Below are 461,373 nucleotides of genomic sequence, written 5' to 3'. Positions count from 1 at the left end.
AAATCTGCATTACGGGTCACACGGAATTGATAACAACCTGTTGCGGTCATGCCCGGGAATAAGTCTGACACATGCTCGTGAATAATCGCAGAAAGCATGACGTGATGCTCTTTACCACCTGTAAGTTCATCGGGTAAACGAACTACACGTGGTAATGAACGTGGTGCGGGAACAACCGCCAAATCAATTTGACGACCAAAAGCATCTTTTCCTTCCAACGTCACAATAAAGTTCAGGCTTTTGTTGACCAACCGTGGGAATGGATGTGCAGGGTCTAGGCTAATTGGAGTTAATACAGGGGCAACTTGCTCTTGGAAATATTTTTTCACCCATGCCGATTGTGCAGGAGTTAATTCACCGCGACGTAAGAAACAAATGTCTTCTTCACGTAATTTTGGCAAAATTTCCTGATTTAAAATACGGTACTGACGTTCAATGGCAGCATGTGCTGTTTTAGAAATTTGATCTAACACCTGTTTAGGCGTTAAACCATCTGGAGTTCGGCTTTCATTGCCCAAGTCCAATTGTTCCATCATGCCCGCAACACGAATTTCAAAAAACTCATCCAAATTACGTGAAAAAATTAGCAGGAAGTTCATACGTTCCAACAAAGGATGCAACGGATCTACAGCTTGCTCAAGCACGCGCAAATGGAAATCTAAAATAGACAGTTCGCGGTTAATGTAGCGATCATTATATGTATATTCTGGTTGCGCAGGAGTCGCGCCTGTTGCCGTATTCATACCCACCTATGCTTTTTTAAATGTTTGGCACTGCTACAAGTATGCTTCAATTTTGTGACATTTTCATAAAAAAAGCCTAAAAAATTAGGCTTTGTGAATATTTTCAGATTTTATAGTATGTTTTCCCTCGATTCAGGGTATTTCCGCATAACGCATATAACGCTGTACCATCCGTTTACGGGCTTTTAACGCCCCCGCATTACGGTGTTCCTGAAAATATTTGGGATTAGTTAAAATTGCAGCCAAGAAAATCGCTTGGTCACGGCTTAAACTTTTTGCACTTTTGCCAAAATAATGCTGTGCCGCAGCTTCGGCACCATAAATATTATCGCCAAATTCTACCGAGTTAAGATAAACCTCTAAAATGCGCTGCTTTGACCACATGCGTTCCATCATCCATGTTGCCATAACTTCTTGCCCTTTACGCAAAAAAGATCTCTTATTGTATAAAAACAAATTTTTGACAAGTTGCTGAGAAATTGTGGAACCTCCTGCAACAACCCTACCTTCATCTTTGTTGCGTTCCAGCGCAGTTTGGATACTTTCCCAGTCAAAGCCATGATGCTGCATAAATTTACCATCTTCTGCAGTCACCACCGCACGTTTTAAGTTGTCGCTGAGTTGGTCATAGTCACGCCATTGATGTTGAATTGGCTTGCTCGGTTCAGCCCAATAATCTAAACGCATCATCATGGTCGATTGCACAGGCTGCGTACGCCACCACACCAAGCTGCTAAAAATCCACAATTGAACCAAAAGCACCACACTGACAAGAATTAACAAAGTTCGTATAAAAAAAGCTTTCATCTTGGTGCATGGCTCCTGAAGCGTTATTTTTTCGTGTTAAGCTTAGATTGATCACTACGACACAATATTTAAATATATGTCCCAACATCCCCCAAATTTGCGCAACAATAAAGTTGAAATTCACCTGTGGTGGATTACCGCAACCCTGATTGCAATCAATGTGGCTTTGTTTGCATGGCAAGTGCTCAACGGTATGAACATTAGCAATCCTAGCCCGCAAGATGCAATACGCTGGGGTGCTGATTATGCACCTTTAACCTTTTTGGCGGAACCCATTCGCCTGTTCAGCAGCATGTTTTTTCATTTCGGTTTAGTACATTTAATGTTAAATATGTGGGCTTTGTATATTTTTGGCAGCGTCAGTGAGCAGTTGTTTGGGCGTGTCTATTTTATAGTGTTATATGTTTGTGTAGGTTTAATGGGCAGCCTGCTCAGTGGCTATGTCAGCATTCAAGACAGCTATACCCTACTCGAGCAAGGCGTCGCCAATCCAAAGCTGTTACCTAGCGTGGGTGCAGGTGCTTCAGGAGCGGTGATGGGACTTGGGGCTGCACTGACGGTATTGGCGTTATTGCCCCAATTATCGCGCCAAAAATTTCTGTTGGATGGCAAAACTTTAGTGATAGTGATGGCGCTGAACTTGGGCATGGGCTTTATGATCAGTGGCATTAATAACGCTGCACATATTGGCGGCATGCTCATGGGCGCAGCCATGACACTCATTTGGTACATTGGACAGCGCAGTAAACACAGTAACTTAGTGAACGGTTTTGCGATGCTCCTTGCACCACTGGGTTGTGCTGCCTTTTACTGGTATTGCCATCAACTGCTTACTCCAATTCAACCCCTTTGGCAAGAACTGCTTAGCATGATGCAACGCAGTCTGGGTTGAACAAACAACCTTACAACTAGCAGAACACCATAAACGAGAGATGAATCAGGACTGATTCATCTCTCTTAAACTTTGTAGTGGAGGAATATCGCACAAATAACTTAAACGATAACGTCCTATCAAGGCACACAACACTGTCATAAATACAGGCAAAATCAGCCAGATTTCCCAATGCGGTTGCAGCATTAAATTCATGCGGTAACTGGCAACAGCACTAATCACTTCGGCAAATAAACACGCCATAATTCCCGCCATAAACCCCATAAAACCAATTTCTAGACTTAACATACGTTTGAGCTTTTGTTTAGAACTGCCAAAAGAACGCAGCAATGCCACTTCGCGTTTGCGCTCATCCATCAACAAGTTTAAACACGCGACCAAAACCAACAACCCAGACACACTCACCAAAATGGCTAAGATGGTGATGATCTGCACCAACACATTCACAATACGTTTAATTTCATCCAAAATCAGGCTGACATCTATAAACACTGTATTGGCAAATTGCTGAATCAATTGAATCAGTTTCGGTTTATCTGCCTCAGGTACATAGAAACTACCCAAATAACTGCCTGCATTTTCATCCATAGTTTGCGGTGAAAAAATAAAGAAAAAATTCGGACTAAAGCTTTCCCACTCCACCGTACGCAGATTAATCACTTCGGCTTCAAGTATGCCTTCAGGCAAACTAAAACTGAGACGATCTCCAATTTGAATACCCAACTCGGCAGCCGTATCAGCTTCTACTGAGACTTGCCCCACTGCATTAAAATTGGCTTGCCCATTTACAATGATATTATCGGCAGGATAACGGTCAGACTGTGTCAGGTTGAGTTCGCGTCTTAACGTATTGCTTTGCTGAATTAAGGCTTCGGCAAAAGGTTGATCATTTTTGGCAACCAAACGCCCACGTATATTTGGATAAAGTGGCGTACTATTCCACTGCTGCTGCGCGAGTTGTTGTTGAAATTCAGGCATATCAAACGGGGGTAAGCCGTATACAAACTGATTGGGTGTTCCTTCGGGCAATTGTTGTTGCCAACGATCTAACAAGTCAGTACGCAACACTGCAAGTACCGTAATCAAACTTAATCCTAAAGCCAATGCGGTAATTTGAAATGCCGTGACAGCAGGCGCACGAATATACGCTGCGACTCTACCTTTAGAATGACGTATTAATTTTAATACACCCCACACCACCCCATACAGCAACACACACAACGCAATAATCGCGCCAATCACCCACGCACTGAGCACTACACTTTCGGTCAAGACCACACAAAACACAATCAGACTTAGCATTCCTGTAAGCAACATCCACCACCAAGCCCGCATGTTTTTGTCTTGCTGGCGAATGACTCGGATTGGTGCGGTATTCAGCAATTGCAATAAATTAGGCAGTACAAAACCCAACAACACCACAGCACTGGTGAGCATGGCGATTGGCAATGGCCCAAGCAACATTTCTATGGCTGAAAATTGAATTTCCAAATGCGGAATCAGTTGCAGCATGATTTGCAACAAAGCATAGCCCAAGGTCACGCCCAATATACTGCCAATGCCCATAGCAATAATTAAGACCAAAGCCAGCAACGCTAAATAAGCGGCTAAAATTTGACGCTTACTCGCACCAATACAACGCAACAAGGCGATATGATCCTGATTTTGTTGCACATAACGCTGACTGGTCAAACCAATCGCAATCCCGCACAATAAAATGGTCAGGATGTTAGCCAACTGTAAAAAGGTATCTAAATTGGCAATTGGGCGCATTAAGCGCGTATTGCCTTCACTGGCATTGCGTAGTCTTAAACTGCTTTGTTCTTCAAAGTTTTGTTCAGGGTTGACTGTTTGCTGCGCCTGTGTAGACTGTTGTGTATGCGTTTTAAAATACTGCTCAAAATTTTGCGTATCTTTGGCGCTGCCTGCCAACAACAAACGGTAATCTATACGGCTACCCACTTGAATGGCGTGGGTACGTGCTACATCGGCCTGTGAAATTATCACTGTCGGCGAAAAACCTGAAAAACCGAGTTCCTGATTAGAATCGTGTTCGATTTTGGCAGTCACGGTAAATGCTGCATCGGCAATATTCACCGTTTCACCCAGTTTAACGTGAAGTAAATCCATAGCACGTTGGCTCAGCCAAATTTCGCCAGACTGAATCTTGTCCGCTGCAGGACTGACCCGCAACTCACCGCGTAGCGGAAAATTATGCTCAATCGCTTTGACATTCACCATCACAAATTGCGCTTGAGTATGTGCCATCGAACTAAATACAGTCACATTCGACTGTTGTAATTGATGTGCAGTCGCCTGATCCTGCCAGTCTTGTGCAATGGGTTCATTGTCACTCAGTACTAAATCACCCGCCAGCATTTCTGCCGCTTGCAATGCCACTGCATTTTGAATTTGCTCATTGCTAAACTTTAAGGCTGTAGTCGCGCTAATCGCCAAAGTCAGCGCAATAATCAATAAGTAGACACCACTGCTTTTAAAACTCTGCTTTAACAGTGGATGAAATAATGCGTTCATTTCATCCTCCTGTTATGACAGCAGTAGGCTTAGCTGCAAATTGCTCAACCAATTGTCCATCAATTAAGGCGTAATGGCGCTGACATTGTGCTGCTAATTTCGGGTCATGCGTGACCAACACCAAGGTTGTGCCCAACTCGCGGTTCAACTCAAATAGCAATTGCTCAATTTCATTTGCAGTTTCACCATCTAAATTTCCTGTCGGTTCATCGGCAAAAATAATTTTAGGTTCACGAATTAAAGCGCGTGCAATGGCGACACGTTGTTGCTCACCTCCCGAAAGCACTTTCGGCGTTTGCTGTGCCTGACGCTCTAAACCGACACGTTTCAGCAAATTCAGCGCTTTTTGTTCTGCCTCTGCATATTTAAATTTTTCCTGCAAACGCAGGGGCAACATCACATTTTCTAGCGCAGTTAAATGCGGCAACAACTGAAAAGACTGAAACACAAAACCAATATGCTTTAAACGAACTTCTGCACGTTGTTCTTCATTTAATTCTGCAATTGACTCACTACAAACCAGTAATTTTCCACTGCTGGCTTGATCTAAAGTTGCCAAAATACCCAATAAGGTCGATTTTCCCGAACCCGAACGACCTGTAATGGCGACTTGTTCACCTGCTTGAATATCTAGGTTTAAATTCTCAAAAATGGTCAATTGTTTTTGTGCAAGTTGTATCTTTTGTGTCAAATTTTGGGCAGAAATAATCGTTTGTGGCATGATATTAGATTCTTTAGTGTTTTGAGTCATATATTTCCCATTATGCAAAATCGCAATCTAACTAATCGTGTCTTCCCGCGTGTGTTGCTGCTTGGACTATGTTTCAGCCCATTCGTGGTATCTGCAAAAACCATTATGATTGTAGGTGACAGCTTGAGTGCAGGTTACGGCATACAACCACAACAAGGTTGGGTTCACTTATTGCAAAAACGTTTAGAACAACAGTATCCGAAACAGCATAAAGTGGTCAATGCAAGTGTCAGTGGCGAAACCACCAGTGGTGCTTTGGCGCGTCTGCCTAAATTGCTACAGACCCATCGTCCAGACGTTGTAGTCATTGAGTTAGGCGGAAATGATGGCTTGCGTGGACAACCGCCACAAATGATTCAAAAAAATTTAGCGAACTTAATTCAGCATAGCCAAAAAGCCAAAGCGAAAGTGGTGATTTTTGGGATGAAAATGCCGCCAAATTACGGCTCGGCGTATAGCAAAGCATTTGAAAATAACTATAAAGTGGTGAGTCAGCAATATAAAGTCAAATTACTGCCATTTTTTATGGAAGGTATTGCGGGCAATAAGCAATTGATGCAAAAAGATTTAATTCATCCAAATGCCAAAGCTCAGCCTATTTTGCTAAATAATGCTTATCCATATATCAAAGGCGCTTTATAAAGCGCCTTTGAGGAAAATCTAATTGCTGTGCGGTTCGGATTAAAAATCAAAAAAAACCACTTCACCTGTTTCTAGCGAATATTCTGCACCGACTACTTTCAACTGACCTTGTTCAATCAGGTTTTCTAAAACTGCTGAACCATGACGCAATTGATTTACCGATGCAAATACATTGGAACGTACTGCATGCTTAGACAATTTCGCCAAATCATTTTTCAGTTCAGTCTGCATTAAGGTTTCAACTGAAGGGCGAACACGGTTCACAATCGACATTAAATTTGCCGATGGTGGACAGTCTGGGCACATTAAAGTATCAATTGTCGCTTGAATTGCACCACAGTGACTGTGTCCTAAGACAACAACCACAGCACAGTCATAACGCTCTGCCGCAAATTCAACACTACCTACCTGTGATGGCGCAACCACGTTGCCCGCAACACGAATTACAAAAAGATCACCCAATCCTTGGTCAAATACCATTTCTGCAGGAACACGTGAATCTGAACATCCTAAAATAATGGCAAATGGATTTTGGTCTTCTGCCATTTCTGCACGTTGTTGGTGCGACAATTGCTTCGGATGTTTGGTATCACCAGAAACAAAACGTTGGTTTCCTTGTTTAAGACGTTCTAAAGCTTCTTGAGCTGTTAGCATTCTTGATTTACCACCGATCTTTGAAGTTGCAATATTCTAAAGCCAGTCTTTATGAATGTCACTTGCAAAAAAATATACAACCGCGCTTTTCTTTATTCATTTTTGTTATAAATTTTTTCACTTTTTATAGAGATATGTCACATTTTCTACCAATTTCAAAGCTTTGGTCAAAAAGCAATGGATGACTTTCATTTTTAATCGCATACAATAGACAGATTACAGATGTGCAATTAGATCTAAGAGCTAATGCCGATCATTATTGGAGCCTGTTTTTGGTTCGTCAGGGGAAGACGTTTTGATGATGAAATGTATTCGATCACGTTATCTACATACGATTTTTTTGGCTTTGGGACTAAGTACATCTTGCCTTGTGCATAGTGCTGCGCCTAATCAATATACTTTCACAAAAAACAATAATATTAATAGCAATAACGCGACTGAACTTAAATTATTACAACATCACTTGCAGCAACAGCGCAAACAGGCAGGACTCACCTCTAAAAGAATTCGTGTTGGAGATGTCGTTTGGAGCTATAATGAAGGTGGCTCGCAAAGCAAACCCACAATTTTATTGATTCATGGTTTAGCAGGCACACGTGATAATTGGAACCGTGTCGCAGAATTTTTAACACCGCATTATCATGTGATTATTCCAGATTTACCCAATAGCGGTGACACCAAAACACCAAGCAATTTTGATAATTCAGTACCGAACGTAACTTCACAACTGCGTCAATTTATTGAAGCAATTGACTGTGAAGAAAACTTACATGTGGCAGGACATTCTTTAGGCGGCCCAATTGCAACATTGTATGCCTCGCAATACCCCTTTGATACGCAAAGTTTATTTTTACTCAATAGTGCAGGCATTTATAAACTTGCCAATACGCCTTACACCAAAAACCCATTATCTTTAAATGACTTAATTGTGAGCAAACATGGTGATTTAGCCAACATTGCTAAACAAATCATGCAAAACCCGCCTGCTATCACCTCACAAATTCAACATGCGCAAGAAGAAGCCCTAATTTCACGCTCGGAACAAACCCGTAAAGCCATTGAGCAAATTGTCAAACTCAATCGCATTTATACTCCTGACTCATTTGCACGTTTAGCAGGGTCAATTGAAGCACCAACCCTGATTTTGTGGGGTAAACAAGATCGCATTATAAATGTTGAAGTGGCGAATGAGTTACAGTCTTTACTCAAACGCGCCGAAAAACCCGTGATTCTCAATAATGTTGGACACATGCCTTTATTGGAAGCCGAAAAACAAGTCGCACAATATTATTTGCCGTTTCTTTCTAAAACACAGAACCTAAAAAACCCACTTGCTGATAAACTGATTCCTCTAAATTAATTATTATATAAAACCTTCATGCAGAAACATCCCATCATTGAGCATCTGATTGACGCTCAGCTTGATTTTTTAGATCAAGAATTTAACCAAAGTGAAACGGTACAAACTGAGTTTGTGCAGTTTTACCACTGGTTTCGCAAACAAAGCTTACAAGATCTATGGACATCGGAAGCCATTCATAAACTGATTCAACAACAAATTTTAAATACACCTGCCAGTTCTTTTTTAGTGGAACAACTTGCCGAGCATATTCGTTTTGCACTGGTACACCCTGTTAATGACAGCAGTAAAATTGCCGACGTGATACCTGTGCTAACCATCGACAAAATTGCACAATATGTTGCAAGTAAAAGTGGACATCGTCAGCGTTTGATTAAAACCGTGGTGAATAATCCTGCCTTTGCCGCCATGATTACCCAACTCATTCAACATTCCATTCAGGATTATATGGATAATTCGGTGATCGCCAAAAGTGTGCCTGGTGTATCACGTTTTATGAAAATGGGTAAATCGGTTTTGGAAAGCGTTACCGATACCAATTTAGACCAGACCATTCAGCATTATTTGCAAAAAAATGTGCAGAAGCTAACTCAAATGAGCGAATCGGTGCTCAATCAACATTTTGATGATGAAAAACTGTATCACTTCCAAGCTAATTTATGGCACAAAATTAAAGACTTACCGCTTTCTGTTTTAAAAAATTATATTGAAGTGCAAGACCTATCTCAAACTGTCAATTTAGGACATGAAATTTGGGATCACTTGCGCCAAAGTGAGTATTTGAAACAGCAAGTTCATGATGGGGTGCATGCGTGGTATGTGCGCAATCAAGCGCGCCCTTTTGATTTGCTATTGCACGACTTAAATATTGATGAAGCGCTAGTCCAGCAAGAATTACAACAATTATTAAATCCAGTCATTCAGAAAATGATTGCTGAAGGCTATTTAAAACAACGTGCACGTCATTATTTAGAGAAATTTTATTATTCTGAAAAAACACAACAAATTTTAAATCTGCAAACAAATGAGTAGGGTCTACTGACGATTTCAGATAAAAAATAACCTCCTAAAATTTAGGAGGTTATTTTTAAGCCAAGCTTAGAACTTATTTAAAATAGGCACCTTCAGATTGACTGTGGTCAGTCTGATCCACCACACGCATCAATTCAGGTACGTGTTGTTTTAAGGTCGTTTCAACACCTTGCTTTAAAGTCACATCAATCGCTGAACATCCTTGGCAACCGCCACCAAATTTCAATACTGCAGTTAAGCCATGTTCTTCATCTTCCACCACTTCAACCAAAGCACAGTTTCCGCCATGCCCTGCTAAACCTGGGTTAATTTCAGACTGTAAAACATAAGTAATGCGTTCTTCTAACGAAGCATCTGGACCTACTCGTGGCACTTTTGAGTTAGGTGCACGGAAAGTCAATTGACCACCAAATCGGTCTTTATTGTAGTCAATTACGGCATCCAATAAATACGGAATAGACGGCGTATCAATAAATGCAGGAAAGTCTGGATATTCCTGTTTGTAGTCTGTAGGCACAACTTCATCGGGCGCACTATAAGCCATGCAACATTCAGCACGCGGTGTACCAGGATTTTCTACAAAAACACGCACACCAATACCTGGTGTATTTTGCTTTGCCAATAAATCCTTTAAATACTCTTGAGCAGTTGGCGTAATCAATAAGTTTGGAATTTCATCTACAACTGCTGTGCTGCTGTTCTCAGTCGACATAACAATAATTTCCTCAAGCTGAAGTGGCTATTTTAACTTAAGATGCGGGGGAATAAAAAAAAATCAACCAAAATTGTCGGATTTATTCCTAAAGTTCGACTCAAACTCAGTTTTGATGCATTATTACAGCAGAATTCAAGTAAAAGAATAGGCGTTTATGCTCGATTTACCTTTTAATCATACCGTGACCATTATCATTATTACGGTCATCGTGTCTATGTTGGCATTTTCTAAACAAGAATTAATGAATCGCCTGATCTTTTGGCCGCCTGCAATGCAACGCGGACAATATGACCGCTTCATTACCCATGGTTTTGTGCATGCCGATGGTGCTCATTTGCTGTTCAATATGATTACCCTGTTTTTCTTTGGTAGCATTATTGAAAGTTTTTATCGCCAATACATCTATGATTTAGGTTTTGTTTTATTTTATTTGGGTGGTTTGATTGCCGCGATTATTCCAAGTTATTTAAAGCATAAAAATGACCATCGTTGGGCTAGCTTAGGTGCATCAGGCGCTGTATCTGCAGTGTTGTTTGCCTATATTTTGTTTGAGCCATGGAAGCTGATTTTTGTGTTCTTTATTCCTGTGCCTGCCATTATTTTTGCGGTGCTGTATGTGGCGTATAGCATTTGGTCGGGTAAACGTGGTAATTCCAATATTAATCATAGTGCGCATTTATGGGGTGCGGCGTATGGTGTGATTGTGACTATTTTAATTGAACCGCGCATCTTACCTCACTTCCTGAATAAACTTGCGCAACTGCCGTTTTAACTTTTCAAACTATAACGGCTTAGTACATATACAACTAAGTCGTTGCTACTTTTAATAATTTTCAAATCCTTCAATAGACTGCTTTCATAAATCCTCTTAAAACCATCATTTATAGCTTCTTATCTTCAGCCTCTCTCATTGGGAAAAGCGACTTTCAATCACCATTTTATGAACTGCTGATACGTATTTTTGATTGATGAAAGCATCTGAATGATTCAATACAGCATAAAACACACAACAAATAACATGCTGTTACTCGACAAGCACTTATACTAAAAATATAAAGACTAAAACTATCAAGCAATCAGGAGTCAGCCATGAAAAAATTTGCACTTCTAAGCGCCCTGTTATTTAGTTTAGGATTAAGCGCCTGTGCCGTACATACCCCTGAAGGCAGTGTGGTGATTGATCCTGACCGCACAATTTATCCGAAAGGTTATTATCCACACCAACATCCGCATGGTGATGGTGATTTTTGTCCTCCAGGTCAGGCGAAAAAAGGACGCTGTTAAGCTGTTGGTCTGTCTGAGTGAATAAAACATTACTGATACAGCATCAGACTCATTTATGATTCAAACATAGACATTAAAACACTGATCTTTAAACCTCTATAACATCTCATTCATATTAAAAACCTTTACGCTGCGTAAAGGTTTTTTTATTCAAATTTCACTCAATTTTGGTAGTTTTTGCTACCCCATATCGTAACTTGGCATAGATAATGTATACATCTGTATATTAATTTCATTTTATTTTGCGAGTTTTTGCATGTCCACTTCTTACGATGGCTTACAGTTCCCAATTCATCCAAAAAAACATAAACCCAGCACCTCAAGCATGGGCAAGCAAATTATTGCCGAAGCCTTAGCCACAGTCGATCATCAAAGCTCAGTTGATGCTTTGGCAGAAAAAAACTGGCGTAAGCACTATCCAAAATACTTTAAAGCCCTCGTAACAAACGGTATTCGTGAACAAGGTAACGCCATTCAAATTGCAGAAGATGGTTTAAGAAAAGCCCATCAAAGTTTTGAGTTTTATCGTCATGAGCAAAAATATGTGCTGAAAGATGTCATGCACTTGCCTACTGAAACTTTACATACCTTTAAATTACAAGGCAGCAGCCAAGCAGCACCCGAATGGTATGTACCGTATCGTGGGAAAAAGTTACAAGGTCAAGCTCTGCTAGATCAAATTGCAATTTGGCTCGCAGCAGGCATTATTGAACCTAGTCATGCCGAAGCGTTAAATGCAGCAGTAGCGCATCCCGAATGGTTTGATTTGTCTGACCGTAATATGGTGCTATTTGGTGCAGCATCAGAAGCAGGTCCACTCACATGGCTAGCCAAATGGAAAGGCAATATTATTGCAGTCGATTTACCAAACAGCCGTGTGTGGAATAAAATTCTAAACACTGTGCAACAAGGCAATGCTACCTTATACGCACCAAGTACAACACAACTCGCGGCAGATACTCCATTTGATATTTTAACAGAACAATTGGGTGCAAATCTGCTCACACAAACCCCAGAAATTGCACATTGGTTAGCCCAAAAATCTGAAACGCTAGATTTAGCAGCCATTGCCTATTTAGATGGTGAAAAACACGTGCGTGTTGCGATGGCGATGGATGCCATTATGCAATATGTCAGCGAACATAAAGCTGACAGCAGCCTTATGTTTATGTGTACCCCAACCGATGTTTATGCTGTTCCTGAAGAAGTGATTAGTGCATCAGCAGAGAAATTTCAGCAGCGTTCGCAAGGGCAAAAGCTACTCACCAAAAGTATTGAAACCCTTTCACGCAGCCATTTTTTTCAAAAGAATCTGCACCATTTGATTGCTTCAGACAATGGTCAACATTATGGTATTGCCGACTGTTTAGTGGTTGAACAAGGACCAAACTATGCTTTGGCAAAACGCATCCAGCAATGGCGTGCAATTTTAGCCCGTCATCAAGGACAGCATGTCAGCATCAATATTGCACCTTCGACCACCACACACTCTGTGACCAAAAATCCATTACTCAAAGCAGCATTTAGTGGCGCAAGTTTGTTTGATGTTGACGCATTTAGCCCTGAAACCACCAATGCGATTATGGCTGCGTTATGGATTCATGACCTACGAAATCCAGACTCGGCAGCCAATCCCGAAGTGAAACTTGATCATCCGCTCGAATTAATGATGAAAGGTGCAAACCACGGTGGATTATGGCGCGTGGCGTATTTGGCACGAACTGCCTTGCCTTTTGCTGCACTCTATGGCTTTGCTGCAGAGAAATTACCGCTGGACAAAGTCATCCAAAAATTTAAAAAGTAATGTAAACCGCTAATCTATCTATTCAAAAACTTGCCTGCAAATATTTCTCTAGACTGATCTGCAGGTATAAAAAAGCGCTGTATCATCACAGCGCTTTTTTCAACCACTCAAAAAGTTCTGAATGGATTAAAACACTTTTAAGAACAACCAGAACAAGCTACCCGATAAACAAATTGTTGCAGGTAGAGTGAAAATCCAAGCAGAAAGAATTGTACGAACCATCTGGAAATTCAGACCTGATTTATTTGCCACCATCGTACCTGCCACCGCGCTGTTCAGTACATGCGTAGTCGAAACTGGCATCCCTAAACCATCTGCAGCAGCAATCGTTGACATGGCCACAAGCTCGGCAGACATACCCTGACCATAAGTCATGTGCTGCTTACCAATACGTTCGCCAACGGTCACCACAATACGTTTCCAGCCGACCATCGTACCCAAGCCTAGTGCTAAGGCAACGGCAACTTTGACCCAAGTTGGAATGTATTGTAAGAACGAATCTAAATGGCTACGGTAGCTTTTAACCACTTTCTTCTGTTCTTCCGACATTTCAGGCAAGGCATTGGCTTTGTCTAAACGCTTGAACGAGGTGGTGCTTAAATACATATCGTTACGCATTTCTGCCACTTCAGCTTCAGGGACGTCTTTTAAGTTGCCATATTGCCCCACACGCTCACCCAAATGGTCGGTTAAGCTTGCCAAAGCAGGTACGACTTCAGGAGTAATTTCTTTGGTCTGAATATAACTAGTAATAATCTGACGCGCTTTTTCATCTGGCATATCGGCATGTTGTGGATAAATCACATCAGCCGTTTGCGTTGAAAGCTGCTGGAACGATTGAATGTGGTTTTGACCTAACTCTTTATTTAATGAGTACGCCAACGGCACAATCCCGATCAAAATCAACATGATTAAACCCATGCCTTTTTGACCATCATTTGAACCGTGCGCAAAGCTTACCCCAGTACAGGTAAAAATGAGAATGGCACGAATCAGTGGTGGTGGAGGTTTATTACCTTCAGGTGGCTGGAATAACTCCATTTGTTTCTTGAAGATTTTTTTCACCAAGAGGAACAAAATCGCAGCAAAGGCAAAACCAATTAATGGCGAGAACAATAAAGCCTTACCGACTTTCATGACTTGTTCCATGTCTACGCCACTAGCACCTGCACCTGAGTTAAGCAAGTAGTTCATAATCCCCACACCTAAAATCGAACCGATTAAAGTGTGTGAACTTGAAGCAGGAATACCGAAGAACCACGTTCCCAAGTTCCAGACAATTGCGGCTATCAACATGGCAAACACCATGGCAAAGCCTGCGCCTGAACCGACATTCATAATCAGTTCGACTGGAAGCAAGGCAATAATACCGTAGGCAACTGCGCCACTGGCGACCATCACCCCAAGGAAGTTACAGAAACCCGCCCACATTACTGCCACAGGTGCAGACAAGGCATTGGTATAAATGACCGTTGCCACAGCGTTGGCTGTGTCATGGAAACCATTCACAAATTCAAAGCCTAAGGCAATGAATAAAGCAGTAGCCAATAAAATCACCGAGTACATGCTTAACGCAGGTACGTGGGATAAGTCCGCAGACAATTGGAAACCAATATAAATAAGGGTAGAAACGATGATCGTTAAAAACACCGGCATAAAAAATTTCGGTGTAGGCACATGAACATTGGTCGATTTAGTGGTCGACTTGTGCGCTGAATCTACAGGAGTTGGTTTAGAATTCATGCAAGCAGAAAAGAGGATTTAAAATCCCCTTATTGTTCAATTAAATTGTGACAATTATATGACAAAGAGCTGCTATATAAAGCAACTTTCATACTTTATTTTCATACTTTAAGCTGTGTTTTTTGTGCATAAAAATAAAATAAATATTTAAATTTAAACACTTAGAATAAACAAACCTACTTTCCTTACGCCATTCTCTCAAATTTAGATTGTTACACGGTTGTCATATTTGTCTAAAAGTTCAGACAAAATTTACCGTGAGCCAATTTTGCCTGAGCTATATGACAAAGCGATGACGCATCAAAGAAAATTAAAATTAGAATGTTCCTCATCACTGCTTTTATTTGGGATCAAAACCTACAGCAAAATTCTAAAAATACCGCTTTATGCACTATTTTTACGACTTACACTCGCTCTGGTCGCTTCAAGTGCACGAAAGCCTTGCGAATTCTGCTAAAATAGCGCTCATTTCGGATTCAGTCATAAAGGGTTTTTTATGTCCACGCTTACCACCCTGAAAGCGCTTCTTGCCCAAAGAATTTTAATTATCGATGGTGCTATGGGTACTATGATTCAACGCCATCAATTGGAAGAAGCCGATTATCGTGGTGAACGTTTTGCAGATTGGGCACATGACCTCAAAGGCAACAACGATTTATTGGTACTGACTCAACCGCAAATTATTCAAGACATTCATGAAGCCTATTTAGATGCGGGCGCAGATATTATCGAAACCAATAGCTTTAACGGCACGCGCGTTTCCATGTCTGACTATCACATGGAAGATTTGGTTCCAGAAATTAACCGTGAAGCAGCCCGTTTAGCCAAAGCAGCCTGCAAAAAATATTCAACGCCAGACAAACCACGTTTTGTGGCAGGTGTACTTGGGCCTACATCACGTACCTGTTCAATTTCACCGAATGTAAACGACCCTGCATTTCGTAACATTACATTTGATGCGCTCAAAGAAAACTATATTGAAGCTGCGCTTGCCTTAATTGAAGGTGGCGCAGATATTCTGCTCATTGAAACTGTATTTGACACCTTAAACTGTAAAGCCGCGATTTTTGCAGTGAAAGAAGTGTTTAAACAGCTCGGGCGTGAATTGCCGTTAATGATTTCAGGTACCATTACCGATGCTTCAGGACGTACCTTAACGGGTCAAACTGCAGAAGCTTTCTGGAACTCGGTACGTCATGGCGATTTACTTTCAATTGGTTTTAACTGTGCCTTGGGTGCAGATGCCATGCGTCCACACGTCAAAACCGTTTCAGACGTTGCCGATGTATTTGTTTCTGCGCACCCGAACGCAGGCTTACCCAACGCATTTGGTGGCTATGACGAAACGCCTGAAGAAACTGCAGCGTTCCTCAAAGAGTTTGCTGAAAGTGGCTTGATCAATATTACAGGCGGTTGCTGTGGTACAACGCCTGATCATATTCGCGCGATTTACAATGCAGTAAAAGACATTCCACCACGTAAAATTCCAGAGATTAAACCTGCTTGCCGTTTAAGTGGTTTAGAACCATTTAACATTTATGATGATTCTTTATTTGTAAACGTGGGCGAACGTACCAACGTTACAGGTTCTAAAAAATTCCTGCGTTTAATTCGTGAAGAAAACTTTGCCGAAGCCTTAGATGTCGCACGTCAACAGGTAGAAAGCGGCGCACAAATCATCGACATCAACATGGATGAAGGCATGCTCGATTCAGAAGGTGCAATGGTGCACTTTTTGAACTTGGTAGCATCTGAGCCAGATATTTCTCGCGTACCCATCATGATTGACTCCTCTAAATGGGAAATCATTGAAGCAGGCTTGAAATGTGTACAAGGCAAAGCCATTGTCAACTCTATTTCCCTAAAAGAAGGCTATGACGAGTTTGTCGAAAAAGCCCGCCTCTGCCGCCAATACGGCGCAGCAGTTATTGTTATGGCCTTTGACGAAGTCGGACAAGCCGACACTGCAGCACGTAAACGCGAAATTTGTAAACGCTCTTATGATGTCTTGGTCAATGATGTTGGTTTCCCTGCCGAAGACATTATTTTTGACCCGAACGTGTTTGCTGTTGCGACAGGTATTGAAGAACACAATAACTACGCCGTCGATTTTATTGAAGCTACGGGCTGGATTAAACAAAACCTGCCACATGCCATGATTTCTGGCGGTGTATCTAACGTGTCGTTCTCCTTCCGTGGTAACGAACCTGTACGTGAAGCCATTCACGCGGTATTCCTATATCACGCTATTCAGCAAGGCCTGACCATGGGCATTGTGAATGCCGGTCAGCTAGCCATTTACGATGACATCCCGAAAGAATTAAAAGATGCGGTTGAAGCAGTTATTCTGAACCAAAACCAAGGCGAAAGCGGTCAGGATGCCACAGAAAAACTACTCGAAGTAGCAGAAAAATACCGTGGTCAGTCAGGTGCACAAAAAGCCGAAGAAAACTTGGAATGGCGAAACGAATCTGTTGAAAAGCGTCTTGAATACGCTTTAGTGAAAGGCATCACCACCTTTATTAATGAAGACACCGAAGAAGCACGCTTAAAAGCCAAACGTCCATTAGATGTGATTGAAGGCCCGTTAATGGATGGCATGAACGTGGTCGGTGATTTGTTTGGTGCAGGTAAAATGTTCCTGCCACAAGTGGTGAAATCTGCGCGTGTAATGAAACAAGCCGTTGCATGGCTCAACCCGTACATCGAAGCTGAAAAAACCGCAGGTCAGTCTAAAGGTAAAGTCTTAATGGCAACGGTGAAAGGCGATGTACATGACATTGGTAAAAACATTGTTGGCGTGGTCTTGGGCTGTAATGGTTATGATATTGTCGATTTAGGCGTGATGGTACCTGCAGAGAAAATCTTGCAAACGGCTATTGATGAAAAAGTCGATATTATTGGCTTGTCTGGTCTGATTACCCCATCATTAGACGAAATGGTTTTTGTTGCTAAAGAAATGCAGCGTAAAGGCTTTAACATTCCATTGTTGATTGGTGGCGCAACCACATCTAAAGCACATACTGCGGTTAAAATTGATCCACAGTTCTCAAACGATGCCGTCATTTACGTTGCCGACGCTTCGCGTGCCGTTGGTGTTGCGACAACCTTACTCTCTCCTGAAATGAAACCTGCTTTTGTTGCAGAGCACCGTGAGGAATACGCTAAAATTCGTGAACGTATTGCCAATAAACAGCCTAAAGCCGCGAAATTGTCGTATGCGGAAGCCATCGACAATGGTTTGAAAATTGATTGGGACAACTATACGCCCGCAGTACCAAACTTAATTGGGACTCAAGTGCTGACTAATTATCCACTTGAAACCTTGTTGCCATACTTTGATTGGACACCATTCTTTATTTCTTGGAGTTTGGCGGGCAAATTTCCGAAAATTCTGGAAGATGAAGTGGTGGGCGAAGCTGCAACCGACTTATATAACCAAGCGCAAGCCATGCTCAAAGATATTATTGAAAACAATCGCTTTGATGCACGTGCAGTCTTTGGGATTTACCCTGCCAACCGTTCTGCGGCAGATTCAGTACAAGTATATGATGCAGCACGTAATCAAGTAACACACACTTTCCATCATATTCGTCAACAATCAGACAAAGTCACAGGCAAACCAAACTTGTCTTTGGCAGACTTTGTTGCAACTGCAGAGCAAGGGCAAGATTACTTGGGCGGCTTTACCGTGTCGATTTTTGGTGCAGAGGAAATGGCCAATGAGTTTAAAGCCAAAGGGGATGATTATTCTGCCATTTTGGTGCAGTCATTGGGTGACCGTTTTGCAGAAGCGTTTGCAGAGCATTTGCATGAGCGTATTCGTAAAGAATTCTGGGGCTATCAACCGAATGAGCAACTGAGCAATGAAGAGCTAATTAAAGAGAAATATGTGGGGATTCGTCCTGCACCAGGCTACCCTGCTTGCCCTGAACACTCTGAAAAAGCGACACTGTTTAACTGGTTAGGTTCAACTGAAAAGATTGGCACACAGCTGACCAGCAGCTTTGCGATGTGGCCGCCTTCATCTGTGAGCGGCTTCTACTATGCTAACCCTGCTTCTGAGTACTTTAACGCAGGTAAAATCTCGTTAGATCAGCTTGAAGATTACGCACAGCGTAAAGGCTGGAGTTTAGATGAAGCGAAGCGTTGGTTAGCTCCAAACTTGGATGATTCGATTAATTAATTGCTTTGCGCTGCATGGGTAGTTCATCGGCCCATGCGCTATATAATGTCATTGCAAAAGCCAGTGAATTGTAAAATTCACTGGCTTTTTGTTTAATGGGACAGTTCGTTACTTAATCTAAATTTGTTGAGTAATTTGACTGTTAAAGGTGTTTTCTCACCTCTATGGGAAAGGTATTCAGCTAAACGAAACCCATAGAAAGAACAAAGCGACTACTATTTAGTTGTTAGTAGCCGCTTTTCCGCCTATTTTGTCTTATGATGAATGGGAAGCGATTGCTGTATTACATCAACAACAATTAATTGACGATACTAGGAATTAATTAATCAACTTTTTACTTACCTTGAAAAGCATTCCAACTGGAGATTGCTTAACTTGTTTATTCTGATCAACCAAATCACGAAATCTTTCAGGTATTTCTCTCAATTTAGGAGCATCAAGTAATTGATCAGCTGCTAATACTGCTAATCCCCATGTAGGTGTTCCAGTTAAAGCTGCCCCTATTTCTATTCCTCCAGAAACAATCCAAGATCCAATATCGAATCCAGCAAATTTCCAATTTTTAGCTTTCAACTCATCAAGTTTTTTACGATGTTTATCAAAACTTTGCTCAATATTTTCTAATATTTGATCTCTAGTTCTAAAACAATTAGTAGGATTAGTTTCTACTAATTCCTTGATATTATTTCCTAAAATATTGCGGATTTCTTCTAAAGCTCCTTGCTTTCTAAGCTCCAACAATGATTCTGGAGGAATATTGCCTAACCAAGGTAAATCCGTTTGAGATAAATCTGTTAGTCCTTTCATTATGTGCAAATTTTCAGAACCGTAATATTCTTGAGCCTTATCGGCATCATATTCTAATTTCCAGTTAAAATATTGCCACGATGTTTCAGCTTCAATAATTGGGGTTCCTGAAAGCTGTCGTGCTTTGAGTAATAATTCATTACTCACCGACATTCTGCCAACAGCTTGCATTTGGAGTAACAAACCTGGCTCTGTTCTATTAAGAGCTTTTAGCTCATCTCCATTTAAAGCCCTATTTATTTGTTCCTCTAAAGAACCTTTCCAATTTGTATCAAATAAGACCCTATTCTTATCTTTAATTGCTCGAATTGTTTTTTCTACAGTATTAAGGCTTAAACAAAACTCATTAAATTCCTCAATACTCTCAAAATTTTGACCGAATAATTTACTACCATGAATTAATGCATCATTTTGGGAAAAGTTATAGATAAAATCTTTACCACCCTCTTCCAAATTTGATAAATCAGGGAGTATTACAACCACTGGCATTCCATCTTCAACACATGCTAAATTTTTATATTTGAGAATATTCATAGCATGCTTTATTAAGAAAAAGACAGCTTTCTCTTTTGGATAAAATTCAAATATATGCTGTGATCGTACATAAGGATCTGGTAGAACAATTGTGTCCGTGTAAATACCACATTTTGAAGCAATATTTTCATCGTGGGTAGGAAATAAATCTCCTCCATATACACCAGTAAGATTTGAGTGATTGTCTTCTAAATGCCAATAACCTATATCACCTACTTGTTTCCAAAATGATATAATTGCATCCATAAAACCAGGAATTTGTTCAAACATATTGTCAACAAAATCGGCTTTTGTTGATAAAAATTCCGCAATATGGTGAGGCGTAGAGTTCGCCTTAAGCATTTGTTGATAGATAAAATCAAAATTATGCTCTATCAGGTCAAAATATAATTTTTGAATTTCAACTAAAGAAATTTCTTTTTTTAATTTTTCCCTTGTGTCGAAATGTTCTATAGCCAAAGCCATTGAACGAATTCGCCCATCAACAGACTCTAAAATGATCTCGCCACTTTCATCATATTTGATATTTCGAAAACTCTCTTCGAAACCTTCAGCTAGGTGTGAAGCGATTTTTACTTTATCGGCTTTTAACTGTTCTGAAAGAATTTTAAGTCTATACCTTAATCTTTCTTCATAATCTTGTTGTTCTGATTCTAAGCTCATTATTCCAAAACTTTTTACTAATATTTAAAGTTTAATAGAGCTAAAATTTTTAATTTCAATAAGGCTATGTGGTTTTATTTTTATGCTTACTATAGGCTTACCTTGCATAAACCCAAAAAACAACAAAGCCCTGACAATGTCAGGGCTTTGTTGGTAATATTTGGCGGAAGCGGTGAGATTCGAACTCACGGAGGACTCACACCCTCGTCGGTTTTCAAGACCGGTGCATTAAACCGCTCTGCCACGCTTCCAATGGCGGCTATCATATAAAGAAAAAATCAGCTTGGCAAATATTTTCTAAAAATTATGATCCAAATGTTCAAAATAAAATCAAAAATCAGTCATTTTCTGCAATTTCAGGCTTTTCATAGCGTATCGAATTAATAAACCAGCTCTTTTTGCCCAGCGGTGTCTGCACTTCCACCTCATCATCCACCTGTTTAGACAACAAAGCCCGAGCCATAGGTGAATCAATCGAAATATGTTGTGGATGATGATCATAAATTTCATCCACGCCCACAATTCTCAAGGTCTTTTGCTCGCCTTGTTCATTTTCAATTTCGACCCATGCGCCAAAATATACTTTACCCTCTTGTTCAGGTGCAAAATCGACAATGCGCAGTTCTTCTAAACGCTTGCCCAAATAACGCACCCGACGGTCAATTTTACGCAAAAGCTGTTTGTTATATTGGTAATCAGCATTTTCAGAGCGATCGCCGAGACTTGCCGCCCAGTTTACTTTTTTGGTGATTTCAGGGCGTTCTTCATGCCACAAATGCTGTAACTCAGCCACGAGTTTATCGTGTCCAGAACGTGTAATTAAATTAGATTTCATGGTGTTTTTGCAGCCAGTTTTTTACATTTGGTTAACATCAATCGTATATTTTATTGCATTTTTATACACAATAAAAATTTATAAAATTTATTTCTCAATAAAATTAATATCTTATGTTATATTTTTCAAAAAACTTATGTACAAAATTTGACATCCAAAATTTTCATCTTTATTATTCGCACATCTTTTAGTTTTGATCACTTTTTAACCTGTGTAGAAATTTTACACATTTTCCCTTTAATCCCAAGTCATTTTGAATGACGTCATGACTGCCCAACCCTTATTGAATTTATCAAACTTGAAAAAGTTTAAGGTGTGTTGCCTTTGCTTTTTAGGGCATAAATTACTTGTAGCGGAGCCAACATGCACAGTAGTTCAACGTCTGGGTCTAGGCTTAGCCTTCACTCATTTTTTAATCACCTCCCATTCAAAGTCCTCGCTTTCAGTACTGCTCTTCTCCCATTTCACAGTATTAACGCAGGCAAAGCCGTTCATCAATTTGACAGCGTCGTCAATCAGAACAAATTGACCGTTGTGTCTGTGGTAAATCCAACCACAGTGTTTAAAGATGGACAACATTTACATGGCTTTGGTTATGACCTAGTGCGTAACTATGCCGACAGCATGAATGTGAAACTCGAATTTAAAACGGTAAGCGACAATGCGACCGCATTAAAATGGGTGTCTTCTGGTAAAGCGAACTTTGCTATGACCACCTCGAGTATCCAAAGCATTGAAAAGCAGCAACTCACGGCATTTTCAGCCAGTTGCGGCGATTTAAATACTTTAAAGCGCAATGGTTTAAATACTGAGCTGAACTGGGTATTTAAACACGCAGATGATCCACTGAGTCAAACCGCAAGCAACTTTGTGTGTCGTGGCAAGCAAAACGGCGCCATTAGCCAATTGGCTTCATTTTATAATCGTAATGTGGTCAAACAAGAATCGTGGGATATCATCCAGCGCGATTTGCGTAATCGCTTACCTTTATATAAAGCCAACTTTAAAAAGACGGCCACGCAGTATGATTTAGATTGGCATCTTTTGGCGGCAATTGGTTATCAGGAATCTTACCTTAAGCCCAACTCAGTTTCGCCAACAGGTGTGCGCGGTATTATGATGCTGACCAATAACACAGCCAAAGCAATGGGTGTTAGCAACCGTACCGACCCTGCGCAGAGTATTCAGGGCGGTGCCAAGTATTATGACCAAATGCTCAGCCGTTACGAACATATCCCGTTTCCTGATCGTAACTGGTATGCCCTTGTCGCTTATAACATGGGTCCTGGTGCAGTCAGTCAAATTCAGAAGCGTATTCGCTCACAAGGCAAAAACCCGAACAATTGGGTGAACCTGTATGCATATTTAGACAGTAACAAAGCCAGCAATGGTCGTTATCGTCAAGCAGTGCAATACGTGACTCGTATTCGCGCTTACCTTGAGCATATTAAGACCACACCGCAGTTGGTGAATATCTAAAACTTGCCTAGCGTAATTGAATTGCAGTGTTTATCAGCTGCAATTCAAACATGAATAATGCGCTGTTAAAGCTGCAGCGCATAAAAAAGCCTAGTTGATACTTCAGCTAGGCTTTTTTTGTACTATAGCGGGCAATGCGCCTGCTATAGCGCAAATCGCTTGAATTAAGTAGATTGCTCAAGAATCTTCTTAAATAAATCCTTTTGTTCTTGGCTTGGTTTTGCAGTTTGTAATGCCATTAATTGTGACATATCGCCCTGAACTTTAATTTTACCAGTCATAAATGCTTGCATAGCAGCCGCCATGTCAAACTCTAGGAATACTTTACGTAAAGTCTCCGCATCCATATTTAAAGTTGTTTTTGCGTTGTCCGCCAAACCTTTTTGGATTTTACCGCCCTCTAAAGACAACTCTGTGTTGCCTGCAGCATCAGTCACCACTAAGTTAATTGCCAGATTTGCAAGTGCTGGAGGTAGGTTTAAATCACCAGCTTGAGCCGTTAAATTTTCTACAGTTGCAAACCAATCATCAGTTAAAAAAGCAGGCATGATTTTTCCTCAATATATTTGTGCATGTGTGTTGTCTATCCAGACACCATCATTATTAAGCTTTTTGCTTGCTGATTGTTATAGCATGAACCTTTCGCGAAAGGCTAAGAAATTTTGTACGGGACGTTCAGTTTTTGTATTTTTATTCGAAATGACGACTTTCTCAAATAAATCAAATTCATAAAAAACACCAAGCAGTGGCTTGGTGTTAATTACATTTTAAAGGGATTGACAGGATGTTATCGCTTAGTCTGCCGCGTAGCCTAAATTGACCATATTGATGCGTTTGTTTTGCTCTGCTGCGTTTTGTTCGGCTTGATCGGCAAAATCAAATACGCGCTGGCTGTCTAACGCTTCAAAGTCGAACAATTCACGGTCTGCCAACTGCGATGGCGATACATTCTGTATTGCACCAAAAATACTATGTAAACGCTTAGGATGTGCTTTATCCCACTCACGTAGCATGTCGTTAATAATCGCACGCTGTAAGTTTTCCTGTGAACCACACAAATTACACGGAATAATTGGGAATTTACGCATTTCTGCATATTTAATGATGTCTTTTTCTTCCACATAAGCCAATGGGCGAATCAGCATATTTTTCTTGTCTGATGACAACAACTTCGGTGGCATAGCTTTCAAGCTACCGCCATGGAACAAGTTTAAGAAAAAAGTTGCCAAAATATCATCACGGTGATGCCCAAGCGCCACTTTGGTTGCCCCTATTTCCTGCGCAAAGCCATACAAAGAACCACGACGCAAACGCGAACACACTGCACAGTAAGTTTTACCTTCAGGGGTTAAACGCTTGGTGATGCTATAGGTATCTTTTTCTAAAATGTAATAAGGGATGTTATTTTCTTCTAAATAACGCGGCAATACATCTTCAGGGAAGCCCGGTTGTTTTTGGTCTAAGTTCACAGCCACCACATCAAAATTGATGGGTGCGATGCGCTTGAACTGCAACATAATGTCCAACAAGGTATAACTGTCTTTACCACCAGAAATACACACCATGACTTTATCGCCATCTTCAATCATGTTGAAGTCACGAATCGCATGCCCGACTTGGCGACGCAGCTTTTTCAACAAACGATAATACGCAGAGCTGGTTGGGAGTTCTGGTTTGAAATTAAAGCCTTGATCGGACTCAACTGGTGAGAACATAGACGCGATTAACCCATGAAAAAAATTACCGCGCAATTTTAGCCGATTCAGACCCATCCCGCATCAAAAGAATGTAAATTCATCGCAATCTTCCTTTTCGTCAAAGAACTTAATTTCTGACTGCGCGTTCATTTCTGTTTACACACTTTATTTCTATCTGCGCAGATCGTTTTTTTCTGTGGCAAGTTTGAACCCTCAGGTTCAGTTTTTCGCCAAGATGCTTATCTTTTGGACTTTTCCACAGTTTTCCACAAAAGTTGTGGATAACTTTGTGGATTTAAAACAACTTGACAACCCCTCTTGCCGATATTCTAAGGCTTCTCTTTAAGTTGGTTGTTTTTTGATCGATTTTATTTTTATTTAAAATCATGCATTTAAGCATGTCAAGCTGAACCAATTAAAAAAAAATAAATATTTTTTTTTGATTACTCTGTCAGCAATTGAGCTTGATTTTTTTCAACACTACTGTAAATGAATTTGTACAAAGCCTTTTCATCTGTGAGATTTTTGTTAAACTCCTATTAACTGTTTAGGGACAGCTTTTAGTGTATTCACAGCATGAACAATAAAATTAATGCCTTTTTACTGTATATTTTGGGGACTGCCAGCATCATGCCTTTGGCAACGACTACGCACGCAGGTCAAATTTATATGTATAAAGACAGCAATGGGAGTACCTTGCTGACCAACCGTAAAAGTGCAGATCGTTCACTGACTAAAGTAAAAGTCACCTATTATCCAGACAGTAATATTCACAGTTATCGCAACTGGGGCAATTCCGAAGCATCAGTATTGCCAAGTTATAGCCGCAATAAAAATGCCTTTGACCACATTATTCAGCAAGCAGCACAGCAACACGGTGTTTCAGAAGGTCTAATTAAAGCCGTGATGCATACTGAATCAGGTTTTAATGTCAACGCCCGCTCGCCAGTGGGTGCGCAAGGTTTAATGCAGCTCATGCCTGCGACAGCACGGCGTTTTAATGTCAGCAATGCTTATGACCCGCAAGAAAACATTATGGCGGGTGCAAAATATTTAGCTTGGTTACTCAAACGCTTTAACGGCAACACCACTTTAGCTTTGGCGGGTTATAATGCAGGCGAAGGGAATGTGGCAAAATATGGTGGCGTACCACCTTTTCGTGAAACACAGGACTATGTACGTCGTGTGACCAGTCGTTATAGCAACCTGTATGCCAGCGGCATTAGTGCAAGTGCTAACAACAATGCGATCACGGCAAATAATACTAGCAATACTCAGAGTCAAAATGCCCAAGTGATTGCGCAGTCAGACAATTACACTGCCAGTAATCATCAAGTCGCAGCAAACAAACGCCCACAACGTCAAATTATTATGGCTGCCGATGGTCGCTTTACCGATGCACCTGCAGGTTCATACGCGACAGGGAATGCTACAGCTTCGGCACGTATTTTTATTTCAGAATAAAAGCTAAAGCGCTTCATCTGTGCTTGCGGCAAAGCAAGCCTTTTTGAAATGCCAACTGCAATATCAGCCAAAATATTTTTAGTACAGTTTTATTATTTTTTCTTGAATTTTTAATACATACACCGCATATTTACGGCATGGTTTATTAATAAATCAGATTACATTTTCAATATAAGAGGATTTACTCAATGATGCGGATTGGTTTGTTCTTGCTAACCAACCTCGCGGTACTGGTTGTAGCTGGCATAATTTTGTCACTCTTCGGTGTCGGTAGTTACCATGGCGCGGGAGGCTTAAACCTAGGCAACCTGTTGGTCATCTGTTTTGTCTTTGGTATGGTTGGCTCTTTAATTTCTCTATTCATGTCTAAATGGATGGCGAAAAAAACAACTGGGACTGAATTAATTGACCCGAATGCCCCTCGTAACCAAGCTGAAGCGTGGTTATTAAATGAAGTTGCACAATTGTCGCAACGTGCTGGTATTAAAATGCCAGAAGTGGGTATTTTCCCTTCTTATCAATCTAATGCTTTTGCAACGGGTTGGAACAAAAATGATGCTTTAGTGGCTGTATCTACAGGGCTGCTTGAGCGCATGAATAAAGATGAATTACGCGCGGTACTGGCACACGAAATTGGTCACGTTGCCAATGGTGACATGGTTACCTTGGCACTGATTCAAGGTGTTGTGAACGCATTTGTTATGTTCTTTGCTCGTGTTGCAGGTGACTTTATTGACCGTAATGTCTTTGGTCGTGAAGATGGCGAAGCCCCAGGCTTGGCTTACTTTGCAATTACCATTGTATTAGATATTGTCTTTGGTATTTTGGCGTCTTCAATTGTGATGTGGTTCTCGCGTCAACGTGAATACCGTGCAGATGAAGCAGGTGCACGTTTGGCAGGTAAACAAGCTATGATTTCTGCGTTATTACGTTTACAAGCAGAGTCTGAAATGCCAGATGCTATGCCAAAAGAAATGAAAGCTTTTGCGATTTCTGCCGGTAAAGAAGAAGGTTTTAGCTTGGCAGCGTTATTCCAAACTCACCCAAGTATTGAACAACGTGTTGCAGCCTTACAGCAATTAAATTTACCTTAATACTGCTAGCAACATATTGTAACAGCGACACCAAAAAGCTTCCTCTGGGAAGCTTTTTTTATGTCTGTAAATGAGATCTGCCAGATGGTTTTGGACATTAAACAGATTCTTTTAAACAGCAAAACTTTGTGACCAGTGCCACAACCAACTTGCACCGAGCCATGCTGCCCAAATAAAGAAAATAAGAAAAATCACGCCAAGCAAATCAGGCAAATGTAACCACAGCCATGCCACCACTGGATTACGCCAAAATGCCGACTGCTGCTGTTTGCGCTCCAATCGCTCATGTAAAAACGGATGCACCACATGATGTTCGCTGTGAATCTGATATTCTTCGCGGATATGCGTATGCACTACATCTAAAGCTTTACGGCTTGGGCGAATAAATACATCAAATACTGTACCGACAATGGGTACAAAACCAACTACTGCATCTACCACAGCAAGTTTAATCACGGGAGTGAGTTTAGTTTGCGGTACACCAATTTGTTTGGCTTTATAAATCGCATAACAGGTCAGTGCAAAACCAGCGACATCCCCCGCGACAGGTACAGTGCCTAATGCGGCATCTGCTCCTACACCCTGCTTGGTAAATGGAATACGCACCACAGAATCCATCATATTGGCAAACTTGGCTAAATCGCGTTCTAGGCGAACCACCTCTTGCTGGCTGAGTTTTTTTGTAGATGCAGACTCTGGCATAGAAAAATTATCATTAGGCAAATGCAATCTACTTGAGAATAAAGCTGTTTTTTGCTCAGGTCTGTTATGATTTTATAAATAGAATTTTGATCATTGGAAAAAGTTTAAGATGAGGTCTTGAATAAGTCATCATCACCGACAGTGTTTAAAGTAAAAACTGAGAGGCGATAAATAAGTACACTACCACGCCAGTTGCATCACAAATCGACGTTACCAAAGGCGCAGAGGCACTAGCAGGGTCTAGTTTCATGCGATGCAAAATAAAAGGTAGACTCATGCCAATTAAACAGCCCATCAGCACAATGCCCAACATACTGAGTGCTAAAACCACTGACACCATAATATCGCCACGGTAATAGCCTAAAATTGAGACTGCAAAAGCCATCGTACCCCCCAAACACAGCGCTACCAAACTTTCGCGTCCGAGTAAATGCAACCAATCTTTGACTTGCACATCACCTGTAGCCAGTGCCCGCACCATTAAAGTTGCAGACTGAGAGCCCGCATTACCACCACTCCCGACTAAAAGTGGCATGAAAAACACCAGCACAATATGTGCTGCAATAATTTCTTCATAATGGGCAATGCCGATTCCTGACAACAAACTACCAAATACCAAAATCACCAACCACGACACACGTTTACGATATAAAAACAAAATTGGCGCAGTTTTTATGCTCATACCTGGTGAAGACGCGACCGCACTAGATTTTAAAAAGTCTTCCGTGGTTTCTGCCTGTACCACGTCCATCGCATCATCATAAGTCACAATGCCAAGTAAATGCTGTGCGTTATCTACAATCGGCAAAGCCAAAAAATCATAATGGCTGAGTTTTTGCGCAATACTTTCCTGATCTTCAGTGACCAAACCAGTGACTAAATCTGTGCGCATCACATTTTTAATTTTCTGTTCAGGCGGGTTTTGAATTATTTCTCTTAAAGAAATCACCCCCAATAGTTTCATCAGTTCATCTACAATATAAATCAGGTATAAAGTTTCCCGATCTGCGGTCATTCTGCGCAATTCATCTATGGCTTGCTGCATGTTCAGTTCTGGTGAGAGCACCACGAAATCCGAACTCATAATCGCGCCCGCAGATTCTTCAGGATACCGCGCCAAAGACTGAATCTGTGCGCGTTTTTCTTCCGTAATGTGTAAGCTGACAAAGTGCTGTAAATGTGGTGACAGTAACTTAAATAAGTCGGTGCGGTCATCTGAATGCATCGCTGAAATTAGTTTGACCAATTGCTGCGGTGCCATGGCCTCTGCAATTTGATGTTGCAAATGCAGTGGTAAAAACTCCATCACCAAGGCAGCACTGTCAATTTGTTCAATTAAACTCAGCTGTGCTTTCAGACTTAAATGCTGCATTAAGTCGGCTAAATCAGCAGGGTTGATACTGTCGATCAAGCTGCGCACTGTACTTGGCTGATGTAATTGCAAGGCTTGTTCTAACTGTTCAGCGTGCAGATTGATCATTAATCTCACCCACTCCATCATTCCAAAACGTAAAATGAAGAATGGGCGCAGTGTCTCGGCCCAAACCAACCCTTAAAAAACCGAAAATCTGTAGATTTATGCAAGATTTTTAGCGTTTCATATCATAGCCTATAATCTTGCTAAGTGTTTAATAAAAAACATCTTTAATTTATGGATGAGGAACGATTGACTTGAAATACAGAACGAATCAGCACGTACATAAATGGAATAAAAACAAGCACTAAAATTGTGCCAAAAATTACCCCACCCAAAACACTCACCCCAATTTCCTGACGACTTGCTGCACCTGCACCAAATGCAAATACTAGCGGTAAAATACCTGCACCAAATGCCAATGAGGTCATTAATATAGGTCTAAGCCGCAAACTTGCACCTTCTAAAGCAGCTTGCACCACTTGTTTTCCCTGCTGCTGCGCAGCAGAGGCAAATTCCACAATTAGGATGGCATTTTTACATGACAAACCAATGGTGGTCAGCAAGGCTATTTGGAAATAAATATCGTTTGGGAAACCAGCCAAATAGCTGAAAATAATATTTCCACCAATTCCTAAAGGAATAGCACTCATGACCGCTGTAGGAATACTCCAACTTTCATACAAGGCAGCCAAACACAGAAAAATAAAACCAATTGAAACCAAATATAAAATTAAGGCTTGAGCGCTGGACTGATTTTCTTCATAAGACAATCCACTCCATGCCAAATCTATTCCTTGTTGCTGTGCAACTAATTGTTCCAAATCACGCATAGCCTGACCAGAACTTTTACCTTCTGTCGTATCGGCTTCCATTTGCAAAGCGCTATAACCCATAAAACGATTGACGACTTCTGGCCCACCACTCCAACTGAGTTGGGCAAACTGGCTAAAAGGTACCATTTGATTTTGCTGACTACGTACCGACCATTGATATAAATCTTCAGGTTGGGCACGAAACTCGGCATCACCCTGCATAATCACGCGTTTAATTCGACCACGGTCAATAAAATCGTTGATATAACTGCCTCCCCAAGCTGCCGCTAAAGTGCTGTTAATCGCCGTTTGATTTAAACCTGCTGCCATCGCCTGTTTCTGATCAATCGTGACGTTTAGCTCGGCTTTTTCAGGATTAGCGCGTTGATCTAAATTTTTAAAGCTTTGATATTGAGTGGCTTGCTGCTGCAAATTGTGAAATTGCTGGATTAAAAAATCACGTCCTGTACCATTCACATCGCGCATCCAAAACTCTAAGCCATCGGTTTGCCCCAAACCACGGACTGCTGCGGGCATGCCAATGGTAATTTGTGCATTGGGATGCTGTCGAAAATGCTGCATGGCACGTTCACGAATGGCTTGTGCAGTATGTTGCTGCCCTTGACGTTCATGCCAATGTTTTAGCGCAATAAAACCCTGCCCTAAATTCTGCCCCGTTCCTGAAAAATTCCGTCCATAACGAATCATCACCAAATCGACATTATGGGCTTCATGCTGCATAAAGTATTCTCGTATGCTTTCGCCCACTTCACGACTTTTAGACAACGGCGCACCTTCCTGTAATTTAAATTGCACCGACAACATGCCCTGATCTTCATTCGGGATAAAACTGGTAGGTAAGGCACGGTAAAACAAAGCAAAAACCGTCAGTAAGCCTGCAAAAATAACCAGACAAACCGCTTTATGCTGAATCGTCCAGCCTGATAATTTGAGATAGTGTTGTTTTAAGCTTTCCAGTTTTTGATTAAACCAAATCGCCCATTGGGCTGGTTGTGGGTTAGGTTTTAAAATCAAGGCACACAAAGCAGGGGTTAAAATTAAGGCCACACCTAAAGATAGCGCCATCGCAGTGACCAAGGTGATGGAAAACTGGCGATAAATTACCCCAGTCGAACCACCAAAAAATGCCATAGGAATAAATACTGCGGTCAAAACCAAGGTAATACCGACCAAAGCACCACTAATTTCCTGCATGGATGCGATAGATGCCTGTTTAGCCGAGAGCTGCTGTTCATGCATTAAGCGCTCTACGTTCTCCACCACCACAATCGCATCATCCACCAATAAACCAATCGCTAAAACCAAAGCGAATAAGGTCAGCGTGTTAATACTTAGGCCAAAGAGTTGCAACACGGCCATAGTGCCTAAAATCACCACAGGCACAGTCACGGTGGGAATAAGCGTGGCACGCCAATTCTGTAAAAATAGGAACATGACTATGACAACTAAAATGACCGCTTCAATTAAAGTTTTCACGAATTCTTTAATTGATTCCTGCACGAAAGGTGTGTTATCGCGTGGATAGACAATTTGGTAACCTTCGGGCAATTGATGTTTTAAATGCTCAATTTGTTTTTGAATTAAGGCTGAAGTTTGTAACGCATTGGCACCAGACGATAATGAAATCCCCATCCCTGCCGATGGAAAACCATTAATGGTATTAAAGCTTTGATAATTTTCTGCACCAAGTTCAATACGTGCCACATCTTTTAAATAAACAAAGCCACCTGTCTGATCTGCTTTTAAAATAATATTTTCAAATTCTTCTACCGTTTTTAAGCGTGAACCTGAGGTGACTTTGGCGTTGAGATATTGTTCTTGTGCTGTGGGTAATTCACCAATTGCACCTGCTGCGACTTGGGTATTTTGCGCTAATACTGCAGCACGTATATCACTTGGCATGAGCGCATATTGTTTTAACTTTAACGGATTCAGCCAAATCCGCATTGCATATTGCGCACCAAAAACATCGACCTCACCCACACCTTCAATGCGTGCCAGCTCTTGCTCTAAATGACTCATCATATAGTCAGACAAGGCAATATTGCTGCTTTTGCCTGTGGCATCGTACAGCCCAATGACCATGTGGGTATCACCCAATGATTTAAAGACATTTACCCCCTGACGCTGCACATCTTCAGGTAAGCGGTTAATTGCGCCATTAATCGCATTTTGTACCTGGACTTGTGCGGTATCGGGGTTGGTACCATTTTCAAAGCTAATGCTGATGCGACTTCGTCCTGAAGAATCACTGCTAGAACTGAAATACAGTAAGTGATCTAAGCCCTTTAATTTGCTGTTCTAAAATTTGCGTTACGCTTTCTTCAACGGTTTCTGCCGAAGCTCCCGTATAGGTCGCACTGACAGTGATACGAGGTGGTGCAATGTCTGGATAGCGTTCTACTGGTAAATTTAATACTGAAAAAATCCCGAGTGCCATCACCATAATAGCGAGCACACCTGCAAAAATTGGACGTTCAATAAAAAATTTAGACAGCATAAAACAGGGTCACTTTTAGGTGGCAGTGTTGAATTTCAAATCGCGGAATCATCAAGTTTTTGCATGCAACAAAACTTTTTAAACCGTAGTTCAAATTAACACAGCTAAATAGAACTTCTGTGACTACATATTAAAAAATGTGCTTTTGTCACAAAAATCTTGATTGGTCTTCATTTTTCTCACAGATTTTTGTGTACACCCTCCCAATTTTGGGATAGCACCTAAACTCATCTAATTTCTATACTGCAGACATGACAATTTGAATAACAAGGAATTCGTGATGAAAAAAACTTTATTATGCTTAACTTTAGCAGGCTTACTCAGTGCATGTGGCGGTTCCGACAATGATTCTGGTAGTTCTGGTCCCCCACCTTCAAGCTCTCTAAAAACTGGGATACTTACCGATGGACCTGTGAGTGGCGCAACGTATACAATTAATGGCGTTTCTAAACGTACAAATGCTCAAGGGGAGTTTGAATATCAAGAAGGTGATGAAATCACTTTCCATATCGGAAATATTGAAATTGGCACAGTAACTGGTGCTGATCGTATTACCCCTGTGGAGTTAGCCGATGATGTAACAACACGAACAAATTTACTTATTTTTTTACAATCTTTAGATTCTGAGGGTGATCATGACGATGGTATTCAAATCCCTGACTCAGTGAGTCAACTCCCTGCAAACTCAATTGACTTCTCTAAACCAACAACAGAATTTATTACAAGCTTTCAACCTGTTCTACAAACAATAGAAGATTTTAAAGATAAAGTCGTAGTTAGCGCAACAGAAGCACAAGCTAACTTTAACCAAACACTACTCAAAGATATCGTTGGGGTTTGGTATGCGAAAAATGCTGACTCAGAAATCGTACTTCAAGTAACCTCAGACGGGAAATACCTGATTGGCGAACCTATTGTTAGCTCACCATCTGATAGTGCAAATGGCATGGAGTATGGTGAATTATCGGTAAATGCTGTTGCTGGAGATTTATGGGCGCAATCTTCAATTGATACAAATGAAGATTGGGGCTTAACTGATTCTGGAAAAACACGTGATATGAAAATATCATTTGATGGTACGCAGTTAAAAATTTCTGAAGCTCAAAACCCTAATGAAAGTGCAACATTTACTAAAGTCCCTCAAAACAATTCGAGCATTGCCGGTGCTTGGAACTCAAGTTCAGGCAAGCAACTATTTGTTTTCAATCCAGATAATAATACCTATATCATGGTTGATGCTGTTGGGGACGATCAAGTGGAAGTTGGAGAAATGCCTTGTGGTGGACCAGGTATCGAATATGGTAAATATCGTGTTCAAGATGGAAAGTTATTCGTAGATAATATCCTGATCGATACAAATGGCTGTGCAGGCTTATCTGACAATAGTGCAAACTCAAGCTCAGGTCTACCAGTCACGGTTAATTCGACATCACTTACACTCCACGAACCAAATGAAGGTACATTTATACTCACAAGACCCAATACAGAAGGTGCTACCACAAGTAGCGCAAGCCAATTCTATAAAGATATTGCTGGAACTTGGGAAATTGGACGCACCAATACAACTGCTGTTGTATTACATATTTTACCAGACGGACGTTACGCGCTAGGTGAAGCAGATGAAGCTGATGTAACGGGGAAGCCTGGTATTGAAATAGGACGACTAAATTGGAATGCTTTAACTTCAGCGCTGAGTCCTGTAATTTCCATCGATACAAATGGTGACTACGGGCTTTCACATCCTGACAATGATGGTCATCACCGCTTAAGTTATAACGGTACAGAGCTAGTGCTGACTGATGTAGGAAGTAATAGCATCTATATTTTAACTAAAGTAAAACAATCATCAAGTCTAGTCGGCACTTGGCAATTTAATCAAACTCACTTGTTTGCTTTCTTTGACACAGGATTCTATTTCTTGTTAGACACCGAAGGTGATTGCGATAACCCAGGAATTGAATATGGTAAATATTCAATAACATCCAATGCACTTGCCGTAACAGAAGTGTTATATGACACCAACGGTTGCGGTGGATTACATGACACTTCGGATAGCGCTAAAGTTAATGCAACTTATAGCATCTCCGGAACAAGTCTAACCTTGCATCCACAAGGCGAAGACACTATTACCCTACAACGTAGTAACTAAAATACTCAGAAGCTGCCTAAGCCCGACTTAGGCAGCTTTAACCAATATGCTCAAAATGAATGGTACAGCCCATTAATAAATGCATGAGTTCAATTTGCGAGTTGCATTGGGTTTTTTCATAAATATTTTTAAAATAAGTGCGCACCGAACTGAGCGTAACTCCACAATGTTCCGCAATTTCTTCTAACTTACGACCATTCAACAACAACTCACACAGCTCAAACTCACGTTTAGACAATTGATAAGCTTGCTGCAAATAGGCTTTTGACAAGGCATAGTGCTGATGCTTATCGGTCAGAAATACCGCAATTTGATGTTGTCCTGCATTTTGATGCTGCATATTTTTTAATTTAGAACAAGGTACGATAGTCAGCATTAATTGTTGTCCTTTCGCATCTGACAAAGACAATACTCCACCTACATCTGCGCTTAATGCCGACTGTCCCAACAAGGCTGAATGTAATAATTGATCTAAACGACTTTGATCATAAGCATGGGTTTTTAAACGATTATACAAGTCCAAATCTAAACATGAATCGTGTTCCAGCATGCTTTGAGCTAAAGGGTTTGAATAAGTCAAACTCAGCTTATGATCAAGCAAAATCACACCTGTTTTTAAATGATCGAGCACGCTATACAAACTTAAATTTTCTTGTTTAACCAAACTAAACTGACGATGGATTTGTAAAGCACGGCGCAAATGCACACCCAAATGCTTTAAAAAATCCAACTCTTTTTGTTGATACGGCGCTACATCTGGCGCACGGTGTAGTCCCAAAACCGCCCAACGATGTGAACCCTGATCGAGCAAAACAGCCGAGATATAACTAATTCCCGTCGGATTCAAACACCGTTCATAAAAGATATATTCATCACTTTCAGGGTTTTCCCCATAATGAGATAAATCCGAGCTCGCTACTTGCCCCACACCTAAATTTTCCCACAATACTCGGTGTAACTGCATGTCAATCACGCGAATCCGCTCATCACGATAGGCATGCAAAGCTTCAGCTGGAATATTGTGACTAAATAAAAAATCGTAACTTGGACTAAATTGATCTAAGGCAGTAAAAATGGCGGTTTTACTGTCTGTATATTGAACAATTTTTTCAATTACTTGCGGCCATAAACTCACATCTACAGCGGCATCATAAATACTGCCTATAATTTCGTGTTCTCGGTTATCCATTTTTATCCCCTTTATGCTTACTCCAGCCTGCATTACATTTATTTAATCATTTGTTTTTATTATTGTTATAAACAAGAATAATGAGTTTTATTCACAAAAAAAAGGAGTTTAGATACATATCACACATTTAATGTGTAAATAAAAAAATAGCTAGGTGATTTTGTCTTTTCATGTGTGCAATCTCTAAATTACAAAAACTGCGCCATAAAAAAAACCCCGTATCTTACGATACGAGGTTTTTGAAGTTTGGGTACGCTGAGGTTTACATCATACCGCCCATACCACCCATGCCACCCATATCTGGCATTGCTGGCTTGTCTTCTGGAATTTCAGTAATCATACATTCTGTGGTTAACATCAAGCCAGCAACAGACGCTGCATGCTCAAGTGCAGAACGAGTTACTTTTGCAGGGTCAAGAATACCCATTTCCAGCATGTCGCCATATTCACCAGTCGCAGCATTATAACCATAGTTACCTTCACCGTTCTTCACAGCATTGATTACTACAGATGGCTCATCACCAGCATTGGCTACGATTTGACGAAGCGGAGCTTCGATTGCACGACGAAGAATGTTGATACCTACGTTTTGGTCATCGTTAGCACCAGTCAGACCATCAAGTGCAGATGCAGCACGTACCAGTGCAACACCACCACCCGCAACAACACCTTCTTCAACCGCAGCACGAGTTGCGTGAAGCGCATCATCCACACGGTCTTTCTTCTCTTTCATTTCAACTTCAGTTGCAGCACCAATTTTGATGACTGCTACACCGCCTGCTAATTTAGCAACACGTTCTTGAAGTTTTTCTTTGTCATATTCAGAAGTAGATTCTTCGATTTGCGCACGGATTTGCTGAACACGCTCAGAAATCTGACCTGCATTGCCCGCACCATCCACAATTACGGTGTTTTCTTTAGAGACTGTAACTTTGTGCGCACTACCCAAATGCTCTAGTGATGTTTGCTCCAAAGACATACCAATTTCTTCAGAAATAACCGTACCGCCTGTCAAGATTGCAATATCTTGTAACATTGCTTTACGACGATCACCAAAACCAGGCGCTTTCACCGCACATACTTTAATAATGCCACGCATGTTATTCACAACAAGCGTTGCCAGCGCTTCGCCTTCAACATCTTCAGCGATGATCAGAAGAGGCTTGCCTGTTTTCGCAACTGCTTCTAGGACAGTAATCAGTTCACGAATGTTGCCGATTTTTTTATCAACAAGAAGGATGAACGGGTTTTCAAGTTCTGCAGTCAAAGTATCTTGTTTGTTCGCGAAGTATGGCGAGATATAACCGCGGTCAAACTGCATACCTTCTACAACGTCAAGCGCGTCTTCAAAGCCTGAACCTTCTTCAACAGTGATTACGCCTTCTTTACCAACGCGTTCCATTGCTTGTGCAATTAACTTGCCCACAGTCGTGTCCGAGTTTGCAGAGATCGAACCCACTTGCTCAATCGCTTTAGTATCAGATGCTGGTTTAGCCGTTGCTTTAATGTCTGCAACGACTGCCTTAACAGCAAGGTCGATACCACGTTTCAAATCCATTGGGTTCATACCCGCAGTTACAGATTTGATGCCTTCATTTAAAATGGCTTGTGCAAGTACTGTTGCAGTGGTCGTACCGTCACCTGCGATATCATTGGTTTTGCTAGACACTTCTCGTACAAGCTGAGCACCCATGTTTTCAAACTTGTCTTTTAACGTGATTTCTTTCGCAACAGATACACCATCTTTAGTGATGTGTGGCGCACCGAAAGAACGGTCAATCACTACGTTACGACCTTTAGGGCCTAAAGTTACTTTAACTGCGTCTGCAAGTACGTTTACACCTGCGATCATTTTTGTGCGAGCTGAATCACCAAATTTTACGTCTTTAGCTGACATGTTTAACTCCAAATATTTTTAAATAATGTTCAAATTTGCTTTGAATATGAGTTCTGAACTTAGCCTTCAAGTACCGCTAAAATATCAGACTCTTTCATAATTAGAAGTTCTTCACCGTCTACTTTAACTGTGGTGCCTGCATAAGTACCAAACAAGACTTTGTCGCCCACTTTTACGTCTAAAGCGCGTACGCCATTGTCTGTGATTTGACCATTCCCTACTGCAATCACTTCACCTTGGGCTGGTTTTTCTGCAGCAGAACCTGGAAGCAAGATACCGCCAGCTGTTTTTGTTTCTTCTTCAACACGACGAATAACTACACGGTCATGTAATGGACGAATGTTGCTCATAAATAACTCCATTAGACTAGGTCAATGTATAGATTCCTGATGACGACTTAATTATTCCTTTGGTCATCATCAAAATAAGTTTTAGATGACACTGTTGTGGGGATGGAAATAAACGCTTCAAGGGGGAAAGATAAAAATATTTCAGTTTTTGTTGTTTTTTTAAACAAGTTGGCTTGATCGGTGACTTATTCTGCACTTTGTTGCCACAATACAAATTGCTTTTGTTCAGCATCAAAAACGTAATGCTGCACATCACCATTGTGACACAATACATTCAAGCTATTCGGCATACCCTGATGCAAACGATACGAAATTACAGTACCCGCATGAATATCCAGCACAGGATGCGTTGCACCTAAGGCATAAATTTGATTTAAGTCATACACTGCAGGTTGATGTAAATGTCCATGCAGCAAGGCATATAAACCATTTTTGCTCCACTGTTCTAATGCAATTCGCCCTAACACTGGACAATCTTTAATGCTGTGACGATCATCTGGTGGTGTATAAAATGGTTGATGCGCCACTAGAATTTTTAACTTATTTCTTGGCGCAGTTTGTAGCAAAGCATCTACTTCCTGAATTTGACTTAAAGAAATATGCCCGCGAGTATGAAAACGGCGTCGAATACTATTTACGCCTATCAGATAAAAATGTTGCGTTTCCAACACACTTTCCATACGCCCAAAAAACAGTTGATACCGTGCAAATGGGCTAAAAAAACGATTCCAAAGATGATATAGCGGTATATCGTGATTACCTGGCACAACCAAATACGGTAAATTCAAACTGTCTAAAAAATGCTTACAGGCATAAAACTGTGTATAGCGTGCGCGTTGAGTTAAATCGCCACTCACCACTACGGCTTCAGGACGCATACTTTCACACAGCTGTTGAACTGCCTGCATACAAGCTACATTTTCAGTGCCAAAGTGCAAATCAGACAGATGCAGCAGCATGCGGCACCTTAATGTTTAGTGCGTTTTTCAATACAGAAATACGTAGTGGCGGGCGCATTTTAACAATTTCTCCATCTAGCGCCACGGTCAGTTGTTGGCGTTTACTATGAATGACCACCTGCTCTGCTGCAAAACTGTAAATATCATTGGCTTGCTCAGCCTTCCCCTGAATGAATTGCCACAGAATTTTAAACAAAGTCAATTTATCAGACTTTGCCACTGCGACACCTGCAACTTTGCCCGCTGCAGCCGCTTTAGCAATCCGTAAATTCATTTCAGACAGTTGCAATTGATTATTCCCAAAGAAAATGAGCGGAGTTTTCAGGGGATAGCGCTTTGTATCGATCTCTAGTTCTAGTTTTAGTTCTTTACGGTCACGCAGTAGTACATCTAAAGCCGAGGTGTAAGCATGTAAAGGAAAGCGACCTAAATATTGGTTATAACGCTCACGTTTTTGAATAAATAAAGGGTATAAACCCAAACTGGCATTGTTTAAATAAATATGTTGATTGATTTGTGCCACATGCACAGCGCGCGTCGTGCCTGTAGCAATAACCTGTGCAGCTTCAATTAAATCTAGCGGGATATTCAATAAGCGTGCCACATAATTAAACGTGCCCAAAGGTAAAATTCCCATCGGAATCTGAGTGCCAATCAGTTTACCCGCCACAGCATTTAAAGTACCATCACCACCTGCCGCAACCACAACACCGCTTAAATGCGCTGCTTGATGCCGTGCTAATACCTGTTGCATCAGCTGATCAAAGTTACCGATTTCACCCATTTCAAACAATTGGATTTCGAAACCATGCTGTGACAAAACATGCAACAATTCTTCATAGACACCTTCGTGGTGTGTGGAATGAAATCCAGATTGTTGATTATAAATAAGAGATAATGGCTGCAAAGTTGTCGACATTTTCTTCAACCATTTTAAGGCATTTGCTCTAAATTCCACTAATTTATGCAGGATGAAAAGCAGCTTTATGTAAAAAGCGAATGATGACCATTCATTAAATCAATAATCATTCTTTATAAAATTTAAACTATAAATATATGTTTTAATTAAAAATAATTAAAATAAATAACGCCCATAATTTTTTTAAATAATAATAAGTAGAACACAAAAAAGTTGTAAGCCTATGTTTCATATATGTTATTCATAATTTATATGGGTATTTTTCACATAAAGCTAATTCAAGCCTATGTCTTATTTTTTTTAAGTTTTTGTGCTTTAATACAGCCACTTTTTTTTCATATTTCATCTGAACCATGTACCCCATTGTTCAGATTGTACTTTGTACACAACTTGTACACATTTAAGATAGGCCTCACCATGACCCAAGTGAACGCACCAGAATTCGTTCGTCACCCAAAGCTTATTGCATGGGTTGAAGAAATTGCAAAGTTAACAAAACCAGCAAAAATTGAATGGTGTGACGGTAGCGCAGAAGAATATCAACGTCTAATCGACTTGATGATCGCTAACGGCACCATGCAAGCATTAAACCAAGAAAAACACCCTGGTTCGTACCTTGCAAATTCTGATCCTTCTGACGTTGCTCGTGTTGAAGACCGTACTTACATCTGCTCTGAAAACAAAGAAGATGCTGGTGCGACAAACAACTGGGAAGCGCCAGCTGAAATGCGCGCTAAATTAAACGGTTTATTCGACGGCTCAATGGCTGGCCGTACCATGTATGTGGTTCCCTTCTCTATGGGCCCATTAGGTAGCCATATTGCGCACATCGGTATTGAATTAACTGACTCTCCTTATGTTGCTGTCAGCATGTCTAAAATGGCTCGTATGGGTAAAGCTGTTTATGACGTATTGGGCACAGATGGCGAATTTATTCCTTGCGTACACACTGTGGGCGCACCATTGGCTGAAGGCGAGAAAGACGTAGCTTGGCCATGTAACAAAGAAAAATACATCGTACATTATCCAGAAACTCGTGAAATCTGGTCGTATGGTTCTGGTTACGGCGGTAACGCATTATTGGGTAAAAAGTGCTTAGCGCTTCGTATTGCTTCTGCAATGGGCCGTGAACAAGGCTGGTTAGCAGAACACATGCTAATTTTAGGCGTGACCAACCCACAAGGCGAAAAACACTACATCGCAGCAGCATTCCCTTCTGCATGTGGTAAAACCAACTTTGCGATGTTAATTCCACCTGCAGGTTATGAAGGCTGGAAAATTGAAACTGTAGGTGACGATATTGCTTGGATCAAACCAGGTGAAGATGGTCGCTTATATGCAATTAACCCTGAAGCTGGTTTCTTCGGTGTAGCACCTGGTACCAACACCAAGACAAACCCGAACTGTATGGCAACTCTGCACAAAGACGTGATCTATACCAACGTTGCTGTGACTGACAACGGTGAAGTTTGGTGGGAAGGTCTAACTAAAGAAGCGCCTGCTAACTTGACTAACTGGAAAGGTCAACCACACACTGGCGCAGAAAAAGCAGCTCATCCAAATGCGCGCTTCACTGTTGCAGCAGGTCAATGTCCTTCTATTGATGCTGACTGGGAAAATCCAGCAGGTGTTCCAATTTCAGCATTCATCTTCGGTGGTCGTCGTGCAGACACCGTGCCTCTAATTTCAGAAGCATTTGACTGGGTCGATGGCGTATATAAAGCAGCAACTATGGGTTCTGAAACCACTGCTGCTGCGGTTGGTCAACAAGGTGTCGTTCGTCGTGACCCATTTGCAATGCTGCCATTTGCGGGCTACAACATGGCAGACTACTTCTCTCACTGGTTAGAAATGGGTGAGAAAGTTGGTGAAAAAGCAAAAGCTGCAGGTAACAAATTACCAGGCATCTACAACGTAAACTGGTTCCGTCGTGACGCAGAAGGCAACTTCGTATGGCCTGGTTTTGGTCAAAACATGCGCGTACTTGAGTGGATCATCGATCGTTGCGAAGGTCGTGCAGAAGCTGTTGAAACTCCAATTGGTTTCGTTCCAACGTATGAGCAATTGAACTGGTCTGGTTTAGATTTCTCTAAAGAGCAATTTGAAACTGTAACAGCGCAAGATAAAGAACAATGGATCAAAGAATTAGAAAGCCACACTGAGTTATTTAACAAGCTTGGTGAGCGCTTACCTGCTGCATTGAAAGCACGTCAAGCTGCCTTACTTGAAGCGGTTAAATCTGCGTAATTCAACGCAGATTGCTAAGAAAAGGTCACTTCGGTGACCTTTTTATTGCCCTAATATTTTAGTTGCTAAAAACATCAACATTCCAGCTTCAACATCCCCAGCTGATGTGTAAATACTAAATAATACGAAGATTCAAGGTAAAAACATGACATCATCAAAACACACTTATCACCCCCAATATAGACAGCCTGCCACACCACCAACAAAGCCCTGCTTTGTCCTCTGAGCTATGGCATACTTAAAACAACAATCAAATGACATCAAAACATGAGACATGATTATGAATAAATCCATGAAGAATACAATGATTATTTTAGCAATGACGGGACTTGGGTTAGGTTTATCCGCTTGTCAAACTTTGCCAGAGCAAAATGAGAATAGTTTTGTCGGCTATAAAGTTGAAAGTAAAACCGATCACACCGCAGTATTGGCTTATACGCTTGCAGGACGTCAAAACCAACAGCGCGATGAAAGTAAATTACAGCGTGCTTGCCAAAAAGAACTTGGTACGCATAAAACTTATCAATTGCGTATTTTAAATATTAATGAAGTGGTGAATCCTGCAGCGAACCAGCAAGACCCTTATGGTCGCCAACTTGGACAAAGCCGCACCTCTATTGGCTTATCGAACACACCTGAGCTACATAGCAGTGAAAATTATGCTACACGTCAGGCCTTAGATGCTCGTCCAAGCACACTGCGCATTGTGCGTTATAGCTGCAATTAATTCGCGCCACAAAACTTACTTCCTATAAGACGTGATGATTTATCGCGTCTTATAAAAACTTACATTACGAAACTCTTTGGCTTCATCTAAATCAGGCCATGTGGTCGCGCTGCGTTCATCTATTTTTATATATTGTGGATGACTAAAGTTTTTCACTCGGCTGTCTGCCACCCAAACCTCTGGGGCGAATTTTAAGAACTCATCTAGAAAGAAGCGATTGCATTGATCATAAAGCACATCGGCAGCCAGCAATACATCCACTTGTTCTGCTTTGTATAGATCATCTAAATATTCAAGCACCACATCATTCAATTCAGCATTGGCTCGACAGGCTGCAAGACTAATAGGATCAATATCACAGCAAATTACCCGTTTGGCACCGGCCATTTTTGCAGCAATCGCCACCACGCCTGAACCCGCACCGAAGTCTAAAACAACTTTATCTTTAACTTGCTGAGGTTCTGCCAATAACCATTGCGCCATTGCAAGTCCCGAAGCCCAACAGAAAATCCAGTACGGCGTATCATTCCAAATACGACGAATGACTTCATCATCTAGCTTGTCGGTCGGAAATACAGGCGGAATAAGCCACAGTGAAATAGGCGTTTCAGGCAATTGCTGTGCCAGTAATTCACAATTTGGAATCACATCATGCAAAGCATCTAAGAGATGTTCAGGGGCTTGAGGAAATTGAAAGGTACAGCTCATTGGATTTTTATTCGTTTTAATTTAAAAAGTTCCCTCTGCTTTTTTAAAGGAGAGGGAGCATTCATTATTTTTACAATGAATTCCCCACTCTTTTTTAGGAGAGTTAGGGAGAGAATTTTTAAGCCCTCATCCCAGCCTTCTCCCTGAGCCGTATACGGCGCAAGAGAAGGAGCATCCATTATTTTCACAATGAATTTCCCCTCTCCTGAGCAAAATTTAAAGCACTGCTTTTAAATTGAAGCGCAAGAGAGGGTTAGGGAGAGGTCTTCATCAACCTAACGCTTTTTCAGCCGCTTCAACCGTTTGACGAATCAACGTTGTAATCGTCATTGGGCCAACCCCACCTGGAACAGGCGTATATGCAGAAGCAATCTCTTCAATGCCTTGCAATTGGATATCACCAACACCACCGCCATCACGTGGATGGAAGCCTGCATCAACAACTACAGCACCTTGTTTAATCCAATCTTTTTGAATCAATTCTGCTTTACCAACCGCACCGACAATAATGTCCGCTTGTCTCAAAAAACTTGCAAGATCTTGGGTACGTGAATGGCAAATGGTCACTGTTGCATTTGCTTCAAGAAGCATTGCAGCCATTGGTTTACCTAAAATTGCAGAACGCCCCACAACAACAGCATGTTTGCCTGCAATTTCAATGTTATTTTCTTTAAGGATGGTCATAATGCCTGCAGGTGTTGCAGAACCGTATGCGGCTTCGCCCATTGCCATACGACCATAACCTAAACAAGTCACACCATCGACGTCCTTAGCAAGCGAGATAGCATCAAAACAAGCACGCTCATCAATTTGTGCAGGCACTGGGTGTTGCAACAAAATACCATGCACATCAGGATTGGCATTCAATTTTTCAATTTCTGCCAACAGTTGTTCTGTGGTGGTTTCTGTTGGCAATTCTACTTTTAAAGAATCCATGCCCACACGACGGCAAGCATTACCCTTCATGCGTACATAAGTTGCAGACGCACCGTCATCACCGACCAAAATAGTCGCTAGAATTGGGGTGCGACCTGATTTTTCTTTTAACGCTTCTACACGTGTTAACAGATCAGCTTCAATTTGTTTCGCCAACGCACGACCGTCTAAAATTAATGCCACGGCACATCTCCCAATGTTGATATGAATCAATTTCGCAAATAATACATGATTATTTAGACTATTTTATTTTATATGCCGAATTAATGTGCATCTGCTCATTTATTAGTATTGTTTTTTTTTCAGAGCTTGCTAATATACGCATCAACAAGACGCGGCGGGGTGGCAGAGTGGTCATGCAGCGGACTGCAACTCCGTGGACGCCGGTTCGATTCCGACCTCCGCCTCCAATCTTGTAAAACGATGCCCGAGTGGTGAAATCGGTAGACACAGGGGATTTAAAATCCCCCGCCCTCAAAGCGTGCCAGTTCGAGTCTGGCCTCGGGCACCATTTTAAAATAATTAAAATGGTGCAAATAAAGAACCCAGCATTTTGCTGGTTTTTTTATGCCTAAATTTTAGGTTTTCCCCTCTTCATTCAATATTCAATGATGTCTTTATGAACCCAAAACAAGCACTTCTTGATTTGCAGCAATTGCAACAACAATACCCAGCTGCATTTAAAAGAAATATTTTGTTTTATGGTTTTATTCAAAGCTAAGGCATGTTGGATGATTGGAAAGAAATGATTCCATGGGTCTTGGCCTGCCTGATTTTTATTCCTGTTTCAATCAGTCTGGCGCATGGAATTCAAAACTTTGCACCACAGTACGATGTCTTTCAAGCCAAAGCATTGGCGATTTTAGGCATCATGTTAGGATTTATGCTGCTTCTGCCTTATGTGTTGTATCAAATTAAACACAGTTCGGCATCGTGGTATCAACTACAGCAGCATGCCACTTTAAAAATAGCAGTATTGATTCTGCTGCAAGCAGCAAATTTCGCCTATTTTCAGAGTGCAATTCTACAAGGGATTTTATTCTTTTTCTGCATCAGTTTTGGTTTTGTACGTTTCTATAAAGAGAATATGTTCCGTGACCAAATTAGCCTTGAACAAAAATATTGCTTAACCCAATTTCGCCGTGCTGCGTATTGGTCATATCGTCAGGCTGCTAAAATTCATTATCGGATGTATTTTTCCAATAAAAATAGCCCTCGTTTTGCCCAATTGAATCAGCAATATGAACATGCAATTCAGTTACATCAACAACTGATGCAAGCTGAGCATAATTTATGCAAAAGCATTAAATACATAGATTTAGACAGTTATATTCAAGATAAACTCGAATAAAAACCTCCGCTTAATCATCAAAAAAAACCGAGCAACTTAGACTCGGTTTTCTGTAAATATCAGACTGATTTTAAGCAGTTTTAGCGACATCAATGATTGGTTTTAAGTCTACACCATACTTCTGTTGATGACCACGCGTATCATCGAGTTTGTATTCACGTGCCTTCACCGTATCTACAAACTTCCAATCGGCAACGACTTGCGCATGATCAAAAGTCACTGTTAAATAACCGCGCTGATTTAGGTTGCAATAATCCAGCTCATCAATCAGTTCTTGAAAGGCATATTCCAACGCTGCCATTTCGTCTGCAGGCACATTTAAGTAATACTCAATGCCTGGCGATGATACCGAACTGGTCGCAAACTCCACCCCAACCTCATGATTGGTTTCATGTGCATGCAAGCTTGCAGCCCAAGCATTATGAGTATCACCTGCCAACACCACTGCTTTTTTCCCGAGCTGCTGCAATGTCCCATACACAACTTCACGATCGTAAGCATAACCATCCCAAGCATCAAGGTTATAAGGTGCAACCGCATTCGAACGTGCCTTCTCTTCTGGTGTCAAAGTTGGATCATTCGCTTTTAAACGCATTTTTAGCGTGACCAATTCCGTAATTTTCTGCTTCATTTCTGCAAGTGTTTCAGGTCGTTGATCACCATTGGTAATTTGCGCTAAAGGCAATAACAGTTCTTGTGGAATCAGCATTTTCGCCATCAACACTTGTTGACCCAAAACATTCCAAGTAGCCTGAGACTGCCCCAACTGCTTTTGCAACCATTCGCGTTGAACGACACCCATCAATGTGCGTTGATCACTAAATAAATCCGCCTGAAATTTGGCAGCATCAATACCTTCTGCCGTCATATAATTGGCATAATCTAATTGCTTATGACGCGCCAAAATGCGCGTATCTAGCATAATCAGATTCACCAAACCGCCAAAATCAAACTGGCGATAAATATTTAAATGATCATTTGCTGCGACTGGACGAATTGGCATCCATTCAAAATAAGCCTGTAATGCTGCAATTTTACGTTCTATAAAACTACCTTCGCCTTCTTGATGATTATCTGCGCCCGCCTCCCAAGTATCATTACTGAGTTCATGGTCATCCCAAATGACAATAAATGGATAGCGTTGGTGTGCAGTCTGCAAATCGGCATCGGTGCGATATAAAGCATAGCGTTTACGATAATCATCTAACTTGATAATTTCTTTATCATTGTCTGCTGCAAAGGTACGTCCTAACTGTTGTGCATCATCAGTTGCGTATCCACCTTGTCCATATTCATAAATGTAATCCCCCAAGTGAATAATCACATCCAGATTGCTTTCCTGTGCCATTTCTTTATAGACATGGAAATATCCTGCGGGATAGTTCGAGCAAGAGCAAACTGCAAATTTCACCTGATCGCTGCGTTGTGGCAAGGTTTTGGTCTGTCCTACAGCTGAAACTGTATTGCCAAAGCGGAAACGGTAATAATATTCCGTCCCTGCCTGCAAACGATCTGCGTCCACTTTCACTGTAAAATCTTGCGCTGCGTTGGTTTGTACTTTGCCAGTATTTACCAATTGCTTAAACGCCTCATCGCTGGCAATTTCCCAAACCACTTCAATGCATGCTGCCATGTCACTTGGCGTTACACGTGTCCATAAAATCACACGATCATGCAGCGGATCACCACTGGCGACACCATGCAAAAACTGCACTTTTAATGCATTTCCTGCTGTAGATTCATTATCATCTCCACATGCAGTTAATGCCACTGGCAATGACAATGCCCCAAAACCAGCCAAACTTTTTTGAATCAACTCGCGGCGAGTTAAGCGAATGTTCATGAATATTCCTTTTATTTTTCTTGAGCGCTCAACATAGAAATTTATGATTTCGCTTTGATCTCAAATTCATGAAATATTGATGACAAACAACAGAAATATGCTTCAAACCGAACTTTTTTCAAGCTAATAATTTGAATTGATTGAAAAGAACGCAATTGTAAATAAATTTACTTGCCAAGTTTTATTTCGTCCTCTATTATTGCGCACATGCCCGAGTGGTGAAATCGGTAGACACAGGGGATTTAAAATCCCCCGCCCTCAAAGCGTGCCAGTTCGAGTCTGGCCTCGGGCACCATTTAATGAATCAAATCATTCAAATGGTGCAAATAAAGAACTCCAGCATTACGCTGGTTTTTTTATGCCTAAAAAATATAATATTGAAAACAATAATATTTATGTGCCGATGATTTGAAATGTTTCTACAACGCTTTATCTTCTGTTTCAAGTGGATGACCTGTTTATGCTGCTTGCTCAGTTTTGCAAGCCATGCACAAAATCCCAGCCTTGAGTCAGCAACCGAGTCCGTAAGCCCAATTGAAACTGATGCAGAATTTTATGATGTTTTTGCGGGAACAGTGCAATATAAAAACCAAGAGTTACAACTACGTCGTTGCAGCTTAGGCAACGATTTATATTTATTAGATTTCCAAAATCCTGAAGAAGCAAAGCAACTCAAAACTTTGCTGCAACAAAATACAAAGTTTTGGGTGAATTTAATTGCACAGCCGAATGAACATAATGGGCTATATACGTTGAATGTTCGGGAAATTGCAGAACTACATACACAACAAAGTTGCCATTTGAATGATGTTTTGGATGATTTGTTAAATCATCTATAAGTGAAAGCTGAAAGAGAGTGTCTATCACCACTCTCTCGTTGCAATCAACTCTTCCATTTCAATCTCAAAATAGCCTTGCTCTTGCAGCACCATCATCATCGCCTCAGCAATATAATCTGCTGCGGTATCATCCAAATCTGAATCTAGATCTTCAAATTGTGGTTTCATTTTATTGATGGCTTGCACGGTCTGGTCAGCAAAATGATAAATATCCGTTTCAGATAAATTGGATTTAGACACATGTTTTGCAAACTGTTGAATCAGTTGTTTTAACTCAGCAACCAAAATATCAGGATAAAACTCATCATCAAACATAGGGAGAAGTAAATCTGCAAACATACAGGCACTCAAAAATACAGAGATTCAAGCGTGCCTATATAGCATAAGCAGGGCTTTAATTCTAGCTTCACCCAAATCTACAAACAGCGATTAATTTGCCAACTGCATTGCTTGCCAAACTTTAATGGCATCAGACATGGCTTTCACATCATGCGCACGCACCATACAAGCACCTTGCTGAATACTGAGTAAATGAGCCGCTACTGAACCGACTGCACGCTGTGTTGGCTCTGCCCCACCTAAAGCTTCACCAATAAAACTTTTACGAGACAATGCCGATAAAATGGGATACCCCATACCATTGAGTTGATGCAACTCATTTAACAATTTCAGATTCTGCTGTGCATTTTTAGGTAAACCAAAACCCGGATCAATCATGATATTTTCAGGCTTAACCCCTACCGCCAAAGCATCGGCGACACGCTGCTGCAATTCTGCAATTACATCTATAGTGACATCATCATATTGATCTAAATTGTTCATGGTGGTCGGTTCACCACGCATGTGCATAATAATCACGGGGATATTTAACTCAGCGGCTGTTTGCAACGCATTTGGACGGGTCAGTGCACGTACATCATTCCAGATGTGCGCCCCTGCAGCTACGGCAGCACGAATCACTTCAGGCTGTGACGTATCAATCGAAAGTACCACATCATAAGCAGATAAGGCTTCTACCACAGGCACGACACGACGAATTTCTTCTTCCACACTCACAGGACTGGCTCCCGGACGTGTAGACTCACCGCCAATATCAATCACGGTTGCACCTTCGGCCATCATTTCCAAAGCGCGTGCTACAGCCGCATCTTTTTCGTTATGTCGCCCACCATCACTAAATGAGTCTGGCGTCACATTTAGAATTCCCATCACATGCGGTTGAGATAAATCTAAACTTAAACGTCCACATTGCAATACGCGCTTGGGTAATGGCATCAGCTGCATGCTGGTCTTCCTTTCAATTTGAAAAGCTTATTTTAACAAGGGTAATTTTGAAGATGTTGAATTCTTTTCAGTGCGCTTCAACATTACCAATATTCCTGTTGCAACGGCGCATAAACCACACGAATAAAAAAAGAGCCTTTATACAAAGACTCTTTTTAACATTATGTGAACTGATTAGCTCGCTGGTAATGGTGGCGGTGTGCTTGGACCATCGGTTGGTGTTACATCAATCACAGGATTGTCTGCAATATACACCTTCGGTGGCTGTGGCTCACGACCTTCCATAATGTCACGGATTTGGTCACGATCAATGGTTTCCCATTCCAACAATGCTTTTACCATTGCGTGGGCAATGTCTTGGTTATTTTCCAAAATATCGCGGGCAACTTTATATTGCTCATCAATAATACGACGAACTTCAGCATCCACTTGTTGCTGGGTGGCTTCAGAAATGGTACGGCTGCCTAAACTACCCATGAATGATTGTTGTGTATCGTCTTCATAGACCATTACGCCTAACTTGTCAGACATACCGTATTTGGTCACCATCGCACGTGCTAATTTAGTCGCACGCTCAAAGTCATTCGATGCACCTGTCGACATTTGATTAATAAAGACTTCTTCTGCAATACGACCACCAAACAAGATAGACAAGTCGTTCAGCATTTTGTCTTTATAATGGCTAGTTTGGTCATGTTCAGGCAATTGCCATGTCACACCCAATGCCCAGCCACGCGGCATAATCGTTACTTTATGCACAGGGTCTGTACCCGGCAGCATTTCAGCAACAATCGCATGACCTGCTTCATGATAAGCCGTTGCACGACGTTCTTCTTCACGCAGCACCATCGACTTACGTTCAGGGCCCATATACAACTTATCTTTAGCATCTTCAAAGTCGTGCATATCCACCGTATTTTTATTACGACGGGCAGCAAACAATGCAGCTTCATTCACAAGGTTTGCCAATTGCGCACCAGAGAAGCCTGGTGTACCACGTGCCAAGACTTTGACATCTACACCTGTAACTGAAGGCAGTTTTTTCAAGTGAACATTCAGAATTTGCTCACGACCTTTAATGTCTGGCAAGCCAACCATTACTTGACGGTCAAAACGACCTGGGCGCAATAAAGCTTTATCTAGTACATCAGCACGGTTTGTCGCAGCGATGACAATAATGCCTTCATTGCCTTCAAAACCGTCCATTTCAACAAGCATTTGGTTAAGTGTTTGCTCACGTTCATCGTGACCACCACCTGTACCTGAACCACGGTGACGACCCACTGCATCAATCTCATCAATAAAGATGATACATGGTGCATGGCGTTTAGCTTGCTCAAACATATCACGGACACGAGAAGCACCTACACCCACGAACATTTCAACGAAGTCAGAACCAGAAATGCTAAAGAATGGTACTTTGGCTTCGCCTGCAATGGCTTTCGCCAATAAGGTTTTACCTGTACCCGGTGGACCCACCATCAACACACCTTTAGGAATAGTTGCACCTAAACGCTTGAATTTAGCAGGGTCTTTTAAGAAATCTACAATTTCAACTACTTCTTGTTTTGCTTCGTCACAACCTGCAACATCGGCAAATGTGACTTTAATTTGGTCTTCAGACAACATTTTGGCTTTAGATTTACCAAAGCTCATCGGGCCGTTTTTACCACCTGCACCGCCACCCATGTTGCGCATAAAGAACATGAATAACAAAATGATTAAAAGTACAGGGAAACTTGCGATCAATAGTTGCATTAACAAACCTTGACGTTGAGGTGCAGTACCTTCAACAACAACGTTGTTTTTAATCAGATTCGGCATCAGTTCAGGGTCTTGAACTGCTGGACGAATGCTTTCAAAGGACGAGCCGTTGACTTTTTCGCCACTAATTCTTTCGCCATCAATTGTGACTTGCTTAATTTGACCAGCATTCACCGCTGTAACGAACTCTGAATAGTTCATTGCAGTTGGCTTTTCACTGTTATTGATGTTGCTGAAAATTAGAATCAGCACACCAAGTATAATCAGCCACAATACGGCATTCTTGAAGAGATCGCTCAAAGCTTTATTCCCATATCAATCTAATTTGATCATGCCCGTTACTGGGTGACCTTTCATTCAAAAAGCTGAAGATCAGCTAGACAATTCATTAAAAACGTACAAAATGCACAATTTTTAACGGCTTGGCAAGTAAACTTTATTTAGACGCTTTTTTACGTCCTTGTCCAATAAGGAATACTTCTTTGGAACGCGCGCGTGAAGCAGCGGGTTTTGCTGTCTTTAACACATCAAAACCGTCCACGACCTGTTTACGAAATTCGTCAAATCCCGAACCTTGGAACACTTTGACCACAAACTGACCATTAGGTCCCAATACACGGTTGGCAAAATCGAGAGCCAACTCACATAAGTAAATTTGACGCGGTTGATCTACAGCTTTATTACCTGATGTATTGGGGGCCATATCGGAAATTACAACGTCTACCGTGCGTCCGTTTAAAATATTTAACAATTTTTCGAACACTTCTTCTTCGCGGAAGTCACCTTGTAAAAAGGTCACATCTGGTAATGCGTCCATTTCCAAAATATCGGAAGCGATCACCAAACCTTTGTCGCCGACAAGTTTCCCTGCGATTTGCGACCAACTACCTGGTGCTGCACCTAAGTCCACCACCGTCATGCCCGGTTTGATCAGTTTATATTTTTCTTGAATCTCAAGTAGTTTGTATGCAGCACGTGCACGATACCCTTCTTTTTGCGCTCTTTTCACAAAGGGATCATCTAGGTGCTCTCTCATCCACGCACGACTACTTTTGGATAACTTTTGGTTGGTAATGCGTGTTGCCATAACTCTCTTAGTAACGAATAGCCATCTAAATTGCGATTGTACGTGAAAATTAGCAAGCTTGCAGTAGACATCTGTATCTAAATGCCAACAACTGACAAGTTTTTTCTATTAAATCCATCGCTTATTTCTGTACTGTGGCATAAAAAACCACACTCATCACAGATAGATAAAGCTAAGCAAATGTTCAATTTTGATATTTTTGCACTGCTGCACGTTCGCGGATTATTTGCATAGAATTTACAGCGTTTCAAATTGGCTTTTGTTATACTAGGCCGTTTTTAAAATTAGGTTATCTTTATGGCGGCTCTCTCTATTCAGGAACGCAAGCGTTTACGTCAAATTGGTCATGCACTTAACCCCGTAGTGATGGTTGGCGGTCAAGGTTTGACTGAAAATGTAATTGAAGAAACCAACCGTGCTTTAAATGATCACGAATTAATTAAAGTCAAAATTGGTGGTGAAGACCGTGAAGTACGTGCAGCTGTAATTACTGAAATTGCTGCAGCAACAGGTTCTGAAGTGGTACAAACCATTGGTAAAATTGCTTTGCTTTATAAAAAAGCGGTAAAACAAAATGCCAAGTTGTCAAATTTAGTTCGTCACGCGCATTTGTCTAATTAAGCTTATATGGCAAGTTACGAACTCAGCGCCTTTGACCGTCAGTTTCAAGCGATTTCTTTGGTCGGTGCAATTGAGCAACAAAGTCAGTTTAGCTTAAATGTAGGTTATTGGCTGCGTGATCCAAATCAGTGGGTCGAATGGCCTGCATTGGTGGCTTCACATCCACGTCAGGACTTTTTGTGGGAACAGACCTGCTTTGAAATTTTCATTGGCGTTCAGGGCGAAGATTTTTATCGTGAAATCAATCTCTCCCCTTCTCAAGCTTGGCAAGCCTATGCCTTTGAAGAATATCGTTATCCTGAGCAAATGCCACCTGTAGCCGCGTATGATATAGAGTTAAATCAGCTAAAACGTACACATTACGGTTTAAATGTCAGTTTGGATTTAACCGAATTTATGCTGAAACATAAACTGAAATGGACAGATTTGTTTATTGGGCTGACGGCTGTGCTCAAAACCAGTCAAGGTGAACAGTTTTATGCCATGCAACACAGCAGCCCTGCCGCCGATTTTCACAATAAGCGCGATTGGCTACATCAGTTCTAACTGTGATTAATAGTAGTTTAGATAGAAACAACTTGTTTTTGTTTTGAGCAAGAAATTTAAATAAAAAAGTGAGGTGCATGACCTCACTTTTTTATGGCAGAATCAGCAACAGTTTAAACTGGATTATGCTTGATCAGCTTCATCTTTCGTTTCAGTTTTTGATGGATTTACTTTTTTCCACGCTTCTAATGTGTGCTCTTTAGAACGCTTAAAAGTTTCAGCCAATTGGTCTTTATGTTTCACTGAAATGCTGCTGACATCTTCTTTCAACTCTTTACCAAGTTTAGAAAGATCTTCAATGATTGCGCTAAATTCAGTTTTTACAAAATCTTTTAATTCACCCAAATCTTTAGGTGAACTGCCAAATTGTGCTTTTAAAGCTTCAATTTTTTGCAACACATCTTGCTTTAACTGACCCAATTGCTCTTGCACGCTAGCATTGAGTTGTTTCGCTTCGGCTTGAAGTTTTTCTTGCGTTTCCGCAACCACATCAAGCACCTGCTCTTTGGCATCATGCGTTACTTTTTCAAGCTTTTCAGCGCCTTCACTTACTGCTTTGATTGCACTGTTTTGTGGTTCAGTGGCTGATTTATCTTGTTCAGTCATTCGCTTTTACCCAAGGTCGTTGTTGTTTATAAATTAAGCATAAGGCAATTTAGACTAAAATGGGTTTTGAATTGTCTAACAATCGTATATTGCTTACATTTGGACTACACGTTAGAACATAATCCTAGCAAAAAAAGCAAGTCTTTTATCTTACATATTCGTCAGTTTCACAATGGACTTTTGGCGAGTTCATGCGTATAATGCAATGTTAAGTTCAAGCGAGCAGACATAGGAGGGTAGGTTTAAATATTGACCTTCCTTTTTTTTCGTCTACTCGCTTTTTTACAGCCCTATTTTTGTGGTTTTAGTTCAGGAGCTTTGGTTTGAGCACCCCCGCCATTTTAGCCCTCGCCGACGGTACAATCTTTAAAGGTACGTCTATCGGTGCGACGGGAAGCACGACTGGTGAAGTCGTTTTTAACACTGCCATGACTGGCTATCAAGAAATTTTGACCGACCCGAGTTATGCACAACAACTTGTGACTTTAACTTACCCACATATTGGGAACACTGGTTGCAATGATGAAGATGTTGAGTCAGGTCGAATTCATAAAGTATGGGCAAACGGTTTAATTATCCGTGATTTGCCTTTATTACACAGTAACTTCCGTTCTACTCAATCTTTAGGCGAATACTTACAACAACACAATGTTGTTGCAATTGCCGATATTGACACCCGTAAATTGACCCGTATTTTACGTGCCAAAGGTGCGCAAAACGGTTGTATTCTTGCTGGTGAAAATATCACTGAAGAAGAAGCAATTGCAAAAGCACGTGCATTTGGCGGCTTAAACGGCTTAGATCTTGCAAAAGTATGCTGCGACCCTGAAGGTTTTGAATGGACTGAAGGTTCATGGGAACTTGGGAATGGCTTTACTCAACCTGAACTTAAATATCATGTGGTTGCATACGATTACGGTGTCAAAACCAACATCCTGCGTATGCTGGCAGACCGCGGTTGTAAATTAACCGTTGTTCCTGCACAAACCCCTGCTGAACAAGTCCTTGCGTTAAACCCAGATGGCATTTTCTTGTCAAATGGCCCTGGCGACCCTGCTGCATGTGACTACGCAATTGAAGCTGTAAAAACAATTGTAGAAACCACGAATACTCCTGTATTTGGTATCTGTTTAGGTCACCAAATTCTTGCACTTGCATCAGGTGCAAAAACAATGAAAATGCCGAACGGACACCACGGCGCAAACCATCCTGTACAGAACTTAGAAACTGGTACAGTGATGATTACTTCTCAGAACCACGGTTTCGCGGTAGATGAAAACACCTTACCAAGCAATGTACGTTCAACGCATCGCTCATTGTTCGATGGCACAAACCAAGGTATTCATCGTACAGACAAGCCTGCATTTAGCTTCCAAGGTCACCCAGAAGCAAGTCCAGGTCCACATGACTGCGCACTCTTGTTCGATCATTTCATCGAGCTTATTGAAGCCGCTAAGAAGTAATTAAGGAGCGAAATAATGCCTAAACGTACGGATATTAAAAGCATCTTAATTATTGGTGCTGGTCCTATTGTTATTGGTCAGGCTTGTGAGTTTGACTATTCTGGTGCTCAAGCATGTAAAGCACTGCGTGAAGAAGGTTACCGCGTTATTTTGGTAAACTCGAACCCTGCGACCATCATGACTGACCCTGCAATGGCAGATGCAACTTATATCGAGCCAATCACTTGGCAGACTGTTGCAGCAATAATTGAAAAAGAACGTCCAGATGCAGTACTTCCGACCATGGGCGGTCAAACTGCGTTGAACTGCGCGCTTGCATTAGATGCCAACGGTATTTTAGCCAAATACAATGTTGAATTAATTGGTGCAACCAAAGACGCGATTGAAAAAGCCGAAGACCGTAAATTGTTTGATGAAGCAATGCGCAAAATTGGTCTTGAGTGTCCAAAAGCTGCGATTGCTGAGTCTATGGAAGAAGCCCTTGAGATTCAATCTCGCTTTGGCTTCCCTGTGATTATTCGTCCATCATTCACTATGGGTGGTTCTGGTGGCGGTATCGCATACAACAAAGAAGAATTCCTTGAAATCTGTGAACGCGGTTTCGATCTTTCTCCAACTAAACAGTTATTGATTGATGAATCACTCATTGGTTGGAAAGAATACGAGATGGAAGTTGTGCGTGACAAAAACGACAACTGTATCATTGTATGTTCAATTGAAAACTTTGACCCAATGGGCGTGCACACAGGTGACTCAATTACCGTTGCTCCTGCGCAAACCTTAACGGATAAAGAATACCAATTGATGCGTAATGCATCTTTAGCGGTACTTCGTGAAATTGGTGTAGAAACAGGTGGTTCTAACGTTCAGTTCGGTATTTGCCCGAATACTGGCCGTATGGTTGTGATTGAGATGAACCCGCGTGTATCTCGTTCATCTGCACTTGCATCTAAAGCTACTGGTTTCCCTATTGCAAAAGTTGCAGCAAAACTGGCTGTAGGCTACACCCTTGATGAATTGAAAAATGACATCACAGGTGGCACAACACCTGCATCATTTGAACCATCAATTGACTACGTTGTCACTAAAGTTCCACGTTTTAACTTTGAAAAGTTCCCGCAAGCTGACGCGACTTTAACCACACAGATGAAATCTGTAGGTGAAGTCATGGCAATTGGTCGTAATTTCCAAGAGTCTGTAAACAAAGCCCTTCGTGGTTTAGAAACTGGTGCATGTGGTTTTGACGAAAAAATTGAAGTGGGTGCTGAAGGCGCACGCGACAAAATTTTAGTTGAATTAAAAGTTCCAGGCCCTGAGCGTATTTGGTACGTGGCTGACGCATTCCGTCATGGCTTTAGCTTGGACGAAGTTTTTGAAGCGACCAAAATTGACCGTTGGTTCTTAATTCAAATTCAAGACATCGTTAACACTGAAAATGAAATCAAAACTTTAGGTTTTGGTGATCTAAACGCTGACAACATCCGTTCGTTCAAACGTAAAGGTTTATCTGACTTGCGTATTGCGAATTTGATGGGAATTTCACAAAAGCAATTCCGTAAACACCGTTGGAACTTGGGCGTAACCCCAGTTTACAAACGTGTGGATACCTGTGCTGCAGAGTTTGAATCTGACACAGCATATATGTATTCAACTTACGATGAAGAGTGTGAATCAAATCCTTCAGCGAAAGACAAGATCATGGTAATTGGCGGTGGTCCAAACCGTATTGGTCAAGGTATCGAATTCGATTACTGCTGTGTACACGCTGCGCTTGCAATGCGTGAAGATGGTTATGAAACCATCATGGTGAACTGTAACCCTGAAACAGTATCTACCGATTATGACACTTCAGACCGTTTGTACTTTGAACCAATTACTTTGGAAGATGTGCTTGAAATCGTTCGTACGGAAAAGCCAAAAGGCATTATTGTGCAGTACGGTGGTCAAACTCCATTGAAATTGGCACGTGCTTTAGAAGAAGCAGGTGCGCCAATTATTGGTACATCACCAGATGCAATTGACCGCGCAGAAGACCGTGAGCGTTTCCAGCAAATGATTCAACGTCTGCAATTGCGTCAGCCAAACAACAGCATTGTTAAATCTGCTGAAGAAGGTATCGCAGAAGCAGCGAAAGTGGGTTATCCGCTGGTTGTTCGTCCATCTTATGTATTGGGTGGTCGTGCAATGGAAATTGTGTATAACGAAGAAGAATTGAAACGTTACCTGCGTGATGCAGTTCAAGCTTCTAACGATGCACCTGTACTGTTAGACCGTTTCTTGGATGATGCGATTGAAGTTGACGTAGACTGCGTATCTGACGGTAAAGATGTGGTGATTGGCGGTATTATGCAGCACATCGAACAAGCGGGTATTCACTCTGGTGACTCAGCATGTTCAATTCCACCTTACTCATTGTCAGATGAAGTACAGGACGAAATGCGTCGTCAAACTGTTGCCATGGCAAAAGAGTTGGGCGTTATTGGTCTAATGAACGTACAGTTTGCAGTGAAAGGCAATGACGTTTATATCTTAGAAGTGAACCCACGTGCATCACGTACTGTTCCGTTCGTTTCTAAGTGTATTGGCGAATCATTGGCTAAAGTTGCAGCACGTTGTATGGCGGGTCAATCTTTAGAAGCTCAAGGCTTTACTAAAGAAATTATTCCGCAACACTTCTCTGTGAAAGAAGCTGTGTTTCCATTCAACAAGTTCCCTGGTGTAGACCCAGTGCTTGGGCCTGAGATGAAATCTACAGGTGAAGTCATGGGCGTGGGCAAAACTTTTGGTGAAGCATTCTATAAAGCTGTGCTAGGCTCGAATGATCGCTTACCAGGAATCCCAACTGAAGGCGAAGTGAAACATGCATTCTTGTCTGTACGTGAGTCAGATAAACCGCATGTAGCGCGTATTGCAAAACAATTGGCTGATTTTGGCTTCAAACTTGTTGCAACAGGTGGTACGCACAAAGTCATCACCGATGCAGGTATTGAGTGTGAACGTGTGAATAAAGTGACTGAAGGTCGCCCACACATTGTAGACCGCTTGAAAAATGGTGAGATTCACCTCATCATCAATACTTCTGAAGGCAAACAAGCGCAGCAGGATTCATTCTCAATCCGTCGTTCTGCATTGCAAGGTAAAGTGTATTACACCACGACCTTGAATGGTGCAGATGCTGTATGCCAAGCCTTAGCGATTAAATTACCAATGGATGTATATCGCCTACAAGATCTTACTGTAGGTTAATATATTTATGAAAAGTCCCGTCACCTTTCGGGTGGCGGGCTTTTTTTCATTTATAGACTTCAATTTTTTAAAGAGGGACAACATGCAACGTTATCCTATGACGCCTGAAGGTAAACAGGCTTTAGAGCAGGAATTACAACAACTTAAATCGGTTGAACGTCCACGTATTATTGCAGCGATTGCTGAAGCGCGTGAACATGGCGACTTAAAAGAAAATGCCGAATATCATGCTGCGCGTGAGCAGCAAGGTTTCTGTGAAGGCCGCATTCAGGACATCGAAGGTAAACTGGGTGCTTGCCAGGTGATTGATGTTAAAGAGCTTGAACAAAACGGTCGTGTAGTTTTTGGCGTCACTGTGACTATTGAAAATCTGGACACTGAAGAGCAAAAAACTTACAAAATTGTAGGTGATGACGAAGCTGATTTTAAAATCAATAAAATTTCAGTGAACTCACCAATTGCACGCGGATTGTTGGGTAAAAATGAAGGCGATGAAGCCAAGATTGTGACTCCACAAGGCGAAGTGGAATACGAAATTGTGAGTGTAGAATATCTTTAAGAATCAAAGATAACTGCACACGATGCCCCTCTTTGAGGGGTTTTTTATTGACTATAAATCACAATGAATGATGCATAGATTATACTGCGAAAAAAATTTAGGAAAATAAGATGGAAAATCGCATCATTCATGCATTTGTTTATGCGCTTTCTGGGGCTGTGTTAGGACTTATTTTGATTCCAGTCTGGGGACTCTTCATCAATACACAAACCGGTCCCGTCAGTATCGTATTGGCATCATCACTCTTTTTTGCTATTTGGGGATTCTTTTTTCCAAACAGTGTTAAAAATGTTTTTATGTATGTGTGGAATTTTTTAAGATAGATACTTTAAGCTTTCAAATCACTAAAGTGTAGTGGTCAACTAATATTTTGAACATTCCCTCTCCTTCTAGGAAAGGGCTAGGGAGAGGTTCAAAATTTCAGATATAATCCCCTCATCTCTCCACACGAAAAAACCATGTCAGAAGCGCTGATTAATTCCCCTGTTAAACACTGGTGTGAATTTGAGTTTATCTCCAAAACTGTAAAAAACCCCAATATCCATATCAAAGGTAATTACTCGTATTATTCGGCTTATTGGGATCAGGGCTTCGAGCGTTGTGTAGTGCGCTATTTACATGACAAACCCGCCACAGCAGAAAAACCTATTGATCAATTACATATTGGCAATTTTGTCTGCTTTGGTGCGGAATGTGTGATTATGATGGGAGGCAATCAATTGCATCGCAGTGATTGGATTTCTGCTTTTCCATTTGACACCCGTAGTTTTGTAGCTGCAGGTGATACCACAATTGGGGATGGATGCTGGATTGGTAGTCGTGCCATGATTATGCAAGGCGTTGAACTAGGTGAAGGTGCAATTGTGGCGACAGGTGCAGTGGTCACACAAGATGTACCGCCTTATGCCATCGTGGCAGGTGTGCCCGCCAAAGTCATCAAATACCGTTTTAGTGAAGTAGAGATTGCTCAACTTTTGGCGTTAAAACTGTATGATTTTGATGAAAAATATTTACTGAAAATCCGCGAACAATTGCAGAGTGATGATGTCAATCAACTGATCGATTTTTTGAAAAACACACAAACAAAAATTGATTAAAACTTTAGTTGAATTGAAAGCACAGCTTCATAATTTCATGCTAAATTATGGTGAAATAAGGACTTACAGCACTCAATTATCTTTATGAAATTACTGGGTTTTATTCTATATAAATTCAGCGTAAGATAAGACAGCACTCAGAGCGAATATTTTATTAAAGTATTGAAATTACAATAAGGAGAAACACTCATGGCTTACCAAAACATCCTCGTACCAGTGGACGGTTCTGAAACTTCTTTTGCTGCTGTTGCAAAGGCTGTTGAACTTGCAAAAGCATTTGGTAGTAAAATCACTGTGGTACAAGTACTTACACTTGACCCGTATATTGCTGCAGAATACATTACTGCAAACCAAACCAATGACTTGATTGAACGCGCGCGTGCTTCTATCGTGAAAACTTTAGAAGAAGCAAAGCAAAAATTCACTGAACAAGGTGTTGAAGCTGAAACTAAACTACTTGAAGGTCAAGTGATTGCACGCGAAATTACCAACGCTGCGAAAGAGTTAAATGCTGACCTTATTGTGATTGGTTCACATGGTCGTACTGGCTTGAAAAAATTATTCTTAGGTAGTGTTGCGCAAAGCATCCTAAGCGAAGGCACTACACCTGTATTGGTTGTACGTCAATAAGATTGCGTGTTCCTCATTTCTACGGAAGCGAGGAACTTTCCCCCCTCTCATTTAAATTTCTTTGTTTGTTCTAAAATTTTTATTTGCAGCACTCTATTCAGCAAATTTTCTCAGTATCATCACATCTCAATATTAAACGCTCGATTTATCAGCTCAGTTTAATTCTGCCATTGGTATTGTTTTAAATTCACCTTCTCTGCAATAACCAAAATCCCTTCTGCCTGCAATTTTAAAATTTGTATATTTTCTCCTTGGGCATTCAGCTTGCTTAGGCTAATTTCTCCTTGCACATTAATCACCCGATGCCACGGCACTGTATGTTCTGCCGATAAATGCTTAAGGACATAACCGACCAAACGTGCATGTTTGGGCAGGCCCGCTAGACGTGCCACTTGCACATAGGTCGCAACCTGACCTGCTGGAATCAAACACACCACGTTCAAAATCATGTGAGCTAATTCATCACTCGGTTTATGGCTTAAAGTTTTTTGCATCTACCCACTCGCGTTGATTTAGCCGATAAAAAAGGAGCGACTGACAGCACTCCTTTTGTTTGTAAAACTTGATTTTTGAGTCAGTTAAATTGCGGCATTGAATGTATCACAATCATTAATCAAGCCTGATTTTAAGCCAGTCTGGAACCATTGTACGCGCTGAGCACTGGTGCCATGGGTAAAGCTATCAGGTACGACTTGCCCACGTGCACGTTTTTGCAAATAATCATCGCCAATTTTATGTGCTGCATCCATCGCTTCTTCAATATCGCCTTGTTCAAGGAATTGAGTACGCTGGTGGTTATGATGCGCCCACACCCCCGATAAACAGTCCGCTTGCAGTTCCTGACGCACCGAAAGCTGATTGCCCTGCACTTCACTAACTTGCTGACGTGCTTTATGCACTTGCTCTGAAATTCCTAAAATGGTCTGAATATGATGCCCAACTTCATGTGCCACCACGTAGGCTTGGGCAAAATCACCTGCCTGATCATCTCGGCTTAATTCAGTCTGATTTTGCTCACCACCAATACCCATTTGCTGACGCATGGCTTGGAAGAATGAAGTATCAATATATACTTTTTGATCGGCTGGACAATAAAACGGCCCCATTGCCGATTGTGCCGTACCACAGCCAGAATTAACCACACCTGTAAATAACACCAGTTTAGGCGGCACATATTGGCTATCTAGCTGCTGCTGAAACACTTGTGACCATGTATCTTCCGTATCGGCCAAAACAGTACCCACAAACTCAATTGCCTCTTGTTGTTCAGGACTTGGATTATCTAGACCTTTGGTTTCAGCACTTTGTGCATGCGAGGTGACTTGCTTGGTCGCTTGATAAGCAGATTGAGGATCGATGCCAAAAAATTTCCACGCAACAAAGGCGACCACCAAGCCCAAGATACTGATACCGCCCGCTTTTGCTCCACCGCCACCACGGCGGTCCTCTACATTTGTGCTAACTCGACGACCTTTCCAACGCATTATTCTTATCCTTCTCTTAAACTCTGATAATAGATTAAGCCGATTTAGACTTTGACCACACTTTTTGAACAAGTGCGACCACAATCACCACCAAGATGCCTGCCAAAATACCCACGACAAGGTTCATCAACATTGGCGTGACTGAACCTACAATGCTGCCCATAGTTGGGATGTCTTGAACATACTCTACTGTATCTTCTGTGAAATGGTGCACAAATGGAATAGCATGATTGATAATTCCCCCACCAACCAAGAACATCGCTGCAGTGCCCACTACAGATAATGTCTTCATTAATATTGGGGCGAATGCCAATAAGCCACGACCAATACGTTGTTTAAAATTGGCAGCTTGTTCAGTGAGGTATAAACCAATGTCATCAATTTTGACAATTAACGCAACGAACCCATAGACACCCACCGTCATGGCAATCGCAATTAAACTTAATACTGTCACTTTGGTTAGAAAGCCTGCCGCAGCCACAGTCCCCAATGAAATCACCACAATTTCAGCCGATAGAATAAAGTCAGTACGCACTGCACCTTTAATTTTTTCATTTTCATAAGCCGCAAGGTCTTGCTCAGTCTGAATCAATTCTAATTGCGCTTCTGCGGCAGTTTTTGCTTTTTTGTGCTGTAAGGTGTGCATGATTTTTTCCACACCTTCGTAGCTTAAGAACAACCCACCAATAACCAATAATGGATTAATCAACCATGCAGCAACCACGCTAATGAGCAGTGCCAACGGCACTAAAATCAATTTATTAACAAAAGAGCCTTTAGCCACACGCCATACCACAGCTAACTCACGCTCTGCACGTACACCACTGACTTGCTGCGCATTCAACGCCAAATCATCGCCCAAAACCCCTGCGGTTTTTTTTGCAGCCATTTTGCTCATAACTGCCACATCATCTAAAACGGTTGCAATGTCATCTAATAAAAGTAATAAGCTGCTCGCCATTGCGTTGTTATCCTTATGCGATTTTCTATCTATTTTAAAACTGTACGCAAATAAACTCTGTATTTACTTCATTAATTTTTTAAACGAATTCAATTCAATCTGTTTAAGAAAGTGACATTGAAAATTGTTATGCCTTACAATGTAGCAATTCATCGGTACAGAGATGTCGTAGATACGACTTGGAATAAAAAATGAGTAATCAAGATAATCGTCCTGTGATTTTGACAGGCGATCGTCCAACTGGACAATTACATTTAGGTCACTTTGTGGGTTCTTTACGTTCACGTGTAGGTTTACAAGACTCACATCATCAACATCTGTTACTTGCCGATGCTCAAGCCCTGACCGATAATGCCGATAACTTTGAAAAAGTACGTCGTAATATTATTGAGGTAGCAACCGATTATTTAGCGGTGGGCATTGATCCAACAAAAACTACCATTTGCGTGCAATCTTGCCTACCAGCGTTAAACGAACTCACCATGTTGTATTTAAACTTCGTGACTGTGGCACGTTTGGAGCGAAATCCAACCATTAAATCTGAAATTCAGATGCGTGGTTTTGAACGTGATATTCCTGCAGGTTTCCTGTGTTACCCTGTGGCGCAAGCAGCTGACATTACTGCGTTTAAAGCAACAGTTGTCCCTGTGGGTGAAGACCAAATTCCAATGATAGAGCAGACCAATGAAATTGTGCGTCGTGTGAATCGTCAAATTGGTCATGATTTGTTGCCTGAATGTCAGGCGCTGTTGTCAAATGTTGGGCGTTTGCCTGGTTTTGATGGTAAAGCCAAAATGTCAAAATCACTGGGCAATACCATTGTATTAGATGCCACAGACAAAGACATTAAAAAAACCGTCAATGCGATGTACACCGATCCGAATCACCTGCGCATTGAAGATCCAGGTCAGGTTGAAGGCAACGTGGTATTTACTTATTTAGATGCTTTTGATAGCAACAAAGAAGAACTTGAAGAACTGAAAGCGCATTATCGTCGTGGTGGATTGGGTGATGGCACGGTGAAAAAGCGTTTAGAAGGCATTTTAAAAGAATTGATTGGCCCGATCCGTGAACGTCGTATCGAACTTGCCAAAGATCCTGATTACATTATGGATATTTTGAAAACAGGTACCGATAAATGCCGCGATATTACACAGCAAACTTTAGATGAAGTGAAAGCTGGCTTAGGTGTATTCCGCTTCTAAGCATTTTGTAGATACAAATATTTTAAAGTCTTTTATTCACATGAATAAGAGACTTTATATTTGAGTGAAAAATCAACATAGGATGACTCGATTCACAAAAAACACTTATTACTTACGTGATTTAACATGACGTAACCTGAATACTGCGGAATAGTATTTATTCTCAGTTTAGTATACTTACATGCTTTAGGAGTAATCCTAATTTCATAACATTTCTCCGTTATCGAAGCTGTGAAAGCAGATTCGTTTTTCATACGCAATGATCACCCCAATCATTGCGTATTTTTTTATTTGAATCAGCTGTTTATAAAGCTTGTTCAACCATAAAAATAATTTCCCTAGATGCAAAAAACTACTTGAACTATCCGCTATTGTGATTAGAGTAAATCTATTCTGTGCTGCTTGATGAATGTCTTATGTCTGTATTTCCAAAAAAATTTAGCCAAGCCTTGAACCGAGTATGTCAAATTGGACTATTCAGCCTAACCCTGCCTATGGCGGTACATGCACAAAGCTTACCCGTGATTACTCAACATCCTATTGAAAATGTCCTAAAAAACTTGGAACAACCCGCTACACAACAGACTCAACAAAAAGCAAAACAGATTAAGCCTATTGCGCAAATGCGGATTATGCATATTGATTTAGATTATGTTTTCGATACAGACAAAGCCCAGCAACAACGTAATATTCAAGCCTTGATTCAACGCATTCAAAACATTCGACCAAATACGATTTTTTTACAGGCCTTTGCCGACCCAGATGCCAACGGCTCTGCAGATCAGGTGTATTTCGAAAACCGTTATGTGCCTGTGCGTGACAACTTATTTCCACAGCTACTGCAGCAAATTCGTCAAAACACACAAGTGCAGCACGTCTATGCATGGCTGCCTGTTTTGGCGTGGGAATTGCCGAAAAATCAGCAATTCAATTATGTACAACATCGTCAAGGCGGGCAAAAAGGTTATATTCGCCTCTCACCTTTTGAGCAGAAAAACCTAGAAATTATTGTGGATATTTACCGTGATTTCATTCAACACAATCCTGTCGATGGTGTGTTATACCATGATGATGTGACCTTGTCAGATTATGAAGATTCTTCGGCTTTGGCACGTAAATATTATCAGCAATGGGGGTTTTCACATCGTATTATTAAAGACCTCAGACATCCCAAACAGGCACGCTTAGCCAAATATAAAACTGCTTATTTAGATCAATTGGCAGCAGGTATTACTCAAGTACTCAAACAATACCAACCCAATTTATTGGTGGCGCGCAATATGTATGCACCCGTGGTCACGCAACCCCAAAGTGAACAATGGTTTGCACAGTCCATGCCAAGTACCTATCGTTATTATGACTACAATGCCATCATGGCCATGCCCTATATGGAACAAGCCAAAGATCACAAAAAATTCTATTTAGATTTAATTCGACATGCAAAAAAATACGACCCAAATTTGGATCGTACTATTTTTGAATTACAAACGGTGAATTGGCGCAATCAGCAAAAAATATCCACCGAAGAGTTACAACATACCATTCAACTTTTAGAGCAACATGGTGTGAAACATATTGGTTATTATCCTGATGACTTTGTTGCACAGCATCCACAAGTCAAACCCATGCAGCTTAGTTTTCAGCTTGAGGCTGAACCTGATTCAGCCCAGTAGCGACAGACGCTACTGGCAAAGTTTGGTTGATGGCGTACTGTTGCAAAACACCGTCTTCATCATAATGCAGTGTGATATTTTTAGCTTGCTTCATGCTCTCTACATCGGCCACAGGCAAGTTAAAACTTTCTGCCATTTGCTCCACACCTACAGGTACGGGTGCATGACGGCGCTCTTTATTCCGAAAACGAATCCAGTTGTAGCTTGCCCAGACCAGTAAAAACAGAATAAAAATATCGATGGCTAAAGCCATGTGCAATAAACTGATTGGTCCATCGGGGCCATTGCCAATAATCAAATGATGATAGACGGTATAGCCTTCATACCACCACAACAACAACGTGATCAGTGGTAAAAACAACCAAATCCACACCAACCAGCCCAAGAAAAACAAACCATAGCCCGCACTTTTATTGCGTACATATTTTGGTTCATCGATATACTGCGGAATTTCGAGCTGAGATTCATCCTGAATCATTTCATATTTAGGCATGTTCATCTTCTCCTCTAAAACCACGGTCTGGGCTGACCCAACGCGCACGTTTATTCTTTTTCAGAATGGTTTTAGGCAATGCCACCACTGTCGTCAGCATCATTAAAATCCAGAAAAATAATGGATACCAAATGACCCAAAAGTGGGTTCTGAATGTACGGCTTTTATCGTATTGATGGTCAATACAGAGGCTGACAAAGAACTGAATCAAACAAGTCAGACCCAAAACTACACCATACCACTGTGGAAAAATAGTCTGGATGTACCATTCTGTTGGTACAGGAAAAAATAAGCCATACAGATATAACAGGAATATCCCGAAAATTACGTATGCCCAAGTAATACTGATTATGGCTTCAATCGCAATCGGCCACATACGGCGCAAACGCCATTTAAACATCTTACGCACATAGGCAAACAGGACTTCTACCCCACCTTGCGACCAGCGCAGACGCTGCTTCCACAAACCTTTAAAGGTTTCGGGCATATAGATGTAGCACAAAGCTTTCGGCACGTATTGCAAATCCCAGTGGTCAAACTGCAAACGCCAAGATACATCAATATCTTCAGTGATCATGTCATCGCGCCAATAGCCAATGCGGTCTAAAGCGGTTTTACGAAAACCTGCGATCACGCCCGACACAGTAAAAATACGTCCATAGGTACGTTGAGCACGTTTAATTAGACCAATAATTGATGAAAACTCACCAACTTGTAACTTACCTAAAATACTAGAACGGTTAATAATACGTGGATTTCCTGTCACAGCCCCCACACGCGGATAACTGGTCAATTGGTGCATCATCCAGAATACTGCATGCGGATGCAGTAAGGCATCACTATCAATACACACCAAAAACTCATATTGGCTGACCATCGTTCCTGCCCGCAAGGCATAGGCTTTGCCCTGATTTTCAGCCAAATGGACTACACGAAGTTTTGGATATTGTGCTGCCAGTTCATCTAAAATTTCGGCTGTTCTATCGCTACTGCCATCATTGACTGCAATCACTTCAAATAGTGGATATTGCGTCTGCATGGCGTAACGAATAGTCGCACGGACTTGTTCTTCTTCATTAAAACAAGGAATAATGATACTACAGCCTTCCTGACTAGGTTCAGGCAAATCATTTTGACGATATTCGCGCTTAAAATAAAACCAGATTCCGCCTGCAATCCATAACCACGCCATAAACAGCGGATAGAAAAATGCAAAGCCAAAATATAAATCACTCAGATCAAATTGTGCAAAGTTCATCATAATATCAACGTCCTGTTCTGGTCTGGAATAGGTCGCGATATTCCAAAGGGCTTTCGTTTAAACTGAGCGGCGCATAAAGGTGTTGATGAACCTGCTCTCCCATATTCAAATGGTAATTTTCTACTCCTAATTTCTGTATAGACAACTGTCTGAGCGCAGCATAAGCATTTTGATAATGCTGCCATTGATGCGCAGTCGCTTGAGGATTCACTTCAAAAGTCACCATCAAATGCTGTCTTTCTTGTTCATTCAAATGCGCAATTGCATGTTTGAGGTCTGAAAAATGCGATGCAGCTTGAACAGGATCAATGCTGATATAGATAAAATCGGCATGATCTGGAATCAGCTGAACCACTTGTTTTAAGCCTTTAAATGAGGTTTGGTTACCATCTACTTTTAAAGCTGTTTGGTAGTTGTTACTGATATTGGTGTAATATTTAGCCGCTTTTTTAGTCTGGTTTTTAATGTCGATAATCTGCTGCACAGCGGCTTGGCATTCTGCTGTCCATTCCTCTTGCGCCAAAGCACAATTCAGACTAGAGCCTGTATCTAACATTAAACCTTCAATCGAGCTATTATTTTTCACCAAATCTGTAGTGAAGTCTGCCAAGCTATAGCCCTGTTGGGTTTGCAAACTGAGCGGTAACTCGGCATATACGCGATGCCCAACCCGTGTGCGTGCTTGCCACACGGTACGGTTGAGTAAATCCTGCTGCATTTTCAGTTGGCGGTTTGGAAAATACGCAACATCCACCTTGCCATCGGCATTGCTGTCTGCTACCACTTTTAATAACAAGGTATTGGTTTTAAGTGCATTGACCTGATTTAAAAGCTGCCCCAGTTTTTGGTCAGCTTGGTCATAATTTACAGCAGCCATATCGGCCAAGTCATAGCGTAAAATACTTTTGCGTTGCTTATACGGCGCACGGGTATAAGTTAAAAATTCACGCATGCCTTCATGAATCACTTCTGGCGTTGGGTTATCCATAATCAAGGCGCGTTGATAGGTCTTTTCTGCATCAGCGAGGGTCAAAACACTCCCCAAACTGAATGACATTGGAAAACCAGCTTCTATTGCAATATCTTCGGTTTCTTTACTCGCTGCACCATAAGGCCAGAAAATTGCTCGGCTTTCTACACCTAATTCTTTTTCCAGTACCTGTTTAGAGCGTTTTAAATCTGCCAGAATACGTTGCTTATATGCTGCGTCGCTTTCATAGCTTTGGGTTTTTTCATCATACAAACGCGCAATTGCCGCAGGCTGCTTATTTTGTTGCGGATTCGACAAAATACCATAGTGTAAGTTGTCACTGTGCGACACAAACTCGACCAAACCAGAGCGCTAAATTTCACGCATCTGATCCCAGTTCATTAAGTTGCCAGAACCATAAGCCTCATAGGCAGCTTGGGTATTACCATTAATCCAACTGGTTGGAATGGCAAAAACCGCAGGCACTTGGTACAGCTTGAGCAATGGGAAAATTTTGGTATAGCTGCTGAGCGCACCGTCATCTACCGTAATTAATACGGCTTTTTCAGGCAACGGTTTTTTAAACTGACGCGCTTGCCATACATCTTCTAAACGAATTGGCTGCCAGCCATTTTTCTTAATCCACGCTAAAAATTGGGCAAAATTTTTGGTGCTTACCGCATACACATCACGATCACCTCTTTTTTTGACATCATCACGGACATCGTGAAAAGTCAGGGTGACAAACGAATAAGCTTGTTGGTTGTCTATATTGGTTGCAGCTGCGTCAGTTGCATTGGGTTGAGGCTGTGTTGCACTATTAGCAAATGCCGAAGCTGCGCCACCACTGAGCAATGCCAGACACATTGCACTTAAAATACTGATTTGTTTTTTCATTAGAAGCGTCCCTCAAAACCTAAAACTGCATAGGTTTTTTCTTCATCCTCACCATCGTAAGGATGTACTCCCCACCCCACTCCATAATTCAACTTCCAAGTTCTGGAAAGTTGCCATTCATGTCCATAAAAAAAGTTATAAATCGGATCATTTGAATAACCTTTTTGTTGATAGGTACCGACAGTCGCTTCAAAACGCTGATTCAAATGATGCTCATAATTACGCCACGTCATCCAATCGTGCGCTAAGCGCAATTCAAGACTGTGGCTTCGTTCAGGGTTAAAATAATTGGTCGCAATGTTATCGTTTTGACCGTAATAACCTGCAACAGTTGCTGTGGTTAAATGATGCGGAGCTGAATAAATTCGCTGGCTAAAAAATGCCGATGTTTCATGGCGTGTATTGCCATCATCAATATCCGTCAATTGGTATTGCCAGCCTGCTTTGCGTGATTCATTCTGTTGCCAGTTCAAACCAACCAAATACGACTCGCCCTCGTAACCATCCCGAATAGCTTGTAAGGGAATATTTGCCTGCGTATTAAAATTAAGACGATATTGCCAATGATCATTTAAGGCATGCGTCCAATCGAGTTCAACGCCAAAACGGCTATCGTCCACACTATCTGACAACAAAATACTGGCTGCTTTACGTTGTTTGTTCCACTCTAAACCCAAACCGACCCGCTGATCATCTATTTTCCCTTCTTGGTATTTTGACCAACGGTAAGCATGATCGGCAAACAGACGATAATGATCATTCATCCACGGACTATTAAGACGCGTCCAATGATTCTGTTCATTACTGCCTTTGAGCTGATTTAAAAGTTGCTGTTGATCAGACTTACTTTCCGACCAAGTACTTTAATGCTGAATCGAAAAATGTTCCCGATCATTCAATTCTTTGCGGCTACGTTGCACCGCAGTATCATCAGGCACGGTTTGATATAAATACTGATTGATGGCACGCCAACGCTCAATTTCACCCAACATCTGCGCATTTTGCATCTGATTGATTTGCGTGGTTTGACTAATTGGCGTCATGCCGTTCCATTGAGAAACCGTGTATTCGGCATCTAAAGGTTTTTCACGCCAACGCTGAATGAGCGCCAAATTATTTTGGAAAGCGACATTGCTAGGTGCATGTTCAACCAAATCTTGAAAATACTGCTCGGCCTTGGCATGGTGATTTCGATAGGCATAATTCAAACCTTTCAAACTCAAATATTCCAAACGATCTGAATGTGTGGTTCGCTCTACACCTTTGGCATCACTATAACTAAAGGTCGGCAGCGTTTTATCCATCTCTTGAATCAGCTGATTGGCCTGTTTAAATTTTTCCTGCTCGATATAGGCATAATACAAACCTGCATATACCGAATAATCGACATAATTCTTTTCTTTAAACAAACTCAAATACAGCGGTTCAGCCTTAGCAGGTTGTTGCAGTTTCAAATATGCATCGGCAATGGCATGACGTACATAAGCTGGCATCTCTTGCGGATTCATGTTGAGCTGTTGAACGGCAAGCAACACGTCTTTAGAACGATTACGCTGATTTAGCGCATAGATATATTCATAATAAAAGCGGCGTTGTAAATCTGCTTGTTCTGGCAATTCTGCCGATAAATCTTTCATTTCTGTCAATACAGCATCTAAAGGATAAAAGGCTTTTTCGCCCTCATTCCGATAACTGGCAGATTTATAGAACTGTACTGCATTTAAAATTTTCTGTGAAAGTTCTTGTAATTTTGCAGTAAATACTAAATTACTTTGGTTCAACTGATGTGCCTGCATATAAGCTTCAGCACGTGGGGAGTCCCCATTCAGCATAAGCGCTAAAACATATTGTTCTTGCGCGTTACTGGTCACCTGTTTCGCCAAAGACGTCTCAGCTGCTTGCAAGGCTTCGACTGGCATTTCTAAGAGTCTGTAAACATAAGACAATTGTGCTAAATAATCTGCACTTAGCGTAGCTGGACGAATGTTTTTTACATCTTGACGTGCTTGTTCAATTTGACCTGATTCAGCATGTAATACTGCACGCCAAACTTGTCAAGACTCAGCAGGTTTCAACTGTTGAAACTGTTGCACCAACGCCAAAGCGGCAGGATATTGTTTTAAATCACGCAAAGTTTTAATCGCGCTCCCTTGCCCATATTCAGGAAATTGTGCTGCCTGAACAGCGTTCAAGTATGGCAGCTGATGCAGACCAATTTTATTGTGACTATACGCAGTTACAATATAATCTGCTAAAAGCTTTTGATTTTGTGGATATTGCTGCAGCAAGGACTCAAGTTGCTGAAAGCCAGCATCAATTTGCCCTGAACGTATCGCAAGAATGCTTTGTTCACGCAGTTGATCCACACTCTCTTGCGCATAAACCGTTGGAAACAGTGACATGCAAGATAATGCAGACACATAATAGATTGAAAATTTCTTTCTTCTTGTTAACACGCGCCACTCCGCACACAAAATGTAATTAATGTGAAATATTTCGCAATATTATGCCCACCTTTGATAGCAACATTTTTGGCAAAATGTTACCTGCTCACACAACTCATACCAAATCAACTCACAACAGATACTTTACCTTTCAAGTATGGCTAACTTAACAGCATAAAAAAAATCCCCAAAATTGGGGATTGATTACTGAATAAAATCAAGCGTTTCAAAATTTGACTTATTTAAGCAAACCTTGATCTTTTAATACTTGCCACATGGTAGAACCCAATTCTGCAGGGCTACGGGTATAAGCAATTCCAGCACGTTCAAAGGCTGCAAATTTTTCTTCTGCAGTGCCTTTACCGCCTGAAATAATTGCACCCGCATGTCCCATACGTTTCCCTTTAGGTGCTGTCACTCCAGCAATATATCCCACCACAGGTTTGCTAACATTCGACTGTATATATTCCGCAGCTTCTTCTTCTGCTGTCCCCCCAATTTCACCAATCATAATAATCGCATCAGTATCAGGGTCGTCTTGGAATAATTTTAAAGCATCAATTTGGTTCATCCCTGGAATTGGGTCGCCACCAATCCCGATACAAGTCGATTGTCCTAAGCCCAACTTAGTGGTTTGTGCCACAGCTTCATAGGTCAAAGTACCTGAGCGTGAAATAATGCCAATTCGTCCTGGTTGATGAATATGCCCTGGCATGATGCCAATTTTACATTCACCTGGCGTAATCACACCTGGGCAGTTTGGCCCAACTAAACGTGTTCCATTGCCATTGGTTTCTAAATAACGCTTGGCTTTAAGCATGTCGATGGTTGGCACACCTTCAGTAATCACCACAATCAAACCTACGCCAGAATCAACTGCTTCTACAATCGAATCCAAAACAAACGGTGCAGGGACATAAATCACTGATGCATCTGCAGCTGTTTCACGTACGGCTTCTTTCATGGTGTTAAACACGGGTAATTCCAAATGGGTTTGACCCCCTTTGCCTGGCGTTACTCCACCCACCACTTTGGTTCCATAATCAAGTGCTTGTGCTGAGTGAAAAGTACCATTTTTACCCGTGAAACCTTGTACCAATACTTTGGTGTCTTTATTAATTAATACGCTCATCCTGATTCTCCTTAAGCTTTCACTGCAGCAACAATTTTTTCTGCGGCATCAGACAAGCCGTTTGCAGAAATAAGTTTTAAGCCTGATTCATCTAGTAATTTTGCACCGAGTTCTGAGTTGTTCCCTTCTAGGCGAACCACCACAGGTACTGTCACATTTACTTCCTGAACCGCTGCAATAATTGCTTCTGCAATCATGTCACAACGTACAATTCCACCAAAAATATTAATTAACACGCCTTTGACCGAGTGATCTGCCAAAATAATTTTAAAGGCTTCAATCACACGTTCTTTGGTTGCACCACCACCGACATCCAAGAAGTTCGCAGGCTGACCACCATAGAGTTTAATAATATCCATAGTTGCCATTGCTAAACCTGCACCATTCACCATACAACCGATATTACCTTCTAAGGCAACATAGTTCAGGTCAAATTCTGATGCTCGTAATTCACGTTCGTTTTCTTGTGACTTATCGCGCAGTGCCAAGACTTCAGGCAAACGATACAGCGCATTAGAATCAATACCAACTTTAGCATCGACACATAAAATGTCGCCATTTTCACGCACTGAAAGTGGGTTAATTTCAAATAAGGCAAAATCATTGTCGATAAATGCCTGATAAGCCGCTGTCATAATCTTCACAAACTGAGTGATTTGACTGTCTTTGAGTTTTAATGCGAAAGCAACTTCACGTGCTTGAAATGGCAATAAACCCACCAAAGGATCAACTTCTAATTTAATAATTTTTTCTGGGGTTTCTTCAGCCACTTTCTCAATTTCAACACCACCTTCGGTAGATGCCATAAAAGTGACGCGACGGCTAGAACGATCTACCACTGCACCCAAATACAGTTCACGCTCTACAGGATAAACATCTTCAGCCACTAAAATACTGTTTACAGGCTGACCATAGGTATCGGTTTGATAGGTAACCAAGCGCGTTCCAAGAATTTGGTTGGCATAGTCTGCTGCTTCTTGTGCAGATTTTACGACCTTCACGCCGCCTGCTTTACCGCGACCACCTGCATGCACCTGAGCTTTCATCACCGCAAATTTACCACCCAGTTGCTCGAAAGCTTGCACGGCTTCTACGGCTGTAGTTGCCAAAATGCCTTCTTGTACTGGCATACCATATTTTTTTAATAGCGCTTTTGCTTGATACTCATGTAGATTCATTGACTAACCTTTTACTACTTCTTTTATTCAGTTATCACCACCAATATCAAACCGAAGTTTTAATATTGCTTTCCTTGTGTGGTGTTTATCCTATGCTCTTTACTTTTAGATGATTATTCCCATAAATACAACCATCAAATGCAAAAAGAGCGGCCTAAGCCGCTCTTTTTGGTATTATTTACGTTTACGCTGAATCGCGTGAATCGCACGCCCATCTACCGCTAAAGCGGCTTCATGCACCACTTCAGAGAAGGTTGGGTGACCAAATGTCATTAATTGTAAATCTTCAACTGAAGATACAAATTCAAGTGCAATCATACCTTGGTGAACGATGTCAGACGCAGCAGGTCCAATCACGTGCATACCCAATAGACGGTCAGTTTTTGCATCTGCAACAAACTTCACGAAACCAGCACCTTCGCCTGCAGCTAAAGCACGACCATTGACCGCGAAACCGAATTGACCAGTTTTCACTTCGTGGCCTTTTTCTTTCGCTTGCTCTTCAGTTAAACCAACCCACGCCGCTTCAGGGTGTGTGTAGATGACTGAAATGATTGTGTCGTAGTTAACTTGTGCAGCATGACCGTGAATACGTTCAACTGCCATTACGCCTTCTTCCATTGCTTTGTGTGCAAGCATTGGACCACGTACCAAGTCACCAATTGCATATACACCTTCAACAGAAGTTGCACACCAATCGTTCACTTCAACCAAGCCACGTTCAGTCAGTTTAATACCGCAATCATCTGCCAATAAACCTTCAGCATAAGCACGACGACCTACACAAACGATCAATTTATCGAAAGTTTGTTCTTTGTCTTCGCCGCCTTGGTTATATTTAACAGTCACTTCACGACCATTAACTTCAGTACCTGAAACTTTCGCACCGATACGGATATCCATGCCTTGCTTGGTCAATAATTTTTGGTAGTCTTTCGCTAAAGCTTTGTCAGCCATTGGTAAGAACGCATCCATTGCTTCAAATACAACAACTTCTGCGCCTAGACGACGCCATACTGAGCCTAGTTCGAGACCGATTACGCCTGCACCAATCACACCTAAACGCTTAGGCACTTCCGGGAATTCTAAAGCACCAGTAGAATCAACAATAATGTCTTGATCTACAGGAGCAACAGGAATATTTACAGGAACCGAACCAGTCGCAAGGATCACATACTTAGGTTCTAAAACTTGAGTTTCGCCTTCATGAGAAACAAACTCAACTTTTTTACCAGCAAGTAATTTACCTGTACCTTTTAACCACTCAACACCGTTACCTTTTAATAACTGATCAATACCGCCAGTTAATTGGTCAACGATTTTGTCTTTACGTGCCAAAAGCTTTGCAAGGTCAAATTGTACTTCACCTGTGGTGATACCATGATCAGCCAAGTGAAGAACCGTATCTTCATAACGATGTGAAGAATCAAGTAATGCTTTAGATGGGATACAACCCACGTTTAAGCATGTACCACCCAAAGATGCTTTACCTTTGTGAATACGTTTTTCGATACACGCAACTTTAAAGCCAAGTTGAGCCGCACGAATTGCCGCTTCGTAGCCACCTGGGCCACCGCCAATAACAACAAGATCAAATTGTTGAGACATTTTTATCTCCAAAAATGGGCTTAGAGGATCGCTCCAAGCCCACTGATTTATTCTTTAGAATTAAAGGTCAAGGATGAGTTTAGCTGGCTCTTCTAACAATTCTTTGATTGTTACAAGGAAACCTACAGCTTCTTTACCATCGATTAAACGGTGGTCATAAGAAAGCGCTAAGTACATCATTGGCAAGATTTCAACTTGACCATTTACCGCCATAGGACGCTCTTGGATTTTATGCATGCCCAAAATAGCAGTTTGTGGGGTGTTTAAAATTGGTGTAGATAACAATGAACCGAAAGTACCACCGTTAGTAATAGTGAATGTACCGCCAGTCATATCTTCAATACCAAGCTTACCGTCACGTGCTTTATAAGCATAGTCACGAATACCGTTTTCTACTTCAGCGTAGTTCATGCGGTCTGTATCACGTAATACAGGAACCACTAAACCACGGTCAGAAGAAACCGCAACACCGATGTCGTAGTAACCGTGATATACGATGTCATCGCCATCAATAGAAGCGTTTACTGCTGGGTAACGCTTCAATGCTTCAGTTGCTGCTTTTACGAAGAAAGACATAAAACCTAGACGTGCACCATGACGTTTTTCAAATGCATCTTTGTATTGTGCACGCATTTCCATGATTGGCTTCATGTTCACTTCGTTGAATGTGGTCAACATTGCAGTTTCTTGAGTCGCTGCAAGTAAACGCTCTGCAACACGCTTACGTAAACGTGTCATAGGAACACGTTTCTCGATACGCTCACCTACCGCAACGCTTAATGGCGCAGCTGCAGCAGCAGGTTTAGCTTGATGATTTGCAACATCTTCTTTAGTGATACGACCACCACGACCTGTACCAGACACGTCTGCAGCATTGATACCTGTTTCAGTCAATGCTTTACGTACTGCTGGTGCTTGGTCAGCAACAGGTTGTGCACGCTCAACAACTGGCGCAGCGCCCGCTTCAGTTTTCGCTGCAGCTTGCTCTACTTGTGCTTCAGACTGAACAGCTTGAGTTTGAGCCGCGCCAGATACAGCACCCGCTTCAAATTGAGCAATTACTTCGTCTGAAAAAACAGTATCACCTTCATTTTTGATGATTGCAGCGATTGTGCCATCCGCAGGAGCGACTACTTCCAAAACAACTTTATCGGTTTCAATATCACAGATCACTTCATCACGTGAAACTGCTTCACCAGGTTGTTTGTGCCAAGTTGCAATCGTACCGTCTGCAACTGACTCTGGAAATACCGGTGCTTTAATTTCGGTTGCCATTATTTCGAATCTCCTGTTATTCAGCTACGATCGCAAGCGCGTCATTGATGAGCTGAGCTTGTTGTTTTGCATGCAAATATGGTGAACCACACGCTGGTGCTGCAGATGCTTCACGGCCCGCATAACTAATGCGAATCTGTTTACCAGTTTTCATTACGTCATCATATAAACGTGGCGCGATGAATAACCAAGCACCTTGGTTCTTCGGTTCTTCTTGAGTCCAGACCAGTTCTTTTACGTTTGGATAAGAAGCAAGAACTTCAGCAAGACGTTGTTCTGGGTATGGGTACAACTGTTCTATACGAACAATTGCAGTATTGTTCAATTCTAATTCACGACGTTTTTCAAGCAAGTCGTAATACACTTTACCGCCACATAGCACTAGACGAGTCACGTCTGACTTATTGATGTTGTCAATTTCATCAATCACAGTCTGGAATGTACCAGTTGCAAGCTCATCCAAGCTAGACACGGCTAACTTGTGACGAAGTAAAGACTTCGGCGACATGATGATCATTGGCTTACGGATAGGACGAATTGCCTGACGACGTAAAGCGTGGAAAATCTGTGCAGGTGTGGTTGGTGTCATCACTTGCATGTTTTCTTCCGCACAAAGCTGCAAGAAACGCTCTAAACGTGCAGATGAGTGCTCAGGACCTTGACCTTCAAAGCCGTGTGGAAGAAGCATGGTTAAACCACACACACGCTCCCACTTGGTTTCGCCAGATGAAATGAACTGGTCGATTACCACTTGAGCACAGTTTGCAAAGTCACCGAACTGCGCTTCCCAAATAATCAAGCTCTTTGGAAGAGTCGTCGCATAACCATATTCAAATGCCAATACTGCCATTTCAGACAATAATGAGTCATAGATTGCAACACGCGGTTGGTTCTCTTTGATGTGGCATAACGGAATATAAGTCTTACCATCGACTTGGTTATGCAGTTTTGCATGACGGTGTGAGAAAGTACCACGACCCACGTCTTCACCAGTCAAACGAACTAAATAACCATCATCCAACAAAGTTGCGTAAGCTAAAGTTTCAGCTGCACCCCAGTTCAGTGGCATTTCACCTGTTTGCATTTTCAAGCGATCATCAATCACTTTAGCAACTTGGCGCTGCATCACGAAACCTTCTGGAAGTTTACGCATGGTTTGACCAAGTTCTTTTAAACGCTCGATTGGGAAAGTTGTATCCCAATCGTCTGTATAGTCGTGACCCAAGTATGGCGACCAATCTACAAACATTTTGGTATTTGGCTCAAGTACCAATGCGTTCGCAACGTGATTACCCGCTTCTAAATCTGCACGGTAATCTTCAATCATTTGATCTGCTGCTGCACGATCCAACACACCTTCTTGTACCAATTGGTCAGCATACAAAGTACGTGTCGTGGCCTTTTTGTTGATCACTTGATACATCATTGGCTGAGTTGCTGCAGGCTCATCCGCTTCGTTATGACCACGACGACGGTAGCAGAACAAATCAATCACAACGTCTTTACGGAATGTATGACGGAAATCGTGTGCCAATTGAGATACAAAAATCACTGCTTCAGGATCATCGCCATTCACGTGGAAAATTGGCGCCTGAATCATTTTTGCAATGTCAGTACAGTATTCAGTAGAACGTGCGTCACGTGGGTCAGATGTTGTGAAACCAACTTGGTTGTTAATCACAATGTGAACTGTACCACCTACGGTATAACCGCGAGTTTGTGACATTTGGAAGGTTTCTTGGTTAACACCTTGACCTGCAAATGCTGCATCACCGTGAACGATTAATGGCAATACATCATCACCACCAATGTCTTTACGACGTACTTGACGCGCACGTACAGAACCTTCAACCACAGGTCCAACAATTTCTAAGTGCGATGGGTTAAATGCAAGTGCCAAGTGCACTTCACCACCTGGAGTCATCACGTTCGATGAGAAACCTTGGTGATATTTTACGTCACCTGAACCTTTTTTATGTAAGCTCTTACCTTCGAACTCACCAAACAAGTCTGCTGGGTTTTTACCCATAATGTTCACAAGCAGGTTTAAACGACCACGGTGTGGCATACCGATCACGACTTCTTTACATCCAACAGTACCTGCACGTTGAATGATTTCATTGACCATTGGGATAAATGATTCACCACCCTCTACACCAAAGCGTTTAGCGCCCACGTATTTATTACCTAGAAATTTTTCTAGGCCTTCAGCGGCAGTTAAACGCTCAAGAACGTGTTTCTTTTGATCTGCAGTAAATGTTAACTTACCACGTGCGCTCTCTAAGCGTTGTTGAATCCAGCGTTTTTCTTTGGTATCAACAATGTGCATGTATTCTGCACCGATTGAACCGCAGTAGATTGACTGCATGGCTTCAACCATTTCACCTAGGGTCGCTTCAGCTTTATCAATCGCCAAGTTACCTGTATGGAAAACAGTATCTAAATCGGACTTAGTTAAGCCATGCGCAGCAAGATCTAAATCAGGCACGTCTTCACGTTTTGCCAAACCTAGTGGATCTAATTTTGCTTTTTGGTGACCACGGTTACGGTAAGCAGCAATCAGTTGCAACACGCCAATTTGACGTTGTTCATGTTCAGAACTCACTGAACCCTGAACAATCGCTTGAACGCGATTAGAATTACGACCTAATAAAAGGAATTGCTCACGTACATTACTGTGTGGTTGATCACCCTTCGGGAATTTATCGAAATATTCGCGCCAATCAGCACCGACTGATTCCGGTGACGTTAAATAATGCTCGTAAAGTTCTTCAATATACGCTGCACTATCAGCGGAAAGTTCAGTGTCAAGACGCAGTGCGTCAGCAACTTCTTGCATTTGTGGACCCATTTCCTATTGCAAAAACATTTTCCAGGATGCTTTTTAAGCAAACCCATGATTGATAATGTCAAATTGGTAACATGACATTAGCCCCCAATCGACAAATGTCATGAGGCGTTATCACTACATTAGGAAAACCCAATGTCATTTATGAATCATAACGCCCTCACTGGCATCATCACTCATCTATATACTCGACCTAAGCCGAGCAATTTTTTGCAAAATCGTTTTAGAAAAATGAAGTTCACTCACTTCGCTTTTCTAACCCGACTTTTATACTTTTAGTCTGATTAAATAGCACACTAAACAGCGTTAAAATGTTGATAAAATGTATAAAAATTCAACATTTTTCAAATGTAGCGGTTCATTAATCGTAACATGATCTCATAAATCCAATTGATTTTTTTGACACATACCTCCTATAAATTGGCGAAATACATTGATTCTATTTTCATCTAATATATGGTGCTTTATTTAAAAAACAGATGCAATTTAGACCAAAGTCCAACACCACTATTTCAGATAAAATAAAAGAGAGCACATCTCTCAATCTGCCCTCTCACTTACACGTTATATGATAACATCTATAAATAAATATTGCAGCTAAACTTAGCATTTACCCATGCATTACAACAAAATAGCAGCACTGGATTACAATTGTGTGCAACTTTAGTCGCCTTTTATCGGTTTTTGTCTATTAATCCAGCAGTTATACCTAAAAAATATCAAGCACTCATTTTTTAATCACTTCTTTGCATACTACGTTTATATGTTCGATATTAAAAAACACACCTCGTTATTATTTTACTTTTACAGCAATATTAAGCCATAAAAAAAGCACATCCAAAGATGTGCTTTTTTTTCAACCTTAGCTCGCTTAGCCAGCTTGGTCTAATAACATGTTACGGATGTGACCAATTGCTTTAGTTGGGTTCAAGCCTTTAGGACATACAGATACACAGTTCATAATGCCTTTACAACGGAACAAAGAGAATGGGTCGTCAAGACGAGCCAAACGCTCTTGAGTTGCGGTATCACGCGAATCGATAATGAAACGATATGCATTTAACAAAGCTGAAGGACCCAAGAACTTGTCAGGGTTCCACCAGAATGATGGGCATGAAGTTGAACAACATGCACAAAGAATACATTCATACAAACCATCAAGATGTTCACGATCTTCTTGAGACTGCAAACGCTCTTTTGGTGGCGCAGGTTGGTTGTTGATCAAGAACGGATGAATCTTGTTGTACTGATCGTAGAACTGATTCATGTCTACAACCAAGTCTTTAATTACAGGAAGACCTGGAAGCGGACGAATTGTGATCACTTCTGGTAAATCGTTTAGGTTCCAAAGACACGCTAAACCGTTTTTACCATTGATGTTTACACCATCAGAACCACAAATACCTTCACGACATGAACGACGGAATGTCAAAGATTCGTCTTGTACTTTCAATTCAAGAAGTGCATCAAGCAACATACGGTGCTTATCAGTCAATTCAAGCTTAAAAGTTTGCATGTACGGTGCTTTATCCTTATCAGGATCGTAGCGGTAGATATTAAATGTACGAGTACCTCTACTCATCTTACTTCTCCCAATTAGAATGTACGTGGTTTAGGTGGAATAGCAGCTACAGTAAGCGGCTTGTAACGTACTGGTTTGTACTCAAGACGGTTATCTGTAGAGAACCATAAAGTATGCTTCATCCACTCATCATCACGACGACCGTAAGAATAAGTTGGGTGATCTGGTGGTAACTCAAAGTCTACAACCGTATGCGCACCACGACATTCTTTACGTGCAGCAGCTGAGATCAGTGTCGCTTTAGCAACTTCATACAAGTTTTCAACTTCTAATGCTTCTACACGTGCAGTGTTGAATACTTTAGATTTGTCTTTCAAATGAATGTTACGAACACGTGGCTCAAGCGCAAGAATTTGTTTCACACCTTCATCAAGCAATGCTGAAGTACGGAATACACCTGCGTGGTCTTGAACGATGTTACGAATTGCATCAGCAACTTCTTGAGCGTTTTCACCTGAAGTCGATTCGTCAAGTTTACGAATACGGTTCACAGTGTTTTCAAGTACAGTTGTTGGAAGTGGTTCGTACTCACCATCGTGTTGCTTAGTCACATACTCAATGATGTGTTGACCCGCAGCTTTACCAAATACAACCAAGTCAAGCAATGAGTTTGTACCTAAACGGTTAGCACCGTGTACAGATACACATGAACACTCACCAATTGCATAGAAACCTTTTACTGGTTTAGCAAAGTCACGGTCGCCCGCGTTGGTTGTATATGTATCAGTTTCTGCGTTGTAGTTCGCAACCAACTCTTGAGTTTCACGGCTTTCTGGAACAACCACTTGCCCATGAATATTGGTTGGAATACCACCCATTTGGTAATGGATTGTAGGAACAACAGGAATTGGCTCTTTAGTACAGTCAACGTTCGCGAATTTCTTACCAATCTCAAATACAGATGGAAGACGCTTCATGATTGTGTCTGCACCCAAGTGCGTCATATCAAGCAAGATGTAGTCTTTGTTTGGACCACAACCACGACCTTCTTTAATTTCTTGGTCCATAGAACGTGATACGAAGTCACGTGGCGCCAAGTCTTTCAAAGTTGGTGCATAACGCTCCATGAACGGCTCGCCTGAATCGTTACGAAGGATACCACCCTCACCACGACAGCCTTCCGTTAACAATACGCCCGCGCCCGCAACACCTGTTGGGTGGAACTGCCAGAATTCCATATCTTGTAATGGAATACCTGCACGCGCAGCCATACCAAGACCGTCACCAGTATTGATATATGCGTTTGTAGATGCACGGTACACACGACCTGCACCACCTGTAGCAAACAATGTCGCTTTCGCTTGGAATACTGCAATTTTACCTGTTTCTTGGTCAATTGCAGTCACACCTAGTACATCGCCAGCTTCGTTACGGATCAAATCAAGAGCAATCCATTCTACGAAGAATTGAGTACCCATTTTCACGTTGCTTTGATAAAGCGTGTGAAGAAGTGCGTGACCTGTACGGTCAGCTGCAGCACATGCACGTGGAACCGCTTTTTCACCGTAGTTTGCAGAGTGACCACCGAATGGACGTTGGTAAATTGTACCGTCTGCGTTACGGTCAAATGGCATACCCAAGTGTTCTAATTCATAAACCACTTGTGGCGCTTCACGCGTCATGAATTCAATCGCGTCTTGGTCGCCCAACCAGTCAGAACCTTTTACTGTGTCGTAAAAGTGGTAGTGCCAGTTATCTTCTTGCATGTTACCAAGAGATGCACCAATACCACCCTGCGCTGCAACAGTGTGTGAACGTGTAGGGAATACTTTGGTCAATACCGCAACTTTCAAACCTGCTTGAGCAAGTTGGTAAGATGCACGCATACCTGAACCACCACCACCAACGATGACTGCGTCAAAGAATTGGTGTGGAATATTTGTATAATCTTCTTTAGGGTTAATCGCGCCCATGATATTTTCCTATCAATTCGCCCAGAAAATCTGGATTGCCCAGATTGCGTATGCAAAAACAGCAATAATCACTGCTGAAGTCAGCACTAGGCGTAAACCTGAAGCTGAAGGACCCATTTGGCGAGTAGTCACATAGTCAGTGAATACTTGCCACATACCGATCCAAGCATGTGCAACAAGAGATAAGACTGCCAATAAAGACATAATCTTCATTGGTAATGTCATCATAAAGCCGTACCACTGTTCAAAGTTGAATCCACCGTTAAGAAGAATCCAACCAAATACCACAACGGTATAAATAGCAAGAACAACAGCACTAATACGTTGGATAAACCAATCGCGAGAACCTGACCCCGTTAAACCTGTAGCACTTTTCATTAGATTACAATCCATACAAATGCTGCAACGATACCGATAGCAGACAAGATCAATGAAATAGTAGCTGCAATGCGACCACTTTGCAGTTCTTCTGCAAAACCAAGGTCAGCAAGTAAATGCTTAACACCAGCAATGAAGTGATAGATTAAGCCGGCTACAAATACCCATACGATAAAGCGCACAAAGAAACCGTTAAAAATTTCTTGAACTTGAGCAAAACCTTCAGGTGAAGACAAAGACTTGTCTAACAACCATAAAAGTACCGGTACGAGTAAAAATACGATGACACCAGAAAGACGGTGTAGAATTGATGCAATAGCCACGGGTGATTTTAAGTTTACTTCTAAAACTTGACCCATGGACAAATTGACAGGTCTGTTGCTTTTCACAGCGGGCATCCTGTAAGTAAAAACTCCATCCGGAGTTTGTTGGAATAAATTCGAAGGAAAGCTGGCATAGTCAGGCAAATACATGCCCAACCTTAAAACGACACTGAATTATAAAACGTCAACTGTCAAAATACAAACAACTCAACTCGGCTTTTTGGCTAAAAAACCCTTAAATAAGAATCATTAACAAGTGTAAAGACAAACCAATTACCACACACAACCACACAATCAAACATAAATCTATGTTTTTAAATAAATTATTAAAGTAAAAACTCTTGATGACACAATCAGTGGCTTTAGAATATTTAGACTAAAGATAAATTTGTACTTTGTTTTTCAGATGTTCTTCGGGTTTTCACATACTTATATATAAGTAGCAGCACTATATATGTGTGTACTCCACTTCTTGCCGTAATTTAAAACTAGAGTGTGAGACACTTAAGCCCAGACAGCTCCATCACTTTGTTTGATTATGCTGCGCCTGATCGTAAATCAAACGTTGATGACGACACAGACATCAATCTATTTATTCAATTTATATTTACTTGAAACACTTTAGATAAATAAATATTTAAAATAACAATCATCATGCGAATGAATGACTTATCCAGTATTTTTTGTATCTGTATGGATAAATAACCGCGCTTTATTCACAAAGATTTCATCATTTCCCATTCAAAATATGATGGGTTATGGCTATTTTCAGGAGTTCAATCAGTCATTTTTTGATCAATCAATATCGAGTTTAAATACCAGACTCACTGCCTATTACAAACAATCTGACCACCCTACAGTGTATTTAAAAACGTGTAAGTTATGAGAATTAGATAATTTTAAGTTTTGGGCTGCAACCCACCGCAGAATCACCACAGCAAAACCATTATTTAAAATTGCTTACAATAAATCCTTATTGTTGATTTTTTTATGCACATCTGACAAATTTTGACTTATGATACGGCGGCTGTGCTGTGATTTTATTGATTTTTTTACTGGAATTTTTTCGACTGTCTCTGCAAACAGTCGTCTGCTTAATCCATAAGTATAATTGACAAAATTTCAGTACTCTCTAATCTTAGAGCTAATTTTTAATCCGTCTGACTTGCGCATTAAAAGATTGATACTTCGAGTCAGATCAACATTCACCAGGACAGGAGATCTATTGAATGTCTGAAGCAACTGGCAAAAAAGCCGTATTACAGCTTGATGGAAAAGAAATTGAATTACCAATTTACAGCGGCACATTAGGCCCAGATGTAATTGACGTTAAGGATGTGTTGGCGGCAGGTCACTTTACTTTTGATCCTGGTTTTATGGCAACAGCGTCTTGCGAGTCTAAAATTACGTTCATTGATGGTAACAAAGGTATTCTTTTACACCGTGGTTACCCAATTGACCAATTAGCGACTAAAGCTGACTACTTAGAAACTTGCTACTTATTATTAAATGGCGAGCTTCCAACTGCAGAACAAAAAGCTGATTTTGATGCTAAAGTTCGCAACCACACTATGGTTCATGACCAAGTAAAACGCTTCTATAACGGTTTCCGTCGTGATGCTCACCCTATGGCAATCATGGTGGGTGTCGTTGGTGCGTTATCTGCGTTCTATCACAACAACTTAGATATCGAAGATGTTAACCATCGTGAAATCACAGCGATTCGTTTAATCGCGAAGATTCCTACTTTAGCGGCTTGGAGCTACAAGTACACTGTTGGTCAACCATTTGTTTACCCACGTAACGATTTAAGCTACGCTGAAAACTTCCTGTACATGATGTTTGCAACTCCAGCAGACCGTGACTACAAAGTTAACCCTGTTCATGCACGCGCTATGGATCGTATTTTCACGCTTCACGCTGACCACGAACAAAATGCTTCTACGTCTACAGTACGTTTAGCTGGCTCTACTGGCGCTAACCCATATGCATGTATCGCTGCTGGTATCTCTGCACTTTGGGGTCCTGCTCACGGTGGTGCGAACGAAGCTGTTCTTAAGATGCTGGATGAAATCGGCACTGTAGAAAACGTTGCTGGCTTCATGGAAAAAGTGAAAACCAAAGAAGTTAAACTCATGGGCTTCGGTCACCGTGTGTACAAAAACTTCGATCCACGTGCAACAGTAATGAAGCAAACTTGCGACGAAGTACTTAACGACTTAGGTATCAACGATCCACAGCTTGCTCTTGCTATGGAACTTGAACGTATCGCGTTATCTGACGAATACTTCATTAAACGTAACTTATACCCTAACGTAGACTTCTACTCAGGTATCATCCTTAAAGCGATTGGTATCCCAACAGAAATGTTTACTGTGATCTTCGCGCTTGCACGTACAGTTGGTTGGATCAGCCACTGGTTAGAAATGCACAGCGGCCCTTACAAGATCGGTCGTCCTCGTCAGCTTTACACAGGTTACACTCAACGCGACATTAACCGTTAATTCGGTTCGCGTTGTAGCGTGTAAAACGAGTACGACTCAAAAAACCACCTTCGGGTGGTTTTTTATTGCTTTTGTTTAGCTCACCAAACTCATTTCTGTTTTGTTTGTCCTAAACCACAACCAAAACGTAAAATAAAATTTGGATCATTGCGAATTTAGGCTATATTTTTGATGTCAGCCACTTACGACTCATTACCATGCTACAACTGCATTTATTCATTCTCAGCTTATTTATGCGACTGCTCAAACTCGATCAGTTTAGATGTCGTAGCTTAACTGCAATGGAAATACAGTTGTGCCAGTCTGTATTTGGCAATCTGATTGACTACAACCAAGTCAAAGTCATGAACCATCCTTATTTGCCTTGGCAGCCACAGCATATTTTTATGGCGCCATGTGGCTACATTCATGTGCGAAATCGGCATTATCTAGCCGACTACAGCCAAGCACACCGTGGCTATCAGGCGATCTTTATTCATGAGATGACGCATATTTTACAGCATCAACATCACATTAACGTCTTACTGCGTGGTGCGATATTACAAACGGCGTATTTTTTGAGTTTTAAGCGCTACAATCCCTATCATTATCGTTTAATTGCAGCAAAACCTTTTTCTGCGTACAACATTGAGCAACAAGGTGAGATTGCCAAAGATATTTTCCTTAAAAAAATAGACAATATCATTTTAAACAGCCCGCACCGCTCGACTTAGCTCACTCATCTTGGTACATGCTTATTTCACGAAAAACACATGCATCATACAACCTAAAAATATAATGCTTTTCAAACAAATAGCATAAAAATGCTGACACATTTCCATGATATTCTTGCAGACAAGACAATAAAGTGTATTCGATGCTAGCATCTATTCTAAATTAAGATAAAATAGCAAAAGTCTCCATTTTTGCACTGCAAAATAAGATCTTTATCTGTTAGATAATAAATGGTTTTTATTTGTGCCTTTCGGCAGTCGTTTAATCCACAATACACTGCGCTGAAATTTTTATAACAATAATCATCAGCCACTTACGTGTATTTTACACCTATAGGAATAGGACTTAATTTAAATGAAATCTTTTAAAATTGCCCTTGCACAGTTCTCTCCACACATTGGCAATCTCGAAGCAAACGCGCAAAAAATGCTTGAACAAGCAAATGAAGCGAAAAAACAACATGCAGATTTGATTATTTTTCCTGAACTTTCAACTTTGGGCTACCCTGCAGAAGATTTATTACTGCGCCCAAGCTTGAATCAACGCACACAACAAGCATTTGAACAATTACGCGAAATTAAAGATATTGTTTTAGTTTTCGGCTTTGTGAACGAAACTGAAGATGGTCAGCGCTTTAACTCAGCAGCCGTCATGAAAGATGGCAACATCTTAGGCATTTACAATAAACAAAATTTACCAAATTACGCTGTGTTCGATGAAAAACGCTATTTTGACGAAGGTCATCAACATTTGGTATTTGAATATCTTGGTCATAAGTTTGGCGTTTTGATTTGTGAAGATTTATGGTCTTTGCCAACGGTACAACAATTAGCGCAGTTGAATGTTGAAACTGCACTGGTCTTAAACGCTTCGCCGTATGAAGTGGGTAAACCGCAGCATCGTATACAGACCATGACCAAACTGGCAAAGCAATTACATCTCAATGTGGTGTATGTCAACCAAGTTGGCGGTCAAGATGATTTAATCTTCGATGGTACGAGCTTTGTGATTAACCAAGCAGGCAATGTTGCGCTACAAGCCCCAACCTACCAAGAAGGTTTGTTCTACGCTGAATATGACGCTGCGCAGAAGCACTTTAAAACTGCCGAAATTAGCCCCGCTTTAGACACCCTTGCAGAAATCTATCAAGGTTTGGTACTCGCAACCCGAGACTATGTGCAACGCTCTGGCTTTCCAGGTGTGATTCTAGGCTTGTCAGGCGGAATTGATTCAGCGCTCACCCTTGCTATAGCGGTTGATGCAATTGGTGCAGACAAAGTACAAGCAGTGATGATGCCGTACACCTATACCGCGCAAATTAGCGTTGAAGATGCTGCAGAGCAAGCCAAAACCTTAGGCGTGACTTTTGGTATTGCCGAAATTCACCCTATCGTCAATAGCTTTATGCAAACGCTTTATCCTTTCTTTGGCAACAGCCCAAGCGACACTACAGAAGAAAATCTACAAGCCCGTGCCCGTGGTACGATTTTAATGGGACTATCGAATAAGTTTGGCAACCTCGTACTTTCTACAGGCAACAAATCTGAGCTAGCAGTTGGTTACTGCACGCTTTATGGCGATATGGTCGGTGGTTTTGCTGTATTGAAAGATGTGTACAAAACCATTGTGTTTGAACTAGCAAAATACCGTAACAGCATTGCCGATACTCCTGTAATTCCTGAACGTGTCATTACTCGTCCACCTTCAGCCGAATTGCGTCCTGACCAAAAAGACCAAGATTCTCTACCACCATACGAAGTGCTCGATGCAATTTTGTATGCGTATATTGAAGAAGATCAAAGCCAAGAAGACATTATTAGCAAAGGCTTTGAACGTGCAATGGTTGAGAAAGTCATTCAATTGGTTGATCGGAATGAATACAAACGTCGTCAAGGTGCATTAGGTCCACGTATAAGCTCACGCGCTTTTGGTCGTGAACGTCGCTATCCGCTAGTCAATGGTTGGAAAGCAGGAATTTAAAGCTAAAGCATAGCTTAAACAAAGATACCAAAAAACCAAGCTATGGCTTGGTTTTTTTGTACCTGCCATTAAACCAATGCTGCAAAAAGTAGCCTAAAATTTTGACATAAAAAAAGACCAAGCTGAGAGCTTGGTCTATTAAAATGGTGGCTATGACGGGACTTGAACCTGTGACCCCCGCATTATGAGTGCGGTGCTCTAACCAACTGAGCTACATAGCCGTAAACTGTGTGCGCATTATCTAAACTTAGCTCTGCATCGTCAAGCATTTTAATTTACAAACGCTCACAGTTTAAGCAAAAACAGTGCAATTTGTTTAATTTTAATCAAATTAGTATTTTCTTATGGAAATTGTTAAATATTTTCAGCAAAATTTATATTAAGTCACACAGAAAAAAGAGAATAAATTCAACCATGATCTTGAAGTCTATAATACTGAGTAGCCTTGTTGTTGGCTTAAGTTCCTGCGCTTTGGTTTCACCTATTTTTGTAGATTACAACGGTGTACGGCGTGATGTTGCGCAATTTATTAATTCTAAAATGAGTTATAGCATCGCAGACCGACGTGTCTTGGTTGCTTATGCCAAAGGGCAGCAAAAGATTTTAACGGCACATCAACTCAATGCTGCAGCGCAGCAACAACTGGCTTATGAGCGTGCTGTAGGGCGTTATTGTGCATCACAACACATTTCGCTAAAAAAATTAAATCAGGTCGATGCCAAAATTTTTGCTCACTCTGATCAACAAGCCAATTGGCAACAGATTCAAAACCTACAAATGCAGATTCAACTGGATACAGCTCAAATAGATTGCACAGACAAATTTTAAACAAAAAAAGACCACGTTAGTGAACGTGGTCTGAAAATGGTGGCTATGACGGGACTTGAACCTGTGACCCCCGCATTATGAGTGCGATGCTCTAACCAACTGAGCTACATAGCCAAAAACTGTGCGGGAATTATCTGCTGTAATCTAGGCAACGTCAAGCCTTATCACGCATCAATTGCCTAAAATTTGGTGAAGTGAACCGATAAGCCGGGTTCTGTCGAGAACGATCATTCCTCTAGGCGTACAATCACTCATACGCTCAAGCGACCTACCCGAATCCAGTACGGGCCGTACCTCAGGATTCCTATTTGGTCTTGCTTCTGGTGGGGTTTACCATGCCATGAACTGTTACCAGCCATGCGGTGCGCTCTTACCGCACCCTTTCACCCTTACCTTCAATTTCTTCCGAAAAAGAAACCATATGAAGGCGGTCTACTCTCTGCTGCACTTTCCGTCGACTCACGCCGCCCAGGCGTTACCTGGCACCCTGCCCTTTGAAGCCCGGACTTTCCTCCCCTGCTTCAGTCACGGAGACCTCCACAGCAGCGATCGTCTGGTTCACTTCGAGGGCGCATATTAACAAAATTATAAGTTAATTGCTCGCGCTTTTTTGATCAATCAGTTTTTGATATTTTTCTAGCAATTGCTCCTGTGTTTCGACATGGTCTGGATCGAGCGGAATACAGTCCACCGGGCAGAATAACTGGCACTGCGGCTGCTCGTGATGTCCTACACATTCAGTACATAATGCTGGATTAATCTCATAAATCAGCTCACCCATATAAATGGCCTCATTCGGGCACACAGGTTCACAGACATCGCAGTTAATGCATTCATCGGTAATATATAAAGACACGCTACCAACCTTGTCGTAATTTACGCTCAAAGGCTTCGACCACAACAGGTGCAACAAATTTAGTCACATCACCTTTTAAGCGTGCAATTTCACGAACTAATGTAGATGAAATAAACGAATATTGCTCTGACGGGGTTAAAAATACAGCTTCATATTTCGCATCTAACTGACGGTTCATATTTGCCAACTGAAATTCATACTCAAAATCTGAAACAGCGCGCAAACCACGCAAAACTGCAGTCGCATTTTGCTCACGAAAAAAATTAACCAACAAACCATCAAAGCCTACAAATTCAACATTAGGCAAATGCTTTAAAGATGCCTGTGCCAATTCTACACGCTCTTCCAGAGTAAAAATTGGATTTTTATGATGTCCTATAGCAATTGCGACCACAACCTCTTCAAACATTTTTGCGGCACGTGTCACCAAGTCAATATGACCATTAGTAATTGGGTCAAAGGTGCCCGGATAAATTACGCGAGATTTAGACATCCATTATGCTCTAGTTGGTTTTGTCAAAGTTAGTTTAACAAATTCAAAAAATTTTAGTGAACAAAGTCTACCAAATTATGAAATATCAAAGCAGTTTCGCCAGCAGTTGTGATGATTTTGATTTGTCAGCAAGCCTTGGTTTGAGGCACAATAGTCATAAGTTTGGAAGTAATTGATTATGGCGAAGCTAACTGTAGTTAAAAAAAATACGGGCGGAACAATTGCACAGAATAAACGTGCACGCCACGATTATTTTATTGAAGAAAAATTTGAAGCAGGACTTTCTTTGCAAGGTTGGGAAGTCAAATCTTTGCGCGCAGGACGTATGACTATTACTGAAAGTTATATCCTGTTTCGTGATAATGAAGCTTTTTTATTTGGCGCACAAATACAACCCCTTTTGTCGGCTTCAACGCATGTAGTGCCTGAAGCAACCCGCACCCGCAAACTTTTACTGTCACGACGTGAAATTGAAAAGTTGATGGGTGCAGTCAATCAAAAAGGTTATTCTTGTGTACCTTTAGCTTGTTATTGGAAAGGTCCTTTAGCGAAGCTTGAAATTGCTTTGGTAAAAGGTAAACAATTGCACGATAAACGCGCTTCTGAAAAAGACCGTGATTGGCAGCGTGATAAAGCACGTTTGATGCACAAATAATTCTGCACATTCCGCTCATAAAAAATGCTCGAGATCAACATCGAGCATTTTTTATGGAGGTTGTAAAAGTAAAAATTCTTAGGCTTTAAGTTTTAATTCCACCAAGTATTTACCAAATTTGACTGCAGTTTCCAAATCACCTTCGGGTGGCGTAACTTCAACACTGGCATTGTCAGACTGCGTCATTAAACCTAAAAAGCTCGACATGCGGTTAATATCATGTGGACTACGCCCTGTAGGCATAAACGGTAAACCTGACCACAACATGCCATGCTGCATCGCAAATAAGTTAATTTGTTGCAGCACTGCCAGTTTATCGCCGCTTAACCCCCCGCCATTGGTAAAACCTGCCGCCAGTTTGCCCTGCCAAGTTCTAGCCAACCAACGCTTAGACGATTGCTCCATAAACTGTTTTAAAGCCGAAGTAATGCTGCCCATATAAGTTGGACAGCCCATTATGATAATATCGGCTTGGTCTAGACTGTCCCATTCAATTTCACCCACATCCATCAAAGTCACCTGAGCATCCATTTGCGCAGCACCTTGTGCAATATGCTGTGCCACCTTTGCAGTATGACCATAAGGACTGTGATAAACCACTGCCACACGAATAGCAGCACAAGAAGATGTTGAATGAGTCACTAACATGAGAATGTTTAAAACCAAATAATTAAGTCAAGTTTAACACTAAGCCTGCATAAACACGAATGTTGCCATACGTCCTGTACGTGGCTGACGGCGGTACGAATAGTACTGATCGGCTTGCGAATACGAGCACTGATCACCGCCCAACACCGTTGTAACGCCATGCTGCTGCAAAATATAGCGGGCAATAGCATACAAGTCGGCGAAGTATTTACCAGATTGTTGCCCATCTATAAAGGCCGTTTCCAATTCAGGATATTTATCGCAAAACGCCTGTTTCACTTCTGCGCCAACCTCAAAACACGGCTGACTAATCGCTGCACCCAACCACGCCCATGTTGGAGAACTTTGCATTTCGGCAATGGTGTTTTCAATAATACCGTTGGCTAAACCACGCCAGCCCGCATGCAAGTTCGCAACTTCAGTGCCTAATGCATTACCCAAAACCACTGGTAAACAGTCTGCAGTCATCATCATTAAAGCATGCGCTTTACGCTGAGTGACCAAACCATCACCTTCTAAGGCTTCACAAGTGATTTGCTCATTAATGGTCTGACACAACACACTATGTGTTTGCGTCATCCACGTCAGTTTATCGACCCCATATTCAGCAAATTCTGCCAGCAAACTCATGCGATGCTGCTGCACACGCCACGCATCGTCCTGCACATGCAGTGCCAGATTAAAACCAGACAGTTCTGTAGAACTTGTTTCCAGTGCCTGCGCATGTTGTATGCGGGTTTGCCCGACATATACCCCTGCAGGGAGTCCTTGAACAAATTGCATGCCTCTATCCTTTTAACTGCATATAAAGCCCCATCTGAGCTGACAGATGTTGAATGGCATCAGTACGCTGCATTTTCACTGCGTAATACGTCTACCAATTGTTTAAAGTCTTCAGGCCACGGCGCTTCAAACATCATTTCTTCTTGAGTTCTCGGATGCACCAAACCGAGTTTGACGGCATGTAAGGCCTGACGTTTAAATTTACGCAGGGTATCGTTTAATAATGCAGATGCACCTGCAGGGACACGTACACGTGGCGTATAAACAGGATCGCCGACCAAACCATAACCAATATAACTTAGATGCACACGAATTTGATGAGTTCGCCCTGTTTCCAAACGTGCCTGGACACGAGTGAAGTGCTGAAAGCGTTCTTTAACATTGTAATGTGTGACGGCATCTTTACCGCCTGGTAAGACCGCCATTTTAATTCGATCTACAGGATGGCGTTTAATCGGCTCATCAACTGTACCGCCCGCAATCATGTTGCCGTACACCACCAAGTCGTATAAACGATAAACTGATTTCTTCGCCAGTTGTTTGGTTAAAGCAAACTGTGATTCTAAGTTCTTCGCTACGACCAACAAGCCTGAAGTGTCTTTATCAATACGATGCACCAAACCTGCACGAGTCAACTCAGCCGATTTTGGATAATGCTGCAGCAAAGCATTTACCAACGTTCCAGAGCTATTGCCTGCCCCCGGATGCACCACCATACCCACAGGTTTATTAATCACAATGATGTCATCATCTTCATAAATAATATCCAATGGAATATCTTCAGGCAGGCTACGGGTTTGCGCTTCTAGCTCGACTTCTAGAGTGAGAAGCTCATCACCTTCACACTTATATTTGGGTTTGACCGTGTTACCATTTACCAACAAATGACCGTCTTTGAGCCACTGTTTTAGCTTTTCACGTGAAAATTCACTCCAAATGATGGCTGCAACTTGGTCGATGCGTAGTCCTAAATGGCTGTCATCCAATTGAAATTGCAACGATAAACGTGTTGCAGTTGAGCCTGAAGTATGGTTATCTGCATCCTCAGCATCTTCAAGTAAATTGAACTCAGTTTCAGGTAAATTGGAATGGGTAGATTGTGCTTGACTCATTTGCTCATTCAGACAAAAGTGGTTTAATAGCGCAATTGTAGCTCATTGCCCGTATTAACAGAGGAATTTTTATGTCGCTACCACGTTATAAAATAACAATGCTTGCTTTTTCACTCGGCGTTGCGTCTGCAATAGTGGGCTGTAGCAGCAATCCAAAAAAAGAAGTGGTCGATACTGGTCCGCAATCTAGCGAACAGGTTTATATTGAAAAAGCAGAAAAAGCACTGGATCGTGGTCAATACACCGATGCCGTTAAGCATCTCGAAGCTTTAGAAACCTATTACCCAACGGGTGATTATGCGCAGCAGGCACAGCTTGAATTGTTGTATGCAAAATTCCAGCAAAAAGATTATGAGGGCGCAATAGCTGTTGCAGATCGTTTTATTCGCATGAACCCGCAGCATCCTAAAGCCGATTATGCCTACTATGTACGCGGCGTGGCGAATATGGAACAAAACTATGATGGCTTGTTGCGTTATACCTCGCTCAAGCAATCGCACCGCGATGTTAGTTATTTAAAACTGGCGTATCAAAACTTTGTCGATTTTATCCGTCGCTATCCATCAAGCACTTATGCAGTAGATGCGGCACAGCGTATGCAGTTTATTGGTCAGGAACTGGCTGAAGCCGAAATGAATGCAGCACGTTATAACATTAAACGTAAAGCATGGGTGGCTGCAGTTGAGCGCTCATTGTGGGTAATTGAACACTATCCGCAAACACCGCAAATTCCTGAAGCATTGGCAACGGTGGCTTACGGTTATGGTAAATTGGGCGATCAAGCTACGGCTCAACAATATATTGATGTATTGAAACTAAACTATCCCAACTTAGTTAAAGCAGATGGTAGCGTGAATTTACGTGCTGCCCGCCATGATGCCAGCTGGCTTAATCGTGCAACTTTGGGTATTTTCGGACGTGAAGCGCAAAGCAGCACCGAAGCACAGCAGTCTGAAGCCAATATACAAGCAGCACCGTCACGCAGCCTCACCAACCGTTTGAGTTTTGGTTTGCTAGATCGTCCAAAATCTGAAAACGACAGTGCTGAATAAAATAAGCACAAGCTGATTTGACAATCTTGAAAAATACCAAAGGCAAGTTATGATACTTGCCTTTTGTTTTACTGGGGCTTGTTTCAAACAGCAGAAACAGCTACAAAAGAGAATAATTCTGCCAGCACTGACTTCAGTTTCCGACCTGTTCGGCAAAAACTGCTTTCAAACCAATTAAGAGATAAAAGACCGAAACGTATGGCCATTCCACAGCACACAATTGATCAAATTCTAGATCGCACTGATATTGTCGATCTGATTGGTCAGCGCGTGAAATTAAAAAAAACTGGTCGTACCTATTCGGGCTGCTGCCCGTTCCATCAGGAAAAAACCCCGTCTTTTCACGTTTACCGTGACAAGCAGTATTATCATTGCTTTGGTTGTCAGGCCAATGGTAACGCCATCCGTTTTTTAATGGATATTGATAACCGTAATTTTATAGATGTCATGAAAGACTTGGCCAGTCAAACAGGCATCGAACTCCCGAAAGATCAGCACGACAATAAAAAACTTTCTTATAAACGCGAAGCCAAAAAGCCAGCAACAATTGCAAAGCCAAAAGCGCCTGTAAAAGATCAGCACGAAACTGCTGCGGCTCAAACCACATCAAGCGAACATACTTTTGAAGCTTCTGGCATCGACTTTGATCCTTTTGCCGAATTTCAAAGTGCTGAATACGCAAACTCGGAATTTCAGAACTCGGAATTTCAAAACAGTGCCGACCCGTTTGCGGGTTTTGAACAATGGGACAGCATGCAGGAAACACCTGCACAGGAAGGCAACTTATACGACTTGCTAGAAAATGTAGCGCAATATTATGAGCAGCAATTGCCGCACAGCCCTGCCGCACAACAGTATTTTCAAAAACGTGGTTTAACCGCACAAACCTTGCAGTTTTGGCGTTTGGGTTATGCACCTGAAGATTGGCAGCATTTAGAAAAAGCCTTTCCGCAAGATATTGCAGGTTTAAAACTCCTGGGCTTGATTCGTACCAGTGACAAGGGACGTGACTTCGATTTACTGCGTGATCGGGTGATTTTCCCAATCCGTGACAGCAAAGGTCGTGTGGTTGGCTTTGGTGGCCGTGCACTCAATGATGAAATCAAACCCAAATACATCAACTCGCCCGACTCGGAGGTGTTTCATAAAAACCAATTGCTCTATGGTTTATATGAAGGACGTAAGCAAAAAGCCCAAGACTATTTAATGGTTGAAGGCTATATGGATGTGATTGCCTTGCAGCAATACGGCATTTATGGTGCTGTAGCAACTTTGGGTACAGCAAGCAATACCGATCATTTAAATATTCTGTTCCGTCAAAATAACCGCATTACCATCGCTTTTGATGGAGATGCCGCAGGTCAAAAAGCCGCACGTCGCACATTGGAGATTGCACTACCTTTGTTAAATGATGGACGTGAACTGAAATTCTTTGTTTTGCCCAATGAACACGACCCTGACTCACTTATTCGTCGTGAGGGCATCGAAAATTTCCGACGTTTATTAGATCAGGCGCCTTTACTGTCAGATTTTGTTTTTGCACATCTCACCCAAGGCCATAATATCAGTACCCCTGAAGGCAAAAGTCAGGTCATGGGCGAACTCCGGCAATTGACCGAACTTTTGCCCAAAACGGGTTCTTATCGTTATTTGCTGCAACAGTTTTTTCGTGAAAAGTTAGGCTTTAACCGTAAATGGCAGGCACAGACCAATAACGATGCATCTTTGAGTTTTAGCACCAAAGTTGATGCTGAAGAATATGTGATTGCGATTCTAATCAATCATCCGTATTTGTATATTCACTTTGAACCGTTACGTGCACTGATTCCAAGTGATCACCTGCTGCATCAAATCTTAAATATTTTAAATACTATTTTTGATGATCTACCCGATGATCCTGAACAAGCCAAATATTATATTTTGGGTGCATGTTCGGCGTATCACTATGAATTACAGCGTATTTTACAACAAGCCAATGTCAGTGATTACACAACCTCTCCCGAGCATGTTGATAAATTGGCTCAAGATTTTTCAACTAAATTGCAATACGACTGTTTACAGCAAAAAATTCGCTCTAAAAAATTCAGCAGCATTGAAGAAATGAAGCGTTTGAAACATCAAATTTATGAAATTGATAAAAAAAGATCGCTAACTTTGCTAGAGGAATAAGCGATCTGATTAGATTAAGTTTGTATCATCAAAAATCTTTTTTGTGAATCACGTTAATCTTGCTTATTTGCGACGATGTTTGGCAGTCGCTGCCAAATTTTCCTGCATAAACTCAAAACATTCAGGCTCATCGCCTTTGGCTGCTTCACGTAATAAAATAGAAGTTGGATGGAGTAATTTTTGAGTTAAACGATAAGAAAATTCTTGCATAACCCGTGCAGCATCTTCACCTTTGGCAATACGCGCCATCGCCAAGTTTAATTCTTCCTGACGTAAGCTTTCGCCATGTTCACGGTAAGCATGAATGGTCGCACCCGCTTGCTGAACTTTTTGATGGGTTACCAACTCAGTCACAAGCTGATTAACCATTAGCTCTGCTTCCACAGCAGCTTGACGACGCTGTGCCAAGTTTTCATCGATCACGCTTTGCAAGTCATCGACCCCGTACAAATACACGCCATCCAAGTTTTCTATTTTAGGATCTATATCACGTGGTACGGCCAAATCGACTAACAACATTTGCTGATAGCGACGTTTCTTTAAAGCTGCTTTCACCTCATGATAAGCAATCACCTGATGCAAGCTTCCCGAACAACTTGAAATCACATCGGCACGATGTAAATTAGCCGCTAACTGATCAAACTCAATAATTTCAACTTCTACCTGATGCGCAATTTCCTGCGCCAATGTTTCGGCACGGGCACGGGTACGGTTACAAATTAATATTTTAGCGACGCCCATTTCTGCTAAATGCTTTGCCACAAGGCTATTCATTTCGCCTGCAGCCACCACCATCACCGTCAGTTTTGCAGGGTGACTAAAAACTTGTAACGCCAGTTGCGCAACCGCATAACCCATCGACACAGCATGGCTACCTACGGCAGTTTCTGAACGTACCCGTTTGGCAGCATAAAAAGCATATTCAAAAATTCGGTTGAGTTGTTGCGAAACCGTATGCGCGTCTTTAGCTAAAGACAGGGCAGTTTTGACCTGACCTAAAATTTGCGGCTCACCCAACATGAGAGAATCTAGCCCACTGGCTACACGCATTAAATGCGACACCGCCTGTGCATTCTCATAACGATAAACATGACGACTCAATTGCTTCGCATCGATACCATTCACTTGTGCAAGCCAATCCAACACCTGTTCTGGATGTTCAGACATGGCGTAGACTTCGGTACGGTTGCAGGTAGACACCACCACCAAATCATTCAGTTCGGGATGTTGGCTTTGCTCAGCAAGTAAGGCACTTAATTTTTCTGGGTTAAATGCAATTTGCTCACGCAACTCTACAGAGGCGGTTTGATGGTTGACACCCAATGCAAAGAAAGACATATCAGATCATCATTTCGCTAAATTTATGCTATTGTGCAATAACGGTGTCATAAAAAGCATTACTTGGATCAAGAAAAAATTGCGTCAAACAAATAGCCGACCATACGGCGCTACAATTAAGCAATATTCTACCACATTCTTACTGGTCGGTAGCATGGCTTCAGTTGCTCATCTTAGAGCATCTGAAGAAATTTATCATGCAAATTCAAATTATAATGCGGTAAAACAAACCATGGTCGCAGAGTTTGCCTTGGCTTATGGTGATATTCCAACGGCATTACACAACTATACTGTCTTGGCAATTAAGAATAACTCGACCTCTATTAAGCAACGCGCCCTAAATGTTGCGATTGAACAAAACGACCTAAGCGCCGCACTAGACATTGCAACACATTGGGTAGTACAAGAACCATCCGATGTGCCTGCGCTGTTTTATTTGGCGCACATTGCGCTAAAAGCACATGAGTACGACTTAGCCGCAGAAACCTTAGACAAAATTCTAAATATTGATGCAACGGCTGACTTAGAACAAATTTTGGCAGGCATTTCTCCTGAATCTGTGGAAGACCGTGAGTTTTTGATTCAAGCTCTGCGCACCAGCAAAGCCAAATTCAATCCATCGATTTTGGTATTAATTGCAGGTTTAAAAGCGCAAAATGGACAATATCAAGCTGCCCTCGATACCATTAACCAAGCGTTGCGTAAACGCCCGAAAGTCACTGGCTATATTTTAATGAAAGCCAATTTATTGAGCGCGCTCGGCAATGAAGAAGAAACAGCAGCTTGGTATGCCAAATCTAGCCGTAAACACAAAAATAATTTTGAAGTCCGTTTAGCCGAAGCCAAATATCTGGTCAAAAAAAATGAAGCAACTTTGGCGCTAACAAAGCTGGAAGCCATTTTAAAAAAATGGCCTACGGAAGATGAAGCCTTATTTATTGCAGGTTTGACCAGTATTGACTTACAACAATACGAAAAAGCTGAAAAGTATTTGGTAGAGCTGCGCTATTCGGCACAATATCAAAACGAAGCCTATTTCTATTTGGCGGTCAATGCCGAACGTAAACAGCATTTTGAAACAGCCAAAGCCTATTATCGTTTGGTCGATGGTAGCCTCTATACCGTTTCACGTCGCAACATGATCAGTATTTTTGCCCAGCAAGATAAACTAAACGATGCACTGCGCTTTTTAACGCAGGAACGGGTCAATTATCCACAGCATGCCAGTTTTTTATATCAGGCACAGGCCGATATTTTAAAACGTATGGACAATAAAAAAGCGGCTCTGCGTTTGCTGGATGAAGCCATCAAAAACCTACCCGATGATCCTGATCTGATCTATTCAGAAGTCTTACTACTCGATGCACATCAGGAAAAAGACAAACTGGATCAACTGCTCACCAAGTTACTGGAAATTGAGCCGAACAGCCCAACCTATTTAAATGCGTACGCCTATACCCTTGCGCTTCAAAATCGCCGTTTAGACGAAGCGCGTCGCTATGTTGAGCAAGCACTTGAGTTTGCTCCTGAACAGGCCTCTATTTTAGATACCTTAGGTTATGTCAGCTATTTACAAAATGACTATACCGCTTCGGCTCAAGCGTTGGAAAAAGCCTATTTACTGAGTCATAGTGCCGCGATTGGTGCACGTTATGCAAAATCACTGTATATGCAAGGTAATATTCAAAAATTCAGCCAAGTGTTACAACAATTACAACAAAATCATCCGAATGATCCGCAATTGCAACAATTAAATTCGCTATTGTTACCGCAGCCAGTTAAAAAGAGTTAAATGATTTTATGCGTTTATTTTCAAAATTAGGTCTTACCCTGTTTGTCAGTAGCAGTCTGCTCATTACAGGTTGTCAGCCTTTTGTGCAATCTCCCGCCCATGTTTCACAGCAAGTTGAAGCTGAAAATCAATTTAACTTGCAAGGCAAAATTGGCGTGCGCACTCCGCAACAGTCTGGCAGTGCCTTTTTTACTTGGGTACAGCAGCAACAGCAGTTTGACATTGAACTGAGCGGCATTTTGGGTGTGGGTAAAACACAAATTAGCGGAAAACCTGGACAAGTCACCCTCAATAGTGCCAAAACAGGGTTAATTTATGCAGAAAGTCCTGAAGAACTGTTAGAACAAGCCACGGGCTGGCAAGCGCCTATCACCCACTTGGTCGATTGGGTACAAGCCCGACCTGCAACGGTAGATGCCCAAATTCAAAAAGACAGTCAACAGCGCCCAACTCAATTTATTGAAGATGGTTGGACAGTCGATTTGAGCTATAACGACAGTGCCAGTTTGCCAAACCGCCTGATTTTGAAACAGGGACTTGAATCAGGGCAAGAAAACCGTATTACAATGCTCATCCAAAATCGTTAATCACTTGCCAAGTTTAGTCATGATTCGTGTACCCTCACCTGCCAAATTAAATCTGTTTTTGCACATTACGGGTCGTCGTGAAGACGGCTACCATGAATTGCAAAGTATTTTTCAACTGATTGATTTATATGACTGGCTAGAATTTGAAATCAATGACACAACTGACATTCACATTCAGGGTTTAAACAGCGTCGATTTAGAACAAAATCTGATTTACAAAGCCACGCAAATTTTAATGCCTTACGCGAAACAAACCACAGGTTTAAATATAGCAATTGAGAAGCACATCCCTATGGGTGCAGGGCTTGGCGGCGGTTCATCCAATGCCGCAACCACTTTAATTGTGGTCAATCAACTTTGGCAATGTGGCTTAGAAATTGACCAATTGGCGGAATTGGGTTTGCAACTAGGTGCAGATGTTCCCATTTTTGTACATGGGCTTAATGCATGGGCAGAAGGCATTGGTGAACAGTTAACATTCATAGACTTAGCCCCAAAACAATATATTGTGTTAAAACCTGACTGTTTTATCAGCACTCAACTACTTTTTTCACAAAAAACATTGACAAGAAACACGAAGCCCACTAAATTCTGCGGCTATCAGATAAAGCCATCTGACTTTGGAAATAATTTTGAGCCTGTGGCGCGAAATTTATATCCTGAAGTAGATGAAGCAATGCGTTATTTAGACCAGTTTGGTCAAGCAAAGCTTACAGGTACAGGTGCTTGTGTCTTTACTGAAGTGACTACAGAAATGAATGTAGACTACATTTTGGCGAACTCACCATGTACTGCGTACTGAGTGTATAGCTTAAATGAATCTCCATTACGACATTTCACAGTACAATAGGGGTATCGCCAAGTGGTAAGGCACCGGTTTTTGATATCGGCATCCGTTGGTTCGAATCCAGCTACCCCTGCCATCTCATTCACCTGTAGATTACTGTATTAGGGGTATCGCCAAGTGGTAAGGCACCGGTTTTTGATATCGGCATCCGTTGGTTCGAATCCAGCTACCCCTGCCATCTTACAGTGATCAAATCTAGGGGTATCGCCAAGTGGTAAGGCACCGGTTTTTGATATCGGCATCCGTTGGTTCGAATCCAGCTACCCCTGCCATTTTCTCGCATTAGACAGAACACCCTTTATTACCGCTATCCTGTTAACTCACCTTGACAGAGTGCCGTAAAAATATTAAAGTTCTGCCGCATTAGGGGTATCGCCAAGTGGTAAGGCACCGGTTTTTGATATCGGCATCCGTTGGTTCGAATCCAGCTACCCCTGCCATCTATTCCTACATACACCAACCGCCAAGGGTGCTTCATGCCCAATCTTGTCGTTTTTAGTGGAACCGCGCATCCACAATTCGCTCAAAAAGTCGTAAGCCACTTGCACATTCCTTTAGGTGCTGCATCAGTTTCTACCTTCTCTGATGGTGAGATTGCTGTAGAGATTACCGAGAATGTCCGTGGTAAAGACGTATTTATCGTACAACCTACTTGTGCGCCAACCAATGACAACCTCATGGAAATCTTGGTGATGGCTGACGCGTTGCGTCGTGCAAGTGCAGGTCGTATTACCGCCGTGATTCCTTACTTCGGTTATGCCCGCCAAGACCGTCGTCCTCGTTCTACGCGTGTTCCAATTACCGCTAAAGTGGTTGCAGATATGCTCACCACTGTAGGTATTGACCGTGTGGTGATGATTGACTTGCACGCAGACCAAATTCAAGGTTTCTTCGACATCCCTGTAGACAACATTTATGGTACGCCTGCGCTATTGGCTGACCTGCGTCAACAGTCACACGACAACCTCATGGTAGTTTCACCAGACGTTGGTGGTGTGGTTCGTGCACGCGCTGTTGCAAAACAAATGGGTGATATCGATCTTGCAATTATCGATAAACGTCGTCAAAAAGCGAATGAATCACAAGTGATGCATTTGATTGGTGATGTAAAAGATCGTGACTGTGTCATTGTAGATGACATGGTAGATACTGCAGGTACATTATGCAAAGCTGCCGATGCGCTCAAAACTTTTGGTGCTCGCCGCGTAGTTGCTTATGCGACCCACCCTGTACTTTCAGGCAAAGCGATTGAAAACCTGAAAAATTCTGTGATTGATGAACTGGTTGTTACCGACACCATTCCTCTTTCAGAAGAAGCACAAGCACTTGGTAAAATTCGCCAAGTATCTGTAGCAAGCATGGTTGCAGAAACAATTCGTCGCATTAACAACGAAGAATCTATTAGCGCAATGTTCGATTCTTATCTATAATAGAGCGCTGAATTTTCAAAGCCCTGCCACATTGGCAGGGTTTTCTATCACTAGATTGGTCGCAGATCTAGTTTATTTAAACTCAAAATAAGGATGTCTATCATGGCAAACTTCGTATTAAACGCTCAAGCGCGAGAAGCAGCTAACCAAGGGAAAGGTGCGAGCCGCCGCCTTCGTCACGCTGCATTAGTTCCAGCTATCATTTATGGTGGCGACGCTGAACCAGTAGCTGTTACTTTAGAACTTCGTGAGCTTGTAAAAGTTTTAGAAAGCAATGCTTTCTTTGAAGAAGTTGTAGAAATCAAAGTCGGTGACAAAGTTGAAAACGTGAAAATTCAAGCGTTACAACGTCACCCTGCTAAAAACACACCTATGCACGCTGACTTCAAACGCGCATAAGTGTTTATGGTGTAATTAGTGGCTAATATTTCACTGATTGTTGGTTTGGGCAACCCTGGTAAAGAGTATGCCCAAACCCGCCATAATGCAGGCTTCTGGTTTGTAGAACAGCTTGCAGATCAATATGGCATTACGTTAAAAGTCGATCCTAAATTTCATGGGATCAGCGGACGTGGTAATATCGAAGGTCAAGACGTTCGTCTGTTATTACCCACAACCTTTATGAACCGTTCTGGTCAAAGTGTTGTTCCCTTCGCCAAATTCTATCAAATTGCACCTGAGGCAATGCTGATTGCTCATGATGAACTGGATATGAGCCCAGGGATCATTCGCCTAAAAACGGGTGGTGGTCATGGTGGACATAATGGTTTACGTGACATCGTGCCGCACACAGGTCCAAACTTCCATCGTTTACGCATTGGTATTGGGCATCCGGGTTCAAAAGAACGCGTGTCTGGTCATGTACTGAGCAAAGCACCGAGTAGCGAGCAAACCCTTATGGATGATGCACTTGCACATGCATTAGGTCGTATCAAGTTACTGGTCAATGGCGAAGTACAACAAGCCATGAATCAAATCAATGCCTATAAACCGAACTGATGAATCCACAATTGTTGAACAATCACACTTGCCATGTCGCAATTTTCAGAGCAAAATGCGCTTTCTGCTCGGAACTGACATCCAGCAAGCAGTGTTTGAATTCAACCATAAGATAAAATCTTAGGTCCACTAAGGAGACGCTCACCATGCTATCTCGTTTATTAAAATGCAAAATCCACCGTGCTTTTGTAACTCATGCAGAACTTCACTACGAAGGTTCATGTGCAATTGACGGAACACTCATGGATTTGGCTGGCATTCGTGAATATGAAGAAATCCACGTATGGAACGTGACCAATGGTAAGCGCTTCACAACTTATGCAATTCGTGGTGAAGACAACTCAGGCATCATTTCAGTCAATGGTGGTGCTGCACACCAAGCCGATGTAGGCGATATTATTATTATTGCAACCTTTGGTGACTTCACTGAAGCAGAAGCCAATGCGCACGAACCACGTTTGGTCTATGCAAACCCAGACAATACCGTGAGCCACACTGCAAACTGTATTCCTGTACAAGTGGCTTAAGCCATTCCTGTATAAAAATAAAAAACTCGCAAATTTTGCGAGTTTTTTTTATGGCTCAATAAAAGTCTGTCTACTCTTTAATCGCAAGACTTACAAATTAGTCATCTTGCAAGCTATGCAATAAGCTATGACTGATGCCATCGGCACGTAAGAATGCAAAATCATAACTTGCGGTTGCAAGCGCCAACACACGACGTTCAAACTCTTGCCACAAAGGTCGCACTTCTTTGTCGTGAATGCCCAAGCCGCTTTCATCGGTAAAATGTCGATTTTTTTCACAAATTTTCAATGCATGATACAGCTTACGCCCTTTTGAAGCATCATCACGTAAACGCACACGCTTAGAGCGGATAAACTCTTCGACATGACACAGGTCGGCAAAAGGCAGCATAGGCACTAAAATCTGATCAAGCTGTGCATCTAAGCGACGCCAAACGGCAGTGTGTTGTTCAGGCGTATAACTATTCCATTGAATCACTTCATGGTTAAAACGACGGCAACCTCGACAGACAGCATCACCAAACACCGTAGAACAACGACCTGCACACGGGGTTAAAGTGGCAATTTGACGATCCTTACTCAACACAACACTCCAATATTTAACAACACCTGTTGACGCATCAATATGAACACAACATTCTTCTTTGAAACGAGTGGCATCATACTCCGTTCTGCTCCATTTTTAAAATGTTGTGTCGTGCTTTACAAACCATGTACCGCGCTCGGTTTTCTCGCATATTCACACAAAGCAGGTTAGAATATGCGCCTTAAATTTTTGTCTTTCATCTATTGGAGTACTCCATGAACGCTACTGTAGAACAGCTTGCACCTGTAGAACAGCCAGCGACCACGACTTGGGTTGTTGCCGCACTTTATCAATTCAAAGAAGTTTCAGATCCTGCCGATCTTCAACAACGCTTATTAGATTTGGTAAATTCAATCAACCTTTGCGGTACTCTTATTGTGGCAGGTGAAGGCATTAATGGAACTGTGGCGGGTGATCGTGCCGCCATTGATCAAGTTCATCAATTTCTGTGGGATGAAGGTTTTACATCAATGGAATACAAAGAGTCACATAGCTCTGAAAAGCCATTCCGTAAAATGAAAATCAAGCTCAAAAAAGAAATTGTGACTTTGGGTGTAGAAGTAAAACCACGTGATTTAGTCGGTCACTACCTAGACCCGAAAGAATGGAATGAACTGATTGCCCGTGACGATGTTATTCTGATTGATACCCGTAATGACTATGAATACAAAGCAGGAACGTTTAAGGGCGCAATTGACCCAAAAACTGAAACGTTCCGTGAATTTCCAGAATATGTGAAAAAAAACCTAGAACAGCATAAAGACAAAAAAATTGCGATGTTCTGCACAGGCGGGATTCGTTGTGAAAAATCGACCTCTTTATTGTTACAAGAAGGTTTTACCGAGGTCTATCACTTAAAAGGTGGCGTACTCAAATACTTAGAAGAAACACCAGCCGATGAAAGCTTATGGGAAGGCGAATGTTTCGTATTTGATGGTCGTACAGCGGTAACACATGGCATGCAAGAAGGTCAAAACACCAAATGTCATGCTTGCGGTTGGCCATTACTGCCTAAAGAAGTTGAATTACCAAGCTATGAACACGGCGTATCTTGCGTGTACTGTATTGATAAAACCAGCGAGAAACAAAAAGAAGGTTTCCGTATGCGCCAATCACAAATTGCCGCAGCTAAACGTAAACGTCTGTAATCAATACAGGCTCATACACATCAATAAGGTCTAATTAAAGCCATGTTAATGTTGTATCGACCACTCTAATCATATTGAAAAAGTCCTCATCCTGTATGGGGATTTTTTATGTCTACATATATGCTTCATGCAAGATTACATAGAACATAAAATTACAACGCATGTTTACCAAGCATTGCGCAATATCCCCTGATTAGGTGATAGCATTCAATCAAAATAAGCCACAAAATTTGTGGCTCTATTCGTGCGGATGTTCAGCACAAACTCAACATATTCCGTGACCCAAAATTCAAGGATCGTTATGTATTCCTAAATTTATATGCCGCAATCAGGAGTGACGCTATGCCTAAAACAACAATTTCAAATTCAATGCACACACTACGTTTTACGCCTGTAAAAGCGGTGACTGCTGCGCATAGTGCAACAATGCAAGATTGTTTGGAACATAAATCACATACTTTTATTGTAGCTTTAGGTGCAATTTTAGGCGGTATTATTGCGGCATTTGTAGGCTACCATCTGCAAGCGCATTTCTTGAATTACGCCCTGCTCTGTGCCATCCCTATCCTCGTGGCGTATAGCTTAAGACGTGTATATATCTATACCCTGACCCATGCAGAGCTTGATTAAGTCCAGATTGCGCAAGACTTTACTGTTTGACCAATACTGCTTAGGATAGAAGCACTTTTCTAAAGCACGACTTGCATGAACTTAACTGAATGGATTATTTCCATTATGGAACAACTGGGCTACCTAGGTATTGCCCTGTTGATGTTTCTGGATAATGTCTTTCCACCTGTTCCCTCTGAAATTATTATGCCCTCTGCAGGCTACTCTGCATCGCAAGGGCAATTATTGCTATTGGGTGTCATTATTGCGGGCTGTATCGGCTCATTGGTCGCGGCGGCAGTGTTGTATTGGGTGGGTTATCGCTGTAAACACGAAAGTATTTACCACTGGGTGAATCGCTACGGTAAATATCTATGGATTAAAGAACAAGATGTCCGAAACTCCCTACATTGGTTTGAACAATATGGACATCGGATTGTATTTTTTGGGCGCATGATTCCCGCCATTCGTTCTCTGATTAGTATTCCTGCAGGCATGAGTCACATGCCATTTTGGAAATTTATGTTTTATAGTGGTTTAGGCACAATCATCTGGACCACTTTTTTAGCCTGCCTGGGTTATTATTTTGGTGAAAACCAACAATTGATGCAGCAAATTTTCAGTCAGGTCAGTCATGTCATTATCGGCTTGGTGCTCTTAGTCATCGCCATGCTTTTATACCGTAGGCATCGCCGTAAAATGCGTGACTAATGCTTGTGTTGCTGCGTAATTGAATCAATTTTTTGGGGAAAATCAGACATGAAACCATATTTATTATTTTTTGCTGCGGTTTACAGTATTGCGCTGGTCTTACTCATTAGCGTATTGATTTTTGGTCTGAACTTAGGTGGCTTAACCTTACTCCCTGCATTAATTGCCGCAGCATTCATTAGCGCAGGACATTTTGTCAAAAAAGAACAACGCTTACCGAGCAGTGATGAAAAAATTCAACTGGTCTGGGGCTCAAGTGCAGTCGCGATTATTATTGGCAGCTTCTTTGTGTTTTTCTTAGTGCTCATGAACCCGAATGCTGAGGCCATTTTACAAGCTGCAGATAAAGCAGGACTGGCTTTGTCTGCGGTGGTGATGCTGTGTTTGATTGCAATTCATGGCGCAATTTTTCATGTTGCTTATGGTTGGTATGCGAATCGTTATTATCACAAAACGTACTTATAAGCTTACCTAAAGTACGTATTTTACATTGAACCGCAACATCAAACACTTAAAATTAACATCAGGCTGATATATGACACATAAATTTACGTCGGACATGCGCTGTAACTGAAATGCATTCTGAATAGGCTATAAGCCTACATTGTAGCAGCGTAAATTAAACCTATTCATAGCGGTTTATGAATATAGGAACGCAATAACGCATACAAAGAGAAAAAGGTGATTCGGATGTCAGATTTTGAACGCAATGATAAGATTGACCGTGATGTGGTTAAAAACTTACCCAAAGAAGAGCGTGATCGTTTAAATGCCGACCCAATTACAGGAGAACCTGGTGCACACCCTGTTGGTACAGGTTTAGGCGCAGTTGGGGGTGCGGCAACAGGTGCAACCGTAGGTGCGCTAGGTGGTCCAGTAGGTGCTGTGGTGGGTGGTGCTGTAGGTGCTGTAGTGGGTGGCTTGGCTGGTAAAGGCGCTGCAGAAGCAGTAAACCCTACAGAAGAAGAAGCGTACTGGCGTGCCAATAGTCTCAATACAGACTATTATGCAGAAACACGTAGTCATTACCCCGATTTAGAATATGAACGTGACTATCAAAATGCCTACCGTGTTGGTTATGAAAACCGCCCACACTATGATACGCACACACGTTTCGAAGATGTGGAACACGATTTAAGAAGCAAATGGGGGCAAATTAAAGGGAGTTCTCGCTTAACGTGGGAACAAGCCAAATTTGCGGTAAAAGATGCTTGGGATCGTGCGACACGCTAATTGGTAACATGATCATTGAAGCGCCATAATAAAAAACGCACTGCGATTTGCGCAGTGCGTTTTTTTTATGAGGATTACATATTACACAATATGTAAACCAAGCCATTAATCAGGCGTGTGATACATTAAATACAACTCATTCAGATTCTCAGGAATTTCTTCTGCTATTTCGTCCATTAACTGACCGTTTCGACGGAAAGCTTCCATCTGTGGATCTTCTTCATCAATGCCACTGAACACCATCATTGGCAAAGTTAAATCAACCAATTGTTCTTCAAATTCAGGCGTAAACCACGCTTCTTCGTTTAAGAACATCGCATCGACAAAGCCAACGCTCCAATCACCTAAACTTGAATCAACTTCTGCTTCTTCAATTTCAAATGGAAACTCAATGCCTTCTTCATTGGCTAAACTTTGGCGAATGCTTTCTAACCAAGCCTCAATTTGCGCAATAATTTCGGCAGGGACTTTCTTTTGATTGCCTTCAAACAATTCATTTAACCATGGGTCAAATTGAGGTCCAACTGCAATGGCGCACAAGAAACCATGCGTTGCAGCGAAGTCTAGACCATGCTCGTTTTGGTCGCCATCTAGATATTCACTTAACAGGTCTAAATCTAAAGCAGTCATTTCAAATCCATCGGTGTCAATTTAGGGGTGTAGCATAACATTTTCAATGCCCGATACAGTACCTGATTTTAGTCATCTTCATCGTCATCATCGTCAAAATCGTAATCAAAATCTTTGAGCTCACGCTCCAAACGACGTTGTGCGAGTAAATCATCAATCAAACGGCGCTTTTCTAAAGATTCTTTCGCGCTTATTTTGTTTGATGCCTCATCGAAATTAACATCATCATCACCGTAGTTATCATCTAGTTCAAAATCTGTAGAAGACACTAAAACTACCTCAGAATGAAAAAATGTGAAGGGTCAAGCCGCTATTTATCTGCCTTTATAAATATTGTCAAGTTTTATTTATTTTTTTCAAATAACTGCAACATAAACCGCTTGCAGCCTTGGGGGAAATTTGTGTATTTATGGACAAGTTAGTATCATTATTTGAGATTCGCCCCAATCATAAAAATATTTTGTGGGCAAAAAGGAAATTGACTTGAAAAACAGTATTAAAGCCCCATATTCCTATCAAATTCTTCATTCAAACATCATTTTAAAATCATGCTTGATTGATCAATTCACCCCCTATTTAAAGCGAATTGTGCTATCATGCACGGTTTTTCACTGCCACAGATTCAACGAAGAGTAAGCAAAGATGAGCGATATGAATTCCCCTACTTCGCAAGTAGCGGCTCTGATTAGCCGAGGCAAAGAGCAAGGTTACCTAACTTACGCTGAGGTTAACGATCATCTCCCGGACTCAATCACAGAAAGCGAGCAGATTGAAGACATTATTCAAATGCTTCAAGACGTCGGTATTCCTGTGCATGAACGTGCGCCTGAATCTGATGATGCAATGTTCGAGGATAATGCGGAAGCTGCCGACGAAGTTGCTGAAGAAGAAGCTGCAGCGGTACTTGCCTCTGTAGAAAATGAGCCTGGTCGCACCACAGACCCTGTGCGTATGTATATGCGTGAAATGGGTACGGTTGAGCTGTTAACGCGTGAAGGTGAAATTAGCATTGCGAAACGTATTGAAGAAGGGATTCGCGATGTACTTCACTCGATTGCCTACTGGCCAAACGCAGTGCAAGTGGTACTGCAAGAATATAAAGATTATGAAGCAGGTGAACGCCGCCTTGCCGATATTTTATCAGGTTATTTAGACCCTGAAACCGATGAAGAAATTCCAGAAGTTTTAGAAGACGAAGCCGATTTAGACAAAGAAGAAGACACCAGCAACAAACCAACCAAAGACGTCAAACTTGATGATGACGATGAGGAAGAAGAAGCTGAAGCCGAAGAAGAATCTGAAGCAGATTCAGGTCCAGACCCAGAAATTGCAAGAATGCGTTTTGGTGAATTGGAACAGGCTTATCTTGCAAAAATTGCTGCCATTGAAAAACATGGTCGTGAAAGTGCCGAAGCTCAAGAGGCTTTAGAAGCTTTAGCGACTGTATTCATGATGTTTAAATTTACGCCACGTTTATTCGATATTATTTCGGAAATGATTCGTGGTACACATGAACAAATTCGTACTGCTGAACGTGAAGTGATGCGTTATGCGGTGCGTCGTGGTCGTATGGATCGTACTCAATTCCGTACCTCATTCCCAGGCCAGGAATCTAACTTTGCTTGGTTAGACGAGCACATTGCCAAAGCACCTGCCGACCAAAAAGGCTATTTGGAAAAAGTACGTCCAGATATTTTGGCGTTCCAACAAAAAATTGCCGACATTGAAAAAGAGTTAGGCTTAGATGTTAAAGGCATCAAAGAAATTTCTAAGCGTATGGCAGTAGGCGAAGCCAAAGCCCGTCGTGCGAAAAAAGAAATGGTTGAAGCCAACTTGCGTCTGGTTATTTCGATTGCGAAAAAATACACCAACCGTGGTTTACAATTCCTAGACTTGATTCAAGAAGGTAACATCGGCTTGATGAAAGCGGTAGACAAGTTTGAATACCGTCGTGGTTATAAGTTCTCGACTTATGCAACATGGTGGATTCGTCAGGCGATTACCCGTTCTATTGCCGACCAAGCGCGTACCATTCGTATTCCAGTACACATGATCGAAACTATTAACAAGATCAACCGTGTATCGCGTCAATTGCTTCAAGAAATGGGTCGTGAACCGACTCCAGAAGAATTAGGCGAACGTTTGGAAATGGACGAAGTTAAAGTTCGTAAAGTACTGAAAATTGCCAAAGAGCCGATTTCTATGGAAACGCCAATTGGTGATGATGAAGATTCTCATTTGGGTGACTTCATTGAGGACAGCAACATCACCTCACCAGTTGATGCGGCAACCTCTGAAGGCTTAAAAGAAGCGACCCGTGAAGTGCTTGAAAATTTGACTGAACGTGAAGCTAAAGTTCTGAAAATGCGTTTTGGTATTGATATGCCAACCGATCATACTTTGGAAGAAGTTGGGAAGCAGTTTGATGTGACCCGTGAACGTATCCGTCAGATTGAAGCCAAAGCCTTACGTAAACTTCGTCATCCTTCTCGTTCTGAACACTTACGTTCATTCTTAGAAAATGACTAAAATTGCTGCATAAATGAGCTATTGAAATTTTAAAATTCAGCCTCATTTATTCAACAAGACCAAAAAACGCCTGCCCTAAGCAGGCGTTTGATATAGAGATAGAGACACACGCTTATGACGTTATTCAACCGTACCCCATCTCGTGAACTGCAAGAGCATCTTTGGGTGTTTCCAATGGATTACCCAATTAAACTCATTGGTGACGCGGGTGATGAACTGCGTATTGCTGTGGTTGAAATTTTAGTGAAACACTTCCCTGAGTTTGATGCACAAAGCATCAGCATTACCCCATCACGCACAGGCAAGTATCATTCAATTACAGCACAATTGCGTTTTGAAGAATTGGAACAAGTGCATGCCATTTATGCAGATTTGGCAGCCTGCCCTTTGATTAAAACTGCATTGTAATTTTGTAGATTGATTTTCAAATAACACGCTTTCGGGCGTGTTTTTTTTTCTATGCTGCTAAAATCTTATTCCATCCACAAATCCCCTACAGCCGCCACATTTTCGTATAATAAAATCAATTTCTTGCTTTTATGGATAGGACTGCATCTCTGTGGATACTGCACAACGGCCAAACCTGATTATTCGTCAATATCATGACCTGACTGACTATCAAGCACGCTTTCAGGAAATGAAACACTGGACTGAACAACGTGATGCTGACAGCCCTGACCAACTCTGGATTTTGCAACATCCTAATGTACTCACTCAGGGGCAAGCAGGTAAAGCCGAACATATCTTAATGGCAACGGGTATTCCTGTAGTACAGACGGATCGCGGTGGTCAAGTTACATGGCATGGCCCAGGTCAATTGGTTGCCTATTTCATGTTTGACCTGAACCGTTTAGGCTGGAATGTCCGTACTTTGGTATCTTATGCCGAAAATTTGATGATTGAACTGCTAAAAAAATACGGTATTGATGCCTATGCCAAAGCCGATGCACCAGGAGTATATGTCAATGAACGAAAAATTGGCTCGCTCGGTTTTAAAATTCGCAAAGGTCGTAGTTATCACGGTTTAGCTCTTAATATTGATTGTGATTTAACAGGTTTTCAAAGTATAAACCCTTGCGGCTATGCAGGTTTGGAAATGGTACGTGTGATGGATTTAGTCAATGACTATCCACATTTTGAAAACTTCTGCGCAGATATCATTGCAACTTTACAAAACAGCGGTTACTTTAATGACGTACAAGTCATTCACGTATAAATGGCTTTCTTTTCAATAAGAAATAAAATAGAGTATTTACTCTAAATAATGATTTATAACACAGGGATTCAGCGCGTGATTTCAACTAAATCTGTGAAACCCGCTTTGCAACTGGCCTATGTCAAACTCATGATGGATGTGATTGGCAGAGGCTTAGTCATGGCAAGTCAGGTCGATGAAGAAATTAAACAAGAAGTTGCCAAATTTCCCAGCAACTTTGTGTTGTCTATGAAAGTTTTTCCGAATGGTCCAGCCTTTGTTGCCAAAGTCACTGCGGATCATCAATTAGAACTGTTACAGAATACGGCACAAAAACCCGATTTAACCATTACCTTCAAACACTTAAATCATGCATTTTTAGTGTTTTCATTTCAGGAAAGTACCGCACAGGCTTTTGCGCATGACCGCATGATTGCCGATGGTGATGTATCTTATGCAATTCGCTTGGTACGTTGCCTGAATAAAATGGAAGCGCTCATCTTGCCTAAATTACTGGCAGAACTGGCGGTAAAACAATATCCGACTGAACTCAGCTTAAAAGAAAAACTATCAGGTGCAGCCAATATTTATTTAAAAGTTGCCCAATCTTATTTCAAACGGAGTGCATAACATGGCGAAGCCTTATTACGAATTTTTTTGCCCAGTCAAAGTCATTGCAGGTCATGCAGCGCTTGAACATATTCCGTTTGAATTGGCGACACTCGGTTCTCAACGCCCAATGATCATTACCGACAAAGGCGTGCGTTCCAACAATTTGCTTGCCCCGATTGAAGCAGCTTTTGAATCTACCGATGCCGTGATTGGCTATGTTTTTGATGATGTCCCGCAAGATTCAAGTGTGGCAACAGTTCGTCGTGCTGCGCAGTTGTACCGTGAAAACAACTGTGATGCCATTATTGCGGTGGGTGGCGGCTCAGTCATTGACACCTCTAAAGCCACCAATATTTTAGTCAGTGAAGGCGGTGATGACTTATTGCAATATTCAGGTGCACATAACTTACCGCGCCCGCTAAAACCATTTTTTGTGATTCCTACTACATCAGGCACAGGTTCAGAAGTCACTATGGTTGCGGTGGTATCTGACACCGAAAAGAATGTCAAAATGCCGTTTGCGTCATATTACTTAATGCCACATGCAGCCATTTTAGACCCACGTATGACGCAAACCTTGCCACCACATTTGACAGCAATGACAGCAATGGATGCCATGACGCACGCCATTGAAGCTTATAGTTGCATGGCAGCAAACCCAATTTCTGATGCTTATGCCACAGCAGCAATTAAAAAAATCAGCAGTAACCTATTCAATGTATTAGATAATCCAAGTGAGGAACAAGGCCGTTTGGAACTGGCACAAGCATCAACCATGGCGGGCATTGCATTTTCAAATTCTATGGTGGGTTTGGTGCATTCCTTAGGTCATGCGTTGGGTGCTGTGGCGCATTTACCACATGGACTCTGCATGAATTTATTTTTGCCATACGTGTTGGAATACAACAAAGACGTCAATGCTGATAAAATTGCCGAGCTGCTATTACCATTGGCTGGCGCAGATGTTTACGCACAAACCCCTGCACATTTACGTGCCGATAAAACCATTTCGACACTCTTAGCCATTCGTGACCGCTTATACGCACTGACCAAATTACCACGAACTTTACAAGAAACGGGTAAAGTCAGCGAAGCGCAATTAGATGAAGTGGCTGAAAAAGCCCTGAACGATGGTTCAATTATTTATAACCCGAAAGAGGCCAATTTAGAAGAACTCAAAGCTATCTTAAAAAAGGCTTGGTAATTCCTACAAAATAGGCCAATATAACCGAAAATCTAGCCTGATGTTTTTCTAAACATCGGGCTTTTCATTGGTAGACTGCTGCGTCTGATGTTTTTTCATCAATATGGCTTTTTTTCTGCTAAAAAAGAAAGCAAAGATACTGACAAAGCGCGTCATTATAGAGTAGATTGGCGCGTTTTTACTTTTTATATAAGGGGGATTGTTCGTCTCAAACAATCCTGAACAAACATGACTGATCCTTGATCAACGATTAAGAGGATAACGCCGTTGACAAATATCTCTGGGACTCAATCGGCAGCTAAACTGCAAAAAACGCTAGGACTCTGGCACATTATTATTATTGGTTTAGCCTACATTCAACCGATGACGTTATTCGACACTTTCGGTTTAGTATCGGAAGAAAGTCATTTTCACGTACCCACATCTTATATTTTTGCACTGGTTGCCATTCTTTTCACGTCTTTGAGTTATGGTCACATGATTCGTCGTTACCCATCTTCAGGGTCGGCCTATACCTATGCACAAAAATCCATTCACCCCAATGTCGGCTTTATGGTGGGTTGGTCATCTTGGCTGGATTATTTACTCTCGCCAATGGTCAACATTATTTTGGCGGTGATTTATTTAGAAGCGTTATTCCCTGAAGTGAATCACTGGATTTGGGTAGTGGTACTCACGGCATTTATGACAGGTGTTAACTTGCGTGGTGCGCGCTTTGTCGCCAACTTTAACAGTATGATCGTTTTGGTACAGCTGGTGGTGATTGGTGTCTTTACTTGGATGATGTTCACCAAACTTCAAGCTGGCTTTAATGCCGATGGCCCAATCACTGCCGAACAACGCTATCAGTTATGGAGCTTAGAGCCTTTCTGGAATGAACTGACTTCGGTAGGCGCATTGATTACAGGTGCAACCCTACTCTGCTTCTCATTTACAGGCTTTGACTCACTCAGCTCACTTGCAGAAGAAACCAAAGACACTGAAAAAACCTTACCAAAAGCGATTTTCTTAACTGCACTAATTGCAGGCGTAATTTTCATTGTTAGCACCTATTTCATGCAGATTTTCTTCCCGAATGAACCAGGCAGCTACTTTAAAAATATTGCTGAAACGCAGCCAGAAATTCTACTCTTGGTTGGTGGCTCATTGTTCCAATCTTATGTACTTGCCTTTGCAATTGTAACGGTCATGGCATCGGGTATTTCGGCACATGCGGGCGTATCACGTTTAATGTACGTGATGGGTCGTGATGGCGTGATCAACAAAAAAATCTTTGGTCATATCAGTCCACGCAACTATACACCTTCATACAATATTTTAATTGTAGGTGCTGTGGCGCTAACTGCTGGTTTTATGGACTTGGATTTTGTCATTTCATTGATCAGTTTTGGCGCTCTCACCGCATTTAGTTTTGTGAATTTATCGGTGATTTCACGTTACGCGCTGCGTGATGGTCGCACCAAAGGCTTTAAAGACATTCTCAATTTTGTGATCGTACCGTTGTGTGGCTTTATTGCAGTGTTTGCTTTATGGCTCGAAGTCGATGAAACTTCATTGAAGTATGGCTTATGGTGGGCGATGTTTGGGGTTTTATACCTCGGTTATAAAACCAAAGGCTTTAAATACCCTGCTCCGCAGCACAATGAGTTTGATGATCGCTAAAACAAATAGCTTCTCAACTTTAAGATCAGGCGCTTTATGCGCCTTTTCTTATGCCTCAAATGGATTGCAGCGTTAAATCAGCAAAATAGCGAAAACAAAAAAGCTGAGTACAGTTTTGTCTCAGCTTTTTATCTATCAATTGTACGCATTGATACTCAAGATCGCACTAAATTTGAAATAAATTAATGGTCAAATTAGAGCAATACTTTAAAACCTTGCTGACGCCATGCTTCATACACAATCACAGCCGTTGCATTAGACAAATTTAAACTGCGTGAGTTTTCTGCCATTGGTAAACGAATCCAGTGCTGCTGCGGAAACAACATGCGTACAGCTTCAGGCAAACCGCGAGTTTCAGGCCCCATCAACAAGGCAACAGGTCGGTTTAAATCTGAAGTATGTGGTGTTTCTGTACCTTTGGTGGTCAATGGATAAATCGCATCCAAGCCCACACCTTTACTGTCTAAATCAGCCAAACATTGCTCAAGATTGTCCCAAATTTGCATACGTGCCCATTCGTGATAATCCAAACCTGCACGTTTCAGCTTTTTATCATCCAATTCAAAACCCAATGGCTTAATCAAATGCAATTGCGCACCTGTATTGGCACACAAACGAATGATATTGCCTGTATTGGCTGGAATTTCAGGCTCATATAAAACAACGTGGATCACAAATTTTCTCTACTTTTCACAATCCCTCCTCAGCTCCCTTTAGAAAATGTGGGAACTCCCCTCTTTTTAAAAGAAGGGTTGGGGGAGATTCATTACCATTTCAACTGTTCACGTAAATTGACCACTTCACCAATAATGGTCAAGGTAGGCGCCTGAATGTGGTGCTGTGCGACTTTACTGGCAATATCCGCCAACGTCCCCACCACCACTTTTTGTTCAGGGGTCGTGCCTTTAGAAATTAAGGCGACAGGCATATCCTCCCGTTGTCCATGTGCAATCAGTTTTTCACAAATGCTTTCTAAGCCAACCAAGCCCATATACAGCACCAAAGTCTGGTGTTCATACACCAATTCTGACCACGGCAATTCAGGCGAACCTTCTTTTAAATGCCCAGTCAAAAAACGCACACTTTGCGCATAATCTCGATGAGTCAGTGGAATGCCTGCATAAGCCGAACAGCCCGAGGCTGCGGTGATGCCCGGTACGACCTGAAATGACACACCTGCTTCATACAATTCTTGAATTTCTTCACCGCCACGCCCAAAAATAAACGGATCGCCACCTTTTAAACGGCAAACTCGCTTACCTGCTTGTGCATATTTCACCAATAATGCATTGATGCCTTCTTGCGGTACAGCATGGTTAGAACGTGCTTTTCCGACATAGACTTTTTCGGCATCACGGCGACACAATTCTAAAATAGGTGCAGACACCAAACGATCATAAATCACCACATCGGCTTGCTGCATTAAACGCAAGGCTTTTAAGGTCAGTAACTCAGGATCACCTGGCCCTGCACCAACCAAATACACCTCGCCTTTCGGTGTTTGCCATTCCGCTAAAGCCTGTTGGATACTTTGTTTTGCAGCGTCAAGATTGTCATTGAACACCTGTTCTTTAAGAGGGCTAGCATATAACTCCTCCCAAAAAATACGGCGCTCTTCTGGATTTATAATTTTCTGTTTTACCGCCGCACGCCACTGACCTGAAAACTCAGCCAGTTTGCCCATACCATGCGGAATACTGCTTTCCAGTTGAGTACGAATTTGACGTGATAACACGGGAGATGTGCCATTACTTGCAACTGAAATCACTAAAGGCGAACGGTCAATGATCGCAGGCACCATAAAACGACAATGTGGCGGATCATCAACACTATTGACCAGCACATTTTCGGCTTCGCAAGCTGCAAAAACTTGCTGATTGACCAAATTGTTATCTGTTGCAGCAATCACCAAACGATAGTGACGCAGCGCAGTAGATGAACTAAAAACATCTTGCACATACTGCCCCTGACTCTGCTGCACCAGTTGCAGTAAATTGTCATCAATTTCAGGAGCAAGTACATCAATTTTTGCGCCCGCTTTAGCCAGTAACAGTGCTTTACGATAAGCAATATGCCCACCACCCACAATCAGGCAACGTTGCTGCTGCAACTTTAAAGAGATTGGGAAAATTTCCACGATACGCCTCTATATTTTTTAGATCTGATTGAGCTAAAGCAAAAACTATGCACAAATTCGATGCATTTTAGTCTATATGACTAATACCGCCCATATATGGACGTAATACTGCAGGAATTTCGATTGAACCATCAGCACGTTGATAGTTTTCCATCACTGCAAGTAAAGTACGACCTACAGCTAAACCTGAACCATTCAACGTATGCACCAATTCGATCTTCTTCTGATCTACGCGGTAGCGTGCTTTCATACGTCGTGCTTGGAAATCGCCCATGTTTGAGCAACTTGAGATTTCACGATAGGTATTTTGGCTTGGCACCCATACTTCTAAGTCATAAGTTTTGGTTGCACCAAAACCCATATCACCACCACAGAGAATAATTTTACGATATGGTAAGCCAAGTGCCTGCAAAATGCCCTCTGCATGTGCAGTTAGTTCTTCTAAAGCCTGCATTGAGGTTTCTGGTTTTACAATTTGCACCATTTCGACCTTATCGAACTGATGTTGACGAATCAAACCACGAGTATCGCGACCATAAGAACCTGCTTCGCTGCGGAAACAAGGTGTATGCGCGGCATATTTTAATGGCAAGCGTTCAGGGTCAATGATTTCATCTCGAACAAAGTTGGTGACAGGAACTTCGGCAGTTGGAATCAAATAATATTCTTTTTCACCTTGTAATTTGAACAAATCTTCTTCAAATTTAGGCAGTTGACCTGTACCACGCAATGAATCTGCATTAACCAAATACGGTACATACGCTTCGGTATAACCATTCTGAACAGTATGCGTATCTAACATGAACTGTGTAATCGCACGTTGTAAACGCGCCAATGGTCCTTTCAGAACACTAAAACGAGAACCTGTTAATTTGGTTGCAGTTTCAAATTCCAAACCACCCATCATTTCGCCAAGATCGGTATGATCTTTAATTTCAAAATCAAACTGGCGTGGTGTACCCCATTTCAATACTTCTACATTATCAGCTTCATCTTTACCTTCTGGCACGGACTCATCGGGCAAGTTTGGAATAGACAATGATTTAGCTTCTAACTCATCTTGCAATTCTGCCAAAGCCACTTCAGCAGTTTTAATTTCATCTCCAATGGCAGCCATACGTGCCATAATTTCAGAAGCATCGCCACCTGCTTTTTTAATCTGACCGACTTGTTTGGCACCCGAATTACGTTCTGCCTGTAAGGCTTCGGTTTTAGATTGCAATTCTTTACGACGTGCTTCAAGTGCTGCCCACTCTGCCACATCTAACTGCACACCACGTTTTGCCAAGGCTAAATTTACAGCCTCAATATTATTTCTGAGTAATTTCGGGTCAATCATAGCCAATCTTGGAATAAGAAAAAAACTGGCTATAGTGTAAGCGCTTCGAGTTAAAAAATACAGTAACCCGATTCACAGCTGCACCTTATTACAGCAATCTCTGCGTATTTTTGTGCAATTTTATTGGCTCGGATACTGTGGCAAACTTGGCAAATATTCAGGCTTAATTAATTTCTCCGTCGCATAATAAGGCAGAATCAATTCAGGCATACCTTCTGCATAAGATGCCAATTCATACAACGGGTAGACAAAGACCAAACCATTGGCACCATAATAAAAATTATCGCTCAGTTTAAATTTTTCAAGGGAAATATCATGTTCGTCTAGCCAGTTATAATTATGGTTAAACAATTCTTCGGTCATTTTAGCTTCCGTATTGGGCAGCATAATATCTTGCAGCGCCAAACGCTTTTTCTGTTTTAAATCAAGAGTCACAAATTCTTGGTGATGAATACCATGTGCTGCACCCGCAGGGTAACTGTAGCTTTGCAAACTAAACGTCGCTAAATTGGCATGTTGCCCGATATAACGCACATAGCTTGAACTCTGACTCAGCCGCATAGGATCAGTTTCTTCTACTTTTGGCGTTTCAGTTGATGCTGCAGCTTCAGAAAATGCAATTGGGTCTGCCTTTTGCAGGCGCTGCATAAAATATTCATCAATCCACGCTACATTGGTTTTTACCGTCTGAATATCGTAAGCAGTACAACCTTCTTCATCACAAATTTGCTGCTGTGGCAATTTTAGTGCCACCACTTTAGCTTGAATCAGAGGAATATCGGCTGTGACAGATGCAGACGCAGCTTGCTCTGTTTCGGCTTTAGAAGTTGCCTCACTCTTTGGCTGACATGCAGTCAACAACAATACTGAACTTAAAGTGACAGCACCCAAAAACACCTGTGATTTTAAATATTGCATTAAATTCCCCCTCAGCCACGATTCACATAGTCTAATGATTAGAAATGCAAACATACATAAATTTTACGATAAAATTTCTTCAATTGAATTAGTCAAGACTATAGATAACTCTCGCTGTTCAATCCTAGAGCAGTTGTGTAACGGAATAATCGGTGGATAAAACTGTTTAAAATTTCTACTCAGATTTTTGCGTAATTATTTTTATTTTTTCATTATAAATCAAAATTTTGACAACAAATCCTTAATATAAAATAATGATCTTTGATGACTCAGTCTATATCCTGCTTACAGCAAAATGTGAATTATCCCAAGATTTATCCACAGAAATTGTGGATTTCTCAGGAAGAATATTCAAATAAATTTCCGCTGTATTGAAAATGCTTCAACTAAAAATCTATGATTAAAACCTAAATAATCGGATTAAATTTCTACAAGTACAGACTCACCTGTTGAACAATCACCATTTAACCATTGCCAACGTTCAAGCAATTTGATTTTTCCGTTTTCATCCAAAATGATAGTTGAGTTGCATTGACCAATACGTAGTTCATCTAACTGATTGACATGATGATAAACCATACTAAATGTATCTACTGAAGTCATGACTCCCAACAGATGCCCTTGCCTAATACTTCCGCCAGAATAAGTAGCTTCAATTGTTTCCCCTACTTGTTGATAGTAAAAAACTGTTGAGCCAGATACCTCACCATTCGCGGTGTTTTGCTGATTTACAAACTTTTTATTATGTAAAATTGACATCAGAGTCCTTTCATAAGCTAAAAATTATGAGCGATAAACCAAATTGGGATTAAAAGAGCCTTCTCCCTGTGGAAGAAGGCTAGGATAAGGGATAGCAAATTATGCTTTAAAAGAACGTATAAAAACATTCAGTTATTGATCAATAATGTCCGTGCCTTTTGGCGGCGTGAAGTTAAAGGTCGATGCAGGTATCGCCGCATTGACTTTCACATTGTTAAAACGCACATGCGTGGTTTGACCCAATGAATCCTGCAGAATCATTAAAGTTGGCGCGTTACGTGCACCAAAACTAATGGTTAAACTCTGAAATACACCATCATCACTTTTTGGGTATAAAGTGTAATAGGTTTTTGACTTATTCGGCTGGGTCACACGATACGACTGCATGATTTGATTGGTATTGCCCGAAAGCAACAATGCAGGTGTATTTGCCACTTGATCATCTAGGCTTTGACGTACCGCTTGCTGTAAGTCTGGATCATAAATCCATACGGTTTTACCTGTGGTCACAATTGTCTGTTTGGCTGGACTGGTGGTTTCCCAAAAGAATTTACCCGGACGTTCAACTTTCATAACCCCTTTAAAATTCTGGTTCATGTGTTGTGCCGATAAACCACGGTTTGGCAAAGCCTTACCATTGTTGCTAACTTTTGTAGTTTGCTCAAAGTTGGCAGTAAAACTTTTAATGCCATTCAATTGTTTAACAAGATTTGCTGTCGCTTGTTGCTCCGATGCTGCCACTGGCGCAGCAAACACTGTAGTACTCATGATTGGCGCTAAAGTGGTTGCACCCAATGCCACAGCACACATCGTTTTACGAAGCATATTCATAGATTCACCTTTTTATATTTGCTCAATCGCAATGTTTTGGATGTCCCATCTTAAACCAATTTCTGGCGCTAATATGATAGAAAATAAGAAGTTTTGTATGCTTATTAATATAAAATGTAGAAATTTATCCATCATGATGAAGAACTAAAATTTATCTTTTGACCCTAACTCTCCATCATACAAGCATAAAAAAACCCACAATCACTTGTGGGTTTTTTCACTATTTCAGCTTACGCTTCAACAGATACGTAGCGACGGCCAAATTGACCTTTCACTTCGAATTTTACTACGCCGTCAGCAGTAGCAAATAAAGTATGGTCGCGGCCCATACCTACGTTTGCACCAGCGTGGAATTCTGTACCACGTTGACGAACGATGATGTTACCAGCAGTTACAGTTTGACCACCGTAAACTTTAACACCTAACATCTTAGGATTCGAATCACGACCGTTCTTAGTCGATCCACCGGCTTTTTTAGTTGCCATGTCTATTTACTCCTAGTGATTAGCCTGCAATACCAGTAATTTTCAACTCGGTAAACCATTGACGGTGACCTTGTTGCTTACGGTAGTGTTTACGACGACGCATTTTAACAATACGGATTTTGTCGTGACGACCATGACCAACCACTTCTGCAGTTACTTTAGCGCCAGCAACAACTGGAGCACCGATTTGAACGTTGTCACCGTTTACAACCATTAATACGTCATCAAACGTAATAGTTGCGCCAGTTTCAGCTTTCAATAATTCAACTTTAAGGGTTTCACCCTCAACAACACGGTGCTGTTTACCACCGCTTTGGATTACTGCGTACATAATGTACTCCAAACATACCCGTGTCGTCGTGCCGATAAAGGGATATATCGATCTTAAAACGAACGCCACTGGGGGTTATTCAAGGGCAAGGATTTTAAGCGATATTCGCACAAACAACAAGCCATTTACGGCAATTATTGCACAACAAGGTTGATTGTTTAATACCCAGCCGCGTAAATGACTTTTGTAGCCTCATCCATATTCAATGGATCAATCAATATAGACAGATTGTGTTGGCGTAAACTGCTGTGCTTGTTAAAATCAGGCCCAACTTGAGCAAATAACTGAATTTACCCACAAAGTTATTGACTTCATTTTCTAGTAGAATTAACAATTACAGCATTTGGCAGTTGCCTAACTATTGCATTCATTGCGTTATTTTCGCAGACTTAAGCAGTTTTCTTGGCTGTAACATAAGTTACAACTGATTCAACTAAGTTTTCATTCAATATTATTGAGGTTTCTCTTCACATGACCATCGACTTTAAGCAAGACATTCTCGCCCCTGTTGCTTCTGATTTTGCTGCGATGGATACATTTATTAATGAAGGGATTACCTCTAAAGTCGCGTTGGTGATGGCAGTCAGCAAGCATGTGGTCGAAGCTGGCGGTAAGCGGATGCGTCCAATTATGTGTCTACTTGCGGCAAAAGCTTGTGGCGCAGAAGATTTAGAACGTCAACGCAAACTGGCTGCGATCATTGAAATGCTACATACAGCAACTTTGGTACATGATGATGTGGTGGATGAGTCTGGCTTACGTCGTGGTCGGCCTACTGCCAATGCAACTTGGAATAACCAAACAGCAGTTTTAGTCGGTGACTTTTTAATTTCCCGCGCCTTTGACCTATTGGTCGACTTAAACGATTTGGTGTTGCTGAAAGACTTTTCAACGGGCACTTGTGAAATTGCCGAAGGTGAAGTTTTACAATTACAGGCACAGCATCAACCTGACACAACAGAACAAATTTATTTAGACATTATTCACGGCAAAACTTCACGTTTATTTGAACTTGCCACCGAAGGTGCAGCAATTTTAACAGGCACGCCACAGTACCGTGAGCCGTTGCGCTTATTTGCAGGACACTTTGGCAATGCCTTCCAAATTATTGATGATATTTTAGATTACACGTCAGACGCTGAAACATTAGGTAAAAATATTGGTGATGATTTAATGGAAGGCAAACCCACTTTGCCTTTAATCTCTGCATTAAGAAATACCACTGGCGAACAACATCAAATTATTCGTCGCAGTATTGCGACAGGTGGTACTTCAGACCTCGATCAGGTCATTGCCATTGTGCAGTCCTCTGGCGCTCTCGACTATTGCCGCCAACGTGCCACAGAAGAAACTAAAGCCGCAATTAACGCTTTAGAAGCATTACCAGATTCAGAGTCTCGTCAGGCTTTAAAGAATTTAGCCTTAATGGCTTTACATCGCATTCAATAATTTAAGCAACTTATGCATATAAAACTCAACGATTTACTTAGAAAAATGCAAGAACAGCTAGATACACCCAAAGCTGTTCTGGATGAAAGTCTGCTGATTGAACTGGTCAATCGTATCCGTCCAAGTGACACTCAAGATTTAGAAGAAACCCATGAAAAGTTTCAGGCTTTTTTGCAAGCACTTCTGCTAACGCCTGATGCCAGCTCAACCTTGCAACATTTTGTTTTACGTCTAATCAATCAATACAAACAAACCAGTTTATTTGCCGACACGGGTATTTTATCGCTCGATGGCTTTTGGAATCAGTTATTTCAACGTTTAGGCGCACATTTTTTACCGCTGATTCATGATGAAAGCCAACTGCAAGATTTAGTCCGTCGGGTTTTTCCACTACGCAGTGACAAATACTGGCTCGACAATATTGAAGATGCCGAATGGCAGCAATTGTTTACTTTGCTGAATCGCGGACATGGTGGACAAACGCAAAAACGCCTGATCCGCAGTGAAATTATTAAAGCCCTGACAGTGTTGTCGTATCGGGTCAGTGGCATTGGTTTGTATCCTGAATTTATTAATGCCTACCCTGAACTGAGTGAATATGATTCACCTTTTTTGGCACAAAACCGTGAAATCAACGAATTTATTCAGCTTTATAAAGTTGCCGATCAGCAACACGATCAAATCAGTGCCATTCAACCACCCGATGCCTCTCAAGCTTTGGTAATGATTGACCAATGTCATGATGTCAGCAGTAAAATTCGTCGTGCGACTAAACGTACTGGCGTCAGTATCAGCCTGACCTATTTATTGTCTTTACTGGAACAATGTTTAGAGCGGATTGAACTGTTGCTAAATTTAATCGTGGCGCAAGACAAAGTTGCTTATGTTTCGGCAGGACAATTACTGGTAGATGTAACTTCGGCGTTGTATAGCGAACGCAGTGTACGCTCATTGCTTGCAGAAAATAGTGAGTTAATTGCCTTACAAGTCACTGAAAATGCTAGTAAAACGGGTGAGCATTATGTAAGTACCGATAAAGATGGCTTTTGGAGCATGTATAAAGCTGCAGCAGGTGCAGGTGTTTTAATCGCCATGATGGCGACTTTAAAAACTCTCGCCTCGCGTTTAGTCCTTGCCCCGATGATGCAGGCTATCATCAACAGCATGATTTATTCATTTGGTTTTATGCTAATTCATGTCTTGCACTTTACCGTTGCCACTAAACAACCCGCGATGACTGCAGCAGCACTAGCCTCGACGGTTCAACACCGCAAAGGCTCTAAGATGGCGCAAATAGCCGAACTTGCTGCCTTAATTATTAATATTATCCGTACGCAATTCGTCGCCATTTTGGGCAATATTTCGATTGCGATTCCAGTTGCGGCCTTAATTGCGTTTAGTTGGGATGCCATATTGCATGAACCGTTGATGTCACACACCAAAGCATCCCATTTGCTACACGACTTGAATCCATTTACGTCACTTGCCATTCCGCATGCCGCTATTGCCGGGGTATTTTTATTTCTGTCTGGTTTGATTGCGGGTTATTTTGATAACATGGCCGTATACCGTAAAGTCGGGCCACGCCTAAAAGCCCATCTGCATTTAAAAAAGTTACTCGGACAAGAACGTCTCAATACATTTGCCACCTATATAGAACGAAACTTAGGGGCTTTGGCAGGTAACTTCCTGTTCGGGATTATGCTCGGTAGTACCGCCACACTGGGTTATATTTTGGGTTTACCGATTGATATTCGCCACATTGCCTTCGCTTCTGCCAACTTTATTCAGGGTTTAATGAATATTAATGGCTCACCTGAAATTGGCCTGATTATTGTGTCCTTTTTAGGCGTACTGCTAATTGGTTTAACCAACTTATTTGTCAGCTTTACTTTAACCATTATTGTGGCATTGCGTGCGCGTCGGGTACGTTTTGAACAGTGGAAACCTTTGGCAAAATTGGTGCTGACTCACTTCTTAACCCGTCCAAGTGATTTCTTTTGGCCACCGAAACAACCAATTACAGTGGATGACGATTCATCCTCAAATACTGAACGAAATGCTAAAATTTAGTGCACATTTACATTGCGCACAAAGTAACAAAAAAAGAAATTCTTCTCATTTACATTGGCTTGAAATAAAGTGTACTGACTAGTACACTTTATTCCATTCATCAACCGTGCTCAAATCGGTTAAACTTACAGGGATTTTTAGCATGCCTAAAATACTGCTTTATCTCGGTAGTTTACTATTTATAATCAGTGTGTTAGTGCTAAACATTCCAAGTTGGCAACAATTTGATGTTGCCAGTGTGGAGTTTGTAAGTACTCAACGCACCGCACATTTGAATCAATTGGCAATCACACTTTCTGTATTAGGGGGCTTGCCATTTGTATTATTTTTAACATGCCTATGCTTTTTCTATTTGGCATGGTATAAAAAATACGCAAAAATTGTTTTTATCAGTGTAGGACTGGTCGTAAGTATTGCGCTGTCGTGGCTGCTCAAATACCTATTCGCGCGACCCCGCCCGCCTGAAGCATTGCATTTGGTGGAAACTTTTGGCGATTCATTTCCTAGTGGCCATAGTTTTTATGCTGCAACTTTAGGTTGTTTGGTGATTTACCTGAGTTTGCAACATCCAGCACATAAAAATTTATCTGTGTGTGCATGGTTATGGATGTTGCTGATGGGCATTTCCCGTGTGTATTTGGGAGTGCACTATCCTTCAGATGTCCTCTCCGGTTGGAGCATAAGTTTTATTTGGATCACATTATGGTATCTGTTTTGCGCTCATTATTTGCAAGACAAACCCATACATAAGTTTAGATAAAAATCTAATAGAGGTGAAAGAATGATGTCTGCAAAGCTTTGGGCACCCGCCCTGACTGCTTGCGCATTAGCCACAAGTTTAGCGCTTGTGGGTTGTAGCAAAGATCCAAAAGATGCACAGCAAACAGGTGCAGCTCAGCAAATGCCACCGACTGAGGTTGGTGTACTAGTGGCACAGCCACAAAGTGTGGAACAGTCTGTAGAACTGTCAGGACGTACCACAGCCTTTGAAATTTCAGAAGTTCGCCCACAAACGAGTGGTGTGGTTCTGAAACGCTTATTTACTGAAGGCAGCTACGTACGCGAAGGTCAGGCACTTTATGAAATTGACTCGCGCACCAACCGTGCCAGTTTAGACAGTAGCCGTGCAGCACTCACCCGTCAACAAGCACAACTGAATGTGTTGCGGGTTAAAGAAGGTCGTTACCGCCAACTGGTGGGTAGCAATGCCATTTCTAAACAAGAATATGATGACATTGTGGCACAGGTCAAACTTGCCGAAGCCGATGTTGCTGCGACTCAAGCAGAAGTACGAAATGCCGAAATTAACTTAGGTTATTCGACTGTACGCGCACCAATTTCAGGGCAAACTAACCGCTCTACGGTAACTGCAGGTGCACTGGTTACGGCGAGTCAAGCGGAACCCTTAGTGACTATTCAGCGCTTAGATCCAATTTATGTAGACATCAATCAGTCTAGTGCAGAATTACTTCGCTTACGTCAGCAACTGAGTCAGGGCAGTTTAAACAGCAGCAACAACACCAAAGTGAAGTTAAAACTTGAAGATGGTAGCTACTACCCTGTTGAAGGTCGTTTGGCTTTTTCTGATGCCAGTGTGAACCCAGAAACAGGCACGGTGACATTACGCGCCGTGTTCCCTAATTCAAATCACTTATTGTTGCCTGGTATGTTTGCCACTGCGCAAATTGTGCAAGGTGTAATTCCTAACGCGATCTTAATTCCACAAGCTGCGATTAGCCGTACACCTACTGGTCAGGCAATGGCGATGATTGTGAATGCTAAAGGTATCGTTGAACCGCGCCCTGTAACCACAGTTGGTACGCAAGGCAGCAACTGGATTGTGACTGAAGGTCTGCAAACCGGCGATAAAGTGATTGTAGACGGTGTTGCTAAAGTAAAAGCTGATCAGCAAGTGGTTGCTAAGCCGTATCAACCTCAAGGCGCTGCTCCACAAGCCGCACCTGCTGCACCAGCAAAATCGGGTGATGCAAAACCAGCCTCAGAAGCCCAAGCCACTGAACCAAAAACTACTTCAAATACATAAGGAGTAGACGTTAATGGCTCACTTTTTTATTCATCGCCCCATTTTTGCATGGGTGATTTCATTGGTGATCATGTTGGCGGGGATTATTACCCTCACCAATATGCCAATTGCCCAATATCCGACCATTGCACCGCCAACGGTCACCATTGCTGCAACCTATCCGGGTGCATCTGCTGAAACTGTGGAAAACACGGTAACACAAATCATTGAACAGCAAATGAACGGCTTGGATGGACTGCGCTATATTTCATCCAACAGTGCGGGTAATGGTTCTGCATCGATTACATTAAACTTTGAACAAGGCATCGACCCAGATATTGCACAGGTTCAAGTACAGAATAAATTACAATCTGCTACGGCGCTGTTGCCTGATGATGTGCAACGTCAGGGCGTAAAAGTCACCAAATCAGGAGCAAGCTTCTTACAGGTTCTCGCTTTTTACTCACCTGATGAAAGCCTTTCTGCCGATGACATTAAAGACTATGTTAACTCTAACATTTCTGAACCGCTGAGCCGTGTTGCAGGTGTGGGTGAAGTGCAAGTCTTTGGTGGCTCATACGCTATGCGTATTTGGATGGATCCTGCCAAAATGGCAAGTTTGCAAGTCACACCAAGTGATATTGCTCAAGCCATTCGCACCCAAAACGCACAGGTTGCGGTAGGTCAATTGGGCGGCGCACCTTCAATTCAAGGTCAAGCTTTGAATGCGACGGTTACTGCGCAAAGCTTGCTGCAAACACCTGAACAATTTAGCAATATTTTCCTAAAAAATACCGCTTCGGGCGCTCAAGTGCGCTTGGGTGATGTCGCACGAATTGAACTTGGTGCAGACAACTATCAGTTTATTTCTAAATACAACGGTAAGCCTGCAGGCGGTGTCGCAATTAAATTGTCTACAGGTGCTAACGCCCTCGATACTGCTGCAGCTGTCGAAGAACGCCTCAAACAATTACGTCCAAACTACCCTACAGGTTTAAAGGATGAATTGGCCTTTGATACCACACCATTCATTGAACTTTCGATTAAGAGTGTTGTTAAAACATTAATTGAAGCGATCATTTTGGTCTTTATTGTGATGTTCCTGTTCTTACAGAATTGGCGTGCCACCATTATTCCAACTATGGCCGTGCCTGTGGTGGTACTGGGTACTTTTGCCGTGATCAATATGTTTGGCTTCACGATTAACACTCTGACCATGTTTGCCATGGTACTGGCGATTGGTTTATTGGTTGATGACGCAATTGTTGTGGTGGAAAACGTAGAACGTGTCATGGTCGAAGAACATCTTGACCCTGTAGCGGCGACTGAAAAGTCAATGAAACAGATTTCAGGCGCACTGATCGGGATTACATCGGTATTGTCTGCAGTATTTATACCTATGGCATTCTTTGGTGGAACAACAGGCGTTATTTATCGTCAATTCTCTATTACTCTTGTGACTGCAATGGTGTTGTCACTGGTGGTGGCGTTGACCTTTACCCCTGCCCTGTGTGCCACGATTCTCAAACAGCACGATCCAAACAAACCTGAAAGCAACGGTATTTTTGCGCGTTTCTTCCGCTGGTTTAACCGCAGTTTTGATAAGCTCTCGGTTAAGTATCAAGGCGGTGTTAACCGCATGACGCATCATAAAATCTTCTCGGGGGTTTTATATGCAGTGGTACTGGGCATTATTGTGTTATTGTTCCAAAAACTACCATCATCATTCTTACCTGATGAAGATCAGGGGGTGGTGATGACATTGGTACAACTCCCGCCAAATGCAACTCTGGAACGTACTGAAGCCACCATGACCAGCATGAGCAACTTTTTCAGAGAAAATGAAAAAGAGCATGTGGAGTCGGTATTTAGTGTTTCGGGCTTCTCTTTTACAGGGATTGGTCAAAACGCAGGTATGGCATTCATTAAGCTAAAAGACTGGAGTGAGCGTACGAGCCCTGAATCACAAGTCGGTGCAATCATCCAGCGTGGTATGGCACTGAACATGATTGTGAAAGATGCCACTTACATCATGCCATTACAGCTTCCTGCGATGCCAGAATTAGGGGTCAGCTCAGGCTTTAACTTACAACTGAAAGATGCTGCGGGCAATGGTCACGAAAAACTCACCATGGCACGTAATATTGTCTTGGGTGAAGCAGCGAAAGACCCACGCTTAATGGGGGTGCGTCCAAATGGTCAGGAAGATACGCCACAGTACCGTATTATTATTGACCAAGCGCAAGCAGGTGCGGCAGGTGTCAGCATTGCTGAAATCAACAGCACCATGAGCATGGCTTGGGGTGGTTCGTACATCAATGATTTTATTGACCGTGGTCGTGTGAAAAAAGTCTATGTTCAAGCTGAATCAGACTCACGCATGATGCCTGAAGACCTGAACAAGTGGTATGTCCGCAACAATAGTGGTGATATGGTGCCATTCTCTGCCTTTGCAACAGGTGAATGGACTTATGGTTCACCGCGTTTGGAACGCTATAACGGCGTATCTGCCAAGAACATTCAGGGTTCACCTGCGCCAGGTGTCAGCTCTGGTGAAGCCATGCAAGCAATGGAAGAAATTGTCGCAAAACTACCTTCTATGGGCTTAAACGGCTTTGATTATGAATGGACAGGTTTATCGCTTGAAGAACGTGAATCGGGCGATCAGGCACCATTCCTCTATGCACTGTCATTACTGATTGTATTCTTATGTTTGGCAGCCTTGTATGAAAGTTGGTCTATTCCATTTTCGGTGCTGTTGGTGGTACCGTTGGGTATTGTCGGAGCATTATTGCTCACCTTCAGTGGTATGATTTTGTTCAAAAACCCGAACCTATCCAACAACATTTACTTCCAAGTGGCAATTATTGCCGTGATTGGTTTATCTGCTAAAAACGCGATTTTGATTGTGGAATTTGCCAAAGAGCTACAAGAAAAAGGTGAAGACCTGTTTGAAGCCACTTTGCATGCTGCAAAAATGCGTTTACGTCCAATCATTATGACCACGTTGGCCTTTGGTTTTGGTGTATTGCCGCTTGCACTTTCATCAGGTGCGGGTGCAGGTAGCCAACACTCGGTCGGTTATGGTGTTTTAGGTGGTGTGATTAGCTCAACCTTGTTAGGTATCTTCTTTATTCCTGTATTCTATGTCTGGATTAGAAGTATCTTTAAATACAAACCAAAACAACAAAATCATCAGGAGCATGTATCGTGATGCAAAACTTATGGTCGCATACAGGCCGTGGTATTGCGGTTTCTGCCCTCGCGCTTGCTTTGACAGCTTGTCAAAGTATGCGTGGGCCAGAGCCCGTCGCTCAGGCAAGTATTCCAAGCAGCTATACTGCTGCTGCATCGGGTATTTCTGTGGCTGAACAAGGTTATAAAGATTTCTTTGCCGATCAACGCTTATTACAAGTCTTAGATATGGCATTAAACAATAACCGTGATTTACGCACAGCGACGCTGAATATCCAACGTGCCCAACAAGCCTATCAAATTACCGAAAACAACCAGTTACCCACAATTGGTGCTAGCGGTGGCGTACTACGTCAAGATCAAGGTACTGCTTTAGGAACTCACACACGCTATAACGTTGGTTTAGGTGTGACTGCCTACGAACTGGATTTTTGGGGTCGTGTACGCAGCCTAAAAGACAATGCCTTAGATAATTTCTTGGCAACTCAAAGCTCGCGTGATGCCACACAAATTGCCTTGATTGGTCAGGTCGCACAAGCATGGCTCAACTACTCGTTTGCCAATGCCAATTTGAAACTGGCAGATCAAACTTTAAAAGCTCAGCTTGAATCTTACAATCTGAACAAAAAGCGTTTTGATGTGGGTATCGACAGCGAAGTACCTGTGCGCCAAGCACAAATTTCGGTAGAAACAGCACGTAATGACGTTGCCAACTATAAAACCCAAGTGGCTCAGGCACAGAACTTACTAAACTTGTTGGTGGGCGAACAAGTTCCAAGTACGTTATTGCCAACGCAGCGTGTAACGCACATTACTAAAACTACCGCAATTGGCGCAGGCTTACCTAGTGACTTGCTAAATAACCGTCCTGATATTCGTACTGCAGAATATCGACTATCGGCTGCGGGTGCCAATATCGGCGCAGCAAAAGCTCGTTTATTCCCAAGCATTAGCCTTACGGGCAATGCAGGCTATGCGTCAACTGACTTGAGTGATTTGTTTAAATCAGGCAGTTTTGTTTGGGCAGTGGGCCCGAGCATCGACTTGCCAATTTTTGATTGGGGCACACGCCAAGCCAACATCAAAATTTCTGAAACGGATCAGCAAATTGCTTTGGCAGACTATGAAAAATCAATTCAGTCTGCGTTCCGTGAAGTAAATGATGCCTTAGCAGTTCGTCAAAATATTGGTGATCGTTTAGCGGCACAAAAACGCTTGGTTGATGCGACCAATACTACTTATAAGCTTTCTAATGCACGTTTCCGCGCAGGGATTGACAGCTACCTAACCGTATTGGACGCTCAGCGTACCGCTTATGCCGCAGAGCAAGGTTTGTTGCTACTTGAGCAAGCCAATTTGAACAATCAGGTGGAGTTGTATAAATCTTTGGGTGGCGGTGTAAAAGCCAATACTTCAGATGCCACTTTACAACCTGCATCATCGGCTGAGCGTAAAGCGCAGTAATTCTGTACAGCAAAACTTAATTTGATGGTGAAACTACACCATCTACAAAGACCTAAATCAGCTCACTTCGGTGGGCTTTTTTTATTGCTTTTTGCAAGCACATTTCATATCTTCAATACGTCTTGTTTTTAAATATTAGAATCTTATGTTGCTCAGTAATCTTGAATCTGTACCGGGTCATCGTATTTCACGGCAAATTGATGTGGTCTATGGCAGCACCGTACGCAGTAAGCATGTGGGGCGTGACTTGTTGGCAGGACTCAAAAATATTGTCGGTGGTGAATTAACGGCTTATACCGAATTACTAGAAGAATCACGCCAAGAAGCAATGGATCGTATGATTGAAAAAGCACGTGGTTTAGGTGCCAATGCCATTGTCGGGATTCGCTTTTCTACCTCAAATATTGCCCAAGGTGCTTCGGAACTGTTCGTTTACGGCACTGCGGTTGTAGTTGAAGCTGACATCCCTAAACTTCCAGACCCTTTCCCTGTGCAAAATTAAGGCTGAGTTGATTTGATGGGGATAACATCACATGGATAATTTAATTCTGCAAATTGTTGTCTTTGCTGTTTTATTTGCCGTAGGTTTTGGTTTTGGCCGACACAACGAACGCAAGCATTTCAAATATTTAGCCGAACAAGAACTGCGTTTAAGCTATATTCGGGTACACAACAGCCGTTTTCAAACCAGCACACAGACTGGGCAATTAGTACATAGTAATGTGGTCATTTCACATGATTATTTTAAGTTTGTGATTGCCAATATTCAGAACTTCTTTGGCGGGCGTTTGAGCAGTTATGAAAGTATTGTCGAGCGTGCGCGTCGAGAAGCAATCGTCCGTTTAAAATTAGAAGCTGAAAAAAAGGGCGCAAATCATATTATGGGGCTGCGTTTAAGCACCACAGAATTGAGTATGCAAGGCGGTATGGTCGAAGTTTTTGCTTATGGAACGGCGGTTCAAAATAGCGTTAGTCAATTCTCTGCAAAACGCTGAGTACATCTTTCAGCGTTTGTAAAGAATTTAGTATAAATACTGATCTCGATAAGGCTGAGGAATTTGATATTGCTGACCATCAAATTTTAAAGTGAAACGCTGTTGAGTAGACACGCGTTTAGTTTCTTTACAATTTTCTAAATCTCCCGACATTTCATAATGTTGAATACGATCACGTAATTGCATATCAAAATATTGTCGAGTTGTATTCCGCAAGATCATTAAAATAGCTTTACTTTCTATTACTTCGGCATTACAACGTGTATCGGTTTCTGCCTGATAACGCGCTACGATTAAACCGTTTAAAATTTTCTTGTTATGTTGTAAATCATATAAATCGAGTACTTGCACCGAAAAAGGATTGGCACTTGAACGTCCTGCATAATTCCTTCTTAAACCAATTGCCCTTAAGCTTTCAGAAACTTGATACGGCGCCAAATCTAAATGGATAGAACGCAGTTCAATTGCATCTGAAGGCAAAAGCTCTTTCACGTGATAGATTGAATGAAGCTTTTGCGTTTTACTATTTACGGTTAAAAAAGTCAGCTGATAATCATCTACAGGTTGATCATCTTTTGTCTGAGTTTCAGCATAAGCAATTAAAGTTTGTTCAGTAACATTGGGGAAATCTGCACAAGCCAAAAAGTCCTCATTCACTGTGGTTGTATTTGTGTGCTGTCGTAAAATCTTTTCAATATATTCAGGTTGTTTACACAACGAATCATCGTTTGTTTGTAATTTGGCAAATGTCGTTTGAGTCATCCCTAAGAAAGCGAAAAGCCACGCGCTGATAAAAAAAACCTTTAATTATTAAACGCATGGCTCATCCTTCTTTTTGTTTTTATTATTTTATTTTGAAGTCACTTTGATTAAAAATTACTTCACTTTAGTTTTACGAATCATTTTATATAAAACACTTGGCGATAAACGCGACACCCACACGCCCAATTTTTCTTTAGCGCCCCCGACCACAATATATTCATCGCCTGCCATGAGTGCTTTAACTGTATTTTTAGCAAAAACATCGGCATCTAAACCATTTTCAATGGCTTCATCTTGATGTCCTTGTGGTTTGCCTTCACCATTCAACGCATTAAAAGACACATTGGTATTTACAAAACCAGGGAATACAACTGAAACCTGTACGCCCTGCTCTGCTACTTCTGCGCGCAAACTATTCGCCCACATGTGAATGGCACTTTTCGCTGCAGAATATGACGCGCGATATTGCGTGCCCAATAAGGCCGCAACACTAGACACAAAAATAATGCGGCCATGTTTTTGCTGCAAAAAGGTCGGCAATACAGTTTTGGTCAGAAAGACCTGAGAAAAATAGTCCACTTCCATAATGGTGCGTTCGGTTTGCATAGAGGTATCAGCAATTAAAGCGCGCTGACTTAAACCTGCATTATTGATTAGCCAGTCAATGCGTCCTTTACGTGCCAAAACTTGCTCATAGGCATGTAACACCTGACTTTCATTGGTAATGTCTGCACGTATAGAAAGATGACGTTCAGGATTCAGCAAACTCATGCGTACTTTTTCAAGTTCTTCATAACGACGTGCGGTTAAAATCACTTGGGCTCCTTGTAAAGCACACTCTTTTGCCAATGCCTTACCAATGCCAGAAGATGCACCAGTAATCCACACCACTTTATGTTCCAAGTTTTCCCGTTTTGCCATACCGTTTGTCCGCGTTATTGAAAAATTTATGTCATCAACATTTAAGTCTTAGGTTTTGCAGGATGCTGTAAAAACCCAAGAAAATGGTTTAAATATATTTCTGCACTTTCTAAATCGAATTGCGCACCCATTTTTTCTAAGCGTTTATACCCCAGTTGTGTAGTCAAATGAATCACACCGTTTAAAGTTTTATCGACCACTACATTAAATTTCAGCATTTTTTTCGGATCACGAATTAAATAACCTACGCCCTGATCAATAATTTGAGCAAACCCTTTAAATGCAGGCGCAATGCATGCACTGTTGCCCTGCCTAATTTGCTCAATGCAACCCAAAGTTTCTTTCATGACAATACTATCGACAGGATAAGTCACAAAAGCTTGCTCTTCCTGCTGATCCATCATGCTTGCCAGATAATTCACCATAGGCGTTAAACGTTGATTGCCAAAAAACGATACCGACCATGGCATATATTTTTGCATGGTTTGTATGACTTGCTGAATAATTTTTTCAGACTCACCATCTAGTGAATGGCTAGAACGTGACATTTCACCAAAAAGCTGCTCAATAATTTCACAAGAAATATCGGTCAGTACCGCTCCCAAAGCTTTAGATAAACTTTCCAATTCACCCGCATTGAGTTGTTGATGAATGTGTTGAAATCTTTGATATGTGTCTGGTTTTAATTCTAAAGAAACAGCATAAGTCATAACTGAATTTGCCTATTTTGACCGTATTGATGTGTTTTCATTTATTTTAAAAGCCGTTGCTTAAACCTAGTTTAAAACAGTGTTGCAGGCAACGGAGAACTTGCCGTTTTTATCATACTTGACGTCCATCATACGATGAGTTTGCCCAACTGCCAATTGCGATAAGTTTGGCTGAGTTGAATCTCGCTTAGCGGGCCATTTTTTTGCTACAATAGTTGCAATTTTTTATTCACTTTTAATCTGTTCTTACTATGACTGATTCAGCGCAAAATATTGCTACAACCTACGATCCTACCGAGATCGAGAAAAAATGGTACAAGACTTGGGAAGAAAACGGCTACTTTAAGCCGTCAGAAAAAGGCGAATCATTCTGTATCATGATTCCGCCGCCAAACGTCACAGGTAGCTTGCACATGGGTCATGGTTTTAACAACGCCATTATGGATGCCCTTACACGCTTTAACCGTATGTCAGGCAAAAATACCTTATGGCAACCAGGTACAGACCACGCGGGTATTGCCACACAAATGGTGGTAGAGCGTCAATTGGGCGCGCAAAATATCAGCCGTCATGACTTAGGCCGTGAAAAATTCATCGAAAAAGTCTGGGAATGGAAAGAACAATCTGGTGGTAACATTACCCGTCAAATCCGTCGTTTAGGTTCTTCAGTAGATTGGTCACGTGAACGCTTCACCATGGATGAAGGCTTATCGAATGCGGTGAAAGAAGTTTTCGTGAAACTACACGAAGAAGGTTTAATTTACCGTGGTAAACGCCTCGTAAACTGGGATCCAAAATTACAAACTGCCCTATCTGACCTAGAAGTTGAGTCTGATAAAGAAGAACAAGGTTCACTCTGGCACTTCAAATATTTCTTTGAAGATAAATCGCTTCGCACACACGATGGTAAAGATCATATTGTGGTGGCAACCACTCGTCCTGAAACATTGTTAGGTGATACTGCAGTTGCGGTTGCGCTTGATGATGAGCGTTATTCGCACCTTGTTGGTCAAAACATCATCCTGCCAATTACTGGTCGTGCGGTTCCAATCGTTAAAGATGAATATGTCGATAAAGAATTCGGTACAGGCTGTGTGAAAATTACCCCTGCCCACGACTTCAATGACTATGAAGTGGGTAAACGCTGCGAATTGCCAATCATCAACATCTTCAACAAAAATGCTGAAGTATTGGCTGAATTTGAATATATCGCAAAAGCAGGCGAACAAATTTCTAAAACCATTCCTGCACCTGCAGACTACATTGGTTTAGAGCGTTTTGAAGCACGTAAGAAACTGGTTGAGCAAGCGGAAAGCGAAGGCTGGTTAGATCAGATCCAACCGTACACCTTGAAACCACCTCGCGGTGACCGTTCGGGCGTGATTGTTGAGCCATTATTGACGGACCAATGGTATGTGAAAATTGCACCGTTGGCGCAGCCTGCAATTGAAGCAGTGAAAGATGGTCGCATCAAGTTCGTGCCTGAACAGTACAGCAATATGTACATGGCGTGGATGAACAACATTCAAGATTGGTGTATTTCGCGTCAATTGTGGTGGGGGCATCGTATTCCCGCTTGGTACGATGCTGAAGGCAATGTATTCGTTGGTCGTGACGAAGCAGAAGTTCGTGCGAAAAACAACATCCCCGCTGACGTTGAATTGAACCAAGACGAAGACGTACTCGATACATGGTTCTCCTCTGCACTTTGGACATTCTCGACCTTAGGTTGGACGGGTGATGCCAAGAAAGATGCAGAAAACTACTTCTTAAACACCTTCCACTCCACAGATGTATTGGTGACAGGTTTTGACATCATCTTTTTTTGGGTTGCTCGCATGATCATGCTGACCATGCACTTCATGAAAAATGAAGATGGTACGCCACAAGTGCCGTTCAAAACTGTGTATGTACATGGTTTAGTTCGTGACAGCGAAGGTCAAAAAATGTCGAAGTCTAAGGGCAACGTACTTGACCCATTAGACTTGATTGATGGTGTAGATCTTGAAACTTTAGTACAAAAACGTACCACAGGTTTGATGAACCCGAAACAAGCGGCAAAAATTGAAAAATCGACCCGCAAAGAATTCCCAGAAGGGATTCAGGCGTATGGTACAGATGCAGTTCGTTTTACCTTCTGTGCATTGGCAAACACAGGTCGTGACATCAAGTTTGATATGAAACGTGTGGAAGGTTACCGTAACTTTGCCAACAAAATTTGGAATGCAACTCGTTTTGTATTGATGAATGTTGAAGGTCAGACTGTCGGTCAAGAAGCACGTCAAGACCTTTGGGAATTGCCTGAACAGTGGATTGTGAGCCGTTTACAAAAGGCAGAACAAGCTGTTCATCAAGCCTTTGCAACTTACCGTTTAGACTTGGCTGCGCAAGCGATTTATGACTTTATTTGGAATGAATACTGCGATTGGTATGTAGAGCTGACCAAACCTGTTCTGAATGATGAGTCTGTTTCTGAAGAACGCAAAGCTGAAGTTCGTCGTGTATTACTTGCGGTGATGGAAGCTTCTTTACGTCTTGCTCACCCAATCATGCCTTACTTGACTGAAGAAATTTGGCAAACCCTTGCGCCAATGATTGGCTTGGGTGGTGAAACCATTATGTTGGCAAACTACCCTGTTGCAGATGAAGCCAAAATCAACGAACAAGCCGAAGCAGATATGCAATGGCTACAAGGTTTGATTGGTGCGGTGCGTAACATTCGTGGTGAAATGGGTCTAGGTAATGCACGTTTATTGCCTGTACTGCTTCAGAACACGACTGAAGCAGAAAAAGCACAAATCGCACGTATTGAACCGTTGTTTAAAGCATTGGCGAAAGTTGAAAGCATTACCTTCCTAGCGGATGCTGAACAACCGCCATTGTCTTCTTCTTCTGTAGTGGGTCACGTATCTGTATTCGTTCCAATGAAGGGCTTAATTGACCCGAAAGCGGAATTAGGTCGCCTACAAAAAGACTTAGACAAAGTTCAAAAACAGCATGACCAAATTGCGACTAAACTTGGCAATGAAGGTTTTGTAGCGAAAGCACCTGCGGCTGTGGTTGAAGGTGAGAAAGCCAAACTTGCTGAATTTGCAGATCAATTAGCGAAGATTAAAGCGAATATGGAGCAGATTGCAGCGCTTTAAGCTATTTACAATTAAATATTTTATATAGTATAAAGGGCTGATTATTCAGCCCTTTATTTTTTACGATATGGCTTTTATTCATAAACATAACAGTAGTGGAAAAACTTATACTTTTTATAGTGATGAAATTATTTCAACAGAAAAAAATATATTTACTGTTCTTGTAGGAAAAAATGGTAGTGGAAAAAGTCGCTTACTAAATAGTTTAGTAATGCGAGGAATTGAGGAAAGAAAATATGTTCTTGCTTTTTCTAACTCCATGTATCATAAATTCCCTCAGCTTAATAACGATAAAACTTTTGGTTATTTATGCTACGCAAACAATAAGAATATATTAAAAAATTATGCTTACTGTAATGCTCTACATGGACTAATGGATCAAGAGTTAGTGCATTTAGCGATTGAAAAACAATTATTTCATACTATGTCACTAATGCAATTTAAAGAGTGGAATATACAAAATCTTATACCTTTATTAATTCTAAAATTAAAACAAGACCCTCACCGTGCTTATTTATTAGATAAAGTTTTAGATTTCTTAGGTTTCGAAAAGAACATCCATATTACTTTTAATCGAAATAAAAAATCATCAGATATTTTCATTAATGCCTTTAATGAAAAAATGTTAGCTTTTCAAAATAAAACTGAAAATCATGAAATTCTTAAAGAAATTGCTATTAATCTTTATAATAATAAATTAACTGATTATTATTTCCCTATGGCTAGAGATTTAAAAACATTTTCAGCAGTGGGTTATGGTATAGCTTTAGATCTGTGGAAAATCAAAAAAATTAATTTTATAAAAAAAGGCGAAAAAATTTCATATCGAGATCTTAGTTCTGGTGAAACATCATTTTTAACTCTCGGTTTATTCTTACTAATATTTCTAGAAAATGATTCAATTATATGTATAGATGAACCTGAGATTAACTTACATCCTGAATGGCAAAGTCAGGTTATTAACTTTCTAAATAATGTCTTTCAAAAATTTAAACAATGTCATTTTTTTATAGCCACTCATGCTCCACAAATAATTTCGGGAGCTAATGGAGAAAATATTTATATTCATGATTTAGAAAAAAATATAAATCAAAATATTAATAATCTTAGAAATAGATCTTCCGACTTTCAATTAAGTGAGGTTTTCAACTTTCCTGGTAATAATAATGAGTATTTAATTAGAAAATTAATCGTTATTTTAAACAAGTTAAACACAGAAGATAATTTTCATCTAGACTTAGAAAGCCAAGAACTTTTAAAAAATCTAGATATTTTAATCAATAATAAAAAAATTCATGAAGATGATAAAGTGTTCGTTCTTTTCAAGCTTATCAAAAGTTACAGAGGTTGAAATGCAAGTGTGTCAAATACCTAGTGAACTTCAAACTTTTATTGATAACTATGATAAAGAGAACTATCAGCTTTGGAATAATGAGACAAATAAAGATGTACAAGCTTTTCGATCTTTAATTCGTGCTCACTATTTATCTGATCAAAAACTTACTTGCTTTTACTGTAAGCAATATATTTTTTCAACTAATGGATTCCATTGGCAAGTAGAGCATATTTTACCTAAATCATTATTTCCTCAATTCTTATTTGAACCTAGAAACTTAATTGTCATCTGTCCAGACTGCAACCGAGAAAAAGGTGATCAAAATCCTCATGTAAATGGAGATAGAGCTTGCTCACAGCCTACCTATCCGCGCACGAGTGGGCGCTTCAAAATCATTCATCCTTTATATGATATATATGAAAATCATATTGAACGTATCTCTGCAAATCACTGTGATTATCCTGATCACTATTTCCTAAAAGCTCACACCCCTAAAGGTAAAGCTACTGTAAAAATGTGTGACCTAAATCGTTTTTATCAGGAATTTGCAGGTTATAAAGACATGACTGGAAAACAAGTACAAACTATTGATGATTTACTCGAAATTGATTTATCAACAGCTACCTTTGAGCAAAAGCAAGCAGCCATATTAAGAATAACTGAATCTATGCGCAGATAGCTCTTTTCCCTCACCCCAGCCCTCTCCCATAGGGAGAGGGAGCAATCTTTGTGAATTCCACTGTAGTTTGAAACTCAATGAATATTCCCTCTCCTCTCAGCAGAGGGTCAGGGAGAGGTGATTTTGATTTTTAACTCAAAACACCTCTGCCACAAATCTTCTAAAACCACATCCGTCCGCCCCAACACATCATGATTCCAATAACGCACAACGCTTAAACCCAAAGTCTCTAAAAACTTCGTCCGTTCTGCATCATATTCGACAGCATCATCTGTTCCATGCTGACCACCATCCAACTCAATCACCAAACCAATTTCATGACAGAAAAAAATCCACAATATAAGGTTTAATCACATACTGACGACGAAATTTCAGATTCATAAAACGCTTGGCAAGGAGTATTTGCCACAGCAAATTTTCAGCATCCGTAGCAACATGACGCATAGATTTGGCAAATTGTAAGAGTTGTGAATTCATCTTTTGATTCATTATTTTTTGTATTTATAGTTTTTAGCCATCATAACAAATTTTTATTTTCCTAAACCACTCAAATAATTGCAGTTCTTTACTCAAAACCACTATTTTACCCACGCAATTTAAGCATAGTATCAAGCATCAAAATAACAAAATAGACAGTCTATGGATTGGTTTACCATCTTTATTCACGATACTACATGGGCATTTGTTGCCGAATTAATGATTCGGGCAGCACTCATGTTTAGCATGATTATTATATTTTTGCGCCTTACAGGGAAACGTGGAGTACGCCAGCTTTCTATTTTTGAATTGGCCATTATTTTATCGCTCGGTTCTATTGCGGGCGACCCCATGTTCACTGAAGATTTACCTTTGGTACACGCCTTGGTGGTAATGACAGTGGTGATTGGAATGTATCGCCTGACCACATGGCTCATGATGAAATACCAACCCTTTGAAGATTTGATTGAAGGTAAATCGCTGTATATTGTAGAAAATGGCGAACTGGTCTTAGAAAAAATTAAATACGGCAAAATGTCGCATGATGAATTCTTTGCCGAAATGCGCCAACAAGGTGTGGAGCATTTAGGGCAAGTACGTGTCGGTTTACTAGAAACTGATGGCAAATTCAGCATGTTATTTTTTCATGACGGTGCCACACGCTATGGTTTACCCTTATTTCCTAAAGCTTGCCAACCCGTGTACCGCACAACTCCAAACACATATTATGCCTGCATGTATTGTGGGCATGTCCGTTTACTTGAACACGCCAATGAAGCCTGTCCGCGTTGTAATCACCAACAATGGACACTGGCAATCAATACTGCATATCGCAGCTAGAATATGTTGATTTTAGCTGCAACACATTTCTATGCGACTTAAATTGTCGCAGGATTGTCATAATTTAAAGTTATACTGCCTGCGCTGCCGAAGTGAAGCACTCAAAGCGCAAATAATAATTTTTGAAAATACAAAAACGACATCGGTATCTGCTTCAATGTGGATACCTTTTATACTCCAGCGACTCTTTAAGGGTCGCTTTTATTTTTCCACTCAATGAATTTTTAATGTGGTTCAAGCCTATTATTATGCATTGATGATCTACCTTCTTATTCAAGTGCTGACGAGCGAGCGCCTTTCGCAAGCTTTGCCCATTTCCAGATCGGTACAAGGCAAAAAATCGCAACAATACAAATCAACAGTAAGTAATTCGCATAGCCTAAAGCATCGCCCAACATTCCACTCAGGGTATAAAGTACCCCGCTCACAGTCGCCATAATCGCAACCTGAAATGTAAAGTCAGTCCCTGCGTATTGTTTACGACTGTACTGCATAATCAAGGTTAGCATCACTACAAGTAACATGGCAGAGCACAAATCTTCCGCCGCATTAATGCTATAAATCAGCCAGTGTGCAACATCAACTTGTTGTTCATACAATTCAGCCAAATAAGCATAGGCCACTAAACTCAAAATTTTAAGCACAGAAAAAATGATGAGGGCATGCGCTCTAGACCACCATTTCAGCATCAACCCTGCGATGCCTGCACCTAACAAAGCGGCCATTGCCCCCAACATGGTCACGTAAATGCCAATTTGAGAAAAGCTTAAGCCTAAATCCACCATAAAAGGTTTTAATAAGGGGCCAGCCAAACCATCGGCAATTTTAAAGCTGAGTAACACCCATAGCCATGCGTACAGCACAGGCGTTTCAACAAAATAGCGCAAATATTCACGAATCGCAGCAAGGCGTGCGGGAAATGACATTTTGCTTTGAGCTTGAACAAGCACTTGATTAGCCGCATGTCGTGGCTCTTTAAACATTAAAATTGGCAAGGTATTTAAAAACACCAATGCCGCTAAAATTAAGAAAGTTTTTTGCCAATCTAGCCAATCCAATGCCCACAGAATTGCTCCACCACCGACAATAAAGCCCAGTCGTGAACCTACCACCTGAAAGGTATTGCCCCAATGTTGCTGTTTGGCTTGTAAAATATTGACCGCCAAACCATCGGTGGCAATATCTTGGGTTGCACCGACCAAATTCATGCTGAGCAAAGCCACAAAAAATACCCACAAATATATAGGATGATTTAAGGACTCAATCGGTAAAAAAGACAGCCCAATCAGCACCAAAACACTCAGCCATTGGCACGGCAAAATCCAGCTACGATAATGCCCCAAATATGAATATCCAAAGCGATCTACCAATGGCGCCCAAAATACTTTGATTGACCACGGCAGCATTAACAAACCAAAACCGCCAATGTGTGCCAAAGACACTCCTTGCGCACGTAAAATCACAGGCAAGGCATGAGTCATAAAGCCAACAGGCAAGCCCTGCGCCCAATACAGAGAAAATAACAACAAATAGGTTTGGCGCAAATTGGGCATAGCATCTCAATTTAGACATGGGCAAAAGATCAAAATAACGCAGTACTACACTAAAATTTTGAATAATGGATTGTTATTTTTCATCACTTTCACATTCAGATTTCGACTATTTTGCCAATGAATCAGACAAAGCGAAAGTCTAATATCTTGAATAGATTTAGATTCATGCGTCATGATATTGGATCTTTTTTGTTGTTATTCACGCACGTCAGGATGACATCGTATTCATGAAACTCAGCAATCCTTTTGCACGCAGTGTACGGCAATTTCCACAGTTACCCGACCAAGTGCCACAACGTGGAACAGCCAGTAGTCGTGCTTTATTTAAAAATATTTTTTTGGCACAAGGTTGGCAAATGGTGGGCGAGTTTCCTAACTTACCCAAAGCAGTTGCTATTATCTCACCGCATACGTCAAATATTGATGCGTGGCATGGTTTTACCGCCCTACTCGGTTTAGGTATTCAAATTACTATTTTTGGTAAGCACACTTTATTTAAAACCCCGCTCAAACCACTTTTAAACTGGATTGGGGTGATTCCTGTGGTGCGACATTCTCCACAAGGACATACCCAAGATATTATTGAAATTGTACGAAAAAAAGAAAAAATCTGGATTGGTATGGCGCCCGAAGGTACCCGCAAACAAGCCGAAAATATTCGCAGTGGCTTTTACCATATTGCCTACGGTGCCAATATTCCAATTGTGATGTTCTCTTTTGATTATGCACATAAAACCATCCATATTTTGGGCGTGTTTGTTCCTACGGGTAATTATGCTCAAGATTTAGAAGCAATTTATGCGCACTATAACGGCAAATTTTCGGCTAAAAATCCACATTGGTTGGCAAAACCGTTACAAAAGCTTTTGAAAAAGGGCTAGTCAAAGTTTCTATTTTTTGTTCATATGGGCGCAATATTCTTTGATCTAAATTTAGATTCGATATGCAACTGATTCGTTATTCTTTAGTGGGCGTACTTGCTCTAACTTTGGCTGGCTGCGACAAAACAACAAAAACACCGCCAAGCACCACCCCCATCCAAGCACGTGAGCCTGTGATTGCACTGGCGCTAGGTGGCGGCGGTGCCAAAGGCTTTGCACATATTGGCGTCATTAAGGTTTTAGAATCTCACGGGATTAAACCCAAAATTGTCACAGGCACCAGTGCAGGCAGCTTTGTCGGCAGTTTATATGCCAGCGGCAAAAGTCCTTATCAGCTCCAACATATTGCCCTAAGCTTTAAAGAATCCGACATTCGTGATTTAACCTTAAACCGTCAGGGTTTTATTGCAGGTCAAAAGTTACAAGACTTCGTCAATCAACACGTGGCGAATAAACCGATTGAGAAATTTCCAATTCGTTTTGCTGCCGTTGCCACACGTTTAGATAATGGCCGTAAAGCCGACTTTATTAAAGGTAATGCAGGTCAAGCTGTACGCGCCTCTTGCAGTATTCCGAATGTTTTTGTGCCTGCCACCATTGGTGGAACACAATATGTAGATGGTGGCTTGGTTAGCCCGATTCCCGTACAGACGGCTAAAGCCATGGGAGCTGATTTAGTCATTGCGGTGGATATTTCTGCACGTCCAACAGGCAATCAACCTGTCAGCATGTGGGGCTTACTCGATCAAACTTTAAATATTATGGGGCAGCAAAGTATCAATCAGGAATTGGCGCAGGCCAATATCGTGATTCAACCGAAAGTTGGACATATTGGCACACTGGATTTAAAAGCCAGTAACCAAACCATTTTAGAAGGTGAAAAAGCTGCGCAATTACAGGTTAAAGCAATTCAGCAAGCCATCACTCACTTTAAAAAATCACCTGCCGCGCTGAAACCTGCACCGCGTCCGAAATTTTAAGATTCAGTGATTTTTTTAATATTCATAAACTTATTGATCTGTTAAAGTGATGAGAGCGCATCTTTTTAAGTCGATGCGTTTATCTAAGCAACTAGAATCAACCAATCGTAAAAATACGCGAGTAGATGTATGGAATTCGTTCTTGAACCTTGGCACTGGTTTGTACTAGGCGTTTTGTTAATGCTTTCAGAACTGCTCTTGCCTGCGTTTGCCGCTTTATGGTTTGGCGTTGGGGCAATCATGGTCGGTATTTTATACTGGATGTTCCCCATGATGGGCACTACTACCCAATTGGTGATGTGGATTATCTTGTCGGTACTGTGTACCTTGGCGTGGTTTAAGTTTATCAAACCCTTATCTACCGATAAAACTAAAGCAGGTTTATCACGCGAAGCCACCATTGGACAAATTGGCATGGTCATTCAAACCAACTTGGAACATGATCAAATTAAAGTCCGTTTCCCTATGCCTGTGCTCGGTTCAGACGAATGGAACTGCCGTACCACGAGCCCTGTACAAGTGGGAGATCGGATTCGCGTGATTGATATTTTGGGTAATGATTTAGTGGTGCAGCCGCATCACAGCGCACATGACAACGAAAAAGTGAGAAATTAAAATGTCTGGTGGATCTATTATTGTTTTAGCGATTTTAGCCTTTGTAGGAATTACGATTTTTAAAGGCGTGCGAATTGTTCCGCAAGGTTATAAATGGATTGTGCAACGTCTGGGTAAATACCACACCACACTTGCACCAGGACTCAACTTCGTCATTCCTTATGTCGATGAAGTGGCCTATAAAGTCACCACCAAAGATATTGTGTTAGATATTCCATCTCAGGAAGTCATTACCCGTGACAACGCAGTTTTGCTTATGAATGCGGTGGCGTACATTAACCTCACGACTCCTGAAAAAGCAGTGTATGGCATTGAAAACTATACTTGGGCGATTCAAAACCTGGTTCAAACCTCATTGCGTTCTATTGTAGGTGAAATGGATTTGGATGATGCCTTGTCTTCACGTGATCACATTAAAGCCAAACTCAAAGCAGCTATTTCTGATGATATTTCAGACTGGGGGATTACCCTTAAAACTGTTGAAATTCAGGATATTAAACCATCACATACCATGCAGGCGGCTATGGAAGAACAAGCTGCAGCAGAACGTCAGCGTCGTGCTACCGTAACCAAAGCCGATGGTGAAAAACAAGCGGCTATTTTAGAAGCCGATGGTCGTTTAGAAGCTTCGCGTCGTGATGCTGAAGCACAAGTTGTATTGGCAGAATCTTCACAACGCGCTATTGAAATGGTCAGCTCTGCGGTAGGTGATAAAGAAATTCCTGTGGCGTACTTATTGGGTGAGCAATACGTGAAAGCCATGCAAGATATGGCGAAATCGAACAATGCCAAAACTGTGGTCTTACCTGCAGATGTCTTGAATACCATTCGTGGTGTTATGGGTCGCAATAATCCATAAGCAAATCAGAAAAAGAGCAAGAAGATAGGCAGCTTTCAAGCTGCCTATTTTATGCGTATTCAGAAAAAAATCTGAAATATTTTTTAATGTATGTTTAAATTTCGCGTTTATTGATGAAATGAGCACCGCAAATGAGATGTCTGGACTCACCAAATTGTGTGACTCACATCTAGCAGCGGTCTGTATTTTAGTCGACTGTCCAAAACCCAAATGGATACTGTATGAGCGCACTCAACCCCACCATTATTACTTTCCTGTTTTATATTGTCGCCATGATTGTCATTGGTTTATTGGCTTATCGTGCGACTCGAAATTTCTCGGACTACATTTTAGGTGGTCGTCGCCTTGGCAGTTTTGTTACCGCACTTTCTGCAGGCGCATCCGATATGAGTGGTTGGTTGCTGATGGGCTTGCCTGGTGCCATTTATCTTTCAGGTTTATCTGAAATATGGATTGCAATTGGTCTGATTATTGGCGCATGGTTAAACTGGCTTTTGGTGGCAGGTCGTTTACGGGTACACACCGAAGTACAGCACAATGCTCTGACTTTGCCTGACTATTTTTCAAATCGTTTTAATGATCAAAGAAAAATCTTAAGAATTGTATCTGCCTGCGTAATTCTAGTTTTCTTTGCAATTTATTGTGCTTCGGGCATGGTCGCAGGGGCGCGCTTATTTGAAAGTATGTTTGATTTGCCTTACAGCACTGCATTGTGGATTAGTGCCATTGCGACCATTAGCTATGTGTTTATTGGTGGTTTCTTGGCAGTCAGCTGGACGGACACCATTCAAGCTGGCTTGATGATTTTTGCGCTCTTGCTGACCCCAATCATTACCCTACTCAGCTTTTCTGACCTCAGCCAAGTTACACTTGCTTTAGAAGCAGCTCGCCCACAAGCGCTGAATTTAGTCGGTGATTTAAGCTGGGTGGCGATCATTTCCCTCATGGCATGGGGCTTAGGCTATTTTGGACAGCCACATATTTTAGTGCGTTTTATGGCGGTTGATTCAGTCAAGTCTATTCCGAATGCACGTCGGATTGGCATGACATGGATGACATTATGTTTAGGCGGTGCGGTGGCTGCAGGCTTTTTTGGTATCGCCTACTTCCAACAACATCCTGAACTGGCAGGTGTTGTGAATGCCAACCCTGAAACAGTATTTATGGAACTTACCAAAATTCTGTTTAATCCGTGGGTAGCAGGTGTGGTACTGGCGGCAATTTTAGCTGCTGTGATGAGTACCCTAAGCTGTCAACTTTTGGTCTGCTCAAGTACTTTAACTGAAGATTTTTACAAATCTTTCCTGCGAAAAAATGCTTCACAAAATGAATTGGTCTGGGTCGGACGCGGCATGGTTCTCATGATTGCTTTGCTTGCTATTTTTATGGCAGGCAATCCTGAATCAAAAGTATTGGGATTGGTTTCTTATGCTTGGGCAGGCTTCGGTGCAGCATTTGGCCCACTAATTATTCTGTCTTTGTTCTGGAAACGCATGACTTTAAATGGTGCATTGGCGGGGATGGTTGTCGGTGCACTTATGGTGATTCTTTGGAAAAACCTTTGGGCAGACACAGGTATTTATGAAATTATTCCGGGCTTTGTGTGTTCTTGGATTGCGATTGTCGTGGTGAGTTTATTGGGTAAAGCGCCAAGTCATGAAGTGACAGACCGTTTTGAACAGGCCGATCAGCAATATAAAGAATCGCACTCAGCTGTAGATTGATCTGCATAGAGATAAAAAAGCAATTAAAAAAACCAGTGCCTTGAATTGCACTGGTTTTTTTATGTCTAAAATTAGTTTTGGTTCACTCAAATCAAGTCAATGAATCGGTGGTTTTTTCTTTCTCTGCTGCGGCTTTTTTTCTTGCCTTACTAAACCGTTTGGCCGGCCAAACCATCGTAAAACGTGCACCACCCAAGGTTGGACTCTGATCGACTTCAACTTTCCCGCCAAACCAATAAGCAATGCGGCTCACAATAGATAATCCTAAACCATAACCACCTGAAGCGCGGGTGCGGCTATCATCTAAACGAGCAAAAGCCTCAAATACACGTGCACGGTCTTGCTCAGGAATCCCTGGCCCATCATCTTCCACACAAACATAGGCCATGCCTTGCTCGTTAATGCCGCCACTGATCAAAACTTTATGCTCACAGTAACGGATTGCATTTCCCACAAAATTCTGTACCACACGGTGCAAGTAACGGCGTTCAGCTTCCACTTCCAAAGTCAAAGGTGGTGCAAGCAACTGTATATCTTTTTGGGTTTTCAACGCTTCTGTTTCCGTAACCACCTGCTCTAGCACTTCAACCAAAACAATCTTTTCAATCTCTAAAGATGGCATACCCTGTTCAAGCTTGGCATAGGTCATGATCTCATCAATTAAGGTATTTAAAGCCTCAATGTCTTTATCAATCATTTCGACTTGCTGTAAGCGGTATTCATAATCATCTTCTTCTGCCATCATTTCCATACCAAAACGGATACGTGCCACAGGCGTGCGCAGCTCATGCGATACAGCGCGCATCAGTTCACGCTGCGCCTCAATCAATCGCTGAATATGGTCGGACATGCTGTTATAGCTCGATGCCAAACTTGCCATTTCATCTGTGCCATCTACAGGCAAACGCATGTTTAAATCGCCCGATTTGGTGCGGTTTAAGGCATAGTTCACTTGGCGAATCTTACGCTGCATAGGCAAGATCAGACCATAAACCCCCAAGCTCAACATAAACATACTGAGCAAGGTAATACCTGCTGCCAACTGGAATGGCATCCAGTTAAATAACGGCACAGGCCCTAAAACCAAGACTTCTGAAGGTGAATTTGGCATCGGTGAAACAATCGAGATGGTTGTACCACGCACGGTGGCATTGTCACGATACAAAATAATGCTGTGATCGAGTCTTAAACGCCCAATCTGTTCGGAATCGAGTGGAAGTTCCTGAATATTTTTAATATTGACTGGATAAGAAAAGTGCTGCTGAATTTTGGCCAGATATTCTTTTTCCTGACCAGGGTAATACACCAAATAATCTAGAACAAAAATCGGCAATGCTTTCATTTGCCGTTCTGTGATTTTATCTGCCTTGATATATAAATAATGATTTGGATCATCTTTCATGCCCAAAATAATATAAGCAATCATATTTTCGGCATCATAGCGCACAGCGGCTTTACGTTCTTTAATCCGTCGAAGCTCTGTGCGCGACAAATCTACTTTGTCTGCCTGCACATAATAGATGGGCAATTCTAGCAAATCGGATGCATCAGAAATCCAGTCTTTCTTTTGCTGTTCGTTTTGTTGTCGTGCAATCCCTTCACTAATAATATAAGCCATACCATCAGTTAAAGACTCACGATATTCTTGCGCACGCTGATAGTTGATGATTTGCACCAATAAGTAAGCCAAAATGGCAACTACTGCAACTAAGATCACCAATCCTGCATAGATGCGCAAGAATATACTGTGTTTAAGCACAAAACCCGTCCTATGTGACTTATTTTATATTTGAGTCGGTATTTAACTCAGAAAAAAAGCGTATTACATGCCGTTGGTTTCTTTAACGAATAAATAACCTTTACTGCGCACAGTTTTAATACGTTTTGGATTTTCAGGATCATCGCCAATTTTTGGACGAATACGTGAAATACGCACGTCAATTGAACGGTCTTGACCATCATATTCAATGCCGCGCAGACGCTCAAAAATATCTTCACGAGATAAAATACGCCCCGCATTCGAAGCCAATAACCATAACAGGTCATATTCTGCGCTGGTGAAATCAACCAACTCACCATTTAAAGTCACAGCACGGCCGCCGTTATCAATCACTAAATCATCAAATTCAATGCGCTGTGCGACTTCATCTTCAGTCACTTTGTCGGTACGGCGTAATAAAGCACGAATACGCGCCAACAATACGCGCGGCTGCACAGGTTTTGCAACATAGTCATCTGCACCCATTTCTAGACCTAGCACCTGATCCATATCTTCAGTACGCGCAGTCAGCATTAAAATCGGTTGATGATAATGTGGACGAACCTCACGACAAATGGTTAAACCATCGGCACCTGGTAACATCACATCTAGCACCACAAGATCGGGTTGCTCGGCAATAATACGGCGAATCGCGCGGTTGCCATCTGGTTCTACCCCAACTTCTAAACCATTGCGAATTAAGTATTCCTGCGTAAGTCGTGCAAGACGTTCATCATCTTCAACAATTAAAATTTTTGGTAACTTTTCTTCTTGACTCATAACCTGTCCCTTTATTGGATTCGACCTATCACTTTTAAAATCTGACAGATAGGTCTTGATATAATTTGCAATATACACACGTTTACATTGTAAACAAGATGCCGTTCACCAAACTGATACATCTGCGTATTATTTTGTTATATTTTTATTAAGCATTGAATTTATAGTATTTTTCTAGTTTTAGTGATTTTTGAACATATTTAAGAAATATTAAGTTACAAAATGGGTATTTTTTGCACTAGATCAAGCCCTTGCCGCCTTTGGAAAAATTATCTCTTAACTTTTCAAGTTATCCACAAGGTTATCTATAAGCAGTTTTTTCCGAGCTTTGCTATGCTATGCCCTTGCCCGATAAGGCTTATAGCCCAAAGGACAAAAAACGGTATTTTTGAGAAAAATCTTAATTCCAAATCAGTCAAAATTTAAAAGAAAAAGTCAATATTGATCTACCCTCAATTTTCCCGTATCTTGTGTTCAATTCAATTTTAAACCACTAAGTCTTGTGTTTATCCCTCAATCACTGCGGCCTAAATTTTGCCCAGTTTAATGGTCCATAAACATAACAATAGATGACAATGGAGCTATGCTGACATGAGCGTAATCACCTCAACCCCTGGTCAATTACAAGTGATTAAACGCACTGGTGATGTTGCCGCTTTTGATGCTGAAAAAATTGCAGTTGCAATTGGCAAAGCGTTTCTGGCTGTAGAAGGTCAACAAAGCGCCGATTCAAGCCGCATTCATGATCGGATCGAACAACTGACTGAAATGGTGTTGAACACATTCAACCGCCGTTTACCGTCTGGCGGAACCATTCATATTGAAGAAATTCAAGATCAAGTTGAACTTGCGCTTATGCGTACAGGCGAGCAAAAAGTTGCTCGTGCTTATGTCATCTACCGTGAACAACGCTCAGAAGCACGTAAGCAGGCAGGTGAAAACCATCACCCGACTTTACAAGTGACCGACGCAAATGGTCAGCTTAAACCACTAGATTTAGGTGCTTTAAAAGCAACCGTGAATAAAGCGGCAGAAGGTTTAGAAGGCATTGATGTAGATGCCATCATTGATGAAACCGTGAAAAACCTCTACAACGGTGTAAAAGAGTCTGACATCTCAACCACCATGATGATGGCGACCCGTACCCGTATTGAGCAAGAGCCGAACTATACTTATGTGACTGCGCGTTTATTGCGTAATGACTTGGTGGCAACAGGTTTAGAGTTTTTAGGTTTGGCAACAGATACACCTGAAGGCGAAGCATTAGAAACTTTCCTGAAAAAAGGTGTTGAGCTTGATTTGCTTTCTGCAGACTTACTTGAGTTTGACCTTGCCAAACTTGCTGCAGCGATTCAGCCTGAACGCTCCAACCAGTTTACCTATTTAGGTCTGCAAACTTTATTTGACCGTTACTTCATTCACTCAGATGGCGTACGCTTTGAACTTCCACAATTGTTCTTCATGCGTGTGTCAATGGGTCTAGCGCTCAATGAAGATGACCGTGAAGCACGTGCAATCGAGTTCTATAACTTATTGTCTAGCTTTGACTACATGGCATCTACGCCTACGCTGTTTAACTCAGGTACGCTACGCCCACAGTTATCAAGCTGTTACTTAACTACAATTTCCGATGACCTTTACAACATTTATGGCGCGATGCGTGACAACGCAATGCTGTCTAAATGGGCAGGTGGTTTAGGCAATGACTGGACGCCAGTACGTGCTTTGAACTCATACATCAAAGGAACTAACGGTAAATCTCAAGGTGTTGTTCCGTTCCTAAAAGTAGCAAACGATACTGCTGTTGCGGTCAATCAAGGTGGTAAGCGTAAAGGTGCGGTATGTGCGTACTTAGAAACTTGGCACTTAGACATCGAAGAATTCCTAGAACTACGTAAAAACACTGGTGATGACCGTCGCCGTACGCATGACATGAACACCGCAAACTGGGTTCCTGACTTGTTTATGCAACGTGTTTTTGAAGATGCAGAATGGACACTGTTCACGCCGTCTGAAACGCCTGACTTGCACGACTTAACAGGCGAAGCCTTTGCTGAGCGTTATGCGTATTACGAAAGCATTGCCAAAGAAACAAACATGCTGCACAAAAAACTTCGTGCAAAAGATTTGTGGCGCAAAATGCTGTCGATGTTGTTTGAAACTGGTCACCCGTGGATCACATTCAAAGACGTATGTAACTTACGTTCACCACAACAACACGTTGGAGTAGTGCACTCATCTAACTTGTGTACTGAAATTACCCTCAATACCAATCAAGATGAAATTGCGGTATGTAACTTGGGTTCAATCAACCTTGTGCAACACGTTCAAGGTGGTGTGTTAGACCGTGAAAAATTAGCACGTACTATTAAAACTGCAGTACGTATGCTCGACAACGTGATCGACATCAACTACTACGCAGTGCCACAAGCACGCAATTCAAACTTGAAGCATCGCCCTGTGGGTATGGGCATCATGGGCTTCCAAGATGCACTTTATGAAATGAACTTAGCTTATGGTTCAGATGCTGCAGTTGAGTTTGCCGATGAATCTATGGAAGTGATCAGCTACTACGCGATTCAAACGTCTAGCGATTTGGCGGTTGAGCGTGGTACTTACGAAACATTTAAAGGTTCATTGTGGGATCAAGGCATCTTACCAATTGACTCTTTAGACATTGTGGCGAAATCACGTCCAGAACGTATGTTTGAAGTAGACCGTACACAGCGTTTAGATTGGGACAGCTTACGTGCCAAAGTTCAAAAAGACGGTATGCGTAACTCAAACGTGATGGCGATTGCACCGACTGCAACCATTTCAAATATTTGTGGTGTTTCTCAGTCTATTGAGCCGACATTCCAAAACTTATATGTGAAGTCGAACTTGTCTGGTGAATTTACAGTAATCAACCCTTACCTCGTTCGTGCATTGAAAGCGCGTGATTTGTGGGATTCTGTAATGGTCAATGACCTGAAACACTTTGAAGGTTCAGTACAAAAAATTTCACGTATTCCTGAAGAATTGAAAGCAATTTTCGCGACTGCGTTTGAAGTTGAGCCACGCTGGATTGTAGATGCAGCATCACGTCGTCAAAAATGGATTGATCAGGCGCAATCGTTGAACTTGTATATTGCAGGTGCAAACGGTAAGAAACTTGACCTGACTTATAAAATGGCATGGTTACGTGGTCTGAAAACGACTTATTACCTACGTGCATTAGGTGCGACTTCTGCAGAGAAATCGACTATTAACACGGGCGCATTGAACGCAGTAAAACCTGCAACAGTAACAGCAGCGCCTGTAGCAACTCCTGCACCAGAAGCGGCAGCAGCTGTTGATGAAGATTTTGCTCAAGCAGCACCAGTGCCAATGGCATGTTCAATTGATAATCCTGATTGTGAAGCTTGTCAGTAATTTAAGCTTATACAGCTACATTGAGATAATGATGATTGCTAACATGTCAGCATGTTGTAGATCAGATATCTGAATAGTTGTATCAGTTTAGATCTTCTGATTTCAGCATGCTTTCTTTAGAGAAAGCAGATGAATAAGATTAACGCATTTATTTTCAGTGTGTTAACAATAGTATGTGGTAGTACGGGGGCTTATTTATATAACTCCCAAACCAATAATGTTCAAAGTAATACACTTGCACAAGGTACAGGAGAAGGTTCAAGTAACTTGAACCACTCCTCTGTTCAAAATGTTACCTATAACATTCACCACAATCACTATTACACCACTGAGCAGAGTAAAAAATAAATTAAAGGAAATCAGCATGCCACACATGACCCACAACTATATGTTAGGACTCGCGGTCTTGCTGGTTTCCTTTGTAGTGTTGTTTTACGCACCAATTGCTTACTTTTGGGTACAAGCGGCAAAACAACAGCGAAAGCAAAATAAGTCGTGAGCAAACTGGTCGGAATGTACATTTTTCAGACCAAGATGAGCAAAACTTAATTTTGCTTTCACAAATTAAGCGTATATTAAGACATCTCAGCGTAGCTGGATGTCCATAAAAGATATAAAGCAACGAAGAGAGAATTGATATGTCTATCCTAAGTTGGGACGATTTCGAAGATGATTCGCAAAAACCGGCTGCTCCTGAACACAAGTCTGCGCCCGTCGAGCCGCAAAAAGCGCATGATACGCAGATGGTATCTCATGCAGAGCAACCACAGAAGACTGTGGCAGCTGCACAACCCGCTACAGCCCCTAGAAGTGGAGCAACAGATTCAACCGATCCGTTGGCAAGAGCATCTAACGCTCTAGATCAGTTGGACGTTGCACCAGGTCTTGAAGAACTGGAAATGGGTGCATCGCGCGTACAGGTTGATGATAAAGCCATGATCAACTGTCGTGCAGACTTAAACCAGCTTGTACCGTTCAAATACGAATGGGCATGGCAAAAATATCTAGATGGTTGTGCAAACCACTGGATGCCGCAAGAAGTCAACATGAACCACGACATCGCGTTGTGGAAGTCTGAAAATGGCTTAACTGAAGATGAGCGCACCATTGTTATGCGTTCACTTGGTTTCTTCTCAACTGCAGACTCATTGGTTGCTAATAACTTGGTATTGGCTATTTATCGCCACATTACCAACCCTGAATGCCGCCAGTACATTTTGCGTCAAGCCTTTGAAGAAGCGATTCACACTCACGCTTACCAGTACTGTATCGAATCGTTAGGTATGGATGAAGGTGAAGTCTTCAATATGTACCGCGAAGTACCATCGGTTGCGCGTAAAGCAGCATGGGGCTTGAAGTACACGCAATCTTTAAGCGATCCTACTTTCAAAACAGGTACACCTGAAAACGACCAAATTTTGCTACGCAACTTGATCGCATTCTATTGTGTACTTGAAGGTATTTTCTTCTACTGCGGTTTCAGCCAAATCTTGTCGATGGGTCGTCGTAACAAAATGAACGGTGTTGCAGAGCAATTCCAATACATTTTACGCGATGAATCTATGCACTTGAACTTTGGTATCGACATGATTAACCAAATCAAGATTGAGAACCCGCATCTATGGACTTCAGAATTCCAGCAAGAAGTGATTCAAATGATTCTTGAAGGTACTATGCTTGAAATTGAATATGCACGTGACACCATGCCACGTGGCGTATTGGGCATGAACGCAGGCATGATGGAAGAGTATTTGAAATTCATCTGTAACCGTCGTTTAAGCCAGTTAGGTTTACCTGAACAGTTTGCTGGCGTAAACAACCCATTCCAATGGATGTCTGAAATGATGGACTTGCGTAAAGAGAAGAACTTCTTTGAAACGCGTGTGACGGACTATCAGACTGGCGGTGCGTTGAGCTGGTAATAATTACCGCGCGTCACGCGACACATAAGTTGTCATTTGCGACACATAAAATGTCATTGAGCGACACATAAGTTGTCATTGAATAACCGCCATTAATGGCGGTTTTTTCTTTAATCTAAATTGGATTTTAGTAACATGAGTTAATCTAATTTAACTATTTGATCATCGTTCCAAACATAAACTTGTTTATGCAAGTGTTGATTAGTTCTGAAATATTCATGTATCTCTTCATCCCCTTTATAGTTTTGCCCTCTTTCTCCCCATAATATCCATACAAATGTTTGTCCAGTTTCTATAAGATATTTTTGAAAAAGATCTTTTCTTAAATATAATAAATGACCTTTCAAATTCTCATCAGAAGATTTCAATGTTCTAAAAATAGAGGCTACCCCGTCAAAATCATATAAGTCTGGATCACCATTATGGTATTTTAGACCTAATCTCTGACATAATTCAGGATTCGGAAAGTCTATTCCTCCTGCTTGATTCAAAGAACTGTGATAAGACTCCCAAGAATAAGATTGCACAGGAACTTCTATTAAAAAACTAGATGCATCCCATTCATCCAAATTCACCCGACTATTTACATTTTCATTTAGTTCTAAAAATGAATTCCCCAAAACCATTTCACCTGCGTATTTATAGTGATTTTCAGGAATTCGTGGCAGAGCATTATTACCAAGATAATCCTTATTACAAAAAAATTCACTTATCGTAGAGACATGTTCATTTGCAACAAAAAAGCCTCTCATAAATGTAAAGATTTCACGATAATCCGTTTTTGAATCCTCTTGTATAAATCCATTCAGTAAAATCCAGCTATCAGTTTCGTTAAACTGCTGAGTCTCTAAGATATCCAAGTAGTTAGGAATTGGTCCATTTAAAATCCACGCACCAATATCCTTTGGAGAATTAGTAAATATATCTGTAGTCTCTGGATTCCAAGAGTTTTCTACTTTAGGGAATGTGGGATCGATACTCACATCACTACATCTTTCATTACCACGCCAATCATCTAAAAGCTCCCTATCAGCCTTCCATCCATACATTTCATAGAACGCAATCCAGCTATATTTTTTTCCATATCTATCTATTTTTACATCACGATCATAATAAGAACTCGAACCTATATCTCTATCAATCTCTTGAAATTTTTCAGGTAGATATCCAAGCTGGATCATTCTTTTCAAAATAGTCTTACGTGTCTCAATATAGTTAGGATGTGAATCATCATAATTACGTCTATCCGGAATTAATCTTCCAATAGTGTAATTATTAAAATCCATACGAAGGGCTAATTTTTTGACTTCAATTATTTTCTCTTCACTTATATCAGGGAGACTATCAAACAGATTAGGTAAATGTTGATAAGGTTTTTGACAATAATCTAAATATTCTTGACTGACAAAATTTCGATTTACTGTTAAAGCATAATTAATAGTACCTAGTAAATATTCTCTCAAAATTGTATGAGTAGTAGAGTATTCAGAATTAGGTAAAAAACAATTTTCTATAATTTGTTGGGCGAAACCACAAACATTACTATTTATTTTTTCTACATCAATAAAATCTGCACTTAAAATAGCCCCATACGCTGCAGCAAAAGTTCTTTCTGGCACATATGGATCCGTAATATCTAATGAATTAATTGCCATCTCAAAGAATGTTTTTGGATCTTTTTTTGCATATATAGAAAGTACTTTTGTTGCTTGATCCCTTAAATCTCTATGGTTAGTTGTTAATAACCATTGAACCCATAAAGCTCGACCTTTCTCACTAGAACCAATTTCTATTCGAGACCATCTTTTTTCAAGAACCTCTAGGTCATTTTTAAGTTCTCTATAATTTCTTCTTATCCATTCAGACCATGTTAAATCACGGTATGTATTTCCCATAGCTCTTAAAGCTTTATCTAAGAAGCTTGCATCAAAGGGATGAGCATATGCCGACCGAGTAGTTTTCAGCTTGGTAAATGCTTTAGAAGCAAATTGCTCTGAGGATAATAAATATTTCTGGAATTCCTCTATTGTTTCTCTATTGATAAGAGCTGCTTGCTCTTGAGTTGTTTGTAAAAGAGCACGTTCTTTAAAATCACCTTCTAACAATTGCCAAAGATGTTTTCTCACATAATATTTAGGATATAGACCAACTAATGAGTTAAAAACATCATAAGCCAGGGTATTTGAATGTAGTTGACCATACTGAATTTTATGAATATTTTGCCTAATCCAACTATTAAAATCACCTTTTAAAAGGTATTCAGCTATTTTAAACCCAGCCATTAAATCATAAGAAAAACCTATCTCATGATTACCATTTTGTGATCTATACTTTAATAATATACCCTCGGATTCAAGGCTTTTTATTAAGCTGCTTCCTGACCTCACGACTTCATTAGCAATACTACGAGCCTGATTAAAATCTAATGTCCTATAATTTTCTGTCCATAACACTTCAGCAATTTTCAATAAGGTATCTTCAATATCTTCATGATATAACCTTTGATTTGACGGAGATAAATCTACAATATGATCAATTGCTTTTTCAAAGTATTTCTCAAATATAGCAACTTGAGAACGGGGTAATGCTTCTACACCTACAACTCTTCTTCTTTCTGAATTTGCTGATTCACAATAAAGTCTTAATGTTAAAGGATGTGTAAGTAGTTCGATTGGTATATCTGCATCTAAAGCATCTATTTTGTAATGTTCAAAATAACAATGTATCGCCGCAATTGGATCATCTACAAACCCATTCAACTCAAAAGTTGGAATTGTTTCTGGAATACAATCTTTATAAAACTCTCCTCTTAAAGTTAGCACTAGTAATATATTTGGATAGTTTTCTAGTAATGCATTTGCTTTTGCTACTTCATTTCTCCAATTTCTTGGGTCTTCAGATTCACTTAGCCCATCAATTACAATTGGAATACGTTTACAAAGGCGTTGACCTGCTGCATCTACTGCTTCTAAAAGATCCTCAAATGTATTAATAGGTCGTCCATATATCTTAAAACTTTTGACTAAATGATCTAAATTTTCGCCTGCATGTAAATCTTTTCCGTAAGCGTCCGCTGAACCCCATGCCTATTTTTTAATTCGGTTCAGGTTTCCAGCGGTGTGGTAGCAATTCTTCAATCTGAGTCACTTTATGTGTCGGCAACCTTTTCAGCACATCACTTAAATAGGCATACGGATCCAGCCCATTCAGCTTTGCTGACTGGATTAATGTCATAATATTGGCTGCTCGCTGACCGCTGCGCAGCGAACCTGCAAATAACCAGTTCTTACGTCCCAACGCCCAGGGGCGCATCTGGTTTTCCACCCAGTTATTGCAAATCGGTAGATTGCCATCATCCAGATAGCGGCTTAAAGCTGGCCAACGCTTCAGAGTGTAATTGATCGCCTTGGCGGTTGGAGAACTCGATGGCACAGTCAGTTGATGTTGGTTGAGCCATTCATACAGTTGTTGCATCACCGGTTGACTATGCTGTTGTCGGTATTCGCGGCGCTGTTCTGCTGTACCATCGGTCTTTTTCCTGAGTTCTGCTTCTATGGCATACAGTTTCTGAATCAGCACTAATGCCTGTTCAGCGACCTGACTTTTTTTGGTCGCATGCAGTTCATGGAATTTACGACGTGCATGGGCCATGCAGCCCACCTCTATGACCTGACCTGATTTAAAGCGTGCTTTATAACCGCTGTAATCATCACAGACCAGATGGCCCTGCCAGTCTTTCAGGAACGCTTCAGCATGCTGACCTGAACGACTATCCTGAAAGTCATAGATCACGGCTTGAACTGGATTGTACTGTGTAGTGGCATAGGCCCAGACATAACCTTTCTTCGGTTTTTTCTCATTCTCACCCATCCGCATAATGGTGACCGGCGTTTCATCGGCATGGATCACCCGCTGTTGCAGCACCACCTGTTTTAAGGCATTGGCCAGAGGTTCCAGTTCCACACCGCAGCGACCAATCCAGTCAGATAAAGTGGATCTGGACAGATCAATGCCAGCCCGCTGATAGATCAGACGTTGACGGTACAGCGGCAAATGATCGGCATATTTCGATACCAAAACATGGCTGAGCAGTTCAGGTGAAGCAATGCCTTTATCAATCACATAGGCGGGCATCGCTTGCTGAGTCAGGGTGTCACACTGATCACAGACCCATTTACCACGCACATGCTGTTCCTTATAGAACTGTGCCGGTCTGAAATGCAGTTTTTCACTGACATCTTCGCCGATACGCCGGAGTTGGCATCCACAAGCACATTGGGTTGATGCAGGTTCATGCTCAATACGGATGGTGTGTAGATGATCTGGCAGTGGTCGACGTTTAGGTTTATTGGTTTTGGCTTTCTGTGTCGCTGCATTAGTTTTATCTGCATTTAGCCGTTCCAGTTCTAGATCAACCGCGGCAATATCTTCTTCAACCGCTTCATCCCACAGATGGATTTGTTTTGCCGTTAAGTGTTCATTCTTTTGGGCGAATTTGTGCTTTTTAAACAGCGCCAGTTCATGCTCGTATTTTTGATTGAGAATAGAAAGATGTTGAACTTTAGAATCTAATTGCTGATTGGTGACTTCAAGATGTTGAACTCTGGCATCTAATTGCTGGTTTGATTGTGCTAGAGACTGATGCTGCATCGCCAACTGCCGGGTAAATTCCAGCAGTTGTTCATGGGTCAGTTGGCTTAAGTCAGGCAGCGTATTCATGACCGCAGTATGCCTGAGGTCATGAAGAGAATGAAATAGAACGTTTGGAGAATAGCAGAATAGCCGAGCTTGGTTTAGAGCATTGTTACCACTTGCTGTCGTCCAATGCGCTGCCAGGGCAAACCCTGGATTAATGCCTGTAACTGTTCCGGGTTGAGGACCACGGTTTCACCTTGGTGAACTTGAGCCCAGTGGAATTTTCCCTGTTCCAGCCGCCTGGCACACAGCCAGATGCCCAGTCCATCATGTACCAGCACTTTCATACGATGGCCACGTTTATTACAGAACAGGTAGGCGCAATGCGGTTTGATGTAGCCAAAGGCTCTCACCACCTGAGCCATGGTCGTATCCATACCTGCACGCATGTCCATGGGCTGAGTAGACAACCAGATTTCATCAATGCGGATCATGTTGCAAGTGCCTTGAGTAATTCTGCCAAGACAGGTATTTCTGATGTCTGCCATTTTAGCTGAATATCATTATTCGTATGAGGCACGGTGATACACAACGTGATCCTCTCATCAATAGGTTGGCTGATTGCAGCAGTGTAAGGCAAAGCAATAAATGCTGGATTCACATGAGTAGGATCCTGCACGGCACCATCATGATGGCTGAAGATCCTGATCCAACGACTGACAAGGTTGGCATTAATACTATGTTGCAGTGCGACCGAAGCGATCGAGGTATTAGGATTTTTGCAGGCATTGACAATACTGAGTTTGAATTCTTTGCTGTATTTTCGGCGTTTTTTAGCAACAGGAGGTGTTGCTGAATATATATCCATGTTCATGGATTAAGTCCCCACTTGTTTCTAAGTGGGGACTAAATTAAGGCTTATAGGATGAATTCAGAAGGTGTGTTCAGCGGACGCTTACTCTTTTCCTAAAAAAAGGACTCCAGCATTAATGCCATCTCTTGGTCTACATATTTCTAAAGCAAGATCTGTTTTACCATCGCCAGCCTTACCAACGATAGTAATGACCTTGGCATTTAAAGCATTTCTTACCTTTTTTATTTCTTCTGAAAAAGCATAAAAATCTGCTAACAAATTTGCTGCAAACATAGCAGTATGGCTTCTATTAGCTCGTAATCGAGCTATCGTTTTCCTATATTTAGACCAATCACAACTTAAATCTTCAACCAAAAGCTCTTTTGCTTTTTCAAAATTTCCTGCTGCCAACTCTGAAAATAAACAATCTAAAAAACCACTCAATCTTTCCCCATCAGCTATAAAATCGGGCAAGGTTGTTTTGACATAGCTATCCTCAAGATTAAGTGCATCTTTGACTATTTTTAAATTATTGTTTATAGATTTCTCAAGGCTATCTAGTGAGTCCCAAGAGGAGTGTCTTCCTAAACATTTTTCAATTATCTTTTCAGCTTTAACCGTTTGGTGCACTTCAGGTTGAAACTTCTTACTATGAGTAGATGCTATGATTTGATAATGTTGATTTAACACTTGTTCATCAATTACCAACTCACCAAAATAAGCCTCTCGCAAAGCTAATGCTGGTCCAACCAATAAACTCTCAATGTCATCGCAAGTTTGAAGATGTAGTTTAAATGGATAATTAGCTTGCAATCCATAAAACCACTCTTGATCGCCCTCTGTAAGAATATATTTAGTCCATAAAACCCAATCCGTTAAGTGAGGTAAATATTTCTTAGACTTATTAAGTCCATCAACAATTTTATCTTTTCTAGTTGTTCCTATTGCTCGTGCTCTAGGCAAGTCATACCATTTACATTGCCATCCATACCATCGTGTAGAACCTCCCAAAGCACAGTCTTGGTCTAACTTTAGATGGAACTCGACCCCAGCCTGATTAGCAAGCTCTTTAAAAGAACCATATTGACCATAGTGTCTTCTTATTAATGATCTACAAAGCTTTTCAAAATTTACGTCAGCTGCACCAGATAAATTTTCAAATTTACTCCAATCAAGATGAGACATTCTATTATTCTTCCCCAAATTTCTCAGGATTCTCAGGATTCTCAGGATTCTCAGGATTCTCAGGATTCTCAGGATTCTCAGGATTCTCAGGATTCTCAGGATTCTCAGGATTCTCAGGATTCTCAGGATTCTCAGGATTCTCAGGATTCTCAGGATTCTCAGGATTCTCAGGATTCTCAGGATTCTCAGGATTCTCAGGATTCTCAGGATTCTCAGGATAGAAATGTTTTGAGTAAACTTCTACTTTAGCACCAGCATCTACAAATATTTTAATAAATGCAGATATATCAATCTCATCCGTATCAATCGTTATCTTATTCCCATCTCGCTCTAAATAATAATCAGAATTAAATTGATCTATTTCTAATGGAGATAAATGATTAACGTGGTGTTCTTGAAGAGCCTCTAAGACTTCTTTAGAAAATCTATGATTTTCTGGAGGTTCACCAGATAAGTAATATTCCTCATATTCAGAAGCTTTTTTCAACTTTGTAACAAACTTTTCTATATTTTCAGCATCTTTAGCTTGAACAAATGAGCCTATTAATACCAAATTCATAGAATGTTCTGATCCATCTCTCTGTTCCAAATTTTCACGTCTTACCCTTATTTATATTTCTTTAATAACTGAAGTGCTTCTAAAACACTTTTTCCACCAATTTCCTGACCAATATTTGAATATGAACTACTTTTAAGAAAGCCTAGAGCATCTATATGAGCATAAGCATTAAGCCCAGTTTCCATCAAAAGTGGATTGCATATAAAATTTGATTCAAGCCCAATATCACTTATAGTTAAACGAGTTTCCCCACTATAACCTTCTATCCACTTCTTCATTTTTTCATAAGAATCTTTTGATAAACTTTTGACGTTTTGAGTAGCTTGCTGGGGTAAAAGTAGAACTTCGGATATATCAAACTTCTCTGCAATTTCTGTGACCTGATCAAGGTCCTGTATAGTTGAATCATTAATTACAACATTGAAACCCAAAGAACTAATTTCCCTTGTTCTTTCAATACGTTCTATTAATTTATCAAATTTTCGACCACGAAATTTCTCATAAGTAGTCCCAACACCATCAATACTTATTCTAATGAAATTTACATTTCCTTTAAGATTAGACAATAAATCATCAGTTAAACGATGTCCGTGAGTAGTGAATGTTACAGCTAAATCTGTCTCGTTAGCTGTAAATTCACATATCTCAGCAAATTTAGGATATAAAGTTGGTTCCCCGCCTCCAAAGCCCACTCCAAAAGTACCAAGCTGATCAATTTCCTTTAACCATTTTTTTAAGTAATCAAATGGAAGAGAGGCTTTTATTTTGGGCGCATAGCAAAATTTACAATGCAAATCACAAATATTAGTAAGTGCTACTGAAATTTGTCTAGGTGCTACAGTCCAGTCTGCTTCTGGCAATAGAAGCTCATTTATTAGGATATTATTCCCATTAGCCCTATCAAAAAAATGAACTCCATCTGGACCTATTCTTTTTTTCATTGTAAATTAATAAACTTAATACAGATAATGTATTTTAAACATAAAAATCGAATTGATTCATACATACTCTCATATCTTTATCTAAGATTAGTAAGCCAATCTTCTTTGTAAAATTTCAACTTTAGATACATAAGACTGTAGCTTATTAAAAGACTAGCAAGCTCTAACTGAGTCACATTTCAATTGTCACTTAAAGGCAAGTAGATGTTATTGAAGCAAGTGAATCATAAGCGTATTTATCGCATCATGAAGCAGATGTATTAAAAAAACCACTTTCTTTAGGAATATCGACAAGACTCATCGAACGTCATAAATACCAAAAACTGTTGGATGTAATAGGTAATTTAATTTTAAGGTAGTAGGGTGTGTTGACACTTTTAGCTTAAAAAAATAGCGAAGTAGTAAAATCAAATCGCCAAACCCAATTTTACTATTCGCTATGCCTCGTACCATGCTGACAGATCAACACTGGCAAAAGTTGAAAGTTATTCTGCGTAATTTATCCATTCACCACAACTCAAATTTACGCAATTTTATTGAAGCTATTCTCTATAGAATTAGAACAGGCTGTCCGTGGCGAGATATTCCTTCTTGTTTTGGTCATTCAAACTCTATTTTCAAACGTTTTAATCGTTGGTCAAGCAGCGGTAAGTTACTTAGATTATTCAAATTGCTAGCCTCATGCCCCGATATGGAGTGGATTTTTATTGATGGCTCTCATGTACGTGCTCATCAACATTCTGCCGGCATAGCGAATCAATCTATTTCTAAAAGTGTAGGAGGAAACTCCTCAAAAATACATTTGATTGTTGATGCACATGGCAATCCTATTGATTTCATAATTACCGATGGGACCACACATGATGTTAAAGTTGCACCTGATTTAATATCAACATTAGATTTAAAAGAGACAAAAGTGGTATGCGCAGATAAAGGCTATGATTCAGAACCACTGCGTGAACAGATCAGGAAAACAGGGACTAAAGCGAATATACCAAAGAAAACGAATAGCCAATCGAACAATGACCATATGGACTGGTATTTATATAAAATCAGGCATTTAGTTGAAAATATGTTTTGTAGATTAAAGCAATTTAGAGGAATAGCTACTCGATATGACAAGCTCAAAAGAAATTATCAAAGTTCTGTTGCTTTAGCCTGTATATTTTTATGGCTACCTTTATAGGGTTAATTATGAACAGTAAATGTCAACAGACCCTAGTCATATTTTATAACAAGAAAAAATAAACCATGGCTTTTGGGTTTATGAATAGACTCAATAATGCCCCCCAATTACTCATTGATCGGTAAAAAAGGTAAGACAGCTTTTCGCTCTCTTCTTAGCTTAGGAATTTCTGAATTATAGCCCATAAAATCAGCAACGCCCTCTAACGCTGTCATACAGCGTTAGAGGGATAATGATCTCAAGATTGTATTGCTTGGGCTGTCTAATTTGCCGTATTAGACACCATCACCATCACCAGCCCAAACCATATCCACTTTTTTAAGCATTGCTTAATGCACTGGCTAAATCACCAGTACCCTTCAAGTCAGACACCTGTCCCTCCAAAGGCTGACTAAATTCAATACGCTGAATCTTTGCTGCCCGCTCTGCGGAGAACACTGGGATTTGACTCATCGCAAATTCAGACAGTGCGGTAATGGTTAGTGAGGGATTCACACCTAAATTCCCAGGTACAATCGAACCATCTAATACGCGTAAATTTTGATAACCAAAGACTTGACCAGTGAAGTCCACAACGCCATTCGACTTGTCATTGCCCATCGCGACACCACTCATAATATGTGCTGTCGTTGGCGTTCCCAGTAGAATTTCAGTAAGTGCAGAACCAGGTTCTCCACCTAACTTTTGTGCAATCATTTTAGTGGCTTCTTCAGCCGCAGGGAATGAAACGGTGAGTGGCGTGTCCCCTTCTTTTTGCACAGCAGTGATACTATTTTTGAACAGTCGATACCACTTTCTACGCCATTCAAAATGAATGAATGCTTCAGACTTTTGCATCACCAATAAAATGATAGAGTCTTTGGCTTTACCCTTATAACGCAGTACTTTAAAGGTTTTTAAGGGATGTAACAGTGTATTGAACACAAACTTCATAAAGCGCATAAAGCCCTGACCGGTCACCATCGGCACGTATGGAATATAAATCCATGAAGCATCCGCACCTTCAGGGAACCGTGTGACCTCAATATTGGTATCTGCATCGACCGAAATAAAAGAGCTGATTGCTACCCCATCATCCAGTTTTTTATCTGTGTTGTTCACTGTGGTCAGAGTTTCCGAGTTCGTCCGAACTTCCTGTCCCAGCAATGAAGAAATATTGGGTAAAGTCTTATACTGATCCCGCATTTTTAACAACATCGGTACCGTACCCATCACCCCTGCAGATAACACTACCCCACGACTGCGCAAACTATATTGACGAACATTCTTACCTAAAGTTTCTTTGATAATGATTTCATAGCCTTCACCACCATCCTCACTCAATGGCATAATTTTGAGGACTTCAGAACTTGGACGAATTTCTACCCCATTACGTTCAGCAAAATACAGGTAATTCTTCATGAGGGTGTTTTTGGCATTATTACGACAGCCCAACATACAACTGCCACAATAAATACAGGAGTTACGATCTGGTCCATCTCCATTGAAATACGGATCTTTCGCTAATTGTCCTTCTTGACCAGCTACTTGCGAAAAGAAGACCCCCGTATTCACCGTTTTAAATGAATTTGCATATCCAATTTCACTCGCAACTTCTTTTAACGTGTCGTCTGCAATATTGGTATAAGTATTATTCGCTGTACCCAACATACGTTGAGCGAGACCATAAAACGGCTTTAAGGTGTCTTTCCAGTCTTTACGAATCTTGGTCCATGCCTCCGACTCAAAAACTGCATCAGGTGGAATTAAATGTACATTGGCATAAATTTGTGAGCCCCCACCAACGCCCACCCCATGCAAAATGGTGGTTTTACTGGTGAAAGTAAATTGCATCGTACCTCTGAATCCCAGTTCAGGTCGCCACAAATAGTTTTTTGTGTCTAAATTGGTGGTTGGAAAATCCTTGTCTTCACGGCGTAAGCCTTTCTCCAAAATCAGGACTTTATAGCCTTTTTCACTGAGGCGTAAAGCACTGACCGATCCACCAAAGCCTGAGCCAATCACGATTTGATCATAATCAAAATCTTTATTATTCATACTATTAACTCCTTTAATAGTTTTATTTTTCTGTTTTTAAATACACTAATTCCTTCACTTCAAAATATCCATCTTGAAGTGAAAAGTGATGTTGAGGTTTTAAAATTTAAGCGCTTATGACTTCATGCGAATCAATAAATTCAACAGCCAATTGGCAAATTTTCCATACGGTGGCGCGAGAAACTTCAAACTCGAAAAACCCGCCTGATAAAATACAGGGCGCATTTTAGAAAAAGTCAAAAAGCCTTCATAACCATGATAGTGCCCCATCCCGCTGGCACCGACTCCACCAAAGGGTAAGTCATGCTGCCCGACATGAAATAAGGCATCATTGACCGAAACCCCGCCCGACATAACTCTGCTGATATAAAAATCGATTAAACTTTTGTTATTACTAAATGGATAAAAAGCCAATGGACGATCACGCTGCACAATATAGTCTACTACCTCTTCAGGCTTTTGGTAGGTTTTGACCATCAAGATCGGACCAAAGGTTTCACGCGTATCAATTTCCATCTCATCATTACTGTTCAATACCAAAGTCAGTGGAAATTTTCGTGTCGCAGCATCTGGTTCTTGCTGATTTAAATTAATCAAACTGGCCCCTTTGGCTTCAGCATCTGCCAAGCTATGCACTAAGCGCTGAAATGCACGCTCATCAATCACAGAAGTATAATCTTTGCTATGAATATCAGGCACATGTTCCTGAACCCACGCTGCCGCGGCTTGAATAAAAGCTTGTAACTTCGACTCATGTACAAATAAATAATCGACATTGGTACAAATTTGCCCCGCATTAAACTGTTTCACAAACATAATGCGTTCTACAGCTTTCTCAATAGGGTATTCAGGATCAATCACCGCAGGAGATTTACCACCCAACTCCAAAGTCACTGGCGTCAAGTTCTGTGCTGCAGCAGCCATGACTTTACGCCCTGTCGCACCAGAGCCAGTAAACATCAGGTGGTCAAACGGCAATTTTGAAAATGCGATGCCTACTTCACCAGTCTCATCGAAAATCTGTAATTTTTCCGCTTTAAAGTATTTGGGACTTAACTCAATCAGTAATTCAGCCAAATGTCTTGAATTTTCAGACATTTTAACCATAGCGGTATTTCCCGCAGCAAACACAGCAGATAATTGCGAGAACATCAAATTGATGGGGAAATTCCACGGCACAATAATTCCAATCACCCCCAGCGGCTGCGGAATCACACGGTTTTTTGCACCAAAATACAGGCTATGATCGACATGTCGTTTTTGTACTTTGGTCCAGTGTTTCAAGTGTTTGATGCTGCCGTTTATGTCATCCGTGACAGTTATAATTTCTGCTAATAAGGTTTCATGGCGTGAACGATTTCCATAATCACGATTCAAGGCGTCAATAATTGCTTCACGGTGATTGTTAATCAATGCTTTTAAATTCAGTAAATGTTGCTTGCGTTGTTCAATCGTTTCAATGCCTTGCTGATGAAAGCTTTTGCGCTGTAATTGAAAACAATCGTGCAATGTCTGTTCTATCACTGTTTGCTCGATATGAGACTGAACCGTAAGTTGCATATGCTTTTCCTTTCACGGCTAAAAATGGTGATTCAATACTTCTTTTCTATGTTGGTTGAGATAATCTCTTATCCTACTTTAACAAATGACTTGAATTATGCTTGACTTTTTAGGACACTAAATTGATCTTTTAGGACAACACGGAATGTTGTAATGGGAAGTTATATTCGTGCAGCCAGCCTCGGCGGTTTTGAAGACTTAGTCCGTAGTTATGGCATAAACCCTATAGGAATCTTGAAAGAGATCGGGATTTTACCTGCTTTACTCCGCGATCCAGATTCATTTATTCATTATGATCATTATTTAAATTTATTGGAAAAAGCGGCCTTAGCCTGTCAGGATGACTGCTTCGGTTTAAAACTCGGCGCACTCCAAAATATTAGCACAATCGGTTTGATTGGCGTCTATATGTCCCGACAAACGAGCATACTTGAAGCCTTAAGCGTGGCGCAAAAGTATGTCTATTTACATGCTGAAGGCGTTGTCTTTCACGTCTCGCAACATAATGCTCTGTTCTGTAAGCTGAACTTTGTGCGTTTAAGTGAATACAACACCGATGTACCACAAAAATCACAACTGGCCATTTGCCTTGTCGCGAATATTTTAAAAGATTTGATTGGCCCACAGTGGCATGCAGAAAAAATTTGCTTCAAGCAAAAAGCACCACAAAAAGGAGCTCAAACTTTCCAAGCACATTTTTCCTGTCCAGTGGAATTTGAAACCGATGAGGATGCGCTTTATTTTCCCGCAAGCTTTTTAAGCTATAAACCCTATAATTTTAATGAAGATGCCATTAATCAACTAATCGTACAGCAGCTTGAAACACAAAGCAGCACCAAAACTGAAGACAATACCGCACTGATAGAGAGTTCAGTCCGCATGCTGATGGCGACAGGAGACTGCAGCATTGAAAATATCGCACTCTGTATGGGAATGCATCCGAAAAAGCTTCAGCGCGCTTTAAAAATGCAAGGAACAACCTATCGAGATATACTCGAAAATGTCCGAAAAAAAGAAGCGCTTCGTATGCTTGATGCAGGCAATGTGAATTTGACAGATATTGCTCTACAGTTGGGCTATGCAGAATTATCTATTTTCAGTCGCAACTTTAAAAGCTGGTTTGGCGTTCCTCCAACCGAGTTAAGAGACAAAAGTCGAAGCCATATTGTATGACTTCTGGTTTTGCTACTTCGTTAAATAAAAAGTACCCAACGAATTCAAGCATATAGTTTAAATCCATTGAATGTCACTCTAATCAATACAGACTCAATTGATTATTTCGGGAAAACAAAGGATGCGACCAAACGTGCCCCCCAACCTTTCGGGCTGCCGTCAGTATCATCAACCCAATATCGAGCACCACCGCCCACACTAATGGCCTGACCATTTAGGCGAATCACTTTGGTCACAGTCAAGTTGACAGGAACTGTGGCTTCTTCTGCATTCCAGTCATATGTCGTTTCAGTATTCAATGCCACCGTCGTACTATTTGGATAAGTGTAACTAGGGTCTGTTGACATTTACTGTTCATAATTAACCCTATAAAGGTAGCCATAAAAATATACAGGCTAAAGCAACAGAACTTTGATAATTTCTTTTTAGCTTGTCATATCGAGTAGCTATTCCTCTAAATTGCTTTAATCTACAAAACATATTTTCAACTAAATGCCTGATTTTATATAAATACCAGTCCATATGGTCATTGTTCGATTGGCTATTCGTTTTCTTTGGTATATTCGCTTTAGTCCCTGTTTTCCTGATCTGTTCACGCAGTGGTTCTGAATCATAGCCTTTATCTGCGCATAACACTTTTGTCTCTTTTAAATCTAATGTTGATATTAAATCAGGTGCAACTTTAACATCATGTGTGGTTCCATCGGTAATCATGAAATCAATAGGATTGCCATGTGCATCAACAATCAAATGTATTTTTGAGGAATTTCCTCCTACACTTTTAGAAATAGATTGATTCGCTATGCCGGCAGAATGTTGATGAGCACGTACATGAGAGCCATCAATAAAAATCCACTCCATATCGGGGCATGAGGCTAGTAATTTGAATAATCTAAGTAACTTACCGCTGCTTGACCAACGATTAAAACGTTTGAAAATAGAGTTTGAATGACCAAAACAGGAAGGAATATCTCGCCACGGACAGCCTGTTCTAATTCTATAGAGAATAGCTTCAATAAAATTGCGTAAATTTGAGTTGTGGTGAATGGATAAATTACGCAGAATAACTTTCAACTTTTGCCAGTGTTGATCTGTCAGCATGGTACGAGGCATAGCGAATAGTAAAATTGGGTTCGGCGATTTGATTTTACTACTTCGCTATTTTTTTAAGCTAAAAGTGTCAACACACCCTAAATCTTTGGCACTAATTTTCAACACAAAAGCAATTTCATAAATTTTTTCAACAGTGAGATTAACCTCGCCACGTTCAATACGTCCCATATAACTACGATCTATCCCACATTGAAGAGCAAGGGATTCCTGAGTTAATTTTTGTTGTGTTCGTCTATTGCGGATTAATTGACCGATTGCTACTGATAATTCTGACATTTGTAACTAATTGCTCAAAAGAGAAATATCATCAATTGAGGACTATATATCCGCGGACTATAATCCTCTTTTTTATCAAAAAGATTTAATAGCTATGTTTCAATTTTATCTTCCACATACAGAAAAGTTTGAAAAAGTTTTTCTTCAAAATGAAATCCATGAATGGGAAGCGAAAATGTTTTTAAAAAAAATAAAAAATCTTAAAGGAAAAAATTCTACCATTCATGCATCGCATATATATGCATCTTTAAGAACATTATTGCGTCATGGATTCTTGAGTTTTAAAAGGTCAGAAAGTAACAGTCGTATATTCCTTTATAGTGAAACTGAAAAACTGAAACAGAATAGAAATCATTTTTTAAATAGCCGCTTAAAAAAGGTTATAGAACTTGAAAAAAGTTTAATAAACAAAAACATAATTAGCTTAAACACTCAAAAAGAGTACTTGCATGAACTCGTATTAAAATATCCTGAACTTAATTCAGAATTTATAAATTTAGATCAAAAAATTGATTTATACGGAGAAGAAAAAAGAGAGAAATTAAAGATTTTAGATAATATTTTAAAAATATTACGAAAATAAATAAGATAATATTTTTCAAAAATATTTACTTAAAAAACAACAAATTAATTAAAAAAAATAACTTGATTTAATTTTTTTTTGAAACTAAATTTCCTCCTATATCTTACAAATTTCAACGCTATGGCTAAATCTATTGAGCAAGTTAAGACAGAATTTCAAAAGAAAGGAATATCCTTTTCGGATTGGGCTAAGGAGAATAACTTTTCAACAGAATTGGTATATAGAGTCTTGAAAATGAATAGACTTCCTATTCGAGGAGAGAGTCACAAAATCGCAGTTAAATTGAGAATTAAAGATGATTGATAGTTGTGTGAAATTATTAATACGTCTTTTTCATGAACCATCAAATTTCTCATACTTAAAAATACTCTTGGAGTAATTATGAAAAAATAGAGAAAAATTCAATAAAAAACGGACCTTAAAAGGATCCGTTGGTGACTTTATATAGAAGAATATAAAGACGTGAGAATCATAGTATCTTCTCTGTATCGTCACCAGTCAAGTAAGTGCTATTCGATCGCAATAGTACAGATTAGCTCATTCTCAAATGTCTATTGAGAATAGAATTACTTATGGATGAACCGATATGTCTTATAAAACAGTTTTTTCAAAAACTGATATTCAAACCAATATCTTGAAACAAATTAGGATTGCCTTTGAATCAACAGCAAATGTAGCAGCTACACTTCATGGGCAACGTAAGATCCACCAAGGAGCATTTGGTCGTCGAACCTCTCTCTTCCCTAGTGAAAAGTGTTGTGGAGCAATACCATTAGAAAGCCGACTTGAACTTGCTCATGCACTATCGTTAGAACAAGATCCAAATGTCTTAAAATATCGCTCACAAGCATTAAAAATTTTACTGATCAATGAACAGTATTGTTTTCCAGATTTTTTAGTTCAAACCCAAAAAGGTGATTATGAAGTTCACGAAGTCAAACCATCCATAGCATCATTATCAACTGATGACTTAAACCGCTTTGCAATACTTTCCGATCTACTCCACTCAATTGATATTACTTTTAAGTTAATAGATCACAGAAATTTACCTAATGAATCAGAGATTTCTCAGTTGCTTTATTGGTATCAAAGAGGACATCAATACAACTGGAATACTTTCGAAATTAATTACGCTTTAGACCAGTTAAAGCTCAAAGAATTTGATAACTCAACGCAAGCCTATAAAACACTTGAATCAATTGGTCTTAAACAAGAACTAGCAGATTATCTATTTTTTCATCAAAGAATAAAGATTGGCGGAGTCAAAAAAGAAATAAGAGAGGCTCATTAACATGAATAATGCTCTTTTTATTCCCCAGCCAGGTTTTCGTTTTTATTTTAAAGAACATCCTGATTATATTTTTGAAATCGGTTCTGTAACCTATAACGCTATACGTTATGCAGCTATTGCGGGGGGTAAATCATTTTCGATATCCCCAAATGAGTTTGAAAGCCGGTATACATCAGGTGAAATTTTATGTGTCTTCGCACCAGATAAACTGATGATTAACCCCAAACATAGTATTGCGATTCATCGAAGAGAACGTTATGTAATAAGCGCCTTGCAGCTATTACAATACCCAACGAGTAATAATTTACTTTCACAATTAATACACCACATATCTGCTGAAATCCAAGACCCTAACCCACCTTCTAGCCGCACTGTTGCGAGATGGATAGCTCAATATAAGTCTGCTTTGGATAACAAGCTCAGCTTAAAACATAAATCGAAAGGCAATTTCACTTTGCGGTTCAGTCCAGAAATTTATCAAATTCTAAATCAAGCTATTAATGAGGTATATCTAAAACCAGAATACAGAAGTAGTAAAGATGTCCAAGCCCATATGCTTGGTCAGTTCATAGAGCAAGGCATCCCATTAGATAGTTTACCAACACGCAGATGTATTCAACGATATATCAAGAAATTAGATCCATTTATTGAACTGAAAGTAAAAAAAGGCTCTCGAATAGCAAAGAAAAAATTTCAAGCAGCGGGTAAAAGTATTATTAGTCCTTTTGCTATGTACATGGTCGAAATTGATACGCACTATCTCGACATTATTGTTATAGACCCAAAAACAAAAACTGCTTTAGGGCGGCCTTTTCTAGCATGTGCAATTGATGTTTACTCAAGAACAATTGTTGGATCTTATATCAATATGTACCCACCTAGTGCTGCAACAACATTAGAAGTAATTAAAGACATGATTACTCGGCCGAACCAAAAGCTACCAGGAGGAATTCCAAGCATCATCATTCCAGATAATGGTGTGGAATTTAAAAATAATGCTCTCGCAAGAGTTTGTGAACAACTGAAAATTACTCTAACTCCTTCTCAAGTTGGTACGCCTAATAACAAACCGCACATTGAACGTTTTTTTAGCACGCTGACACATGGAATTCTTCAAAAGCTACCTGGTACAACCTTCTCCAACCCAACAGAAAGAGGTGAATATAATTCCAGTAAAAATGCACAATTAACTTTGGAGCAACTAAGAGAATATATAAGCAGATGGATTAATGAGGTCTATCACCAATCTATCCATCACACGACAGGACGCTCACCCATCATCATGTGGCAAGATGCTATTGAAGATATCCAGCCTAGTTTTCTAACAGAAATAGATGCCAAAATTCTCTGTCGTAGGCCTATTGAAAGAAGTATTAATCACGGTCAAGTCCGAGTGGACAATATCAGTTATTTTTCTCATGCACTTACTACTTTACAAGCACAAGGCATAAAGACCGTTACTGTGCTTGTTGATGACTTAAATTTGAATGAAGTTTTTATCATTAATCCCAACAATAAAGATGTCGTCATTCAAGCGGACTCAACTAATCAAGACTATACATTTGGATTGACTCGTGTAACCCATTTAGAAGTTCAAAAACTTAAGAAAAATCAGTCACAATTAGATATAAAAAAGATCGGTCCAATGTCCGATTTATATTATTTATACAAACTTATGCACGAAATTCAAACCAATCTTGTCAGAAAAAAGCCAAGGTTAAAACCACTTACACTAGAGCTTCCCAAGCAGCTACAAAGAGTTGAAGAACAACTTCTTTCGAAGGAAAAGGATATTTCTGAACAATCTATTTCCACTATAAATACACCTACTTCAATTGATCAGTTTGGTTCTTTGGAGGTATTGAAACATGGAAAAATTTGACAACCGATTTGAACGGATTCGATCTATTAACAATATTGTCATTACCTCAAATGAATTTATGGCAGCTTTTACTGGTATACAAGATTGTGTCAAAAGAAGTATTTCTTATAGTGAACCAGTTGGAAGCATGCTGCTGGCAGAAGGAGGATTAGGAAAAACAACTTTATGCAAAGCAATCTTAAGCTTGATGCCACGTTCAGAAAAAACTGAAAAGGATCATAAAAAATCTATCATCCCAGCATGTTATGTAGAAGTACCCTCACCTGCCACAGTGAAATCATTAGCCATAATGATGCTCAAAGAACTGGGGGATATCACTTGTGAAAATGGATATGGTACGACTGAATACTTAACAAGTAGGCTTATTCATTTACTTGCCCAATGTGAAACCAAGCTTATATTTTTAGATGAGTTCCACCATTTATTTGAGCGTAAACCGACGTCGACAAGAATGAATCGAACTACAGGCAATTGGATTAAAACCTTAGTGAATAGAACTGGAATCAGTTTTTGTTTAGTTGGTTTACCTGAGTTTGTACCACTACTTCAAATTGATAGCCAAATTGCACGCAGATTTCAATTCATCTACCAGCTAAACCCATTAACTGTTGATCCCTCACAGGGGGGAAGTATGTTTGCATTTCTTGCCGAAGTTTCAAGAATTCTCGATAAGCAAAATATCACCTTCATGCCAGCTTTAGATAGCCAACTGGTAGGCATGCAAATTCAATTAGCAACGAAAGGTTATCACTCATACATTATGAGCCTTATTAGAGAAAGTATTACGCATGCTTTAAACGATGGTCGGCAGGTTATTAACTCTAATGATTTCAGTTATGCCTGGAAATTAGGTATCACGATATACATTAGCAAACAAAGTAAAAATCCCTTCGAAATGAATATGTCTCAAATTATCTCACTCATGAAATAAATATAATTATGCAAAATACTCTTTTAATCCAAGCAATTCCTTATGAAGATGAATCACCAATCAGCTTCCTACTAAGAACCGCCAAACTTAATGCACATAGTTCAATCTTTAATTTAGTCGGTAAAGTTAATTATCAATCTATCATTAAGGAATCACTCAATTACCATCTTGTAGACGATGTTCGCTTTAGCTTAGTTTTAAATGCTTTAAATATAAATAGTGATTACTCATACCTAGCATTTGAAAGATCAGGTCCTACAAATAGATCACCTAGAATAATAGGTGCTATTGAAGTGGATCATGAATTGCTTGTATTAGATAACATACGCTACTGTCCTATTTGCCTTGCTGAAAATGCGTATTTAAAAAAATTATGGATGCTCAAACCAATTTATGCATGCCCAACTCATTCTTGTTTTTTAATCGATTCTTGTCCCAATTGTGACAATCCTATCACATTAAAAGCGAGTGTAAAAAACTGCTCGTGCTGTGGTTATGAACTGGATAAAGCTCCCACCAGAGAAGCAACGTCTCTTGAAACAATTTATTGGTTTATTGACGTTCTAAATAATAACTCCAATAAACTGTTTAAAGAGTTCACAGCTTGCTGGAAAGCCTTCAATGAATTTTTTGAATTTGATGGATCTAATACAGACTTAAAGGTCTCTCTTTATGTCTATGAATATTTTCAGAGTCCTGAAACTTCAGTACTCAAACTAAGCTCATGTATCCATTCACGTCGTGATTACTCTCACCCAAGGATTCAACTATTACCTTTTTTAAAGTATGAACGATTTTTCAAACAGCACATTCAAACTGTAGAAGAAAATGCTTACGAATACAAAATTAGCGAAAAAAGTATTTCTAGAAAACTTAGCAATTATCAGATAAAACGTGTTTTGAAGGTTTCTCGTTTCGAGCTTGAGAAATTGATAGAAAGTGACTATTTGAAGTTTGGAAATAAAGAGCTTTATCATGGAAATATCTCAAGTTTAGATATTGAGCGCTTTATTATGGGCTTAAACAATGTGGATCAACCTACATTCGAAATACTAGATACAGTAACTATCTGTAATGATTGCATTGACTTAAAAGAGATTTCTAAAACTTTAGAAATCAATTATGAAACAGCAAGGAAACTGGCAAATAATGGATGGTTTGATGTAGACAAAAACGTTCAAATTGCAGATAAGCCCCAAATGTACTCAAAAAAAAAGTTCATACATTCCAAAGCAAATACATGCTAGTTGCAACGTTGGCTAAACAATTTAGAGTAAACCCTACAAATCTTGTGGAGAAATTAGAATCAATAGGTATAACGCCCGTTCATGGACCTCATATTGATTCGACCCCAATTAATATTTTTTTAAAAAACGATGTTCAAGATATTAATTCAAATGATTTAAACTCAATTCAACACTATCCCACACGTACTGGTAGGCGAAAAGATACGCTAGGATCTTTAACTACCAGTTTGAATTATTACTCGCTAAGAGATGCAGCTACACTTTTAAAAATTAGCCCAAATAAAGTTGCAGTACTTGTTCAAAAAGGAATTCTTAACAAAGATAAGAAAAACCCTTTATCAGTTCAAATCCAAGCTTGCTCGCTATTAAATCTTAAGAAGAAGCTCGATAGCGAGGATTATATTTCCTATCTAGATGCAACAAATCAATTAAATTGCCCTATCAATTGGATGCAAAAATATTGGTGTGAAACAGGTTTCTTAAACATTGAAAATCTAGTTTATTGGAAACTTGTAAGTAAGAAGGAACTAACAGCTGTTTTAGAGCTAAAACAGGAATATGTTACTGGTGCTGAAGCAAGTGCAATTCTAAATATGCGTCACTCACATATTACCAACTTACAAACTCAAGGTTTTATAAAACCTTACTATTTTGGAAAAACAGATAAAAGAGTAAGGCTTTTCAAGAAGACCGACGTTTTAAAACTAATAATTTGAAATATTTTGTTAGCGGCAGTGTAAAAATGACCCCCTAATGGCATTTAAAAACTGACCCCCTTGGTTAATATAGCGGTCATTTTGGACTGCTCAACATGTTAACTTTGGAGCAAGCAGTGACAATCCAAATACTTCATCAACAAGGTAAATCTATTAAAGCCATTAGTCGTGAACTGGGGGTGTCCAGAAATACCGTACGTAAATATTTACGGCAAAACACCACACCTCAGTATCAGCGTATACAGCCTAGAATAAGTATCCTTGACCCATACAAACCCTATTTACTCCAACGTGTAAACGCAGCTCATCCTGAATGGATTCCTGCTGTTGTGCTCTACCAGGAAATTTTAAGGTTGGGATATCCAGGAAAGATCAGGATATTGAGGGAATATCTTGCAACATTAAAACCAGTTGCTAAACCAGAACCGATCATTCGTTTTGAAACCCAACCTGGCCAACAAATGCAGGTGGATTTCACGACAATTCGACGCAACAACACGACTTTAAAAGCTTTTGTCGCAACATTAGGGTATTCCAGAGCGACTTTCGTGAAATTTTATGATCATGAACGTACGGATGCATGGATCGATGGTCTAGAAAATGCATTTCAGTTTTTTGCAGGAGTACCTCAAGAAATCCTGTTTGATAACGCTAAAACGATCATGATTGAACGGGATGCCTATCAGGAGGGGCAGCATAAATGGAACCCCAAACTGCTCGACTGCGCCAAGAAATACAGCTTTCGTCCTCGCGTATGTAAGCCCTACCGTGCACAGACCAAAGGCAAAGTTGAACGCTTTAATGGATACCTCAAATCAAGCTTTATTGTGCCATTGAAAGCAAGCCTGAAGACTTCGGGTTTACTGTTAGATGTTGATGTCGCCAATGCCCACATTGGCCGGTGGCTGCATGAAACCGCCAATCAGCGGATTCATGCCACCACGCAAGAAAAACCGGCTGTTCGACTGCAACAGGAGCAGCAAAAATTTACGCCATTACCGCAATCAGATACAGGTTCCAGCACTGTACCTGTTGCAGCAGCACAGCATGTCATGCCCTACGAGAGTTTGCAGCATCCCTTATCTGTATATGACCAGTTGCTGGGAGTTTCCTGATGAATCTGCAATACGACCGTATAGAGCAGCTTTGCCAAAAGCTCAATCTGCCTGCCATCGCATCACAATGGTCACATCATGCACAACAAACATTAGGTCAGGATGGAAGTTATGCCGACTTTGTTGAAGCGATCTTGACGCATGAATATGCTGCCAGGCAACAGCGCAGCCAGCAGGTACTGATGAAACTCTCAGGCCTGCCTCAAGTCAAAACCCTGGAAGACTATGATTTTAATTATGCCCTAGGGGCCCCTAAATCACAGGTGATTGAACTGTTCAATCTGAGCTTTATTGCTAGAACAGAAAATGTGGTGTTTCTCGGGGCTAGCGGAGTAGGAAAAACGCATTTATCTATGGCATTAGGCTATAAGGCCATCATGAACAATGTCAAAACCAAGTTTATTACCGCCGCCGATCTCATGCTGCAACTCAGTACAGCCTATCAGCAAGGTAAACTGAAAACCTATATGCAACGTGCGGTACTGGGACCAAAGTTACTGATTATCGATGAAATTGGTTATTTACCGTTTGGACGTGAAGAAGCGAATCTGTTCTTTAACGTGATTGCCAAGCGTTATGAAAAAGGCAGTACGATATTGACGAGTAACTTACCCTTTAGCCAATGGTCTAAGTCGTTTGCGGATGATGTTACGTTGACCGCTGCGATGTTAGATCGGTTGCTGCATCACTGTCATGTGGTACAAATATCGGGTGAGAGTTATCGTTTGAAGGATAAAAAAAGAATTGGGATTCAGCCCCAGGTTGAAATTTAATACGAGATCAAAGGGGTCAATTTTACTTTGCCATTTGTAAGGTGAAAGGGGTCAATTTTAGAATGCCGTTGACAATATTTTAACGGTGAGCTAAATCACGATTATAAGATTGTTTAGCTGGTACGATACAAAACCGCCATTAATGGCGGTTTTCAAATTAAAATAATGCTCAAGAATAATTAATGTCTCCTAAGTTAGATGACCTAATCAATGATAATAGATTAGAGCGACTATTCTCAACAGAAGCTAGCTACTGCATACTTCAACTCGAGATATTACAAACAGACCTTATTTCTTCATATAAAGGTGTCATTTAAAAATCCCCCTTCTAAAAAATTCTGAATATGAACATAAAACTCCCATTTAGCTGTTGGCTTTATCTTCTTTTCTATATTTAAACTCGGTTGAAATTGATATATAAGATGAGATTCAATACTATCTAAAAGTTCATGAGCCAAAGCTTCTGGTTGAATCCAATCAAGAGAAATATATTCCTCATCATTATGAAACCAAACTGTACTTCTATATATTTTCTTTTGCTTATTACTATATTCTGGTGCATGGAGTTTTAAGGCTGCAGAATGTCCGCCATTAAATCGAGACGTATTCTTTGTCTTTCCAACATATACGAGCTCTTCGCCAGAATCATCCAAACAAGAAATTAAATAAATTGGTAATGATGGAAAAGGTGTATATCACACCCAAAATCTGCCACCCATTTCACTTTAAAATCTAGGCAGAGTAAAACTTGAAGTGCGACATAAACCACCTAATTAATTTAAAGGGTTTATGGAGTATATAAAATTGTCATACCATCATCTTAACTTTGAAGATCGTACTGCATTAATGCTTGAGTCAAGAAAAGAAGGCTTTTCAGCCAGAAAATTTGCTGAACTTATTAAAAGACATCCTAGTACGATCTATCGTGAGCTTAAAAGAAATAGCATCAATGACGTTTATCAAGCTCGATATGCTTCTGATAACACTTTTGCTAGACGTAGACGTGGTCACAGAAAACTCAAAATCGATTCAATCCTCTGGAAATTTATTGTTGAAGCGATCCGTTGTTTATGGTCTCCTCAGCAAATAGCAAAGCGTTTAAAGACATTTCCTGATTTGGATCAAACAATGAATGTAAGCCATACAACGATTTATTCAACGATACGAGCATTACCAAAGGGTGAGTTGAAAAAAGACTTATTATCCTGTCTGCGTCATGAAAATAAAAAGCGAAAAGCTAACGGTGAACCTAAAAAAGATTCTATATTACAGGATATTAAAACTATTCATGAGCGCCCAGCCGAAGTTCAAGAAAGAAAAATACCGGGTCATTGGGAAGCTGATTTAATTAAAGGTAAAGACAATAAAAGTTCGATAGCAACACTTATTGAACGAAATACACGGCTCTGTATCTTGGCAACATTACCTGATGCAAAGGCAGAATCAGTGCGCAAGGCTTTAACTGAAGCTCTGAAATATTTACCTGCAGAACTGCGTAAAACGTTGACCTATGACCGTGGACGCGAGATGGCAGAACATAAAATACTTGAAGAAGATTTAGGCATAGATGTATATTTCTGTGACCCACATTCACCCTGGCAAAAAGGCACATGCGAAAATATGAATGGTTTAATTAGGCAATATTTACCTAAAGGGATTGATTTAAATCAGGCAGATCAGCATTATTTAAATCAAGTTGCCATGTCACTGAATACTCGTCCTAGAAAAGCGTTAGATTGGCTTACACCATTAGAGAAATTTGCTCAGCTTGTTGATTATCATAAGACTTTTCAAACTGTCGCACCTCATGTTTGAATTCGCCCTAATATAAAAGCTTATTTTCAATAAAAAACACATCATAATACCCCCTTGCCTTTTAACCACAAAAATATTGAAGTTATTATTTAGAAGCAATTAATAGAAAAATAAACAAATCTTTTTTAAACAAGCTACTAATAAAAATATCTCCATCGAAAATAAAGTATAAAAATTCAAAAACCATTTAATAAAGTATCAATAGAGTTAAAATACATATAGCTTACTTTTAATTTTAAAGAGGAATACAAGAAATAATTTCTTGTATTCCTGTTATAAGATTGGGAGAACCAAGTTGATAATTTCACCCATTTCTTTGGATCTATTAATTTAAGTTTCGACTTTACTTATTTGAGCTTAGCCATTTGGTCGAGTCACAATCGGGAAAATTGAATCTGGACGTTTAAACATTGCAAAGAATTTTCCAATTTTCAGTGGATTACCTTTGACTTTACTGTCTTTAGAAAGCAGGACTTTTACCCCTTCTATTTGACCTGTAATCATTTTTAGATATAAGGGCTTGGTTAAGGTTAATGTAGGGCAATCCAATGCCAAATCTTTACTTTCATCATAACGCTTAAACTGCATGACTGAGTTTTCAACCCATAATGAAAAATGCTCTTTGGTATCCGACAAAACCAGATTGATACACTGGTTTTCATTTTTTAAATTTTCCACATCTAAATTTGTCGCCATAGCTTCAAGAAATCTTTCAGTTGGTGTATGAATCAATAAATCACTCGGATCAGAAGTATTTTGTAGGGGTACATTATTTTGTAGCTCTTGAGCGCCCACCAAAAAGAAATTACGCCAAGTTGAAGCCTCAGCAGCATAGCCCAATTGACGATAAGTATTCGCCAATAAGTCTTTTGCTTGTTGGTTTTGAGGGTTATTCAACACAATATGTTTTAAAATCTCGGCAGCCCATCTATAGTCAGCTTGAGCGTAGGCATCCCGCGCATTTTTCAATGCATTGTTCTCCCCACCTGCTAACTCAATATATTTTTTTGCAACAGCTTTAGGGGGTAATGGATCTAAATTGGAAGGATGGGCATCGAACCATCCCATATAATATTGGTATACTGCTTTTACATTATGTTTTAGGGTTCCATAATAGCCATGAGCATATAGTTTTTGATCAAGTGCCGCTGGAAGCTTAATTTTTTCGGCAATTTCAGCGCCATTAAAACCAGAGTTCATATATCTCACCGTCTGATCATGCGTGAACTTATAAACATCTCGCTGGGTTTTAATAAAATCTTGAATATTGTCATTGCCCCAGACAGGCCAATGATGCTGTGCAATCAATACATCGGATGCTTTGGCATGCTGCATTGCTTGGTCTAGATAGCCCACCCATTTTAAGGCATCACGGACTTTAGCACCCCGAAGGGTATAAAGATTATGCATGGTATGAGATAGAATTTCTGCGCCGTTATAAAGTTTCAATGATGGGATAGAGAACGTTAATTCTGCTGGTGCTTCTGAACCCGGCACGTTATAAAACACAAAATCCAAGCCATCAACCGTCATTTTCTGTTCTGGTTGAGTGATCAGTTGTGTAGGCTCAAGGATGCCCATTTTTCCCACAGCAACAGCCTTACCTAAACCTGTATCCACCAATCCTTCCGCATTTTTAGGTAGAAAAGTTCCATACATATAAGTCGCACGACGTATCATGGCTGAACCTGCCATCACATTTTCACTGGTCGCTTCTTCCATAAAGCCTTTTGGCGCAATAATTGGAGTTTTTCTAGCGTTAATTTCTTCGCTAGAAAGAACGCCTAATGCACCACCAAAATGATCGATATGGCTATGGGTAAAGATAATGGCTGAAATTTTTTGCTCACCTAAATGCTGTCTAGCAAATTTAAGTGCTGCTTCAGCCGTTTCTTTAGAGGTTAATGTATCCACAATAATCCAGCCAGTATCACCCTGAATGATGGTCATATTTGCCAAATCAAAACCACGAATTTGCCAAACTCGATCTGTTACTTTAAATAGCCCAACATTGTTGTTTAATTTTGCTTGTCGCCATAGAGTGGGATTAACGGTATTTGGTGCTTGATCTTGTAAAAAACTAAATGCATCAAAATCCCAGATAACATTGCCTTTCTCACTTTTAATTTGACCTGTTGGCTTGGCAATAAAGCCCTTTTGAGCCTGATTAAACTCAGTCATATCCTCTAAGTTATACTTCGCCTTATATGTATTATTTGATTCAATGACCGCTTTTTCTACTACAGTATTTGCTGCAAAAACAGAAAATGGCAGAATAAGCATCAATGAAACTGTTAAAAACTTAATTTTCATCTTCTTTCCTTTTTTTAAATAGAGGTGGTCCCACATGTTTGAACAACTAAAAGCTTATTTATAAGTGATACTCTGCTCTAGTTAAGCTACCTTATTTTGTTGTGGTAGCTGGTCATAGTAAAACTCATCTGGAGTCATTTTGTCCAGACTCGAATGAGGTCGTTTCAAATTATAAAATTCAAAATATGCGTTTAATTGCTTCTTCGCATCCAAAACATTGCTGTAGGCTTTGAGATACACCTCTTCATATTTAACGCTCCGCCATAATCGTTCAACCATCACATTATCAACCCATCGACCTTTACCATCCATGCTGATTTGGATGTCATTTGATTTCAATACACTCTTAAAGAGTGGTAGTTGTATCTAGCACTAAAAAAGAATAATTAAAAGTTAAAATTAATTCATATTTTTTTGCTCCTTAATACCCAATTTCACTGCAATTTTATGACTTTCACCGCGTTTCGGAACTCTATTGTTCTTTAAAATTCGATAAACTAGGTCTGGAGAAAAATGATTATCTCTTGCCCATTCAGCAATGGAAATTCCATTTGCTGAAAACTCTTCTCTAACTTGCTGAATCGATTTGATCATATCGGATAAATTTTGAATGATGTTGACGAAAAAATAGAATATTTTTCAGGATCAATCAATCACTTTTTTATTGTAAGTTATTGTTTTTATTATATTAATATTATATATAATGGTTTTTATAATCATCCATTATATATTTTAATAATGCTATTTATTGTTTTAATCTTTACTTCACAAAAATTAATCTGATAATCAATTTCTTCTTTATATTTTTGAATTGAATCACAAAATTCAGGGTAAGAAACTGCCAATTCATTAATAAAATCTACCTGATTTTTTAGAAAGCTTAACTCTTTGTTTATAGTGTTTTTTTGGGTAAATAGTGGGTTGTTTTCATCAATATCAATCAGTTTTTTTCGCAGTTCTTTTAATTTTGGCGTTTCACTATATAAATATAATCTTTTATTACATAGTGATCTTTGTGCTACCAAAAAATCATTTTTCAATAATACTTGAATTGCTGTGTACATGCGCTCACGTAATGTCTTCATACTTAAAATGCGTGGTCGATCTGATTGTTTAATAATTAACCAAAAGCATTTTGATTCCCAATTTTTAATTTCATTGTTTTTTATTATTTCAACGAAATCTTCGGCTAAGGGAATATTCAATTTCAACATTTTAGACCTCTTTCATAATGAAAATGAGGATTATAAGCCGTGGATGTTTAATCCTCAATTGGTGATATTTCTGTTTTTTGAGAAATTTTTCAAATGTCAGAATTATCTACTGAAATTGGTCGATTATTACGAAAAAAAAGAGCGGAGAAAAAAATTACCCAAGAAGCATTAGCATTACAATGTGGAATTGATCGTAGTTATTTAGGTCGTATTGAACGTGGTGAAGTAAACATCACTGTCTTAAAACTCTATGAGCTTGCTTCTGTGCTTCAGATTGATGCTAAAGAGTTATTGCCTTAAATTTCTCACGCCAAACCATGTCGCATCTCATTTAATTACAATAGCTTTTTCTATTAATATCTACCACAATATCCTCAAAGAAATTTGAGAGTCATCGGTGTGATTACAGGCGAAATTAAAAGCAAAATTGACCAAATCTGGAATGCATTTTGGAGTGGGGGTATTTCTAACCCACTCGAAGTGATGGAGCAGATGACCTATTTGTTATTTATTCGCCGACTTGATGAAATCCAGATTACAAAAGAGCGCAAAGCCAATCGTCTAAAAATAACAATAGAAAAACCAGTGTTCAAACCAGAGCAAGATCATCTGCGTTGGTCAAAGTTCACTACCTTGGGTGATCCTACTCAGCTTTACAATATTATTGCCAATGAAGTTTTTCCGTTTATTAAAAATCTTGGTAATGAAGGTGATACTACATACAGTCATCACATGAAGGATGCCCGTTTCACTATTCCTACACCTGCACTTTTAACGAAAGTGGTCGATCTCTTGGCTGAAGTGCCGATGGATGATAAAGATACTAAGGGTGATATTTACGAGTACATGCTTGGTAAAATTGCATCTGCAGGTCAGAACGGTCAATTCCGTACACCTCGCCATATCATCAAGATGATTGTGGAGTTGATGCAGCCAAAACCAACCGATACCATTTGCGACCCTGCTTGTGGTACAGCAGGCTTCCTCGTTGCTGCAAGTGAATACTTAAATGAACATCACAGCACAGAAATTTTTGCATCACCTGAAGCAGCAAAGCGTTTTAGTGAAGAAACTTTCTTTGGCTATGACTTTGATAGCACAATGCTTCGTATTGGTTCTATGAATATGATGCTGCACGGTGTTGAAAATCCAAGTATTGAAAACCGTGATTCTTTAAGCGAAGCACATTCACATATTGAAAGTCAGTTTAGTTTGATTCTTGCCAATCCACCATTTGCAGGCAGTTTGGACTATGAAAGCTGTGCTAAAAATATTCAGGCGATTGTTAAGACCAAAAAGACTGAATTGCTATTTTTAGCTTTGTTCCTACGATTACTGAAAACAGGTGGTCGTACAGCAATTATTGTGCCTGATGGAGTGTTATTCGGCTCATCTAAAGCACATAAGGATTTGCGTAAAAAGATTGTAGAAGAGCAAAAGCTTGAAGCGATTATTTCGATGCCTTCTGGTGTATTTAAGCCTTATGCAGGGGTTTCGACTGCGATTATGATTTTCACCAAAACCATGTCGGGCGGTACGGACAAAGTTTGGTTTTATGATATGCAGGCGGATGGTTATTCGCTAGATGATAAGCGTAACGAGCTAGATAGTTCAAAGCATGAAAATAATAACATTCCTGACATTCTTGCCCGTTTTAAAAATTTGGATGCTGAAGCAGATCGTAAAGCGACTGAGCAAAGTTTCTTGGTGGATAAAGCGGATATTGCTGCCAATGGTTACGACTTGTCGATTAACCGTTATAAAGAAGTGGTGTATGAGCAAGTGGAATATGAAGCACCAAGTAAAATTTTGGCGGATTTAGAAGTACTTGAGCAGGATATTTTAAAAGGAATGACTAAGCTTAAGGAGTTGTTGAAATGACTATTCCTGTTAAAAAAATAAGTACATTTTGTAAAACAGGTAGTGGTGGTACACCTTCTCGTTCAAATAATGCTTTTTTTGAAAATGGTACAATTCCGTGGGTTAAATCAGGCGAATTAAAAAACCGTTATATCACTGAGATTGAAGAATACATAACTGATTTAGCGGTAGAAAAATCTTCAGCTAAATTAGTGTCAAAAGGTTCTTTACTAATTGCTATGTATGGTGCAACAGTTGGAGAAGTTTCTCAGCTCACTTTTGATGCAACAACTAATCAGGCTATTTGTAATATTCAACCTGATGAAAATGTTTGTGATGTTAATTATTTATACAGATTTTTAGAAGCATCAAAACCATATCTTTTAAGTCGTCGAGTTGGTGGTGGTCAGCCAAATATTTCTCAAAGTGTAATTAAGGATTTAGACGTTCCACTCCCACCACTTTCCGAACAACGCCGAATTGCGTCAATTTTAGATCAAGCGGATGAATTACGCCAAAAACGTCAGCAAGCGATTGAAAAGTTAGACCAGCTTTTACAAGCTACATTTATTGATATGTTTGGCGATCCTGTGAGTAATCCTAAAGGATGGGACATCGGGTGCATTGGAGACATGCTTGAATCAGTAAAATATGGTTCATCTGATAAAGCTACATTGGAAGGCGAAATACCTATTCTTCGCATGAATAACTTGACGTATTCAGGTGAAATGAATTTAACCGATTTAAAATATATAACTAAAGTCCAAGCTGATGAAAAATACCTTGTAAAAGAAGGTGATATTTTATTTAATCGAACGAATAGTAAAGAATTGGTTGGCAAGACTGCTGTTTATAATGGCCCTGAACCAATGGCTTATGCAGGTTATCTTATAAGAGGTAGAACTAAAGCAAATTATACACCTGAATATATCTCTGCTTTTTTAAATTCTCCTTGGGGGAAAGAGAAATTGCAAAGTATGTGTAAAAGTATTGTTGGGATGGCAAATATTAATGCCAAAGAATTTCAATCAATAGTTTTACCTATTCCACCTGAAGCTTTACAAGCTCACTTCAAGAGTAAAGTTTTAGCAATCAGAGAGAAGAAACAATTACTTGCTAATCAATTGAAAGTTTTTGAAATTTTATTTAAATCATTACAAAACCAAGCATTTAGCGGAAATTTATAAAATTATTAGAGGGTGGATACATGAGCAACTTTCAGTTTTTAGAGCCTGAATTTAAAAGCTTGGCAAACACTGCTAAAGAAGCTGAAAAGCTCGTGTATATTTCCCCACAATTTGCCCTTGCTGCTGCAAGAACATCACTAGAAAATCTCGTGCTGTGGCTGTATCAATACGATAAAAAACTCACTCAGCCTTATGACCCATCACTCTACAACCTCATCACCGATGTAAAGTTTAAGGAAATTATCCCACCCTACATTTGGGACAAAATGGATAACATCCGCATGGTGGGAAACAGTGCGGTACACGGTAAAAAATTCAAACAACTGACGACTGAAGAAACAGTTAAACACATTAGCCATCTGTTCCTGATCTATGTCTGGTTTGAGCGTAATTATGGCTCACCATCAAAAGATCGCTCTCAGACCATTTTATTCAATCCTAGACTAATTCCAAATGCTGACCACACACAGCAAATGGCAACGAATCAGGAACAACTGCAAAAAGAAGTTGAAGCCAAAGAAAAAGCATTTGCAGAACAACACAAAGCATTGCGTGAACGTGAACAACAGCTATTTGAATTATCTGCAAGTCTAGAAGAACGTGAAAAACTACTTGCCAATATTGACGCTGAACTTGCTCAAAAACGTGCTGAAGTTGAACAGGCTAAACTTGCCAATAGCCAGATTCCTGATCATACCGACTACAAAGAAGACGAAACTCGTAAACTAAAAATTGATCTTTTACTAGAAGAAGCGGGTTGGGAAATTGGTGTAACGGCAAGAGAGGAAGTTCCAGTTACTGGCATGCCAAGTCCATCAGGTAAAGGTGCTGTCGATTATGTACTGTATGATGCCAATGGCTTGCCTTTAGCCTTGGTAGAGGCTAAACGTACATCGGTTGATCCTGAAGTGGGACAACAACAAGCAAAACTCTATGCAGATTGTCTAGAACAGCAAACAGGTCAACGTCCTGTGATGTTCTACACGAACGGTTATAAAACCCGTATCTGGAATGATGTGCAAGGTGGCCCACCTCGTTTGGTACATGGTTTTTACACGCAAACTGAACTAAAACGCCTAATCGAAAGACGCAAAAATAATCCAGATTTGGGGAGCTTTCCGATCAATGCGGAAATTGTTGAGCGTTATTATCAAACCCGTGCCATTAAAGCGATTTTGGCCGCATTTCAGCGTAAAGAACGTGCAGGTTTACTAATTATGGCAACTGGTACGGGCAAAACCCGTACCGCAATTGCGTTGGTTGATGTACTGATGAAAGCCAATGCTGTTCAGAAAGTTTTATTCCTTGCTGACCGTACCTCATTGGTCGTACAAGCCACCAATGCTTTTAAAGCCAATTTACCTGACTCTGCACCTGTTAATTTAGTAGACAGCAAAAACCAAAATGGACGGGTGTATTTATCTACCTATCAAACCATGATGGGGCTGATTGATGAAGTGAATGCAGATGGTACACGTAAATACGGTACAGGCATGTTTGACATGATTATTGTCGATGAAGCCCATCGTAGCGTGTACCAAAAATTCGGTGAGATTTTTAAATACTTTGATAGCTTATTGGTTGGTTTAACTGCTACCCCACGCGATGAAGTAGACCGTGATACTTATGCACTTTTTGGTTTGGAAAGTGGCGTTCCGACAGATTATTACGATTTAGACCAAGCTATTGCCGATGGTTATTTAGTTCCACCTAAAGCCTTTTCAGTCCCCTTAAAATTCATGCGTGAAGGTGTGAAATTTAATGAGTTGTCCGAACAAGAAAAAGAACACTGGAATGAGCTAGATTGGGGCGGTGATGATGCACCTGAAGAAGTAAATGCATCAAAAATTAATAAGGAACTGTTTAATACAGGCACAGTAGACAAAATGCTGCAGCACTTGATGGAAAATGGCATCAAGGTTGAAGGTGGAGATATGTTGGGTAAAACCATCATCTTTGCAGTCAATCAGAACCACGCCAATTTCATTGCAGAACGCTTTGATAAAAACTATCCACAATATGATGGTAAGTTCGCCCGTGTGATCACGCACTCCACCAAGTACGCACAAAGCCTGATTGATAGTTTTAGTAAAAAAGAGCTGGCTGATCCACAAATTGCTATTTCTGTCGATATGCTCGATACAGGCATTGATGTGCCTGAAGTGGTCAACCTAGTCTTTTTCAAAGCTGTACGCTCTAAAGTGAAGTTTATGCAGATGATTGGTCGTGGTACACGGCTTTGCAAAGACCTCTTTGCCCCAGGAATGGACAAAAAAGAATTCTATATTTTTGATTACTGCTCAAACTTTGAATATTTCAACGAAAATCCTGATGGTGCGCCTGTATCTACTGCTGAACCCTTGGGGCAACGACTATTTAAGGCACGTTTAAATCTTTTGAGTTTGTTGAATGCTCAAGACTATCAAACTGAAGAATTGGCAGCCGTCCGTCAAGACATACAACAAAGCCTACAAACTGAAGTGAAATCAATGAACAAAGATAATTTTATTGTTCGTGATGAGCTTGAGTATGTTGAGCAATTCCAAAAAGATGAGGCATGGAACAATTTAGATGATCTTGCTATTGGTACGTTGCGAGAACACATTTCTAAACTTCCAAATGAACTAGAAGCAGAAACACTAGAAGCCAAGCTGTTTGATATGTTGTGCTACAACATCGAACTTGCTGTGCTGAATAAGGATGCCAAAGCAGTACTTGCCTATGCTAATAAAGTGATTGAAATCGCTTCAAAACTGGAAAGTAAAGAGAATATTCCTGTGGTCGTAGCGCAGATTAAGTTGATACAAGACATACAAACCGAAGCCTATTGGGAAGGAATTACAGTCCCTATACTTGAGTCGATGCGTAAATGTATCCGCGGTTTAGTGAAACTCATTGAGAAATCGACCTCAACGATTGTCTATTCTATGTTGGATGATGAAATTGGAGTGATGCAAGCAGTCGATATCCCCGTCGTTTCAAGTGGTGTGAACCTAGCTCAATACCGTAAGCGTGTTGAGAGCTTTATTAAAGCCAATGAGAACCACATAACTATTGCCAAACTCAAACGTGGTTTAGCATTGACTCCAACCGATCTAAGTGAACTTGAACGCTTCGTATTCGAAGCTCAGGAAGTTGAGAGCAAAGAAAAATTTGAAGAATGCTTTGGTACAGAGAAATCTTTACCACTATTTATTCGTTCTTTAGTCGGCTTAGATCGTCAGGCAGTACAACAAGCCTTTTCAAAATATTTACAAGGCTCAAGCTATAACGAAAAACAAATCCGTTTTGTTGAAATGATTATAGATCATCTGACTCAAAACGGTGTATTGGCTGCTGCACAACTTTATGAGCCTCCATTCAATCAGGTTCATTTTGAAGGGATTGATGGTGTATTTAGTGATGGCGATGTCGATAACATATTTGGGGTTGTTGAAGTGTTTAATGAAGCGGTCGCGTAATTTTTATAATTTTGCATTAATGAGATAAAAATGAATCACATTGTATTACCTGAATTAAAGAAATTAATTTTCAAGAACGTAGACTGTAAAAATAAAGTTGAGCACTTAATTTTAGAAAACGATACTGTTGATTTTACATGGGTTGAGTCAAATCGAAGCTATGATGTAATCCAAGTTCAAAGTATAAATATACTAATCACCTCAAATAAAAATTTTGAAACATCAGCATTCGACTATGTAATTCACTCCAATCTTAAATTTAGTCAAAGTAATTTTTCACAAGGTAAGGTTCAACTAAAGGGCTGGATAAAACATCCTAGCTTCAGAGATTATAGTAATAGTGAAATTATTGGCTCTTGGGTTAATAACTTCAACTTCAAAGAAGAAAACCCTGCTACAAATTCTTATGGACTGCGTGAACCTCAGATTGCAGCTCTATATTCCATTTTAAGTCACTTAAAAAGTAAAGATGATGTCATTGGAACTGTAGTTATGCCTACAGGAACTGGTAAAACAGAAACAATGCTTTCAACACTAATCGCAAATAAACTAAATAAGATTATTATTGCTGTTCCGTCAGATGCTTTACGTGAACAAATATATGAAAAGTTTATTAAATTAGGTCTGTTAAAAAAATTTGGTATTGTAAGTAATGACGTTCTATATCCTAGAGTTGGCATTTGGTATGAAAATTTTAAAAAGTCGGAAGACTTAAACAACTTCGTTGATTCAAGTGATGTAATTGTTACCACTATGAATGTTCTAACAAACAACCATGGTGAAATTTTAGATGAAATTAATGAAAAAATAAGCAATATCTTTATTGATGAAGCACACCATGTCGAAGCTGATACATGGAAAAAAGTTAGTAATGCTTTCGCTAAACAAAAAATTCTACAATTTACTGCAACGCCTTTTCGTAATGATAGAAAACGATTAGATGGCAAAATTATCTATAGTTTCAGTTTAAAGAAAGCCCAAGAGCAAGGATACTTTAAACCGATTCACTTCAAATCTATTCGTGAATATGATCAAAAAAAAGCTGACGAATTGATCGCACATCAAGCAGTTGAAATTTTAAAAGAAGATTTGTCTAAAGGATTGGATCATATTTTAATGGCAAGATGTGCAGATAAAACTAGAGCTAATGAAGTCTTTGAATATTATAAGCAGTTTACCGAATTAAATCCTGTATTGGTTTATTCAGGGATTCCAAAGAAAAAAGAAATTCTAGAAGCTATTGTAAAAAAAGAGCACAAAATCATTGTTGCTGTAAATATGTTGGGTGAAGGTTTTGATCTTCCTCAATTAAAGATTGCAGCCTTTCATGATATTCGCAAAAGTTTACCCATAACCTTACAGTTTGCAGGTAGATTCACAAGAACATCAATAGACTCAACTTTAGGAAATGCGACCTTCATTGCTAACATTGCTATAGCAGAAACTGAAGAGGAATTAAGTGAATTATATGCTCAAGATTCTGATTGGAATTTACTATTATCAAACTTAAGTAGCGGGCAAATTAATGAACAGATTGATCTAGGAGATTTTATTAAAGGATTCCAAAATTTAGAAAATTCTAAAATACCTTTTCAAAATATTAGATTTGCTCTGAGCACTGTTGTTTTTAAAAATATTGGGAACTCATTTAATCTTTCTCGATTTAAAAAAGGAATAAAAGGATATGATGATTTAGAATATAAATTTTATGATATCAATAATGATGCAAATACAGCCGTAATTATTACAGCTTCAAAATCTGAAATAGAATGGGTGAATTATAAGGAAGTATATGGTTTAGATTGGACTCTTTACGTTATTTATTATGATGAAATAAATAAACTACTTTTTATTCATAGTTCAGATAAAAGTAGCCTATATCATGAGTTAGCTAATGCTGTTCTGTATAAAAATGCAACTTTAATCGAAAAACTAGATGTTTTTAAAAGTTTTTATGAAATTAAAAGAGTCTCTTTACAGAATGTTGGACTTAAAGAATATTTAAATAGAAAAATTCGTTTTTCAATGAAGGTTGGAACTGATATACAAGATGCATTATCTATTGCAGAACAACAAAGGGGAGAAAAAGCTTTTGTATTTGGCACAGGATACATTGAGGGGAAAAAAATTACTTTAGGTTGCTCTTATAAAGGACGGATATGGAGTTATTTAAAGAATGATATTAAGGAATTTATAAAATGGTGTAATGCAATTGGTGGAAAATTAATTAATCCTTCTATTGATCCAAATCAAATCCTTAAACATACATTGATTCCAGAATCAATAAGCAAACTTCCAGATATTCAACCAATCTATATTGATTGGAGCGATAGTTTTTATTTAAATACAGAATTTAAAATGAATATCAGAGATGAAAAAGATGAAACTAATATTGCTTTTTGTGAGCTAAAACTAATTAGCTATGATCTGATTAATGGTATTTCCTTTGAAATTTCAACGCCATCAAAGAGTTACAAGTTCAATAAATTGTTATTAGACGTTACAAGTCCAAATGGTAATAGTATTCCTGATTTCAACATATCTAAAGCTGACTCTGAAAATGCACAAATAAAAATTGGAAATAAAATTTATAGTTTAGAAGACTATTTAAATAGTAACCCTCCTATTGTTTGGTTTGCAGATGGTTCATCACTACAAGGTAATGAATTTGTTGAAATTAAATCTGTTATTCGTCCATATCCAATAGAAGCCCTAATTCCATGGAGTTGGGTTGGTGTTGACTTAAGTAAAGAAGCTCAAGGTGTTAATCCAATTCAAACAGATTCCATTCAATATAAAACTCTTCAAGTTTTAGAGCAGCAAGATTTTGATATTATTTATGATGATGATTTTTCAGGAGAAATTGCTGATATTATTACAATCAAAGAAACTACAGATAGTATTGATGTACAGTTTTACCATTTAAAATTTGCAAAAGATGGACTTGTGAGTGCCCGGGTTGATAATTTTTATGAGGTTTGTGGTCAGGCACAAAAGTCTATTCATTGGAAACATAAAAGTGGATTAGAGTTTTTTCAACACTTGTTACGCCGAGAAGAGAAAAAGAAAAATGGGTTTTCAAGAAGTCGTATTGAAAAAGGTTCAAAAGAAGATCTTGAAAGATTATTGAGAATTGCAAAAAACCATAAACCTATGAATTTTGAAGTATTCATTGTTCAACCTAGTTTATCCAAGCAGGCAACTACAAGTTCAATTATGACTTTACTTGGAGTCACAGAAAACTATCTCAGAGAAGTTGCAGATATCGATCTCAGAGTGATTGTTAATGAGTAGTTTTTAACTTTAATCTGTCAGATTTTTAATAAATTTAGAGTAATCCTTCAGATCAGTATGAGATGATTTTAGTTACGTTGAAGTTACCAAGTTAGATACGTCTAGCCATTAAAGTATTTTTGATATTTTGTATCCATGTTGATAGGAATTTGGACTACCTTTGTAAATATGTCTAAGATTAACTTGCTTGTTTTTGAGTGTATCCAGTGGACTACTCTTAAATGGAACTAGTGGACTACTATCAATGATATTTACAGAAAAGGTGGCATTCCAAGATGCTCTAAAATCTGTTCCTGTTCCCATCTATCCAACGACCCTCCTTCCAATCCAGATATCAACTCACTTGCTGTTTCCAAATATTGTGCTGTCTTTTCTCTGGACTCTCTTAAACTTAGCCACTGCATTTCTCTAGCGAGATGAAGAGGAGCAACTTCCTCAATTGAAAGCCAAACACTCCAATCATCTTTCGGTACATCAATATATCCTGGCGTATAAAAACGTTTAGGAATCGGCTGTCTACGTTCGATCCAAGATGACAAAGGCTTAAACATATACAAAAAATCCATTACTAATCAAACAGATCATAAAACTCACGTAAGAAGCACGAAAGAATATAATATTCTAGACATAATAATATAATCTAAAAACTGCTTTTCAGAAAATGACAGCTTATGTGTCGCAAAACTCGAAAAATGACACTAATTGTGTCGCAGAAGTTGTCATTAATTATCCCTAATGATGTCTAACTACTTGATTTTTCATATTCTCGATGACAACTTATGTGTCGCATGATGCCGCGGCGTAAAACGACACATCTTATGTCATTTGCGACACATCCGTGTCACTTGAAAGCAAAACTTGAATGACAGATGATGCTAAATAAAAAAATAGAGCCTAATGGCTCTATTTTTTATTTACTTTAAAAAATCAAAAAGGATAATATCCGTAAGCGTCCGCTGAACACACCTTCTGAATTCATCCTATAAGCCTTAATTTAGTTCCCACCTAAAAACAAGTGGGGACTTAAATTTATGACTACAAATAATCAGACATCCATCGCATCTCTTGCGAAAAAACGAAGAACATACAGTGCTGAATTTAAACAGCAGATCGTTCAGGCTTGTAAAGCACCGGACGTTTCAATTGCTTCAGTCGCTTTGCAACATGGATTGAATACAAATCTTGTATCCAAATGGATTCGCTTAATTGATGCTAAGCCAGGGAGTGATCGCTCACCACTACCGAATAAACCTGCATTTATTGCCTTATCTTGCTCTGCACCATTAGATCCTACTCCTACTGACATGTTAAAAGTTCAAATTACTTTACCCCACTCAAAAGCAGAAATTGGCTTGAAATGGCAGACATCAGAAATACCTGCCTTGGCAGAATTACTCAAGGCACTGGCAACATGATCCGTATCAATGAAATTTGGCTCTCTACCCAGCCCATGGATATGCGAGCAGGAATGGATACTGTCATGGCTCAGGTGGTGAGAGCCTTTGGCTACATCAAACCGCATTGCGCCTACCTGTTCTGTAATAAACGTGGTCATCGTATGAAAGTGTTGGTACATGATGGACTGGGCATCTGGCTGTGTGCCCGGCGTTTGGAACAGGGTAAATTTCACTGGGCTCAAGTTCACCAAGTTCACCAAGGTGAAACCGTGGCCCTCAGCCCGGAACAGTTACAGGCATTAATCCAAGGTTTGCCCTGGCAGAGAATTGGATTGCAGCAAGTGGTGAATATGCTCTAAACCAAGCTCGACCATTCTGCCATCCTCCAAACGTTCTATTTCATTCTCTTCATGACCTCAGGCATACTGTGGTCATGAATACGCTGCCTGACTTAAGCCAACTGACCCATGAACAACTGCTGGAATTCACCAGACAGTTGGCGATGCAGCATCAGTCTCTAGCACAATCAAACCAGCAATTAGATGCCAGAGTTCAACATCTTGAAGTCACCAATCAGCAATTAGATTCTAAAGTTCAACATCTTTCTATTCTCAATCAAAAATACGAGCATGAACTGGCGCTGTTTAAAAAGCACAAATTCGCCCAAAAGAATGAACACTTAACGGCAAAACAAATCCATCTGTGGGATGAAGCGGTTGAAGAAGATATTGCCGCGGTTGATCTAGAACTGGAACGGCTAAATGCAGATAAAACCAATGCAGCGACACAGAAAGCCAAAACCAATAAACCTAAACGTCGACCACTGCCAGATCATCTACACACCATCCGTATTGAGCATGAACCTGCATCAACCCAATGTGCTTGTGGCTGCCAACTCCGTCGTATCGGCGAAGATGTCAGTGAAAAACTGCATTTCAGACCGGCACAGTTCTATAAGGAACAGCATGTGCGTGGTAAATGGGTCTGTGATCAGTGTGACACTCTGACTCAGCAAGCGATGCCCGCCTATGTGATTGATAAAGGCATTGCTTCACCTGAATTGCTCAGCCATGTGCTGGTATCGAAGTATGCCGATCATTTGCCGCTGTACCGTCAACGTCTGATCTATCAGCGGGCGGGAATCGAACTTTCTAGATCAACTTTATCTGACTGGATAGGTCGCTGCGGTGTAGAACTGGAACCTCTGGCCAATGCCTTAAAAGAGGTGGTGCTGCAACAGCGGGTGCTGCATGCAGATGAAACACCGGTCACCATCATGCGGATGGGTGAGAATAATAAAAAACCGAAGAAAGGTTATGTCTGGGCCTATGCCACCACACAGTACAATCCAGTTCAGGCGGTGATCTATGACTTTCAGGATAGTCGTTCAGGCCAGCATGCTGAAGAGTTCTTGAAAGGCTGGCAGGGCTATCTAGTCTGTGATGATTACAGTGGTTATAAAGCACGTTTTAAATCAGGCCAGGTGATTGAGGTGGGGTGCATGGCCCATGCACGTCGTAAATTCCATGAACTGCATGTAACTGGGAAAAGTCAGGTTGCTGAACAGGCCTTAGTGCTGATTCAGAAACTGTATGCGATAGAAGCAGAACTCAGGAAAAAGACCGATGGTACAGCGGAAGACCGCCGCGAATACCGACAACAGCATAGTCAACCAGTGATGCAACAACTATATGAATGGCTCAACCAACATCATCTGACAGTGCCATCGAGTTCTCCTACCGCCAAGGCTATCAATTACACTCTGAAGCGTTGGCCAGCCTTAAGCCGTTATCTGGATGATGGCAATCTACCGATATGCAACAATTGGGTAGAGGTGCGACACGAAGTCGCTTAATGAAGTTGTTCCCCCTGCGGGAACCACCCGTGTCACCGGGTGAATCTAGAAGGCTGAATAAAGAGCGCCTTCGACAATGTAACGAGGCACCGTAAGGTGCGGGGTATCAATCGTGAGAGGCGTACTCTTCTGGCAGCCATAGCCGGACAAGGGCTAGATAATCGGTATGGTGAACACATGTGAATCTGCGCAACGATCGTTAAATTGAACGAGCGGAAATGGCTAATACGCTCGAACCAAAACGGTAATGGAGGTGGGAATCGCGTCTTTCTACTACGCATTCGTGACCCATACGCCTCCCGGTCGATAGCAGGCACCTAAGCCGATGTACTTCAGTAAGCGGAACGTGGAAATCCCGTATTACCCCCATTGGGAAAGCAGTTTGCAAAAACTGCCCATGGTGATGCGGGCGAAGGAACGAGGAAAAAGCGAATGCCAGTCTGTAATGGGTTGGATAGAGGTTGAAACATTACCTCACGCGAAAGCGGGCTGACGTCCTTATGGTCTCTCATCACAAGAGAGTGTGTAGAACCCTTTTAATGGAGGGAGAGCAAATGAACGCAGCAGTATCAGCGTGTGCGCCTTCCAGCACATCGTGGGACAGCATCGATTGGATTGCTGTACAGCGTCATGTCAGAGGGCTGCAAGCGCGTATTGTGAAGGCGGTACAAGACGGCAGGTATAACAAGGCGAAAGCTCTGCAATGGCTGCTGACTCACTCGTTTAGTGGCAAAGCATTGGCCGTAAAACGAGTGTCTGAAAACAAAGGCAAAAACACGGCTGGGGTCGACAAGGTGACTTGGAATACACCCAAGGCCAAGACCGGTGCGATGATGTCGTTGAAGAGGCGAGGTTACACGCCCCTTCCGCTTCGGAGAGTCCTTATTCCGAAGAAAAATGGCAAGATGAGACCTCTCGGGATACCCACGATGAAATGCCGGGCCATGCAGGCGCTCCATCTGCTGGCTTTGGAACCCATCGCGGAGACCACCGCTGATCGGAACTCTTATGGATTCAGACCACAACGCTCAACCGCGGATGCTGCAGCACAGTGCTTTGGTGTGCTGTCAAGAAAAGTAAGTGCGGAGTGGGTGCTAGAGGGTGACATTCAAGGCTGTTTCGACAATATCAGCCATGACTGGATGATCGCCAACCTCCCAATGGACAAGGTGATTCTACGGAAATGGCTCAAAGCCGGTTACGTCTACCAAAGCAAGCTGTTTCCCAGTCTTTCCGGAACACCGCAAGGAGGTATTATCTCCCCGGTGTTGGCCAACATGACCTTGGACGGACTGGAAACGATGCTGGCGAAGAGGTTCCCTAACGCCAAATGGACAGGCAAAAAGCTGCAACTGGTACGGTATGCGGATGATTTCATCATCACGGGGTATTCTAAAGAGTGGCTCGAAAATGAAGTTCGCCCTGCCGTGGTTGAATTTCTGGCGGAGCGCGGTCTCGTGCTCTCTCAGGAAAAGACCAAAATCACGCACATAGGGAACGGGTTCGATTTTCTTGGCTGGAACGTACGTAAGTACAACGGCAAGCTACTGATCAAGCCGTCAAAGGCAAACATCAGCGCTCATCTTGACAAGCTGCGAGCATTAATCAATGCAAACAAAGCGACACGACAGGCCACTTTGATCGGTTTGCTCAACCCGATTCTAAGGGGTTGGGCCAACTATCATAGTCATGTCGTTGCCAAGAAGGTTTTCAACCAGGTAGACAACGCAGTGTGGGAAATGCTCTGGCGATGGGCTGTACGTCGCCACCCTCGCAAGACACTCCGATGGGTCAAAGATCGGTATTTCAAAGTACAAGGAGCGCGTCGATGGGTGTTCTCATGTGATGAACAGTCCGCTGATGGTCGGAAGCGACAATACACATTAGTGTCTGCCTCGGACACGCCAATTGTGCGACATATCAAGATCAAGGCTGCTGCTAACCCTCATGACCCCGCATGGGATGAGTACTTCGAATCCCGATGGGGTAAAAGAATGCTGGTCTCCGCAAAGGGGCGAGCCAAGCTGTATCGGGTGTGGCTAAAACAAGGTGGTCGCTGCTGCGCCTGTCTTAAACCAGTCACCAAAGATACACCATGGCACAGCCGTCATATTGTGAAGCTAAGTCATGGTGGAACGGATGCAGTTGCTAATCTTGAGATTTACCATCTGTATTGTCCGAGGAGTGTTCAGTTTGCCAATGTCAACGATGTATAACCGGGTGCCGAATGGCGCCTTAGCAGAGGCTTGAGCCGTGTGCTGGGAAACTCGCATGCACGGTTCTTAGGGGGTTGGACGTAGGTAACTGCGTCTGACTACCCGACAATCAAATGCGACCTTGGGCCTTAGGGCGCAAGAACTGGCTGTTTGCTGGCTCGCTGCGCAGCGGCCAGCGAGCGGCGAATATCATGACTTTAATCCAGTCAGCAAAGCTGAATGGCTTGGATCCGTATGCCTATTTAAGTGATGTGCTGAAAAGGCTGCCGACGCATAAAGCGACCCAAATAGAAGAATTACTGCCACATCGCTGGAAATCCAACTCAAATTAAAAAATAGGCATGGGGTTCAGCGGACGCTTACGCTACATCACACATTTAACAAAATTCGCCTTTTTCATATTCGATTGTAAAAATGATAGCGCATAAAAAAGCCACCTTGCGGTGGCTTTCATTTCAGCAGTGCTGAAATCAACAATTAACCAAGTTTTTTAGTTACGTAGTCAATTGCTGATTGAACTGTTGTGATTTCGTTAGAATCTTCGTCTGGGATTGTGATGTCAAAATCGTTTTCGAAAGACATTACAAGCTCTACTAAGTCTAAAGAATCAGCACCTAAGTCATCCATAAAAGATGCTTCGTTTTTGATTTCTTCAGCTTTAAGACCAAGTTGTTCTGCAACCGCTTGTTTAACGCGTTGTTCGATATCGCTCACAGGAATTCTCCTCATTGCTTGTGGCGTTTTTAATGCCGTTAGTTTAATTGAATCTATAAAATTTTGAAAGTTTATACTTGAGCTTAGCTCATGTATAAACCACCATTTACGTGTAACACTGTACCAGTGATGTAACCAGCTTTGTCAGAAGCCAAGAAACTCACTGCATTTGCGATATCTTGTGGATCACCTAAACGGTTTAATGCCACTTGCTCACTCATTTTTTTGCGAATTTCTTCACTTAACTGATCTGTCATTTCAGTTGCAATAAAGCCCGGCGCAACCGAGTTTACTGTAATTTGACGACTGCCCATTTCTTTGGCAAGGCTTCGGCTGAATGCTTCAATACCGGCTTTTGCCGCAGAATAATTGGCTTGTCCTGGGTTCGCAAAATGTGCCACCACAGAACTAATATTAATAATGCGTCCAAAACGTGCTTTGGTCATGCCTTTCAAGACACGTTTAGATAAACGGTAAACTGCCTTTAAGTGAATGTTGAGAATGTCATCCCAATCATCTTCTGACATACGCAGTAACAAATTATCTTTGGTGATACCCGCATTGTTGACCAATACCAAAACTGAACCATAGCTTTGTTCAATGTCAGAAACTAAGGCATCAATGGCAGCACCATCACGAACATCCAATACTTTACCTGCACCGTTTTCTGCAAAACTTGCCGATAATTTTTCTGCGCCCGCTTCAGAAGTGGCAGTACCTACCACAAAAAAACCGTCTTGAATGAGTTGCTGAGCGATGGCTGCACCAATCCCTCGACTTGCACCTGTGACTAATGCAACTTTACGTTCTTGTGTCATGCAATTTTCCCTTCTGCCACCAAAATGGCATTTAGTGCATCTTCCATACGACTTTGTGTGTCGAGTGGGAATGCTTTTTCGATATTCGGTAAACGCTTCGCAAGATTCGCCAATACATTGCCCGGCCCACATTCCACTATATATTCAATACCCTGATCTTGTAGGTATTGCATAGTTTGTGTCCACTGCACCGATTGGTACAATTGCGCAGTGAGTGCCTGACCTAATTGCGCAACATCTGCCGCGATTCCAGCGTTGACATTTTGTATTACAGGAATACGCGGTAGCTCAATGGCAGTTTGTTCCAAAGCTTGTGCAAACTGTTCTGCCGCAGGTTTCATCAATGAACAGTGCGATGGTACAGATACAGGCAGGGCAATGGCTTTACCACCATTTTCTTTGGCCAATGCCATTAGTGCTTCGACTAAAGTTTTATCACCTGCGATAACCACTTGCCCTTGGGCATTGTAGTTCGCTGCTTCTACCGAGCCACGACCTTGCACATTCACTTGTTCACATAGCTCAAGCACTTTGGCATCTTCAAGGCCTAAAATGGCAGCCATTGCGCCCTGACCTTGTGGCACAGCGTTTTGCATTAATTTGCCGCGCAAGTTTACCAGTTTAACGGCATCGCCCAAGCTCAAACTGCCTGCAGCAACTAATGCACTATATTCGCCCAATGAGTGTCCTGCCAAGTATTTTGGTGCAACACCACCCAACTCTAACCACACACGCCATAAAGCAATACTTGCAGTGAGTAATACAGGCTGAGTAAATTCTGTTTGATCTAAACCTTCACCACTTTGTGCAATGTGCCATAAATCAAAGCCAATCGCCTCAGAGGCTTCAGCAAATGTTTCGCGCACACCGCTAAACTGTTCTGCAAGCTCAGCCAACATACCGGCTTTTTGTGAGCCTTGACCAGGAAAGACAAATGCAGTTTTAGTGGCTTGAGCTGCTTGCTCGAGTCGTTTAGCAGACATAAAAAATCCTTTAATTAAGATGCACAAATTGTAGTTTTTTACAGCTACAATCCACACCTTCTCATGTAAGCTCAGTTATGGAGCGGAAATTTAACACTTAATTTTGTATTTAGTAATTGCCAAATACAACAAAAATCGGGCACAAAAAAAGGGAGCTTACGCTCCCATTTTTTCTACTAAACTTGACGCTTAATACATCACCAATTATTCAGCATCTGCTTTAGCGAATAATTGACGACCACGGTAGAAACCATCTTTAGTTACGTGGTGACGACGATGAGTTTCACCAGTAGTTTGGTCTACAGTTAATGCATTCTCGGTTAAAGCGTCATGTGAACGGCGCATGTCACGGCGAGAGCGACTTTTACGGTTTTGCTGAACGGCCATGATGGCTCCTTACAAAGATCGAAAAAATGGATCAGAACAAATTGAGTTGTCTTAACTAAAAATTATAACATAATTTTCAGTTAAGTTTACCTTTCAAACTTGCCAAAACATCAAACGGATTATCACGTTTTTCTTCGGCAATGTTCTGAATGGCAGGTTGATGCTTATGCTCGCAAGCGTCGTGCTTAGGAGATAAAGGCAACAACAATAACAATTCATCTTCTATAAGTGACAGTAAGTTAGCCGTCGCAGGCGAATCATAATCGCCTTTGGTGGTGGCTTCACTTTCACCTAATACAATGAAATCAGCATCCTCATCCAAGCGCTCTATCAGTGACTCATCATCCACAAGAGCTAGATGAAAATCTAAAACGAGGTCTATTTCTACAGAACCCAAGCAGCGCTGGCATTCCATTGGAACTTTCGTTTCAATATGACCATCTAGCCATACAATGCGATGATACGCATCCATTGATAGCTTACAGTCTATGTTAACCAATTGATCATCAATTGATCCAACAGCTTCACGGGCGATACGAGCAAAGCGATACGATGGCAGGTTACCTGACCATCTAAAGCCCTGTTCAGCCCATTTAAACGGCTCAATCTGTGCCGGAAAGGTATTTGCTGACATAATTAAGGCGGCAATTCTACAAATTCATCAGTACTCTGTCAAAGATTAAGATACAATTTTGTACTTATTTAGACAGACCAATTTTGGGTAAAACAGTCATGCATCTGTTGCAGCCGCAAACAGAAGTGAATTTTTCATCACTTGTGAGCACACTTCCAACCACCAATTCTGACACTTCGCACCCCCAAGTGCAACTCTCGGACTGGGCAAAACTCAATACAGAAACGGAACAGGTGGACTGGCTCATCTTACACTTTAATCACTGGTTTTCCCACCTAAATGTGAACTTGGTCAAAGGTGATTTTGAACCTGAGTACTTTCCTGCAACACCAGACCAACCTGCACGAATTCAATTTGCTCATGGCTTCTTTAATAGCGCACTGCATGAAATTAGCCATTGGACCATTGCAGGTGAACAAAGGCGCTTATTGTCCGACTTAGGCTATTGGTATGCCCCCGATGGTCGTACTCAAGAGCAACAAGCCTTGTTTGAACAAGTCGAAATTAAGCCACAAGCAATAGAATGGCTATTTGCTCAAGCGTTTGGGCGTAAATTCCGTGTGTCTTTAGATAACCTAACAGGTGAAGGTGGAGATGGCCGCACATTTAAAGACAATGTCTTTGCCCAAGTACAGCGTTATTTTAATGGCGAAACCAAATTACCGCGCGATGCAAAACGCTTTATCGAATGTATTTGTTACTGCACCCGAGGTGGCAAAACATTACAAAGTGCAGAGTTTGAACGTAAAAATCTAGATTAAATGCAATAAAGCATGGGGCAATCATTGCAAGTGACATCAATCCCCTTTCATAATGAAGCGACGAACACACTTACGCACTGAGGGAATTCATATGTTGCATTTAAGAGTACATCCTGAAAATCCACAGCCGCGTCTCATCAGCCAAGCGGTTGAACGCATACGCGCAGGCGATGTGGTGGTTTATCCAACCGATGCTGCCTATGCAATTGGTTGCCAGATTGGTAATAAAAACGCGATGGAGCGCATTTCACAAATTCGTGGTTTAGGCGCAAAACATCAATACGCCATTATTTGTGCCGATTTATCAGATATTGCCACTTACGCCAAAGTCGACAATGCTATGTATCGTCTACTGAAAAACAATACCCCTGCTGTCACGACCTTTATTTTACCTGCGACCAGTGAAGTGCCACGCCGCTTAATGCATCCCAATAAAAAAACCATTGGTTTGCGCATTCCAAGCAACCCAATTTGTCGCATGCTACTGAAAGAACTGGGTGAACCTTTACTAACCAGCACCCTCATTTTACCAGGTCAGGAAGACCCTTTAGATGATCCATACGAGATTGATCTACAACTCAACAAACGCATAGATGTACTGATTGATGGTGGCTTAGGCACACTCAGCACCACCAGTATTGTTGATTTGTCGGGTGACAACCCGCAAATTGTGCGTCGTGGTGTGGGAGATGTGAGTGCTTTTGAATAAGCACTCCTTTTATTCACGCTGTATTTGTTATCTTTGTAACATCATCACCCAAAAAAATACCCCTATTTATTTTTGGCTTTTTTTGACATTTGGTTGTAGAACAGATTTATTTCAACCACGATATCCTTTAGACTAGCCGCTATTAATTTTGTGCTATTTCTCTACCGCTCCTCCTATCTAAAGCGGAAATAGCGTTTGCATGCTTTTGAAAATTCGCGTGGCCCAATACTGTAATGAATCAATCCCTCCACAATGCGATGGAACCTGCCCAACACATTCGTGTGTTAGATGAATGGCAAGAGTCGATTCCAGAGGATTTATATATTCCTCCTGCAGCATTTGAAATTCTGTTAGAGCATTTCGAAGGACCACTCGACTTTCTAATTTACCTGATTCAAAAAAATGGCTTCGATTTACTCCAGTTAGATATTGCCCCCATTGCATCGCAATATCTGTCGTATATGGATGCCATGAAATCACTGAATATTGAGCTCACTGCTGACTATATGGTGATGGCTGCACTATTGGCCGATTTAAAATCACGGCTGTTATTGCCAAAAGCACCAATCGCCAGTGCAATTGAGAAAGACCCGAAACAAGAGCTGATTGACCGCCTAGAAACATATTTAAGAGTCAAGCAAGCGGCGGAACGCCTTGGGCAAATGCCAGTTTTAGAACGTGATACCTTTGCCACCAATGTTGGCTTAGGACACACTGCTGTGAATAATGTCGGCTATGCGGCCGATCAATTACGTGATGCGTTGTTCTGCATTTTTAACCGTCCTGAACCTGTGACCCATCAAATTTTGCAAGAACCTGTTTTGCTCGAAGAACGAATTGCGTTTATTGAAGCTAAACTCGCCTCGGGTGAAATTCTGAGTTTCGATGCGCTACTCAAACCAAGTCAGGGGCGAATGGGTATGGTGGTGACCTTTATGGCGATTTTAGAACTGACCCGCCAGCAAAAAGTGTGCATTGTGAGCAGTGGTATTGAAGCACCATTGAGCATTCAAGGGGCGCAAGCATGAATTCAGAACAGATTGTTTCAAACCTGTCCGATGGCGAACAACAGCATGAATTGCTAATGCAACTTGAAGCCATTATTTTTGCCAGTGATAGCGCCGTATCTTTGGCGCGTCTGAAAGAAGCCTTTCAGGACAAATATAGCAAAGCCCAATTACGTCATTTTTTACAACAATTGGCCATGTTACAACATGGTCGCTCGATTGAACTGATCGAAACCGCACAAGGTTTTCGTTTTCAGGTACGGGCAAAGTATCGTACAATAATTACACAGGTATGGCCTGAACGTCCGACCAGACTTTCGCCCTCACTACTAGAAATACTGGCAGTGATTGCCTACCACCAGCCTGTGACCCGTGCAGATATTGAACAAATTCGTGGAGTATCAAACAATAGTCAAATTTTACGTACATTATTTGACTGGAACTGGATTAAAGAATCTGGTTTCCGGGAACTCCCAGGAAGACCTGCGTTGTTAGTTACAACGCCCCAATTTTTAAATGCATTTGGCTTGAATTCCTTAAGTCAATTGCCTCCCCTACAGGATGCCAAGGAAGCTTTCATGGCACTCGATGCATCTGCATCTGTGTCTTGAATAGGTAAACTGTTGATGATCATTTCTAAGGTTGTGCTGTTATGAGTGAAAAGTTGCAAAAGGTACTCGCACGAGTAGGCTTGGGTTCTCGCCGTTATATGGAAGAAGTCATTGCCGCTGGTCGTGTGAGTGTCAACGGCCAAGTTGCCCAAGTGGGTGAACGTATCGAACCAGGTGATGAGCTTCGCATCGATGGTCGTAAAGTTCAGTTCCAAATTGAAGACGAAATTCGTCGTCGTGTTCTGATTTACTATAAACCAGAAGGCGAAATTTGCTCACGCAACGACCCTGAACAACGCCCGACTGTATTTGATAACTTACCTGCAATTGCCAATGATCGTTGGGTGATGGTTGGTCGTCTAGACATTAATTCGACAGGTTTATTACTATTCACCAACGATGGTGAATTAGCCAACCGTTTAATGCACCCATCGAACGAAATTGAACGTGAATATGCGGTTCGTGTGATGGGCGAAGTAACACCACAACTGAAAAACAACATGCTACGCGGTGTAGTGCTAGATGATGGCCCTGCCAAGTTTGAATCTTTCTCTGAAATTGGCGGCGATGGTATTAACCGCTGGTATCAAGTGGTAGTAAAAGAAGGTCGTAACCGTGAAGTTCGTCGTATTTTTGAATCACAAGGTCTGAAAGTCAGCCGTCTATTGCGTACCCGTTACGGTACAGTGATTTTACCACGTGAATTGCGAACAGGTCGCTGGATAGAGTTGGATAAAAATGACATCGACAACCTTGCCAAAGCAGTTGAATTAAAACCACGTCAAGGCACAGGTTTGTACGGCATGGCAAAACGTCGCAATGAGCGTATGCAGGAAAAACCATTGGCGGCTCGTCGTGGTGGTTTCTTGCGTCAGCAACGTCGTGACACCGAAGAAGCTGCACAAAACACAGGTTTTGCACCGCGTGAACCACGCCAAGAAGGTAATAGCTATGGCAATCGTGAACGTCGCCAAGACGGTAATAGCTATGGCAATCGTGAACGTCGCCAAGACGGCAATAGCTATGGCAACCGTGAGCGTCGCCAAGACGGTAACAGCTATGGCAACCGCGAACGTCATCAGGATGACAATAGCTACGGCAACCGTGAACCACGTCAGGATGGCAACAGCTACGGCAACCGTGAACGTCGTGACGAAAATGCACCACGCAAACCGTTTGGCAATAAAAGCTTTAAAAAATTCTAAAAGCTGAAATACGCCAAATTGATAAAAAGCCACACGTTCATGTGTGGCTTTTTTATTGGGCAAATTGGTTGGAAAAAAATAATAAGGATTAAATATTTGGCAATACAGGAATTTCAATCCACTGTGCTTTTGGAAAGCTTTTTGACAAATAATTTTTTAAATATTTGGCAGTATCCTGCGAAATTAAAGGGTCTTGTGATTCATCGTTCAAATTATATGCCAATGCATGTAAATTCAAACCACGTGTTTTTAAAGCTTCCAAACTGAGCAAAGTGTGGTTAATACTGCCCAAACGCCCAGAACTCACCAAAATAACAGGATATTGTTTTTGCTCAATATAGTCGATGGTGAGCAAGTCTGTGGTCAGCGGCACCATGAGCCCACCTGCACCTTCTAATAATACCGCATCATACTTTGCCGCCAGTTGCGCAGTCGCTGCCTCAATTTTAGCAAAGTCAATTTCACGACCATCAATTTGTGTCGCCAAATGCGGTGAAGCAGGATAACTAAAAATTTCAGGCATGGTGAGTTTGTCATCATCTTCAGGCAACCATTCACTGCCCATAATTTTACGATGCTGTTCAATATCTTCTGAAACATCTTGATTGCCTGTTTGAATCAACTTTTGGGTAATGGTCTGAATACCCTGTTCATTCATAGTTTTGGCCAAATAACCTGTGGCATAGGTTTTGCCAATCCCTGTATCAATACCACTCACAAAATAGATTTGAGCTGTCATGGCATTCTCCGTGCAAGACAATAAATAGGATGATACGTGAGCGTATAACTTTTTTGCTGTGAGCTATGCTGCTGACTAAACTGTTCATAGCCCTGATAAAACTCGGTTAAAGTCGTTTTGTTCCAACGCTGCCCTTGCGCAGTACCTGTGACACCTGTGGCTTTTAAGTGCTGCAAAATCTGTTTGGGATGTTCAAAACTTAATGATTCAAGCTGCTCTGAACAATGTAATACCTCAAAGCCGTGCTGTTTAAGCTGTTGTTGTAACGTATCCATACTCAAATAATGTAAGCCCTGACCTGTTAATTGCTTAATTTCAGTCAGGTTTTGAGGGCCAAATGTCGAAAAGCAAAAATATCCTTGCGGTTTTAACGCTTGATTCGCCTTGCACAATAAGGCTCCAAAATCTTCCACCCATTGCAAAGCCGAACTCGAACAAATTAAATCCAAAGACTGCGGAAAATCGAGCTGTTCTATATCGCCAATTAAGCCATGAATTTGCGTACTAGTTGTTTGAGGATGATGCAGATACGCATGCAACACTTCGGCATATAAATCATTTAAAGTCAGCTGTTGAATTTGAAATTCACGCAGTAGCAAGTCGGTTAAATTCCCTGAACCACAGCCGATTTCCAAGACGTTTTCAAAGCAAGGCTGAGGTTGATCTGACAACTTTTGCTGCACAATATATTGCTGCATTTTTGCCATTAAATGCTGACAAATTTGCTGTTGTACCACCGCATGCGATTTATAACTCTGATGTGCTCGGGCAAAACGCTGTGCTACCTGTGCTTTATCTATACGCATACGCACACTCAAAGCAAATCCAGTAACTGTGTTAAATCTGCCGTTTCAAATTGCGTATTTAAACAAATCCGCAGTCGTGAGCTGCCTTGCGGTACAGTCGGCGGACGTACAGGCATCACATAAAAACCTGCAGTCTGTAACTGTCGGGCTTTGCTTACAGTTGCAGTAGAGTCGCCAATAATCACAGGTACAATTTGCGAAGTTGATGGGCAAGCAAAACCTTTGGCCTGAATCCCCTGCTGTATAGATTGGCTCAAGGCCGCCAAATGCTGACGCTGTGTCTGCATGTGCACAATCTGATTCAGCATAAACTGCGTCCATGCCATACAAACAGGTGGTTGTGCGGTACTGAAAATTAGTGGACGCATCCGATTAATTAAGTAATCACGGATAATCGGATCACAAATCAAATATCCCCCAACTGAAGCAACGGCTTTACCAAAAGTCCCGACCAGAAAATCAATTGCATCAATCACGCCATATTGTTCAGCACAACCTAAACCTTGCTGCCCACGTACGCCAATGGCATGTGCTTCATCTACATATAACATGACTTTGGCAAATTGCTGTTTAAGCGCCACTAAAGCAGCTAAATCAGTTTCATCGCCATCCATACTAAAAATGGATTCGGTCACCACAATAATGCGTTCATAATTATCATCGGCATGATATTGCGTCAGCAATTGCTGCAAATGTGCCAAATCATTATGGCGATAACGCAAATATTTGGCAGATGACAAGCGAATCCCATCAATCATGCTGGCATGTACCAGTTTATCGGCCAAAATGAGCGTTTTTGCATCTGCTAAGGCGGGTAAGATACCAATATTCATGTGATAACCGCTGTTAAACAGCAAGGCGGCACGTCCATGAAATAATTGCGTTAATGTGGCTTCAAGCTGTTCATAGGCAGGGAAATTTCCAGTCAGCAAACGTGATGAAGATGCACTCATTAAACGCTGTGCATTGGGCGTTTCATCAAAAAACTGTTCACGTAAGCGCAAATCAGAGGCTAAACCCAAATAATCATTGGAAGATAAATTCAGCATCTGCTGTTGCTGAATTTCAATTGTTTTACCTTGCTGCTGATTGCTGCGAAATTGACGAAAATTGCCCTGTTGGCGAAGCTGATCAAGCTGTTCTGCATAGTGATCGAGTAAACTCATGCGCTCGCTCCTTGCATACCTGTCACCACCTCAGCCAATTGCTGCAATAAAGTATTTAGTTCTGCTGCTGTAATCACATACGGCGGCATCACATAAACCAATTTACCAAATGGACGTACCCAAATACCACGTTGCACAAATTGTTGTTGTAGACATTGCATATCTACCGCATGTTTAAGTTCTACCACGCCAATAGCACCTAAAACTCGCACATCCTGCACCCATGCCAAATTAGCCAATGGCGTTAAATGCTGTTCAAGTTGCTGCTGAATGCGTTGAATATTGGCTTGCCAGTCTTGTTCTAATAATAATTGGGTACTTTTTACTGCAACCGCGCAGGCCAGTGGATTTGCCATAAAGGTCGGGCCATGCATAAACACACCTGCCTCACCCTGCGAAATCATTTCTGCAACATGCTTCGTGGTCAATGTGGCAGACAAAGTCATATAACCGCCTGTCAGCCCTTTGCCGATACACATAATATCGGGTTCGACCTGAGCATGTTCCCATGCAAACAACTTGCCTGTACGCCCAAAACCTGTGGCAATTTCATCAAAAATTAACAACACATCATATTGTTCACAGAGCAATTTGGCTTGACGCAAATATTCAGGATGATAAAAGCGCATGCCGCCTGCACCTTGCACAATCGGCTCAATAATCATGGCGGCAATCTGTTGATGATGCTCGGCCAAACTTTGTGCCAATTCTGCAATATCGGCAGGATTCCACTCTTGGTCAAAACCTGTTTGTGGTGCAGATACAAAATAACGACGCGCCAAACTTGAGCCAAAAACCTGATGCATCCCTGTAACAGGATCACAAACCGACATGGCATTCCATGTATCGCCATGATAGCCAGAACGGGTGGTAATAAAATTGGTTTTTTCAGTTTTGCCTTGTGCAGTCCAGTATTGCACCGCCATTTTCAGCGCCACTTCAACGGCGACGGAGCCTGAATCTGCATAAAAAATTTTATCTAAACTCGGTGGGGTAATTTCGATCAACAAACGCCCTAACTCAATAGCAGGACGATGGGTCAATCCACCAAACATGATATGCGCCATACTGTCGAGTTGCTCAGTCACAGCACGGTTCAGCTCAGGATGGTTATAACCATGAATCGCGCACCACCACGATGACATGCCGTCAATCAATTGACGACCATCTTCAAGTTCGATGGTGCTACCAAATGCTCGCTTGACTTTAAAGGTTGGCAAAGGCTGAGTCATAGAGGTATAAGGATGCCAAAGATGTTCACGATCAAAAGCCAAATCCATCTGTTCTGTCATCCCACCATCACCCTTGAACTTGTAAAAACTTGATGTGCCAAATCTTAAACCTGTCTACAGATAAAATAAATTGCGAGATTTGTCACTTATGGACCTGTTGACGGATTTTTCTGTAAATATTGGCAGATTTTGCTAGTCAGCTCATCTGCATGGAACAATGGCAGCCCATGTGAACCTGGTAAAACGTCTACGCTTAAAAACTTTGCAGCTAAATTTTGAAGTTTAGCTGCAACTTTGCAATCAACTAAAACATCCTGCTCTGCAAAAAGATGATACTGCTGACCTGTATAACTTTTAAGCTTAGTCACCAAGTTTAAGTTTTCCAATAAATTTAAACCGTGTTGAAGCAAAGATTGCGGCTGTGCCTGCACCAAACTTTGCAATTGTAATAGGTCGGTTTTACTGCTAGTGACACCCTGACACACCATAAAACCAAATCGCTTTAGGGTCAGAATTGGGTCTTGTTCAAAAGATTGTTTAAACTGGGCAAAAGTAGCTTGTGGCATAGCGGTATCCCAATCGGCTTGTGCCACAAAACACGGATTAGACGCAATCGTGATTAAGGTTTTATATCCTGCATATTGGCTGGCAATCGCATCGACCAGTAGCGTTGCCAATTGCCCACCCAGTGACCAGCCCATAATTACATCAAACTGACGTGCAAATTCAACCTGTTGCTGCATGACTTGAGCATCAGTAGCGTTAAAAATATTGATCAGTTCAACCCGAAAACCTTGTGCAATCAAGGCTTGCTGCAATGGGTTTAAGAGTGCAGTACCACCGCCCCAGCCCGTAATCAATAAAATTTGTTGTTGCACGTGGCTTGCTCTCAAGTTAGAAAATCACCTCAGTATAATACTGAATCGGCTCAATCGACATCTGCAAAGCACCAAGATACATCCTTAAAAAAACCAATTGATATAAAAAAGCCAATCTATAAAAACCGATCTATAAAAAAACCCGACTTATCATAAATCGGGTTTTGGTCTATTTTGCTTTGATCAGATTACATTTGCGATTGAATGTAGTTTTGCAAACCAATCAGCTCAATTAAACGCAATTGTTTTTCTAACCAATAAGTGTGGTCTTCTTCGGTGTCGGTCATTTGCTGACGCAACATATCACGGCTGACATAGTCACCTTTTTCTTCACACAATTTTACGCCTTGCGCCAATTTTTCACGCACTTCATATTCGAGTTTTAAATCGGCTTTTAAGCAAGACACTACATCTTCACCCACGTCGATGTCATCGCGCTGCATATTTGGTGTGCCTTCAAGGAACAATACACGACGAATTAAAGCATCGGCATGCTGCGCTTCTTCCTGCATTTCATGGTCAATGCGTTCAAAAATTTTGCTTAAACCCCAATCTTCATACATACGTGAATGGATCAGGTATTGATCGCGAGCAGCCAGTTCGCCACCAATCAACATATTTAAATAGTCTACGACTTCTGGATTGCCACGCATTTGCTGTACTCCCTTTCTTAATCCAGTCATTATGGACACATTCAGGCAAAATTGCAAAAGTTAATTACTGTAAACCCATGATTTTTATAGAATAAAAATGAGAAACATACGCATTTGCAATATAACTTAAAAATTCCCATATATAAAACAACTGCTTGGCAAAACTTAGCTTTAAAAATTACAATACAATGATTTTGCTTCAATTTGTAAATATTGAAAGAAACTGTACTTTGACGCACAGGTATCGTAAAAAATGCCTCAAAAGCAGATTTTAAACCCCAGCTGCTATATGATAGTCACGAGTTCCATCACTTTCCTAAAATAATGACAAATCTAAATACATCAGCACCCATTTTAGTCACAGGCGCAACAGGCTATATTGCCAGTTGGGTCATTAAAAACCTGCTTGAACAAGGACATACCGTACACGCAACGGTGCGTGATCTGAATAAAACCCACAGTTTTCAACATCTGACTGATATCGCCGCAAAAGGCACAGGAAACTTAGAATTATTCCAAGCCAACTTACTTGAAGAAGGCGCTTTTGATGTTGCCATGCAAGGCTGTGAAATCGTGCTGCACATGGCTTCACCTTTTGTAGTCACCAATTATAAAGATGCAATCAAAGACATTATTGAGCCTGCCGTAATTGGTACCAAAAATGTGTTAAACAGCGTTAATCGTACCGCTTCGGTAAAGCGTGTGGTGGTGACTTCAAGTATTGCTGCAACCTACGGCGATGCGATTGATATTTTAAATACGGCCAATAATCGCTTTGATGAAAGTCACTGGAATACAAGCAGTAGCCCTGAGCATCAGCCTTATCCTTATTCTAAAGTGGCGGCAGAACGCAAAGCATGGGAAATGGCAAAGGCACAAACCCGCTGGGATTTGGTCTGCATCAACCCTGCGTTGGTGCTCGGGCCATCCTTAACCAAAAACACGCAATCGGGCAGCGTGGAAGTGTTATTGCAGTTTGCCAATGGCATGACCTTGGCAGGCGTCCCTGCCATGTGGAATGGTATTGTAGATGTACGTGACGTGGCCGATGCCCACATTCAAGCCGCCTTTAACCCTGCTGCTAAAGGTCGCTATATTATTAGTGGTGGTACATTCAGCTTACTGGAAATGGGCAAAATTTTGGCACAGCATTTTGGACGTAAATATCCGTTCCCACGTAATCAGTTACCTAAATTTGCCTTTAAAGCCTTTGGTCCTTTACTTGGTTTTTCCCGTAAATTTGTGGAACTGAATATGGGCTACCCAATGTATTTTAATGCAGAAAAAAGTCAGCGCGAATTGGGGATGCGCTACCGTAATATTGAAACCAGTTTAATCGAACATTTTCAGCAACTCATTGATGATGGCATTGTGAAGAAGCGTTAAATCTTCGATTTCTCTCAGTTAAAACAAAGGCACTTCATCGTTGAAGTGCCTTCGTACTTATCTTGGATAAAAATGTAGCATGCTGCTTATTCAAGCACACCATATTCCTTCATCAGCTGAATAAACTCTGCTTCATTCATAACTTGTACACCCAACTTCTCGGCTTTTTCTAGCTTTGAGCCAGCTTTCTCACCCGCCACGACACATTTGGTTTTAGCCGAAACACTGCCACTCACCCGTGCGCCCAAGGCCTGCAACAACTGAGTCGCTTCATCACGTCCCATTTGGCTCAAGGTCCCTGTAATCACCCAGCTTTCGCCATTCAAAGGCTGACGTGTCGGTGCAATTGGAGCATCCCAGTGAATGCCTGCCGCCAATAAACGATCCAACACTTCTAAATTATGCGGCGCTTGGAAAAAGTCCAAAATCCATTCTGCGGTAATATCTCCCACATCTGGAGTTTTCTTTAATGCTTCTAAATCAGCGTCACGCAAAGCCTCTAAAGTCTGAAACGTATTGGCAAGCATTCGCGCGGTGGTTTCGCCCACACCACGAATCCCTAAAGCATAAATAAATGCAGCCAACGTGGTTTTTTTGCTGTTTTCAATCGAGTCAATCAAGTTCTGAACCGACTTCTCACCCATTTTTTCAATGCCGAGCAAAGTGGCGCGGTGTTCGTGTAAGTGATAAATATCGGCCACATTTTGCAGCAAGTTCAGGTGCAGTAATGACTCCACCCAACGATCACCTAAACCTTCAATATTCATGGCTTTACGCGATACAAAATGACGAATCGCTTCAATACGCTGCGCAGCACAATACAAACCACCTGAGCAACGCGCCAACGCCTCACCTTCAGGCATCACCACAGGTGAATCACACACAGGGCATTGTTTAGGTAAATGCACTTCTTGTGCATCGGCAAGGCGAAATTCAGGCCAAACTTTTTCCACTTTAGGAATTACATCACCACTACGGTAAACACTGACCGTATCGCCTAAACGGACATCCAAACGATGAATTTCACCAATATTATGCAAAGTAACATTGGATACCGTCACACCACCTACGGAAACGGGGTTTAAACGTGCCACAGGGGTCAGCGTACCTGTGCGCCCCACTTGCCAATCAATATTCTCAATGGTGGTTAAAGCTGTTACTGCAGGGAATTTATAGGCAGTCGCCCAGCGCGGCTCACGACTTAAAAAACCCAATTGCTGTTGCTGCTTCAAATCATTGACCTTAACCACCATGCCATCAATTTCAACGCTTAAATTCGGACGCTCAAGGTTAATTTGCTCATAGACTGCCTGAACCTCTTGAATGCTCTTACAGACAAAATGACGTTCACCAATTTCAAAGCCAAACTGCTCCAACCATGCCAAACTGTCGGACATGGTGCTTTGTCCATGAGGTGGCACACATTGCGCAATGCCATAAGCATAGAATGCCAAAGGACGTGATGCCGCTATATTTGGATCTAACTGACGCAAACTTCCTGCTGCTGCATTACGTGGATTGGCAAAGGTTTTTTCACCTTTTGCTATATAGGCCGCATTGAGTTTCTCAAAACCAAGTTTTGGCATCAACACTTCACCGCGCACTTCCAAAAGTTCAGGAATGGCAGCTTCTGTTGCACTCAAGACTTTAGGTAAATTGCGGATGGTTTTGACGTTGTGGGTAATGTCTTCTCCTGTTTCCCCATCACCACGGGTCACACCACGCACTAAAATACCGTGTTCATACCAAAGTGAAATCGCCAAACCATCAAATTTAAGTTCGACATCGTATTCAATATTTTGATTAGGCAAACGCTCTTCGACACGTCTTGCAAAAGCAAATAATTCTTCCTGATTAAACACATTGCCTAAAGACAACATGGGTACGGCATGCCTAACCGTAGTGAACTTCGCCAAAGGGGTGCCACCGACTTTATTGGTCGGTGTATCGGGTTGTACTAAATCTGGATGCTGTTGCTCTAACGCTTTGAGTTGATGGAAAAGCTGATCATATTCGCTGTCTGCAATTGTCGGTTGATCCATCACATAATAGGCATGATTGTGCTTGGCAAGTAGTTGAATCAATTGACGCATTTGCGCCACGACAGTTAAATCTACAGACATATTATCCACCATAAAAAAGGGCGGTCTTGTTCCGCCCTTCAATTTTTCTATGTAGCGTATGCTACCGCTTGTATTGCTGCACATTATAAAAATGCGGCTGTAAAGTTGCAATTTATCCTGCTGCACTCAGTTTAATTGCCAAACACTTGACGTAGCTTGCACCAAGTCCGAGATCGTAATTTTAAGCATGACTTGCCTGACCAGCACGATAATCGATTGCCTGATGACGCCAGTGCTCACGTAATTGTGGGGTAAATTCTAAATGGTTTTGGTCGTAGACCGTTCCATCAATTTCACGTGCAATAAGTCCCGAAATACTAACCATGGTGTCAAAGGCATTTTGCACATCGCTATGTGGCAAAGCGAGGAAGAACGCCAAACCTTTGACTTGTTCGCTCGATAAGGTTTCTAAATCAAAACCATCTGCGCCTTCATCATTAATTTGTAAAACCGAGAATAATAATTTGGTGCCATCTTCGTTATAACGATGAAAACATGACATTTCACCAAAACGTAAACCATATTTCATCAATACTTTTAGGGCTTTATCGCCCGAAAGTATGCGACGTTCAGGGAAGATATTCAGCGCAATAAAAGATTCAGCTGTTGCTAAGGCACTTTCTTCATCCATGATTTTTTGTTCGTGCAAGTGTGAATCTAAAATGCTACTTTCTTCATTAAAGTCAGAAATTTCGGCAGTTTCAATGTGTTGATTCAGTCTGTATTCAGTCGAAGCCTTGTTTTGCTCGACAGTCTGCGCATTTGGTTCAGTTTCTGCAATCACTTGCTGAATTTCATCCGACAATGAATATTCTGTAGTTGTCGCTGTCGGGCTTGGCGTATCTTGTGCAACTTCAGATTTCGATATCGTTGTGGATGGATCAAGCGCAGAATTTTCTGTATCTGCCTGCAAACTCGGTTCAACTTTGTCGGTTTCTGTGCTTGAAGAAGCCACGATATCATCTGTTAAAGCCTGCGGTTCCGACTTGGCAGGCGCATCTTGCGTAACTTCATCTACCGTTAAAGTCGGCTCCACACGTGGTGGCTTAGCGTCGCTTTGCAATTGGTCTCGTACATGGCGTGGAATAATCGGTTGTTGACAATCTTCATTGAACTGCAATTCAGAATCCAATGACGGTGCTGAATTTGTAGGTTTTTTGAGAATCATTTTCAAACCAAACGCCATGATCACAATAGCGATGACAATTCCAACGATTGTGGTGATTTCCATATTATGCCTCCGCGACTAGGCCGTATTCTGCGGCTTCTTCTAAATTTACGGTTACTAATTTTGAGGTTCCCGGTTCAGGCATGGTAACACCTAAGAGGTCGGTTGCCATCGTCATAGCAAGTTTATTATGTGTAATGTAAATGAATTGCACTTGTTCAGAAAGTTCTTTTACTAAATTACAAAAGCGTCCCACGTTGGCATCATCCAACGGCGCATCAACTTCATCTAGCACACAAAATGGCGCTGGATTTAAACGGAAGATTGCAAAAACCAAAGCCAAAGCTGTCAGGGCTTTTTCGCCCCCTGAAAGTAAGGCCAAAGAACTGTTGCGCTTACCTGGTGGACGCGCCATCAATTTGACCCCAGATTGCCAATCATCTTCCAAACTCAGACTGGCTTCACCGCCATTAAAGACTTTAGGAAATAGCTCCTGCAATTCGGTATTGATCTGATCAAAGGTGTTCATAAACAGTTTACGAGTTTCCTGATCGATACTTTTCATTGCCGCCTGCAACTGCGAAACAGTATTTTGCAAGTCTTCAATTTGATGGCTTAATTCTGCAAAACGAGCAGTGACTTCTTCATATTCTTCCGAAGCTGCCAAATTGACCGCACCCAATTTATCAAACTGCTGCTGTGCTTTCACCAGTTTTTGGTGATGCGAGGTAACATCAATATGCAAACCTGTGATGATCTCGCTGTTTAAATCTTTCAACTGTTCAGAATAATGCTGATAGTCTGACTTTGCCGACTGCCATGCCAAGCGTTTTTCTTCAAGTTTGGCACGTAATTGTTCGTCTTGTTGCTGTTGCTGCTGCCGCTGTTCGGTCAGTTGCTGCTGCTTGGATTGGACGCTGTGCAATTCCACTTGCCATTCCTGCCAAGTTTTTTGCAGCTTTTCAGTCTCTTGCTGTTGCTCTGAAAACTGAGTTTCTAAGGCAGGCAATTCCAACTGAACAGGATCGACAAACTTTTTGGCTTGTTCCATTTGCGCCACAATTTGTTGATATTGTGTTTTTAAGAAAGTAGCGTCTTTTTCTAACAGCTCAATTTGCTGCTGAGTTTGTACCGCCTGACGACGTAACAGCTCCACTTCTTGTTGCTGCAGCTGAAACTGCTGCTGTGAACTATCAAGTTGTTCATTCAGCTGCTCGACCTGAAATTGCAAGGTTTTATACTGCGGCAAAGCTTGCTCAAGTTTAAAAGCCAATGCATGCAAATCAATTTCCAGATCATCTTTTTGCATGGCATCTTCTTCGAGCTGTTCATCTAATTGTGCCAATTGATGCTGTAATTGCTGTTGCTGCACCGCAAAAGCCTGTGCAGCACTTTCAGCTTTCGCCATTTGTACATCTAGCGTTTGCAAAGCTTGCTGCTGCTGTCTGAGCTGTTGCTGTTGCTGCTGCAATTGCTGCTGCAACTGTTGTACCTGTTGCTGCAATTCAGGCAGTTGCTGTTCTGCTTGCTCACATTGTGGAAGTTGCAACGCCAACACCTGTTCAATTTGCTCCAAGCGAATCCGATGACTTAGCGCTCCTTGACCTGCCTGTGCAGCTTCATCGTAAAACAGCCCGATGACCCAATCTGCTCCAACATGATAACCATCTAAACTAAGGATAGACTGCCCTGCTTGTAATTGCGTTTGCAATGCTAAAGCCTGCGATAAACTTTCTGTAATTGCGACACTTTGCCACAAGCTACTTTGCGGTGATGAAATCCAATCACTGAGCGACTCACACCCCGAAAGCTGTATTTTTGATGTTTGCGAGTCTACCGTCACATGGACTTTTAACTGACGTGCGCGGCTGTCCTGAAATTCGGTATCTGTTTCTACCACCTGTGCAGACAACCATTTAGCCAAAAACTTTTCAATTAAATTGGCATGTGGTTTCGCCACATCGGCAAGTTGTAATACTTGCATCAACTGCACTACATTTGCTTGGGATTTTGGACTTTGCTTAATGAGCAATTGATTTAGATTTTTCTGTTCAGACTGCAAAATCTGAATCTCAGATTTTAAGGTCGCACACTGCGATTTGTGCTCATTATAGCTCGCCTGCAACGTGGCGAGTTGCTGAGTGCTGTCTTGAATATTCTGTTCTAGTGTCAGCATTTCAGCCTGCAAGCGGGTCTTTTCGTCTTGCAGTTGTTGCATTCCCTCTTGCTGATCTTGCGGCTGAATTTGGGCAAACTGCTGTGTCAAGATTTGTTTTTGCTGTTCAATACGGCTGATGTTTTTGGCTAACTGCTCACTTTGTGCCTGCATGTGCACATGCTTTTGTTGTTGCTGTTCTACTTGTGCTTTGACTTGGGCATATTGTTCAGCTTGGGTTTGCTGCTGCGCTTTTAAATCCTGAAATTGCTGGCTCTGCTGCTGCGCCAAATGCTCTTGCTGCTGTAGATTTTCCTGTTGGTTTTCTTGCTGATCGACCAGACTCTCTAGCTGCAATTCAATCAACTGCAAACGCTCTTTGGTTTGTGCTTTTTGTTGTTCAAGCTGCGATAAAGTCGCGGTATTTTGCTGAAACAAACTTTGTTTTTGTTCCAAAGTCATTTTCAGTTCAGCCAGTTTCTTTTCTGCCTGTTGCCATTCTTGCTGTAGCGGTGTCGATTGCTGAATCAAACGCTGAAACAACTCACTGGTCGCAGTTAAGTCATGTTCCAAAGTGGTCAGCTCAGAGCGCACCAATTTAAAACTTTCCCCTAACTCATTCATACTCAGGGTATATTCTTGCTGTAAACGTGCACTTTGTTCACACTGAAAAGACAACACTTCGACTTTAATGGTGCGAATTTCGCTCTCAAGCGCTTTGTATTGAATTGCTGTTTCTGACTGACGTTTTAAGGTTTTTAATTGCGATTTTAGTTCTGAAGCAATATCTTCCAAACGCGCCAGATTCTGCGTGGTGTGATCCAAATGCAGCATAGTTTCACGACGACGCGCCTGATAACGTGACACACCTGCCGCTTCTTCAATAAACACCCGCATTTCTTCAGGTTTGGCATCGACCAAACGGTTGATCATACCCTGTTCAATAATTGCATAAGAACGTGGGCCTAAACCTGTACCCAGAAAAATATCGGTGATGTCACGACGACGACACTTGGTTCCATTTAAAAAATATTCAGACTTACCATCACGGTTCACCTGCCGACGTACCGACAGTTCGTTATAGGCATTATAAGCACCGCCCAATTTGCCATAGGTATTGTCAAAACGCAGTTCAACACTGGCTAAACCTACAGGTTTACGTTTGGCTGTTCCTGTAAAAATCACGTCCTGCATACTGCCACCGCGCAATTGACGCGCGCTAGATTCGCCCATCACCCAACGAATGGCATCAATCACATTAGATTTACCACAGCCATTCGGCCCCACTACAGCGGTACGGTTGGCTTTAAAATGTAAGGTCGTACTGTCGGCAAAAGATTTGAAGCCAGAAAGTTTTAAACTGCTTAAACGCATAATGTCCCAATTAACGGCGTGAACGTCTTGCCCATGCAAGCTCGATCTGTTTCATACGGGTCAGAGATTCCAACACCAAGTTGCGCAAGTGTCGGCAAAAATCTTCCATAAATAAAGTGGCTTGTTGTGATTTTCTGCTTAAAATTGCATCACTCACCAGTTTAAATAATTCAAAAGATTCTTGTAACTCCCGACGCGAAGTATTTAAGGTCAAAAAGTAACTGCGTCTTAACGATGGCAATAACTCTTGATAGAACTTCATTAAGTATAAATTTCCCACCATATCAGGCTGCTGCGCCAGATATTGAAAAATTAGATCATAAAACTTTTCAGTATTGCCCAAGCGACATTGCTCTGCCAGTTGCAGCAAAAGTTGTTGTAAGGCTTCGGCTTCATGCATTCGCCATGTGTCCGCAATACGCTGCACAATATAACCTAATAACAAACTGCTGCTGTCAAACAAAGCACGGACTTGCTGTGCCGACATTTCCGACACAATTGCACCACGTCGTGGAAAAATTTCAATCAGATGAGTACGTTGCAATAACAACAGCGCTTCACGTACCGAACCACGACTGACGTCCAATTCTTTGGCAATACGCAATTCCTGAATACGTTCACCTTCAACCAAATCGCCGCTAATAATCTGTTCTGCGATGTGGCGGGCAATTTGTTCCGATAAACTTTCTGATTCTTGTTGTTGCATACTGTTCCTATCTTGTTTTTATAAGATGCAGTGATGAGAATTCAGAGCCACACTCATTTAGGACATCTCAAGATCATCCTTCGACTGCAAGCATAGCTCCGATACAAGCATCTTTCTTTTTACTGCGAAACAGCTCACAACGCCATGACATTGTCCGACAATTTGATGGCGCTAGAGCCAATTTTACATGGCTTAAAACAAAGAAAATAGCGACTCAACTTAGAAAAATACTCGCATGCCCTGATAAACAAAATAACACCCAACGGTGGTGAGCAAGCAGGCAAAACATTTTTTCAACATCGCAGGCGATAACAAATGCGCCACTTTTGCACCCACTTTGGCGGTAATAAAGCTCATTACACTAATGCCTATAAAAGCATAAATGTGGATATAGCCAATGGTATTAGGTACTGCAACTTCGGCTTGCTGACCAAACCACATAAAGCCGAGTGCGCCCGCCACCGCAATTGGCAAACCACAAGCAGCTGAGGTGGCCACCGCTTTTTGCATGACCACGCCATAACGGTTTAAATACGGCACGGTTAAACTGCCACCGCCAATCCCAAAAATTGCAGAGGCAATACCAATTCCACCGCCCGCCATGACTTGCTTGGCTGTTGAGGGCAAATGATGTGACGGATCAACCGCAATATTTGCGCCTCTAAACATCTTAAAAGCCACCCACAGTGCAAAACCACCAATCAATAACTGCAAACCCTGACCCGAAAGGAAATCGGCAATACCTGCACCAACAAATGCACCCACAATTAAACCAGGCGCAAGATTACGAAATACAGGCCACATCACCGCACCTTTTTTGTGGTGTGCCGTAACTGAGCTGATCGAAGTTACAATAATGGTTGCCAATGATGTCCCCACCGCCATGTGCATTAACACCGATGGGTCATAATTGAGTTGAGTGAACACAATATATAAAATTGGCACAATAATTAAGCCGCCGCCCACGCCAAACAGCCCTGCTGCAAATCCAGCAATTGCACCAATCAATAAATATATGATTAACTCCATAAATATATTCCACTATTTGTAAATTCGTATGGATGTAGAAACCCGACAACTGCAACAACAACTCACAGAAGCAGGACAGCTTCCAGAAGTACTCATCCTGAAGCCGATTACCACTTCCACCAATGATGATGTACGGGAAATTGCACAAAAAGGTGTGCAGAGTGTCTTGGTATGCAGTACCAGACAAACGCATGGTCGAGGACAACGTCAACGGCAATGGGTATCACCCGAAGGGAACATCTATTTAAGCACATTGCTAAATTTACGAACACCTGTAAATGGGCGTTTGGCTTTAGAAATTGCGTTAAATATCTTGCAAATGCCGAGTCTACAGGCGCTGAATCTACAAGTAAAATGGCCAAATGACTTATACAGCCCGCAAGGCAAATGGGGCGGCATCTTAATTGAGCCAATTTCTGCACAGCAAGTCATTGTTGGGGTTGGGCTTAATCTTGCACCTGTCAGCTCAGCAGTTATTGATCAAAAAACCACATCTTTAACCGAACTGGGTTTGGTATCTATTGATCGTGTGCGCCTGATCGCAGAGCTTTATCTTGCCATTCAACAAGCCTGCGACTGGTTTAATCACGATTGCTATAATTTGGCATCTCGCTTCAATCATCATGCCGCATTTATGCAACAACAAGTTGAATTTGAACATTTTAAAGGTACTTGTCAGGGTACTTTTTTAGGCATTCAGGATGATGGCGCAGTGCAAATTGAAACGGCACAAGGGCTTGAAGTTTTTTATCAGGGACGTTTACGCCCTATCGATCATGCCGAGTCATCTTCATGAAAAATTTATGGCTAGATATTGGTAACACCCGCCTGAAATATTGGGTCACAGAACAAGACCGCATCATCGAACATGAAGCAGAATTGCATTTGCAATCTCCTGCCGATTTGTTGCTGGGTTTGATTCAACACTTTAAAAGTCTGAATGTGCATAAAGTAGGCGTGTCATCGGTACAAGATCAGAAGAATAATCAACGCATTCACTTGATTTTAAAAACCCTGAATGTGCCTGTGATTTATGCCAAAGTGCATGCAGATTATGCAGGTTTGCATTGTGAATATGATATTCAACAACTGGGGATAGATCGCTGGCTGCAAGTGCTTGCCGTGGCAAATGACCCACAAGAAAATTATTGTGTCATTAGTTGTGGTACGGCGCTGACTATTGATTTGGCGGATGGACTGACGCATTTAGGCGGCTATATTTTACCGAACTTATATTTGCAACGTGATGCACTGATTCAAAACACCAAAGGCATTAAAATTCCCGATGCTGCATTTGATGAACTCACCCCAGGACGCAGCACCATTGATGCTGTTCATCATGGTATTTTACTCGGCTTGCTCAGCACCATTGAGCATGTAATTCGACAGTCACCACGTAAACTGATTTTAACGGGTGGCGATGCACCGCTGTTTGCCAAATTCTTGCAGCAATATCAACCGCAAGTCGAGCAAGATTTATTGCTCAAAGGTTTGCAGCGTTATATTCAGTATGCAACGCATGGAGTGCACTAAAAACCAAACATTGCTCCATCTACGCTGATAAATCTTTCGGTGTAGCTGTCATCTACGAATAAAGAACAACAAAAAAGCAGGCGCATTTTTATGCGCCTGCTTTTTTAACACTTAGATTCTAAGATGTTTTAATAACAATTATTTCTTAGTTGGGTCGTTGCCACCAAACAATGGGCCCATACCGCCGCCACTAAATTGCTTTTGTAAACCGCCCAGTGAACGCATCATTTTTGCCATGCCCGATGGATTGGCAAATTTTTTCATCATTTTTGCCATTTGTGCATGTTGCTTGATCAACTTATTCACTTCTGACACATCCATACCACAACCCGCAGCAATACGTTTTTTACGGCTTGGATTCATCAGGTCTGGGTTACGACGCTCTTTGATGGTCATCGACTGGATAATCGCTTCCATCTTTTTCACTTGCTTTTCAGGATTGGCTTGTGCAATCGCATCTTGAATACCTGAGTTACTCATGCCAGGCAACTTGTCTAAGAAGCCCATCATGCCGCCCATTTTGTTCATTTGCTCAAACTGCATCAACATATCTTCAAAGTTGAAGCTACCGCCTTTTTGCAGTTTTTTCGCCATTTTTTCGGCTTTTTCTTTGTCGATTTTACGTTCAACTTCTTCGACCAAAGACAGCACGTCACCCATACCCAAAATACGTTGCGCAACACGTTCTGGGTGGAATGGCTCTAGGGCATCGAGTTTTTCACCCATCCCCAAGAATTTAATTGGTTTACCAGTAATCGCACGCACTGAAAGTGCTGCACCACCGCGTGCATCACCATCGGTTTTGGTCAGGATCACACCCGTTAATGGCAAGGCATCATTAAAGGCTTTGGCGGTATTTGCCGCATCCTGCCCCGTCATGGCATCCACCACGAACAAAGTTTCAGTCGGTTTAATCGCTGAGTGTAATGCTTTAATTTCGTCCATCATGTCATCATCGACATGCAAACGACCTGCGGTATCGACAATTAAAACATCAGCAAACTGAATTTTTGCCTGTTCGATAGCACGGTTGGCAATATCTACAGGGTTTTCATTGGCATTCGAGTCAAAGAAAATTGCACCAACTTCACCAGCAACTGTTTGTAGCTGTTTAATCGCTGCAGGACGGTAAACGTCGGCAGACACCATGGCGACTTTTTTCTTTTGACGTTCTTGTAAAAAACGTGCCAATTTTGCAGCTGTGGTGGTTTTACCCGCACCCTGCAAACCTGCCAACAACACTACAACTGGTGGCTTGGCAGCTAGGTCAAGGCTTTCATTGGCCTCGCCCATCATTTTTGTGAGTTCGTCATAGACAATTTTGACGAACGCCTGACCAGGGGATAACTGAGTCATCACTTCCTGACCCAATGCCTCTTCCTTAACTTTCGCGATGAATTCACGAGTTACAGGTAACGCCACATCGGCTTCAAGAAGTGCCATACGTACTTCACGTAACGTATCTTTAATATTGTCTTCGGTTAGCTGCCCTGAGCCAGTAACATTTCTTAAACTCTGCGTGAGTCGTTCTGTTAAGGTATCAAACATTGCAAATTCCGCTTAAAATAGCCATTAGCAAAAAAATGTTTCTTTAAAATAGAAAATTTATGCACAAGATGCTATAGGATACTGTAGTTCTCATCGAATTTATATAAATGAATATTCATCATCCTGAAAAAGGTTTGACATGATCAGTCTCCCCTTGGTTTATACGATTTTAGCATTAATCGCTTATACCAGCTCTTTTTGGTATTTATTTTCTCATTTAATGTCTAAACGTGCGCCAAATCACTGGTTTATTCGCTCTCTGCTCAGTTTGGGCTTAGTGCTGCATGCTGCGGTGTTATATAACGATATGTGGACGCCAATGGGTGTCAATTACAACGTGTTTAATCTGATGTCATTTACTTCAGGTTTAATGTTGTTATTGAGCTTGCTGTTCAGTAGTTACCGTCCTGTGATTGCACTGAATTTGATTGGTATTCCTGTGGCTGCAGCGGGTTTAATTGCAGGCTTTTCATTCAGTCAGCATAATTTATTTATTAACCAAAATTCGATTGGCTTAGACATTCATATTATTTTGTCGCTGTCTGCCTATGCTGTATTGCTCATGGCGACCATTCATGCGGTGTTAATGTGGTTTCAGAACCGCGAACTGAAAAATAAACAAAAGCGTCGAGTTTGGGTCAATTTACTGCCCTCTTTGCAAGATATGGAATCTTTGCTGTTTGATATGCTAATCGCAGGTTTTGCCCTACTGACTGTCGCATTAGGCTTTGGCTTTTTTACAATTGACAACTTCTTTGCACAGCACCTTGCGCATAAAACCGCTTTTAGTATTATTTCATGGTTTTTATATGGTGCACTTTTAATTGGGCATTACAAATTTGGCTGGCGTGGACGCAAAGCCATTCGTTTTACCATTACCGCTTTTGTGTTGCTTGCAATTGGATTCATCGGCAGTAAATTGGTGTTAGAAATGATTTTAGGACGATAACGCCAGCTTAATGATGCGTGTGTATGCTAAAAAATGAATACAACCTTAGACCTCTTGCATAAACAAACCAAAGCTCAGATTTCTTTTGCGCTGAAAGTGTACTTATTATGTGCCATGTAAAATACACATCTAATAAAAAGTTTTAAAATACAGTGAAGTACATAATGAATACTATCAAATCCTATACTCAAACTGTCTTTCGTGGTTTAGGACAAATCATGTTGCAAGAAAATGCTGCAACTGGACTATTATTTCTTTTAGGTATCGCCGTCCATTCACTTCGTCTAGCGTGCGTCGCAATTTTGGGGGCAGCAATTGGCACACTTTGGGCAAAACTGTGTAAATATCCAATTGCGTCTATTTCAGCAGGACTATATGGTTTTAACAGCGCCTTGGTTGCGATTGGTGTCAGTTACTTCTATCCAGTTTCTATACTGACATTTGGCTTACTCCTGTGCGGCAGTATTTTTGCTACGTTGATCATGCATATGATGCAAAGCTATCAACTCAAGCCTTATACCTTCCCTTTTGTGTTCACATTATGGCTCATCTTTGCCGTTATCCCCCAGCAAATGATTGACTTAGCTGCTGTGAGTTTAGGAATATTTACTCTAGATGGTGTTTTACAAAGTTTTGGACAAGTAATGTTGCAAGCCAATAGTTGGTCGGGTCTTATTTTTATAGTGGCAATTTTGGTGAACAATGCCAAACATGCGCTATGGGCCGTTATTGCTGCAACTTTAGGCATGCTAGTGGCTTTTTTATTGCAGTGGCCAAATACAGAAATTGCTGCAGGCATGTATAGCTATAATGCGGTCTTGGCGGCTTTTGCTGTTTTATTACTCACCCCACACAAATGGCTTTGTTTATTGGCTATTTTTCTCTCCGTGGGCTTTACCAAACTCATGTTTATCCTGTCATTACCGGCCTTAACTTTTCCGTTTATTTTGGCCATCTGGTGCGTCGCCTGGGGAATTGAATTTTCTCAAAACCGCCAAAAAGCAACTGAGCAGGTAGAATAATATTTGTATAAATGAGTTATCTCAAGCTTGTAATTAATAGACTTCTTTCATAACCCCCTAAGTCCCCCTTGAGAAGGGGGATGAGGAGCAATGCTCCGCAAGAGGGGTTTAAAAGACTTATGAAAGAGGCCTAATGAGATGATTTTTTGCCTCTTTATAAGCAATGGCATCGGGTTTTCATCATCAAACGGCTTTTGCTAGACAAGTGGTTGAATAATGGGTATAACCGCTTTTTCCTTATTTAGGTCTAACACATTGAAACTCATTCTTGCACCCATGGAAGGCTTAACTGATCCAATTATGCGTGATGTGCTCACTCATGTTGGCAGTTTTGATTGGTGTGTCACTGAGTTTATCCGTATTACCGAAAGTGTACTACCCGACCATATTTACTATAGTTTTTGCCCAGAACTTAAAACCGATGGCAAAACCGCAGCAGGCACGCCTGTGCATGTGCAATTCCTTGGCAATAACCCTGACATGCTCGCTGCCAATGCTGCCAAAGTGGTGGCACTTGGCGCTCCAGCGATTGATCTAAACTTTGGCTGCCCCGCCAAAACGGTCAACCGTCATCGTGGTGGTTCTGTCTTACTGGATGAGCCAGAAACAGTACACCAACTGGTAAAAGCTGTTCGTGATGCTGTTCCTGCACATATTCCCATTTCAGCAAAAATGCGCCTTGGTTATTTAGACGAGAACCACACCCTCGATAATGCGCATGCCATAGAAGATGCTGGCGCAAGTTGGCTTACAGTGCATGCACGAACCAAAGCCGATGGTTATACCCCACCCGCCTACTGGGAAAAAATTCAGCCGATTACTGAAGCACTAAAAATCAATGTCATTGCCAATGGTGAAATCTGGAATAATGCAGATGCCAAAGCATGCTTGCAACAATCACATTGTCAAGATTTGATGATTGGACGTGGTGCAGTCACAACACCAGATTTAACCTTATGTATCCGTCAGAATAAGGATCGAGCTGTTTTGTCATGGCAGGATTTGGTTGAGTTGCAACAACGCTTTTTAAATGGTCAATTTAAGACCGGAGTCGGAATGATTGGGCGTTATAAACAATGGCTTGGCATGATGTCGAAGCATTATCCTGAAGCTAAAACTTTATGGGATGACATCAAGCGACTGAAAAAATTAGATGAAATAATGGAAAAGTTAGTCGCACACACGACTTAAACAGTGAATCCATCTAGTTCAAAATTTATCTAAAAATTCAGCTTTTATTGGTGAGTGTCATCTATTCAACCTTGCTGACAAAGCTTGGCATGTCCCACGCACTGCCTGCAAAACCTTTGCATTGTCCTGCATCAAACTGATAGCTTTTGACAAACTGCTGACCATTCCACGCCCATTCAATTTGACTAAAACAATCGCCAATACCACGACCTTTTTGATAGGAAAAAATCTGCCCATTGCTAAATTCTGAAGCTGAATCCGTTACAAATTGCTGTATTTTTTGCAATTTTTTATCCATGACCCAATAAGCCACACCCCAATTATAAGCCCCACGCCAACAATTTGCCTCAACTAACACCCTATCCTGATTTAAAGGATAAGTATGAATTTGCTGTTCTGCTTGTTCAGGTTCAAACAGCATATAACAATCTTCACGATCTACGGTTTTTTGTAAAATTGGATATAACTTTTCTGCACTGGCCGCGGTAAGCACCTGTGCTTTGGCGGTTCGGTGTTGAGGCTGCATGAGAATGTTAATTTTAGGCATCGCTTGCGCTTTTAAGACCTGCGTGGATGCTTGATTGCCTTTTGCCAATATTGCGGAGTCTGTACCCACACGTTTTTGAAATTCATCCATTTTTAGCAACACTGCACTCATGCCTGCATCAGACAATTTCCAGCGTTGTTGACCATGTTTTAACTCGATCACTGCATGCTGACGCGCCTGCGCCAACAGCTTTTGCACACTGGCAGCAGATAAATTGGCGATACTTTCATGAAAGTTTAATTGTTGCAAAGTGCGTCCATTTAAAAATAAAGTCGCTTGAGCAATATCTTCTTGAATTTGCAATTGCCCTTGTACAGCACTCTTTGCACCTTCTTGACGGGTCAATAACATACTGATCGGTTGTTCAAAATCATCATCGCTTTGGTAGCCTGCGGCACGGCAGGTTCCTGTATTATCACAGGCCAACTCCCAATCTTGATGCTGAAAATACAGTCCTTGCAAAGCAGTCGACTGGCTTGAAGCAATCGTTTTTTCAGCAGTGATCGGTGCTGCAAAAATACCAACACTACCGAATAAACCACTGATCGCCAGCAATATTTTTAGATTGCATCTGAAATTCATAATCTTCGCAACTCCTGAAATGGTCATCTATAATTCAACGGCTCAATCAAAGCTAAATTTAGCACCTTGCCTACTCAGCTCAATAAAAAAGCACGCCAGAGCATGCTTTTCTAATGCAATTGAACATCAAGATTTAATGTAAAAAATTACGATTCCTGTGTTAAATCCTTGACCGTGGTGCTTGCGCCATTGGTTTTCACTGACTCAATGCCTTTGTCACGTGATTGTTCAGAAGTATAGAGCTGACTCGTACCAATAATCTGATGGTTGGCAGCTTTTAAATTAAAATACGGCTTATCATTCTTAGATGTCAGTCGATCATAACGCCCATCATCCTGACTGTTCTTTTGTACCGAAGCGATGCCATTTTTTGCCGATGCTTTCGCCTTATACTGTTCACTGGTTAAGATAATTTCGCCATTCCCAGCTTTAAGTACAAAGCGGTACTGACCATTGCTTGCTTGTGAAATCTCAAACCATCCTGACATACTTGCCCCCAGTTTTCTTATGAGTGGTGAAGTGTGTTGTTGAATGATGCTAGGCTTTAAACTGCCTAAAAATTATTCTTTTCACTTAAAATATAAAGGACTTAGGCACAAGAAAACAGTATTAATTTTGTACACTCTTAAAGTTATTGTTGCTCAATTTGAATACTAAAATACTTTTATAAACTCCATAAAAAAGCGCAGGCAACTCAAGTCGCCTGCGCTGTTGAAATCTGCTTAAACTTAAGCTTTTTTCACATACTCAGATTTTAATTTCATTGCGCCCATACCATCAATTTTACAATCAATATCGTGACCATCTGCTGCATCTGGAATTAAACGGATATTTTTCACTTTAGTTCCTACTTTTACAGCAGCAGAAGAACCTTTAATTTTAAGGTCTTTAATCACGGTTACCGTGTCGCCATCTGCTAACACATTACCATTTGCATCTTTAATTACTGCAGCAGCTTCTTCTAGCTGTTCCCCTTCTTTCCACTCGTGTGAGCATTCTGGGCAAATAAGCAAGTCACCATCTTCATAAGTATATTCCGACTGGCATTTTGGGCAATTTGGCAAAGACATAAAAAACCTCAAAAACTTTATTATAACATTTTTTACTGAATTTTCATAAACTTAAAAACCTTATAAAGCATAAGGATAATCAAATAAAACTCTTTAATTGGACTGTGCTAAGCGTTGCAGCATCACGCGTTTTAACACCACCACATGATTGTGCTGCTCATCTTTAGCTGCTGTGACCAGAGTGATTTTTTGCTGCTGTGCCAGTTCACACAACGCCTGTAAAGCCTCTTCTTGCTCTGCTAATTCAGCTGTATAACGCTGCTGAAACTGATTCCAATGTTGCTCAGGGTTTTGATGATACCATTTGCGCAGTTCAGTCGAGGGCGTAATTTCTTTGGGCCATAAGTCGATACGAGCACGTTCTTTGCTCACACCGCGCGGCCACAAACGATCAACCAATACCCGTGTTCCATCTGCCTGAGTCGCTTCAAGATAAGCGCGTTTGATTGCAATATCCATATTTGCACCTCTGCATCTTTCATGATGACTTTATCAGTGCCAGAGTTTTAGGCAGCAGATTATGTATTACAAATAAAAAAGCATGTGATCATCACATGCTTTTTAGCTAGCCAATTTAATCTTCGTAATCGTCTTCGTCTTCATCATCGTAGACGTAAGCCATACAGCCCCAACCATCGTATTCACCGCCATGTTCTTCAGCAATTTTGCTGAACCATTGTTCTAAATCAACAATGTCTGAATACTCTGGTTCCATGTAAACATAAATGGTAATGATCCATTCAACTGCGTCAGATTCTTCATCTTGGAATAATGAAATTTTTTGTTCTTCAGCCAACAAATACAAAGCACATTTTTCAGCTTGTTCTTGTGTGGTAAATGCGATGGAGTACTCAATCTCATGTGGCTCTGTCAGGTCATCCCCATCTTCATGCATTTGCCAAAGTACATTGCCATTATCATCATCAGGGAATTGTTCATAGTCACGTGTCATGCGAATATCCTTGTTATCTTTTTAGCCAATATATATCTGGCAAGTGACAAAATAGTGAATTCAACATAGCACAAATTTGCCCTAAGGACTCAATTTTCATTTCGTTATACACTGACTTTAGTCTGAAACACCCAAAAGCTTGCTTTTACATGACACTACAATTGCTCTAAGCATTTGCAGCCAGGTTAATTTGTGGCATCTGACAAGAGCTTTTCTGTTTAAATGCCAACAGCAAAGCGGCAAACTTTAATTCTTCTTGTCGAAGTGTTAAATAAGAGTCCAGAATTTTTGCGTGTCCAAATGCAGCGGCATAATGATTCAGCAAAGTAAAATCATCCTGCAAAGCTTGAAGCGAATCAGCCAAATTATGTTCAGTCAGCTGCGCCAAATATAAATCTGCCTTACTATTAAATGCTTGAGTCAGTAACGTCACTGCCGCTAGACGGCGTTGCTCATCGACAAAAGCACAATGCGCAACTTCTTGATTTTTCACTGCATCTTGAATCTTGTGTCGTACTTGCTGCAAGTGTTGTGCTGCATCACTGTAGCCATAACCTTCAATCAGATCATCCAATAGCTGCTGAGCAGGCAACTGAAAATCAGGCGTATGATTTTCAATTTTATGATACAGCGCGGTCATAATCTGTTCGAGTTGCTGACGTTCTTCAACCAAGTTATAAAAAGCACCCAATTGATCTTGTGCAGTTTTAAGCATTTTGGCTTTGGTTTTTTGCTCATGCTCGGCTAAAAAATCTCGGACTTTTTCAACTTGTTGCTTGCACTGCTCCCGCGTATTTTCCGCTTCGGATTTAACCATTTCTACAAACATTTCAACTTGTTGGCGACGTTCTAATACATATTGCTCAACGTCTAAAATATGTTGATAGTTCTGCAAGGTTTCTAAACGACCTTTTAAACTGCCTATTTCAATGCGTAGCACAGCCAGCTGATGCTCTAATTCATTACTTTCCAACTCATCGGACGCTAAATTGGAGCGAGTGCGGTCTAAATTGCTTTGTAACGATTGAATGCTGGCAGATAACTCACGGCTACGCTGAGATTGCCAAAAAATAATCACCACCAATACAATAATGATTGCAGCCAATATATACAGCATATGACTCTACCCCGCATTGGTCTGCCAGATGCTGAAAAGTCATCTTCAGTTTTAAAGACGCTTTCTAACCCGCTTTGACAGCCCACCACACTCAAAAACACAAAATTTTAAAACAGCGAGTCATTCACCTCCTTCATTTATGCCAAGGCAAATGAATAACGACAGCTCTAAGGATACGTTAGCGAGTTAACGGCACGAAGACTATCCCAATTTTTGAGTATTTTCACAAAAAAATTGAAAAATATGCGCCTGTTAGAAAATTGAATCCAAAAATCTCTAAAAAGGAGGCTGTGCCCGAATTGCAACAGGAACTTGGCTTAAAGGTTGTGTGAAAGCCAAATAACTGGCATGCAGCGCCATCCGACCTAACGTGCTTTTTTGAGGCTCAGGATGATATAACTTATCGCCTGTAATGGGATGTCCAATATATTGCATGTGTACTCGTAACTGATGCGAGCGCCCTGTGATCGGGGTGAGCAACACACGGGTAACATCTTCAACCGCACAATATTCCAAAGCCTGATACAGCGTTTGCGCAGGTTTACCTAAATCAAAATGCACAATTTGCCGTGGACGGTTTTCCCAGTCAGTAATTAAAGGCACATCGACACTGCCCTCACCTTCAAGTTTGCCTTGAATTAACGCATTATAGTTTTTTTCGACTGTTCGCGCCTGAAACATTTTGCTCAAGGCGACTTCTGCATCACGGTGCTTGGCAAACATGAGAATACCTGAGGTCGCCATATCTAAACGATGGGCAATTTTTGCCTGAGGATAATTTGCGAGCACTCTTAAATATGCGCTGTCGTGATGTTCAGGCAAACGTCCAGGCACAGACAATAAACCTGCAGGCTTATCAATCACCAATAAATCGTCATCTTCATAGACAATTTTTAAAGGCTCTTGTGGAGGTGCATAAATAAAGTTGTCGTTTAAAGCCATGAACATACAGCATACAAAGCGGTGCGGGCAAAATATCAAGCACAGCCCGAACTGTCAATTCAGTCGGGCGATGTGCTTTTTAGTGTAAAAATTTAGATTTTTAATTGGCTTAGTCTGCCAAGCTCAATCTGTCAAACTTAGTCTGCGAAACTTAGTCTTCCAAACTTAGTCTGCTAAATAGTATTCCACCGTAGACACCACACGAACTTTTTTCAAATAAGGGGTATTGCTGTCACGGTCTTCAATACTAAATACACCCTGATTGGCCGATTTAATTTTGCCTAAACGACTGTCAGAATCTGCAGCAAATTTTTCTGCAACACTGCGGGCATTTTGTGTGGCTTGCTCAATCATGGCAGGTTTAATGTCATTGAGTTGGGTATATAAATATTCGGTGCGTTGCCCATAATCTTCACCACCAAAGGCTATTCCATTTTTACCTAAATCGACCAAGCGACTTTGTGCGCTGCGCACTTTATCAATATTTTTAGTATAGACCGTAATGGTTTGATGTGCGGTATAACGTAAAGCGACATTGCCATCGCCACCATATTGTTGGGCGTATTTATCGGTAATTACAGGTGCAGCAATGGTCATTTCTTCAGGGCTAAAACCTTCATTTTTTAAAAAGTTTTGAATTTGGGAGGTTTGGCTTTGCATGGTGTCATATAACGCTGCCAAGTCTTGACTGGCTGTACTAAAACGAATTGGCCATACCGCCACATTGGCTTTTACTTCACGCTCAGACAAACCTTTGACTGAAACCACACGCTCATACTGTTTAATTTTAAGTGCGCTATTGCCCAAAATCCAACCCGCAAGCACCATCCCCAAACAAATTAGACCGCCTAAAATCAGTGCAGGTTTAAATTGATTCATGTTTACCAACTCCTTAAATTGCGGGCTTTTCGCCTCTATTTCGATGACCGTGTGTTTTTAATGTACTGTTTAAAGCGGTTGTTTCTATGCTTTTCGATGTTTGTTTATAGAGTTTTAAATTAAGGTCGCATCATATATAGCGCGATAAGTGGCGCGATATTCAATAGTAATACCCCAATTTTATAGACTGCCATGCCGCCATAATGAATGGCATCAAAACTTGCATCTGACAGTTTGAACCATCTGCCATGTAACTGTCGAAGCCAGTCATGCGCGAAAATCACCACCACAAACCACAGCATTAAAATGGCATAGTTAATCAGTGCGCAGGTCAGTAATAAACGACACCAAAAATCGTAATCAACACTCATATCCCACCTAATTAGATGTAGATGATTATTGCAAATTAACAGATTTGAATGAAAAATTTGATGAGAGTTTTGTAGCTGAAAGATGGTTTGAAATTCATTTAAGTTTTTATTTTATCTTGATTTTATTTACTTGATCTTGTTTTTTATATTTTTAACAATGTTCTTTAGGGTGTTAGGGAAAACAACTGTGGTTTACTTCAACTATCATGCTGGATAAGCCATGATCTTATAGCCTATAAACTTCTGGTTTATAGCGTCCTAAGCCGAATCGAGACCTTTTGGGTAAGTACTACACGCACGTTGTACGCAACTGGTAGCAATCTACTCTTTTCGATCCCCATCACACCCTTGAGATATATAGTAGTGATTTGAAGATGGGATTGTTTCCCCGAAATGATTTTATTTTGATTAATTTTTAAAATTTTTATCACTTTTTAAGTCATATTTTAAAAAATTTCCCAAATATACATTTTTTATGTATTTAAATTATCAAATAAAGCTTAAATATTAAATTTATTACCACGCTTATTTTCGAATATTTTCAAACTGACTAAAAATCTATGTGGAGGATTCAACAACTTTCTTTTTGCCTCGAATCCAGCGAATTGCCCAAATTAAGGTCAGTAGCACCACAAAAACCACCAATACAGGCACAATGAAAGACAACACTGAAAGTACGGCAGCCCCAATCCACTCTCCTGTTGAAATTACAGGATTAGCAACACCGCCCGTGGTTGCGGTTGATACACCACGCACCGCCACTGTGCTCATTTGCACAACACCTGCTGTACCGCCACCGACAATAATGGCTGAAGCCCAACTGGTAAATTGCGACATTTCACCACTGCTTACAGCCATTGTGGTGAGTGTACCTGCAATCATGGCAGCAGGTGTTGCGACGGTGTCGAGTAAATTATCGACCCACGGCACATAATACGCAGCAATTTCACTGATTGTTGCCACAGTCAAAGCCAGACAAACCGCAGGCATTGCCAACCATTCAAAACCTTTTAAAGGTTCAAACCAACCCATGAGCGCCGCAACACTCATGACCAGCAAAGGCACAAAAACCCGAAAACCACTGGCAGCACTTAGCCCAATGCCGACACATAAACCGAGTATTGTTTCCATGTTTTACCTCATTGCCTTGGGTTTTCTTTAGGTAAAATAGCAAAAAGCCCCATCGGGTGATAGGGCTTTAGATTAAAACAGGATCTGCTGTTTTATGTCGTGTAGCTTAGGCAACCTTGTTGTTATATTGGGTGCCATGGCATTTGGTACACGGTGGTAGACGGTCTGTACCAATTTCTAAGTAAACGCGATGCCCGCATTGGACACAAAAATAGAAGCCTGTTCCTGGTTTATCACCTGCAGTTACCATCTTTGTTCTCCGTGTGGTTTAGAAATGGTCAATCCAGTATATCTATTCTGTGATGATTGTCTATTGTCCATTTTGACAGGTGATGAGGGCAGTTGGGCGAAGGATGATTTTTATAAAAAATCTAACTCAATTACAAAGGATTAGATACCCAGTTTTCGACTTTTAATCCATCGACACGAGTAAATTCTTTTTCGTTATTGGTAACCATGACCCAATGATTTGCACGTGCATGTGCTGCTAACCATAAGTCATTTGCGCCAATGATCTGCCCCTTAGATGCAAAGTTCTGGCGTATTTCTGCATAATGGTGTGCAACATTTTCATCCAATTCAACCACTTGAATCATTGATGTTAATTCATCTATGACTTTTAAAGCCTTTTCTTTATGTTGACTTTTTTCTGCACCAAAACGTAATTCTCCCAACGTAATGACAGAAATTAATATATTTCGATGCGGAAGATGTTTTTCAAAATACTGACGCACAATTTCAGGTTGGTATTTAATAATGTAAATACAAATATTTGTATCTAATAAATATTGTACTTGCATTAGAACATTTCCCGTTCTTGAGGCGGCAGATCTTCTCTTTCATCTGCATAAAAGTCATTTGGCATTTGGGATAACGCTTTAAATAACCGATCTACCGTGACTGGTTTTTCACGAAGAATCACTTCATCACCACGACGAAAGATTTCAACTTCTTTGCCTTCAAAGCGAAATTCTTTAGGCAATCGAATGGCTTGACTTCGTCCTGTCATAAAAACTTTTGCGGTAGTCATTGGTCTACTCCATTATTTTTGATACATACCTTATGATAGGTATTTATTGAATAATTTTTAACCAAAAAACTAGTGCTTTTAAATTTTATTGTTTTTGATAACTGCTGATTTTTTGAATGAAAGATACTTTTTAGAAAATTAAGTTAGGTTTACAAGGAGTTTGCTGTTTAATTCACAATATATTCATCTTCCAAAAAAAAAAGACCTCACTTAACAATGAGGTCTTTTCTCAACAATAATCATTCTCTAACATTTCTTTAAAGAAGAAAAATTAAAGAAGATTCTTAAAACATCATCAAGCCACATTCCCTTCCAAGAAGTCCTGCGCAAAGCGTTGCAATACACCGCCCGCTTCATACACCGAAACCTCTTCTTCGGTATCTAAACGACAAGTTACTGGCACTTCAATCGTTTGGTTTTTACCATCATCCGTTGAACGCTCAATCACCAAAGTCAAAGTTGAACGTGGCGCAATGTTACCAATCACGCTATAAAGTTCCGTACCATCCAAACCTAAAGTTTTACGGTTTACACCTGCTTTAAACTCAAGAGGCAATACGCCCATACCCACCAAGTTGGTACGGTGGATCCGCTCAAAACCTTCAGCGACAATTGCTTCCACGCCCGCAAGACGCACACCTTTTGCAGCCCAGTCACGGCTTGAACCCTGACCATAATCTGCACCCGCAATAATAATTAACGGCTGCTTGCGGTTCATATAAGTTTCAATCGCTTCCCACATACGCATTACTTCGCCTTCTGGCTCAACACGCGCTTTAGAACCTTGCTTAATTGTGCCGTCTGAACGTACCACCATTTCATTAAACAATTTCGGATTCGCCAAAGTTGCGCGTTGGGCAGTCAAGTGATCACCGCGGTGCGTTGCATAAGAGTTGAAATCTTCTTCTGGTAAGCCCATTTTTGCCAAATACTCCCCTGCTGCCGAATCTAAAACAATCGCATTCGATGGAGATAAATGGTCAGTAGTGATGTTATCGCCCAAAATTGCCAACGGACGCATATTGGCCAATGTACGTGGAGCCGCCAATGCACCTTCCCAGTATGGCGGACGGCGGATATAAGTACTTTGTGGGCGCCAGTCGTAAAGTGGACTTTCAGATTTTTTCGACTCGCCCAAGTCGAACATTGGAATATACACTTGGCGGAATTGTTCAGGTTTAACCGACGCTTTTACCAAAGCATCAATTTCTTCATCTGACGGCCAAATATCTTTCAGATAAATTGGATTACCCTTTTGATCTGTACCTAAAGCATCTTTTTCGATGTCAAAACGAATAGTGCCCGCAATCGCGTAAGCCACAACCAACGGTGGAGATGCCAAAAATGCTTGTTTTGCATACGGATGGATACGACCATCAAAGTTGCGGTTACCCGAAAGTACCGCAGTCGCATACAAGTCACGGTCAATAATTTCTTGTTGAATCGCTGGGTCTAATGCGCCAGACATACCGTTACAGGTGGTACATGCATAAGCCACAATACCAAAGCCGAGTTTTTCCAAGTCTTTTAGTACGCCTGCTTCTTCTAAATACAATGCTGCTGCTTTAGAACCTGGCGCAAAAGATGATTTCACCCAAGGTTTGCGTACTAAACCTAACTCATTAGCCTTACGTGCCAACAAGCCTGCTGCTACAGTATTACGTGGGTTTGAAGTATTGGTACAAGAAGTAATTGCTGCGATGATGATCGCACCATCTGGCATCAAGCCATCCGTACGGTTTTCTACCACACCTGCAATGCCTTTTTCTTTCAGGTCAGCAGTTGATACACGCGCATGCGGATTCGAAGGACCTGCAATGTTACGAGTTACCGTTGAAAGGTCAAAACGTAATACACGTGGATATTCTGCCTGAGTCATTTCAGATGCCCAAAGACCAATTTCTTTGGCATAGTTTTCAACCAGTTTGACCTGTTCTGCTTCACGACCTGTTAAGGTTAAATAGTCGATGGTGTTTTGATCGATATAGAACATGGCAGCAGTTGCACCATATTCAGGTGTCATGTTGGAAATCGTGGCACGATCACCCACCGACATGCTATCTGCGCCTTCACCAAAAAATTCTAAATAAGCACCGACGACACGCTCTTTACGCAAAAACTCGGTTAAAGCCAACACGATGTCTGTTGCCGTAATACCTGCCTGACGCTCACCAACCAACTCAACACCAATAATATCTGGCAGACGCATCCAAGAAGCACGACCCAACATCACGTTTTCAGCTTCTAAACCGCCTACACCCACAGAAATGACACCTAAAGCATCGGTATGTGGTGTATGTGAGTCTGTACCGACACAAGTATCTGGGAATGCCAGACCTTCACGGTTTTGAATCACTGGAGACATTTTTTCCAGATTGATCTGGTGCATGATGCCATTGCCCGCAGGAATCACATCAACATTTTCAAACGCAGTTTTCGTCCATTCAATAAAGTGGAAACGGTCTTCATTACGACGATCTTCCACTTCACGGTTTTTACGGAATGCATCTGGGTCGAAACCGCCATACTCCACAGCTAAAGAGTGATCGACAATTAACTGGGTAGGTACGACAGGATTCACTTTAGAAGGATCACCACCTTGATCGGCAATCGCATCACGCAAGCCTGCCAAATCTACCAGCGCAGTTTGACCTAAAATGTCGTGACATACCACACGTGCTGGATACCACGGAAAATCATGCTCTTGTTTACGTTCAATCAACTGTTTTAAAGATTGTTCTAAAATTGCAGGATCACAACGGCGCACCAACTGCTCTGCAAGTACTTTTGAGGTATAAGGAAGTTTGGCATAGGCGCCTGGCTGGATCTCTTCAACGGCTTGTCGTACGTCATAAAAATCGAGCTGAGTGCCTTGCAGTGGTTTGCGGTAGTTGTTATTCATCTGGTATTCGCCCTTACTCTATTGTTCTCAACATCTTATGGGATGATTGTTTCCACCCGTCGAAAGCATTGTACGCTGCCAAAAACCCATTTCCCAAATCTTATATATTTCATAAACTTAAGTATAAAAATAGGCATTTTTGAAATATTTAATTACATTTCGAGTAAAATTCTTGCCCTAAAAATGCTTTTTTTTGAAAAATAGCGCAAAATTGACCTCATTCTTTAGTCTTAGATTTCATTTTGAAAGGTTATTCATGCGCGATTTAGCTTTCTGTGCTTTAAGTTTAAACGGTGTCGATGCACAAAAATTCCTGCAAGGACAGGTAACAGTCAATGTCGAAACATTAGCTGAAAATACAACGTGTTATACCTCAATTTGTAGTTTGAAAGGACGCGTTCAGTTTGGTTTGTGGCTGAAAAAAATCTCGTCTGAATGCTTTGAAATCGTCAGCACAGCTGACCAAGCAGAAGATTTAACCAAACACATTAAAAAGTTTGGTGCATTTTCAAAAATGCAGCTTGAAACCATCGGTACGGTTTACCCAACCATTCACGGCAATCAAACTGCATTTTCAGCTGAAGTCACCGATTTAAATGCATGGCAGCTACAAGCCATTGATGCAGGTCAAGCGTGGATTCAAGCCTCAACAGCAGAATTGTTTCAGCCACAGGAATTGCGTTTGCATCAACGAGATGGCGTGCATTACGACAAAGGCTGTTATTTGGGTCAGGAAGTGGTGGCACGTTTATGGTTTAAAGCCAAACCAAAACGCTGGTTGCATTTAATTCAGGGTTCAGGCGAAGCACCTGCACCTGCCGCCAAACTGAATAATGATGTAGAAGTGGTGAATAGCGTAGCAACTGCAGATGGCTTTAAAGCGTTAGTGGTTGCTAGACCAAGTGCTTTGCAAGAATTATCTGTACAAGTGTTAGATTTACCTGAACATTTAAATGGCGATGTTGCACGTCCGCAATAAAATAGATTCCACCCGCTCAGGTTAAGGGAGTCGCAAGATTCCCTTCAAATGACAATGAAAAAAAAGCATTCGTACACATTTTTTATATTTACATTCACACATTTCAACTTATGATGAATGCACCACTGTAAAAACAAAACGTACATCAATGGAATGATGTGCAAAAGAGAACAAGGTAAAACTCAAATGATAAAAAAACTACTCATGGCGGGCGCAATCGTCCTATCTAGCAGCATCAGCATGGCAAATAGTAACATTACAACCGATCCTGCTTTTGCCAAGATTGAACAATTAATGCAAGCCAATAAAGTTAAAGATGCTTTTCAGGAATTAGAAAAGCTTGCCAAAGCAGGCAATGCACAAGCCATATATAACTTAGGCTATTTGACGCAAACTGGACAAGGCACAGCAAAAAATGAAAAGAAAGCCATTCAGTTGTATGAGCAAGCTGCTCAAAAAGGCTACCCTGTTGCAAGTTATGTTTTAGGTAAAAACTATCTCACTGGCGCACTGGGTTTAAAACAGGATACCGCCAAAGCCAAACAATATTTACAGACTGCATCCAGTCAAGGTTTTAATGATGCCGCAGTAGATTTAGCCGTTTTATATTTCTCAGAAAATACGGCAGCATCTGATCAAAAAGGTTTAAAACTATTACAACCCTTAATTGCTAAAGGTCATTCTCAAGCCATACATGCCAAAGCCTTGTATGATATTAGCGCAGGCTTTAAAAACAAAGATCAAGCACCCATAAAACAAGGGTTGCAAAGCATTCAGAACTTGGCACAAAAGGGCTATATTCCTGCACTGATGGCAGTAGGCAATATATTTGTGAACGGTAATATCGTGCCACAAAACTTGCCTGAAGCGAAAAAGATTTTTGCCACCCTGGCACAGGAAAATATACCACAAGCCAAAGAATCATTGGCTGTGGTTGAAAAAATGATGGCAGATCAAGCAAAAGCTTCCAACAAAGCGACAGCAAAGAAAAGTTAAGAGAGTTTCTTTATAAAGGCTATTAATCAGAGAAATTTTAAAAAAAGTCTGTATCAGCGTGATACAGACTTTTTTGTGATTTGAGCACTTCGATACCGTTGCTATAAATATTTACCCGATTGTGTCAATAAAATCGCCACCATCACAAAACCCAATATTGTACTCAACACCAAGGGGGCTAAGGCTTTTTCATGTAAACCATAGTGCTGCCCGAAAATACCAAAGGCAATTGGCATGGGTAAAGCCGCAAGCAAAGTCCCGACAAATAGCATTTCTCGGTTCACATCTAATGCCCATAAAATTCCAAAAATCGTGAGTGGCATCAGCAATACTTTGAATGCAACCAAAACAATACTTTGCAAATTCACCGACTTGATTTGCATGCCGACCAAACTTCCACCAATCACAAATAAAGCCAAAGGTGAAGCCGTTTTTCCCAACATTTCCAATACTCGTGCAATAGCTTGCGGCAGTTTGAAATTCAAGAATACACACAACATGCCCAATAAAATAGATAAAATGACTGGATTTTTCAGTAAGCGCTGCACAGTTTCGGCATACACTTGCCCACCTGATTTCGCTGAAGATTGTAGTCCTCGTTCTGCCAAAATCAGCATCAATGCCACAATAATTAAATTTTCGACAATTAAAGTTAAAGACAAATAAATTGCAGATTGACTGCCAATCAACAAAGTCAAAATAGCAGTGCCAATAAATCCTGTATTCGACATTGATGCACCCATTGCCAAAACACTGGCATGGGTTAAACTTGAATTAAAATAATGCCGATACAATAAAAAAGCAAAGATAAACAGCAGAATAGAGCCGACACCATAGCCTAAAAAGTAGGCAGGATGCCAAATTTCTGCCAAACTCTTACTGGCCAAGGCCTGTAATAAAAATGCAGGCAAGGCAACTTTCATAACAAACTGCCCTAGAACCTGAATCGCACTGGTCTCAATAAACTGGCTTTTTACGGCAAAATATCCCAACAGCACCACAGTACAAATGGGAAATAAAATACTCAGTAACACCCTGACATCCTTTTTCAGTGTTGCCCATGATCGACATGGTTTTACTGATTTAGCTTACACCGAAGCTCCCGATAAAGCACGGCAAAATAGTGTAAGTTTCACTTATTTTAAGCAGATAAAATATTAGGATTCCACTTCCGTATCTGTTGATTTAAACGGCGCAAATAAAGTACGGAACCCATGCGGCTGACATCGTAAATATTGCGGGGCAATTTCAATTTTTTCGCCCAATTCTGCCGCAGCATGCCATGGCCAACGTGGGTCATATAAAATGGCACGTGCTATCGCAATTGCATCGGCTTGTTCATATTGCAAAATACCTTCTGCCTGCATCGCTTCAGTAATCAAACCCACCGCAATTACAGGGATTTTTACAGCTTGCTTAATTGCATGAGCAAACGGCGTTTGATAACCCGCATGCACATCAATTTTTTGATCGACATGCAAACCGCCGCTAGACACGTGAATATAAGCCGCACCTAAATGCTCTAGTGCCTTTGCCAAACCCACAGAAGATTCCACATTCCAGCCATCTGCATCATCCATCCAGTCTGTTGCAGAAATTCGCACCCCAATTGGATAGCCTTTTGGTACAGCATTTTGAATCGCTTGAAATACTTCCAATGTAAGGCGAATCCGATTTTCCAAACTGCCGCCATATTCATCTTGGCGGTGATTAGACAGTGGTGACATAAATTGATGCAGCAAATAACCATGTGCAGCATGAATTTCGATTAAATCAAAACCTGCATCCACAGCTCGTACTGCGGCACTGGCAAAGTCTGCAATCACCTGTTGAATTTCATCTTGCGTTAAAGCATGCGGAGGATGTTCGTGCGGTTGAAATGGTAACTCACTGGCCGATACAGTCTGCCAACCATGTGCATCACTTGGGCTAAACTGTCCTTTGCCCTGCCACGGTTTGTCGGTTGAGGCTTTACGTCCCGCATGTGCCAACTGCACAGCAAATGGCATAGGCGATAAACTTTTAACTTTATGCAATAAGGCTTTAAGCTGCGCACGCTGCATGTCATTCCATAAGCCTAAATCTGCATAGCTGATACGCCCTTCAGCCTGTACTGCGGTGGCTTCTACAATGCACATCCCTGCACCCGACAAGGCATAATTGGCCCATTGCTGCTCATGCCAATAGCTCAACTCACCTTGTTCATTGGCAGAATATTGACACATCGGAGCGATAATAATTTTGTTGGCAAGTTGCAGTGATCCAAATTGAATCGGCTGAAAAAGTAATGTCACGCTGCAAGCCCTCATACAGTGCGATTCACCAAAAGCGAATCATTAAATAAAAAAGAAGTAATCACTCAGAATCTGCCATCTGTTTTAGATGGTTTTTCCCTATAGTAGATGTTCAAAAATGATTTATTTATAACGTGTTGTATGGTTTTTGAAAAGCCTGCTTTTGTTTTACACAGAATAATTTTGCGACAGCACACCATGGCTTGCATTCTATGGATAATGCCCAATATTAAGCGCATTACTGTATGTCCTTGCCTGCTTAATTTCTACAAGCGGATTGAATTTGTACCATGCCAGAATTACCAGAAGTTGAAACTACCAAAACTAGTCTATTGCCGCTACTTGATCAAAAAGTCCTGAATGTAGAAGTGCGTCAAGCCAATTTACGCTGGCCCATTCCAGAAAACCTACATAAACTCACAGGACAAAAATTCCTGCAATTGACCCGCAGATCCAAATACATTCTGGCGCAATTTGAACAGGACAGCATGTTGTGGCATTTAGGCATGTCGGGCAGTTTTCGTCTTTGCGATGCGCAGGAAGATTTACGCAAACACGACCATCTGATTATTCAGTTTGAAGATATACAATTGCGCTACCATGACCCACGTCGCTTTGGCTGTATTTTATGGCTAAATGAAAGCTCTCAACTCAAACTGATAGATCCACTTGGCCCTGAGCCGTTGAGTGATGCCTTTAACCCCGACTATCTTGCACAGAAGTTCAAAAACAAAAATGTTGGCATCAAAGTTGCAATTATGGATAACCATGTCGTGGTGGGTGTGGGCAATATTTATGCCACGGAAAGTCTGTTTAATTTAGGTATTCACCCTGCACAACCTGCATCATCACTCAGTTTGAAACAGATTGAAAAACTGGTGCTCGAAATCAAACGCATTTTAAAACAAGCGATTGATTTAGGCGGTTCGACCTTGCGTGATTACAGTAATGCGATGGGCGAAAATGGCTATTTTCAGCAAACCTTGTTGGCGTATGGACGTGCAGGTGAAATGTGTGTGAACTGTGAAACCACACTAGAAAATTTAAAACTGGGCCAACGTGCCTCGGTATTTTGTCCTGAATGTCAGCCTTTGAAAAAAGTACTCACTTCGACTAAAGCTGCAACAAGCAAACGAGGTAAAAAAGTATGAGAACCGCTATTGTGCGTCATATCTTAGTGAAAGATAAAGAAACCTGTGAACAACTGAAAAAGCGGATTCAATCAGGTGCTGATTTTGCCAAAATTGCCAAACAATTTTCGACCTGCCCTTCAGGAAAAAAAGGTGGGGAATTGGGTGAGGTCAAAAAAGGACAATTGGTACCCGTGATTGATAAATTAGTGTTTACCGCAGCAGAACGCGTACTACACGGCCCTGTAAAAAGTCAGTTTGGTTTTCATTTGGTAGAAGTAAAGTTTCGGATGTAATTTATAATGTTTGTAGAAAACCCTATACGATTTAAAAAAATTGATTATCTAAAACTAAACCCTAAAGCTAAAGAAAATTATAACTTCCATCAAATGGCAGCAATACTTTCTAATTATGGCTATAATTGTATTTGGCTTAATGATGATTGGAACGGTGCAGATTGTATTGCTATGCATATTGATGGTGTTTCTGATATCAAAATTCAACTTAAAGGTAATATATCTTTTGATAAAAAATATTGTGGAAAAAACCTCTATATTGCATTTTTTGAAGATAAACAGCTTTTCATCTACCCACATGACATCGTGTTAAGTCAAGTTGAGGATCTTATATCTGATAAAAAATGGTTACAGCAAGGCTCATACTTTCAAACTAAGATTACTAAAAGATTCAAAGAAATTATCGAACCTTATAAAATTCAGAAATAATCTTAATTCAACTAAAACTCTACCCAAACAAAACGGCGCATAAAGCGCCGTTTGTTTTGATTGCGTATTAAAAATTATTGACGTTTTTTCAATTCATCACGAATTTCACGTAGCAACGCGATATCTTCTGGCGTTGCTGCTGGTTCTGGCGCTGCTTCTTCTTGTTTACGGCGCATACGATTAATCATTTTCACCATTAAGAATACCACCCATGCCAAAATAATGAAGTTAATTAAAATCGTAAGGAAGTTACCATAGGTCAGGACATTTACACCTGCTTTGGTTAACTCATCTAAAGACTGTAAATTGTTTGGGTTATCGCCCAAAACAAAGAACTTTTGTGTGAAATCCACACCACCGCCAGTGATCACAGTAATCAATGGCATGATGATATCTTTCACTAATGAGTCAACAATTTTACCAAATGCCCCACCAATAATCACACCGACAGCCAAGTCGATCATGTTGCCTTTAATGGCAAACTCTTTAAATTCTTGAATAATACTCATACAGCTCTCCAGTATTTTTATGAGTTAATTTTGTGACGCAGTATACATTATATTATGTTACAAATTGAGTTTGTATTTATAGCATTATGTAATTTTACACTTTGGTCAAGATTGATTTTATGTTCAAAAATAATCGCCTAATTGGCATAAAAAAACCGCTAAACGTATTTAGCGGTTTTTTGAATCACGATATTCTATTATTTATCGCGGTTACGTTTACGTTCGTTTTCAGTCAACCAACGCTTACGGATACGAATTGATTTTGGTGTTACTTCAACCAGCTCATCGTCTTCAATAAATTCAAGTGCTTGCTCAAGCGTGAATTCAATTGCAGGCACTAGTGTCAACGCATCATCCGTACCAGAAGCACGTACGTTAGTTAACTGTTTCGCTTTGGTTGGGTTAACCACCATGTCGTCTGAACGAGAGTTAATCCCGACGATCATACCTTCGTAAACTTCTAACTGAGGTTTAGCGAATAAACGACCACGGTCTTGTAAGCTGAACAATGCATAGCCCAAGCACGTACCTTGAACCATAGAAATCAACACACCGTTTTGACGTTTCGCTACTTGACCTGCTTTCATTGGACCGTAGTGCGAGAAGCTAGACGTCATGATCCCTGTACCAGAAGTCATGGTCAGGAATTCAGAACGGAAACCAATTAAGCCACGTGAAGGCACAGTTGCTTCAATACGGATACGGCCTTTACCGTCAACTTCCATATTGGTCATTTCGCCTTTACGGTGACCCATTTGTTCCATTACAGCGCCTTGGTGCTGTTCTTCAACGTCAAAAGTCACGTTTTCGTATGGCTCTTGTTTTTCACCATCAATTTCTTTCAAGATGACTTGCGGACGCGATACGCCCATTTCGAAGCCTTCACGACGCATGTTTTCAATCAATACAGAAAGGTGAAGTTCACCACGACCAGATACTTTGAAACGGTCTGGACTGTCAGTATCTTCAACACGAAGTGCTACGTTGTGAATCAATTCGCGGTCTAGACGTTCACGGATATTACGTGAAGTTACGAACTTACCTTCTTTACCAGCAAACGGTGAGTTGTTTACCTGGAATGTCATCGATACTGTAGGTTCATCTACGGAAAGCGGCGGTAAAGCTTCAACATTTTTCGGATCACAGATGGTGTCAGAAATATGGAGTTCGTCCATACCTGTTACACAAACGATATCGCCTGCAGAAGCAGATTCAACGTCAACGCGATCTAAACCATGATAACCCATGATTTTTAAGATACGACCGTTACGTGTTTTGCCATCTTGGTCAATCACAGTTACTTGTGTATTTAGCTTCACCGAACCGCGCTGGATACGACCAATACCGATAACGCCTACGAAGCTGTTATAGTCAAGTGAAGATACTTGCATTTGGAATGGACCATCAACGTCAACCGCTGGTGGCTCAACGATATCGACAATTGTTTCGAACAACGGAGTCATATCTTCAGCTAATTCTTCTGGAGAAGGACCAGCAACACCACGTAAGCCTGAAGCATAAACAACTGGGAAGTCTAATTGGTCATCAGTTGCACCTAAGTTATCGAACAGGTCGAATACTTGATCAATTACCCAGTCTGGACGCGCGCTTGGCTTGTCGACTTTGTTGATGATCACGATTGGTTTTAAACCACGTGCGAACGCTTTTTGCGTTACGAAACGAGTTTGTGGCATTGGGCCTTCTTGAGAGTCTACCAAAAGAAGTACGCAGTCAACCATCGACATTACACGTTCAACTTCACCACCGAAGTCGGCGTGTCCTGGGGTGTCGACAATATTGATACGGTATTCAGTATCAGTACGTTTATCTAACCATTTGATTGCTGTGTTTTTTGCAAGAATGGTAATACCACGTTCACTTTCAATAGCGCCTGAATCCATGACACGCTCAATCTCGCCCGCTCGTTCACCGAGTGCACCCGATTGTTGTAAAAGTTTATCCACAAGAGTTGTTTTACCGTGGTCAACGTGCGCAATAATTGCGATGTTGCGGAGAGTTTTAATATCTGACATGTAAATTCAATACGCTATAAATTTGAGGGCAAATTATACAGAAAAATACTAAAGTTTTATAGTGACACTTTATTGACACACACAATTTTTTTTGATGAGTAGCGTGCTTTTGATTTTGTAAAGCTGTGTAACTCGATTAGAATAGCGCCACTTTTGCAATTTTTTACGACTTATGTCTGATTTTAACCAATCTCCCCACCCAAAAGACCAACTTGATCTGGTCTATGGTCTGAATGACCGTCCAAAACCATTCATCGCTTTTTTAGCCGCATTCCAGCATTTATTGGCGATTATTGTACCGATTGTTACACCTGGTCTCTTAATTTGCTTGGCTTTGGGTGTTTCAAAAGAAGATACCAACATGATTTTGTCGATGTCTTTGGTCATTTCAGGCATCGCGACCTTTTTACAATGTAAAAAAGTTGGCCCTTTTGGTGCTGGCTTACTCATTGTGCAAGGTACCAGTTTTAACTTTATTGGCCCCATTATTGGGATCGGCTCTGCCATGGTCGCAGCAGGTACACCTGTTGAGTCAGTCATGGCGGCAATTTTTGGCGTGGTCATTGCAGGTTCATTTATTGAAATGGGCGTGTCCCAAATTTTGCCGTGGGTCAAAAAGCTGATTACCCCATTGGTCACTGGTATTGTGGTACTTCTCATTGGTTTGACCTTAATTAAAGAAGGTTTAATCAGTATAGGCGGTGGCTACCAAGCCATGAGCAATAATACCTTTGCCAATACCGACAACCTGATTATGTCGTGTACCGTCTTGGCAATTATTATTATTTTGAACCGCATCAATATCACCTGGATTAAAAGCTCTGCTATTTTAATTGCCTTGGTGATTGGTTATGCAATGGCAGGCATGATGGGTCATTTAGACTTTTCAGGTCTGAAAGATGCGCCACTGATACAAGTTCCTACACCTATGCATTTTGGACTAGATTTCTCTTGGAGCTTATTCATTCCTTTGGCCTTTATTTATTTGGTGACTTCACTGGAAGCAATTGGTGACATCACCGCAACATCCAAACTTTCCAATCAACCTGTAGATGGCCCGCAATGGATGCAGCGCATCAAAGGTGGTGTATTGGTGAATGGTGCCAACTCATTCTTGGCAGGTATTTTCAATACTTTCCCAAGTTCGGTATTTGCCCAAAACAATGGCGTGATTCAACTTACAGGTGTTGCTAGCCGTTATGTCGGTATCTGGATTGCTGCCCTGCTCATCATTTTAGGTTTACTTCCTGCAGTCGCGGGTGTGATTCAGGCTGTGCCTCAAGCCGTACTAGGTGGTGCTGTGATGGTGATGTTTGGTGCTGTTGCCGCTTCGGGAATCAATATTCTTTCAGGTGTCGCTTTAGATCGTCGTGCCTTGCTGATTATTGCAATTTCATTGGGCTTAGGTTTAGGTGTTGCACAAGTGCCACAAATTCTGGAACACTTACCTGAATTATTCCGTAATATTTTCAGTTCAGGCGTTGCAACAGGCGGTATTGCAGCACTCATTTTAAATATTGTGCTTCCTGAAACTAAAAAGTAATTGCATGTCCAAAAAACACTGTCTGAGCTGAACTTAGACAGTGTTTTTCTATTGGAGAGAGAACCATGAACCCCCAAAGCGAAGTTTTACTCAGACAATACGACTATTTGTCTGGTCGCGTTCTACTGATCAATGCCCCGACCGATCAACTCCTCGCAGAATTGGGTGACTCAATCCAAGCTTCTGTTTGGACATGGAATTTTAACGACTATCAATACTTTCAAAATCAACAGGCGCAAGTGCATTTTGGTGCAGAATTGCCTGCAGGTGAATTTGATCAGGCTGTTATTTTTGTACCGAAATCTAAGGAACTGCTCAATTACCTGATTCACACCATTGCCGCACAACTCCCACAAGGCAGCAGCGTATTTTTAGTCGGTGAAAAGAAAGCAGGAATTGAACGGGCTGCAAAGCAATTACAACCTTATGGCAAAACACTCAAACTAGATAGCGCCCGCCACTGCCAACTATGGCAGCTGATTTTAGACTGCAAGGTTCAAACTAAAACCTTAGCAGATTGGGCGAAAAACTATACAGTTGCTACACCTAAAGGTGATTTACAAATTAGTGCCTTGCCGGGTGTATTTAGCCAAAAACACTTGGATGTTGGCACGGCTGTATTATTGCCTTATTTGAATCAGGTGACTGCTGGAAAAATTGCAGATTTTGGCTGTGGCGCGGGTGTGATCAGTGCTTACTTAGCCAAACTTAACCCTGAAAATCGTATTTTTGCTTTAGATGTCGATGCCTTTGCTTTAGCGTCAACGCAAATGACGTTTGAAAAAAATCAGCTCAATCCACAACAACTTGAAATTAAAGCCGTGACAGGCATTGAAGATGCACCGCTATTTTTGCATGCCATAGTGAGTAATCCCCCGTTCCACCAAGGCATTCAAACACATTACGATGCCAGTGAAAATCTGTGTAAAACCTCACGTCGTCATCTGAAATCGGGTGGTGAACTTTGGATTGTGGCCAATCGCTTTTTGAATTATCCACTCTTAATTGAACAAAGTTTCGGTCAATGCACAATCAAGGCAGATCAACAAGGCTTTAAAGTGCTGTTTGCCAGCACGCAGAAAAATACAAAGGAAGTAGGATGAGCGACTCACACAACAGTAGAAAACTGCAGCGTAAGCTCGGTGCGCGTCATTTAAACATGATCGCCATTGGTGGCTCAATTGGTACAGGTTTATTCCTTGCTTCAGGTGCGACCATTGCCAACGCAGGTCCTGGAGGCGCCTTGCTTGCGTATGCCCTAATTGGCGTCATGATTTATTTTTTGATGACCAGTCTAGGGGAACTTGCCACCCACAATCCAACGTCTGGGGCTTTCTTTACCTATGGCAGTAAATATGTCGAAGGTGGTTTTGGTTTTGCGCTAGGCTGGAACTATTGGTACAACTGGGCCATTACCGTGGCATTTGAATTGGTGGCTGTACAATTCATTATGAAATTCTGGTTTCCCGATATTCCTGGCTTTTATTGGAGTGCCTTATTTCTAGCGGTTGTTTTCGCAATTAATGCCTTAACCGTCAAAGGTTTTGGTGAATCTGAGTTTTTCTTTTCTTTGGTCAAAGTCCTTGCGATTGTGGCATTCATCATTATCGGTATTTTTATGATTATCAAAATCATGCTCAACCCTAATGTTGCTACTTTTGCCAATTGGAGCAAAGGAGAAGCGCCATTTGTAGGTGGATTATCTGCCTTAATTGGTGTGGCGATGATTGCAGGATTCTCATTTCAGGGTACTGAAATGGTGGGGGTTGCAGCGGGTGAATCTAAAAATCCGAAGAAAACAATTCCGATTGCAATTAAACAAATCTTCTGGCGTATTTTGTTGTTTTATATCGTGTGTATTTTCATTATTGGTACTTTAATCGCCTATGATGACCCACGTTTACTTCAAGCAGCCGCCACCGATAACATTGCACTCTCTCCGTTTACTTTACTGTATGAACAGGCAGGCTTTGCCTTTGCCGCAAGTGTCATGAATGCAGTAATTTTAACTGCGATTCTTTCTGCTGGTAACTCGGGTATGTATTCATCGACCCGTATGCTATTTGATATGGCACGTAAAGGCAGTGCACCAAAAGCTTTTGCCCGCTTAGATGCTCGTGGCGTCCCAATGAATGCATTGTATGCCACAACAGCAATCGCTGCACTATGTTTTTTAACAACATTTATTGGCGAAAAACAAGTATTTAACTGGCTTCTGAATATGTCAGGCATGTGTGGCTTTATCGTTTGGCTCGGGATTGCTGTATCACATTACCGTTTCCGTAAAGGCTATTTGGCACAAGGCTACAAACTTGAAGATTTAGATTACCGCGCCAAATTCTTTCCATTTGCGCCATGGTTTGCCTTTATCCTATGTGCGATTGTGGTCTTAGGTCAGAACTACCAAGCAGTTCTCGAAGGTGAATGGCTCGCAGTTTTATCGACTTATATTGGTATTCTTTTGTTCTTGGTCATTTGGTTAGGCTATAAATGGAAACACAAAACCAAGCTCATTGCCTATCAGGAGATGGATGTGAAACCACTACATCCTGATCATGACTAAAGCAGATCTTCTTCTGTTACACTTCATAAGAATCCAAGATTCTAAAAACAGCCAACATTTGGCTGTTTTTTTATGGCGTAAATTTAAGACAAATTTTATTTTTAAAGCACTTTCATTATTGATAATACGGCGAGAGATCACATCACAAACTGCTCAATGTTGATTTTATAATCGTTAAACAACGATTTGATCGACTGATAGACATCGAGTCCATATTTTAAAAGTTTGATCTGCGACGACGCTTTGGAGTTTTTAAATGAATTAACGATAAACTTGGTATAAAAATTCGACTAAGTTTACGAGTCAACAGACCGAAATATTAAGCACCATCAGCCTCTACCTTATTTACTCTTTATTCTAAAAATCATACTTTTACAATATTTTTTAAACGTATTGAATGTAAATCATTTCAGGCACTCTTTAGTCAATATTTCATAAAAATAAGCATAAAAAAACGACTCCGAAGAGTCGTTTTTTTCAACTTAACTCAAATTATTGAGCTTGTTGTTCAACAGTCACTGTACGGCTGCCAGTGATCGTCGCGAATACACGACGGTTCATAGCACGACCTTCTTTAGTGTTGTTGTCAGCAATCGGTTGATCCCAAGCGAAACCTTGAGTAGACAAACGAGCTGGATCTACATTGTATTCATTTACAAGTGAAGATTTAACAGAGTTCGCACGAGCTAAAGATAAACGTTCGTTCAATGCACGTGGACCAGTATTGTCAGTGTGACCTTCGATGCGAGCAGTAGCGTTTGGATATTCAACTAACTTCTCAGCAACTTTAGCGATTTCTGGCTTGTACTGATCTTTGATGTTTGATTTGTTCGTATCAAAGAACACACGAAGTTCCATGTTCAAGTCTTCAGTCAACTCTTGTGGAGCAGGTTGAACTGGAGCAACGGTTTCAACTGGAGCAACTTCTACTACAGGAGCAGCTGGCTTCAAGTGACCGCCAAGAACTACGTTAAGACCAGCTAAAGCTGTGTAGTTCCAGAATTTTTCGTCAAAATTATGTGTAGCACGCGCTTCTGTACGTAGAGACAAAGCATCGTTTAAGCGCCAGAAAGCACCTAAACCTACATTACCTAAAGTACCTTCGTCATCAGGAAGATCAGACACATCACCTGAATAATCGTATTTATAATGACCAGCGCCTAAAAGTACATAGGGTTTGATTTTGCTGTCATAATTTTTCGTGATCAAATCAGAGGTAACATAGAAGTTACCATTGATTTGTGTTTGTTTATATTCGCCAGCAGTTTCAGCTACGCCAACGTCTTTGTAGTCAACATCACCTTTCACTTGGTTATATTCAACTTCAAATCCTAACCATGGAGTTAATTCAACACCAAGTGCAGCACCAACAAATAGATCATCTTGAATTGAAAGCGATTCCGCACCTTCGCTCCATAATAGACGATTGTCGCTATCAAATGTACTGTTATTATGACCAGTATCTTGAAAAGTATAACCAAGCATTAATGGGGTAACAGTTACGCCCGCGTTTGCAGCAGCTAAAGGAGCAGCTACGAGCATTGCTAATGCAATACGACTCATTTTCATGGATTTATCCTCCAGAGATAACAATTGTTGTTCAAGCTCAAGCTTAAATTTTCGACTACCCTGAGATAGGCTTTTTTATACCCCAGTATTATTTTTAAGCTAGTCACTTTGAATCATACAAACACTTTTTTATTTTTCCAAGTGCTTGATAATTTTAATCAAGTAAATTATTGACAAAATTACTTACAATTTCCGTTGTAATTCGGTAACTTTCTACTCAATTTTTTATTGTGAATAGCCTATCTTTCTTGCGGTTTATTCTAACAGCTTTCGCGAAAGTTGTTTAGTAATTATCATACAACAAATAAAGCGCTATAAAACAAGAAATTACTCAGATTAATCATAAAAAAACATAACAATAACAGGTAAAGACTTATGTCGAATATAAGAAAAAACGGCTTCACGCTGTTTGAATTGATCGTCACCTTAGCAATTAGTGTGATTTTAGTCATGATTGCGCTACCCCATTTTCATCAGCTGATGGCAGAACAAGAACTCAAACGAATTCAGTATTCATTACAGTCCAGCCTGAAAATAGCACGTTCTCATGCCTTCACTCATCACAGCAATGTGGTGATTTGTCCTACACATGACTTTAGCCAATGTAGCAAGCAAAACTGGAATACTGGTTTTTTGATCTTTATGGATCGAAATAAAAATCGTCAGATAGACAACAATGAATACATTCTTTATACAGAAAAAACTGCACTTAAATACGGAACCCTGGATTGGCGTGGAACTTTAAACATTCCTAGTGTGACTTTTAATGCTCAACAAGGTTTGCCGATCGGCTCTAATGGTAGCTTCTTTTACTGTTCCACTCACGTCGCGAGCAAACGACTGGTGCTTAGTAAAATGGGGCAAACCCGAGCTGAAGACATCAATGGATGTTAACTCAGCAGTCTGAACGATCTTTACATTGTCACTTTATTCTCTTCTTTTTTTGCCTATACTGCTGAAGTGATCTATTCCTACTTGGAATTCAATCTAGACATAACCACATATAAAAAACTGGGAGAATAAAATGACGGATATCGTGATTGTGAATGGCGCTCGTACTGCTATGGGTGGTTTTCAGGGCAGTTTAGCCAATGTGACTGCACCAGAATTAGGTGCGGCGAGTATCCAAGCGGCCATTCAACGTGCGGGGGTACAAGCAACAGATATCGAAGAAGTCATTATGGGTTGTGTTTTACCTGCAGGCTTAAAACAAGGTCCTGCACGTCAAGCCATGCGTCAAGCTGGTTTGCCAGATTCAACAGGCGCAGTGACCATCAACAAACTGTGTGGTTCGGGTATGAAAGCCGTCATGCAAGCTGCCGATGCAATTAAAGCAGGTTCCGCTTCTATCATTGTGGCAGGTGGGATGGAATCGATGAGTAATGCACCCTATATTTTGACCAAAGCACGTGCAGGTTACCGCATGGGACACGGTGAAATGAAAGATCACATGTTCTTAGATGGCTTAGAAGATGCAGAAACAGGACGTTTAATGGGATCATTCGCGCAGGATATGGCTAATAGTAAAGGCTATACCCGTGAACAAATGGATGATTTTGCGATTCGCTCTCTCAAACGCGCACAAACTGCCGTAAATGAAGGCTATTTTGCCGATGAAATTGTGCCTGTAAATGTTTCAACGCGTAAAGGTGACGTGGTTGTCGATAAAGACGAACAACCGTTTAATGCCAATATTGAAAAAATTCCAACTCTTCGTCCTGCTTTTGCCAAAGATGGTACGATTACCGCGGCCAACGCCAGCTCAATTTCAGATGGTGCTTCGGCTTTAGTCCTGACGTCTGCAGAAATTGCAGCAAACAAAGGTTTACAGCCATTGGCGAAAATTGTGGCTTATGCCACCAATTCACAACATCCATCAGAATTCACTATCGCCCCTGTTGCTGCAATTCAAAAAGTATTAGATAAAGCGGGTTGGCAAGTTGCAGATGTAGATTTATGGGAAATCAATGAAGCTTTTGCCATGGTCACCATGTGCCCAATGGATGAGTTTAAACTTGATCCTGAAAAAGTGAATATCAATGGTGGTGCATGTGCGCTTGGACATCCTGTGGGTTCTACAGGTTCACGTATTATCCTGACTTTAATTCATGCGCTTAAACGTAAAGGTGGCAAACGTGGTGTGGCCGCTCTCTGTATTGGCGGTGGTGAAGCAACCGCGGTCGCGATTGAATTACTTTAATGCCTTGCAAGCCCTATTTCGTAAAGAGGGATTGAGGCAGATTAAATAAAGTCATTCCCTAACTCTTCTTTATTCAAAAAGCAAAAAGACGAATCATTGATTCGTCTTTTTGCTTGTAGCTTGAAAAAGTTTAGAGCAATTCAGCGCGCAACTGTTCAGGCGATTTCATTGACAATAAACCTGGCGCAACATCGTAAGCAGTTTTTGCGCCATATTGCTGCATTTGGTTTAAACGATAACAAGCACGTGCATAAGCCACCAAAATACTCGCGGTAAACTCAGGGTTACTGTCTAATTTTAAAGAGAATTCAAGCACTTGATTATGTTCATCGCTAGTATTGCCACTACGAATGACAAAACCGCCATGTGGCATACGTTGGTGATCTTTGGCTAAAGTCGCTTCATCAATGAAATTTACGGTTGTGTTGTAGTCCGCGAAATAATCTGGCATGGTCACAATCGCTTGCTCTACCGCAGCTGCATCGGCACCTTCTGCAAGTACGACATAACATTCACGAGTATGTTTGTCTTTAGTGCTTAATAGAGGGCGCGCACCGCTACGTACTTGCTCAATCGCATCATTAGATGGAATGGTATATTGCACACCTGCTTTTACACCCTCTACACGACGAATGGCATCTGAGTGTCCCTGACTTAAACCTTTACCCCAAAATGTATAAGTTTCGCCATCGGGTAATAAGGCTTCACCAAATAAACGATTGATAGAGAACATGCCTGGATCCCAACCAATTGAGATGAGTGCAGTTTTCTTGTTCGCAGTCGCTGGTGCATCTACAGATGCATAATATTCAGGAATACGTGCATGCGTATCGAAACTATCGACAATATTAAATTGGCTGGCTAATACAGGGCCTTGTTGTGGCAAGTCGTCTTTTGAACCACCACATAAAATCAGTACGTCAATTTTGTCTTGAAAATCTGACAACGAATCTATGTGAAAAACTGCTGTTTCAGCAAAACATGGTGAAACGCTTTCAGGCGCACGGCGGGTAAAAACACCCACCAATTGCAAATCTGGGTTTTTCTGAATTGCCGTTTCAACGCCACGACCTAAGTTGCCATAACCAGCAATACCAATACGGATAGAATTTTGCATAAAGACAAATCACTTCATTGAAAAAATTGAAAAATAAATCAGAGGATAATCACATCCAATTATCGTGTTGATTGTTTTTTGATACTGTAAAAATAAAGTCTATATAGGGCTACGATGCTTCGTCAGTGTGCTTATACTACAGAACTTTGCCGCAAATTAAATCATTAAGAAGTGAGATAAAACAAACCCTTTGATCACTTTAAGGCAAACAAAAAGCCTGCGCATGGCAGGCTGTTTGTAAATGTATGAACCGCTATATTTCAATGAAATCTATCTATATTTAGATGAAATCCATCATCAATATATTACGCACCAGTTTGATAATTTGGTTTTGGCACTGCAGTAGACGCTTGATAAGGGTGGGTAAAATCCACCAAACCTGCCGCAGCTTCTTGCACGTCTTTACCTTCTTTAATCACGAAAGTATCGAAACCTGCACGCTTCATATAGTTCAAGACATCTTTAAATACATCACCGACTGCGCGAAGTTCGCCCTGAAAGCCTTGACGGCGTAACAATGCCGCAAAAGAATAACCTCGACCATCGTTAAAACCTGCGAATTCAATAAAAATCGCATCGAGTTCTGCCAATGGAAATTCATGGTTTTCAGGCGAAGCATCAACCGTTAAATACAAGGCTTTTTTACCTGAAATTTGTGCCAACAGATCAAGCTGTTCAACGCTAAGCACCACATCACCTTGCGGTAATGCTGCATCTTCAGCAATCACTTGATAAGTATTGTCTGCAATCGTGCCATCTTTCGCGAGCACAGGGAGTGCAGTATTAAGCATAAGCGCGCTCCTTAAATGGTTGAATGCCGACACGACGATAAGTGTCGATGAAGTTTTCACCTTCACTACGCAAATCTAAGTAGGTATTTAAAATTTCTTCCACGACATCAGGAATCACTTCGGCAGCAAAAGATGGCCCTAAAATATCACCAATTGAAGCATCATGGTCTGCATGACCACCTAAAGTGATTTGGTAAAATTCGGCGCCTTTTTTATCGACACCTAAAATCCCGATATTACCAACGTGGTGATGACCACAAGCATTCATACAACCTGAAATATTCAAATCCAGTTTGCCAAGATTATAAATGGTATCCAAATCATCAAAACGGCGTGAAATAGCTTCTGAAATAGGAATAGATTTAGCGTTGGCAAGTGAACAGAAATCCCCCCCCGGACAGCAAATAATATCGGTAATAAAGCCAATATGTGCGCGCGCCAAGTTGTTAGCATCTAGGACTTGCCACAATGCAAATAAGTCTTTTTGTGGCACATCTACCAAGGCAATATTTTGTTCATGCGTGGTACGCAATTCACCAAAGGTATATTGATCTGCTAAATCTGCAATTAGATTCATTTCTTCGGTTGTCATGTCACCTGGTGCAACACCTGCACGTTTCAATGAAATAGTGACAATACGGTAGCCTTGAACTTTGTGCGCATTGGTGTTGATGTTGAACCATTGTTTGAATTTTGGATACTGTGCAAACAGCTCACTAAAATCTTCATCGGCATAGTTTTGATAAGCAAATGGCGTGAAGTTTTCATCCATTTTTTTCAAAGTTTCAGCATCAATTTTTAAGGTTTTCACGGTATGTGCAAATTCAGCTTCAACTTTTTCTGCAAATACTGCTGGAGTTAGGGCCTTTACCAAAATTTTAATACGTGCTTTATATTTATTGTCGCGACGACCATGCAAGTTATAGACACGTAAAATGGCTTCTAAGTAAGCAATCAAATCCTCACGTGGTAAGAACTCACGAATAAAGCTACCAATAATTGGAGTACGACCTAAGCCACCACCAACTTTAATTTTATAGCCAATTTCGCCTGCTTCATTTTTAACAATATAGACGCCAATGTCATGAAATGCAGTTGCAGCACGATCAATTTCTTCGAGTGCAGACACAGCAATTTTAAACTTACGTGGTAAGAAGGCAAATTCAGGATGGAAAGTCGACCACTGACGAATTAATTCACAAGTTGGACGTGGATCGGCAATTTCGCCCGCCACAACACCTGCATACTGGTCTGTGGTGGTATTACGAATACAGTTACCCGAGGTCTGAATGGCATGCATTTGCACGGTTGCAAGCTCTGCCAGCATATCAGGCACATTTTCCAGTGCAGGCCAGTTAAACTGAATATTTTGACGTGTTGATACGTGCGCATAGCCACGGTCATAGTCTTTGGCAAGTTGCGCCACTTTGCGCAATTGCTTAGAATTCATCAGACCGTAAGGCACAGCAATACGCAACATTGGCGCATAGCGTTGTACATACAAACCATTTTGCAGACGTAATGGACGATATTCATCTTCGGTCAATTTGCCTGCTAAATAACGTTCCGTTTGGTCGCGGAACTGTGCAACACGTTCATTAATCAGTTGCTGATCGAAATCAGTATATAAATACATGGCGTACAGCTAGTCATTTCTATTATCACGGCTGACAGCATAGCGAGATTCAATCTATCAACAAAATGTGTTTTTTACATATTTATTAGCGATTTTATTGATAAGCCATTGCAACATCACAGCCTGTAAGCCTTTGCCAAAATTTACAGGCTTTTTATAGAGCTATCACAAAATAGTGCATGCTTTAGCACTTTTTCTGCTATAGCATCTATTCGATCTATTATTGATTACCTGTGGTTACGACTTGGCTTTATCTTCATCCTGATTTTTAGTCTGAGATGACCACTGCCCTGCGCCCAAAGCCTGCCCGATATAATCGTAACGCATTTGAGAACGTGAAAATTTAATAGGACAAGCCAACTGAGTTTCGGTTTTTTCGGCATTCTGCTGGATTGGAACTTCTACAGTCCAACCGCGTTGCTGTGCCAAGGGGGAATGTAAAGCTTCATCTAAAGTGAATACAGGTTCAACGCAGACATCATATTGCGCGAATACCTGCTGCCATGTGGCAAAACTTTGTGTTTTAATTTTATCTTGAATAGCGTGTTTGACTTGCAAGCGCTCTTGCGGATCTAAAGATGCCCCTTTTTCCAAAAGTATCGGTAAGTTTAAAATTTGTGCCAAGCCTTGCATAAATTGTGGCTCTAAGCTGCCCACCGAAAGATAACGACCATCGGCCGTTTCATAATAGTCATAATAACTGCCTCCATTTAAGTAAGATTGCTCAGCATATTGAGGCAGCTGTGCCGCCAAAACAGCAGAAGCTGCCATATTATTTAATGTGGCAGCACAATCGGTCATCGAAATATCAATATATTGCCCTAAGCCACTGCGCTGACGTTCTATCACCGCACTCAAAATCGCCACCAAAGCGTGTAATGAACCGCCAGCTACATCGGCCACCTGAATACCTAGCGGTGGCGGCCCGCCTGCTTGACGTCCGCTATGTCCTGCAATTCCCGCCAAGGCTAAATAATTAATGTCATGCCCTGCCCGATGTTGATAATCACCTGTTTGTCCATAACCTGTAATGGAACAATAGATCAGTCGTGGATTAATTTTTGCCAAGCTGGCATAGTCCAGCCCTAAACGCTGCATCACACCAGGCCTAAATTGCTCCAATACAATATCGAACTCACCAATTTTGTCCAAAATCAATTGAATGCTGTCTGGCGATTTTAAATCCAAAGTAATTGACTGTTTATTACGATTCAAATAACTATGCGAAGTCGCCTGTCCATTGGCATAGGGTGGAAACATACGAATTAAGTCAGGCCTTGTCGCAGACTCAATATGAATCACCTCTGCACCCATATCTGCCAAATATAAACTTGCAAATGGGCCAGGCAACAAGGTGGAAAAATCTAAAACTTTTAAACCGTTCAGTGCATGTGTCATTGTTGTGATTACGCCATTTTTTCTGATTTTCCGTTTATCTTATAAACACTAAAACTGTAACACAATGTCATGTTCAGCCATTTACCTTGATCATTTCGGCAATTTATTATGTAAAATAAGTAAAATTGGTATTGTAAATTGCCAATTTCAATTTTTTAGCGTCATTTAGGTCAAGCTTACGTGAATACAAAAGAGACTGAAGGATTTAACATGAGCCGAGATACCATTAGTATCCACTTTGTCAATGCTGCGCTCACAGGTGTCAAACGACTCGGTATGGATGTCGAAACCTTATTATCTCATGTCGGTATTGAAGCAGAACTTCTGCGCCAACCGAAAGCACGTATTTCACCTGAACAATATACCCGCTTTATTAAAATGTTGTGGATGGTGACCCAAGACGAACACGTCGGTTTTGACAGCCAACCACGTCGTTTGGGTACATTCGCAATCATGTGCCAATTGGTGATTCACGCCAAAACATTGGGTGATGCCTTAGAACTCTCCTCACAATTTTATAAGCTGTTTGGTGATGATTGGTCGGTCACCTTGGAACGTGATAAACATGAAGCGCGTTTGGTGCCCTCTATTCCACAAGCTATGGATCCTGATCACTTTATTACTGAAAGCATGTTGATGATTTGGCACGGCTTGGCGTCTTGGTTAATTGAACGTCGCCTGCCTTTAGAGCGCGTGCATTTTGGCTATCCACGTCCTGCGCATGCAGATGAATATGATGCGTTGTTCTTTGCGCCTGTTATGCAATTTGACATGCCACGCACTGAAATTACCTTTGCTGCAGACTACTTGGATTTACCAATTCGTCAAACTCAAGAAACCTTAGACGAATTCTTAAAAACTGCACCTGCACAATTATTGGTGAAATTCAAAAACACCAATTCTTTAACTTCGCGTATTCGTGATGTGTTAAAGAGTCAGATTGGCGAAGAAATGCCAACCTTGAACGATGTTGCATCCATGCTTTACCTATCGCCACAAACCTTGCGTCGTCGTTTGGCTGCAGAAGGTAAAAGCTATCAAGGGGTAAAAGATGCGCTACGTCGTGATGCCGCGATTCATCTATTGCTGAATCCTGAACTAACCCTTGAAGATGTAGCGCAACAAGTTGGCTTTAGTGAAACAAGTACTTTCCACCGTGCTTTCAAAAAGTGGACTGGCGTCACCCCTGGTTTATACCGTCAGTTGCATGGTTATCATTAATTTAGAATCGACAATTCACAATAACTCGTAATTCCAATCGATTGCCCTTGCACACCGCAAGGGCTTTTTTTATCGCTCTATTATAGTTTCAATCTTTCTGCCAAATTACTGCGTCATCCCAATTAGCAAAAAACCTCACTGACCTGTACCGTTCTTGTCATTGCACTTCAAAATTTTCAGATTACACTCAAAAGCAATCATAAAGAAAACTATCGACAAGGGATTGATTATGAGCGAGGCCTACATCATTGATGCCATTCGCACTCCGCGCGGCAAAGGAAAAAAAGATGGCGCATTACACGAAGTTAAACCCATTCGCCTACTCACAACCTTATTGAATGAATTACAACAACGACACAACCTAGATACTTCTCAAGTGGACGATATTGTTTTGGGTTGTGTCACACCAATTGGCGATCAGGGTGCGGATATTGCCAAAACCGCAGCGATTGCTGCAGGTTGGGACAATGACGTTGCTGGGGTACAAATCAACCGCTTTTGTGCCTCGGGTTTAGAAGCCGTGAACCTCGCAGCGCAAAAAGTTCGTTCGGGTTGGGAAGATTTAATCGTTGCAGGTGGTGTGGAATCTATGTCACGCGTGGCAATGGGTTCCGATGGTGGTGCTTGGGCATTCGACCCTGAAACCAATATGGCTTGTGACTTTATTCCACAAGGTATTGGCGCTGACTTAATTGCCACACTCGATGGCTATAGCCGTACAGAAGTCGATCAATTTGCAGCAGCATCACAGCACAAAGCCGCAGCAGCACAAGCACAGGGACATTTCGAGCGCTCGATTGTACCTGTGAAAGATCAGGCAGGTGTGGTGATTTTGGCACAAGATGAATTTATCAAACCACAGACCACGGCTGAAAGCTTGGCACAGCTCAAGCCGAGTTTTGCCAATATGGGACAAATGGGTTTTGATGCGATTGCCCTGCAAAAATATCCTGAAGCAGGACAAGTCAATCATGTGCATCATGCAGGCAATTCATCAGGTATTGTTGATGGCGCGGCATTGGTCTTGATTGCATCGGAACAAGCCGTACAGCAACACAACTTAAAACCACGCGCCAAAGTGCTTGCTACCGCACTGGTTGGCACAGACCCTGCCATTATGCTCACAGGACCCGCGCCTGCAGCACGCAAAGCCTTAGCCAAAGCAGGACTGAACATTGAAGATATTGATCTGTTTGAAGTCAATGAAGCCTTTGCAGCCGTGGTTCTGCGTTTTATTACAGAACTTCAGGTTGATCCCGCAAAAGTCAATGTGAATGGTGGTGCTATTGCCTTGGGTCATCCACTTGGCGCTACAGGTGCCATGATTTTAGGCACCTTACTGGACGAGCTAGAACGACAAGATAAAAAACGCGGCATGGCTACATTATGTGTAGGCGGTGGGATGGGAATTGCCACCATTATTGAGCGAGTATAAGGAGTATAAAAATGAGCGCCATTCACTATTATAAAAATGCCGATAACATTGTCATTTTAACCTTTGACTCACCAAATCAATCTGCCAACACCATGAATGCTGACTTTAGAGATGCATTAGCGCAAGTGGTGCAAAAGTTACAAGCAGACGAACAGGTGGCGGGAATCATTTTCGCCTCTGCGAAAAAAACCTTTTTTGCAGGCGGTGACTTAGATGAGTTGATTCAAGTACAGCCTGAGCATGCCAGCTCATTTTTTCAGATGATTGAAAACCTAAAAGCACAGCTGCGTTATATTGAAACCCGTGGTATTCCTGTGGTAGCTGCCTTAAATGGCACGGCACTCGGCGGCGGATGGGAACTTGCTCTGTGCTGTCATCATCGTATTGCAATTCGTGATGCAAAAACCAAGTTTGGTTTACCCGAAGTGACTTTAGGTTTATTGCCTGGTGGCGGTGGTATTGTGCGGATGGTACGTTTATTGGGTTTACAAACTGCCCTGCCGCTGTTGATGGAAGGCAAACAGCTGAGTGTGGAAAAAGCACAAAGTTTAGGTTTAATCTATGATCTTGCTGAAAATGAAACAGAATTACTCAGCAAAGCCCAAGACTGGATTCTTGCACATCCTCAATCACAACAAGTATTTGATGTCAAAGGCTATAAAATCCCTGGGGGAACACCATCTACACCTGCTGTCGCGCAAATGCTTTCCATTGCTCCTGCCATGCTACGCGACAAAACCAAAGGCTGTTACCCTGCGCCTGAAGCAATTTTGAGTGCAGCAGTAGAAGGTGCACAGGTTGATGTCGATACAGCCTTACGCATTGAATCCCGCTATTTTACCCAGCTCGCTACAGGTCAAATTTCTAAAAATATGATTGGCACCTTTTGGCATGGTCTGAATGCGATTAAATCGGGCAGTGGCCGTCCGCAAGGCATTGCACCGAATCAAACCCAAAAAGTTGGCATTTTAGGTGCAGGCATGATGGGTGCAGGCATTGCTTATGCCACAGCAAACAAAGGCATTGCGGTTGTTCTTAAAGATGTATCCATCGAACAGGCTGAAAAAGGCAAAGCTTACAGTCAAAAACTATTGGATAAACAAGTATCGCAAGGTCGTATAAGTGCAGAGCGAGCAGCACAAGTCTTAGCCAATATTCATCCAACGGCACAGGCTGCCGATTTACAAGGCTGTGATTTGATTATTGAGGCGGTATTTGAAAATCCTCAACTCAAGGCGCAAGTCACACAAGAAGCCGAAGTTTTTCTGGCAGAACAAGGTGTGATGGCATCCAATACCTCAACTTTGCCAATAAGCGGGCTTGCCCAAGCTGCGCAAGATCAACAGCGCTTTGTTGGACTGCATTTCTTTAGTCCTGTCGATAAAATGCCGTTGGTAGAAATCATTAAAGGAAAAAACACCTCTGCCGATACTTTGGCAAAAGCATATGACTTTGTGCAACACATTGGTAAAACACCGATTGTAGTCAATGACAGACGTGGCTTTTTTACCAGTCGGGTGTTTGGCACTTTTGTGCAGGAAGGCTTGCGCTTACTGGCAGAAGGCGTACATCCTGCCAAAATTGAAATGGCAGCTTTAAAAGCAGGTATGCCTGTTGGCCCACTTGCTATTCAGGATGAAGTATCTTTAACCTTATCTGAACACGTGGCACAGGAAGCACGTAAGGCGCTGCAAGCCGAAGGAAAAGACCGACCACTGTCGAGTGCAGATGAAGTCATTCAAACCATGATTCATCAATTCTCACGTAAAGGCAAAGCTGCAGGTGCAGGCTTTTATGACTACCCTGAGCAGGGTAAAAAACAGCTTTGGTCGGGGTTAAGTCATTGGTATAAAAATACCGAAATCGCTGAACAAGAGATGATAGACCGCTTTTTATTTGTACAAGCACTGGACAGCTTACGTTGCTTGGAAGAAGGTGTTTTAGAATCTGTCATTGATGCCAATGTTGGTTCAATTTTTGGCATTGGCTTCCCTGCATGGACAGGTGGTGCTTTACAATTTTTGAATCAATATGGTTTAACACAGGCTTTGGCACGAGCACAGCAACTTACTGCTGAATATGGCGAGCGTTTTACCCCACCTAAAATCTTGCAAGATCGTGTTGCTGCAGGTGCTAAAAGCATTTAAAGCTAAACTTTAAATTTAAAGCAATCTGGGAGGGATATATCATCCCTCTTTTTATTTGCTCAAAATTACAATGAATATCCCTGCATAAATAGAATGTAATCCGTTTTTCATGCATTTTATGTTATAAAGTTACATAATTTTAAGATTTAGATTCAAATTGGGTAGATGCACATGACCGAACGCCTTACTCCTGAAAAATCACCTTGGGGTTGGAAAGCACTCTTTATTTTCTGTATTTTGGGTGGAATTTTCATGTTTATTTTCTGGTTAGCGGTCACGAATGAACCTGACTACATGCCTAGCCAGCAACAAAAGCAGAATACTCAGCAACACGCCTTTAAAAATGCGCCAGCTATGTCACAAGAAGCATTGGCAAAAGCACAAGCAGATCGTGAAGCACGTGAAGCTTTGGCTGCTGAAACTGCAGATGCACACGGTATGACTGAAACAGAACATGCCAATATGCCTGAAAACCATGAGCCAGCACCCGCACATGGACATTAATATGCACTAGCCGCTCAGTTCATATAGTTCATAAAAAGAAATCGCCATGATCACATTCCATCATGGCGATTTTTATTTTGCACGATTAAAATCAGGACTATCGACAATTCATTTAAAATATCAATCGCATATCTACATGCGCAATACCACAATCTAAATACGACTCACCCTCCACCTGAAAACCCAAGCTTTGATAAAACGGAATCGCGTGTTCCTGCGCAGACAACTTGACCCACGGACGTTGCTGCTGCTTTGCCATCTGAATAATATGCTGCATTAGAACACGTCCCACACCTAAACCACGCTGTGACTTCAACACTGCGACCCGTCCAATACTGTGATTTTCCAGTAAACGTGCTGTTGCAATCGCCTGTCCAGTTGCATAGACCACAAAATGCAAGGCAACTGCATCTTGTGCATCCCACTCATCTTCAGGCGCAATTCGCTGTTCCTGAATAAAGACTTGCTCACGAATAAATTTGGCCTCTGCAGCAAACTGTGCCCAAGTGCCCGATTGAATTTCATAATCTTGCATCTTTTTATCCTGTTCCGTCTTGCTTAGCACTTAGAACCAATGCCCTGCTGATCCCATTGATCATTCAACAACAACTCCAAAGAGTGTTTTTGAATACCGTACATGGTTTTTAAATCGCGAATTTGTGCTAAAACTACTTGATCAGGTTCACTCCAATTTTGGCGTTTGGTTGCCAAAATCATTTTGTTCTTACTGGTGTGCTCCAAAGAAACAAACTCAAAAACTTTGGTGTCATAACCATAAGCTTTGAGCAATAAAGCACGAATGGTATCGGTCAACATTTCCGCCTGCTGTCCTACATGAATGCCAAATTGCAGCATCGGTTGCAAAACGCTTGGGCTTTGTAATTGTGGACGTAACTCTTTATGGCAACACGGCGCGCACATAATCATTTGTGCATTCAGGCGAATACCGGTATGAATTGCAAAATCGGTGGCGACATCACAGGCATGCAAAGCAATCATCACATCTAAATGTTCTGGCTGATAGGTGCGTACATCGCCCTGAAAAAAGTCTAATTGCTTAAAGTCTGAAGCACTCGCCACTGACTGACAAAACTCGACCATTTTCGGGTTTAGTTCCACCCCAGTCACAAAAGGAATAAATTGCTGCTTGTGCAAATAGTCATATAACGCAAAAGTTAAATAGCCTTTGCCTGAACCAAAATCCACCACGCGCAACGTATTTTCCGAAATTTTGATTTGCGCCAAGGCACCCGAAAAAATTTCAATGAATTTATTGATCTGTTTCCATTTACGCGCCATGCTCGGAATAATTTGCGCTTTAGCATCGCTAATACCCAAGTGTTGTAAGAATGGGCTGGATTGATCGACATAACGCTGCTTTTCTCGGTCATGTCCTTGCGGTTCTTTCGATTTCGCGATAGTCGGTGCTGTTTTACTGATGCTGAGCATGGCTTTCTTTTTGTTCTTTTTGAGCTGAATTTCCTGATCAGTCATAAATAAATTGGCCTGTTTACAATCTGCCAATAAGTGACTCAATTGCATCTGCGCTTCTGCCAAAGGATAGTTTTTGGTGATATCCTGCGTTTTATGGCGATACAAACAAGTTAAAACAGTGTCTTGATTCAGCTGAATCACCCGCAAGGTGATTTTTTCTAATTGTTCCAGTTCACCTTTATATTGACTCAGTACCACACGATCAAGCTTTTGTGTATCAATGGCTTGCTGAAAAGCCTCTAAGAATTGTTGTTCCTGAACAGAGGGAGAAGCCAAAGTCGACATAATAAAAACCTGAAAAAATTACAATTCAAGTTTAATTGTTATTACCCTAAAAGCAAAATTGAATTACGATACAGTTGTATAATTAAAGAAATTAAAGTATATTTGCCATGAAATTAAACGCCCCTTTAGTCCCTGATTATGACCTGCATGAAGAACGGATTAACTATCTGAGTCATGGTGTCGGTGCGGCTTTGGCATTTATTGCAGGCATTCTTTTAATCATTAAAGGTGCATATTTAAGTAAAGGACAATGGCTAGGTTTGTGGGCCTATGCAATAAGCATAGTACTGCTTTTTTCTGCTTCTATGCTGTACCACATGTCAACCGCAGCAGACCGTCGTTATTTTTATAAAAAGCTAGATCACACCGCAATTTATTATTTAATTGCAGGTACTTATACCCCGTTTTTATCCATCGCGATTCCTACGCAAAAAGCACAATATTTGTTAATTGCCCTGTGGATTATTGCCTTGATTGGCACCCTATTTAAACTGGTATTCATCAACCGTTTTCATAAAATTTCTTTAATTGCCTACTTGGTGATGGGTTGGTTAGCCGTTCTGGTCATGGACGATATGCAAGCCTATTTAAGCAGCCAAGCCCTGACCTTTTTGTTGATTGGCGGGATTGCCTACACCGTGGGTGCATTGTTTTATGCCTCAAAACACGTAAGATATACCCACGCAATTTGGCATGTATTTGTCTTAATTGGTGCGGGCGCACACTTTTTGGCAATTTATCTGTATGTTATTTAACGCTGAGTCTCGTTCATGTCTTACACATGAAACGGTCAGATTTGAATGGTGTTCATGGATGCAGTTTTGTGACCAACTTGTTGTTCAAAAAAGCATAACTACAAGAAGTATCTACTATTCTTCTGCCAGTGCGGTCTATGCCAAATTGCACTTTCATTTAAAATTCATTTTACATAAGGTCCTGTATGGCATCTTCATCTACTGCTGCCGCTGAACAGCCGACTCAAAATTCTAAATTTCGAGTACTGACTGCAAGTTTGGTCGGTACCACCATCGAGTTTTTTGACTTTTATATCTACGCCACTGCGGCAGTCATTATTTTCCCGTATCTGTTCTTTCCGACCAGTACTGACCCAATGACGGCAACTATTCAATCTCTAGCCACTTTTGCCATTGCCTTTATTGCCCGTCCAATTGGTGCAGCTTTATTTGGACATTTGGGTGATCGGATTGGACGCAAAGCCACTTTGGTCGCGGCATTATTGACCATGGGGATTTCTACAGTCTGTATTGGTTTACTGCCAACATATGCACAAATTGGGATTGTCGCACCATTATTATTGGCATTGTGTCGTTTAGGACAAGGTTTAGGTTTAGGCGGCGAATGGTCAGGCGCGGTACTATTGGCCACAGAAAATGCCCCTGAAGGTAAACGTGCTTGGTATGGCATGTTCCCACAATTGGGCGCTCCGATTGGTTTTATTCTTGCCACAGGTTCATTCCTTATTTTAGGTGCGCTGATGTCTGAGCAAGACTTTATGACATGGGGCTGGCGGATTCCGTTTATTTCCAGTGCCTTATTGGTGATTGTCGGTTTGTGGATTCGCTTAAAACTGCATGAAACACCTGCCTTCCAAAAAGTGTTGAATAAGCAAAAAGAAGTCAATGTGCCCTTTATTCAGGTCTTTAAAAAACACGCTAAAATGCTAGTGCTCGGTACAATTGCTGCAATTTGTACCTTTGTGGTGTTTTATCTGACTACGGTATTTGCCTTGCAATGGGGGACTAAACAACTGGGTTATTCACGTGAAGAGTTTTTAAAACTTCAACTTTTAGCCACATTGTGTTTTGCCGCTTTTATTCCCCTCTCAGCCGTTTTAGCGGAAAAATTTGGACGTAAAACTACGTCTATTGCGGTATGTATCATCTCTGCAATTTTTGGCTTATTCTTTGCCGACATGCTTGCTTCAGGCAGCACGTGGATTGTCTTTATTTTCCTGTGTATTGGCTTGGCGATTATGGGACTCACTTACGGGCCCATTGGTACAGTATTGTCTGAAATTTTTCCAACGTCTGTACGTTATACAGGCTCGGCACTTACCTTTAACTTAGCGGGTATTTTTGGCGCATCGTTTGCCCCACTGATTGCCACTAAACTCGCCACCACTTATGGCTTGGCTGCAGTAGGTTATTATTTAAGTGCGGCATCGATCTTGTCTTTAATCGCATTCTTAATGATTCGAGAAACCAAGCATGATGATGTAAACAACCAAATTTAAGCGTAAAAATTGCATCAAAAAAACCAGCCTCGGCTGGTTTTTTTCATGTAGGTAAGGTGCAGGCGCCTACAATAATTCAATAATATCAATCGTGGGTGGCACACCAAAACGAAAAGGAACACCCACCATTCCTGTGCCCACAGTCACAAACACATCGGCATGATCATGCCGATATAAACCTTTTTTATGCCCTAAAATGGATACTTTTTTCATCACATAATCGGTCAGCCATGGCAGTTCAACCTGCCCACCATGAGTATGTCCTGCCAACATCAACGGGCGTGTCGGCAATTTCGGCACCATATCAACTGTATCGGGGTTATGTGATAACAACACCCACGGCTTGTCCTGAGGTAAATCAGGCATATAACGCATATCGGTTTTACCAGCCCATAAATCGCCAATACCGAGTAAACGAAACTCATCAAACTCGACAATTCTGCCTTCAATATCAATCACGTTACTTTGTTCTAAAGCCGTTTTTAACAGCTCCTGAATGGGCGGGCCTGGATACTGTTCATCATGATTGCCATTTACCGAATACACAGGCGCACAAATTTCTTTTAAAACTGCCAATTCTTCGACCAATTTATTTTCAGGCTCATAAGTCCAGTCGCCTGCCACAACCACAATATCGGGATTTTGCAAATTGAGTTTCTTCACAATTTGCTTTAATTGACGCTCATGTCCAGAAAATAAACCAATATGTAAATCTGCAATTAACGCAATTTTAACGGGCTTCAATAAACGGCGATCTGGATGAATTTGATATTTGGTAGTTTTGACTTGAATCAAATGCGGCTCAATAAAACGTGCATAACTCAACACTGCGCTGACTAAAAATACAAAAATTGCTTCGTGGATGGAGTAATAGCCCTGAATACCCGCATAAACACTAAAAAAAACCAAAGGCGGCAACAGGTAAGACAAATAAAATGCCAGTAAATGCACAAAAGCCTTAAACGGGTGAATGGTTTCTGTATTGGCCTGACTGCGCCATGCTTGCGAAACCGCCCACAACGCCAAAATCGCCATACCAATATAGAAATACAACACGACTAAATCGTTATTCCACATATTTATTCTCTATTACTTCATACTTCTGCTATTCAATGCTGCGCTAATCCCAGATGTCCCATCTAGCCCACACACGTCATATATCTGTATTGTCGTATTTATCTTTTCATAGCTGACAATTATACTCAAACCCTATTTTTCACTTATTTGCTCCCCGTGCTAAAAAGGAATTTAATTTGGCAAACCGCAGCTCATCAGCCCCATTTCAAAATATTCGGCACAACCTCTTGTGGCTGAGTTGCGCCTTCGTTTTAACACTCTCAGGCTGTAGCACACTGCCCAAACAGATTGAACATCCGATCCAAATGGCGTTTGAAACTCCAACCGATCAAACCAGTTTGGCTAAAATCGTACTGCCGCTACGCGAAAAATATCCACAGCTTACAGGTTATCATGTCCTATATGATCCGCTCGAAGCGCTAGCTGCACGCATCTATCTGATTAATAAAGCAGAAAAATCTTTAGATTTACAATATTATATTTGGGATAACGATAAAATTGGCGCACTTGCACTTCATGCCATTATTCGCGCGGCAGATCGTGGCGTGAAAGTCCGCTTATTGGTCGATGATAACAATGCCAAAAAAATGGAAGGCATTTATCTCGCGCTCGATCAACACGTCAATATCGACATCAAACTATATAATCCGTATCGCTTTCGACATTATCGTGCCATGGACATGATTCTGGATTTGAAGCGTATTAATCGTCGCATGCACAACAAAAGCTTTATTGCCGACAACCAAATCTCTCTGATCGGTGGGCGCAATATGAGCAATCAATACTATAACGTCAGCGACAATTATCAGTTTTCTGATCTTGATGTGATGTTAGTCGGCTCAGCTTCGGATGAAATCATTCACTCTTTTGATGAATACTGGAATGATGACTATGCTTATTCAGTCAAGCAAGTGGTCAATCCACGACATTACACCTTGCGTTATGAAAGCTTAAAACAGCAATTAGAACAGCACGATCAAGAAGCCACTGTACAAAGTTATTTAGATTTGGTGACTCGTTCTAAAGCAATTGAACAGTGGATGACGCATAATATTAAGTTCGATTGGGTCAGTGCTGAAGTGGTCAAAGATGCGCCGAGTAAAATTAAAGACCGCGCCTCAAAAGAAGAACATCTCAACTTTCAATTGCTGACGCATTTAGAAAAACCAAGTAGTAGTGTCGATATTATTTCTGCTTATTTTGTCCCTGAACAATCAGGGGCAGAAAAACTAAAAAACTTAGCGAATGATGGCATTCAGGTACGCGTACTGACCAACTCCTTTAAAGCCAACGATGTCCCAGTAGTACATGCTTTTTATGCCAAATATCGAGAAGATTTATTGGCAAATAACGTGCAGCTATATGAGTTTTTGGCACGACCTGAAATGGAAAACCTAAATACACATACGCAAGAAATTTCCAAAAAAGCCAAAGTCAGTATGAAAGGTTTAAGCCGTTCTAGTTTACATGCCAAGCTCATGGCACTAGATGAAAAACAGGTGTTTATTGGTTCGTTTAATTTTGATCCGCGCTCGGCATATTTAAATACTGAAATTGGAGTAATTTTAAATAGTCCACCATTGGCTCGCGCAGTTCACCAGACCATGAATGTCAATTTGTCCAAATATGCTTATAAACTGGTTTTAGATGCGCAGCAAAACATTCAATGGCAGATGAAAAATCCACAAGGCGAAACTCAAATTCTAAAAAAAGAACCAGGGATGAAATGGTATCAGCGTGCGGCAATGAAAATTACCTCATGGCTGCCCATTGAAGGCTTTATGTAGCAATAAAATATTGAAGCTATTAGATGGTGACCATTATTCTTAAAACAATGTGATGCGCTTAGGCTATGTATAACATGAAGATGCGCCTAAGCATGTTTTATGATGTCAGCGTTTGTGGTTTTAATACCTGCCGATGCAATTCAGCCAAGCCTTCCGTCATGCGTTCCTGAACCACAGCAGTTAAAGATTCAATATCATGCCCTTCTACCGTAATTGCAGGTAAAGCCATTAAATGCGCCGTCACTTTCGGCATTTCCAAAACATCTTTCACATGATCAACAAAGGTCATGTCATTAATAAACGGGGCAACGGTATCTAACTCACCTTGCTGATTCACATAACAAATCAGACAAATTTGCACAGGTCGTTTGGCTTCAATCGCTGCCCCTAAAATACGACCATGCACTTTTTTAATTTTGCTTCCATCTGACGTGGTCGCTTCAGGAAAAAATAATACGGGAATATCTTGTTTTAGAAATTGCGTGATTTGTTCACGAATTTTGACCGAATCGCCAGAGCCACGCTTAATAAATAGTGTCCCACCGCCTTTGGCTAACTTACCCAATAACGGCCATTTTTCAATTTCAGCTTTGGCAAGAAAAAACACCCGCGCACTAGAACCCAATACTGCCACATCTAACCACGAAATATGATTACTGACCCATAGTGCAGGATCATGCGGAATTTCACCATGAATTTGTACTTCGATATTAAAAACTTTGCACAATTGACGGCAAAAATATTGTACATAACGCGTATTATTCGGGTTGTTGGTGTCTTTATACAATTGATGACGATAGACCAAATAAAACCCTTCACCAATCGCGCCAGCCGTTGCCAGAACTTTTTTGCTATACAAAGCAAGCTTTGCCAAACCATGAATTGGAGATGTGTGAGTTTCAACAGCTGGGTTCATAGGGTCATCACTAATTGTTAAACGCAAAACAACGTATAAAGGTTTATATTTTGCTCATTCTATACTGTTCAATCTGAACTTGCATAGATCAGAAAAACCCAAAACTGCATGCAGACATGCGACTTTTGGCAAAATCTAAATAGATAAATTCTATATTGGGGTCATCCTTATAATTGAGTTTACATACGTTGATATAGCATCAAATCAAGGTGCAGGAAAAATCCAGTCATCTAATTCCCTGCACAAACATTTTTTCTACTAGAATATAGCTTTAGCAAGGAGATTGCGCTGAGTGGAAAATTTTGTGCCACATCAAGATGGCGAGCGTGTTGTATTGGTCAGTGTCACTGTCCAAATTTTAGAAGACCTCGATGCCGGAGAATTTCAACTCTTGGCTGAATCTGCGGGTGCAGAAGTTTTACAACACGTCCACACTCAACGTAGCAAACCAGATGCCAAACTCTTCATTGGCTCAGGCAAAGCCGAAGAAATTGCTGCATTGGTCAAAGAACACGAAGCCAGTTTGGTCATTTTTGATCATGCGCTCAGTCCTGCGCAGGCACGTAATTTAGAAAAAGTGATGCAATGCCGCGTGGTGGATCGCACCGAACTTATTTTAGATATTTTTGCTCAACGCGCCCGCACTTACGAAGGTAAATTACAAGTCGAATTGGCACAATTACAGCACTTATCTTCACGTTTGGTGCGTAGTCGTAGCAACTTAGACAGTCAAAAAGGTGGTATTGGCTTACGTGGCCCTGGGGAAACCTTGCTAGAAACCGACCGACGCTTATTGCGTATTCGCATGGGACAACTCAAAACCAAACTTGATAAAGTTCGTCAAACGCGTGCGCAAGGTCGTGTGGCTCGACAAAAAGCCGCTATTCCTACCGTATCATTGGTCGGTTATACCAACGCAGGCAAATCGACTTTATTTAATATTCTGGCGCAAAGTCATGTGTATGCTGCAGACCAACTGTTCGCTACGCTTGACCCCACTTTGCGGCGTTTGGAATGGGATGGTATTGGACGTCTGGTATTGGCAGACACCGTCGGCTTTGTAAGAAACCTGTCCCACTCTTTGGTTGAATCATTTAAAGCAACCTTGGAAGAAACTTTAGAAGCCAGTTTATTGCTGCATGTGATTGATTCAAGCAGCCCTGATGTGTTGGAACAAATTGAAGCTGTCGAGGGTGTGCTGAAAGAAATTGGTGCAGATGTACCCATTTTGCGGGTTTACAATAAAATTGATGTTTCAGGCGAAACAGCCAAGATTATCTACGACAAACCACATCAACCCGACCGTGTCTATGTGTCGGCACATTCAGGGCAAGGTTTAGACTTGTTAAAGCAAGCCGTACATGAATGTTTAATGGGACAAATTCAAAAGTTTGATCTAAAATTACAACCTGCTTATGGCAAATTGCGCAATCAACTGTATACGCTCAATGTCATTCAAGCAGAACAGTACGATGATGAGGGTCAATTACATCTACAAGTCAGCATGGCACCCCATAAACTGGAACAACTGATTAAACAGGCGCATTTACCGATAGATGAAGTTTTAGGTGCGCAGGCAGAACAATTTAAACGTCTGCTTAAAGCATTTGAAATTGATGATCAAATCGGTTAAAACGTGATAAGTAAAATTTTAACGAAAGATCAAAAATGAGCAGGATAAAACATATCGATTGGCCAGCATGGATCGGCACACTCCTTTTGATTATTGTGTTTCGTGAAGCCTCTGTGTGGATCATGACCCAATTGAATCACCCAGAATTAGGCAATTTAGTCGGTTTGCTTAGTCTGCTAGCAGTATTATTTACATGGCGCAAACTCAGTAAAATTCCTGCTCGTCTGGTCGATACCAACAACAAGATTATGAAAGAAAGTGCCTTTGCCTTTTTACCCATTAGCGCAGGCTCATTAATTATGCTCACGCACATGGGCAAACAAATTCCAATCTTCTTGATTGTATTGTGCATCAGTACGCTAATACCGCTTTGGCTGTATGCCAAAATGGCAAAACGCTGGCTTTAGGAGATTAAAAATGCTGTCAATTCTATATGGTTTTTTAATCACTCTCGTTGCGTATTTATTGGCAAAACCTTGCAACCAAAAATTCCCGCAAATCCCCGTCATTGTCTTTGGCATGTGTTTTGTGTTGCTGCTGTTGTACTTTTTCGGAATTCCATACGAAACTTACGTCACACAAACTAACCCTTTGTTTAATCAATTGTTGGGTTATGTGACAGTTGCACTTGCTATTCCTTTAGCAGCAATGCGTTATGATGATTTACCCCTCAAAGCAATTTTAGGTATTTTGCTCTTTGCCAGTCTTAGTGCTGTGGCACTGCCGATGGGACTTGCTTATGCGCTACACATGTCCAGTGCCGATATTATGGCTTTTGCTACCCGTGCAGTGACCACGCCGATTGCGATTAATATCGCAACCTTATTAGAAGCACCGATTCAATTGGCAGTATTAATTGTAATTTTATCGGGTGTCGTGGGTGCTGCTTTGTCACCGCTTATTTTAAAACATATCAATGATGAACGTGCATCGGGCTTAGCACTTGGCTTAGCTGCACATGCCATCGGTACTGCCCAAGCGTGGCAACGAGGTAGTGTTGCAGGACGCTATGCTGCCTTTGGAATGGCAGTCAACGCGGTGTTTACAGCAGTTTGGCTGCCAACATTTATACTATATTTGCAAAAAATGTGACTGAGAAATCACTTATTTAGACTTGTCGAGTTTTAACTTTCTTTTTACTATGAAATATCCAGTTAGCCAAAAACAAGGAACATTGAACATGGTCAAGATGAAACTCACCGTTGCTTTAATCTGCTCAGCGTTAGGCAGTTTTGCGCTGGCCCAAGATATTACAGGAACTTGGAAAAACATTGACGATAAAACGGGTTCATCTAAAGCAATTTTAGAAATTCGTCAGGAAGCCAATGGTAGCTACACCGCTAAAATCGTCAAAGTAACGCCACGTCCGGGTTACACCCCTAAAGAAACCTGTGTCAACTGCCCTGCGCCTTATACCAACCAACCTATTTTAGGGATGGATGTACTCAAAGGCTTAAAACATACAGGTGGCATGAACTACTCTGGTGGAAAAATCATTGACCCACTAAGCGGCCATATTTACAGCACCAAAGCTAAATTAAGCAGCAACGGTAAGCGTTTGACCATGCGTGGTTATGTCGGTGTATCGGCCTTAGGACGCAGCCAAACTTGGATTAAAAGCGAATAATTAATCGATTTACTTTTCACATAAAATGCCACACGTTCGTGGCATTTTTTATTGGTTTTCCTGCATCTTAGTTGCAACTTTAAGATTAATTTTTTCTCAAATCGCTTGACTCCTTCCACAACTCGCTTTATACCTTGAATTAACCTCTGTGATCAATTTCGACAATCAAAGGAACTGATATGAAGAAAAATGTATTGATAGGTGCATTTGCAAGCTTCATCTTCAGTGGCAGTTTATTTGCTGCAGACTTAACTGGAACTTGGCAAAGTATTGATGATAAAACAGGCTCACCTAAAGCTTTAATTGAAATTACCAAAGCTGAAAATGGCACGTTTACAGGTAAAATTATTAAAGTCACACCACGTGCAGGCTATACCCCAAAAACCATGTGTGTGAATTGTCCTGCACCTTATACCAACAAACCACTTGTGGGTTTGGAAATTTTTAAAGGCTTACAACATGTGGAAAATAACAACTATGCCAATGGACGTATTTTAGATCCACTTACAGGCAAAATGTATAGCCTGAAAGGCCGTTTAGCGTCTAATAATAAACGTCTCACTTTACGTGGTTACGTCGGAATTTCAGCCATTGGTCGGACACAAACGTGGATTCGCCAACAAAATCTAACGCATAGTGTCGCATCGGTCATTTTTTCTAGATACTCAGGGCTTTGTTCAAGCCCTATTCACAGATTAGACTAGTGCAAAGACCGAGTAAGGGAAATAAAATGATTCAGAAATTGGCTTTAGGAATAGCCGTCATCTTCGGCAGTCTAAGCACTTTGGCGATGGCACAAGATTTAGCGGGCACTTGGCAACAAATTGATGATAAAACAGGTTCACCTAAAGCTGTCATCGAAATTCGTAAAGAAGCCAATCAAACCTATACGGGTAAAATTATTAAAGTAACTCCACGTCCAGGTTATACCCCACGTGAACTTTGTAATAAATGCCCTGCACCTTATACTGATCAACCTATTTTAGGAATGGATATTTTAAAAGGCTTAAAACAAGTCAAAGATAGCAACAATTACGAAAAAGGACGCGTGATTGATCCATTGGCAGGTCGTATTTACGATGCAAAAATCCGCCTCAACTCGACAGGTAAGCGTTTGACTTTACGTGCTTACATGGGTGTATCTACACTAGGTCGCAGCCAAACTTGGATTCGAATTCAATAAAATTCAAGATAAAAAATAGCCACTTTAATAGGTGGCTGTTTTCATTTCAACATCTCATTTTTAAATTATAAAGATAAAGTATTGTTACCATTCTTCCAGCGGATTATCCACTGCAAACAATTGCTGATCTTCCAAACGATACGCCATGAGCTGATTACCCCACACACAACCGCCATCCACATTTTGAATATTGTCGGCTACCGTTTGCCCTTGCAACGCCGCCCAATGACCAAATACGATTTGATGTGTTTGCGCAGCTAAAGATGGATATTCAAACCAGGGTTTAAAGCCTTCTGGCATCGGGTCATCTAAGGCATCTTTAAAGCTGAATTCCAAGCCACCCTGCAAATTGGCTAAACGCATACGAGTCAAATAATTAGTAATACAACGTAAACGCGCATGTCTCGTTAAATCATCCGACCAAACTGCAGGTTCTGCCCCATACATTTCCTTTAAAAATGCATCCACCACAGCAAAGTCCTCATGCCCAATCACTGCTTCAACTTCTTTAGCATAGGCTGCTGTTTGTGCAGCATTCCAAATATGTGGAATGCCTGCATGAGTCAAAATGGTGTTTTCATTGGGAAAAAGACACAAAGGTTGTTTACGTAACCAGTCAATCAAATCATCACTATCAATTGCATCAATCACATCACGAGTATTGTCTTGCGCTTTGATTTTCTTTAAGCCACGTGCGCCTGCCAACAGCGTTAAATCGTGATTGCCTAACACTGTTGCTGCAACGCCACGATCCACAAGTTTTTTAATAAAGCGCAAAGCACCTACCGAGTTTTCACCACGCGCAACCAAGTCGCCAGCAAACCAGATAAAATCTTGATCGGGATCGAACTGTATTTCTTTTAATAAAAGCTTTAAGGCTTCAAAGCAGCCCTGCACATCACCAATGACATAGTTGTATCGAATTGCTGTCATTAATTCACCATCTGATCTGCCAATGCGACAAATGCACTCAAACTTAAAGTTTCAGGACGTGCCATTGGGTCTACCCCTGCTCGCTCAAATGCATCTTCAGCTAACATGCCTTTTAAACTATTGCGTAATGTTTTACGACGTTGGGTAAATACATGCGACACCAAACGTGCCAATGCTTTTTCATCTTTGGCAATAATCGGTTTAGTCACATATGGTTCTAAACGGAATACCGCAGAAGTGACTTTAGGCGGTGGATTAAATGCGCCAGGCGGCACTTCAAACAAAAATGTTGGCTTACAGTAATACTGCATCATCACCGATAAACGCCCATATTCTTTGGTATTCGGTTCAGCTGTGATACGATCTACCACTTCTTTTTGAAGCATAAAGTGCATGTCTTTGACTTTGTCGCCAAACTCTAAGAGATGAAACAAAAGCGGCGTCGAAATGTTATACGGCAAGTTTCCAACTACACGTAGCGGACGCCCTTCCTGAAATAACTCAGTAAAGTCATATTTCAGCGCATCACTTTCCACAATGGTTAAACGCTCAGGATGTGGCACACGTCCTGGTAAGCCAGCAGCCAAATCACGGTCTAATTCCACCACCGTCAAAGCATCACACTCACCAATTAAAGGCGATGTCAATGCTGCTAAACCTGGTCCAATCTCGACAATATTATCGCCTGGACGCGGGTTCACTGAGCGTACAATTTTGGCAATCACACCTTGATCATGTAAAAAGTTTTGACCAAAGCGTTTACGAGCCTGATGCCCTTCTTCTTTTGGGTTTAGGGCATTAATTTGATACATAAAGATTTCCAAGCTGAAATTATGAACGTGCTAAATCTAGCGCTAAATCGACAGCAACATGCAAGCTAGAACTTTTCGCAAGTCCCGTACCTGCGAGGGAGAGCGCTGTGCCGTGATCGACTGATGTACGAATAAACGGTAAGCCTAAAGTAATGTTAATTGCTTCACCAAAGCCCTGTGATTTTAACACAGGTAAACCCTGATCGTGATACATCGCTAAAACTGCATCAGCATCTTTTAAATTTTCTGAGGTAAATAAAGTATCTGCAGGCAAACTTAAACTAATATTTTCACCACGATTACGGTAATTTTGCAGCACAGGATTAATCACCTCAATTTCTTCCATGCCTAAATAACCATCTTCGCCCGCATGTGGGTTCAAACCACAGACCAACACTTTAGGATACTCAATTTTAAATTTGCTTTTGAGATCGTGCAGCAAAATATCAATCACTTGCTGCAAACGTGTTTTGGTAATGGCATCTGCTACGGAACGTAAAGGTAAATGCGTGGTTACGAGGGCAACACGTAGCGATTTAGTGGCTAACATCATCACCACACGTTCTACACCTGCAAACTCCTGATAATATTCAGTATGCCCGCTAAAAGAAATACCTGCTTCATTAATAATAGATTTTTGCACGGGTGCAGTCGCAACACCGACACTCTTACCTGTCATTGCATAAGAAGCCGAACGACGTAATTGCTCCAACACATAAGCTGCATTTTGTGTATTTAAATGACCAAGTTGTACCTCTGCGGCCAAGGGCACATGTTCAACATACAACTGCCCCACTGCAGCTGCGTGCTGCTGACCTGAATATTTAATCAATTCAACTTTTTGTTTTAGAATTTCAGCACGTTGTTCTAATAATTGATGATCAGCCAATACCACAATTGGACGTTCATCCACTCGATCTGCCAAACTTAGGCAAATATCAGGTCCAATACCTGCAGGTTCACCACTGGTGACATATAAAGGTCGCATAAATGCTCAATCAAGATTTATCAAAGGATGATGAAAGTATAGCGTCAACTTAGTTGATTGTTTTATTTTCAGTCTTAGATAAATCGAGTCTGCAAAATCCCTTGCACATGCGCCCATTCAGAAATAGCGGTAACAGCAACACCCAATAACAGCCCCATCATCAATATTTTGTGATTTTTTCAGCACCTCCCGATATTGGGTGTCTGCTAAACACAGCAAAATGATTCCACCAACGCCATACAATAAAAATGGGAAAAGTGCTAAATGGAAAAAAATTGAATACAGCAATAAGATGCTAAACTCATCCACACCATATACAGCACCCAATACTACAAAAGCCAGCATATAGACACTGAGCAATGTAATAAAACATCCAGCAATAAATTTAATAAATTTTGAAGTAGGTAGATCAGACTGCTGCTGTATTTCTGATTGCAAATCTTGCGACATCCTATCCCCCCTTTTGTTTCAATATTGTCTGCTAAAAACTTTACTTATAACCCTATAAAGGCGATTTAAAACAGCATAAATCTAGGCTTTTAATGTTGAATGTTACAAATTTATTCAACTTTTCTTTTGTATTTAAGCTCGCTAAAATATAGCGCTTAAAATGTGACTTTTCCATTGTAGTTCTAGTTAATTTCAGGTAGAATTCGGACTCCTTTTTGTTTGGACAGCTTCCATAGTCCAAACCAACTATAATAGGTAGTGGTTTAATGAAAACTCTCAGCGCTAAGCCAGCTGAAGTTCAACACGACTGGTACGTTGTTGATGCTTCTGGCAAAACTCTAGGTCGCCTTGCGACAGAAATCGCACGCCGTTTACGCGGTAAGCACAAGACTTCTTATACTCCTCACGTTGACACTGGCGACTACATCGTTGTCATCAATGCTGAGCAAGTTCAAGTGACAGGTAACAAATCACTTGACAAGAAATACTATCGCCACACTGGTTTCCCTGGTGGTATCCGTGAAACTAATTTCGAGAAATTAGTTGCTCACAAACCAGAAGAAATCTTCCAACGTGCTGTAAAAGGCATGTTGCCAAAAGGTCCTCTTGGTTATGCTATGATCAAGAAAATGAAAGTGTACGCTGGTGCTGAGCATCCTCACACAGCTCAACAGCCACAAGTTTTGGACATCTAAGGGATACAGCACATGGCTACTAATTATGGTACAGGTCGCCGTAAGACCGCAACTGCACGTGTTTTCTTATCAGCTGGTACAGGTAAACTCGTAATTAACAACCGTACGCTTGAGCAATATTTCGGTCGTGAAACTGCTCGTATGATCGTACGTCAACCATTAGAGCTTCTTGAAGCTACTGAAAAATATGACCTTTACATCACTGTTGCTGGTGGTGGTATTGGTGGTCAAGCTGGTGCAATCCGTCACGGTATTACTCGTGCATTGATCGCATCTGACGACACTTTAAAACCTGCTCTTCGTCAAGCTGGTTTCGTTACTCGTGACGCTCGTGAAGTTGAACGTAAGAAACTTGGTTTACGTAAAGCTCGTAAACGTCCACAATTCTCTAAACGTTAATTCGTTTACCGAATCGGACACAAAAAGCCTTGGATTTTCCAAGGCTTTTTTTATGCAGATCAACCAACTGAGCATTCTAAACCACATAGACAATCCGGATTCACATACACCAAAAATCAAAATTAAATACAGTCCAAAAATTGAAAACCAATCAACAAATATCTCATACACTTTTATCAGCTTTGCTGGGTGATTTTAATGGCTAAGTTTAGTATCCTATTCTATTCATTTGGTTTTATTTCGGATTATGTCAGTCGAGAACGCACCCTTACAAGGCATTACCCTCTATAGTCATGCGGACGACTTTCGCTCACATTGGATTCGTTACGTTCTTGCCGAAAAACAAATCAAATATCAACTGATTTTGGTCGATTATGAAGATGAAGACCTCGCAAGTTTAAATCCGTATAATCAACTTCCAATGCTGCTAGAAAACGATTTAAAACTCTTTAATACTGCGATTATTTCCGAATATCTGGATGATCGTTATCGACAAAACAAACTCTATGCCGATGCACCTATGCCACGTGCAGAACAACGTCAATATATTTGGCGCTTTGAGCAAGACTGGTTCAAACTTGCCGATCAGATGCTACGTCATCCTGACAGCTTAGATCACACAGCACAGCGCACTGCACAACAAAAATTACGTGATACACTCATTTCACTGACACCATTATTTCAGCATTATCCTTATTTCATGTCGGAAAATTTCAGCATTTTAGACTGCATGCTGGCACCATTATTTATACGACTAAAAGCCTTGGGTATAGAACTACCCAAACAACACTGTCGTCCGATTTTCCTGTATTGTCAGCGGGTTTTTTCACGTCCTGCATTCAGTCAAGCAATGACTTTACAAGAAAAAAATCACTATCAAGAATTTTTAATTCAAACCTAAAGAGCATATTATGTCTGAATCTGAAATCAATTTAACTCCAACTCGCCCTTATTTAGCCCGCGCAATTTATGAATGGATTTGTGATAACCAACTCACACCACATTTATTGGTCGATGCCACACAGCCGAATACGCTTGTTCCTGAACAATTTATTCAAGATGGTCAAATTGTCCTAAATATCGTTCCACATGCAGTACATGCCTTACACATGAGCAATGAAGCAATTACCTTCTCTGCACGCTTTGGTGGTGTGTCACGCGACTTATATGTACCCATGAATGCCGTATTGGGTATTTATGCAAGAGAGAATGGACAAGGCTTATTCTTTGATCCAAGTGAGTATCAACATATCCAAAATGATCAAGATGCTTTAGAATCAAAGACTGAAGAAAAAACCGAACAAAGTAAGAAAAAACCAAGCCTTAGATTATTAGATTAAAACAATGGAGTAGTGGATGGCTTTTGATTTAGTACAATATTTTGCAGCGCAGATTAAACTTCAGAAGCCATCGCTTTTGAAACAATATAATGCTGTTGATCGCGAACAATATATTCAAGAAATCAATGCACTGAGCTTAGGAAAACTGATCAGTTTGTGGCGAGAAGACAACCAAAAACTGTATCAAGAAATTGATCATCAAGATGAATTATATATTCAGGAAATTGCACGTCGACTTACCACATCTCAACACAATCAGTCGACCTCTCTCCAAAACTGAGCTTGAACAGAATATTAGTGAAGTTTTAGCCTTACAGCTTACTGAACTCAATCAATTAGATCAAACCGGTAATTTTGGTAATAAAGGTTTAGGGGAATTATTACTGGGTCAAATTGAACACTTATCTGGTCAGGCTGATGATTGGGTTTGGTCAACAAACGATCTAATAGAGTTAAAAGGTTCTAAACCAATTCCTCAAGAAGAGCTATCATTAGAGGCATCAATGAAGGAGTTTAATCAAATGGTTCAACAACATACCCACGATGATCATCAAAATATTGAGCCTGTACAAGCAATTGTACCAACCTGGTCCAAAGTGCTAGAACCTATCATTGCGATTTCGATTTTGGCAATTTTATGGTGCTCCGTTACACAATTATTCGCTTAAATAAATCTTCTCTCTAAGCCCTAATAAAACCATCATCATCTGATGGTTTTATTTTGCCTTCACTTTTTATAGTTTTTAATATTTTCTTTCCCACATAAAAAACACCCTCAACATTAGTTGAGGGTGTTTGAATAATGAGCTGGCGATGACTTACTCTCACATGGGTAATCCCACACTACCATCAGCGCGAAGAGGTTTCACTTCTGAGTTCGGGAAGGGATCAGGTGGTTCACTCTTGCTATGGTCGCCAGCACAACTGTTTACGGAGACTTGCATTGGTCTTACTCACGACTGTGATGCACTGCGTTTTCCGAATCTGTAACAGATTGGGCTGTATTGGGTCTGAATTTTATTGTTTAGCGTTAACTAAATCAAGATCAGTCTGAATTGACTGATTGGATTTGAATCGATTGAGCATACAACGCCAACTGTTTGGGTGTTGTATAGTCAAGCCTCACGAGCAATTAGTATTGGTCAGCTTCACATATCGCTATGCTTCCACATCCAACCTATCAACGTCGTAGTCTTCAACGGCTCTTTAGGAGGCATAAAGCCTCGGGGAAATCTTATCTTGAGGTAGGCTTCCCGCTTAGATGCTTTCAGCGGTTATCCCTTCCGAACATAGCTACCCGGCGATGCGACTGGCGTCACAACCGGTACACCAGAGGTTCGTCCACTCTGGTCCTCTCGTACTAGGAGCAGATCCTCTCAAATTTCCAGCGCCCACGGTAGATAGGGACCGAACTGTCTCACGACGTTCTAAACCCAGCTCGCGTACCTCTTTAAATGGCGAACAGCCATACCCTTGGGACCTGCTTCAGCCCCAGGATGAGATGAGCCGACATCGAGGTGCCAAACACCGCCGTCGATATGAACTCTTGGGCGGTATCAGCCTGTTATCCCCAGAGTACCTTTTATCCGTTGAGCGATGGCCCTTCCATACAGAACCACCGGATCACTAAGACCTACTTTCGTACCTGCTCGACTTGTGGGTCTCGCAGTTAAGCGCGCTTTTGCCTTTATACTCTACGCGTGATTTCCGACCACGCTGAGCGCACCTTCGTACTCCTCCGTTACTCTTTAGGAGGAGACCGCCCCAGTCAAACTACCCACCAGACATGGTCCTCGTCCCGGATAACGGGACAGAGTTAGAACCTCAACATTACCAGGGTGGTATTTCAAGGACGGCTCCACTCGGACTAGCGTCCAAGTTTCAAAGCCTCCCACCTATCCTACACAAGTAAGGTCAAAGTTCAATGTCAAGCTGCAGTAAAGGTTCACGGGGTCTTTCCGTCTAGCCGCGGGTACACCGCATCTTCACGGCGAATTCGATTTCACTGAGCCTCTGCTGGAGACAGCGCCGCCATCATTATGCCATTCGTGCAGGTCGGAACTTACCCGACAAGGAATTTCGCTACCTTAGGACCGTTATAGTTACGGCCGCCGTTTACTGGGGCTTCGATCAAGAGCTTCGCTTACGCTAACCCCATCAATTAACCTTCCAGCACCGGGCAGGCATCACACCCTATACGTCCACTTTCGTGTTTGCAGAGTGCTATGTTTTTAATAAACAGTTGCAGCGGCCTGGTTTCTGAGGCTGTCGACAGCTCAAGGAGCAAGTCCTATCACCATCAACAGCGTACCTTCTCCCGAAGTTACGGTACCATTTTGCCTAGTTCCTTCAGCAGAGTTCTCTCAAGCGCTTTGGTCTACTCGACCTGACCACCTGTGTCGGTTTCGGGTACGATTCCAGTGTAACTGAAGCTTAGAGACTTTTCCTGGAAGCAGGGTATCAGCCACTTCACTGTACAAGTACAGCTTGCTATCAGATCTCAGCATAGAGCACCCCGGATTTGCCTAAGATGCATGCCTACTTCCTTTCACCTGGACAACCAACGCCAGGCTGACTTAACCTTCTCCGTCCTCTCATCGCATTACACTGAAGTATTGGAATATTAACCAATTTCCCATCGACTACGCCTCTCGGCCTCGCCTTAGGGGTCGACTCACCCAGCCCCGATTAACGTTGGACTGGAACCCTTGGTCTTTCAGCGAACGGGTTTTTCACCCGTTTTGTCGTTACTCACGTCAGCATTCGCACTTCTGATACCTCCAGCAGACTTCTCAATCCACCTTCTTCGGCTTACAGAACGCTCCCCTACCACGCATAATAAATTATGCATCCGCAGCTTCGGCACATAGTTTTAGCCCCGTTACATCTTCCGCGCAGGCCGACTCGACTAGTGAGCTATTACGCTTTCTTTAAAGGGTGGCTGCTTCTAAGCCAACCTCCTAGCTGTCTATGCCTTCCCACATCGTTTCCCACTTAACTATGATTTTGGGGCCTTAGCTGGCGGTCTGGATTGTTTTCCTCTTGACTACGGACGTTAGCACCCGCAGTCTGTCTCCCGGATAGTACTCATTGGTATTCGGAGTTTGCATCGGTTTGGTAAGTCGGGATGACCCCCTAGCCGAAACAGTGCTCTACCCCCAATGGTATTCGTCCGAGGCGCTACCTAAATAGCTTTCGGGGAGAACCAGCTATCACCGAGTTTGATTAGCCTTTCACCCCTATCCACAAGTCATCCCCTGGCTTTTCAACGACAGTGGGTTCGGTCCTCCAGTTAGTGTTACCCAACCTTCAACCTGCTCATGGATAGATCACCCGGTTTCGGGTCTATACCCAGCAACTAGACGCCCTATTAAGACTCGATTTCTCTACGGCTCCCCTATTCGGTTAACCTCGCTACTGAATATAAGTCGCTGACCCATTATACAAAAGGTACGCAGTCACCAAACAAGTTGGCTCCCACTGCTTGTATGCATGCGGTTTCAGGATCTATTTCACTCCCCTCACAGGGGTTCTTTTCGCCTTTCCCTCACGGTACTGGTTCACTATCGGTCAGTCAGGAGTATTTAGCCTTGGAGGATGGTCCCCCCATATTCAGACAAGGTTTCACGTGCCTCGCCCTACTCGTCATCATTATGTGTGCCTTTTCGTGTACAGGACTATCACCCACTATGGTTGCACTTCCCAGAGCATTCCACTAAAACACACATAACTTAATGGGCTTTTCCCCTTTCGCTCGCCGCTACTGAGGGAATCTCAATTGATTTCTTTTCCTACGGGTACTGAGATGTTTCACTTCCCCGCGTTCGCTTCGTATGACTATGTATTCATCATACGATACCTACCTTAAGGTAGGTGGGTTTCCCCATTCAGAAATCTCCGGATCAAAGGATATTTGCCGCCTCCCCGGAGCTTTTCGCAGGCTATCACGTCTTTCTTCGCCTCTGACTGCCAAGGCATCCACCACATGCACTTAATTACTTGACTATACAACCCCAAACAGTCGTTAATCCCTACAAGTAGGATTAAGACAATTAAATAAATAATCAATGATTTATTTAATCTACAGTTCAAAGTCTCGTGCACTTAAACACTGTACAGCTTCAATCTAAATTCATATACCAAAACGCTTGATTCAGTTAATTTGCTAGTTCTCATTTCAATTCGTAATTAAACCGTAACACCGAAGCATTATTGTCAATCTTGAATTAAATGAGTTGAACAATTTATTTCAGACTCAATTTTTGCCAATCTGTTAATGAATTAATGCGTCTTCGTCAGATCGCACTAAATACTGTGATATTTAAATCACAGAACTTAATAAGCTTATACTTACTAAATTCTGCAATCTTTAGCTTATCCTATACTTAAAAGTACGTGGTGGAGACTAGGAGAGTCGAACTCCTGACCTCCTGCGTGCAAAGCAGGCGCTCTACCAACTAAGCTAAGTCCCCAGCTTATCATCTGTGATTCGATGTATCTTCTTCTGCATAATTGCTTCGTCAGTAGTGGTGGGTCTGACAAGACTTGAACTTGTGACCCCACGCTTATCAAGCGTGTGCTCTAACCAACTGAGCTACAGACCCTCAGATACATCAATGAAGAACAACTTGTTGTGGATTCTTACCAATCGTCAATCTTTCGTTAAGGAGGTGATCCAGCCGCAGGTTCCCCTACGGCTACCTTGTTACGACTTCACCCCAGTCATCGGCCACACCGTGGTAAGCGTCCTCCTTGCGGTTAGACTACCTACTTCTGGTGCAACAAACTCCCATGGTGTGACGGGCGGTGTGTACAAGGCCCGGGAACGTATTCACCGCGGCATTCTGATCCGCGATTACTAGCGATTCCGACTTCACGCAGTCGAGTTGCAGACTGCGATCCGGACTACGATCGGCTTTTTGAGATTAGCATCCTCTCGCGAGGTAGCAACCCTTTGTACCGACCATTGTAGCACGTGTGTAGCCCTGGCCGTAAGGGCCATGATGACTTGACGTCGTCCCCGCCTTCCTCCAGTTTGTCACTGGCAGTATCCTTAAAGTTCCCATCCGAAATGCTGGCAAGTAAGGAAAAGGGTTGCGCTCGTTGCGGGACTTAACCCAACATCTCACGACACGAGCTGACGACAGCCATGCAGCACCTGTATGTAGATTCCCGAAGGCACCAATCCATCTCTGGAAAGTTTCTACTATGTCAAGGCCAGGTAAGGTTCTTCGCGTTGCATCGAATTAAACCACATGCTCCACCGCTTGTGCGGGCCCCCGTCAATTCATTTGAGTTTTAGTCTTGCGACCGTACTCCCCAGGCGGTCTACTTATCGCGTTAGCTGCGCCACTAAAGGATCAAATCCCCCAACGGCTAGTAGACATCGTTTACGGCATGGACTACCAGGGTATCTAATCCTGTTTGCTCCCCATGCTTTCGCACCTCAGTGTCAGTATTAGGCCAGATGGCTGCCTTCGCCATCGGTATTCCTCCAGATCTCTACGCATTTCACCGCTACACCTGGAATTCTACCATCCTCTCCCATACTCTAGCCAACCAGTATCGAATGCAATTCCCAAGTTAAGCTCGGGGATTTCACATTTGACTTAATTAGCCACCTACGCGCGCTTTACGCCCAGTAAATCCGATTAACGCTCGCACCCTCTGTATTACCGCGGCTGCTGGCACAGAGTTAGCCGGTGCTTATTCTGCGAGTAACGTCCACTCTTCTCAGGTATTAACCAAGAGAGCCTCCTCCTCGCTTAAAGTGCTTTACAACCAAAAGGCCTTCTTCACACACGCGGCATGGCTGGATCAGGGTTCCCCCCATTGTCCAATATTCCCCACTGCTGCCTCCCGTAGGAGTCTGGGCCGTGTCTCAGTCCCAGTGTGGCGGATCATCCTCTCAGACCCGCTACAGATCGTCGCCTTGGTAGGCCTTTACCCCACCAACTAGCTAATCCGACTTAGGCTCATCTATTAGCGCAAGGTCATAAAGAGCCCCTGCTTTCTCCCGTAGGACGTATGCGGTATTAGCATCCCTTTCGGAATGTTGTCCCCCACTAATAGGCAGATTCCTAAGCTTTACTCACCCGTCCGCCGCTAGCTCAGTTACCGAAGTAACCTCGCCCGCTCGACTTGCATGTGTTAAGCCTGCCGCCAGCGTTCAATCTGAGCCATGATCAAACTCTTCAGTTAAAATCATTTTGAAGTTTTAATCTAAACTTCCAAATCTGGCTCATCAATTTTCTGACTTAAATTCGCTCAAATAAACTTCGAGTAATTTAAACCAATCAATCAATGATAATAATTTCGATTAATCAATCAGTAAAAATCCACACAAGTTGTTCTTCATAATCTCTTAATGATCTTCTCAATGCTTCGTCAGCATCAAGCTAGGTCGGCTATATTACGCTTTATTTCTAAAGTGTCAACTGGTAATTTAAATTATTTTAAACTTACTTTCTAAAACCCAACCCAATCAATTTCAATCAAGTCATTGTTTTACCAGAAGTTTTAATCTTCATCACCGCCGATGGATGTGCATTATAGGTCAATTATTTCGCCTTGCAACACTTCTTTTTATGTTTTATAAGTTTTTGAGTTCGAGCGGTTGTTTATTCAGCAAAATATTTTAAATCTGTATCATTCTTGCTCAAAATTAACAGTAGGCTTATTTTAAAATTTTAGCTACACGATTTTTATGTTCATTCGTGTTGTGTTGAAATGACTCAAAATTTTAAAATAATAAACTTGCTGTCATTTGTAGCAATGCTAACGCCTACTTTTTTGTATGCTGTACCCACATCGAATCTTTATAGCACTACATTCTCCATTTTAGCGTATGCAAAATGGCAAGCTAGCACGCCCAAACTTTGTGTCGTAAATCAAGATAATATTGCACAACAATTCAAAAAACATGCCCCATTACATAATAAATATGACATTCAACCCATTCAAAGCCAGGAAATATCTAAAAGTAATTGTCAAATATTAATTTTTTCTACGCTTTCTGCTGCACAAGAACAACATACCTTAAATACTCAAGTTCGATTTCCAGCCCTATCTATTAGTTTAAACAATCTGGAATGTGAAACTGGCAGCGCTTTTTGTCTTTATAAAAAAAATGATAACTATGCTTTTAAAGTCAACATGGAAAGCTTGACTCAATCTCAAGTGCATATTGATCCGCGTGTATTACTGCTTGCAAAAACATCGGAGTCAAACTCATGAAGCAGTTATACTCCCCTATTACTTTGCATCAATTATTCACACGCGCACAACTCACTATTTTTGTTTTAACTTTTACAATTTGCTCTGGTATTTTTTTGGTGATCTCAACCTACACCATGAATGCTTATGCCAAAAATAGTCTACAAAACTTATCTGCTGCGTTAAATGAGCGCATTCAGCCTGCAGTGGTTTTTAATGATCAAATGACGCTCAACAAAATTCTCTCTGAACATACGCAGCGTTATTCTATTCGGTCGATTGAAGTACTATCACCCAAACAAACGCGTATTGCTTTTATTGAGCAGCAAGACTTAGATCATTTCTCAATTCAAGCTTTATTGGATTATTTGTTTTTTAATCATCCTGTTCGGCTGAGTATTGACCATGATCAGCAAAACTATGGTGAGTTGGTGGTGTATGGAAACTCTAGTGACTTGGTCAGTTTTTTTTATAAAATCGTTTTAGGATTAATTTTCGGTTTTATTTTGCTTTTAATTGCTGTGTTTTGGTCAATTAATTCAATTTATCAATATCTCATGCAATCTTTAAGTTCTATTGTCAGCTCGGCACAGGAGATCAGTGCACAAAAAAATTATAAGCTGCGCGTTTCAAGTTCAGATATTCAAGAACTTCATGAACTGAGTTATGCCTTTAATGGCTTACTCAATGAGATTGAACAATCCCATAAGAATTTATTGGTTGAAAATCATAAACTGCAATTTCAGTCGCAATACGACAATTTAACGCAGTTGCCAAATCGTAATTATTTTTATGAAACACTGTTTAAGCTATTTACCCAGCCTTCTGCTACGGCTGCAGTATTTTTTTTAGACATTAATAACTTTAACCAAATCAATAACCAATTTGGGCATTTGACGGGCGATAATATTTTACGTGATTCATCACATTGTCTAATTCAGATTTTGCCCTCACATGCGTTTGTTGCGCGTTTAGGTGGCGATGAGTTTGCAGTAATCTTAACTGGCTCACACTCCACTGCAGAATTAGAGGATTATTGTCAAAAGATTCATGCTTGCTATACCTCTACATTTAAGTATGAACAGCAACAAGTTTCCTTAAATGTCAGTATTGGCGTAGCATTGATTGAATATGCCAAAACTCCTGAAAATTTAATTGCCGATGTCGATCGCGCGATGCTCAAAGCCAAACGTGATCATTCAAAATGGTATATTTCACCTCAATCAAACAACAAACAGGTTCCTTATGCTTAAAAAAGTTCTGATCGGTACACTTATTTTTGTTATGGTTTCACTCAGTGCTTGCATGAGTTTAGGGAATGTCAGCTATAAGCAGGCACGCATGCTAAAACAAGAAGGTTTTATTTTAAGTGATGATGGCTGGACTTTAGCCCTGCCTGAACGCTTGTTATTTGGTTTTGATGAATACGCCATTCAAAACAACCAAAAAGAACGCCTCAACCAATTGGCACAACAGCTGCATAAATATGACTTGGATAAACTCAAGTTTATTGGTCACACAGACAACGTAGGTTTAGCCAGCTACAATCAAACCCTATCGGAAAAACGCGCCCAAAATGTGGCTCAGATCTTTTTAGATCAGGGTTTTGAACGAAACAATATTCAGGTGATTGGTCGTGGAGCATCTCAACCGATGGTGAGCAACGATACACCAGCAAATCGCGCGATTAACCGACGTGTAAATGTGACGATAGTACCTTAAAGCCCTACAGAAATTTCAACGGATCATCAAACCTCAGTCATTGAGGCTTTTTTATTTCAACTAAAAGATGTAATCAACAAAAGTATTTTTCTAAATTTCAGGCATAAAAAAACCGCTTAACGCGGTATCTTTATCTATTTGACCATTTCTATTTAGCAGCTATTCTATTTAGAAAATGGTCGGAGCAGTAGGATTCGAACCTACGACCCCCTGGTCCCAAACCAGGTGCACTACCAGGCTGTGCTATGCTCCGTTGATCTCTTAAAGAGATTGGGGTGAATGACGGGATTCGAACCCGCGACAACTGGAATCACAATCCAGGGCTCTACCAACTGAGCTACATCCACCATCAAGTTGGGTTCTTTTATACCAAGCCACCAACAAAAATGGCGCGCCTGACAGGATTCGAACCTGTGACCATCCGCTTAGAAGGCGGATGCTCTATCCAACTGAGCTACAGGCGCATGACCGATGATACATAATATCATGCGATACGTTGCCTTGAAGAATTGGTCGGAGCAGTAGGATTCGAACCTACGACCCCCTGGTCCCAAACCAGGTGCACTACCAGGCTGTGCTATGCTCCGATTCATCTCAGCTTTTTATGTAACGCACTATCGTGCGGTACGGTGTGCATTCTAGGCGCGACGCCCGGAGACGTCAACACCTATATTTAAAAAAAAATAAAAAAAAGCTTCAACCGTATATTTATCAAACATTTTTGATATTTTTCAATCAATTTTAGCGTTTTAAGCTCGCATTGAAATTCAACATACGATCTAGTGGTAATTTAGCGCGTTCTGCCAAAGCAGGTTCGACGAATACTTCTTGATCCCCCGTTTGCAATACATGCAAAATTCCATCTAATTCATTCATCGCCATCCACGGGCAATGCGCGCATGAACGACAGGTTGCACCCTCACCTGCAGTGGGCGCTTCAATTAGAATTTTATTCGGTACAGCTTGTTGCATCTTGTAGAAAATACCGCGGTCAGTTGCCACAATTAAACGCTCGTGTGGCAAAGTTTTTGCCGCCTGAATAAGTTGCGAGGTACTGCCGACTGCATCAGCCACATCAACAACAGATTCTGGTGATTCTGGATGAACCAAAACTGCTGCATCAGGATATATGGCTTTCATATTGGCAATACCGCGTGAACGGAATTCTTCATGCACAATACACGAGCCCTCCCAAAGCAGCATATCTGCGCCAGTTTTCTTTTGAATATAGCGTCCTAAGTGCTGATCTGGCGCCCAAATAATTTTTTCACCTAAACTATCGAGTTGTTCAATAATTTCAACCGCACAGCTTGAGGTAACGACCCAATCCGCACGTGCTTTTACCGCAGCTGATGTGTTGGCATAAACAACGACTATATGATCAGGATGCGCATCACAGAAGCGGCTAAACTCATCGACAGGGCAACCTAAGTCTAGTGAACAAGTCGCTTCTAAAGTTGGCATAAGAATGGTTTTTTCTGGCGATAAAATTTTGGCAGTTTCGCCCATAAACTTTACCCCAGCCACGACTAATGTGGTTGCCGCATGATCACGACCAAAACGTGCCATTTCCAATGAATCTGAAACACAGCCACCTGTTAATTCAGCCAGTTCCTGTACTTCAGGATCGCAATAGTAATGGGCGACCAAGACAGCATTGCGCTTTTCGAGTTCTGCTTGAATTTGCGCAAATTTTTCCTGCTTGGCTTGCTCACTCAAATGATGTTCTTTGGTTTCGCCCAAGCGATCTAAATGCGCCTGCACAATTGATTTGGCTTCATTGGCAATTAAATTGGTCGCATCATTCATAACAACGTCTTCTCTATCTTCATGCTTGCCCGAACACAAGCTTACTCAAGTCACTGATGATATGGAGGCAATTTGCTCATTCACCAGCCCTTTGCCAATTGAATGCTAAAAAAGCCTCACAACGGAGGCTTTATCACTCAATTTGAATTTTTACGAACGGTAATCCGCGTTAATCTTGACATAATCGTAAGATAAGTCACAAGTATAGACTGTATCTGTCGCTTGACCACGTCCTAAATTTACACGAATGGTCATTTCAGTTTGCGCCATGACACGTGCGCCTGCTGCTTCGGTATAGTCGGCAGCAGCACCGCCATCTTTGCAAATTTGCACATCATCTAACCAAACCTGAATTTTTTCAACATCTAAATTTGGCACGCCTGCATAGCCAATCGCAGCAAGAATACGTCCCCAGTTTGGATCTGAGGCAAAAATAGCAGTTTTTACCAATGGCGAATGCGAAATGCTGTAAGCAATATCACAACATTCTTGGGTATTGGCACCACCTTCAACACGAACCGTGATGAATTTCGTTGCACCTTCACCATCACGAATAATCAGTTGCGCCAAACGCAACATCACACGATTCAAAACATCTAACACTACAGCATAACGCGGATCATTATCACTACAAATTTCAGTGCCACCCGCCTGACCTGTCGCCACCAAAATACATGAATCATTGGTCGAGGTATCGCCATCTACAGTAATACGGTTAAACGATTGTTCTACGCTGTGTTTGAGCAATTGCTGTAAGATGTCACGTTGAATCGGGGCATCGGTTGCAACATAACTAAGCATGGTTGCCATATTCGGGCGAATCATACCTGCACCTTTAGAAATGCCTGTCATGCTATAAGTAATGCCATCTAACTCAAACTGCTCAGATGCACCTTTTGGTGTGGTATCTGTGGTCATAATACCTGTCGCAGCATCATGCCAAGCATCCTCACGTAACGATGCCAATGCAGGCGCTAAGCCTGCAACCAAACGCTCAATGGGTAATTGTTCGCCAATCACACCTGTAGAAAATGGCAAAACTTCTTGGGTAGAGACACCTGTCAACTCAGCCAATTTGGCACAAGTAATTTCTGCATTTTGCATCCCCAATTTGCCTGTACCCGCATTGGCATTGCCTGTGTTAATGACCAAATAACGTGGATTGCCTTCAGCCAAATGTGCTTTGGATACATGCACAGGCGCGGCGCAGAATGCATTTTGAGTAAATACACCCACCACATTTGAGCCTGTTGCAAATTCAAAAATAACTAGGTCACGTCGGTTCTGATAACGCACATAAGCCTCAGCTGAACCAATTTTTACACCTTTGACCACATGCATGTGTGGCATAGAGACGTCACCAACTGCCATTTTGAAATTTCCAGTACAAATTTGAGAATGTCACAGCTTAGTGGAAATTGAAGAAAAAATCGAGCATCCACCCTGCTTGATTCAACTTTTGTTAATACACAAGGTCATATATAAAAAACCAGCCCGTATGGACTGGTTTTAATCTTCAATATAATGCATCAGCAACTAAAATTATACTGATTGAGCCTATTTGGATTATGGCGTAGTCGCAACCACGGTTTCACCCAATAAAGCCTGTTTTGCACGTTCTTGACTTGCTGCAGATAAAGCAGGATTTGCAGCCACAATACGATTTACATTGGCAGCATTCGCAGGTGCAATCGCTGCAGTATGCAACACGATTGGACGCTGATCTGGATTGGCAAAGGTATAACGAATACCTGTGCGTGGGCTTGCCACAGTCACGTGACCATTATCCACTTGTACCTGTGCAGTGGTCGCACCCACAGCAGCTTGAACTTTTGCAGGAGTTGTCGTTGTTGCCGCATTTGCAAATGCGAAAGTAGGCAAGCTCAAGGCAACAATCATTAAAGGTTTTAATACTTTTTTCATTTTTTGTTCCACACGTGGATATTGCATGTGCAACTAAATAGCATTTAATTCCACAATCTGCAAATGCTATACACATCTTGCAAAACTATTACCACAAAGATTTTGCGCCCCAAAACACAAAAAGCAGAACCGAAGTTCTGCTTAAATTGCAACAAGTCAGGTTTAGATTTTACCGTGACACTGTTTATATTTTAGTCCTGAACCACATGGGCATGGCGAGTTACGGCTCGCAGGCGGAACAACAGTTTGCTCAGCAGCACTATGCTGTGGTTCTGATTCAAAGGTTTCGCCCGTTAAACCATCTACATCGGCATGTGAAAGATTAAGCTGCATCGCTTCTGCTTGGGCTTGCTGTTGTGCTTCCATCGCTGCCAATTCTTCAGGTGTTGGTACATGCACACGCGAAAGATCGGTGACAACATCGGCTTTAATCACACTCAACATATTCACAAACAAATTAAAGGCTTCTTTCTTGTACTCTTGTTCAGGGTTCTTTTGTGCATAACCACGTAAATGAATCCCTTGACGCAAATAGTCCATGGCCGCCAAATGATCTTTCCAGTGACGATCGAGTGAACTAAGCATAAAGTGACGTTCTAACATCGCGGCAGATTCATCACCCATTTGCTCACGACGTGCACGGTAACGCGCCACAATTTCATCGGCAATACGCTCAACCAAAGCTTCTTCATCTAAGCGACGATCATCTTCAAGCCATTGGTTAATGGGTAAATCAATGCCTAAATCATCACGCAAGGCACGCTCTAAACCATCAATATCCCACTGATCATGAATGGATTCTGGTGGAATATAATTGGCGATCATGCCTGTGACCACTTCACGGTGCATTTCTTCAATGTAGTCTTGCAACGTGCTTTCTGCCAGAATATCATCACGTTGTGAATAAATAATCTTACGTTGTTCGTTATTTACGTCGTCGTATTTCAACAAGTTTTTACGGATGTCGAAGTTACGTGCCTCAACTTTGCGTTGCGCATTTTCGATAGAGCGTGACACCATTTTGTGTTCAATTGCTTCATCTTCCTGCAAGCCCATGGCACGCATCATTGCCACCACACGATCACCTGCGAAAATACGCATTAAGTCATCTTCAAGTGACAAATAGAAACGCGACACGCCTGGGTCACCCTGACGACCTGCACGACCACGCAACTGGTTGTCAATACGGCGCGATTCATGACGTTCTGAACCAATAATGTGTAAGCCACCTGAACTTAACACCATGTCATGGTTTTGCTCCCACTCCGCTTTTAAGCGTGCTTCATCTTCAGGGGTTGGATTTTCAATTTTAGCCAGCAGTGCTTTCCAGTTACCACCTAGCAAAATATCTGTACCACGACCTGCCATGTTCGTGGCAATGGTCACCGCACGTGGTGAGCCTGCTTGCGCAATAATGTCAGCTTCGCGTTCGTGTTGTTTCGCGTTCAACACTTCGTGCTGAATACCCGCTTCGCGTAATTTATCCGATAAAATTTCTGAAGCTTCAATGGTCGCAGTACCAATTAGAATGGGTGCGACACCTGCTTCATGCACGCGTTGAATTTCATGAATAATCGCGTTGTATTTGCCAGTACGGTTTAAATAAATTAAATCGTTTTGATCATTACGAATCATTGGTCGGTGCGTTGGAATAATGACGACATCTAGACCATAAATTTCTTTCATTTCTGCAGCTTCAGTGTCTGCAGTACCCGTCATTCCCGATAGTTTTTTGTATAAGCGGAAATAGTTCTGGAAGGTTGTAGTCGCTAAAGTCTGGTTTTCAGGCTGAATTTCCAAACCTTCTTTGGCTTCTACCGCTTGGTGTAAACCTTCAGACCAACGACGACCAGGCATGGTACGACCAGTGTTTTCATCAACAATAATCACTTCACCATCATGGATGATGTAGTGCACGTTACGTTGATACAGGAAGTGGGCACGAATAGCTGCAGATACGTGATGGACTAAATTCAAGTTAGATGCAGAATACAGACTTTCGCCTTCTGCCAATAAACCCATTTGGATTAATTCATTTTCTACCGTTTCATAACCAATTTCGGTCATTTCTACAGTACGTTGTTTTTCATCAATCCAGAAATGTCCACCATCAGCTACTTTTTCTTCTTTTTGCGGATGCAATTTTGGCGGAATAGTATTGATCGCTGCATATAACTGGGATGAGTCATCGCTTTGACCAGAAATGATTAATGGTGTACGTGCTTCATCAATTAAGATCGAGTCGACTTCATCAATAATAGCATAAGTCAGACCACGCTGTTTTTTTTCGCTTAACGAAAACACCATGTTGTCACGTAAGTAGTCGAAGCCAAATTCGTTATTGGTACCGTAAGTGATGTCTGCGCGATAAGCCTGTGCTTTTTCAGTCGGGTCTTGCATGGAATAGATAATGCCAATGCTTAAACCTAAAAACTCAAATAAAGGGCGGTTAAGTTCAGCATCACGTTGCGCCAAGTAGTCGTTCACAGTAATGACGTGCACGCCCTGACCACTTAAAGCATTTAAATAACAGGCCAAAGTCCCCATTAGGGTCTTACCTTCACCTGTACGCATTTCTGCAATTTTACCTTCGTGCAAGGTAATACCACCAATCAACTGCACGTCGTAGTGACGCATACTCATGACACGTTTGGCAGCTTCACGACATACTGCAAATGCTTCTGGTAATAACTTATCTAAACTTTCACCTTTGTTATAACGTTGTTTGAATTCTTCGGTTTTTGCAGATAAGTCTGCATCGCTTAAGGCAGATATCGTCGGCTCGAGCGCATTAATCTTGTCTACGATTTTACGCATGCGTTTGAGTTCGCGCTCATTTTTAGTACCGAAGATTCCTCCGATCAGACTTGCCAACATGAATAAACTCTCTAAATCTTGCTTGTCAAATAAATAGGTTTTTCTTAGGGGTTATTATGGTACTAGAAATTTGAAGTACAAGGGTTTTGCACAAAAACCTATTAAAAATTCCAATCTCTACTTGCCATTTCTCGCTGCTAAGTAGCAGTTAATGTAACAAATTTCGAGCGGACGATATATAGCAATCACACATGAAACTATTTTGAAAATGCAATAAAAATGAAACGCTATATTCAATTTATTCATATGCACATGCAAAAACACTATTTAATTTTGCAAAAGGATTGGCACATAGTAATACACAAACATCACACAACAAAACAATACAGAGGTACACAATGACAATTCGCTTAGGTGACATCGCACCCAACTTTACGCAAGATTCAAATGAAGGCCCCATTGATTTTTATGAATTTTTAGGTGACAGCTGGGGCATTTTATTTTCGCATCCTGCCGACTACACCCCTGTCTGCACCACCGAGCTAGGTTATACTGCAAAACTAAAAGATGAGTTCAGTAAACGTAATGTTAAAGCGATTGCACTTTCTGTAGACGATGCAGAATCTCACAAAGGCTGGATTCAAGATATTAACGAAACTCAAAATACGACAGTTAATTTCCCAATTCTTGCCGACCAAGACCGTAAAGTGTCTACTTTGTATGATTTTATTCACCCGAATGCCAGTGAAACACTGACTGTACGCTCACTGATCATTATTGATCCGAATAAAAAAGTACGTTTGATCATCACATATCCTGCATCTACAGGGCGTAATTTCCATGAAATTTTACGTGTGATTGATTCACTACAACTGACTGACAATTATAAAGTTGCAACACCTGCCAACTGGCAAGATGGTGAAGATGTGGTAATTGTGCCTGCCATTCAGGACGAAGCGGAACTTAAAGAACGCTTCCCAAGTGGATATAAAGCCATCAAGCCTTATTTACGTTTGACCAAACAACCGAACCGCACTTAATTAAGTGTTACATGAGCAAGCCTATCTTCGGATAGGCTTTTTTATGCTCCAATTCCGTTAATCCGATTGTGATTGGCGACACACAACAGATCAGGTATAAGCAAAATAACATTCATAAAAAAACGTCATTTTGTGATCTACAACATTCATCATTTACATTGCGGCACGTTTTGCCCAATCTGTGCGCCTTTATTTGGACAACAAGGTTGGCAGGCAAAATTGGTCTGCCATTGTCTATTATTAGAAACAGATCAAGGCTTGGTCTTGGTCGATACAGGCTTAGGCGTTGAGGATTATTTACATCCCAAACAGCGTTTAGGCACATTACTGACCCATACCGCTCGGATTCAACACGACTTAAGCCAGACCGCACTCAAGCAAATCCAGCAACTTGGTTATCAGGCCAGTGATGTGCAACATATTTTGGTATCGCATTTGGACTTTGATCATGCGGGTGGGATTGCTGATTTTCCAAACGCGACTGTGCATATCTTCGCGAGTGAATACAAGGCAGCCTGCAATTTAAAGTCTTTAAAAAATCGCATGCGTTATAAACCTAAGCAATTTCAGCAACATACTCATTGGGATTTTTTAGAACCAACCCGAGGTGAAGCTTGGTTTAATTTTAATCGTGTGCAAGGTTTAACAATTTTTAAGGATGAAATTTTACTGATTCCTTTGCCTGGACACTCCGCTGGTCATTGTGGCATTGCCATTCGGCAGGCACAGGGCTGGTTATTTTTCTGTGGCGATGCTTATTATGCGCAAGCACAGCTAGACCCTAAACAATGCTTCCCAGCACTACATACAGTTGAGTATTTGTTTGCAGAAAATAATTTAATGCGTTTAAAGACTTTAGCGAATATTCAGCATTTGGCTCAAACTGCACCACAAGTTGAGATTATTTGCGCACATGATCCAATTGCCTTAGCGCAATATCAAATACCAAAAGCCTAAATAAAAAAGGATTTAACCTGAAAGATTAAATCCTTTGTTAATACGCATCTTGATCGAATGGTCTAGTCACGTTTATCTAATGGCACCCAGTCAATCACCCATGCAGATTTCATATTCAAACTTTGATCTGCAGTAATTTTCTTGCGGGTTGCATCTGCAGCATCACGGTCTTTAGATGGTCCAACCATAATTCGAACCCCTTTAGACGTTGGACTTTGGGTGACTTTATAGCCTTTGGCTTTCAGTTTTGCCGCCAAAGCATCGGCATTGGCTTGGTTAGCAGCCAAAGCCACCTGTACCATCCACTGCTTATCACCTTCTTCCAATAACTTACGTGCTTTTTCAGCCTCAACCTTTTTCTTAGCTGCTTCTTCAGCTTTGCGTTTTTCCTCAGCTTTACGCTTTTCTTCGGCAGCCTTACGTTCTGCTTCTTTTTTCGCTTCAGCTGCTTTACGCTCTTGTTCAGCTTTACGCTCTTGCTCTGCTTTACGTTTCGCATCGGCTTGGCGTTGGTCTTCCGCTTTGCGCTTCTCTTCGGCAATGCGTTTTTCTTCAGCTAAACGCTTTTCATCTGCTGCTTTTTTCTCTGCAGCAGTAAGCTCTTGCGCAGCTTTTAACTCAGCAGCTTTTTTGGCATCCGTTGCCTGTAGCTGCTCTAACTTCTTTTGTTGAGCGGCTTTTTCTTCAGCCAAACGCTTTTGCTTAGCTTGTTCATCTTCGACCAATTCAGGCGGAATATTGTCAGAACTTTGCTGCTGACCAGAACGTAAGGCATTTAAGGCAGCATATTCTTCTGCAGCTTTACGTGCTGCTTCTGCTTCTGCCTGTTGCTGCATTGCTAAAAACTCAGCTGCACGTGCTTCTTGCTCTGCCACTGCTTTTTCACGTGCACGGCGCTGCTCTTCAAGCAGACGCTGCTCGGTTTGCACATCGACAGTTAAAGGTTGCAATTGCACCATTTCTGGCTGATTGGCATTTTTATCTTGAACTTGTTCGGCTTGGCTTGGGGTTTTCACATTATTTTGATGTATTTCTTCTTGCCCTTTTAAAAGCAATGCTGCCAATAAAACACCACCACCTAATAAAACAACGCCACCCATCCAGCGTTGTTTGTTATTCATTGACATTCTTCCAAATACTCCCATACCGCTTCTAAGGTATGAAATGATCCACATACCAAAATCAGCTGATTATTTTTAGTTTCATCCAGTGCTGATTTAAAAGCCAATTGTATACTGTCGAAGTGTTGTATTGTTTCGCCTTGCAAAGCCTGATCTAAAATTGTGATCTCTGCCGCACGAGGCACATTTAATGTAGCAATTTTCCACATTACGACACTATCTTTCAATAACTCAACCACAGAATTTATATCTTTATCTGCAAGCATTGAAAAAACACTGATTACTTCAGTGTACTGTTTATTGTAATTTAAGAAATTGCGCAATTGCTTTAACAAAAATTCAACGCCATGCGGGTTATGTCCTGCATCAAAAATCACAGTTTTGCCCTGAATTTGACGAATTTCAAAACGCCCTGCCAATTTAGCAGTTTGAATACCTTGTGCAATCGCATCTTGGGTGATTTCTAAACCGCTACGCAAGACTGCTGCCACCGCGGTTGAAATATTATCGAGCGCCAAGCTGCCTGTTGGAAGTTTTAAGGTGCAGCCCGATGCAGCAAACATCCACGACTCACCATCTTGCATTTCTCGATAAAAATAATCACGATTCAAAACAAATAAGGAGGCATTGCAGGCTAATGCCTTATCTTGAATAGCCTGAGGCAAATCTTGCTGTCCTGCAAAAATAACAGGAATGTGAGGACGAATAATGCCTGCTTTTTCATAGGCAATTTTTTCGATGCTATCGCCCAACCAATCGACATGGTCTAAACCAATATTGGTAATAACCGCCACATCTGGATTGACGACGTTAACCACATCTAAACGCCCACCTAAACCGACTTCAAGCACCCACACATCGCAGTCACGTGCTTTAAAAATCACAAAGGCCGCCAAAGTCGTGGCTTCAAAGAAAGATAAACTCAGATCGCAATCACGTCGCGCTTGATCGACTTGAACAAAAGCATCAATCAAACTTTGGTCATCGACCTCGACGCCTGCTAATTTGACTCGTTCATTAAAACGGTAAATATGTGGCGATTGGTACAACCCAACCCGATAACCCTGCGCATTTAGAATAGCCGCTAAAGTGGTTGTGGTTGAGCCTTTACCATTGGTTCCCGCAACTGTAATGACTTTGGCCTTAGGATGGGTTACCCCCAGTTTTTCTGCAACAGGAATGACCCGTTCCAAACCTAAATCAATACCTGTAACGTGAACATGGCTCCAATAATTGAGCCATGTGTTTAAATCATCGGTTGCAAGAGGCGCTGTGTTCAAGGCAAGTTCATCAGTTTCGCAAGAATACGATAAACTGTATCACGTAATGCATGACGATGGACAATTTGATCGACCACACCATGATCAAGTAAGTATTCTGCTCGTTGGAACGGCTCTTCGAGTTTTTCTCGTACAGTTTGCTCAATCACACGTTTACCCGCAAAACCAATCATCGCTTTAGGTTCTGCAATGTGTACATCACCCAACATCGCCAATGATGCAGTTACACCACCGTAAACAGGATGAGTTAATACCACGATGTACGGCAAGCCTGCTTCTTTCATGCGTTGAATTGCAGCAGAGGTTCGCGCCATTTGCATTAAAGACAACATGCCTTCTTGCATACGCGCACCACCCGATGCTGCGAAGCAAACTAATGGTTGTTTTTGCTGAATCGCACGTTCAGCGGCTTGCACAAAACGGTCACCAACTACAGTACCCATTGAGCCGCCCATAAAGTCAAACTCAAATGCGCAAGCAATGACTGGCATATTTTTTAATAAGCCCTGCATCACTACTAAAGCTTCGGTTTCACCCGTCTTCTTTTGCGCTTCCGTCATACGCTCAGGATAAGCTTTGCTATCTACAAATTTAAGTGGGTCTTTAGCAGAGAATTCTTGACCTAATTCATTTTGCACTTGGTCAAAGAACCAAGTTAAACGTTCACGCGCTTTCATGCGTAAATGTTCATCACATTGTGGACATACATAAGCGTTGAATGACATTGCTGTCCGTGTCACCAAGGCATGACATTCTGGACATTCAATCGTTGGTTCAGTAAAGATCGCTTTTAATGATTGTTGCTCATCTGGTGTTTCAATACCAGGTACACCACGTTCAGTCCACGGCGTCGATGGGCTTAGAATTTTCCCTGTTTTCACGTCTTGACTCATACTAACTCATCGAGCGCAGCTCGAAGCTCCTTCACTTTATTAACCGTTGCAATGACGGCTTGTTCTGGTGCTAAGCTCGCAAATTGTTTTACAAAAGCACTTCCGACAATAACTGCATCGGCAGCCGCGCCCATTGTTTTGGCAGATGCAGCATCACTGATACCAAAACCCACACCTACAGGCACGGAAGTTACAGCTTTAATCTGTTGGATGCGGGCCGCTGCTTCTGCAACATCAAGTGTTGCTGCACCCGTCACGCCTTTCAAAGAAACATAGTAAATAAAGCCACTGGCTTGGTTTGCCACAAATTGAATACGCTCTGGTGTAGAAGTTGGCGCTAACAAGAAAATTTGATTCATCCCGTATTTATTCAGGACTTCATCAAACTCTTGGGCTTCTTCAGGCGGTAAATCGACCAAAAGTACACCATCAACACCACAGTCATGTGCATATTCAACAAACTTTTCATAACCAATGACTTCTACAGGGTTTAAATATCCCATCAATACCACAGGCGTTTCCTGATCTTTTTGACGGAATTCTTTGACCATGTTTAAAGCATCTAGCGTATTAGTTCCACCTGCCAACGCACGCTCTGCGGCAAGGGCAATCACTGGACCATCAGCCATTGGGTCTGAAAACGGCAAACCTAATTCAACGATATCTACCCCTGCCTCGACCATTTGATGTAACAACGGAACTGTGACTTCTGGATGAGGGTCACCTGCCATAACATAAGAAACCAAGGCCTTACGCTGTTGAGATTCAAGCTGTGTAAATCGTGTGGCTAAACGTGACATAGGGTTGTATTTTCCTTGAATGATTAAAACTGAAACATTTGCTATTGTAGAAATACAAATTGACCCATTGTAACGCTATTTTTTACTCAATGAATAGCGTACAGGCATGGGTTACTGCATTTCTGTTTGCAAAACGAATTATTCAGAACAACCGCGAGGCTACATTTACTGATATTTGCACTTTTTTCTCAATGATCAAAGATGCCTAATTTTGCCTGCTTATCGGTTTTTGAAACTTGTTCAATCGAGCTTTTAAATTTAAAAATTTTGATAAAAATAAACAACTTCAGGATTTATCATAAGCTGTATCAACCTTGCAAAAGCTATTTCAGTTGTGGCTGCAAACCGCTTATCTTCAATCTGTTAAAACGAAATGACCTGTTGATCATGAGCCAATTGATCCGATTTATGGCGTTCCTTGCTGTATAGAAAATGCATCATTCTCTGCTTGCTGCAATTGCTGTTTACGTTTTAGCAGCGTCTGTCCTGTGCAGGCTTTATAAGCACGTGCCAAAGCCGACTGGTCTGAATAACCCAACAACTGTGCAATGTCGCTTAGACTCACATTTTGTTGTAGAAAATGTTCACAGCGCTGCATTCTCTCTATTTCCAGAATCTGTTTAAAACCCGTACCTTCCTGTTTAAGCTGACGCTGTAACGTACGCCCTGAACGAAATAAACGCTGTGCCACCCATTCAATATTCGGTACTTGCTGTTCATAACGTAAATAATGTGCCACCAGCTCTTGGACTTGTTGCCGCACGGTTTCTAATTGAGGTTTTAACGCAATCGCATCTTCGGCCTGTTTGGTCAGTAAATGAATTAAAGAGGGATCGGCCTGCTGTGGTTTTAAACTGAGGCTTTCTAAATTTAAAACAATTTGATATTCCGGTTGTTTAAATAAAACCTTACAAGCATAGAATTTTTCATAATGCATCATCGCCATACGCGGTGCGTGGGCAAAATGAATTTCCCGTATCGGAGAGTGTCGAAAATTAAAAATTTGCATCGCCAATTGCGTCATACAGGCAAACGTCATTTCATGAATCAAGCTGTATTTTTCATCCACCAATGGCCATGATAAATATAAGGCATCTAGTTGTTGTTCCAGCCGCATCGGTACTGCTGCCGTACCATCTACCACCAAACGACTAAAACGCATCATATATTGAATGGCTTCTGAAACACTATTACTACGCGATGCCATATAGCCAAGCACGCCAAAATGTTCAGGCTGAATATAACGCGCCAATTCAAAAACAAGCGTTGGACAATCTAAAAACTGAATACTGTGTTGGATGATCTCATTAAAAAATTGATAAGACGATTGGGTATCCATAGGCAATGCCAACACATGCTGTAAATGCTGCAATTGTGCAGGCGAAAATCCAAGCTGCTCAGGAACTCTACCCTGTGCAGATAAATAGCGTAACCAAAGTTGATAATAGCCATTTGGAATTTGAATTTCGCCCATGTGCTTGCTCATCTTGACATGCATCATTTTCTTTTGTCGTTTAATGTATAAAAACTGGCAAATACTGTCAAAACAAATCTGCCAAAGCCCGACATACTGCAAACAGGATTGACCAGAGTGAAATAAAATAAAATGAATGCACTTGTCCAATATCATGCTACGCCCATAGTACGCACCAATCTCGATTTTAAATTAGCCGATGTGCCGCGTTACTGGTTTGCAGGTGATCCGTTTCTGACCCGCATGTTTGACGCTTTAAGCCTGACTTTTCCTGATGGTGAGCGTTATTTCATTCAATCAGTTCGTTTGTTCCGCGATCAAATTCAAGATCCTGACTTAAAACAGCGTGTTGCCGATTTTATTCGACAAGAGGCCCAGCACGGCATTGCACACGACAAAATGAATCAGGTTATGAAAGATCAAGGCATGCCTGTAGATCAGTTTATTCAGCGTCTAAACAAAGTGTTTAAGTTTGAACTCAAATATCGCTCGCCCCAATACAACATCGCCATGACAGCGGCTGCGGAACATTTAACTGCACTTATGGCAGAAACTTTTTATGGCGAAAAAGACACGCTACAAGATGCACATCCCTATGTCCGCGCCTTATTCGCATGGCATGCGATTGAAGAAATGGAACATCGTGATGTGGCGTTTGATGTGATGCAACAGGTGGGCAATGTGCCTGAAGTGACCCGAAAAATGGCGTTGGTGCTGACCACAGGTTTAATGTTCGGATTTACCCTGTACCGCGCCAATGTCATGCTGAAATGCGATGGGTTTAATCGTATCCAGCGCCTTAAAATGAATGTACGTGGCTTGCAATGGCTGTTTGGCAAACAAGGGAAATTACGCAAAATGCAATCACAATATCGTGATTGGTTTAAACCTGACTTTCACCCTAGCCAACATCCAATCATCGCGCAATATGATGTCTGGCTTGAGACTTTAGCGCAAACAGGTGATCCAATTCAGGCAGGAGAAGCATTTTGGCAGGCAGGAAAATAAAGCTTTTATATTGCTAGGTTTTAAACAAATAAACACCTCAGCATTGCCTTATGCCCTACTTTATATAGAGCTATTAGATATCTTTCATAAATCAAGAAATGATCGTTATATTCATATTTAAATGAATAATAAAACTTTCTTCTCTTGCGCCATATATGGCTGAGGATCAGATATATACCGCAGGAGGTAGTGCGAAGCAATGCTGAGTCATATCTTATTATTTCTTATTTATGAGTGACTCATACCGTTTTGGCGCAAGAGATCGCTGTTACTGTTACAGCCCCATCTCCTACGCAGAAAAAGGTTTTAGTCCTGATTCATAATAAAAAAGTACTGGCGATAATATTTCAGCTCGGCAATCGAATCACGAATATCATCCATCGCCAAATGCGACGCATTCTTTTTCAAACCGCTCATAATTTCTGGACGCCAACGCTTTGCCAACTCTTTCACTGATGAAACATCCAAATTACGATAATGGAAATATTGTTCCAATTCAGGCATTAAACGGTGTAAAAAACGGCGGTCTTGGCAAATTGAGTTGCCACACATTGGCGATGTTTTAGGATTGACCCATTTTTTTAGAAACTCGATGGTTTGCTGTTCTGCATCCTGCGCAGTGAGTTTGCTGCGACGCACACGCTCAATTAAGCCCGATTGTCCATGTTGACGTGTATTCCACTCATCCATGGCATTTAAAATACGATCGGGTTGATGCACAGCCAGCACAGGACCTTCTGCCAAAATATTTAAATGATCATCGGTCACAATGGTAGCCACTTCAATAATTTGGTCGTTATCGGTATCTAAACCTGTCATTTCCAAATCAATCCAAATGAGGCGAGTATCAGGCGTGCTGCTCATAAATGTGCAATCTTATTCGGCTTAAAAATAACATAGTAGCAAATTTCTTGCTTCTTGGCTGTAACTGTGCCCCCGCTTCATGCTATTTTTGCCATCCTGAGTTCATGGTTTTTTAGGATATGAATGGCTTTAATTCGTAAGCGTCGATTGACTGAACAACAGCAACGTCGAATTGAAAAACAACACAAGTCACGTCAGGCAGACATTGACACTTCACATGATTTAGAAGGCTTGGTGGTACAACACTATGGTCGTCAATTAGAAGTGCAGGCTTTATCTGTTCCTGAAATTCATCCTGAAAAGCCTATAGTCCAAGCAGGCGAACCAGAGCCTTTTTGGAAACCCATTGAAATTGGCAGCATTTGGCGCTGTCACACCCGTACCAATTTAGAATTATTGGTGACGGGAGATCGAGTGAAATGGCAGGCCGACCCAAATACAGGTTTAGGGATTATTAGCGCGATTCATCCACGTCAGTCTTTATTGACCCGACCAGATCGCTATCACAAAGTTAAACCTGTTGCCGCCAATATCAGCCTGATTGTTATTGTGTTTGCGCCTTTGCCTGAACCTGCACCGGGCTTAATTGACCGCTATTTGGTTGCCTGTGCCGATGCAGACATTCCAGCCCTATTGGTCTTAAACAAATCTGATTTGCTCAAAGAAAATGACCCAATTTTAGACTTGCTTAAGGAATATCAGGCCTTGGGCTATGAAGTTATGCAAACCCAGTCCGATGCGAATTTAGACCATTTAGCCGCACGTTTAGCAGGTGAAACGGTGGCCTTTGTGGGGCAATCTGGCGTAGGCAAAAGCTCGCTGATTAATGCCATCGTGCCTGAAGCGGCACAAAAGACCAATATCATTTCGGAAAACTCAGCCCTTGGGCAGCACACCACCACTTCTACCCGCTTAATTGGCTTTGGCGAAGGCGCTGCCTTAATTGACTCACCTGGTATTCGTGAATTTGGTTTGTGGCATTTAAGCCAAGATAAAATTCAGCACGGTTTTCCTGAAATTGAAAATTTGCTGGGACATTGCCAATTTCGTAACTGTACCCATAAACATGAAAAGCAATGTGCGTTGCGACAGGCTGCTGCACAGGGTGAAATATTATCGCGTCGTTTAGACAGTTATTTAAGACTCTGTGATGAAATTGCCGAAGCGCAACAAAAAAATTAATTTTATTATGGCGCTGCCCTTGAAGCGGTGTTTTTGATCGCCATATTTATACGCTATACTCTTGAACAATTTTGAAATTGTAATTAGGTGACTTGTGGAACGTTGGTTCGAATTTATGGGGAATCATCCCTTCTTATTTGGGACACTGGCCGTATTGGTAGTGTTGTTCTTTGTGTTAGAAGGTCAACGCAATGGTCGTAAAATTTCCCCACAATCTTTGGGTATTTTAGTCAAAGCTAAAAATGCCATGTTGATTGATTTACGTGATGCCAAAGATTTCCGTGAAGGTCATATCAGTGGCAGCCGCAATATTCCCTATAGCCAAATTACCAAGCATGTTGAAGAGCTAAAAACCTCAGATCGTCCATTGGTCTTTATCTGTAACTTAGGTCAAGTTGCAGGCAGTGCTTTACAACAAGTCGCTCATGCAGACGCCTATCGTTTAGATGGTGGCATTAGCAACTGGAAAGCACAAGGTTTACCTTTAGTAAAAAGCAAATAGTTTTACCCAATATTTTTCGCAAGGAGAACGATCATGGCTGAAGTCACTATTTATTCAACGACTGTGTGTCCATACTGCATTCGTGCAAAACAACTCCTTGAGCGTAAAGGCGTTGCCTATAAAGAAATTAATTTGTCGAATGAAGCGCCTGAAGTACGTGTTGAATTAATGCAACGTACCAATCATCGTACCGTTCCACAAATTTTCATCAATGACCAGTTTATTGGCGGCTTTGACCAATTATATGCGTTAGATCGCGAAGGCAAACTCGATCAATTATTGGCATAAACATAACACTAGATAACCAACTCGTAAGGATTTAACATGAGTGAAGAACAACAAGCTCAACCACAATTGGCATTAGAGCGCATTTATACCAAAGACATTTCTTTTGAAGTTCCTGGGGCACAAGTATTTACCAAAGAATGGCAGCCTGAATTGAACATTAACCTGTCATCTTCTGCAGAAAAAATAGACCCAACCCACTTTGAAGTGGCATTAAAAGTTGTGGTTCAAGCCAACAACGGCGGCGATACTGCATTTATTGTTGATGTTACCCAAGCTGGTATTTTCCTGATTGATGGCGTTGAAGAAGAGCGTTTACCGTATATTCTGGGCGCATACTGCCCGAACATTTTGTTCCCATTCTTACGTGAATCTGTAAATGATATGGTAACCAAAGGCAGCTTCCCGCAATTATTATTAACCCCAATCAACTTCGATGCCGAGTTTGAAGCCAATATGCAACGTGCGCAAGCTGCTGCAGCAGAAGGCCAAGCTTAATTCGCGATTGGATATAAAAAACTGCTGAAATTTCAGCGGTTTTTTATGTCATCCGTTTGCTGATGGACGATCAAAATTAAAACTCATCATCCTGTGATGGATCACGATATAAAGCATCATGAATCGCTTCAACCAATTGCTGTGCAATTTCTTGCTTCGAGGCTTTTTCCAAATCACGTTTTTCCATACGGTAGCTTTCAGCAAAAAATACGGTCATGGCATTTTCATCTGAAGCAAAGCCAATATCGGCACGGGAAACATCATTGCAGGCAATCATATCTAGCTTTTTCGCCACCAATTTACCCGCTGCATATTCTTCAACATTACGGGTTTCTGCCGCAAAACCCACCATAAATGGACGTTTTTCCTGCTGAGCAATAGTCGCAACAATATCTGGGTTTTTCACCAAGGCCACATTCAGCTCATCGCCTGACTTTTTAATTTTGTGTTCAGCAATTTCTGCCACACGGTAATCTGCCACTGCGGCTGTCGCGATGAAAATATCACAGCCTTGTTCTAGCATTTGCAAACTGGTGTCTAGCATCTGAATTGCAGAAGATACATTAATACGCTGTACTCCATTTGGTGTATCTAAACTCACTGGACCTGCAATAAGCGTTACTTTTGCCCCTGCCGCATAACAAGCTGCAGCCAAAGAAAAACCCATTTTGCCTGTACTGTGGTTAGAAATATAACGCACAGGGTCTAAAGCTTCGCGGGTTGGACCTGCCGTAATGGTGACATTTTTACCTGCCAACATGCCAAATTTTTCCACCAAAGCACGCTGTGCCTGATGAAAATACTGCGTCACCTGATGCGCCAAATCTTCAGGTTCTGGCATACGCCCTAAACCAACATCTCCACAGGCTTGTTCGCCCGCATCGGGCATAATCACATGCACGCCATCTTCCACCAAAGTGGTTAAATTACGCTGTGTGGCTTTGGCGGCCCACATTTGCTGATTCATGGCAGGTGCAACCCACACTGGTGCATTGGTGGCTAAATATAAAGTACTGAGCAAATCATCGGCCAGACCTGCAGCAAATTTGGCTAAGGTGTCGCAACTGGCGGGCGCAACCAAAATTAAATCGGCCCACCGTGCCAATTCAATATGCCCCATGCCTGCTTCGGCTTCGGTATCTAATAATTCGGTATGTACAGGATTGCCCGACAGTGCTTGAAAGGTCAGCGGTGTAATAAAAGCTTGTGCTCCCTTGGTCATGACCACGCGAACACTAAACCCTGCATCCTTTAAACGACGCACTAAAATCGCACTTTTATAGGCCGCAATGCCGCCTGTCACAGCTAAAATAATGTTTTTATGAGGGAGGACGCTTAAATCGAAGCTCACAAATAAGCCACCTTTTTGTTGCAGTGGCGCTCACAATAGCATTAAATAATGTCATTCCCAAGAGATCTGTTGGGATTTAAGTTTCAAATTTAGAATAACAAAGTCAAATAACAATGCATTTATCTATTAAACATTGGCCTGAACAAGAACGGCCACGTGAACGTCTGATTCAAAATGGTGCTGCAAGTTTGTCCGATGCCGAACTACTGGCTATTTTTTTGCGCTCAGGCTCACAGCAACATTCTGCGGTGGAGTTGGCACGATTGCTAATTCAGCATTTTGGCAATCTCACTACTTTACTCGATGCACCCATTGCCGAGTTGTGTCAGTTTCATGGCATGGGCAGCAGTAAATACTCGCAACTCATGGCAGTCAAAGAACTTGGACGGCGCTATGTAGCCGAACATTTAAAACAAGATGCACTTGAGCTTAGCAATTCCAAACGCTTGATGGAGTATCTGCGTTTTGAACTTTTGGGCGAAACACAAGAAGTGTTTGCGGTGCTTTGCCTTGATGCCTGTTTAAGAAAAATTAGCTTTAAAAAGTTATTTTATGGCGCAGTGAATTCTTGTGAAATTTCCATTAATCAATTGTTGCGTTTTGCGATTAGTCAACATGCCACAGCGATTGTGATTGCACACAATCATCCTTTCGGCTTACCACAACCTTCACCTGCAGATTTAGTCCTGACGCAGCAGATTCAGCAAGCCTGTCAATTGCTAGAGCTGCGTTTGATTGATCACTGCATCATCTCAAGTGAAGGTAATTTCTCCTTTGCCGAACATCAACTGCTTAAATTTGAGTACACTTAAAATTTGTATATTGACAAAGCTTGCTCAAGCACAGAAGATCATCAAAAAATTGTGATGATTCTAATAAAATGATAGTCGATCAACCCAGTGTATTTAACTTATTATTTTCGTGGCGGGGCACGATTTTACCTAAAATTTTACCACCTTTGGGGGTGGTGATGCTGCTCTCCGCCATTATTGGTGGTTTATCTTATATTGGCTATTTCCATTTTCCAGAATTGCCTTTGGTTGGTTTTACTTTAATTGGCGTGGTGCTCTCCATTTTTTTGGGGTTTAAAAACTCTGCCTGTTATGACCGTTGGTGGGAAGCGCGCAAACTCTGGGGCATGCTAATTGCCAATGCACGCCACTTTGACCGCAACTGCCGTATACTTAGTCAAGCACGACGCGAACGCGTTATTCAACACGTCATTGTTTTTGCCAACGTCTTACGTGACCGCTTGCGCCAACAAACCGCCAATCCAACTGAATTGATTCAAACCAGCGGCATGAGTCAGCAAGCGATTACCCAGCTGTATCAACAAGCCAATGCGCCACAATATACGCTCAGTTTGATTCAATGGGAGTTAATGCAAGCGCTAAAAGAAGGTGAAATTTCCGATATTATTTACACGCAGATGAATCAACACGTCACAGAGCTGAGTTTGGTACTCACGGGTTGTGACCGTATTGCTACCACACCGCTCCCTTTTGCGTATTCAGTCCTACTTAACCGAACAGTGTACTTTTTCTGTTTTATGCTGCCGTTTAGTTTAGGGTCTACGCTCGGATTGGCGACACCGCTTTTAGTCGGTATTTTAGCTTATACTTTTTTAGGTCTGGATGCGCTCAGTTCAGAAATTGAAGAACCTTTTGGCACACAAAGTAATGACTTACCTTTAGATGCGATGGTAAGAACCATTGAAATTGAATTATTGGGCACTTTAGGCAAACCAACGCCCCCGCCAATTCAAGCACACGACCATAATTTGCTTTAGACCCTCTTCCCAATCTTCTCCCAGAGGGCATAGGTATCTACACATCTTTAAGTACCTAGTGCAATGGTTGCGATTTCATTCAGTTCATCTATTGAATATTCTGAGAGCAGTTGAAGAGTATTTAGTAAAATCGAGAGTCCTGCCAATATGGCAGGCGCACTCTCTATCTTGCCTCTTTTCTGCTGTCTACCTGAAAGCCTAGTCAAAAATGCACGGACTTTCTGATTTTGCTCATCTGTACAACGCTGCACTCTCCACGTCAACACACAAGCCATACAACTGATCAGCAAACGCCTTAAAATCGCTTCTGGGGTAGTCTGAAGCCATGACTCAATATCATGACCTGCTTGCTTGAGAAGTTTGAAATAACATTCGATTGACCAACGCCAGTAATACCAAGTTGTCAATTCCACTGCGGTAATCTCGGTTGATACATTGCTGATCAATGACCATCTTGCAACTGTCTTATCATTAATATCTTTAACCACCGCAATAATCAGTCTAGCCTCAATTGCAGCACCTTTCTGAGGAGCAACTCTTTGACCTAAAGAATCTTTTTTATTTGATTTTGCAGCACGGGTAAGCCGAACATTGGTTTCTCCAACATAAAGCATATGTTGATTACCCTTGTAAGAAATGGGTTTCACTTGCTGTATTTCGATACGTTCAGCAACTTCTCCAACTTTACATATTTCACCCTGATGCTCAATCCGATTGCCTTCCTTTGCTCGAATAAGCCATTGAAAACCATGACTGCTTAATTCCCTGAGATGAGCAATGGAATCTCCTTCACGATCAATAATATGTACGCAGGTTTTCTCAAGAGGAAACTGTTCAACTTTTTGTATTTGTTCAGAAAGGGAGTCTAAATGAGTTTTACGTTCGGTCTGTTGCTCATTAAATGTCGAATAGCAACCTGAAGCACTAGAAAGGGTTTGAGCTAATGGAGCAACAGGAAGTCCAGAAGCAGCATCAACAAGTAAGCTCGTTTGTAATTCATAGCCTGAGTCGTACTGATGTGTCCTTTGGAGTTTTTGAGTTTTATTACGATGTGTCACATATTGGATTTGTGACCAATCATGAATAACTAAAGCATAGCGATGCAGCGATGTCTTAATCTGATCACAAGCAAGCTGTTGAATAGGTTCATTTAATTGTTTAAATGAAATTTTATTATTATTTAAAAACCGCCATACAGCTTGCGTCGTTGCGAAACTATTTTTTTGAGCAGAGGCAATATCTTTGATTGCAGGGGCAAGTGAAGCAAGAGGATTCATATTGAACTGAACAAGGTTGTTGTAACGTTTGACAAGGCGCTGATCTAAGCGATAGATGTTAAAATTAAAGAGCATGCTCTTCAATTTAACGCAAAACATGGAAATTGTGTAGATACCTATGCCCAGAGGGAGAAGGAGTTTTTATCCTTTCTAAATTTTAATAATGGATATCACATCTGCTTATATGAGAAGATTGGGATGAGGGAATTACTCAACAAAACTTTCCCAAATCCCCACTTGCCCTTCTTTGACCCGTGGAATATTACCCAATTTAATCCACGGCATATTTTCACCATGAAAATCGCTGCCAACAGATACTTTTAGACCATGTTCAGCAATCATGCGATCCACCATTTGACGGGTCGATGCAGGGTCAATATTAGGCGGCAATTCCACCGCATCGCCCCCATATTTGGCAAAAATTTCAATCAAATAACGAATATTGGTGGCAGATAAATCATAACGGGTGGGATGCGCCAACACGGCAAACCCCTGACTGTCATGAATTACCCGAATGGTATCTTCCAAACTCAGGCCATCAAATTTCACATAAGCCTTTTTGCCTTCTTTAATATATTTATCAAAGGCTTGCTGTACACGCGTTACAATGCCTTTTTCCTGTAAGGTTTTGGCAATGTGGGTACGGGTAATCCGATCTGCCACACCTTCAACTTTAAGGAGTACATCGTTATAAATATCCTGTCCAATCAACGGAATTAGCAAATCACAAATTTGCTTGGCACGTTCTGCACGAATTTGTTTTTGCTGTTCCAGCAGCGCCTGTAAAGGTGCAGGATTTTGCATGTTTAGCGCCACTACATGCACACTGTAGCTTTTTTGAGTGGCAGGACGTGACCATTGACTGGAAATTTCCACACCCGAAATAATCTTTAAAGCCTGACCCTGTGCGGCTTGCTCTGCCAATGCCAGCCCATCCATTGTGTCATGATCGGTCAATGCCAAGGTATGAATGCCCTGCTGAATTGCAGCAGACACCAATTCTGCAGGTGACAAAGTTCCATCAGAAATATTACTGTGTGTATGTAAATCTACGCCGTGCATCACTTATACTATGTCATTTATTTGATCAGATTTAGATACTCTAACATGAAAGCACTTTTAGACTTTGTGCCCCTCATTATTTTCTTTTATTTATACAAAACTGTAGATCCAAAAGACACCGACCATCAATTATTACAACTCATCGGCTCTGCAGGCGGTGTCGATAATAATCATATTTTGGTGGCAACCACAGGTCTAATCATGTCCATGTTGGTGGTGTATGGCGCATTGTTCATCATGCAAAAATTCCGTCTAGATAAACAACAATGGATTGTGCTGTTTATGACCGTTATTTTTGGTGGCGTCACCTTAATGCTGAGTGATGACTTTTATATCCGCCTCAAAGCAGCCATTTTAAATATTGTCTTTGCAGGTGCTTTTTTACTATCACCGTGGTTCAGCAAAGACCGTAAACCCCTTATTCAACGTTTATTTGGCCCAGTATTCAACTTGAGCGAAGCAGGCTGGAAAAATCTCAATTATACTTGGGCTGCGATGTTTGCTGTGATGTCCTTCCTGCATGTATTTTTTGCATTTTTATTTATGGATGGAAAATATTGGGGTGAATTCACCGCTTTTGGTGACATGATTGTGATGTTTTCCTTTATCATTGTGCAGTTTATTGTATTGCGCAAATACTTTAAAACATCTGAATAATTTCTGATCTGCAATATTCGAGAGTAGCTATGCCTTTATTTGTTCTAAGTTGTACTGACCGTGAAGGTACACTGGAAAAACGTCTTGCGACACGTCCTTTACATCTTGCACGTTTGCAACAGCTAGATGCAGAAGGTCGTTTGATTGTGGCGGGGGCAATGCCAAAAGACCCAAACAATCCGCAAGCAGGCTTTTATGGCAGCACCATGATTGTCGATTTTGACAGTCGTGAAGCACTCGATGCATGGCTACAAGATGAACCTTTCTTAAAAGAAGGCGTATATAGCCACATTGACGTTAAGCCATTCAATAAAGCATTCCCTCAAGGATAAGCGCTATGCGTTTCGTTGTTGCCAGTGTTGTTGCTGTTTTGCTCAGTTCTTCTGTTTATGCAGTTGAGCCAGCCACAACCACACCTACTGCACCTGCTCCTGCTGCTGTGACCAACACGGCAGCTGTAGCAACAGCCAATGGGGTTACTCCTGCACAAGATAAGCCCCTGGCTGCAGAACAAATTGCCAAAAATAAAGCGCTTCAGGAAGCCAAAACCAAAGCCTTGATTAAAGATCAAAGCACACGCTTGCAACAACTTGAACAAGCGAACCTCGATGCTTTGGCACAGAATCAGGAACTGCAACTTAAAAACGATAATTTAGGCGTGCAAGTTCAAGTACTGCAAAGTGAACGCAGTGCGCAAATGTTTTTATACGGTGCTGCAACACTCGCGGTTGGCGTATTGCTCGGCTTTTTAATTGCCAGCTACGTCTACACCAAACGTCGTCGCCAATGGTAAGGTGCGCACTCACCTCTTGATTTAAGGTACTCTGGTTTTGTTTCAGCCTATTCAAACTGCCGAGCTGGATTGGCAACTGGTCGATGGCATTGATGTGCCTATTTCCAAACAATTTGGCGATGTGTATTTCTCTAAAGATAACGGTTTATTAGAAACACGGCATGTGTTTTTACAGGGCAATGACTTAGCCACCCGTTTGGCAGCGCTAAATGATTTTGAATATTTTTGTGTAGGCGAAACAGGCTTTGGTACAGGCTTAAATATTTTAGCGCTCTGGCAATTATGGCAACAGGTACGCCCCAATAATCATAGCCATTTACACGCAATTTCTGTCGAAAAGTTTCCACTTTGTAAAGCCGATCTCATACGTGCCTTGGCGGCTTGGCCCGAACTGAGTCATCTGTCTGAACAGCTGATTCAGCAATACCCTGCTGCTATTGCAGGCTGTCATCGTTTAAACTTTCCAGATGAACGTTTTAGCCTAGATTTATGGCTGGGCGATGCTCAGGAAGTTTTTCCTGTCATTGCCAAAACTGCTCCTGTCAATGCTTGGTTTTTAGATGGCTTTGCACCCGCCTGTAACCCAGATATGTGGCAGGAAAACGTGCTCAACCCGATTGTAGCACTGTCCGATTATGGCACGACTTTTGCCTCTTTTAGTGTGGCAGGCGTACTCAAACGCGGCTTAAAACAACACGGTATTCACATTACCCGCCCGCGTGGTTTTGGGCATAAACGGGAAATGCTGAAAGCCATCTGGCAAGCGCCTGAGATAGCGCCAATATCCGGTCAGAACAAAACTCCAACTGCAACAAATACCACAACAAGCAACCAACAGCGCCATATTGCGATAATCGGCGCAGGAATTGCGGGTTTAAGCTGCGCTTGGGCATTTGCTCAACGTGGGCATCAAGTCACGCTCTACGATCAAACAGCGCCACTTGCAGGCGGTTCTGGCAATCCTTTGGCGCTCTTAAATCCAAAACTTTGCCCGATTCATCAAAGTGCGGACCATTTAATGACTTTGGCATGGCAATATGCTTTAAATCACTATGCCGCATTCAAGGCATTTCGTCCGTTGCAGATTCATCAACTGGCACTCAAACATGCCGATGAATTGCTGGATTTAGCCACACAATACCCAAAAGGTATTTTAGCAGCACAGAACGCAACCAAACTTACGCCACAAAGTGATTTTGCCAGTTTGAACTTATTGCAGGCAGGTGCGGTTTCTCCACATCAACTTCGTGATGAAATTCTTGCACATCCACACATTCAGTTTCAGCAAGCGCAAATTAAACAAATCACCACGACAGCACAACAACTGATCTTACACAGCCTAGATGCTGAACTTGGAGTGTTTGATCATGTCATCGTCTGTGCAGCGCTGCAAAGCGGTGCTTTTTTTCAGCATTACCCTGTGCTTAAAACCATTCGTGGGCAAGTCAGTTGGTTAAATAATACCGATCAGGCTTTGCCATTATCACAAGCCTATAGCTATGGCGGCTATTGTATGCAGCTCAATGCTGATCAACTGATTTTAGGTGCATCGTTTTATCCAAATCGGGAAGATTGTGACGTCTTGGCAGAAGACCATGTGCATAACTACGAACTTATCCACAGTGTCTTTCCTGCGTATGCGGAAAACTTAGCACCCGTAGACACTTGGCAAGGTCGTGCTTCGCTACGCGCCCAAAGTCAAGATTATTTTCCCCTACTTGGTAAAATGCGGGATGATCAGGAAATTTACAGCTTTGCAGGATTGGGTTCCAAAGGCTTTTTATTTGCTCCGTTGTGCAGTGAAATACTGGCAGCACAAGTTTTAGCAGAAGCCTGCCCTGTACCTAAAAACTTAGTACAAAAACTGGCAGCTACACGTTTTCAGAAAAAGGTGAAAACCAAGAAGCCTTATTTTAAAGCTCCTCCACCTTCAAGCTAACGCTCGCTTAGAGAAAATAGAAATAAAACGATACCCAACAAAAAAGCGCCTTACGGCGCTTTCTTCATATTGATGATACTTAGTGACCTTGTTCCAAAGGCATGCCTGCGTCGCGCGCAGCACGTGTACCACCCATTAAAACTACATATTCACGTGAGCTGTCCAAACCTTCTAGTTTTTCGGCTGCACGTGGGGCTTTACTTCCGCCACCACATAAAATGTAAATGGGTTGATCCGCCGACACCTGAGTGAGACTCTCTGCTGATAGATCGTTAATTGGCTGATTCACAGCACCTTTAACATGAGCTTCGGCATAAGCACTTGCATCACGTACATCCCAGATAATCGCGTCAGCTGGGAACTCAAATGTTGTAATTTCTTGTTTACGGATCATTGCGCACTCCTTTGATGTAAAACAACACTTGGCAAATGAAGAAAACATCCCTAGCATCTCAGATATTGTTTCCATTTGCAAAGGTCTTCATTATGCCTTCTTTCGATATTGTTTCTGAATTAGAACTTTTTGAAGTGAATCATGCGGTTCAAAACACACAAAAAGAAATCGGTACTCGTTTCGATTTTCGTGGTCAAGATGTTTCTATCGACCTCAATGAAAAAAACAAAGAGATTAAAATCACCACTGAAAGTGATTTCCAATGTGAGCAAGTGTATACCATGCTCGAAAATCACTTCTATAAGCGTAAAGTCGACATTCAAGCACTTGACCCACAAAAAATGACCGCATCGGGTAAAAATGTGATTCAAGTGATCAAACTTAAAGATGGTCTTGACTCAGATACCGCAAAAAAAATTAACAAAGCCATTAAAGACAGTGGCATTAAAGTGCAATCTTCTATTCAAGGTGACAAAATTCGAGTAACCGACAAGAAACGCGATACATTGCAACAAGTCATGGCGTTTTTGAAAGAACAACAATTTGGTCTGCCGCTGCAATTTAACAACTTTAAAGATTAATTTGGGGATGTCATGACACCAACCAATCGCTTAAACAGACTGGTCAAAGCAACATCAAAACTGCCGAAAGGCATTCAAAGCCGCCTTTTGAGTCAAGCCTTTGGCCGTGTCGTCCCAATGGTGGGCACTGCGAAAATTCGCTATCACGAAGTAACTCCATCACAAGTGGTGGTCAGTCTTGCCAATCATAAAGCCATGCAGAACCATATTGGACAGGTGCATGCCTGTGCTATGGCACTGCTTGCCGAAACTGCCACAGGTTTTGTAACGGCTATGAATGTACCAGATAGTGCCATTGTGCTGATTAAAAGCTTGAAAGTAGACTTTAAACGTCCGACTCAAGGTGCAATGACAGCGATTGCCACACTCAGCCCAGAACAGCAACAACGCATGCACAGCACCGACAAAGGCGAAACACTGGTCAATGTCAGTGTGATTGATGAATCAGGGGAAGCCCCGATTCAGTGTGAAATGTTATGGGCATGGGTGTCGAAAGCACATTTAAAGCAAAAACAAGCCTAATACTTGTTTCTTCTCCAATAAAAAAATCCCAGCTACTGTGCTGGGATTTTTTTCATTACGATGTTTGACTAGCCTGAGCTTCTAAAAACTTCTGTTTGGCTTCTTCAGGAATCTGACGTTTTGAGCCTTTGACATCAACCGCAACAAAGGTAAATACCCCTTCGGTGACACGCACGGCTTCACGTGAATCGTCATGGCTATCCCACACTTCAATTTGCATTTGAATTGAAGTATTCCCCACTTTCAAAATTTTGGTGTAGCAACTGATCACATCGCCCACTTTTACAGGCACCAAAAAAGTCATTTGGTTAATGGAAATCGTGGCACAACGTCCTTTACTAAAGCGCTCTGCATGAATCGCACCTGCCAAATCCATCTGTGAAACGATCCAGCCTCCAAAGACATCTCCACTCCAGTTGGTATCTGCTGGCATGGCAATTGTTTGTAGGGAAAGCACTCCCTCTAGTTTTGCATGAGAATCTGACACGTTCACTCCGGACATTTGCAATAAATTAGCACGAACAGTGCATTAAGACTGGGCGTTGAGTTGCTGATCCAACCACTGTTGTAATTCAGTCGCTCGTAGCGCGCCGCTTATTCTAGCAATTTCATTGCTTTTATTCATCAATACCAGTGTTGGAATACTGCGCACATGAAACGCGCTGCTTAAACGTGGATTGGCTTCGGTATCAATTTTGGCAAACACCACCTGCGGATTTTGCTTAGCGACTGTGGCAAAATGTGGTGCCATCATCTTGCAAGGGCCACACCAGTCCGCCCAAAGATCAATCAAAATAGGTAAATCACTATTTTGAATAAAATTACTGAAGTTTTGCTCATTTAATTCAATTGGTGCAAGAGGAATCAGCGCTTGATGACACTGCCCACATGCAGGATTTGCAGATAATTTATCTTCAGGTACACGGTTTTTTGCACCGCATTCAGGGCATACAATAATCATTTACTGACTCCAAACAGTTGCTGTAAAAACTCTAATTGGGTCTGAATCGCTTTTTTAAACCATTCTCCATGATAAATATCGAAATGTTGCATATCCCACTCCTCATATTGCACATAAGGTGCAATATTGGTGGCCGCTTCACGACTCGACTCAATTGGAATCAGGCTGTCACGCTGCGCGGCAATAAATAACACAGGAATGTTGATTTGCCGCACTTCTTGAATGGGACGATAACGAATCAAATTAAAAAATACCCGAGCAGGAATTTCCCCACTCCAGTAATGATCGGGGTTCACAATTGACATATAACCTGCATAACTGTCTGCAGTCGGTAAAAAACACAGTTCTTTTTGCGCCACTACTGCCAGGGTTTTGGGCGACATCCCCACCTTTGCTCCCATATAGTCCTGACTGGAAATTTTTAGGGCTTTTGGAAGTTGCTGTAAAGGATACAACTTGGCACTTTCAGCACCATCTACAAAAGGCACTTGTACCATGACTGTGGCAATATTGTGTAAGCGCGAGGCCAAACTCAGTACATATCCCCCACTTAGTGAAGTCCCCCACAGAATCATACGTTTGGCATCAATGGATTTACGTTCTGCAATGTGTGAAATCATGCTACGCCAATCATCTAACTGTGCCTCTATGGACACCAATTCACGTGGACGCCCTGTACTTGCGCCCCAATAACGATAATCAAATAGCACCACAGCATAGCCTGCCTGAGCAAAGTGTTGTGCATATTGCACCAATTTAAAATGACGCAAGGCCGCCAGACCATGCGCCATCAGAATGACCGCGGGTTTTTCTATAGATTTAGGGCGATAAAAGTCTGCAGCAATCACCTCGTGATCACTTTTGACATATAAAGGCTCAACCATATAGGAATGCATAAGCGCTCCATTGCGTTATTTTATCGTTATCGTCGTTATAAATATTTCAGAACATTCTGCTCTTGAATCTGCTTAATGCTATCATAAAGCATATTGTCATGAATAAAATGATGGAGTATTCCCATGTCTGAACAAGTCGGTTTTGCGGGTCAAATTGGCCCTGAGCATGTGAGCCAAGTTGTAGAGAAGGGCTTTAAATCAATTATTAATAACCGCCCAGATATGGAAGGTGGTGCTGAGCAACCAACCAGTGCGCAAATTGAAGAAGCTGCACGTGCAGCAGGTTTAGATTATGTCTATCAGCCAGTGCTGTCTGGTCAAATTACTGAAGTAGATGTGCGTACTTTTGCCAATCACTATAACGAATTGCCAAAACCTGTGTTGATGTTCTGCCGCACGGGTAACCGTTCAAACAACTTATTTCAGTTAGCAAAACAAATGGATTTGTTGGATGACTAAATCCATCCTCAAGTATGTATTTTGCTGTGTTCTGATCTGTAGCAGTATCTCGCTGAGTCACGCTCAAAACGATGCTCAGGCTTTAAATAGCAAAGTCAGTGTTGCAGGTCAGATGAATGCTGACAATTTTTCATAGTTGATGCGACAAGGTTTTAAATCTGTGATTGTGAATCGTCCTGATCAAGAAATGGGCAATGCAGTCAAGGTGAGTGAATTACGTAATATCGCGGAAAAATCTCAGATCAGTGTGCTTTATCAGCCCGTTAATAGCGGTAAAATTTTTCAAACAGACATTCTTGAATTCGCTAAATATTATAATGAGCTTCCAAAACCCATTCTGATGATTTGTCGTAGTGGCACTCGTTCTAGTGCGGTATTTCATCAGGCAAAATCTCAAGGTTTGTTGCATGAATAAAGTTTTATTGGTGGTGATGTGTGTCTTGCTTCTGAGTGCTTGTAGTTCTATGCAAGTACGCCCGACGGTGGGTGTGAGTGTGGGGACTTCTCTTTAATTTTAAATTGAAATCCCCATAAAAAAACAGCGCTGAAGCGCTGTTTTTTTATTTTAACGAATCGTGTATTCTTGTTTTGTAATTTGTCCTGTCGGAGCTGTTACAGTCAAGATTAAACTATCCCCCGAATCACATTCTTTTAAGCGGTATGAATAATTTACTTGTGTACTCGACGCAAATGTTGAAGGCGTTAGTAAATTAAACACAGATGGAACGGTTGCATTACCACTCCATAACTCTGCTGAACATGATTTTTCATTATCTTTAGTATTATCTTCTGCTTGTACGGCTACTGTTGTTCCAGTCGGCATAGGAACAGATTGCGCGCTATTACCAAACAGCTTGAACGTAAAGTTTGTTTTGCTTGTAGTCACAGCTACATCTTTAATTGTTGGCACATCATTACTAAATGAGAAGACTAACTGTTGACGAATTACTGCAGAAAGTTCTGAACTACATGTTCCTGAGATATTTGGTTGAGCAAAAGTACTGACTGCACAGGTATTCCCTACTGCCCCACGTTTATATAAAAACTCACCTAAAGCTGCTTCAAAAATCGTATTCTCATTATCATCACGGAAGAAGTCACCAATATTGCTCGTGAGCTCATCAATACCCGCTGTATATAAATTATCAGAGTTCTTATCAATATAAGATTTATCGCCTTCAACATAAGCTAAAACGGTTACGCGATTATCAGCTGGACGTGGGTTCTGAGTCTGTAAAACAACACTACATTCGCCATCAATTGTTGAACAATTCGGCGTAATACTTCCGCCCTCTGTAACAAAACTTACAACTGTACCATCAGGAACTTTATTACCAACACGATCTCGTAAACGCGCAACAATCGTAGCTTTGTCGCCATCAATATCCCATTGTAATGCATTCTTAGTTACCGATAGACTCAAACCATTTTGTGTAACACGTCCTGTTGCAACAGAAACATCTTTTGTCAATGCTGTAACACTTGTATCACTAGCAAGGGTGGCTTTAAGCTCCACAGGTCCTGGTATGCTACCAGGGAAGATATCTACGACAATCTTACCTTCATCATTAGATTTAATTGTTTTTTCTTTTTTGTTATACAATGTAATAAAACTAAGGTCATTTGGCGCATAAATGAGCTCAACCAATACATCTTGGTTCTTAGCAGGCAGATTATTTGAATATACTGTAAATTCAACCTTACCAGATGCACTGGAACCACTATTAGCGGCACCTAACTTAACTTCACCTGAACTATATACAAGTGAATTGGCTTTAATCGGATTAATTGTAATGTTCTTAGTAGTCGTCGTTGCACCATTATTTGCACTAATACTAATAACTTGAGTGCCATTACATAATTGGCCTCCGTTAGATATGGCAGTATAAGTTGTTTCAACTAAACCTTGATTTGAGTTTACTGTGTTATTCGTAAACGTTCCACAATCTGAGCTAAAAGTTACTTGCACATTATTTTGTGCAATATCTGTCGAGCTATCGACAGTTTTTAGACTAATTTTAACAGAACCACCTGCATCAATAGTTGAATTATCAAATACAAGATTATCAAACTTAGTTTTTAGAGCTTCAACAGATACAAAGGTATCGCTTGTATTGGCAGTATTACCACCAATTTCTGCATTTGCAGCAATTTTAAAAATACCAGTTTTAGTTTCATCAACAGGCTTAATTCCAATTTTTGCAATTCCATCAGCATTTGAGAGCACTGTAGCATTTGAAGTTTCAAAACTAATATTTTCGCCCGTGAATGTTACTAATGCACCACTTACTGGCTGACCATTTTGGTCAGTTACTTTTACACTCGCACTTGCACCAAGAATTGTTAAAGCTGTAGTTTTTTGATTATTGTTGTCAAAAACTTCAACATTAGTGATATTTAATTTAGCAACTACTGGTGTTTCAATACCGTTATCAGTACCCGAACCTCCACCAGTAGTATTTTCATTTTGGTTATAATACCCGTCACTTCCACCGCCACCACAGCCAGCCAATAAAACTGCTAAAGCCACAGCCGAAAATTTCAAACTAATTTCTTTCTTTTTCATTGAGTTATTCCCCAAATCCCTCTAAAACTATGAGTTAATCAAATACATAATTAATATTGTCAGATATGTAACCATAGTTACTGCTTTATGTAAATAAAAGCATGATAAATGTTTTGCTTGTGTTAGCCTAAATTTATTTATTACATGAAGTAGCTCACAAATGTACGACCTCATTATTATTGGTGCAGGCACCGCAGGCATTAGCGCCTATAAAGAAGCGATTAAATACACCCAAAACCTACTCATCATCAATCACGGTCCATGGGACACCATCTGTGCCCGCGTTGATTGTATTCCTAGCTAAGTCCTCATCTCTAGTGCCAATCGCATGAATGACATTCAGCATGCACAAGAAGATGCACTCACGGTAGATGTAAAAATTGATGCATCCCAAATCATTACGCACGTACGCCAATGACGTGATCGTTTTACCCGTGCCACACAAAAAGATGTAGATCGTTGGGATGCATCACATAAGATTTCAGGCTTTGCGACTTTTATAGATGCCCATATAATTCAAGTGAAAGAACAGCAATATCATGCAAAAGCTTTTATTATTGCAGTCGGTTCTACTCCTGCTTATGACCAAGCATGGAAAGAAAACTTAGGTGAACGTTTAATTACCTCAGATCAAATTTTTGAATTAGAAAACTTACCGCAATCTTTGGCCATCATTGGCCGTGGTGTGATTGCAATCGAATTAGCTCAAACTATGCAACGCTTAGGCGTACAAACCACTATTTTTGCCCGTAGTTGTAAAGTTGGTTCACACAGCATCCCAAAACTGCAAACTATTGCGCAAGATACACTCAGTCAAGAGTTGAATATCAAATTTGAAACATTGCCAACCCAACTACAAAAAACAGCACAAGGTGTGAAAATTGAATATCAAGAAGATGGACAAACACAGAGCTTAACTGCCGATTATGTATTGGTTGCTACGGGTAGACGTAGCTATTTAGATCAGCTTCAACTTGAAAATATTGATACAAGTTTTAACAACATCAAACAACTCCCTATTGATCCTCATACCAAACAACTCGGACAGCATGCTATTTTTATTGTGGGTGATGCACACACTAACACCCCCATTCAACATGAAGCAGCACATGAAGGACGTGAAGCCGTGCATAATTGCTTAAACTTTCCAAACAATGAAAATATTAAAACATTAACACCCATGGGCATTGTGTTTAGCTCACCCGAAATGGCATCTGAAGGGCAAAACCATAAACAATTGAAAGATCAAAATATTGCATTTACGACAGGCTATGTTTCTTATGAAAAGCAAGGTCGAGCATTGGTGCTCGGAAAAAATAAAGGTGCTATTGAAGTTTATATTGATAATAAAAGTCAAAAATTATTAGGTCCTGAATTATTTGTAGATGCTGCTGAGCACATGGCGCATTTATTGGCTTGGATGATTGATGAAGAACTCACACTTGAAGATATTTTAGATAAACCGTTCTACCATCCAACACTAGAAGAAGGTTTAAGAACAGCATTTAAACATGCACGTCGACAACTACGTGAAATCTAATCAAATTTAGAAAGTATGCTTACTCTTTAAAACCATCCCCTGATGGTTTTATTTTGCCTTCACTTTTTATAGTTTTTAATATTTTCTTTCCCACATAAAAAACACCCTCAACGTTAGTTGAGGGTGTTTTGAATAATGAGCTGGCGATGACTTACTCTCACATGGGTAACCCCACACTACCATCAGCGCGAAGAGGTTTCACTTCTGAGTTCGGGAAGGGATCAGGTGGTTCACTCTTGCTATGGTCGCCAGCACAACTGTTATGGACTTGTTCGGGTCTTAGTTACTCTGCTTTTGCATGTAATGCCTTACTTTGTTCCAAATGAGTTATTAACAGGTTGGCTATTGTATCTGAAATTTCATGTTCAGCAAGGGCTGAATCAAGATATTTGATCTGATCAGTTTCAAGTGATCTTTTATGAATCGATTGATGCTTGTGATACAACAACTGTTTGGGTGTTGTATAGTCAAGCCTCACGAGCAATTAGTATTGGTCAGCTTCACATATCGCTATGCTTCCACATCCAACCTATCAACGTCGTAGTCTTCAACGGCTCTTTAGGAGGCATAAAGCCTCGGGGAAATCTTATCTTGAGGTAGGCTTCCCGCTTAGATGCTTTCAGCGGTTATCCCTTCCGAACATAGCTACCCGGCGATGCGACTGGCGTCACAACCGGTACACCAGAGGTTCGTCCACTCTGGTCCTCTCGTACTAGGAGCAGATCCTCTCAAATTTCCAGCGCCCACGGTAGATAGGGACCGAACTGTCTCACGACGTTCTAAACCCAGCTCGCGTACCTCTTTAAATGGCGAACAGCCATACCCTTGGGACCTGCTTCAGCCCCAGGATGAGATGAGCCGACATCGAGGTGCCAAACACCGCCGTCGATATGAACTCTTGGGCGGTATCAGCCTGTTATCCCCAGAGTACCTTTTATCCGTTGAGCGATGGCCCTTCCATACAGAACCACCGGATCACTAAGACCTACTTTCGTACCTGCTCGACTTGTGGGTCTCGCAGTTAAGCGCGCTTTTGCCTTTATACTCTACGCGTGATTTCCGACCACGCTGAGCGCACCTTCGTACTCCTCCGTTACTCTTTAGGAGGAGACCGCCCCAGTCAAACTACCCACCAGACATGGTCCTCGTCCCGGATAACGGGACAGAGTTAGAACCTCAACATTACCAGGGTGGTATTTCAAGGACGGCTCCACTCGGACTAGCGTCCAAGTTTCAAAGCCTCCCACCTATCCTACACAAGTAAGGTCAAAGTTCAATGTCAAGCTGCAGTAAAGGTTCACGGGGTCTTTCCGTCTAGCCGCGGGTACACCGCATCTTCACGGCGAATTCGATTTCACTGAGCCTCTGCTGGAGACAGCGCCGCCATCATTATGCCATTCGTGCAGGTCGGAACTTACCCGACAAGGAATTTCGCTACCTTAGGACCGTTATAGTTACGGCCGCCGTTTACTGGGGCTTCGATCAAGAGCTTCGCTTACGCTAACCCCATCAATTAACCTTCCAGCACCGGGCAGGCATCACACCCTATACGTCCACTTTCGTGTTTGCAGAGTGCTATGTTTTTAATAAACAGTTGCAGCGGCCTGGTTTCTGAGGCTGTCGACAGCTCAAGGAGCAAGTCCTATCACCATCAACAGCGTACCTTCTCCCGAAGTTACGGTACCATTTTGCCTAGTTCCTTCAGCAGAGTTCTCTCAAGCGCTTTGGTCTACTCGACCTGACCACCTGTGTCGGTTTCGGGTACGATTCCAGTGTAACTGAAGCTTAGAGACTTTTCCTGGAAGCAGGGTATCAGCCACTTCACTGTACAAGTACAGCTTGCTATCAGATCTCAGCATAGAGCACCCCGGATTTGCCTAAGATGCATGCCTACTTCCTTTCACCTGGACAACCAACGCCAGGCTGACTTAACCTTCTCCGTCCTCTCATCGCATTACACTGAAGTATTGGAATATTAACCAATTTCCCATCGACTACGCCTCTCGGCCTCGCCTTAGGGGTCGACTCACCCAGCCCCGATTAACGTTGGACTGGAACCCTTGGTCTTTCAGCGAACGGGTTTTTCACCCGTTTTGTCGTTACTCACGTCAGCATTCGCACTTCTGATACCTCCAGCAGACTTCTCAATCCACCTTCTTCGGCTTACAGAACGCTCCCCTACCACGCATAATAAATTATGCATCCGCAGCTTCGGCACATAGTTTTAGCCCCGTTACATCTTCCGCGCAGGCCGACTCGACTAGTGAGCTATTACGCTTTCTTTAAAGGGTGGCTGCTTCTAAGCCAACCTCCTAGCTGTCTATGCCTTCCCACATCGTTTCCCACTTAACTATGATTTTGGGGCCTTAGCTGGCGGTCTGGATTGTTTTCCTCTTGACTACGGACGTTAGCACCCGCAGTCTGTCTCCCGGATAGTACTCATTGGTATTCGGAGTTTGCATCGGTTTGGTAAGTCGGGATGACCCCCTAGCCGAAACAGTGCTCTACCCCCAATGGTATTCGTCCGAGGCGCTACCTAAATAGCTTTCGGGGAGAACCAGCTATCACCGAGTTTGATTAGCCTTTCACCCCTATCCACAAGTCATCCCCTGGCTTTTCAACGACAGTGGGTTCGGTCCTCCAGTTAGTGTTACCCAACCTTCAACCTGCTCATGGATAGATCACCCGGTTTCGGGTCTATACCCAGCAACTAGACGCCCTATTAAGACTCGATTTCTCTACGGCTCCCCTATTCGGTTAACCTCGCTACTGAATATAAGTCGCTGACCCATTATACAAAAGGTACGCAGTCACCAAACAAGTTGGCTCCCACTGCTTGTATGCATGCGGTTTCAGGATCTATTTCACTCCCCTCACAGGGGTTCTTTTCGCCTTTCCCTCACGGTACTGGTTCACTATCGGTCAGTCAGGAGTATTTAGCCTTGGAGGATGGTCCCCCCATATTCAGACAAGGTTTCACGTGCCTCGCCCTACTCGTCATCATTATGTGTGCCTTTTCGTGTACAGGACTATCACCCACTATGGTTGCACTTCCCAGAGCATTCCACTAAAACACACATAACTTAATGGGCTTTTCCCCTTTCGCTCGCCGCTACTGAGGGAATCTCAATTGATTTCTTTTCCTACGGGTACTGAGATGTTTCACTTCCCCGCGTTCGCTTCGTATGACTATGTATTCATCATACGATACCTACCTTAAGGTAGGTGGGTTTCCCCATTCAGAAATCTCCGGATCAAAGGATATTTGCCGCCTCCCCGGAGCTTTTCGCAGGCTATCACGTCTTTCTTCGCCTCTGACTGCCAAGGCATCCACCACATGCACTTAATTACTTGACTATACAACCCCAAACAGTCGTTAATCCCTACAAGTAGGATTAAGACAATTAAATAAATAATCAATGATTTATTTAATCTACAGTTCAAAGTCTCGTGCACTTAAACACTGTACAGCTTCAATCTAAATTCATATACCAAAACGCTTGATTCAGTTAATTTGCTAGTTCTCATTTCAATTCGTAATTAAACCGTAACACCGAAGCATTATTGTCAATCTTGAATTAAATGAGTTGAACAATTTATTTCAGACTCAATTTTTGCCAATCTGTTAATGAATTAATGCGTCTTCGTCAGATCGCACTAAATACTGTGATATTTAAATCACAGAACTTAATAAGCTTATACTTACTAAATTCTGCAATCTTTAGCTTATCCTATACTTAAAAGTACGTGGTGGAGACTAGGAGAGTCGAACTCCTGACCTCCTGCGTGCAAAGCAGGCGCTCTACCAACTAAGCTAAGTCCCCAGCTTATCATCTGTGATTCGATGTATCTTCTTCTGCATAATTGCTTCGTCAGTAGTGGTGGGTCTGACAAGACTTGAACTTGTGACCCCACGCTTATCAAGCGTGTGCTCTAACCAACTGAGCTACAGACCCTCAGATACATCAATGAAGAACAACTTGTTGTGGATTCTTACCAATCGTCAATCTTTCGTTAAGGAGGTGATCCAGCCGCAGGTTCCCCTACGGCTACCTTGTTACGACTTCACCCCAGTCATCGGCCACACCGTGGTAAGCGTCCTCCTTGCGGTTAGACTACCTACTTCTGGTGCAACAAACTCCCATGGTGTGACGGGCGGTGTGTACAAGGCCCGGGAACGTATTCACCGCGGCATTCTGATCCGCGATTACTAGCGATTCCGACTTCACGCAGTCGAGTTGCAGACTGCGATCCGGACTACGATCGGCTTTTTGAGATTAGCATCCTCTCGCGAGGTAGCAACCCTTTGTACCGACCATTGTAGCACGTGTGTAGCCCTGGCCGTAAGGGCCATGATGACTTGACGTCGTCCCCGCCTTCCTCCAGTTTGTCACTGGCAGTATCCTTAAAGTTCCCATCCGAAATGCTGGCAAGTAAGGAAAAGGGTTGCGCTCGTTGCGGGACTTAACCCAACATCTCACGACACGAGCTGACGACAGCCATGCAGCACCTGTATGTAGATTCCCGAAGGCACCAATCCATCTCTGGAAAGTTTCTACTATGTCAAGGCCAGGTAAGGTTCTTCGCGTTGCATCGAATTAAACCACATGCTCCACCGCTTGTGCGGGCCCCCGTCAATTCATTTGAGTTTTAGTCTTGCGACCGTACTCCCCAGGCGGTCTACTTATCGCGTTAGCTGCGCCACTAAAGGATCAAATCCCCCAACGGCTAGTAGACATCGTTTACGGCATGGACTACCAGGGTATCTAATCCTGTTTGCTCCCCATGCTTTCGCACCTCAGTGTCAGTATTAGGCCAGATGGCTGCCTTCGCCATCGGTATTCCTCCAGATCTCTACGCATTTCACCGCTACACCTGGAATTCTACCATCCTCTCCCATACTCTAGCTAACCAGTATCGAATGCAATTCCCAAGTTAAGCTCGGGGATTTCACATTTGACTTAATTAACCACCTACGCGCGCTTTACGCCCAGTAAATCCGATTAACGCTCGCACCCTCTGTATTACCGCGGCTGCTGGCACAGAGTTAGCCGGTGCTTATTCTGCGAGTAACGTCCACTTATCCCAGGTATTAACCAGGTAAGCCTCCTCCTCGCTTAAAGTGCTTTACAACCAAAAGGCCTTCTTCACACACGCGGCATGGCTGGATCAGGGTTCCCCCCATTGTCCAATATTCCCCACTGCTGCCTCCCGTAGGAGTCTGGGCCGTGTCTCAGTCCCAGTGTGGCGGATCATCCTCTCAGACCCGCTACAGATCGTCGCCTTGGTAGGCCTTTACCCCACCAACTAGCTAATCCGACTTAGGCTCATCTATTAGCGCAAGGTCATAAAGAGCCCCTGCTTTCTCCCGTAGGACGTATGCGGTATTAGCATCCCTTTCGGAATGTTGTCCCCCACTAATAGGCAGATTCCTAAGCTTTACTCACCCGTCCGCCGCTAGCTCAGTTACCGAAGCAACCTCGCCCGCTCGACTTGCATGTGTTAAGCCTGCCGCCAGCGTTCAATCTGAGCCATGATCAAACTCTTCAGTTAAAATCATTTTGAAGTTTTAATCTAAACTTCCAAATCTGGCTCATCAATTTCTGACTTAAATTTCGCTCAAATAAACTTCGAGTAATTTAAACCAATCAATCAATGAAAATATGTTCGATCAATCAATCAGTAAAAATCCACACAAGTTGTTCTTCATAATCTCTTAATGATCTTCTCAACGCTTCGTCAGCATCAAGCTAGGTCGGCTATATTACGCTTTATTTCTAAAGTGTCAACTGGTAATTTAAATTATTTTAAACTTACTTTCTAAAACCCAACCCAATCAATTTCAATCAAGTCATTGTTTTATCAGAAGTTTTAATCTTCATCACCGCCGATGGATGTGCATTATAGGTCAATTATTTCGCCTTGCAACCCCTCTTTTTAAGTTTTATGCGTTTTTCAGTTCGAGTGGTTATTTATTCAGCAAAAACTTCACTTTTCTACAAAATATTGTTTATTTCTTTTTCTTGATCATAAAAGGTTCAGGATTCAGGACTACATCTGGCATTTTTTCTGGCTGATCATATTCTTGCCACTTCAGTGCGCGGCAGTCGATATATTCACAATAACCGCCTTCACCTTGTTGTTGATCACCATTTATAGCCAACTGATATTGAAAACTTCCGACATAACCTACCGCAACCCCAAATTTAAAATCACCACGACTCTGCGCTTGTAGATGAATTGAGGTGCTATCTTCATCTTGATAGCGCCATTCAAACTCACGTGGCAAATACATACACTGACCTGTTGGCGTTTTTACTTTTGGATAAACCCGTTGAATATTAAATTGTACTTGCCCATCAAATACCCGAGTTTGCTCAGTGTTCGCATCTCGCAGATAGATTCGAGATTGCAAAATTCGATTCAACACATCACGGCTTTGTAGCAATATCATTTGTCGCTGATGATTCAGATTAATCACCTGATAGCAAAAAAATGCCACAGCGAAATAAGGAAACTGGATGGAACGAGCAAACTCAAAACTGCCCAATTGCTCAATCTGGAAATGCTGATCTTTATAACGCACACTTCCCTGACACTGACACAACAAAGACCAATGTTCTGCCAAATTCATTCGCAATTTGGTGAAATATGAAATTGTAGAGCTTGTGGTGATCTTTAAATCAAAGCTGAGTTCGCTATCTTCACGTTGAATATGAAATTGCGGAAAATGTCCTGTAATGCGTTCTTTATTGGCAAACTGAAAATACTGTGCGGTAAATACGCAATCGTGTTGTATTGAATAATGATTGGACTGTCCCACCATGTGTGGGCTACTACTACAAAGAATACTGGCCGTATCTAAAGCTGAAGTTGTAATCACATTTTCAGGGCGCAGCATTGCAGTATTTAGACTGCCCAATAAGCCGATAAAGTTGAGATAATGTAAAGGTGCAGGCAAGTTAGGAAGAATTAAGCCCTGATAGATAAACTTATAATGATGTTTCGGGGCGTGATAAGGCAGTTTGGCGGTTGCCGCAGGAGTTTGATTGAGTTGTTTGGAACGATCGAGAAAATCTTGAAACAGCTGCATATCAAACTCCTTGTGAGTTGATGCTTTTATGAAAGCTTAATTAACTCACTGCATTTTTTCTTGCCATAAAAGTGGTCACGAAACCTGAAAGCGCATAAATAATTGAAATCACTAAAATTCCTACAGGGATATTGTACGTCATGGCTGCAAGGATAAATACTGCGATTGGCAATACAAAAAACGGCACACGCTTACGGTCAAAGGTTTTAAATGAATAATATTTAATATTGGAAATCATCAATAATCCTACTGCAATAATAATCACAGCATTGAGGATTTGTAGTCCAGTTTCACGAATATCATACAGTTCAGGAAAGTCCCGACCTACCCAAACCAAAGACACGATAATCAGTGCTGCCAAAGGACTTGCCACACCAATAAAGTAGCGTTTATCGACCACACCAATTTGCACATTAAAACGCGCCAAACGGAATGCGGCACAAGCCGTATACACAAAGCAGGCTGCCAAGCCGATACGACCTAAATCGTGCAAACTCCAGCTATACATCAAAATCGCAGGTGCAACGCCAAAAGCAAGCATATCGGATAATGAATCAAACTGTTCGCCAAATGGACTTTGAGCACCAATGGCACGTGCCACACGACCATCTAAGCCATCAAACAATGCTGCTAGAAATATGGCATAGATGGCTTGGCTAAATTCGCCATTCATACTCGCAATAATGGAGTAAAAACCCGACAACAAGGCTGCCGTGGTAATCAGGTTTGGCCACAGATAGATACCACGACGTTTCACCTTTTGCCCTTCACGGGTATGTTCTTCTTCCACCACTTCAAATGTAATTCCGTCATGCTCAAGATCACGGGAACTATATTCTCCTTCGGGCTTAGATGTGTTTGTCATTATTTTGTGTCCTAACTGTAACCTGAACGTCTATTTAATTTTTTATTCGCCAACTAACCAACGCACTGCAGCGTGTCCACCGTGTTCTTGCATACGCAAGTGTGGGAACAACCATTGCAGGGCTTCATCTGCATCTTCAGAGAATTTCCACGGTGGATTAATCACCAATAAACCACAACCATTTAAACCCACAGGAGTATCGTCAGGCCATACACAAATTTCACAAATGAGTTGACGGCGAATCCCTGTTTTAAACATTTTCTTTTCAAAACGCTCAATCATGGCGCGGTCTTTAATTGGATACCACACCGCAAATACGCCTGTTGGCCATTTTTTATGTGCAGCTGCCAATAATTCTACCAACTGTGGGAAATCTTTACGTTCTAATTCATACGGTGGATCAATCATCACCAAGCCGCGTTTTTCTTTCGGTGGAATGACGCCCAATAAACCTTCGTAAGCATCACGCTCATGTAGACCTGCGCGCTTGTCACGAATGTTATGACGTAATTGCTGGAATACATCGCGCTGCATTTCAAAAATGGTCGCTTTATCGATGTCACGCATGCCTTGTAAAGCAAACCACGGCGAACCGGGATATGCACCTTGCCCATCCGTTTCACGCATTGCTTCAACCAGTTTTAAATACTGCTGTACGCCTTCTGGTGCCTGACGTTTGATTGAATCATCTAGTTTCACTAAACGATGAATACCATTTAAAAATTCGCCCGATTTTTGTGCAGGTGCTAAAGATAAGTCATATTTACCCGCACCGCCATGTGTATCGACATAGCGATAAGGTTTATCTTTGGCATTTAAACGTGTCAGAATTTGCAGCAATAAAACATGCTTCATGACATCGGCAAAGTTGCCCGCATGGAAATGGTGACGATAATTCATGTTTGGTTCATTCCTAAAATCAACCGACATTTTAGCATGAAAAAAAGTTTCATTCAGGAGCTTGTATTCCTCTAAAATAATCAGCTTGTCTTGCATTTTGTCTGAGTATCTATTTTATGGACGCCACACTGCTTCCAAAATCTTGGAATATTGATCAAATTCTTGAAGATTTAGATTTGCATGGTTTTGCCATGTTGGATGATGCCTATTCACCTGAATATCAACAACAAGTTCTCGCAGAGTGTAGTCAAAATTTAGATCAATTTCGTGAAGCAGCCATTCAAAATGGTGTGGTCAGCAAAATTCGCAGTGATCATATTTTATGGATTCACGAAAATTTAAGCATTGCACAACAACATACCCAAACCCTTTTGACTTTGGCCGAACAATTCAATCAGGCATTTTATTTAGGGATTCGTGAGGTCGAAGCGCATTTTGCCAGCTACCAAGCAGGTTCTTTTTATGCCTTGCACCGCGATAATCCACAACAAAAAAATGATCGGGTGATTTCTGCTGTCTATTATTTACACCCTGAATGGCAGACAGATTGGGGTGGACAACTACGTTTACAAGACAAACATGGAGCATGGCAAATTATAGAACCACGCCCAAATCGGATTGCAATTTTCCAAAGTGATTTATTGCACGAAGTTTTGCCTGCGACACAGCAACGTCTTTCCATTACCGCATGGCTACGCAGCGGCAATCAACTTTGGTAAAAACAGACCGCATTTTTCAGACTATTGGCTTTAAAACTGTAAATTTGCCCCGATGTAGAGCAAATATTGCTATCAGGAATTCACCCATGCGCAACTCGACTCAACAGCTTATTCAACGTATTGGGGAAACCGACCAACTTTTTTTACAAGGCAATACGCCTGAATTGGCATTAGAACGTGCCGATTTACGCTTACAATTGGTGAGTTTGAGCGAGTTACGCCAAGAACAGATTTACTTTTTGCAAGAAGCCATTGTGCTGTTGGAACAAGGTCGGATTGAATTTGAAGAAATACCGTTGACGCTGTATATCAACTTGTCTTTGCATTTAGCCAAAGCCTATATGATGTATTTTGAGCTGACCCGCGATGCAAAATACGCCTTAATTACTCAACAAATTTTAAAAGCCATGACTCATTATGCACATGGAGATATTTTCTTTTTCTTGGCCTATGCCAGTGCCAGTAAAAATGAAAGCGCACTGTGTCGCCACTGGTTAGGTAAGTACAGTAAAACTGCCGAATTTGATTTGGAACTCTTACAAATTCACCCTGCTTTTAACGCCTATCAAACAGAAGTCTGGTTTAAACAAATTCTCAAAAGCAGAATGCATTAAAAAAACGCCTCAGAACGTTCTGAGGCGTTTTTTTATACTAAAAATATTAAAGATGATAATGACTTGAACCTAAACAGCTTGTAAACGATAAGCATCTAAATGTAATTGTTGATTGAGTTCATCAATCCAAATGGCCCAATCATCGTCTTGTACCAAATGACTGATTAAAAATTCACGTTGTGATTTATTCCAAAACGGCGCTTCATGTAAATTAATATGTGCAGGTAATTGATGCGTACGTACATACAATTCAATGGCTGCAGGGCTGCTGGCTAAACCGAGTTGGCTGAATAACATGGCTAATGATGGAGTATTTTGCATGAGCACCTTGCCCCCTTTTATTAGTTTCGTTGTAATTCCTTATTCAACCAACTTATAACAATTTGTATAAAAAACCCAGTCTTCCGACTGGGTTTGTTGTATCTTTTTGTGAGCACACAATTTACTGGTTCTTTTCAGATGAAAAGTATTTGATTTCACTTAAAAACTTTTAACTTAAATACCGATTAAACACTCGGATGCTGATCACTATGTAATTGCTCATTTAAAGTTTCAATCACAATGGCCCAATCATCATCTTTTTTCCAGTGGCTTTGCAAAAATTGGCGCTGACCCTCTGTCCAAAACTCGGCACAATGTAATTTCGTTTCTGCAGGTAGTTGATGGTCACGAATAAATTGATCAATTGCTGCATCATCTGCATCTAAACCCAATTGTTCAAATAACAGTTCTAAGGTCGGTTGTTGGTCAAACATGCCATCCTCCTTTAACTCTTTCTGTAATTAAGATGACTGTAACTCGCTTTATAAAAGCATTCAGCAGCAGCCGAGTTGCAGCATGTTATTTTTTGTACAACACAACTGTTTCTGTGCAAGTTTCAAAGCATGCAATACAAGTAAGAATGAATCAAAAATTGTTGATAAGAATCATGTCGGATGTTTAGCTTAAAGCTGTAAAGAGACTACAAAATAAAAAAGCCAGTCAAAATTTACGCTGACTGGCTGAATAGGTTTAGTTTTGAATTTAGCAACCTGTTAATTTTTCAGGTTGTGGCTTTTCACTTGGAAAGAAAATTGGGCGCAGTTTTACACCAATCGCATTCCCCATAAAAGCAAATACCAACCACAACCAACCATGCACACTTCCTGAAGCTATACCGCTGAAGTAAGCACCGATATTACAACCGTATGCTAAACGTGCGCCATAGCCAAGTAATAGGCCACCAACAACTGCTGCAACCAGTGAGCGACGTGGAATATTAAAGTTAGGCGCAAACTTGCCTGCCAAACTCGCTGCAAGCAAAGCACCGAGCATGATGCCAAAATTCATCATCGAGGTAATGTCATGCCAAAGTGAATTGGCCAGAGCTTTAGCATTACCAGGTTGTTGCCAGTAATCCCAAGCACTCACATCCATTCCTGCAAAGGTCGCCACTTTTGCTGCCCAAACTGCAAGCGCAGAGGTTACACCCCACGGACGACCTGCCAAGGCCAAGGTAGCAAAGTTAAGCAGGGTTAAAATAATGCCGCCCCAAATCAACGGCCAAGGGCCTTTCAAGAAACGCTTCCAGCCGTGCTGCTGACTTTGTGGCTCTGCCTCTAAACTGCCATGGCGTTTCTTTTCAACCCATACTGTCACGGCTGCAATTAACGCAAAAATAACGAAACTCAACAGCAGCGCAGGAATCACCCCAAAGCTTTCTACAATAGAAATGGGTGCTAAATGTGGTAGGTTAAACCACCAATCCAAATGTGATGTTGCAATCAACGAACCTAAGCAAAAGAAGAATAAGGTCACCAACATGCGGGCACTACCACCGCCAACGGTGTACAAAGTACCTGAAGCACAACCGCCGCCCAATTGCATACCAATACCAAAAATAAAGGCACCAATCATGACTGACATGGAAACAGGATTTACATTACCTTTGACAGGATTTCCAAATAATTCACCTGCGCCTAAGGCAGGAAAAAATAGCAATACCGCCAAACCCAACATAATCATTTGGGCACGTAACCCACGCCCGCGCCCTTCTTTAATAAATACGCGCCAGCTAGAAGTAAAGCCAAAAGAAGCATGATACAAGGTCATCCCCAAAGCACCGCCAATCAAAAATAACAGCGCTTGATTCAGACCAACAATTTGATAGGCACCCAAGGTACCCACAATTAATAAGATAAAAGCCACCCAAACCGAAACATTCGATCTTTGGGAAGCAGCAACAATAACAGACATGGAAGAGAGAATTTGAAAAAGGAAACCCGCGTATTCTACGCAATTTCCCCTACGCTGTTGGGCTGACTGCTTATTTTATCGCAGATAATTCATTCTTACATTTGATAAAAAATATAAGGTAATTTGATTCATAAGTCTTATTTTTATCAGAAATATGAACATAGAAAATAAAAGGCCAGTCAATAAAATTGACTGGCCTAACTCGTAACCGAGTTTTTAACTTAATCTAGCAGATTAAATTATTTAATCATGTCAGCAATTGCTGCACGTTCTTCTTCAAGTTCGTTTAACGTGAAGTTGATACGCTCACGGCTGAACTCGTCAATTTCAAGACCTTGAACGATTTTGTATTCGCCATTTTCGCAAGTTACAGGGAAACCGAACATTACGCCTTCAGGGATACCGTAAGAACCGTCAGAAGGAATACCCATCGTTACCCATTCGCCGTTTGTACCAAGCGCCCAGTCACGCATGTGGTCAATTGCAGCGTTTGCAGCAGATGCAGCAGAAGATAAACCACGTGCTTCGATGATCGCAGCGCCACGCTTACCAACTGTAGGAAGGAATACGTCTTTATTCCATTCAGCATCGTTGATTTTGTCTTTTAAGCTTTCGCCATTTGCAGTTGCAAAACGGTAGTCAGCATACATTGTTGGAGAGTGGTTACCCCAAACTGTCATTGTTTTGATGTCAGAAACAGCAACGCCAGCTTTTTGAGCAAGTTGAGTTAACGCACGGTTGTGGTCAAGACGTAACATTGCTGTGAAGTTTTTCGCTGGAAGATCTGGAGCAGATTTCATTGCGATATAAGCATTCGTGTTCGCTGGGTTACCAACAACTAGAACTTTAACGTCACGGCTAGCAACTTCGTTAAGTGCTTGACCTTGACCAATAAAGATTTCGCCGTTTACTTTAAGAAGGTCAGCACGTTCCATACCAGGACCACGTGGACGAGAACCAACCAATAACGCGTAGTCAGCATCTTTAAATGCAACCTTAGGATCATCAGTACCGATCATGCCAGCCAATAATGGGAAAGCACAGTCGTCAAGTTCCATCATTACGCCTTTAAGCGCAGCTTGAGCTTTCTCAAAAGGAACTTCTAATAATTGAAGGATAACTGGTTGGTCTTTACCCAACATTTCACCGCTAGCGATACGGAATAATAGGCTGTAACCAATTTGACCAGCAGCGCCAGTAACGGCAACGCGAACAGGTTGCTTCATGTAATTATCTCCAATTGAGAGGATAGTCAATGCGATTAAATAGCTGTTCTATCTAATCTTAATAATCATAAACGCGAAAGATTGTACTCCAATCATTCATCAGATGCATGCAAAAGCACATCAAATTCCACAAAAGTCTGATAGAAAATATGAATAAAATTTCTCAAAAATCTTAAAAGTCAAAAAATACAGGCACCTAGCAAACTAGTAAGAACCTTTAATAACAAACTGATTCGGGCAATTGGATTCAACCGCCGCACTACACTGCTTGTAGCGCCCTGCAGTGTTATAACAAATTTTGATTTCAGTTAAATAACTTTTGCCTTGATGGTTAGAGCACTGAAAATGCACGCTTTTAAATGACATACCTGAATTGGACTTGAGAAACAAACTTCGCAGTTGTGACAATTGCACCGTCTGCGTGTCTTGCCCTGTCAATACCGAAGGCACGTTAATCCGATCAGCATTGTTAATGATCATCCGGAAATATTGGCTGGCATTCATGGGCACACAGCCACCAATGGCTTGCCACAATTGTACCCGTGCAGCTTCATCAGGCATGACCCGCGCCACCACTTTGGCTTGCAAAGGCGGCAACTTCGCCGATGACTGAGTACTGCACTCACGCGCAGCAACTTCAGGATATAAGCCTTCAATATTCAGTGAATAGCCTTCTAAACATTTACGCTTTTTGCTTTTACTCGAATCGATTAAACACACGGCGGGCGTCATTTGCACAGACATCACATAGCCTTGCACGGGGGCAGAAAATGCATTTTGCGTACACAAAACCAAAGCTGCACCACACAAACCGAGCAGTGTCACTTGAATTGGCTGTAAAACTGTACTCATCCACACTTTCAATGCTTCAGCCCCCTAAATTCTTATACACCCAATGACTCACGCATCTATATATCAACACGCATGATCATCTAACTGTATCACTTGTAACATTTTCCTAAGGTGTATTCCGCGATGGAATATGTTGCATACGACTACTCATCGATTGTCCACCCTGCCCCAACAACACACCATAATGTGTGGCATTGGTCATGACATGCTTGACATAGTCACGTGTTTCTAACAATGGAATACTCTCGGTATATTGGTCTGCAGCAATCGCTTGAAACTCGGGCTGCCAACGGCGCGCACGGTTCGGCCCCGCGTTATACCCTGCTGTGGCGAGTACTGGACTATTGCTTAACTGTCGCTGAATGGTCGACAAATAAAATGTGCCATAACGAATATTGGTATTCATGTCACTCAGCGCGGCAGGATTATAAGTTTCCCCCATTTGTCGTGCAACCAAACGTGCTGTATCGGGCATGATTTGCATCAGTCCACCTGCGCCGACATGCGAACGCGCAGTAGTATTAAAACGGCTTTCCTGACGCATCAGTCCATAAGCCCAAGCGGGGTCGATACCTGCATTTTGACTGTGGCTCACCACATAATTACGGTGTGGCATGGCATATCGATAACTATAGTTGTGCTTATTCACAGTACGATCTGCTGCATAAATGGCACGATCATACCAACCCATATCGGTCGCACGCTTAGCCGCTGCTAAAATCAAACCATCATCCTGTCTTAAATACGCCTGACGTACCGCCCAGTTCCATTCACGGTTGACATAATTGGCAGGTGCATTAATTTCACGCAAAGTAAAGGCACGGTTAAAGTGAATATCCTGATTCAAACGCTGTAAGTCATTGGTTGTCGGCTGGCTATTTACTGGAATGGCATTGTAACGCTGCCCAAGACGATCTTTTGCCAACAAGTTGTGATAATCATCACCCTGCGCCAGTTTTTTATAAATATTTTGTGCACTACGTTTCGACGCTGCATCATTGCGTTGTTCTGAAGCACGTGCCAACCAATATTGCCAACGATCTTCCTGTTTTTGAGTCACACTCATGCTGTCTACAGCACGAATCACACTTTCCCATGCGCCAAAACGAATCGCCTGACGGGCATAAATTTCTGCTTCTTCGGGACTAAAAGGTAAGCCATAACTGGCGTCTAAGGCACTTAACACTTCACGCTTAAAATTGTTTTTCATGACTGTAGTGCCGCCAATATATCCCACAGCACGATACAAGGCTTTTTGTACCGATTCTGGCGTACCTTCTGCACTGCGTTTTAGTGAAGAAAGTGCCGAGTCTAAATCGCTATCGGCTAAACGTCCGATCGCATAAATAAGATAGGCATGGTCTTCGTTGCTTGCTTTAGGCGCAGACCACAAATAATTCAGTGGATTGGCTTGAATGCTGTTCAATTGTGCCAAACTGATATTCATACCTAAACTTTGCGCAGTCGCTAAAGCGAGTCCTGACTGCCCTGCACGCAATTGTGCCCATAAGCGTTGCTGTTTATCTTGCTGAGTCATTAACGGACTCGACAGCATCATTCGTCCCAAACCTGTACAAGATTCAGGTTGTGTACTGGTATTCAGCCACACATCCTTAAACTCTGCGACCACCAAAGGATCACCCGAACGGGTACGGACTTGTGCTATGGCACAGCTTTCGGCTTGATCTGCATTACTCACATAGGCAAGCACAGGTTGGGCACTGCTAAAATCGGCCTGTTTCACTTTTTCTTCGATGTAATCGGCTGCGAGTTTTTCTGCCATCGCCGATTGTGGATGACGCTGTGCAAACTGCACAATGGCACTGGCAGGTTGCATACCCAAATTGGTGTTCAGTGCCCAGTATTCAGGATAGTAGCCCAAGACATCATTTTGCATGGCATGCTGATACTGCTGCAATAAATCGACATCGCCTGAATTGGCTGCGCGCAGTGCATCATTAAACTGTTCATTTGCGGCATGCGTACCTGTCATTACGGCAAGCGAGACCAGACTTAATACAAGCTTTTTCGTTAATTTATTATTTTGATTCATCATTTGCAGCATTCGCTTGCCTTCAGTCATTTACTTTTGCCTCGAGGTTCGCATCCAATCATTTAACTTAGTTTAATTACTCTAGAACCCAAGTTGTGTTCTGTTATGTAACCTTCTGATTAGACACTATTAATCTTGAAATCAAACTGCCAACAATTTTACTTCACATTTCAAGTATGTGATGCATGGATTAAAGTCTGTCAGTTTATCTTGAATTCCTGCTAAAATACGCCCCTTTGTTTTATCTATTCCGTTTATTTTTTTAAACGAACACGTGAATTATCTCTTAGGAGCCTACATGACGGTTCAAACCTTCATCCCCAATGGTGCCCAAGCTGCCTCAGAAAACACTGTTACCCAGCCACAGCACACCCCAGCCGACGGTTCAGTTAAAAAACTGTATATCGAAACGCAAGGGTGTCAGATGAATGAGTATGACAGTCACCGTATGGCAGACCTTTTGGGTGACTCGCACGGTTATGTGCTGACCAGCAACCCTGCCGATGCCGATATTTTGCTCATGAATACCTGTTCAATTCGTGAAAAAGCCCAAGAAAAAGTATTTTCTGAATTAGGACGTTGGCGCAAGCTTAAAGAAAAAAATCCCGATTTGGTCATTGGTGTAGGCGGTTGTGTGGCTTCTCAGGAAGGCGATAACATCCAAAAACGTGCGCCGTATGTGGATATGATTTTTGGCCCACAAACCTTGCACCGTTTGCCACAAATGCTTGATCAGCACCATGATCAGGTTGAAAAACCAAAAAAAGAAAAAATCAAACTGGTGGATATTTCTTTCCCAGACATTGAAAAATTCGACTTTTTACCTGAACCTCGTGTAGAAGGGTTTAAAGCCTTTGTGTCGATTATGGAAGGCTGTTCAAAATACTGTTCTTTCTGTGTAGTTCCCTACACACGCGGTGAAGAAGTGTCACGTCCTTTAGATGACGTCTTGGCTGAAATTGCGACTTTGGCTGAAAAAGGTGTACGTGAAATTAGCTTGCTCGGTCAAAACGTGAATGGCTACCGTGGTGAAACTTTTGACGGCAAAATTTGTACTTTCGCTGACTTACTGCGTTTGGTTGCCGAAGTACCTGGTATTGGGCGAATTCGCTACACCACATCACACCCGCTAGAATTTAATGATGATTTGATTCAATGCTACCGTGATTTACCGCAAATGGTGTCGCATTTACACTTGCCTGTGCAAAGTGGCTCGAATGATGTATTACAAGCCATGAAACGTAACCACACTATTGATGTGTATATCGACAAGATTGCCAAATTACGTAAAGTACGCCCAGACATGCACTTATCTAGCGACTTTATTATTGGCTTCCCGGGTGAAACTGATCAAAACTTTGAAGAAACTTATCAGTTTATTCAAGATATGGATTTTGACCATTCCTATAGTTTTATCTACTCAAAACGTCCGGGAACACCTGCATCTGAACTTGAAGACACCACACCTGAAGATGTTAAAAAAGAGCGTTTGGCCAAAGTTCAGCAATGGATCAAACAATCAAGTATTGATAAGACCGATGCAATGCTCGGAACAGTACAACGTGTCCTAATTGAAAATGTTTCCGACAAAGACCCGAATATTTTAGTGGGCACAGCCGACAATACACGTTTAGTAACATTTATTGGTGACCCTGCTTGGGTCGGACGCTTTGCGGAGATTGAGATTACCGAGATTAAAACTTTGAATTTAGTTTACGGTGAACTCTTGAATCTTGAACCTGACGTGGCGTAATGTAGGAGCTAAAGTCCAATAACAGATTAAGGAATTCTCTTGACTGCAGCGATTCGACGTACAGTAACTTTTCCTGGCATTTCAATGGAACGTCTAAAAAGCATGCTCGGTGCTTATAACGGACATTTGAAACAAATCGAACAACGTCTAGACGTGCAAATTTCCCATCGTGGTGACGCCTTTTTTATAGATGGGGACATTGATGCAGTTGAGCGAGCCGAAACGCTCTTGCAACGCCTACATGAAGAAGCGGAAAGCTCTGCACAAATTAGTGCAGACACGCTCCACATGATGATTCAGGGCAGTCAAACTGACCGTGAATTACAATCGGATGATGGGCAAGAGCATACTGGACTAGATGCTGTTTGGTTGCAAACCCGCAAAGGGCGTATTAACCCACGCGGTGCCAACCAAAAGCGTTATGTGCAGCGTATTTTGCAAAGCGATATTTCCTTTGGTATTGGCCCTGCAGGTACGGGTAAAACCTATTTAGCCGTTGCCTCTGCCGTAGATATGCTGGAACGCAATGAAATCCAACGGATTCTATTGGTGCGTCCTGCGGTTGAAGCGGGTGAAAAACTGGGCTTTTTACCAGGTGATTTAACTCAGAAAATTGACCCTTATCTGCGTCCCCTATACGATGCCTTGTATGAAATGTTGGGTTTTGAAAAAGTCGCCAAACTCATTGAACGTCAAGTGATTGAAGTTGCACCACTGGCATATATGCGTGGTCGCACCCTCAACCACTCTTTTGTGATTTTGGATGAAGCGCAAAACACCACCCCTGAACAAATGAAAATGTTCCTGACACGTTTAGGGTTTGGTTCACGTGCAGTCATTACAGGTGACGTGACTCAGGTCGATTTACCACGTGGTCAGCAATCTGGTCTGGCACATGCCTTACGTGTGATTGATAAAATCCCTGAAATTCACATTACCCGTTTCCACTCTCGCGATGTGGTACGTCACCAGTTGGTGCAAAAAATTGTTGAAGCCTATGAAGGCTGGGACAGTGAGCAACAGCGATTAAGTGCCGAAGCACGTGCAGAACGTAAAGCGCGTCAAGAAGCATTAATTGCGGAAAATGACGCCGCAGCAGATGCACAGCATTAATTGCTATGTGTTCTGCAACCTACTGAAGAATTAAGGATTCATTTTGAAATTAAGTTTGAGCCTGCAACAGGACATTCAAGCGCCTGAGCTAGTGTTAAAACGTGCCTATTTGAAAAAAGTAGTCGAAACCACTTTAAGACTTATAGACACCCAAAGTGATTGTGAAATTGGAATTGCTTGTGTCGATCATGCCGAAAGTCACAAGCTCAATTTGGAATATCGCAAAAAAGACAAATCTACCAACGTCTTGTCTTTTCCAAGTGATTTACCCGATGAAATGGCACAAGTTTTACCGAGTTTCCCTATTGGTGATTTGGTGATTTGTATTCCTGTGGTTTTGCAGGAAGCTGCAGAACAAGCTAAAACACCATTGGCGCATTTCACTCACATGTTGGTACATGGCACGTTGCACCTTATGGGCTATGATCATGAAACCTCAGATGAGGATGCCGAAGAAATGGAAGCTTTGGAAATAGAGATTCTTGCCAAGTTGGGTTTGGATAATCCATACGTGGAAAGAGATTGAATTTGAAGTTCTAGAAAATCATAAAAATAGCGGGCTAAGGCTCGCTTTTTTGTTTAAAACTACTCCCTCCCAATGGGAGGGAGAACATTCATTAGAGTCCCATGATTGCTAAATACCAGAAGAACATTGCTGCGTAAAGCAGAGAGTAGATTCTTGTTACTTGTCCACAAAGTCCTCTCTCCCTTTGGGAGAGAGCCAGAGAGAGCGAAAAACTAGCGCACTTCAAATTCAGCTTCGGCAGGGTCAAAACGCCACGTTCGCACAATCCGCAATTCCGAAATATCTTTCATTTTCGCATCAAATGCACCAAAAGGTGCAGCTTTGCGTACCGAAGCTTTGGCTGCTTCATCTAACATGGCATGACCTGAACTTTCAATTAAACGAATGGCACGAATCCCACCATTGCTGTTTAAAATCACCATTAAACGCACCTCACCCGCTAAATTCTGTGCTTTGGCCTGTTCGGGGTAATAGCGGTTGCCATAAAACTCGACTTTTTGACGGAATTTTTCCATATAGCCCGCAGTGTTATCTTGCTTGGCCTGAATTCCATCAATGGTTTTAATTTTTTGCTGACGGCTAAAGTTTTGTTGGCGTTGTAAATATTGCGCTTCAATACTGGCAACCATGGCCGCCTTAGCTTGAAATTGACTATTCAACTCCTGCATGGCTTTTTTGCGCTGATTTTCTGCCGCCTGTTTCTGCCAACTGAGCGTGGTCATCAACACTTTTTCTTTAAAGTTTAATTCACGCTGTTGCTGCATACGCTCTAAACTTTCTAATTCCTGCTCCCCTGCACTTTGTTCGGTCATGGGCGCAGGCATGTCACTCGAGATGCGATGTTGTTCACGGAATGTACCTGAACCTTGCTGGTCGGCTTGAGCTAAGAAATCTGCATCTTCAACTTTTGCATCGCTCATGCGTACCGATACCGCAATTTCCTTGACCGCAGCATCGCTTTGTTGTGGTGCAGCAAACTGCACTGCCAAAATTAATGCGTGCAGTACAGCAGCCACCAGCAACGCTGCAGCAAAAATAGGATCTTTCCACCAATTTTGCGCAGAAGGCATCAATTGAATTTTTTTTAGCATCACATTAATCCGACAAAAAGTCTGATTCCCCAAGCCGCCAAATGCGGTATAAACTAAAGAGCATTATTACTTTGCTCAGTTTTTGCTTTTCTGCAAAACTGCAAAGTTCATCAAAAAGCTGACTACTGAGCCTTAAAATCTTAAAAATGGTGCAACTTATTTTGTTAAACTGCAAGCTTCTATTCCTGTATTTTTAATACAATTCGACAAAATATTTGTATCTGTAAAGAATAAATGACCGACTTGGACAGCCGTATGCAAACCCTGATCACCAATATCTCTCAACGTATCCGTCAAGTGTACCAAAAAGCTGAAGGATTTATTGAGGATGAACGTGAATTTCCATTATCTCAGGTCTTTTTAAATGCGACTTTTCAGCGCTTTGTGACCGATAATGTGAAAATGTTGCAAGATCTGCATGCAGACTTACACGACGATTGGTTACGTCTTTACGCAACCCTAGATTATAACGGTTTGAATATTACTCTATCTGTCGATTTAAAATTGGTGCTGATGGAATTGAATAAAGATACTCAGCTCATCGTGTTTGAACAAATTAGTGACACGCAGGTCATTGAGGCGAGTTATCCAAGCTTTTTACATAAAATCGCGGTTAAGTGTGCTTTATTTTACTATCAAAAAATACGCAATGATGACCCTTTGGGCATGATTTTGGAAAAACTCAAAGTTATTAAAGTCAAAGATGATTTACTGCATTTAGACTTAAATCGCTGGTTAGGTAAAAACCGCTCTATCATTGATACACTCAGTAAAGTTCATGTGAATCATGCGGTATTACGCGAAGCGGAATTGGTCCTGACTGGCAACGTCAATTTGACGGCGTTGTTCCGCAAAATGTCTGAAGAAAAACTAGAAGATGTGGAAGACTCTCTTGCAGATACCCAAGTCACACCGCTGAAACAAAAATAAAGCTAAGCTAAAACTTTAGAAGAGAATTCGTACAGAAAAACGACACAAGCCGCATATTTCCTAATCTTCTCTTCATATTCAACACCTATAATGGCAGTAAGCAAGTAAATTGCATCTCCCTATTTACAGAGGAAATATCTCAGCAATGGCAAATCATGTATTGAAAAAAATGGGTATGGCAGCCAGTGTGTCTACAGCACTGTTCATGGCTGGTTTCTCTAGCCAAACATTTGCCATGAGTCCTTTCCAAGCCAGTTATCAATTTAACTACAATGGTAAGAACTTAGGTTCTGCAACACGAACTTTAAGCAAAACAGGTAACCAATGGAGTTATGTGTTTGCTGCTAAAGCTGGCGTAATCGCTTCTGCCACAGAAACTAGTCGTTTTAGTTTTAATGATGGCAAAATTGGCTCATCTAGCTTCAGCCGCAGCAGTAAGATTTTAGTTCATAACAATACCATGAGTATTAATTTCAATCCTTCGGCAAAAACTATTAACACCAAAAAGGACGGCGATACCCGTTCTTTTGCGTGGAAAGCGGGCGTGTTGGATGAGTTGAATGCAGAGCTGCAAATCCGTGAAGATTTAAAAAGTGGCGGTTTAAAATCGAGCTACTATATTGCCGATAATAACGAGGTTGAATCACGTCGCTTTATTAAACAAGGTGCCGAAAAGATCAAAACCAATTACGGTACTTTTGACACGATTAAAGTGGTGCTAAAACACAACAAACCGAACCGTGATACGATTTTCTGGTTGGCACCTAAACTTGACTACTTGCCTGTAAAAGTCACCCACCAAGACAAAGACAAGTCTTATGGCTTATTGCTCACAGGCTATAAAGGTCCAACCAGCTAATTTAGAATATAACTACTGAGCACAGCATGGCAGCTATTCACCCTTTGGTAAATTCTTCTTGCATTTTTTCAGGTGCTTTTTAAAATACGCTTTTGCTTTAAAAAGCACCTGCCCTTGAGGATTCTCCCGTGCATGCACTAGAACAGAAAATTTTAGCCGAAGGTATCGTTCTATCCGAAGCGGTTCTAAAAGTCGATTCTTTCTTAAACCATCAAATTGACCCAGTGATGATGCAGCAAATTGGTCAAGAATTTGCGCGCTTGTTTAAAGATGCAGGCATCACCAAAATTATTACTATCGAAGCTTCTGGCATTGCGCCTGCAGTAATGGCAGGTTTAGAACTTGGCGTACCTGTCATTTTTGCACGTAAATATCAATCGTTAACCTTAAAAGATGATTTATACCGCTCTAAAGTATTTTCATTTACCAAGCAAACTGAGAGTACGATTGCCATTTCAAACAAACATATTAGCGCTAGCGACAAAGTCTTGGTAATTGATGACTTTTTGGCAAATGGTCAAGCTGCACTCGGTTTAGCAGATTTAATCCATCAAGCCAATGCACAAGTCGTGGGTATTGGGATTGTGATTGAAAAGTCATTCCAGCCGGGTCGTGAATTATTGCTTGAAAAAGGCTATCGCGTTGAATCATTGGCACGAGTAAAGTCTTTGGCAAACGGTACAGTTGAATTTGTACGCGATTAAGGTCGATGAAAACTGATGTTGGTTCATCATTTAAACCCGATGATCAAAGAGTGCTTAGGCGCTCTTTTTTTTATGCTTTTTTTAAACTTAAACAACTCATTTACATATATTTTATTTACAAAATAGCCGTGCTACGCCATTCTGCACTTGAAATAACAGTGATTCAGCAGTCTAGTTTTTCTGATTGCTGCTCTAGACAGCACTTTTTAGATCGTCTGCGTGCATTGATGCATGCGGCATGAGCATAAGGCAATTTACAGTCATGACACAAGACAATCCGTTGATGCAACACAGTATCACCTGTCCGAAATGTGGTTCAACTCAAGTTGAAAAACGCAACCATGAACAAAACTTACAAAAAATTGGTGGCGTATTATTAGGCTCTGCAGGTACGGCAGCAGGTACAGTAGGCGGCGCAGCTTCAGGAGCTTCTATTGGTGCGGCAATCGGTACTGCCGCAGGACCATTGGGCGTAATTATGGGCGGCACGATTGGCACGTTTGTCGGGGCAATTAGTGTGGGAATCACAGGCGGTTTTCTTGGGCATCGCTTTGGTAAAAAAGCAGGTGTAATTGTCGATCAGAATATTTTTCTGGATTTTCAATGCCTCAAGTGCAAACACCGCTTTAAAGAAAAAATTCAAACAGCCAAGCCACTCTAAATAGCCCTAAATCAATTTCAAAAAAATGCTGCACATGGCAGCACTTTTTGATTACATCTTTTTATTTTGCAGTACTGCTTGCAGAAGTCATCACAGTTTTTTCTGCCGCTAAATACTGTGCTTCCGCAGCTTGTTTTTCAATACGTTGTTCTTCTGGAAAGCTCAGAGTATGCACAATTTCAGTCGCTGCAACACTCGACCATGAATATCCTAAACTCAATAGAGCTAACCCAATCAGCACCCACTTATTCATTTTCACTTTTCCTCAATCTCTCATTTTTACAGCAGTCCGTTGTGCTCAATACATTAGGGTCTGTTGACAATTCGTCTATGTTTGCGGCATGAGAGATATATCTCGCAAGGTTTTTTAGCTGATATAAGGCATGGGACAGGAAATTTAGTCATTCTAAATGACTGGCACATAACGCAATAGCAGCAAAAAATATGCTCGCCCCGAAAGGCTGTGGCTAAAACTTTCTCAGATTGCGTTATGAAACTTAGCAATAATCTCGCTATTCCTTGCGTTTCATGCCTGATCTGCTCAGTTTTAGCCTACAGCGCAAGCCATTTATGAAATGTCAACAGACCCTAGCCTGCAAAAAAATGCTGCGTGAACCGTGACAGAAAACTCTGCTTTTAAAGCGGTGATTAGACCTGAAAAGAGAAAAACTCAATATCACTGCAAATGGTGATTTTAGGTGAAAAGTGAACTTCTTTTTTAGCAGGCTCAATGCTACATAAGCCAATCAAATTCAAGTACAAAAGATAAAAGCGTAAAATGACATCCACATTTTACGCTTCATCTTGATTGAAGAAAGAATCTCAGATCCCCTGTAATTTTTTTACCATTTCGCCTAAACGTTGTCCTTGGGCTTCACACAGTATTTTTTCATCCTGACTCAAAGCCTGATCGTGGCGTGGGCCGCTCACATGCGTAGCACCATACGGAGTGCCGCCCGTTTTCGTATTCGATAAAGCAGGATGTGCATTATGCAGTCCCATAATCATCATCCCGTGGTGAAACAATGGCGGTAACATGGTCAATAAGGTACTTTCCTGTCCCCCATGCATCGAACCCGATGAGGTGAAAACACAGGCAGGTTTATTGTGCAAGGCGCCATTCAGCCAAAGACTGGTGGTTTGATCCCAGAAATATTTCATTTCTGATGCCATATTGCCAAAGCGTGTAGGCGAACCCAAAGCCAAACCTGCACAATTTGCTAGGTCTTCTAAAGTGCAATAAATATCACCTTCGGCAGGAATACTTGGCTCGGCTTGTTGCACCACTGTAGAGATATTGGGCACAGTTCTAATTTTAACGGGCATGCCACTGGCTTCTACCCCGTTGGCAATTAAATGTGCCATTTCTTTGGTAGAACCATATTTACTAAAGTACAAAACTAGAATATATGCTTGCATCATGCTAAGAAATCAGACTAAAAATGAAAACTATACGGTATTTTGCTGCTTTTTTGGTTAAGCTTAACCATGAAAACAGATAAAGATGATTAAAAAAGTTGAGACAGCCACTGTATGATCGTTGAATATTTAAAGAAACTGCCTTTTTATGACAAACAATGGTTTCAATTTGTCTTATTTGTGCTGCGTCGCTTTGAAGCAGATCGCTGCCGTGAACAAGCAGGCTCTTTAACCTACACTACCCTGTTTGCCGTTGTACCCATGCTCACTGTGTTTTTGGTGATCATCTCATCCATTAAGGCACTCGAACCCGCACGGCAACAATTACAACAATTGATTTACAGCAATTTTTTACCTAAAACCACCATCGCCTTTGATAAAGCCCTAAATGCCTTTACCGACAAATCCAGTAATTTAACTATCATCGGGATTTTGTTTTTATTTGTGACCACGGTGATGATGCTGACTAGTATTGAAACTGTGTTTAACCGAATATGGCGGGTGAAGGAAACTCGTGGCGGCATTGTGGGTTTTATGCGTTATTGGACCATCATTTCATTAGGCCCTATTTTACTGGGCAGTGCTTTTGTCATTTCCTCAACTTTGGCTTCTATGAATGTGCTGAGTAATAACTTTGCAGGTTATGAACTCAATGGTGCATTTATTTTATGGCTGATTTCATTTGCACTGACCATTTTGGGTTTTTTTATTCTGAACTGGACCATTCCCAACCGCAGCGTACCCATTAAAGCAGCATTAATTGCAGGAATATTCAGTGCTGTTGTATTTGAATGTTTGAAAAACCTGTTTGGTTTTATTATGTCCAACTTCACCAGTTATGAAATTATTTATGGTGCATTTGCTGCCGTACCTATTTTCTTACTGTGGATTTTTCTGTCTTGGAATATTGTGCTTTTGGGTGTTGAAATTAGTTTTGCCCTGACCGCTTTTGAAGCCAGACGCGAGAAAAAATGCCACCCGTTGCTCATGTTACTGGACTTGCTGGAATTGTTTTATAAAAAGCAAATGCGCGGAGAAAGTGTCTCTGAAGCTGAAGCGCTGCATGTATTGGGACATAACGAAATCGGCCGCTGGCCGTCTTATGTGCGAATGCTAGAACAACAAAACTTAATTAAACGTACAGAAAATGATGAATTTGTATTGGTGCGTAATCTATCTCAGGTAGATTTTTGGAGCTTTTATTCACAGTTACCGTATTCGTTGCCACGTCGTAAGGACTTGACCAATGTTTATACTCATGATGAATGGATGCAAAAACTCGGCCCCATACTCAATGAAACCGATGAATATTTAGCTGCCAAGTTGTCGATTCCGCTTTCTAAGATTTTTGAAACGAAGTAATTGCTCATCTAGAACATTTCAATTTTTTGGCACAAATCCTCTTCAAGTTTAGGTGTGCAGTCCCCTCAGTCGCTTGAAGATGGTTTGTGTTTGATTGCAGATAAAGTCGATAAACCACAACCAAGCAAACTCAAGCGAAAGCCACAAAGCTTATTGCTTTGCTTTATCTGAGTTTTGTTTTAACCCAACCTTGAGCATTCACCATCAACATACCAAGCATGACCAAAACAGCCCCAAACATAAAGCTTTGGCTCAAGCTTTCATTCAACAACCACACACCAAATAATACGCCAAATAATGGCGTTAAAAATGAAAACACACCTAAACTGGATGCCAAATATTGTTTCAGCAGCCAAAACCAAGCGAGATAGCTCATAAACGAAATCAATACTGCATGAAAAATCAAACTGCCTATGGTTAAGGCTGTCCAATGAATTTCGGCCTGCCCCATCCACCAAGCCATCGGCAGTAAAATCAAAAAACCACCCATCAATTGGTAAAACAAGGTTTGTGTTGCAGGTGCTTCCGATAAACGACTTAGACGTACCGCCACCGTTGTGGCTGCCCAAAGTATGCCTGCACTCAGCGCAAGTAAGTCGCCAAAAAGCATGTGGCTAAAGTTTTGGTGAGTCTCTTGTTGTACAGTATCACGCCATAAAAAAGTCACTGCTATGCCAGCAAAAGACAACAGAATCCCGCCCCATTGCAAGCAAGATAAACGCTCTGCAGGGAGTTTCCAGTGCAGTGCTAAAGCCACAAAAATAGGCGCGGTATACAGTAAAACCACCACATGCGACGCAGATGTATATTGAATCGCCTGCCCTAACATAAAAAATTCTGCAGCAAATAAAATACCCACCAATACGCCTGCAGGCAGATATTCAGTCGAAGCCCATTGTGTATTTCTTGCAAGCAACAACAAAGGCAACACCATCACAGCAGACAAACCTGAACGGAGTGCCAATTGCATCAAGGGTGCAATATCTACTGCAGCAACTTTTAGCACCACTTGTTGCAGCCCCCAAAACACACACAAAATCAGCATCATACTGCTGGCTTTTGCATCAAGTGCTTGGCGTGAACTCATGGCTGAACCTGATCTGAGATAAAAATAGAGTTGAAAGTAAGCCGCGGACTCAATCTAAATCTTTTAGATCGTCAACATTGCTGTACGTGAGGCGTTTTGGCATTATGCGCGACTTTGCATAAAAAAAGCGACCTAAAAAGATCGCTGATTTTAAATATTAAGTTAATCGTCTGTTGCGAAAGCAATATCACTGAGTCCAGCTTCACTCGCACGTGACATCACTTGCGCTACAGTATCATAACGCGATTCTTTATCGGCTCTTAATACCACTGTTGGTTGCTGTGCTTGCTGACTAGCGTTGTTAAAGCGGGTTTGCAATTCATCTAAGCTAATAATTTGATCATCCCACGCCACTTCACCCTTGGCATTAATACTGACCTGAATTTGCTCAGGGGGTAAATCGACAATCTCTGCAGTCGTTTGCGGCAAGGTCAATGGTATAGATGGGTTGGCAACGGTCGCTGTCACCAAAAAGATGATCATCAATACCAACATAATGTCGATCAGGGGAATGAGGTTCATCTCATTCATGCCTGAGTCGTTGTCTTCACCCAATTGAAAAGCCATTAAACCTGACCTCCGACTAAGCTTTGCTGTGTCGCATTCACTTCAGTTTTTTGCACAGAAGAATCTTGTTGCAACATGGTGTCAATCAGCAAACTATGTGCATGATCTTGCAAGTTTGTTGATAAGGTACGGTTTACACGCGAGCAAATGTTATAAGCAATCACGGCAGGAATCGCGACCGCCAAACCGAAGCCTGTCATAATTAACGCTTCACCAACAGGTGTTGCCACTTGGGCCAATCCCGCCTGACCGCTTTTTCCAACTGCAACGAGCGCATGGAAAATACCCCAAACTGTACCAAACAAACCCACAAACGGTGCTAATGAGGCAATTGTACCCAGTACCGCTACGCCTTTTTCTGCCGATGCTTTTTCTACCGAAATTTGACGCAATAAGGCTTGTTCAGCAACCGCTTTACGCTGCTCAAAATTTAAGTGTGCCAATTTTGCTTTCAGTTGATTTAAAGCTTGTGACAGTTGAGCATAAGCTTGTTGCTTCAATTGACGCGTGCCCATCAAACGCAATGCGAAGATGGTCCATGTCGCAATCGACATCGCCAATAACACGAAATACAGCGTTTTGCTGACTGCATCTGCATGTTGCCAATAGACGGAAAAGTTCATACTCGAACTCCTGTTGAAGGTTAGCCGTTAGGGTTCAATGTCAATTCAAAAGGCTGCTCAGCACGAATTGGATAAGCCACGCCATTTTCTTTGTACGGTTTGAATTTTGCACTACGCACTGCGCGTAAAATCTTTTGATCTAAAGCAGGTAAACCACTAGAACGCGTAATTTGTGCATCGGTAATCACGCCTTTTTCATTGGCTTCAATCCGAACCACCACGTTACGGGTTTCTCCCTGTAAATCACGGTTACTATAAGTTGGTTTTGGTGAACGACTCCATTGCACCCCTGAACCGCCAATCGACACTGTTTTAGGAGCAGAAGGTGCGACAGGAGCAGGTGCTGGCGCAACAGGTACAACTGTCGGTTTCGGTGTGGGCTGTACCACTTTAGTTTCAGTCACCGTTGCTACAGGTGCAGGTTGCACCACTCGCTCGACAGGTTTTTCAATGGGTTTTGCCACAGGCTTAGGCACTTCAGCTTTTTTCACCTGCTGCACTTTTTCTACTTTTTTCGGTGGCGGTGGCAATGGTTTTTCTACCACAGCCACTTCTTTTACAGGCTGTGGCTTATTTTTTTCAGGTTGTGGTTCAGCTTTTGGTTGTGGTGGTAACGGTTTAGGCTGTTCTTGAATTTTTACAAAGCGGACTTTTAAAGGTTCTTTTTCTATTGGCTTTAAGCTTGGGGTTTGCATCTGTCCCAATGCCCACAATGCGCCCAAGTGCCCCAATGCAACCACGACTAAAGCTGTTACAACTTTCTTTTTCATAGTGTGGGATATATGCATCATAGCGTTGGGAGATTGGTTCATTAAAGTCAGCGACCTTGGAAAGCTATTGCCAAACCATCACAGCTTATACGATCAAACTGATCGGTTAGCACAATTAAAGTAACGCAATAATAAATGAGAAGTGTTTTCATTTGCAACTACTTTTTAATAACAACCGTGAATTATCCATTAAATTTACGATTAAGAAATAGCTAAATCAAATGTTATAACATTACAACCATACCATAAAAAAACATGCCATGACGGCATGTATTAATTGTTTTAAATGGCTTTTACCTTATTGAAATACAACAGTTTTGTTGCCATCTACAATAATACGGTCTTCCAAATGCCATTTAACTGCACGTGCCAGTACATTACGTTCCACATCCTGCCCTAATTCACGCAGTTGATCTACCGTAAAGTCGTGGTTTACACGTTCAACATCTTGTTCAATAATCGGACCTTGATCTAGGTCTGCCGTTACATAGTGCGCAGTTGCACCAATCAGTTTTACGCCTTTTTCATAAGCTTGTTTATATGGGTTTGCACCGACAAAAGCAGGCAGGAATGAATGGTGAATATTGATCACTTTCATTTCCCATTTAGATACAAACTCTTCATCTAGAATTTGCATATAACGCGCCAATACCAATAAATCATTGCCTTGCATCAATTCATCAATTTTAGCGTAAGCTTCACGCTTATTTTCTTTATTCACAGGTACAACTTCAAACGGAATACCAAAATTTTCTACCGCTTCACGCAAGGTGTCATGATTGGACACCACTTTGGTAATTTCACAGGGTAAACCACCACGTGCATGACGCCATAACAACTCCAGTAAAGCATGATCTACTTTAGACACCAAAATGCCGACTTTTTTCACATCGCTGACCAAAGCCAAACGCCATTGCATTTCATAACGCTCTGCTACGTTGGAAGCAAAGGTTTGCAATAAGCTTTCTTTACGACTTTGCAAGTGATCCAGTTCAAACTCAACCCGCATGAAATAACGCCCGCCCTGAGCTTCTGTTGCGTATTGATCAAGCGCGGTAATGTTGGCTCCTTGATGATACAAAAAGCTCGATACAGCCTGCACAATACCAGGCTTATCTTCACAAGTAATCAGTAAACGTGCAGTATTCGCAGTCGTCATATTCATGTTGTTTTTAGTCACTACTTGGTTAAATTGAAAAACAAGCCGAGTATTCTAGCGCGTTTCTCAGACATTCTAAATAGGTATTCGCAGTCACTTAGCCGGCTTAAGTATTTTTACTGGATGATAAACTCTCAAACAGTTCAGATGTACCTAGCGTTTCAAGTAAACGCTCATAAGTTGCACGACTTTCACCACGTAAATACGCCCCTTCAAGGAACAGCATTTGACGTAAAGCCTGCCAAATCCATTTTTCTTCCAAGTGGTTTGAATCGGTAATATGTCCCGACATATATAAGAAGTTAGTCCAGTTGGTCAGTACAATCCAAATATTGATAATCAAAGCTTCAATTTCGGACTCGGTCATTTGCATCAGACCCGCATTCACAAAAGCCTGATAAATTTTCTGTCCCTGCTGCATAACTTGTCCTGCAAAACGAGGATACATCTTACGGAAATCTTCATTGGTTTCGACCAAATGATAGACATCGCGATGCAAAAAACGATAGGCCCATAACTGACTGCTGAGCACCTGAAAATAACGAATTTTATCGTTAGCATCCAAAGCGCGGCTTTCAGGCAGGGCTAGCATTTCCAAGGTTTCCTGCTGATATTGCTCCATTAACTCTTTAATGATTTCGTTCTTATTGCGAAAATGGTAGTACAAATTTCCTGGGCTCATGCCCAACTCAGCCGCAATATGATTGGTTGTAACTGAACGCTCACCACGCTCATTAAACAATTTCAAACTCAATTGCAAAATACGCTCTTTGGTTTTCAACGTTTTGGTTTGAGACATCCTAAAAACAACCATTCTTTAAATTTGAGGGGGCATGAAAACATAAAGTCACTTGACTGATTAGAGTAAATACTCTAAAAACTAACTTATATTGCTTTTATTGAATGGTAACATGCCATGAACAGTCAGACAAAAACAACTTCAATGACCCCACATTCACCCGATTTACAACGTCTGGATGATATTTTGGCATTGCAGAAATATGCTTATCAGCGCAATCCAGTACCTAGTGCCAAAGAACGCATTGAACGTTTAGCCCGTTTAAAACGTGTGATTGTGAAATATCAGGATCAATTTGCTGAAGCCATTAACCGTGACTATGGCAACCGTGCCATTGCCGAAACTCAAATTGGCGAAGTACTTACCTGCTTGGAACATATCAAATATTACAGCAAAAACCTGGCCAACTGGATGAAACCCTCTAAACGTCAGGTCGGAATCATTCACCAACCTGCAAAAGCATGGGTACAGTATCAGCCTTTAGGGGTGATTGGCATTATTACGCCATGGAACTACCCTCTACTGTTGTCTTTAGGTCCTCTGATCTGTGCTTTGGCTGCGGGCAACCATGCCATGATCAAAATTTCCAGTGCTTCTGCACATTTTGGCAAGGTATTGGAAAATGCAATGAGTGAAGCATTTCCGCAAGAATTGGTAGCGGTAATCAATGGTGGCGGTATTATTTCCGATGCGTTCTGTCATTTGCCTTTTGACAAAATTATTTTCACAGGCTCTACCGAAGTTGGCAAAACTGTAATGGCTGCCGCGTCACAAAACCTCGTGCCTGTCATTTTAGAATTGGGTGGAAAATCCCCTGTTTTGGTGCATCCATCTAGCGATATGGTCGATGTAGCACAGCGTATTGCTGTAGGTAAACTCTGGAATGCAGGACAAACCTGTGTTGCACCCGACTATATGTTCTTGCCTAAAGGCAAAACTGCCGAGTTTATGGAGCATTTCGAGCAGTTTGTGACCGAAATGTATCCTCATATTCGTGATAACCAGGATTACACATCTATTATTAATGACAAACAATATCGTCGCTTACAGGGCTATTTAGAAGATGCACGTGAGCGAGGTGCCAATATTATTGAAATTAATCCACAAAGTGAAAATGTGGCTGCATCCCGCAAAATGGCACCAACGATACTCACTAATGTCAGTCCCGACATGCAAATTATGCAAAATGAGATCTTTGGACCAGTCCTGCCAATCTTAGAATATGAACAAATTGATGATGTAATCGAGTTTATTAATAGCCGACCGCGTCCTCTTGCTTTATACTATTTCGACTTTGATCAGGCGCGTGCCGACTATGTCGCACAGCGAACCCATTCAGGGCATTTCGGACTCAATACTGTATTGACCCACGTTGCTCAAGATGACTTACCGTTTGGGGGTGTTGGTGCATCGGGTATGGGGAAATATCACGGTCCAGAAGGTTTTTTCAGCTTGTCTCATGAACGTTCGGTAATGTCTAATCCTAAGCTATACAGCTTAAAGTTCATTCTCCCCCCATTTGATAAGCCGATTCATCGATTGATTTCGAAGACGCTTCTTCGTTAACTGATCAAGGCATGAGCTATCAAACAGGCTCATGCTGTTTTTGAAGAAAATCGCTTGTCTTTTAAGCGTATTTTTGATATAAAACGCCCCTTGAATGAATTCATCCGTTTTTTTTGACTGGCCATACAGATTTGCTGTTGGCTAAATCAATGGAGTTACACCATGTCTAAGGTTTGCCAAGTTACCGGCAAGCGTCCAGTCGTTGGTAACAACGTCTCACACGCCAACAACAAAACTAAGCGCCGGTTCGAGCCGAACCTGCACCACCACCGCTTCTGGTTAGAAAGCGAAAAACGTTTCGTACGTCTTCGTTTAACTACTAAAGGTATGCGTATTATCGACAAATTGGGCATTGAAAAGGTTGTTGCTGACCTACGTGCTCAAGGTCAAAAGATCTAAGTAAGGAGTCAGGACAATGCGTGATAAGATTCGCTTAGTTTCTACAGCTGGTACAGGTTATTTCTATACCACGACTAAAAACAAACGTACTATGCCGGAAAAAATGGAAATCAAAAAATTTGATCCAAAAATCCGTCAACACGTAGTTTTCAAAGAAGCTAAAATCAAATAATTTTAGCTTTTTTAAAAAACGACCTTATTCAGGTCGTTTTTTTTGCACTTTTTTTGCCTGACTTGTTAAAATTTCCTCGCTTTCTTTTTTGGCACTGTTTGTGCTTGTCTTACTTCAATCTTATGACCACCCCTTCACCATGGCTTAGGAGTTTCTCGTGCCTCATGATGTAGAACTCATCATCTTACTTGCCGTTGGTTTTAGCTTAGCACTGGTATTTGGCTATATTGCTGCGCGCTTACGTCTTCCACCACTTATGGGCTATTTGATTGCAGGTGTCATCATTAGTCCCAACACACCGGGCATTGTGGCAGATATCCATTTAGCCAACCAATTAGCAGAACTTGGGGTCATGTTCCTCATGTTCGGCGTGGGCATGCACTTTTCCCTGAATGATCTCATGCAAGTCCGACGCATTGCCCTACCCGGTGCAATCCTACAAATTGCAGTGGCGACTTTATTGGGTGTGAGTGTGTCGATGATGTGGGGCTGGAGCTTTGGTCCTGCGCTCATCTTTGGCTTAAGCCTGTCCTGTGCCAGTACCGTTGTTTTGCTCAAAGCCTTAGGAGATCGCGGCTTGCTCGACTCCGTGAACGGTAAAATTGCCGTAGGTTGGTTATTGGTTGAAGACTTGGTGATGGTCTTGGCCTTGGTACTGCTTCCCGCAACAGCCGTATTACTGGGTGGACAAGCCATTGAAGGTGCAAATGATGAAAATATCTGGCTAACTTTGGGGCTAACCTTACTTAAGGTATCAGGCTTCATTGCCTTTATGCTCATTGTGGGCAAACGCCTTGTGCCCTTTATCATGCAAATTGTGGCACGTTTAGGCTCAAGGGAACTGTTTACCCTAACTGTAGTTGCAGCAGCGGTATCAATTGCCTTTGGTGCCTATAAAGTCTTTGGCGTATCGATGGCGCTCGGTGCATTCTTTGCAGGTATGGTGGTGAAAGAGTCTGACTTTAGCCATCGTGCCGAAGAAGAAACTCTTCCACTACGTGAAATTTTCTCAATCCTGTTCTTTGTAGCCGTGGGCATGCTGTTTGATCCACGTATTTTAATTGAAGAACCGATACACGTACTGGCTGTGGTCGCCATTATTATGGTGGGTAAAACCATTGCGGCAATGGCGTTGGTGCTGTTCTTCCGCTACCCACTCAACACGGCCTTAACTGTAGGTGCAAGCTTAGCGCAAATTGGTGAGTTTTCCTTTATTTTGGCAACCTTAGGCGTATCGCTACAACTGCTGTCACTAGAAGGACAAAACCTAATTTTAGCAGGTGCGCTCATTTCAATTACCCTCAATTCCTTTGTTTTTTCTGCGATTGAGCCTGTGCAAAACTGGATTCGGGAACGTTCTTATTTGGCGCGTTTGCTCGAACGTAGCAGCGACCCTTTAGCGATGTTGCCCGATGAAGTCTCACAGGATTATTTACGAGATCAGGTGGTGATTGTTGGACATGGTGAAGTCGGACGCCGCATTACCAAAAATCTCATGGCTGAGAATATTAAGGTCGTGATTGCAGAAGAGAACCGTGAAATTGTCGAAGACTTACGTGAAAAAGGTATTGCTGCGGTCAGCGGGATTGCCACAGAAGCAGGTGTACTGATTCAGGCACATATTCAACATGCTCGACTGCTCGTTCTCTCGCCTATGGATATTCTGGATATTCATAAAATTGTGGATATTGCCAAAACCCTAAACCCAGAAATTCAGGTTTTGGTGTGCGCAGAAAGCAAAGCTGAAGCAGAAGTGATTCGTAAGGACAACATTGGTGAAGTGTATTTTGCCAAAGAAGAAATGGCGAAAAATATGAGCAATTATATTTTAAATCAAATTGAAATTGCCCATCATCAACCACCAACGCATTAAGCATCAATCATCTAAAACCCATAGACAAAATCACAAAAAGCGCACTATTTGAGCTGCGCTTTTTTTGTTGATGTATAGTTTGGCTTTCATTGTGTTGATGAAAAACTATCTAATAATGTCCATGATTTTAACCAAAGCAGATAGACAATCTATTCATTAAAGATAGCTCATCACCGAAAGACCTTTTGGGATTAACTCATAAATTGCGGCTGTTCATCTACAATTTCGGCATGCCATTCGTTGACTTGTTTTTCCAATAAGCCAAATAATGCCGCTTGAATCATGTGCTGTGCAACAACCGCCGTCTGATCGCCCAATATGGCTTTGACGTCTTCATTGAACTCGATTTTGACCAATGGCTCTTTCTCAGAGCCTGCATTACGCAATGCCAACACACCACCTTCAAGCTGAACCAACTCTAAAATTGCTTCCTGATTACCAAATAATTCTTTCAATTGCTCTATAGACATATATCCTCCATGCTGGACATGGTGGCAAAGGCGCTTGCTCTTTGCATCGTTCAGAATATTTATATCGGGCTGATCAAAAATTTTTCAAGGGCTATTGGTCGGCTTAAAATTCCACCATTTCATTGCGAAAACCATCAATCAACTGGGTTAAATCACGATGCCACTCGCGCAAAATTTTCGTATCTGGTAGCCATGCTTGCGGAGATTGTGTGACTTTAATAATTAAATTAGATGACGTTTCATGTTCAGGCTCTGGTGCACTCGGCTCAGGTGTGTACTGACATAAACGATACGCGCGTTTTAACTCTGCAATAAAGCCCGATTTGCTCAGTTGCTGCAAAATCGCCACTTCAGGGGAAATCTGTCCTTTGGCTGCCATCAGTTCTTCAATTGATTTAAGAGTTGGATTGCTGTCATTTAAACGATAATACCGTACCAATTCCTGCAAAAAAGCCAGTACGGCACCATTTAAATGAAACACCGCAGCTTCACGATGTGCCTGCGCTTGCTGAACATGCTCGGTTTGCTCTGCCTGCTGACATGAAAGACGGGCGAAATATAATTTCTGATTGGTACGATCTGCATGAAAGCGAGCAACACGGGACATGAGCCTTTCCTCAATTTAGCGTTCTAAGAAGCTTAGATTAAACCGATTTTGCTACAACGCCCAATAAAAAATACACTATTTTTACTGCGATAAAATCGCGCACCGATGCAGTGCCAATCTCGTGTTTTTTCTAAAATTTACGCATAAAAAAGGAGCACTTTTGCTCCCTTTGAACTATTTTGATGCAGGCTTATCTTCTGCTGCTTTGACACGTATTCCATGTCCATGCAGGCGCAAAGTGTTCAACGCTTTAATGGCTTTAACTGCTTCACGTGCATGTGGCATTTCCACAAATGCAAAACCTTTAGATTTTCCTGTTGCAGCATCCAACACCAAATTACAAGATTCTACAGTGCCATATTCCTGAAAAAGCTTTAACAATTCTTCTTCAGTAACAGTACGCTCTAAACTACGAACTAAAATTTTCATCTTACAACCTTAAAATAGGCAAAAAACATCAAAAAGCACTCGCCTACTCTACTTTTTGCAGGAAACCTTGTGGCATAGTTTAATCGAGATCAATGCCAAAATCTAAATTAATCGCTTGGCGTTCCACCAAGGCACTTTTCACAGTTTGCTGACGGGTATGCTGGTGGGTTTCCATCGCACACAACTGCCGTGTCAGATCATTCAAAAAATAACTGTCCAGTTTGCGCCCTTGTTCATCTACCGTATCACGCGCCCATAAATTAAAATTTTGCTTGGTTAAAATCAGTTCATTTTGGGCACGGGTCAAAGCCACGTACAGCACTCGACGTTCTTCTTCAATATCATCAAAACTGCCCTGCGCCCGTGCATGCGGGTACTGCCCTGCTGTCACATTCGCCACATAACAGACTTTTTGCTCCGTACCTTTGGCAGAGTGAATGGTGATTAAAGTGACCACATCGGTATCAGACTGGCGTTCAATTTCAGAAATAGACACAGGATCGAGCACATATTCTTCTAAAAACTCACTTAACTGCGCATGCTTACCCGCCAGTTGTTGCACCAACTGAAAATCACCCTGACGACGATTCCAGTCTTTTTTATAGTTATCTGCCAATTGTTCCTGAATAGCTTCAATGCCTAAACCGACGCAAGCTGCAACTTCATGTCGTAAGACATCCATTTGCTTCATGATCAATAACGTTTTTTCTGGCAAGCGTCCAAATTTTTCCAGCTTTTCAATCACCTGATCCATTGTCGGTTCAAGCAACAATTGCTGTGCCAACTTACTCGCACCGATATCGCCCACGCCATTCCATAAAGTGAGAAAACGCATCCACGCAATATCATCTAAAGGATTGGCAATAACGCGCAATAAACTAAGCAAGTCTTTTACATGCGCAGTTTCCAAGAGCTTCATGCCGCCAATAAAACGATACGGCACACTTGCCGCAATACAGGCAGCTTCAATATGTCGCGCTGCAAAACTTGAACGCACCAAGACCATGTGATCTGACCACGGCGCGCCTTGCAAGAAATGTCGCTCTTTAATATCAATCGCAATCCATTTGGCTTCATCAAATTCATTCGGGAAAATATGCATTTTGGGTTTGATGCCATCACCACGATGCGCCTGCAAACGCTTGTTATAACGAATCTCGCTTTGATCTAATAGCCAGTTAGATAAGTCTAAAATTTCCTGTGTAGAACGGTAATTTTGCTCTAATTTAAAAATTTGGGCGTTGGGTACACGCTCTGTAAAATGATGAATATTTTCAAAATCTGCACCACGGAAACCATAAATAGATTGTGCATCATCGCCCACACAAAACAGACTAACCCGATCTTTTAAGGGTTCAAGCAAAGCCCATTGCAAAGGATTGGTGTCCTGCATTTCATCGACCAAAAGATGCTGACAAATTGACGCGACATAATCGACCAGACCTTCAGACTGTGCCAATGCCGATGCCACCACAGCCAAAATATCGTCATAATCGAGAAAGCCTCGTGCGCGTTTACGGCTTTCATATTCCTGCATAATTTCAGCAATTTGATCTTTTAATGCCAAATATTCAGGCTGCTGTTTTTCTAAAGCCACACTCAGTTTTTGACGGGTATTCCGCGCAAAAGAATATAAATCACATAATTCTTGAGGCTTGGGTAACTGACTTGGATTTTTCTTATCATCTTTTCCGCGAATGAGGCGAAACATCATCAACTGATCATCACGATCAATAATAGAAAACTGCTCTAAGCCAAAAGCTTTAGGAATACGTCGTAACAGATACATACAAAAAGTATGAAAGGTCGAAGCACGTAAGCCTTTGGCTTGCTCACCCAATGCCAACTCCACCCGAGCGACAATTTCACTCGCCGCACGACGAGTAAAAGTCAAAATTTGAATTTGATTGGCTGGAATACCTTGATCTATCAAGTACGCTGCACGTGCCACAATGGTTTTGGTTTTGCCACAGCCTGCGCCAGCCAAGACCAGACTATGTTGATGTGCTGTCGTGGCTGCTTGTTTTTGTTGGGGATTCAATTCATCAATTAGGCTGGCTAAACTCATAGTGACTCATCGTACTGGGTGGATGAATAGTTTAACAGATCGGTTTAGGAATAAACCCATGAATATAAATGGCTCAATTCATACTCAAGTCATGCTCAAGCACATACTTTTACACAGGTTATATTGTGGAGATGTGGATAAGTGTATGCTTATCCACATTATTTCCAACCCAACTCTATGGCAGTGATTTCGTTAATACGTGTTTGTTGTAGCGATTCAGGCATTTTACTTTTGCTTTGCGAAAGTGGCACATAACCCGCCATTAGTTCAGCCTGTCGTTGTGGATATAACGGTTGCTGATTTGGGTCTGCATAACCAATCGGATAAATCGGTTGACCTGTGCTCAAATCATATTTATCTGTGGCGCCAAAAGTATGCAGTAATTCATGCACCATCACCATGGTATTGCGCTCACTGTGCGCAGCAGAAGCAAATAAATTCACCGAGCCAATTTTGCCTTTTTGCAAAGCGGTGGAATGTTTCAAAATTTGAGTTTGACTCGGATCATAATAATTCAGGTACAGCGTCACGGTTGCCGCACCATCACTGCTTTGTCGTTGCTGCCAAGCGTAAAAACGGAACTTTAAACTCCATAGTACGGTGCTCAGTAGCGATGCTTGCTCAGGCACTTTTGGTGGCAACTGCTTTAATTCTCGCCCCTGTTTGAAATAAAGCGCAATAGGTTGCCCACGATACTGCAAAGAAGCTTGTTTTAGATAGTCTTGAGCAGAATTTAAATTAGTGATATTTAATGTATTGATATAGTTTTGGGTATTTGATCGTCCATCGGCATTGATTGGATGTAACAATACGATGATGGGCTTATTCCAGTCTTGGTTCTGATCACGCCAAGCATTGACTGCAACAACCAGTAAAACCAGCAATAAGCATAAAATTCGGATTTTTTTCCACATACTTTAAATATCTTTAGGCAATCACTTTACCGAGTTTAATCTTATTATCTTTAAACTCGCCCCCCACATCGGATTAAGATTCACAAAACCTCTCTGTTTTTTATTTTTTCACATTTCAAATTATATGATTTAAAAAAATGCTGACCGAAGCCAGCATTTTGTAATTTGGATAATTAAGCCTCAACCCATTTACCATCTTTGTAAACCAATGACCATTTGGTTTGTTTGCCTTCAGGCGTTTCCGAACCAATATATTGCGCTTGATTCTTACGGCTGAATTTCACCAATGTTGGATTACCCTCTGGGTCTGTATCGGGTGCTTGCAAAATAAACTGATATTTCGGATCAAGCTGTTCTGCAACTGTACGCAATTCCGCGACTTTCGGCGCACGGGTTTCACGGACTTTCGGAAACTTGCTGGCTGCCAAGAACAAACCTGCTGCACCATCACGCAACACAAAGAAATCATCGTGTTTGGTTGAGCGTAAATGTTCCATTTTAATTGGATCAACACGCGGTGGCGCAGGCTGACCATTCTTGAGTACTTTACGTGTATTTTCACAACTGGTGCAGGCAAAATAAGGGCCAAAGCGACCTGTTTTCAACTGCATTTCGCCATCACACTTGTCGCACGGAATGGTTGGGCCATCATAGCCTTTAATTTTGAACTCGCCTTCTTCTAGCTCAAAACCTACACAGTCTGGGTTATTCCCGCAAATATGCAGTTTACGACCACCATCAATCACGTAACTATCCATAGCCGTTTCGCAAATTGGGCAGCGTTTTTTAGACATCAAATCTGCAGTTTCAGCGGCATCATCATCCGACAATGCGGCAAGCGACTCGACAGGAGTCAGGTTCAAAGTTCCCTTGCAACGTTCTTTTGGTGGCAAGTTATAACCTGAACATCCCAAGAATACCCCTGTTGTACCTGTACGAATCTGCATTGGACGCGAACATTCTTTACAATGCACTGCATCAACTTCTACAGGGAGATTACGGCGCATGCCTTGTTCGCCCTGTGCATTTGTCAAACGCTGTTTGAAGTCACCATAAAAACTGTTGAGTAAGTCTTTCCAGTCACGTTCACCATCTGCAACCTTATCTAGCTGACCTTCCAAGTCTGCTGTAAAGTCGTAGTTCATCAGATTATTAAAACTTTCATCCAGGCGGTCTGTAACAATCTCGCCCATTTTTTCGGCATAAAGACGACGGTTTTCTAGTTTGACATAACCACGGTCTTGAATGGTCGAAATAATCGCAGCATAGGTCGAAGGACGCCCAATGCCTTTTTTCTCCAGCTCTTTAACCAAGGAAGCTTCAGTAAAACGCGCAGGTGGTTTGGTAAAGTGTTGCGATGGATCAAGCTTTACTAATTTAAGAATTTCACCGACTTTAACTGCAGGCAGTAACACATCATCATCCGATTTGTTTTGCCCACGCACTTTAGTAAAACCATCAAAAACCAGCGTACGACCTTTGGCTTTTAACTCAACACCATTGGCATCCACTAAAATAGTCGATGACAAATATTCGGCTGGTGTCATTTGGCAAGCGACGAACTGACGCCAAATCAGATCATATAAACGCTGTGCATCGCGTTCTACACCCACTAAATTGTCGCCTTTAAGCGCAACATTAGATGGACGAATCGCTTCGTGCGCTTCTTGTGCACCTGCTTTATTGCCATATCGATTTGGTTTAGCAGGCAGGTATTTTTGACCAAACTCCGCTTCAATATGTGTACGTACCATATTGACCGCGTCATCACTCAGGAAGGTCGAGTCAGTACGCATATAGGTGATAAAACCTGCTTCATACAAACGCTGTGCCAGCATCATGGTTTTCTTGACTGAAAAACCAAGACGGGTACTCGCTGCCTGTTGCAGTGTTGACGTGATATACGGCGCACTTGGGTTGACTTTGGTCGGCTTATCTTCACGTGCAGATACGGTGTATTGCGCATCTTTAATCAAGTTCAGTAAAGCATCAGTTTCAGCTTTATTACGTAACTTGAGGGTTTTACCCGCTTGTTTAACTGCTTCTAGGCGAATGTCATCTTTTGCTGATTTAGTATCTGCAAAGACTTGCCAGTATTCTTCAGGTACAAAGGCACGAATTTCACGTTCACGTTCTACTACTAGCTTAACTGCAACTGACTGCACCCGTCCTGCCGATAAACCACGGGCAATTTTTTCCCAGAGCAGTGGCGAAATCATAAAACCTACCACGCGGTCTAAGAAACGGCGCGCCTGTTGGGCATTGACTTTGTTGGTATCTAAACGCGCAGGATGCTTAAAGGCTTCTTGAATCGCATTTTTGGTAATTTCGTTAAACACCACACGTTGATAACGTGAGTCATCTCCACCAATGACTTCTTTTAAGTGCCACGCAATCGCTTCCCCTTCACGGTCCAAGTCCGTTGCGAGATAGACTTCATCGACCTGCGATGCCAGTTTTTTTAATTCCGCGACAACATTTTCCTTGCCTGGCAGCACTTCATAATGTGCTTTCCAGTCATGTTCAGGATCAACCCCCATACGGTTGACTAATGCTTGTTGAGCTTTTTCAGCTTTCTGAGCCTCGGTCAGTTTGGTTCGGGTGGCGGTTTTCTTTTCTGTGGTTTTTGCGCTACCACTGGTTGGTAAATCACGAACATGACCAACCGAAGACTTCACAATGTAGTCCGAACCAAGATATTTATTGATTGTTTTCGCTTTTGCAGGCGACTCCACAATCACTAAGGCACGTTTGTGACCAGCTTCAGATTTGGCTGCAGTGCTTTTGGATGTGGACCGAGGAGCGTTCGCCATAAGTAACCGTATTTCCTATTTAATGGTTTAAAATTAACGTTCAGCCAAGCTATGTAAAAAGGCTTTCATCTCATCTAATTGAGTCGCGCGAAGATCGGCTTCTTCATCCCAATAGACTCCTACACAGTTTGCCTGCATATCAATAGCATAAATACCCTTTAATGCAATGGGTAAGTCTTGGAATTTATCATCACCATGTAGCAGCTCTAGCTTTTGATCTTTCACCAAAGCACGCATTAATGGTAAACGTGCATCGGCAATGAGTACGCTGTAATACGCCACCATTCTGGCACGTGATTCCGTAGCTTTCGGAATTTTTGTCCAATCAGGTGCAACCACCAAACGTGGATGTAGTCCCATTTTTCGGGCTTTTTCACGCATCAATCCCAAAGCTTTTTCTCTTGGGCTAACGCGCAAACCAAAAATAGAGCCCATCACAAAGATGATGATGGCAACGGCAACCCAAATTCCAGTATTTTCCATAGTACAACCTTTCTATTCTTATATTAGAGTTGCATAAGCACAATATAAAACGCAAGTACCACCGACTAAAATCAACTGGCTTTATCAGAAGCTTATACTGTTTATGACAAAACTTCCGTATTAGGTTGTTCCATCAAACTTGTCTGAATTATTGTTGTATTCAAACAAGTTTTGTCTAGACTTGCCCAAGCCTCAATCAAGGAATCGTTATATATTAGTTTAGTACTTTCTTGCTTAACAATATTTTGCTTTATTAAAATATTGATAAAGTCTTGAGCCAATTGCTGAGCGTTTAACTTTAATACAGATTGAATCGAATTCAGTAAACTATTTAATTTTGCAGGTTTATTTTTGCTAATTTTACTTAGATAATCACAATACTGTTTCACTCTTTGCAAGTGCGGCTTAATCTGAATTTCATCAACTGACGGTAAAGCTTTACTCAAAGCCTGTACCTCACCTTTTTCTCTAAATTTAAGAGCATCTTTCATCCGAGATAGCTCATAACTTACAGTCTGATCTTTAATTTGGATCAATTGATAATCTTTTAACTGCTCAATAATCTTTCTGGTATTGCTTGTATATCCTTTTAACCAAGACTTTAGAGCATTGTTTAATGAATTAAATTGTTTGGGTTGATTTTTTAAAAGTAATTGGATTGCAAACAGTAAAGGTTTCAGTTCATCAGAACTTAAATCAGTTTCTTGATTTATTAATTTGAACTCTTTGCTAGGTGAAGATAAGAGATCCCTTTTTAACTGTTGAGACTTAAAACCCATTACTGTCAATAAATCAACAATATATTCAATTTTCTTGTCATTAGACATTACATCAAATTCAACATTTGATTTATCCATTTGAATAGATAACTGACCAGCTAAGAAAGCTAATCCAAAATCTGCAGCATCTGGGCCAATCTTAGGCATTTTAATAAGAACAAGCTTTTTCTTGCTCACAAAATCAGAAAGCATCTGCAAACCATCTAAGCTTAAATTTATAGGTGATTTTGCATATACCAAATACACGAATTGATATTCAGATAAATATTTTAGAAGTTCTTTTTCTGATTTATGTAAATTTTCAATATCCAACAACAAGACTTTTTTCATACACTCTCACAATCTTTTAACTCAAGAACATTTCATGACTATATAGAACTTCATGTCCATTCCAATAAATATAGCCTTTTTCTATCAGTTCTTTTAGCAATAAACGAATATCAGATTTTGGAAATAACTGTTCCAGCAAATCACGCAATTCATAAATATCTTTCGGCTTTTCACCTTTTAGCTCACGTAATTTTTTGGCGACTTCCCATTGCACAGGGTCAATTTTGCTAAAGTTTTTAAATAAACTGTGCTGAGGATGTACCTCTGCAGTTTCAGTTTTCGCCGCGATTGTAGAAGTGACTGTCGCCTCTTGTGCAGATTCTTCCACTGCATCTAAGTCAATTTGCACCCACTGCTTCAGTACTTTTTTACGAAAGCTAATTTGCTCATCCACTCTCTTTACAATTTTCAGGCTCATCAACATGCCAACCACATGCTGCACTTTGTCTGCCTCAAGTTGCAAAATATTGGCAATCGAGTTTTTTAAAGCTTCTAAGTTGGTTGGCTTGCCTGACATTTTTGCCAACGCATCACAATACTTTTTTACCAATAGCAATTCAGGTTTGCTGCGGATTGCCGTTGGGCTTGGTAAACGATTTTTGTTTTTCCTAGACTGCGTTTCAGGCTGAATATGAATCAGGTGACAGGCAATTTCAGATGCTTGCAACATTTCCATTAAAACCTGAATACTGTCTGCCGCAGAAATCACTTCAACTTGTGTTTCTGGCTCTAGCAGTGCCATCAGTTGCCCCACCACCACCGCATATTCAAACTCTTTAAACTCTGCGCGCGGACTGTCTAAAATCATAAGCTGACCCGTACTGATCCAACCAGCGAGTTCAGTTAGATCCTGCAAATTATATTCAAATTTTCCTGCACAATTAAATAAATACACACTCGGATGATGCTCAATAATTTCTCGCAACAAAGTCGCGGTAGGCAGATTATTTTCAAGGTCAAGTAATACAACTTTAGAGGACATAAACTTTAGCGAACACAATAGGTTTAAAAGATTCAGGCACAGCAGCCGAGCATTACAGCGGGAAGTACAGCAAAGGTCAAATTAAATTCAGTACTGAAACAAATATCTTTGATTAAGTACGGTTGATTAATAGTGTGGCGGACGATTGGTCATCGGGTCAAACGGTGCAATCCCATCCGACAAATCTGCCGACTCCACCCGCTGATATAACCACTGCATTTGTTTCTTTAAATCAGCAATTTCCAGGCTTTGATGAACCACTTGTTCATTCAATTGCTCAACTAAATCGTCCAAAAATGCAATTCGCACTTGCAAATCTTCAATGGGTGCGGAAAATGACGCCTGATCATCTATACTTTGTTTAGTCATTTCAAATCCTCATTTGAGATTTTTTAGGAAACACTATGGCCTATATTACTTTAAGGGATGTCCAACTTGCATTTGGTGGACCTGCCTTGCTCGACGGCGCGAATTTTAACCTAGAACGTGGCGAACGAGTGTGTTTGATTGGCCGTAACGGAGAAGGTAAGTCTACTCTACTTAAACTGATTGAAGGAAGTTTACTGCCCGATGCAGGTGAAGTGTCCATTCAAAATGGCATCACCATAGCCATGTTGGCGCAAGATGTACCCATGGATTCAGGCAAAGTCGCCGATATTGTGGCCGATGGTGCAGGTGAAGCTGCTGCAGTATTAAAAGCCTATCACGAAGCAAGTGATGCCTGTGTATTAGGTGATATGGATGCCTGTGACCGTATGGGGAACCTGCAACACAAGCTAGATCAGCTAGATGGCTGGGCACTGGAAAATAAGGTCAATGCCATTTTAAGCAAAATGGGACTTGACTCAAATGCCGACTTAGCCGATTTATCCGGGGGACGTAAACGTCGTGTATTGTTGGCACGTGCCCTGCTCACCCAACCTGACGTGTTGTTGCTGGATGAGCCGACCAACCACTTAGATGTGGAAAGTATTGAATGGCTAGAAAAATTCTTACTCGATCAAAATAATTTAACGCTGCTGTTTATTTCGCATGACCGTGCTTTTGTCGATAGTATCGCCACCCGCATTGTCGAGTTAGATCGTGGTGTATTACGCAGCTACGAAGGTAACTATTCACGTTATTTAGATTTAAAAGCACAGCAACTAGAAGCCGAAGAAAAACAAAATGCGCTGTTTGATAAAAAACTGGCCGAAGAAGAAGCATGGATTCGTCAAGGCATTAAAGCACGTCGTACACGTAACGAAGGACGTGTGCGTGCCTTAAAAGCCTTACGCGAAGAATCCAAAGCGCGTCGCTTCCAACAAGGCAAAGTCAATATGGCAACGCAAGAAGCCAATCGCTCAGGTAAACTGGTCTTTGATATTGAACATTTACAAGTGGCCTTTGGCAATCAAGCTCCAATTATTAAAGACTTTTCTACACTGGTATTACGTGGCGACCGTATTGGTTTAGTTGGCGATAACGGTGTCGGTAAAACCACTCTGATTAAAGCCATTTTAGGTGAAATTGAACATGGTGGCTCTGTCAAAACAGGCACACAACTGGAAATTGCCTATTTTGACCAATTACGTAACGTCTTAGATTTGGAAAAGTCAGTAAAAGATAACGTATCTGAAGGTTCAGATTTTGTTGATGTGAACGGACAACGTCGTCATATTTATAGTTATTTGCAAGACTTTTTATTCTCACCAGAACGTGCGCGCACGCCAGTTAAAGCCTTGTCTGGCGGAGAACGCAACCGTATTTTACTGGCCAAATTATTACTCAAACCATCTAACCTGATTGTGATGGATGAGCCGACCAACGACTTAGATATGGTCACTTTAGAATTGCTTGAGGAAATGCTCAGCGACTATAAAGGCACCTTATTGCTGATTTCACACGACCGTGCCTTTATGGACAACGTGGTGACTTCGACTTGGGTATTTGATGGCAAAGGCAATATTGATGAATATATTGGCGGCTATCAGGACTACTTGCAGCAACGCCCTGACCAAACTGTGGTTGATCAAAAAAGTGATGTTAAAAAGGCCGTTGCCAAAGCCGAAGCGGCTGCAGCAGCGCCAACAGCCAAAAAAGTAAAATTGAGCTATAAAGATCAACGTGCTTTAGAACAGCTGCCTGGTGAAATTGAAGCACTGGAACAGGAACAAACCGAATTGGCTGAAAAACTGGCGGATGGCTCTTGGTTTGTAACAGATGCCGATGCAGCCACCAAAGCTTCACAGCGTTTAGCAGAAATTGATGAAGAGTTGCTGGAAAAACTGGAGCGTTGGGACGAACTGGAAAACTTGGCGAATGGTAACTAGGGTCTATTGACACTTCGTCTACGCTTGTCCTGAAAGACTTCGCAAAACCGTTTTAAGCATCTTTCCCATTGGACGGATGCTTTTAAATTTTAAAATCGGTTCGTGCTAAACTGCAACGATACAACACTTTACACGGTCATTATGAGTCAACACACTGAATATCAACCAGGCGAATTTCAATGGTCTTTCCTGTTGCCAAAATATTGGGGCATTTGGATTGGTATTGTCTGCCTAATGATTTTAGCCATTTTACCGTGGGCAATTCAGTATCGTCTGGCACAGTTTTTAGGCAATCTTGCCTTTAACAGCATGAAATCACGTCGTGTAACCACGTTACGCAATTTGGAAGTGTGTTTTCCTGAGTGGAGTGAGGCTGAAATTCAAGAGAATGCTCGCCAAGTCTTTGTCGATCAGATGCTGGGCGTATTTGAAACCTTAAATGCGTGGTACTGTCCACAGTGGTTTAAAGGACGCACTCAGGTTGAAGGTTTAGAATATATTCAGCAAGCCCAAGCAGCTGGACGTGGAGTTTTATTGTTAGGCACACATTCTACTCTGCTAGATGCAGGCGGCTATGTCTGTGCACAATATTTTGACCCCGATGTGGTCTATCGCCCACAAAATAATCCTTTACTGGACATGCTGATTTACCGTTGTCGCGCCACCATTTACGGTCATCAAATTGACCACGATGACATGCGTGGTTTAATCCGTCACTTAAAAAATGGTCGTGCCATTTGGTATAGTCCAGATCAGGACTTTGGTTTAAAACAAGGTGTTATGGCACCGTTTTTTGGCGTGCCTGCAGCGACAGTTACGGCGCATCGTCGTTTACTTAAAATGACCAAGGCCGCAGCAATTCCGTTATATTTTTACCGTACAGGTGAGCTTTCCAACCCGCAATATAAAGTCTTGATTGAACCTGAACTGCTAGATTTTCCAAGCGCAGACGAAGTTACAGATGCAACGCGTACCAATTTCATTATTGAGCAGCAATTACGGATCGCCCCTACCCAATATATGTGGTTTCATCGTCGGTTTAAGAGTCGCCCCGAAGGTTATGATAATATTTACTAATCTGCACGGCAGAAGGAAAGACTCATGAAAGTCATGCAGTTATTACCCGAATTAAACAGTGGTGGTGTAGAACGCGGTACGCTCGAAATCGCCCGAGCTTTAGTCGCTCAAGGGCATACGTCATTGGTGGTGTCGAATGGCGGACGGATGGTCAACCAACTTGAGGCTGAAGGTTCCACCCATTTAAGGTTAGCCATCCACAAAAAATCATTATCAAGCTTGTGGCAAATCCGTCCTTTACGCCAACTGATTATGCAACATCAACCTGATATTGTGCATGTACGTTCCCGCGTACCTGCATGGCTGACTCATTTTGCCCTAAAAGGGATTCCAGCCGAAAAGCGCCCACACTTAATTTCAACGGTACATGGTTTTTATTCAATTAACCGTTACAGTCAAATTATGACTCAAGCGGAAAAAGTGATTGCAGTTTCTGACAGTGTGGTCAAATACATTCGTGATCATTATCAAAACTGCCCACCAGAAGATATTGTCCGCATTTATCGTGGGATTGACCCTACTGCATTTCCGCATGGGTATCAACCTTCGGTACAATGGATTCAACAAACCTATCAAGATTTCCCAGAACTTGAACATAAGTTTTTAATTTGTTTGCCGGGACGTATCACCCGCTTAAAAGGTCATGAAACATTGATTGATCTGATTGCGAAATTAAAAACCCAGTATCCACAGATTCATGCTGTTGTTGTAGGCGGTGCAGATGTTAAAAAAGCAGCTTATTTACAGGAACTGGAACGCAATATTCGAGATAAACATTTGACCGAAGCGATAACCTTTGTTGGACACCGTTCTGACATTCGCGAGTGGCTTGCGTTTAGCGATATTGTACTTTCACTTTCCAATCAGGCAGAAACCTTTGGACGCACTGCGCTTGAAGCTTTATCGGTAGGAACACCTGTGATTGGCTGGAACCGTGGTGGTGTCGCTGAAATTCTGTCACAACTGTATCCGCAAGGACTCATCGCGGTAGATGACCAAGTCGCTTTATTCAATGCAGTGCAATTGCATCTGGAAACACCGCAAAGTGTCGCCCCTGTTGAATTGTTCAGCTTGGCAGATATGTGTCATCAAACCATAGATTTATATCAGCAAGTTTTGCAGTCAAAACATACCTAAAGCCTTAAAACTGAATCGAGCTGATTGAAATTTAATTTGTTTAAAAAATGAGAGTGAAAAAATAAACCCTAAAAAATCATCGCCCGAGTTCTACATCCTGTAAAACTCGGGCTTATGAGGTTGTGCTTTCAAAACTTATTGTTATTTTGTTGTGTGGCGTTCCTTACCTACATCATATCCTTGATGTTTATCCATCAGCGTCGTCTTCCTTAATGGGATATTCCGTTCCCGAGTCCTTGTGCTGATGAATTAATCTTAACCAGATCAGTCAGAATAAAACATGCGTCATGCGCCTAAATCCGTGTAAGCCATTTCGTACGCTTTTCGTTTAATTTCTAAACTGATTTATTCTGCGCTTTATATGGTTGTGCAATTTCATCGGTCACCAGTTTTTCTTCTCGCTCTGCTTTTTCAATCCCCTCCTGAATCGCCTGTTGAGCTTCTTGCTCATCGGCATCGGTTTGCGGTAATTCATCTTGAATTCGATCAAACACACGTCCAGTTTGCAATACCACATACACAGGAAAATGGTCTGAACCGATATGCGCTAAACGCTGCATATCCACCAATGCAAAATCGGTACTATGAAAAACATGGTCTAATGACCAACGCAATAAAGGATAATCGGCATGAAAGGTATTGATATAGTGCCGCCCAACGCGCGGGTCGAGCAAACCACTGATTCTTTGAAACAAGCGTGTCGTCCGCGACCATGCTACATCGTTTAAATCTCCCATCACGATACAGCTTTCATCTAAATCTTTGATTTGATCGCCTACAATTAACAATTCGGCATCTCTTAAAACTGAATCTTTGGCTTCAGTCGGACTCGGAGGTTTGGGATGCAAACAATATAACTGTACAGGTTGCCCAGAAGGCAAAATCACACTGGTATGAATAGATGGAATTTCATCACTCAGAATAAATTTGATCTCACTGTCTTTTAACGGCAAACGGCTATACAAATGCATGCCATATAAATTATCTAAAGGCACAGCGACCCGATAAGGATAGTCGGGTTCAATCACAGACAGGGCTTTTTGCCATGCCAAATCAGTTTCTAAAGTCAATACTAAGTCTGGTTTTAAGGCTTGAATATGTTCAATCAACAGATGATATTTCTGATTTGGTGTCAGGACATTGGACACGATTAATGAAATCTGTTTTTCAGGATTTAACTGTTCAGGGCGGACTTGTTTGACCTGTTTTTTCCACAGCAAGGTATAGGGTAAAACCATTTTGAGCTGATAAGCCAAAGCCGCAATCAGTCCAATCAAAATCACTTGGCTAGACATATCCCACGTCTGCTCCCAAATCAGGAGCAAAACAAAGGCAATGATGCCTAAAACCAAGATCTGTAAACGTGGAAAATCTGCGCCCCGAATCCACCATTCATCGCGTGGAATCAGTGACCAAAAACTTAACCAAATGACTAATATTGCAAGCCCTTTTACCCAAATCATCTTGCTTTACTCTTTTGTATTTTTTTTGGTTTTTACATGAAAACCAAAGTTATCAATTTTGTATGTAACACAAACACGAGATTTCTCTCAATAATACTCATGTTTTGTTCATGTAATGCTTGCAGTTGTGTCCCCTTTTGATAGACTTACATTCCTTTATTGTTTTTAACGCACCGAGGCAAAGTGACATGAAAGTAGGTCTGGTCGGTTGGCGCGGGATGGTGGGTTCCGTCCTTATGCAACGTATGGTTGAAGAAAATGATTTTGCTCATTTTGAGCCATTCTATTTCTCTACCAGTAATGCTGGCGGTGAAGCACCAGCGTTTGGTGGTAAGACTGCCCCAGCACTTATGGATGCAACAGATATTGAAAGTCTGAAGCAAATGGATGTCATTATTACCTGTCAAGGTGGTGATTACACTTCTGCCGTTTTCCCAAAGCTTAAAGCAGAAGGTTGGAATGGTTACTGGATTGATGCTGCATCTACCCTACGTATGGATGATGAAGCGATTATCGTACTTGATCCAGTCAACATGAATGTCATTAAAGATGGCTTGGTAAATGGCACCAAAACATTTGTGGGCGGTAACTGTACTGTTTCACTCATGTTGATGGGCTTGGGTTCATTATTCCAAAACAATTTGGTGGAGTGGGCAACGTCAATGACCTATCAAGCAGCTTCTGGTGCAGGTGCGCAAAACATGCGTGAGCTGATCACAGGCATGGGCTACTTGTACAACAACACCAAAGACTTGTTAGATGATCCACGTTCACCCATTTTAGACATCGACTCTAAAATTGCCGAATTACAACGTGGCGAAGGTTTCCCATCGGCAAACTTTGGTGTGCCTTTAGCGGGTTCTCTCATTCCATATATCGACAAACAGCTTGAAAGCGGTCAGTCAAAAGAAGAGTGGAAAGGTCAGGTTGAAACCAATAAGATTTTAGGCAATCAGCAAATCGTTCCAATTGATGGTCACTGTGTGCGTATTGGTGCAATGCGTTGTCACTCTCAGGCAATCACGTTGAAGCTGAAAAAAGACGTTCCACTGAACGAAATTGAAGATATGATTCGTCAATCGAGCCAATGGGCAAAAGTAGTACCAAATACCCGCGAAGCATCAATGACCGATCTTACCCCAGTTGCAGTTACAGGGACTTTAACAGTACCTGTTGGTCGTTTACGCAAAATGAACATGGGTAAAGAATACCTCGGTGCATTCACTGTAGGTGACCAATTACTTTGGGGTGCAGCAGAGCCATTACGTCGTATGTTACGCATCTTAATTGATTACAAAAATGCTTAAGCCTCGTCGTGAACACTGAATCATTTTCGATTCCGTGATCGATCTTAACAAGCCAGTCAAATTAGACTGGCTTTTTTATGTAATCAACGTGTTAATATTTTACAATCGCCCTACAACTCGCTACTCTATCCTTTTCGCCTTGCGATAAATGACCGAGCTAACAATTAAGATGACTGTATATAACAAATTAAAGATCGCTATTTTATCTATTCTGGCTTCACAGCAAATGTATGCAATGAATGTTGACCCGATTCAAATTCAGTCAACCACTGGGGAATTGCTCTATGCCGAAATCAACTTTCGTCAATCGAATGTTAATGAAGCGATTGATGTCAGTTTAGCTACGGCTGAAGATCTGATGTCAATTGGTGCGAGTCACCGCCCACCAGGTCATCTTAACTTTTTTACACGTCGTAACAGCAACGGCACAGGGGTCATCACCATTACTTCATCCCGACCGTTAACTGAGTCTGAGTTGAATATTGTAGTTAAAATTAAAGAAGGCAATGCAACCCGCCTGCAACATATTCGCACACCTTTAAAACGCAGTTCACCTGCTCCATTGGCCGCGATGCAACGCAGCAATGAACAAGCTTTAACGCCTATCATGATTGTCAATGAGCAAGATATTGCTTTAAATTTACCTGTAAGTGCGACCTATCAAGTTGAAACACCCAAAGCAATTGAACAACAAGCCTTCGAAGCACCCTTAACCATTCAACGTAATACTCCACCTGCATTAAACCATCAAGCAGTAACAGTAATTCAAACTGCGCCAAGCCGTAGCGCAGCAAGGGAAAATACGACTGTGATTGCCCCAAAAGCAGCACCAGCACAGACAAATAGCAACCTAACACAGACAACATCTACAGCCACCACCTCAGTCACCGCACAACAATCGGCTGATCCACTAGTGCAAAAATTTGCTGAACAGCAACGCACGAAGCAACTAGCACAAACTCAGCCTGCTGCTGCAACGAAAAAGCCTGCACAAACAGCGGCTACACAGGCTAAGCCAAGCTCTGCCACAGCCAAGCCTACGGTCAATGCCCAACATGTAGTACAATCGAATGAATCATTATGGGCCATTGCCTCACGCATTGCAGGAGAAAATAATCGCCCTGTTGCTGAGGTGATGCAGCAAATCAAAGCCAATAATGAACATGCTTTTATTCAAGGTGATGCCAATCGTTTACGTCGTGGTGCAACCTTAAATTTACATGCACAAGCTAACTCTAAACCAGAGAAAAAAGTCGCAATTCCACAACCAGAAACGGCCAGCGCACCACAATCAGGCAAAGCCAAATATCGTTTAAATCAAGCAGAAATGAGTCTTGTAGCAGAAAATCAACAGGACTCTACCCATGGTTCTGCCAAGAAGAACACTCAATCCACACAAACTTCGGGCGACTTGTCATTAAAAGTTATGACATCTCGTGAGAAAACCGTTAAATTACAGAGAAACGTAACAGAATTAGAATTGGCATTACGTCAGAAGGATCACAGAATTCAATTACTCAACGCGCGCCTTGCTGAACTGCAACAACAATTGCAAAAACAACAAGCCGCAAATAAGCCAAAACACTAAATGTTACACACAATGATTTTTTTGGGATAAGGTCAAACAAGTACCACATCCTCAAGGGGTATAAACATGCTGATTTATGTGATTCCGTTTATTTTATTATTGGTGATCGCAATTTTCTTGAAAAAGCGTGAAGCAAGTAAAGAAGCCGAACCGAGCAACAAGAAAACAGCAGCGCCAGCCAAAACCAATGCCAAGAAAACCACAACTACCAAAAAAGTTGCACAGAAATCGGTGGTGGCTGAAGAGGTTGTTCCAACACCACAACACTCTACCCCTGTCCCTGTAAAAATCCAAACCAACATTGAAAACCTGATCAAAGAACGTAATTTCTTTGCTGCAGAAGCGCAAATTAACCAAGCATTAAAACGTGATAATTCTTTGCATGGTTTGTATTTGTTATTGCTTGATATTCATTTGCAACAAAAAGATGAATTTGCAATTGATCAATTGCTGAATCATATACGCGCTTTAGGCCTTGATGATATTTTGGTTCAAGCAGAAGCTCAAAAACAAGCATTTGATGAGCAAAACAACAAAGTAATTGATGGGATTGATTTTCAACCAACGACTCCAACGGTTTTAGAATCGACTCCTCTTGAACAAAAATCAACTGTTGATTTTGACGCCCTCATACAATCAAAAGATGATATCTCTTCTGATAGCACTTCTTTTGACCAGTTACAGCACGAACTGACCTCAAATAAAACAGCACCACCTGAAGCAGCTTTAGAATTTGATACCTCATCGTTAAATTTCAGCCCTGCTGCTGCACCTGTAGAAAAAGCAGCTGAGCCTGAAGTAAAAGCAGAACCTGCTGCTTTAGACTTTAATTTTTCTGTAGATACTGCACCAGCAACAGAGAAAACTGAAACACCCGCAATTACTCCTGAGCCAAGTACAAGTGCTACAGAAGCAGCCCAACCGCTTGAGTTTTCTTTTGATTTAGAACCGAATAAAACTGAAATAGTAGCATCTGAAACACCAGCAAATGCACCTGCTACAACTGAAGCCCCAAGTTTAGACTTTGACTTTTCAACAACAGAAACCCCTGCGACTGTTGAAGCAAAAGCTGAATCTGCACCACCTGATTTTAATTTCACATTTGACAGTACGCCTGCTGCAGAAACCAAGCTTCAGCCTGCAATTGAGCCTGAAGTCATTGCTGCACCAAGTATTACACTTGAACCTGCTGCAGCTGTGGTCAGCACAGATGTTGATCTGAATGATCCATTGGTGAAATCATTCCCAGACTTATCTCAATTGGATGAAATTCAGTTGAACTTAGACTTAGCAAGTCAATATGTAGAGTTGGGCGCTTATGATGCTGCGAAAGCTTTGCTTAGCGAACAAGGCGCAAATTACTCTGCTGAACAACGCCAACGTGCCGATCAGTTACTGAATCAAATCGCTTCTTAATTCAAATCAGATTAAGATTAAGCAGTCATTCTTGGCTGCTTTTTTTATGATGAAAAAAATTGCGTTAATCTACATGGGCGGCACTTTTGGCTGTGTCGGTGAACCACTAAGCCCAATGCCTGCCGAACAATTTCTGCCACGCTTGGCACAGGTTTTGCCACTAAATTTAGAGATTGAATGCTTTGTTGCCCCTGTCATTAAAGACAGTAGCGCATGTACAGCAGCAGACTGGTTACAGCTCATTCAATATATTCAAAAATTACAACAAGATAATTTTCAATATTTCGTCATTTTACATGGCACAGACACGCTCAGCTATGCTAGTGCAGTCTTAGCACGTTTTTTAGCGCAAAGTACTCATGTCATTCTCATGGGTAGCCAATATCCCTTACTCAATGCACAAGGTACAGATACCCGTGAATTTAGTGATGCCTTAGACAACCTAAATTTTGCTCTACAACAGATTCATCAAGTGACTCCGGGCGTATATCTTGCTTTCCATCATCAACTGATTCATGCCGCAACGGCACTGAAACAACACACCACCGAGTTAAATGCATTTACAGGTCAGTCCGCTTTGGCTTGCACGGAGAGCAAATCGCAGAATGAGCCAGCATTCAAGATTAGAACTCAACATATTGAAAAAGCCCAGCACTTTAACTGCCTGAATTGGATGTTGCAGCCAATTGCCATTTCTGCTTTGGTCGATAATTTAAAAGCCTTACAGCAACAGCCACCACACTGCCTGATTTTACAGAGTTATGGTACTGGAAATATGGCAATCAATGACGAAGTGATTGCGTTAATTCAGGCCTTGCAAGCTCAACAATGTGCCGTGATTCTCACCACACAAGTCCCTTTTGGTGACATGCAGCAACGCTATGCGATCAGTCAGTGGTTACAGGACAGTAAAATTTTAATCAGTGATTGCCAAAGTCACGCGGATCTTTATGCCAAAGCCTTAAAAATGTATTTACAATACGACAGCCTTGCACAGTGGTATGCGCATTGGCAGTCTTCAGTGTGATTTGAGGTGATTATGCAGCGTTTTGCAATCGGAATAGAGTTTTGTGGTATTCGGTATCGGGGTTGGCAAACCCAGCAAGCAGGCGTACCCAGTGTGCAGGAAACCATTGAAAAAGTTCTGAGCAAAATTGCCGATGAGCCCATTATTTTACATGGTGCAGGACGTACCGATGCAGGCGTGCATGCAACCAACATGGTGGCACATTTTGATACGCATGCCATTCGCCCTGAACGCGGTTGGTTGATGGGTGCCAACAGCCAACTCCCCAAAGACATTGCAATTCAATGGATTAAAACAATGGATATGGACTTCCATGCTCGTTTTAAGGCTCAGGCACGGCGTTATCGCTATGTAGTGTATAACAATCCACAGCGCCCAGCCTTGCTGCACAAACAAGTCACCCACGCTTATTATCCCTTAGATGTCGATAAAATGATTGCAGCTGCGCAGAAATTTGAAGGGACACATAATTTTGAAAGCTTTCGCGCCGCAGCGTGTCAGTCCAATCAGCCTGTCCGTCATGTCAGTCATTGCCGCTTAATTCGTCACGGCAATTATTTGGTATTAGATATTCAAGCCGATGGTTTTTTGCATCACATGGTACGCAATATCATGGGTTGCCTATTGGAGATTGGACAAGGTTTGTATGACATTGCGCATATTGACCAAATTTTTGCAGCTCAAGACCGTAAAGCCGCAGGGATTACCGCCCCGCCCGATGGCTTGTATTTTATTCAGGCGCATTATCCTGAACAGTTTGATTTACCGAAAGTTCCTTTAGGTCCACATTGGTTAAACATGCCAGAATAATTTAATCCCTTCCGACCTCCCTTTTCCAAAGAGAGGAGCTCCATTTCGAGGCTTTAAAACGAAAGTCCCCCTTTGAAAAAGGGGGATTTAGGGGGATTCTGTTTAGGAAAGGTTTTAAATTTTCAAACTTAACGCTGTTTACGTTTTCTATATTCCACTGGGGTTTCATTGGTCCAGCGTTTAAAGGCACGATAAAAAGTACTAGGCTCTGAAAAACCCGTTAAATATACAATCCGCTCCACACTTTCATTGGTATTCGATAATAATCGTTTAGCCAAACGACAACGGTAATCTGACAGAATTTGCTGAAAACTGGTATTGGCTTCGCTCAATTGTGTACGCAAACGGCGTGGTGTGATATTCAATTGCGCTGCTACTGTTTCCAATGTCGTTTCACCACTTTCTAAGGTTGAACCAATAGCACGGCGCACTTCACCAACCAAGTCATAACGCGCCAGTTCCTGTAGCTTTTCCAATGCCAACTGTTCATTTAATTGCAATAACTCTGGCTCTGCCTGCCATAGCGGATAATCCAAAATACTCGGATCAAAATACAAACGCGTTTCTTTCTGCCCCAAACTCACAGGACATTCAAAGACACGGAAATATTCATCATCTGCAGCGCCTTGACTAAAGTTAAAGTCGATATAAATGGGCTGAAAACGACCTTCAGTAATAAATTTAAAGAATCGTAAAACACCCGACATGGCGCATTCAGAAAAATGACGATTAACGATATTTTCTGACCACGGCTGCACACCATTGGTTAAATAGCAGCGACCATCTTCCACTACCAATTTAGCATCAAAAGCATCACTAATTAGGCGTTGATAAGCCAAAGCGCGTTTTAGACCTTCACCAAAGTTTTCTGAAGAAATAAACAAATGTTCAATCACTTGCCCACGGTAAAGTGGCAAATGTTCCCCCAGATGCAAACCAATATCAGGGTCTTTACTGACTTCCTCAGCCGCAACCCAAAACGCATATTGTGCATTTAAAGGCGTACGCTCATTGGCTTCGACCTGATTTAAGGCCACACCAGCTTTTGTTAAAATTTCTTCGGTTGGCAACCCCGCACGACGAATCGCTTGGTAGCCTAATCGCAATACAACCGATGCATCTGTTAGCTGACCCACGCAAAAACCTTCCTTGTATGTACTTCATTTATACTTAAAAAGATTGAAATTAGATTAACTGCGATTGACCGAACTGACAACCTACCCAAGCCTATTTTTACAGAAAAAGTATAAACCGATGATTCGCTTATTTTACTAACAGATGCGCTGTGTACAGGGTTAAGCATCTTGATTTTTGCAGATAAATTGCCTATAATTTGCGCCTTTCCAATTTGATACTCAGGTAGGCTATGGCCAATAAAGAGGAACTCATCGAGTTCGAAGGCGTTGTCACCGAAACGCTTCCTAATACTATGTTTCGTGTACGTTTAGAAAACGGTCATGAAGTGATTGCTCACATTTCTGGTAAAATGCGTAAACACTATATTCGTATTTTAACGGGTGACAGTGTGAAAGTTGAAATGACCCCTTACGACTTAACAAAGGGTCGCATCACTTACCGCGCACGCTAAGTTTTAGTGTAAGCTAAAGCCACTTTCGGAGTGGCTTTTTTTCGTTGACTTCAAAAAATTCTGTTTAGCCTTTCATTCGCCCCCGCAGCTTATCGAATCACCACATTCTTTTCTTGCATTGGCTTCTACAATAAACTTTTGAGCAAGGGAGAAAAAGCATGTTATTTCGATCCTGCGTTGCTTTGGTTATTACTTCGTTTCTAGGCATTACTTTAGTTGCCTGTAGTAGCCATCCATCTCAATCAGTCATAAGCCGTGACGTCTATTTACAACAATTTGTTGGTCAATCTAGCACTTATATTTTGACACACTTGCAGTTAAGCCAAATAGGCTATCAACAAGTGGGTACAATCGAACACACCAAACAAACCTTACGCTACCAGGTCATTCGTCCTGTACGGATTCCAATTCCAATGGCGCAGCATCCAACCACAGGAATTGGTGCAGTTCCGTTAAACACGGGCATCCCTAGTCATGAAAGTTATGATTTGGCGCTGTCCTGCTATATTATTTTTCATTTAGAACACAACATTGCGACCTCTGTGTCTTATAGTGGACAACACTGCTAAATAAACATCACGCTATTAAACAGCAGCACGAAATTTTTTGCACAAAAAAACGCAGTCCGTAGACTGCGTTTGCTTTAAGCCAATCACATTTAGAGATGCGATTTGGCTTAAATATCTGAAGTTTTGAAATTAGTTCAATGCCGCAACCACAGCCTGACCCATTTCCACTGTACCGACTTTGTTCATGCCTTCAGACATAATGTCGGCAGTACGCACGTTTTGATCCAATACGTTGCCTACCGCATCCTCAATGGCTTTGGCTGCCGCTTCTTCACGGAAAGTGTAACGTAGCATCATTGCCACAGAAAGAATGGTTGCCAACGGGTTTGCCAAGTTCTGACCTGCGATATCTGGCGCTGAACCATGACAAGGCTCATACATGCCTTTACCATTTTCATCTAAAGACGCAGATGGCAACATACCAATAGAACCTGTCAACATTGCCGCTTCATCTGACAAGATGTCGCCAAACAAGTTACCTGTCACCAAGACGTCGAATTGTTTTGGCGCACGTACCAATTGCATCGCTGCGTTATCGACATACATGTGCGACAAGTTAATTTCTGGGTACTGTTCTGCATGTAACTGAGTCACAGTTTGCTTCCACAATTCAGTCACTTCTAGTACATTGGCTTTATCCACCGAACATACTTTACCACCACGCAATTTCGCCATTTCAAACGCGACTTTTGCAATACGTTTGATTTCTGACTCAGCATAAACGTCAGTGTTAAAACCTTGTTTTTCACCGTTTTCTAATTCACGGATACCGCGTGGCTGACCGAAATAGATACCACCTGTCAATTCACGCACGATTAAGATATCTAAGCCTGATACAATTTCAGGTTTTAAGCTTGAAGCATCTGCCAATTGCGGATACAAAATTGCAGGACGTAAGTTAGCAAACAAATTAAGTTCTGAACGCAATTTTAATAAGCCACGCTCAGGACGGATTGAACGCTCAATGTTGTCCCATTTTGGACCACCGACTGCACCCAATAAAATTGCATCGGCTTTTTTCGCTTGCTCAGATGTCACTGCTGGGTACGGTTCACCATGTGCATCAATTGCAGAACCACCTAATAAACCTTGTTCCCAAGTCAAACCCAAATTGAATTTTTCATTGACACGTGTCAGCACTTGTTCAGCAGCTTTCACAATTTCTGGACCAATGCCGTCACCAGCTAAAATCAAAATATGTTTTGACATGAGAGTTTCCATTGTTCTTGACAGTCAAAGACTGTGGGATTAAATTTTTTGTTCTACAAACTCACCCAAGCCATTTAAGACATTGTAGGGTTTGCAAAAACGTCGAATAGTTGTGCTGTTTTGCACCAAATCTACACATAAAGGATCTGGCGCAGACACATTTAACAAACTGCCTTTACTACGACTGCGGTCACGATACATTCTAAAGATATATTTTTGCTTGGCATTAAACTTATGAATCACATGCAATTTTTCTGCACGGTCTTTAGAAATGGGATAAAAGCGAATCACCAATTCATGTTGATTAGGCGGTACAGACAAATACAAGGCGTTGGATTTATTTAAGGATGATTCCTGTAAAAGCACCAAACCCTCTTGAATGGCAGCACGTGTAACACGATGTTTTTCTGCATCGACAATGGTGAGGGTATTTAAACGCTCAAACTCACAATCATCTGTACCCGCACAGTAAATCAGTGCATTGGATTTGCTTTGTTCAGTTTCTTTCACCTGTTTAATGCGTGCTGTATTCCACGTTTGGCATGCGCTTAGCGTAGTGATACATAATCCAATGACAGCAAGCCGACCGAAAATTTTAGTCATTATTCGCCCCTAACCTCACCTGTTAGATACAAAATATAAAAATTATTATGTGCCGATGTTAGCAAGAGTTAGGCAGCGATGCTATGACAAATTTCAGCGAATTTATGCCTGAATTTCGGCAAAAACCCACGGACGCGACTGCTTGGTTTTCTCTTCATAAGCACGAATGTCATCGGCTGCTTGTAATGTTAAGCCAATATCATCCAAACCATTCAATAAACAGTGTTTACGGAATGGATCTACTTCAAACTTAAATGCCGTACCGCTTGGTGTGCGTACTTCTTGCGCTTCCAAGTCGATGGTTAATTGATAACCTTCTGTTGCCGCACATTCTTGAAACAATTGCTCGACCTGCTCTTCAGACAAGATCACAGGTAGCATGCCGTTTTTAAAGCAGTTATTGAAGAAAATGTCGGCAAAACTTGGGGCAATAACGGTACGGAAACCATATTCATTCAATGCCCAAGGTGCATGCTCACGGCTTGAACCACAACCAAAGTTAGCACGCGAAATTAAGATTGAAGCACCTTGATAACGTGGCTGATTCAATACGAACTCAGTATTAATCGGACGTTTTGAATTGTCCTGTCCTGGATAGCCTTCATCCAAATAACGTAATTCATCAAATAAGTTATCACCAAAGCCTGTGCGCTTAATTGATTTCAAGAACTGTTTTGGAATGATTAAGTCAGTATCGACATTGGCACGGTCTAATGGTGCAACGATACCTTGTTCAACGGTATATTTTTTCATGTTTAATTCTCACTGAATCCGTAACCTCTCCCTTGCCCTCTCCGATAATGAGAGAGAACTCCTTCTCTCTGAGAGAAGGTTGGGATGAGGGAATAACTTAGAATGAACGTACGTCTACAAAATGACCTGCAATTGCAGCTGCAGCAGCCATTGCTGGACTCACCAAGTGAGTACGACCACCGTTACCTTGACGACCTTCAAAGTTACGGTTTGAAGTCGATGCACAGTGTTCACCTGGTTGCAATTTGTCTGAGTTCATTGCCAAACACATTGAGCAACCTGGTTCACGCCATTCAAAGCCTGCTTCTACAAATACTTTGTCTAAGCCTTCTTGTTCCGCTTGTTGCTTCACTAAGCCAGAACCCGGAACCACCATTGCCTGTTTAATGCTTGCAGCAACTTTACGTCCTTTAATCACTTCAGCAGCTGCACGAATATCTTCAATACGCGAGTTGGTGCATGAGCCAATAAATACACGGTCTAATTGAATATCTGCCAAAGACTGACCTGCAGTTAAGCCCATATATTGATAAGCACGCGTCCAGTCATTGCGCTGTACATCATCTTTCGCCTGTTCTAAAGTTGGTACGGCTTGTGACACTGGAATGACCATTTCAGGTGAAGTTCCCCAAGACACTTGCGGCTCAATTTCTTCACCTTGCAATACCACGACGGTGTCAAAGTGTGCGCCTTCATCTGAGTGTAAAGTATTCCAGTAGGCAACTGCAGCATCCCATTGCTCGCCTTTCGGTGCATAGTTACGACCTTTCACGTATTTAATGGTTTTATCATCCACAGCGACCATACCTACGCGCGCGCCTGCTTCAATCGCCATGTTACATACTGTCATACGTCCTTCAATCGACATATCACGGAATACTTGACCACCAAACTCAATCGCGTGACCTGTACCGCCTGCAGTACCAATTTTACCAATGATCGCTAAAACGACATCTTTCGGTGTAACACCTTGACCTAATTTGCCATCTACACGCACTAGCATGTTTTTCATTTTCTTTTGAACTAAGCATTGGGTTGCCAATACGTGTTCAACTTCAGATGTGCCAATACCGTGCGCCAAACACCCAAATGCACCGTGAGTCGCTGTATGTGAGTCACCACAAACCACGGTCATACCTGGCAAAGTTAAGCCCTGCTCAGGCCCAACCACGTGCGCAATCCCCTGACGGATATCGTTGATATCAAACTGTACCACATTAAAGGTTTTACAGTTGTCATCTAAAGTTTGTACCTGAATACGTGAAGTATCATCTTCAATACCTGCAATACCGTCCGCACGTTCTTTTTTAGACGTTGGTACGTTATGGTCAGGCGTTGCCACGTTGGCACTTAAACGCCACGGTTTACGTCCTGCAAGTTGCAAACCTTCGAAGGCTTGTGGCGAAGTCACTTCATGCAATAAATGACGGTCGATATACAATAAAGCCGAGCCATCATCACGTTGAGTGACCAAGTGATCATCCCACAATTTATCATACAAAGTTTTTGCAGTTGGATTTTGTGCTTGTTGGTTTTCGCCTGCCATGTCAGATCTACTCCACTGGACTGGGTAATTTTTTCATTCTTTCGATTATAACCGCGAATTTATATAAATCTAATTTATCATTTTTATTAATTTAAAAACTTTTAGGAATTAATATTTACATCCAAGCAAAATATTTTTTATTGGTTTAACCTGTTTTGTTTTCAGGTTAAGTTCAATCAACATCGTTTCATCTAAAAAATAATCAAGACTAAAATCTAATTTTCCAATTAAAAACACAAAAATATTCGCTTTTACAAATTAAATATGAATGATTATCCTTTAGCTATCACACAGAGAAATGTCAAAGCAGCACAGGAGTATTCACATGAGTCATATTCAAAAATTTGTCGCCAACAATCAACGGATGTTCAAAAAAACTTTAAGCTACTACATCATGCACATCACCGTGGCGATGGTGGTCGGTTATGTAGTCACAGGCAATATTTGGATGGCGATTACCTTAAGTTTGGTCGAACCGACAGTACAAGCGGTGGCTTATTTCATTCACGAGCGTATTTGGGAAAAGAAAGCACAAGCTGAAGAGTCCAACATTATCGCGTAGTTAACATATCGTTATGCTCTAGTTACCCTCTTCTCAAGTGAATACTGCTGTTCTATTTCTTCCTCTTAGATCATCGTAGCGCAAGCGACGATGATCTTTTTTTATGCCCTTTTCAATCCGCTCCCTTGAGGATGTTTCTGCCTACAGTTTCAAAATAAGTAGAATTTGTTTTGATTAATTCTAATTTTTTCTAAATAATACACACAGTAATAAAAAATACTTATAGGTAGTTCAAATGAATCTTGCAGCCTTTGAAGCCTTTGTAAAAGTCATGGAAACAGGTTCTATTTCTTTGGCAGCAGATCAACTGTTTATAACCCAACCCGCGGTGACCAAACGCATTCACAGCTTAGAAGGCTATTTTGGTGTAAAGCTGTTTGAGTCGGCAGGTCGTGGGGTGCAAGCTACACATGCAGCACACTCACTATTGCCCAAAGTCAAAAACTGGCTGAATGAACTGGGCGATATTCACCACACCCTCAGTCATGAGCAAGGACAGGTTCAAGGCAAACTGAAAATCGGCACCAGTCACCATATTGGTTTGCACCATTTACCCAATCATTTACGTGAATATGTACAGGAATTTCCCAACGTCACGTTAGATGTGCATTTTGTCGACTCAGAACAGGCACATGAACAAGTTTTGGCAGGCGATTTAGAACTGGCTTTTCTGACCTTACCGCCCAAATTAGATGAACGTCTGTCTTATGTCACCATTTGGAATGATCCATTGGTGTTTGTGGTCGCATCTTTTCATCCGCTTGCACATCAGAAAAACCTGCAATTGACCGATTTACTCGCCTACCCTAGTTTGTTGCCTGCCGCGCAAACCTATACCAGTCAAATCACTTTGGCAGAGTTTGAAAAGCAAGGTGTTAAACCTAAAGTCACCATGAGCAACAATCCGTTAGAATCAATTCGGATGTTGGTGTCAATTGGTTTGGGATGGTCTGTTTTACCTAAAACGTTGGTCAATCAGGACTTACAACAGTTAGATATTGACTTAGAAATGAACCGTCAATTGGGCATGGTATGGCATCCAGGGCGGACGCAATCACGCGCTGTTTTAGAATTGATTGAGATGATGAAACACTAGAAGATTAATGGTTTCTTTTGAATGAAAATACCCTCAAACACGATTGTATTGAGGGTATTTTTTATTGGCTTAATTTAGGTGCAAGTGAGGTCTTAACGATTCACCGAATCTTCATGTAAAGATTCATTCAATTGATCTACCACAATTGCCCATGAACCATCCGATTTCATTTTTTCGACGATAAACTGACGCTGTGCTTCCGTCCAAAATTCTGCCTCGGCAATTGTTGTTTCTGCATTCAATTGATGCGTTTCAATAAATTGCTGAATCGCAGCTTCACTGGCATCCAAACCCAGTTGTTCAAATAAATGTGTCATTCTTGGGCGTACACCACTCATTTTTTCACTCCTGATCATTTTTAATTCTTGTCTTACCTTAGCATGCCTATTCTAAAAATGAATGACATAATCCAACATTGCAATAAATAAAAACAAAAAACAAATCAATAAGCTAGTAAAAGCCAAAGTAGCAACACCTCAAAAAAATTCAGACTTAAATTGACCAGTCCTGCACATCCCAACCTTGCTCTTCAGCCAAAGCCTGTAAACGTGCATCAGGATTTACAGCAATGGCGTGATCTGCATATTCCAACAAGAAACGGTCATTAATTGAGTCTGAATATGCCCAAGATTCTGTGACTTCGCGCCCTGCAAGCCACTGCTCCAAACGCACCAACTTGCCTTGTTGATAACACGCAGTATTAATGACTTTGCCTGTATATTTACCATCGACCACTTCGGCATTGGTGGCAATAATTTCACTAATACCAAACTCACGGAAAATAGGTGCAGTAATAAAGTCAGATGTTGCTGTAATCCCCACCAATTCATGCCCTAATTCTTGATGACGCTGGATAGCTTTAAACCCTTCAGGGCGCATTTGTGGACGAATCACCTTTTGCATAAATAATTCATGCAAATCTGTGAGGTACTGATTGTCGTGCTGGGTTAAAAACTCAAATACAAATTCGTTATATGCAATTGGGTCGAGTTGCCCTGCTTTGTAGTCTTCATAAAACTTGTCGTTCATGGCGCGATGGCGAACAGGATCGACCAAGCCTTCACTTACCAAAAACTCACCCCAAGAATGATCTGAATCAGTATTTAACAAGGTGTGATCGAGATCAAATAGCGCCAATTTCATGAAAATACTCGTAAAAACTGAAATTTAAGAAAAAAATTGTAAATCTATCTCCGCTAGTCGATAGAAATTCGTTAAGATCATAGCAATTTTAACATTATTTACACTTTGCGTTTTCGAGTTGGAGAAAAGAAATCATCATCCCCGAGTGCAAAGTCATAAATTAAACAATATTTAGGTAGCCAAATGATCGACTCAGAAGGTTTCCGACCCAATGTCGGGATCATTTTGGCAAACGAGTTTGGACAAGTTTTATGGGCAAAACGCATTGGTCACAATGCATGGCAATTTCCGCAAGGAGGTATCCAATATGGAGAAACCCCTGAACAGGCACTTTATCGTGAGCTGAGAGAAGAAGTTGGCTTACTGCCCGAACACGTCCAAGTTATCGCGCAAACTAAGGGTTGGCTGCGTTATCGTTTGCCACATCGGTATATACGCACGGATTCAGATCCCGTATGTATTGGTCAAAAACAGAAGTGGTTTTTATTGCAACTGACAGCGTCAGCGCATCATATTCGGCTGAATTTGTCAGACCCACCCGAATTTGATCAATGGCAATGGGTCAGTTACTGGTATCCGCTTGGTCAGGTCGTCAATTTTAAACGTGACGTCTACCGTAAAGCGATGGTGGAATTGTGCAATCAATTGCCCCTGAAAAAACCTTAAAATTTGCATGAAGATGTAGATTTTTTAGCTTATTGTTATAGGGTCATCTGTGGTGTAAAACTGACCTCAAAACATTGATTGGAATATGGAGTAGCGCGTATGTCGAACATGCAACTGGATACCCTTAGACGCATTGTACAAGAAATCAATGCGTCCACCAGTTTGCATGAATCACTCGATATTATGGTCAATCAGGTCGCAGAAGCCATGCATGTGGATGTCTGCTCTATTTACCTGCTCGATGAACGCAATCAACGCTATTTGCTCATGGCATCAAAGGGTTTAAATCCTGAGGCTGTGGGGCATGTGTCTCTACATACCAGTGAAGGTTTGGTCGGTTTAGTCGGACAACGTGAAGAAATTGTCAACCTAGACGATGCGCCCAAACACGAACGCTTCATGTATTTGGCCGAAACAGGCGAGGAAATTTATAATTCTTTCCTTGGCGTGCCTGTCATGTATCGCCGTAAAGTGATGGGCGTTCTTGTGGTGCAAAACAAGGACAAACAAGACTTTTCTGAAGCCGCAGAATCCTTTTTAGTCACACTTTGTGCTCAGCTTTCAGGTGTCATTGCGCATGCGCATGCCGTGGGCAACATTGATGTGTTCCGCAAACCCAACAACCTGCCTGCTTACAAAACCTTTCAGGGCGTATCAGGTTCGGGCGGGATTGCACTGGGTCGTGCGGTAATTCTATATCCACCTGCAGATTTGGCGGCTGTACCTGATCGTGAAGCTGAAGACATTAGTGAAGAGTTAGAATTACTAGACAACGCACTAGATGCAGTGCGTCAAGAAATTCAGGCACTAGATGACAAAATGCAGGATGCCTTAATGGCAGAAGAACGCGCTTTATTCAGTGTGTTCCTACGCATGTTGGATGAAAATGCCCTGCCTGCAGAAATTAAAGAACTGATTCGTGAAGGTAACTGGGCACAAGGTGCAGTGCGTATTGTAATTGACAATCACATTGCCCTATTTTCGCAAATGGAAGATGACTATTTACGCGAACGTGTTTCTGACCTGAAAGATTTAGGGCGTCGTATTCTCGCCTCTTTACAAGAAGCCGATGCCAGTCACCGTGAACTGACCGATGAAAGTATTTTAATTGGCGAAGAAATTTCCACAGCAGCTTTGGTAGAACTACCTGTCGATAAAATTGCAGCGATTGTTACCACCGAAGGCGCAATGAATTCTCACATGGTCATTGTGGCACGTGCTTTGGGTATTCCAACCGTAGTTGGCGTAACTGAATTGCCCATCAACAGCCTAGACGATGTGGAAATGATTGTAGATGCGCACCAAGGTCGGGTGTTTATCAACCCGCCACGTCGCATGCGGACGCGCTATAAAGAAATTCAAAAAGAAGAAGAACAGATTGCCAAAGACCTCAAGCAATATGAAACCAAAGATGCCATTACCCCTGACGGCGTAGCGGTAAAATTGTATGTCAATACAGGCTTGATGATTGACGTAGTGCGTGGCGTACAACGCGGTGCTAAAGGTGTTGGTTTATATCGTTCTGAAATTCCATTTATGCTACGTGACCGTTTCCCGGGCGAAGAAGAACAGCGTGCTATTTACCGCCAACAGCTCAGTCACTTTGCCAACAAACCTGTGGTGATGCGTACGCTAGATATTGGCGCAGACAAGGACTTGCCGTACTTTTCGATTGAAGAAGAAAACTCAGCCTTGGGTTGGCGCGGGATTCGCTTCACGCTAGATCATCCTGAAATTTTTTCTTCGCAAATTCGTGCCATGCTCAAAGCCAGTATTGGTTTGAATAATCTGCATATTTTGCTGCCAATGATCACCAGTGTCAGCGAGGTTGAAGAAGCCTTGTATTTGCTAGATCGTGACTTGCAAGCAGTGCAGGAAGAAGAACAGGTTAAAATCACCAAACCGAAAATTGGCATTATGGTAGAAGTACCGAGTGTGCTGCTGCAAATTGATGAATTTGCCCCGTTGGTGGATTTTTTCTCGGTAGGATCAAACGATTTAACCCAGTATTTATTGGCAGTGGATCGTAACAATCCGCGTGTGGCCAACGTCTATTCACACTTTCATCCTGCAGTACTGCGCGCCTTAACCCGCTTGGTGAAAGAATGTCATAAATATGACAAGCCTGTGAGCGTTTGTGGCGAAATGGCAGGAGATCCGCTGTCTGCGGTACTCTTAATGGCAATGGGCTTTAATACCCTGTCGATGAGTTCAAGTAATATCTTGCGGGTGCGTAAAGCAATTTGTCATGTACCGATGACCGATGCGCAACATTTATTAGATCAGGCGTTAAAAATGAATAATCCGCTGATGGTGAAAAGTCTGATGGAATATTATTTTAAAACCCATGGCTTGGGCGATATGGTGAAACTAGCGACACGTATCGTATCTCCATAAAACTTAGTTTAAGCCTCAAGCAACACACCATTCACTCCAAAAACAACAAGGGCGATAATCATCGGAATATCGCCCTTGTTTGTGTTTGCTATAGCCTCGTTTGGCATTTTTCTTACGGTCTACAAAAACCTGACTTTTGTTCACCTCGTGCATGTACTTGGCCACAAAGTTATGCTGAATAAGCTCAGGCTGTTTTTTCTTTGCCATTGCGCTGTTCCTTTCGGTTTATCATTGAAATGAGAAGTGTCACTACTCTTTTAGATGGAGATGTTGCGGGAAAATTCAAGCCATTTGCTTCTGCATTACCTGACTATTCTCTCACCAATGTTCCATATTAAATTGGGAAGCTGATCATAAGCTTTTTTGCACATATTACAAGCGATTTCCGCTCAATAGTGCTAAGATAAAAAGAAGGGTAAATAAATTATTGCCGCCACTTTATCAGATTTTTCTGACGGTTATTTTTGAAGGCTATTTTAAAGAACACTCAGCGGCTTTACCCATACAATTATAGCATAAAATTCTAAAAAATTTTATTACCTTTCAAAGACTTATTAGTTATAAAATCCACTAGAAAAACTGCAATGATTGGCTAATATGAATATAGAAGATCAGTTTAACAAGACCATTAAAAACAGGAGTCAAATTCATGATTTATGAAGTTTCTGGAGATATTTTACTGAGCGAAGCACGTGCGATTGCTCACGGTGTTGCCCCTAACGATAACTTTGCAACAGGTTTGGCTTTAAGTCTGCGTGAGCACTGGCCTGCGCTATATAAAGACTTCCGCAACTATTGTCATATTTACCATCCTAAAGCGGGTGAGCAATGGACTTGGGTCAATGCCGAAGGTCAACGCATCGTCAACCTGATGACTCAGGAAGCGGCTTATGACAACGGTTCAAAACCAGGTAAAGCATCGACAGAATACGTCAACCGCACTTTGAAAAACTTAAAACAGTTGATTGAAGAAGAGAAAATTGAAAGCTTGGCGTTACCGCGTCTTGCAACAGGTGTAGGCGGTTTAGATTGGGAAGATGTACGTCCACTCATCTACAAACACTTAGAAGATTTGGATATTCCAATTTACATCTACACTCTATATCAAAAAGGTGTAAAAGCTGAAGAGCCTGCGAAATAAGTTTCGCTGAAGCAATCAGCTTTGCTACAAGCGAGCGTGATTGATCACGACTCGACTGCAATATACGGTTCAATTCACCCGTTTGGTTTTACCAAGCGGGTGAATTTTTTGTGCAGAATCAAGTAGCAAGGGATGCTATGCTGAAAATGCACGCTGCAAGATGGATGCAACATCGACCTGTTTAGGTTTAAGCATACCCACCACTTGCCCATGCAATGCACTATAACGCGACTGAATAAAACCTTCTGCCACAAAACTTGGCGCATAACGCAACAACAAAACCGCTTGTGCCAAAATCACCAAACGGCTCACCAAAGCACGTGCCATAAATCGTAAATCGTTGCTGTTCGTGGTCTGCAATAACTGCTGCAAACCATCTAATTCACTGCCCAAAATAGGATGAGTAACGGCAGTGCGAGCAAAATCCTGCAATAACACCTGAATCAGCTCAGGTTCTCGCTGCATAGCGCGTAGTACATCCAGACACATGACATTGCCTGAACCTTCCCAAATGGTATTTACAGGTGCTTCTTTGAAAATACGTGCCATGATGCTGTTATCGACATAACCATTGCCACCAAAAACTTCCATCATCTCACCTGTAAGTTCCACCGCGCGTTTGCAAGTCCAGAACTTTGCAGCAGGGGTCATTAAACGCTTCCATGCCAAAGACACAGCATCATCGCTTTCATAACAATGTGCCAAATGAAAACTGAGCTGTACCGCAGCTTCAGTTTCCAAAGCCAAATCTGCCAAGACTGCCTGCATTAATGGCTGATTCGCCAAAGTCTGTCCAAATGCTTGACGTTGTCGAGTATAGGCAAGGCATTGCACCAAGGCTTGACGCAGCATGGCACTACTGCCCACAGCACAGGTTAAACGAGTGTAGTTCGCCATTTCAATAATGGTGGGAATACCGCGCCCTGCTTCGCCAATCATGATGCCCCACGCCTGCTGAAATTCGACTTCAGAACTGGAGTTACTCCGATTTCCCACTTTGTCTTTTAAACGCTGTACCTGAATATTATTTTTTCTGCCATCTTCTAACCAACGCGGTACAAAGAAACAAGCCAAACCATCTTGTTCGGTATTGGCGACCACCAAATGTGCATCACACATTGGTGCAGAGAAAAACCATTTATGACCTGTGAGCAAATAGGCTTGCCCACGCCCTGTTGCTGCGACTGGAATGGCAAGCGTTTGGTTGGCACGTACATCTGAACCACCCTGCTTTTCGGTCATGCCCATGCCCAACCAAATAGATTTCTTTTGTGAAATCGGCACATCACGCGGGTCATATTCATGCGATAACAGTTTCTCACCCATGCTTGCCCACAACTCAGGTTCACGCTGAATGAGCGGAATGCTGCCTAAAGTCATAGAATTTGGGCATAAATTACCGCACTCAACCTGTCCTGCCAAATAAAAACGACTGGCCCAATCGACCCATTTTGCCGTAGATTGCGGTTGTTTAAATGGATGTGCATGCGTGTCAAACTTGCGATTCAGCGCCATCCAGTGATGCCACGCAGGATGAAACTCCACTGCATCTTTACGGCGTCCACGTGCATCGAAGGCATGTAAAATAGGCGTATGCCGATTGGCTAAATCGGCATAGTGATAATATTCTGCCGATGCTGCAATATGTCCCAATTCGCTCAGTCGAGTCTGATCTTGACTGCCATAACGGGTTAAAATTTCTTGTAAAACCGTATCGGTTTCAAATAAGTTATAGTCTTGTAATTCATCAAACTGATTTTGAATTTGATGGGTCATCCATGTCTGCATTGTGTCACTCCTAGACAAACGCGATGCTATCATTGCATTTAGTATAGAGAAAAATATGTGCTCAGGTGTTCGGCTTTATTTATGAAAAATTCTGAGGTTCAAGTGCGCCGTAAGCCGCGCCAATCGCGGGCTAAACTGACTCAAGAGGCTTTACAGGAAAGTTTTGTTCGGCTTTTGCATGAACGCTCGGCAGCTGAAATTACCATTCGTGAAATTACTAATTTGGCAGGTGTCGGTTTAGGCACTTTTTATGAATACTTTGCCAAGAAAGAAGATTTACTGGCATTGACGATTCACCTGCAAGTCAAACAGCATGCAGAACGCTTAAAAAGTTATGCCCAACAGCAACTTGAGTTATCCACAGTTGTTGAAATAAACCGCTATATCGCAACAATCATTCAGTTTCAGCTTCAGCAAATTCAGGCACAACAATGGCTTTGGGCACAGACTTTTTTACTGGAACGACAAGTTTCACACATTGAAACTTACCAAAAAAGTTACAGCATGATGCTGCAAATGTGGCAACAGATATTCGCACCTGTCATACATAATGCCGAACTACAACTGCGCCTTGCTTTGAATCTGCACCGCATCAGCTATGGCTTTATTTCACAAAGTTTATTAATCAATCCGCATTTTCAAGATTGGGGCACCTTGTACACCGATATTTCACTAGCAATTCAACCGTTTTTAGTCTCTGTTTCAGATATTTAATGCAGCAAAACTGATTATTTAGTTTACAAAGATCTATCGAATATACCAATCATAAACAATAAATTTATCTATTTGTAAAATTATAAAAATCGTTTTACATTAAAATGGTGAGATTTGAAAAGCTTTCATCTACAAAGCCCAATCTGCATGATATTGTGGTGTTGTAGTTGATTTTTTAAACCAACAAAACGGTTCATGGCCGCTTGCTTTAGAAGATAAGTTTCTAATGCAGCCCACCACATGATGATCACAATAATGGAGAACAATGATGAGCCAAGAGATAAAAAAATGCCCTGTGACGCATTTAACCACCGATGCAGGCGCACCTGTTGTAGATAACCAAAATAGTATGACCGCAGGTGCACGTGGTCCACTGCTTACTCAAGATTTATGGCTGAATGAAAAGTTGGCAAACTTTGTGCGTGAAGTGATTCCTGAGCGACGTATGCATGCCAAAGGTTCAGGTGCATTTGGTACCTTTACGGTCACTCACGATATTAGCCAATATACCCGTGCTAAAATTTTCTCTGAAGTGGGTAAAAAAACTGAAATGTTTGCGCGCTTCTCTACCGTTGCTGGTGAGCGTGGCGCTGCCGATGCAGAGCGCGATATTCGTGGTTTTGCCTTAAAATTCTATACCGAAGAAGGTAACTGGGATTTGGTCGGCAACAACACACCCGTGTTCTTTTTCCGTGACCCGCGTCAGTTCCCTGACCTAAATAAAGCGGTAAAGCGTGACCCACGTACCAATCTGCGTAATGCGACCAATAACTGGGATTTCTGGACGTTACTGCCAGAAGCACTCCACCAAGTGACCATTGTCATGTCGGATCGCGGTATTCCAGTCGGTTATCGTCACATGCATGGTTTTGGTAGTCATACCTATAGCTTTATTAATGCCAACAATGAGCGTTTCTGGGTAAAATTCCACTTCCGCACTCAACAAGGCATTCAAAACCTAACCGATGCTGAAGCAGCAGAATTAATTGGTCGTGACCGTGAAAGCAGCCAGACCGACCTTTACAACGCCATTGAACGTGGTGATTTCCCGAAATGGACGCTGTTCGTGCAAATCATGCCTGAACTGGATGCAGAAAAAGTCCCTTATCACCCATTTGACCTCACCAAAGTTTGGCCAAAAGGTGACTATCCACTCATTGAAGTAGGTGAGTTTGAACTGAACCGCAACCCTGAAAACTATTTCCAAGATGTTGAACAGGCTGCCTTTGCACCAAGCAACCTTGTACCGGGGATTAGCTACTCGCCAGACCGTATGTTACAAGCGCGTTTGGTCAACTATGCTGATGCTGCGCGTTACCGTGTTGGTGTAAACCATTCACAAATTCCAGTGAATGCCGCACGCTGCCCTGTACACTCCAACCGTCGTGATGGTCAGGGTCGCATGGATGGTAACTATGGTAGCTTGCCGCACTATGAGCCAAACAGCTTCCACCAATGGCAAGAGCAACCGCAATACCGCGAACCGCCACTCAAAATTCGTGGCGATGCAGATTTCTGGGATTATCGTGAAGACGATAGCAACTACTTCAGCCAGCCTCGTGCATTGTTTAATTTAATGAATCCTGAGCAAAAACAGGCACTATTTGATAACACGGCACGTGCGATGGGGGATGCTTTAGACTTTATTAAGTATCGTCATATTCGCAACTGTTACGCATGTGATCCTGCTTATGGTGAAGGCGTTGCTGCAGCTTTAGGCATGACCGTTGCCGATGCACAAGCAGCTCGTGCCAGCGACCCTGCACTTGGTCAGCCAGGCGTACTATAATCTTTGTACTTAAAGATCAAGTCAGTCTGAACAGCAAGACTTTAAACACCAAAACAAAGCCCCTATTTCGATAGGGGCTTTGTGTTCTATATCTCTCGTTGCTACTTTTCAGAGCGTGAAAAGTTGCGTGTCATTTTTATTTAAGGTCTAGTTTTTAAAAGACTAAACAATTAATTTTTTGCCTTCACGAATACAATAAAACGGATTCATTAATTTAGATGAACGCTTCATGGCTTGATGCAAATCTGCCTCAGGCTGATCACGTCCTTCATCGGTCAATTCAAAGGTTCGATAGTGAATTGCCAATGAACATTTGGAATGTAAATCTTTATGCGCCTGAAAAGCATCTTCAGGATTCATGTGCATATAACGCATTAAATTGCGCGGTTCATAAGCACCAATCGGCAAAAGTGCCACGCGCGGTGCACCAATGCGGGTTTGAATTTCTTTAAAGTGTGGTGAATAACCCGTATCGCCCGCAAAAAAACAATGGTCTTGCCCATGCAAAATAGAAAAACCGCCCCATAACGCCATGTTCTGATCACGTGCACCACGCCCCGAACCATGTTGAGCAGGAGTGTAGATTATTTTCATTTCTTTAAACAAAGCCGATTGCCACCAGTCCATTTCAATCACATGCAAGTCAGGCGGCAAATAACAACCATTACCCAAACCTGTGTAAATAGGCATGGCAAATTGATGATTCAGCCATTTTAAGGTGGCTAAATCCATGTGGTCGTAATGGTTATGGCTTAACAATACAGCATGAATGGTTGGTAAATCTTCCAGTGCAATCCCTGCAGGACAAGCACGTTTAGGTCCTCGCCCCTGCTTTCGGACTAGCATGCTCTGCCCAGACTGGATCGGTCAAAAAGTTATACGGGCCAATTTGAATGAGTACAGTTGCATGTCCTACAAACCAAACTTGCCAATCGTCTAAACTGGCCTGCGGACGCAATTGAGGTAAAGCACGTGGCGCTATAAAGAATTGCTGTGCTTCTTGTTGCGGATTAACATTCCAAGTGTTCGATTTGCGTTTGAGCAACCATTTTAATAAATCAATTTGGCTACACCCCTCGGGACACTCAATCGGATTAAAAAACTGCGCTCCATCATAATGATTTGAAGGCAAAAACTGCAACTTGGGTTTACGCCAAGTATGCGACCAACAGGCTTCCGTTGGCAATTGAAAATGCTTTTGTTCCACGTTGTTCATGTAAGCCCAATCATATATAGCGCATCTGCCATGATGCTTTTTATCCTGAACTGTTCAGAAAAAAACACAGCTTTAGTTCATGTGTTGACTCTATCACGCATAGTAGCGAAATCAAGCAGGCAATTTCCTTTATGTTTTTGTTATTTTGAGGAAAAAGTCGTATCGATAGCAGCGCAAAGATTGCAAATTTACACCGTATAAAAAATTTAGGCTGTAGAAAAACCTAAACACGGGTAAAGCAATGCGAGCTTAGCGTTTAGCAAAATATGGTTCGCGCCATTTTTTCCAGAAATACATTACAATCCCGAACATGACCACGGCAATACCAATAAACGCATTCATGCTGATGTATTGATTATTTAAGGTCGCACCTAAAATTAACGCGATGATGGGAGTCATCACATTACTTAAAGATACGGTTGAGGCATTTAAACGACGAATCAGCCAGAAATAACACAGCATGGCGACAATAGACGACATGATCATGGTAAATACAAAACCAATCATGGCTTGGCTGCTTGGCATTTGAGTCGGGAAATGCGACCAAATAAAGGGAATTAATAACAATGACCCTGCCGATGATACCAATAAAGAACCTGTGGCTTGTGACATCGGCTTTAAAGGAGCATTGATTTGTTTGACCCAAAAAATTGAGCTGATATAGGACAGCATACTGATAAACATCAACACCACGCCCCATGGATTCACTTTGCTGTCGGCAGAGTCTGCAAAGACAAAGCTGAGTCCTGCAATCGCAATTGCCATCCCTGTCCACTGTAAGGCAATCAATTTTTGCGTGCGTAAAATCACATGACCAATCAAGCCTGCGATTAAAGGAGAAAAACCAAAAATCAGCGCCATTAAGCCTGAAGTTAAATAATTGGCAGCCAAGTAAATAAATAGCTGTGCACCAATTAAATTCAGACTACCCGCCAAATAGCTTTTCACTGAGGTGTGATCAAAAGGCAGTGGATCGCGCATCAGCTTGAGCAAGCATAGCGCAATCACGGAAGCCCCAATGTAGCGGATAATCAAGACCCACATAGGGTGAATTTCCTGCACACTCCAGACAATCGCCAATGGCGTGGTCGCCCAGATTAATACTAACAAGGCATAAATACTGGCAGTTACCACAACAGGAGATGTATTCGCATTCATCACTTGCTCAACATAAAATGGACACTTTTCTTCGGCAGATAAAAAACAGACCCAAGTTGCCTCAGGTCTGTTTGATATCAGTTCAAGCTTACTTCACCAATTTGCGAAGCTCTTGGCTCACATCTAAATATTTGTCTGCTTCAAATACGGCCTGTTTGCTAATCAGCTTTTTCAGATGACGCATGTCTTTGGCAGCGTTCACAGTAATCCCGCCTACAATCACGCCATCAGTCACACCAAACAGTACGAATGAGGAGTCGCTGCGTTTAGTCGCATCCATCTCACCCCGTACATGCCATTCTGCTGCCGACATATCACCAACGAACTGGTAGTTGATGTCGAGCTGATCAGTCCAGAACCAAGCTGGATTTGCAACAGGATGCGCCACGCCCATAACATGACGTGCAAAAATGCCTGCTTGCAAGTTAGCATTTTCCCAAGTTTCTACACGACGATGGTTACCACATTCACGAAGTTGTGAAGCAACATCGCCCGCAGCATAAATATCTGGGTTTGAAGTTTGACAGTTTTCATTCACATGCACCGCAAAGTCTGCATCTAAACCTGCTTCAACTGCCAGTTGTGCGTTTGGAATAATCCCAATACCGTAAATCACCGCATCGGCACGTAGTTCTTCGCCACCTTCTAGGGTCACGACAATTTCTTCACCATCTAGCTTGCAATCTGCAATTTGCGTAGACAGACGTACATCAACTCCTGCCAATAACTGCTGTTGCAGTAAAAACTCACTCAAGATGAGTGGTGATGAACGTCCCATCACCATTGGTCCCATTTCAATGACAGTTACCTGACAGTCTTTAAAACGTGCAGAAGATGCCAACTCTAAACCAATCACACCACCACCAATTAAGATGATGTGACGACCCGCTTGTAATACAGGGACTAAGGCTTGCGAGTCTTCAAGATTACGCAACGTGTAAACGTGTTTACCTAAGGCATCAAAATTTGGCAAGCGACGTGCAGCACCGCCTGTGGCAAGCAACAACTTGTCGTAGGCAATGACCTCACCATTTTGCAATTCAACCGTATGTGCTTCGGCATTGATTTTGCTCACGCCATTGCCACGAATAGTGGTCACACCTAGTTCTGCCAATTTTTCTTCCGACAGAATCTCGATTTTGGTTTCTTCAGGACGTAAAATTACATCTTTAGACAGCGGTGGACGCTCATAAGGCAAATGTTTTTCATCACCAATGAGGATAATTTTGCCTGCATATTGGTTGCCACGCAGCTCAAGAATGGCACTCGCCCCTGCCTGACCTGCTCCCACAATTACAATTGTTTCTACGCTCATGGACTTAACCTTTTAACTCGGCAGATACGATGCCAAAGCCCGCAATCCACTCACTAATATCTTCATAGCAATGTGTGGTCATCTCATACGCACCCAGCTCATCCAATGCCGCAAAAGCAGCCATCCATGAACGAACTTCCTGACCACCACGGCCGCCATCACGACGAATTTCAGCTTCAGTCATGGCTTCCATTGCCGCAAAATCTGCATGCTTGAATTTTTCAAGTAAAGCAATATCCCACTCTGGGCTAAGCGGCACTGCGACCGATGTATCACCCGCTGCAAGTTTTTGCCCAACAGCAATAATTTTGGCTTGGCGTGCATGACGTGCTTCAGCACTTGGGTTACGCCCTGCAATTAAAAACTCTTCAACTTCAGGTGGCACTGAACCCATTTGTGGTGTTGGTGGATCGTGCGACAAACCACCTGTACCTAAAACAAGAACACGTTCATTTTCAAGATTTAAAGACTTGATAAACTGCCCCACAGCACGACCCAAAGCAATGGTACGCTTCGTGGTTGGCATTGGTGCAGCAGCACCATTGATAAATACAGGAATGGTTGGGTAACGGTCTAACTGACCATCGCATAAGAAGTGTAAAGGCTGAGTCACCCCATGATCGGCCTGCATACGATACGAGTACGCCACATCTACGCCTTCATCCAATACACGACGTACCATAGCCAAAGCTTTGTCTTCAGGCACATCAATACGATCATTGTCTTTGCCGTAGTCCCAGTCACCCGCAGCCGTTGCGCGAATACCCACACAGAAACTTGGCATCAAATCATAAAAGAAACCATTAAAATGGTCTGGACCAAACGTGATGATTAAGGTTGGATCGTAAGCTTTGACTTCTGCAGCAAGTTGCTCAAAGGCAGCACGAACTTTTTGTTCTTTGGATTGATCTTGCGGTGTTGCAAATTCCATTAAAGGACTGTGCGATGCACAAATGAGTTTAACGGCCATGAGAGACTCCTAAATAAGGAAGGCAGCCCAGAGAAAGGCTGCCGATTCGTCTATTGAATTTAGACTCAATTTTATTCGTCAAAGAAACCTGCACGTGGTTGACGTAAACCACGAATACCCAGACCACATTCTGCATTGATCAGAACGCCAGTCAGTGGACGGTTATTTTGACGAGATGCCAAGAGCACATAAGAACCTGTCATATCTTCTGGCTCAGGCAAGAAGTTAAGCGGCATACCGCGTGCAATTTTTTCAGGGTCACGCGCATCGAGTAAGCCAAGGTTTTCCTGCCCCAAAGAGGCTGCACCCTTAATATTGACATTCATCGCTGAAGGCGCAACGGCATTGACACGTACTTTAGGTGCCAACTCATAAGCCAACTCTTTCATGATGCCAACACCTGCATGTTTAGATGCAGTGTAAACAGGGCCACCGCCTGAAGAATACAGCGCAGAATTGGATAAGGTTAAGATGATAGAACCTTCAGATTTCACCAATTCATCTAGTGCCGCTTTTGCACCCAAGATTAACGCCTTGGTATTAATGCCCATGATTTCATCAAAGGCTTTTTCAAGCTGCTCACCCGAAGTATTGACGATATCTGCATAATGATCCCAGATCCCCGCATTGCCAATAAAGCAATCCAGTTTTCCAAAACGCTCCACAGTGGCCTCTACAGCACGGACATTGTCTGCATAGTTGGCAACATCACCAGCGACAGCCACAATTTGATCACCAAAACGTTCTTTTAAGGCATCAACTTTAGATTGTGAGCGCTGCAATACGCCCACATGCGCACCTTCTTCAAGGAAGCGTTCTACTAAAGCCCAACCCAAACCAGAACCGCCACCTGTAATCAGTGCCACTTCGCCTTTTAGCCAACCCATGCTTACTCTCCTGCCATTTCTACGTATAACGCACCATCTTCAACCACCACAGGGAAGGTTTGAATTGGGTCAGTTGCTGGCAAGCATAAAGCTTGACCAGTTTTCAAACAGAAACGTGCAGAATGTAGTGGACATTCAACCGTGCCATCATCTTCAAGATAACCTTCAGACATAGACGCATTACCGTGTGAACAACGGTCGTTCATGGCAAAGAAATCACCACCGTTGTTGAATACTGCCAGTGCTTCGATACCGTTTACACCGCAGTCCACTTTTAACGCTTCGCCTTCGTCTAATTCGTCAACTTGGCAAACAAAAATCTTATTCATTAGAAGAATACACTCAGGTTGTGTGAGTTATACGTTACTTGGTCAAGCACAATCTTACGGTTGAAAATTTGGAAGCCTAAGCCACCTTCAACACGACGGATTTTGTCATTACGCTTACCACAGTAAATCGTCACGTCTTTCTCTTTTTGAGTACGGTACAGTAAGTAAGTTACGTGTACATCGTATTCACCTTCAACGTCTGTTGCTTCAACAATCACGTTGCTAACCATGTGCGTTGTACGCGATGGCGGCTCTTCCGCCCACGCCATACCCGTTTCTAAACGTGCCACACGGCGCTCAAGCAAGTGTTTGTTGTCGTTGAACACCCAAGTGGTTGGTGGCTCAACTGAACGACGACGGTCACGGGTTTGCGCATTCGGTGTAGTACGCAAGGTATAAGAAATGTCTTCTGCCATGAGTTCTAACCACTCACGGAATTTCCAGTCGTCCAGCAACTTTGCTTCGCGATACAAGAATTGGCTAACTTCGTGTTGAAGTTCTAAACTGATTTGACTCATTTCACTAGCTCCTTCTCGTATTCGTCAGCTGCTTTTTCAACATCTTCCCATTTTTCATGGATCAGCAAATCTGCCCAACGGCGGTACATACCACGTGCTGCAGTTTCAGAGAAAATGTAGTTGGTAATACCCGGAATACCATCTTCACGGATTTTTTCGTTACCTTTACCCATCTCAACAATCAGTTTGTTTTGACGCGCTTTATAACCACGTAATACTTTTTGAATTTCAATCCAGTTTTCAGAGTCGTCTTGCTCTAGGAAACCTGCAGGACCGAATGCACGTGTTGCAGAACGCTCAAAAGCGTCTTTCACTTCTTGAGAAGCTTCAGCATCGGCAATACAGAATGCCCATACTTCAGTTTTGTTCGGGCCACGTGGGTGCCATACGCGAAGTGTTGCTGTACCGTTCAACCAAGACAAGGTTGGGAACATCGTGTTGTGACCAGCCAAACGTAGGGCACGAACTTCACCTAAACGCTCTTTAACTTCGTCATACGTTTCACGGAAATAGTTAGCAACTTCGCCATCTACCCATACGTTTGCATCTGGTTTTTCTGTAAAGAAGAAACCTGAACCGTGACCACGTGAACCGTATTGAAGTGCGTCTTTCGCAGTTTCCCAAACAGGACGAGCGGTTTGTGCAGCACCCAATTGTTTACTGCTGTCATCATCTGGTTTTGCACCCAAAACCTGAATGGCAGATGCGTGAGAGAACAATGCGTGGTATTGGTCAGAAGCAAATTGTTCTGCAGCAAATTTCCAGTTACAGTCAATTTCCCACTTGTGTACACCACCAATAATTTCTGTACCACCCGGACGACGATCCACCACGCCATCTAAGTACCAAGCGATGTCGCCCATGTATTCTTCTAGGTCAGGAGTTGTTTCATCCCAACAACCGAATACCAAGCCTTTGTAAGACTTCACACGGTTCACTTCCACCAAGCCCCATTGCTCTTTACAAGCACCTTGAGGATAAGCACGCTCTTCTAATGGAATATCTTTGAGTGAACCATCAATACCGTAAGACCAGCCATGGTATGGGCAAGTAAATGCACGCGTATTACCACAGTCTGCGAAGCTCACACGCATAGAGCGGTGACGGCATTGGTTTAAAAATGCTTTGATTGAACCGTCTTTTTGACGTGCCACAATAATTGGATCTTCACCCATGTAGGTGTTGAAGAAGTCGCCAGCTTTAGGAATTTGGCTTTCATGACACAGGAACAACCACGTACGGCCGAACACGCGTTCAAGTTCTAATTCGTAGATATCTGGATCTGTATAAATAGATGGCGTGATATGTCCATTTTTTGCATCGACTAAAACATCGATTTCGCGCACATCAATTTTCCACTCATGAAAAGCTCTCCTGTGACCAACAACGGTACAAAGTAAATAGACTCAACTTTTGATGGATAATGGTTTTTTAGGGACGTTTAGTGAAATATTTTTTTTGTTTCAATTAATAGATTTTATAGATTAATAAAACTTTATATTATGCGATTAAAACATTACACAATGATAAAACCCTATTTATTTCCTAAATGACACAATAATTTTCATCTGATGGTTGTTTATGGATTATGCTTTTATTAATCTATAGTTAGACATATTTTGAATTAATATTTGGAATGGCTGTATGGAATTACGTCACCTTCGCTACTTCATTACGGTGGCTGAAGAGCTCAGCTTCAGTAAAGCGGCGCTTAAGCTTTATACCGCTCAACCTTCGCTGAGTCAGCAAATTAAAGATTTAGAAGAAGATATAGGTGTTAAACTGTTAAACCGTACCAAACGTAAAGTCGAGCTCACCGAAGAAGGTGCTGTATTTTTAGAACAGGCTCGCCTGACCCTTGCCCAAGCCGACAAAGCCGTTGCTATGGCACGTCATGTATCGCAAGCCAAACAGCAAATGCTGCGTATTGGCTTTGTTCCTGTCGCGGAGATGAAAATCTTCCCTTTTGTACTGCCTAATTTACGGGTACAAAACCCGGATTTAAAAATTGAATTGCTGAGTTTAAACAATACCGAGCAAATGAAAAGGATTAAAAAAGGTGAACTCGACATCACCTTTACCCGCCACAATATCAATAGTGATGAAATTGAAAGCCAGTTTGTGCTGCGTGAACCGTTAATTTTTATTTTGCCCAAAGATCATCCATTGGCAAAATACGAACGCATTCCTGTCAAAGCTTTGAATGGTATTGATTTTATTATTCCTTCGGCAGAAGCTTCGTATAATCTGCATCACCTGATTGTCGATTTTGCCAAACAGCACAACATTGAACTAAACATTGTGCAAAAAGCTGACAACATTTTATTTAATATCAACTCGATTGGTATGGGCTTGGGCTGCACCATTTTACCGGGCTATGTTGCCCCCCTCACCATGGAAAATACCGTCATCCGCCCACTTGATGTAGAACTTCCGCATTTAGATTTGTACGTCAGCTACGGCAAAAACAGCCATTCCGCTGCGGTACAGAAATTTATGGAACTGCTCACACGTGTGTTCTATTTGGACATCAACCGCGAACAATAATTCTAAAACCACTCGCGTTTTTCAACCTTTCAAAAGTGCTTGCTGCTTGATGTAGTAAGCACTTTTTTTGTGCATCCTAAATGCTAAAACAAAGCTTTAGACTTAAGTCTAAACTTATTTTTTTAATCTTTTTCTGAACTACTGCTCATTCTTACACTCAAACATTCGCATTTTTGCAGTCTGCTTTTTCCTCGCTTCGCTACCACATTTCCTGCAAATTACAACTTAAGTCTAATAAGTTAAAATAGGCACCCCATCGCTATTTTCTAAAATTAAGCCGATGATAACAGGCAGTAACACCTTTAGATTGCACATCCAGAAAGGATCAAGAATGATAAAAACACCCTTCAGCAGAATGAAAACAGGGATTCAATATCGTCCTTATTTTTTTATCAGTTTTGTGATTACCATTGTGCTGTATGCTATTTTTCAGACCCTCACTGCATGGTCATGGTCAAGCTGTTTATTGATTAGCTGGAATATCGCGATTTCCTGCTATTTGGTTTTAACCATGCGCAGTTTGTGGCACAGCGATCATGCACATATTTTACAACGTGCCCAACAACAAGATGCCAGCAAATGGCTGATTTTATTCTTGGTATTTCTAACCTTAGTGATGTGCTTTATTGCGATCATTGTCGAGGTGAATTTATTTGCACAAAGTGAGTTTGTGCGCATGGGACATTTTATTTTATCCATTACCACTATTTTATGTGCTTGGTTTTTTATGCACACCATTTTTGCGATTCACTATGCGCATGACTATTATTTGGCACTGCAACAGCAGCAAGAAGGTGGTTTGGATTTTCCCAAGACGTCGCATCCAACCTATCCTGACTTTTTATATTTCAGCTATGTGATTGGTACATCTGCACAAACCGCCGATGTCTCGATTAGCTCACAACCCATGCGGGTACTGAACACGCTACATATTATTTTGGCTTATAGCTTTAATACCACTATTTTGGCAATTTGCATTAACTTGGTCGCGAGCTTTATTCAGCACTAAATTGGGTACATAAAACATCCATAAAAAAGGATGGCAAATTGCCATCCTTTTTTACCTCACTGCGCTTAATTTACGCCACGTGCAGTTAAGTAGTTTTTAATCACAGTGTTAAATTCTTCCGCTTTTTCAACCTGTGACCAGTGACCACATTGGCTGAAAATGTGTGCATCGGCATGTGGCACAATATTTAAAATATCCCATGTACGCGATACTGGAATCACCACATCTTGTGTACCGTGAATCAGCAATACAGGCACAGTGATGTCTTTCATTTTGTCAAAGTCGAGTGGGAACTCGAAACGGTCACGGTCACGCGCGCCCACAACATCCATTAAACGGTCTGAAGCATAGTCATTTTTTGCAGAAGCAAAACGGACTTTGACCAACTCATCTGTAATCAAGTCTTTATTTACCACGAACATTGAAAGCGTCTTTTTAATGCCTTCTTCAGTCAATACAGGATTTGCATGCGCTTTGAGGGCTGCAGTCTGTTTTGCACCGCCTGTACCCATCGAGATAATACCAAGAACACGCTCTGGGTAATCCAATGCCAACTGGAATGCCAACCAGCCACCCAACGAGTTACCCACCAACCAAGTTTTTTCAATGCCTAAGGCATCTAAAGTACGCACAGCATGATCGACCCATGCACGGATGCCATATTGTGTTCCTGGTGCAACCACAGTTTGACCATAGCCAATGGTATCAATGGCGATACAACGTGCTTGCTCACCAATTTGTGGCAAGTTTAACCACCAGTTTGCAGCAGCCGATACGCCTGTACCTGAACCGTGTAAAAATAGAATAGGTGTACCTTCACCCACTTCGTGATAATGCGTTAATTCGCCTTCTGCTGTTTCAATCCATTTATCTTCTAAGCCAAAGAATGGATCTGTTGTATAGTCAGGGATTTGAACAGTGCTCATATATACTCCTCGTACAGTCTTTAGCTTGCGTTTGGCTCTAGGTATAGAATTTGACGTCAAGTGGACTCATTCAACATTACTTTTTACAGGCTTATATTACCTGTTCACACAGCATCAACTGATACAAATTTACGATCACAACCCATAAAAAAACGATTAAACAACTCTTTGAATTTTATAACTTTAATAAAATAAAAGTCTTAATTTATATAAGGTATTTATTCAGTAAATATTAAAAAAAGAGCGACTATAAAAAGCCGCTCTGATTTTTATCTAGCTTTAGAATTTATAAGTGTAAGTCGTGGCGATACGGTGTTCTTCTAAGTCATTCGCAAAGTTAAAGTTGGTATCGATGAACATGTACTGAAAACCAAGTCCTTTAAGTTTACCTTCAGGCACAACATAATTTACGATTACATTCGTTTCGTTTTCTTTACCCTCTTTAAGCGACTGACCAGCATTGTTGGTTAACTTATGGTAAGTACCATCTATATTATCACCGCGAAAATGACGTACTGTCGCTGTTAAACCAGATACACCCACATCGGCAAAATTATAGGTATAACCCAAACTCCAAGAACGCTCATCTTTACGAATGAAGCTCGCCACAGACCAGTTGTCTAAGTAAGGCTGCGGCACCCACCCGCCCAAGGTCGGGAACATTGGGGCTTTTGTACCGTGCTCACCAAACATTTGTTGATAACCTAACTGTACAGTGTGCATCCCATTGTTGATTTTTGCACCCGCAGACACGGCCTGGCTGTCAATATTACCATACAGCTTGTCACCCGATTCGCTGTTGTCAAAATAGCGTACATGGGTATCCAGCTTAGTTTTTTCAGCCAAAGTCGTTTTATAGTTTGCAGCGACATAATGTTGTTGATAGATGTTGGTTACATCCGCATACCAATAACTTCCACCTACTTTAGGGGTAAATTGATGATCTACTCCCACAAGATACATGCCATCGTCTGTGCTTAATTTATTCGCTTCAGCAGCAGAAAAATTATTTTGAGGGAACAACGTAAAATCTTGGTATTGGTTATCATAACGTGCATTAATACCGTCTAAATAAGCCAAAGTTAATTTAGTATCTTTTAAATCCTTTGATTCTAACCATGCACCGCTATAAGTCGTTAACAATTGACGCGATGGGTCAAAAAACACCACAGGTGACATTGGTAATAAGTCACCTACTTTTAATTCAGTTTCAGAAAATTTAACTTTTAGAGTTGCACCGACCTTACCAAAATGATCTTTTGACTCTTTACCATCATGCGGCAAAACCCAGTCTGCATTTTTATCACGACCATTGAGTTTTACTGCGTGTTGAACCAGAAGATCAGCACCCACCTGAATTACGCCTAAATCGTGATAACCCGATTTAGCATCCAAGGTGACTGCTTGTGACCATGAACCAAAGTTCCCCGCAGGGTTGTCTTTAATTTGACGATCTAAATAAAAATTCTTAAATTTAAGTTGAACATTGCTGTCGTCAATAAAATCTGCCTGAGTTGCAGTTGTCCCTAAAGTTGCTGTCGCAGCAAAAAGTGCTATCCATAAATTGTGACGATGCATGCGTTTTTCCTATTCATCCAATAAGCGAATCTGGGCATCATGCAAAACTCTTGTCATGAAAAAAATCCGACCACAGTATTAAGCTTTTCTACAAATTCAGCACTTTCTGTATCGAGCAGCTTTTTTCCAAGTTTTTTAATTCTTTTTAACGATAAAAAATTAAGCTCAAAATCCTCACTAAATGAATTTTTATTTGAATTCACTGCTTAATTTAGGTGAAAAACGCTGTTATTTTTTGCATCATGTGAAGGATTAATCTTTTTTAACTTTAAACCCATGTGTTAGCGTTATTTTCTATAAACCGAACTTATAAGAAAAACATTTTAATCAGCACAAAATTCAGCACGTTTTACATCTTTCACAGCATAAAAAAGCACCCCAAACGCATTTGGAGTGCTTAATTCAAGCCTGCTTTATATTAAAAACTTAGGCTTGCATTTCACGTGCTTTAGACATAGTCAATGCCAAGTCTTCAATCATATCTTCCTGACCGCCCACCGTACCGCGACGACCAAGCTCAAGTAGAATTTCACGCGCAGATACGCCATATTTTGCTTCGGCACGTTTTGCGAACAATAGGAACGATGAGTAAACACCTGCATAACCTAAAGTTGCTGCATCACGGTCTGCACGAATTTGATGCGTCATCATTGGAATGATCAAGTCTTCAGCAATATCTTGCACTTTAAACAAGTCCACACCTGTTTCCATTTGCATACGGTTTGCGACCGCTACAAACAATTCAAGTGGTGTATTACCTGCGCCTGCACCTAAACCAGCCGAAGCCAAGTCAACACGGGTTGCACCTGCGGTCACAGCCGATACAGAGTTCGCAACGCCCATGCCCAAGTTATGGTGACCATGGAAACCAATTTCGATGTCTGAGCCGAGGTTGGCACGTAAAATACCTACGCGATCAGTCACATCTTGAGGCAACATATAGCCTGCAGAATCTGTTACATAGATACAGTTTGCACCGTAAGACACCATTTTTTGTGCTTCTTCGAGCAATTTTTCTGGAGAAGCCATGTGCGCCATCATCAAGAAGCCCACAGTGTCCATACCCAGTTTACGTGCTGCAGTAATGTGCTGTTCAGAAACGTCTGCTTCAGTCGAATGTGTCGCCACACGAATGGTTGCCACGCCTACATCATGCGCCATTCTCAAATGATCAACTGTTCCAATACCTGGCAGTAATAGTGCAGAAACTTTTGCCTGTTTCAGGTTTGGAATCACTGCTTTCAGATATTCTTCATCAGTAGCGGCTGCAAAACCATAGTTCACAGAGTTACCACCTAAGCCATCACCGTGTGTGACTTCAATTAAAGGCACACCTGCATCATCCAAAGCAGTGGCAATCGCAACCATTTGCTCTGGCGTGGTTTGATGGCGCATTGGGTGCATACCATCACGTAAAGTCATATCATTAATAATAATCTTAGACATTTTGGTATTCCTTAAGCTTCAGCAGTTTTGAAAACGTGTTCTGCAAACATTTCTGCAGTACGTGCAGCCGCTGCAGTCATAATGTCTAGGTTACCTGCATATTTAGGCAAGTAATCACCCAAACCTTCAACTTCCAAGAAAATTGAAACACGGTTGCCATCAAAAACAGGGCCGTTTACAAGTTTGTAACCCGGTACATATTTTTGCACTTCTTTGATCATGGCATGCACAGATGCTGTAATCGCTGCCTGATCTGGCTCACCTTCCACCAAGCAGTGAACGGTATCACGCATCATTAATGGTGGTTCAGCTGGGTTAATGATGATGATGGCTTTACCTTGTTTTGCACCGCCAACTTCTTCAATCGCGCCTGCAGTGGTACGGGTAAATTCATCAATGTTTTTACGTGTACCCGGCCCCACAGATTTAGTTGATACCGTTGCAATAATTTCACCGTATTCCACAGGTTGAACACGAGAAACTGCAGCCACCATAGGAATTGTTGCCTGACCACCACAAGTCACCATGTTGACGTTTGGCACTTCGCCCGCTTCAAGCAACGCTTCAAGGTTCACTGGTGGTACGCAGAATGGGCCAATTGCTGCAGGCGTTAAGTCAATCATCAACACGCCAAGTTCATTCAGTTTGCGACTGTTTTCTGCATGCACATAAGCGGAAGTTGCATCAAAAGCAATTTTAATGTCATCTTCAAGTACGTGAGGAAGAAGACCATCTACACCGTCACTTGTGGTTTTTAAACCCATTTTTGCCGCACGAGCTAGACCTTCAGATGTTGGGTCAATTCCCACCATCCACACAGGCTCTAACCATTCACTGCGTTGTAATTTATAAAGCAAATCTGTACCAATATTACCTGGACCAATCATTGCACATTTAATCTTTTTCATGCATGTACTCTCTTAGAATCTCGATTTATTCCGCAGCAAACGCAGCTGTCACTGAACCAAAGCCTTCAATTTCGACTTTAAATTCTTCACCTGGCTGTGCAACAACCATAGGACCTAAAGCACCAGTTAAGATGATGTCGCCTTTTAACAATGGACGACCACGGCGCACCATTTCATCGGCTAACCACACGGCAGCGTTTAATGGATTTGCTAAACAAGCTTTACCCACGCCTTGAGAAACTACTTCTTCACCACGGGTCATCACCATTTTGCAGTTCACCAAATCCAGTTTTTCTAGCTTGACTGGTTTTGAACCTAGAACGAATGCAGCAGAAGATGCGTTATCGGCCACGGTATCAATCAAACTAATTTTCCAGTTTTCAATACGGCTATCGACCACTTCAATGGCAGGCAAGGCATATTCAGTCGCGCTGATAATATCCGCATACGTGTGTTTTTCTTTGGTTAGATCTTGGTTAATCACCAATGCAATTTCTGCTTCTACTTTTGGCTGAATCAGCAAACCTGCAGGAATCGCTTCACCATCACCATAAGCCATATCGGCAAACAACATGCCAAAGTCAGGCTGATCTACACCCAGTTGTGCTTGAACCACTTTAGAGGTCAAACCAATTTTACGCCCCACCAAACGACGACCTTCTTTTAAGGCACGTTCGGTATTCACTTCTTGAACGGCATAGGCAATATCTACGTCAGCACTTTCACCACCAAGTTCTGGGCGGATTGGCGCAATCGCAGTTTGAGAGAGTTCGGCAGTACGTAATGCTTGCGCAACTGATTCAACAACAGCAGAATTCGACATCAATGTTTCCTTAAACTGCAAAAATTGGGCATATACCCCGAGATGTTGGAAAGGTAATAATAGAAAATAGGGATGATGACCCCGATCTTGTCCATTCTCAGGACAAGCTATCCAGCTCAGAGGTATGTAAACTGATTAAGAATCGGAAAAATGGCGGGTTTATGCCAATACTTATTTTCTTTTTTTCAATAGCTATTAGCTATTAATCTATTTTTATAAAAAGCAAGCAAAACAGTTGTCTGTAGGCTATGACATTATTTTCCGAGTCATTGACTCGGCAATTCGCAGCAATCTTAAAATGTCTTAATCCTAACTTTAGACTAAAAGCTAAGCCTTTTTATGACGCTCCCAAAAGTACATAAAAAAAGAGCAACCTGAAATTTTTCAAGTTACTCTAATTTCAAATTCATCTAAATTGTTTTACTGGGTTTAACTCGCCTGACGTAAACGATATTGCTGCACTAAAAATTCATGCAAACTCGGCACATCATCTGCAATGGTTAAAGGCTGATAACGTTGCAATACTTCTACACTGTGCACACCATAACTCACGCCCACACGCGGCATGGCAATGTTTTGTGCCATTTCTAAGTCGTAAGAAGTGTCGCCCACCATAATCGCTTGCCCGACCTGCACATCGGTACTGTTCAAAATTTCCTGCAACATTAAAGGATCAGGTTTAGATTTGGTTTCACTCGCAGCACGTGTCGTTACAAACAAATCCTGACTTTGGGTTTGTGCCAATACTCGATCTAAACCTTTACGGCTTTTGCCTGTTGCTACCGCCAGTTTCAACCCCAAACCCGACAACTCATCGAGCATATCTGCCACACCCTCAAACCAAGCATCGCTTTTTGAATGTTCGACATAGTGTTCTGAATAGCACTGCAAAATCGCTTGATGCAGCTCTGGCACTTCAGGAAATAAACGCTGTGCCACTTCAGGCAGACCTAGACCAATAATATTTTTGGCCGCAGCATCGGTCAGTGGTTGCTGAAATTGTTGTGCTGCGAACTGCAAACTCGCCACAATTTGACCGACGGAATTAAATAAGGTGCCATCCCAATCAAAAATGATGAGTTCTACAGGTTTATTCATATTAAGTTCCTAGATTTGATTCAGCTTTTAAATTCCCTCGTTTTACCTTAACCCAAAAGGATAAACGACCAAGAATCAGCACATATATCACAACAAATATTCGATACGCGAAGGGCGATAGGGATGTTGCCTTTTCGCTGTGGCACAGAGATGTTCGATCAGCAAAACAAAAGATTTTTGTTACTTTTCATCTTTGAAAAGTAAGGCATAGCCTATACACCAAAAATTTAAATTAAAAATTATAAAATATGGCTGTCAATTACCCCTGAAAACCTAATCTCCTTTTTGCGAAACAATGTTCCTCATCTTTAAAAAGAAGCAAGCTGCTATCACACAATAGAGAATTACAGAAATTAAAGCTCAGGTGGCGCTGTCGGCTTATCCGCTTTTTGCGCTCTCAACTGCGCCACCAAACTCTGCATATCTTCAGGTAAAGGCGCTTCAATCACAGGATAGCCTGGAATTTCCAAACGCATGGCATGTAAGCACAAACGACGTGGTGCTGGACCCCGATATTCAGTTTGATGGCCGTATTTATCATCGCCTACCAACGGATGCCCAATGCTTAAACCATGCACACGAATTTGATGGGTACGTCCAGACAACGGCGAAGCATACACCAAGCTCGCATGCATAAAACGCTCAGCCACATTCCACTGGGTTTTAGACGCTTTGCCTTCTTTTGATACACGTACACGACGTTCACCATTCGCCAATTCATAACGATGTAACGGCGCATCAATCAATTGTTGATCCAAACTCACCTGCCCTTTGACAATCGCAGCATAAGTTTTTTGGATTTTATGTTCGCGCAATAAATCTTGCAGGGTTTTTAAGGTACTGCGTTTTTTAGAAATCATCACCAAGCCTGAAGTATCTCGGTCAATACGGTGAATTAATTCCAAATATTTTTTACCTGTCGCAGCACGCAAACCTTCAATCAACCCGTACGCAACGCCACTACCGCCATGGACTGCAATGCCCGAAGGTTTATTCACCACCATTAAGCCTTCATCTTCATAAATCACACGGCTCAATAAACCCTGTGCCACCTTGTCTGAAATTGGAGCAGCACTGTCGTCTTTTTGCTCATAACGAATAGGCGCCACACGAATTTGATCACCAATACTCAGTTTGGTTTCTGCTTTAATGCGCTTTTTATTGACCCGCACCTGCCCTTCACGAATCAAACGATAGATGCGACTTTTAGGCACGCCTTTTAAACGACTAAACAAAAAATTATCGATGCGTTGACCCGCTTGATGCTCATCCACTTCAAACCAAGTGACACTTTGCCATTGTTGGGTAGAATTCATACAGTTAAGAGACCTAATAAAATACTAAAATTGATTAAAAAATGATCATTTAGGCTATGCTTTACACAAGAAACATAAGCTTAGCCCATAGGCAGATGATGCAAGGTTTGATATAGTCAGCGCACGGAAACCATCGTCAGTGGGTTCACGTTGAATCTTTTCAGGCTTTTCTGAAATAAAGTAATCAACGAACATCCCACTATATACGAGCAGGTCCCAAAAGAATTATGCCGACGCCGAAGGCTTATTATATCGGCAAAAAAGCAAACTGTTGCGTTTAATTGTACCTCAGGTACATAAATCAGTTTGCCTGAAAAAATATGTCGCCAACTCTAGTTGGTTTTTAAACGTAAACTGATACACATCAGATTAGTCGCACCCTGAAAACCACTTCAGGCTAAAGCGTTTGATGTATTGGATCTGCACAATTTGTAAAGATACGATGATAATTCCGTATCAAGACACTCTATCTATAAAAGAAGGGATGATCTTCGAGCAATGTGACAGTGAAAGTTACACACATCCAATACACCGCTTGTCCGCCAGTGAAGCGATCAGGTGACTTTATCCGTTTAAAGGTTAAAGCCGTATTGCCATCATCAATACGTGAATCATACACCGCAGCCCCACACAAAAAGGCCGGTAAAAAAAGCTCAGACCACAATTGTTTTTTTGAGATCTGAGCAGTTGATCCGTGATGCTTGATGTTCGCTACGTGTCTAGCGATTTTTTGCTGTGTATCACTATTAGGTGTTACACCCATGAAACGTATGTTGATTAATGCAACACATGCCGAAGAAATTCGCGTTGCACTTGTCACTGGTCAGCGTCTTTACGATTTTGATTTAGAAAATCGTACCCGTGAACAAAAAAAATCGAATATCTACAAAGGTCATGTGACTCGTGTAGAACCATCTTTAGAAGCTGTATTTGTTGAATACGGTGCAGGTCGCCAAGGCTTCCTGTCTATGCGTGAAATCGCAAATTCTTATTACAAAGCCGACCCTCGCCAAACTTCCAATATTCGTGAACTGATTACTGAAGGTACTGAGCTTTTAGTGCAGGTAGAAAAAGAAGAACGTGGCAACAAAGGTGCTGCACTCTCTACCTTCATTTCTTTGGCAGGTCGTTATTTGGTACTTATGCCAAATAACCCGAAAGGTGGCGGTATCAGCCGTCAAATTTCAGGTTCTGTGCGTGAAGAACTCAAAGAAATGCTGGCTTCTTTAAACGTGCCACGCGGCATGAGCGTGATTGTACGTACTGCGGGCATTGGTCGCTCACAAGAAGAATTACAGCTTGATTTACAACACTTGCTTGACCTTTGGGCGCAAATTCAAAATACCGCAAACTCAGGTCCATCTCCAATGTTGGTACACCAAGAAGCAGGTGTGGTGACACGTGCGATTCGTGACTACTTACGTGATGATGTTGCCGAAATTTTAATTGACTCAGAACAAGCTTATAACGAAGCCTATAACTTCGTAAAAGCCGTGATGCCACGTCAGTTAGACAAGCTAAAAACCTATACTTTAAATGAGCCGCTATTCGCGCATTTTGGTATCGAAAGCCAAATTCAAACAGCTTATGAGCGTGAAGTTAAATTGCCTTCAGGCGGCTCAATTGTCATTGACCAAACTGAAGCATTAGTTTCAATTGACATCAACTCGGCTAAGTCTACCCGTGGTCAAGATGTTGAAGATACTGCGCTTAATACCAACCTTGAAGCTGCCGAAGAAATTGCGCGTCAATTGCGTTTACGCGACATCGGTGGTTTGGTGGTCATCGACTTTATCGACATGTCCAAAGATCGCAACCAACGTATGGTTGAAGCCAAACTTCGTGAAGCGACACAAAGTGACCGCGCACGTATTCAATTTGGTCAATTATCCCGTTTTGGTTTAATGGAAATGAGCCGTCAGCGCTTACGCCCATCACTTGAAGAAGCCACTGGCTACGTTTGCCCACGCTGTCATGGCACAGGCATGGTGCGTGACCTACGCTCTCTTTCACTTTCTATTATGCGTAAAGTAGAAGAGATTGCCTTACGTGAACGTCATGGTGAAGTTCAAGTCGAAGTACCTGTCGAAATTGCAGCATTCTTACTGAATGAAAAGCGTCACAGTTTGGTTTACCTTGAGCAAACTTCAAATGTGCGTGTGACTGTATTACCTCACCCACACTTAGAAACCCCGCATTACGAAATTTCGTATAATCCTGAAGGTTTTGCACCAACGAGCTATGAACGTACTGAAGCAACCCGTTCAAGCGAAAAAGAGTTGGGTTATGAATCTTCTGAATGGCATTTAGAAGAAGCCGATCAATCGCACAGCCACGCTGCTGCACCTGCGGCAGAAAAAACCGCTGCAAGAAAACCGCAAGCCGCACAGCAAAATAAAGCATCTGCACAGCAGCAGCTTACACCTGCGGCAGCAACAACTGCTGCAAGCCCATGTGCATGGTTAGAAAACCTATTTGTTCAAAAGCAAGCTAGCACGATCGATCAAGCACGTAGTGCCAACAATGCTGCAGCAGCCATTGAGCAAATGGTAAATAGCGGTGCTGTGAGCCGTGGTCAGTTTGGTCAAATTGCAACTGCTTCTGCTGCCCCTGCTGCAAGCAGTCAAAATGTGTACCTTGCACCATCGACAGTGGCACAAAAAACTGAACGTGATTCTGCAGACAAATCTGCTGAACGTGAAGACAAACCAGCTCCGCGTCACAACAACAAAAAGCCGCGTCACAGCAACAACAATAACAAGCACAAAGAGCAACGTGAGCCACAAACTCAGCACGACAATCAACAACATCAAGTGCATGAAGAAGTGGTTCAGATGTCGCGTCAGGAGCAACGCCAGGAAGCGCGTGAAAACAAACGCAACTCTCGTCGTCAGCACAACAATGACCAAGCACCACAGCAGCAAGAAGCTCAAAATAACAATGAGCAGCAGCAAAATGCCGTGCCACGTCGTGACCGTCGTAACCAGCCTCGTCCAGAACGCCCAAATCGTCACCGCGACCCAAGCGTATTGAATGAGCAAGCACCTACCGCAGCGGCTTCTAATCAGCCAAAAGTGGAGTTAATTGACGCACCGCGTCAAGAGTTCAACACGACAGCTTTGGTGGTGAATGTCGATCAGGCTCAAACTGAAATTGTGGCATTGAATGCTGCGCCAGTAGCGGCTGAACCAGTGACAGCAGTAGAAACAACTGTGCTTGAAACGGTTGCTGAACCAACTCAAGCTGTTGCTGTGGTAAAAGCTGCTCCTGTTGTTGCAGAAGAAACAGCTGCACCTGCGGAACTACAATCACAGCCGACAGAGCCTGCAAGACGTGCCAGCAATGACCCTCGTCAGCGTCGTCGTCAGCAACGTGAAGCTCAAGCACAGCAAGTAACTGCACCAAAGTTAACACCTTCACAGGTGCCAACTTTAGCGCAATACAGCATTAGTAGCCTGATTCGCCACGTGTATGGCGAAGATTGTTCAGTCCTGATTGAACAATTTGGTTTAATTCCAACGTTCAATCGTGCTTTGCAAAAGTTCACCGATGAATATGCGGCAAGCCTTGTTAGCACTACGCCTGTGGCAGAGAAAAAACCTGTCACACGTGATGTGGAAGTTGCGAAAGCCGCACCAGAAGCAGAACCTGCGCCTGTGTTAGATCTGACACCACCAAAACCTGTGTCAGATAAGCGTGTTGCCAACGATCCGCGTGAGCGTCGTCGTTTAGCCAAACAAGCTGCTGAGCAAGCCTTGGAACAAGCCAAGCAAGCACAGGCCGTAGAAAAGGCTGAAGCTGAAAGCACAGCTGCAGCAGAGCCAACGACTGAAGTTGTGGCAACTACCGACGCAACTGTAGAAGCAAACTCTACTGTAGAAACGTCTGTAGCAGTAAGCAGTGAAGTCGAAACAACTACAGAAGTAAACCCTAAAGTAGTGGCTACAACTGAAGCTACTCAGCCAGAGTTGAATGCGCAAGACGACCTTGCACAAACTGTCACTGAAACTGCAGCAGCGCAAGAAGAAACTACCGCTGAAGTGGTCGTACCTGTACAAGCGGAATTAGCAGTAGATGACCCAGTCGAAACTGCCGAATCTGAACAGGACAAAGCAGAAAAAGAAAAAACTGCGCGTCCGCGTCGTCCACGTGGCCGTCCACCTAAAAAAGTAACTCCGCCAACTGAGTCGTAATTCGCACTTTTACAGCGGAATAAAAAAATCCAGTCATTTTAATGGCTGGATTTTTTTTGCTACTTTAGAACCAATGCGGTGCTGACTTAAATTTAAGCGAGCTAATTTTGAGTTATGTGTTTTTGATTTTTAACATCTTTTCTAAAAACATCTGACAAAGCTAAAAATTAGGTTGATTGCACTAGGACTAAGGGATTACAAAACAATAAGACGCGATGCTGTGCAGATGCAACGGATGATGACAAAAACAGGATTCTTATGAACCAGATGACAAAAAGCGATTTAATTGGATTAACGGATGTTGCGGCAAAAATTCCGCAGTTTATGACTAAAGTGCCCCACCTGATCACAGGGTTAAAGCAAGCCTATTTACGCACACCCAATACGCCTGCAGGCTTAGGTCTCGCGTTTGAAAAAGCCGTGCATCGTAACCCGAATGGTTGTGCACTAGTGTTTAAAGATCAGCAGTACAGCTATTTGCAGCTCAACGCATGGGCTAACCAAATTGCACATTATTATTTAAGCATTGGCGCACGCAAAGGTGATGTCATTGCGGTAATGTTGGAAAATCGCCCTGAATTAATTGCCAGTGTCATTGGCTTGGCAAAAATTGGCGTTATCGCGGCTTTGGTCAATACCGCACAAGTCGCCAAAGTTTTGGCACACAGCATTAATTTAGTCAAACCAATTGCCGTCATTGTAGGGGAAGAATGTCGCCAAGCCGTTGACGATATTCGCCAAGAACTTGAGCTTGCAGAAAACCGACTGTACTGGTTTGCAGATCAAAATACCCGTACCGATGCTGGCACTGCCCCTGAAGGTTTTCAAAATTTAGCGCAATGTATAGCATCATTCCCAAGCTTTAACCCTGCCACCACACAGTCAGTACAGGGCAAAGATGGGCTGTTTTATATCTATACCTCAGGTACCACAGGCTTGCCTAAAGCAGTGATTTTCACCAATAGCCGCTGGACGCTGGCTTATGGCACCTATGGTCATGTCTTAGGTTTAAAGCAGGATGATGTGATGTACTGTACCCTGCCGCTGTACCATGCCACAGGTATTGTAGTGTGCTGGTGCGGCGTAATTGCAGGCAGTGCCACCTTTGCCATCCGCAGAAAATATTCCACTTCATGCTTTTGGCAAGATGTACACAAATTTAATGCCTCAGCGATTGGCTATGTAGGCGAATTGTGCCGATATTTAATAGATGCACCTGCTTCTGATTTAGAGCGTGGGCATCGCGTAACTAAAATGATTGGCAATGGCATGCGCCCTAATATTTGGAGCAAATTCAAAACACGCTTTGGAATTCAAGAAATTCTAGAGCTGTATGCGTCTAGCGAAGGCAATGTAGGCTTTAGCAATGTGTTTAACTTTGACAACACAGTTGGTTTTTCACCGACACCCTATGCCATCATTCAATTTGATAAAGAGAAAAATGAGCCTGTACGAGACGCTAAAGGCAACTGCATTAAAGTCAAAAAAGGCGAAGTCGGCTTATTGATTGGAAAAATCACCCGTCGCTCTCCATTTGATGGCTACACTGACCCTGAAAAAAACAAAGCGGTGATGATGCAAAATGTGTTTAAACCAGGTGATGCATATTATAACACTGGCGATTTAGTTCGCGACATTGGCTTTCGTCACGCCCAGTTTGTAGATCGTTTAGGTGATACCTTCCGCTGGAAAGGTGAAAACGTATCCACAACAGAAGTAGAAAATATTGTCAGCGACTATGAAAAAATTGCTGAAGCTGTCGTGTATGGCGTTGAAATTCCACATACCAATGGCCGTGCAGGTATGGCCGCGATAACATTAAACGAAGGCTGTCAGTTAGATGAACAAGACTTGCGTCAAATGCTCGTGCAGTTTAAAAAAGCAATGCCTGCTTATGCAGTACCCGTTTTTTTACGCATTCAAAAGCAAATGCAAACCACAGGCACATTTAAATACCAAAAGAACACCCTGAAAACTCAAGGTTTTGATTTAAAACAGTGTGATGAAAAAATTCTAGTGTTATTGCCAAACCAATCTGCTTATTGCGAACTGACCCAAGAAATTTACGACAATATTCAACAGTATCAATATCGCTTCTAAGCCACTATGTTGCCTATTTTTTGATTATATACAATAAATTTGTTGCATTTATAATCAAACATAGGCAACTTTTTTATTTTTTACTTGCGCTCTCTTCATATCTTGCTACAATACGCTCCATCAAACGAAGTGGTGCTTTAAACCCTCAGGTTTTTCTTGCACTTTACAATCAAGCTTGCTTGGTTGCTGGTTCAGGGTCGTTAGCTCAGTCGGTAGAGCAGCGGACTTTTAATCCGTTGGTCCCGCGTTCGAATCGCGGACGACCCACCATTTCCTTGATCAACTTTAGATGGGTCGTTAGCTCAGTCGGTAGAGCAGCGGACTTTTAATCCGTTGGTCCCGCGTTCGAATCGCGGACGACCCACCATTTTCTTCAAGGTTGATACTTTAAAAATGATCCTCGTCATTTTTAATCCTCTGGGTCGTTAGCTCAGTCGGTAGAGCAGCGGACTTTTAATCCGTTGGTCCCGCGTTCGAATCGCGGACGACCCACCATTCCTTCTAAAAATCTTTATATTACTAATCATCACAGCACTGTTCTGTGGAACATACTGTTTCGTAATTTACTATAAAATTCCCGTATTCTGCCCTATTTGACTAAAACTTTTATCCACTACACCTTGCTCAATTCAGTTGTAGAAGATGTGCCATCATTGATAAATCATGCTTTACACATCCCACATAAAAACTTGATGAAAAAACAAAAGCCCAAAAGTTTTTCACTCATGGGCTAAGAATTGAGTTGAATCAACAATTAACTTGCTCTAATTAAATGATAATTTTGCGAAGGTAAGGGATTAGTTTTAAAGTATTCACGATTATTTTCTGTTGCAATCGCAATTTTGTGTTTATCCATAATTAAATTATGGTCTTGATCAACATTATAGTAAAAGTTCACCCCAGAGGCGCGTGCCACCACAATTTGATGCGCGTCTTCATCATAGAACCATAAATCTTTGCGGTATTTTTTTTCAGTGTCATAACTGATTTGCCCCGCATTGACAAAAATACGATGTGCCGTCCCATCAGGCAATAAGGTCAGAATATAATCGACTGTTCCACGTTCGCACATGACAAACTTATCTTCACAACTAATTTGAATGGTATAGCGTCCCACATAAGTTAGATGATTCTCGGGAATATGATGTTCCGTTGCAGCCGTTTGTATGGGTGCGGTTGCCTGCCCTGCCACTTCAGTCAGTCTTTTAGTTTCTGCCTGTTCTGTATATTTTTGCACTGCAGCTTGCTCAAGTTGTGAATCATCGCATCCAAGCAATGCCACTGCACTCCATATAGAAACTGCGCAAATATTTGATTTAGCCGACACACTATCCCTCATATAGAGTGACCAGACTGATTATTCAGTCCTATTCAAACCACCAAATAGGCAGCTCAATGTAAGCCATGCTTTTCCTCAATCCTTTGTGGTCAAGCGCTTACTCTGCCCATCGCTTCTTTACGATATTTTAGGTGGATGCTGGTTTAAGCAACACCAAAAGTTACATAACTTTACTAATTGCTTTGCTACCGCCCTTTAAAAATCCAATTGCATCACCATTTTTATCTTATATACAGATGATGTGCTGCGAAGCTAAACATCAGCGGGTATTTATTTTGAATTTTAGATCTCTCAAGGAGAATTAGATGGCCAATGTTGGTTTATATCGCTCAAACCGCTCAAATATGATTGCTGGGGTAATGGGTGGTATTGCTGAACGTTTTGGTTGGAACGCAAATTTACTGCGCTTAATTTTTGTGATTGTTTCTGTGATGAGTGCTGCTTTTCCAGGCATTTTGGTGTATTTAGTGTTGTGGTTGGTGATCCCTAAACAAAACCAGTCGAATACAGCAAACTATACTCAGGGCTACACAAGACCTGTGCGCACGGTCAATTCTGATCAAGACTGATAAACGGTATTGAAATTTTAAAGACTGACCACATCTAAGATTTATAGGTTTTAATCGTTTACCGATTCACTCTTAGATACCACCCTATTTACACAACTTTCTTCTTTTTCGCTACGATTGCTCCCCCAAGCATCGTAGCTTTTTTTTGCCTTTCAACCTGCACCATATTTCAGAGTGTCATAACAGTTCAGTGTTTTCAGAATTGAAGCGTGTTGAATTCGCATCGACAATGTGAGTCAATCAATTCGTCTTTACAGCAAGCTGTTGATTTAAGATGGCAATCATATCGGCGCGGCTAATAATCCCCACCAAACGCTGCTGATCTACCACAGGAATATAGTTAAAAGAACGCTCGACAAAGTACGGCACAAGGTCTTGAATACTTTGTTGCGGTTGCACCGTGACCACTTGGCGCAACATGATATGCTTTACTTGATGTTTCCAGCTATAAGGCAAGTCTGTTGCGTGTTTAAACCATTCCACCACTTCATACAATGCCAAAGTTCCCACCAAATGTTGTTCTGTATCAATGACTGGCAAACTCATTAAATTCATGTGTTTGAATTTTTCTAAAGCACTGTGAATATCATCATCCTGCTGCAAGGTAATCACATCTTTACTCATAATATCAGCACAAGTCAGTGCTTGAGTTTGTCGTTCACTGGCTTTGTGCTGTGCTTCTAAGATGATTTTTTGTAAGTCGTATTCACTAATATCAAGCAACTGGGTTTGTGCATCTAAAACATCTTGAATATCTTGCGGCTGAATAGTGGCTTTTTGAGTAGGCGTTGGGTCTTGGGTACGTTGATTCAACTGTGGCACTTGAGGATAAGGCTTGCCAATCATGCGGTTAAATACGATTGCAATCACCAGCAGCAAAACTGAATTGAGCAGCACAGGATAAAAGATAAAGTGATAACCCAGTTCACGTACGGCATCTCCGCCAAGCACTGCGGTAATGGCCACTGCCCCACTCGGTGGATGCAGCGAATCGGTGGTCATCATCAAGAAAATAGATAAAGCCACCGCCACACTAAAGGCTTCTGTTAAATTTGGAATATATAAAGCACAGCTCACGCCCATAATTGCTGCAATGCTGTTCCCAACTACAATATTCCACGGCTGCGCTAAAGGACTGGCAGGCACAGCAAACAACAATACCGAAGAGGCACCCATCGGGGCGATATACCATGCATTCATACCGCCCAACACCCACCAACTGATCAGGGAAGATATTGCTAAACCCAATAATGCGCCCAAACCACAAAGTAGGCGTTCTTTTAACGGCAATACTTTAAAATTGGGTTTCAGCGTATTCAGCCAATCAAGTTGTGAATGAAACACGGGCAGGCAATCCAGTGGTGACAATTGGACAAGATTATAAGGCAATCATTTAGTAAGATGTATTTGTTTTATATCTTTCATTTATCAGTGAATTTGTAAAACCCCAAACCACCAGCCGCTAGTTGTGCTTTAACCTTTGCCAGCACACCTCAAAATCCTTATAATTGAGCACAATTTTTCTCTAATTTTAAGTGGATGACCATGAGTCGCGCCATATCGCATATTGATACCTTTCAAGGCTTAATTCTTGCCTTACAAAACTACTGGGCGGAGCAAGGCTGCGTCGTTTTACAACCTTACGATATGGAAATGGGTGCAGGGACATTCCACACCGCAACCTTCCTACGTGCTTTAGGTCCAGAAACATGGAATGCGGCGTATGTACAACCATCTCGTCGTCCTAAAGATGGTCGTTATGGCGAAAATCCGAACCGCTTACAACACTACTATCAATTTCAGGTAGTGCTGAAACCAAACCCAGACAACATCCAACAGTTGTATTTAGATTCTTTAAAAGCGATTGGAATTGACCCATTGGTGCATGACATTCGCTTTGTAGAAGACAACTGGGAATCTCCAACACTCGGCGCTTGGGGCTTAGGTTGGGAAGTATGGTTAAATGGTATGGAAGTGACTCAGTTCACTTACTTCCAACAAGTCGGTGGTGTTGAATGCTACCCTGTAACAGGCGAAATCACTTACGGTCTTGAGCGTCTTGCAATGTACTTGCAAGGTGTAGACTCAGTTTACGACTTGGTTTGGACTAAAGGACAGTTTGGTACTGTCACTTATGGTGATGTGTTCCATCAAAATGAAGTTGAACAATCGACCTATAACTTTGAATATGCGCCTGTTGATAAAATGTTTGAACTGTTTGACTTCTATGAAGTAGAAGCAAGCCGTTTAATTGCAGCAGAATTACCATTACCTGCGTATGAACAAGTGATTAAAGCATCTCACTGCTTTAACCTGTTGGATGCGCGTGGTGCAATTTCTGTGACTGAGCGTCAGCGTTATATTTTACGTGTACGTACCTTAGCACGTTCTATTGCTCAAAGTTATGTGGCTGCACGTGCAAAATTAGGCTTCCCAATGGCAGAACCGCATTTACGTGATGAAGTCTTGGCGCAGTTAAAAGCACAGGTTGAAGCGGAAGCCAAAGCGCAAAATACTGAGGAAAGCAAATAATGTCTAAACATACAGTTTTATTTGAACTCGGTTGCGAAGAACTCCCACCGAAAAGCTTAAAAACCTTACGCGATGCACTACTTGCAGAAACTGAAAAAGGTTTAAAAGATGCAGGCTTAGCTTTTGATGCAATTGAAGCCTATGCAGCGCCACGTCGCTTGGCACTTAAAATTGTCAATGTAGATGCCGCACAAGCAGACACCCAAAAACGTTTTGATGGTCCTGCTGTTCAAGCCGCCTATGATGCCGAAGGCAAACCGACCAAAGCGCTTGAAGGCTTTATGCGCGGTCAAGGTATTACGGTTGATCAGGTTTCTACTTTCCAAGCAGGTAAAGTTGAAAAAGTCTGCTACCTAAAAGATGTGAAAGGTCAAAGCCTTGATGCATTGTTGCCACAAATTCTACAAACTGCGTTGGACAACCTGCCAATTGCAAAACGTATGCGTTCTGCTGCGAGCCGTACTGAATTTGTGCGTCCTGTTAAATGGGTGGTGTTGCTCAAAGATCATCAAGTAATTGAAGCCACGATTCAAGATCATCAGGCAGCTAATGTGACTTATGGTCACCGCTTCCATGCCCCTGAAGCAATCACTTTAACGCATGCCGATGAATACTTAGCGAAGTTAAAAGCTGCTTACGTTGTAGCGTCGTTTGAAGAGCGTCAAGCGATCATTGATCAGCAAGTAAAAGCGTTGGCAGATGAAGTTAATGCAATTGCGATTGTGCCTAGCGACCTACGTGATGAAGTGACTGCATTGGTAGAATGGCCTGTTGCGCTTCGTGCGAGCTTTGAAGAACGCTTCCTTGCTGTGCCTCAAGAAGCCCTGATCACCACCATGCAAGACAATCAGAAGTATTTCTGTTTGGTGAATGCTGACAATAAATTACAACCTTACTTCATTACTGTTTCCAATATTGAGTCTAAAGACCCGACTCAAATTATTGAAGGTAATGAAAAAGTGGTTCGTCCACGTTTGTCTGATGCTGAATTCTTCTTCTTGCAAGACCAAAAACAGCCATTAGCTTCTCGTAAAGAGAAACTGGCCAACATGGTATTCCAGGCACAACTGGGTACTTTGTGGAACAAGTCTGAACGTATTGCTAAACTGGCTGTCGCACTTGCTCCGATTACGGGTGCAAAAGCTGAAGATGCTGAAAAAGCTGCCCTGCTTGCAAAATGCGACTTAACTTCTGAGTTAGTAGGTGAATTCCCAGAACTTCAAGGGATTGCGGGAACTTACTACGCTCGTCTTGAAGGTGAAAATGACGAAGTTGCGGAAGCTTTAGGCGAGCAATATTTACCTAAATTCGCGGGTGACGTTCTGCCTAAAACCAAAACGGGTACAACGATTGCCCTTGCGGATCGTCTAGATACTTTAACTGGTATTTTTGGTATTGGTCAAGCGCCGACAGGTTCTAAAGACCCATTTGCGCTACGTCGTTCTGCGATTGGTATCCTGCGTTTAGTGACTGAAAATGAACTTGATGTTTCAATTGAAGAACTGATCAAGCTTGCTTTGGCAGCTTATGGCGATGTATTGAAAGACCACGACAAGACGTTAGCGGATGCTGTTGCATTCCTTGAAGGTCGTTACCGTGCGAAATATGAAGACCAAGGCGTTGCTGTTGATGTGATTCAAGCAGTTCAAGCTTTATCACCAAAATCGCCACTTGATTTTGATAAGCGTGTGACTGCGGTGAATCATTTCCGTGCCTTGCCTGAAGCTGCTGCTTTGGCTGCTGCCAACAAACGTGTTGCCAACATTTTAGCCAAAGAAACCGCGCCTGAAGGAAGCGTCATTGAAGCAAACTTGGTGGAAGATGCAGAAAAAGCATTATTCGCTGAACTTGCAAAAATCACACCTGTGGTTGAGCCATTATTGGCAGCGAAAGACTACACCACTGCACTCTCTCAATTGGCTGCATTACGTGCGCCTATTGATGCCTTCTTTGACAGTGTGATGGTGATGGCTGATGATGCTGAGTTGAAAGCCAACCGCTTACGTTTACTCGCGCAGTTACGTGATTTATTTACACGTGTTGCAGATGTAAGTGTGTTGCAGCACTAAAGTCTTAATTGCTTGTAAGTTAAAAGAAACCCCGCTATAAATGAGTGGGGTTTTTTAATAAAATTTATTATGCAAAATATCGAAGAATGCAGAGATAAAATCTTTATATTACTTGGAAAGCAACTTATTCGCTTCCAAACCGTAGAAATGCGATTAAAGTCTTTATTAAAACTCAATCGGTCTATCAGCTTTGAAAAAAACTCAGCTCCTTTAATCACAGAACCATTAGTCAATAATCACACATTAGGTGGATTGAGCTCTAAAGCTTTGAGTTCTCTTTTCATCCGTACACAGCAAGATGAAAACTCAATTGCAAACGATGTTAAAAATTCTATTCGTATTGATATGAGAGTAGAATTTAATTTATCCGAATGTAGTTATCAGCAACTAAACTCTCAATTACAAGAGTTTGTTGCAGATCGTAATTTCGTAACACATCACTTTCAAGAAAAGTTTAACTTATCAGTGCTTGATGAATGCCATAATGCTATAGACTTTTTATTATTATTAGAGAAAAAACATAAACCCTTTTTAGATCAATTCGAGCAATATTGTTTAACTGCACAAACAGGAATAGATGCTCAAATTTCATACTTAAAATCCAACTTATTCAAAACACATTTTATTTTTCCAGTAGATGAAATCTACCAAGAAATTAAGACTCAAATTGAAAATAACCATAAAAATAATGGGTGGATTTCTCTTACAACCATCGCAGCAATCATTTTAAATAAATTCCCTGATTCTAACAAAAAGATCAAACTCGAATATGGATTTAAAAATCTTCACGATTTAGTTCTTAACAGTGGCCTTTTCTTACTTAAATCTGAACCGACATTGAAAGGAGAGAGAATACTGATTAAGCTAAACAATCAAGACGTCAATTTTACAGTTATCGAGAAATAATTATTTCTAGAAAACTTAATATCAGTTCCCTATACTCAACCTAACAACACTCAACAAGAAAACGAGCTTATGAAACTTAAAACACTCATTTTATCGGGTTTAACTTGCCTTTCTCTTAGTGCGTGTACTTCTGCACCTGTTATTCCGCAGCTTACTGCAGGTGTTTTACAAGAAGTGAAAAACATCGAAGTTTACCCAAACACTGTCAATAACAGCGCAAAACTCACTAAATTTATTGATAAATGCGTTATTGAATTTACAGGTACACTGCAAGCAGGTCGTTCTATTGAACAATGGGCATTTAAAGGCAATGCATTAATTTCTGCAGGTTCTGCAACATTTGCACAAGATGGAACCAGCATAGCAACTCACTTTGACTTACACGATGCTACCGTGCAAAAAAACTTCATTAGCTTGCGCAACCATTTTCATAAAGATGCACTTGCACAATGCAACTAAACTATAATCAGCCTAGAATGTATCATGATGTAGCAAGATTGTTGGACTTTCAATATATATGCAGCATCTCTTGATAATTCAAACTAAGATGACAAAAGCAGTGTAGCCATTGCTGCCCTGCTTTAAAAACTCTCCAGAGAAACAAGACCCACAATTTTATGTGGGTCTTCTTCTTTAAGCCCGCAATGCTGCCATAATTTCAAATATTTTAAAGTTTCAAACACTTTAAATTTCACCTAAAAACACATCATACTTATGAAAAATAAACACTGCAGTTCATCTAGGCTTTATACAATGCAGTACATTCTATTCAAAACCTTTCATCGAACAGAATTCGACATCCAAAGAGGCACAGCACTATGAAAAAGATCAATATCAGCATTTGTATTGGACTATTACTCAGCAGTGCTTCGGTGGGGGCACAAAGCAGTAATGCGCAAACTCAAAGCAATAAACCTATTCAGCCTTATGCAGACAATCCAAACCTTTTGCATGTTTGGGCATACAAAACTCAGGAAGGTGTGATTCATGCTGCACAAAAAGTTGGCGAAGTCACCGAAAAAGGCATTGAAAAAATTCGCCCATCCGCACATCAAGCTTTAGACAATGCCAAACAATTGGGCAGTCAGGGTGCGGCTCAAGCCAAACATACTGGGCAGCAACTTGCTAACAATGTAAATACTAAAATTCAGGAAACCAAAGAAGTGATTACAGGACAAAGTGATCATACCGTGCCTATCTATCAAGTACCATTAAGCGCACCTTCGCAGAATATCGCCCCAACAGCCACCATTGCCGCACCTACTCAGGAAGCACAGACGCAGGCTGCCCCAAATGCAGAAACTGAAGAAGAAATTAAAGTGATCAAGCTATAATTTTTTTGATTTATTGGTTTGCTCAAAATTATAAAAACAACTCAGTGCAAATAGAAAAGCCTGCATTTAATCTGCAGGCTTATTCATGTGATAGCGTATCGTTTTTTGAATTTGTCGGAATACATAAGTGCCTAATCCCAACAAAACCAACAAACCTAAAGCAAAAAATAGATAAGCCTTCGGCTCAGGCGCATCTGCAAATAAAGTCGCAGATAAAATTAAACTAGACAGCAAAACAAGCACAGCAGGCATTAACAACTTGGTCATACATACTACCCTTGGAATGATCAACAAAAGCATGTTTTAAGATCATCTTAGCCCAATGGCAAAACAATACAAGTGTCTAAAATTTAAACCATCTAAATAATGGATCAAACTTTGCAGCTTACTGTTCCAGTTCTAGGGTAAATTTGGCAGTATCTGGCAAATCTTCTACAAAATCATTGCCACCGAACTCATCACTGCTCAAGTTCAAATTTTTATAGCTCAACACAAAATAGTCGCTATATTTTTTTAATATCAAGGGGTGCATGCCTGCAGCCAGTGCATCTTGTTCCTTGCATAGTTTCATCACATGACGATCATTCATACTAATTAAGTAGCGTTCATCGTTCAGATAAATTTGCACCAAACCACTGCCCTTTGCATAAATCGGAATCAGGAATTTATGATTTAAGGCAATTGCATGTGCGGCATAGCTCTCAATTTTTTGACTGATGATGTTAAACACCAAACCATGACCAAAATGGTCGAGCAAGACATTACGATTTTCATACGGCAACTGAATTTGTAAGCCGAGTTTGTTTAAATCGTGCTGATCGACCTGTTTATTACTCAGTAAGGAGCGAATCAGGTTTTGTTTCAACTTGGCATCAAAGAAGTTACTGTCAAGCTGTAAGTTATTGTATTTTAAAATACGACCTAAAGACCAACGATGATTCGGCAAGACATTTTCAATCACTTTACGATAGTAAAACTTGCTGTTCTTTTTCACCTTGCGAATTTTTTGATAAAAGAACGGCGCATCAAAAGGATGGGTTAAAAAGTCATTCAGTAATTCAGAATTGGCTAAAATCGCAATCGCATCATGCCCTGTAAATGGTAAATGCAAAGTATGTAAATGCGGAATTAAAGGCTGAATTTTTAAATAATGCCCACGATCTTCAGGATAATATTGGTCATAAACCACAATATATTCACGGTGTGCCGATACATCTTGCGCTTGAATGCGCATATTGGCATTTAAATCTGCCTGATAAAACATATTATAACGTGGGTCGTGAATATCTTCAGGATCAATTGAATACTGCGGTACCAAAGCCACAATACGATTTAAATCCAACAAATTGGAGTATTTAATTGCCGCATATCCACCCATTGAGCCGCCATAGCCCACGCGAATTTTAAATGAAGCAATCAGGTCTTGAATGGCGGCCAACATGGCGCGCATAGATGCTTCAGGAAACCATGATTTTTCCTTAGGCATGACCCCAATCACATTGAAATGAAACTTTTCCAGTGATTTTTCTGCATTAATAGACGTGCCTTTGGCTCGTGTAATTAAATCACCAAAAGAAAAAATCAGCTCCTGAGATGAGCCTTTCATGAAAATAGCGCGGATATGTCCGTCTTCAAAAATTATGTGTTTGTCCATTCCCACACCGGCGCCAAGGCGCTGAATTAAACCGTTACTTTAAACCTGATTACACTGTACACAAGTTCAAAAGTGAATATGTTATTTTATAGATGCACAGCAGATTAAAAATCGCAAAATATGACACAATCTCTACACCCTGCCGCACAACAAGGCTTTGCTTTAGGAGCAAACCTGTATCAACAAGTTCGCCCCAGTTACCCGCAAGAAGTTGCTATTTTCCTGCAAGATCAGCTCCAAGTTCCATTGAATAGTAATATTGTAGACCTAGGTTCTGGTACAGGAAAGTTCCTGCCACATTTGCTCAAACTGACAACTCAGCTTATAGCGGTAGATCCGATTGCCAGCATGTTAGCCGAATTAAAGCAACTTTACCCGCAAGTTGAGACAATTCAGGCACGAAGTGAGCAATTACCACTCCCCGACCAGTGTGCAGATTTGGTGAGCTGTGCGCAATCTTTTCATTGGTTTGCCAATCTGCAAAGTTTAAAGGAAATTCACCGAATCATAAAACCTCAAGGTTATTTGCTGTTAATTTGGAATCAACGTGATATTTCGGTCAATTGGGTGAATGCACTGGCACAGATGATTTTACCTTTTGAGGGCGATACCCCGCGTTTTCACAATCAGGACTGGCGTCAGGTATTTGCCGATACAGATTTATTTCAACTCACCCACGAGCAGCAATTTCATCACCCGCATGTCGGTACAGTCGAACAAGTAGTATCTAAGCGTTTACTTTCGACTAGTTTCATTGCTGCGATGCCGATTGAACAGCAACAACAACTCAAAACACAATTTGAACAATTAGTATTAGAATATACGAATAAGCATGCGCAAGATGAAATTGAATTTCCTTATTGCACACATATGTATGTCTATCAAAAAGTTGAATGAGAGGGAGCAAATAAATGCAAATAACCTTTAAACACGCGATTGCTCCCTTAACAATTTGTTTGGCTTTTGCCCTCAGTGCCTGTGAGCGTAGTAAGGTAGAACATACAGACAAACTCAGTCCTGAAGATCAAATCATGCAAAGTCAGGTCGAGCAAGCCGCGATTCAGCCCTTTGAAATGACTGCGGATGACCCGCATGACATTCAATTGCTGATGGATTATGAACAACGCCATGACAAAATAAGTAATGATTTAGAAGATGAGTTAGAACGCTTGCATGAAAGCAAACAACTTGATGCTGCATTTGCAAAAGATCGCCTGAAGGACAACATTCAATCTGCCTTAACCATGCTTAAAGCACTGGATTTAAAAACGCCACAAGGGCGCTATATTCAAGGCTTAATGAGTGAATATTGGGAAAAACAAGCGCAATATCTGGCAACTCAAGACACAACTTCTGCTCCTTATCCTGTCAGTAAAGCACAACGTCAACAAGGTTTAGCAGACTTGTTACAGGCGCAGCAACAACTAGAACATTGGCGTGGGCAGTATCCTCAACTAGATGAGTAATGTATTTTTACACACGCTGCTGTAAATATTGATGCACGCCTTCCGCGGCAGCGCGTCCTGTCGCAAAACAGGCTGTTAGCAAATAGCCGCCCGTTGGTGCATCCCAATCCAGCATCTCACCACAAAGAAAAACGTGAGGATTAGAGTTTAACTGCAATTGTGCAGATAAAACCTCGCGTTTAACCCCGCCCGCGCAGCTAATTGCTTCTTCAATAGGACGAAAACCTTTTAAAGGCACCGTTAAATTTTTAATCTGCTGCGCTAGTTGCATAGGCTGCTGCCAAAGGGCTTTATCCACCAACTCACGCACGACTGCAGACTTCACGGCATCCAAACCCGCCTTGCGCCAAATATTGCTTACAGACTGTTTTTTGGAAGGTTGTAACTTTTGAGAAAGCTGCTCAATACTTAAATCGGGCAACAAATCCAGTTGTAACTGCAGCGGTTGATGTTCCTGCTGCAATTGTCGCAACGCGCGCCCTTGTTTATAAATTAAGCCACTTTCTAAACCATAATGGCTAATCACGATATCGCCCATGCTTGGTACAGCACCTTTCACCCATGCTTGTACACGTTTTAACGGTTGCCCAAATACTGGCTGCATATAATTAGACCAGTGACATTCCACTCCTGCATTGCTGGCTTGAAAAGGCTGAATTTCATTGGCAGATAACCAACGCTGCCATGCACCATCGCTACCTAATTTCGACCACGACACTGCCCCACATGCCATCACAATGGCGGCAAATTGCTGTTGTTCAATCTGCCCTGTGCTTAAATTTTGAATACTAAGTTGATTTTGATTTAAATCACAGACCTGATGTCGATAATGAAATTGCACACCTGCATCGGCTAAGCGTTTTAACCAAGCACGCAATAAAGGGGCAGCTTTCATTTCTTGTGGGAAAATCCGCCCCGATGAACCTACATAGGATTGAATACCTAAACCCTGCATCCAGTTTTGAATCCATGTGGCATCCCATTGCTGAATCCATGGCGCCAACCATTCCGCCTGATCATAACGCTGAATAAATTGTGCAATTGGTTCGGCATGTGAAATATTCAGACCCGTTTTACCTGCCATCAAAAACTTGCGCGCCGCCGAAGGTTTCTGCTCATAAACATGCACATCATAGTCAAACTGACTCAGCACTTCGGCAGCCATTAACCCCGCAGGTCCTGCTCCTATAATTGCAATGCGCTGTTTCATGCCTGTTTACTCAGTTGTTACACTTGAGTCTGCGGATGCTTTCGCCTCAACTGCAGTCGGTGTTAAAGTTGTCTGCTGTCCTTGCAAAGGCTGAAAATCATCAAAACGGGTTGTATAAGCCGCAGGTTTGCTGATCAGCAGTTCCTGACAACGCTCGCCACGTGCTAAATATTTGATTTCAAAGTGAGTGCGTGCTGAATCTGCTGGAACATCCTGCTGAATAAATGGCAATTTCCACACTTCAATCAGCTGTTGCTGTGCTTCTGCAATATATTCAGGAATATTACTCACTAAAGTAATGCTGCCGCCTGCTTTTAAACGCGACAATAGAAACTCAAAAAACGGCATATTCAACCAACGCTGGGTGGCATTATGCGGTTCAGGGTTTGGATATAAAATAAAGAATTGCTCGACTTGAGCAGGAAATAAAGCATGCACAATCCATGGAATGGCATCGGCATGCACAATTTGTAAGTTACGCTGACCTTCAAGTTGATGCTGTTTTTGCATTGCCACAAATTTTTCGCGGGTACGCTCAATCGCAATCAACTTGTGCTCAGGATGCTGCCCGCTAAACAATAGGGCGTGTTTACCTTTTCCGGCCCCAATCTCAACACAAACCGACTCATTGGCAATGGCTTGAAAATCACGAGGGGCATGCATACGCTGGGCTTGAAATTGACGAATTGGCATAATCAGATCAAACTTACAAAATTCGGCACAAGTCTACCAAGTCAGGTGCTATTTGCCTAATCCAATCCTGTATTTTTCATAGGAGTTCAGCATGCCTCGAACTTTTCCTTGCCCACGTTGTGGCGAATCTACACAATGGGAAGACAATCCTTTTCGTCCATTTTGTTCCGAGCGTTGCAAGCTCATTGATTTAGGCGCATGGGCAAGTGATGAATATCGTTTACCCACTCAAGATGCTCCACAAGCAGAAAATTCTGAGGAATAAACTCAAACAATCACTCAGTTTAAAAGACAACAAAATGCACTTAAATTTCAGCTCAAAATTCGATTGAGAAATACAACCACTTTCATGGAACCTTTCACATTTTTGCAAAAATTGTTCAAAATTTTGTTGCTTAATAATGGCTTAAAAAAGATAAGCTGCACTTTATAATCGTGCCGCGTGTAGAACACACGGCATTGAATAAAAATTAAACAACAACAAGAATTTTAGGAACACAACCCCATGGAAGCATTTCTTAAAGGAATTTAAATGCTGAGGATTTTACTCGCCACCAGCAGCTTGGGTTTAGGTCTTTATACACATGATCTTTTAATGCTCAGTATTGGTATTTTATTTGCATTCTTTGCCATGCTATTTGCTCTCGAAAGCAGACAAGTCTTAGGAAACCCTTTCCGCAAATAAAAAAAGTCAGCACACACTGAATTTTAGATGATCTTTTACTATTAAATTATAGCACAAGGCTTAACCTGCTTGCCCCGCCACAAAAGGGTTGTGCTGTTTTTCAAATCCTATGGTACTGATGGGACCATGCCCCGAAATAAACTGAGTGTCATCTGGCAAGCTAAAACATTCGCGCTGAATTGAATCGAGCAATTGTTGATGATTGCCACGTGGAAAATCGGTACGCCCAATTGAGCCTTTAAATAGCACATCGCCTGTCCACAAGATGCCATATTTTGCATTATAAAACATCACATGCCCTGGGGTATGACCAGGTGCATATCGCACTTCAAAGCTTTCTTGACCCAATTGCAGCACTTCACCCCCCTCTAACCACTGTGTAACCGTGACTTGTTCAGGGATAGGAAAACCATAACGCGCAGACACTTCTTGCAGTTGATCTAACCAAAAAGCATCTTCTTTCTGTGGACCAATCACAGGAACATTCCAGTGATGTTGCAACACACCAACAGCACCCGCATGGTCTAAATGCCCATGAGTTAGCCACAAAGCTTTCACCGTTAAACCCAAAGCTTCAACTTCAGCTTTCAGTTTCTCAGGCTCGCCGCCTGCATCAATCAAAATCGCTTCTTTGCTTTCAGCATCCCACACAATCGAGCAGTTTTGCTGAAAAGCGGTGACGGGAACAATTTTGACTTGCAACATGGTGGCGAACCTCAAAAATTAATGGCTTAGTGTATGCTTTACAGCATCAAGATTAGCTTGAAGTAATTGTTTGAGCAAATCCAAATGATCGACACGGGTATTCAGTGCAGGAATATAAGCATATTCTTTGCCACCTGCTTGTAAAAACAATTCTGCGTTTTGAATCGCCAATTCTTCTAGGGTTTCCAAACAATCTGCAGAAAACGCAGGACTCATAATTTGCACTGACTTCACGCCCTGCTGTCCCCATTCTTCAAGTAAGACATCAGTATAGGGTTTGACCCATTCTTGTTTGCCAAAACGTGACTGGAAGCTAATTGCCCATTGCTCATCATTTAAATTTAAAGCATCGGCAAGCAATTTGGCCGTGATCCGACAACGCTCTGCATACGGATCACCCTTATCGGCATAAGGCTGTGGAATGCCATGAAACGACATTAACAATTTCTCTGCCACACCATGCTCGGCTTGAAATTCACGCACACTTTGCGCCAAAGCCTGAATGTATAAAGGATGTTGATAATAATCACGAATGATGGATAAGCCCGGCAAATTACGTTGCTGTGGCACCCATTTGGCAACGGCATCATATAAAGGCGCTGTCGAGGTTGCTGAATATTGTGGAAATAAAGGGAACAAAATCACATGATCTTGCGGATTTTGACTCAAAGCTTCCAAAGCCTGTTGAATACCCGGATTGCCATAGGTCATTACCGGCACAATATTCAACTCAAACTCAGGATATAGCGGCAATAACTGCTGTTTTAAGGCATCAACCTGTTGTAACAAAATTTCACGCATCGGTGAATCTTGTTGCCAGACCATGGCATAGGCATGTGCAACACGCTTAGGACGAAATGGCAAAATGAATAAATTTAAAATGATTTGCCAAATCGGTTTGGGGATTTCAATCACCCGTTGATCAGATAAAAACTGTTTTAAAAAACGGCGAACCCCTGCTGCAGTCGGTTCATCAGGCGTACCTAAATTGGCTAAAAGAACGGTTACTTTGGGTTTTGCTGTAGACAACATCCAGCCCTCGTGTCTGATGATTGAACCCGACTACTCTAACAGTTTTTTTACTCTGTATTGAGAGATTAATACGGTGTTTTAAAGGAATTAGCCCGATAGGTATCGAGCAAATTGCTCTCTAAAAGTTTTTGCGCTTTTGCCGTGATTTGCCACAGCATCCGCTGACGATCATCACGCCCGGCTTGCACAATCCAGTCATTTTGACGCATTTGCATTTTAATCTCATGCAACGCTCGAATATTAATTTGAGCACGTGCAACCGCATGCGCACGCGGCATGATCTGACGTGCATCATCCAAACCTGTTTCATTCAAATATTCATTCATACGTTTAGAAAAATATTCTTCAGGGGTCGGATGAATAAAAGTATTGCCTAAAATTGCTAACAACTGCGCCCAACTTAAACTTCGTTCAACTTTGAGCTCTCTAAAGTTACCATCCTGATACGCATGCATGCGATAGTCAAAACGATATGATTCATTCATCGAAACTTTAGAGAGGCTTAAAAACGGGTCTGCTTCACGCTGTCCCACATCAGTTTCTAGCTGACTTAACTTACTTTTTAAACCTTCAATTTCATCATGTAAGGCTTGCGTATTTTGCGGACGGACCCAACCAGACGTCGGATAACGCTCCAGCATTTGTGACATATTAAAGCGGACAGCAAGCTCTAAATCACGTAGAGTGCGGTAACAAAATACCTGATCGACTTCTTGTTGCAATAATATGCGAAACTCTTTGAATTTTTCACGCAATTCAGGTTTTTCATCATGTAAAGCTGGATCTCGTGAAGCTGGGTCTTCGTGCATAAATACAATGATTGGCTTTTGCTTGGTGAATGCATAAATATACTCTAAATGCATATAACCCACGCCCGACACCGATTGCTCACCGTACTGGCTGCCCAATAGAATCACCACATAGTCACAATCATCGATTTGACGGCGTGCAAATGCGGTGCTAAGTGGGGTTCGTTTTTCTAACCCCCACGAAAAAAAACCCATTCCTACCAATGTTTGTGCCAAGACCACTCGTTCTGGCTGCATATCTGCCCCAGAAGTCGAGATAAAGACCTGATAACGCTTATCCAGCATTGGTTTTCCCTCTCCTATTACCATTACAAGTCAGTCACCGTCTACTTGCAATGCCTTTCCCCAATTGTAAAAAAATTATCTTAAAAGTCAGTCCACAGTACTCACATTTGCGATACTCCAAGAAATATTGCCTGGAATAAGATGCTGCAACACGGGTTTTAATTGTTCTGCATTGTTCCCGCTGACATAACACGCGATTTGTAATGTATCTGCCACACTTTGGTCAAATAATAACTCATTTTTAATTAAAATGCGGGAGGTTTGACGCGCAACGGCAATTCCTGAGTCAATTAATGTCAGTTTGTGACCAAAAATAGACTCAATCGCAGGTTTTAAGAAAGGATAATGGGTGCAACCGAGTACCAAATAGTCCGCTCCCTGATCGACCACAGGTTGCAAACTATGCTGTAAGGAACTTAAACACGCCTCACTCATTTGCGCACCTTGCTCAACAAAAGGCACTAAATCTAGATTAGTGACATTCAAGACTTGCACTTGAGCAGGAATCGCAAAACGCTGCATCACATCTTTAATGAGTTGCCCACGAAAAGTGGCAGGTGTCGCAAGTACAGCCACTGTTTTGGTTTGGCTATTTAATACAGCAGGCTTTAAAGCAGGCACTAAACCAATAATAGGAAAATCTTCGCCGTAATGGTCGCGCAGATAATCTAGACTAAAAGCTGAAGCTGTATTACACGCCACGACTGCAACTTTACATCCTTGTCGATATAACCATTCGATTGCAGCTGCAGTGAGTTCCCGAATATTTTGATCATCGCGTGGGCCGTAAGGCACGTGTGCTGTATCTGCATAATACACTATGCTTTCATTAGGCAAATATTCTGCAATTTCAATAGCAACCGACAAACCTCCTATTCCCGAATCAAAAATACCAATTGGCGCACTGGCTTGTGCTTTTGGCATAGCTTGATTTAAGGGAGAAACAGGATGAATGGCTGTCATAGCAAGAGATTCAGCAATACAAAACGGGATGAATAAAGCTTAAACCTCAGCTGCTTAAATGCAAGTGCAAATCACCACTTTTCAACGATAAAATCGTTTCGCCCTGCGCATTTTCACTCAGCTCACCCAATTCCACCAAATGTAAAAAAGCCGCACGCTGAATCAGGGCATTAATACCAAAACGCACATGCACATAAGGACGTAGCTCACCTGCATATTCACGCATAAAAATAGGATGCTCGGCATCAACAATCACAATATCCTGATGCGTAGTGGTGAGTTGAATATAATTTTGCTGTCCGATTTCGACCACATCAACCTGATTAATAAATAAAGGCTCATCTTCCACCTGAATTTCAATTTGTTCCACGGGGGTTTTTAAATAAAACTTGTCCTGCTCTTTCCATAACACACTAGAAAACAGATCAACCAATGCTTGGCGTTTGATCAATTGACCTTCGTGCCACCATTCTCCATTGGCTTTGACCAGCAGATCCATTGCTCCACAATGCTTTGGATGCCATTGCTCTAGAGGGGGGATTGATCTTTTGTGACCTGACTGTCCAGTTTTTATATATTGTGCAATGTGCATTAAGTTTTTATTATCAGCCGTAGCTACATTTTCTGTCGGTTTGATTGAATTGTCGTCATGCTTCATGCTGCAGTACCTTACTGACGGAAAAATAATACGATTCAGCCAATTGGCTAAGACTCGGTTTAAAACTATACTAGCTCACAATACTTACCCATACTGTAAAAGACACGATTAAATTTGTGTCTGGCAACTAAAAATACTCATGGCAGCACCGTTGCTTGATGCGGTTGCCACCTTCAATTATATGAGGAGTCCTACATGGAACACATCGAACGTGAATCGATGGAGTTTGACGTAGTCATCGTAGGCGCAGGCCCTGCGGGTCTTTCTGCTGCGATCAAAATTCGTCAACTTGCAATTGAAAACAATTTAAATGATCTGTCCGTTTGTGTGGTCGAAAAAGGCTCTGAAGTTGGTGCGCATATCCTTTCGGGTGCAATTCTTGAACCTCGTGCCATCAATGAGTTATTCCCTAACTGGAAAGAAGAAGGTGCGCCTTTAAATGTGCCTGTAACTGAAGATAAAACTTTCTTCTTGATGTCACCTGAAAAAGCCCAGCAAGCACCGCATTGGATGGTACCTAAAACCATGCATAACGATGGTAACTACGTGATCTCGCTAGGCAACGTGGTGCGTTGGTTAGGCCAAAAAGCCGAAGAATTAGAAGTTTCTATTTTCCCTGGCTTTGCGGCATCTGAAATTCTATACCATGCCGATGGTACGGTTAAAGGCATCCAAACTGGTGACATGGGCATTGGTAAAGACGGCGAGCCAACACATAACTTCACACCAGGTTATGAATTACATGCCAAATACACCATTTTTGCAGAGGGCTGCCGTGGTCATTTAGGTAAGCGTTTAATCCAACAATTCAATTTGGATAAAGATGCCGATCCACAACACTACGGAATTGGTATTAAAGAACTTTGGGAAATTGACCCTGCAAAACACAAACCAGGTTTGGTGATGCATGGTGCAGGCTGGCCATTAAGTGAAACAGGTTCTTCAGGCGGTTGGTGGTTATACCACGCTGAAAACAACCAAGTTACTTTAGGTATGATTGTGGACTTGTCTTATACCAACCCACACATGTATCCATTTATGGAAATGCAGCGTTGGAAAACCCACCCTCTAATTAAACAGTATCTAGAAGGCGGCAAACGTATTTCATATGGTGCGCGTGCTGTGACCAAAGGTGGCTTTAATTCATTACCAAAATTCACTTTCCCAGGTGGCTCTTTAATTGGTGATGATGCAGGCTTCTTAAACTTTGCCAAAATCAAAGGCTCTCATACTGCCATGAAGTCGGGCATGCTTTGCGGTGAAGCGGTATTTGAAGCGATTGCTGCAGGTGTCGCAAAAGGCGGTGACTTGGCGATTGCTCGTGTCACTGAAGGCGAAGATTTCTTTGTGAAAGAGCTAACGGCATACACTGAAAAATTCAACAACAGCTGGCTGAAAGAAGAACTTTATAGCGCGCGTAACTTTGGCCCTGCAATGCATAAGTTTGGTCAATGGATGGGTGGTGCGTTTAACTTTATCGACCAGAACGTGTTTAAAGTACCATTTACCTTGCATGATTTAGTGCCTGATTTCAGCGCACTCAAAACTGTAGATGCAACCAGTTTTAAACCGAACTATCCAAAACCAGATGGCAAGCTGACTTTTGATCGTTTATCTTCAGTGTTCGTATCGAATACCGTACATGAAGAAAATCAGCCAGCGCATTTAAAGCTAACTGATGCCTCTATTCCAGTGAACGTAAACTTACCGAAATGGGATGAGCCTGCACAGCGCTACTGCCCTGCGGGTGTTTACGAAATCATGGAAAATGATGATGGTTCAAAACGCTTCCAGATTAACGCAGCGAACTGTGTTCACTGTAAGACCTGTGACATCAAAGACCCATCACAAAACATCACTTGGGTAACACCTGAAGGTGGCGGTGGTCCGAATTACCCGAATATGTAATTGCGAATTGTAATTGAGAAACCCAAAAGCAGTGCCTCGGCACTGCTTTTTTATACACAGTTTACAAAATTACCAAGGTCTCATAATCCCTTACATTTTTCAGGTATTTCTCTATTCAAAAGCAGGCGATTGAATAACTTTCCTTGTTATGCTGTTTTTGCTTATTTTTTATCTTTTCTATTTTTAGTTTTTTATTTCGTTTTTTTCAGACTTGAACAACCGAAAATGTTGTTTTGTCAGCTTTTATACAATGCTATTCGGCATTTTATGCAGCACTTAGCACGGTAGCAAAATGTTGTAGATGCTGACTAAAACTGACTTGAGTGGAGTATAAAGCAGTACTTTGAGTTTTATCTTGCTCAAGCATTTGGTTGTTCTTCTTATTTTCATTAGAAGAGGAATTCCAACATGCTTAATTTAACAGACACCCTCAACCAACTTAAAAATGTGCAGGCACAACCTGCAGTCAGCTTATTTCTACCCACACATCGTACCTTTCCAGACAATCAGCAAGATGTGATTGCTCTTAAAAACCAACTTAAACAACTCGAAGAACGCCTGTTGGCAGACTATGACAAACGTCTGGTGGCACAAATTTTAGAACAGATTCATCATCAAACCAAAGATTTGAATCCCAACTACCATTTAGACAGTCTGGCTATTTTTGCCACAGCCGACAGTGCACAAGTACTGCGTCTGCCATTCCCTACCCAAGAACGTATTGTGATTGATCAACAATTTTCAGTGCGTGATTTTATTCGTGAGCTATCTTATGCAGTGCAATACTATGTGGTAGTGATCAGTCGTGAAGTTGGACGTCTGATTAAGGCCTCCAATGATCGTGTAATCCATGAGTTTTCTGTAGATGACAGCGACTTGAATGAACGACTGCCACATGGTGCATTTCCTGTTCAAAATGATAACTTATATAGCACCAGCGGTGCAGAACGTGCCACAGCCGCCAATGAAGACCGTTTACTCAAAGAGTTTTTAAACCGTGTCGATAAAAATGTGCAAACTGTACGTGCCAGTGAACCATTGGGCTTGGTCATTGTGGGTGATCGACGCAATATCAGTTTTTATGAATCTATTTGCGACCAACCCAATGCCATTATTTTCAGTGTAGATAACGTCACTCAGCTAGAACAAGGCAGCGCACAACACATTATTGACAGTATTCAGACCGAGCTAAAAAGCCATCAACAACAATTGCATCAGCAACATGCGCAGCAACTGGATGAACTCTATGCCAGTGACCGTGTTGTGACCGATCTGCAGCAAATTTATCAGGCAGTGTTGCAAAATAATGTCGATACTTTATATGTTCAACAAGGCTACATGCAGACGGGTTGGGTCGATACCGACCAGCAACGAATTTATCTAGATCAAGCGCACGCACCTGACAGCGCACAAGCCACAGACGATGTGATCAACCATATTATTGATGCAGCACAGCAACACGCTGCCAATATCGTATTTATTCCTGCCGATTATTTACAGTCCAAAGCACCACTGACTTTAATGAGTCGCTATGCGGTCTAAAACTCAGTCCATTTGACTGTGATCGAAAAAACAGCCATGCAGATTTATCTACATGGCTGTTTCAATCAAGATTCAAACTTCTCATTCATACGCAAATCTACGCTTTTTCATGACTTTCTCATGAATAAAACGATCAATTAGAATCGAGTCGTTACCGCCAACTGTACCCGATGACTGTCGCTATGTGATCGCCCGCTATATTCATAATTCAAATTGATAAAACTATGTTGTCCAAAGTGAAGTTGTGAACCTAAGGCAGCATGATATTGACCTTGATCGGCATGCCATGCATCAAACTTCAGTTTCTCCGCTGTGCCTACATAATGGGTATCTAAATATGCTTTTTCCTGAATCGGTTGGCTGTAATACAAGCTGCCTTGCAATTGCCATGCTGGATTCAACTGGTAATTGGCTTGCAAACCTGCACCAAAATTCCAGCGCTGCATCACCAAATCATCTAAGCTGTTGACACCATCCTGCTGAGTTTGTTCGGCATGAACATAATGTTGGAACGAAGCGTCTAAATACGGTTGAATCTGCATTTTTTGACTGAGTGGATAGCTATAATCTAGACGCAAACCTGCGGCATACATTTGTCCATCAAACTGTATTTTTTGTGCTTGAGCATGACCACGCTGCGCGTCAACATCCACCTGCATGCCTTTTAACCATGCCGCGACACTTAAATCACGATTAAGCTGCTGTGCTGTCCCCATAGTTAGTGCATAGGCTTTGCTCTGACTGCTATTTTTTGAGCCTGTTTGTACGGCATCATCTAAGTTCAGTTGACTGAAATCGGCCTGCGCTGCCAAGGTCATCCCTGCCAGTTTTGTTGCCACACCAACACCTTGATGATGACTACGGCGCTCACTATTTAAGCCGACATAATCCATATCATAACTTTGGTAATCACCCGAAAACCAAAGCTGTTTGGGTTGTGCGGTTGCCAAACGCTGTGCAAACTGACGTTCTTGCTTGCTGCTTTCTTCTGCGACATTTAAAACGGTATTGGCATAAAAACTTGGATCAAGTTGATGAAACAGTTGATTCAATGCCTGCGTAGAAACTGTACTTTCAGCAGCATTGCTATAACGTATAGTTTGAGCAAAATTGTTAAATAAGCGATTGGCAAAAACTTATTCAGCATCTTCCAGCGTTTCTAACTGTTGTTTCTGATCAAGACTTGCTAAAACTACATCTAAATTACGGGCAACCTGAGTACGTCCTTCAAGTTCAGCAGCAAGAGCCGCCACCGTTTCAGTCGATTTACGCTTTGCCGTAATCACCACATCGGTATTGATTGTATCTGCCGCACGTACAGGCTCGCCCGTTGCATTCAGTTCAGGACGATAACTAACTTGTGTCAACTCAAATAATGGATTGCTTGAGCGATAAGCATCGAACTCACGCTGTACGCCTTGTTGCGCACGTAATACGGTAGTTTGTGAACCTTGTGCAGTAATAAGTGGCTGATCAAGTGGCACTTCATCAAACAGGTTCAAAGTCCCTGCCAAATTGGCGGTTCCCGTTACCGTCAGCAAATTGCCAAAACGTGCTTTAAAACCCGCATGTTGCTGCTGATCTGCAGCAATCTGCATCGAATAGTTGCCTGTGATGGTTAAATTGCCTTCGTTTCAAGAAATGTACTGCCTGTTTCGACTTCTAAAGTGTTTTGTGAGGGTTCAGGTTCTTGAATCGCACTGCCCATCTCGATGTCAGAGGTATCTTGTGGTGCTTCAATATCTTGAATTGCACTATCGACCAAGACGGTGTCGGTTAAAACAGGCTCGGCTACTGGTGGAGCTACCACATCGACTGGTTGCTCTACTTCTGACGGAGGTGATTCAAGTGTAGGTATCGTATCAGGCTGATTGACATCATTATTTTCTAAAACGGTAGCATCATCGCTAGGTACAGCATCATTGCTGTCTAAAAGTGAATCTTCAGTTGGTGATGTATTGCCATGATCTGTACTGCCACCACTCAAACCACCACCATTGGATGATACATCGCCATGATCTAGCTCTAAATTCACAGGAGGTTGATCGGTAATGGGTGCAGATGGTGCGACAGGTTGCTCTACTCCGCTGCCAATGCCTTCATTTGTAGTCGGTTGATCTTCTTGGCTGACATTTTCTGCCCCCAACACATCAGTGACTTGAACTGTGCTTGGCTGAGAGCCTGAACCCGATGAACAGCCTGAGATACTCATGGCCAATAAACACGCCACACTCAGTGGCTTTAAAGAAAAGTTTTGCTTTTTATCTAAAATCATACCGTACTCAATCAAAATGCTGATAACGCAAGATTTATTGATGATTGATCACGTAAAAAATTAAGCAGATTTTGCTCAGTCTAAATGGCATATTTTTTTAAGATAAAGACAATCAGTTAAGCCCCCCAAAATTATTTTTCTTAACTTGACTACTTTAATGCGACAGCTTAATCAGCTTTTTCAGCCTTATAAAACATAAACACTGCCATATAACATTCAAACCAAGCAAAACCCCAAATCTGCTTAATTTTATCCCCAAATGTTCTGCAATCGAACTCAATAAACTGATCACATTATAGGCTAATTTTTCCATATATTAAAAAATATTTAAAATATTTTTGTTAAAAATCAATAACTAAACAATAGACCAAATTCACACTCTAAAAATTATTTCTTATACAACACACAGAACTTTGTTAGATTTTGCACAAGCACACAACTTGCCCTATAAATGCAGAAAAGTTAAAAGTCCCTTAAAAAATGTGTAGCAGATAACGCAACTCGTGGATCGTTTCGCCATTTTTCAACCCAAACTATGAAGCAGGTTAGATTGATACAAAATTGATGAAAAATTAAAAATAAAGTTGAACGTCATGGCTAAAAACACAAAAGGCATATTTCAACTTGCATGAATTGCAAATGAAATATGCCTATATGGATCACATGACTATTTATCGTGTTTAAATTATAGTGTTCTAAAAGTGCTGAGGCTGATTTTTTGCCTATTAGCCTTTTTTCACCAAATAATGAAATTCTTTATTGCCCTGCTCATCTAAGCGTTCTTCTTGCAACAACAACTCATGCCCCAAATGCATACAAAATTTTGGAATATCCCAAGACGTGGAATTGTCAGTTGCAAATACTTCAACCACATCGCCAGACTTAGATTTGCGAATGGCTTGGTGCAACATCATCACTGGTTCAGGACAACGCAAACCGCGGGTATTTAGCTGAATGCTAGGTATGACAGGAAGTTCAGACATGCACAGACTCGGTATTAAAACATCGAGCTAGTTTAGCATAAAGCGCAGCCTTGTTTTATGTATTCCCGCTACGCAAAGCAGCACATCTCGTGACGAAATTGCCAACATTTTCTACCAAGATTAGCAATAGACAACTTTATTTTCTAAGGTATGATTAAGCTAAGTTTTTTTGATATAAAGAGTCTTTAGGAAAGATCATGCACGAGGAATCAGGCCCATCGTGGGGTATGCGTGGCCTAAGAAAATGGTTAGGCACAGCACCAGAAACCCGCGATGAATTGCTAAAATTAGTACAAGATTCACGTCGTTTTTTAGAACCCGATACGGTGGCAATGCTCGAAGGTGTTCTGGATTTACCTGCCACCAAAATCCGTGAAGTCATGACCCCACGCACCGCCATGATTAGCTTACAGGAAGATGATGAGCTACTCGATATTTTGCATGTATTGGTCGAATCGGCACATTCACGTTTTCCTGTGTTCTCATCTGACCAACCCGACAACGTGGTGGGGATTTTATTAGCCAAAGACTTATTGCCTTTACTGACCGAGCAAAGCACTAAAGTTGATATACGTGCCTTAATGCGTCAGCCGTTATTTGTGCCTGAAAGTGCTCGTTCAGACCAAGTATTGCGTATGCTCAAAAACACTCAAACCCATATTGCAGTAGTGATTGATGAGTATGGCACCACTTCGGGCTTGGTTACTTTAGAAGATATTTTGGAAGAAAT

The 461,373-nt window shown here is 41.6% G+C and carries 411 protein-coding genes, 21 tRNA genes, 6 rRNA genes, 1 other RNA gene and 13 pseudogenes (2 of these 452 only partly in view); 211 read left to right on the top strand and 241 right to left on the bottom strand.

The genetic code is table 11. The annotated features are described in order from the left end of the window. Together ppk1 and mtgA are read right to left on the bottom strand one after the other, a co-directional pair. Nucleotides 1-743, bottom strand: partial view of a polyphosphate kinase 1 gene (gene ppk1 / locus LZP46_RS04260; protein ID WP_070155301.1) — the beginning only. 1,339 nt of this gene lie to the left of the window's left edge; the window shows 743 of its 2,082 coding nt (coding positions 1-743); its start codon is at nucleotides 741-743; its stop codon lies beyond the left edge, outside the window. A gap of 132 nt (nucleotides 744-875) precedes the next feature. After that, on the bottom strand, nucleotides 876-1,550 hold the full coding sequence (mtgA, locus tag LZP46_RS04255; protein WP_236094782.1) for a monofunctional biosynthetic peptidoglycan transglycosylase: 675 nt from the start codon (nucleotides 1,548-1,550) through the stop codon (nucleotides 876-878). Between the two features lie 76 nt (nucleotides 1,551-1,626). Between mtgA and LZP46_RS04250 the strand changes: the two genes are divergently transcribed. Continuing rightward, nucleotides 1,627-2,442 (top strand): rhomboid family intramembrane serine protease, encoded by an 816-nt coding sequence (locus LZP46_RS04250; protein ID WP_236094781.1) that lies wholly within the window; start codon nucleotides 1,627-1,629, stop codon nucleotides 2,440-2,442. A gap of 45 nt (nucleotides 2,443-2,487) precedes the next feature. Here LZP46_RS04250 and LZP46_RS04245 read toward each other — a convergent pair whose 3' ends face one another. Together LZP46_RS04245 and LZP46_RS04240 are read right to left on the bottom strand one after the other, a co-directional pair. Beyond that, nucleotides 2,488-4,977 (bottom strand): ABC transporter permease, encoded by a 2,490-nt coding sequence (locus LZP46_RS04245; protein WP_236094780.1) that lies wholly within the window; start codon nucleotides 4,975-4,977, stop codon nucleotides 2,488-2,490. 1 nt (nucleotide 4,978) lies between these two features. Then, nucleotides 4,979-5,728, bottom strand: a complete 750-nt coding sequence (locus LZP46_RS04240) for an ABC transporter ATP-binding protein (RefSeq protein ID WP_236094779.1) — start codon at nucleotides 5,726-5,728, stop codon at nucleotides 4,979-4,981. A gap of 12 nt (nucleotides 5,729-5,740) precedes the next feature. Between LZP46_RS04240 and LZP46_RS04235 the strand changes: the two genes are divergently transcribed. Then, the gene (locus LZP46_RS04235) at nucleotides 5,741-6,370 is read left to right on the top strand and encodes an arylesterase (RefSeq protein WP_180060791.1); all 630 of its coding nucleotides are present in this window, start codon (nucleotides 5,741-5,743) and stop codon (nucleotides 6,368-6,370) included. A gap of 39 nt (nucleotides 6,371-6,409) precedes the next feature. Here LZP46_RS04235 and LZP46_RS04230 read toward each other — a convergent pair whose 3' ends face one another. Next, the gene (locus LZP46_RS04230) at nucleotides 6,410-7,024 is read right to left on the bottom strand and encodes a carbonic anhydrase (RefSeq protein WP_019837464.1); all 615 of its coding nucleotides are present in this window, start codon (nucleotides 7,022-7,024) and stop codon (nucleotides 6,410-6,412) included. Nucleotides 7,025-7,322: 298 nt separating this feature from the next. On the opposite strand from LZP46_RS04230, the gene LZP46_RS04225 reads away from it, so the two are divergent. Beyond that, nucleotides 7,323-8,384 carry an alpha/beta fold hydrolase gene (locus tag LZP46_RS04225; protein ID WP_230244078.1) on the top strand — a complete coding sequence of 354 codons (1,062 nt, stop codon included), beginning with the start codon at nucleotides 7,323-7,325 and terminating at the stop codon, nucleotides 8,382-8,384. Between the two features lie 18 nt (nucleotides 8,385-8,402). After that, nucleotides 8,403-9,416 (top strand): hypothetical protein, encoded by a 1,014-nt coding sequence (locus LZP46_RS04220; RefSeq protein WP_236094778.1) that lies wholly within the window; start codon nucleotides 8,403-8,405, stop codon nucleotides 9,414-9,416. Between the two features lie 73 nt (nucleotides 9,417-9,489). Here LZP46_RS04220 and nfuA read toward each other — a convergent pair whose 3' ends face one another. Continuing rightward, nucleotides 9,490-10,128, bottom strand: a complete 639-nt coding sequence (gene nfuA / locus LZP46_RS04215; RefSeq protein WP_019837467.1) for a Fe-S biogenesis protein NfuA — start codon at nucleotides 10,126-10,128, stop codon at nucleotides 9,490-9,492. A 157-nt stretch (nucleotides 10,129-10,285) separates the two neighbouring features. On the opposite strand from nfuA, the gene LZP46_RS04210 reads away from it, so the two are divergent. The 3 genes from LZP46_RS04210 to LZP46_RS04200 all read left to right on the top strand — a co-directional run bounded on the left by LZP46_RS04210 (nucleotide 10,286) and on the right by LZP46_RS04200 (nucleotide 13,219). Continuing rightward, a complete protein-coding gene (locus LZP46_RS04210) occupies nucleotides 10,286-10,903 on the top strand; it encodes a rhomboid family intramembrane serine protease (protein WP_230244076.1) in 618 nt (205 codons plus the stop codon). 317 nt (nucleotides 10,904-11,220) lie between these two features. Next, entirely contained in the window at nucleotides 11,221-11,415 is a 195-nt protein-coding gene (locus LZP46_RS04205; protein ID WP_230244075.1) for a hypothetical protein, read from the top strand. A gap of 256 nt (nucleotides 11,416-11,671) precedes the next feature. Continuing rightward, nucleotides 11,672-13,219, top strand: coding sequence for a hypothetical protein (locus tag LZP46_RS04200; RefSeq protein ID WP_236094777.1), 1,548 nt, complete (start codon nucleotides 11,672-11,674; stop codon nucleotides 13,217-13,219). A gap of 126 nt (nucleotides 13,220-13,345) precedes the next feature. Here the strand turns inward: LZP46_RS04200 and LZP46_RS04195 are convergent, their stop codons facing one another. Continuing rightward, the gene (locus tag LZP46_RS04195) at nucleotides 13,346-14,962 is read right to left on the bottom strand and encodes an inorganic phosphate transporter (protein ID WP_236094776.1); all 1,617 of its coding nucleotides are present in this window, start codon (nucleotides 14,960-14,962) and stop codon (nucleotides 13,346-13,348) included. Nucleotides 14,963-15,458: 496 nt separating this feature from the next. Here LZP46_RS04195 and metH point away from each other — a divergent pair, with 496 nt between their 5' ends. Continuing rightward, nucleotides 15,459-19,148, top strand: coding sequence for a methionine synthase (gene metH, locus LZP46_RS04190; protein ID WP_236094775.1), 3,690 nt, complete (start codon nucleotides 15,459-15,461; stop codon nucleotides 19,146-19,148). A gap of 318 nt (nucleotides 19,149-19,466) precedes the next feature. Here the strand turns inward: metH and LZP46_RS04185 are convergent, their stop codons facing one another. The 3 genes from LZP46_RS04185 to greB all read right to left on the bottom strand — a co-directional run bounded on the left by LZP46_RS04185 (nucleotide 19,467) and on the right by greB (nucleotide 21,987). Then, on the bottom strand, nucleotides 19,467-21,152 hold the full coding sequence (locus tag LZP46_RS04185) for a hypothetical protein (protein WP_154320950.1): 1,686 nt from the start codon (nucleotides 21,150-21,152) through the stop codon (nucleotides 19,467-19,469). 161 nt (nucleotides 21,153-21,313) lie between these two features. Further along, nucleotides 21,314-21,403: transfer RNA gene (locus tag LZP46_RS04180), tRNA-Ser, on the bottom strand. A gap of 86 nt (nucleotides 21,404-21,489) precedes the next feature. After that, a complete protein-coding gene (greB, locus tag LZP46_RS04175) occupies nucleotides 21,490-21,987 on the bottom strand; it encodes a transcription elongation factor GreB (protein WP_004972106.1) in 498 nt (165 codons plus the stop codon). 363 nt (nucleotides 21,988-22,350) lie between these two features. On the opposite strand from greB, the gene LZP46_RS04170 reads away from it, so the two are divergent. Then, nucleotides 22,351-23,466 (top strand): transglycosylase SLT domain-containing protein, encoded by a 1,116-nt coding sequence (locus LZP46_RS04170; RefSeq protein WP_230244069.1) that lies wholly within the window; start codon nucleotides 22,351-22,353, stop codon nucleotides 23,464-23,466. A gap of 164 nt (nucleotides 23,467-23,630) precedes the next feature. Here the strand turns inward: LZP46_RS04170 and LZP46_RS04165 are convergent, their stop codons facing one another. Continuing rightward, complete coding sequence (locus LZP46_RS04165; RefSeq protein ID WP_230244068.1) at nucleotides 23,631-24,014, bottom strand: SCP2 sterol-binding domain-containing protein; 384 nt, start codon at nucleotides 24,012-24,014, stop codon at nucleotides 23,631-23,633. Between the two features lie 246 nt (nucleotides 24,015-24,260). Continuing rightward, nucleotides 24,261-25,181, bottom strand: coding sequence for a tRNA 2-thiocytidine(32) synthetase TtcA (gene ttcA, locus LZP46_RS04160; protein WP_230244067.1), 921 nt, complete (start codon nucleotides 25,179-25,181; stop codon nucleotides 24,261-24,263). A 558-nt stretch (nucleotides 25,182-25,739) separates the two neighbouring features. Between ttcA and LZP46_RS04155 the strand changes: the two genes are divergently transcribed. Continuing rightward, nucleotides 25,740-26,627, top strand: coding sequence for a lytic transglycosylase domain-containing protein (locus tag LZP46_RS04155; protein WP_236094772.1), 888 nt, complete (start codon nucleotides 25,740-25,742; stop codon nucleotides 26,625-26,627). Nucleotides 26,628-26,815: 188 nt separating this feature from the next. Beyond that, nucleotides 26,816-27,721, top strand: coding sequence for a protease HtpX (htpX, locus tag LZP46_RS04150; protein WP_004972117.1), 906 nt, complete (start codon nucleotides 26,816-26,818; stop codon nucleotides 27,719-27,721). Between the two features lie 111 nt (nucleotides 27,722-27,832). On the opposite strand, the gene LZP46_RS04145 is transcribed toward htpX, so the two are convergent. The 3 genes and pseudogenes from LZP46_RS04145 to LZP46_RS04135 form a co-directional block, all read right to left on the bottom strand. Further along, complete coding sequence (locus LZP46_RS04145) at nucleotides 27,833-28,423, bottom strand: DUF4112 domain-containing protein (RefSeq protein ID WP_236094770.1); 591 nt, start codon at nucleotides 28,421-28,423, stop codon at nucleotides 27,833-27,835. A gap of 145 nt (nucleotides 28,424-28,568) precedes the next feature. Continuing rightward, nucleotides 28,569-29,903: a magnesium transporter gene (mgtE, locus tag LZP46_RS04140; protein WP_236094768.1), complete on the bottom strand. Its 1,335-nt coding sequence runs from the start codon at nucleotides 29,901-29,903 to the stop codon at nucleotides 28,569-28,571. 164 nt (nucleotides 29,904-30,067) lie between these two features. Next, nucleotides 30,068-33,173, bottom strand: a pseudogene (locus LZP46_RS04135) (multidrug efflux RND transporter permease subunit). 280 nt (nucleotides 33,174-33,453) lie between these two features. Here LZP46_RS04135 and LZP46_RS04130 point away from each other — a divergent pair. After that, complete coding sequence (locus LZP46_RS04130) at nucleotides 33,454-35,322, top strand: hypothetical protein (RefSeq protein WP_236094765.1); 1,869 nt, start codon at nucleotides 33,454-33,456, stop codon at nucleotides 35,320-35,322. 37 nt (nucleotides 35,323-35,359) lie between these two features. Here LZP46_RS04130 and LZP46_RS04125 read toward each other — a convergent pair whose 3' ends face one another. The 5 genes from LZP46_RS04125 to LZP46_RS04105 form a co-directional block, all read right to left on the bottom strand. After that, nucleotides 35,360-36,511 (bottom strand): LuxR C-terminal-related transcriptional regulator, encoded by a 1,152-nt coding sequence (locus tag LZP46_RS04125; protein WP_236094763.1) that lies wholly within the window; start codon nucleotides 36,509-36,511, stop codon nucleotides 35,360-35,362. Nucleotides 36,512-36,773: 262 nt separating this feature from the next. Next, a complete protein-coding gene (gene groL, locus LZP46_RS04120; protein WP_236094762.1) occupies nucleotides 36,774-38,408 on the bottom strand; it encodes a chaperonin GroEL in 1,635 nt (544 codons plus the stop codon). Between the two features lie 59 nt (nucleotides 38,409-38,467). After that, on the bottom strand, nucleotides 38,468-38,758 hold the full coding sequence (locus tag LZP46_RS04115; protein ID WP_004972131.1) for a co-chaperone GroES: 291 nt from the start codon (nucleotides 38,756-38,758) through the stop codon (nucleotides 38,468-38,470). A gap of 185 nt (nucleotides 38,759-38,943) precedes the next feature. Further along, nucleotides 38,944-39,717, bottom strand: coding sequence for a metallophosphoesterase family protein (locus LZP46_RS04110; RefSeq protein WP_236094761.1), 774 nt, complete (start codon nucleotides 39,715-39,717; stop codon nucleotides 38,944-38,946). Then, nucleotides 39,698-40,636, bottom strand: coding sequence for a diacylglycerol/lipid kinase family protein (locus LZP46_RS04105; RefSeq protein WP_236094760.1), 939 nt, complete (start codon nucleotides 40,634-40,636; stop codon nucleotides 39,698-39,700). Before LZP46_RS04105 ends, LZP46_RS04110 begins: the two co-directional genes overlap by 20 nt. Before the next feature lie 417 nt (nucleotides 40,637-41,053). Here LZP46_RS04105 and LZP46_RS04100 point away from each other — a divergent pair, with 417 nt between their 5' ends. Both LZP46_RS04100 and LZP46_RS04095 read left to right on the top strand, forming a co-directional pair. Then, nucleotides 41,054-42,883, top strand: coding sequence for a phosphoenolpyruvate carboxykinase (GTP) (locus tag LZP46_RS04100; RefSeq protein ID WP_236094759.1), 1,830 nt, complete (start codon nucleotides 41,054-41,056; stop codon nucleotides 42,881-42,883). Nucleotides 42,884-43,175: 292 nt separating this feature from the next. Next, complete coding sequence (locus tag LZP46_RS04095; RefSeq protein WP_236094758.1) at nucleotides 43,176-43,610, top strand: hypothetical protein; 435 nt, start codon at nucleotides 43,176-43,178, stop codon at nucleotides 43,608-43,610. Between the two features lie 39 nt (nucleotides 43,611-43,649). Here the strand turns inward: LZP46_RS04095 and LZP46_RS04090 are convergent, their stop codons facing one another. From LZP46_RS04090 to folD, 3 genes are all read right to left on the bottom strand, one after another. Further along, complete coding sequence (locus LZP46_RS04090) at nucleotides 43,650-44,318, bottom strand: class I SAM-dependent methyltransferase (protein WP_236094757.1); 669 nt, start codon at nucleotides 44,316-44,318, stop codon at nucleotides 43,650-43,652. After that, entirely contained in the window at nucleotides 44,315-44,497 is a 183-nt protein-coding gene (locus tag LZP46_RS04085; protein ID WP_236094756.1) for a hypothetical protein, read from the bottom strand. The genes LZP46_RS04090 and LZP46_RS04085 overlap by 4 nt, the downstream gene beginning before the upstream one ends. Nucleotides 44,498-44,588: 91 nt before the next feature. Next, a complete protein-coding gene (gene folD / locus LZP46_RS04080; RefSeq protein WP_236094755.1) occupies nucleotides 44,589-45,437 on the bottom strand; it encodes a bifunctional methylenetetrahydrofolate dehydrogenase/methenyltetrahydrofolate cyclohydrolase FolD in 849 nt (282 codons plus the stop codon). A gap of 153 nt (nucleotides 45,438-45,590) precedes the next feature. On the opposite strand from folD, the gene LZP46_RS04075 reads away from it, so the two are divergent. From LZP46_RS04075 to LZP46_RS04065, 3 genes are all read left to right on the top strand, one after another. Next, nucleotides 45,591-45,664: transfer RNA gene (locus tag LZP46_RS04075), tRNA-Cys, on the top strand. A gap of 15 nt (nucleotides 45,665-45,679) precedes the next feature. Beyond that, nucleotides 45,680-45,765 (top strand) — tRNA-Leu (locus tag LZP46_RS04070). A 213-nt stretch (nucleotides 45,766-45,978) separates the two neighbouring features. Further along, on the top strand, nucleotides 45,979-46,605 hold the full coding sequence (locus LZP46_RS04065) for a hypothetical protein (RefSeq protein ID WP_236094754.1): 627 nt from the start codon (nucleotides 45,979-45,981) through the stop codon (nucleotides 46,603-46,605). Between the two features lie 70 nt (nucleotides 46,606-46,675). Here the strand turns inward: LZP46_RS04065 and LZP46_RS04060 are convergent, their stop codons facing one another. Then, nucleotides 46,676-48,448: an alkaline phosphatase D family protein gene (locus tag LZP46_RS04060; RefSeq protein ID WP_236094753.1), complete on the bottom strand. Its 1,773-nt coding sequence runs from the start codon at nucleotides 48,446-48,448 to the stop codon at nucleotides 46,676-46,678. A 209-nt stretch (nucleotides 48,449-48,657) separates the two neighbouring features. Here LZP46_RS04060 and LZP46_RS04055 point away from each other — a divergent pair. Both LZP46_RS04055 and LZP46_RS04050 read left to right on the top strand, forming a co-directional pair. Then, nucleotides 48,658-48,743: transfer RNA gene (locus LZP46_RS04055), tRNA-Leu, on the top strand. A gap of 118 nt (nucleotides 48,744-48,861) precedes the next feature. Next, complete coding sequence (locus LZP46_RS04050; protein ID WP_236094752.1) at nucleotides 48,862-49,287, top strand: hypothetical protein; 426 nt, start codon at nucleotides 48,862-48,864, stop codon at nucleotides 49,285-49,287. A gap of 24 nt (nucleotides 49,288-49,311) precedes the next feature. Here the strand turns inward: LZP46_RS04050 and LZP46_RS04045 are convergent, their stop codons facing one another. The 4 genes from LZP46_RS04045 to rlmE form a co-directional block, all read right to left on the bottom strand. Beyond that, nucleotides 49,312-49,626: a DUF5713 family protein gene (locus LZP46_RS04045; protein WP_019836758.1), complete on the bottom strand. Its 315-nt coding sequence runs from the start codon at nucleotides 49,624-49,626 to the stop codon at nucleotides 49,312-49,314. A 90-nt stretch (nucleotides 49,627-49,716) separates the two neighbouring features. Beyond that, on the bottom strand, nucleotides 49,717-50,571 hold the full coding sequence (gene folP / locus LZP46_RS04040; protein WP_104853160.1) for a dihydropteroate synthase: 855 nt from the start codon (nucleotides 50,569-50,571) through the stop codon (nucleotides 49,717-49,719). A 174-nt stretch (nucleotides 50,572-50,745) separates the two neighbouring features. Next, nucleotides 50,746-52,635 carry an ATP-dependent zinc metalloprotease FtsH gene (ftsH, locus tag LZP46_RS04035; protein ID WP_004972155.1) on the bottom strand — a complete coding sequence of 630 codons (1,890 nt, stop codon included), beginning with the start codon at nucleotides 52,633-52,635 and terminating at the stop codon, nucleotides 50,746-50,748. 136 nt (nucleotides 52,636-52,771) lie between these two features. After that, nucleotides 52,772-53,422, bottom strand: coding sequence for a 23S rRNA (uridine(2552)-2'-O)-methyltransferase RlmE (gene rlmE / locus LZP46_RS04030; protein WP_104853158.1), 651 nt, complete (start codon nucleotides 53,420-53,422; stop codon nucleotides 52,772-52,774). Nucleotides 53,423-53,719: 297 nt separating this feature from the next. Between rlmE and yhbY the strand changes: the two genes are divergently transcribed. Both yhbY and LZP46_RS04020 read left to right on the top strand, forming a co-directional pair. Further along, entirely contained in the window at nucleotides 53,720-54,043 is a 324-nt protein-coding gene (gene yhbY / locus LZP46_RS04025) for a ribosome assembly RNA-binding protein YhbY (protein WP_236094751.1), read from the top strand. Nucleotides 54,044-54,049: 6 nt separating this feature from the next. After that, complete coding sequence (locus LZP46_RS04020) at nucleotides 54,050-54,589, top strand: DOMON-like domain-containing protein (RefSeq protein WP_236094750.1); 540 nt, start codon at nucleotides 54,050-54,052, stop codon at nucleotides 54,587-54,589. A 123-nt stretch (nucleotides 54,590-54,712) separates the two neighbouring features. On the opposite strand, the gene LZP46_RS04015 is transcribed toward LZP46_RS04020, so the two are convergent. Beyond that, nucleotides 54,713-55,195, bottom strand: a complete 483-nt coding sequence (locus LZP46_RS04015) for a hypothetical protein (RefSeq protein WP_236094749.1) — start codon at nucleotides 55,193-55,195, stop codon at nucleotides 54,713-54,715. Nucleotides 55,196-55,518: 323 nt separating this feature from the next. Here LZP46_RS04015 and carA point away from each other — a divergent pair, with 323 nt between their 5' ends. From carA to LZP46_RS03985, 6 genes are all read left to right on the top strand, one after another. Further along, on the top strand, nucleotides 55,519-56,658 hold the full coding sequence (gene carA / locus LZP46_RS04010) for a glutamine-hydrolyzing carbamoyl-phosphate synthase small subunit (RefSeq protein WP_236094748.1): 1,140 nt from the start codon (nucleotides 55,519-55,521) through the stop codon (nucleotides 56,656-56,658). Nucleotides 56,659-56,673: 15 nt separating this feature from the next. Then, a complete protein-coding gene (gene carB, locus LZP46_RS04005) occupies nucleotides 56,674-59,904 on the top strand; it encodes a carbamoyl-phosphate synthase large subunit (RefSeq protein ID WP_019836765.1) in 3,231 nt (1,076 codons plus the stop codon). An 82-nt stretch (nucleotides 59,905-59,986) separates the two neighbouring features. Then, nucleotides 59,987-60,463 (top strand): transcription elongation factor GreA, encoded by a 477-nt coding sequence (gene greA / locus LZP46_RS04000; RefSeq protein WP_236094747.1) that lies wholly within the window; start codon nucleotides 59,987-59,989, stop codon nucleotides 60,461-60,463. Nucleotides 60,464-60,573: 110 nt separating this feature from the next. Further along, entirely contained in the window at nucleotides 60,574-60,786 is a 213-nt protein-coding gene (locus LZP46_RS03995) for a hypothetical protein (protein ID WP_236094746.1), read from the top strand. Between the two features lie 135 nt (nucleotides 60,787-60,921). Next, nucleotides 60,922-61,560 carry a CatB-related O-acetyltransferase gene (locus LZP46_RS03990; protein ID WP_236094745.1) on the top strand — a complete coding sequence of 213 codons (639 nt, stop codon included), beginning with the start codon at nucleotides 60,922-60,924 and terminating at the stop codon, nucleotides 61,558-61,560. Nucleotides 61,561-61,749: 189 nt separating this feature from the next. After that, entirely contained in the window at nucleotides 61,750-62,190 is a 441-nt protein-coding gene (locus LZP46_RS03985) for a universal stress protein (protein ID WP_236094744.1), read from the top strand. Nucleotides 62,191-62,348: 158 nt separating this feature from the next. On the opposite strand, the gene LZP46_RS03980 is transcribed toward LZP46_RS03985, so the two are convergent. The 3 genes from LZP46_RS03980 to LZP46_RS03970 all read right to left on the bottom strand — a co-directional run bounded on the left by LZP46_RS03980 (nucleotide 62,349) and on the right by LZP46_RS03970 (nucleotide 64,635). After that, nucleotides 62,349-62,684, bottom strand: a complete 336-nt coding sequence (locus tag LZP46_RS03980; protein WP_236094743.1) for an MGMT family protein — start codon at nucleotides 62,682-62,684, stop codon at nucleotides 62,349-62,351. 84 nt (nucleotides 62,685-62,768) lie between these two features. Beyond that, the gene (gene ypfJ / locus LZP46_RS03975) at nucleotides 62,769-63,674 is read right to left on the bottom strand and encodes a KPN_02809 family neutral zinc metallopeptidase (RefSeq protein WP_236094742.1); all 906 of its coding nucleotides are present in this window, start codon (nucleotides 63,672-63,674) and stop codon (nucleotides 62,769-62,771) included. Between the two features lie 34 nt (nucleotides 63,675-63,708). Further along, the gene (locus LZP46_RS03970; protein WP_236094741.1) at nucleotides 63,709-64,635 is read right to left on the bottom strand and encodes a DUF808 domain-containing protein; all 927 of its coding nucleotides are present in this window, start codon (nucleotides 64,633-64,635) and stop codon (nucleotides 63,709-63,711) included. Between the two features lie 191 nt (nucleotides 64,636-64,826). Here LZP46_RS03970 and trpS point away from each other — a divergent pair, with 191 nt between their 5' ends. Both trpS and pgaB read left to right on the top strand, forming a co-directional pair. Continuing rightward, the gene (gene trpS, locus LZP46_RS03965; RefSeq protein WP_236094740.1) at nucleotides 64,827-65,840 is read left to right on the top strand and encodes a tryptophan--tRNA ligase; all 1,014 of its coding nucleotides are present in this window, start codon (nucleotides 64,827-64,829) and stop codon (nucleotides 65,838-65,840) included. Nucleotides 65,841-66,256: 416 nt separating this feature from the next. Further along, nucleotides 66,257-67,513 (top strand): poly-beta-1,6-N-acetyl-D-glucosamine N-deacetylase PgaB, encoded by a 1,257-nt coding sequence (gene pgaB / locus LZP46_RS03960; RefSeq protein WP_236094739.1) that lies wholly within the window; start codon nucleotides 66,257-66,259, stop codon nucleotides 67,511-67,513. On the opposite strand, the gene pgaD is transcribed toward pgaB, so the two are convergent. The 16 genes from pgaD to sdhC all read right to left on the bottom strand — a co-directional run bounded on the left by pgaD (nucleotide 67,473) and on the right by sdhC (nucleotide 85,890). Then, complete coding sequence (gene pgaD, locus LZP46_RS03955; RefSeq protein ID WP_236094738.1) at nucleotides 67,473-68,006, bottom strand: poly-beta-1,6-N-acetyl-D-glucosamine biosynthesis protein PgaD; 534 nt, start codon at nucleotides 68,004-68,006, stop codon at nucleotides 67,473-67,475. The two genes, pgaB and pgaD, sit on opposite strands and share 41 nt — an antisense overlap. Continuing rightward, nucleotides 67,999-69,267, bottom strand: coding sequence for a poly-beta-1,6-N-acetyl-D-glucosamine synthase (pgaC, locus tag LZP46_RS03950; RefSeq protein ID WP_236094737.1), 1,269 nt, complete (start codon nucleotides 69,265-69,267; stop codon nucleotides 67,999-68,001). The genes pgaD and pgaC overlap by 8 nt, the downstream gene beginning before the upstream one ends. Nucleotides 69,268-69,271: 4 nt before the next feature. Next, a complete protein-coding gene (locus LZP46_RS03945) occupies nucleotides 69,272-70,588 on the bottom strand; it encodes a poly-beta-1,6-N-acetyl-D-glucosamine N-deacetylase PgaB (RefSeq protein ID WP_329608993.1) in 1,317 nt (438 codons plus the stop codon). 21 nt (nucleotides 70,589-70,609) lie between these two features. Beyond that, nucleotides 70,610-71,134 carry a polysaccharide deacetylase family protein gene (locus tag LZP46_RS03940; protein WP_317027971.1) on the bottom strand — a complete coding sequence of 175 codons (525 nt, stop codon included), beginning with the start codon at nucleotides 71,132-71,134 and terminating at the stop codon, nucleotides 70,610-70,612. Continuing rightward, entirely contained in the window at nucleotides 71,134-71,898 is a 765-nt protein-coding gene (locus LZP46_RS03935) for a hypothetical protein (protein WP_236094736.1), read from the bottom strand. The genes LZP46_RS03940 and LZP46_RS03935 overlap by 1 nt, the downstream gene beginning before the upstream one ends. A gap of 99 nt (nucleotides 71,899-71,997) precedes the next feature. Then, on the bottom strand, nucleotides 71,998-73,053 hold the full coding sequence (locus tag LZP46_RS03930; RefSeq protein ID WP_236094735.1) for a hypothetical protein: 1,056 nt from the start codon (nucleotides 73,051-73,053) through the stop codon (nucleotides 71,998-72,000). 135 nt (nucleotides 73,054-73,188) lie between these two features. Next, on the bottom strand, nucleotides 73,189-73,536 hold the full coding sequence (locus tag LZP46_RS03925) for a hypothetical protein (RefSeq protein ID WP_236094734.1): 348 nt from the start codon (nucleotides 73,534-73,536) through the stop codon (nucleotides 73,189-73,191). Between the two features lie 280 nt (nucleotides 73,537-73,816). After that, a complete protein-coding gene (gene sucD, locus LZP46_RS03920) occupies nucleotides 73,817-74,710 on the bottom strand; it encodes a succinate--CoA ligase subunit alpha (RefSeq protein WP_236094733.1) in 894 nt (297 codons plus the stop codon). An 11-nt stretch (nucleotides 74,711-74,721) separates the two neighbouring features. After that, a complete protein-coding gene (gene sucC / locus LZP46_RS03915; protein WP_236094732.1) occupies nucleotides 74,722-75,888 on the bottom strand; it encodes an ADP-forming succinate--CoA ligase subunit beta in 1,167 nt (388 codons plus the stop codon). 174 nt (nucleotides 75,889-76,062) lie between these two features. Continuing rightward, nucleotides 76,063-77,496 (bottom strand): dihydrolipoyl dehydrogenase, encoded by a 1,434-nt coding sequence (gene lpdA / locus LZP46_RS03910; protein WP_236094731.1) that lies wholly within the window; start codon nucleotides 77,494-77,496, stop codon nucleotides 76,063-76,065. Nucleotides 77,497-77,556: 60 nt separating this feature from the next. Beyond that, nucleotides 77,557-78,771, bottom strand: coding sequence for a 2-oxoglutarate dehydrogenase complex dihydrolipoyllysine-residue succinyltransferase (odhB, locus tag LZP46_RS03905; protein ID WP_236094730.1), 1,215 nt, complete (start codon nucleotides 78,769-78,771; stop codon nucleotides 77,557-77,559). Between the two features lie 16 nt (nucleotides 78,772-78,787). Then, nucleotides 78,788-81,610, bottom strand: a complete 2,823-nt coding sequence (locus LZP46_RS03900; protein ID WP_236094729.1) for a 2-oxoglutarate dehydrogenase E1 component — start codon at nucleotides 81,608-81,610, stop codon at nucleotides 78,788-78,790. 880 nt (nucleotides 81,611-82,490) lie between these two features. After that, nucleotides 82,491-83,201: a succinate dehydrogenase iron-sulfur subunit gene (locus tag LZP46_RS03895; protein WP_236094728.1), complete on the bottom strand. Its 711-nt coding sequence runs from the start codon at nucleotides 83,199-83,201 to the stop codon at nucleotides 82,491-82,493. Between the two features lie 14 nt (nucleotides 83,202-83,215). Continuing rightward, nucleotides 83,216-85,114, bottom strand: a complete 1,899-nt coding sequence (locus LZP46_RS03890) for an FAD-binding protein (protein WP_004972199.1) — start codon at nucleotides 85,112-85,114, stop codon at nucleotides 83,216-83,218. Between the two features lie 12 nt (nucleotides 85,115-85,126). After that, a complete protein-coding gene (sdhD, locus tag LZP46_RS03885; RefSeq protein WP_236094727.1) occupies nucleotides 85,127-85,492 on the bottom strand; it encodes a succinate dehydrogenase, hydrophobic membrane anchor protein in 366 nt (121 codons plus the stop codon). After that, nucleotides 85,492-85,890 (bottom strand): succinate dehydrogenase, cytochrome b556 subunit, encoded by a 399-nt coding sequence (gene sdhC / locus LZP46_RS03880; RefSeq protein ID WP_026438062.1) that lies wholly within the window; start codon nucleotides 85,888-85,890, stop codon nucleotides 85,492-85,494. Before sdhC ends, sdhD begins: the two co-directional genes overlap by 1 nt. A 1,154-nt stretch (nucleotides 85,891-87,044) precedes the next feature. Between sdhC and gltA the strand changes: the two genes are divergently transcribed. From gltA to LZP46_RS03865, 3 genes are all read left to right on the top strand, one after another. After that, entirely contained in the window at nucleotides 87,045-88,319 is a 1,275-nt protein-coding gene (gene gltA, locus LZP46_RS03875) for a citrate synthase (protein WP_236094726.1), read from the top strand. Nucleotides 88,320-88,516: 197 nt separating this feature from the next. After that, complete coding sequence (locus tag LZP46_RS03870; protein ID WP_236094724.1) at nucleotides 88,517-89,032, top strand: hypothetical protein; 516 nt, start codon at nucleotides 88,517-88,519, stop codon at nucleotides 89,030-89,032. Nucleotides 89,033-89,387: 355 nt separating this feature from the next. Further along, a complete protein-coding gene (locus tag LZP46_RS03865) occupies nucleotides 89,388-91,013 on the top strand; it encodes an NAD+ synthase (RefSeq protein ID WP_236094722.1) in 1,626 nt (541 codons plus the stop codon). A gap of 144 nt (nucleotides 91,014-91,157) precedes the next feature. On the opposite strand, the gene LZP46_RS03860 is transcribed toward LZP46_RS03865, so the two are convergent. After that, nucleotides 91,158-91,234 (bottom strand) — tRNA-Met (locus tag LZP46_RS03860). 193 nt (nucleotides 91,235-91,427) lie between these two features. Here LZP46_RS03860 and LZP46_RS03855 point away from each other — a divergent pair. Further along, on the top strand, nucleotides 91,428-91,841 hold the full coding sequence (locus LZP46_RS03855) for a hypothetical protein (RefSeq protein ID WP_096901016.1): 414 nt from the start codon (nucleotides 91,428-91,430) through the stop codon (nucleotides 91,839-91,841). 37 nt (nucleotides 91,842-91,878) lie between these two features. Here the strand turns inward: LZP46_RS03855 and LZP46_RS03850 are convergent. The 4 genes from LZP46_RS03850 to coaD form a co-directional block, all read right to left on the bottom strand. Beyond that, nucleotides 91,879-91,955: transfer RNA gene (locus LZP46_RS03850), tRNA-Met, on the bottom strand. Between the two features lie 73 nt (nucleotides 91,956-92,028). Further along, nucleotides 92,029-92,406: RNase P RNA component class A (rnpB, locus tag LZP46_RS03845), an RNA gene on the bottom strand. Between the two features lie 27 nt (nucleotides 92,407-92,433). Then, nucleotides 92,434-92,697: a YfhL family 4Fe-4S dicluster ferredoxin gene (locus LZP46_RS03840; RefSeq protein ID WP_236094721.1), complete on the bottom strand. Its 264-nt coding sequence runs from the start codon at nucleotides 92,695-92,697 to the stop codon at nucleotides 92,434-92,436. A 1-nt stretch (nucleotide 92,698) separates the two neighbouring features. Beyond that, nucleotides 92,699-93,190 carry a pantetheine-phosphate adenylyltransferase gene (coaD, locus tag LZP46_RS03835; RefSeq protein ID WP_236094720.1) on the bottom strand — a complete coding sequence of 164 codons (492 nt, stop codon included), beginning with the start codon at nucleotides 93,188-93,190 and terminating at the stop codon, nucleotides 92,699-92,701. A 178-nt stretch (nucleotides 93,191-93,368) separates the two neighbouring features. On the opposite strand from coaD, the gene smpB reads away from it, so the two are divergent. Continuing rightward, nucleotides 93,369-93,845 carry an SsrA-binding protein SmpB gene (smpB, locus tag LZP46_RS03830; protein WP_004972209.1) on the top strand — a complete coding sequence of 159 codons (477 nt, stop codon included), beginning with the start codon at nucleotides 93,369-93,371 and terminating at the stop codon, nucleotides 93,843-93,845. Nucleotides 93,846-93,923: 78 nt separating this feature from the next. On the opposite strand, the gene LZP46_RS03825 is transcribed toward smpB, so the two are convergent. From LZP46_RS03825 to rluD, 3 genes are read right to left on the bottom strand one after another with little or no spacing between them, the layout of a single operon-like run. After that, nucleotides 93,924-94,493, bottom strand: coding sequence for a flavodoxin family protein (locus tag LZP46_RS03825; RefSeq protein WP_019836793.1), 570 nt, complete (start codon nucleotides 94,491-94,493; stop codon nucleotides 93,924-93,926). 39 nt (nucleotides 94,494-94,532) lie between these two features. After that, a complete protein-coding gene (gene pgeF / locus LZP46_RS03820; RefSeq protein ID WP_236094719.1) occupies nucleotides 94,533-95,276 on the bottom strand; it encodes a peptidoglycan editing factor PgeF in 744 nt (247 codons plus the stop codon). 59 nt (nucleotides 95,277-95,335) lie between these two features. Further along, nucleotides 95,336-96,388: a 23S rRNA pseudouridine(1911/1915/1917) synthase RluD gene (rluD, locus tag LZP46_RS03815; RefSeq protein ID WP_236094718.1), complete on the bottom strand. Its 1,053-nt coding sequence runs from the start codon at nucleotides 96,386-96,388 to the stop codon at nucleotides 95,336-95,338. Between the two features lie 71 nt (nucleotides 96,389-96,459). Between rluD and LZP46_RS03810 the strand changes: the two genes are divergently transcribed. Both LZP46_RS03810 and LZP46_RS03805 read left to right on the top strand, forming a co-directional pair. Then, the gene (locus tag LZP46_RS03810) at nucleotides 96,460-97,440 is read left to right on the top strand and encodes an outer membrane protein assembly factor BamD (protein ID WP_236094717.1); all 981 of its coding nucleotides are present in this window, start codon (nucleotides 96,460-96,462) and stop codon (nucleotides 97,438-97,440) included. A gap of 198 nt (nucleotides 97,441-97,638) precedes the next feature. Further along, a complete protein-coding gene (locus tag LZP46_RS03805) occupies nucleotides 97,639-99,609 on the top strand; it encodes a DNA primase (protein WP_236094716.1) in 1,971 nt (656 codons plus the stop codon). A gap of 63 nt (nucleotides 99,610-99,672) precedes the next feature. Here the strand turns inward: LZP46_RS03805 and hemA are convergent, their stop codons facing one another. Next, on the bottom strand, nucleotides 99,673-100,947 hold the full coding sequence (gene hemA, locus LZP46_RS03800; protein WP_236094715.1) for a glutamyl-tRNA reductase: 1,275 nt from the start codon (nucleotides 100,945-100,947) through the stop codon (nucleotides 99,673-99,675). Nucleotides 100,948-101,026: 79 nt separating this feature from the next. On the opposite strand from hemA, the gene LZP46_RS03795 reads away from it, so the two are divergent. From LZP46_RS03795 to panD, 11 genes are all read left to right on the top strand, one after another. Beyond that, nucleotides 101,027-102,739: a tetratricopeptide repeat protein gene (locus LZP46_RS03795; protein WP_236094714.1), complete on the top strand. Its 1,713-nt coding sequence runs from the start codon at nucleotides 101,027-101,029 to the stop codon at nucleotides 102,737-102,739. A gap of 8 nt (nucleotides 102,740-102,747) precedes the next feature. After that, nucleotides 102,748-103,326, top strand: coding sequence for a lipoprotein insertase outer membrane protein LolB (gene lolB / locus LZP46_RS03790; RefSeq protein ID WP_236094713.1), 579 nt, complete (start codon nucleotides 102,748-102,750; stop codon nucleotides 103,324-103,326). 19 nt (nucleotides 103,327-103,345) lie between these two features. Beyond that, nucleotides 103,346-104,128 (top strand): 4-(cytidine 5'-diphospho)-2-C-methyl-D-erythritol kinase, encoded by a 783-nt coding sequence (ispE, locus tag LZP46_RS03785; RefSeq protein WP_236094712.1) that lies wholly within the window; start codon nucleotides 103,346-103,348, stop codon nucleotides 104,126-104,128. A 46-nt stretch (nucleotides 104,129-104,174) separates the two neighbouring features. Beyond that, a tRNA-Gln gene (locus LZP46_RS03780) sits at nucleotides 104,175-104,249 on the top strand. 27 nt (nucleotides 104,250-104,276) lie between these two features. Further along, nucleotides 104,277-104,351 (top strand) — tRNA-Gln (locus LZP46_RS03775). A gap of 19 nt (nucleotides 104,352-104,370) precedes the next feature. Beyond that, nucleotides 104,371-104,445, top strand: a tRNA-Gln gene (locus LZP46_RS03770). Nucleotides 104,446-104,538: 93 nt separating this feature from the next. Then, a tRNA-Gln gene (locus LZP46_RS03765) sits at nucleotides 104,539-104,613 on the top strand. Between the two features lie 36 nt (nucleotides 104,614-104,649). Next, nucleotides 104,650-105,603: a ribose-phosphate pyrophosphokinase gene (locus LZP46_RS03760; RefSeq protein ID WP_004972226.1), complete on the top strand. Its 954-nt coding sequence runs from the start codon at nucleotides 104,650-104,652 to the stop codon at nucleotides 105,601-105,603. Nucleotides 105,604-105,705: 102 nt separating this feature from the next. After that, nucleotides 105,706-106,002, top strand: coding sequence for a 50S ribosomal protein L25 (gene rplY, locus LZP46_RS03755; RefSeq protein ID WP_236094711.1), 297 nt, complete (start codon nucleotides 105,706-105,708; stop codon nucleotides 106,000-106,002). Nucleotides 106,003-106,020: 18 nt separating this feature from the next. Then, nucleotides 106,021-106,602, top strand: a complete 582-nt coding sequence (gene pth, locus LZP46_RS03750; RefSeq protein WP_236094710.1) for an aminoacyl-tRNA hydrolase — start codon at nucleotides 106,021-106,023, stop codon at nucleotides 106,600-106,602. Between the two features lie 146 nt (nucleotides 106,603-106,748). Continuing rightward, nucleotides 106,749-107,129 (top strand): aspartate 1-decarboxylase, encoded by a 381-nt coding sequence (gene panD / locus LZP46_RS03745; protein ID WP_004972232.1) that lies wholly within the window; start codon nucleotides 106,749-106,751, stop codon nucleotides 107,127-107,129. A gap of 97 nt (nucleotides 107,130-107,226) precedes the next feature. On the opposite strand, the gene LZP46_RS03740 is transcribed toward panD, so the two are convergent. Continuing rightward, a complete protein-coding gene (locus LZP46_RS03740) occupies nucleotides 107,227-107,712 on the bottom strand; it encodes a DUF1289 domain-containing protein (RefSeq protein ID WP_230244050.1) in 486 nt (161 codons plus the stop codon). Between the two features lie 218 nt (nucleotides 107,713-107,930). Here LZP46_RS03740 and trhO point away from each other — a divergent pair, with 218 nt between their 5' ends. The 5 genes from trhO (at nucleotide 107,931) to LZP46_RS03715 (ending at nucleotide 111,416) form a co-directional block, all read left to right on the top strand. Further along, a complete protein-coding gene (trhO, locus tag LZP46_RS03735; protein ID WP_070153953.1) occupies nucleotides 107,931-108,863 on the top strand; it encodes an oxygen-dependent tRNA uridine(34) hydroxylase TrhO in 933 nt (310 codons plus the stop codon). Nucleotides 108,864-109,205: 342 nt separating this feature from the next. Continuing rightward, the gene (locus tag LZP46_RS03730; protein WP_070153954.1) at nucleotides 109,206-109,493 is read left to right on the top strand and encodes a hypothetical protein; all 288 of its coding nucleotides are present in this window, start codon (nucleotides 109,206-109,208) and stop codon (nucleotides 109,491-109,493) included. A gap of 75 nt (nucleotides 109,494-109,568) precedes the next feature. Beyond that, a complete protein-coding gene (locus tag LZP46_RS03725) occupies nucleotides 109,569-110,183 on the top strand; it encodes a DedA family protein (protein WP_236094709.1) in 615 nt (204 codons plus the stop codon). A gap of 48 nt (nucleotides 110,184-110,231) precedes the next feature. Next, nucleotides 110,232-110,648 (top strand): ABZJ_00895 family protein, encoded by a 417-nt coding sequence (locus tag LZP46_RS03720; RefSeq protein WP_236094708.1) that lies wholly within the window; start codon nucleotides 110,232-110,234, stop codon nucleotides 110,646-110,648. Between the two features lie 225 nt (nucleotides 110,649-110,873). Further along, nucleotides 110,874-111,416, top strand: coding sequence for a hypothetical protein (locus LZP46_RS03715; RefSeq protein WP_236094707.1), 543 nt, complete (start codon nucleotides 110,874-110,876; stop codon nucleotides 111,414-111,416). 105 nt (nucleotides 111,417-111,521) lie between these two features. On the opposite strand, the gene LZP46_RS03710 is transcribed toward LZP46_RS03715, so the two are convergent. Beyond that, on the bottom strand, nucleotides 111,522-112,046 hold the full coding sequence (locus tag LZP46_RS03710; RefSeq protein WP_236094706.1) for a YecA/YgfB family protein: 525 nt from the start codon (nucleotides 112,044-112,046) through the stop codon (nucleotides 111,522-111,524). A 68-nt stretch (nucleotides 112,047-112,114) separates the two neighbouring features. Next, complete coding sequence (locus LZP46_RS03705) at nucleotides 112,115-112,315, bottom strand: PA3496 family putative envelope integrity protein (RefSeq protein WP_019837063.1); 201 nt, start codon at nucleotides 112,313-112,315, stop codon at nucleotides 112,115-112,117. Between the two features lie 373 nt (nucleotides 112,316-112,688). On the opposite strand from LZP46_RS03705, the gene rpoD reads away from it, so the two are divergent. The 6 genes from rpoD to LZP46_RS03675 all read left to right on the top strand — a co-directional run bounded on the left by rpoD (nucleotide 112,689) and on the right by LZP46_RS03675 (nucleotide 119,248). Continuing rightward, complete coding sequence (gene rpoD / locus LZP46_RS03700) at nucleotides 112,689-114,575, top strand: RNA polymerase sigma factor RpoD (protein WP_004972247.1); 1,887 nt, start codon at nucleotides 112,689-112,691, stop codon at nucleotides 114,573-114,575. Nucleotides 114,576-114,689: 114 nt separating this feature from the next. Next, the gene (locus LZP46_RS03695) at nucleotides 114,690-114,983 is read left to right on the top strand and encodes a YbeD family protein (protein WP_019837061.1); all 294 of its coding nucleotides are present in this window, start codon (nucleotides 114,690-114,692) and stop codon (nucleotides 114,981-114,983) included. A gap of 151 nt (nucleotides 114,984-115,134) precedes the next feature. Beyond that, nucleotides 115,135-115,791, top strand: coding sequence for a lipoyl(octanoyl) transferase LipB (lipB, locus tag LZP46_RS03690; RefSeq protein ID WP_236094705.1), 657 nt, complete (start codon nucleotides 115,135-115,137; stop codon nucleotides 115,789-115,791). 75 nt (nucleotides 115,792-115,866) lie between these two features. Next, the gene (locus tag LZP46_RS03685) at nucleotides 115,867-116,400 is read left to right on the top strand and encodes a hypothetical protein (RefSeq protein ID WP_026438100.1); all 534 of its coding nucleotides are present in this window, start codon (nucleotides 115,867-115,869) and stop codon (nucleotides 116,398-116,400) included. Between the two features lies 1 nt (nucleotide 116,401). Continuing rightward, a complete protein-coding gene (locus LZP46_RS03680; RefSeq protein ID WP_236094704.1) occupies nucleotides 116,402-117,586 on the top strand; it encodes an iron-containing alcohol dehydrogenase in 1,185 nt (394 codons plus the stop codon). Between the two features lie 267 nt (nucleotides 117,587-117,853). Then, complete coding sequence (locus LZP46_RS03675; RefSeq protein WP_236094703.1) at nucleotides 117,854-119,248, top strand: APC family permease; 1,395 nt, start codon at nucleotides 117,854-117,856, stop codon at nucleotides 119,246-119,248. A 194-nt stretch (nucleotides 119,249-119,442) separates the two neighbouring features. Here LZP46_RS03675 and LZP46_RS03670 read toward each other — a convergent pair whose 3' ends face one another. The 8 genes from LZP46_RS03670 to rplU form a co-directional block, all read right to left on the bottom strand. Then, nucleotides 119,443-119,922, bottom strand: coding sequence for a tRNA (cytidine(34)-2'-O)-methyltransferase (locus LZP46_RS03670; RefSeq protein ID WP_236094702.1), 480 nt, complete (start codon nucleotides 119,920-119,922; stop codon nucleotides 119,443-119,445). Nucleotides 119,923-120,014: 92 nt separating this feature from the next. After that, nucleotides 120,015-121,385 carry a siroheme synthase CysG gene (gene cysG, locus LZP46_RS03665; RefSeq protein ID WP_236094701.1) on the bottom strand — a complete coding sequence of 457 codons (1,371 nt, stop codon included), beginning with the start codon at nucleotides 121,383-121,385 and terminating at the stop codon, nucleotides 120,015-120,017. 67 nt (nucleotides 121,386-121,452) lie between these two features. Beyond that, nucleotides 121,453-122,724, bottom strand: coding sequence for a serine--tRNA ligase (gene serS / locus LZP46_RS03660; RefSeq protein ID WP_236094700.1), 1,272 nt, complete (start codon nucleotides 122,722-122,724; stop codon nucleotides 121,453-121,455). 120 nt (nucleotides 122,725-122,844) lie between these two features. Next, a complete protein-coding gene (locus LZP46_RS03655; RefSeq protein WP_236094699.1) occupies nucleotides 122,845-123,642 on the bottom strand; it encodes an RsiV family protein in 798 nt (265 codons plus the stop codon). 420 nt (nucleotides 123,643-124,062) lie between these two features. Continuing rightward, complete coding sequence (locus LZP46_RS03650; protein WP_236094698.1) at nucleotides 124,063-124,401, bottom strand: hypothetical protein; 339 nt, start codon at nucleotides 124,399-124,401, stop codon at nucleotides 124,063-124,065. Nucleotides 124,402-124,533: 132 nt separating this feature from the next. Continuing rightward, on the bottom strand, nucleotides 124,534-125,232 hold the full coding sequence (gene lolA / locus LZP46_RS03645) for an outer membrane lipoprotein chaperone LolA (protein ID WP_096902723.1): 699 nt from the start codon (nucleotides 125,230-125,232) through the stop codon (nucleotides 124,534-124,536). Nucleotides 125,233-125,462: 230 nt separating this feature from the next. Further along, nucleotides 125,463-125,717 carry a 50S ribosomal protein L27 gene (gene rpmA, locus LZP46_RS03640; RefSeq protein ID WP_004760935.1) on the bottom strand — a complete coding sequence of 85 codons (255 nt, stop codon included), beginning with the start codon at nucleotides 125,715-125,717 and terminating at the stop codon, nucleotides 125,463-125,465. A gap of 19 nt (nucleotides 125,718-125,736) precedes the next feature. Continuing rightward, nucleotides 125,737-126,048: a 50S ribosomal protein L21 gene (gene rplU / locus LZP46_RS03635; RefSeq protein ID WP_004972275.1), complete on the bottom strand. Its 312-nt coding sequence runs from the start codon at nucleotides 126,046-126,048 to the stop codon at nucleotides 125,737-125,739. A gap of 471 nt (nucleotides 126,049-126,519) precedes the next feature. Here rplU and sdsA point away from each other — a divergent pair, with 471 nt between their 5' ends. From sdsA to LZP46_RS03595, 8 genes are all read left to right on the top strand, one after another. Then, the gene (gene sdsA / locus LZP46_RS03630) at nucleotides 126,520-127,497 is read left to right on the top strand and encodes an All-trans-nonaprenyl-diphosphate synthase (RefSeq protein WP_136144129.1); all 978 of its coding nucleotides are present in this window, start codon (nucleotides 126,520-126,522) and stop codon (nucleotides 127,495-127,497) included. 12 nt (nucleotides 127,498-127,509) lie between these two features. Next, nucleotides 127,510-129,570, top strand: a complete 2,061-nt coding sequence (locus tag LZP46_RS03625) for a site-specific recombinase (RefSeq protein ID WP_236094697.1) — start codon at nucleotides 127,510-127,512, stop codon at nucleotides 129,568-129,570. Nucleotides 129,571-129,712: 142 nt separating this feature from the next. Then, complete coding sequence (locus LZP46_RS03620) at nucleotides 129,713-130,330, top strand: phosphatase PAP2 family protein (RefSeq protein WP_234113949.1); 618 nt, start codon at nucleotides 129,713-129,715, stop codon at nucleotides 130,328-130,330. A 21-nt stretch (nucleotides 130,331-130,351) separates the two neighbouring features. After that, nucleotides 130,352-131,614 carry an efflux RND transporter periplasmic adaptor subunit gene (locus LZP46_RS03615; RefSeq protein WP_019837049.1) on the top strand — a complete coding sequence of 421 codons (1,263 nt, stop codon included), beginning with the start codon at nucleotides 130,352-130,354 and terminating at the stop codon, nucleotides 131,612-131,614. Between the two features lie 13 nt (nucleotides 131,615-131,627). Further along, complete coding sequence (locus LZP46_RS03610) at nucleotides 131,628-134,807, top strand: efflux RND transporter permease subunit (RefSeq protein WP_230244044.1); 3,180 nt, start codon at nucleotides 131,628-131,630, stop codon at nucleotides 134,805-134,807. After that, nucleotides 134,807-136,252: a multidrug efflux RND transporter AdeIJK outer membrane channel subunit AdeK gene (gene adeK / locus LZP46_RS03605; RefSeq protein ID WP_236095166.1), complete on the top strand. Its 1,446-nt coding sequence runs from the start codon at nucleotides 134,807-134,809 to the stop codon at nucleotides 136,250-136,252. Before LZP46_RS03610 ends, adeK begins: the two co-directional genes overlap by 1 nt. A 145-nt stretch (nucleotides 136,253-136,397) precedes the next feature. Beyond that, entirely contained in the window at nucleotides 136,398-136,754 is a 357-nt protein-coding gene (locus LZP46_RS03600) for a YbjQ family protein (protein WP_236094696.1), read from the top strand. Nucleotides 136,755-136,785: 31 nt separating this feature from the next. Then, the gene (locus LZP46_RS03595; RefSeq protein WP_236094695.1) at nucleotides 136,786-137,247 is read left to right on the top strand and encodes a YbjQ family protein; all 462 of its coding nucleotides are present in this window, start codon (nucleotides 136,786-136,788) and stop codon (nucleotides 137,245-137,247) included. A gap of 27 nt (nucleotides 137,248-137,274) precedes the next feature. Here LZP46_RS03595 and LZP46_RS03590 read toward each other — a convergent pair whose 3' ends face one another. From LZP46_RS03590 to LZP46_RS03580, 3 genes are all read right to left on the bottom strand, one after another. Next, nucleotides 137,275-138,009 (bottom strand): hypothetical protein, encoded by a 735-nt coding sequence (locus LZP46_RS03590; RefSeq protein ID WP_236094694.1) that lies wholly within the window; start codon nucleotides 138,007-138,009, stop codon nucleotides 137,275-137,277. A gap of 114 nt (nucleotides 138,010-138,123) precedes the next feature. After that, complete coding sequence (locus LZP46_RS03585; RefSeq protein ID WP_236094693.1) at nucleotides 138,124-138,930, bottom strand: SDR family NAD(P)-dependent oxidoreductase; 807 nt, start codon at nucleotides 138,928-138,930, stop codon at nucleotides 138,124-138,126. A 41-nt stretch (nucleotides 138,931-138,971) separates the two neighbouring features. Next, a complete protein-coding gene (locus tag LZP46_RS03580; protein WP_236094692.1) occupies nucleotides 138,972-139,640 on the bottom strand; it encodes a hypothetical protein in 669 nt (222 codons plus the stop codon). Between the two features lie 251 nt (nucleotides 139,641-139,891). Between LZP46_RS03580 and LZP46_RS03575 the strand changes: the two genes are divergently transcribed. The 3 genes from LZP46_RS03575 (at nucleotide 139,892) to LZP46_RS03565 (ending at nucleotide 144,801) form a co-directional block, all read left to right on the top strand. Continuing rightward, nucleotides 139,892-142,786, top strand: coding sequence for a valine--tRNA ligase (locus LZP46_RS03575; RefSeq protein WP_236094691.1), 2,895 nt, complete (start codon nucleotides 139,892-139,894; stop codon nucleotides 142,784-142,786). Between the two features lie 67 nt (nucleotides 142,787-142,853). Beyond that, nucleotides 142,854-144,137 carry an AAA family ATPase gene (locus LZP46_RS03570; RefSeq protein ID WP_236094690.1) on the top strand — a complete coding sequence of 428 codons (1,284 nt, stop codon included), beginning with the start codon at nucleotides 142,854-142,856 and terminating at the stop codon, nucleotides 144,135-144,137. Between the two features lies 1 nt (nucleotide 144,138). Continuing rightward, nucleotides 144,139-144,801: an HNH endonuclease gene (locus tag LZP46_RS03565; RefSeq protein ID WP_236094689.1), complete on the top strand. Its 663-nt coding sequence runs from the start codon at nucleotides 144,139-144,141 to the stop codon at nucleotides 144,799-144,801. A 107-nt stretch (nucleotides 144,802-144,908) separates the two neighbouring features. Here LZP46_RS03565 and LZP46_RS03560 read toward each other — a convergent pair. Beyond that, nucleotides 144,909-145,290: pseudogene (locus LZP46_RS03560) on the bottom strand (endonuclease domain-containing protein). 150 nt (nucleotides 145,291-145,440) lie between these two features. Between LZP46_RS03560 and LZP46_RS03555 the strand changes: the two are divergent. Next, nucleotides 145,441-146,118 carry a YetF domain-containing protein gene (locus tag LZP46_RS03555; RefSeq protein WP_070153014.1) on the top strand — a complete coding sequence of 226 codons (678 nt, stop codon included), beginning with the start codon at nucleotides 145,441-145,443 and terminating at the stop codon, nucleotides 146,116-146,118. 269 nt (nucleotides 146,119-146,387) lie between these two features. Here the strand turns inward: LZP46_RS03555 and LZP46_RS03550 are convergent, their stop codons facing one another. After that, complete coding sequence (locus LZP46_RS03550; protein WP_236094688.1) at nucleotides 146,388-147,671, bottom strand: MFS transporter; 1,284 nt, start codon at nucleotides 147,669-147,671, stop codon at nucleotides 146,388-146,390. A gap of 227 nt (nucleotides 147,672-147,898) precedes the next feature. On the opposite strand from LZP46_RS03550, the gene LZP46_RS03545 reads away from it, so the two are divergent. The 5 genes from LZP46_RS03545 (at nucleotide 147,899) to putP (ending at nucleotide 152,730) form a co-directional block, all read left to right on the top strand. Next, nucleotides 147,899-148,552 (top strand): 1-acyl-sn-glycerol-3-phosphate acyltransferase, encoded by a 654-nt coding sequence (locus LZP46_RS03545; protein WP_236094687.1) that lies wholly within the window; start codon nucleotides 147,899-147,901, stop codon nucleotides 148,550-148,552. Nucleotides 148,553-148,614: 62 nt separating this feature from the next. After that, the gene (locus tag LZP46_RS03540; protein WP_236094686.1) at nucleotides 148,615-149,532 is read left to right on the top strand and encodes a patatin-like phospholipase family protein; all 918 of its coding nucleotides are present in this window, start codon (nucleotides 148,615-148,617) and stop codon (nucleotides 149,530-149,532) included. A gap of 129 nt (nucleotides 149,533-149,661) precedes the next feature. Continuing rightward, nucleotides 149,662-150,147, top strand: coding sequence for an NfeD family protein (locus LZP46_RS03535; RefSeq protein WP_070153002.1), 486 nt, complete (start codon nucleotides 149,662-149,664; stop codon nucleotides 150,145-150,147). A gap of 1 nt (nucleotide 150,148) precedes the next feature. Continuing rightward, the gene (locus LZP46_RS03530; RefSeq protein ID WP_004972306.1) at nucleotides 150,149-151,006 is read left to right on the top strand and encodes an SPFH domain-containing protein; all 858 of its coding nucleotides are present in this window, start codon (nucleotides 150,149-150,151) and stop codon (nucleotides 151,004-151,006) included. A 221-nt stretch (nucleotides 151,007-151,227) separates the two neighbouring features. Further along, complete coding sequence (gene putP / locus LZP46_RS03525; protein WP_236094685.1) at nucleotides 151,228-152,730, top strand: sodium/proline symporter PutP; 1,503 nt, start codon at nucleotides 151,228-151,230, stop codon at nucleotides 152,728-152,730. A gap of 91 nt (nucleotides 152,731-152,821) precedes the next feature. On the opposite strand, the gene bfmS is transcribed toward putP, so the two are convergent. Further along, nucleotides 152,822-154,489, bottom strand: a complete 1,668-nt coding sequence (gene bfmS / locus LZP46_RS03520; RefSeq protein ID WP_236094684.1) for a sensor histidine kinase BfmS — start codon at nucleotides 154,487-154,489, stop codon at nucleotides 152,822-152,824. Between the two features lie 63 nt (nucleotides 154,490-154,552). Further along, nucleotides 154,553-155,269, bottom strand: a complete 717-nt coding sequence (gene bfmR / locus LZP46_RS03515) for a response regulator transcription factor BfmR (RefSeq protein ID WP_004972318.1) — start codon at nucleotides 155,267-155,269, stop codon at nucleotides 154,553-154,555. Between the two features lie 591 nt (nucleotides 155,270-155,860). On the opposite strand from bfmR, the gene LZP46_RS03510 reads away from it, so the two are divergent. From LZP46_RS03510 to LZP46_RS03500, 4 genes are all read left to right on the top strand, one after another. Further along, nucleotides 155,861-158,683 carry a ribonucleoside-diphosphate reductase subunit alpha gene (locus LZP46_RS03510; protein ID WP_236094683.1) on the top strand — a complete coding sequence of 941 codons (2,823 nt, stop codon included), beginning with the start codon at nucleotides 155,861-155,863 and terminating at the stop codon, nucleotides 158,681-158,683. A 129-nt stretch (nucleotides 158,684-158,812) separates the two neighbouring features. Beyond that, on the top strand, nucleotides 158,813-159,031 hold the full coding sequence (locus tag LZP46_RS03505; RefSeq protein WP_167845827.1) for a hypothetical protein: 219 nt from the start codon (nucleotides 158,813-158,815) through the stop codon (nucleotides 159,029-159,031). A gap of 16 nt (nucleotides 159,032-159,047) precedes the next feature. Next, on the top strand, nucleotides 159,048-159,182 hold the full coding sequence (locus tag LZP46_RS16290) for a hypothetical protein (RefSeq protein WP_004972322.1): 135 nt from the start codon (nucleotides 159,048-159,050) through the stop codon (nucleotides 159,180-159,182). Nucleotides 159,183-159,321: 139 nt separating this feature from the next. After that, nucleotides 159,322-160,605 (top strand): ribonucleotide-diphosphate reductase subunit beta, encoded by a 1,284-nt coding sequence (locus tag LZP46_RS03500; RefSeq protein ID WP_236094682.1) that lies wholly within the window; start codon nucleotides 159,322-159,324, stop codon nucleotides 160,603-160,605. A 140-nt stretch (nucleotides 160,606-160,745) separates the two neighbouring features. On the opposite strand, the gene LZP46_RS03495 is transcribed toward LZP46_RS03500, so the two are convergent. The 7 genes from LZP46_RS03495 to LZP46_RS03465 form a co-directional block, all read right to left on the bottom strand. Continuing rightward, the gene (locus LZP46_RS03495) at nucleotides 160,746-163,427 is read right to left on the bottom strand and encodes a hypothetical protein (RefSeq protein ID WP_236094681.1); all 2,682 of its coding nucleotides are present in this window, start codon (nucleotides 163,425-163,427) and stop codon (nucleotides 160,746-160,748) included. 271 nt (nucleotides 163,428-163,698) lie between these two features. Beyond that, a complete protein-coding gene (gene tnpC, locus LZP46_RS03490; protein ID WP_236093706.1) occupies nucleotides 163,699-165,324 on the bottom strand; it encodes an IS66 family transposase in 1,626 nt (541 codons plus the stop codon). Nucleotides 165,325-165,398: 74 nt separating this feature from the next. Then, on the bottom strand, nucleotides 165,399-165,734 hold the full coding sequence (gene tnpB, locus LZP46_RS03485; RefSeq protein WP_165382150.1) for an IS66 family insertion sequence element accessory protein TnpB: 336 nt from the start codon (nucleotides 165,732-165,734) through the stop codon (nucleotides 165,399-165,401). Then, nucleotides 165,731-166,114 (bottom strand): transposase, encoded by a 384-nt coding sequence (locus LZP46_RS03480; RefSeq protein ID WP_230245512.1) that lies wholly within the window; start codon nucleotides 166,112-166,114, stop codon nucleotides 165,731-165,733. The genes tnpB (LZP46_RS03485) and LZP46_RS03480 overlap by 4 nt, the downstream gene beginning before the upstream one ends. Nucleotides 166,115-166,195: 81 nt before the next feature. Beyond that, a complete protein-coding gene (locus LZP46_RS03475; protein ID WP_236094680.1) occupies nucleotides 166,196-167,278 on the bottom strand; it encodes a hypothetical protein in 1,083 nt (360 codons plus the stop codon). 4 nt (nucleotides 167,279-167,282) lie between these two features. Then, nucleotides 167,283-167,837, bottom strand: a complete 555-nt coding sequence (locus tag LZP46_RS03470) for a DUF6375 family protein (RefSeq protein ID WP_236094679.1) — start codon at nucleotides 167,835-167,837, stop codon at nucleotides 167,283-167,285. Between the two features lie 47 nt (nucleotides 167,838-167,884). Next, nucleotides 167,885-168,778, bottom strand: coding sequence for a radical SAM protein (locus LZP46_RS03465; RefSeq protein ID WP_087662166.1), 894 nt, complete (start codon nucleotides 168,776-168,778; stop codon nucleotides 167,885-167,887). 439 nt (nucleotides 168,779-169,217) lie between these two features. Between LZP46_RS03465 and LZP46_RS03460 the strand changes: the two are divergent. After that, nucleotides 169,218-169,983 (top strand): annotated as a pseudogene (locus LZP46_RS03460) (IS5-like element ISAba31 family transposase). Nucleotides 169,984-170,282: 299 nt separating this feature from the next. Here LZP46_RS03460 and LZP46_RS03455 read toward each other — a convergent pair. Both LZP46_RS03455 and LZP46_RS03450 read right to left on the bottom strand, forming a co-directional pair. Then, nucleotides 170,283-172,001, bottom strand: a complete 1,719-nt coding sequence (locus LZP46_RS03455; protein ID WP_045796738.1) for a GMC oxidoreductase — start codon at nucleotides 171,999-172,001, stop codon at nucleotides 170,283-170,285. A 114-nt stretch (nucleotides 172,002-172,115) separates the two neighbouring features. After that, nucleotides 172,116-173,561, bottom strand: a complete 1,446-nt coding sequence (locus LZP46_RS03450; RefSeq protein ID WP_045796737.1) for a coniferyl aldehyde dehydrogenase — start codon at nucleotides 173,559-173,561, stop codon at nucleotides 172,116-172,118. A 153-nt stretch (nucleotides 173,562-173,714) separates the two neighbouring features. Between LZP46_RS03450 and LZP46_RS03445 the strand changes: the two genes are divergently transcribed. After that, nucleotides 173,715-174,734 (top strand): AraC family transcriptional regulator, encoded by a 1,020-nt coding sequence (locus tag LZP46_RS03445; RefSeq protein ID WP_045796736.1) that lies wholly within the window; start codon nucleotides 173,715-173,717, stop codon nucleotides 174,732-174,734. A gap of 101 nt (nucleotides 174,735-174,835) precedes the next feature. On the opposite strand, the gene LZP46_RS03440 is transcribed toward LZP46_RS03445, so the two are convergent. The 3 genes and pseudogenes from LZP46_RS03440 to LZP46_RS03430 form a co-directional block, all read right to left on the bottom strand. Continuing rightward, a complete protein-coding gene (locus LZP46_RS03440) occupies nucleotides 174,836-175,081 on the bottom strand; it encodes a hypothetical protein (protein WP_052690212.1) in 246 nt (81 codons plus the stop codon). Beyond that, nucleotides 175,082-175,847, bottom strand: a pseudogene (locus LZP46_RS03435) (IS5-like element ISAba31 family transposase). Between the two features lie 45 nt (nucleotides 175,848-175,892). After that, entirely contained in the window at nucleotides 175,893-176,123 is a 231-nt protein-coding gene (locus tag LZP46_RS03430) for a helix-turn-helix domain-containing protein (RefSeq protein WP_087662168.1), read from the bottom strand. 94 nt (nucleotides 176,124-176,217) lie between these two features. Between LZP46_RS03430 and LZP46_RS03425 the strand changes: the two genes are divergently transcribed. The 9 genes from LZP46_RS03425 (at nucleotide 176,218) to istB (ending at nucleotide 184,661) form a co-directional block, all read left to right on the top strand. Then, the gene (locus LZP46_RS03425) at nucleotides 176,218-176,706 is read left to right on the top strand and encodes a hypothetical protein (RefSeq protein ID WP_143225370.1); all 489 of its coding nucleotides are present in this window, start codon (nucleotides 176,218-176,220) and stop codon (nucleotides 176,704-176,706) included. Nucleotides 176,707-176,826: 120 nt separating this feature from the next. Beyond that, nucleotides 176,827-177,009: a DNA-binding protein gene (locus LZP46_RS03420; protein ID WP_087662181.1), complete on the top strand. Its 183-nt coding sequence runs from the start codon at nucleotides 176,827-176,829 to the stop codon at nucleotides 177,007-177,009. Nucleotides 177,010-177,292: 283 nt separating this feature from the next. Beyond that, nucleotides 177,293-177,997: a hypothetical protein gene (locus tag LZP46_RS03415; protein WP_087662170.1), complete on the top strand. Its 705-nt coding sequence runs from the start codon at nucleotides 177,293-177,295 to the stop codon at nucleotides 177,995-177,997. Nucleotide 177,998: 1 nt separating this feature from the next. Next, nucleotides 177,999-179,879: a Mu transposase C-terminal domain-containing protein gene (locus LZP46_RS03410; RefSeq protein ID WP_087662171.1), complete on the top strand. Its 1,881-nt coding sequence runs from the start codon at nucleotides 177,999-178,001 to the stop codon at nucleotides 179,877-179,879. Further along, nucleotides 179,866-180,810: a TniB family NTP-binding protein gene (locus LZP46_RS03405; protein ID WP_178319611.1), complete on the top strand. Its 945-nt coding sequence runs from the start codon at nucleotides 179,866-179,868 to the stop codon at nucleotides 180,808-180,810. The genes LZP46_RS03410 and LZP46_RS03405 overlap by 14 nt, the downstream gene beginning before the upstream one ends. A gap of 8 nt (nucleotides 180,811-180,818) precedes the next feature. Beyond that, a complete protein-coding gene (locus LZP46_RS03400) occupies nucleotides 180,819-182,057 on the top strand; it encodes a TniQ family protein (RefSeq protein WP_228148564.1) in 1,239 nt (412 codons plus the stop codon). Beyond that, nucleotides 182,051-182,773 carry a hypothetical protein gene (locus tag LZP46_RS03395; RefSeq protein WP_228148565.1) on the top strand — a complete coding sequence of 241 codons (723 nt, stop codon included), beginning with the start codon at nucleotides 182,051-182,053 and terminating at the stop codon, nucleotides 182,771-182,773. The genes LZP46_RS03400 and LZP46_RS03395 overlap by 7 nt, the downstream gene beginning before the upstream one ends. Nucleotides 182,774-182,868: 95 nt before the next feature. After that, nucleotides 182,869-183,888 (top strand): IS21-like element ISAba8 family transposase, encoded by a 1,020-nt coding sequence (istA, locus tag LZP46_RS03390; protein ID WP_004669933.1) that lies wholly within the window; start codon nucleotides 182,869-182,871, stop codon nucleotides 183,886-183,888. Continuing rightward, nucleotides 183,888-184,661, top strand: coding sequence for an IS21-like element ISAba8 family helper ATPase IstB (istB, locus tag LZP46_RS03385; RefSeq protein ID WP_236093995.1), 774 nt, complete (start codon nucleotides 183,888-183,890; stop codon nucleotides 184,659-184,661). Before istA ends, istB begins: the two co-directional genes overlap by 1 nt. A 296-nt stretch (nucleotides 184,662-184,957) precedes the next feature. Here the strand turns inward: istB and LZP46_RS03380 are convergent, their stop codons facing one another. Beyond that, nucleotides 184,958-185,314, bottom strand: a complete 357-nt coding sequence (locus LZP46_RS03380; protein WP_236094678.1) for a hypothetical protein — start codon at nucleotides 185,312-185,314, stop codon at nucleotides 184,958-184,960. 136 nt (nucleotides 185,315-185,450) lie between these two features. Between LZP46_RS03380 and LZP46_RS03375 the strand changes: the two genes are divergently transcribed. Then, nucleotides 185,451-186,476 (top strand): IS30-like element ISAba125 family transposase, encoded by a 1,026-nt coding sequence (locus LZP46_RS03375; protein ID WP_010326927.1) that lies wholly within the window; start codon nucleotides 185,451-185,453, stop codon nucleotides 186,474-186,476. Between the two features lie 357 nt (nucleotides 186,477-186,833). Here the strand turns inward: LZP46_RS03375 and LZP46_RS03370 are convergent, their stop codons facing one another. From LZP46_RS03370 to LZP46_RS03355, 4 genes and pseudogenes are all read right to left on the bottom strand, one after another. Beyond that, entirely contained in the window at nucleotides 186,834-188,789 is a 1,956-nt protein-coding gene (locus LZP46_RS03370) for an alkyl/aryl-sulfatase (RefSeq protein WP_000693745.1), read from the bottom strand. An 81-nt stretch (nucleotides 188,790-188,870) separates the two neighbouring features. Continuing rightward, a pseudogene (locus LZP46_RS03365) lies at nucleotides 188,871-189,140 on the bottom strand (integrase core domain-containing protein); the annotation flags it as partial. Between the two features lie 48 nt (nucleotides 189,141-189,188). Next, nucleotides 189,189-189,383, bottom strand: a complete 195-nt coding sequence (locus tag LZP46_RS03360; protein ID WP_179996868.1) for a DNA-binding protein — start codon at nucleotides 189,381-189,383, stop codon at nucleotides 189,189-189,191. Between the two features lie 122 nt (nucleotides 189,384-189,505). Then, nucleotides 189,506-190,003 carry a hypothetical protein gene (locus LZP46_RS03355; protein WP_236094677.1) on the bottom strand — a complete coding sequence of 166 codons (498 nt, stop codon included), beginning with the start codon at nucleotides 190,001-190,003 and terminating at the stop codon, nucleotides 189,506-189,508. 93 nt (nucleotides 190,004-190,096) lie between these two features. Here LZP46_RS03355 and LZP46_RS03350 point away from each other — a divergent pair, with 93 nt between their 5' ends. The 5 genes from LZP46_RS03350 to LZP46_RS03330 all read left to right on the top strand — a co-directional run bounded on the left by LZP46_RS03350 (nucleotide 190,097) and on the right by LZP46_RS03330 (nucleotide 199,805). Then, on the top strand, nucleotides 190,097-190,303 hold the full coding sequence (locus LZP46_RS03350) for a helix-turn-helix domain-containing protein (RefSeq protein WP_032057260.1): 207 nt from the start codon (nucleotides 190,097-190,099) through the stop codon (nucleotides 190,301-190,303). A gap of 99 nt (nucleotides 190,304-190,402) precedes the next feature. Continuing rightward, nucleotides 190,403-191,884 (top strand): type I restriction-modification system subunit M, encoded by a 1,482-nt coding sequence (locus LZP46_RS03345; protein WP_087662175.1) that lies wholly within the window; start codon nucleotides 190,403-190,405, stop codon nucleotides 191,882-191,884. Further along, a complete protein-coding gene (locus LZP46_RS03340; protein ID WP_087662176.1) occupies nucleotides 191,881-193,050 on the top strand; it encodes a restriction endonuclease subunit S in 1,170 nt (389 codons plus the stop codon). Before LZP46_RS03345 ends, LZP46_RS03340 begins: the two co-directional genes overlap by 4 nt. Before the next feature lie 20 nt (nucleotides 193,051-193,070). Continuing rightward, nucleotides 193,071-196,511, top strand: coding sequence for a DEAD/DEAH box helicase family protein (locus LZP46_RS03335; protein ID WP_087662177.1), 3,441 nt, complete (start codon nucleotides 193,071-193,073; stop codon nucleotides 196,509-196,511). A gap of 30 nt (nucleotides 196,512-196,541) precedes the next feature. Beyond that, nucleotides 196,542-199,805, top strand: a complete 3,264-nt coding sequence (locus tag LZP46_RS03330; RefSeq protein ID WP_087662178.1) for a DEAD/DEAH box helicase — start codon at nucleotides 196,542-196,544, stop codon at nucleotides 199,803-199,805. A gap of 251 nt (nucleotides 199,806-200,056) precedes the next feature. Here the strand turns inward: LZP46_RS03330 and LZP46_RS03325 are convergent, their stop codons facing one another. Then, the gene (locus LZP46_RS03325; RefSeq protein ID WP_178319533.1) at nucleotides 200,057-200,356 is read right to left on the bottom strand and encodes a hypothetical protein; all 300 of its coding nucleotides are present in this window, start codon (nucleotides 200,354-200,356) and stop codon (nucleotides 200,057-200,059) included. Between the two features lie 480 nt (nucleotides 200,357-200,836). Here LZP46_RS03325 and tnpA point away from each other — a divergent pair, with 480 nt between their 5' ends. From tnpA to LZP46_RS03300, 5 genes and pseudogenes are all read left to right on the top strand, one after another. Next, nucleotides 200,837-201,220: an IS66-like element accessory protein TnpA gene (tnpA, locus tag LZP46_RS03320; RefSeq protein ID WP_005083376.1), complete on the top strand. Its 384-nt coding sequence runs from the start codon at nucleotides 200,837-200,839 to the stop codon at nucleotides 201,218-201,220. Next, entirely contained in the window at nucleotides 201,217-201,561 is a 345-nt protein-coding gene (gene tnpB, locus LZP46_RS03315; protein WP_005080771.1) for an IS66 family insertion sequence element accessory protein TnpB, read from the top strand. The genes tnpA and tnpB (LZP46_RS03315) overlap by 4 nt, the downstream gene beginning before the upstream one ends. Nucleotides 201,562-201,635: 74 nt before the next feature. Continuing rightward, nucleotides 201,636-203,036, top strand: a pseudogene (gene tnpC / locus LZP46_RS03310) (IS66 family transposase); the annotation flags it as partial. Between the two features lie 575 nt (nucleotides 203,037-203,611). Continuing rightward, nucleotides 203,612-205,273, top strand: a complete 1,662-nt coding sequence (ltrA, locus tag LZP46_RS03305; RefSeq protein WP_087537482.1) for a group II intron reverse transcriptase/maturase — start codon at nucleotides 203,612-203,614, stop codon at nucleotides 205,271-205,273. Between the two features lie 104 nt (nucleotides 205,274-205,377). Then, nucleotides 205,378-205,605: pseudogene (locus tag LZP46_RS03300) on the top strand (transposase domain-containing protein); the annotation flags it as partial. Nucleotides 205,606-205,750: 145 nt separating this feature from the next. Here the strand turns inward: LZP46_RS03300 and acpP are convergent. The 5 genes from acpP to LZP46_RS03275 form a co-directional block, all read right to left on the bottom strand. Continuing rightward, nucleotides 205,751-205,987 carry an acyl carrier protein gene (gene acpP / locus LZP46_RS03295; RefSeq protein ID WP_001279871.1) on the bottom strand — a complete coding sequence of 79 codons (237 nt, stop codon included), beginning with the start codon at nucleotides 205,985-205,987 and terminating at the stop codon, nucleotides 205,751-205,753. A gap of 83 nt (nucleotides 205,988-206,070) precedes the next feature. Further along, entirely contained in the window at nucleotides 206,071-206,805 is a 735-nt protein-coding gene (gene fabG, locus LZP46_RS03290; RefSeq protein WP_019837736.1) for a 3-oxoacyl-ACP reductase FabG, read from the bottom strand. Then, a complete protein-coding gene (gene fabD, locus LZP46_RS03285) occupies nucleotides 206,802-207,788 on the bottom strand; it encodes an ACP S-malonyltransferase (protein ID WP_236094676.1) in 987 nt (328 codons plus the stop codon). Before fabD ends, fabG begins: the two co-directional genes overlap by 4 nt. A 204-nt stretch (nucleotides 207,789-207,992) precedes the next feature. After that, on the bottom strand, nucleotides 207,993-208,175 hold the full coding sequence (gene rpmF / locus LZP46_RS03280) for a 50S ribosomal protein L32 (protein ID WP_236094675.1): 183 nt from the start codon (nucleotides 208,173-208,175) through the stop codon (nucleotides 207,993-207,995). A 76-nt stretch (nucleotides 208,176-208,251) separates the two neighbouring features. Beyond that, the gene (locus tag LZP46_RS03275; RefSeq protein WP_236094674.1) at nucleotides 208,252-208,809 is read right to left on the bottom strand and encodes a YceD family protein; all 558 of its coding nucleotides are present in this window, start codon (nucleotides 208,807-208,809) and stop codon (nucleotides 208,252-208,254) included. Nucleotides 208,810-208,907: 98 nt separating this feature from the next. Here LZP46_RS03275 and LZP46_RS03270 point away from each other — a divergent pair, with 98 nt between their 5' ends. The 5 genes and pseudogenes from LZP46_RS03270 to rluB form a co-directional block, all read left to right on the top strand. Further along, a complete protein-coding gene (locus tag LZP46_RS03270; RefSeq protein ID WP_236094673.1) occupies nucleotides 208,908-209,570 on the top strand; it encodes an elongation factor P hydroxylase in 663 nt (220 codons plus the stop codon). 91 nt (nucleotides 209,571-209,661) lie between these two features. Then, nucleotides 209,662-210,279: an L-threonylcarbamoyladenylate synthase gene (locus tag LZP46_RS03265; protein ID WP_236094672.1), complete on the top strand. Its 618-nt coding sequence runs from the start codon at nucleotides 209,662-209,664 to the stop codon at nucleotides 210,277-210,279. A gap of 233 nt (nucleotides 210,280-210,512) precedes the next feature. After that, a complete protein-coding gene (locus tag LZP46_RS03260; RefSeq protein WP_236094671.1) occupies nucleotides 210,513-211,307 on the top strand; it encodes a segregation and condensation protein A in 795 nt (264 codons plus the stop codon). After that, nucleotides 211,304-211,897 carry an SMC-Scp complex subunit ScpB gene (gene scpB, locus LZP46_RS03255; protein ID WP_236094670.1) on the top strand — a complete coding sequence of 198 codons (594 nt, stop codon included), beginning with the start codon at nucleotides 211,304-211,306 and terminating at the stop codon, nucleotides 211,895-211,897. The genes LZP46_RS03260 and scpB overlap by 4 nt, the downstream gene beginning before the upstream one ends. A gap of 41 nt (nucleotides 211,898-211,938) precedes the next feature. Next, a pseudogene (gene rluB / locus LZP46_RS03250) lies at nucleotides 211,939-212,811 on the top strand (23S rRNA pseudouridine(2605) synthase RluB); the annotation flags it as partial. Between the two features lie 379 nt (nucleotides 212,812-213,190). Here the strand turns inward: rluB and bioD are convergent. The 6 genes from bioD to ftn all read right to left on the bottom strand — a co-directional run bounded on the left by bioD (nucleotide 213,191) and on the right by ftn (nucleotide 218,576). Beyond that, nucleotides 213,191-213,841 (bottom strand): dethiobiotin synthase, encoded by a 651-nt coding sequence (bioD, locus tag LZP46_RS03245; RefSeq protein WP_236094669.1) that lies wholly within the window; start codon nucleotides 213,839-213,841, stop codon nucleotides 213,191-213,193. Continuing rightward, entirely contained in the window at nucleotides 213,838-214,647 is an 810-nt protein-coding gene (bioC, locus tag LZP46_RS03240) for a malonyl-ACP O-methyltransferase BioC (protein ID WP_236094668.1), read from the bottom strand. Before bioC ends, bioD begins: the two co-directional genes overlap by 4 nt. 8 nt (nucleotides 214,648-214,655) lie before the next feature. Continuing rightward, entirely contained in the window at nucleotides 214,656-215,813 is a 1,158-nt protein-coding gene (locus tag LZP46_RS03235; protein WP_236094667.1) for an 8-amino-7-oxononanoate synthase, read from the bottom strand. After that, nucleotides 215,810-217,093, bottom strand: a complete 1,284-nt coding sequence (gene bioA, locus LZP46_RS03230) for an adenosylmethionine--8-amino-7-oxononanoate transaminase (protein ID WP_236095165.1) — start codon at nucleotides 217,091-217,093, stop codon at nucleotides 215,810-215,812. The genes LZP46_RS03235 and bioA overlap by 4 nt, the downstream gene beginning before the upstream one ends. A 98-nt stretch (nucleotides 217,094-217,191) precedes the next feature. Next, complete coding sequence (locus tag LZP46_RS03225; protein ID WP_236094666.1) at nucleotides 217,192-217,923, bottom strand: alpha/beta fold hydrolase; 732 nt, start codon at nucleotides 217,921-217,923, stop codon at nucleotides 217,192-217,194. A gap of 188 nt (nucleotides 217,924-218,111) precedes the next feature. Next, entirely contained in the window at nucleotides 218,112-218,576 is a 465-nt protein-coding gene (gene ftn / locus LZP46_RS03220; protein WP_004972356.1) for a heteropolymeric bacterioferritin subunit Ftn, read from the bottom strand. 324 nt (nucleotides 218,577-218,900) lie between these two features. Between ftn and LZP46_RS03215 the strand changes: the two genes are divergently transcribed. Continuing rightward, nucleotides 218,901-219,962 (top strand): SDR family oxidoreductase, encoded by a 1,062-nt coding sequence (locus LZP46_RS03215; protein ID WP_236094665.1) that lies wholly within the window; start codon nucleotides 218,901-218,903, stop codon nucleotides 219,960-219,962. A gap of 86 nt (nucleotides 219,963-220,048) precedes the next feature. On the opposite strand, the gene ligA is transcribed toward LZP46_RS03215, so the two are convergent. From ligA to LZP46_RS03190, 5 genes are all read right to left on the bottom strand, one after another. Next, complete coding sequence (gene ligA, locus LZP46_RS03210; protein ID WP_236094664.1) at nucleotides 220,049-222,085, bottom strand: NAD-dependent DNA ligase LigA; 2,037 nt, start codon at nucleotides 222,083-222,085, stop codon at nucleotides 220,049-220,051. Nucleotides 222,086-222,266: 181 nt separating this feature from the next. Further along, nucleotides 222,267-223,316, bottom strand: a complete 1,050-nt coding sequence (locus LZP46_RS03205; RefSeq protein WP_236094663.1) for a cell division protein ZipA C-terminal FtsZ-binding domain-containing protein — start codon at nucleotides 223,314-223,316, stop codon at nucleotides 222,267-222,269. Nucleotide 223,317: 1 nt separating this feature from the next. Continuing rightward, nucleotides 223,318-226,782, bottom strand: coding sequence for a chromosome segregation protein SMC (gene smc / locus LZP46_RS03200; protein ID WP_236094662.1), 3,465 nt, complete (start codon nucleotides 226,780-226,782; stop codon nucleotides 223,318-223,320). Nucleotides 226,783-226,792: 10 nt separating this feature from the next. Next, nucleotides 226,793-227,488 carry a GntR family transcriptional regulator gene (locus LZP46_RS03195; RefSeq protein WP_236094661.1) on the bottom strand — a complete coding sequence of 232 codons (696 nt, stop codon included), beginning with the start codon at nucleotides 227,486-227,488 and terminating at the stop codon, nucleotides 226,793-226,795. A gap of 219 nt (nucleotides 227,489-227,707) precedes the next feature. Next, nucleotides 227,708-228,517 carry a sulfite exporter TauE/SafE family protein gene (locus tag LZP46_RS03190; protein WP_236094660.1) on the bottom strand — a complete coding sequence of 270 codons (810 nt, stop codon included), beginning with the start codon at nucleotides 228,515-228,517 and terminating at the stop codon, nucleotides 227,708-227,710. 28 nt (nucleotides 228,518-228,545) lie between these two features. Between LZP46_RS03190 and LZP46_RS03185 the strand changes: the two genes are divergently transcribed. Both LZP46_RS03185 and LZP46_RS03180 read left to right on the top strand, forming a co-directional pair. Next, a complete protein-coding gene (locus LZP46_RS03185) occupies nucleotides 228,546-229,313 on the top strand; it encodes a biotin--[acetyl-CoA-carboxylase] ligase (protein ID WP_004972369.1) in 768 nt (255 codons plus the stop codon). Continuing rightward, entirely contained in the window at nucleotides 229,310-230,050 is a 741-nt protein-coding gene (locus LZP46_RS03180) for a type III pantothenate kinase (protein WP_180160933.1), read from the top strand. Before LZP46_RS03185 ends, LZP46_RS03180 begins: the two co-directional genes overlap by 4 nt. 138 nt (nucleotides 230,051-230,188) lie before the next feature. Here the strand turns inward: LZP46_RS03180 and ffh are convergent, their stop codons facing one another. After that, nucleotides 230,189-231,598, bottom strand: coding sequence for a signal recognition particle protein (gene ffh / locus LZP46_RS03175; protein ID WP_096902093.1), 1,410 nt, complete (start codon nucleotides 231,596-231,598; stop codon nucleotides 230,189-230,191). A 139-nt stretch (nucleotides 231,599-231,737) separates the two neighbouring features. Between ffh and LZP46_RS03170 the strand changes: the two genes are divergently transcribed. The 3 genes from LZP46_RS03170 (at nucleotide 231,738) to LZP46_RS03160 (ending at nucleotide 234,760) form a co-directional block, all read left to right on the top strand. Next, nucleotides 231,738-232,547 (top strand): cytochrome C assembly family protein, encoded by an 810-nt coding sequence (locus LZP46_RS03170; protein WP_236094659.1) that lies wholly within the window; start codon nucleotides 231,738-231,740, stop codon nucleotides 232,545-232,547. A gap of 164 nt (nucleotides 232,548-232,711) precedes the next feature. Next, a complete protein-coding gene (locus tag LZP46_RS03165) occupies nucleotides 232,712-233,569 on the top strand; it encodes an urea transporter (RefSeq protein ID WP_236094658.1) in 858 nt (285 codons plus the stop codon). Nucleotides 233,570-233,824: 255 nt separating this feature from the next. Next, nucleotides 233,825-234,760 carry a tRNA dihydrouridine synthase gene (locus LZP46_RS03160; protein ID WP_236094657.1) on the top strand — a complete coding sequence of 312 codons (936 nt, stop codon included), beginning with the start codon at nucleotides 233,825-233,827 and terminating at the stop codon, nucleotides 234,758-234,760. A 61-nt stretch (nucleotides 234,761-234,821) separates the two neighbouring features. On the opposite strand, the gene LZP46_RS03155 is transcribed toward LZP46_RS03160, so the two are convergent. The 14 genes from LZP46_RS03155 to acnD all read right to left on the bottom strand — a co-directional run bounded on the left by LZP46_RS03155 (nucleotide 234,822) and on the right by acnD (nucleotide 246,283). Then, nucleotides 234,822-235,889: a DUF1176 domain-containing protein gene (locus LZP46_RS03155; protein WP_236094656.1), complete on the bottom strand. Its 1,068-nt coding sequence runs from the start codon at nucleotides 235,887-235,889 to the stop codon at nucleotides 234,822-234,824. 146 nt (nucleotides 235,890-236,035) lie between these two features. After that, a complete protein-coding gene (locus tag LZP46_RS03150) occupies nucleotides 236,036-236,377 on the bottom strand; it encodes a YegP family protein (protein ID WP_004972386.1) in 342 nt (113 codons plus the stop codon). 240 nt (nucleotides 236,378-236,617) lie between these two features. Beyond that, nucleotides 236,618-236,959 carry a zinc ribbon domain-containing protein YjdM gene (locus LZP46_RS03145; RefSeq protein ID WP_236094655.1) on the bottom strand — a complete coding sequence of 114 codons (342 nt, stop codon included), beginning with the start codon at nucleotides 236,957-236,959 and terminating at the stop codon, nucleotides 236,618-236,620. Between the two features lie 93 nt (nucleotides 236,960-237,052). After that, nucleotides 237,053-237,418 carry a DUF488 domain-containing protein gene (locus LZP46_RS03140; protein WP_236094654.1) on the bottom strand — a complete coding sequence of 122 codons (366 nt, stop codon included), beginning with the start codon at nucleotides 237,416-237,418 and terminating at the stop codon, nucleotides 237,053-237,055. Nucleotides 237,419-237,533: 115 nt separating this feature from the next. After that, complete coding sequence (locus LZP46_RS03135; protein ID WP_004972392.1) at nucleotides 237,534-237,911, bottom strand: ribonuclease E inhibitor RraB; 378 nt, start codon at nucleotides 237,909-237,911, stop codon at nucleotides 237,534-237,536. A gap of 166 nt (nucleotides 237,912-238,077) precedes the next feature. Beyond that, on the bottom strand, nucleotides 238,078-239,028 hold the full coding sequence (locus tag LZP46_RS03130; RefSeq protein WP_236094653.1) for a DUF5660 family protein: 951 nt from the start codon (nucleotides 239,026-239,028) through the stop codon (nucleotides 238,078-238,080). Nucleotides 239,029-239,304: 276 nt separating this feature from the next. Then, nucleotides 239,305-239,970, bottom strand: a complete 666-nt coding sequence (locus tag LZP46_RS03125) for an RluA family pseudouridine synthase (protein ID WP_236094652.1) — start codon at nucleotides 239,968-239,970, stop codon at nucleotides 239,305-239,307. Between the two features lie 165 nt (nucleotides 239,971-240,135). Then, entirely contained in the window at nucleotides 240,136-240,849 is a 714-nt protein-coding gene (locus tag LZP46_RS03120; RefSeq protein ID WP_230244007.1) for an SIMPL domain-containing protein, read from the bottom strand. Between the two features lie 119 nt (nucleotides 240,850-240,968). After that, complete coding sequence (locus tag LZP46_RS03115) at nucleotides 240,969-241,220, bottom strand: DUF6868 family protein (RefSeq protein WP_004972400.1); 252 nt, start codon at nucleotides 241,218-241,220, stop codon at nucleotides 240,969-240,971. Between the two features lie 558 nt (nucleotides 241,221-241,778). Continuing rightward, on the bottom strand, nucleotides 241,779-242,351 hold the full coding sequence (locus LZP46_RS03110; RefSeq protein ID WP_236094651.1) for a DUF4126 domain-containing protein: 573 nt from the start codon (nucleotides 242,349-242,351) through the stop codon (nucleotides 241,779-241,781). A 106-nt stretch (nucleotides 242,352-242,457) separates the two neighbouring features. Beyond that, the gene (locus LZP46_RS03105) at nucleotides 242,458-242,601 is read right to left on the bottom strand and encodes a zinc ribbon-containing protein (RefSeq protein ID WP_004972403.1); all 144 of its coding nucleotides are present in this window, start codon (nucleotides 242,599-242,601) and stop codon (nucleotides 242,458-242,460) included. Nucleotides 242,602-242,731: 130 nt separating this feature from the next. Beyond that, nucleotides 242,732-243,151, bottom strand: coding sequence for a type II toxin-antitoxin system tRNA(fMet)-specific endonuclease VapC (gene vapC / locus LZP46_RS03100; RefSeq protein ID WP_136144745.1), 420 nt, complete (start codon nucleotides 243,149-243,151; stop codon nucleotides 242,732-242,734). Then, nucleotides 243,151-243,381, bottom strand: a complete 231-nt coding sequence (locus LZP46_RS03095) for an antitoxin (protein ID WP_004972406.1) — start codon at nucleotides 243,379-243,381, stop codon at nucleotides 243,151-243,153. Before LZP46_RS03095 ends, vapC begins: the two co-directional genes overlap by 1 nt. Nucleotides 243,382-243,676: 295 nt before the next feature. Beyond that, nucleotides 243,677-246,283: a Fe/S-dependent 2-methylisocitrate dehydratase AcnD gene (gene acnD / locus LZP46_RS03090; protein ID WP_236094650.1), complete on the bottom strand. Its 2,607-nt coding sequence runs from the start codon at nucleotides 246,281-246,283 to the stop codon at nucleotides 243,677-243,679. Between the two features lie 256 nt (nucleotides 246,284-246,539). Here acnD and ygfZ point away from each other — a divergent pair, with 256 nt between their 5' ends. Together ygfZ and LZP46_RS03080 are read left to right on the top strand one after the other, a co-directional pair. Continuing rightward, a complete protein-coding gene (ygfZ, locus tag LZP46_RS03085; protein ID WP_236094649.1) occupies nucleotides 246,540-247,262 on the top strand; it encodes a CAF17-like 4Fe-4S cluster assembly/insertion protein YgfZ in 723 nt (240 codons plus the stop codon). Between the two features lie 189 nt (nucleotides 247,263-247,451). Further along, a complete protein-coding gene (locus LZP46_RS03080; protein ID WP_236095164.1) occupies nucleotides 247,452-248,258 on the top strand; it encodes a tetratricopeptide repeat protein in 807 nt (268 codons plus the stop codon). Between the two features lie 101 nt (nucleotides 248,259-248,359). Here the strand turns inward: LZP46_RS03080 and LZP46_RS03075 are convergent, their stop codons facing one another. Continuing rightward, complete coding sequence (locus LZP46_RS03075; protein WP_236094648.1) at nucleotides 248,360-249,292, bottom strand: AEC family transporter; 933 nt, start codon at nucleotides 249,290-249,292, stop codon at nucleotides 248,360-248,362. A gap of 123 nt (nucleotides 249,293-249,415) precedes the next feature. Beyond that, nucleotides 249,416-250,552, bottom strand: coding sequence for an NADH:flavin oxidoreductase/NADH oxidase (locus LZP46_RS03070; RefSeq protein ID WP_236094647.1), 1,137 nt, complete (start codon nucleotides 250,550-250,552; stop codon nucleotides 249,416-249,418). 290 nt (nucleotides 250,553-250,842) lie between these two features. Between LZP46_RS03070 and mutM the strand changes: the two genes are divergently transcribed. From mutM to LZP46_RS03055, 3 genes are read left to right on the top strand one after another with little or no spacing between them, the layout of a single operon-like run. After that, entirely contained in the window at nucleotides 250,843-251,703 is an 861-nt protein-coding gene (mutM, locus tag LZP46_RS03065) for a bifunctional DNA-formamidopyrimidine glycosylase/DNA-(apurinic or apyrimidinic site) lyase (RefSeq protein ID WP_236094646.1), read from the top strand. Beyond that, nucleotides 251,700-251,978, top strand: a complete 279-nt coding sequence (locus LZP46_RS03060; protein ID WP_004972420.1) for a peptidylprolyl isomerase — start codon at nucleotides 251,700-251,702, stop codon at nucleotides 251,976-251,978. The genes mutM and LZP46_RS03060 overlap by 4 nt, the downstream gene beginning before the upstream one ends. A 6-nt stretch (nucleotides 251,979-251,984) precedes the next feature. Further along, the gene (locus LZP46_RS03055; RefSeq protein ID WP_236094645.1) at nucleotides 251,985-252,407 is read left to right on the top strand and encodes a hypothetical protein; all 423 of its coding nucleotides are present in this window, start codon (nucleotides 251,985-251,987) and stop codon (nucleotides 252,405-252,407) included. Between the two features lie 74 nt (nucleotides 252,408-252,481). Here the strand turns inward: LZP46_RS03055 and mscL are convergent, their stop codons facing one another. Then, nucleotides 252,482-252,916: a large conductance mechanosensitive channel protein MscL gene (gene mscL / locus LZP46_RS03050; protein WP_236094644.1), complete on the bottom strand. Its 435-nt coding sequence runs from the start codon at nucleotides 252,914-252,916 to the stop codon at nucleotides 252,482-252,484. A gap of 197 nt (nucleotides 252,917-253,113) precedes the next feature. Next, the gene (gene typA, locus LZP46_RS03045) at nucleotides 253,114-254,949 is read right to left on the bottom strand and encodes a translational GTPase TypA (RefSeq protein ID WP_236094643.1); all 1,836 of its coding nucleotides are present in this window, start codon (nucleotides 254,947-254,949) and stop codon (nucleotides 253,114-253,116) included. Nucleotides 254,950-255,121: 172 nt separating this feature from the next. On the opposite strand from typA, the gene LZP46_RS03040 reads away from it, so the two are divergent. The 3 genes from LZP46_RS03040 to LZP46_RS03030 all read left to right on the top strand — a co-directional run bounded on the left by LZP46_RS03040 (nucleotide 255,122) and on the right by LZP46_RS03030 (nucleotide 259,055). Beyond that, nucleotides 255,122-256,492, top strand: a complete 1,371-nt coding sequence (locus LZP46_RS03040) for a uracil-xanthine permease family protein (RefSeq protein WP_236094642.1) — start codon at nucleotides 255,122-255,124, stop codon at nucleotides 256,490-256,492. A 65-nt stretch (nucleotides 256,493-256,557) separates the two neighbouring features. Beyond that, on the top strand, nucleotides 256,558-257,595 hold the full coding sequence (locus tag LZP46_RS03035; RefSeq protein ID WP_236094641.1) for a methyltransferase: 1,038 nt from the start codon (nucleotides 256,558-256,560) through the stop codon (nucleotides 257,593-257,595). After that, nucleotides 257,592-259,055, top strand: a complete 1,464-nt coding sequence (locus tag LZP46_RS03030) for an amino acid permease (RefSeq protein ID WP_236094640.1) — start codon at nucleotides 257,592-257,594, stop codon at nucleotides 259,053-259,055. Before LZP46_RS03035 ends, LZP46_RS03030 begins: the two co-directional genes overlap by 4 nt. 492 nt (nucleotides 259,056-259,547) lie before the next feature. On the opposite strand, the gene omp38 is transcribed toward LZP46_RS03030, so the two are convergent. Continuing rightward, nucleotides 259,548-260,624 (bottom strand): outer membrane protein Omp38, encoded by a 1,077-nt coding sequence (gene omp38 / locus LZP46_RS03025; RefSeq protein ID WP_104853087.1) that lies wholly within the window; start codon nucleotides 260,622-260,624, stop codon nucleotides 259,548-259,550. 375 nt (nucleotides 260,625-260,999) lie between these two features. Here omp38 and LZP46_RS03020 point away from each other — a divergent pair, with 375 nt between their 5' ends. Continuing rightward, the gene (locus tag LZP46_RS03020; RefSeq protein ID WP_236094639.1) at nucleotides 261,000-261,518 is read left to right on the top strand and encodes a GspH/FimT family pseudopilin; all 519 of its coding nucleotides are present in this window, start codon (nucleotides 261,000-261,002) and stop codon (nucleotides 261,516-261,518) included. Nucleotides 261,519-261,648: 130 nt separating this feature from the next. Then, a complete protein-coding gene (locus tag LZP46_RS03015; protein WP_236094638.1) occupies nucleotides 261,649-262,824 on the top strand; it encodes a thiolase family protein in 1,176 nt (391 codons plus the stop codon). Nucleotides 262,825-262,954: 130 nt separating this feature from the next. On the opposite strand, the gene LZP46_RS03010 is transcribed toward LZP46_RS03015, so the two are convergent. The 4 genes from LZP46_RS03010 to LZP46_RS02995 form a co-directional block, all read right to left on the bottom strand. Next, complete coding sequence (locus LZP46_RS03010; protein WP_236094637.1) at nucleotides 262,955-263,941, bottom strand: diaminopimelate dehydrogenase; 987 nt, start codon at nucleotides 263,939-263,941, stop codon at nucleotides 262,955-262,957. 305 nt (nucleotides 263,942-264,246) lie between these two features. After that, nucleotides 264,247-264,732, bottom strand: a complete 486-nt coding sequence (locus tag LZP46_RS03005; protein ID WP_236094636.1) for a DUF934 domain-containing protein — start codon at nucleotides 264,730-264,732, stop codon at nucleotides 264,247-264,249. Further along, the gene (locus LZP46_RS03000; protein ID WP_236094635.1) at nucleotides 264,725-266,368 is read right to left on the bottom strand and encodes a nitrite/sulfite reductase; all 1,644 of its coding nucleotides are present in this window, start codon (nucleotides 266,366-266,368) and stop codon (nucleotides 264,725-264,727) included. Before LZP46_RS03000 ends, LZP46_RS03005 begins: the two co-directional genes overlap by 8 nt. A 237-nt stretch (nucleotides 266,369-266,605) precedes the next feature. Further along, nucleotides 266,606-267,766, bottom strand: coding sequence for a CaiB/BaiF CoA transferase family protein (locus LZP46_RS02995; protein ID WP_236094634.1), 1,161 nt, complete (start codon nucleotides 267,764-267,766; stop codon nucleotides 266,606-266,608). Nucleotides 267,767-267,976: 210 nt separating this feature from the next. Between LZP46_RS02995 and LZP46_RS02990 the strand changes: the two genes are divergently transcribed. The 4 genes from LZP46_RS02990 to LZP46_RS02975 all read left to right on the top strand — a co-directional run bounded on the left by LZP46_RS02990 (nucleotide 267,977) and on the right by LZP46_RS02975 (nucleotide 273,073). Beyond that, nucleotides 267,977-268,987, top strand: coding sequence for an AraC family transcriptional regulator (locus LZP46_RS02990; protein WP_004972448.1), 1,011 nt, complete (start codon nucleotides 267,977-267,979; stop codon nucleotides 268,985-268,987). A gap of 229 nt (nucleotides 268,988-269,216) precedes the next feature. Continuing rightward, a complete protein-coding gene (locus LZP46_RS02985) occupies nucleotides 269,217-270,422 on the top strand; it encodes an acetyl-CoA C-acetyltransferase (protein ID WP_096901568.1) in 1,206 nt (401 codons plus the stop codon). A gap of 11 nt (nucleotides 270,423-270,433) precedes the next feature. Next, nucleotides 270,434-272,569: a 3-hydroxyacyl-CoA dehydrogenase NAD-binding domain-containing protein gene (locus LZP46_RS02980; RefSeq protein ID WP_236094633.1), complete on the top strand. Its 2,136-nt coding sequence runs from the start codon at nucleotides 270,434-270,436 to the stop codon at nucleotides 272,567-272,569. Nucleotides 272,570-272,740: 171 nt separating this feature from the next. Continuing rightward, the gene (locus LZP46_RS02975; RefSeq protein WP_004972453.1) at nucleotides 272,741-273,073 is read left to right on the top strand and encodes a hypothetical protein; all 333 of its coding nucleotides are present in this window, start codon (nucleotides 272,741-272,743) and stop codon (nucleotides 273,071-273,073) included. A 112-nt stretch (nucleotides 273,074-273,185) separates the two neighbouring features. Here LZP46_RS02975 and LZP46_RS02970 read toward each other — a convergent pair whose 3' ends face one another. After that, nucleotides 273,186-273,608, bottom strand: coding sequence for a GNAT family N-acetyltransferase (locus tag LZP46_RS02970; protein ID WP_236094632.1), 423 nt, complete (start codon nucleotides 273,606-273,608; stop codon nucleotides 273,186-273,188). A 23-nt stretch (nucleotides 273,609-273,631) separates the two neighbouring features. Beyond that, complete coding sequence (locus LZP46_RS02965) at nucleotides 273,632-274,852, bottom strand: class I SAM-dependent methyltransferase (RefSeq protein ID WP_236094631.1); 1,221 nt, start codon at nucleotides 274,850-274,852, stop codon at nucleotides 273,632-273,634. A gap of 107 nt (nucleotides 274,853-274,959) precedes the next feature. Here LZP46_RS02965 and trhA point away from each other — a divergent pair, with 107 nt between their 5' ends. Both trhA and LZP46_RS02955 read left to right on the top strand, forming a co-directional pair. Beyond that, complete coding sequence (trhA, locus tag LZP46_RS02960; RefSeq protein ID WP_236094630.1) at nucleotides 274,960-275,607, top strand: PAQR family membrane homeostasis protein TrhA; 648 nt, start codon at nucleotides 274,960-274,962, stop codon at nucleotides 275,605-275,607. A 185-nt stretch (nucleotides 275,608-275,792) separates the two neighbouring features. Continuing rightward, on the top strand, nucleotides 275,793-277,106 hold the full coding sequence (locus LZP46_RS02955; protein WP_019837794.1) for an MFS transporter: 1,314 nt from the start codon (nucleotides 275,793-275,795) through the stop codon (nucleotides 277,104-277,106). A gap of 66 nt (nucleotides 277,107-277,172) precedes the next feature. On the opposite strand, the gene LZP46_RS02950 is transcribed toward LZP46_RS02955, so the two are convergent. After that, nucleotides 277,173-278,183, bottom strand: a complete 1,011-nt coding sequence (locus LZP46_RS02950) for a metallophosphoesterase (protein ID WP_236094629.1) — start codon at nucleotides 278,181-278,183, stop codon at nucleotides 277,173-277,175. Between the two features lie 212 nt (nucleotides 278,184-278,395). Between LZP46_RS02950 and LZP46_RS02945 the strand changes: the two genes are divergently transcribed. Continuing rightward, a complete protein-coding gene (locus tag LZP46_RS02945) occupies nucleotides 278,396-279,970 on the top strand; it encodes a phospholipase D family protein (protein ID WP_236095163.1) in 1,575 nt (524 codons plus the stop codon). 97 nt (nucleotides 279,971-280,067) lie between these two features. On the opposite strand, the gene LZP46_RS02940 is transcribed toward LZP46_RS02945, so the two are convergent. Then, on the bottom strand, nucleotides 280,068-280,886 hold the full coding sequence (locus tag LZP46_RS02940; protein WP_034607371.1) for a lysophospholipid acyltransferase family protein: 819 nt from the start codon (nucleotides 280,884-280,886) through the stop codon (nucleotides 280,068-280,070). A gap of 292 nt (nucleotides 280,887-281,178) precedes the next feature. Between LZP46_RS02940 and hflX the strand changes: the two genes are divergently transcribed. The 6 genes and pseudogenes from hflX to LZP46_RS02910 all read left to right on the top strand — a co-directional run bounded on the left by hflX (nucleotide 281,179) and on the right by LZP46_RS02910 (nucleotide 285,329). Then, the gene (gene hflX, locus LZP46_RS02935) at nucleotides 281,179-282,519 is read left to right on the top strand and encodes a ribosome rescue GTPase HflX (protein ID WP_236094628.1); all 1,341 of its coding nucleotides are present in this window, start codon (nucleotides 281,179-281,181) and stop codon (nucleotides 282,517-282,519) included. 35 nt (nucleotides 282,520-282,554) lie between these two features. After that, the gene (locus tag LZP46_RS02930) at nucleotides 282,555-282,926 is read left to right on the top strand and encodes a hypothetical protein (RefSeq protein WP_236094627.1); all 372 of its coding nucleotides are present in this window, start codon (nucleotides 282,555-282,557) and stop codon (nucleotides 282,924-282,926) included. Nucleotides 282,927-282,936: 10 nt separating this feature from the next. Further along, nucleotides 282,937-283,611 carry an LrgB family protein gene (locus LZP46_RS02925; RefSeq protein ID WP_236094626.1) on the top strand — a complete coding sequence of 225 codons (675 nt, stop codon included), beginning with the start codon at nucleotides 282,937-282,939 and terminating at the stop codon, nucleotides 283,609-283,611. An 88-nt stretch (nucleotides 283,612-283,699) separates the two neighbouring features. Then, nucleotides 283,700-284,146, top strand: a complete 447-nt coding sequence (locus tag LZP46_RS02920; RefSeq protein ID WP_236094625.1) for a DUF2147 domain-containing protein — start codon at nucleotides 283,700-283,702, stop codon at nucleotides 284,144-284,146. Between the two features lie 179 nt (nucleotides 284,147-284,325). Continuing rightward, nucleotides 284,326-284,766, top strand: a pseudogene (locus tag LZP46_RS02915) (DUF2147 domain-containing protein); the annotation flags it as partial. Between the two features lie 110 nt (nucleotides 284,767-284,876). Then, entirely contained in the window at nucleotides 284,877-285,329 is a 453-nt protein-coding gene (locus LZP46_RS02910; RefSeq protein ID WP_180047302.1) for a DUF2147 domain-containing protein, read from the top strand. Between the two features lie 84 nt (nucleotides 285,330-285,413). On the opposite strand, the gene LZP46_RS02905 is transcribed toward LZP46_RS02910, so the two are convergent. The 4 genes from LZP46_RS02905 to LZP46_RS02890 form a co-directional block, all read right to left on the bottom strand. After that, nucleotides 285,414-286,262, bottom strand: coding sequence for a symmetrical bis(5'-nucleosyl)-tetraphosphatase (locus tag LZP46_RS02905; RefSeq protein WP_236094624.1), 849 nt, complete (start codon nucleotides 286,260-286,262; stop codon nucleotides 285,414-285,416). Further along, complete coding sequence (rsmA, locus tag LZP46_RS02900; RefSeq protein WP_236094623.1) at nucleotides 286,262-287,074, bottom strand: 16S rRNA (adenine(1518)-N(6)/adenine(1519)-N(6))-dimethyltransferase RsmA; 813 nt, start codon at nucleotides 287,072-287,074, stop codon at nucleotides 286,262-286,264. Before rsmA ends, LZP46_RS02905 begins: the two co-directional genes overlap by 1 nt. A 19-nt stretch (nucleotides 287,075-287,093) precedes the next feature. Further along, complete coding sequence (gene pdxA, locus LZP46_RS02895; protein ID WP_236094622.1) at nucleotides 287,094-288,062, bottom strand: 4-hydroxythreonine-4-phosphate dehydrogenase PdxA; 969 nt, start codon at nucleotides 288,060-288,062, stop codon at nucleotides 287,094-287,096. A gap of 117 nt (nucleotides 288,063-288,179) precedes the next feature. Next, the gene (locus tag LZP46_RS02890; protein ID WP_236094621.1) at nucleotides 288,180-288,512 is read right to left on the bottom strand and encodes a hypothetical protein; all 333 of its coding nucleotides are present in this window, start codon (nucleotides 288,510-288,512) and stop codon (nucleotides 288,180-288,182) included. 266 nt (nucleotides 288,513-288,778) lie between these two features. Here LZP46_RS02890 and rplM point away from each other — a divergent pair, with 266 nt between their 5' ends. From rplM to LZP46_RS02865, 5 genes and pseudogenes are all read left to right on the top strand, one after another. Beyond that, a complete protein-coding gene (gene rplM / locus LZP46_RS02885; protein WP_004909012.1) occupies nucleotides 288,779-289,207 on the top strand; it encodes a 50S ribosomal protein L13 in 429 nt (142 codons plus the stop codon). Between the two features lie 12 nt (nucleotides 289,208-289,219). Further along, the gene (gene rpsI / locus LZP46_RS02880) at nucleotides 289,220-289,606 is read left to right on the top strand and encodes a 30S ribosomal protein S9 (RefSeq protein WP_004972483.1); all 387 of its coding nucleotides are present in this window, start codon (nucleotides 289,220-289,222) and stop codon (nucleotides 289,604-289,606) included. A 247-nt stretch (nucleotides 289,607-289,853) separates the two neighbouring features. Next, the gene (locus LZP46_RS02875; protein WP_236094620.1) at nucleotides 289,854-290,507 is read left to right on the top strand and encodes a glutathione S-transferase N-terminal domain-containing protein; all 654 of its coding nucleotides are present in this window, start codon (nucleotides 289,854-289,856) and stop codon (nucleotides 290,505-290,507) included. Between the two features lie 10 nt (nucleotides 290,508-290,517). Beyond that, entirely contained in the window at nucleotides 290,518-290,946 is a 429-nt protein-coding gene (locus LZP46_RS02870) for a ClpXP protease specificity-enhancing factor (protein ID WP_236094619.1), read from the top strand. 16 nt (nucleotides 290,947-290,962) lie between these two features. Next, nucleotides 290,963-291,614 (top strand): annotated as a pseudogene (locus LZP46_RS02865) (hypothetical protein). 137 nt (nucleotides 291,615-291,751) lie between these two features. Here LZP46_RS02865 and rrf (LZP46_RS02860) read toward each other — a convergent pair. The 5 genes from rrf (LZP46_RS02860) to LZP46_RS02840 all read right to left on the bottom strand — a co-directional run bounded on the left by rrf (LZP46_RS02860) (nucleotide 291,752) and on the right by LZP46_RS02840 (nucleotide 297,147). After that, nucleotides 291,752-291,866, bottom strand: a 5S ribosomal RNA gene (gene rrf / locus LZP46_RS02860). A gap of 191 nt (nucleotides 291,867-292,057) precedes the next feature. Next, nucleotides 292,058-294,951: ribosomal RNA gene (locus tag LZP46_RS02855) — 23S ribosomal RNA — on the bottom strand. 391 nt (nucleotides 294,952-295,342) lie between these two features. Further along, nucleotides 295,343-295,418, bottom strand: a tRNA-Ala gene (locus tag LZP46_RS02850). Nucleotides 295,419-295,473: 55 nt separating this feature from the next. Then, a tRNA-Ile gene (locus LZP46_RS02845) sits at nucleotides 295,474-295,550 on the bottom strand. Nucleotides 295,551-295,609: 59 nt separating this feature from the next. After that, nucleotides 295,610-297,147: ribosomal RNA gene (locus LZP46_RS02840) — 16S ribosomal RNA — on the bottom strand. The 16S, 23S and 5S rRNA genes sit together here with 2 tRNA genes alongside, the layout of an rRNA operon. A gap of 528 nt (nucleotides 297,148-297,675) precedes the next feature. Between LZP46_RS02840 and LZP46_RS02835 the strand changes: the two genes are divergently transcribed. From LZP46_RS02835 to LZP46_RS02825, 3 genes are read left to right on the top strand one after another with little or no spacing between them, the layout of a single operon-like run. Next, the gene (locus LZP46_RS02835) at nucleotides 297,676-298,182 is read left to right on the top strand and encodes a YfiR family protein (protein WP_236094618.1); all 507 of its coding nucleotides are present in this window, start codon (nucleotides 297,676-297,678) and stop codon (nucleotides 298,180-298,182) included. Continuing rightward, complete coding sequence (locus LZP46_RS02830; protein WP_178319418.1) at nucleotides 298,179-299,414, top strand: diguanylate cyclase domain-containing protein; 1,236 nt, start codon at nucleotides 298,179-298,181, stop codon at nucleotides 299,412-299,414. The genes LZP46_RS02835 and LZP46_RS02830 overlap by 4 nt, the downstream gene beginning before the upstream one ends. Continuing rightward, nucleotides 299,407-299,883 carry an OmpA family protein gene (locus tag LZP46_RS02825; RefSeq protein ID WP_178319419.1) on the top strand — a complete coding sequence of 159 codons (477 nt, stop codon included), beginning with the start codon at nucleotides 299,407-299,409 and terminating at the stop codon, nucleotides 299,881-299,883. The genes LZP46_RS02830 and LZP46_RS02825 overlap by 8 nt, the downstream gene beginning before the upstream one ends. Nucleotides 299,884-300,059: 176 nt before the next feature. Here LZP46_RS02825 and LZP46_RS02820 read toward each other — a convergent pair. The 8 genes from LZP46_RS02820 to secA form a co-directional block, all read right to left on the bottom strand. Next, nucleotides 300,060-300,136, bottom strand: a tRNA-Pro gene (locus LZP46_RS02820). A gap of 18 nt (nucleotides 300,137-300,154) precedes the next feature. Next, nucleotides 300,155-300,230: transfer RNA gene (locus tag LZP46_RS02815), tRNA-His, on the bottom strand. Nucleotides 300,231-300,270: 40 nt separating this feature from the next. Beyond that, nucleotides 300,271-300,347, bottom strand: a tRNA-Arg gene (locus LZP46_RS02810). A gap of 46 nt (nucleotides 300,348-300,393) precedes the next feature. After that, a tRNA-Pro gene (locus LZP46_RS02805) sits at nucleotides 300,394-300,470 on the bottom strand. Between the two features lie 154 nt (nucleotides 300,471-300,624). Beyond that, a complete protein-coding gene (nadA, locus tag LZP46_RS02800; RefSeq protein ID WP_236094617.1) occupies nucleotides 300,625-301,692 on the bottom strand; it encodes a quinolinate synthase NadA in 1,068 nt (355 codons plus the stop codon). A 150-nt stretch (nucleotides 301,693-301,842) separates the two neighbouring features. Then, nucleotides 301,843-303,063: a bifunctional glutamate N-acetyltransferase/amino-acid acetyltransferase ArgJ gene (gene argJ, locus LZP46_RS02795; RefSeq protein ID WP_236094616.1), complete on the bottom strand. Its 1,221-nt coding sequence runs from the start codon at nucleotides 303,061-303,063 to the stop codon at nucleotides 301,843-301,845. Nucleotides 303,064-303,258: 195 nt separating this feature from the next. Continuing rightward, nucleotides 303,259-303,615 (bottom strand): hypothetical protein, encoded by a 357-nt coding sequence (locus LZP46_RS02790; protein ID WP_236094615.1) that lies wholly within the window; start codon nucleotides 303,613-303,615, stop codon nucleotides 303,259-303,261. A 162-nt stretch (nucleotides 303,616-303,777) separates the two neighbouring features. Continuing rightward, complete coding sequence (gene secA / locus LZP46_RS02785) at nucleotides 303,778-306,492, bottom strand: preprotein translocase subunit SecA (RefSeq protein WP_236094614.1); 2,715 nt, start codon at nucleotides 306,490-306,492, stop codon at nucleotides 303,778-303,780. 338 nt (nucleotides 306,493-306,830) lie between these two features. Between secA and LZP46_RS02780 the strand changes: the two genes are divergently transcribed. Both LZP46_RS02780 and LZP46_RS02775 read left to right on the top strand, forming a co-directional pair. Further along, nucleotides 306,831-307,472 carry a peroxiredoxin gene (locus LZP46_RS02780; protein WP_104853063.1) on the top strand — a complete coding sequence of 214 codons (642 nt, stop codon included), beginning with the start codon at nucleotides 306,831-306,833 and terminating at the stop codon, nucleotides 307,470-307,472. Between the two features lie 132 nt (nucleotides 307,473-307,604). Further along, nucleotides 307,605-308,429: an MBL fold metallo-hydrolase gene (locus tag LZP46_RS02775; RefSeq protein ID WP_096902404.1), complete on the top strand. Its 825-nt coding sequence runs from the start codon at nucleotides 307,605-307,607 to the stop codon at nucleotides 308,427-308,429. Nucleotides 308,430-308,491: 62 nt separating this feature from the next. Here LZP46_RS02775 and LZP46_RS02770 read toward each other — a convergent pair whose 3' ends face one another. The 5 genes from LZP46_RS02770 to LZP46_RS02750 form a co-directional block, all read right to left on the bottom strand. Beyond that, nucleotides 308,492-309,556, bottom strand: coding sequence for an SPOR domain-containing protein (locus LZP46_RS02770; RefSeq protein ID WP_442863524.1), 1,065 nt, complete (start codon nucleotides 309,554-309,556; stop codon nucleotides 308,492-308,494). Further along, on the bottom strand, nucleotides 309,547-310,830 hold the full coding sequence (gene folC, locus LZP46_RS02765; RefSeq protein ID WP_236094612.1) for a bifunctional tetrahydrofolate synthase/dihydrofolate synthase: 1,284 nt from the start codon (nucleotides 310,828-310,830) through the stop codon (nucleotides 309,547-309,549). The genes LZP46_RS02770 and folC overlap by 10 nt, the downstream gene beginning before the upstream one ends. Next, entirely contained in the window at nucleotides 310,827-311,723 is an 897-nt protein-coding gene (gene accD, locus LZP46_RS02760; protein WP_070153858.1) for an acetyl-CoA carboxylase, carboxyltransferase subunit beta, read from the bottom strand. The genes folC and accD overlap by 4 nt, the downstream gene beginning before the upstream one ends. Next, nucleotides 311,720-312,523: a tryptophan synthase subunit alpha gene (gene trpA, locus LZP46_RS02755; protein WP_236094611.1), complete on the bottom strand. Its 804-nt coding sequence runs from the start codon at nucleotides 312,521-312,523 to the stop codon at nucleotides 311,720-311,722. Before trpA ends, accD begins: the two co-directional genes overlap by 4 nt. 406 nt (nucleotides 312,524-312,929) lie before the next feature. Continuing rightward, the gene (locus tag LZP46_RS02750) at nucleotides 312,930-313,997 is read right to left on the bottom strand and encodes an AraC family transcriptional regulator (RefSeq protein WP_236094610.1); all 1,068 of its coding nucleotides are present in this window, start codon (nucleotides 313,995-313,997) and stop codon (nucleotides 312,930-312,932) included. Between the two features lie 132 nt (nucleotides 313,998-314,129). On the opposite strand from LZP46_RS02750, the gene LZP46_RS02745 reads away from it, so the two are divergent. Next, nucleotides 314,130-315,005 carry a metal-dependent hydrolase gene (locus LZP46_RS02745; protein ID WP_236094609.1) on the top strand — a complete coding sequence of 292 codons (876 nt, stop codon included), beginning with the start codon at nucleotides 314,130-314,132 and terminating at the stop codon, nucleotides 315,003-315,005. A 306-nt stretch (nucleotides 315,006-315,311) separates the two neighbouring features. On the opposite strand, the gene orn is transcribed toward LZP46_RS02745, so the two are convergent. Continuing rightward, entirely contained in the window at nucleotides 315,312-315,869 is a 558-nt protein-coding gene (orn, locus tag LZP46_RS02740) for an oligoribonuclease (RefSeq protein ID WP_004976254.1), read from the bottom strand. A gap of 123 nt (nucleotides 315,870-315,992) precedes the next feature. On the opposite strand from orn, the gene rsgA reads away from it, so the two are divergent. The 4 genes from rsgA to secB all read left to right on the top strand — a co-directional run bounded on the left by rsgA (nucleotide 315,993) and on the right by secB (nucleotide 318,336). Further along, nucleotides 315,993-317,051, top strand: coding sequence for a small ribosomal subunit biogenesis GTPase RsgA (rsgA, locus tag LZP46_RS02735; protein WP_236094608.1), 1,059 nt, complete (start codon nucleotides 315,993-315,995; stop codon nucleotides 317,049-317,051). Nucleotides 317,052-317,145: 94 nt separating this feature from the next. Beyond that, nucleotides 317,146-317,553 (top strand): rhodanese-like domain-containing protein, encoded by a 408-nt coding sequence (locus LZP46_RS02730; protein ID WP_168418423.1) that lies wholly within the window; start codon nucleotides 317,146-317,148, stop codon nucleotides 317,551-317,553. A 33-nt stretch (nucleotides 317,554-317,586) separates the two neighbouring features. After that, on the top strand, nucleotides 317,587-317,841 hold the full coding sequence (gene grxC / locus LZP46_RS02725) for a glutaredoxin 3 (RefSeq protein WP_004976247.1): 255 nt from the start codon (nucleotides 317,587-317,589) through the stop codon (nucleotides 317,839-317,841). Nucleotides 317,842-317,877: 36 nt separating this feature from the next. Beyond that, nucleotides 317,878-318,336 (top strand): protein-export chaperone SecB, encoded by a 459-nt coding sequence (gene secB / locus LZP46_RS02720; RefSeq protein WP_236094607.1) that lies wholly within the window; start codon nucleotides 317,878-317,880, stop codon nucleotides 318,334-318,336. A 76-nt stretch (nucleotides 318,337-318,412) separates the two neighbouring features. Here the strand turns inward: secB and coaBC are convergent, their stop codons facing one another. Continuing rightward, nucleotides 318,413-319,687: a bifunctional phosphopantothenoylcysteine decarboxylase/phosphopantothenate--cysteine ligase CoaBC gene (gene coaBC, locus LZP46_RS02715; RefSeq protein ID WP_236094606.1), complete on the bottom strand. Its 1,275-nt coding sequence runs from the start codon at nucleotides 319,685-319,687 to the stop codon at nucleotides 318,413-318,415. 113 nt (nucleotides 319,688-319,800) lie between these two features. Here coaBC and radC point away from each other — a divergent pair, with 113 nt between their 5' ends. Together radC and LZP46_RS02705 are read left to right on the top strand one after the other, a co-directional pair. Beyond that, nucleotides 319,801-320,499 (top strand): RadC family protein, encoded by a 699-nt coding sequence (radC, locus tag LZP46_RS02710; protein ID WP_236094605.1) that lies wholly within the window; start codon nucleotides 319,801-319,803, stop codon nucleotides 320,497-320,499. 68 nt (nucleotides 320,500-320,567) lie between these two features. Next, nucleotides 320,568-321,476, top strand: coding sequence for a bestrophin family protein (locus LZP46_RS02705; protein ID WP_236094604.1), 909 nt, complete (start codon nucleotides 320,568-320,570; stop codon nucleotides 321,474-321,476). 47 nt (nucleotides 321,477-321,523) lie between these two features. On the opposite strand, the gene LZP46_RS02700 is transcribed toward LZP46_RS02705, so the two are convergent. Together LZP46_RS02700 and LZP46_RS02695 are read right to left on the bottom strand one after the other, a co-directional pair. Continuing rightward, complete coding sequence (locus tag LZP46_RS02700) at nucleotides 321,524-322,828, bottom strand: transposase (RefSeq protein WP_442863522.1); 1,305 nt, start codon at nucleotides 322,826-322,828, stop codon at nucleotides 321,524-321,526. Nucleotides 322,829-322,960: 132 nt separating this feature from the next. Beyond that, on the bottom strand, nucleotides 322,961-323,815 hold the full coding sequence (locus LZP46_RS02695) for a PHP domain-containing protein (RefSeq protein WP_236094603.1): 855 nt from the start codon (nucleotides 323,813-323,815) through the stop codon (nucleotides 322,961-322,963). Nucleotides 323,816-323,860: 45 nt separating this feature from the next. Between LZP46_RS02695 and LZP46_RS02690 the strand changes: the two genes are divergently transcribed. Genes LZP46_RS02690 through mnmC form a run of 4 tightly spaced genes read left to right on the top strand, consistent with a single transcriptional unit; the run spans nucleotide 323,861 to nucleotide 327,204 of the window. Further along, nucleotides 323,861-324,472 carry a septation protein IspZ gene (locus LZP46_RS02690; protein ID WP_236094602.1) on the top strand — a complete coding sequence of 204 codons (612 nt, stop codon included), beginning with the start codon at nucleotides 323,861-323,863 and terminating at the stop codon, nucleotides 324,470-324,472. A gap of 29 nt (nucleotides 324,473-324,501) precedes the next feature. Continuing rightward, nucleotides 324,502-324,804, top strand: a complete 303-nt coding sequence (locus LZP46_RS02685; protein ID WP_236094601.1) for a YciI family protein — start codon at nucleotides 324,502-324,504, stop codon at nucleotides 324,802-324,804. Between the two features lie 5 nt (nucleotides 324,805-324,809). Beyond that, nucleotides 324,810-325,265 (top strand): hypothetical protein, encoded by a 456-nt coding sequence (locus tag LZP46_RS02680; protein WP_236094600.1) that lies wholly within the window; start codon nucleotides 324,810-324,812, stop codon nucleotides 325,263-325,265. Between the two features lie 37 nt (nucleotides 325,266-325,302). Continuing rightward, nucleotides 325,303-327,204: an FAD-dependent 5-carboxymethylaminomethyl-2-thiouridine(34) oxidoreductase MnmC gene (gene mnmC, locus LZP46_RS02675; RefSeq protein ID WP_236094599.1), complete on the top strand. Its 1,902-nt coding sequence runs from the start codon at nucleotides 325,303-325,305 to the stop codon at nucleotides 327,202-327,204. Nucleotides 327,205-327,283: 79 nt separating this feature from the next. Here mnmC and LZP46_RS02670 read toward each other — a convergent pair whose 3' ends face one another. Beyond that, a complete protein-coding gene (locus LZP46_RS02670; RefSeq protein WP_004976235.1) occupies nucleotides 327,284-327,598 on the bottom strand; it encodes a rhodanese-like domain-containing protein in 315 nt (104 codons plus the stop codon). A 92-nt stretch (nucleotides 327,599-327,690) separates the two neighbouring features. Here LZP46_RS02670 and LZP46_RS02665 point away from each other — a divergent pair, with 92 nt between their 5' ends. Both LZP46_RS02665 and LZP46_RS02660 read left to right on the top strand, forming a co-directional pair. Further along, nucleotides 327,691-328,179: a YajQ family cyclic di-GMP-binding protein gene (locus LZP46_RS02665; protein WP_019838035.1), complete on the top strand. Its 489-nt coding sequence runs from the start codon at nucleotides 327,691-327,693 to the stop codon at nucleotides 328,177-328,179. Between the two features lie 12 nt (nucleotides 328,180-328,191). Next, nucleotides 328,192-328,701: a DUF4442 domain-containing protein gene (locus LZP46_RS02660; protein ID WP_236094598.1), complete on the top strand. Its 510-nt coding sequence runs from the start codon at nucleotides 328,192-328,194 to the stop codon at nucleotides 328,699-328,701. A gap of 55 nt (nucleotides 328,702-328,756) precedes the next feature. Here the strand turns inward: LZP46_RS02660 and LZP46_RS02655 are convergent, their stop codons facing one another. From LZP46_RS02655 to LZP46_RS02645, 3 genes are read right to left on the bottom strand one after another with little or no spacing between them, the layout of a single operon-like run. Then, entirely contained in the window at nucleotides 328,757-329,203 is a 447-nt protein-coding gene (locus LZP46_RS02655) for an acyl-CoA thioesterase (RefSeq protein WP_442863521.1), read from the bottom strand. Between the two features lie 27 nt (nucleotides 329,204-329,230). Beyond that, complete coding sequence (gene trxC, locus LZP46_RS02650) at nucleotides 329,231-329,662, bottom strand: thioredoxin TrxC (protein WP_104853053.1); 432 nt, start codon at nucleotides 329,660-329,662, stop codon at nucleotides 329,231-329,233. After that, complete coding sequence (locus LZP46_RS02645) at nucleotides 329,659-330,558, bottom strand: alpha/beta hydrolase (protein ID WP_234114544.1); 900 nt, start codon at nucleotides 330,556-330,558, stop codon at nucleotides 329,659-329,661. Before LZP46_RS02645 ends, trxC begins: the two co-directional genes overlap by 4 nt. A gap of 123 nt (nucleotides 330,559-330,681) precedes the next feature. Between LZP46_RS02645 and LZP46_RS02640 the strand changes: the two genes are divergently transcribed. Both LZP46_RS02640 and LZP46_RS02635 read left to right on the top strand, forming a co-directional pair. Next, entirely contained in the window at nucleotides 330,682-331,017 is a 336-nt protein-coding gene (locus LZP46_RS02640) for a TIGR01244 family sulfur transferase (protein ID WP_234114542.1), read from the top strand. Next, a pseudogene (locus LZP46_RS02635) lies at nucleotides 331,010-331,432 on the top strand (beta-lactamase hydrolase domain-containing protein). Before LZP46_RS02640 ends, LZP46_RS02635 begins: the two are co-directional and overlap by 8 nt. Before the next feature lie 150 nt (nucleotides 331,433-331,582). Here LZP46_RS02635 and LZP46_RS02630 read toward each other — a convergent pair. Continuing rightward, nucleotides 331,583-333,583 (bottom strand): hypothetical protein, encoded by a 2,001-nt coding sequence (locus tag LZP46_RS02630; protein WP_236094596.1) that lies wholly within the window; start codon nucleotides 333,581-333,583, stop codon nucleotides 331,583-331,585. A gap of 160 nt (nucleotides 333,584-333,743) precedes the next feature. Between LZP46_RS02630 and LZP46_RS02625 the strand changes: the two are divergent. Beyond that, a pseudogene (locus LZP46_RS02625) lies at nucleotides 333,744-335,123 on the top strand (dihydrolipoyl dehydrogenase). 138 nt (nucleotides 335,124-335,261) lie between these two features. On the opposite strand, the gene rrf (LZP46_RS02620) reads toward LZP46_RS02625, so the two are convergent. From rrf (LZP46_RS02620) to LZP46_RS02585, 8 genes are all read right to left on the bottom strand, one after another. Then, nucleotides 335,262-335,376 (bottom strand): 5S ribosomal RNA (gene rrf / locus LZP46_RS02620). A 210-nt stretch (nucleotides 335,377-335,586) separates the two neighbouring features. Next, nucleotides 335,587-338,480, bottom strand: a 23S ribosomal RNA gene (locus LZP46_RS02615). A 391-nt stretch (nucleotides 338,481-338,871) separates the two neighbouring features. After that, a tRNA-Ala gene (locus LZP46_RS02610) sits at nucleotides 338,872-338,947 on the bottom strand. Nucleotides 338,948-339,002: 55 nt separating this feature from the next. Further along, nucleotides 339,003-339,079 (bottom strand) — tRNA-Ile (locus LZP46_RS02605). A 59-nt stretch (nucleotides 339,080-339,138) separates the two neighbouring features. Next, a 16S ribosomal RNA gene (locus LZP46_RS02600) occupies nucleotides 339,139-340,676 on the bottom strand. Nucleotides 340,677-341,133: 457 nt separating this feature from the next. Next, nucleotides 341,134-342,216, bottom strand: a complete 1,083-nt coding sequence (locus tag LZP46_RS02595) for a DUF6670 family protein (protein ID WP_236094595.1) — start codon at nucleotides 342,214-342,216, stop codon at nucleotides 341,134-341,136. Nucleotides 342,217-342,256: 40 nt separating this feature from the next. Next, nucleotides 342,257-343,081 carry a CDP-diacylglycerol--serine O-phosphatidyltransferase gene (gene pssA, locus LZP46_RS02590; RefSeq protein ID WP_230243986.1) on the bottom strand — a complete coding sequence of 275 codons (825 nt, stop codon included), beginning with the start codon at nucleotides 343,079-343,081 and terminating at the stop codon, nucleotides 342,257-342,259. Between the two features lie 42 nt (nucleotides 343,082-343,123). After that, nucleotides 343,124-343,981, bottom strand: a complete 858-nt coding sequence (locus tag LZP46_RS02585) for a 23S rRNA (adenine(2030)-N(6))-methyltransferase RlmJ (RefSeq protein WP_026438537.1) — start codon at nucleotides 343,979-343,981, stop codon at nucleotides 343,124-343,126. Between the two features lie 116 nt (nucleotides 343,982-344,097). On the opposite strand from LZP46_RS02585, the gene LZP46_RS02580 reads away from it, so the two are divergent. Beyond that, nucleotides 344,098-344,700 carry a 2OG-Fe(II) oxygenase gene (locus LZP46_RS02580; RefSeq protein ID WP_104853047.1) on the top strand — a complete coding sequence of 201 codons (603 nt, stop codon included), beginning with the start codon at nucleotides 344,098-344,100 and terminating at the stop codon, nucleotides 344,698-344,700. Between the two features lie 86 nt (nucleotides 344,701-344,786). After that, the gene (locus LZP46_RS02575) at nucleotides 344,787-345,314 is read left to right on the top strand and encodes a hypothetical protein (protein ID WP_154321050.1); all 528 of its coding nucleotides are present in this window, start codon (nucleotides 344,787-344,789) and stop codon (nucleotides 345,312-345,314) included. Nucleotides 345,315-345,383: 69 nt separating this feature from the next. On the opposite strand, the gene LZP46_RS02570 is transcribed toward LZP46_RS02575, so the two are convergent. The 6 genes from LZP46_RS02570 to LZP46_RS02545 form a co-directional block, all read right to left on the bottom strand. Continuing rightward, entirely contained in the window at nucleotides 345,384-345,641 is a 258-nt protein-coding gene (locus LZP46_RS02570; protein WP_026438086.1) for a DUF2789 family protein, read from the bottom strand. A 179-nt stretch (nucleotides 345,642-345,820) separates the two neighbouring features. Further along, nucleotides 345,821-346,069 (bottom strand): DUF2789 family protein, encoded by a 249-nt coding sequence (locus tag LZP46_RS02565; RefSeq protein ID WP_236094594.1) that lies wholly within the window; start codon nucleotides 346,067-346,069, stop codon nucleotides 345,821-345,823. 268 nt (nucleotides 346,070-346,337) lie between these two features. Further along, the gene (locus LZP46_RS02560; RefSeq protein ID WP_178318592.1) at nucleotides 346,338-347,549 is read right to left on the bottom strand and encodes a YeeE/YedE family protein; all 1,212 of its coding nucleotides are present in this window, start codon (nucleotides 347,547-347,549) and stop codon (nucleotides 346,338-346,340) included. Nucleotides 347,550-347,788: 239 nt separating this feature from the next. After that, nucleotides 347,789-348,775: a malate dehydrogenase gene (locus LZP46_RS02555; protein ID WP_019836931.1), complete on the bottom strand. Its 987-nt coding sequence runs from the start codon at nucleotides 348,773-348,775 to the stop codon at nucleotides 347,789-347,791. 204 nt (nucleotides 348,776-348,979) lie between these two features. Next, nucleotides 348,980-349,627 (bottom strand): ribonuclease T2 family protein, encoded by a 648-nt coding sequence (locus LZP46_RS02550; RefSeq protein WP_236094593.1) that lies wholly within the window; start codon nucleotides 349,625-349,627, stop codon nucleotides 348,980-348,982. A 106-nt stretch (nucleotides 349,628-349,733) separates the two neighbouring features. Then, nucleotides 349,734-351,620: a lytic transglycosylase domain-containing protein gene (locus LZP46_RS02545; RefSeq protein WP_236095161.1), complete on the bottom strand. Its 1,887-nt coding sequence runs from the start codon at nucleotides 351,618-351,620 to the stop codon at nucleotides 349,734-349,736. A gap of 358 nt (nucleotides 351,621-351,978) precedes the next feature. Between LZP46_RS02545 and miaB the strand changes: the two genes are divergently transcribed. From miaB to ybeY, 3 genes are read left to right on the top strand one after another with little or no spacing between them, the layout of a single operon-like run. Further along, entirely contained in the window at nucleotides 351,979-353,433 is a 1,455-nt protein-coding gene (gene miaB / locus LZP46_RS02540) for a tRNA (N6-isopentenyl adenosine(37)-C2)-methylthiotransferase MiaB (RefSeq protein WP_004976194.1), read from the top strand. 39 nt (nucleotides 353,434-353,472) lie between these two features. Beyond that, entirely contained in the window at nucleotides 353,473-354,546 is a 1,074-nt protein-coding gene (locus LZP46_RS02535) for a PhoH family protein (protein WP_236094592.1), read from the top strand. A 43-nt stretch (nucleotides 354,547-354,589) separates the two neighbouring features. Continuing rightward, on the top strand, nucleotides 354,590-355,072 hold the full coding sequence (ybeY, locus tag LZP46_RS02530; protein ID WP_236094591.1) for an rRNA maturation RNase YbeY: 483 nt from the start codon (nucleotides 354,590-354,592) through the stop codon (nucleotides 355,070-355,072). A gap of 212 nt (nucleotides 355,073-355,284) precedes the next feature. Here the strand turns inward: ybeY and LZP46_RS02525 are convergent, their stop codons facing one another. Continuing rightward, on the bottom strand, nucleotides 355,285-356,142 hold the full coding sequence (locus LZP46_RS02525; RefSeq protein WP_236095160.1) for an energy transducer TonB: 858 nt from the start codon (nucleotides 356,140-356,142) through the stop codon (nucleotides 355,285-355,287). Between the two features lie 276 nt (nucleotides 356,143-356,418). On the opposite strand from LZP46_RS02525, the gene LZP46_RS02520 reads away from it, so the two are divergent. The 4 genes from LZP46_RS02520 (at nucleotide 356,419) to LZP46_RS02505 (ending at nucleotide 359,317) form a co-directional block, all read left to right on the top strand. Continuing rightward, entirely contained in the window at nucleotides 356,419-357,093 is a 675-nt protein-coding gene (locus LZP46_RS02520) for a hypothetical protein (RefSeq protein WP_236095159.1), read from the top strand. 145 nt (nucleotides 357,094-357,238) lie between these two features. Further along, nucleotides 357,239-357,952 (top strand): DUF3108 domain-containing protein, encoded by a 714-nt coding sequence (locus LZP46_RS02515; protein WP_236094590.1) that lies wholly within the window; start codon nucleotides 357,239-357,241, stop codon nucleotides 357,950-357,952. 128 nt (nucleotides 357,953-358,080) lie between these two features. Next, nucleotides 358,081-358,656 (top strand): xanthine phosphoribosyltransferase, encoded by a 576-nt coding sequence (locus tag LZP46_RS02510; RefSeq protein ID WP_070155258.1) that lies wholly within the window; start codon nucleotides 358,081-358,083, stop codon nucleotides 358,654-358,656. A 262-nt stretch (nucleotides 358,657-358,918) separates the two neighbouring features. Next, the gene (locus tag LZP46_RS02505; protein ID WP_070155254.1) at nucleotides 358,919-359,317 is read left to right on the top strand and encodes a hypothetical protein; all 399 of its coding nucleotides are present in this window, start codon (nucleotides 358,919-358,921) and stop codon (nucleotides 359,315-359,317) included. Nucleotides 359,318-359,378: 61 nt separating this feature from the next. On the opposite strand, the gene LZP46_RS02500 is transcribed toward LZP46_RS02505, so the two are convergent. Both LZP46_RS02500 and wrbA read right to left on the bottom strand, forming a co-directional pair. Further along, nucleotides 359,379-359,570 carry a hypothetical protein gene (locus tag LZP46_RS02500; RefSeq protein WP_236094589.1) on the bottom strand — a complete coding sequence of 64 codons (192 nt, stop codon included), beginning with the start codon at nucleotides 359,568-359,570 and terminating at the stop codon, nucleotides 359,379-359,381. Nucleotides 359,571-360,139: 569 nt separating this feature from the next. After that, nucleotides 360,140-360,736, bottom strand: a complete 597-nt coding sequence (wrbA, locus tag LZP46_RS02495; protein ID WP_019836920.1) for an NAD(P)H:quinone oxidoreductase — start codon at nucleotides 360,734-360,736, stop codon at nucleotides 360,140-360,142. A gap of 114 nt (nucleotides 360,737-360,850) precedes the next feature. Here wrbA and LZP46_RS02490 point away from each other — a divergent pair, with 114 nt between their 5' ends. Next, nucleotides 360,851-362,098, top strand: coding sequence for a YihY family inner membrane protein (locus tag LZP46_RS02490; protein WP_236094588.1), 1,248 nt, complete (start codon nucleotides 360,851-360,853; stop codon nucleotides 362,096-362,098). A gap of 163 nt (nucleotides 362,099-362,261) precedes the next feature. Here the strand turns inward: LZP46_RS02490 and LZP46_RS02485 are convergent, their stop codons facing one another. The 6 genes from LZP46_RS02485 to LZP46_RS02460 form a co-directional block, all read right to left on the bottom strand. Next, nucleotides 362,262-363,185, bottom strand: coding sequence for a DMT family transporter (locus tag LZP46_RS02485; protein ID WP_236094587.1), 924 nt, complete (start codon nucleotides 363,183-363,185; stop codon nucleotides 362,262-362,264). A 162-nt stretch (nucleotides 363,186-363,347) separates the two neighbouring features. Then, nucleotides 363,348-363,752 (bottom strand): ExbD/TolR family protein, encoded by a 405-nt coding sequence (locus tag LZP46_RS02480; protein WP_236094586.1) that lies wholly within the window; start codon nucleotides 363,750-363,752, stop codon nucleotides 363,348-363,350. Further along, a complete protein-coding gene (locus LZP46_RS02475) occupies nucleotides 363,752-364,375 on the bottom strand; it encodes a MotA/TolQ/ExbB proton channel family protein (RefSeq protein ID WP_236094585.1) in 624 nt (207 codons plus the stop codon). Before LZP46_RS02475 ends, LZP46_RS02480 begins: the two co-directional genes overlap by 1 nt. A 20-nt stretch (nucleotides 364,376-364,395) precedes the next feature. Further along, the gene (locus LZP46_RS02470; protein WP_236094584.1) at nucleotides 364,396-365,187 is read right to left on the bottom strand and encodes an energy transducer TonB; all 792 of its coding nucleotides are present in this window, start codon (nucleotides 365,185-365,187) and stop codon (nucleotides 364,396-364,398) included. Between the two features lie 256 nt (nucleotides 365,188-365,443). Next, entirely contained in the window at nucleotides 365,444-366,310 is an 867-nt protein-coding gene (gene purU / locus LZP46_RS02465) for a formyltetrahydrofolate deformylase (protein WP_026438081.1), read from the bottom strand. A 100-nt stretch (nucleotides 366,311-366,410) separates the two neighbouring features. After that, nucleotides 366,411-367,103, bottom strand: coding sequence for a TetR/AcrR family transcriptional regulator (locus LZP46_RS02460; RefSeq protein WP_236094583.1), 693 nt, complete (start codon nucleotides 367,101-367,103; stop codon nucleotides 366,411-366,413). 117 nt (nucleotides 367,104-367,220) lie between these two features. Between LZP46_RS02460 and LZP46_RS02455 the strand changes: the two genes are divergently transcribed. The 4 genes from LZP46_RS02455 (at nucleotide 367,221) to LZP46_RS02440 (ending at nucleotide 371,113) form a co-directional block, all read left to right on the top strand. Then, nucleotides 367,221-368,669, top strand: a complete 1,449-nt coding sequence (locus LZP46_RS02455; protein WP_236094582.1) for a coniferyl aldehyde dehydrogenase — start codon at nucleotides 367,221-367,223, stop codon at nucleotides 368,667-368,669. Between the two features lie 162 nt (nucleotides 368,670-368,831). After that, nucleotides 368,832-369,068 (top strand): 50S ribosomal protein L28, encoded by a 237-nt coding sequence (gene rpmB / locus LZP46_RS02450; RefSeq protein WP_000048256.1) that lies wholly within the window; start codon nucleotides 368,832-368,834, stop codon nucleotides 369,066-369,068. A gap of 16 nt (nucleotides 369,069-369,084) precedes the next feature. Beyond that, nucleotides 369,085-369,240: a 50S ribosomal protein L33 gene (gene rpmG, locus LZP46_RS02445; protein WP_004976146.1), complete on the top strand. Its 156-nt coding sequence runs from the start codon at nucleotides 369,085-369,087 to the stop codon at nucleotides 369,238-369,240. 157 nt (nucleotides 369,241-369,397) lie between these two features. After that, nucleotides 369,398-371,113 carry a cation:proton antiporter gene (locus tag LZP46_RS02440; protein WP_236094580.1) on the top strand — a complete coding sequence of 572 codons (1,716 nt, stop codon included), beginning with the start codon at nucleotides 369,398-369,400 and terminating at the stop codon, nucleotides 371,111-371,113. A 191-nt stretch (nucleotides 371,114-371,304) separates the two neighbouring features. Here the strand turns inward: LZP46_RS02440 and LZP46_RS02435 are convergent, their stop codons facing one another. The 10 genes from LZP46_RS02435 to LZP46_RS02390 form a co-directional block, all read right to left on the bottom strand. After that, on the bottom strand, nucleotides 371,305-371,583 hold the full coding sequence (locus LZP46_RS02435; protein ID WP_236094578.1) for a hypothetical protein: 279 nt from the start codon (nucleotides 371,581-371,583) through the stop codon (nucleotides 371,305-371,307). A 103-nt stretch (nucleotides 371,584-371,686) separates the two neighbouring features. Then, nucleotides 371,687-372,190: a DUF6586 family protein gene (locus LZP46_RS02430; protein WP_236094576.1), complete on the bottom strand. Its 504-nt coding sequence runs from the start codon at nucleotides 372,188-372,190 to the stop codon at nucleotides 371,687-371,689. A 174-nt stretch (nucleotides 372,191-372,364) separates the two neighbouring features. Further along, the gene (locus LZP46_RS02425) at nucleotides 372,365-372,619 is read right to left on the bottom strand and encodes an RNA recognition motif domain-containing protein (RefSeq protein WP_004976139.1); all 255 of its coding nucleotides are present in this window, start codon (nucleotides 372,617-372,619) and stop codon (nucleotides 372,365-372,367) included. A gap of 79 nt (nucleotides 372,620-372,698) precedes the next feature. Then, complete coding sequence (locus LZP46_RS02420; protein ID WP_236094575.1) at nucleotides 372,699-374,687, bottom strand: ATP-dependent helicase; 1,989 nt, start codon at nucleotides 374,685-374,687, stop codon at nucleotides 372,699-372,701. 158 nt (nucleotides 374,688-374,845) lie between these two features. Next, complete coding sequence (locus LZP46_RS02415) at nucleotides 374,846-375,601, bottom strand: hypothetical protein (RefSeq protein WP_179994968.1); 756 nt, start codon at nucleotides 375,599-375,601, stop codon at nucleotides 374,846-374,848. A gap of 173 nt (nucleotides 375,602-375,774) precedes the next feature. Next, on the bottom strand, nucleotides 375,775-378,414 hold the full coding sequence (gene topA, locus LZP46_RS02410) for a type I DNA topoisomerase (protein WP_236094573.1): 2,640 nt from the start codon (nucleotides 378,412-378,414) through the stop codon (nucleotides 375,775-375,777). A 33-nt stretch (nucleotides 378,415-378,447) separates the two neighbouring features. Then, on the bottom strand, nucleotides 378,448-378,897 hold the full coding sequence (locus LZP46_RS02405; RefSeq protein ID WP_236094571.1) for an ammonium transporter: 450 nt from the start codon (nucleotides 378,895-378,897) through the stop codon (nucleotides 378,448-378,450). A gap of 101 nt (nucleotides 378,898-378,998) precedes the next feature. Next, complete coding sequence (locus tag LZP46_RS02400) at nucleotides 378,999-380,006, bottom strand: PIN domain-containing protein (protein ID WP_236094569.1); 1,008 nt, start codon at nucleotides 380,004-380,006, stop codon at nucleotides 378,999-379,001. A 16-nt stretch (nucleotides 380,007-380,022) separates the two neighbouring features. After that, nucleotides 380,023-380,988 (bottom strand): hypothetical protein, encoded by a 966-nt coding sequence (locus LZP46_RS02395; protein WP_236094567.1) that lies wholly within the window; start codon nucleotides 380,986-380,988, stop codon nucleotides 380,023-380,025. 126 nt (nucleotides 380,989-381,114) lie between these two features. Further along, nucleotides 381,115-381,357 carry a SlyX family protein gene (locus tag LZP46_RS02390; RefSeq protein ID WP_070155369.1) on the bottom strand — a complete coding sequence of 81 codons (243 nt, stop codon included), beginning with the start codon at nucleotides 381,355-381,357 and terminating at the stop codon, nucleotides 381,115-381,117. Nucleotides 381,358-381,392: 35 nt separating this feature from the next. On the opposite strand from LZP46_RS02390, the gene LZP46_RS02385 reads away from it, so the two are divergent. From LZP46_RS02385 to LZP46_RS02375, 3 genes are all read left to right on the top strand, one after another. Next, the gene (locus LZP46_RS02385; protein WP_236094565.1) at nucleotides 381,393-383,300 is read left to right on the top strand and encodes an ATP-binding cassette domain-containing protein; all 1,908 of its coding nucleotides are present in this window, start codon (nucleotides 381,393-381,395) and stop codon (nucleotides 383,298-383,300) included. 141 nt (nucleotides 383,301-383,441) lie between these two features. Next, nucleotides 383,442-384,377 (top strand): LpxL/LpxP family acyltransferase, encoded by a 936-nt coding sequence (locus LZP46_RS02380; protein ID WP_236094563.1) that lies wholly within the window; start codon nucleotides 383,442-383,444, stop codon nucleotides 384,375-384,377. 24 nt (nucleotides 384,378-384,401) lie between these two features. Continuing rightward, complete coding sequence (locus LZP46_RS02375; protein WP_236094561.1) at nucleotides 384,402-385,514, top strand: glycosyltransferase family 4 protein; 1,113 nt, start codon at nucleotides 384,402-384,404, stop codon at nucleotides 385,512-385,514. A gap of 335 nt (nucleotides 385,515-385,849) precedes the next feature. Here the strand turns inward: LZP46_RS02375 and LZP46_RS02370 are convergent, their stop codons facing one another. Beyond that, a complete protein-coding gene (locus LZP46_RS02370; RefSeq protein WP_236094559.1) occupies nucleotides 385,850-386,977 on the bottom strand; it encodes an endonuclease/exonuclease/phosphatase family protein in 1,128 nt (375 codons plus the stop codon). A 188-nt stretch (nucleotides 386,978-387,165) separates the two neighbouring features. Here LZP46_RS02370 and asd point away from each other — a divergent pair, with 188 nt between their 5' ends. The 5 genes from asd (at nucleotide 387,166) to truA (ending at nucleotide 393,125) form a co-directional block, all read left to right on the top strand. Next, complete coding sequence (gene asd / locus LZP46_RS02365; RefSeq protein WP_004976115.1) at nucleotides 387,166-388,284, top strand: aspartate-semialdehyde dehydrogenase; 1,119 nt, start codon at nucleotides 387,166-387,168, stop codon at nucleotides 388,282-388,284. Nucleotides 388,285-388,453: 169 nt separating this feature from the next. Further along, nucleotides 388,454-389,872, top strand: a complete 1,419-nt coding sequence (locus tag LZP46_RS02360) for a type IV pilus assembly protein FimV (RefSeq protein WP_236094554.1) — start codon at nucleotides 388,454-388,456, stop codon at nucleotides 389,870-389,872. Nucleotides 389,873-389,938: 66 nt separating this feature from the next. Then, entirely contained in the window at nucleotides 389,939-391,288 is a 1,350-nt protein-coding gene (locus tag LZP46_RS02355) for a fimbrial protein FimV (RefSeq protein ID WP_236094552.1), read from the top strand. 46 nt (nucleotides 391,289-391,334) lie between these two features. After that, entirely contained in the window at nucleotides 391,335-392,315 is a 981-nt protein-coding gene (locus tag LZP46_RS02350) for an asparaginase (protein ID WP_236094550.1), read from the top strand. Between the two features lie 12 nt (nucleotides 392,316-392,327). After that, nucleotides 392,328-393,125: a tRNA pseudouridine(38-40) synthase TruA gene (gene truA, locus LZP46_RS02345; RefSeq protein WP_004976106.1), complete on the top strand. Its 798-nt coding sequence runs from the start codon at nucleotides 392,328-392,330 to the stop codon at nucleotides 393,123-393,125. Between the two features lie 128 nt (nucleotides 393,126-393,253). Here truA and LZP46_RS02340 read toward each other — a convergent pair whose 3' ends face one another. Beyond that, nucleotides 393,254-394,261 (bottom strand): AraC family transcriptional regulator, encoded by a 1,008-nt coding sequence (locus LZP46_RS02340; RefSeq protein ID WP_236094549.1) that lies wholly within the window; start codon nucleotides 394,259-394,261, stop codon nucleotides 393,254-393,256. 230 nt (nucleotides 394,262-394,491) lie between these two features. Between LZP46_RS02340 and infA the strand changes: the two genes are divergently transcribed. Beyond that, a complete protein-coding gene (gene infA, locus LZP46_RS02335) occupies nucleotides 394,492-394,713 on the top strand; it encodes a translation initiation factor IF-1 (protein WP_001284370.1) in 222 nt (73 codons plus the stop codon). A 158-nt stretch (nucleotides 394,714-394,871) separates the two neighbouring features. Continuing rightward, nucleotides 394,872-395,282 (top strand): hypothetical protein, encoded by a 411-nt coding sequence (locus tag LZP46_RS02330; protein ID WP_236094548.1) that lies wholly within the window; start codon nucleotides 394,872-394,874, stop codon nucleotides 395,280-395,282. A gap of 129 nt (nucleotides 395,283-395,411) precedes the next feature. On the opposite strand, the gene leuB is transcribed toward LZP46_RS02330, so the two are convergent. The 4 genes from leuB to leuC form a co-directional block, all read right to left on the bottom strand. Then, nucleotides 395,412-396,491 carry a 3-isopropylmalate dehydrogenase gene (gene leuB / locus LZP46_RS02325; RefSeq protein WP_236094547.1) on the bottom strand — a complete coding sequence of 360 codons (1,080 nt, stop codon included), beginning with the start codon at nucleotides 396,489-396,491 and terminating at the stop codon, nucleotides 395,412-395,414. A gap of 39 nt (nucleotides 396,492-396,530) precedes the next feature. After that, a complete protein-coding gene (locus LZP46_RS02320; RefSeq protein ID WP_236094546.1) occupies nucleotides 396,531-397,094 on the bottom strand; it encodes a hypothetical protein in 564 nt (187 codons plus the stop codon). A gap of 102 nt (nucleotides 397,095-397,196) precedes the next feature. Beyond that, nucleotides 397,197-397,847, bottom strand: coding sequence for a 3-isopropylmalate dehydratase small subunit (gene leuD / locus LZP46_RS02315; RefSeq protein WP_019836006.1), 651 nt, complete (start codon nucleotides 397,845-397,847; stop codon nucleotides 397,197-397,199). A 97-nt stretch (nucleotides 397,848-397,944) separates the two neighbouring features. Continuing rightward, a complete protein-coding gene (gene leuC, locus LZP46_RS02310; RefSeq protein WP_236094545.1) occupies nucleotides 397,945-399,393 on the bottom strand; it encodes a 3-isopropylmalate dehydratase large subunit in 1,449 nt (482 codons plus the stop codon). 325 nt (nucleotides 399,394-399,718) lie between these two features. Here leuC and LZP46_RS02305 point away from each other — a divergent pair, with 325 nt between their 5' ends. Then, nucleotides 399,719-399,955: a DUF2061 domain-containing protein gene (locus tag LZP46_RS02305; RefSeq protein WP_236094544.1), complete on the top strand. Its 237-nt coding sequence runs from the start codon at nucleotides 399,719-399,721 to the stop codon at nucleotides 399,953-399,955. Nucleotides 399,956-400,190: 235 nt separating this feature from the next. Continuing rightward, nucleotides 400,191-401,051: a LysR family transcriptional regulator gene (locus LZP46_RS02300; RefSeq protein ID WP_236094543.1), complete on the top strand. Its 861-nt coding sequence runs from the start codon at nucleotides 400,191-400,193 to the stop codon at nucleotides 401,049-401,051. Nucleotides 401,052-401,143: 92 nt separating this feature from the next. On the opposite strand, the gene LZP46_RS02295 is transcribed toward LZP46_RS02300, so the two are convergent. Both LZP46_RS02295 and LZP46_RS02290 read right to left on the bottom strand, forming a co-directional pair. After that, nucleotides 401,144-401,389 carry a DUF2789 family protein gene (locus tag LZP46_RS02295; protein ID WP_136144729.1) on the bottom strand — a complete coding sequence of 82 codons (246 nt, stop codon included), beginning with the start codon at nucleotides 401,387-401,389 and terminating at the stop codon, nucleotides 401,144-401,146. 154 nt (nucleotides 401,390-401,543) lie between these two features. Further along, the gene (locus LZP46_RS02290; RefSeq protein WP_070155338.1) at nucleotides 401,544-402,194 is read right to left on the bottom strand and encodes an HAD family hydrolase; all 651 of its coding nucleotides are present in this window, start codon (nucleotides 402,192-402,194) and stop codon (nucleotides 401,544-401,546) included. 183 nt (nucleotides 402,195-402,377) lie between these two features. Here LZP46_RS02290 and LZP46_RS02285 point away from each other — a divergent pair, with 183 nt between their 5' ends. Beyond that, complete coding sequence (locus tag LZP46_RS02285; protein WP_004976084.1) at nucleotides 402,378-402,860, top strand: RNA pyrophosphohydrolase; 483 nt, start codon at nucleotides 402,378-402,380, stop codon at nucleotides 402,858-402,860. Nucleotides 402,861-402,959: 99 nt separating this feature from the next. Then, nucleotides 402,960-405,257 carry a phosphoenolpyruvate--protein phosphotransferase gene (gene ptsP / locus LZP46_RS02280; protein ID WP_236094542.1) on the top strand — a complete coding sequence of 766 codons (2,298 nt, stop codon included), beginning with the start codon at nucleotides 402,960-402,962 and terminating at the stop codon, nucleotides 405,255-405,257. 15 nt (nucleotides 405,258-405,272) lie between these two features. On the opposite strand, the gene LZP46_RS02275 is transcribed toward ptsP, so the two are convergent. Continuing rightward, a complete protein-coding gene (locus tag LZP46_RS02275) occupies nucleotides 405,273-405,464 on the bottom strand; it encodes a DUF7230 family protein (RefSeq protein ID WP_236094541.1) in 192 nt (63 codons plus the stop codon). Nucleotides 405,465-405,906: 442 nt separating this feature from the next. Between LZP46_RS02275 and LZP46_RS02270 the strand changes: the two genes are divergently transcribed. After that, nucleotides 405,907-406,398: a macro domain-containing protein gene (locus tag LZP46_RS02270; protein WP_004976080.1), complete on the top strand. Its 492-nt coding sequence runs from the start codon at nucleotides 405,907-405,909 to the stop codon at nucleotides 406,396-406,398. Between the two features lie 135 nt (nucleotides 406,399-406,533). Here LZP46_RS02270 and LZP46_RS02265 read toward each other — a convergent pair whose 3' ends face one another. Further along, nucleotides 406,534-408,186: an acyl-CoA dehydrogenase family protein gene (locus LZP46_RS02265; protein ID WP_178318617.1), complete on the bottom strand. Its 1,653-nt coding sequence runs from the start codon at nucleotides 408,184-408,186 to the stop codon at nucleotides 406,534-406,536. A gap of 81 nt (nucleotides 408,187-408,267) precedes the next feature. Here LZP46_RS02265 and LZP46_RS02260 point away from each other — a divergent pair, with 81 nt between their 5' ends. Both LZP46_RS02260 and LZP46_RS02255 read left to right on the top strand, forming a co-directional pair. Beyond that, nucleotides 408,268-408,900, top strand: a complete 633-nt coding sequence (locus LZP46_RS02260) for a TetR/AcrR family transcriptional regulator (RefSeq protein ID WP_236094540.1) — start codon at nucleotides 408,268-408,270, stop codon at nucleotides 408,898-408,900. A 268-nt stretch (nucleotides 408,901-409,168) separates the two neighbouring features. Then, on the top strand, nucleotides 409,169-410,689 hold the full coding sequence (locus tag LZP46_RS02255; RefSeq protein ID WP_096902685.1) for a catalase: 1,521 nt from the start codon (nucleotides 409,169-409,171) through the stop codon (nucleotides 410,687-410,689). Nucleotides 410,690-410,851: 162 nt separating this feature from the next. Here LZP46_RS02255 and LZP46_RS02250 read toward each other — a convergent pair. From LZP46_RS02250 to hcaE, 8 genes and pseudogenes are all read right to left on the bottom strand, one after another. Continuing rightward, nucleotides 410,852-411,905, bottom strand: a pseudogene (locus LZP46_RS02250) (MBL fold metallo-hydrolase). A gap of 249 nt (nucleotides 411,906-412,154) precedes the next feature. Beyond that, nucleotides 412,155-413,063, bottom strand: coding sequence for a DMT family transporter (locus LZP46_RS02245; RefSeq protein WP_236094539.1), 909 nt, complete (start codon nucleotides 413,061-413,063; stop codon nucleotides 412,155-412,157). A gap of 88 nt (nucleotides 413,064-413,151) precedes the next feature. Further along, the gene (gene hcaD, locus LZP46_RS02240) at nucleotides 413,152-414,378 is read right to left on the bottom strand and encodes a 3-phenylpropionate/cinnamic acid dioxygenase ferredoxin--NAD(+) reductase subunit (RefSeq protein ID WP_178318620.1); all 1,227 of its coding nucleotides are present in this window, start codon (nucleotides 414,376-414,378) and stop codon (nucleotides 413,152-413,154) included. A 4-nt stretch (nucleotides 414,379-414,382) separates the two neighbouring features. Next, nucleotides 414,383-415,348, bottom strand: a complete 966-nt coding sequence (locus tag LZP46_RS02235; RefSeq protein ID WP_168460355.1) for a 3-carboxyethylcatechol 2,3-dioxygenase — start codon at nucleotides 415,346-415,348, stop codon at nucleotides 414,383-414,385. Between the two features lie 71 nt (nucleotides 415,349-415,419). Then, nucleotides 415,420-416,235, bottom strand: a complete 816-nt coding sequence (gene hcaB / locus LZP46_RS02230; protein ID WP_178318621.1) for a 3-phenylpropionate-dihydrodiol/cinnamic acid-dihydrodiol dehydrogenase — start codon at nucleotides 416,233-416,235, stop codon at nucleotides 415,420-415,422. A gap of 2 nt (nucleotides 416,236-416,237) precedes the next feature. Then, the gene (hcaC, locus tag LZP46_RS02225) at nucleotides 416,238-416,564 is read right to left on the bottom strand and encodes a 3-phenylpropionate/cinnamic acid dioxygenase ferredoxin subunit (protein ID WP_178318622.1); all 327 of its coding nucleotides are present in this window, start codon (nucleotides 416,562-416,564) and stop codon (nucleotides 416,238-416,240) included. Continuing rightward, nucleotides 416,564-417,082: a 3-phenylpropionate/cinnamic acid dioxygenase subunit beta gene (gene hcaF / locus LZP46_RS02220; RefSeq protein WP_154321079.1), complete on the bottom strand. Its 519-nt coding sequence runs from the start codon at nucleotides 417,080-417,082 to the stop codon at nucleotides 416,564-416,566. Before hcaF ends, hcaC begins: the two co-directional genes overlap by 1 nt. Continuing rightward, the gene (gene hcaE / locus LZP46_RS02215; RefSeq protein ID WP_236095158.1) at nucleotides 417,079-418,434 is read right to left on the bottom strand and encodes a 3-phenylpropionate/cinnamic acid dioxygenase subunit alpha; all 1,356 of its coding nucleotides are present in this window, start codon (nucleotides 418,432-418,434) and stop codon (nucleotides 417,079-417,081) included. The genes hcaF and hcaE overlap by 4 nt, the downstream gene beginning before the upstream one ends. A gap of 292 nt (nucleotides 418,435-418,726) precedes the next feature. Here hcaE and hcaR point away from each other — a divergent pair, with 292 nt between their 5' ends. Beyond that, on the top strand, nucleotides 418,727-419,629 hold the full coding sequence (gene hcaR / locus LZP46_RS02210) for a DNA-binding transcriptional regulator HcaR (RefSeq protein WP_236094538.1): 903 nt from the start codon (nucleotides 418,727-418,729) through the stop codon (nucleotides 419,627-419,629). Between the two features lie 331 nt (nucleotides 419,630-419,960). Beyond that, entirely contained in the window at nucleotides 419,961-420,638 is a 678-nt protein-coding gene (locus LZP46_RS02205) for a DUF1345 domain-containing protein (RefSeq protein ID WP_096901303.1), read from the top strand. A 65-nt stretch (nucleotides 420,639-420,703) separates the two neighbouring features. Here the strand turns inward: LZP46_RS02205 and LZP46_RS02200 are convergent, their stop codons facing one another. The 7 genes from LZP46_RS02200 to LZP46_RS02170 form a co-directional block, all read right to left on the bottom strand. Next, nucleotides 420,704-421,564: an alpha/beta fold hydrolase gene (locus tag LZP46_RS02200; protein WP_004976044.1), complete on the bottom strand. Its 861-nt coding sequence runs from the start codon at nucleotides 421,562-421,564 to the stop codon at nucleotides 420,704-420,706. A 279-nt stretch (nucleotides 421,565-421,843) separates the two neighbouring features. After that, on the bottom strand, nucleotides 421,844-423,142 hold the full coding sequence (locus LZP46_RS02195; RefSeq protein ID WP_178318624.1) for an OprD family outer membrane porin: 1,299 nt from the start codon (nucleotides 423,140-423,142) through the stop codon (nucleotides 421,844-421,846). A gap of 426 nt (nucleotides 423,143-423,568) precedes the next feature. Continuing rightward, entirely contained in the window at nucleotides 423,569-424,588 is a 1,020-nt protein-coding gene (gene dmpG / locus LZP46_RS02190) for a 4-hydroxy-2-oxovalerate aldolase (protein ID WP_178318625.1), read from the bottom strand. Between the two features lie 11 nt (nucleotides 424,589-424,599). Next, nucleotides 424,600-425,496, bottom strand: a complete 897-nt coding sequence (locus LZP46_RS02185; RefSeq protein ID WP_004976037.1) for an acetaldehyde dehydrogenase (acetylating) — start codon at nucleotides 425,494-425,496, stop codon at nucleotides 424,600-424,602. Between the two features lie 25 nt (nucleotides 425,497-425,521). After that, nucleotides 425,522-426,319 (bottom strand): 2-keto-4-pentenoate hydratase, encoded by a 798-nt coding sequence (locus LZP46_RS02180; protein WP_178318626.1) that lies wholly within the window; start codon nucleotides 426,317-426,319, stop codon nucleotides 425,522-425,524. Nucleotides 426,320-426,748: 429 nt separating this feature from the next. Continuing rightward, nucleotides 426,749-427,417, bottom strand: coding sequence for an HAD-IA family hydrolase (locus tag LZP46_RS02175; protein ID WP_236094537.1), 669 nt, complete (start codon nucleotides 427,415-427,417; stop codon nucleotides 426,749-426,751). A 353-nt stretch (nucleotides 427,418-427,770) separates the two neighbouring features. Next, a complete protein-coding gene (locus LZP46_RS02170) occupies nucleotides 427,771-428,733 on the bottom strand; it encodes an RluA family pseudouridine synthase (RefSeq protein WP_236094536.1) in 963 nt (320 codons plus the stop codon). A 761-nt stretch (nucleotides 428,734-429,494) separates the two neighbouring features. Between LZP46_RS02170 and LZP46_RS02165 the strand changes: the two genes are divergently transcribed. From LZP46_RS02165 to LZP46_RS02145, 5 genes are all read left to right on the top strand, one after another. Next, nucleotides 429,495-432,926: an Rne/Rng family ribonuclease gene (locus LZP46_RS02165; RefSeq protein WP_236094535.1), complete on the top strand. Its 3,432-nt coding sequence runs from the start codon at nucleotides 429,495-429,497 to the stop codon at nucleotides 432,924-432,926. 258 nt (nucleotides 432,927-433,184) lie between these two features. Continuing rightward, nucleotides 433,185-435,026 (top strand): long-chain-acyl-CoA synthetase, encoded by a 1,842-nt coding sequence (locus LZP46_RS02160; protein WP_236094534.1) that lies wholly within the window; start codon nucleotides 433,185-433,187, stop codon nucleotides 435,024-435,026. Nucleotides 435,027-435,220: 194 nt separating this feature from the next. Further along, nucleotides 435,221-435,296: transfer RNA gene (locus tag LZP46_RS02155), tRNA-Lys, on the top strand. A gap of 21 nt (nucleotides 435,297-435,317) precedes the next feature. After that, nucleotides 435,318-435,393: transfer RNA gene (locus LZP46_RS02150), tRNA-Lys, on the top strand. 52 nt (nucleotides 435,394-435,445) lie between these two features. Next, a tRNA-Lys gene (locus tag LZP46_RS02145) sits at nucleotides 435,446-435,521 on the top strand. A 259-nt stretch (nucleotides 435,522-435,780) separates the two neighbouring features. Here the strand turns inward: LZP46_RS02145 and LZP46_RS02140 are convergent. Then, nucleotides 435,781-436,353 (bottom strand): hypothetical protein, encoded by a 573-nt coding sequence (locus LZP46_RS02140; RefSeq protein ID WP_236094533.1) that lies wholly within the window; start codon nucleotides 436,351-436,353, stop codon nucleotides 435,781-435,783. 317 nt (nucleotides 436,354-436,670) lie between these two features. Between LZP46_RS02140 and LZP46_RS02135 the strand changes: the two genes are divergently transcribed. Continuing rightward, on the top strand, nucleotides 436,671-436,934 hold the full coding sequence (locus LZP46_RS02135) for a PspC domain-containing protein (RefSeq protein ID WP_070154447.1): 264 nt from the start codon (nucleotides 436,671-436,673) through the stop codon (nucleotides 436,932-436,934). A 240-nt stretch (nucleotides 436,935-437,174) separates the two neighbouring features. On the opposite strand, the gene LZP46_RS02130 is transcribed toward LZP46_RS02135, so the two are convergent. After that, nucleotides 437,175-438,278: an HPP family protein gene (locus LZP46_RS02130; protein WP_236094532.1), complete on the bottom strand. Its 1,104-nt coding sequence runs from the start codon at nucleotides 438,276-438,278 to the stop codon at nucleotides 437,175-437,177. 201 nt (nucleotides 438,279-438,479) lie between these two features. Here LZP46_RS02130 and glyQ point away from each other — a divergent pair, with 201 nt between their 5' ends. From glyQ to LZP46_RS02105, 5 genes are all read left to right on the top strand, one after another. Beyond that, the gene (gene glyQ / locus LZP46_RS02125; RefSeq protein ID WP_019836027.1) at nucleotides 438,480-439,466 is read left to right on the top strand and encodes a glycine--tRNA ligase subunit alpha; all 987 of its coding nucleotides are present in this window, start codon (nucleotides 438,480-438,482) and stop codon (nucleotides 439,464-439,466) included. After that, on the top strand, nucleotides 439,466-441,535 hold the full coding sequence (gene glyS / locus LZP46_RS02120; protein ID WP_236094531.1) for a glycine--tRNA ligase subunit beta: 2,070 nt from the start codon (nucleotides 439,466-439,468) through the stop codon (nucleotides 441,533-441,535). The genes glyQ and glyS overlap by 1 nt, the downstream gene beginning before the upstream one ends. A gap of 69 nt (nucleotides 441,536-441,604) precedes the next feature. Continuing rightward, a complete protein-coding gene (locus LZP46_RS02115) occupies nucleotides 441,605-442,441 on the top strand; it encodes a hypothetical protein (protein WP_178318634.1) in 837 nt (278 codons plus the stop codon). A gap of 69 nt (nucleotides 442,442-442,510) precedes the next feature. After that, on the top strand, nucleotides 442,511-442,900 hold the full coding sequence (locus LZP46_RS02110) for a hypothetical protein (RefSeq protein ID WP_236094530.1): 390 nt from the start codon (nucleotides 442,511-442,513) through the stop codon (nucleotides 442,898-442,900). A gap of 359 nt (nucleotides 442,901-443,259) precedes the next feature. Beyond that, nucleotides 443,260-443,775 carry a hypothetical protein gene (locus LZP46_RS02105; RefSeq protein ID WP_236094529.1) on the top strand — a complete coding sequence of 172 codons (516 nt, stop codon included), beginning with the start codon at nucleotides 443,260-443,262 and terminating at the stop codon, nucleotides 443,773-443,775. 66 nt (nucleotides 443,776-443,841) lie between these two features. Here the strand turns inward: LZP46_RS02105 and LZP46_RS02100 are convergent, their stop codons facing one another. Together LZP46_RS02100 and LZP46_RS02095 are read right to left on the bottom strand one after the other, a co-directional pair. Continuing rightward, nucleotides 443,842-444,042, bottom strand: coding sequence for a hypothetical protein (locus LZP46_RS02100; RefSeq protein ID WP_019836032.1), 201 nt, complete (start codon nucleotides 444,040-444,042; stop codon nucleotides 443,842-443,844). Between the two features lie 118 nt (nucleotides 444,043-444,160). Then, the gene (locus LZP46_RS02095; RefSeq protein WP_070154424.1) at nucleotides 444,161-445,429 is read right to left on the bottom strand and encodes a hypothetical protein; all 1,269 of its coding nucleotides are present in this window, start codon (nucleotides 445,427-445,429) and stop codon (nucleotides 444,161-444,163) included. A 120-nt stretch (nucleotides 445,430-445,549) separates the two neighbouring features. Between LZP46_RS02095 and LZP46_RS02090 the strand changes: the two genes are divergently transcribed. After that, nucleotides 445,550-446,326, top strand: a complete 777-nt coding sequence (locus LZP46_RS02090; protein ID WP_019836034.1) for a class I SAM-dependent methyltransferase — start codon at nucleotides 445,550-445,552, stop codon at nucleotides 446,324-446,326. A 14-nt stretch (nucleotides 446,327-446,340) separates the two neighbouring features. Continuing rightward, a complete protein-coding gene (locus tag LZP46_RS02085) occupies nucleotides 446,341-446,895 on the top strand; it encodes a hypothetical protein (RefSeq protein WP_019836035.1) in 555 nt (184 codons plus the stop codon). A 7-nt stretch (nucleotides 446,896-446,902) separates the two neighbouring features. On the opposite strand, the gene LZP46_RS02080 is transcribed toward LZP46_RS02085, so the two are convergent. Beyond that, entirely contained in the window at nucleotides 446,903-448,105 is a 1,203-nt protein-coding gene (locus LZP46_RS02080; RefSeq protein ID WP_236094528.1) for a TIGR03862 family flavoprotein, read from the bottom strand. A 6-nt stretch (nucleotides 448,106-448,111) separates the two neighbouring features. Continuing rightward, a complete protein-coding gene (locus LZP46_RS02075) occupies nucleotides 448,112-448,804 on the bottom strand; it encodes a tRNA (guanine-N(7)-)-methyltransferase (protein ID WP_236095157.1) in 693 nt (230 codons plus the stop codon). A gap of 85 nt (nucleotides 448,805-448,889) precedes the next feature. On the opposite strand from LZP46_RS02075, the gene LZP46_RS02070 reads away from it, so the two are divergent. Continuing rightward, nucleotides 448,890-449,063 carry a DNA gyrase inhibitor YacG gene (locus LZP46_RS02070; RefSeq protein ID WP_236094527.1) on the top strand — a complete coding sequence of 58 codons (174 nt, stop codon included), beginning with the start codon at nucleotides 448,890-448,892 and terminating at the stop codon, nucleotides 449,061-449,063. A 480-nt stretch (nucleotides 449,064-449,543) separates the two neighbouring features. Here the strand turns inward: LZP46_RS02070 and LZP46_RS02065 are convergent, their stop codons facing one another. The 5 genes from LZP46_RS02065 to LZP46_RS02045 form a co-directional block, all read right to left on the bottom strand. After that, a complete protein-coding gene (locus tag LZP46_RS02065) occupies nucleotides 449,544-450,188 on the bottom strand; it encodes an MBL fold metallo-hydrolase (RefSeq protein ID WP_236094526.1) in 645 nt (214 codons plus the stop codon). An 18-nt stretch (nucleotides 450,189-450,206) separates the two neighbouring features. Beyond that, nucleotides 450,207-451,220 carry a ferrochelatase gene (gene hemH, locus LZP46_RS02060; protein ID WP_236094525.1) on the bottom strand — a complete coding sequence of 338 codons (1,014 nt, stop codon included), beginning with the start codon at nucleotides 451,218-451,220 and terminating at the stop codon, nucleotides 450,207-450,209. A 65-nt stretch (nucleotides 451,221-451,285) separates the two neighbouring features. Then, nucleotides 451,286-452,314 (bottom strand): DUF4062 domain-containing protein, encoded by a 1,029-nt coding sequence (locus LZP46_RS02055; RefSeq protein ID WP_236094524.1) that lies wholly within the window; start codon nucleotides 452,312-452,314, stop codon nucleotides 451,286-451,288. Nucleotides 452,315-452,401: 87 nt separating this feature from the next. Next, nucleotides 452,402-453,277 (bottom strand): glutamate racemase, encoded by an 876-nt coding sequence (murI, locus tag LZP46_RS02050; protein WP_236094523.1) that lies wholly within the window; start codon nucleotides 453,275-453,277, stop codon nucleotides 452,402-452,404. Between the two features lie 46 nt (nucleotides 453,278-453,323). Continuing rightward, nucleotides 453,324-453,935, bottom strand: coding sequence for a DUF1285 domain-containing protein (locus LZP46_RS02045; protein WP_236094522.1), 612 nt, complete (start codon nucleotides 453,933-453,935; stop codon nucleotides 453,324-453,326). Nucleotides 453,936-454,130: 195 nt separating this feature from the next. Between LZP46_RS02045 and LZP46_RS02040 the strand changes: the two genes are divergently transcribed. Both LZP46_RS02040 and LZP46_RS02035 read left to right on the top strand, forming a co-directional pair. After that, a complete protein-coding gene (locus LZP46_RS02040; RefSeq protein ID WP_236094521.1) occupies nucleotides 454,131-455,843 on the top strand; it encodes an electron transfer flavoprotein-ubiquinone oxidoreductase in 1,713 nt (570 codons plus the stop codon). A 408-nt stretch (nucleotides 455,844-456,251) separates the two neighbouring features. After that, a complete protein-coding gene (locus LZP46_RS02035; RefSeq protein WP_104852982.1) occupies nucleotides 456,252-457,385 on the top strand; it encodes an AOC03_06830 family ribosome hibernation factor in 1,134 nt (377 codons plus the stop codon). A 137-nt stretch (nucleotides 457,386-457,522) separates the two neighbouring features. Here the strand turns inward: LZP46_RS02035 and LZP46_RS02030 are convergent, their stop codons facing one another. The 4 genes from LZP46_RS02030 to tusA form a co-directional block, all read right to left on the bottom strand. Then, the gene (locus LZP46_RS02030; protein ID WP_178318646.1) at nucleotides 457,523-458,437 is read right to left on the bottom strand and encodes an autotransporter outer membrane beta-barrel domain-containing protein; all 915 of its coding nucleotides are present in this window, start codon (nucleotides 458,435-458,437) and stop codon (nucleotides 457,523-457,525) included. A gap of 84 nt (nucleotides 458,438-458,521) precedes the next feature. Continuing rightward, nucleotides 458,522-458,983: a hypothetical protein gene (locus LZP46_RS02025; RefSeq protein ID WP_178318647.1), complete on the bottom strand. Its 462-nt coding sequence runs from the start codon at nucleotides 458,981-458,983 to the stop codon at nucleotides 458,522-458,524. A gap of 20 nt (nucleotides 458,984-459,003) precedes the next feature. After that, on the bottom strand, nucleotides 459,004-459,660 hold the full coding sequence (locus LZP46_RS02020; RefSeq protein ID WP_178318648.1) for a hypothetical protein: 657 nt from the start codon (nucleotides 459,658-459,660) through the stop codon (nucleotides 459,004-459,006). A 725-nt stretch (nucleotides 459,661-460,385) separates the two neighbouring features. Then, the gene (gene tusA, locus LZP46_RS02015; RefSeq protein WP_019836046.1) at nucleotides 460,386-460,643 is read right to left on the bottom strand and encodes a sulfurtransferase TusA; all 258 of its coding nucleotides are present in this window, start codon (nucleotides 460,641-460,643) and stop codon (nucleotides 460,386-460,388) included. 197 nt (nucleotides 460,644-460,840) lie between these two features. On the opposite strand from tusA, the gene LZP46_RS02010 reads away from it, so the two are divergent. Then, nucleotides 460,841-461,373 carry the 5' portion of a CBS domain-containing protein gene (locus LZP46_RS02010; protein WP_236094520.1) on the top strand. Its footprint extends 307 nt past the window's final position, so 533 of the gene's 840 nt are visible here — the first part of the coding sequence; the start codon lies at nucleotides 460,841-460,843; its stop codon lies off the right edge, out of view.

It is taken from the genome of Acinetobacter sp. SCLZS86, assembly GCF_021560715.1.
In the GTDB taxonomy this organism is placed as follows: Bacteria; Pseudomonadota; Gammaproteobacteria; order Pseudomonadales; family Moraxellaceae; genus Acinetobacter; species Acinetobacter towneri_A.
The sequence above is the reverse complement of the archived record's forward strand: the minus strand, read 5'-3'. Positions and strand labels throughout refer to the sequence as shown.

What these genes read in the sequence shown, in the direction of transcription:
- mtgA (WP_236094782.1), bottom strand. Translation starts at nt 1,550, where the DNA reads ATGAAAGCTTTTTTTATACGAACTTTGTTAATTCTTGTCAGTGTGGTG.
- LZP46_RS04250 (WP_236094781.1), top strand. Translation starts at nt 1,627, where the DNA reads ATGTCCCAACATCCCCCAAATTTGCGCAACAATAAAGTTGAAATTCAC.
- LZP46_RS04245 (WP_236094780.1), bottom strand. Translation starts at nt 4,977, where the DNA reads ATGAACGCATTATTTCATCCACTGTTAAAGCAGAGTTTTAAAAGCAGT.
- LZP46_RS04240 (WP_236094779.1), bottom strand. Translation starts at nt 5,728, where the DNA reads ATGACTCAAAACACTAAAGAATCTAATATCATGCCACAAACGATTATT.
- LZP46_RS04235 (WP_180060791.1), top strand. Translation starts at nt 5,741, where the DNA reads ATGCAAAATCGCAATCTAACTAATCGTGTCTTCCCGCGTGTGTTGCTG.
- LZP46_RS04230 (WP_019837464.1), bottom strand. Translation starts at nt 7,024, where the DNA reads ATGCTAACAGCTCAAGAAGCTTTAGAACGTCTTAAACAAGGAAACCAA.
- LZP46_RS04225 (WP_230244078.1), top strand. Translation starts at nt 7,323, where the DNA reads ATGATGAAATGTATTCGATCACGTTATCTACATACGATTTTTTTGGCT.
- LZP46_RS04220 (WP_236094778.1), top strand. Translation starts at nt 8,403, where the DNA reads ATGCAGAAACATCCCATCATTGAGCATCTGATTGACGCTCAGCTTGAT.
- nfuA (WP_019837467.1), bottom strand. Translation starts at nt 10,128, where the DNA reads ATGTCGACTGAGAACAGCAGCACAGCAGTTGTAGATGAAATTCCAAAC.
- LZP46_RS04210 (WP_230244076.1), top strand. Translation starts at nt 10,286, where the DNA reads ATGCTCGATTTACCTTTTAATCATACCGTGACCATTATCATTATTACG.
- LZP46_RS04205 (WP_230244075.1), top strand. Translation starts at nt 11,221, where the DNA reads ATGAAAAAATTTGCACTTCTAAGCGCCCTGTTATTTAGTTTAGGATTA.
- LZP46_RS04200 (WP_236094777.1), top strand. Translation starts at nt 11,672, where the DNA reads ATGTCCACTTCTTACGATGGCTTACAGTTCCCAATTCATCCAAAAAAA.
- LZP46_RS04195 (WP_236094776.1), bottom strand. Translation starts at nt 14,962, where the DNA reads ATGAATTCTAAACCAACTCCTGTAGATTCAGCGCACAAGTCGACCACT.
- metH (WP_236094775.1), top strand. Translation starts at nt 15,459, where the DNA reads ATGTCCACGCTTACCACCCTGAAAGCGCTTCTTGCCCAAAGAATTTTA.
- LZP46_RS04185 (WP_154320950.1), bottom strand. Translation starts at nt 21,152, where the DNA reads ATGAGCTTAGAATCAGAACAACAAGATTATGAAGAAAGATTAAGGTAT.
- greB (WP_004972106.1), bottom strand. Translation starts at nt 21,987, where the DNA reads ATGAAATCTAATTTAATTACACGTTCTGGACACGATAAACTCGTGGCT.
- LZP46_RS04170 (WP_230244069.1), top strand. Translation starts at nt 22,351, where the DNA reads ATGCACAGTAGTTCAACGTCTGGGTCTAGGCTTAGCCTTCACTCATTT.
- LZP46_RS04165 (WP_230244068.1), bottom strand. Translation starts at nt 24,014, where the DNA reads ATGCCTGCTTTTTTAACTGATGATTGGTTTGCAACTGTAGAAAATTTA.
- ttcA (WP_230244067.1), bottom strand. Translation starts at nt 25,181, where the DNA reads ATGTTCTCACCAGTTGAGTCCGATCAAGGCTTTAATTTCAAACCAGAA.
- LZP46_RS04155 (WP_236094772.1), top strand. Translation starts at nt 25,740, where the DNA reads ATGAACAATAAAATTAATGCCTTTTTACTGTATATTTTGGGGACTGCC.
- htpX (WP_004972117.1), top strand. Translation starts at nt 26,816, where the DNA reads ATGATGCGGATTGGTTTGTTCTTGCTAACCAACCTCGCGGTACTGGTT.
- LZP46_RS04145 (WP_236094770.1), bottom strand. Translation starts at nt 28,423, where the DNA reads ATGCCAGAGTCTGCATCTACAAAAAAACTCAGCCAGCAAGAGGTGGTT.
- mgtE (WP_236094768.1), bottom strand. Translation starts at nt 29,903, where the DNA reads ATGATCAATCTGCACGCTGAACAGTTAGAACAAGCCTTGCAATTACAT.
- LZP46_RS04130 (WP_236094765.1), top strand. Translation starts at nt 33,454, where the DNA reads ATGAAAAAAACTTTATTATGCTTAACTTTAGCAGGCTTACTCAGTGCA.
- LZP46_RS04125 (WP_236094763.1), bottom strand. Translation starts at nt 36,511, where the DNA reads ATGGATAACCGAGAACACGAAATTATAGGCAGTATTTATGATGCCGCT.
- groL (WP_236094762.1), bottom strand. Translation starts at nt 38,408, where the DNA reads ATGTCAGCTAAAGACGTAAAATTTGGTGATTCAGCTCGCACAAAAATG.
- LZP46_RS04115 (WP_004972131.1), bottom strand. Translation starts at nt 38,758, where the DNA reads ATGAGCAACATTCGTCCATTACATGACCGTGTAGTTATTCGTCGTGTT.
- LZP46_RS04110 (WP_236094761.1), bottom strand. Translation starts at nt 39,717, where the DNA reads ATGCTGCTGCATCTGTCTGATTTGCACTTTGGCACTGAAAATGTAGCT.
- LZP46_RS04105 (WP_236094760.1), bottom strand. Translation starts at nt 40,636, where the DNA reads ATGTCGACAACTTTGCAGCCATTATCTCTTATTTATAATCAACAATCT.
- LZP46_RS04100 (WP_236094759.1), top strand. Translation starts at nt 41,054, where the DNA reads ATGACCCAAGTGAACGCACCAGAATTCGTTCGTCACCCAAAGCTTATT.
- LZP46_RS04095 (WP_236094758.1), top strand. Translation starts at nt 43,176, where the DNA reads ATGAAGAATACAATGATTATTTTAGCAATGACGGGACTTGGGTTAGGT.
- LZP46_RS04090 (WP_236094757.1), bottom strand. Translation starts at nt 44,318, where the DNA reads ATGAGCTGTACCTTTCAATTTCCTCAAGCCCCTGAACATCTCTTAGAT.
- LZP46_RS04085 (WP_236094756.1), bottom strand. Translation starts at nt 44,497, where the DNA reads ATGGATGCTCCTTCTCTTGCGCCGTATACGGCTCAGGGAGAAGGCTGG.
- LZP46_RS04065 (WP_236094754.1), top strand. Translation starts at nt 45,979, where the DNA reads ATGTTGGATGATTGGAAAGAAATGATTCCATGGGTCTTGGCCTGCCTG.
- LZP46_RS04060 (WP_236094753.1), bottom strand. Translation starts at nt 48,448, where the DNA reads ATGAACATTCGCTTAACTCGCCGCGAGTTGATTCAAAAAAGTTTGGCT.
- LZP46_RS04050 (WP_236094752.1), top strand. Translation starts at nt 48,862, where the DNA reads ATGTTTCTACAACGCTTTATCTTCTGTTTCAAGTGGATGACCTGTTTA.
- LZP46_RS04045 (WP_019836758.1), bottom strand. Translation starts at nt 49,626, where the DNA reads ATGTTTGCAGATTTACTTCTCCCTATGTTTGATGATGAGTTTTATCCT.
- folP (WP_104853160.1), bottom strand. Translation starts at nt 50,571, where the DNA reads ATGCAGCTGATGCCATTACCCAAGCGCGTATTGCAATGTGGACGTTTA.
- rlmE (WP_104853158.1), bottom strand. Translation starts at nt 53,422, where the DNA reads ATGGCAACACGCATTACCAACCAAAAGTTATCCAAAAGTAGTCGTGCG.
- yhbY (WP_236094751.1), top strand. Translation starts at nt 53,720, where the DNA reads ATGGCGGCTCTCTCTATTCAGGAACGCAAGCGTTTACGTCAAATTGGT.
- LZP46_RS04020 (WP_236094750.1), top strand. Translation starts at nt 54,050, where the DNA reads ATGGCAAGTTACGAACTCAGCGCCTTTGACCGTCAGTTTCAAGCGATT.
- LZP46_RS04015 (WP_236094749.1), bottom strand. Translation starts at nt 55,195, where the DNA reads ATGACTGAACAAGATAAATCAGCCACTGAACCACAAAACAGTGCAATC.
- carB (WP_019836765.1), top strand. Translation starts at nt 56,674, where the DNA reads ATGCCTAAACGTACGGATATTAAAAGCATCTTAATTATTGGTGCTGGT.
- greA (WP_236094747.1), top strand. Translation starts at nt 59,987, where the DNA reads ATGCAACGTTATCCTATGACGCCTGAAGGTAAACAGGCTTTAGAGCAG.
- LZP46_RS03995 (WP_236094746.1), top strand. Translation starts at nt 60,574, where the DNA reads ATGGAAAATCGCATCATTCATGCATTTGTTTATGCGCTTTCTGGGGCT.
- LZP46_RS03990 (WP_236094745.1), top strand. Translation starts at nt 60,922, where the DNA reads ATGTCAGAAGCGCTGATTAATTCCCCTGTTAAACACTGGTGTGAATTT.
- LZP46_RS03985 (WP_236094744.1), top strand. Translation starts at nt 61,750, where the DNA reads ATGGCTTACCAAAACATCCTCGTACCAGTGGACGGTTCTGAAACTTCT.
- LZP46_RS03980 (WP_236094743.1), bottom strand. Translation starts at nt 62,684, where the DNA reads ATGCAAAAAACTTTAAGCCATAAACCGAGTGATGAATTAGCTCACATG.
- ypfJ (WP_236094742.1), bottom strand. Translation starts at nt 63,674, where the DNA reads ATGCGTTGGAAAGGTCGTCGAGTTAGCACAAATGTAGAGGACCGCCGT.
- LZP46_RS03970 (WP_236094741.1), bottom strand. Translation starts at nt 64,635, where the DNA reads ATGGCGAGCAGCTTATTACTTTTATTAGATGACATTGCAACCGTTTTA.
- trpS (WP_236094740.1), top strand. Translation starts at nt 64,827, where the DNA reads ATGAGTAATCAAGATAATCGTCCTGTGATTTTGACAGGCGATCGTCCA.
- pgaB (WP_236094739.1), top strand. Translation starts at nt 66,257, where the DNA reads ATGTCTGTATTTCCAAAAAAATTTAGCCAAGCCTTGAACCGAGTATGT.
- pgaD (WP_236094738.1), bottom strand. Translation starts at nt 68,006, where the DNA reads ATGCCTAAATATGAAATGATTCAGGATGAATCTCAGCTCGAAATTCCG.
- pgaC (WP_236094737.1), bottom strand. Translation starts at nt 69,267, where the DNA reads ATGATGAACTTTGCACAATTTGATCTGAGTGATTTATATTTTGGCTTT.
- LZP46_RS03940 (WP_317027971.1), bottom strand. Translation starts at nt 71,134, where the DNA reads ATGAAAAAACAAATCAGTATTTTAAGTGCAATGTGTCTGGCATTGCTC.
- LZP46_RS03935 (WP_236094736.1), bottom strand. Translation starts at nt 71,898, where the DNA reads ATGAATGATCATTATCGTCTGTTTGCCGATCATGCTTACCGTTGGTCA.
- LZP46_RS03930 (WP_236094735.1), bottom strand. Translation starts at nt 73,053, where the DNA reads ATGCCAGTCGAAGCCTTGCAAGCAGCTGAGACGTCTTTGGCGAAACAG.
- LZP46_RS03925 (WP_236094734.1), bottom strand. Translation starts at nt 73,536, where the DNA reads ATGTCACTGTTTCCAACGGTTTATGCGCAAGAGAGTGTGGATCAACTG.
- sucD (WP_236094733.1), bottom strand. Translation starts at nt 74,710, where the DNA reads ATGAGCGTATTAATTAATAAAGACACCAAAGTATTGGTACAAGGTTTC.
- sucC (WP_236094732.1), bottom strand. Translation starts at nt 75,888, where the DNA reads ATGAATCTACATGAGTATCAAGCAAAAGCGCTATTAAAAAAATATGGT.
- lpdA (WP_236094731.1), bottom strand. Translation starts at nt 77,496, where the DNA reads ATGTCTCAACAATTTGATCTTGTTGTTATTGGCGGTGGCCCAGGTGGC.
- odhB (WP_236094730.1), bottom strand. Translation starts at nt 78,771, where the DNA reads ATGGCAACCGAAATTAAAGCACCGGTATTTCCAGAGTCAGTTGCAGAC.
- LZP46_RS03900 (WP_236094729.1), bottom strand. Translation starts at nt 81,610, where the DNA reads ATGCAAGAAGTTGCTGACGCACTGCGTCTTGACACTGAACTTTCCGCT.
- LZP46_RS03895 (WP_236094728.1), bottom strand. Translation starts at nt 83,201, where the DNA reads ATGAGTAGAGGTACTCGTACATTTAATATCTACCGCTACGATCCTGAT.
- LZP46_RS03890 (WP_004972199.1), bottom strand. Translation starts at nt 85,114, where the DNA reads ATGGGCGCGATTAACCCTAAAGAAGATTATACAAATATTCCACACCAA.
- sdhD (WP_236094727.1), bottom strand. Translation starts at nt 85,492, where the DNA reads ATGAAAAGTGCTACAGGTTTAACGGGGTCAGGTTCTCGCGATTGGTTT.
- sdhC (WP_026438062.1), bottom strand. Translation starts at nt 85,890, where the DNA reads ATGCCCGCTGTGAAAAGCAACAGACCTGTCAATTTGTCCATGGGTCAA.
- gltA (WP_236094726.1), top strand. Translation starts at nt 87,045, where the DNA reads ATGTCTGAAGCAACTGGCAAAAAAGCCGTATTACAGCTTGATGGAAAA.
- LZP46_RS03870 (WP_236094724.1), top strand. Translation starts at nt 88,517, where the DNA reads ATGCTACAACTGCATTTATTCATTCTCAGCTTATTTATGCGACTGCTC.
- LZP46_RS03865 (WP_236094722.1), top strand. Translation starts at nt 89,388, where the DNA reads ATGAAATCTTTTAAAATTGCCCTTGCACAGTTCTCTCCACACATTGGC.
- LZP46_RS03855 (WP_096901016.1), top strand. Translation starts at nt 91,428, where the DNA reads ATGATCTTGAAGTCTATAATACTGAGTAGCCTTGTTGTTGGCTTAAGT.
- coaD (WP_236094720.1), bottom strand. Translation starts at nt 93,190, where the DNA reads ATGTCTAAATCTCGCGTAATTTATCCGGGCACCTTTGACCCAATTACT.
- smpB (WP_004972209.1), top strand. Translation starts at nt 93,369, where the DNA reads ATGGCGAAGCTAACTGTAGTTAAAAAAAATACGGGCGGAACAATTGCA.
- LZP46_RS03825 (WP_019836793.1), bottom strand. Translation starts at nt 94,493, where the DNA reads ATGTTAGTGACTCATTCAACATCTTCTTGTGCTGCTATTCGTGTGGCA.
- pgeF (WP_236094719.1), bottom strand. Translation starts at nt 95,276, where the DNA reads ATGCAATTTGTTCAAGGACTCCCTGCAGGGGTATATGTCGGGCAAACC.
- rluD (WP_236094718.1), bottom strand. Translation starts at nt 96,388, where the DNA reads ATGAGTCAAGCACAATCTACCCATTCCAATTTACCTGAAACTGAGTTC.
- LZP46_RS03810 (WP_236094717.1), top strand. Translation starts at nt 96,460, where the DNA reads ATGTCGCTACCACGTTATAAAATAACAATGCTTGCTTTTTCACTCGGC.
- LZP46_RS03805 (WP_236094716.1), top strand. Translation starts at nt 97,639, where the DNA reads ATGGCCATTCCACAGCACACAATTGATCAAATTCTAGATCGCACTGAT.
- hemA (WP_236094715.1), bottom strand. Translation starts at nt 100,947, where the DNA reads ATGTCTTTCTTTGCATTGGGTGTCAACCATCAAACCGCCTCTGTAGAG.
- lolB (WP_236094713.1), top strand. Translation starts at nt 102,748, where the DNA reads ATGCGTTTATTTTCAAAATTAGGTCTTACCCTGTTTGTCAGTAGCAGT.
- ispE (WP_236094712.1), top strand. Translation starts at nt 103,346, where the DNA reads ATGATTCGTGTACCCTCACCTGCCAAATTAAATCTGTTTTTGCACATT.
- LZP46_RS03760 (WP_004972226.1), top strand. Translation starts at nt 104,650, where the DNA reads ATGCCCAATCTTGTCGTTTTTAGTGGAACCGCGCATCCACAATTCGCT.
- rplY (WP_236094711.1), top strand. Translation starts at nt 105,706, where the DNA reads ATGGCAAACTTCGTATTAAACGCTCAAGCGCGAGAAGCAGCTAACCAA.
- panD (WP_004972232.1), top strand. Translation starts at nt 106,749, where the DNA reads ATGCTATCTCGTTTATTAAAATGCAAAATCCACCGTGCTTTTGTAACT.
- trhO (WP_070153953.1), top strand. Translation starts at nt 107,931, where the DNA reads ATGAACGCTACTGTAGAACAGCTTGCACCTGTAGAACAGCCAGCGACC.
- LZP46_RS03730 (WP_070153954.1), top strand. Translation starts at nt 109,206, where the DNA reads ATGCCTAAAACAACAATTTCAAATTCAATGCACACACTACGTTTTACG.
- LZP46_RS03725 (WP_236094709.1), top strand. Translation starts at nt 109,569, where the DNA reads ATGAACTTAACTGAATGGATTATTTCCATTATGGAACAACTGGGCTAC.
- LZP46_RS03720 (WP_236094708.1), top strand. Translation starts at nt 110,232, where the DNA reads ATGAAACCATATTTATTATTTTTTGCTGCGGTTTACAGTATTGCGCTG.
- LZP46_RS03715 (WP_236094707.1), top strand. Translation starts at nt 110,874, where the DNA reads ATGTCAGATTTTGAACGCAATGATAAGATTGACCGTGATGTGGTTAAA.
- LZP46_RS03710 (WP_236094706.1), bottom strand. Translation starts at nt 112,046, where the DNA reads ATGACTGCTTTAGATTTAGACCTGTTAAGTGAATATCTAGATGGCGAC.
- rpoD (WP_004972247.1), top strand. Translation starts at nt 112,689, where the DNA reads ATGAGCGATATGAATTCCCCTACTTCGCAAGTAGCGGCTCTGATTAGC.
- LZP46_RS03695 (WP_019837061.1), top strand. Translation starts at nt 114,690, where the DNA reads ATGACGTTATTCAACCGTACCCCATCTCGTGAACTGCAAGAGCATCTT.
- LZP46_RS03680 (WP_236094704.1), top strand. Translation starts at nt 116,402, where the DNA reads ATGGCGAAGCCTTATTACGAATTTTTTTGCCCAGTCAAAGTCATTGCA.
- serS (WP_236094700.1), bottom strand. Translation starts at nt 122,724, where the DNA reads ATGATTGACCCGAAATTACTCAGAAATAATATTGAGGCTGTAAATTTA.
- LZP46_RS03655 (WP_236094699.1), bottom strand. Translation starts at nt 123,642, where the DNA reads ATGCAATATTTAAAATCACAGGTGTTTTTGGGTGCTGTCACTTTAAGT.
- LZP46_RS03650 (WP_236094698.1), bottom strand. Translation starts at nt 124,401, where the DNA reads ATGTCAATTTTACATAATAAAAAGTTTGTAAATCAGCAAAACACCGCG.
- lolA (WP_096902723.1), bottom strand. Translation starts at nt 125,232, where the DNA reads ATGAATATGCTTCGTAAAACGATGTGTGCTGTGGCATTGGGTGCAACC.
- rpmA (WP_004760935.1), bottom strand. Translation starts at nt 125,717, where the DNA reads ATGGCAACTAAAAAAGCCGGTGGATCGACTAAGAACGGTCGTGATTCG.
- rplU (WP_004972275.1), bottom strand. Translation starts at nt 126,048, where the DNA reads ATGTACGCAGTAATCCAAAGCGGTGGTAAACAGCACCGTGTTGTTGAG.
- sdsA (WP_136144129.1), top strand. Translation starts at nt 126,520, where the DNA reads ATGACCATCGACTTTAAGCAAGACATTCTCGCCCCTGTTGCTTCTGAT.
- LZP46_RS03625 (WP_236094697.1), top strand. Translation starts at nt 127,510, where the DNA reads ATGCATATAAAACTCAACGATTTACTTAGAAAAATGCAAGAACAGCTA.
- LZP46_RS03620 (WP_234113949.1), top strand. Translation starts at nt 129,713, where the DNA reads ATGCCTAAAATACTGCTTTATCTCGGTAGTTTACTATTTATAATCAGT.
- LZP46_RS03615 (WP_019837049.1), top strand. Translation starts at nt 130,352, where the DNA reads ATGATGTCTGCAAAGCTTTGGGCACCCGCCCTGACTGCTTGCGCATTA.
- LZP46_RS03610 (WP_230244044.1), top strand. Translation starts at nt 131,628, where the DNA reads ATGGCTCACTTTTTTATTCATCGCCCCATTTTTGCATGGGTGATTTCA.
- adeK (WP_236095166.1), top strand. Translation starts at nt 134,807, where the DNA reads ATGCAAAACTTATGGTCGCATACAGGCCGTGGTATTGCGGTTTCTGCC.
- LZP46_RS03600 (WP_236094696.1), top strand. Translation starts at nt 136,398, where the DNA reads ATGTTGCTCAGTAATCTTGAATCTGTACCGGGTCATCGTATTTCACGG.
- LZP46_RS03595 (WP_236094695.1), top strand. Translation starts at nt 136,786, where the DNA reads ATGGATAATTTAATTCTGCAAATTGTTGTCTTTGCTGTTTTATTTGCC.
- LZP46_RS03590 (WP_236094694.1), bottom strand. Translation starts at nt 138,009, where the DNA reads ATGACTCAAACGACATTTGCCAAATTACAAACAAACGATGATTCGTTG.
- LZP46_RS03585 (WP_236094693.1), bottom strand. Translation starts at nt 138,930, where the DNA reads ATGGCAAAACGGGAAAACTTGGAACATAAAGTGGTGTGGATTACTGGT.
- LZP46_RS03580 (WP_236094692.1), bottom strand. Translation starts at nt 139,640, where the DNA reads ATGACTTATGCTGTTTCTTTAGAATTAAAACCAGACACATATCAAAGA.
- LZP46_RS03575 (WP_236094691.1), top strand. Translation starts at nt 139,892, where the DNA reads ATGACTGATTCAGCGCAAAATATTGCTACAACCTACGATCCTACCGAG.
- LZP46_RS03570 (WP_236094690.1), top strand. Translation starts at nt 142,854, where the DNA reads ATGGCTTTTATTCATAAACATAACAGTAGTGGAAAAACTTATACTTTT.
- LZP46_RS03565 (WP_236094689.1), top strand. Translation starts at nt 144,139, where the DNA reads ATGCAAGTGTGTCAAATACCTAGTGAACTTCAAACTTTTATTGATAAC.
- LZP46_RS03555 (WP_070153014.1), top strand. Translation starts at nt 145,441, where the DNA reads ATGGATTGGTTTACCATCTTTATTCACGATACTACATGGGCATTTGTT.
- LZP46_RS03550 (WP_236094688.1), bottom strand. Translation starts at nt 147,671, where the DNA reads ATGCCCAATTTGCGCCAAACCTATTTGTTGTTATTTTCTCTGTATTGG.
- LZP46_RS03545 (WP_236094687.1), top strand. Translation starts at nt 147,899, where the DNA reads ATGAAACTCAGCAATCCTTTTGCACGCAGTGTACGGCAATTTCCACAG.
- LZP46_RS03540 (WP_236094686.1), top strand. Translation starts at nt 148,615, where the DNA reads ATGCAACTGATTCGTTATTCTTTAGTGGGCGTACTTGCTCTAACTTTG.
- LZP46_RS03535 (WP_070153002.1), top strand. Translation starts at nt 149,662, where the DNA reads ATGGAATTCGTTCTTGAACCTTGGCACTGGTTTGTACTAGGCGTTTTG.
- LZP46_RS03530 (WP_004972306.1), top strand. Translation starts at nt 150,149, where the DNA reads ATGTCTGGTGGATCTATTATTGTTTTAGCGATTTTAGCCTTTGTAGGA.
- putP (WP_236094685.1), top strand. Translation starts at nt 151,228, where the DNA reads ATGAGCGCACTCAACCCCACCATTATTACTTTCCTGTTTTATATTGTC.
- bfmR (WP_004972318.1), bottom strand. Translation starts at nt 155,269, where the DNA reads ATGAGTCAAGAAGAAAAGTTACCAAAAATTTTAATTGTTGAAGATGAT.
- LZP46_RS03510 (WP_236094683.1), top strand. Translation starts at nt 155,861, where the DNA reads ATGAGCGTAATCACCTCAACCCCTGGTCAATTACAAGTGATTAAACGC.
- LZP46_RS03505 (WP_167845827.1), top strand. Translation starts at nt 158,813, where the DNA reads ATGAATAAGATTAACGCATTTATTTTCAGTGTGTTAACAATAGTATGT.
- LZP46_RS16290 (WP_004972322.1), top strand. Translation starts at nt 159,048, where the DNA reads ATGCCACACATGACCCACAACTATATGTTAGGACTCGCGGTCTTGCTG.
- LZP46_RS03500 (WP_236094682.1), top strand. Translation starts at nt 159,322, where the DNA reads ATGTCTATCCTAAGTTGGGACGATTTCGAAGATGATTCGCAAAAACCG.
- tnpC (WP_236093706.1), bottom strand. Translation starts at nt 165,324, where the DNA reads ATGAATACGCTGCCTGACTTAAGCCAACTGACCCATGAACAACTGCTG.
- tnpB (WP_165382150.1), bottom strand. Translation starts at nt 165,734, where the DNA reads ATGATCCGCATTGATGAAATCTGGTTGTCTACTCAGCCCATGGACATG.
- LZP46_RS03480 (WP_230245512.1), bottom strand. Translation starts at nt 166,114, where the DNA reads ATGAACATGGATATATATTCAGCAACACCTCCTGTTGCTAAAAAACGC.
- LZP46_RS03475 (WP_236094680.1), bottom strand. Translation starts at nt 167,278, where the DNA reads ATGTCTCATCTTGATTGGAGTAAATTTGAAAATTTATCTGGTGCAGCT.
- LZP46_RS03470 (WP_236094679.1), bottom strand. Translation starts at nt 167,837, where the DNA reads ATGAATTTGGTATTAATAGGCTCATTTGTTCAAGCTAAAGATGCTGAA.
- LZP46_RS03465 (WP_087662166.1), bottom strand. Translation starts at nt 168,778, where the DNA reads ATGAAAAAAAGAATAGGTCCAGATGGAGTTCATTTTTTTGATAGGGCT.
- LZP46_RS03455 (WP_045796738.1), bottom strand. Translation starts at nt 172,001, where the DNA reads ATGAATAATAAAGATTTTGATTATGATCAAATCGTGATTGGCTCAGGC.
- LZP46_RS03450 (WP_045796737.1), bottom strand. Translation starts at nt 173,561, where the DNA reads ATGCAACTTACGGTTCAGTCTCATATCGAGCAAACAGTGATAGAACAG.
- LZP46_RS03445 (WP_045796736.1), top strand. Translation starts at nt 173,715, where the DNA reads ATGGGAAGTTATATTCGTGCAGCCAGCCTCGGCGGTTTTGAAGACTTA.
- LZP46_RS03440 (WP_052690212.1), bottom strand. Translation starts at nt 175,081, where the DNA reads ATGTCAACAGACCCTAGTTACACTTATCCAAATAGTACGACGGTGGCA.
- LZP46_RS03430 (WP_087662168.1), bottom strand. Translation starts at nt 176,123, where the DNA reads ATGTCAGAATTATCAGTAGCAATCGGTCAATTAATCCGCAATAGACGA.
- LZP46_RS03425 (WP_143225370.1), top strand. Translation starts at nt 176,218, where the DNA reads ATGTTTCAATTTTATCTTCCACATACAGAAAAGTTTGAAAAAGTTTTT.
- LZP46_RS03420 (WP_087662181.1), top strand. Translation starts at nt 176,827, where the DNA reads ATGGCTAAATCTATTGAGCAAGTTAAGACAGAATTTCAAAAGAAAGGA.
- LZP46_RS03415 (WP_087662170.1), top strand. Translation starts at nt 177,293, where the DNA reads ATGTCTTATAAAACAGTTTTTTCAAAAACTGATATTCAAACCAATATC.
- LZP46_RS03410 (WP_087662171.1), top strand. Translation starts at nt 177,999, where the DNA reads ATGAATAATGCTCTTTTTATTCCCCAGCCAGGTTTTCGTTTTTATTTT.
- LZP46_RS03405 (WP_178319611.1), top strand. Translation starts at nt 179,866, where the DNA reads ATGGAAAAATTTGACAACCGATTTGAACGGATTCGATCTATTAACAAT.
- LZP46_RS03400 (WP_228148564.1), top strand. Translation starts at nt 180,819, where the DNA reads ATGCAAAATACTCTTTTAATCCAAGCAATTCCTTATGAAGATGAATCA.
- LZP46_RS03395 (WP_228148565.1), top strand. Translation starts at nt 182,051, where the DNA reads ATGCTAGTTGCAACGTTGGCTAAACAATTTAGAGTAAACCCTACAAAT.
- istA (WP_004669933.1), top strand. Translation starts at nt 182,869, where the DNA reads ATGTTAACTTTGGAGCAAGCAGTGACAATCCAAATACTTCATCAACAA.
- istB (WP_236093995.1), top strand. Translation starts at nt 183,888, where the DNA reads ATGAATCTGCAATACGACCGTATAGAGCAGCTTTGCCAAAAGCTCAAT.
- LZP46_RS03375 (WP_010326927.1), top strand. Translation starts at nt 185,451, where the DNA reads ATGGAGTATATAAAATTGTCATACCATCATCTTAACTTTGAAGATCGT.
- LZP46_RS03370 (WP_000693745.1), bottom strand. Translation starts at nt 188,789, where the DNA reads ATGAAAATTAAGTTTTTAACAGTTTCATTGATGCTTATTCTGCCATTT.
- LZP46_RS03360 (WP_179996868.1), bottom strand. Translation starts at nt 189,383, where the DNA reads ATGATCAAATCGATTCAGCAAGTTAGAGAAGAGTTTTCAGCAAATGGA.
- LZP46_RS03355 (WP_236094677.1), bottom strand. Translation starts at nt 190,003, where the DNA reads ATGTTGAAATTGAATATTCCCTTAGCCGAAGATTTCGTTGAAATAATA.
- LZP46_RS03350 (WP_032057260.1), top strand. Translation starts at nt 190,097, where the DNA reads ATGTCAGAATTATCTACTGAAATTGGTCGATTATTACGAAAAAAAAGA.
- LZP46_RS03340 (WP_087662176.1), top strand. Translation starts at nt 191,881, where the DNA reads ATGACTATTCCTGTTAAAAAAATAAGTACATTTTGTAAAACAGGTAGT.
- LZP46_RS03335 (WP_087662177.1), top strand. Translation starts at nt 193,071, where the DNA reads ATGAGCAACTTTCAGTTTTTAGAGCCTGAATTTAAAAGCTTGGCAAAC.
- LZP46_RS03330 (WP_087662178.1), top strand. Translation starts at nt 196,542, where the DNA reads ATGAATCACATTGTATTACCTGAATTAAAGAAATTAATTTTCAAGAAC.
- LZP46_RS03325 (WP_178319533.1), bottom strand. Translation starts at nt 200,356, where the DNA reads ATGTTTAAGCCTTTGTCATCTTGGATCGAACGTAGACAGCCGATTCCT.
- tnpA (WP_005083376.1), top strand. Translation starts at nt 200,837, where the DNA reads ATGACTACAAATAATCAGACATCCATCGCATCTCTTGCGAAAAAACGA.
- tnpB (WP_005080771.1), top strand. Translation starts at nt 201,217, where the DNA reads ATGATCCGTATCAATGAAATTTGGCTCTCTACCCAGCCCATGGATATG.
- ltrA (WP_087537482.1), top strand. Translation starts at nt 203,612, where the DNA reads ATGAACGCAGCAGTATCAGCGTGTGCGCCTTCCAGCACATCGTGGGAC.
- fabG (WP_019837736.1), bottom strand. Translation starts at nt 206,805, where the DNA reads ATGACACAAGAACGTAAAGTTGCATTAGTCACAGGTGCAAGTCGAGGG.
- fabD (WP_236094676.1), bottom strand. Translation starts at nt 207,788, where the DNA reads ATGTCTGCTAAACGACTCGAGCAAGCAGCTCAAGCCACTAAAACTGCA.
- rpmF (WP_236094675.1), bottom strand. Translation starts at nt 208,175, where the DNA reads ATGGCCGTTCAGCAAAACCGTAAAAGTCGCTCTCGCCGTGACATGCGC.
- LZP46_RS03275 (WP_236094674.1), bottom strand. Translation starts at nt 208,809, where the DNA reads ATGTCAGCAAATACCTTTCCGGCACAGATTGAGCCGTTTAAATGGGCT.
- LZP46_RS03270 (WP_236094673.1), top strand. Translation starts at nt 208,908, where the DNA reads ATGCATCTGTTGCAGCCGCAAACAGAAGTGAATTTTTCATCACTTGTG.
- LZP46_RS03265 (WP_236094672.1), top strand. Translation starts at nt 209,662, where the DNA reads ATGTTGCATTTAAGAGTACATCCTGAAAATCCACAGCCGCGTCTCATC.
- LZP46_RS03260 (WP_236094671.1), top strand. Translation starts at nt 210,513, where the DNA reads ATGAATCAATCCCTCCACAATGCGATGGAACCTGCCCAACACATTCGT.
- scpB (WP_236094670.1), top strand. Translation starts at nt 211,304, where the DNA reads ATGAATTCAGAACAGATTGTTTCAAACCTGTCCGATGGCGAACAACAG.
- bioD (WP_236094669.1), bottom strand. Translation starts at nt 213,841, where the DNA reads ATGACAGCTCAAATCTATTTTGTGAGTGGTATTGATACAGGGATTGGC.
- bioC (WP_236094668.1), bottom strand. Translation starts at nt 214,647, where the DNA reads ATGCGTATAGATAAAGCACAGGTAGCACAGCGTTTTGCCCGAGCACAT.
- LZP46_RS03235 (WP_236094667.1), bottom strand. Translation starts at nt 215,813, where the DNA reads ATGAGTTTACTCGATCACTATGCAGAACAGCTTGATCAGCTTCGCCAA.
- bioA (WP_236095165.1), bottom strand. Translation starts at nt 217,093, where the DNA reads ATGGATTTGGCTTTTGATCGTGAACATCTTTGGCATCCTTATACCTCT.
- ftn (WP_004972356.1), bottom strand. Translation starts at nt 218,576, where the DNA reads ATGCGTGGCAATCCAGAAGTCGTAGACTATTTAAATATGTTGATTGGT.
- LZP46_RS03215 (WP_236094665.1), top strand. Translation starts at nt 218,901, where the DNA reads ATGACAAATCTAAATACATCAGCACCCATTTTAGTCACAGGCGCAACA.
- ligA (WP_236094664.1), bottom strand. Translation starts at nt 222,085, where the DNA reads ATGTCTGTAGATTTAACTGTCGTGGCGCAAATGCGTCAATTGATTCAA.
- LZP46_RS03205 (WP_236094663.1), bottom strand. Translation starts at nt 223,316, where the DNA reads ATGGAAATCACCACAATCGTTGGAATTGTCATCGCTATTGTGATCATG.
- smc (WP_236094662.1), bottom strand. Translation starts at nt 226,782, where the DNA reads ATGCGTTTAAGCAGTTTAAAACTTTCTGGCTTCAAATCTTTTGCCGAC.
- LZP46_RS03195 (WP_236094661.1), bottom strand. Translation starts at nt 227,488, where the DNA reads ATGCAACAACAAGAATCAGAAAGTTTATCGGAACAAATTGCCCGCCAC.
- LZP46_RS03190 (WP_236094660.1), bottom strand. Translation starts at nt 228,517, where the DNA reads ATGGAGTTAATCATATATTTATTGATTGGTGCAATTGCTGGATTTGCA.
- LZP46_RS03185 (WP_004972369.1), top strand. Translation starts at nt 228,546, where the DNA reads ATGGATGTAGAAACCCGACAACTGCAACAACAACTCACAGAAGCAGGA.
- LZP46_RS03180 (WP_180160933.1), top strand. Translation starts at nt 229,310, where the DNA reads ATGAAAAATTTATGGCTAGATATTGGTAACACCCGCCTGAAATATTGG.
- ffh (WP_096902093.1), bottom strand. Translation starts at nt 231,598, where the DNA reads ATGTTTGATACCTTAACAGAACGACTCACGCAGAGTTTAAGAAATGTT.
- LZP46_RS03170 (WP_236094659.1), top strand. Translation starts at nt 231,738, where the DNA reads ATGATCAGTCTCCCCTTGGTTTATACGATTTTAGCATTAATCGCTTAT.
- LZP46_RS03165 (WP_236094658.1), top strand. Translation starts at nt 232,712, where the DNA reads ATGAATACTATCAAATCCTATACTCAAACTGTCTTTCGTGGTTTAGGA.
- LZP46_RS03155 (WP_236094656.1), bottom strand. Translation starts at nt 235,889, where the DNA reads ATGAATTTCAGATGCAATCTAAAAATATTGCTGGCGATCAGTGGTTTA.
- LZP46_RS03150 (WP_004972386.1), bottom strand. Translation starts at nt 236,377, where the DNA reads ATGTCAGGATGGTTTGAGATTTCACAAGCAAGCAATGGTCAGTACCGC.
- LZP46_RS03145 (WP_236094655.1), bottom strand. Translation starts at nt 236,959, where the DNA reads ATGTCTTTGCCAAATTGCCCAAAATGCCAGTCGGAATATACTTATGAA.
- LZP46_RS03140 (WP_236094654.1), bottom strand. Translation starts at nt 237,418, where the DNA reads ATGGATATTGCAATCAAACGCGCTTATCTTGAAGCGACTCAGGCAGAT.
- LZP46_RS03135 (WP_004972392.1), bottom strand. Translation starts at nt 237,911, where the DNA reads ATGACACGTGACTATGAACAATTCCCTGATGATGATAATGGCAATGTA.
- LZP46_RS03130 (WP_236094653.1), bottom strand. Translation starts at nt 239,028, where the DNA reads ATGCTGTATATATTGGCTGCAATCATTATTGTATTGGTGGTGATTATT.
- LZP46_RS03125 (WP_236094652.1), bottom strand. Translation starts at nt 239,970, where the DNA reads ATGGCTTTAAACGACAACTTTATTTATGCACCTCCACAAGAGCCTTTA.
- LZP46_RS03120 (WP_230244007.1), bottom strand. Translation starts at nt 240,849, where the DNA reads ATGAATCAATTTAAACCTGCACTGATTTTAGGCGGTCTAATTTGTTTG.
- LZP46_RS03115 (WP_004972400.1), bottom strand. Translation starts at nt 241,220, where the DNA reads ATGAGTGTTGATTACGATTTTTGGTGTCGTTTATTACTGACCTGCGCA.
- LZP46_RS03110 (WP_236094651.1), bottom strand. Translation starts at nt 242,351, where the DNA reads ATGGAAACAATACTCGGTTTATGTGTCGGCATTGGGCTAAGTGCTGCC.
- LZP46_RS03105 (WP_004972403.1), bottom strand. Translation starts at nt 242,601, where the DNA reads ATGGTAACTGCAGGTGATAAACCAGGAACAGGCTTCTATTTTTGTGTC.
- vapC (WP_136144745.1), bottom strand. Translation starts at nt 243,151, where the DNA reads ATGCAAGTACAATATTTATTAGATACAAATATTTGTATTTACATTATT.
- LZP46_RS03095 (WP_004972406.1), bottom strand. Translation starts at nt 243,381, where the DNA reads ATGACTACCGCAAAAGTTTTTATGACAGGACGAAGTCAAGCCATTCGA.
- acnD (WP_236094650.1), bottom strand. Translation starts at nt 246,283, where the DNA reads ATGAATAACAACTACCGCAAACCACTGCAAGGCACTCAGCTCGATTTT.
- ygfZ (WP_236094649.1), top strand. Translation starts at nt 246,540, where the DNA reads ATGCGCGATTTAGCTTTCTGTGCTTTAAGTTTAAACGGTGTCGATGCA.
- mutM (WP_236094646.1), top strand. Translation starts at nt 250,843, where the DNA reads ATGCCAGAATTACCAGAAGTTGAAACTACCAAAACTAGTCTATTGCCG.
- LZP46_RS03060 (WP_004972420.1), top strand. Translation starts at nt 251,700, where the DNA reads ATGAGAACCGCTATTGTGCGTCATATCTTAGTGAAAGATAAAGAAACC.
- LZP46_RS03055 (WP_236094645.1), top strand. Translation starts at nt 251,985, where the DNA reads ATGTTTGTAGAAAACCCTATACGATTTAAAAAAATTGATTATCTAAAA.
- mscL (WP_236094644.1), bottom strand. Translation starts at nt 252,916, where the DNA reads ATGAGTATTATTCAAGAATTTAAAGAGTTTGCCATTAAAGGCAACATG.
- typA (WP_236094643.1), bottom strand. Translation starts at nt 254,949, where the DNA reads ATGTCAGATATTAAAACTCTCCGCAACATCGCAATTATTGCGCACGTT.
- LZP46_RS03040 (WP_236094642.1), top strand. Translation starts at nt 255,122, where the DNA reads ATGTCTGATTTTAACCAATCTCCCCACCCAAAAGACCAACTTGATCTG.
- LZP46_RS03035 (WP_236094641.1), top strand. Translation starts at nt 256,558, where the DNA reads ATGAACCCCCAAAGCGAAGTTTTACTCAGACAATACGACTATTTGTCT.
- LZP46_RS03030 (WP_236094640.1), top strand. Translation starts at nt 257,592, where the DNA reads ATGAGCGACTCACACAACAGTAGAAAACTGCAGCGTAAGCTCGGTGCG.
- omp38 (WP_104853087.1), bottom strand. Translation starts at nt 260,624, where the DNA reads ATGAAAATGAGTCGTATTGCATTAGCAATGCTCGTAGCTGCTCCTTTA.
- LZP46_RS03020 (WP_236094639.1), top strand. Translation starts at nt 261,000, where the DNA reads ATGTCGAATATAAGAAAAAACGGCTTCACGCTGTTTGAATTGATCGTC.
- LZP46_RS03015 (WP_236094638.1), top strand. Translation starts at nt 261,649, where the DNA reads ATGACGGATATCGTGATTGTGAATGGCGCTCGTACTGCTATGGGTGGT.
- LZP46_RS03010 (WP_236094637.1), bottom strand. Translation starts at nt 263,941, where the DNA reads ATGCAAAATTCTATCCGTATTGGTATTGCTGGTTATGGCAACTTAGGT.
- LZP46_RS03005 (WP_236094636.1), bottom strand. Translation starts at nt 264,732, where the DNA reads ATGCTTAATACTGCACTCCCTGTGCTCGCGAAAGATGGCACGATTGCA.
- LZP46_RS03000 (WP_236094635.1), bottom strand. Translation starts at nt 266,368, where the DNA reads ATGTATTTATATACTGATTTCGATCAGCAACTGATTAATGAACGTGTT.
- LZP46_RS02995 (WP_236094634.1), bottom strand. Translation starts at nt 267,766, where the DNA reads ATGACACATGCACTGAACGGTTTAAAAGTTTTAGATTTTTCCACCTTG.
- LZP46_RS02990 (WP_004972448.1), top strand. Translation starts at nt 267,977, where the DNA reads ATGAGCCGAGATACCATTAGTATCCACTTTGTCAATGCTGCGCTCACA.
- LZP46_RS02985 (WP_096901568.1), top strand. Translation starts at nt 269,217, where the DNA reads ATGAGCGAGGCCTACATCATTGATGCCATTCGCACTCCGCGCGGCAAA.
- LZP46_RS02980 (WP_236094633.1), top strand. Translation starts at nt 270,434, where the DNA reads ATGAGCGCCATTCACTATTATAAAAATGCCGATAACATTGTCATTTTA.
- LZP46_RS02975 (WP_004972453.1), top strand. Translation starts at nt 272,741, where the DNA reads ATGACCGAACGCCTTACTCCTGAAAAATCACCTTGGGGTTGGAAAGCA.
- LZP46_RS02970 (WP_236094632.1), bottom strand. Translation starts at nt 273,608, where the DNA reads ATGCAAGATTATGAAATTCAATCGGGCACTTGGGCACAGTTTGCTGCA.
- LZP46_RS02965 (WP_236094631.1), bottom strand. Translation starts at nt 274,852, where the DNA reads ATGTCGACTTTGGCTTCTCCCTCTGTTCAGGAACAACAATTCTTAGAG.
- trhA (WP_236094630.1), top strand. Translation starts at nt 274,960, where the DNA reads ATGAAATTAAACGCCCCTTTAGTCCCTGATTATGACCTGCATGAAGAA.
- LZP46_RS02955 (WP_019837794.1), top strand. Translation starts at nt 275,793, where the DNA reads ATGGCATCTTCATCTACTGCTGCCGCTGAACAGCCGACTCAAAATTCT.
- LZP46_RS02950 (WP_236094629.1), bottom strand. Translation starts at nt 278,183, where the DNA reads ATGTGGAATAACGATTTAGTCGTGTTGTATTTCTATATTGGTATGGCG.
- LZP46_RS02940 (WP_034607371.1), bottom strand. Translation starts at nt 280,886, where the DNA reads ATGAACCCAGCTGTTGAAACTCACACATCTCCAATTCATGGTTTGGCA.
- LZP46_RS02930 (WP_236094627.1), top strand. Translation starts at nt 282,555, where the DNA reads ATGAGCAGGATAAAACATATCGATTGGCCAGCATGGATCGGCACACTC.
- LZP46_RS02925 (WP_236094626.1), top strand. Translation starts at nt 282,937, where the DNA reads ATGCTGTCAATTCTATATGGTTTTTTAATCACTCTCGTTGCGTATTTA.
- LZP46_RS02920 (WP_236094625.1), top strand. Translation starts at nt 283,700, where the DNA reads ATGGTCAAGATGAAACTCACCGTTGCTTTAATCTGCTCAGCGTTAGGC.
- LZP46_RS02910 (WP_180047302.1), top strand. Translation starts at nt 284,877, where the DNA reads ATGATTCAGAAATTGGCTTTAGGAATAGCCGTCATCTTCGGCAGTCTA.
- LZP46_RS02905 (WP_236094624.1), bottom strand. Translation starts at nt 286,262, where the DNA reads ATGACAGCAATTCGATACAACTATGTCATTGGTGATGTGCAGGGCTGC.
- rsmA (WP_236094623.1), bottom strand. Translation starts at nt 287,074, where the DNA reads ATGTATCAAATTAATGCCCTAAACCCAAAAGAAGAAGGGCATCAGGCT.
- pdxA (WP_236094622.1), bottom strand. Translation starts at nt 288,062, where the DNA reads ATGCGACCTTTATATGTCACCAGTGGTGAACCTGCAGGTATTGGACCT.
- LZP46_RS02890 (WP_236094621.1), bottom strand. Translation starts at nt 288,512, where the DNA reads ATGTCGCAAGATTTGCAATCAGAAATACAGCAGCAGTCTGATCTACCT.
- rplM (WP_004909012.1), top strand. Translation starts at nt 288,779, where the DNA reads ATGAAAACTCTCAGCGCTAAGCCAGCTGAAGTTCAACACGACTGGTAC.
- rpsI (WP_004972483.1), top strand. Translation starts at nt 289,220, where the DNA reads ATGGCTACTAATTATGGTACAGGTCGCCGTAAGACCGCAACTGCACGT.
- LZP46_RS02875 (WP_236094620.1), top strand. Translation starts at nt 289,854, where the DNA reads ATGTCAGTCGAGAACGCACCCTTACAAGGCATTACCCTCTATAGTCAT.
- LZP46_RS02870 (WP_236094619.1), top strand. Translation starts at nt 290,518, where the DNA reads ATGTCTGAATCTGAAATCAATTTAACTCCAACTCGCCCTTATTTAGCC.
- LZP46_RS02835 (WP_236094618.1), top strand. Translation starts at nt 297,676, where the DNA reads ATGACTCAAAATTTTAAAATAATAAACTTGCTGTCATTTGTAGCAATG.
- LZP46_RS02830 (WP_178319418.1), top strand. Translation starts at nt 298,179, where the DNA reads ATGAAGCAGTTATACTCCCCTATTACTTTGCATCAATTATTCACACGC.
- LZP46_RS02825 (WP_178319419.1), top strand. Translation starts at nt 299,407, where the DNA reads ATGCTTAAAAAAGTTCTGATCGGTACACTTATTTTTGTTATGGTTTCA.
- nadA (WP_236094617.1), bottom strand. Translation starts at nt 301,692, where the DNA reads ATGAATGATGCGACCAATTTAATTGCCAATGAAGCCAAATCAATTGTG.
- argJ (WP_236094616.1), bottom strand. Translation starts at nt 303,063, where the DNA reads ATGGCAGTTGGTGACGTCTCTATGCCACACATGCATGTGGTCAAAGGT.
- LZP46_RS02790 (WP_236094615.1), bottom strand. Translation starts at nt 303,615, where the DNA reads ATGAAAAAAGTATTAAAACCTTTAATGATTGTTGCCTTGAGCTTGCCT.
- secA (WP_236094614.1), bottom strand. Translation starts at nt 306,492, where the DNA reads ATGTTGGCAAGTCTGATCGGAGGAATCTTCGGTACTAAAAATGAGCGC.
- LZP46_RS02780 (WP_104853063.1), top strand. Translation starts at nt 306,831, where the DNA reads ATGACAATTCGCTTAGGTGACATCGCACCCAACTTTACGCAAGATTCA.
- LZP46_RS02770 (WP_442863524.1), bottom strand. Translation starts at nt 309,556, where the DNA reads ATGTCAATGAATAACAAACAACGCTGGATGGGTGGCGTTGTTTTATTA.
- accD (WP_070153858.1), bottom strand. Translation starts at nt 311,723, where the DNA reads ATGAGTCAAGACGTGAAAACAGGGAAAATTCTAAGCCCATCGACGCCG.
- trpA (WP_236094611.1), bottom strand. Translation starts at nt 312,523, where the DNA reads ATGTCACGTTTAGCCACACGATTTACACAGCTTGAATCTCAACAGCGT.
- LZP46_RS02750 (WP_236094610.1), bottom strand. Translation starts at nt 313,997, where the DNA reads ATGGGCGAAATTCAAATTCCAAATGGCTATTATCAACTTTGGTTACGC.
- LZP46_RS02745 (WP_236094609.1), top strand. Translation starts at nt 314,130, where the DNA reads ATGAATGCACTTGTCCAATATCATGCTACGCCCATAGTACGCACCAAT.
- orn (WP_004976254.1), bottom strand. Translation starts at nt 315,869, where the DNA reads ATGAGCAGCACGCCTGATACTCGCCTCATTTGGATTGATTTGGAAATG.
- rsgA (WP_236094608.1), top strand. Translation starts at nt 315,993, where the DNA reads ATGGCTTTAATTCGTAAGCGTCGATTGACTGAACAACAGCAACGTCGA.
- grxC (WP_004976247.1), top strand. Translation starts at nt 317,587, where the DNA reads ATGGCTGAAGTCACTATTTATTCAACGACTGTGTGTCCATACTGCATT.
- secB (WP_236094607.1), top strand. Translation starts at nt 317,878, where the DNA reads ATGAGTGAAGAACAACAAGCTCAACCACAATTGGCATTAGAGCGCATT.
- radC (WP_236094605.1), top strand. Translation starts at nt 319,801, where the DNA reads ATGCATTTATCTATTAAACATTGGCCTGAACAAGAACGGCCACGTGAA.
- LZP46_RS02705 (WP_236094604.1), top strand. Translation starts at nt 320,568, where the DNA reads ATGATAGTCGATCAACCCAGTGTATTTAACTTATTATTTTCGTGGCGG.
- LZP46_RS02700 (WP_442863522.1), bottom strand. Translation starts at nt 322,828, where the DNA reads ATGCTCTTTAATTTTAACATCTATCGCTTAGATCAGCGCCTTGTCAAA.
- LZP46_RS02695 (WP_236094603.1), bottom strand. Translation starts at nt 323,815, where the DNA reads ATGCACGGCGTAGATTTACATACACACAGTAATATTTCTGATGGAACT.
- LZP46_RS02690 (WP_236094602.1), top strand. Translation starts at nt 323,861, where the DNA reads ATGAAAGCACTTTTAGACTTTGTGCCCCTCATTATTTTCTTTTATTTA.
- LZP46_RS02685 (WP_236094601.1), top strand. Translation starts at nt 324,502, where the DNA reads ATGCCTTTATTTGTTCTAAGTTGTACTGACCGTGAAGGTACACTGGAA.
- LZP46_RS02680 (WP_236094600.1), top strand. Translation starts at nt 324,810, where the DNA reads ATGCGTTTCGTTGTTGCCAGTGTTGTTGCTGTTTTGCTCAGTTCTTCT.
- LZP46_RS02670 (WP_004976235.1), bottom strand. Translation starts at nt 327,598, where the DNA reads ATGATCCGTAAACAAGAAATTACAACATTTGAGTTCCCAGCTGACGCG.
- LZP46_RS02665 (WP_019838035.1), top strand. Translation starts at nt 327,691, where the DNA reads ATGCCTTCTTTCGATATTGTTTCTGAATTAGAACTTTTTGAAGTGAAT.
- LZP46_RS02660 (WP_236094598.1), top strand. Translation starts at nt 328,192, where the DNA reads ATGACACCAACCAATCGCTTAAACAGACTGGTCAAAGCAACATCAAAA.
- LZP46_RS02655 (WP_442863521.1), bottom strand. Translation starts at nt 329,203, where the DNA reads ATGTCCGGAGTGAACGTGTCAGATTCTCATGCAAAACTAGAGGGAGTG.
- trxC (WP_104853053.1), bottom strand. Translation starts at nt 329,662, where the DNA reads ATGATTATTGTATGCCCTGAATGCGGTGCAAAAAACCGTGTACCTGAA.
- LZP46_RS02645 (WP_234114544.1), bottom strand. Translation starts at nt 330,558, where the DNA reads ATGCATTCCTATATGGTTGAGCCTTTATATGTCAAAAGTGATCACGAG.
- LZP46_RS02640 (WP_234114542.1), top strand. Translation starts at nt 330,682, where the DNA reads ATGTCTGAACAAGTCGGTTTTGCGGGTCAAATTGGCCCTGAGCATGTG.
- LZP46_RS02630 (WP_236094596.1), bottom strand. Translation starts at nt 333,583, where the DNA reads ATGAAAAAGAAAGAAATTAGTTTGAAATTTTCGGCTGTGGCTTTAGCA.
- LZP46_RS02595 (WP_236094595.1), bottom strand. Translation starts at nt 342,216, where the DNA reads ATGCAGCTGTTTCAAGATTTTCTCGATCGTTCCAAACAACTCAATCAA.
- pssA (WP_230243986.1), bottom strand. Translation starts at nt 343,081, where the DNA reads ATGACAAACACATCTAAGCCCGAAGGAGAATATAGTTCCCGTGATCTT.
- LZP46_RS02585 (WP_026438537.1), bottom strand. Translation starts at nt 343,981, where the DNA reads ATGAATTATCGTCACCATTTCCATGCGGGCAACTTTGCCGATGTCATG.
- LZP46_RS02580 (WP_104853047.1), top strand. Translation starts at nt 344,098, where the DNA reads ATGGACGCCACACTGCTTCCAAAATCTTGGAATATTGATCAAATTCTT.
- LZP46_RS02575 (WP_154321050.1), top strand. Translation starts at nt 344,787, where the DNA reads ATGCGCAACTCGACTCAACAGCTTATTCAACGTATTGGGGAAACCGAC.
- LZP46_RS02565 (WP_236094594.1), bottom strand. Translation starts at nt 346,069, where the DNA reads ATGTTTGACCAACAACCGACCTTAGAACTGTTATTTGAACAATTGGGT.
- LZP46_RS02560 (WP_178318592.1), bottom strand. Translation starts at nt 347,549, where the DNA reads ATGTCTGTTATTGTTGCTGCTTCCCAAAGATCGAATGTTTCGGTTTGG.
- LZP46_RS02555 (WP_019836931.1), bottom strand. Translation starts at nt 348,775, where the DNA reads ATGAAGCAACCTGTTCGCGTTGCCGTTACTGGCGCTGCTGGTCAAATT.
- LZP46_RS02550 (WP_236094593.1), bottom strand. Translation starts at nt 349,627, where the DNA reads ATGAGTACAGTTTTACAGCCAATTCAAGTGACACTGCTCGGTTTGTGT.
- LZP46_RS02545 (WP_236095161.1), bottom strand. Translation starts at nt 351,620, where the DNA reads ATGACAGGTACGCATGCCGCAAATGAACAGTTTAATGATGCACTGCGC.
- miaB (WP_004976194.1), top strand. Translation starts at nt 351,979, where the DNA reads ATGACGGTTCAAACCTTCATCCCCAATGGTGCCCAAGCTGCCTCAGAA.
- LZP46_RS02525 (WP_236095160.1), bottom strand. Translation starts at nt 356,142, where the DNA reads ATGCCTTCTGCGCAAAATTGGTGGAAAGATCCTATTTTTGCTGCAGCG.
- LZP46_RS02520 (WP_236095159.1), top strand. Translation starts at nt 356,419, where the DNA reads ATGCAAACCCTGATCACCAATATCTCTCAACGTATCCGTCAAGTGTAC.
- LZP46_RS02515 (WP_236094590.1), top strand. Translation starts at nt 357,239, where the DNA reads ATGGCAAATCATGTATTGAAAAAAATGGGTATGGCAGCCAGTGTGTCT.
- LZP46_RS02505 (WP_070155254.1), top strand. Translation starts at nt 358,919, where the DNA reads ATGACACAAGACAATCCGTTGATGCAACACAGTATCACCTGTCCGAAA.
- LZP46_RS02500 (WP_236094589.1), bottom strand. Translation starts at nt 359,570, where the DNA reads ATGAATAAGTGGGTGCTGATTGGGTTAGCTCTATTGAGTTTAGGATAT.
- wrbA (WP_019836920.1), bottom strand. Translation starts at nt 360,736, where the DNA reads ATGCAAGCATATATTCTAGTTTTGTACTTTAGTAAATATGGTTCTACC.
- LZP46_RS02490 (WP_236094588.1), top strand. Translation starts at nt 360,851, where the DNA reads ATGATCGTTGAATATTTAAAGAAACTGCCTTTTTATGACAAACAATGG.
- LZP46_RS02485 (WP_236094587.1), bottom strand. Translation starts at nt 363,185, where the DNA reads ATGAGTTCACGCCAAGCACTTGATGCAAAAGCCAGCAGTATGATGCTG.
- LZP46_RS02480 (WP_236094586.1), bottom strand. Translation starts at nt 363,752, where the DNA reads ATGGCTTTTCAATTGGGTGAAGACAACGACTCAGGCATGAATGAGATG.
- LZP46_RS02475 (WP_236094585.1), bottom strand. Translation starts at nt 364,375, where the DNA reads ATGAACTTTTCCGTCTATTGGCAACATGCAGATGCAGTCAGCAAAACG.
- LZP46_RS02470 (WP_236094584.1), bottom strand. Translation starts at nt 365,187, where the DNA reads ATGAACCAATCTCCCAACGCTATGATGCATATATCCCACACTATGAAA.
- purU (WP_026438081.1), bottom strand. Translation starts at nt 366,310, where the DNA reads ATGAATATGACGACTGCGAATACTGCACGTTTACTGATTACTTGTGAA.
- LZP46_RS02460 (WP_236094583.1), bottom strand. Translation starts at nt 367,103, where the DNA reads ATGTCTCAAACCAAAACGTTGAAAACCAAAGAGCGTATTTTGCAATTG.
- LZP46_RS02455 (WP_236094582.1), top strand. Translation starts at nt 367,221, where the DNA reads ATGAACAGTCAGACAAAAACAACTTCAATGACCCCACATTCACCCGAT.
- rpmB (WP_000048256.1), top strand. Translation starts at nt 368,832, where the DNA reads ATGTCTAAGGTTTGCCAAGTTACCGGCAAGCGTCCAGTCGTTGGTAAC.
- rpmG (WP_004976146.1), top strand. Translation starts at nt 369,085, where the DNA reads ATGCGTGATAAGATTCGCTTAGTTTCTACAGCTGGTACAGGTTATTTC.
- LZP46_RS02435 (WP_236094578.1), bottom strand. Translation starts at nt 371,583, where the DNA reads ATGTCTATAGAGCAATTGAAAGAATTATTTGGTAATCAGGAAGCAATT.
- LZP46_RS02430 (WP_236094576.1), bottom strand. Translation starts at nt 372,190, where the DNA reads ATGTCCCGTGTTGCTCGCTTTCATGCAGATCGTACCAATCAGAAATTA.
- LZP46_RS02425 (WP_004976139.1), bottom strand. Translation starts at nt 372,619, where the DNA reads ATGAAAATTTTAGTTCGTAGTTTAGAGCGTACTGTTACTGAAGAAGAA.
- LZP46_RS02420 (WP_236094575.1), bottom strand. Translation starts at nt 374,687, where the DNA reads ATGAGTTTAGCCAGCCTAATTGATGAATTGAATCCCCAACAAAAACAA.
- LZP46_RS02415 (WP_179994968.1), bottom strand. Translation starts at nt 375,601, where the DNA reads ATGTGGAAAAAAATCCGAATTTTATGCTTATTGCTGGTTTTACTGGTT.
- topA (WP_236094573.1), bottom strand. Translation starts at nt 378,414, where the DNA reads ATGGCGAACGCTCCTCGGTCCACATCCAAAAGCACTGCAGCCAAATCT.
- LZP46_RS02405 (WP_236094571.1), bottom strand. Translation starts at nt 378,897, where the DNA reads ATGGAAAATACTGGAATTTGGGTTGCCGTTGCCATCATCATCTTTGTG.
- LZP46_RS02400 (WP_236094569.1), bottom strand. Translation starts at nt 380,006, where the DNA reads ATGAAAAAAGTCTTGTTGTTGGATATTGAAAATTTACATAAATCAGAA.
- LZP46_RS02395 (WP_236094567.1), bottom strand. Translation starts at nt 380,988, where the DNA reads ATGTCCTCTAAAGTTGTATTACTTGACCTTGAAAATAATCTGCCTACC.
- LZP46_RS02390 (WP_070155369.1), bottom strand. Translation starts at nt 381,357, where the DNA reads ATGACTAAACAAAGTATAGATGATCAGGCGTCATTTTCCGCACCCATT.
- LZP46_RS02385 (WP_236094565.1), top strand. Translation starts at nt 381,393, where the DNA reads ATGGCCTATATTACTTTAAGGGATGTCCAACTTGCATTTGGTGGACCT.
- LZP46_RS02380 (WP_236094563.1), top strand. Translation starts at nt 383,442, where the DNA reads ATGAGTCAACACACTGAATATCAACCAGGCGAATTTCAATGGTCTTTC.
- LZP46_RS02375 (WP_236094561.1), top strand. Translation starts at nt 384,402, where the DNA reads ATGAAAGTCATGCAGTTATTACCCGAATTAAACAGTGGTGGTGTAGAA.
- LZP46_RS02370 (WP_236094559.1), bottom strand. Translation starts at nt 386,977, where the DNA reads ATGATTTGGGTAAAAGGGCTTGCAATATTAGTCATTTGGTTAAGTTTT.
- asd (WP_004976115.1), top strand. Translation starts at nt 387,166, where the DNA reads ATGAAAGTAGGTCTGGTCGGTTGGCGCGGGATGGTGGGTTCCGTCCTT.
- LZP46_RS02360 (WP_236094554.1), top strand. Translation starts at nt 388,454, where the DNA reads ATGACTGTATATAACAAATTAAAGATCGCTATTTTATCTATTCTGGCT.
- LZP46_RS02355 (WP_236094552.1), top strand. Translation starts at nt 389,939, where the DNA reads ATGCTGATTTATGTGATTCCGTTTATTTTATTATTGGTGATCGCAATT.
- LZP46_RS02350 (WP_236094550.1), top strand. Translation starts at nt 391,335, where the DNA reads ATGATGAAAAAAATTGCGTTAATCTACATGGGCGGCACTTTTGGCTGT.
- truA (WP_004976106.1), top strand. Translation starts at nt 392,328, where the DNA reads ATGCAGCGTTTTGCAATCGGAATAGAGTTTTGTGGTATTCGGTATCGG.
- infA (WP_001284370.1), top strand. Translation starts at nt 394,492, where the DNA reads ATGGCCAATAAAGAGGAACTCATCGAGTTCGAAGGCGTTGTCACCGAA.
- LZP46_RS02330 (WP_236094548.1), top strand. Translation starts at nt 394,872, where the DNA reads ATGTTATTTCGATCCTGCGTTGCTTTGGTTATTACTTCGTTTCTAGGC.
- leuB (WP_236094547.1), bottom strand. Translation starts at nt 396,491, where the DNA reads ATGTCAAAACATATTTTGATTTTAGCTGGTGACGGCATTGGTCCAGAA.
- LZP46_RS02320 (WP_236094546.1), bottom strand. Translation starts at nt 397,094, where the DNA reads ATGACTAAAATTTTCGGTCGGCTTGCTGTCATTGGATTATGTATCACT.
- leuD (WP_019836006.1), bottom strand. Translation starts at nt 397,847, where the DNA reads ATGAAAAAATATACCGTTGAACAAGGTATCGTTGCACCATTAGACCGT.
- leuC (WP_236094545.1), bottom strand. Translation starts at nt 399,393, where the DNA reads ATGGCAGGCGAAAACCAACAAGCACAAAATCCAACTGCAAAAACTTTG.
- LZP46_RS02305 (WP_236094544.1), top strand. Translation starts at nt 399,719, where the DNA reads ATGAGTCATATTCAAAAATTTGTCGCCAACAATCAACGGATGTTCAAA.
- LZP46_RS02300 (WP_236094543.1), top strand. Translation starts at nt 400,191, where the DNA reads ATGAATCTTGCAGCCTTTGAAGCCTTTGTAAAAGTCATGGAAACAGGT.
- LZP46_RS02295 (WP_136144729.1), bottom strand. Translation starts at nt 401,389, where the DNA reads ATGAGTGGTGTACGCCCAAGAATGACACATTTATTTGAACAACTGGGT.
- LZP46_RS02290 (WP_070155338.1), bottom strand. Translation starts at nt 402,194, where the DNA reads ATGAAATTGGCGCTATTTGATCTCGATCACACCTTGTTAAATACTGAT.
- LZP46_RS02285 (WP_004976084.1), top strand. Translation starts at nt 402,378, where the DNA reads ATGATCGACTCAGAAGGTTTCCGACCCAATGTCGGGATCATTTTGGCA.
- ptsP (WP_236094542.1), top strand. Translation starts at nt 402,960, where the DNA reads ATGTCGAACATGCAACTGGATACCCTTAGACGCATTGTACAAGAAATC.
- LZP46_RS02275 (WP_236094541.1), bottom strand. Translation starts at nt 405,464, where the DNA reads ATGGCAAAGAAAAAACAGCCTGAGCTTATTCAGCATAACTTTGTGGCC.
- LZP46_RS02270 (WP_004976080.1), top strand. Translation starts at nt 405,907, where the DNA reads ATGATTTATGAAGTTTCTGGAGATATTTTACTGAGCGAAGCACGTGCG.
- LZP46_RS02265 (WP_178318617.1), bottom strand. Translation starts at nt 408,186, where the DNA reads ATGCAGACATGGATGACCCATCAAATTCAAAATCAGTTTGATGAATTA.
- LZP46_RS02260 (WP_236094540.1), top strand. Translation starts at nt 408,268, where the DNA reads ATGAAAAATTCTGAGGTTCAAGTGCGCCGTAAGCCGCGCCAATCGCGG.
- LZP46_RS02255 (WP_096902685.1), top strand. Translation starts at nt 409,169, where the DNA reads ATGAGCCAAGAGATAAAAAAATGCCCTGTGACGCATTTAACCACCGAT.
- LZP46_RS02245 (WP_236094539.1), bottom strand. Translation starts at nt 413,063, where the DNA reads ATGAATGCGAATACATCTCCTGTTGTGGTAACTGCCAGTATTTATGCC.
- hcaD (WP_178318620.1), bottom strand. Translation starts at nt 414,378, where the DNA reads ATGAGCGTAGAAACAATTGTAATTGTGGGAGCAGGTCAGGCAGGGGCG.
- LZP46_RS02235 (WP_168460355.1), bottom strand. Translation starts at nt 415,348, where the DNA reads ATGGCCGTTAAACTCATTTGTGCATCGCACAGTCCTTTAATGGAATTT.
- hcaB (WP_178318621.1), bottom strand. Translation starts at nt 416,235, where the DNA reads ATGGGTTGGCTAAAAGGCGAAGTGGCACTGATTACAGGTGGCGGTTCT.
- hcaC (WP_178318622.1), bottom strand. Translation starts at nt 416,564, where the DNA reads ATGAATAAGATTTTTGTTTGCCAAGTTGACGAATTAGACGAAGGCGAA.
- hcaF (WP_154321079.1), bottom strand. Translation starts at nt 417,082, where the DNA reads ATGAGTCAAATCAGTTTAGAACTTCAACACGAAGTTAGCCAATTCTTG.
- hcaR (WP_236094538.1), top strand. Translation starts at nt 418,727, where the DNA reads ATGGAATTACGTCACCTTCGCTACTTCATTACGGTGGCTGAAGAGCTC.
- LZP46_RS02205 (WP_096901303.1), top strand. Translation starts at nt 419,961, where the DNA reads ATGATAAAAACACCCTTCAGCAGAATGAAAACAGGGATTCAATATCGT.
- LZP46_RS02200 (WP_004976044.1), bottom strand. Translation starts at nt 421,564, where the DNA reads ATGAGCACTGTTCAAATCCCTGACTATACAACAGATCCATTCTTTGGC.
- LZP46_RS02195 (WP_178318624.1), bottom strand. Translation starts at nt 423,142, where the DNA reads ATGCATCGTCACAATTTATGGATAGCACTTTTTGCTGCGACAGCAACT.
- dmpG (WP_178318625.1), bottom strand. Translation starts at nt 424,588, where the DNA reads ATGTCTAAGATTATTATTAATGATATGACTTTACGTGATGGTATGCAC.
- LZP46_RS02185 (WP_004976037.1), bottom strand. Translation starts at nt 425,496, where the DNA reads ATGAAAAAGATTAAATGTGCAATGATTGGTCCAGGTAATATTGGTACA.
- LZP46_RS02180 (WP_178318626.1), bottom strand. Translation starts at nt 426,319, where the DNA reads ATGTCGAATTCTGCTGTTGTTGAATCAGTTGCGCAAGCATTACGTACT.
- LZP46_RS02175 (WP_236094537.1), bottom strand. Translation starts at nt 427,417, where the DNA reads ATGAATAAACCTGTAGAACTCATCATTTTTGATTGGGATGGCACCTTA.
- LZP46_RS02170 (WP_236094536.1), bottom strand. Translation starts at nt 428,733, where the DNA reads ATGAATTCTACCCAACAATGGCAAAGTGTCACTTGGTTTGAAGTGGAT.
- LZP46_RS02165 (WP_236094535.1), top strand. Translation starts at nt 429,495, where the DNA reads ATGAAACGTATGTTGATTAATGCAACACATGCCGAAGAAATTCGCGTT.
- LZP46_RS02160 (WP_236094534.1), top strand. Translation starts at nt 433,185, where the DNA reads ATGAACCAGATGACAAAAAGCGATTTAATTGGATTAACGGATGTTGCG.
- LZP46_RS02135 (WP_070154447.1), top strand. Translation starts at nt 436,671, where the DNA reads ATGGCCAATGTTGGTTTATATCGCTCAAACCGCTCAAATATGATTGCT.
- glyQ (WP_019836027.1), top strand. Translation starts at nt 438,480, where the DNA reads ATGAGTCGCGCCATATCGCATATTGATACCTTTCAAGGCTTAATTCTT.
- glyS (WP_236094531.1), top strand. Translation starts at nt 439,466, where the DNA reads ATGTCTAAACATACAGTTTTATTTGAACTCGGTTGCGAAGAACTCCCA.
- LZP46_RS02115 (WP_178318634.1), top strand. Translation starts at nt 441,605, where the DNA reads ATGCAAAATATCGAAGAATGCAGAGATAAAATCTTTATATTACTTGGA.
- LZP46_RS02110 (WP_236094530.1), top strand. Translation starts at nt 442,511, where the DNA reads ATGAAACTTAAAACACTCATTTTATCGGGTTTAACTTGCCTTTCTCTT.
- LZP46_RS02105 (WP_236094529.1), top strand. Translation starts at nt 443,260, where the DNA reads ATGAAAAAGATCAATATCAGCATTTGTATTGGACTATTACTCAGCAGT.
- LZP46_RS02100 (WP_019836032.1), bottom strand. Translation starts at nt 444,042, where the DNA reads ATGACCAAGTTGTTAATGCCTGCTGTGCTTGTTTTGCTGTCTAGTTTA.
- LZP46_RS02095 (WP_070154424.1), bottom strand. Translation starts at nt 445,429, where the DNA reads ATGGACAAACACATAATTTTTGAAGACGGACATATCCGCGCTATTTTC.
- LZP46_RS02090 (WP_019836034.1), top strand. Translation starts at nt 445,550, where the DNA reads ATGACACAATCTCTACACCCTGCCGCACAACAAGGCTTTGCTTTAGGA.
- LZP46_RS02085 (WP_019836035.1), top strand. Translation starts at nt 446,341, where the DNA reads ATGCAAATAACCTTTAAACACGCGATTGCTCCCTTAACAATTTGTTTG.
- LZP46_RS02080 (WP_236094528.1), bottom strand. Translation starts at nt 448,105, where the DNA reads ATGAAACAGCGCATTGCAATTATAGGAGCAGGACCTGCGGGGTTAATG.
- LZP46_RS02070 (WP_236094527.1), top strand. Translation starts at nt 448,890, where the DNA reads ATGCCTCGAACTTTTCCTTGCCCACGTTGTGGCGAATCTACACAATGG.
- LZP46_RS02065 (WP_236094526.1), bottom strand. Translation starts at nt 450,188, where the DNA reads ATGTTGCAAGTCAAAATTGTTCCCGTCACCGCTTTTCAGCAAAACTGC.
- hemH (WP_236094525.1), bottom strand. Translation starts at nt 451,220, where the DNA reads ATGTTGTCTACAGCAAAACCCAAAGTAACCGTTCTTTTAGCCAATTTA.
- LZP46_RS02055 (WP_236094524.1), bottom strand. Translation starts at nt 452,314, where the DNA reads ATGCTGGATAAGCGTTATCAGGTCTTTATCTCGACTTCTGGGGCAGAT.
- murI (WP_236094523.1), bottom strand. Translation starts at nt 453,277, where the DNA reads ATGACAGCCATTCATCCTGTTTCTCCCTTAAATCAAGCTATGCCAAAA.
- LZP46_RS02045 (WP_236094522.1), bottom strand. Translation starts at nt 453,935, where the DNA reads ATGAAGCATGACGACAATTCAATCAAACCGACAGAAAATGTAGCTACG.
- LZP46_RS02040 (WP_236094521.1), top strand. Translation starts at nt 454,131, where the DNA reads ATGGAACACATCGAACGTGAATCGATGGAGTTTGACGTAGTCATCGTA.
- LZP46_RS02035 (WP_104852982.1), top strand. Translation starts at nt 456,252, where the DNA reads ATGCTTAATTTAACAGACACCCTCAACCAACTTAAAAATGTGCAGGCA.
- LZP46_RS02025 (WP_178318647.1), bottom strand. Translation starts at nt 458,983, where the DNA reads ATGCAGATTGCTGCAGATCAGCAGCAACATGCGGGTTTTAAAGCACGT.
- LZP46_RS02020 (WP_178318648.1), bottom strand. Translation starts at nt 459,660, where the DNA reads ATGATTTTAGATAAAAAGCAAAACTTTTCTTTAAAGCCACTGAGTGTG.
- tusA (WP_019836046.1), bottom strand. Translation starts at nt 460,643, where the DNA reads ATGTCTGAACTTCCTGTCATACCTAGCATTCAGCTAAATACCCGCGGT.